Origin of the sequence: Paenibacillus tianjinensis (assembly GCF_017086365.1) — a bacterium.
GTDB lineage: Bacteria > Bacillota > Bacilli > Paenibacillales > Paenibacillaceae > Paenibacillus_AQ > Paenibacillus_AQ tianjinensis.
The window spans coordinates 2361847-2823219 of sequence record NZ_CP070969.1 but is presented as its reverse complement, the minus strand read 5'-3'; the positions used below and the strand labels follow the sequence as shown (position 1 = coordinate 2823219).

General features: G+C 49.9%; 441 protein-coding genes, 1 tRNA gene, 3 pseudogenes, 2 riboswitches and 1 other annotated feature (2 of these 448 cut by a window edge). Of the genes and pseudogenes, 117 read left to right on the top strand and 328 right to left on the bottom strand.

The features are described from left to right. Window positions 1-366, top strand: partial view of a DUF6803 family protein gene (locus JRJ22_RS12505; protein WP_206104736.1) — the 3' portion only. 120 nt of this gene lie to the left of the window's left edge; 366 of the gene's 486 nt are visible here — the last part of the coding sequence; its start codon lies off the left edge, out of view; its stop codon occupies window positions 364-366. 184 nt (window positions 367-550) lie between these two features. Beyond that, complete coding sequence (locus JRJ22_RS12500) at window positions 551-1822, top strand: hypothetical protein (protein ID WP_206104735.1); 1272 nt, start codon at window positions 551-553, stop codon at window positions 1820-1822. Window positions 1823-1903: 81 nt separating this feature from the next. Here the strand turns inward: JRJ22_RS12500 and JRJ22_RS12495 are convergent, their stop codons facing one another. From JRJ22_RS12495 to JRJ22_RS12465, 7 genes are all read right to left on the bottom strand, one after another. Further along, complete coding sequence (locus tag JRJ22_RS12495) at window positions 1904-2329, bottom strand: MaoC family dehydratase (protein WP_206104734.1); 426 nt, start codon at window positions 2327-2329, stop codon at window positions 1904-1906. A gap of 169 nt (window positions 2330-2498) precedes the next feature. Further along, window positions 2499-3857 (bottom strand): glycoside hydrolase family 64 protein, encoded by a 1359-nt coding sequence (locus JRJ22_RS12490; protein ID WP_206104733.1) that lies wholly within the window; start codon window positions 3855-3857, stop codon window positions 2499-2501. A gap of 243 nt (window positions 3858-4100) precedes the next feature. Further along, window positions 4101-4613, bottom strand: a complete 513-nt coding sequence (gene msrA, locus JRJ22_RS12485) for a peptide-methionine (S)-S-oxide reductase MsrA (RefSeq protein ID WP_206104732.1) — start codon at window positions 4611-4613, stop codon at window positions 4101-4103. A 79-nt stretch (window positions 4614-4692) separates the two neighbouring features. Beyond that, the gene (locus tag JRJ22_RS12480) at window positions 4693-5727 is read right to left on the bottom strand and encodes a Gfo/Idh/MocA family protein (protein ID WP_206104731.1); all 1035 of its coding nucleotides are present in this window, start codon (window positions 5725-5727) and stop codon (window positions 4693-4695) included. Window positions 5728-5764: 37 nt separating this feature from the next. Beyond that, window positions 5765-6853 (bottom strand): Gfo/Idh/MocA family protein, encoded by a 1089-nt coding sequence (locus tag JRJ22_RS12475; protein WP_206104730.1) that lies wholly within the window; start codon window positions 6851-6853, stop codon window positions 5765-5767. A 16-nt stretch (window positions 6854-6869) separates the two neighbouring features. Then, window positions 6870-7634: a sugar phosphate isomerase/epimerase family protein gene (locus tag JRJ22_RS12470; protein ID WP_206104729.1), complete on the bottom strand. Its 765-nt coding sequence runs from the start codon at window positions 7632-7634 to the stop codon at window positions 6870-6872. Window positions 7635-7681: 47 nt separating this feature from the next. Further along, window positions 7682-8845, bottom strand: a complete 1164-nt coding sequence (locus JRJ22_RS12465; protein WP_206104728.1) for a Gfo/Idh/MocA family protein — start codon at window positions 8843-8845, stop codon at window positions 7682-7684. 376 nt (window positions 8846-9221) lie between these two features. On the opposite strand from JRJ22_RS12465, the gene JRJ22_RS12460 reads away from it, so the two are divergent. Then, complete coding sequence (locus JRJ22_RS12460) at window positions 9222-10049, top strand: helix-turn-helix domain-containing protein (RefSeq protein WP_206104727.1); 828 nt, start codon at window positions 9222-9224, stop codon at window positions 10047-10049. A 12-nt stretch (window positions 10050-10061) separates the two neighbouring features. On the opposite strand, the gene JRJ22_RS12455 is transcribed toward JRJ22_RS12460, so the two are convergent. Continuing rightward, window positions 10062-11162, bottom strand: a complete 1101-nt coding sequence (locus tag JRJ22_RS12455; RefSeq protein WP_206104726.1) for a YeiH family protein — start codon at window positions 11160-11162, stop codon at window positions 10062-10064. 192 nt (window positions 11163-11354) lie between these two features. Here JRJ22_RS12455 and JRJ22_RS12450 point away from each other — a divergent pair, with 192 nt between their 5' ends. Next, window positions 11355-12242 (top strand): LysR family transcriptional regulator, encoded by an 888-nt coding sequence (locus JRJ22_RS12450; RefSeq protein WP_206104725.1) that lies wholly within the window; start codon window positions 11355-11357, stop codon window positions 12240-12242. A gap of 35 nt (window positions 12243-12277) precedes the next feature. Here the strand turns inward: JRJ22_RS12450 and JRJ22_RS12445 are convergent, their stop codons facing one another. From JRJ22_RS12445 to JRJ22_RS12405, 9 genes are all read right to left on the bottom strand, one after another. After that, window positions 12278-12958 carry an ABC transporter ATP-binding protein gene (locus JRJ22_RS12445; protein ID WP_206104724.1) on the bottom strand — a complete coding sequence of 227 codons (681 nt, stop codon included), beginning with the start codon at window positions 12956-12958 and terminating at the stop codon, window positions 12278-12280. Further along, window positions 12955-14019 (bottom strand): ABC transporter permease, encoded by a 1065-nt coding sequence (locus JRJ22_RS12440; RefSeq protein WP_232381124.1) that lies wholly within the window; start codon window positions 14017-14019, stop codon window positions 12955-12957. Before JRJ22_RS12440 ends, JRJ22_RS12445 begins: the two co-directional genes overlap by 4 nt. A gap of 123 nt (window positions 14020-14142) precedes the next feature. Beyond that, entirely contained in the window at window positions 14143-15519 is a 1377-nt protein-coding gene (locus tag JRJ22_RS12435) for a sensor histidine kinase (protein ID WP_206104722.1), read from the bottom strand. Then, window positions 15516-16193: a response regulator transcription factor gene (locus tag JRJ22_RS12430; protein WP_206104721.1), complete on the bottom strand. Its 678-nt coding sequence runs from the start codon at window positions 16191-16193 to the stop codon at window positions 15516-15518. Before JRJ22_RS12430 ends, JRJ22_RS12435 begins: the two co-directional genes overlap by 4 nt. A 125-nt stretch (window positions 16194-16318) precedes the next feature. After that, window positions 16319-17149 (bottom strand): NAD(P)H-binding protein, encoded by an 831-nt coding sequence (locus tag JRJ22_RS12425; RefSeq protein WP_206104720.1) that lies wholly within the window; start codon window positions 17147-17149, stop codon window positions 16319-16321. 85 nt (window positions 17150-17234) lie between these two features. Then, entirely contained in the window at window positions 17235-17687 is a 453-nt protein-coding gene (locus JRJ22_RS12420) for a MarR family winged helix-turn-helix transcriptional regulator (RefSeq protein WP_206104719.1), read from the bottom strand. A 71-nt stretch (window positions 17688-17758) separates the two neighbouring features. Then, window positions 17759-18004 (bottom strand): DUF3977 family protein, encoded by a 246-nt coding sequence (locus tag JRJ22_RS12415; RefSeq protein WP_206105112.1) that lies wholly within the window; start codon window positions 18002-18004, stop codon window positions 17759-17761. Window positions 18005-18071: 67 nt separating this feature from the next. Further along, the gene (locus JRJ22_RS12410; protein WP_206104718.1) at window positions 18072-19262 is read right to left on the bottom strand and encodes a metallophosphoesterase; all 1191 of its coding nucleotides are present in this window, start codon (window positions 19260-19262) and stop codon (window positions 18072-18074) included. A 175-nt stretch (window positions 19263-19437) separates the two neighbouring features. Next, entirely contained in the window at window positions 19438-19848 is a 411-nt protein-coding gene (locus JRJ22_RS12405; protein ID WP_054940472.1) for a bacteriohemerythrin, read from the bottom strand. A 261-nt stretch (window positions 19849-20109) separates the two neighbouring features. On the opposite strand from JRJ22_RS12405, the gene JRJ22_RS29730 reads away from it, so the two are divergent. Then, complete coding sequence (locus JRJ22_RS29730; RefSeq protein ID WP_408637881.1) at window positions 20110-20253, top strand: DUF5808 domain-containing protein; 144 nt, start codon at window positions 20110-20112, stop codon at window positions 20251-20253. Between the two features lie 30 nt (window positions 20254-20283). Here JRJ22_RS29730 and JRJ22_RS12400 read toward each other — a convergent pair whose 3' ends face one another. From JRJ22_RS12400 to JRJ22_RS12385, 4 genes are all read right to left on the bottom strand, one after another. Further along, window positions 20284-21147, bottom strand: coding sequence for a TIGR02452 family protein (locus JRJ22_RS12400; RefSeq protein ID WP_206104717.1), 864 nt, complete (start codon window positions 21145-21147; stop codon window positions 20284-20286). A gap of 30 nt (window positions 21148-21177) precedes the next feature. Then, a complete protein-coding gene (locus JRJ22_RS12395) occupies window positions 21178-21657 on the bottom strand; it encodes a riboflavin biosynthesis intermediates N-glycosidase (protein ID WP_206104716.1) in 480 nt (159 codons plus the stop codon). Window positions 21658-21686: 29 nt separating this feature from the next. Further along, window positions 21687-22586 (bottom strand): NrtR DNA-binding winged helix domain-containing protein, encoded by a 900-nt coding sequence (locus JRJ22_RS12390; RefSeq protein ID WP_206104715.1) that lies wholly within the window; start codon window positions 22584-22586, stop codon window positions 21687-21689. Between the two features lie 191 nt (window positions 22587-22777). Next, window positions 22778-23641 carry a cation diffusion facilitator family transporter gene (locus JRJ22_RS12385; RefSeq protein WP_206104714.1) on the bottom strand — a complete coding sequence of 288 codons (864 nt, stop codon included), beginning with the start codon at window positions 23639-23641 and terminating at the stop codon, window positions 22778-22780. A 299-nt stretch (window positions 23642-23940) separates the two neighbouring features. On the opposite strand from JRJ22_RS12385, the gene JRJ22_RS12380 reads away from it, so the two are divergent. Next, window positions 23941-25293 (top strand): outer membrane protein assembly factor BamB family protein, encoded by a 1353-nt coding sequence (locus JRJ22_RS12380; RefSeq protein WP_206104713.1) that lies wholly within the window; start codon window positions 23941-23943, stop codon window positions 25291-25293. Window positions 25294-25395: 102 nt separating this feature from the next. On the opposite strand, the gene JRJ22_RS12375 is transcribed toward JRJ22_RS12380, so the two are convergent. Further along, entirely contained in the window at window positions 25396-25899 is a 504-nt protein-coding gene (locus JRJ22_RS12375; RefSeq protein ID WP_206104712.1) for a ferritin, read from the bottom strand. Between the two features lie 121 nt (window positions 25900-26020). Here JRJ22_RS12375 and nagZ point away from each other — a divergent pair, with 121 nt between their 5' ends. Next, window positions 26021-27382 carry a beta-N-acetylhexosaminidase gene (gene nagZ, locus JRJ22_RS12370; RefSeq protein ID WP_232381183.1) on the top strand — a complete coding sequence of 454 codons (1362 nt, stop codon included), beginning with the start codon at window positions 26021-26023 and terminating at the stop codon, window positions 27380-27382. A 41-nt stretch (window positions 27383-27423) separates the two neighbouring features. Here nagZ and JRJ22_RS12365 read toward each other — a convergent pair whose 3' ends face one another. The 5 genes from JRJ22_RS12365 to JRJ22_RS12345 form a co-directional block, all read right to left on the bottom strand. Continuing rightward, on the bottom strand, window positions 27424-28521 hold the full coding sequence (locus JRJ22_RS12365) for an efflux RND transporter periplasmic adaptor subunit (protein WP_206104711.1): 1098 nt from the start codon (window positions 28519-28521) through the stop codon (window positions 27424-27426). 49 nt (window positions 28522-28570) lie between these two features. Next, on the bottom strand, window positions 28571-29953 hold the full coding sequence (locus JRJ22_RS12360; RefSeq protein WP_206104710.1) for an ABC transporter permease: 1383 nt from the start codon (window positions 29951-29953) through the stop codon (window positions 28571-28573). Further along, complete coding sequence (locus JRJ22_RS12355) at window positions 29950-30663, bottom strand: ABC transporter ATP-binding protein (protein ID WP_206104709.1); 714 nt, start codon at window positions 30661-30663, stop codon at window positions 29950-29952. The genes JRJ22_RS12360 and JRJ22_RS12355 overlap by 4 nt, the downstream gene beginning before the upstream one ends. A 37-nt stretch (window positions 30664-30700) precedes the next feature. Beyond that, on the bottom strand, window positions 30701-33283 hold the full coding sequence (locus tag JRJ22_RS12350; protein WP_206104708.1) for a hypothetical protein: 2583 nt from the start codon (window positions 33281-33283) through the stop codon (window positions 30701-30703). A 183-nt stretch (window positions 33284-33466) separates the two neighbouring features. Further along, the gene (locus tag JRJ22_RS12345) at window positions 33467-34300 is read right to left on the bottom strand and encodes a helix-turn-helix transcriptional regulator (RefSeq protein ID WP_206104707.1); all 834 of its coding nucleotides are present in this window, start codon (window positions 34298-34300) and stop codon (window positions 33467-33469) included. 145 nt (window positions 34301-34445) lie between these two features. On the opposite strand from JRJ22_RS12345, the gene JRJ22_RS12340 reads away from it, so the two are divergent. The 3 genes from JRJ22_RS12340 (at window position 34446) to JRJ22_RS12330 (ending at window position 37968) form a co-directional block, all read left to right on the top strand. After that, the gene (locus JRJ22_RS12340; protein ID WP_206104706.1) at window positions 34446-36500 is read left to right on the top strand and encodes a beta-galactosidase; all 2055 of its coding nucleotides are present in this window, start codon (window positions 34446-34448) and stop codon (window positions 36498-36500) included. 416 nt (window positions 36501-36916) lie between these two features. Next, complete coding sequence (locus tag JRJ22_RS12335; RefSeq protein ID WP_206104705.1) at window positions 36917-37651, top strand: AzlC family ABC transporter permease; 735 nt, start codon at window positions 36917-36919, stop codon at window positions 37649-37651. Then, window positions 37642-37968, top strand: a complete 327-nt coding sequence (locus JRJ22_RS12330) for an AzlD domain-containing protein (RefSeq protein WP_206104704.1) — start codon at window positions 37642-37644, stop codon at window positions 37966-37968. Before JRJ22_RS12335 ends, JRJ22_RS12330 begins: the two co-directional genes overlap by 10 nt. On the opposite strand, the gene JRJ22_RS12325 is transcribed toward JRJ22_RS12330, so the two are convergent. The 9 genes from JRJ22_RS12325 to JRJ22_RS12285 all read right to left on the bottom strand — a co-directional run bounded on the left by JRJ22_RS12325 (window position 37925) and on the right by JRJ22_RS12285 (window position 47611). Beyond that, complete coding sequence (locus JRJ22_RS12325; RefSeq protein WP_206104703.1) at window positions 37925-38860, bottom strand: alpha/beta hydrolase; 936 nt, start codon at window positions 38858-38860, stop codon at window positions 37925-37927. The two genes, JRJ22_RS12330 and JRJ22_RS12325, sit on opposite strands and share 44 nt — an antisense overlap. A gap of 94 nt (window positions 38861-38954) precedes the next feature. After that, on the bottom strand, window positions 38955-39362 hold the full coding sequence (locus JRJ22_RS12320; protein WP_206104702.1) for a MerR family transcriptional regulator: 408 nt from the start codon (window positions 39360-39362) through the stop codon (window positions 38955-38957). A gap of 30 nt (window positions 39363-39392) precedes the next feature. Further along, window positions 39393-40724 carry a hypothetical protein gene (locus tag JRJ22_RS12315; RefSeq protein WP_206104701.1) on the bottom strand — a complete coding sequence of 444 codons (1332 nt, stop codon included), beginning with the start codon at window positions 40722-40724 and terminating at the stop codon, window positions 39393-39395. Continuing rightward, window positions 40721-41809, bottom strand: coding sequence for a DUF58 domain-containing protein (locus JRJ22_RS12310; RefSeq protein ID WP_206104700.1), 1089 nt, complete (start codon window positions 41807-41809; stop codon window positions 40721-40723). Before JRJ22_RS12310 ends, JRJ22_RS12315 begins: the two co-directional genes overlap by 4 nt. A 3-nt stretch (window positions 41810-41812) precedes the next feature. Next, window positions 41813-42790, bottom strand: a complete 978-nt coding sequence (locus JRJ22_RS12305) for an AAA family ATPase (protein ID WP_206104699.1) — start codon at window positions 42788-42790, stop codon at window positions 41813-41815. A 93-nt stretch (window positions 42791-42883) separates the two neighbouring features. Further along, window positions 42884-43975 carry a GerAB/ArcD/ProY family transporter gene (locus JRJ22_RS12300; protein ID WP_206104698.1) on the bottom strand — a complete coding sequence of 364 codons (1092 nt, stop codon included), beginning with the start codon at window positions 43973-43975 and terminating at the stop codon, window positions 42884-42886. 22 nt (window positions 43976-43997) lie between these two features. Then, window positions 43998-45155 (bottom strand): Ger(x)C family spore germination protein, encoded by a 1158-nt coding sequence (locus tag JRJ22_RS12295; RefSeq protein WP_206104697.1) that lies wholly within the window; start codon window positions 45153-45155, stop codon window positions 43998-44000. Then, on the bottom strand, window positions 45152-46600 hold the full coding sequence (locus JRJ22_RS12290) for a spore germination protein (RefSeq protein ID WP_232381123.1): 1449 nt from the start codon (window positions 46598-46600) through the stop codon (window positions 45152-45154). The genes JRJ22_RS12295 and JRJ22_RS12290 overlap by 4 nt, the downstream gene beginning before the upstream one ends. A 150-nt stretch (window positions 46601-46750) precedes the next feature. Next, a complete protein-coding gene (locus tag JRJ22_RS12285; RefSeq protein WP_206104695.1) occupies window positions 46751-47611 on the bottom strand; it encodes a DUF421 domain-containing protein in 861 nt (286 codons plus the stop codon). A 210-nt stretch (window positions 47612-47821) separates the two neighbouring features. Here JRJ22_RS12285 and JRJ22_RS12280 point away from each other — a divergent pair, with 210 nt between their 5' ends. Beyond that, window positions 47822-48028: a DUF1657 domain-containing protein gene (locus tag JRJ22_RS12280; RefSeq protein WP_054940448.1), complete on the top strand. Its 207-nt coding sequence runs from the start codon at window positions 47822-47824 to the stop codon at window positions 48026-48028. A gap of 107 nt (window positions 48029-48135) precedes the next feature. On the opposite strand, the gene JRJ22_RS12275 is transcribed toward JRJ22_RS12280, so the two are convergent. Next, window positions 48136-49209, bottom strand: coding sequence for a Gfo/Idh/MocA family protein (locus tag JRJ22_RS12275; protein WP_206104694.1), 1074 nt, complete (start codon window positions 49207-49209; stop codon window positions 48136-48138). 22 nt (window positions 49210-49231) lie between these two features. Next, window positions 49232-50119, bottom strand: coding sequence for a sugar phosphate isomerase/epimerase family protein (locus JRJ22_RS12270; protein ID WP_206104693.1), 888 nt, complete (start codon window positions 50117-50119; stop codon window positions 49232-49234). A gap of 112 nt (window positions 50120-50231) precedes the next feature. Between JRJ22_RS12270 and JRJ22_RS12265 the strand changes: the two genes are divergently transcribed. Further along, the gene (locus JRJ22_RS12265; protein WP_332461379.1) at window positions 50232-51131 is read left to right on the top strand and encodes an AraC family transcriptional regulator; all 900 of its coding nucleotides are present in this window, start codon (window positions 50232-50234) and stop codon (window positions 51129-51131) included. A 59-nt stretch (window positions 51132-51190) separates the two neighbouring features. Here JRJ22_RS12265 and JRJ22_RS12260 read toward each other — a convergent pair whose 3' ends face one another. The 3 genes from JRJ22_RS12260 to JRJ22_RS12250 form a co-directional block, all read right to left on the bottom strand. Continuing rightward, window positions 51191-51943 carry a hypothetical protein gene (locus tag JRJ22_RS12260; RefSeq protein ID WP_206104692.1) on the bottom strand — a complete coding sequence of 251 codons (753 nt, stop codon included), beginning with the start codon at window positions 51941-51943 and terminating at the stop codon, window positions 51191-51193. Between the two features lie 63 nt (window positions 51944-52006). Next, complete coding sequence (locus JRJ22_RS12255; protein WP_206104691.1) at window positions 52007-53167, bottom strand: Gfo/Idh/MocA family protein; 1161 nt, start codon at window positions 53165-53167, stop codon at window positions 52007-52009. Window positions 53168-53291: 124 nt separating this feature from the next. Beyond that, entirely contained in the window at window positions 53292-54170 is an 879-nt protein-coding gene (locus tag JRJ22_RS12250; protein ID WP_206104690.1) for a LysR family transcriptional regulator, read from the bottom strand. A 125-nt stretch (window positions 54171-54295) separates the two neighbouring features. On the opposite strand from JRJ22_RS12250, the gene JRJ22_RS12245 reads away from it, so the two are divergent. After that, on the top strand, window positions 54296-55198 hold the full coding sequence (locus JRJ22_RS12245) for a DMT family transporter (RefSeq protein ID WP_206104689.1): 903 nt from the start codon (window positions 54296-54298) through the stop codon (window positions 55196-55198). Window positions 55199-55282: 84 nt separating this feature from the next. On the opposite strand, the gene JRJ22_RS12240 is transcribed toward JRJ22_RS12245, so the two are convergent. The 6 genes from JRJ22_RS12240 to JRJ22_RS12215 form a co-directional block, all read right to left on the bottom strand. Continuing rightward, on the bottom strand, window positions 55283-56779 hold the full coding sequence (locus JRJ22_RS12240) for an MDR family MFS transporter (protein WP_232381122.1): 1497 nt from the start codon (window positions 56777-56779) through the stop codon (window positions 55283-55285). 20 nt (window positions 56780-56799) lie between these two features. Beyond that, the gene (locus JRJ22_RS12235; RefSeq protein WP_206104688.1) at window positions 56800-57429 is read right to left on the bottom strand and encodes a TetR/AcrR family transcriptional regulator; all 630 of its coding nucleotides are present in this window, start codon (window positions 57427-57429) and stop codon (window positions 56800-56802) included. Window positions 57430-57602: 173 nt separating this feature from the next. Beyond that, window positions 57603-58373 carry a stalk domain-containing protein gene (locus JRJ22_RS12230; RefSeq protein ID WP_206104687.1) on the bottom strand — a complete coding sequence of 257 codons (771 nt, stop codon included), beginning with the start codon at window positions 58371-58373 and terminating at the stop codon, window positions 57603-57605. A gap of 104 nt (window positions 58374-58477) precedes the next feature. After that, window positions 58478-59248: a M15 family metallopeptidase gene (locus JRJ22_RS12225; protein WP_206104686.1), complete on the bottom strand. Its 771-nt coding sequence runs from the start codon at window positions 59246-59248 to the stop codon at window positions 58478-58480. Window positions 59249-59435: 187 nt separating this feature from the next. Further along, on the bottom strand, window positions 59436-60890 hold the full coding sequence (locus tag JRJ22_RS12220) for a DHA2 family efflux MFS transporter permease subunit (RefSeq protein WP_206105108.1): 1455 nt from the start codon (window positions 60888-60890) through the stop codon (window positions 59436-59438). A 60-nt stretch (window positions 60891-60950) separates the two neighbouring features. Further along, window positions 60951-61571: a TetR/AcrR family transcriptional regulator gene (locus tag JRJ22_RS12215; RefSeq protein ID WP_408637880.1), complete on the bottom strand. Its 621-nt coding sequence runs from the start codon at window positions 61569-61571 to the stop codon at window positions 60951-60953. 151 nt (window positions 61572-61722) lie between these two features. Here JRJ22_RS12215 and JRJ22_RS12210 point away from each other — a divergent pair, with 151 nt between their 5' ends. Then, window positions 61723-62169 (top strand): DUF4395 domain-containing protein, encoded by a 447-nt coding sequence (locus JRJ22_RS12210; protein ID WP_408637895.1) that lies wholly within the window; start codon window positions 61723-61725, stop codon window positions 62167-62169. A gap of 38 nt (window positions 62170-62207) precedes the next feature. Here JRJ22_RS12210 and JRJ22_RS12205 read toward each other — a convergent pair whose 3' ends face one another. From JRJ22_RS12205 to JRJ22_RS12175, 7 genes are all read right to left on the bottom strand, one after another. Beyond that, window positions 62208-62546 (bottom strand): DUF6054 family protein, encoded by a 339-nt coding sequence (locus JRJ22_RS12205; RefSeq protein WP_206104683.1) that lies wholly within the window; start codon window positions 62544-62546, stop codon window positions 62208-62210. A gap of 46 nt (window positions 62547-62592) precedes the next feature. Continuing rightward, window positions 62593-63129, bottom strand: a complete 537-nt coding sequence (locus JRJ22_RS12200) for a hypothetical protein (RefSeq protein ID WP_206105107.1) — start codon at window positions 63127-63129, stop codon at window positions 62593-62595. A 77-nt stretch (window positions 63130-63206) separates the two neighbouring features. Further along, a complete protein-coding gene (locus tag JRJ22_RS12195; protein WP_206104682.1) occupies window positions 63207-64175 on the bottom strand; it encodes an ROK family protein in 969 nt (322 codons plus the stop codon). 181 nt (window positions 64176-64356) lie between these two features. Continuing rightward, window positions 64357-65142 carry an ABC transporter permease gene (locus JRJ22_RS12190; RefSeq protein ID WP_206104681.1) on the bottom strand — a complete coding sequence of 262 codons (786 nt, stop codon included), beginning with the start codon at window positions 65140-65142 and terminating at the stop codon, window positions 64357-64359. Between the two features lie 4 nt (window positions 65143-65146). After that, a complete protein-coding gene (locus JRJ22_RS12185) occupies window positions 65147-65941 on the bottom strand; it encodes an ABC transporter permease (RefSeq protein WP_206105106.1) in 795 nt (264 codons plus the stop codon). A gap of 76 nt (window positions 65942-66017) precedes the next feature. After that, complete coding sequence (locus JRJ22_RS12180; protein ID WP_206104680.1) at window positions 66018-67073, bottom strand: ABC transporter ATP-binding protein; 1056 nt, start codon at window positions 67071-67073, stop codon at window positions 66018-66020. Between the two features lie 74 nt (window positions 67074-67147). Further along, entirely contained in the window at window positions 67148-67930 is a 783-nt protein-coding gene (locus JRJ22_RS12175; protein ID WP_206104679.1) for a GTP cyclohydrolase II, read from the bottom strand. Window positions 67931-68091: 161 nt separating this feature from the next. Between JRJ22_RS12175 and JRJ22_RS12170 the strand changes: the two genes are divergently transcribed. Then, window positions 68092-68418, top strand: coding sequence for a catDE operon transcriptional regulator CatR (locus tag JRJ22_RS12170; protein WP_054940433.1), 327 nt, complete (start codon window positions 68092-68094; stop codon window positions 68416-68418). 395 nt (window positions 68419-68813) lie between these two features. On the opposite strand, the gene JRJ22_RS12165 is transcribed toward JRJ22_RS12170, so the two are convergent. The 7 genes from JRJ22_RS12165 to JRJ22_RS12135 form a co-directional block, all read right to left on the bottom strand. Beyond that, window positions 68814-69128, bottom strand: coding sequence for a hypothetical protein (locus JRJ22_RS12165; protein ID WP_206104678.1), 315 nt, complete (start codon window positions 69126-69128; stop codon window positions 68814-68816). Window positions 69129-69276: 148 nt separating this feature from the next. Beyond that, entirely contained in the window at window positions 69277-70809 is a 1533-nt protein-coding gene (locus JRJ22_RS12160) for a methyl-accepting chemotaxis protein (protein WP_206104677.1), read from the bottom strand. A 151-nt stretch (window positions 70810-70960) separates the two neighbouring features. Continuing rightward, complete coding sequence (locus tag JRJ22_RS12155) at window positions 70961-72415, bottom strand: PTS transporter subunit EIIC (RefSeq protein ID WP_206104676.1); 1455 nt, start codon at window positions 72413-72415, stop codon at window positions 70961-70963. A gap of 47 nt (window positions 72416-72462) precedes the next feature. Further along, entirely contained in the window at window positions 72463-72969 is a 507-nt protein-coding gene (locus JRJ22_RS12150) for a PTS sugar transporter subunit IIA (RefSeq protein ID WP_206104675.1), read from the bottom strand. Between the two features lie 22 nt (window positions 72970-72991). Continuing rightward, the gene (locus tag JRJ22_RS12145) at window positions 72992-73858 is read right to left on the bottom strand and encodes a PRD domain-containing protein (protein WP_206104674.1); all 867 of its coding nucleotides are present in this window, start codon (window positions 73856-73858) and stop codon (window positions 72992-72994) included. Window positions 73859-74070: 212 nt separating this feature from the next. Further along, window positions 74071-76707, bottom strand: a complete 2637-nt coding sequence (locus JRJ22_RS12140) for a CHASE3 domain-containing protein (RefSeq protein WP_332461396.1) — start codon at window positions 76705-76707, stop codon at window positions 74071-74073. A 186-nt stretch (window positions 76708-76893) separates the two neighbouring features. Continuing rightward, window positions 76894-77280 carry a DivIVA domain-containing protein gene (locus JRJ22_RS12135; RefSeq protein ID WP_054940428.1) on the bottom strand — a complete coding sequence of 129 codons (387 nt, stop codon included), beginning with the start codon at window positions 77278-77280 and terminating at the stop codon, window positions 76894-76896. 189 nt (window positions 77281-77469) lie between these two features. Here JRJ22_RS12135 and JRJ22_RS12130 point away from each other — a divergent pair, with 189 nt between their 5' ends. Then, the gene (locus JRJ22_RS12130) at window positions 77470-78033 is read left to right on the top strand and encodes a TraR/DksA C4-type zinc finger protein (protein ID WP_206104672.1); all 564 of its coding nucleotides are present in this window, start codon (window positions 77470-77472) and stop codon (window positions 78031-78033) included. A 2-nt stretch (window positions 78034-78035) separates the two neighbouring features. Here JRJ22_RS12130 and JRJ22_RS12125 read toward each other — a convergent pair whose 3' ends face one another. From JRJ22_RS12125 to fapR, 20 genes are all read right to left on the bottom strand, one after another. Next, window positions 78036-78395, bottom strand: coding sequence for a replication termination protein (locus tag JRJ22_RS12125; RefSeq protein WP_206104671.1), 360 nt, complete (start codon window positions 78393-78395; stop codon window positions 78036-78038). A 423-nt stretch (window positions 78396-78818) separates the two neighbouring features. Then, a complete protein-coding gene (locus JRJ22_RS12120; RefSeq protein ID WP_206104670.1) occupies window positions 78819-79448 on the bottom strand; it encodes a general stress protein in 630 nt (209 codons plus the stop codon). An 89-nt stretch (window positions 79449-79537) separates the two neighbouring features. Continuing rightward, the gene (gene hrpB, locus JRJ22_RS12115; RefSeq protein ID WP_206105105.1) at window positions 79538-82030 is read right to left on the bottom strand and encodes an ATP-dependent helicase HrpB; all 2493 of its coding nucleotides are present in this window, start codon (window positions 82028-82030) and stop codon (window positions 79538-79540) included. Between the two features lie 160 nt (window positions 82031-82190). Beyond that, the gene (locus JRJ22_RS12110; protein WP_206104669.1) at window positions 82191-82589 is read right to left on the bottom strand and encodes a DnaJ family domain-containing protein; all 399 of its coding nucleotides are present in this window, start codon (window positions 82587-82589) and stop codon (window positions 82191-82193) included. Between the two features lie 20 nt (window positions 82590-82609). Then, window positions 82610-82954, bottom strand: coding sequence for a DUF1801 domain-containing protein (locus tag JRJ22_RS12105; RefSeq protein ID WP_206104668.1), 345 nt, complete (start codon window positions 82952-82954; stop codon window positions 82610-82612). A gap of 39 nt (window positions 82955-82993) precedes the next feature. After that, window positions 82994-83725 (bottom strand): NAD-dependent epimerase/dehydratase family protein, encoded by a 732-nt coding sequence (locus tag JRJ22_RS12100; RefSeq protein WP_232381120.1) that lies wholly within the window; start codon window positions 83723-83725, stop codon window positions 82994-82996. Window positions 83726-83846: 121 nt separating this feature from the next. Next, window positions 83847-84677 (bottom strand): SDR family oxidoreductase, encoded by an 831-nt coding sequence (locus tag JRJ22_RS12095; RefSeq protein WP_206104667.1) that lies wholly within the window; start codon window positions 84675-84677, stop codon window positions 83847-83849. Window positions 84678-84835: 158 nt separating this feature from the next. Continuing rightward, window positions 84836-85702 (bottom strand): transglutaminase family protein, encoded by an 867-nt coding sequence (locus tag JRJ22_RS12090; RefSeq protein ID WP_206104666.1) that lies wholly within the window; start codon window positions 85700-85702, stop codon window positions 84836-84838. After that, on the bottom strand, window positions 85699-86652 hold the full coding sequence (locus JRJ22_RS12085; RefSeq protein WP_206104665.1) for an alpha-E domain-containing protein: 954 nt from the start codon (window positions 86650-86652) through the stop codon (window positions 85699-85701). Before JRJ22_RS12085 ends, JRJ22_RS12090 begins: the two co-directional genes overlap by 4 nt. A gap of 69 nt (window positions 86653-86721) precedes the next feature. Further along, window positions 86722-88185: a circularly permuted type 2 ATP-grasp protein gene (locus JRJ22_RS12080; protein ID WP_206104664.1), complete on the bottom strand. Its 1464-nt coding sequence runs from the start codon at window positions 88183-88185 to the stop codon at window positions 86722-86724. Window positions 88186-88668: 483 nt separating this feature from the next. Next, window positions 88669-89667 (bottom strand): signal recognition particle-docking protein FtsY, encoded by a 999-nt coding sequence (ftsY, locus tag JRJ22_RS12075; protein WP_206104663.1) that lies wholly within the window; start codon window positions 89665-89667, stop codon window positions 88669-88671. Between the two features lie 191 nt (window positions 89668-89858). Beyond that, a complete protein-coding gene (smc, locus tag JRJ22_RS12070; protein ID WP_206104662.1) occupies window positions 89859-93428 on the bottom strand; it encodes a chromosome segregation protein SMC in 3570 nt (1189 codons plus the stop codon). 212 nt (window positions 93429-93640) lie between these two features. After that, complete coding sequence (gene rnc / locus JRJ22_RS12065) at window positions 93641-94345, bottom strand: ribonuclease III (protein ID WP_054940417.1); 705 nt, start codon at window positions 94343-94345, stop codon at window positions 93641-93643. A gap of 15 nt (window positions 94346-94360) precedes the next feature. After that, window positions 94361-95599 (bottom strand): beta-ketoacyl-ACP synthase II, encoded by a 1239-nt coding sequence (gene fabF / locus JRJ22_RS12060; protein WP_206104661.1) that lies wholly within the window; start codon window positions 95597-95599, stop codon window positions 94361-94363. Window positions 95600-95817: 218 nt separating this feature from the next. Continuing rightward, complete coding sequence (locus JRJ22_RS12055) at window positions 95818-96051, bottom strand: acyl carrier protein (RefSeq protein WP_019911228.1); 234 nt, start codon at window positions 96049-96051, stop codon at window positions 95818-95820. Between the two features lie 120 nt (window positions 96052-96171). Beyond that, the gene (gene fabG, locus JRJ22_RS12050) at window positions 96172-96921 is read right to left on the bottom strand and encodes a 3-oxoacyl-[acyl-carrier-protein] reductase (RefSeq protein ID WP_206104660.1); all 750 of its coding nucleotides are present in this window, start codon (window positions 96919-96921) and stop codon (window positions 96172-96174) included. Between the two features lie 55 nt (window positions 96922-96976). Continuing rightward, a complete protein-coding gene (fabD, locus tag JRJ22_RS12045) occupies window positions 96977-97900 on the bottom strand; it encodes an ACP S-malonyltransferase (RefSeq protein WP_206104659.1) in 924 nt (307 codons plus the stop codon). A gap of 91 nt (window positions 97901-97991) precedes the next feature. Continuing rightward, complete coding sequence (locus tag JRJ22_RS12040; protein ID WP_206104658.1) at window positions 97992-98981, bottom strand: beta-ketoacyl-ACP synthase III; 990 nt, start codon at window positions 98979-98981, stop codon at window positions 97992-97994. Between the two features lie 8 nt (window positions 98982-98989). After that, window positions 98990-99979 (bottom strand): phosphate acyltransferase PlsX, encoded by a 990-nt coding sequence (gene plsX, locus JRJ22_RS12035; RefSeq protein ID WP_206104657.1) that lies wholly within the window; start codon window positions 99977-99979, stop codon window positions 98990-98992. Continuing rightward, complete coding sequence (fapR, locus tag JRJ22_RS12030; RefSeq protein WP_206104656.1) at window positions 99963-100559, bottom strand: transcription factor FapR; 597 nt, start codon at window positions 100557-100559, stop codon at window positions 99963-99965. Before fapR ends, plsX begins: the two co-directional genes overlap by 17 nt. Window positions 100560-100919: 360 nt before the next feature. Here fapR and JRJ22_RS12025 point away from each other — a divergent pair, with 360 nt between their 5' ends. Together JRJ22_RS12025 and JRJ22_RS12020 are read left to right on the top strand one after the other, a co-directional pair. Further along, window positions 100920-101222: a helix-turn-helix domain-containing protein gene (locus tag JRJ22_RS12025; protein ID WP_076139116.1), complete on the top strand. Its 303-nt coding sequence runs from the start codon at window positions 100920-100922 to the stop codon at window positions 101220-101222. Next, window positions 101219-101812 carry an IS3 family transposase gene (locus JRJ22_RS12020; RefSeq protein ID WP_206104655.1) on the top strand — a complete coding sequence of 198 codons (594 nt, stop codon included), beginning with the start codon at window positions 101219-101221 and terminating at the stop codon, window positions 101810-101812. Before JRJ22_RS12025 ends, JRJ22_RS12020 begins: the two co-directional genes overlap by 4 nt. A gap of 32 nt (window positions 101813-101844) precedes the next feature. Here JRJ22_RS12020 and JRJ22_RS12015 read toward each other — a convergent pair whose 3' ends face one another. Continuing rightward, window positions 101845-103065, bottom strand: coding sequence for an IS256 family transposase (locus JRJ22_RS12015; RefSeq protein WP_206100169.1), 1221 nt, complete (start codon window positions 103063-103065; stop codon window positions 101845-101847). An 82-nt stretch (window positions 103066-103147) separates the two neighbouring features. Between JRJ22_RS12015 and JRJ22_RS12010 the strand changes: the two genes are divergently transcribed. Beyond that, a complete protein-coding gene (locus JRJ22_RS12010) occupies window positions 103148-103453 on the top strand; it encodes an IS3 family transposase (RefSeq protein WP_232381119.1) in 306 nt (101 codons plus the stop codon). A gap of 66 nt (window positions 103454-103519) precedes the next feature. Here the strand turns inward: JRJ22_RS12010 and rpmF are convergent, their stop codons facing one another. After that, window positions 103520-103693, bottom strand: a complete 174-nt coding sequence (rpmF, locus tag JRJ22_RS12005; RefSeq protein ID WP_019911234.1) for a 50S ribosomal protein L32 — start codon at window positions 103691-103693, stop codon at window positions 103520-103522. A gap of 53 nt (window positions 103694-103746) precedes the next feature. Beyond that, window positions 103747-104268: a YceD family protein gene (locus JRJ22_RS12000; RefSeq protein WP_206104654.1), complete on the bottom strand. Its 522-nt coding sequence runs from the start codon at window positions 104266-104268 to the stop codon at window positions 103747-103749. 150 nt (window positions 104269-104418) lie between these two features. Here JRJ22_RS12000 and JRJ22_RS11995 point away from each other — a divergent pair, with 150 nt between their 5' ends. Beyond that, complete coding sequence (locus tag JRJ22_RS11995) at window positions 104419-105657, top strand: nucleotidyltransferase (protein WP_206104653.1); 1239 nt, start codon at window positions 104419-104421, stop codon at window positions 105655-105657. On the opposite strand, the gene JRJ22_RS11990 is transcribed toward JRJ22_RS11995, so the two are convergent. Further along, the gene (locus JRJ22_RS11990; protein ID WP_206104652.1) at window positions 105647-106684 is read right to left on the bottom strand and encodes a SepM family pheromone-processing serine protease; all 1038 of its coding nucleotides are present in this window, start codon (window positions 106682-106684) and stop codon (window positions 105647-105649) included. The genes JRJ22_RS11995 and JRJ22_RS11990 overlap by 11 nt on opposite strands. Before the next feature lie 153 nt (window positions 106685-106837). On the opposite strand from JRJ22_RS11990, the gene JRJ22_RS11985 reads away from it, so the two are divergent. Next, window positions 106838-108058 carry a nucleoside recognition domain-containing protein gene (locus JRJ22_RS11985; RefSeq protein WP_206104651.1) on the top strand — a complete coding sequence of 407 codons (1221 nt, stop codon included), beginning with the start codon at window positions 106838-106840 and terminating at the stop codon, window positions 108056-108058. Here JRJ22_RS11985 and coaD read toward each other — a convergent pair. From coaD to JRJ22_RS11920, 14 genes are all read right to left on the bottom strand, one after another. Further along, window positions 108030-108548, bottom strand: a complete 519-nt coding sequence (gene coaD / locus JRJ22_RS11980; protein WP_206104650.1) for a pantetheine-phosphate adenylyltransferase — start codon at window positions 108546-108548, stop codon at window positions 108030-108032. The genes JRJ22_RS11985 and coaD overlap by 29 nt on opposite strands. Beyond that, window positions 108532-109194 carry a 16S rRNA (guanine(966)-N(2))-methyltransferase RsmD gene (gene rsmD / locus JRJ22_RS11975; RefSeq protein ID WP_206104649.1) on the bottom strand — a complete coding sequence of 221 codons (663 nt, stop codon included), beginning with the start codon at window positions 109192-109194 and terminating at the stop codon, window positions 108532-108534. Before rsmD ends, coaD begins: the two co-directional genes overlap by 17 nt. A 387-nt stretch (window positions 109195-109581) precedes the next feature. Beyond that, entirely contained in the window at window positions 109582-110253 is a 672-nt protein-coding gene (locus tag JRJ22_RS11970; protein ID WP_206104648.1) for a stalk domain-containing protein, read from the bottom strand. A gap of 102 nt (window positions 110254-110355) precedes the next feature. Next, the gene (locus JRJ22_RS11965; RefSeq protein WP_232381182.1) at window positions 110356-110742 is read right to left on the bottom strand and encodes a LytTR family transcriptional regulator DNA-binding domain-containing protein; all 387 of its coding nucleotides are present in this window, start codon (window positions 110740-110742) and stop codon (window positions 110356-110358) included. A gap of 26 nt (window positions 110743-110768) precedes the next feature. Beyond that, window positions 110769-110849 (bottom strand): AgrD family cyclic lactone autoinducer peptide, encoded by an 81-nt coding sequence (locus JRJ22_RS29725; RefSeq protein WP_408637894.1) that lies wholly within the window; start codon window positions 110847-110849, stop codon window positions 110769-110771. Window positions 110850-110854: 5 nt separating this feature from the next. Continuing rightward, entirely contained in the window at window positions 110855-110965 is a 111-nt protein-coding gene (locus tag JRJ22_RS29205; protein WP_232381181.1) for a hypothetical protein, read from the bottom strand. Further along, window positions 110952-111488: a hypothetical protein gene (locus JRJ22_RS11955; protein ID WP_206104646.1), complete on the bottom strand. Its 537-nt coding sequence runs from the start codon at window positions 111486-111488 to the stop codon at window positions 110952-110954. The genes JRJ22_RS29205 and JRJ22_RS11955 overlap by 14 nt, the downstream gene beginning before the upstream one ends. A 327-nt stretch (window positions 111489-111815) precedes the next feature. Continuing rightward, complete coding sequence (locus JRJ22_RS11950) at window positions 111816-113528, bottom strand: alpha/beta fold hydrolase (RefSeq protein WP_206104645.1); 1713 nt, start codon at window positions 113526-113528, stop codon at window positions 111816-111818. Window positions 113529-113631: 103 nt separating this feature from the next. Further along, on the bottom strand, window positions 113632-114084 hold the full coding sequence (locus JRJ22_RS11945) for a GNAT family N-acetyltransferase (RefSeq protein WP_206104644.1): 453 nt from the start codon (window positions 114082-114084) through the stop codon (window positions 113632-113634). A gap of 117 nt (window positions 114085-114201) precedes the next feature. After that, the gene (locus tag JRJ22_RS11940; RefSeq protein WP_197071804.1) at window positions 114202-114336 is read right to left on the bottom strand and encodes a sporulation protein YjcZ; all 135 of its coding nucleotides are present in this window, start codon (window positions 114334-114336) and stop codon (window positions 114202-114204) included. A gap of 136 nt (window positions 114337-114472) precedes the next feature. Then, window positions 114473-114895, bottom strand: a complete 423-nt coding sequence (locus JRJ22_RS11935; RefSeq protein WP_206104643.1) for a hypothetical protein — start codon at window positions 114893-114895, stop codon at window positions 114473-114475. 119 nt (window positions 114896-115014) lie between these two features. Beyond that, window positions 115015-115296, bottom strand: a complete 282-nt coding sequence (locus JRJ22_RS11930) for a holin (RefSeq protein WP_206104642.1) — start codon at window positions 115294-115296, stop codon at window positions 115015-115017. A 1-nt stretch (window position 115297) separates the two neighbouring features. Next, window positions 115298-116098 carry a glucosaminidase domain-containing protein gene (locus JRJ22_RS11925; RefSeq protein ID WP_206104641.1) on the bottom strand — a complete coding sequence of 267 codons (801 nt, stop codon included), beginning with the start codon at window positions 116096-116098 and terminating at the stop codon, window positions 115298-115300. A 401-nt stretch (window positions 116099-116499) separates the two neighbouring features. After that, window positions 116500-118131 (bottom strand): sensor domain-containing diguanylate cyclase, encoded by a 1632-nt coding sequence (locus JRJ22_RS11920; protein ID WP_206104640.1) that lies wholly within the window; start codon window positions 118129-118131, stop codon window positions 116500-116502. 208 nt (window positions 118132-118339) lie between these two features. On the opposite strand from JRJ22_RS11920, the gene JRJ22_RS11915 reads away from it, so the two are divergent. Then, a complete protein-coding gene (locus JRJ22_RS11915) occupies window positions 118340-118624 on the top strand; it encodes a hypothetical protein (protein WP_206104639.1) in 285 nt (94 codons plus the stop codon). Between the two features lie 61 nt (window positions 118625-118685). Here the strand turns inward: JRJ22_RS11915 and JRJ22_RS11910 are convergent, their stop codons facing one another. After that, the gene (locus JRJ22_RS11910) at window positions 118686-119291 is read right to left on the bottom strand and encodes a pentapeptide repeat-containing protein (protein WP_206104638.1); all 606 of its coding nucleotides are present in this window, start codon (window positions 119289-119291) and stop codon (window positions 118686-118688) included. Between the two features lie 123 nt (window positions 119292-119414). Here JRJ22_RS11910 and JRJ22_RS11905 point away from each other — a divergent pair, with 123 nt between their 5' ends. Beyond that, window positions 119415-119789, top strand: a complete 375-nt coding sequence (locus JRJ22_RS11905; protein ID WP_054940399.1) for a PilZ domain-containing protein — start codon at window positions 119415-119417, stop codon at window positions 119787-119789. A 122-nt stretch (window positions 119790-119911) separates the two neighbouring features. On the opposite strand, the gene JRJ22_RS11900 is transcribed toward JRJ22_RS11905, so the two are convergent. The 5 genes from JRJ22_RS11900 to JRJ22_RS11880 are packed head-to-tail and all read right to left on the bottom strand — an operon-like array spanning window position 119912 to window position 123438. Next, window positions 119912-120643, bottom strand: coding sequence for a hypothetical protein (locus tag JRJ22_RS11900; protein WP_206104637.1), 732 nt, complete (start codon window positions 120641-120643; stop codon window positions 119912-119914). Next, window positions 120637-121338, bottom strand: a complete 702-nt coding sequence (locus tag JRJ22_RS11895; RefSeq protein ID WP_206104636.1) for an ABC transporter ATP-binding protein — start codon at window positions 121336-121338, stop codon at window positions 120637-120639. Before JRJ22_RS11895 ends, JRJ22_RS11900 begins: the two co-directional genes overlap by 7 nt. A gap of 12 nt (window positions 121339-121350) precedes the next feature. Continuing rightward, on the bottom strand, window positions 121351-121725 hold the full coding sequence (locus tag JRJ22_RS11890) for a GntR family transcriptional regulator (protein ID WP_206104635.1): 375 nt from the start codon (window positions 121723-121725) through the stop codon (window positions 121351-121353). Continuing rightward, window positions 121725-122474 (bottom strand): DUF2705 family protein, encoded by a 750-nt coding sequence (locus JRJ22_RS11885; RefSeq protein WP_206104634.1) that lies wholly within the window; start codon window positions 122472-122474, stop codon window positions 121725-121727. Before JRJ22_RS11885 ends, JRJ22_RS11890 begins: the two co-directional genes overlap by 1 nt. Next, window positions 122467-123438, bottom strand: coding sequence for an ABC transporter ATP-binding protein (locus JRJ22_RS11880; RefSeq protein WP_206104633.1), 972 nt, complete (start codon window positions 123436-123438; stop codon window positions 122467-122469). Before JRJ22_RS11880 ends, JRJ22_RS11885 begins: the two co-directional genes overlap by 8 nt. Before the next feature lie 396 nt (window positions 123439-123834). Between JRJ22_RS11880 and JRJ22_RS11875 the strand changes: the two genes are divergently transcribed. Then, the gene (locus tag JRJ22_RS11875) at window positions 123835-125223 is read left to right on the top strand and encodes a cryptochrome/photolyase family protein (protein WP_206104632.1); all 1389 of its coding nucleotides are present in this window, start codon (window positions 123835-123837) and stop codon (window positions 125221-125223) included. A 10-nt stretch (window positions 125224-125233) separates the two neighbouring features. Here the strand turns inward: JRJ22_RS11875 and JRJ22_RS11870 are convergent, their stop codons facing one another. After that, window positions 125234-126229: a phosphotransferase gene (locus JRJ22_RS11870; RefSeq protein WP_206104631.1), complete on the bottom strand. Its 996-nt coding sequence runs from the start codon at window positions 126227-126229 to the stop codon at window positions 125234-125236. A 168-nt stretch (window positions 126230-126397) separates the two neighbouring features. Between JRJ22_RS11870 and JRJ22_RS11865 the strand changes: the two genes are divergently transcribed. Together JRJ22_RS11865 and JRJ22_RS11860 are read left to right on the top strand one after the other, a co-directional pair. Further along, window positions 126398-127291: a sulfurtransferase gene (locus tag JRJ22_RS11865; protein WP_206104630.1), complete on the top strand. Its 894-nt coding sequence runs from the start codon at window positions 126398-126400 to the stop codon at window positions 127289-127291. An 874-nt stretch (window positions 127292-128165) separates the two neighbouring features. After that, entirely contained in the window at window positions 128166-132017 is a 3852-nt protein-coding gene (locus tag JRJ22_RS11860) for an endo-1,4-beta-xylanase (RefSeq protein WP_206104629.1), read from the top strand. A 385-nt stretch (window positions 132018-132402) separates the two neighbouring features. Here the strand turns inward: JRJ22_RS11860 and JRJ22_RS11855 are convergent, their stop codons facing one another. Genes JRJ22_RS11855 through JRJ22_RS11835 form a run of 5 tightly spaced genes read right to left on the bottom strand, consistent with a single transcriptional unit; the run spans window position 132403 to window position 135735 of the window. Beyond that, window positions 132403-132837: an OsmC family protein gene (locus tag JRJ22_RS11855; RefSeq protein WP_054940383.1), complete on the bottom strand. Its 435-nt coding sequence runs from the start codon at window positions 132835-132837 to the stop codon at window positions 132403-132405. 17 nt (window positions 132838-132854) lie between these two features. Next, the gene (locus JRJ22_RS11850; protein ID WP_206104628.1) at window positions 132855-133601 is read right to left on the bottom strand and encodes an amino acid ABC transporter ATP-binding protein; all 747 of its coding nucleotides are present in this window, start codon (window positions 133599-133601) and stop codon (window positions 132855-132857) included. A 19-nt stretch (window positions 133602-133620) separates the two neighbouring features. Continuing rightward, the gene (locus tag JRJ22_RS11845; protein WP_206104627.1) at window positions 133621-134265 is read right to left on the bottom strand and encodes an amino acid ABC transporter permease; all 645 of its coding nucleotides are present in this window, start codon (window positions 134263-134265) and stop codon (window positions 133621-133623) included. 43 nt (window positions 134266-134308) lie between these two features. Then, a complete protein-coding gene (locus JRJ22_RS11840) occupies window positions 134309-135130 on the bottom strand; it encodes a substrate-binding periplasmic protein (protein ID WP_206104626.1) in 822 nt (273 codons plus the stop codon). Between the two features lie 20 nt (window positions 135131-135150). Next, a complete protein-coding gene (locus tag JRJ22_RS11835; protein ID WP_206105102.1) occupies window positions 135151-135735 on the bottom strand; it encodes a TetR/AcrR family transcriptional regulator in 585 nt (194 codons plus the stop codon). 298 nt (window positions 135736-136033) lie between these two features. Here JRJ22_RS11835 and JRJ22_RS11830 point away from each other — a divergent pair, with 298 nt between their 5' ends. Both JRJ22_RS11830 and JRJ22_RS11825 read left to right on the top strand, forming a co-directional pair. Further along, on the top strand, window positions 136034-136411 hold the full coding sequence (locus tag JRJ22_RS11830) for a PilZ domain-containing protein (RefSeq protein ID WP_206104625.1): 378 nt from the start codon (window positions 136034-136036) through the stop codon (window positions 136409-136411). A 187-nt stretch (window positions 136412-136598) separates the two neighbouring features. Further along, window positions 136599-137360, top strand: coding sequence for a DUF975 family protein (locus tag JRJ22_RS11825; protein WP_206104624.1), 762 nt, complete (start codon window positions 136599-136601; stop codon window positions 137358-137360). A gap of 127 nt (window positions 137361-137487) precedes the next feature. Here the strand turns inward: JRJ22_RS11825 and JRJ22_RS11820 are convergent, their stop codons facing one another. The 9 genes from JRJ22_RS11820 to JRJ22_RS11780 all read right to left on the bottom strand — a co-directional run bounded on the left by JRJ22_RS11820 (window position 137488) and on the right by JRJ22_RS11780 (window position 145694). Continuing rightward, window positions 137488-137946: a hypothetical protein gene (locus tag JRJ22_RS11820; RefSeq protein ID WP_206104623.1), complete on the bottom strand. Its 459-nt coding sequence runs from the start codon at window positions 137944-137946 to the stop codon at window positions 137488-137490. A 102-nt stretch (window positions 137947-138048) separates the two neighbouring features. Beyond that, window positions 138049-138750, bottom strand: coding sequence for a DUF4386 domain-containing protein (locus tag JRJ22_RS11815; protein ID WP_206104622.1), 702 nt, complete (start codon window positions 138748-138750; stop codon window positions 138049-138051). A 3-nt stretch (window positions 138751-138753) separates the two neighbouring features. Continuing rightward, entirely contained in the window at window positions 138754-138993 is a 240-nt protein-coding gene (locus JRJ22_RS11810; RefSeq protein WP_206104621.1) for a helix-turn-helix transcriptional regulator, read from the bottom strand. Window position 138994: 1 nt separating this feature from the next. Beyond that, entirely contained in the window at window positions 138995-139441 is a 447-nt protein-coding gene (locus tag JRJ22_RS11805) for a hypothetical protein (protein WP_206104620.1), read from the bottom strand. Between the two features lie 187 nt (window positions 139442-139628). Continuing rightward, the gene (locus tag JRJ22_RS11800) at window positions 139629-142013 is read right to left on the bottom strand and encodes a polyprenyl synthetase family protein (protein WP_232381117.1); all 2385 of its coding nucleotides are present in this window, start codon (window positions 142011-142013) and stop codon (window positions 139629-139631) included. A gap of 180 nt (window positions 142014-142193) precedes the next feature. Then, window positions 142194-142553: a hypothetical protein gene (locus JRJ22_RS11795; protein WP_206104618.1), complete on the bottom strand. Its 360-nt coding sequence runs from the start codon at window positions 142551-142553 to the stop codon at window positions 142194-142196. A 137-nt stretch (window positions 142554-142690) separates the two neighbouring features. After that, a complete protein-coding gene (locus JRJ22_RS11790; RefSeq protein ID WP_206104617.1) occupies window positions 142691-143458 on the bottom strand; it encodes an SDR family NAD(P)-dependent oxidoreductase in 768 nt (255 codons plus the stop codon). 372 nt (window positions 143459-143830) lie between these two features. Continuing rightward, window positions 143831-144745 carry a class I SAM-dependent methyltransferase gene (locus JRJ22_RS11785; RefSeq protein WP_206104616.1) on the bottom strand — a complete coding sequence of 305 codons (915 nt, stop codon included), beginning with the start codon at window positions 144743-144745 and terminating at the stop codon, window positions 143831-143833. Between the two features lie 274 nt (window positions 144746-145019). After that, window positions 145020-145694 (bottom strand): Crp/Fnr family transcriptional regulator, encoded by a 675-nt coding sequence (locus JRJ22_RS11780; protein ID WP_232381116.1) that lies wholly within the window; start codon window positions 145692-145694, stop codon window positions 145020-145022. A gap of 148 nt (window positions 145695-145842) precedes the next feature. Here JRJ22_RS11780 and JRJ22_RS11775 point away from each other — a divergent pair, with 148 nt between their 5' ends. Then, on the top strand, window positions 145843-146181 hold the full coding sequence (locus tag JRJ22_RS11775; protein WP_206104614.1) for a cupin domain-containing protein: 339 nt from the start codon (window positions 145843-145845) through the stop codon (window positions 146179-146181). A gap of 20 nt (window positions 146182-146201) precedes the next feature. After that, window positions 146202-146594 (top strand): cupin domain-containing protein, encoded by a 393-nt coding sequence (locus JRJ22_RS11770; RefSeq protein ID WP_206104613.1) that lies wholly within the window; start codon window positions 146202-146204, stop codon window positions 146592-146594. A gap of 78 nt (window positions 146595-146672) precedes the next feature. Here the strand turns inward: JRJ22_RS11770 and JRJ22_RS11765 are convergent, their stop codons facing one another. Both JRJ22_RS11765 and JRJ22_RS11760 read right to left on the bottom strand, forming a co-directional pair. After that, the gene (locus JRJ22_RS11765) at window positions 146673-147620 is read right to left on the bottom strand and encodes an EamA family transporter (RefSeq protein ID WP_206105101.1); all 948 of its coding nucleotides are present in this window, start codon (window positions 147618-147620) and stop codon (window positions 146673-146675) included. An 82-nt stretch (window positions 147621-147702) separates the two neighbouring features. Next, window positions 147703-147814: riboswitch (purine riboswitch) on the bottom strand. A 75-nt stretch (window positions 147815-147889) separates the two neighbouring features. Continuing rightward, on the bottom strand, window positions 147890-149371 hold the full coding sequence (locus JRJ22_RS11760; protein ID WP_206104612.1) for a chromosome condensation regulator RCC1: 1482 nt from the start codon (window positions 149369-149371) through the stop codon (window positions 147890-147892). Between the two features lie 269 nt (window positions 149372-149640). Between JRJ22_RS11760 and JRJ22_RS11755 the strand changes: the two genes are divergently transcribed. Both JRJ22_RS11755 and gdhA read left to right on the top strand, forming a co-directional pair. Next, window positions 149641-150837: an L-threonylcarbamoyladenylate synthase gene (locus tag JRJ22_RS11755; protein ID WP_408637893.1), complete on the top strand. Its 1197-nt coding sequence runs from the start codon at window positions 149641-149643 to the stop codon at window positions 150835-150837. A gap of 240 nt (window positions 150838-151077) precedes the next feature. Then, the gene (gene gdhA, locus JRJ22_RS11750; RefSeq protein WP_232381114.1) at window positions 151078-152451 is read left to right on the top strand and encodes an NADP-specific glutamate dehydrogenase; all 1374 of its coding nucleotides are present in this window, start codon (window positions 151078-151080) and stop codon (window positions 152449-152451) included. 113 nt (window positions 152452-152564) lie between these two features. Here gdhA and JRJ22_RS11745 read toward each other — a convergent pair whose 3' ends face one another. After that, window positions 152565-153548, bottom strand: a complete 984-nt coding sequence (locus JRJ22_RS11745; RefSeq protein WP_206104610.1) for a diaminopimelate dehydrogenase — start codon at window positions 153546-153548, stop codon at window positions 152565-152567. Window positions 153549-153897: 349 nt separating this feature from the next. Here JRJ22_RS11745 and JRJ22_RS11740 point away from each other — a divergent pair, with 349 nt between their 5' ends. From JRJ22_RS11740 to JRJ22_RS11720, 5 genes are all read left to right on the top strand, one after another. After that, window positions 153898-154641 carry a hypothetical protein gene (locus tag JRJ22_RS11740; protein WP_232381113.1) on the top strand — a complete coding sequence of 248 codons (744 nt, stop codon included), beginning with the start codon at window positions 153898-153900 and terminating at the stop codon, window positions 154639-154641. Between the two features lie 16 nt (window positions 154642-154657). After that, complete coding sequence (locus JRJ22_RS11735) at window positions 154658-156346, top strand: VWA domain-containing protein (protein WP_206104609.1); 1689 nt, start codon at window positions 154658-154660, stop codon at window positions 156344-156346. Between the two features lie 23 nt (window positions 156347-156369). Beyond that, entirely contained in the window at window positions 156370-157509 is a 1140-nt protein-coding gene (locus tag JRJ22_RS11730; protein ID WP_206104608.1) for a toxic anion resistance protein, read from the top strand. 105 nt (window positions 157510-157614) lie between these two features. Next, a complete protein-coding gene (locus tag JRJ22_RS11725) occupies window positions 157615-158460 on the top strand; it encodes an ornithine carbamoyltransferase (protein ID WP_206104607.1) in 846 nt (281 codons plus the stop codon). Window positions 158461-158592: 132 nt separating this feature from the next. After that, window positions 158593-159042 carry an aminoacyl-tRNA deacylase gene (locus JRJ22_RS11720; protein ID WP_206104606.1) on the top strand — a complete coding sequence of 150 codons (450 nt, stop codon included), beginning with the start codon at window positions 158593-158595 and terminating at the stop codon, window positions 159040-159042. 98 nt (window positions 159043-159140) lie between these two features. On the opposite strand, the gene JRJ22_RS11715 is transcribed toward JRJ22_RS11720, so the two are convergent. The 6 genes from JRJ22_RS11715 to JRJ22_RS11690 form a co-directional block, all read right to left on the bottom strand. Next, complete coding sequence (locus JRJ22_RS11715; protein WP_206104605.1) at window positions 159141-162524, bottom strand: GH36-type glycosyl hydrolase domain-containing protein; 3384 nt, start codon at window positions 162522-162524, stop codon at window positions 159141-159143. A 61-nt stretch (window positions 162525-162585) separates the two neighbouring features. Beyond that, window positions 162586-164754 carry a beta-glucosidase BglX gene (gene bglX, locus JRJ22_RS11710; RefSeq protein WP_206104604.1) on the bottom strand — a complete coding sequence of 723 codons (2169 nt, stop codon included), beginning with the start codon at window positions 164752-164754 and terminating at the stop codon, window positions 162586-162588. 233 nt (window positions 164755-164987) lie between these two features. Then, window positions 164988-165980, bottom strand: coding sequence for a LacI family DNA-binding transcriptional regulator (locus tag JRJ22_RS11705; protein ID WP_206104603.1), 993 nt, complete (start codon window positions 165978-165980; stop codon window positions 164988-164990). A 42-nt stretch (window positions 165981-166022) separates the two neighbouring features. Further along, window positions 166023-166847: a carbohydrate ABC transporter permease gene (locus JRJ22_RS11700; protein WP_206104602.1), complete on the bottom strand. Its 825-nt coding sequence runs from the start codon at window positions 166845-166847 to the stop codon at window positions 166023-166025. A gap of 41 nt (window positions 166848-166888) precedes the next feature. Continuing rightward, window positions 166889-167743 carry a carbohydrate ABC transporter permease gene (locus tag JRJ22_RS11695; protein ID WP_206105098.1) on the bottom strand — a complete coding sequence of 285 codons (855 nt, stop codon included), beginning with the start codon at window positions 167741-167743 and terminating at the stop codon, window positions 166889-166891. Window positions 167744-167901: 158 nt separating this feature from the next. Next, window positions 167902-169143 (bottom strand): sugar ABC transporter substrate-binding protein, encoded by a 1242-nt coding sequence (locus JRJ22_RS11690; protein WP_206104601.1) that lies wholly within the window; start codon window positions 169141-169143, stop codon window positions 167902-167904. Window positions 169144-169622: 479 nt separating this feature from the next. On the opposite strand from JRJ22_RS11690, the gene JRJ22_RS11685 reads away from it, so the two are divergent. After that, on the top strand, window positions 169623-169811 hold the full coding sequence (locus tag JRJ22_RS11685) for a hypothetical protein (protein WP_206104600.1): 189 nt from the start codon (window positions 169623-169625) through the stop codon (window positions 169809-169811). A gap of 706 nt (window positions 169812-170517) precedes the next feature. On the opposite strand, the pseudogene JRJ22_RS29840 reads toward JRJ22_RS11685, so the two are convergent. Next, window positions 170518-170667, bottom strand: a pseudogene (locus JRJ22_RS29840) (ISL3 family transposase); the annotation flags it as partial. 239 nt (window positions 170668-170906) lie between these two features. Here JRJ22_RS29840 and JRJ22_RS11680 point away from each other — a divergent pair. After that, complete coding sequence (locus tag JRJ22_RS11680) at window positions 170907-171569, top strand: hypothetical protein (protein ID WP_206104599.1); 663 nt, start codon at window positions 170907-170909, stop codon at window positions 171567-171569. Window positions 171570-171601: 32 nt separating this feature from the next. Here the strand turns inward: JRJ22_RS11680 and JRJ22_RS11675 are convergent, their stop codons facing one another. Continuing rightward, window positions 171602-172822 (bottom strand): IS256 family transposase, encoded by a 1221-nt coding sequence (locus tag JRJ22_RS11675; protein ID WP_206100169.1) that lies wholly within the window; start codon window positions 172820-172822, stop codon window positions 171602-171604. 420 nt (window positions 172823-173242) lie between these two features. Then, complete coding sequence (locus tag JRJ22_RS11670) at window positions 173243-173572, bottom strand: antibiotic biosynthesis monooxygenase (protein WP_206104598.1); 330 nt, start codon at window positions 173570-173572, stop codon at window positions 173243-173245. Between the two features lie 222 nt (window positions 173573-173794). On the opposite strand from JRJ22_RS11670, the gene JRJ22_RS11665 reads away from it, so the two are divergent. Both JRJ22_RS11665 and JRJ22_RS11660 read left to right on the top strand, forming a co-directional pair. Next, window positions 173795-174346 (top strand): hypothetical protein, encoded by a 552-nt coding sequence (locus JRJ22_RS11665; RefSeq protein WP_206104597.1) that lies wholly within the window; start codon window positions 173795-173797, stop codon window positions 174344-174346. Between the two features lie 9 nt (window positions 174347-174355). Then, a complete protein-coding gene (locus JRJ22_RS11660; protein WP_206104596.1) occupies window positions 174356-175252 on the top strand; it encodes a PhzF family phenazine biosynthesis isomerase in 897 nt (298 codons plus the stop codon). 62 nt (window positions 175253-175314) lie between these two features. On the opposite strand, the gene JRJ22_RS11655 is transcribed toward JRJ22_RS11660, so the two are convergent. The 4 genes from JRJ22_RS11655 to JRJ22_RS11640 form a co-directional block, all read right to left on the bottom strand. Further along, a complete protein-coding gene (locus tag JRJ22_RS11655) occupies window positions 175315-176445 on the bottom strand; it encodes a DUF4179 domain-containing protein (RefSeq protein WP_206104595.1) in 1131 nt (376 codons plus the stop codon). Next, the gene (locus JRJ22_RS11650; protein WP_206104594.1) at window positions 176438-176971 is read right to left on the bottom strand and encodes a sigma-70 family RNA polymerase sigma factor; all 534 of its coding nucleotides are present in this window, start codon (window positions 176969-176971) and stop codon (window positions 176438-176440) included. Before JRJ22_RS11650 ends, JRJ22_RS11655 begins: the two co-directional genes overlap by 8 nt. A 160-nt stretch (window positions 176972-177131) precedes the next feature. Beyond that, window positions 177132-178367, bottom strand: coding sequence for an aminopeptidase (locus JRJ22_RS11645; protein ID WP_408637879.1), 1236 nt, complete (start codon window positions 178365-178367; stop codon window positions 177132-177134). A gap of 181 nt (window positions 178368-178548) precedes the next feature. Next, on the bottom strand, window positions 178549-178896 hold the full coding sequence (locus tag JRJ22_RS11640) for a hypothetical protein (protein ID WP_206104593.1): 348 nt from the start codon (window positions 178894-178896) through the stop codon (window positions 178549-178551). Between the two features lie 227 nt (window positions 178897-179123). Here JRJ22_RS11640 and JRJ22_RS11635 point away from each other — a divergent pair, with 227 nt between their 5' ends. From JRJ22_RS11635 to JRJ22_RS11625, 3 genes are read left to right on the top strand one after another with little or no spacing between them, the layout of a single operon-like run. Further along, entirely contained in the window at window positions 179124-180278 is a 1155-nt protein-coding gene (locus JRJ22_RS11635; protein WP_206104592.1) for a VanZ family protein, read from the top strand. Beyond that, on the top strand, window positions 180275-181795 hold the full coding sequence (locus tag JRJ22_RS11630) for an amidase family protein (RefSeq protein ID WP_332461378.1): 1521 nt from the start codon (window positions 180275-180277) through the stop codon (window positions 181793-181795). Before JRJ22_RS11635 ends, JRJ22_RS11630 begins: the two co-directional genes overlap by 4 nt. 40 nt (window positions 181796-181835) lie before the next feature. Next, window positions 181836-183299, top strand: coding sequence for a serine hydrolase domain-containing protein (locus tag JRJ22_RS11625; RefSeq protein WP_232381112.1), 1464 nt, complete (start codon window positions 181836-181838; stop codon window positions 183297-183299). Window positions 183300-183395: 96 nt separating this feature from the next. Here JRJ22_RS11625 and JRJ22_RS11620 read toward each other — a convergent pair whose 3' ends face one another. Continuing rightward, window positions 183396-184160, bottom strand: a complete 765-nt coding sequence (locus tag JRJ22_RS11620) for an exodeoxyribonuclease III (RefSeq protein ID WP_206105094.1) — start codon at window positions 184158-184160, stop codon at window positions 183396-183398. A gap of 143 nt (window positions 184161-184303) precedes the next feature. On the opposite strand from JRJ22_RS11620, the gene JRJ22_RS11615 reads away from it, so the two are divergent. Together JRJ22_RS11615 and JRJ22_RS11610 are read left to right on the top strand one after the other, a co-directional pair. Then, a complete protein-coding gene (locus tag JRJ22_RS11615; RefSeq protein WP_206104591.1) occupies window positions 184304-185473 on the top strand; it encodes an MFS transporter in 1170 nt (389 codons plus the stop codon). Window positions 185474-185639: 166 nt separating this feature from the next. Further along, a complete protein-coding gene (locus JRJ22_RS11610) occupies window positions 185640-185927 on the top strand; it encodes a hypothetical protein (protein ID WP_054940336.1) in 288 nt (95 codons plus the stop codon). A 129-nt stretch (window positions 185928-186056) separates the two neighbouring features. Here the strand turns inward: JRJ22_RS11610 and JRJ22_RS11605 are convergent, their stop codons facing one another. Continuing rightward, window positions 186057-187160 carry a citrate synthase/methylcitrate synthase gene (locus JRJ22_RS11605; RefSeq protein WP_206105093.1) on the bottom strand — a complete coding sequence of 368 codons (1104 nt, stop codon included), beginning with the start codon at window positions 187158-187160 and terminating at the stop codon, window positions 186057-186059. Window positions 187161-187271: 111 nt separating this feature from the next. Continuing rightward, a complete protein-coding gene (locus JRJ22_RS11600) occupies window positions 187272-188126 on the bottom strand; it encodes a helix-turn-helix transcriptional regulator (RefSeq protein WP_206104590.1) in 855 nt (284 codons plus the stop codon). A gap of 146 nt (window positions 188127-188272) precedes the next feature. Between JRJ22_RS11600 and fabF (JRJ22_RS11595) the strand changes: the two genes are divergently transcribed. After that, a complete protein-coding gene (gene fabF / locus JRJ22_RS11595) occupies window positions 188273-189508 on the top strand; it encodes a beta-ketoacyl-ACP synthase II (RefSeq protein WP_206104589.1) in 1236 nt (411 codons plus the stop codon). A gap of 64 nt (window positions 189509-189572) precedes the next feature. Here the strand turns inward: fabF (JRJ22_RS11595) and JRJ22_RS11590 are convergent, their stop codons facing one another. The 8 genes from JRJ22_RS11590 to JRJ22_RS11560 form a co-directional block, all read right to left on the bottom strand. After that, entirely contained in the window at window positions 189573-191003 is a 1431-nt protein-coding gene (locus tag JRJ22_RS11590) for an arabinan endo-1,5-alpha-L-arabinosidase AbnB (protein WP_206104588.1), read from the bottom strand. Between the two features lie 209 nt (window positions 191004-191212). Further along, window positions 191213-192283 carry an ABC transporter ATP-binding protein gene (locus JRJ22_RS11585; protein ID WP_206104587.1) on the bottom strand — a complete coding sequence of 357 codons (1071 nt, stop codon included), beginning with the start codon at window positions 192281-192283 and terminating at the stop codon, window positions 191213-191215. Window positions 192284-192612: 329 nt separating this feature from the next. After that, on the bottom strand, window positions 192613-193593 hold the full coding sequence (locus JRJ22_RS11580; protein ID WP_206104586.1) for a phosphotransferase family protein: 981 nt from the start codon (window positions 193591-193593) through the stop codon (window positions 192613-192615). Between the two features lie 6 nt (window positions 193594-193599). Continuing rightward, complete coding sequence (locus tag JRJ22_RS11575) at window positions 193600-194568, bottom strand: sugar phosphate isomerase/epimerase family protein (RefSeq protein WP_206104585.1); 969 nt, start codon at window positions 194566-194568, stop codon at window positions 193600-193602. A 75-nt stretch (window positions 194569-194643) separates the two neighbouring features. Then, a complete protein-coding gene (locus JRJ22_RS29455) occupies window positions 194644-194775 on the bottom strand; it encodes a hypothetical protein (protein ID WP_269751880.1) in 132 nt (43 codons plus the stop codon). 43 nt (window positions 194776-194818) lie between these two features. Further along, window positions 194819-195889, bottom strand: coding sequence for a Gfo/Idh/MocA family protein (locus tag JRJ22_RS11570; protein WP_206104584.1), 1071 nt, complete (start codon window positions 195887-195889; stop codon window positions 194819-194821). A 39-nt stretch (window positions 195890-195928) separates the two neighbouring features. Further along, window positions 195929-197029, bottom strand: coding sequence for a Gfo/Idh/MocA family protein (locus JRJ22_RS11565; RefSeq protein ID WP_206104583.1), 1101 nt, complete (start codon window positions 197027-197029; stop codon window positions 195929-195931). After that, window positions 197022-197789: a sugar phosphate isomerase/epimerase family protein gene (locus JRJ22_RS11560; RefSeq protein WP_206104582.1), complete on the bottom strand. Its 768-nt coding sequence runs from the start codon at window positions 197787-197789 to the stop codon at window positions 197022-197024. Before JRJ22_RS11560 ends, JRJ22_RS11565 begins: the two co-directional genes overlap by 8 nt. A 306-nt stretch (window positions 197790-198095) precedes the next feature. On the opposite strand from JRJ22_RS11560, the gene JRJ22_RS11555 reads away from it, so the two are divergent. Further along, window positions 198096-198914 carry a helix-turn-helix domain-containing protein gene (locus JRJ22_RS11555; RefSeq protein WP_206104581.1) on the top strand — a complete coding sequence of 273 codons (819 nt, stop codon included), beginning with the start codon at window positions 198096-198098 and terminating at the stop codon, window positions 198912-198914. Here the strand turns inward: JRJ22_RS11555 and JRJ22_RS11550 are convergent. Beyond that, entirely contained in the window at window positions 198877-199143 is a 267-nt protein-coding gene (locus tag JRJ22_RS11550; RefSeq protein ID WP_232381111.1) for a hypothetical protein, read from the bottom strand. The genes JRJ22_RS11555 and JRJ22_RS11550 overlap by 38 nt on opposite strands. Window positions 199144-199349: 206 nt before the next feature. Between JRJ22_RS11550 and JRJ22_RS11545 the strand changes: the two genes are divergently transcribed. Continuing rightward, window positions 199350-200030 (top strand): TIGR00266 family protein, encoded by a 681-nt coding sequence (locus tag JRJ22_RS11545; RefSeq protein WP_206104580.1) that lies wholly within the window; start codon window positions 199350-199352, stop codon window positions 200028-200030. 84 nt (window positions 200031-200114) lie between these two features. Here JRJ22_RS11545 and JRJ22_RS11540 read toward each other — a convergent pair whose 3' ends face one another. Then, window positions 200115-200588, bottom strand: a complete 474-nt coding sequence (locus tag JRJ22_RS11540; protein WP_206104579.1) for a Fur family transcriptional regulator — start codon at window positions 200586-200588, stop codon at window positions 200115-200117. 284 nt (window positions 200589-200872) lie between these two features. On the opposite strand from JRJ22_RS11540, the gene JRJ22_RS11535 reads away from it, so the two are divergent. Together JRJ22_RS11535 and JRJ22_RS11530 are read left to right on the top strand one after the other, a co-directional pair. Continuing rightward, on the top strand, window positions 200873-201451 hold the full coding sequence (locus tag JRJ22_RS11535; protein ID WP_206104578.1) for a hypothetical protein: 579 nt from the start codon (window positions 200873-200875) through the stop codon (window positions 201449-201451). Window positions 201452-201564: 113 nt separating this feature from the next. Further along, the gene (locus JRJ22_RS11530; RefSeq protein WP_206104577.1) at window positions 201565-202239 is read left to right on the top strand and encodes an S-layer homology domain-containing protein; all 675 of its coding nucleotides are present in this window, start codon (window positions 201565-201567) and stop codon (window positions 202237-202239) included. Window positions 202240-202307: 68 nt separating this feature from the next. Here JRJ22_RS11530 and JRJ22_RS11525 read toward each other — a convergent pair whose 3' ends face one another. From JRJ22_RS11525 to JRJ22_RS11510, 4 genes are all read right to left on the bottom strand, one after another. Next, the gene (locus JRJ22_RS11525) at window positions 202308-203057 is read right to left on the bottom strand and encodes an amino acid ABC transporter ATP-binding protein (RefSeq protein ID WP_206104576.1); all 750 of its coding nucleotides are present in this window, start codon (window positions 203055-203057) and stop codon (window positions 202308-202310) included. A gap of 12 nt (window positions 203058-203069) precedes the next feature. Further along, on the bottom strand, window positions 203070-203738 hold the full coding sequence (locus tag JRJ22_RS11520) for an amino acid ABC transporter permease (protein ID WP_206104575.1): 669 nt from the start codon (window positions 203736-203738) through the stop codon (window positions 203070-203072). Between the two features lie 22 nt (window positions 203739-203760). Next, a complete protein-coding gene (locus JRJ22_RS11515; protein WP_206104574.1) occupies window positions 203761-204600 on the bottom strand; it encodes an amino acid ABC transporter substrate-binding protein in 840 nt (279 codons plus the stop codon). A gap of 160 nt (window positions 204601-204760) precedes the next feature. Continuing rightward, window positions 204761-206275, bottom strand: coding sequence for a DHA2 family efflux MFS transporter permease subunit (locus tag JRJ22_RS11510; RefSeq protein WP_206104573.1), 1515 nt, complete (start codon window positions 206273-206275; stop codon window positions 204761-204763). 182 nt (window positions 206276-206457) lie between these two features. Here JRJ22_RS11510 and JRJ22_RS11505 point away from each other — a divergent pair, with 182 nt between their 5' ends. The 7 genes from JRJ22_RS11505 (at window position 206458) to thiE (ending at window position 212764) form a co-directional block, all read left to right on the top strand. Beyond that, window positions 206458-207084 carry a TetR/AcrR family transcriptional regulator gene (locus JRJ22_RS11505; RefSeq protein WP_206104572.1) on the top strand — a complete coding sequence of 209 codons (627 nt, stop codon included), beginning with the start codon at window positions 206458-206460 and terminating at the stop codon, window positions 207082-207084. 70 nt (window positions 207085-207154) lie between these two features. Beyond that, window positions 207155-207257: riboswitch (TPP riboswitch) on the top strand. Between the two features lie 117 nt (window positions 207258-207374). Continuing rightward, window positions 207375-208145 carry an ABC transporter ATP-binding protein gene (locus tag JRJ22_RS11500; protein ID WP_232381110.1) on the top strand — a complete coding sequence of 257 codons (771 nt, stop codon included), beginning with the start codon at window positions 207375-207377 and terminating at the stop codon, window positions 208143-208145. Beyond that, on the top strand, window positions 208132-208902 hold the full coding sequence (locus JRJ22_RS11495) for an ABC transporter permease (RefSeq protein ID WP_408637878.1): 771 nt from the start codon (window positions 208132-208134) through the stop codon (window positions 208900-208902). The genes JRJ22_RS11500 and JRJ22_RS11495 overlap by 14 nt, the downstream gene beginning before the upstream one ends. Then, on the top strand, window positions 208899-209957 hold the full coding sequence (locus JRJ22_RS11490) for an ABC transporter substrate-binding protein (protein WP_206104570.1): 1059 nt from the start codon (window positions 208899-208901) through the stop codon (window positions 209955-209957). The genes JRJ22_RS11495 and JRJ22_RS11490 overlap by 4 nt, the downstream gene beginning before the upstream one ends. 510 nt (window positions 209958-210467) lie before the next feature. Continuing rightward, entirely contained in the window at window positions 210468-211265 is a 798-nt protein-coding gene (gene thiM / locus JRJ22_RS11485; protein WP_206104569.1) for a hydroxyethylthiazole kinase, read from the top strand. A gap of 27 nt (window positions 211266-211292) precedes the next feature. Further along, window positions 211293-212111, top strand: a complete 819-nt coding sequence (gene thiD, locus JRJ22_RS11480) for a bifunctional hydroxymethylpyrimidine kinase/phosphomethylpyrimidine kinase (protein WP_206104568.1) — start codon at window positions 211293-211295, stop codon at window positions 212109-212111. Beyond that, entirely contained in the window at window positions 212108-212764 is a 657-nt protein-coding gene (thiE, locus tag JRJ22_RS11475) for a thiamine phosphate synthase (RefSeq protein WP_206104567.1), read from the top strand. The genes thiD and thiE overlap by 4 nt, the downstream gene beginning before the upstream one ends. Window positions 212765-212826: 62 nt before the next feature. Here thiE and JRJ22_RS11470 read toward each other — a convergent pair whose 3' ends face one another. After that, window positions 212827-213369, bottom strand: coding sequence for a GNAT family N-acetyltransferase (locus JRJ22_RS11470; RefSeq protein ID WP_206104566.1), 543 nt, complete (start codon window positions 213367-213369; stop codon window positions 212827-212829). Window positions 213370-213496: 127 nt separating this feature from the next. On the opposite strand from JRJ22_RS11470, the gene JRJ22_RS11465 reads away from it, so the two are divergent. Beyond that, on the top strand, window positions 213497-213952 hold the full coding sequence (locus tag JRJ22_RS11465) for a MarR family winged helix-turn-helix transcriptional regulator (protein ID WP_206104565.1): 456 nt from the start codon (window positions 213497-213499) through the stop codon (window positions 213950-213952). Window positions 213953-213976: 24 nt separating this feature from the next. Next, a complete protein-coding gene (locus JRJ22_RS11460; protein ID WP_206104564.1) occupies window positions 213977-215812 on the top strand; it encodes an ABC transporter ATP-binding protein in 1836 nt (611 codons plus the stop codon). 1 nt (window position 215813) lies between these two features. Here the strand turns inward: JRJ22_RS11460 and JRJ22_RS11455 are convergent, their stop codons facing one another. The 17 genes from JRJ22_RS11455 to JRJ22_RS11375 all read right to left on the bottom strand — a co-directional run bounded on the left by JRJ22_RS11455 (window position 215814) and on the right by JRJ22_RS11375 (window position 237756). Further along, window positions 215814-216512 (bottom strand): pseudouridine synthase, encoded by a 699-nt coding sequence (locus JRJ22_RS11455; RefSeq protein WP_206104563.1) that lies wholly within the window; start codon window positions 216510-216512, stop codon window positions 215814-215816. A gap of 96 nt (window positions 216513-216608) precedes the next feature. Continuing rightward, window positions 216609-216782, bottom strand: coding sequence for a DUF3934 family protein (locus tag JRJ22_RS11450; RefSeq protein ID WP_206105091.1), 174 nt, complete (start codon window positions 216780-216782; stop codon window positions 216609-216611). Window positions 216783-216905: 123 nt separating this feature from the next. After that, window positions 216906-217991, bottom strand: coding sequence for an aspartate-semialdehyde dehydrogenase (gene asd / locus JRJ22_RS11445; protein ID WP_206104562.1), 1086 nt, complete (start codon window positions 217989-217991; stop codon window positions 216906-216908). A 146-nt stretch (window positions 217992-218137) separates the two neighbouring features. Next, window positions 218138-219352, bottom strand: coding sequence for a VWA domain-containing protein (locus JRJ22_RS11440; RefSeq protein WP_206104561.1), 1215 nt, complete (start codon window positions 219350-219352; stop codon window positions 218138-218140). Next, a complete protein-coding gene (locus JRJ22_RS11435) occupies window positions 219353-221695 on the bottom strand; it encodes a DUF5682 family protein (protein ID WP_408637892.1) in 2343 nt (780 codons plus the stop codon). Further along, window positions 221695-222798 carry an AAA family ATPase gene (locus JRJ22_RS11430; protein ID WP_206104559.1) on the bottom strand — a complete coding sequence of 368 codons (1104 nt, stop codon included), beginning with the start codon at window positions 222796-222798 and terminating at the stop codon, window positions 221695-221697. Before JRJ22_RS11430 ends, JRJ22_RS11435 begins: the two co-directional genes overlap by 1 nt. A 47-nt stretch (window positions 222799-222845) precedes the next feature. After that, window positions 222846-224690, bottom strand: coding sequence for a HEAT repeat domain-containing protein (locus tag JRJ22_RS11425; protein WP_206104558.1), 1845 nt, complete (start codon window positions 224688-224690; stop codon window positions 222846-222848). 51 nt (window positions 224691-224741) lie between these two features. Then, a complete protein-coding gene (locus tag JRJ22_RS11420) occupies window positions 224742-226181 on the bottom strand; it encodes an SWIM zinc finger family protein (RefSeq protein WP_206104557.1) in 1440 nt (479 codons plus the stop codon). Window positions 226182-226495: 314 nt separating this feature from the next. Then, window positions 226496-227098, bottom strand: coding sequence for a response regulator transcription factor (locus JRJ22_RS11415; RefSeq protein ID WP_054940304.1), 603 nt, complete (start codon window positions 227096-227098; stop codon window positions 226496-226498). Continuing rightward, on the bottom strand, window positions 227095-228234 hold the full coding sequence (locus tag JRJ22_RS11410; RefSeq protein ID WP_206104556.1) for a sensor histidine kinase: 1140 nt from the start codon (window positions 228232-228234) through the stop codon (window positions 227095-227097). Before JRJ22_RS11410 ends, JRJ22_RS11415 begins: the two co-directional genes overlap by 4 nt. 149 nt (window positions 228235-228383) lie before the next feature. Next, window positions 228384-229448: a Delta(5) desaturase DesA gene (locus JRJ22_RS11405; RefSeq protein WP_206104555.1), complete on the bottom strand. Its 1065-nt coding sequence runs from the start codon at window positions 229446-229448 to the stop codon at window positions 228384-228386. A 142-nt stretch (window positions 229449-229590) separates the two neighbouring features. Beyond that, on the bottom strand, window positions 229591-231192 hold the full coding sequence (locus JRJ22_RS11400; RefSeq protein WP_206104554.1) for a response regulator: 1602 nt from the start codon (window positions 231190-231192) through the stop codon (window positions 229591-229593). A 17-nt stretch (window positions 231193-231209) separates the two neighbouring features. Further along, window positions 231210-232556, bottom strand: coding sequence for an ABC transporter substrate-binding protein (locus JRJ22_RS11395; RefSeq protein ID WP_232381109.1), 1347 nt, complete (start codon window positions 232554-232556; stop codon window positions 231210-231212). Between the two features lie 35 nt (window positions 232557-232591). Further along, the gene (locus JRJ22_RS11390; RefSeq protein WP_206104552.1) at window positions 232592-234316 is read right to left on the bottom strand and encodes a sensor histidine kinase; all 1725 of its coding nucleotides are present in this window, start codon (window positions 234314-234316) and stop codon (window positions 232592-232594) included. A gap of 147 nt (window positions 234317-234463) precedes the next feature. After that, window positions 234464-235327 (bottom strand): carbohydrate ABC transporter permease, encoded by an 864-nt coding sequence (locus JRJ22_RS11385; protein ID WP_206104551.1) that lies wholly within the window; start codon window positions 235325-235327, stop codon window positions 234464-234466. Then, window positions 235324-236277, bottom strand: a complete 954-nt coding sequence (locus JRJ22_RS11380) for a carbohydrate ABC transporter permease (RefSeq protein WP_206104550.1) — start codon at window positions 236275-236277, stop codon at window positions 235324-235326. Before JRJ22_RS11380 ends, JRJ22_RS11385 begins: the two co-directional genes overlap by 4 nt. Window positions 236278-236394: 117 nt before the next feature. Continuing rightward, window positions 236395-237756: an ABC transporter substrate-binding protein gene (locus JRJ22_RS11375; RefSeq protein ID WP_206104549.1), complete on the bottom strand. Its 1362-nt coding sequence runs from the start codon at window positions 237754-237756 to the stop codon at window positions 236395-236397. A 240-nt stretch (window positions 237757-237996) separates the two neighbouring features. On the opposite strand from JRJ22_RS11375, the gene JRJ22_RS11370 reads away from it, so the two are divergent. Continuing rightward, window positions 237997-238209: a hypothetical protein gene (locus JRJ22_RS11370; protein WP_206104548.1), complete on the top strand. Its 213-nt coding sequence runs from the start codon at window positions 237997-237999 to the stop codon at window positions 238207-238209. Between the two features lie 3 nt (window positions 238210-238212). Beyond that, a complete protein-coding gene (locus JRJ22_RS11365; protein ID WP_206104547.1) occupies window positions 238213-238518 on the top strand; it encodes an HNH endonuclease in 306 nt (101 codons plus the stop codon). Between the two features lie 164 nt (window positions 238519-238682). On the opposite strand, the gene JRJ22_RS11360 is transcribed toward JRJ22_RS11365, so the two are convergent. Continuing rightward, complete coding sequence (locus tag JRJ22_RS11360; RefSeq protein WP_167347611.1) at window positions 238683-238841, bottom strand: hypothetical protein; 159 nt, start codon at window positions 238839-238841, stop codon at window positions 238683-238685. 168 nt (window positions 238842-239009) lie between these two features. Beyond that, a complete protein-coding gene (locus JRJ22_RS11355) occupies window positions 239010-240008 on the bottom strand; it encodes an aldo/keto reductase (protein WP_206104546.1) in 999 nt (332 codons plus the stop codon). Between the two features lie 154 nt (window positions 240009-240162). Here JRJ22_RS11355 and JRJ22_RS11350 point away from each other — a divergent pair, with 154 nt between their 5' ends. Then, window positions 240163-240834 (top strand): tetratricopeptide repeat protein, encoded by a 672-nt coding sequence (locus tag JRJ22_RS11350; RefSeq protein WP_206104545.1) that lies wholly within the window; start codon window positions 240163-240165, stop codon window positions 240832-240834. Window positions 240835-240928: 94 nt separating this feature from the next. Here JRJ22_RS11350 and JRJ22_RS11345 read toward each other — a convergent pair whose 3' ends face one another. The 5 genes from JRJ22_RS11345 to rpiA form a co-directional block, all read right to left on the bottom strand. After that, window positions 240929-244090 (bottom strand): MMPL family transporter, encoded by a 3162-nt coding sequence (locus JRJ22_RS11345; protein WP_206104544.1) that lies wholly within the window; start codon window positions 244088-244090, stop codon window positions 240929-240931. Further along, window positions 244068-244541 (bottom strand): MarR family winged helix-turn-helix transcriptional regulator, encoded by a 474-nt coding sequence (locus tag JRJ22_RS11340; protein ID WP_206104543.1) that lies wholly within the window; start codon window positions 244539-244541, stop codon window positions 244068-244070. Before JRJ22_RS11340 ends, JRJ22_RS11345 begins: the two co-directional genes overlap by 23 nt. A gap of 193 nt (window positions 244542-244734) precedes the next feature. Next, window positions 244735-245175, bottom strand: a complete 441-nt coding sequence (locus JRJ22_RS11335; RefSeq protein WP_206104542.1) for a GNAT family N-acetyltransferase — start codon at window positions 245173-245175, stop codon at window positions 244735-244737. Window positions 245176-245189: 14 nt separating this feature from the next. Next, window positions 245190-245681, bottom strand: coding sequence for a VanZ family protein (locus JRJ22_RS11330; RefSeq protein ID WP_206104541.1), 492 nt, complete (start codon window positions 245679-245681; stop codon window positions 245190-245192). Then, window positions 245665-246351 (bottom strand): ribose-5-phosphate isomerase RpiA, encoded by a 687-nt coding sequence (rpiA, locus tag JRJ22_RS11325; RefSeq protein WP_206104540.1) that lies wholly within the window; start codon window positions 246349-246351, stop codon window positions 245665-245667. The genes JRJ22_RS11330 and rpiA overlap by 17 nt, the downstream gene beginning before the upstream one ends. 73 nt (window positions 246352-246424) lie before the next feature. On the opposite strand from rpiA, the gene JRJ22_RS11320 reads away from it, so the two are divergent. Beyond that, complete coding sequence (locus JRJ22_RS11320; protein ID WP_206104539.1) at window positions 246425-246622, top strand: hypothetical protein; 198 nt, start codon at window positions 246425-246427, stop codon at window positions 246620-246622. Between the two features lie 9 nt (window positions 246623-246631). Here the strand turns inward: JRJ22_RS11320 and JRJ22_RS11315 are convergent, their stop codons facing one another. From JRJ22_RS11315 to JRJ22_RS11305, 3 genes are read right to left on the bottom strand one after another with little or no spacing between them, the layout of a single operon-like run. Next, window positions 246632-247108 (bottom strand): GNAT family N-acetyltransferase, encoded by a 477-nt coding sequence (locus JRJ22_RS11315; protein WP_206104538.1) that lies wholly within the window; start codon window positions 247106-247108, stop codon window positions 246632-246634. Between the two features lie 38 nt (window positions 247109-247146). After that, complete coding sequence (locus JRJ22_RS11310; protein ID WP_232381179.1) at window positions 247147-247680, bottom strand: macro domain-containing protein; 534 nt, start codon at window positions 247678-247680, stop codon at window positions 247147-247149. Window positions 247681-247684: 4 nt separating this feature from the next. Further along, window positions 247685-248152 carry a hypothetical protein gene (locus tag JRJ22_RS11305; RefSeq protein WP_206104536.1) on the bottom strand — a complete coding sequence of 156 codons (468 nt, stop codon included), beginning with the start codon at window positions 248150-248152 and terminating at the stop codon, window positions 247685-247687. A gap of 231 nt (window positions 248153-248383) precedes the next feature. On the opposite strand from JRJ22_RS11305, the gene fsa reads away from it, so the two are divergent. The 4 genes and pseudogenes from fsa to JRJ22_RS11285 form a co-directional block, all read left to right on the top strand. Beyond that, complete coding sequence (gene fsa, locus JRJ22_RS11300) at window positions 248384-249037, top strand: fructose-6-phosphate aldolase (protein ID WP_206104535.1); 654 nt, start codon at window positions 248384-248386, stop codon at window positions 249035-249037. 164 nt (window positions 249038-249201) lie between these two features. Next, window positions 249202-249645 carry a MarR family winged helix-turn-helix transcriptional regulator gene (locus JRJ22_RS11295; RefSeq protein ID WP_206104534.1) on the top strand — a complete coding sequence of 148 codons (444 nt, stop codon included), beginning with the start codon at window positions 249202-249204 and terminating at the stop codon, window positions 249643-249645. A 12-nt stretch (window positions 249646-249657) separates the two neighbouring features. Further along, complete coding sequence (locus tag JRJ22_RS11290; protein ID WP_206104533.1) at window positions 249658-250860, top strand: MFS transporter; 1203 nt, start codon at window positions 249658-249660, stop codon at window positions 250858-250860. A gap of 329 nt (window positions 250861-251189) precedes the next feature. Next, window positions 251190-251403, top strand: a pseudogene (locus tag JRJ22_RS11285) (IS1182 family transposase); the annotation flags it as partial. A 509-nt stretch (window positions 251404-251912) separates the two neighbouring features. Here JRJ22_RS11285 and helD read toward each other — a convergent pair. Beyond that, entirely contained in the window at window positions 251913-254270 is a 2358-nt protein-coding gene (gene helD / locus JRJ22_RS11280; RefSeq protein WP_206104532.1) for an RNA polymerase recycling motor HelD, read from the bottom strand. Between the two features lie 218 nt (window positions 254271-254488). Continuing rightward, window positions 254489-255520 carry an FUSC family protein gene (locus JRJ22_RS11275; protein ID WP_206104531.1) on the bottom strand — a complete coding sequence of 344 codons (1032 nt, stop codon included), beginning with the start codon at window positions 255518-255520 and terminating at the stop codon, window positions 254489-254491. A gap of 334 nt (window positions 255521-255854) precedes the next feature. Here JRJ22_RS11275 and JRJ22_RS11270 point away from each other — a divergent pair, with 334 nt between their 5' ends. After that, a complete protein-coding gene (locus JRJ22_RS11270; protein ID WP_206104530.1) occupies window positions 255855-256349 on the top strand; it encodes a hypothetical protein in 495 nt (164 codons plus the stop codon). Window positions 256350-256416: 67 nt separating this feature from the next. On the opposite strand, the gene JRJ22_RS11265 is transcribed toward JRJ22_RS11270, so the two are convergent. Beyond that, entirely contained in the window at window positions 256417-257019 is a 603-nt protein-coding gene (locus JRJ22_RS11265; RefSeq protein ID WP_232381108.1) for a phosphatase PAP2 family protein, read from the bottom strand. A gap of 150 nt (window positions 257020-257169) precedes the next feature. Here JRJ22_RS11265 and hfq point away from each other — a divergent pair, with 150 nt between their 5' ends. Beyond that, a complete protein-coding gene (gene hfq / locus JRJ22_RS11260; protein WP_108721988.1) occupies window positions 257170-257391 on the top strand; it encodes an RNA chaperone Hfq in 222 nt (73 codons plus the stop codon). Window positions 257392-257545: 154 nt separating this feature from the next. On the opposite strand, the gene JRJ22_RS11255 is transcribed toward hfq, so the two are convergent. Continuing rightward, complete coding sequence (locus JRJ22_RS11255) at window positions 257546-258652, bottom strand: lactonase family protein (RefSeq protein ID WP_206104528.1); 1107 nt, start codon at window positions 258650-258652, stop codon at window positions 257546-257548. 222 nt (window positions 258653-258874) lie between these two features. Between JRJ22_RS11255 and JRJ22_RS11250 the strand changes: the two genes are divergently transcribed. After that, window positions 258875-259210, top strand: a complete 336-nt coding sequence (locus JRJ22_RS11250) for a hypothetical protein (RefSeq protein WP_206104527.1) — start codon at window positions 258875-258877, stop codon at window positions 259208-259210. Between the two features lie 238 nt (window positions 259211-259448). After that, window positions 259449-260654: a peptidylprolyl isomerase gene (locus JRJ22_RS11245; protein WP_206104526.1), complete on the top strand. Its 1206-nt coding sequence runs from the start codon at window positions 259449-259451 to the stop codon at window positions 260652-260654. Window positions 260655-260727: 73 nt separating this feature from the next. On the opposite strand, the gene JRJ22_RS11240 is transcribed toward JRJ22_RS11245, so the two are convergent. Both JRJ22_RS11240 and JRJ22_RS11235 read right to left on the bottom strand, forming a co-directional pair. Further along, complete coding sequence (locus tag JRJ22_RS11240) at window positions 260728-260922, bottom strand: DUF2188 domain-containing protein (protein ID WP_206104525.1); 195 nt, start codon at window positions 260920-260922, stop codon at window positions 260728-260730. A 75-nt stretch (window positions 260923-260997) separates the two neighbouring features. Continuing rightward, window positions 260998-261582, bottom strand: a complete 585-nt coding sequence (locus JRJ22_RS11235; protein ID WP_206105090.1) for a nitroreductase family protein — start codon at window positions 261580-261582, stop codon at window positions 260998-261000. Between the two features lie 284 nt (window positions 261583-261866). On the opposite strand from JRJ22_RS11235, the gene JRJ22_RS11230 reads away from it, so the two are divergent. Continuing rightward, window positions 261867-263303, top strand: a complete 1437-nt coding sequence (locus JRJ22_RS11230; RefSeq protein WP_206104524.1) for a metallophosphoesterase — start codon at window positions 261867-261869, stop codon at window positions 263301-263303. Between the two features lie 112 nt (window positions 263304-263415). Here JRJ22_RS11230 and JRJ22_RS11225 read toward each other — a convergent pair whose 3' ends face one another. The 15 genes from JRJ22_RS11225 to JRJ22_RS11155 all read right to left on the bottom strand — a co-directional run bounded on the left by JRJ22_RS11225 (window position 263416) and on the right by JRJ22_RS11155 (window position 283477). Continuing rightward, complete coding sequence (locus JRJ22_RS11225) at window positions 263416-264930, bottom strand: copper amine oxidase N-terminal domain-containing protein (RefSeq protein ID WP_206104523.1); 1515 nt, start codon at window positions 264928-264930, stop codon at window positions 263416-263418. Window positions 264931-265038: 108 nt separating this feature from the next. Then, window positions 265039-265689, bottom strand: a complete 651-nt coding sequence (locus tag JRJ22_RS11220; RefSeq protein ID WP_206104522.1) for a TraX family protein — start codon at window positions 265687-265689, stop codon at window positions 265039-265041. A gap of 201 nt (window positions 265690-265890) precedes the next feature. Then, window positions 265891-267054: a multiple monosaccharide ABC transporter permease gene (gene mmsB, locus JRJ22_RS11215; protein ID WP_206104521.1), complete on the bottom strand. Its 1164-nt coding sequence runs from the start codon at window positions 267052-267054 to the stop codon at window positions 265891-265893. A 6-nt stretch (window positions 267055-267060) separates the two neighbouring features. Next, window positions 267061-268590, bottom strand: a complete 1530-nt coding sequence (gene mmsA / locus JRJ22_RS11210; protein WP_206104520.1) for a multiple monosaccharide ABC transporter ATP-binding protein — start codon at window positions 268588-268590, stop codon at window positions 267061-267063. 98 nt (window positions 268591-268688) lie between these two features. Further along, entirely contained in the window at window positions 268689-269774 is a 1086-nt protein-coding gene (gene chvE, locus JRJ22_RS11205; protein ID WP_206104519.1) for a multiple monosaccharide ABC transporter substrate-binding protein, read from the bottom strand. A 235-nt stretch (window positions 269775-270009) separates the two neighbouring features. Further along, window positions 270010-271242, bottom strand: coding sequence for a response regulator (locus tag JRJ22_RS11200; protein ID WP_206104518.1), 1233 nt, complete (start codon window positions 271240-271242; stop codon window positions 270010-270012). 19 nt (window positions 271243-271261) lie between these two features. Then, window positions 271262-273121 carry a cache domain-containing sensor histidine kinase gene (locus JRJ22_RS11195; RefSeq protein WP_206104517.1) on the bottom strand — a complete coding sequence of 620 codons (1860 nt, stop codon included), beginning with the start codon at window positions 273119-273121 and terminating at the stop codon, window positions 271262-271264. Then, the gene (locus JRJ22_RS11190; RefSeq protein ID WP_206104516.1) at window positions 273111-274124 is read right to left on the bottom strand and encodes a substrate-binding domain-containing protein; all 1014 of its coding nucleotides are present in this window, start codon (window positions 274122-274124) and stop codon (window positions 273111-273113) included. Before JRJ22_RS11190 ends, JRJ22_RS11195 begins: the two co-directional genes overlap by 11 nt. Before the next feature lie 205 nt (window positions 274125-274329). Beyond that, a complete protein-coding gene (locus JRJ22_RS11185; protein WP_206104515.1) occupies window positions 274330-276135 on the bottom strand; it encodes an LTA synthase family protein in 1806 nt (601 codons plus the stop codon). 230 nt (window positions 276136-276365) lie between these two features. After that, entirely contained in the window at window positions 276366-277355 is a 990-nt protein-coding gene (locus tag JRJ22_RS11180; RefSeq protein WP_206104514.1) for an aldose 1-epimerase, read from the bottom strand. Between the two features lie 84 nt (window positions 277356-277439). Further along, window positions 277440-278162 carry an MgtC/SapB family protein gene (locus JRJ22_RS11175; RefSeq protein WP_206104513.1) on the bottom strand — a complete coding sequence of 241 codons (723 nt, stop codon included), beginning with the start codon at window positions 278160-278162 and terminating at the stop codon, window positions 277440-277442. Window positions 278163-278451: 289 nt separating this feature from the next. Further along, entirely contained in the window at window positions 278452-279243 is a 792-nt protein-coding gene (locus JRJ22_RS11170) for an SDR family oxidoreductase (protein WP_206104512.1), read from the bottom strand. A gap of 212 nt (window positions 279244-279455) precedes the next feature. Then, the gene (gene araA, locus JRJ22_RS11165) at window positions 279456-280880 is read right to left on the bottom strand and encodes an L-arabinose isomerase (protein WP_054940259.1); all 1425 of its coding nucleotides are present in this window, start codon (window positions 280878-280880) and stop codon (window positions 279456-279458) included. A 286-nt stretch (window positions 280881-281166) separates the two neighbouring features. Beyond that, window positions 281167-281862, bottom strand: a complete 696-nt coding sequence (locus tag JRJ22_RS11160; RefSeq protein WP_054940258.1) for an L-ribulose-5-phosphate 4-epimerase — start codon at window positions 281860-281862, stop codon at window positions 281167-281169. A gap of 1 nt (window position 281863) precedes the next feature. Then, window positions 281864-283477: a xylulokinase gene (locus tag JRJ22_RS11155; RefSeq protein WP_206104511.1), complete on the bottom strand. Its 1614-nt coding sequence runs from the start codon at window positions 283475-283477 to the stop codon at window positions 281864-281866. 290 nt (window positions 283478-283767) lie between these two features. Between JRJ22_RS11155 and JRJ22_RS11150 the strand changes: the two genes are divergently transcribed. Further along, a complete protein-coding gene (locus tag JRJ22_RS11150; RefSeq protein ID WP_206104510.1) occupies window positions 283768-284850 on the top strand; it encodes a GntR family transcriptional regulator in 1083 nt (360 codons plus the stop codon). Window positions 284851-284955: 105 nt separating this feature from the next. Here JRJ22_RS11150 and JRJ22_RS11145 read toward each other — a convergent pair whose 3' ends face one another. The 4 genes from JRJ22_RS11145 to JRJ22_RS11130 all read right to left on the bottom strand — a co-directional run bounded on the left by JRJ22_RS11145 (window position 284956) and on the right by JRJ22_RS11130 (window position 288937). Further along, window positions 284956-285816 carry a GNAT family N-acetyltransferase gene (locus tag JRJ22_RS11145; RefSeq protein ID WP_206104509.1) on the bottom strand — a complete coding sequence of 287 codons (861 nt, stop codon included), beginning with the start codon at window positions 285814-285816 and terminating at the stop codon, window positions 284956-284958. Between the two features lie 268 nt (window positions 285817-286084). Beyond that, window positions 286085-286879: an ABC transporter ATP-binding protein gene (locus tag JRJ22_RS11140; RefSeq protein ID WP_206104508.1), complete on the bottom strand. Its 795-nt coding sequence runs from the start codon at window positions 286877-286879 to the stop codon at window positions 286085-286087. Then, window positions 286866-287792: an ABC transporter permease gene (locus tag JRJ22_RS11135; RefSeq protein WP_206104507.1), complete on the bottom strand. Its 927-nt coding sequence runs from the start codon at window positions 287790-287792 to the stop codon at window positions 286866-286868. The genes JRJ22_RS11140 and JRJ22_RS11135 overlap by 14 nt, the downstream gene beginning before the upstream one ends. Before the next feature lie 68 nt (window positions 287793-287860). Then, entirely contained in the window at window positions 287861-288937 is a 1077-nt protein-coding gene (locus JRJ22_RS11130) for an ABC transporter substrate-binding protein (RefSeq protein ID WP_206104506.1), read from the bottom strand. 342 nt (window positions 288938-289279) lie between these two features. Here JRJ22_RS11130 and JRJ22_RS11125 point away from each other — a divergent pair, with 342 nt between their 5' ends. Next, window positions 289280-290218 carry a C40 family peptidase gene (locus JRJ22_RS11125; protein ID WP_206104505.1) on the top strand — a complete coding sequence of 313 codons (939 nt, stop codon included), beginning with the start codon at window positions 289280-289282 and terminating at the stop codon, window positions 290216-290218. Window positions 290219-290287: 69 nt separating this feature from the next. Here the strand turns inward: JRJ22_RS11125 and JRJ22_RS11120 are convergent, their stop codons facing one another. The 5 genes from JRJ22_RS11120 to JRJ22_RS11100 all read right to left on the bottom strand — a co-directional run bounded on the left by JRJ22_RS11120 (window position 290288) and on the right by JRJ22_RS11100 (window position 298292). Next, window positions 290288-292957, bottom strand: coding sequence for a calcium-translocating P-type ATPase, SERCA-type (locus JRJ22_RS11120; protein ID WP_206105089.1), 2670 nt, complete (start codon window positions 292955-292957; stop codon window positions 290288-290290). Between the two features lie 247 nt (window positions 292958-293204). After that, on the bottom strand, window positions 293205-293492 hold the full coding sequence (locus tag JRJ22_RS11115; protein WP_206104504.1) for a stage VI sporulation protein F: 288 nt from the start codon (window positions 293490-293492) through the stop codon (window positions 293205-293207). Window positions 293493-293558: 66 nt separating this feature from the next. Next, window positions 293559-295616, bottom strand: a complete 2058-nt coding sequence (gene recG, locus JRJ22_RS11110) for an ATP-dependent DNA helicase RecG (RefSeq protein ID WP_206104503.1) — start codon at window positions 295614-295616, stop codon at window positions 293559-293561. A 7-nt stretch (window positions 295617-295623) separates the two neighbouring features. Further along, window positions 295624-296484 (bottom strand): DegV family protein, encoded by an 861-nt coding sequence (locus JRJ22_RS11105; RefSeq protein ID WP_206104502.1) that lies wholly within the window; start codon window positions 296482-296484, stop codon window positions 295624-295626. A gap of 29 nt (window positions 296485-296513) precedes the next feature. Next, window positions 296514-298292 (bottom strand): DAK2 domain-containing protein, encoded by a 1779-nt coding sequence (locus JRJ22_RS11100; RefSeq protein ID WP_206104501.1) that lies wholly within the window; start codon window positions 298290-298292, stop codon window positions 296514-296516. A 191-nt stretch (window positions 298293-298483) separates the two neighbouring features. On the opposite strand from JRJ22_RS11100, the gene rpmB reads away from it, so the two are divergent. Continuing rightward, the gene (rpmB, locus tag JRJ22_RS11095) at window positions 298484-298672 is read left to right on the top strand and encodes a 50S ribosomal protein L28 (protein ID WP_036686205.1); all 189 of its coding nucleotides are present in this window, start codon (window positions 298484-298486) and stop codon (window positions 298670-298672) included. Between the two features lie 101 nt (window positions 298673-298773). On the opposite strand, the gene spoVM is transcribed toward rpmB, so the two are convergent. The 16 genes from spoVM to JRJ22_RS11015 all read right to left on the bottom strand — a co-directional run bounded on the left by spoVM (window position 298774) and on the right by JRJ22_RS11015 (window position 316083). Further along, a complete protein-coding gene (gene spoVM / locus JRJ22_RS11090) occupies window positions 298774-298854 on the bottom strand; it encodes a stage V sporulation protein SpoVM (protein WP_020431362.1) in 81 nt (26 codons plus the stop codon). A 200-nt stretch (window positions 298855-299054) separates the two neighbouring features. Next, window positions 299055-299723: a ribulose-phosphate 3-epimerase gene (gene rpe, locus JRJ22_RS11085; RefSeq protein WP_206104500.1), complete on the bottom strand. Its 669-nt coding sequence runs from the start codon at window positions 299721-299723 to the stop codon at window positions 299055-299057. A 3-nt stretch (window positions 299724-299726) separates the two neighbouring features. Next, window positions 299727-300632: a ribosome small subunit-dependent GTPase A gene (gene rsgA, locus JRJ22_RS11080; RefSeq protein WP_206104499.1), complete on the bottom strand. Its 906-nt coding sequence runs from the start codon at window positions 300630-300632 to the stop codon at window positions 299727-299729. Window positions 300633-300764: 132 nt separating this feature from the next. Then, window positions 300765-302966 carry a Stk1 family PASTA domain-containing Ser/Thr kinase gene (pknB, locus tag JRJ22_RS11075; RefSeq protein ID WP_206104498.1) on the bottom strand — a complete coding sequence of 734 codons (2202 nt, stop codon included), beginning with the start codon at window positions 302964-302966 and terminating at the stop codon, window positions 300765-300767. Further along, window positions 302963-303739 carry a Stp1/IreP family PP2C-type Ser/Thr phosphatase gene (locus JRJ22_RS11070; RefSeq protein WP_206104497.1) on the bottom strand — a complete coding sequence of 259 codons (777 nt, stop codon included), beginning with the start codon at window positions 303737-303739 and terminating at the stop codon, window positions 302963-302965. Before JRJ22_RS11070 ends, pknB begins: the two co-directional genes overlap by 4 nt. Before the next feature lie 6 nt (window positions 303740-303745). Beyond that, window positions 303746-304786 carry a dual-specificity RNA methyltransferase RlmN gene (rlmN, locus tag JRJ22_RS11065; protein ID WP_232381107.1) on the bottom strand — a complete coding sequence of 347 codons (1041 nt, stop codon included), beginning with the start codon at window positions 304784-304786 and terminating at the stop codon, window positions 303746-303748. Window positions 304787-305035: 249 nt separating this feature from the next. Continuing rightward, window positions 305036-306409, bottom strand: a complete 1374-nt coding sequence (gene rsmB, locus JRJ22_RS11060; RefSeq protein ID WP_206105087.1) for a 16S rRNA (cytosine(967)-C(5))-methyltransferase RsmB — start codon at window positions 306407-306409, stop codon at window positions 305036-305038. 122 nt (window positions 306410-306531) lie between these two features. Next, window positions 306532-307470, bottom strand: a complete 939-nt coding sequence (gene fmt, locus JRJ22_RS11055) for a methionyl-tRNA formyltransferase (RefSeq protein ID WP_206104496.1) — start codon at window positions 307468-307470, stop codon at window positions 306532-306534. Between the two features lie 5 nt (window positions 307471-307475). Beyond that, window positions 307476-307961, bottom strand: a complete 486-nt coding sequence (gene def / locus JRJ22_RS11050; RefSeq protein WP_206104495.1) for a peptide deformylase — start codon at window positions 307959-307961, stop codon at window positions 307476-307478. A 62-nt stretch (window positions 307962-308023) separates the two neighbouring features. Then, the gene (gene priA, locus JRJ22_RS11045) at window positions 308024-310555 is read right to left on the bottom strand and encodes a primosomal protein N' (RefSeq protein ID WP_206104494.1); all 2532 of its coding nucleotides are present in this window, start codon (window positions 310553-310555) and stop codon (window positions 308024-308026) included. Then, window positions 310555-311787: a bifunctional phosphopantothenoylcysteine decarboxylase/phosphopantothenate--cysteine ligase CoaBC gene (gene coaBC, locus JRJ22_RS11040; RefSeq protein ID WP_206104493.1), complete on the bottom strand. Its 1233-nt coding sequence runs from the start codon at window positions 311785-311787 to the stop codon at window positions 310555-310557. Before coaBC ends, priA begins: the two co-directional genes overlap by 1 nt. A 332-nt stretch (window positions 311788-312119) precedes the next feature. Beyond that, window positions 312120-312320 (bottom strand): DNA-directed RNA polymerase subunit omega, encoded by a 201-nt coding sequence (gene rpoZ / locus JRJ22_RS11035; RefSeq protein WP_206104492.1) that lies wholly within the window; start codon window positions 312318-312320, stop codon window positions 312120-312122. Window positions 312321-312374: 54 nt separating this feature from the next. After that, the gene (gmk, locus tag JRJ22_RS11030; RefSeq protein WP_206104491.1) at window positions 312375-312944 is read right to left on the bottom strand and encodes a guanylate kinase; all 570 of its coding nucleotides are present in this window, start codon (window positions 312942-312944) and stop codon (window positions 312375-312377) included. 18 nt (window positions 312945-312962) lie between these two features. After that, complete coding sequence (gene remA / locus JRJ22_RS11025) at window positions 312963-313223, bottom strand: extracellular matrix/biofilm regulator RemA (RefSeq protein ID WP_006209218.1); 261 nt, start codon at window positions 313221-313223, stop codon at window positions 312963-312965. Between the two features lie 50 nt (window positions 313224-313273). Further along, window positions 313274-314170 carry a YicC/YloC family endoribonuclease gene (locus JRJ22_RS11020; RefSeq protein WP_206104490.1) on the bottom strand — a complete coding sequence of 299 codons (897 nt, stop codon included), beginning with the start codon at window positions 314168-314170 and terminating at the stop codon, window positions 313274-313276. 38 nt (window positions 314171-314208) lie between these two features. Then, window positions 314209-316083: a bifunctional homocysteine S-methyltransferase/methylenetetrahydrofolate reductase gene (locus tag JRJ22_RS11015; protein ID WP_206104489.1), complete on the bottom strand. Its 1875-nt coding sequence runs from the start codon at window positions 316081-316083 to the stop codon at window positions 314209-314211. Window positions 316084-316252: 169 nt separating this feature from the next. Here JRJ22_RS11015 and JRJ22_RS11010 point away from each other — a divergent pair, with 169 nt between their 5' ends. Then, on the top strand, window positions 316253-316510 hold the full coding sequence (locus tag JRJ22_RS11010; protein ID WP_206104488.1) for a hypothetical protein: 258 nt from the start codon (window positions 316253-316255) through the stop codon (window positions 316508-316510). On the opposite strand, the gene JRJ22_RS11005 is transcribed toward JRJ22_RS11010, so the two are convergent. From JRJ22_RS11005 to JRJ22_RS10985, 5 genes are all read right to left on the bottom strand, one after another. Beyond that, on the bottom strand, window positions 316483-317583 hold the full coding sequence (locus JRJ22_RS11005) for a GerAB/ArcD/ProY family transporter (protein ID WP_206104487.1): 1101 nt from the start codon (window positions 317581-317583) through the stop codon (window positions 316483-316485). The genes JRJ22_RS11010 and JRJ22_RS11005 overlap by 28 nt on opposite strands. Window positions 317584-317597: 14 nt before the next feature. After that, window positions 317598-318803: a Ger(x)C family spore germination protein gene (locus tag JRJ22_RS11000; RefSeq protein ID WP_232381178.1), complete on the bottom strand. Its 1206-nt coding sequence runs from the start codon at window positions 318801-318803 to the stop codon at window positions 317598-317600. A 2-nt stretch (window positions 318804-318805) separates the two neighbouring features. Further along, a complete protein-coding gene (locus JRJ22_RS10995) occupies window positions 318806-320446 on the bottom strand; it encodes a spore germination protein (RefSeq protein ID WP_232381106.1) in 1641 nt (546 codons plus the stop codon). Window positions 320447-320620: 174 nt separating this feature from the next. Continuing rightward, the gene (dapF, locus tag JRJ22_RS10990) at window positions 320621-321457 is read right to left on the bottom strand and encodes a diaminopimelate epimerase (RefSeq protein WP_206104484.1); all 837 of its coding nucleotides are present in this window, start codon (window positions 321455-321457) and stop codon (window positions 320621-320623) included. Between the two features lie 76 nt (window positions 321458-321533). Continuing rightward, on the bottom strand, window positions 321534-324353 hold the full coding sequence (locus JRJ22_RS10985; RefSeq protein WP_206104483.1) for a calcium-translocating P-type ATPase, SERCA-type: 2820 nt from the start codon (window positions 324351-324353) through the stop codon (window positions 321534-321536). A 192-nt stretch (window positions 324354-324545) separates the two neighbouring features. Here JRJ22_RS10985 and JRJ22_RS10980 point away from each other — a divergent pair, with 192 nt between their 5' ends. Next, entirely contained in the window at window positions 324546-326414 is a 1869-nt protein-coding gene (locus tag JRJ22_RS10980; protein WP_206104482.1) for an Rqc2 family fibronectin-binding protein, read from the top strand. A 166-nt stretch (window positions 326415-326580) separates the two neighbouring features. On the opposite strand, the gene JRJ22_RS10975 is transcribed toward JRJ22_RS10980, so the two are convergent. The 16 genes from JRJ22_RS10975 to JRJ22_RS10900 all read right to left on the bottom strand — a co-directional run bounded on the left by JRJ22_RS10975 (window position 326581) and on the right by JRJ22_RS10900 (window position 343966). Further along, the gene (locus tag JRJ22_RS10975) at window positions 326581-327489 is read right to left on the bottom strand and encodes a PHP domain-containing protein (protein ID WP_206104481.1); all 909 of its coding nucleotides are present in this window, start codon (window positions 327487-327489) and stop codon (window positions 326581-326583) included. 27 nt (window positions 327490-327516) lie between these two features. Beyond that, the gene (locus JRJ22_RS10970) at window positions 327517-328083 is read right to left on the bottom strand and encodes a GNAT family N-acetyltransferase (protein WP_206104480.1); all 567 of its coding nucleotides are present in this window, start codon (window positions 328081-328083) and stop codon (window positions 327517-327519) included. Window positions 328084-328122: 39 nt separating this feature from the next. Then, window positions 328123-329022, bottom strand: coding sequence for a selenium metabolism-associated LysR family transcriptional regulator (locus tag JRJ22_RS10965; protein ID WP_206104479.1), 900 nt, complete (start codon window positions 329020-329022; stop codon window positions 328123-328125). 323 nt (window positions 329023-329345) lie between these two features. Then, entirely contained in the window at window positions 329346-329789 is a 444-nt protein-coding gene (locus tag JRJ22_RS10960; protein WP_206105086.1) for a hypothetical protein, read from the bottom strand. 115 nt (window positions 329790-329904) lie between these two features. Then, window positions 329905-330873: a GGDEF domain-containing protein gene (locus tag JRJ22_RS10955; RefSeq protein ID WP_206104478.1), complete on the bottom strand. Its 969-nt coding sequence runs from the start codon at window positions 330871-330873 to the stop codon at window positions 329905-329907. Beyond that, window positions 330854-331762, bottom strand: coding sequence for an EAL domain-containing protein (locus JRJ22_RS10950; RefSeq protein ID WP_206104477.1), 909 nt, complete (start codon window positions 331760-331762; stop codon window positions 330854-330856). The genes JRJ22_RS10955 and JRJ22_RS10950 overlap by 20 nt, the downstream gene beginning before the upstream one ends. A gap of 171 nt (window positions 331763-331933) precedes the next feature. Continuing rightward, the gene (locus JRJ22_RS10945) at window positions 331934-333499 is read right to left on the bottom strand and encodes an amino acid permease (protein WP_206104476.1); all 1566 of its coding nucleotides are present in this window, start codon (window positions 333497-333499) and stop codon (window positions 331934-331936) included. Window positions 333500-333734: 235 nt separating this feature from the next. Then, entirely contained in the window at window positions 333735-334445 is a 711-nt protein-coding gene (eutC, locus tag JRJ22_RS10940) for an ethanolamine ammonia-lyase subunit EutC (protein WP_206104475.1), read from the bottom strand. 77 nt (window positions 334446-334522) lie between these two features. Continuing rightward, a complete protein-coding gene (locus JRJ22_RS10935) occupies window positions 334523-335878 on the bottom strand; it encodes an ethanolamine ammonia-lyase subunit EutB (protein WP_206104474.1) in 1356 nt (451 codons plus the stop codon). 18 nt (window positions 335879-335896) lie between these two features. After that, a complete protein-coding gene (locus JRJ22_RS10930) occupies window positions 335897-337339 on the bottom strand; it encodes an ethanolamine ammonia-lyase reactivating factor EutA (protein ID WP_206104473.1) in 1443 nt (480 codons plus the stop codon). Window positions 337340-337712: 373 nt separating this feature from the next. Then, window positions 337713-337976, bottom strand: a complete 264-nt coding sequence (locus JRJ22_RS10925) for a YlbG family protein (RefSeq protein ID WP_054940223.1) — start codon at window positions 337974-337976, stop codon at window positions 337713-337715. 41 nt (window positions 337977-338017) lie between these two features. Then, entirely contained in the window at window positions 338018-338455 is a 438-nt protein-coding gene (locus JRJ22_RS10920; RefSeq protein ID WP_206104472.1) for a YlbF/YmcA family competence regulator, read from the bottom strand. A gap of 73 nt (window positions 338456-338528) precedes the next feature. Next, window positions 338529-340445: a helicase-associated domain-containing protein gene (locus JRJ22_RS10915; protein ID WP_206104471.1), complete on the bottom strand. Its 1917-nt coding sequence runs from the start codon at window positions 340443-340445 to the stop codon at window positions 338529-338531. Beyond that, the gene (locus tag JRJ22_RS10910) at window positions 340442-342139 is read right to left on the bottom strand and encodes a DNA repair helicase XPB (RefSeq protein ID WP_206104470.1); all 1698 of its coding nucleotides are present in this window, start codon (window positions 342137-342139) and stop codon (window positions 340442-340444) included. Before JRJ22_RS10910 ends, JRJ22_RS10915 begins: the two co-directional genes overlap by 4 nt. A 121-nt stretch (window positions 342140-342260) precedes the next feature. Further along, window positions 342261-342692 (bottom strand): CBS domain-containing protein, encoded by a 432-nt coding sequence (locus JRJ22_RS10905; protein ID WP_206104469.1) that lies wholly within the window; start codon window positions 342690-342692, stop codon window positions 342261-342263. A gap of 80 nt (window positions 342693-342772) precedes the next feature. Then, window positions 342773-343966, bottom strand: coding sequence for a M20 family metallopeptidase (locus JRJ22_RS10900; RefSeq protein WP_232381105.1), 1194 nt, complete (start codon window positions 343964-343966; stop codon window positions 342773-342775). A 215-nt stretch (window positions 343967-344181) separates the two neighbouring features. Here JRJ22_RS10900 and JRJ22_RS10895 point away from each other — a divergent pair, with 215 nt between their 5' ends. Together JRJ22_RS10895 and ftsW are read left to right on the top strand one after the other, a co-directional pair. Further along, window positions 344182-344529, top strand: coding sequence for a YugN family protein (locus tag JRJ22_RS10895; protein ID WP_206104468.1), 348 nt, complete (start codon window positions 344182-344184; stop codon window positions 344527-344529). 5 nt (window positions 344530-344534) lie between these two features. Continuing rightward, the gene (gene ftsW / locus JRJ22_RS10890) at window positions 344535-345770 is read left to right on the top strand and encodes a putative lipid II flippase FtsW (RefSeq protein WP_206105084.1); all 1236 of its coding nucleotides are present in this window, start codon (window positions 344535-344537) and stop codon (window positions 345768-345770) included. Between the two features lie 78 nt (window positions 345771-345848). Here ftsW and JRJ22_RS10885 read toward each other — a convergent pair whose 3' ends face one another. Next, complete coding sequence (locus JRJ22_RS10885; protein ID WP_019911482.1) at window positions 345849-346214, bottom strand: Asp23/Gls24 family envelope stress response protein; 366 nt, start codon at window positions 346212-346214, stop codon at window positions 345849-345851. A gap of 154 nt (window positions 346215-346368) precedes the next feature. On the opposite strand from JRJ22_RS10885, the gene cax reads away from it, so the two are divergent. Beyond that, on the top strand, window positions 346369-347439 hold the full coding sequence (gene cax / locus JRJ22_RS10880; RefSeq protein ID WP_206104467.1) for a calcium/proton exchanger: 1071 nt from the start codon (window positions 346369-346371) through the stop codon (window positions 347437-347439). Between the two features lie 98 nt (window positions 347440-347537). Here cax and JRJ22_RS10875 read toward each other — a convergent pair whose 3' ends face one another. From JRJ22_RS10875 to JRJ22_RS10855, 5 genes are all read right to left on the bottom strand, one after another. Then, window positions 347538-347840 carry an Fpa/YlaN family protein gene (locus JRJ22_RS10875; RefSeq protein WP_206104466.1) on the bottom strand — a complete coding sequence of 101 codons (303 nt, stop codon included), beginning with the start codon at window positions 347838-347840 and terminating at the stop codon, window positions 347538-347540. A 235-nt stretch (window positions 347841-348075) separates the two neighbouring features. Continuing rightward, window positions 348076-348321 (bottom strand): HPr family phosphocarrier protein, encoded by a 246-nt coding sequence (locus JRJ22_RS10870; RefSeq protein ID WP_206104465.1) that lies wholly within the window; start codon window positions 348319-348321, stop codon window positions 348076-348078. A 147-nt stretch (window positions 348322-348468) separates the two neighbouring features. Beyond that, complete coding sequence (locus JRJ22_RS10865; protein ID WP_206104464.1) at window positions 348469-349584, bottom strand: aminopeptidase; 1116 nt, start codon at window positions 349582-349584, stop codon at window positions 348469-348471. 93 nt (window positions 349585-349677) lie between these two features. After that, window positions 349678-350496, bottom strand: coding sequence for a hypothetical protein (locus JRJ22_RS10860; protein ID WP_206104463.1), 819 nt, complete (start codon window positions 350494-350496; stop codon window positions 349678-349680). 203 nt (window positions 350497-350699) lie between these two features. After that, window positions 350700-352697 (bottom strand): sensor domain-containing diguanylate cyclase, encoded by a 1998-nt coding sequence (locus JRJ22_RS10855; protein WP_206104462.1) that lies wholly within the window; start codon window positions 352695-352697, stop codon window positions 350700-350702. A 391-nt stretch (window positions 352698-353088) separates the two neighbouring features. On the opposite strand from JRJ22_RS10855, the gene rpsD reads away from it, so the two are divergent. Then, a complete protein-coding gene (gene rpsD / locus JRJ22_RS10850) occupies window positions 353089-353688 on the top strand; it encodes a 30S ribosomal protein S4 (RefSeq protein ID WP_206104461.1) in 600 nt (199 codons plus the stop codon). A gap of 189 nt (window positions 353689-353877) precedes the next feature. Then, window positions 353878-354414, top strand: a complete 537-nt coding sequence (locus JRJ22_RS10845; RefSeq protein WP_206104460.1) for a GNAT family N-acetyltransferase — start codon at window positions 353878-353880, stop codon at window positions 354412-354414. Here JRJ22_RS10845 and tyrS read toward each other — a convergent pair. Beyond that, the gene (gene tyrS / locus JRJ22_RS10840) at window positions 354409-355662 is read right to left on the bottom strand and encodes a tyrosine--tRNA ligase (protein ID WP_206104459.1); all 1254 of its coding nucleotides are present in this window, start codon (window positions 355660-355662) and stop codon (window positions 354409-354411) included. The two genes, JRJ22_RS10845 and tyrS, sit on opposite strands and share 6 nt — an antisense overlap. Before the next feature lie 88 nt (window positions 355663-355750). After that, window positions 355751-356008 (bottom strand) — a binding site (T-box leader). 137 nt (window positions 356009-356145) lie between these two features. Here tyrS and JRJ22_RS10835 point away from each other — a divergent pair. Next, entirely contained in the window at window positions 356146-359154 is a 3009-nt protein-coding gene (locus JRJ22_RS10835) for a transglycosylase domain-containing protein (RefSeq protein ID WP_206104458.1), read from the top strand. A 92-nt stretch (window positions 359155-359246) separates the two neighbouring features. Here JRJ22_RS10835 and acsA read toward each other — a convergent pair whose 3' ends face one another. After that, complete coding sequence (acsA, locus tag JRJ22_RS10830) at window positions 359247-360971, bottom strand: acetate--CoA ligase (protein ID WP_206104457.1); 1725 nt, start codon at window positions 360969-360971, stop codon at window positions 359247-359249. A 160-nt stretch (window positions 360972-361131) separates the two neighbouring features. Between acsA and JRJ22_RS10825 the strand changes: the two genes are divergently transcribed. Further along, window positions 361132-361764, top strand: coding sequence for a GNAT family N-acetyltransferase (locus JRJ22_RS10825; protein WP_206104456.1), 633 nt, complete (start codon window positions 361132-361134; stop codon window positions 361762-361764). 19 nt (window positions 361765-361783) lie between these two features. Here the strand turns inward: JRJ22_RS10825 and JRJ22_RS10820 are convergent, their stop codons facing one another. From JRJ22_RS10820 to JRJ22_RS10810, 3 genes are all read right to left on the bottom strand, one after another. After that, a complete protein-coding gene (locus tag JRJ22_RS10820) occupies window positions 361784-362479 on the bottom strand; it encodes a 5'-methylthioadenosine/adenosylhomocysteine nucleosidase (protein WP_206104455.1) in 696 nt (231 codons plus the stop codon). Window positions 362480-362546: 67 nt separating this feature from the next. Next, window positions 362547-363557: a catabolite control protein A gene (gene ccpA, locus JRJ22_RS10815; RefSeq protein WP_206104454.1), complete on the bottom strand. Its 1011-nt coding sequence runs from the start codon at window positions 363555-363557 to the stop codon at window positions 362547-362549. 362 nt (window positions 363558-363919) lie between these two features. After that, window positions 363920-364372: a hypothetical protein gene (locus tag JRJ22_RS10810; protein WP_206104453.1), complete on the bottom strand. Its 453-nt coding sequence runs from the start codon at window positions 364370-364372 to the stop codon at window positions 363920-363922. A gap of 209 nt (window positions 364373-364581) precedes the next feature. On the opposite strand from JRJ22_RS10810, the gene JRJ22_RS10805 reads away from it, so the two are divergent. Beyond that, window positions 364582-365106, top strand: coding sequence for a type 1 glutamine amidotransferase domain-containing protein (locus tag JRJ22_RS10805; RefSeq protein WP_206104452.1), 525 nt, complete (start codon window positions 364582-364584; stop codon window positions 365104-365106). A gap of 89 nt (window positions 365107-365195) precedes the next feature. Here JRJ22_RS10805 and JRJ22_RS10800 read toward each other — a convergent pair whose 3' ends face one another. The 7 genes from JRJ22_RS10800 to aroA all read right to left on the bottom strand — a co-directional run bounded on the left by JRJ22_RS10800 (window position 365196) and on the right by aroA (window position 374213). Beyond that, window positions 365196-366623 (bottom strand): hypothetical protein, encoded by a 1428-nt coding sequence (locus JRJ22_RS10800; RefSeq protein WP_206104451.1) that lies wholly within the window; start codon window positions 366621-366623, stop codon window positions 365196-365198. Then, window positions 366613-367146, bottom strand: coding sequence for a sigma-70 family RNA polymerase sigma factor (locus tag JRJ22_RS10795; protein ID WP_206104450.1), 534 nt, complete (start codon window positions 367144-367146; stop codon window positions 366613-366615). The genes JRJ22_RS10800 and JRJ22_RS10795 overlap by 11 nt, the downstream gene beginning before the upstream one ends. Before the next feature lie 193 nt (window positions 367147-367339). Beyond that, the gene (ptsP, locus tag JRJ22_RS10790) at window positions 367340-369097 is read right to left on the bottom strand and encodes a phosphoenolpyruvate--protein phosphotransferase (protein WP_206104449.1); all 1758 of its coding nucleotides are present in this window, start codon (window positions 369095-369097) and stop codon (window positions 367340-367342) included. Beyond that, window positions 369094-370980 carry a glucose PTS transporter subunit IIA gene (locus tag JRJ22_RS10785; RefSeq protein ID WP_206104448.1) on the bottom strand — a complete coding sequence of 629 codons (1887 nt, stop codon included), beginning with the start codon at window positions 370978-370980 and terminating at the stop codon, window positions 369094-369096. Before JRJ22_RS10785 ends, ptsP begins: the two co-directional genes overlap by 4 nt. A 482-nt stretch (window positions 370981-371462) precedes the next feature. Next, entirely contained in the window at window positions 371463-372041 is a 579-nt protein-coding gene (locus JRJ22_RS10780) for a hypothetical protein (protein ID WP_332461377.1), read from the bottom strand. A 248-nt stretch (window positions 372042-372289) separates the two neighbouring features. Next, window positions 372290-372724, bottom strand: a complete 435-nt coding sequence (locus JRJ22_RS10775; RefSeq protein WP_206104447.1) for a CoA-binding protein — start codon at window positions 372722-372724, stop codon at window positions 372290-372292. Between the two features lie 196 nt (window positions 372725-372920). Further along, window positions 372921-374213, bottom strand: coding sequence for a 3-phosphoshikimate 1-carboxyvinyltransferase (gene aroA / locus JRJ22_RS10770; RefSeq protein WP_206104446.1), 1293 nt, complete (start codon window positions 374211-374213; stop codon window positions 372921-372923). A 113-nt stretch (window positions 374214-374326) separates the two neighbouring features. On the opposite strand from aroA, the gene JRJ22_RS10765 reads away from it, so the two are divergent. Continuing rightward, on the top strand, window positions 374327-374635 hold the full coding sequence (locus JRJ22_RS10765; protein WP_206104445.1) for a rhodanese-like domain-containing protein: 309 nt from the start codon (window positions 374327-374329) through the stop codon (window positions 374633-374635). 25 nt (window positions 374636-374660) lie between these two features. On the opposite strand, the gene JRJ22_RS10760 is transcribed toward JRJ22_RS10765, so the two are convergent. From JRJ22_RS10760 to JRJ22_RS10745, 4 genes are all read right to left on the bottom strand, one after another. Next, complete coding sequence (locus tag JRJ22_RS10760) at window positions 374661-375206, bottom strand: shikimate kinase (RefSeq protein ID WP_206104444.1); 546 nt, start codon at window positions 375204-375206, stop codon at window positions 374661-374663. A gap of 132 nt (window positions 375207-375338) precedes the next feature. After that, window positions 375339-376751, bottom strand: coding sequence for an NADP-dependent phosphogluconate dehydrogenase (gene gndA, locus JRJ22_RS10755; protein ID WP_206104443.1), 1413 nt, complete (start codon window positions 376749-376751; stop codon window positions 375339-375341). A 265-nt stretch (window positions 376752-377016) separates the two neighbouring features. After that, window positions 377017-377613, bottom strand: coding sequence for a hypothetical protein (locus JRJ22_RS10750; protein WP_206104442.1), 597 nt, complete (start codon window positions 377611-377613; stop codon window positions 377017-377019). Between the two features lie 305 nt (window positions 377614-377918). Next, window positions 377919-379205, bottom strand: coding sequence for an MFS transporter (locus JRJ22_RS10745; protein ID WP_206104441.1), 1287 nt, complete (start codon window positions 379203-379205; stop codon window positions 377919-377921). A gap of 92 nt (window positions 379206-379297) precedes the next feature. On the opposite strand from JRJ22_RS10745, the gene JRJ22_RS10740 reads away from it, so the two are divergent. After that, a complete protein-coding gene (locus JRJ22_RS10740) occupies window positions 379298-380773 on the top strand; it encodes an aminotransferase class I/II-fold pyridoxal phosphate-dependent enzyme (RefSeq protein ID WP_206104440.1) in 1476 nt (491 codons plus the stop codon). 120 nt (window positions 380774-380893) lie between these two features. Here JRJ22_RS10740 and JRJ22_RS10735 read toward each other — a convergent pair whose 3' ends face one another. Both JRJ22_RS10735 and JRJ22_RS10730 read right to left on the bottom strand, forming a co-directional pair. Beyond that, entirely contained in the window at window positions 380894-381217 is a 324-nt protein-coding gene (locus tag JRJ22_RS10735; protein WP_019911532.1) for a DUF1292 domain-containing protein, read from the bottom strand. Window positions 381218-381308: 91 nt separating this feature from the next. Beyond that, window positions 381309-381860 carry a hypothetical protein gene (locus JRJ22_RS10730; RefSeq protein ID WP_054940195.1) on the bottom strand — a complete coding sequence of 184 codons (552 nt, stop codon included), beginning with the start codon at window positions 381858-381860 and terminating at the stop codon, window positions 381309-381311. 153 nt (window positions 381861-382013) lie between these two features. On the opposite strand from JRJ22_RS10730, the gene JRJ22_RS10725 reads away from it, so the two are divergent. Then, window positions 382014-382751, top strand: a complete 738-nt coding sequence (locus JRJ22_RS10725; RefSeq protein WP_206104439.1) for an MBL fold metallo-hydrolase — start codon at window positions 382014-382016, stop codon at window positions 382749-382751. Window positions 382752-382828: 77 nt separating this feature from the next. On the opposite strand, the gene JRJ22_RS10720 is transcribed toward JRJ22_RS10725, so the two are convergent. From JRJ22_RS10720 to JRJ22_RS10700, 5 genes are all read right to left on the bottom strand, one after another. Continuing rightward, window positions 382829-383065: a DUF3892 domain-containing protein gene (locus JRJ22_RS10720; protein ID WP_232381104.1), complete on the bottom strand. Its 237-nt coding sequence runs from the start codon at window positions 383063-383065 to the stop codon at window positions 382829-382831. 87 nt (window positions 383066-383152) lie between these two features. Then, window positions 383153-383596, bottom strand: coding sequence for a GNAT family N-acetyltransferase (locus tag JRJ22_RS10715; RefSeq protein WP_206104438.1), 444 nt, complete (start codon window positions 383594-383596; stop codon window positions 383153-383155). 114 nt (window positions 383597-383710) lie between these two features. After that, window positions 383711-383932, bottom strand: coding sequence for a hypothetical protein (locus tag JRJ22_RS10710; protein WP_206104437.1), 222 nt, complete (start codon window positions 383930-383932; stop codon window positions 383711-383713). Between the two features lie 259 nt (window positions 383933-384191). Beyond that, entirely contained in the window at window positions 384192-384623 is a 432-nt protein-coding gene (locus JRJ22_RS10705) for an NUDIX hydrolase (RefSeq protein WP_206104436.1), read from the bottom strand. Next, window positions 384620-385153 (bottom strand): cupin domain-containing protein, encoded by a 534-nt coding sequence (locus JRJ22_RS10700; RefSeq protein WP_206104435.1) that lies wholly within the window; start codon window positions 385151-385153, stop codon window positions 384620-384622. Before JRJ22_RS10700 ends, JRJ22_RS10705 begins: the two co-directional genes overlap by 4 nt. A 153-nt stretch (window positions 385154-385306) precedes the next feature. Here JRJ22_RS10700 and JRJ22_RS10695 point away from each other — a divergent pair, with 153 nt between their 5' ends. The 4 genes from JRJ22_RS10695 (at window position 385307) to JRJ22_RS10680 (ending at window position 387449) form a co-directional block, all read left to right on the top strand. Next, the gene (locus JRJ22_RS10695; RefSeq protein WP_206104434.1) at window positions 385307-385753 is read left to right on the top strand and encodes an AAA family ATPase; all 447 of its coding nucleotides are present in this window, start codon (window positions 385307-385309) and stop codon (window positions 385751-385753) included. A 93-nt stretch (window positions 385754-385846) separates the two neighbouring features. Then, a tRNA-Val gene (locus tag JRJ22_RS10690) sits at window positions 385847-385918 on the top strand. Window positions 385919-386371: 453 nt separating this feature from the next. After that, window positions 386372-386812, top strand: a complete 441-nt coding sequence (locus JRJ22_RS10685; RefSeq protein ID WP_206104433.1) for a hypothetical protein — start codon at window positions 386372-386374, stop codon at window positions 386810-386812. 184 nt (window positions 386813-386996) lie between these two features. Continuing rightward, the gene (locus JRJ22_RS10680) at window positions 386997-387449 is read left to right on the top strand and encodes a hypothetical protein (protein ID WP_206104432.1); all 453 of its coding nucleotides are present in this window, start codon (window positions 386997-386999) and stop codon (window positions 387447-387449) included. Between the two features lie 152 nt (window positions 387450-387601). On the opposite strand, the gene JRJ22_RS29720 is transcribed toward JRJ22_RS10680, so the two are convergent. Continuing rightward, window positions 387602-387802: a DUF5131 family protein gene (locus JRJ22_RS29720; RefSeq protein ID WP_206104431.1), complete on the bottom strand. Its 201-nt coding sequence runs from the start codon at window positions 387800-387802 to the stop codon at window positions 387602-387604. 893 nt (window positions 387803-388695) lie between these two features. Here JRJ22_RS29720 and JRJ22_RS10670 point away from each other — a divergent pair. Further along, complete coding sequence (locus JRJ22_RS10670; RefSeq protein ID WP_054940182.1) at window positions 388696-389043, top strand: P-II family nitrogen regulator; 348 nt, start codon at window positions 388696-388698, stop codon at window positions 389041-389043. A gap of 138 nt (window positions 389044-389181) precedes the next feature. Beyond that, on the top strand, window positions 389182-390465 hold the full coding sequence (locus JRJ22_RS10665; protein ID WP_232381103.1) for an ammonium transporter: 1284 nt from the start codon (window positions 389182-389184) through the stop codon (window positions 390463-390465). A 108-nt stretch (window positions 390466-390573) separates the two neighbouring features. Here the strand turns inward: JRJ22_RS10665 and JRJ22_RS10660 are convergent, their stop codons facing one another. The 3 genes from JRJ22_RS10660 to pxpB all read right to left on the bottom strand — a co-directional run bounded on the left by JRJ22_RS10660 (window position 390574) and on the right by pxpB (window position 393201). After that, a complete protein-coding gene (locus JRJ22_RS10660; protein WP_206104430.1) occupies window positions 390574-391353 on the bottom strand; it encodes a LamB/YcsF family protein in 780 nt (259 codons plus the stop codon). A 64-nt stretch (window positions 391354-391417) separates the two neighbouring features. Next, a complete protein-coding gene (locus JRJ22_RS10655) occupies window positions 391418-392419 on the bottom strand; it encodes a 5-oxoprolinase subunit C family protein (protein ID WP_206104429.1) in 1002 nt (333 codons plus the stop codon). Beyond that, on the bottom strand, window positions 392416-393201 hold the full coding sequence (pxpB, locus tag JRJ22_RS10650; protein ID WP_206104428.1) for a 5-oxoprolinase subunit PxpB: 786 nt from the start codon (window positions 393199-393201) through the stop codon (window positions 392416-392418). The genes JRJ22_RS10655 and pxpB overlap by 4 nt, the downstream gene beginning before the upstream one ends. Window positions 393202-393367: 166 nt before the next feature. On the opposite strand from pxpB, the gene JRJ22_RS10645 reads away from it, so the two are divergent. Then, on the top strand, window positions 393368-393781 hold the full coding sequence (locus JRJ22_RS10645) for an NUDIX hydrolase (RefSeq protein ID WP_206104427.1): 414 nt from the start codon (window positions 393368-393370) through the stop codon (window positions 393779-393781). A 122-nt stretch (window positions 393782-393903) separates the two neighbouring features. On the opposite strand, the gene JRJ22_RS10640 is transcribed toward JRJ22_RS10645, so the two are convergent. The 3 genes from JRJ22_RS10640 to JRJ22_RS10630 all read right to left on the bottom strand — a co-directional run bounded on the left by JRJ22_RS10640 (window position 393904) and on the right by JRJ22_RS10630 (window position 395681). Beyond that, window positions 393904-394659 carry a GNAT family N-acetyltransferase gene (locus tag JRJ22_RS10640; RefSeq protein WP_206104426.1) on the bottom strand — a complete coding sequence of 252 codons (756 nt, stop codon included), beginning with the start codon at window positions 394657-394659 and terminating at the stop codon, window positions 393904-393906. Between the two features lie 24 nt (window positions 394660-394683). Further along, entirely contained in the window at window positions 394684-395115 is a 432-nt protein-coding gene (locus tag JRJ22_RS10635) for a VOC family protein (RefSeq protein WP_206104425.1), read from the bottom strand. A gap of 98 nt (window positions 395116-395213) precedes the next feature. Next, window positions 395214-395681: a GNAT family N-acetyltransferase gene (locus tag JRJ22_RS10630; protein WP_206104424.1), complete on the bottom strand. Its 468-nt coding sequence runs from the start codon at window positions 395679-395681 to the stop codon at window positions 395214-395216. Between the two features lie 259 nt (window positions 395682-395940). Between JRJ22_RS10630 and JRJ22_RS10625 the strand changes: the two genes are divergently transcribed. Beyond that, complete coding sequence (locus JRJ22_RS10625; RefSeq protein WP_206104423.1) at window positions 395941-397005, top strand: LacI family DNA-binding transcriptional regulator; 1065 nt, start codon at window positions 395941-395943, stop codon at window positions 397003-397005. Between the two features lie 84 nt (window positions 397006-397089). Beyond that, on the top strand, window positions 397090-399525 hold the full coding sequence (locus tag JRJ22_RS10620) for a glycoside hydrolase family 94 protein (protein WP_206104422.1): 2436 nt from the start codon (window positions 397090-397092) through the stop codon (window positions 399523-399525). 271 nt (window positions 399526-399796) lie between these two features. Here JRJ22_RS10620 and JRJ22_RS10615 read toward each other — a convergent pair whose 3' ends face one another. Then, window positions 399797-401773: a glycoside hydrolase family 127 protein gene (locus JRJ22_RS10615; RefSeq protein ID WP_206104421.1), complete on the bottom strand. Its 1977-nt coding sequence runs from the start codon at window positions 401771-401773 to the stop codon at window positions 399797-399799. Between the two features lie 140 nt (window positions 401774-401913). On the opposite strand from JRJ22_RS10615, the gene JRJ22_RS10610 reads away from it, so the two are divergent. The 3 genes from JRJ22_RS10610 to JRJ22_RS10600 all read left to right on the top strand — a co-directional run bounded on the left by JRJ22_RS10610 (window position 401914) and on the right by JRJ22_RS10600 (window position 404280). Beyond that, window positions 401914-402786, top strand: a complete 873-nt coding sequence (locus JRJ22_RS10610) for a helix-turn-helix transcriptional regulator (protein WP_206104420.1) — start codon at window positions 401914-401916, stop codon at window positions 402784-402786. Between the two features lie 249 nt (window positions 402787-403035). Further along, on the top strand, window positions 403036-403560 hold the full coding sequence (locus JRJ22_RS10605) for a DUF3231 family protein (RefSeq protein WP_206104419.1): 525 nt from the start codon (window positions 403036-403038) through the stop codon (window positions 403558-403560). 117 nt (window positions 403561-403677) lie between these two features. Next, the gene (locus JRJ22_RS10600) at window positions 403678-404280 is read left to right on the top strand and encodes a YitT family protein (RefSeq protein WP_206104418.1); all 603 of its coding nucleotides are present in this window, start codon (window positions 403678-403680) and stop codon (window positions 404278-404280) included. A 69-nt stretch (window positions 404281-404349) separates the two neighbouring features. On the opposite strand, the gene JRJ22_RS10595 is transcribed toward JRJ22_RS10600, so the two are convergent. The 5 genes from JRJ22_RS10595 to JRJ22_RS10575 form a co-directional block, all read right to left on the bottom strand. Beyond that, a complete protein-coding gene (locus tag JRJ22_RS10595; protein WP_206104417.1) occupies window positions 404350-405399 on the bottom strand; it encodes a protein-glutamate methylesterase/protein-glutamine glutaminase in 1050 nt (349 codons plus the stop codon). 32 nt (window positions 405400-405431) lie between these two features. Next, window positions 405432-406250 (bottom strand): CheR family methyltransferase, encoded by an 819-nt coding sequence (locus JRJ22_RS10590; RefSeq protein WP_206104416.1) that lies wholly within the window; start codon window positions 406248-406250, stop codon window positions 405432-405434. Then, entirely contained in the window at window positions 406247-408019 is a 1773-nt protein-coding gene (locus JRJ22_RS10585; protein ID WP_206104415.1) for a methyl-accepting chemotaxis protein, read from the bottom strand. Before JRJ22_RS10585 ends, JRJ22_RS10590 begins: the two co-directional genes overlap by 4 nt. Next, window positions 407997-408497: a chemotaxis protein CheW gene (locus JRJ22_RS10580; protein ID WP_206104414.1), complete on the bottom strand. Its 501-nt coding sequence runs from the start codon at window positions 408495-408497 to the stop codon at window positions 407997-407999. The genes JRJ22_RS10585 and JRJ22_RS10580 overlap by 23 nt, the downstream gene beginning before the upstream one ends. An 87-nt stretch (window positions 408498-408584) precedes the next feature. After that, on the bottom strand, window positions 408585-410708 hold the full coding sequence (locus JRJ22_RS10575) for a chemotaxis protein CheA (protein WP_206104413.1): 2124 nt from the start codon (window positions 410706-410708) through the stop codon (window positions 408585-408587). Between the two features lie 216 nt (window positions 410709-410924). Here JRJ22_RS10575 and JRJ22_RS10570 point away from each other — a divergent pair, with 216 nt between their 5' ends. After that, complete coding sequence (locus JRJ22_RS10570) at window positions 410925-411692, top strand: threonine/serine exporter family protein (RefSeq protein ID WP_206104412.1); 768 nt, start codon at window positions 410925-410927, stop codon at window positions 411690-411692. A gap of 30 nt (window positions 411693-411722) precedes the next feature. After that, window positions 411723-412145, top strand: coding sequence for a threonine/serine exporter family protein (locus JRJ22_RS10565; protein WP_206104411.1), 423 nt, complete (start codon window positions 411723-411725; stop codon window positions 412143-412145). Between the two features lie 116 nt (window positions 412146-412261). Here JRJ22_RS10565 and JRJ22_RS10560 read toward each other — a convergent pair whose 3' ends face one another. From JRJ22_RS10560 to JRJ22_RS10485, 16 genes are all read right to left on the bottom strand, one after another. After that, window positions 412262-412789: a GNAT family N-acetyltransferase gene (locus JRJ22_RS10560; RefSeq protein WP_206104410.1), complete on the bottom strand. Its 528-nt coding sequence runs from the start codon at window positions 412787-412789 to the stop codon at window positions 412262-412264. A gap of 2 nt (window positions 412790-412791) precedes the next feature. Continuing rightward, window positions 412792-414819 (bottom strand): Na+/H+ antiporter, encoded by a 2028-nt coding sequence (locus tag JRJ22_RS10555; protein WP_206104409.1) that lies wholly within the window; start codon window positions 414817-414819, stop codon window positions 412792-412794. Window positions 414820-415012: 193 nt separating this feature from the next. Further along, window positions 415013-415885, bottom strand: coding sequence for a VOC family protein (locus JRJ22_RS10550; protein ID WP_206104408.1), 873 nt, complete (start codon window positions 415883-415885; stop codon window positions 415013-415015). Between the two features lie 204 nt (window positions 415886-416089). Next, on the bottom strand, window positions 416090-416518 hold the full coding sequence (locus JRJ22_RS10545; RefSeq protein ID WP_206104407.1) for a hypothetical protein: 429 nt from the start codon (window positions 416516-416518) through the stop codon (window positions 416090-416092). A 9-nt stretch (window positions 416519-416527) separates the two neighbouring features. Beyond that, the gene (locus tag JRJ22_RS10540) at window positions 416528-417079 is read right to left on the bottom strand and encodes a GNAT family N-acetyltransferase (protein WP_232381102.1); all 552 of its coding nucleotides are present in this window, start codon (window positions 417077-417079) and stop codon (window positions 416528-416530) included. Between the two features lie 378 nt (window positions 417080-417457). Continuing rightward, a complete protein-coding gene (locus JRJ22_RS10535; protein WP_206104405.1) occupies window positions 417458-417880 on the bottom strand; it encodes an Rrf2 family transcriptional regulator in 423 nt (140 codons plus the stop codon). A gap of 64 nt (window positions 417881-417944) precedes the next feature. After that, window positions 417945-418733 (bottom strand): hypothetical protein, encoded by a 789-nt coding sequence (locus JRJ22_RS10530; RefSeq protein WP_206104404.1) that lies wholly within the window; start codon window positions 418731-418733, stop codon window positions 417945-417947. 27 nt (window positions 418734-418760) lie between these two features. Beyond that, on the bottom strand, window positions 418761-419345 hold the full coding sequence (locus JRJ22_RS10525) for a DJ-1/PfpI family protein (protein ID WP_206104403.1): 585 nt from the start codon (window positions 419343-419345) through the stop codon (window positions 418761-418763). 39 nt (window positions 419346-419384) lie between these two features. After that, window positions 419385-419705 (bottom strand): carboxymuconolactone decarboxylase family protein, encoded by a 321-nt coding sequence (locus JRJ22_RS10520; protein WP_206104402.1) that lies wholly within the window; start codon window positions 419703-419705, stop codon window positions 419385-419387. 228 nt (window positions 419706-419933) lie between these two features. Beyond that, window positions 419934-420680, bottom strand: a complete 747-nt coding sequence (gene map, locus JRJ22_RS10515) for a type I methionyl aminopeptidase (RefSeq protein ID WP_206104401.1) — start codon at window positions 420678-420680, stop codon at window positions 419934-419936. A 90-nt stretch (window positions 420681-420770) separates the two neighbouring features. Continuing rightward, the gene (locus tag JRJ22_RS10510; protein WP_232381101.1) at window positions 420771-421523 is read right to left on the bottom strand and encodes a metallophosphoesterase family protein; all 753 of its coding nucleotides are present in this window, start codon (window positions 421521-421523) and stop codon (window positions 420771-420773) included. Between the two features lie 39 nt (window positions 421524-421562). Next, window positions 421563-422537: a YhfM domain-containing protein gene (locus tag JRJ22_RS10505; RefSeq protein WP_206104399.1), complete on the bottom strand. Its 975-nt coding sequence runs from the start codon at window positions 422535-422537 to the stop codon at window positions 421563-421565. Between the two features lie 176 nt (window positions 422538-422713). Further along, on the bottom strand, window positions 422714-423343 hold the full coding sequence (locus JRJ22_RS10500; protein ID WP_206104398.1) for an SGNH/GDSL hydrolase family protein: 630 nt from the start codon (window positions 423341-423343) through the stop codon (window positions 422714-422716). Window positions 423344-423453: 110 nt separating this feature from the next. Next, the gene (locus tag JRJ22_RS10495; RefSeq protein ID WP_206104397.1) at window positions 423454-424293 is read right to left on the bottom strand and encodes a DUF2785 domain-containing protein; all 840 of its coding nucleotides are present in this window, start codon (window positions 424291-424293) and stop codon (window positions 423454-423456) included. Between the two features lie 152 nt (window positions 424294-424445). Beyond that, a complete protein-coding gene (locus JRJ22_RS10490) occupies window positions 424446-425624 on the bottom strand; it encodes an NAD(P)/FAD-dependent oxidoreductase (protein WP_206105082.1) in 1179 nt (392 codons plus the stop codon). A gap of 43 nt (window positions 425625-425667) precedes the next feature. Further along, a complete protein-coding gene (locus JRJ22_RS10485) occupies window positions 425668-426111 on the bottom strand; it encodes a helical membrane plugin domain-containing protein (protein WP_206104396.1) in 444 nt (147 codons plus the stop codon). A gap of 320 nt (window positions 426112-426431) precedes the next feature. On the opposite strand from JRJ22_RS10485, the gene JRJ22_RS10480 reads away from it, so the two are divergent. Continuing rightward, the gene (locus tag JRJ22_RS10480; protein WP_206104395.1) at window positions 426432-427049 is read left to right on the top strand and encodes a nitroreductase family protein; all 618 of its coding nucleotides are present in this window, start codon (window positions 426432-426434) and stop codon (window positions 427047-427049) included. 95 nt (window positions 427050-427144) lie between these two features. On the opposite strand, the gene JRJ22_RS10475 is transcribed toward JRJ22_RS10480, so the two are convergent. Next, window positions 427145-429334, bottom strand: coding sequence for an alpha-galactosidase (locus JRJ22_RS10475; protein WP_206104394.1), 2190 nt, complete (start codon window positions 429332-429334; stop codon window positions 427145-427147). Window positions 429335-429510: 176 nt separating this feature from the next. After that, window positions 429511-430131 carry a hypothetical protein gene (locus JRJ22_RS10470; RefSeq protein WP_206104393.1) on the bottom strand — a complete coding sequence of 207 codons (621 nt, stop codon included), beginning with the start codon at window positions 430129-430131 and terminating at the stop codon, window positions 429511-429513. Window positions 430132-430876: 745 nt separating this feature from the next. On the opposite strand from JRJ22_RS10470, the gene JRJ22_RS10465 reads away from it, so the two are divergent. After that, the gene (locus JRJ22_RS10465) at window positions 430877-431344 is read left to right on the top strand and encodes a hypothetical protein (RefSeq protein ID WP_206104392.1); all 468 of its coding nucleotides are present in this window, start codon (window positions 430877-430879) and stop codon (window positions 431342-431344) included. Between the two features lie 82 nt (window positions 431345-431426). On the opposite strand, the gene JRJ22_RS10460 is transcribed toward JRJ22_RS10465, so the two are convergent. Then, entirely contained in the window at window positions 431427-432119 is a 693-nt protein-coding gene (locus tag JRJ22_RS10460) for a class I SAM-dependent methyltransferase (protein ID WP_206104391.1), read from the bottom strand. Between the two features lie 44 nt (window positions 432120-432163). After that, window positions 432164-433060 carry a LysR family transcriptional regulator gene (locus tag JRJ22_RS10455; protein WP_206104390.1) on the bottom strand — a complete coding sequence of 299 codons (897 nt, stop codon included), beginning with the start codon at window positions 433058-433060 and terminating at the stop codon, window positions 432164-432166. A 128-nt stretch (window positions 433061-433188) separates the two neighbouring features. Between JRJ22_RS10455 and JRJ22_RS10450 the strand changes: the two genes are divergently transcribed. Next, a complete protein-coding gene (locus JRJ22_RS10450; RefSeq protein ID WP_206104389.1) occupies window positions 433189-433929 on the top strand; it encodes an SDR family NAD(P)-dependent oxidoreductase in 741 nt (246 codons plus the stop codon). 309 nt (window positions 433930-434238) lie between these two features. Here JRJ22_RS10450 and JRJ22_RS10445 read toward each other — a convergent pair whose 3' ends face one another. Then, complete coding sequence (locus JRJ22_RS10445; protein WP_206104388.1) at window positions 434239-435489, bottom strand: purple acid phosphatase family protein; 1251 nt, start codon at window positions 435487-435489, stop codon at window positions 434239-434241. 193 nt (window positions 435490-435682) lie between these two features. Between JRJ22_RS10445 and JRJ22_RS10440 the strand changes: the two genes are divergently transcribed. After that, complete coding sequence (locus JRJ22_RS10440; RefSeq protein WP_332461395.1) at window positions 435683-436102, top strand: GNAT family N-acetyltransferase; 420 nt, start codon at window positions 435683-435685, stop codon at window positions 436100-436102. Between the two features lie 119 nt (window positions 436103-436221). Here the strand turns inward: JRJ22_RS10440 and JRJ22_RS10435 are convergent, their stop codons facing one another. From JRJ22_RS10435 to JRJ22_RS10425, 3 genes are read right to left on the bottom strand one after another with little or no spacing between them, the layout of a single operon-like run. Continuing rightward, entirely contained in the window at window positions 436222-436884 is a 663-nt protein-coding gene (locus JRJ22_RS10435) for a YcnI family copper-binding membrane protein (protein ID WP_232381100.1), read from the bottom strand. Between the two features lie 56 nt (window positions 436885-436940). Then, entirely contained in the window at window positions 436941-437606 is a 666-nt protein-coding gene (locus JRJ22_RS10430) for a response regulator (protein WP_206104386.1), read from the bottom strand. Then, on the bottom strand, window positions 437593-438399 hold the full coding sequence (locus JRJ22_RS10425; protein WP_206104385.1) for a sensor histidine kinase: 807 nt from the start codon (window positions 438397-438399) through the stop codon (window positions 437593-437595). The genes JRJ22_RS10430 and JRJ22_RS10425 overlap by 14 nt, the downstream gene beginning before the upstream one ends. Before the next feature lie 336 nt (window positions 438400-438735). On the opposite strand from JRJ22_RS10425, the gene JRJ22_RS10420 reads away from it, so the two are divergent. The 4 genes from JRJ22_RS10420 (at window position 438736) to JRJ22_RS10405 (ending at window position 442008) form a co-directional block, all read left to right on the top strand. Further along, window positions 438736-439431: a response regulator transcription factor gene (locus JRJ22_RS10420; protein WP_206104384.1), complete on the top strand. Its 696-nt coding sequence runs from the start codon at window positions 438736-438738 to the stop codon at window positions 439429-439431. After that, window positions 439424-440518 carry a HAMP domain-containing sensor histidine kinase gene (locus tag JRJ22_RS10415; RefSeq protein ID WP_206104383.1) on the top strand — a complete coding sequence of 365 codons (1095 nt, stop codon included), beginning with the start codon at window positions 439424-439426 and terminating at the stop codon, window positions 440516-440518. The genes JRJ22_RS10420 and JRJ22_RS10415 overlap by 8 nt, the downstream gene beginning before the upstream one ends. Before the next feature lie 99 nt (window positions 440519-440617). Then, complete coding sequence (locus tag JRJ22_RS10410; protein ID WP_206104382.1) at window positions 440618-441487, top strand: M15 family metallopeptidase; 870 nt, start codon at window positions 440618-440620, stop codon at window positions 441485-441487. 26 nt (window positions 441488-441513) lie between these two features. Then, window positions 441514-442008, top strand: a complete 495-nt coding sequence (locus JRJ22_RS10405; protein ID WP_206104381.1) for a VanZ family protein — start codon at window positions 441514-441516, stop codon at window positions 442006-442008. A 45-nt stretch (window positions 442009-442053) separates the two neighbouring features. Here the strand turns inward: JRJ22_RS10405 and cysK are convergent, their stop codons facing one another. From cysK to JRJ22_RS10390, 3 genes are all read right to left on the bottom strand, one after another. Continuing rightward, window positions 442054-442974 carry a cysteine synthase A gene (gene cysK / locus JRJ22_RS10400; RefSeq protein WP_206104380.1) on the bottom strand — a complete coding sequence of 307 codons (921 nt, stop codon included), beginning with the start codon at window positions 442972-442974 and terminating at the stop codon, window positions 442054-442056. A 167-nt stretch (window positions 442975-443141) separates the two neighbouring features. Then, window positions 443142-444014: a DMT family transporter gene (locus tag JRJ22_RS10395; RefSeq protein WP_206104379.1), complete on the bottom strand. Its 873-nt coding sequence runs from the start codon at window positions 444012-444014 to the stop codon at window positions 443142-443144. 171 nt (window positions 444015-444185) lie between these two features. Beyond that, on the bottom strand, window positions 444186-445091 hold the full coding sequence (locus JRJ22_RS10390; protein ID WP_232381099.1) for an AraC family transcriptional regulator: 906 nt from the start codon (window positions 445089-445091) through the stop codon (window positions 444186-444188). A 217-nt stretch (window positions 445092-445308) separates the two neighbouring features. Between JRJ22_RS10390 and JRJ22_RS10385 the strand changes: the two genes are divergently transcribed. Next, window positions 445309-445731, top strand: a complete 423-nt coding sequence (locus JRJ22_RS10385) for a hypothetical protein (RefSeq protein ID WP_206104378.1) — start codon at window positions 445309-445311, stop codon at window positions 445729-445731. A 72-nt stretch (window positions 445732-445803) separates the two neighbouring features. Here JRJ22_RS10385 and JRJ22_RS10380 read toward each other — a convergent pair whose 3' ends face one another. The 3 genes from JRJ22_RS10380 to JRJ22_RS10370 all read right to left on the bottom strand — a co-directional run bounded on the left by JRJ22_RS10380 (window position 445804) and on the right by JRJ22_RS10370 (window position 450017). Next, entirely contained in the window at window positions 445804-447501 is a 1698-nt protein-coding gene (locus tag JRJ22_RS10380) for a methyl-accepting chemotaxis protein (RefSeq protein WP_206104377.1), read from the bottom strand. Window positions 447502-447710: 209 nt separating this feature from the next. Further along, on the bottom strand, window positions 447711-448409 hold the full coding sequence (locus tag JRJ22_RS10375; RefSeq protein WP_206104376.1) for a Crp/Fnr family transcriptional regulator: 699 nt from the start codon (window positions 448407-448409) through the stop codon (window positions 447711-447713). A gap of 84 nt (window positions 448410-448493) precedes the next feature. After that, entirely contained in the window at window positions 448494-450017 is a 1524-nt protein-coding gene (locus JRJ22_RS10370) for a DUF4153 domain-containing protein (RefSeq protein WP_206104375.1), read from the bottom strand. Between the two features lie 113 nt (window positions 450018-450130). Here JRJ22_RS10370 and JRJ22_RS10365 point away from each other — a divergent pair, with 113 nt between their 5' ends. Then, window positions 450131-451807 carry an ABC transporter substrate-binding protein gene (locus tag JRJ22_RS10365; RefSeq protein ID WP_206104374.1) on the top strand — a complete coding sequence of 559 codons (1677 nt, stop codon included), beginning with the start codon at window positions 450131-450133 and terminating at the stop codon, window positions 451805-451807. 18 nt (window positions 451808-451825) lie between these two features. Here JRJ22_RS10365 and JRJ22_RS10360 read toward each other — a convergent pair whose 3' ends face one another. Then, the gene (locus JRJ22_RS10360) at window positions 451826-452317 is read right to left on the bottom strand and encodes a DinB family protein (protein ID WP_206104373.1); all 492 of its coding nucleotides are present in this window, start codon (window positions 452315-452317) and stop codon (window positions 451826-451828) included. Window positions 452318-452700: 383 nt separating this feature from the next. Here JRJ22_RS10360 and JRJ22_RS10355 point away from each other — a divergent pair, with 383 nt between their 5' ends. The 3 genes from JRJ22_RS10355 to JRJ22_RS10345 are packed head-to-tail and all read left to right on the top strand — an operon-like array spanning window position 452701 to window position 455205. Continuing rightward, the gene (locus JRJ22_RS10355) at window positions 452701-453516 is read left to right on the top strand and encodes an ABC transporter ATP-binding protein (RefSeq protein ID WP_232381098.1); all 816 of its coding nucleotides are present in this window, start codon (window positions 452701-452703) and stop codon (window positions 453514-453516) included. Between the two features lie 57 nt (window positions 453517-453573). After that, window positions 453574-454404, top strand: a complete 831-nt coding sequence (locus JRJ22_RS10350; protein WP_206104371.1) for an ABC transporter permease — start codon at window positions 453574-453576, stop codon at window positions 454402-454404. Between the two features lie 9 nt (window positions 454405-454413). Continuing rightward, window positions 454414-455205: an ABC transporter permease gene (locus tag JRJ22_RS10345; protein WP_206104370.1), complete on the top strand. Its 792-nt coding sequence runs from the start codon at window positions 454414-454416 to the stop codon at window positions 455203-455205. A 67-nt stretch (window positions 455206-455272) separates the two neighbouring features. Here JRJ22_RS10345 and JRJ22_RS10340 read toward each other — a convergent pair whose 3' ends face one another. From JRJ22_RS10340 to JRJ22_RS10320, 5 genes are all read right to left on the bottom strand, one after another. Then, complete coding sequence (locus JRJ22_RS10340; RefSeq protein WP_206104369.1) at window positions 455273-455716, bottom strand: GNAT family N-acetyltransferase; 444 nt, start codon at window positions 455714-455716, stop codon at window positions 455273-455275. A 124-nt stretch (window positions 455717-455840) separates the two neighbouring features. Then, the gene (locus tag JRJ22_RS10335; RefSeq protein ID WP_206104368.1) at window positions 455841-456299 is read right to left on the bottom strand and encodes a hypothetical protein; all 459 of its coding nucleotides are present in this window, start codon (window positions 456297-456299) and stop codon (window positions 455841-455843) included. Between the two features lie 4 nt (window positions 456300-456303). Next, a complete protein-coding gene (locus tag JRJ22_RS10330; RefSeq protein WP_206104367.1) occupies window positions 456304-456849 on the bottom strand; it encodes an ATP-binding protein in 546 nt (181 codons plus the stop codon). A gap of 39 nt (window positions 456850-456888) precedes the next feature. Beyond that, window positions 456889-458304, bottom strand: a complete 1416-nt coding sequence (locus tag JRJ22_RS10325; RefSeq protein WP_206104366.1) for an NAD-dependent malic enzyme — start codon at window positions 458302-458304, stop codon at window positions 456889-456891. Window positions 458305-458501: 197 nt separating this feature from the next. Then, window positions 458502-459098, bottom strand: a complete 597-nt coding sequence (locus JRJ22_RS10320) for a TetR/AcrR family transcriptional regulator (RefSeq protein ID WP_206104365.1) — start codon at window positions 459096-459098, stop codon at window positions 458502-458504. 154 nt (window positions 459099-459252) lie between these two features. Between JRJ22_RS10320 and JRJ22_RS10315 the strand changes: the two genes are divergently transcribed. Further along, window positions 459253-460245: an acrylyl-CoA reductase family protein gene (locus tag JRJ22_RS10315; RefSeq protein WP_206104364.1), complete on the top strand. Its 993-nt coding sequence runs from the start codon at window positions 459253-459255 to the stop codon at window positions 460243-460245. 394 nt (window positions 460246-460639) lie between these two features. Here JRJ22_RS10315 and JRJ22_RS10310 read toward each other — a convergent pair. Beyond that, a pseudogene (locus JRJ22_RS10310) lies at window positions 460640-461155 on the bottom strand (cupin domain-containing protein); the annotation flags it as partial. Between the two features lie 150 nt (window positions 461156-461305). Further along, window positions 461306-461373, bottom strand: partial view of a sensor domain-containing diguanylate cyclase gene (locus tag JRJ22_RS10305; protein ID WP_206104363.1) — the 3' portion only. Its footprint extends 1525 nt past the window's final position; only the last 68 of its 1593 coding nucleotides appear in the window; its start codon lies off the right edge, out of view; its stop codon occupies window positions 461306-461308.

The following is a 461373-nucleotide window of genomic DNA, read 5'->3' as shown; positions in this document are numbered from 1 at the left end:
TTCACCAAGAAACTAAACGGACCGCTGAGAGCATTCAACCGGGTATGCAGTATCCTGGCCGGTCTTTATTTTACCGGAGTGTTTCTCTACCTGTTCCCGACTGCATTTGTACCGCTCACGGTGAACGGTGAATGGCATACCTGGGTCGATGTTGTCGCGGTGGGCTTTTACTTAAGCGGAGTGCTTTTTCTGCTGCCGCTCGCACTGCTCGACCTTGGCCTGATCGCCCGTAAACGTTCTGAGGAGGGCAGGCTGAAGCTGCATTTTATGTTGATCAGCGGTTTCCTTGTAGTCGCACATATTGCGATGATATTCGGTATGGTCAACCCGGAAATCATTAACGGAATGGCAGGCATGAACCACTAACAACTCTATAAATTCTTATTTCAAAAGAGCAGAGCCCCCCGGTAAACGGAAGGTTCTGCTCTTATTGATTTCGGGAAAATCATCTCGAGTTTTGATCCGATTAGGGTGCGGAACAAAACGCACTGCGGCTATATTAACCCTCCGGTACAATTGGTTTAAGAATGTTATATGGAGGACAAACAAGATGATTGAGCTGTATATTGCAGAGCGTATCAAGGAATTTAAAGAAGATCCGGAATCGGTGTACAACACCTGGTTCCTCAATAATAATGATCGCTTGAAGGCTTTCCGCACAATCAGGAACGGACTGACAGATGTAATCGGGCATATTGAGATGCGGACCTTCGGCAATGACTATAAAGGCTCCGCACTGGAATTTATCATGTCAGCGATCTGTGAACAAAAGCAGGTCTTTGACGGAGCCGCCCATGCCTTTTATTGGAAACCTAAACTCCGCATCCCGGATATTTATGAGAATGAGGTGAATCAGCTTGCGTTTGGGCGTTTTCTAAAAGCTGTACTGCATACCAGCCAGGAAAAACAGCTGCTTGCGGAGATTCACAGGCTGGACAGCTTGCAAATCAAAGGACTCGGACCAGCCGTTGCCAATATCCTGTATTTCCTGCATCCTACCCTCTTCCCCCCGTTCAATACTGCGATTGTCCGGGGATATAATGAACTGCTGGACCAGAAGATCAAACTCGGCTCTTGGAGCGCTTATCTTGATATGCGTGCAGGATTAATAGAAATCAACGAATCCCAGCGGTTACTGTTGTCGAAGGACCTGGGAGCGGTAGCCGGTTTCATGTTTGAAATAGGTTCAGGCCGTCTGATTGTCAGCGGCAATGCCGATAGAGTCCTTGAAGCCGACACCGCTAAACGGGAAAAAAGCAGCCTTAAACGTCATCAAGAAGTACTGAGCGATTACCGGGAGGAAACAGAGCATAGCGAAATGCAATATCATCTTGCAAGACTTGGCCGCTCGCTGGGATATAAAGTCTGGATAGCGCAGAATGATCATAAAAGACAATGGAACAACAAGGCGCTCGGGGAATTATCACTCCCTGCGCTGCCGCCGCTGAACGTACCTAAAGCTGCCAGTGAAACAATCTCATTCATAGACGTTCTCTGGCTGGATGCAGAGGACGGCATCGTTTCCGCCTTTGAAGTCGAGAAAAGCACCTCTATCTATTCAGGAATTCTCCGCCTGCATGACCTAGCCTTGTCGTTAAATCATCCTGAATGCCATCTCTTTCTGATCAGTCCTGATACCCGTGAAAGGGAAGTCCAGGCTCAACTGCTGCGCCCTTCTCTTCAGCAGGACAAGATACGCAACCTTTCTTATGTTCTATTCTCTGATTTGCGCTGTGATTGTGATGCCATGTGCAAGTACGGACGTTCTGTAGAAGTATTAGATAAGATTACCAGAAGACCGGCTGCATCAGAAGTAAGTTAGTCCCTTAAATGAATCAGCGGCAGTCCCGGACCGTAAATAGGCCCTGCGCTGCCGCTTTTTGATTTAGCTTTAAAGAGTACTTTATTTTCTTACCAGTACGGATAATTCACCTTCAAACACCTTTTCATCGGATTGATTATAGGTCGAGAGCCGCACTGTAACGATCCCGTTCTCATTCTTCTTCTCTATTACATCTATGACTTCTACTATCGTATGTAATTCGTCTCCAGGGAACACCGGTTTAATAAATCTAATGTTATTCATCGCAGTTCCGGCAATAACATCGTTACCATAGCTGCCCGTTTCCACCCAAAGCTTAAAAGTAACAGCAAGTGTCTGAATTCCGGAGGCGATGATGCCGTTAAATCTGCCCTGCTTGGCTTTCTCTTCATCCAAATGCATATACTGCGGGTCAAACTCGGCAGCGAAGCTCGTGATATTCTCTTTCGTTATGGATAAAGACTTCGTTCTAAAGACTTGTCCGTTATGAAATTCATGAAACCGCATGGATTCACCTCAAAGTTGTAATGGGATATGAACTTCAGTTTAGTGCAATTTGATAGAACGAATCAAGCTAAAGCTCCTTCGGCTCTATATCCGCTTGCACATAACAGACCCTTCTAGGCTATGTGCCTTCCGGGTCTGTTAAGTTTACTATTCTAAAACATGAATGGGCTTACCAGGCAACACGGATGATCAGACCCTTAGGGTCGCCTACTTCCAGATAAGCTGCCTGACCATTGACATCATCATACGGGAAGCCGTAAGCCAGGCCGCTGATACTGTGATCATGCCAGAATTTCGCATAGTAGTTGGCAGGTGCTGCATTATAGTAATACGCTACATTATTCCAGTTGTTGGTGGTGTAGACATGGCGGTTGATCGCAGCAGCTGTAGCAGCATCGGTGAGCGCACCGTCACAACGCAGTATGTCCTGGGTGTTATAGCTGGAATATCCGGCAAAATAATTGGCATTGACCCCACCTGCTGCAAAGGAACCGTGGATCGGTGCAATAATCCGGTACGGAGCTTGGTCCGTAGCCAGTGATTTGAAAGCGGCCGGCACTTCGTTCTGATATTTCGTGAAGATTCCCGCACGGGTCTCCGATTCGAGTTCACCCACGGTCTGATCATAGGAGCCGGATAGACTTACCAGACGGTGCTGGATCGGGAAGCCAAAAGCATCTACACGGGTTGTATTCCCATGGTAGCCGGTTGCATCTACAGTAAATTCCACAAAATCAAAATAGATATTACGGTTCGGATCAGATGCATTGTTAATATCCGGACCGGCGAAGCCTATATCATAGGTCTTGATGTACAAAGGCGTGCCGACACTGAGGAACATTCGTCCGGAAGTGATCTTAGGCATATTCACCCAAGAAGCCTGACTGACAGTGTGATAAATATTAGCATAATTAACACCGTTTTTGGTTAAATGCCCGGAGGCGTCATTGAGTGCATTCGAGATCGGCACGAGATTACCGTTCAGATCCAAATAACTCCATTTGCCGTTGGCCGGGTTAATGCCGAGAACGCCCCAGTAGACTTGGCTGTCGGAATAAGCGCCACCAGTGCCGTTCATCACCTTAAGCGACAAAGAACCGTTTGGTGCAGTCGGAATGGAGGATGCCGCAATCGAATAGATCGAACCGTTAGAGCCCGGCGGTGTTGTAGGTGTAGTGCCGTTGGCAGTGTAAGTATACCAGCCTGTATCATATGCAGGATTTCCGTTGTTATAGGTATAAAAATAGCTGATCAATGTACCGCTGGCAACACCAGTCACCACTTGCTCATAGCGGGCAGTACTGCTGTTATAGGTCATACGGTAATTCAGCTGTGTCCCGCTGTTGATCTTGTAATGCGCATCTACCCAGGTGGTGCTGACGGTTGATTTGAACCAGAGGGTTGCTGTGGTACCCGATAGACTCACGCCTTGTGTGAAGTCAGCGGCTGCAGCTTTGGAACCGGACAGGAGGATGCAGGAGATCAGCAGCAAAAGCGCGAGTAGGGGCATTAGCCATTTTTTTCTCATGACATTACTCCTCCATTAAATGTATTTAAATCAATCCCGCACCAGAAATGTATGCGTTTTCAGGTATGATTATAGTCTTCCTTCAGGCCTTTTAGTAGGAGCAGAATTTCGGATTTTAGTGCTCATTTTTGGGGTGAAACGTTTTTATTATCCCCTTGCCAGTTACCTTTGCTGCAAAAAAACCAAAAAGCCTTATTTCTCCAGAAGTCAAGAGAGATAAGGCTTTTCAAGATTATTTTAATTTTACCAGTGCTTCGAAATAAACGTATCGCGGCCGGACTGTTCACGGTCCTCTTTGTAATGTTTCGGATTCTTTTTATGGTAATCCTGATGATATTCTTCAGCCCGGTAAAAGACAGGCGCAGGCAGAATTTCTGTCACGACCGGACCTTCGAATCTGCCGCTGGACGCTACCTGCTCTTTGGAGGCTAAGGCCGCTAAACGCTGATTTTCATTATAATAAAACACCGCTGTGCGGTACTGGCTTCCCCGGTCCTGAAATTGTCCTCCGTCATCCGTCGGATCAATCTGTGGCCAGAACAGCTCCAGCAGCTTCTCATATGGAAATACTTCCGGATCAAATGTGATCTGTACCACTTCGTAGTGTCCGGTTGTCCCAGTCTTGACCTGTTCATAGGTCGGATTCTCAACGGTACCTCCTGCATAGCCGGACACAATCCCGTGTATACCCGGCAGCTCCTCAAACGGAGTGACCATGCACCAGAAGCAGCCTCCAGCAAACATCGCCTGTTCCATCACTCAATTCCCTCTCTCTGTCTATCATCATATTGATTTAAAGCGCATGATATGAAGATAAGGCTAAATGTCTATAAAGTCAATTTGAGCGAAGTCCGTTGGCGGATGCTGGAATCCTCTGGTTTCCTGATGAACTGTAGATGCCTGCGATGATTTCAAGTGCTTTGATCCCTTCCCGGCCGTTCAGCCAGAACTCCCTCCCCTCCCGGATATGGTCATAGTAATCATGGATTAACCGCTGATGTCCTGTTCCCCAATACGATTTGCCTCCGGCAGCTGCAGTACCAGGCTCACATAATAGCTGTTCACGGCCGTCTTTCCATAAATAAAGACAGTCCCGGCGCTGCAGCAGGGTTCCATGTTCAAACACCAGCTCCAGCTCTACGGGTGAATTGACCGAATAGGCATTAGTGCCGTAGAAAAGCCCCCGTACCTGGTTGCTAAAAGTGATGCAGGCATGGGCGCTGTCTTCCACCTCGATAATTCCGTCCAGCACATCTGTACTCACACTTCCGCTGACTGAGGAAATCTCACCGCCGAACCATTGCAGCAGATCCAGCGTATGAATCGTCTGATTAATCAGTACACCGCCGCCTTCCGTGGCCCATTTCCCCCTCCAGCCGCTCTCCGTATAGTACTGTTCACTACGGCTCCAAGTAACTACGCCCTTCATACAAAGCAGTCGCCCAAGCGTCCTTTGATCTATTATCTGCCTGATCCGTATGGAAGGCTCATTATAACGGTTCTGATATACGACGCCAAGCTGTCCTTTGCTATGATCAGCCGTTTCCAGCATCCGCTGTGCAGAAGGTACATCGATGGCCAGCGGTTTTTCGGTTAAGACATGTTTGCCGGCGTTCAAAAAATCAATGGCCATCTGTGCATGGAGGTAATGAGGCGTACACAAATGGACAACGTCTATATCCGTTCTCCCCAGAAGCTCACGATAGTCCTGTGCAACCCCGCAGCCGTACTGCTCTCCGAAGGCTTGTGCCTGATCAGCATTGATATCCGCTGCGGCCAGCAGCTGTGTTCCTTCTATATAGGCTATCGCCTTAGCGTGAAGCGGAGCAATGGCTCCGCAGCCGATAATAGCTGCTCCAAGTGTAGTCAATGTTAGCACCATCCGTTCTTAATGCGCTTCCGCAATGCTATTTAAGTGTACCCGGTGTAAGATTAATGGCTTGAGCTTGGGCTATCAGACACAGCTCTGCTGCTTTGAAGACATGCTCCTGGGTCATTGCCAGCTCGCTGCGCTGTAGACAATCCAAGATCAATTCTCCGAAGAAAGGATAGCCCACTTTGCCTGCAACATGCTCATAATGCTCGCCCTGTCCGTCGACCCAGTAGACATTGTCACCGGCATCAGAACGGGCAATATCACTGTATTTGCGCAGCTCGATGTACCCTTCGGTCCCCATAATAATCGTCCGGCCGTCCCCCCATGTTCCGAGTCCCTTCGGCGTAAACCAGTCCACGCGAAAATACTGCGTAGCCCCATTGTCCCCGACAAGTGTAGCATCGCCGAAATCTTCAAGCTCAGGATAAGCAGCATTATTGTAATTAGCAACTTTACTATGCAGCACCTTAGCATCGCGGCAGCCCGCATAAAAGAGAAACTGCTCGATCTGGTGGCTGCCGATGTCGCATAGAATACCTCCGTAGTTCTCACGCTTGAAGAACCACTCCGGCCGACTTGCCGCATTCAGGCGGTGCGGGCCCATGCCGATCACTTGAATGACACGGCCGATCGCCCCCTGCTCCACCATATGTCCGGCGTAAACAGCGCTTTCTACATGCAGCCGTTCGCTGAAATAAGTCATGTATTTGCGCTTGGTCTCTGCGGCCTGAATCCGTACATCTGCCAGCTGGGCAAGTGAGGTGAATGGTGTTTTGTCCGTAAAATAATCCTTCCCGTGCGCCATGACTCTAAGTCCCAGACCTGCCCGTTCCGAGGGAATGGCCGCTGCTGCAACCAGCAGGACCTCAGGGTCCTCAAGAATTTCTTCAGCACTGCGTGCGGCTCTGACTCCCGGATAGACGGCGGTGAAGGCTTTGATCTTAGCTTCATCTGGATCGTAGACCCATTTCAGCACTGCACCGGCTTCCACAAGCCCGTTACACATCCCGTAGATATGGCCGTGATCCAGCGCAATCGCTGCAAAAGTGAATTCTCCCGGCCCTACCACCGGACGCGCTTCATATGTAGGTGCGTACATCATCCCATTTTTCCGGTTCATGCTTATCCTCCTCAGACTATAAGAGCTTCTGCAAATAGTTCAGACTGATGGCCAGGCTCTCAAACGGATCACGGCGGCAGACATCCTGTTCCACGACATACCACTCCACACCGGTCTCACGGCAGGCTTGAATAATGTTTTTATAGTTCATATTCCCTTCGCCTATCTCGGCAAACACCTGTTTTCGGCCGACAATCTCCATATCCTTCAGATGCACCACCTGCATCCTCCCCTGTACCTTATGGATCCAGTCTACCGGACTTCCCCCGCCGGCCTGAACCCAGTATAAATCCAGTTCAAAGCCGAGCGCCTTAACGTCACTTTCCTCCAGCAGCACCTCGATGCCTGTAATTCCGTCTACACGTTCAAATTCAAAATCATGATTATGATAAATGAATTGTAAGCCATGCTCTTTGTGCAGGGTACGGGCGATTTCCGAAGCCAGCCGCGCAAACGTGCGGTAGCCCTCCAGACTGTTCTGGTATTCAACCGGCATAGCGCCGAGGCCGATGTATTTGCAATTCCACAGCTTATGTTCAGCAGCGAGTGCGTCCAGATCATTCACCAGCCGGTCCCATGATATATGGGTCGCACAAATCACAAGCCCTGCCTCATCGGCATACTGCTTGACCAGCTGCGGATCAATCTTGCCAATGCCTGAGATCTGTACCGCTTGATAGCCGATCTCTTTCAGTTTCTGAAAAGCATCCCTTAAACCCTCCGGGGTTTGGGTAAATTCACGCAGGGTGTACATTTGTGCGGCAATCGTTGTCTGTTTCATGCAGCGGAGTCACTCCTTAATAGATTTTTATAATCAGCTCGATACTGCTAATGTGTTCCTTTTACATCCAGCGTCCGGGAGTCGGAAGATTCTTTGCGAAAGGTGGAGTTTTGTACCTTTTCTATTAGCTGCTCATAGAACAAGTCCGCATCGATCGGCAGATCCACCCAGTTGTCCGTCCAGGCCGACAGATACATGGCATTGGAGAGCGTGAGACCGTGAATCCCTTCTTCCCCTGGTGCTATAAGTGACTCACCCGTAAGAATCGCATTGGTAAAGTTTCGTAAAATGCCAACATGCTGCTCACCGCTGCCTGCATCTACCGGGATTTCACATTTCCAGCATTCAGGTTGTCCGAAACCTCCGGTATAGGCAGCATTGAACTCCGGCTCCGGTGTTCGCAGCCGCCAGAAGGTCAGCTTTTCGTCTTCAATGACGATTTTTCCGTTGTCTCCGGTAATCTCAAAACGGTTCGTCCCCGGTGCTTCCCCAGTCGTGGTGATAAACAGCCCGGTTGCCCCATTCTCGTACTCGACATAGGCGGTTACATCATCCTCCACTTCAATGTTGCGGTATTTGCCGAAATGGCAAAAGGCCCGTACACGCTTCGGCATCATCCCGGTTGTCCACTGCCAGAGATCCAGCTGATGCGGGTCCTGGTTCAGCAGTACACCGCCGCCTTCACCGGCCCAGGTTGCCCGCCAACCGCCTGAGTTGTAATAGCTCTGCGAGCGGTACCAGTTGGTAATAATCCAGTTCGTACGGCGGATCTCGCCAAGCTCACCGGAAGCGATCAGCTCTCTCAGCTTTTGATAGAGCGGGTTCGTCCGCTGGTTGTACATAATGCCGAAGGTGCGGTCACTCTGTGCGGCAGCATCGTTCATTTCCTGTACGGCCTTCGTGTATACGCCAGCCGGCTTTTCGATCAGCACATGTAAGCCGTGCTTAAATGCCTGAACTGCCAGCGGCGGATGATCATAATGCGGTGTAGAGATTAGGACTGCATCGATACATCCCGATTCGAACAGCTCCTCACTGCTGCTAAACCGCCGAACATGCTCAGGCAGATGCTCAGCCGCCCACTCCAGACGATCTGGGCTAATATCACAGACGGCTGTTAATTCGGCTCCTTTCACCTCTTTCAGCAGGTTATGGGCATGGGCCCAGCCCATGTTACCAACGCCGATAATTCCAAAACGGACCTTCTTCATTATTCGGATCACTCCAGTACATGTTTATGAAATGAGAATAACCCTAATCCCGGATGATGAACATGAGCGGAATTAAGGTGTTTTTGTATATAATTAAGATGTAATGAACAAATGAAAGCGATATAATGGTCAAATGATACAAGCTTACAAAAAGGTAAACTAACTGGCGCAGTACGCAGCTGCGGGGAATGTTTGGACTTCCGGCCGCTGTTAGGTTTGGATTTCTTGAATTTAACCGCTCCTCGCGGTAGAAATCCAAACCTAAAGGCGGACGCTATCGCTCCTACAGTTCCAAACTTCCCCTCCGCTGCTTCCGCCTTTAGATTAAAATTTTTTCAGCAAAATCATTTAACCATTAAGGAGGAGGAAACAGAAAATGAATCATCCCGGTAATTTGACCGGACGGCTGCTTCAGAATCTGACGGTTAGAGTTACCCATGCCCAGCTGAGCAGCAAATATCCCGGCTGGGACCGGAACAAGGAGACGCCCTCCTTCAACCGGCTGTATTTCATCGACAGCGGAGAAGGCAAGGTAATCATTAATGGAGAAACTCATTATCCGCACGCCGGACATTTGATGATTATGCCGGCGGGGACAACCCAAACGACTATGACTGAACCTAACAATCCTTATATCCGCTATTATTGTCATTTCGATGCGCAGATCGGGGAATGGCCTTTGTTTCATAGTGCAGGCAAGCTTTATATCAGCGAAGTTGCTGATCCGGATGCTGTGCGGGGTATTTTTACGGAGCTGATCGATTTGTTTGAGGATGACAGCTTTCTATCCACCTTACGAAGACAGGCGAGTCTGCTCCAATTGCTTGCCCTCTGCCTGGAGGGCGGGGGGTATGCCAATTTCCTCGATGAACTGGCGCATACAGGTGACCAGGGCAAACTCTCAAGCGTCCTGGGTTATATTGATGAACGCCTGAATGTACCTTTGGAGGTAGAGGAATTGGCCGAGCTTGTACATCTTCACCCGAATTATTTCATTCCTTATTTCAAGAAATTCATGGGAATGCCCCCGATGCAATATGTGCAGCTCAAGCGGATAGAGCTGGCCAAACGGCTGCTATCTGGCTCCAAGTTCAGCATCGGCGGCATCGCGGAGCAGGTAGGCATGGAATTGGCCCACTTCTCCAAGGTATTCAAGAAAACCACTGGTGTCTCTCCTTCCGCTTACCGCAGCAGTACCAGATAACTTCAGTCAGCATCAGGCAAGCCCCATAACATGTATGAGCAGAAACCCCAGCATGGAGAGCAGCAGCGAACCGGCGAGACCGGCGATAAACGGCTTCCGTCCCATCCTTGTGAATGTCTTGAGATCAATGCCGAGCCCGAGTCCGGCCATCGCCATTGCCAGCAGCAGATAGGCTAGCACGAGCAAATCTGCTGTAACCCGCTCGGGAATCCAGCCAAGGGTATTCACTCCGCTCATCAGCAGAAAACCGCCGATAAACCAAGGTACAGGCAGCTTCGCGTGTGCACCTGTCTCACCTGCCACGCATCCAGTTCCTGCGCCACGCTGACCGGCTTGCTTGCGCTCTCTGCGGGTCTCCCATAACCCAAACCCAAGAGCCACCGGAGCAAGCAGTGCTACCCGGGTCAGCTTAACCAAGACCGCCAGATCTGCCGCCTGCTGCCCGACTGGTGCGGAAGCAGCAATGACATGGGCGACTTCATGGAGTGTGGCTCCGGCAAATATGCCGTATCCAGCTTCACTGAGTCCAAGCAGCGGATACACTGCAACATAGACTAGCGTAAAAATCGTACCAAGAATCGCTACTGTCGCGGCGCTCACTGCCGTTTCATTATCACTAGCCTTAATCTGCGGAGAGATCGCCGCCACTGCAGCCGCTCCGCAGATTGCAGTCCCGCACGCGGTCAGGATGCCCATTCTCCGGTCAATTTTCATCCATCTGCTTAGCCCGTAAACAGCAAGCAGCGTGAAGGCAATATGGATTAGGGCTATCGCCAGCACTTTAGATCCCGCTTGTACGATAGCGTGTATATCAAGTCTTAAGCCAAGCAGAATAATACCGGCTCTAAGTAATCTTTTGCTGGAAAATTGGATACCCGCAGTAATCCTCTTCGGTGTACCAACCGCTGCATTGAATACAATTCCCAACAGTATAGCTAAGACAAGCTGGCCCATTATGCTGAGAAAGGGAAGCTGTGCCATGTACTTGGCTCCAAAAGCCAGCAGTAAGGTAAGCAGCAGGCCTTCACTGAATCCCCGAAATCCGAGAAATTTCCGGTCAAGCTTGTTTAACTGCTGAAGTCTGTTTCTCTGCTGAAATAACTGAATTTGCATAACCGCCACTCCCTGTTACCGTACTCTTCACGGCTCTTCTGATCTCACTATAAGAGAGTACATCAGGAAAGTGAAATACCATTTTGCTATGTTAATCATTATAAATACTTATGATTGAATCACTTTATCATGTTAATATTAAGTTTATGGAAGATTTTCATAAAAAAATTAAATTATAAATGAGGTATTATTATGATTACAGATGCAATGAAGGTGTTCGTTACGGTGGCGGAACAGCGTCACTTCTCAAGGGCGGGTGAGCTTCTGAATCTGTCCCAACCCGGGGTTAGTCTGCATATCCGCAACCTCGAGAATGAGCTGGGCAGCAAGCTGCTGCACCGTTCTCCGAAAGAAGTACGGCTGACAGAAGCCGGAGCAATACTTTATAAACATGCGAAACAAATCCTGGCACATTATGAGGAAGCCGGGCGTGAGATTCAGCTGCTGCGGGATGAAGTTACCGGCAGTCTTCACCTGGGGGCCAGCTTTACGATTGGGGAATATATATTGCCGGGCCGGCTGGCTGAATTCGCCAAGCAGTATCCGCAGGTCAATGTTCAGGTCACCATTGGTAACACGGAGGAAATTATTGCCGCCTTAAAAGGAAATCAATTGGATATGGGATTCATTGAAGGCGAAACCAATGACAGTGAGCTGGATATTATTCCTTATATGAAGGATGAGATGATCATCGTCGCTGCTTCCGGTCATCCGCTGGCCGGAGTGCTCACCACCGATGATGACCTGCTGCAGAATCAGATTTGGGTGCTGCGTGAACCCGGCTCCGGGACCCGTGCCTATAGCGATCATTTTTTGCTGGAGGGCAGTCTCGCAATCAAACGCGCTTATGTGTTTAACAGCAGCCAGAGCGTCAAGGAAGCTGTTGCCGCCGGTCTTGGCATCGCCCTGATGTCGCGCTGGATTGTGCGCAAGGAGCTGGCTGGCGGAGAAATTACAGAACTGCGGATCCGGCAGAAGCTGCCGGAGAGGGACTTTTTAATCATCCGCCGCAAGGAACATTCCGTCTCGATGGCTGTGAGTGTCTTAATGGAGAAGCTGCTGACCGCCCAAAAAGCCTGACCCCTTCTTATCAGGGATCAGGCTAACGCTCTTAACTATTGATGCTCGACCAAGATTCCGTCCTTCAGATGTAGTACGCGGCCGCACCATTCCAGCATCCGTTCATCGTGGGTGACCATTACTGCGGCTTTCCCTTCGCTTTTGACCTCCTCAGCTATCATCCGCACGACCTCCTTTCCGCGCTGGAAGTCCAGGCTCGCTGTCGGCTCGTCCGCGAACAGTATTGCCGGCTTGTTCATCCAGGCTCTGGCAATCGCCACACGCTGCTTCTCTCCCCCGGACAGCTGCTCGGGATAATGATTCCGGCGATCCCATATTTCGAGCCGTTTCAATAAATAGGCGGCACGCACTTTAGCCTCCTTAGTCCCCAGCTTTGCCAGCTTGGCCACGTATAGCAGCTGTTCCTCCACCTTCAGGTAGGGAAGCAGCTGTGCGCTTTGAAACATGAAGCCGATCTTTTGCAAGCGGAGTTCAGTCAGCTCACGTTTATCCTTATTGCTGAGCGGTTCCCCATCGATGTAAATCTCACCGCTGGTAGGGGTCAGGAGCGCTCCCGCGGCAGAGAGAAAGGTGCTTTTGCCGGATCCGGAAGGGCCCAGCACTGCGACGAACTCCCCTTCATTCACCGTAAGATCGAGGTTATGAAGAACAGACATCGTTTGGCCGCCATCCCCATAGGTTTTGGTCACCTGCTTCATCATCAACATAGCACTCATGCTCCAGCCCTCCCAATCGCCTCTAAGGCATCTACCTTCGCTACTCTAGCAACAGAAATCAGGGATCCAAGCAGTGACATCCCAATAAACAGCACGCTGGTCAGAATCATCGTCGAGCCTTCAAGCTGAAACGGCATCGTATCCGGCAGGCTCATTGTCATCCCGAAGGTCAGCAGCAGGCTGATCGCCAGACTCCCCACGGACAGAATCATCACTTGACCAACGACACTCCAGGCCAGATAAGACATCTTGGTACCCATTGCTTTCAGGATGCCGAACTGGCTCGTTTTCTGGATCGTAATCACATAAAAGAAAACAGCCAGCACAAATGCTGCGATTACGAACAGGAACACAATCATCATGAGCAGGGAATTCTGCTCCGCGGAATAGCCGGGAATGCTGGCAATTGCCTGCTTTTGCGTAATGGTCTCGACATTATTTAATTTACCGGTGATTTCAGCAGCCTGCGCGGAAGAAGCCTTCAGTGCAATTACATTGTAAGGAGCCGCTTGCTCCCCGGCACCATTCTGTGCAGCTCCGCCCTTCATCGTCTGCCAATCCGCTTGTGTAATATAGACGACAGGCGTGTGACTGTATGAGCTGTCTTTTACAAAACCGGCAACCTTCCAGCTCATGCCCGAAGCCTGATCACGGATCGTGCTGCCGATCGCCACACCGGACTGCTCCAGCTTAGAATCTACGACCGCACTTCCTTGTGAAGCATTCGCAATGGGATCACCCTGCACCACCTTAGGAGCGAGCATCCCTGTCATATCCACTGCGAAAAGGGTGGTATCCGCTTTAACATCAGCATCATCTGCCGTTATCGTGGTTGTCTGTACTGCTAGTGTGGTGGCGTTAGCTGTGCCGACAACAGACTGTGCTGCTGCAATCTCTTTGTCACTTAACTGGGAACGTCTAAATGCATGATCGGCATCGGCTTGAACAGCGAAATAGTTCGCCGGCATATTCTCTACTGCGGAAATATTGGCATAGGCAAGTCCGCGGGCCAGCCCGGTTACGAACAGTACCAGAAAAGAAACCAGCAGCATGATCACCATTATGAGACTGTACCTTGCCTTGGAGTGCCTCATTTCCCTTAAAGCCAAAAACATATTACCACTCCCTCATCTCTGTATGGACACAGTGTAGAGGGCGAAAATGAACGGAGTATGAATAAACAATTACAAATGCGGCAGCGTAACAATAAAGGTCGCGCCTTCTCCCTCCGTACTGGAGACTTCAATCGTTCCATTATGGGCCTCTACAATCTTTTGGGCAATCGAAAGGCCAAGTCCGCTGCTGTTGCTATCACGGGTACGTGCGCGGTCGACTTTATAGAACCGGTCAAAAATCATCGGCAGCTCTGCGGCGGAAATACCTTCTCCGGTGTCAGCAACCTTGACCGTGCAGATTCCATTCGCAGCTGCTGCTGACAGAGTAATCGTACCGCCTGGCGGGGTATATTTGACCGCATTGGATACGAGATTCATCCACACCTGATAGAGCAGATTTAAATCGGCATACAGTGTAATATCCTCAACATGCAGCCGTACAGCCAACTCCTTCTCTGTCAGCCGCCATTCCATAATCTGCACTACCTGGCGCAGCTGTGCCCGCAGGTCCACCTTTTGCTTATGCAGCGCATTCTCATCATAATCCAGGGTAGACAACGTCAGCAGCTGCTTGCTGAGCATCGACAGCCGGCGGCTCTCCTGATCGATAATCGAGAGATATTCCAGCCGCTGGCCCTCCGGCAGCTCTTGATTCTTTAGGGCATGGGCGAAGCCCTGAATGGAGGTCAGCGGCGATTCGATCTCATGGGAGACATTGGCAACAAACTCCTGCCGAGCCCGGTTGGTCCGCTCCAGCTCCCGGCTCATGATCATGAAGTGAGAGGCCAGCTGTCCGATTTCATCCCGGCGTCTCGTATTCAGCCGGATATCATATCTGCCGCTCGATATGCGCTGCGTAGCCGCAGTAAGCCGGGTGATCGGTTTGACCACATGCAGCACGGCAACTACAACAAACCATAAGCTGAACAAAACACTGACACCAAGCAGCACAGCAAAAAAGATCCGCAGCTCACCGAACTGCACTTCAGCATCAGGACGCATAAACAGGGCGTACGTATGTCCGTCCATCTGCACCGGAACCCCAATCGTATTGCTTAGCTGGTTATCAAAAAAACCGGTAATAAACGCCTTGCTCGGAAATTCCGCCACCCCATGGTAGATATTCCCTTGCAGTACCAGCTGCAGCTTCTCCTCCGGCAGATCATTTTTGCGGAAAGGCAGGCCATAAAAACGTTCATCACCTTGACCGTTGGACAGATACATTTTATAGCCAAGTGAGGCTGTGCTCAGCAGATATTCCCCCGCTCCATCGGGATGATCCTGAATGAAACCCTGCAGGCCGATAGCCATTTTCGTCAGCTTGGCATCGTTTTGCGGTTTGATTTTGGCCTGATAATACAGATTGGAGACAAGAAAGCCGAGAAAGCTGCTCATGACGATCATGGAGCAAAACAGCAGGCACATTCTAACATATAGTGATTTCATGTGTTCACCATTTCCACTTTATAGCCGATCCCGCGCACGGTCCGGATAATAAAATTATCTTGATAATCGACGAACCGTTGACGAAGCCGTTTAATGTGCACATCTACTGTGCGCTCATCCCCTTCGTAATCCGCTCCCCAGATCAGCTCGATCAGCTCGCTGCGCGAGAACAGGCGTCCCGGATATTGTGCCAGCTGAGCCAGCAGCTCGAACTCTTTGACCGGCAGCAGCAATACATCATTTCCGTCGCTGATTTCATAATTTTTACGGTCAATCACGAGGGAATTGAGGCGGATTTTGTCATCCGAAGCTACAGAGTACCGGCGGAACAGCGCTTTGATCCGAAACAGCAGCTCTTCAGGCTCAAACGGCTTGGTCACATAATCATCTGTCCCGCTCAAATAGCCCTGCTCCTTGTCACTGAGCTGCTGACGCGCGGTTAACAGAATAACCGGTATGTCATAGGTCTCCCGTATGTATTGGCAAAGCTCCAGCCCGTCCATTTGTGGCATCATTACATCCACAACCGCCAGATCCACCGTGCTCTCCTTCATCAGTTTAGCGGCTTCCTGCCCGTCTCCTGCTTCTACCGTAAGATAGCCCTCTCTCGTCAGTACATGCCTGAGCAGCGTACGGATATGGACATCATCATCGGCGACCAGTATCTTTTTCATCAGTATCACTCCCATAATCCAAATATTGCTGTCCTCTATCGTAGCAACATTGCTACCGGATGACAACTGAGTGTAAAGATACTGGTGAGAAAAGACCGCCGGACAAAATAGTGTTAATTAAGCCCTTAATCCAATAACGTCCGCTTCTCCTGTGGTCTAATAAACGGCAAGATACTTTCTTTAAGCGGGGTAACTTCCCGCCCCATCCATCTCTCCAGATCAGTAGTGGTCGAAACAGTGTCTATCGTAGACAGGAAGTTATAGATCCAATGCTGTATTTCTGGATCCTCCCGGTGGATTACAGGTTTACCTGCCAGCCCGCTCAGAGCTTTGGCAAGATTATCAAAGGTCCAGGTCTGTGAAGCGGTTAACTCATAGCTTTGATTTTCCGGTCCGCTGTGTGCAAGAATAGCCGCCGTTGCCAGAGCCAGATCACTGCGCGAAACGGCATTAAACCGCCAATTCCCAGGAAGTGTTGTGAGAACGCCGCTGCTGACCGCTTCCTTCAAACCAAGCACATTTACGAAATCAATATAAAGTGCGTTGCGCAAAAAAGTATACCGTAGCCCGCTATCCTGAATCGCCTGCTCCGTAAGGGAATGGACATTATCTGATTTTCCTTTCTGCGAAAAAGCAAAGCTGGTATAGAGCATATGATCAACGCCAGCTCTCTGCGCTGCATCAATTACCCTCAGATGCTGGGCAAGCCAGACCGTATCATCGGTGTGCGGGCTTGAGATTAACAGCAGCTTAGTAACATCGACAAAAGCTTTATCCAGTGTATCCTGGACATCGTAATTCACGATCCGTGTCTCAAGACCAAGTTGACGCAGTTCTGCTGTTTTATCAGGGTCACGCACACCTGCGATAATCTGACCGGCAGGCATCTTCTGCAGCAAATTCTCTAGAATCAAACCTCCCAGTTGTCCCGTTGCTCCAGTAATTATTATTTGCATAGGTGGATTCCCTCCTCTTATAGATTTAGTTAAGCCTTTAACTAAATTGACAAAAACATCCGCCCATCAGTACATTAACTCTTTACTATAAGGGTCGGTTCAGCTTATGCAGCAGCGACATTAGCTGAACAAGCTCCTGTTCGTCCAGCCTGTTCATCCGCTCTGCAACCGCTTGCCGGTTATGGGGCAGATGCTCCAGCAGCAAGGATTGACCCTCACCGGTAATCGAAATCACCGTCTTGCGGCCGTCCTCGGCGTGGCCTGCTCGTGCGATGTAACCTTCCTTCTCCAGCGGGGAGAGCAGCAGGCTTATATTAGCTTTGGTTACACCGATTTTCTCAGCAAGTATGGAAGGCAGAATAGTGCCGCCATGTTGGGCGATCTCCACCAGAATCCGGATTCTCGCTCCATTCAATCCATACGACTGCCAATATTTCTCCGAGATAGCTACAACATTCGCGGTCGCCTCCACCAGGGTAAAGAAAGCCGAGGTAGGGAGCGGCTGCTCCAGCACAAGCTTCTGTAAATCCTCCATCATTCCGGTTCAGCTCCAATTAGTTAATGCCTTAACTACTTCAATGTACCCGCTTCTTCACCCGCTGTCAAAGATTATTCATCCAAGTAACTGCATACGCCAAATAGCAGTTTAAATGTTTTTCGGCCTTTGCGGATTTTTTTAAAGCCCGATCTGACGTTAAATACCCAGACTGTTGTTCCTACCCAACATCTTATGTATAGGGAATGGACCCTTATCGGACCAGCGACCCCTTTCACCTCAAATTCAGTTCCATCCGCTAATTCTGTCTCGGTACGGACAAACCAGCGGTTTCCGATGCCAAACTCGATATATTTCAGAATTCCCACTCCTTCAACAAGGTTAACCCCCCGCTCTCTCACAGGAGTGCAGGGGGTTGTTCTGGCTTCAGATCAATACTGTTTGGGCTGGTAGCGGTTCTTCACTGTAGCTCTTGCTGCCTTCCAGCAGCACCTCCAGCTTGATCAGCTCTGAGCGGCTGGCCAGACGGATTGGAGGCCCCCAGGTTCCATACCCTGAGGAGACAATCACATGCAATTTATCCTTAAGCAGATAACCCCAATCCAGTTCAAACAGACGTTTTGTAATCCAGTGATTCGGTGCAATCTGCCCGCGGTGGGTGTGACCTGACAACAGAACATCAACTCCGGCTTTGGCGGCGATATCGAATCCATTCGGCTGGTGGTCCATCATAATAACCGGACGGGTATGATCAAGACCTTCCAGAAGTAGAGGTACACTTAATCTGCCGCCTTCCATGGACTCCGCTGTTTTGTCTTTACGGCCTACAATATATACACCCGCAGTTTCCACCACTTCATCCTGCAGCACTCGGATGCCATTGCGAGCCATAAGCTCCGTATATTGGCCGATAGAACCTCCGTAATACTCATGGTTGCCAAGAACGGCGAACACGCCATGACGGGCCTTGAGCTGCTTCAGATGTTCAATCATTCCGTTACGGATAAACGGTTCAATACTGTCATCCAGCACATCTCCAGCCAAAAGAATGATATCCGGCTTCATCCGGTTGATTTCAGCCACCATTTTGCGCAGATGACGGTTGCCGACGATATTGCCCAAATGAAGATCCGACGCAACAGCGACAGTTAGCGGGCTGCTGGTCCCGATGGATTTGTCAATCCGGATAGGATGCGTACGCACAATCGTGCTCCAGGCGTTCCGCGAACCCCACAGCAGGAACACTGCGAGCAGCAGCAGAAGCGTGGTCCCTGCCTCAGCAGTGAACGCGGATCGTTCGAAGCCCGTCAGACCCAGCACCCAATAGAGTAGATCAGTCAGAGGCAGCATAATAACAGCGAACTCCATACACGCCAAATAGTAAGAGCCAACCACCTTAAACATTCTGGCGGCCGGTTTCACGGCCTTCGGCCACGGCACCATCCCGATCATATAAGCAAACGCAATGACCATGAATACCGTCCAGTATACACCTGCTGAAATACCCGGGAGAAGATTCTCCAGCAGAACCCAGAGATGATAGCCAATGTAGAAATTAACAAGTCCCAGTACCAGCAGCATAACAGTCCCTGAAATGAGCATACGCAGGTTTTTCATCTTCCCACTCCTTTAACCTAAAGCTCTTCTATACGTTCTACCTCAAATCATAGCACAAAGTATTTGCGAGGTATAAATTCTGCCTGTGCTTTCAATCAACAAGGTCTCTGTGCACACCAGAAAATGGGATAAAAAAAGAAGATACTCTTCAGCATCTTCGTTTCAATTTGTGTAGTTATACTGCTTTATTCTTGCTGGCGATGCAATCCCCGATCAGTTGATCGCATTTGCTGATGTGGCTGAGTAGCCAGTCTGTCAGCGTACGGTTCAGCTTAATCGTCGACAATACGGATACACCCTTGGTCTTGACACTCTCTTCAAGTTCCAGAACGGTCTGTACAAATTCAGCATGTGTCTTCTGGTGCTCGGCAAGTTCAGGAAAGTCGATATCTGCCATCAGCTGCTCTTCGCTGCCAAAATGCTCAATCGTATATTCCTTAAGGAACCTCAGTGTTTCTTCGATCTTCTCTTTGCCCTTCTGGTTGGTGCATGCATCAAAAAATTCATTCAGCTTCACAAGCAGCTGTCTGTGCTGGCAGTCGATCTTTTCTACACCGATGTCATAAGATTCCTTCCAATCGATCATAACTCACCTTGCCCTTTTCCAAAAATTTATGTAAAAATACACATACTTTATTTTCCAAATTTCTGAATCAAAGTTCTGTTAACAACATCACACGACAATATTCAGCAAAATAACTGCAATGCCTTCATCTGTAATAACGCAAAAAAACGCGAGATCATCTCGCGCGCATTAAGTTCATCTTGCAGTTTGTCTGTAATTGATCAATACTCAGGATATCGGCATTCTGCCAACCAATTATTCTTTTGATAGGAGTCTTAGGATATGTTTCGTAAAAATCCTTCAAAACCCATATTTGTTCCAAAATCATCAGGCCTCGGCTGGACCTTGAACCCCCGGCATCCACTGGGCTGGATCGTCCTGGGAGCTTTATTTATATTGGCGGTGTACAAAATATTTATTAATTAATCTATCATTCAGGCAAAGATGCTTAGTGCGTTATAGCAGCTTCCGGCGGAAGGCGCTGATTACCCCCTGGTGTGGAGACTGGTCCAGCACAGCAAACACGATGGTGTCAAAAAGTTTCTGATAGCCTTCTACCAGCAGGACCTGACGGAAGTAACCGGCTACCTCCATCGGATCATTACGGAATACACCACAACCGTAAGCTCCCAGCACAACGGCAGAATGTCCATTCACTGCAACAACTGCCAGGATATAGCGGATCCGTTCCAGCATTACTTCGGCAATCCGTGGTACCTCATGGAGCTCCCGCTCCTTAACCACTCCCGCATTCACTGCAGGTGCAGTAATCATCGAAACCGCAAAGGGTTTGGCAAGCAAGACGTCCTGCCTGTCTCTGAACACAGGAACGTCCGGCGAATGAATCATGTAATGCGAATACAGGCAGGTTTTCCGGCCACGGTTATAGTCATACATTTCTTTCATTTGTGAGATACAGGGATAGAGGGCAGAAGCTCTGGCTAAGCTCTCCTCCTGGGCCTGGCTTCCGCCAAGGAAGCCGCCGCCGGGATTCTTGGCGGAAGCAAAGTTAAGACACACCGTGTGCTTAATTCCCTCTTGTTCTACCAGCCGCTGCGCTGCCTGCAGTGTGGTTTCACCGCTGACCTCAATTGCCGCCTTATGCTGTGGTTGATGATGGATACGCTCAATAATGTCCTCGTTAAGTCTTGTCAGCTGCTCCGGTGAGTACAGCTGCGAACCGGCAATTGCCGTCCGGACAGATTCTGCAATATCTACCAGCTGTCCTGCGCTGTTCATATAGCTGCCATTTGCAATCAAATCTAAAGTCTCCTGAGCAATTGCGGCTCTTCTATTTCTTGGATTGCTCTTAGTGTTCATAGGTTCTCACTCCATTCTCATAAGGATGCGTTACGATCCGTCAACGAGATCATCCCGCAATTTTGTCAGAACCTCACCCAGCCAGTTTGTACCGCGCCAAGTGCTTCTGCTGCGGATAGCAGGATCATTCTCGGTTAATCCGACACCCCAGATCCGGTCTGTTGGACTTGATTCCACAAGCGTTGTGCCTCTGGTATCTAATAACAACTGAAGCAGCTCCTGGTTCTGAATAAACTTTTCTTTATTTCCTTCATAGACGATGCTTTTGCAGTGGCGTTCCCATTTCGTTTGCTCGAACCCCCGTACCCGCTTGCCGAGCGCCTTCTGCTCTCTCGGTGTCCGGGCCAGCAGTATCTTCCGGCTTATCTCCTCATCCCCGAACAATAGTGCCTTACCGTACATCATATACTGCTCAGCACAGTTAAAGCGGATCTCATCGACTGTAAAACTGCACGGATACCACTGTGAAAATGGTGAATGGCTCCGGTAAAAATACGTGAATTTCTCCATTACTCTACTCCCCTTTACTCCCTTAACAATTATTCCCTATTCATATTGTACCGGTATAGCTTGGATGGCCGGTGTCCGGCATCCTTCGTGTATTCCTCAGTCTCCGTTACACGATCGGCAATCTTCCGGCGGAACGCCGCTGCCAGCAGCTCTTTGCCGAGAATGATCTCATAGACCCGCTGGAGCTCAGATAAGGTAAACAGCGGAGGCATCAGATTAAAAATAATGTCCGTATACTCCACTTTTCCCCGCAGCCGTTCGATGGCGTACTGAACCATCAGCAGGTGATCAAAGGCTAAGCCTTCACTTTCGAGAATCTGGCTATGCGTTTTACGGACATGCCCGTGAACCGTCTCCACATGTTTGACCACACCTGAAAGGGTTGTTCTCTCGTTCTGCATTGTAATACGAATCAGCTTCACCAGTTCAAAGCCCTGCTCCAATTCCCTGCGGCTGCTCTCGATTAGCTGATGTGATACCTCGAACCAGGCTGCATCCGCTGCATCATCCCCAGCTTGAACATTAAGTGTAGTGCGGTCAACTAAGGCCATATAGGAGCAGCTGATGACACGCATTCGCGGATCACGCTCCACTTCTCCCCAGGTATACAGCTGCTCCATGTAGATGTTATCTATATTCGTCTCTGTGAACAGTTCCCTGCGTGCAGCCTCCTCAATGCTCTCATGGACCGACACGAATCCTCCGGGCAGCGCCCATTGCCCCAGGTAGGGATGCTGCCCCCGCTGAATCAGCAAAAGCTGCAGCGATTTATCAGACAGCTTGCGGTAGTTATCCTGTTCCCGTTCCATTACAGTAAAAATCAGCATATCCACGGTCACGGACGGACGCTCGTACTCACCGGAATTATACGTCTGCAAAAATTGTTCTTCAGTTAATCCCTGAGCATCGGTTAGGGGTGGTTTATTCATCAAACTGCTCCTTATAGGTTATTTTTTATGTTTATATTTTATTATTATCTTTTTGTTAATAACATATTGATATTATATACTTAAAGGTAATATAACTGTCAAGCAAGAATTGGATGATTGTGGATTTCCGCTCAAAAGTAAACACAAAAAAAGCCTGATTGCTCAGGCTTGCTTCTGTATCAGAACCGGCTTCATACCGGCTCTATATGTACCAGCACATCAGCTACCTGATGGCGGCCCTTCAGCTGATCCTCAATTTCTTCCGTGATATCATGGCTCTGCACAACATTCAGTCTGGAATCCACCAGCACTGTCGTATCCACCAGCACGTAGTTGCCATGAACTCTCGCTTTCATATCTTTGATCGATTCAACGCCCTCAATTTCAGCCACCGTCTGCTTCATCAGCTCCAGCTCACCGGCATCGAAACCGTCTGTCAGATCATGCGTGGCTTTGCTGAAAATCTGAATGGCTGTCTTACAGATCAGCAGCCCGACAATCACTGCCGTTACCGGATCCAGCCAAGGCAGCCCGAACTGTGAACCGATAATACCTATGAATGCACCCATGCTGACCAAGGCATCCGAGCGGTTATCCTGGGCTACTGCTTGCATAGCATTGCTGTGAAGCGCACGGGCCAGCCTGATGTTATACATATATACGGCAAGCATTACCACCGCACAGCCCGCAGCTGTCCAGGCGGCAAACAGATCTGGCGTTTCCAGCGCCGGCTGAATAAACTTATTCACACCTTGGTACAGAACTTGAATACCTACAGCAATCATGATAAAAGAAGCAATCAGTGCGGCCACTGTCTCCGCTCTGAAATGCCCGTAGCTGTGATTGGAATCAGGGGGTCTTCTGGATATCTTAAGTCCGATTAGAATAGCTATAGAAGCAATAATATCAGTACTATTATTAAGACCATCGGCTAACAGTGCCTGGGATCCCGAGACATTCCCGATGAACAGTTTGATTGCTGATAAAAGGATATATGCAATTAGACTGAGCCAGGCCCCTTTTTCACTTTGTTTGATGTCGCTGTAGTTTTCCAACAAAAAGAACCTCCAAAGAATAGTATTGTTCTATACTACACGCTGACAAACGGGTGGGTCTAGAGAAACAGTGTTGCCGGATGGCGTAATAGTTAACCCTGCCAAATAGAGTTGGCGGGCCGGAAGTGTTTTGCCGGACGCAACATTGTTTGCCTCTGAACAACATTTCACAAGAAGTATTCCGGCAGGCTACTGCATTTCAGTAAAATTATGTAACTTTTTTCGAAAATAGGAGTCTATAAAGTGTGATGATTATCCGCAGCGTCTATGTATTCATTTTCTATAAGGAGAGATGTCCGATGTTACATTCACGAATCCGCAAAATAGTCTCCGCTGCTGCCGCAGCCGCTATTTTGCTGTCGCTTGCCGGGAGCTGGCTTGTACCCAATGCTTCTGCTGAAACGGCTGAGGTAAGCACAGGAAATCCCTACTATACAAAAGTTTCCGCACCGGTCATTAAACCGCTCTGGAGCTTTACAACAGCGACAGTAAAGGATCCGCAAGCGAAGCAAGCCTTTACCGCACTGGCTGAGAATGGAACCGTATTTGCGCTCCAAAATAACTACAGGCTAATCGCACTCAAGGCGGCCACAGGCAAAAAATTATGGGAATACGGCAATGGGCTGGCCCCGCTTTTCACGTACAGCAGCGGGAATATTTACGGTTTAACGCAAAAAGGCGCACTGTATGCCGTAAATCAGAACGGTAAGAAGCTGTGGTCAGCGGATCTCGCACTGCCCAATGCTTCCAGCATTCAGCGGATTGGCGAAACCGTGTACGTCACACAGGGAGTCTATCTTGCAGCGGTCGATGCAACGAGCGGCAAGCTAAAATGGAAGATTAATGAGAATTACAGTTACTATGGCACCGATTCGCTTGCTCAATCAGATGGCGTGGTATTGCGCGCATATATTGGTGAGAGTGTCATATCCCTCTCCTCGCTTGTTGCTTACGATGCCCAAACCGGTAAAAAGCTGTGGGAACAATACCGCCATTACATGCCTTTGGCTATCAAGGATGGACTTTTGTACTCCGAGAAGAATTTGGCGATGCTGGATGATGATCCGGTCAACCGCAAAATCCATGTTTCAGTTATCAGCTTAAAAACCGGGCAAATCAAGGGTGAGCGGCTGTACCGCTGGACCGAAAAGGCAGATCCGGATATCGGATTCCGGTCAGGAGGTGCCTATGGCTCTGCTTTCCTGGATGGTAACAATCTCTATGTTATCCGAGGGGAGACGTTTGCTCGTTATGACTTCTGGAACTATACGGCGGACGGAAAACCTGAGCAGGTGTGGCAGCAGTCTATTCTCGAAAGTGACGCCCCGCTGGATAAAGTACTGCAACAGCGGATGTTGTATTACAATTATAGCGATCAATCTTTTGCTGCACTCAAATTAGCCAATGGACAGGTAATGCGCCTCTCCCCAGGAGAAAATCCCACGGTTCAGTTCGATATCTTCGGCTCAACCATATACACTGGGCAGTCTGACGGTCTGTTCCATGCCTATGACCTGATCAGCTATAAGCCTTTGTTCACTGTAAATGCCGGTTCGCGTGATTTTGCGTCCACCCTGAAGACCGGAAATATTCTAATTGTCCGTAATGGCGGTAAACTGCTGGGGATCAAACTGCCGGCTTCAATTCAATAACAGCACTTCTGTTCAAAATAAAAGACACGAAGCGTATCCCCGCAGGATAAACTCCGTGTCTGTTCTTCCAATGGATTGACTCATGATTAGCCAAACAAGCGGTTATTCAGCAGGCGGTGTGAATGAACGGGCGGCAAACTCCGCATCCAGCATATAGAACGCGTTGCTATCCGTCTCAATGCGTTTCAGCTTGGCAATAATATTGCTGAACAGCGCCTCTTCCTCTACCTGCTCATCAATGAACCATTTGAGGAAATAGATTGTTGCATGCTCACGTTCATCCAGTGCCAGATCGGCCAGATGATAGAACTTCTTGGTGTTCTGCTGCTCATGGGCATAAGCATGCTCAAACGCATCCAGCATGGAAGTATAGTTATTATTCGGCTCCGGTAATGCAGCGAGCGTGACGCGGTAATCGCGGTCATTTAGGAACTTGTAAATCTTCATCGCGTGAAAACGTTCTTCTTCGGCCTGCACCAGGAAAAAGTTAGCAAACCCGTCTAAGCTTTCACCGGAACAATAAGCGGCCATTGCCAGGTATACATGGGCGGAATAAAACTCAAAATTCATCTGTTCATTAAGTGTTTTCATTAACTCTTCCTTCATTAGCACGTCACCTCATCCTTATAAGTTGTAAATAAGTTCAACCATATGTAATACCTTCTGATCCTTATCATCTTATCATCAGTGCCAGTGAATCCGCAAACGAAAGGACGACCGAATTTTGATGAACCGACATTGCTTCCCCTGCTTCCAACTCAGCTCATTCTATCGAAAATCTATGGTTATCGCCGCCTTTGCTACGGTACTCCTGATTGCAGGGTGCAGCGAAGATAATAATTCAGCTGTTGTTCAGCCTTCTCCTGAGGTAACTGCAATCCCGGGAGCAAGCACAGCGCCGGACAAGACAGCAGGCATACAGCCGACGCCAGACACCCCGGTTTCACCGTCGGCTGCTCCCACAGCATCTCCGGATACCGCCATGAATGACGATCCGCTCGCCAGGCAGATCGCCGGAATGACGCTGGAAGCCAAAATCGGCCAGATGCTGCTGGTCGGGATTGACGGCACGAAGCTGGATGAGAGTGCCAAGAGAATGATCTCCAAGGATGAGGTTGGCGGGATCATCCTTTATAAAGACAACATACAAAACTTGAAGAGCATGGTTGCTCTCATCAATGATCTTAAGAAGAGCAACATTGGAAATACGGTCCCCCTGTTCATGAGTGTAGACCAGGAAGGCGGCAAGGTCAGCCGGATGCCTGCAGAATATACCGCTATTCCCTCAAATGCAAAGGTTGGAATAAGCGGCAATGCCGATTCCGCCGGCATGATGGGCAGGCTGCTGGCCAGAGAAGTACTGTCAGCAGGATTCAACATGGACTTCGCCCCTGTACTCGATATTAACAGTAATCCCGATAACCCGGTCATCGGCGAGCGCTCTTTCGGCAGTAATGCTGATATCGTTACCCGTCTGGGCATTGCCGAAATGAAAGGAATGTCCGAAGAAGGTGCCATTCCGGTCATCAAGCATTTCCCCGGCCACGGTGATACCTCCGTTGATTCCCATCTGGAGCTGCCGGTAGTGAACAAAACTGCCGCTCAGCTGGCTAAGCTCGAATGGCTGCCGTTCCAGGCAGCCATTCAGGAGCATGCGGATGCAGTGATGGTCGCCCATATCCTATATCCCAAGCTTGACCCTGAGAAGCCGGCATCCCTCTCCAAAACGATCATCGGCAATCTGCTCCGCGGTCAAATGGGTTTTGACGGAGTTGTCATTACCGATGATCTGACCATGGGAGCCATAACCGAGCATTACACTCTGCCGGCTGCAGCGATTGATACGGTACTTGCAGGCAGTGACGTACTACTCATTGCCCATGAATACGCCAACGAGCAGATGGTGCGGAAAGCGCTAATAAATGGCGTCAAGAAAGGCAAGATACCCGAGTCTCGGATTGACGAGAGTGTCTACCGGATCCTTGCATTGAAGGAACAATATCATCTTAGTGACAAGCCTCTGCCTGTACCTGATTTAACGGCACTCAACAACGACATAAAGGCTTGGCTTCAAACGATCAAGAAGTAAAAAAACAGGAGTTCCGTTAAATTTGCCGGAACTCCTGTTTGTTATTGAAGAACTACCGTATCGCCTGGCTTAAGTCCGGAAAGAACTTCAGTTTTCTCCGTAGTCTCCAGTCCGATTTTTATTTCCTGACGCTCATATTGTCCGTTTCCTTTATCCAGCATGACAAAGGTCTGTTCCCCTTCATGCATAACTGCCATGCTGGAGACTACGACCGCATTTTCTTTACGCATAGTCTCTATATCCCCGCTAAGGCTTAAGCCCCCTATCAGATGCTCGTCCGGCTGAAGGGAGATTACAACCTCAAATTGCGGTATCTGCCCGGCTGTGTTTTGCCCGGTGGTAGTGGTAGCGAACTTCGAGACCTCGGTCACTTCCCCGTTCAACGTCAGTTCCTTCATTGCGGTCATCTTGACCTTCACTTTCATCCCCTGTTTAATGCGGAAAATATCCTGCTCTCCGACAGAGGCAATGAATTCAAGTTTGTTCAGATCAACGATTTTGCCGATGTACTGATTGTCCGTAACGGTCTGCGGCCGTTCACTGCTGCTGTCATACAGGAAGATACCGGTAGCCGGGGCATGATATACGGCTGTTCTCAGCCTAGCCTTCTTATCAGCCAGCTCCTGTTCCTGAATTTGCGTATTGACCTGATTCAGCTCATTATTCAGCCGCGTTGCCTCTTCTGCCGCAAGGGCCTTTAGGCGTTCGGCCTCCGTACCGATAGGTGCAGCACTTTCGTCCTCCTGCTGGCTGACAAAAGCGTTAAGCTCTGATTCCAGTTCCGCCTTGCGGATGGCCGCTTCTGCTGCTGCGATCTCATTCTTCAGCGAGGACTGGTCCAGCGTGAACAGCACATCCCCCTTCTTCACCTGCCCGCCGTTCTCAACCTTCCAGCCGGTTACTTTCGAGGCAAAAGGTGCATAGACAAGTGTTTCTTCCTGGTATTGCGATCGTCCCTTAACCTGAACAGAGCTTGTTACGGTCTCCTGGGTTACCGGGAAGCTGATCACCTGAGGCGGTTCCATAACCACTTCCGCTTCACCACCCTTAAATACTTTCCCATAGAGCATATAACCTGCACCTACCACGATAACCGCGATAATAATCCACTTAAGGCTGCGCTTAATCATCCTTTTCATTGTCGGGCTTCCTTTCAGCTTGAATTACTAATATACGTTGCACCACGTGCTAATCCCGTTTGATGGCTGTAAGCGCATCAGTTCTTGAGGCGCTAATCGCCGGATAGATCCCGGACAGTACACCGGTCATAATGGCAAACGCCAATCCGACCGGAATCGTCATTAGCGGGATAAAGAAGGTTAATCCGTCACCTGCTGTACCGACCAGTTTGTTAAGTCCCATTATGATCAGATAAGAGAAGACAACACCCAAAACGCCTCCGAGCAGGCCCAATAAGGCAGCTTCAGTAATGAACATATTACGGATCTGCCCCATGTTCGCACCAAGCACCTTCATGATCCCGATCTGCCGTCTTCGCTGATGGGTGGACATCGTCATTGCTACGATGATCGAGATCGAGGCGATAACCAGAATGAATACCCCGATGCCCAGTGCAGCCATTTTCATCATATCAAAGGTTTGTTTGAGCTGTTCCTGCTGGTACAGATTGTCACTGGCCGACAGACTCAGCTTCTGAATCATGGCTTCCACCTGTTTTATATGGTCGACACTGTCAACTTTGACCGTCACTGATTTGTAGGTGTCCTCTTCCGGCTCTGGAGTCAAACTGGTATCGGTAAATGACAATTCCTTTGCTAGCTGTGCAGCCGTTTCAAGGGAGACATAGACGATTTTCTCGTAGGAAGCCCGCAGGTCGTCAGTCCCTTCCGGGCTAGCAAGAATGCCGCCTACCTGGAGCGGTGAACTAAGCTTGATATTACCCGCCGGATTGGAATAATCCGTAGCCTGCATCTGGATCTGCTGCCGGTACATCTCTGTGGGCAGGATTGCCATGCTGTTATACTGATCCATTAGTTCCTGGTTAAACGGTTCTGCGCCAAGCCGCTCGTACAGCTTCTGACGGGTCTCATTATCAATCAGGCCCAGCGTTGCCCCATAGTTCAGCACGATCATTCCCGGAAGATCCGTGACCCCGCCTTGTTTGAACTTGTGGCCGAACTTGGTCAGCATCCGCAAATCCGTGGCTTTGATCTGGACATCGGCAATTTTATTGTCAATGGTCAGCATTTGCATATAGCCTGCATCTTCAAAGGGCGCAGCGGCTACAACATGATTGAACCCTTGGATAATCTTCAGCTTTTGGGCGGTCAGCTTACCGGGATTCAGGTTATCATTACTCTCTGTAGATGTACCGCTCCCGCTCCCGTTCCCCTGAGAAGGAATCCCTCCCCCTGGAGATACAATGATTTCATCCATTTTGAAATTGCGGTTCACTTCATCGGTTACATAGACCTGGGCGGATTGGCCGATGCTCAGCGCCACAATAATCGCCGCACAGCCAATCGAAATTCCTGTCATACACAGACCGGTAACCACTTTACGCCGTTTGACCTGATCCCAGGCCATTCTGGATATATCTCTAATCTTCATTCTGCACCTCCCGGAGCGGGCACTGAATCCGGCTCAGAATTAAGATCATGAATTAAGTACCCGTCGCGCAGCGAGAATGTTCGCTGCATTTGCTCAGCCACCTCATGCTCGTGTGTTACTACTATGAAGGTAGTCTTCATCGTCTGATTCAGCCTCAGCAGAATCGCGATGATCTCTTCCTCAGTCTTGGAATCCAAATTCCCTGTCGGTTCATCTGCGAATATCACGGACGGCTCAGTAATCAGCGAACGGGCGATACTGACCCGCTGCTGCTGGCCGCCTGACAACTGCGAAGGGAATAAATCCGCCTTATCTGGAATCCCGACCTGCTCCAGCAGAGCCAGCGCTTTTTGCTTGCGGACAGACGGTGAGACGGATTGGAATACCAGCGGAAGCTCGACATTCTCACGCACCGTAAGACTGGTAATCAGCTCATAGGCCTGAAAAATAAAGCCAATATGCTTCCGGCGGAATTCGGCCAGCTTGTTCTCGCCCATCTGGACAATATCGTGGTCAGCAATATAGATATGTCCTTCGGTCGGCTTCATGAGGCCCGCCATCAGGTTCAGCAGTGTCGATTTACCGGAGCCGGAGCTGCCGAGCAGCGCCACCATCTCTCCTTCTTTCACCGTGAAGCTAATATCGTGCAATACTGTGGTCCAATCATTGCCGGTTTTGAACGCATGTTTAATATTTTCAACTCGCAACATGGAAGCTGCTCCTTTGTGCACTTAGGATATAGAAAGCTTATTTCTCCTCTTTTTCCGGTTTCGGCAGCATGTCAAAGAGGATGGTGTATACCTGGCTTCCCAGCTCCTGCCGCTCGCCTTGGAATTCATCGTATAACGTTAATCTGTACGTCCCGCCAGTCATCTGCTTATACAGGCTTCTGCTGAATGACATGGAGTACATATTGTTATTTCCCTCTGTCAGATCCGTACCGAAGGTCAGCACTTTATCCTGGGATTGTCCATAAGGATCAGTCATCCTGAGGATAAGCTTGTGTTCGGAGTCTCCGGCATCAAGACTGTTATCCCGCGACAAATTGTAGCTCATATTCATGGTGACTGTATCGCTGGCCTCCATATGTCTGCCCTCTGAGGCTAGCACCGTTAAGGTATACGGATATAGAACAATTTTTTGCAGATTGGCTGCCGGAGTAACCGCCTGCGGCGTAAGCAGGAGTGAAGCCACATGAATAAACCCTGTCGGTTCTTCCCCGCCTTCGCTAAGCTTGCTGCCCGTCACCCCTGTTCCTAAGTACAAGGAGACATCTGCAGTAGCAGCTGTTTTGGGCAGCTTGGCCCAGAACGTAATCAGCTGTTTGCCTCCGGGTGTCGCCGCATTATTTGTCTGATTCACCTTGGCTTCATAAAACTGTCCATCCGCTGTCTTGTAATAAGCTTGCAGCCGGGCCATTTTACTCTGGCGCTTCTCACCGCTGCTCATCAGCAGCTCTGTGTATACGATGTTGGCATTGCTGCCTGGATAGACTGTGGTTCTGCTCTCCTGGACAGTGGCGTTTTTACCTTTTCCGGTAATTGTATAGGTATCACCACGCTTCAGATTGTCTATGGCACTTATGAAGCTGTTCGTGCTCAGATCGAGAAAAGGAATATTCTCCGTATCCGATTTGACGGATAAACTAATTCTGACATTCTCGAACTCGTCCGTATAAGGGATTTTGGTCAGCAGCGAAAGCTCGGCAGATTTACCGGGAGCAAGCACCGATGACTCTTTGTCCATCAGGAGATCGGTTGTTGAGGCCAGATTATCGGTATCCAGCTTCAGAGCCCCCTTCAATTCAGGAATTGTGAGGTTGACAGACTGGGTATTCGTAATTCTCAGCTTGGCGATGACAATATCATCATCCTTCCAGGGATAACGCTGCAGAGATTGCAGGCTGTATGAGAAAGAGCCGTATTGGTTAGTAGCCCCATATTCCTGGCCGCTGTGCACATCGGCACGCAAGGTGTACGGAATTGTAAAGTACGCTACGGGAAAAATCAGCTTTGCAGAAGGCTCGGCCGCATCTGCGGGTCCTGACGGTTCTGACGGCCCTGATCCAGACCCGGTTCCGGCTGCTGCGGTGACCGCTTCGATCATTTGCAGCTGCAGGCCGGACTGCTCCACCTCAAGCGGGATTTCAACCGTCAGCGGGACAACCTTTGTTTCCAGCGGCTTTAGGATAAGTCCGCTTAACCCCTTGGAATTCACCGGGAAAGCCGTCCCTTTGGCCGATTTGACTGCCAGCTCATAAACAGGCAGCGTTACCGCCTTGTTCCCGGTGTTTTTTAATTGCAGTTGGAACGACCATACCGCTTTGGCATCTTCCGCATACACCGAGGCGCCGGTAAGCTTCGTATCAACGGTATTGCTGCTTATGAGAAGCTTTTTAACGGCGCCGCTGGCTACAATCAGATCCGGGGTAGTTGCTGCCGGAAGCTTGTAGGAGGTTTTCGGGAGCTCTAGCTTCAGCGTCTCATCCTTTTGCGTGAATTGCAGCTTCATGTTGGCCGTTTTCAGATAAGCAGGTATTTCCGTCAGATAATAAATGCTTTTTTTCTCCTGCGGCTGAATCTTGTAACCTGTCTGGGAACTGCTCAGTGCAAGCTCAAACGAAGTCCCGCTCGCTGTAACCAGGTAGGCTGAATAACCCGAATCACTGAGCACTTTGTTGCCTCTATTGGTAAGATTAATCCCCACCTTGGCATAGACCTTACCGGCGTACTTATACAGCTGAAGTGTGTCTGCACTTGCTGTAACCGGGATATCATTCATCTTCGTATTTAGACTCTTTCCCAGCTCCACAGTCGTGGAATAATTAGCCGGCACAGCAATAGATCCCGCGTGCTTTAGGTAGCCTTTAGTCTTCGTGTCCCACACGTACATGGCGATCTTAACGCCTTTCAGCGACGTGGTTTGTCCGATATTCACGTAATATGTAATACTCATACTGTCCTTTGCAGGTACCTTCTTCTTCGTCGCGTCTGCGGTTACAGGATTACCGGGAATCACAGATCCCCCCGGTGTAACCACACGGGAGAAGTAGCGCTGCAGGTTTACACTGGAACTGCTGTTATTTGTAATCTTCAATGTGTAAGCCAGAATGTTACTGCCGGACTGCGTCCAAATGTTAACGTCTTCTAGCGCTGCTGTAACACCAGCCGCAAGTGTAATTGGATTCACCTTGGCTGCTGCAGTAACTGAAGCTGCCGGCCCGGTTGTCCCTGCGGCCAGGATGGCTGGAGCTGCCGTACTTCCTGCCAACTGGGCTATAGCAAAGCTGCTTAGGAGCAGTGCAATAGTTTTTTTATTGATCGGTCTCATGGATTTCCTCCCAGGAATATTTGCTAGAGTTATTATAGTTGCTAGCTCACAGGGAATTGTATCCAATTTGTAACTCTTCCTGTCTGCTTGTAACTTTTTAACCTATTCACGCAAAAAAACAGCACTATTAGCGCTGTTTTTAGAAAACGTTTTGTTAATATTTGTTCCCTAGTGACTCTAAATCTATGAGCTGAATGACCGCCTATACTGGCTCGGGGGCAATCCTTCCGCCAGCTTGAATACTTTAATGAAATAACTGGACTGATGAAAACCGGTCAGCAGAGCGATCTGCTCGACAGGCAGCTCAGTTGAGACAAGCAGCAGCTTGGCCCTTGCCAGACGGCAATCGCTTAAATAACGGTTCGGGGTCTTCCCCATGATGGAGCGGAAAAGCCGCAAAAAGTGGTAGCTGCTGTATCCCGCAAGCCTCGACATGCTTTCAAGCGTCCAGGGACGCTCACATTCCTGATGAATGAGGTCTGCCGTGCGGCGGATAGAATGTCTGATCTCCAGCGGCACGGAGCCATGCAGCGGTTCAGAGTTTTGCAGCAGCGTAACCAGAATTTCATAGATTACGGCGGAGAGCCGCGGTTCACTGCGTGTCTCGTAGGCCGCGCTAAGCCGGTACATCTCTTCGAATCTGGACGCAAGGCCAGCGTTTAGATCAAATGTGAAGAAATAACCGCGTGACTTGTCTACTTCCTCCAAAAGTGGCAGGGATATGGCCGTATTGAAGTGGACCCAGCGTACCTCCCAGGGCTGCGACGGATCAGAACCGTACTGCTGATAGGCCCCTCTAGGATAAAGAAAGCCGCTTCCTTTGCCCATTGGAATCCTTTCGCCCTCCTGAAATACATAGCCGGAACCGCCAAAAACCAAATGCAGATTATAGCTGTTCAACATCCCTTCACTTCTTCGCTCTGCATGCTGCGGGAATTCGCTGTAATGTCCCAGAAATTCCGGATAGCAGACATAGTGGGCATAGGCGGGTGCCGGTAATACCCATTGCAGTTTCAACCCATCCGCTCCCCTCTGTTTCTAAATATCCAGCACGCAAGATAATAATATAAAAGCAATATTATGTTATATGAGATTCCTATGAGCTGATATTACAATAGATTAGAAGCGTTCACAAAGCATATTTTTACACTTGGAGGTTAAGATGAAGAAACCTGTCGCTGATAAACAATTTGAACTTGGCGTCTGCTATTACCCGGAGCATTGGCCGGAGGACATGTGGGATGACGATTACCGCCGTATGGTGGAAACCGGCTTTACCATTGTCCGGATGGGCGAATTTGCCTGGTCCATATTTGAACCCGAAGAAGGCCGCTTCCAATTCGGCCTGTTCGACCGCGCCATCGATTTGGCCCATCGCCACGGGCTCAAAGTCGTGCTCGGAACACCTACAGCTACTCCCCCAGCCTGGCTCACCGAGAAGTACCCTGAAGTGCTGAATGTGACCTATGAAGGCGTCACCCTTCAGCATGGCATGCGGCGCCATTACAATTACAGCAGCCCTAAATACCGGGAGCTGTGTGCAGAGATTGTATCGCAGATGGCGACACATTACGGCAGCCATCCCGGTGTGGCTGGCTGGCAGATTGATAATGAGCTGAATTGTGAGATCAATGAATTCTACTCTGAAAGCGATCACAATGCCTTCCGTGAGTGGCTTCAGCGCAAATATGTTACCTTGGAGAAATTAAATGAGGCCTGGGGTGCCGTCTTCTGGAACCAGAGCTATACCAGCTGGTCGCAGGTGTATTTGCCGCGTCCTACTCCGGTGCCGAAGCAGCCTAATCCGCATCAGGCGCTGGATGAGAAACGCTTCATCTCTGACAACACGATCTCTTTCGCCAAATTACAGGTGGATATTCTTCGGGCCAAGGCGCCTGATCAGTGGGTAACGACAAACGGACTGTTCGGGCATCTCGACAGCCATGAGTTGCAGGATGAGCTGCTGGATTTCTTCAGCTATGATTCCTATCCCCAATTCTCCAGTATTTCTCATGACCCGGGCGAAAAGAATCCGCTCGGCGACCGGAACTGGAGCCTGTCCCTGTCTGTTGTCCGTTCGATCAGCTCTAACTACTGCATTATGGAGCAGCAATCAGGTCCCGGCGGCTGGGTCAACCGGATGGATATGCCTTCTCCGAAACCCGGACAGATGCGGCTCTGGACGTACCAGTCCATCGCCCACGGTGCGGATATGGTGCTATATTTCCGCTGGCGGACTGCAACAATGGGCAACGAGATTTACTGGCATGGCCTTAACGACTACCATAACCTGCCTAACCGCCGAGTCAGGGAAGCTTCGGGAATCGGCCGGGAGCTGGCATCAGCAGGTAAAGCGATTATCGGAACCCGGGCAGAAGCTTCAGTAGCCATTCTGCGCGACTATGATAATGAGTGGGATGGCGAATACGATATTTGGCACGGGCCATTTATGTGGACCAGCAACAAGGAATGGTTCAAGGCACTGCAGCGGAAGCATATTCCTACAGATGTTGTCTACATGCGCAGGAAGACAACAGCTGCGGAGCTGGCCCGGTATCAGGTGCTGGTCTATCCGCATCCGGCGATTATGACGGATGAGACGGCGGCGGTGCTAGATGAGTATGTGCAGCAAGGCGGCAAGCTCATCTTCGGCTGTCGTACAGGATATAAAGATTTACGCGGTCAATGCTACATGCGGGCTTTTCCCGGAGCCGCTAAGGAGCTCTGCGGGATTACCGTAGAAGAATTTACGATGGTAAAAGGAAATCGTGCTCCTACTATGATTAAATGGGCGCACGGCAGCGAAGCGCTTACCGGAGCAGATGCCTTTAATGATATTCTGCAGGTGGAACAGGACAGTGTGGAGGTTATGGGCACCTACGCTACCGATTATTATGCCGGCAAACCGGCAGTTACCCGGAACAAACGCGGCATGGGCGAGGTCTGGTATTACGGGGCGGTCTTCAATGAGGAAGCAGCGCTAAGAATCATCGGCAGCTTGAATATTAGTTCTCCGGCTGCGGAGTGGCTGGAGCTGCCCGCCGAGGTTGAACTGCAGATCCGCCGGAGCGACACCACCAGCCTGACGTTTCTATTGAATTATAGTGAAACATCTGCGGAAATTGTGCTCAAAGAGCCGCGGATCGATTTGCTGACAGGTAAAAAATTGCATGGTAAGTGCACTATGGAAGGATTTGGTGTCTTAGTGCTGCAATAAAATCAAAAGACGAGCGCTACGCTAAGAGAACTCTGTTCCGTTCACGGTGTGTTCTTTCTGAATAAACTCAAACAGCGACAATCAAGGATATTAGTACAAAGTCCTTGGCTGTCGCTGTTTTATTACACTAATGTTAACCGATAGTTTAACAATTATGATCATTTAGGATTTCCCAGTTTATCATTCCATTCGTTATTCCAGTTCTCGTCATCTTTAATTTCTCCATAACTCCTCTACGGTTCCTTGACTATCAGGCTTTCCCTTAAACCCAATGTCGCCAATAACTTGGTTATTTTCAATTAAATATTCTCGTATGAAGATTCCCCCTTGCCAACCGCCGTAAATTGTTAGATATTAAGATAATCTGCATGTACTGTAGCGCGGTGAACTAAGACAGACTGAAAGGAGTCCAATTCATGAAGACAGAATCCGTACAGGCTGATTTCTCTGCAGCCCGGGTTAGCGAAGACAGCTTTTGGCAAGGGGTTAAAGATTGCATTCCGACACTATTAGGTTACTTAAGTATCGGATTTGCAGCCGGGGTTGTTGAAAAAACTGCAGGCCTCTCACTGGCTGAAATAGCATTAATATCGATTATTTTGTATGCCGGTTCTGCACAGTTTATAGCAGCGGGAATGATCGCTGCAGGAAGTACGGCCACCAGTATCATCATTACGATTCTGCTCGTTAATCTCCGGCACCTGCTGCTTAGTGCAGCCATATCACCCTACTTCCGTCATCTGACACCACTTAGGAATCTGCTGATTGGTACGTTGCTTACAGATGAAACGTTTGGTGTTGCCATCCAGAAGAGTGCTGCCAAAAAAGCAATCAGTGAGAAATGGATGCACGGCCTTAATCTCACGGCCTATTTGAATTGGATACTTGCCAACATCGCAGGCGCAGTTCTGGGGCAATGGATCTCAAGTCCGGAGGAATGGGGACTGGACTTCGCCCTGCCGGCCATGTTCATTGGGCTGCTGGTGCTTACCCTCATCAGCAGAAGCAAATACGCACTGGATATTGCTACAGGCCTTATAGCCATGATTATTGCTGTCGGTGTATCTATATTGTGGTCACCCAGCATCGGCGTCATTGCCGCAGCCGTTATAGCCCCGACGATTGGAGCCGTGATAGAAAAATGGAAGTAAGACCGGATATATTCTTGATTATTCTTGGTGCCGCGCTGGTCACCTTCATCCCGCGGGTGCTCCCGCTCATGCTCCTTAGCCGGATCACTATTCCCGAATGGGGGATGCGCTGGTTAAATTATATGCCCATTGCCGTCATGTCTGCCCTGGTTGCACAAGAGCTGTTCATCGACGAAGGGCGGTTTGCCGCTTTATCTACGAATGTAGAGCTGATCGCTGCGCTACCTACCTTCTGGGTTGCGGTCAAAACGCGCAGCCTGCTGGGCACGGTAATTACCGGCGTGCTGTCTTTGATGCTGCTGCGCTTACTGTTCTGACAAATTCTCCGATACTGGCAATGGCCTGCTCTCCCTCAACCAGAAGGCCGGCCATGAATTGAAAGACACTCCACATCTGCTCCCATATTTCCAGCTTCACTTCAGACCCTGCAGCCCGGACTTGTACTGCCAGACGTTCGGCGTCGCTCAGCAGAACCTCCTGATCTCCCGCCTGAATCAGGATGGGCGGCAGACCATGCAGATCAAGGCGCAGCGGGGAGAGCAATGCCGGTAACTCCCCCTCACACTCGCCTAAATATTCTTCTACAATCCTTTGGTTCCCTTCAAGGCTACCTGTAGGGTCCGTCATAGCCCTGCTGGTATAGGACTCTCCATCCAAATGAATAAGATCGCTGTGCGGTGAGAGCAGAATGGCTGCACCAGGCATTGCATTCCCTGCATCTCTGAGCGAAATCAGTGTCATCAGGGCAAGGGTCGCACCAACCGAATCTCCGCCAAGAATAATATTCTCCGGTAAGAACCCCTGCCCCAGCAGCCAGTAAAAGGCGGACAGGCAATCTTCGTTAGCTGCCGGATACCGGTGCTCCGGTGCAAGCCGGTATTCAACGGTCAATACTTTTATACCGCATGCTGCCGATAGCCGGGCGGCAAGATCGCGGTACATTTCGCAAGTGCCTGCAATAAACCCTCCTCCATGGAAGTAGAGGAATGCACTCTCCGCAGCAATTTCCGTTATACCATCTCTACTGACCCACTCACCATATAATTCCCCGATATTAACAGGTTCTGCCTTTATATCCGGGCATCTTGGAAGCTGTCTTGCCGCTTCCGCCATTTCACTGCGGATTTGCTCTGCCGACTTACCGAAAGGACTGCGGTTTTGACGCAGAAAAGTTTTGATTGCTTCAAGCTGATGGCTTGGGGTTGGCATATGTGTATCTCCTCCTGCAAGGTTTGATAGTTGCATCATAAACCCTATAGTTGAGTACGGAGTCAAGTATGCCGCCAAACAAAATATTCAAGGATTACGAATCCATCTGAAGAATTCCCAGAACCTCCCGGACACCCGGATGTTTGTCTTTCGCCTGAAGTTCACCTTTCAGCTGGCCGAGCATTGTCTTGGTCTGTTCCCGCTTCGCGATCTCTACATCTATCGCAATCATTTTCCGTTCAATGACTGCCACAAAATCAGCAATGCCGATGCTTCCAGCCGCAGATTTAACCAGTGCCTTCTTGATTTCCTTAAGTGTAAATCCGCATCGTTTGGCATTCTGGATAAACAGAAGCCTCTGAAGGGTCTCTTCGTTATAGAGACGATAGCCCGATTCTGAACGCTGCGGTGCGGGAAGCAGACCGTGCTTCTCATAATATCTCAGTGTCTCAATATTCACCTTTGCCGCCTTGGCCATTTCACCGCTTAAATATTGCCCCATGTCTCTGCTCCTCTCACCTGTCCGCAGAATTCATAGCTTCAGCTGCTTTTTGAGCTGCTCCAGGTCCTTACCTGAAGCTTCATCGTTACCATATCTGGCTTGATTATATAGCAGAAGCAGTTCGTCCGGGGAGACTTCGCTGCCGCTGCCACCCTTCCGCATCTGCTTCCTATTCTCGGCCCACTCCGTTACGTCTTCTCCGGTCTCCGACGGTGTCAGGAAGCCTTTTACCTCATAACCCTCGGCTTGTTTCGCGCCTAGCCAATGACGGTACAACCAGCGTACGCGCTCAAGGCTTCCGTCCATTGACTCCCAGCGGTCCTTGCGGTACTCCGGTTTGAGCCGGTTCAGCCAGTATTCCCGAAGGCCCTGGATTGTCTTCTCCCAGGCGAAGATATTCTCCTCTTCATCCTGAAAAGCAGCATGCTCCTGCGGGGTCTCTCTGCGCAGCATTAACAGCAGCGCATCGATGGCTCTACGGAATATGCCTCCAGTATTTTTGTATAGCCAGCGCAAGCCCAGATACAGAAGAAGCAACATTACCGCTGCACCCATACCATAGAAGATGATTTCCATAATCATCGACAGGAGACCTGACTCATGGACCTCAGTCTGCGGAAGCTCCAAAGGTGCTGCCGGGGTTGGTGCCTCAATGGGCGGGGCTTCCTCTGAACCGGACAGCAGCCGGGTCAGCCAGCCGATAATCAGGCGAGCTGTTCTCCATATCAGCATTCCAAGTGCCTTACCCGCACCTGCAGCCAGAAGTCCAGCCGCTGCAACGAACAGCAGTACAAACAAGCGGTTATGCCGCCGCATGCCTGACGGCAAACGTGCAGGATCAGCTGCAAGTGAACTGTAGCGAAGAAAACTGATATTGGAATCCAGCAGTGCGAGGATAAGACACAGGCTGCCACTCCAGGTCAACAGCTTTAAGTGAGGCTGTAGCTCAGGCACTCTGGCATAAATGATTGCCGCAGCAAAATATACCGTGATCCCGGCAACATAAGTCTTCTGCCTGTAATTGCGCGAAGCTGCAGTCATTCCGAGATAGGCAAATAAAGCACAAACGGCAATCAGTGGAAGGACGCTTATATTCATTCCTCCGTATAATAAACCCGCTGCGGCACCGATTGGCAGCGCCGCCAGCAGCTGCTTCCATCTGCGGTTGCATACCTGCCGCAGCAGCACCCCAGCCAATGACAGGACTGGCAGCATATAAATCCATAAGAATATTTGTCCCTGCTTCGGTGGTAAATACACCTCAAGCAGTACCCAAAGAGGGAGAAACAGCAGCCATTCTAACACACAGCTTAACCATAATCGAATCGAAGCTTTCAGGTACTCCCCAGAGCCGCTGCTCATGCGCTTTCCCCCTCCTCTCCCGGAATATCCAGCCAGGCTAAACCGTTTCCAAGCAGTTCCAGTTCCTCAGCGGCCTGCTGCAGCTCCTTCCCCCGGTGGCATGTAATGATCAGATAATCATTGCCTTCAGGATAGCTCTCCGCTTCGAGCTCCAGGAGCCGGGACATCGGTATCGTCCGGTCCAGCTGCAGACGGGCCAGCAGACCGAGCATCTCTTCCAGGTTCCACAGTGGCCCGGATGTCACATGATCACGTTCCCCTCCGCCATCAAGCTTTCCGTTGCACAGCAGCCCGGTCTCCAGACCATGGCCTATTGCGAAATCAGCTGCCGTAGCTGCATAACGGATACCCAGCTCAATCCTCGCTGCATCCGTTACGTTTCTCCACATCGATTCGCTGATCTCCACATTCAGACAGATGATCAGCCGGGAGTCGGCCGTATGATCCTTCTGGTGCACCTGCATCCTGCCGGTCTGTGCCGTAGCTTTCCAGTTCATTGCGTTTAGTGAATCCCCCGGTCTGTATTCACGAGTTCCCGCTGTCAGGAATGGATCTTCGACAATCCAGCGTTTCACCGGCAGCTCGCCCAGCCAGCTGTGAACCGGCAGCGGAAGCTCATGAATGTCTACCAGACCGGGGTACACCAGCAATTTCAGCTGCAGCGGGAATGTCTGGGTCCTCCGGCTAAGTCCAAAATGATCCCCGGTCGTCATTGTAACGGATTCGAGCCGGAACATGCCTCTCTTTTCACAGCGGACCAGATGACGGCGTTTGATGTGGCGATAGGACCGCAGATAGAACAAACTGATATGATTCTGATAGATTTCACCGCTGCTCACACCAAGATTCTCCTGCCTGCCGAATTCCAGGCCCCGGGCGATGCTGGATTCAAGACGCAGCCAGGGTAGCGGGAGCAGCTTGCGGTTGGTAATCTCTTCAACCATCTCCACCTGCTCCCCTTCATAGGCTGCAGCCGCAGAGAAATAACGGGTGTAGCTCACCCTTTTAAGCGCACTTCGCTGATAAATAACTGAGATGAACAGCAGAAGAAGAAGAGTACTAATAATAAACCAGGGAAGGGACATGCCTCACTCCACCCTTCCGCCTCTTGCCGTCGTTGTCGGCTCGGCCGGAACCTCCACTTCGCGCAGAATCTGCAGTATTATCTCTGCAGCCTGGCCTTCCCTGGAGCCCGGACCGCGCTGTAATAGCAGGCGATGGGCAAGCACCGGTACAGCAACGGCCTTAATATCATCCGGAATAACATAATCCCTGCCTTGAATTAAGGCATATCCTTGAGAAGCACACAGCAGCGCAAAGCCTGCCCGCGGGCTGGCCCCGAGCTTGACGGCTGCCGCCTTCCGGGTAGCTTCAACAATCCGGATCATATAGGCCAGCAAGTCATCACTGACATTCACGGCCGCAGTCAGCCGCTGTGCAGCTTGAATCTGCTGGGCGGTAGCAACCGCAGCCGTATCTTCCAGCGGGTTGCTCTGGCGAAACCGCTGCAGGATATGCACTCCTTCTTCAAAGGAAGGATATCCTGTCGTTATCCGCATCAAGAAACGGTCCAGTTGTGCTTCCGGCAGCGGGAACGTTCCTTGGCTGTCCACGGGATTCTGTGTAGCAATTACTAGAAAAGGTGCTTCCAGCTCATGGGTCACACCGTCGATCGTAATCTGACGCTCCTCCATACACTCCAGCAGACTCGACTGGGTCCGTGGGGTTGCCCGGTTAATTTCATCCGCCAGCAGTATGCTGGCGAATACCGGTCCCGGCCGGAACTCGAATTCTCCGCTCTTCTGGTTATAGTAATTGATCCCGCTTAAATCCGAGGGCAGTAAGTCCGGTGTAAACTGAATACGCTTGAACGCACAATCAAGTGAGCGGGCCAGTGTTTTGGCCAGCAGTGTTTTCCCGGTACCGGGTACGTCCTCCAGCAACACATGTCCGTTTGCTAGCAGTGCTGTCAGCAGCAGGTCCACCCCTGTCTCTTTTCCGACAATAACTTTTGATAGATTCATCCGGATCGAGCTTATCAGCCCGCTGGCCTCTTGTAGATTCATGAAGAATACCACCATCCTATCGCTTATAAGGTATGTACCAAAGCTTAATCATACCAGAAAGCGCATCCATTTTATAATAAATAAGTCGCAGCCTCAGCCAGCAGGCTTACTTATTTTGGAACGGATAAAGGCTGCAATATAGTAGTACACCGGGATACACTCCACACATAACCAGAGAATGACTGTCAAAAAGGATTCATAGTCTCTGTAATACCGGGTTATGCTGCGCGAATAGAGATAGGCAATGATAACCGAACAGCACACCAGTAACGGGATGATATATTTCTTTGCTTTTTGCTTCGTGAGGTACAGGGTGCATTTATATGCGACATAAATCAAAAATGAGCTGTGCATGAACATGGAGGCAGACCAGATGCCGATTAGAAGGGGATCCAGATTACCTAATATATCATCATGTGAAGAGCTGCGGACCATCTCCAGATAAGGATACTGCAGAGCTTTTCCTAAATGCGGGCCAAAGTTGAGCAGCGTCATCATCCAACCTACCAGCACGAAGAAGGTAAGCACTAATTCCGAGATCATAAGATTTTTAAGCAGCTTATTGTTAATCTTCAAGTCCGGAGCCATAAACAAAAACACAATCCATTCGGCAAACCAGGAAGTCGCTGTGACCATATCGTGAAAAATAAGACCCGGTTCATGATAGTGGATGAAAGCCGGAAGCATCTCAAACTCCGCGTTTGGCATAAACAAATAAAATGTAAAAAAAGTAGTCGCTATAAGCAGCAGAAAAACCCCGTCCGACATATACACCAGCGTGGAGAGCCCCCTCGATGCGGTAAATATAATGACCGAGCCTAGTACCAGCTGAATAAAAAGCTGCGGAGTTCCCCTCATATAATTGGACCCGAAGAACAAAACAAAATTCTCAATATCCATGGAGGCATAGTACACACACCAGCAGAGCAGTAAAAATACAATTGCACCATGCATCCATTTGCCCATCACCTCTTTGCCGAAATCAACCCAGGCCCGGTTTACGCTTAGCTTCCCCACCTGAATGGTTATGAATAATAAGATCATGGACACAACGCTTCCCAGCACAATCGAGATCCAGCCTTGATAACCGGAGCTGCTAACGATAGCAGGGATAATGAAGATCGATGTTTGGGAGTTAAAGTAAACCAGGCTGAAGCGGAACATTTGCCAGTTTGTTGTGCGCATAGTGTCTCCTTTCGTCATTTCGCTATTTACTTGCCCCAAAATCATCGATACTAAAATCCGCAGTTACCCTAATCTCTGCTTCCTTGGCATAATAGTCGTCCCACTTTTCCTTTAGCTTTCGCCACTCTTTGGGATAATTCCATTCGAGCAGCATCCCAAGCTGCAGGACATCTGCTCCAGCCTCCTGTGTTTTACGGATGGCCCTGCTTACATCGGCAGTGACCCTTTCCTCGAGGTTTCGCTTAATAGTTCCACTATGATCAATAGCATTCACAGCGCCATTATCCCTAAATAATGTAATGCTCGCTTTGCCCTTCAATTTGATAAAAAATACTGGACCTTCCCCTGTCATTTTTACGGAATGTGACACTGAATTGGAATAAAAAAGCGCACTAGCTTTCCCTTTACTGTCTTCCTTCCACTTCACCGTATACATAGGCAGCGCTAAATGACCGGACAAATCACCGGCTGCCCACGAAAGCGCCCTGCTGTCCGCACCGCCGAAAGTATCCTTCATTTTCATTTTATTGAACAACATGACACCCTGTACTCCTGCCCATTGTACCGGTTTCCCCTGCTCCATCTCATCCGGGTTCTCCCCAAAAGACAAATAATTCATCGCATAACCCATGTTGTTTGCCTCCGCCTGCAGACAATTTCTGATCGTTGTAGCATATGTCAGATTAAGCTCAGAAAAATTCCTCAATACCTGATCAGGCAATTGTTCAAAGATCGCTGATAATCCGGCAATTTCCTTCGCTTTGCCGGGAGCGGCCATAACATAGGTTCCTATTGGGAGTTCCGGCTGCCGTTTGCTCCATTCCAACAATTCATAAATACCCCGTGCGGCATATTCCTTTCCGATGACTATGACTTTAATATGTGAAATGTCCAGGCGTCTGGACAGGTCTTTCTGAATCAGGATGATGGCATCTGTTATGGTTGATGCAGTTTTAGTTACCAGGGAGTAGCTTTTCCCCTGCGGGTTCCCTGCTGGTGTGCTGGACATCAGACGATTGGGCAGCGGGGCATTGATGGAAACCTCTACAGTTCCGGGTTCCTTCCCGGCATCAATGTACATGCCGAAAATAAACGTTAATTGATCCAATTCGATTTTGGACCAGCAGCCGGTCAGATTGAGGAGCATCAGGAGAACGACCCCAAGCTTGAACGGTTTCATTGCTTTTTCTGCCTCCTGTCATTCTTTTGATCGGTAAACGCAGTGCTCCGTTTGGTCATGAACGGGTTCGGTACACGCAGTAAGGTGTCTTTCCAATCCTCAAAAATAAGCGGCGCGACAGGTTGCAGATAAGGGGTACCAAAGGAACGGAGATGCGCCAAATGCCCATAAATAACGAAAACGGCGACGATAACTCCAAGCAGCCCCATTGTGCCTCCAAGTACAAGCAGTAAAAATCGTAGCAGTCTGAAGGTCAGACCCAGCTCCAAATGAGGAATAATATACGAGGCTATCCCGGTTATAGAGACGACAATGACCATAGGTGCGGAAACAATACCGGCCTGAACTGCTGCCTGTCCAATGACAATCCCGCCTATGATGGAGACCGTCTGCCCCACAGGTTTGGGAATACGGGTGCCGGCTTCTCTAAGCGCTTCAAAGGTAAGCTCCATAATAAGCGCCTCTGTCAAGGCGGAAAAAGGGATATTCTCCCTGGCAGATGCGATCGTAAGCAGGAGGTCCGAAGGAATAATCTGCGGGTGAAAAGTGGTTATAGACACATACAATGCCGGAAGCAGCAGCGAAATCAGCGAAAAAAAGAAACGGACGAGCCGGATCCAGCTGCCGGCATAAAAGCTCTGATAATAGTCCTCCGAAGACTGAAGCAGCGAGAAAAAGGTTACTGGCGTAAGCAATGCGGACGGAGTCCCGTCCTGAAGTATACCCACGCGGCCTTCCATAAGCGAAGCAGCGACGGAGTCGGGACGCTCCGTATATTGAAATACGGGGAACGGTGAGAAATGACCCTGCTTCATATGTTCTGCCAGATAACTGACCCCTAGCGATCCGTCTACACTGAGGCCTTGTAATACGCCTTCGATTTCAGTCAGTATTTCCGGTTTGTACAGACCTTCAATGTATACCAGATATACATCAGTCTTCGTATATTTTCCGATGGAGAAGTGTTTTGTCTTCAAATCAGCATGTTTGATTTTATGGCGCAATAGTGAGAGATTCGTGGCAACATCTTCAATGAAAGCTTCCTGCGGCCCGATAACAACCAGTTCATTCTGCGATTCTGTTACCGCTCTTTTCTGGTAATGGGTGATCTCGAAATAATAAAGATAAGGTAATCCTTCGATATAGAGCACCGCATTCCCGCTGACTGCCAGCTCTACCGCTCTGTCCAAGTCATATACCTTAATATAAGGAATGGCAAAGGCAGTGCCATGATCCAGACGCTCCAGAAAACGCGGCCAATCCGGCTCCGAATTCGCCTCCGATTTCAGCGGTGTCGAGACGAATTCCTGAAGACTGAGCGTATCCACAATGGAGGGGATATAAATCAGCACGCAGGAATGACCATAGATATTGATTGATTGGTATACCGCATCGCTGCAGCCGGCAAGCTGCTCCTGTATCCCTTCAAGTATGCTCTTAGTCACTCGACTTACCTCCTTCAGGAATGCTGGAGAATCTGACTTAGTTTGCCAAGACATATTGGAAATATACGCCGAACCGCAGCATAGAGATAGCAAAGAGGACCAGCTCTGCAGCCGGTCCCCTAAAGCTTTTGTTGGCCTGTTTTTACTTGCTCAATTCTGGATAAAAGGCTTTAAGGATTGCAGCAGCTTCTGGAGCTTACCCGAGCAATCCTCGTACAACTGCTTTGCGTCCTGATTTTTGGTGGATAGACTGAATAGTTCAAGATCAGCTTCACATTTTTTTAATAGCGCATAGAGCTGCGGTTTATCCTGAGGCGGCTGAAGCTGTACACTATCTGCATATAAATCTACAGTCAGCTCCCCGTAAGAATCAACCTGACCGAGAAAGACATTCTCAACAGTAAGCCCCTGCTTTTCAAGCTCACCATTCAGCCATCCTCGGGACAGGTTCAGGGTATCGAGCGGCTCGTCCAGGATTTTCCCGTCCATGATAACCGTCTGTGTCTCCTGCTCGGGTGCTACCTTGATCCCCAGATGCTTGGGAGTCAGCGGCTGATTCTCGCGGGTAAGCAGCACATTAATCGCACCATCCGATTCCATAATGGCAAATTCGACATCTGCCACTTTGAAGACATCCTTCTTCCGCAGCTCCTCCAGCAGCTCATCCGTCGACAGCTTTTCCTTTTTCATATTTTCTTCAAGAATCTTTCCGTCCTTGATCAGCACCGTCGATTTGAAATCAATGAAATCCCGGGCTTTCTTGCTCTTGATCTGAAGAAACTCGATACCATATGAACATGCAACCCAGACAGCCAGTGCGATCACGCCCAAATGCCAAGTTTTATCGGTATCCAGTGAAATATAAGCCGCGATGCTCCCTAGAGTAATACCTGTTATATACTCGAAAAAGGATAGCTGCGAAACCTGTCTTTTACCAAGCAGTTTTGTCAAAAAGAATAACCCAACAACAGCAAATAATGTTCTTATGATCACCTCAAGCCATTCCGGCATCTTAAACCCTCCATCTGATTCATAATGCATTCCACCGATCGTACCAACATTATTTGTCAAAAAAGGCGGGCTTAGACTAGCAATTATTTCTTGCATCACGATGCCGAAGAGACCTATAACATGACTGGTAATTGTTACCTGAATGACATCACGCAAGTAGTCAGATACTAGAAAACGATCATTTACCCAACGATTAGGAGGATATAAGAGATGACTGTTGCCTCACAAGTGAAGACATGCCTGTCTTCTTTAAAAAGCGCACAAGCAAGTCTGGAGCAGTTCGCCATGGAAACCCAAAACGAAGAAGCTAAAACCCTGTTTACAAACGCTGCTGAGCAGACACAGCAGATTGTTCAGCAGGTCGAAGGCCGTGTTACACAGCTTGAACAAGAGGAACCGCAATATAAAGGTTTCTAGTATGTAGTATAGATAAAAAAGGATCCCCGACCCGCAGATTCTGACGGATTGGGGATGCTTTTTCAGGTTCGAAAGAATGCATTGAGCTTCCCTTTCTCTAGGGAGCTTTAAAGCGGAGTCTCCTGCTTCAACGGTTGTCTGGAACGGTTCATCAATTCGGAAATTTCCAGCTTGCGGCCGGTCCGGGCACTCTCCAGAGCTCCGAACACCATCGCCATACTGTAGATATTATCCCGGCAATCCGTTTCGGCAGAGCGCTGCTCGCTGAGAGACAGGAACATTTCCTGAAGGCAGCCATGATGGAACGTCTCCTCCATGTTAGCTGCTCTTCCCTCCACCCGTACATAATTATTGATGAACTTGCCTGCGGCATCACTTGTATCCATGACTTCTGCATATGGCATGCCTAGTCCATCCCAAATGATGGCTCCCTTCTCACCCTGAATCCGCCACGAAGATTCCCAAGAGGTAGGCGCACCTTCGGCGCACCATGAGCCTTGATAACTGAATACTGAACCGTCTGACATTTCAAAAATACAGACAGCTGCCGCATTGCCGGCATACCACGACCCTGGTGGATTAAATTCCTGGCAGTATACAGTAACCGGATCCGCTCCGCTGATGAACCGGGCCTGGTCGAAGGTATGAATCGCCATATCCAGGAGCAGCGGACTGTCCATCGCATCACGGAATCCTCCGAAATGCGGTGCCAGGAAAAAGCTCGCCCCGACATAGCCTATCCGGCCAATCGTCCCGGATTCAATCTGCTCCCGCAGGGCGCGGATACGCGGATCATACCGGCGGTTCTGCATTACGGCATGGGAGCGGCCGGTACGTTCAGCGATTGCAACGATCTCAGTACACTGCTCCAGCGTTTCAGCCAGAGGCTTCTCACTGAACACATTGCAGCCCAGTTCAAGTGACGTGCTGGCTATGTTGAAGTGGCTTGATGGAACGGTCACATCAAATACCAGATTCGCACCGGTCTGTTCAATAGCTTGTTTGATATCGGTAAAAACCGGAACAGTAAGCCCATGCTTAACCGCCATATTTTCAGCCGATTCCAGGCGGATATCCACCAGTGCGACAATCTCGGCATCCTGCCGCTTCAAGACATAGCCAAGCCACTCATTCGCCATCCCTCCGCAGCCGGCTAGGGCTACACGGTACTCTGCTGTCATTATTTATTCTCCCCCATCTTCTTTATCTCGGATTAGGCACAAAGCTTCCGCCCCTGCAGGTTTTTAAATAATTCAGTGCATGGACCTGGCCGGTCATTTCAAGCTCATCACGGTAGACCGGATCGTGCCAGCCTTCAATGTCGATGGTACCTTTGTATCCGGCTTGACGAAGAATACTGATAACATCTGTCCAATTGGTGTCTCCAAAACCTGGTGTACGATGCCATACATACTCTTTTGGACCATGGATGCCGTACTCTTTGACAATATCCCAGGCAATCGTGGCATCCTTGCCATGTACATGGAATACTTTGTCAGTCCATTTCCGCAGCTGCGGAATCGGATCAATGAGCGCTACCATTTGGTGGCACGGTTCCCACTCCAGCCCCAGATTATCCGCAGGAACAGCATTGAACATCTTTTCCCAGGCTGTTGGATTGTGAGCGATATTCCAATCTCCGGTTTGCCAGTTCCCGCCCATGGAGCAGTTTTCAAAGGCGATTCTGACTCCTTTATCAGCGGCTCTTCTGGATAGTTCTCCGAATACTTCCGCGAACTTAGGTATGGACTCATCAATAGAGCAGTCCGTCAGACGTCCCGTGAAACCGTTTACGATATCAGTGCCGAACAAATGGGCGTGATCGATCAGCCGTTCCCAGCTGGCCAAAGTGTCGGCGTTGTCACCCTTACCTGTTAACGGATTCCCGAATACACCAACTGCAGAGATCACAAAATGATGCTCAGCGGCCAGTTCACGTACCCGGGCAGCGGTTTCCGCCAGATTGGTCTCCCCTGTAGTCTGCCAGAAGGTCAAGCTGAAGGATTCGAAGCCGTGTTTAACAATTTGCGGAATGACTCTTACTGCATCACCGCCGCCGACCAGAGTACCGATTCTCAATGCTTCTTCCATCTTGTATACCACTCCAATATTGGTTTATATTAAATTTAATAATCCAAGTATATAGCTGATCTCAATTGAAAACTCTTCTTATCTTGTGCAATTTTAGCAGAATCTTGTGGGAGTGGATGATAAAGTGACCTATCCGAAGGAGCTTATGGAATACCCCGAGCTTGAAGAGAAAACTTACCCCTTCCGGCTTTTTTTCAATGAATGCAAAGAGGCCCAAGCAGAACAGAATATCCTGTTCATGCACTGGCACGAGCATTTCGAGATTATAGTAATGCAAAAGGGAAGCGCTATCTTTCATGTGGACAGCAAGCCCTATTACGCGGCACCGGGAGACGTAATTATCGTGCCTTCCGGTGGGCTGCACGTCGGATATAGCCTGACACAAGGAGATATCGCTTACGTCTCCATCGTATTCCATGCCTCCCTGTTTAAAGACCGAAATCAGGACTCGCAGCATGAGCAGTATGTGGCTCCTTATTTAAATAACCGGTATCAGTTCCCGGTAAAACCGGCCGATCACCACTCCGCTTGTTCCGCGTATTTCCATCTGCTGGAATCCGTTATTTCTGAAGTGATCCAGCAGGGCCCGGCTTTTCAGCTTGTCGTTAAGAATCAGCTGCATTTATTCTTCACTCTGCTGGCCCGCGCCTTCCCGCCGCAGCAGATGAGTGACAGGCATCAGAACGAACGTTACTCCCAGAGCAGGGAGCGGTTCAAACCGCTGCTGGAATATCTGGAAAGCCATATCGACGAGAAAATCAGCATTGAATTTGCTGCCAAGTTTGTGAATCTGAATCCCTACCATTTCTGTAAAACATTCAAAAAACTGACCGGCCGCACTTTTATCGACTATGTGAACTTGTGCCGGGTTAATGAAGCTGAGCGGCTGCTGCTGGAGACGGATTATTCGGTGACCGAAATAGCCGGTAAGGTGGGCTGTGACAATCCCAATTATTTCACGAAGCTCTACAAACAATATAAAGGGCTTACACCATCCGGAGCCAGGCGTTAAATTCCAGCAAAAGAGCACCCTTCACGGCAAGTGAACGGTGCTCTTCTGCGTCTATGACACTATTTCGTTATCAGCTCAAGCCGCCGCAGCGTCGCCTGTGCAGGAAGGGAGTCCTCAACCATACCGGTACTCCAAAGGTGGACCTGCTGCCCTTGCTTCAGATCCTTCCACGCCGCCTTTTGTCCCTGAGCATTATACAGCTCCGAGCGCTGATTTAAAGAGAACCAGTAGGTCGGTTCCTCTTTGCCCGGCTCCAGGATCAGAATCCGCTTCACCGGATCTGCTTCAAGCTGAACAATGGTTCCGGTCACATGCGGCTCCCCGAGCTCACGAACCTCATAAGATAGCATACCGGGTTCTATTTGCTGTTCCAGTACTTTTCGGGCAGAGGCTAAAGAATCATCCGGTACAGAAATCCAAATCTTATTCCGCTTAACATCAACCCACAAACCGTACAAATTAAGCTGGCTAAACAGTTCCCGATCGGACAGCTGAGTATATGCCGACTCCAGCTCACCGGCAGTGTAGGTTACATTATGAAGAACATAGCTGGTTGGGGTGAACTTTCCGGCAAAACGTTCTGCCACCTCTCTGCCTAGACCGACTACATTGATATGGACTTTATTATCCTCCAGATAAATATCTCCATTAGCGATAGCTTCATCAGCTAAAAAATGACGGACATCATTCGGGTTAGCCAAGATCAGGGCTGCTTCGGGCCCATCTCCTGAATCCTGTGCTGCCGTACAACCGCCAAGCAGCAGAATTACCGCGGCGATCCAAATACAAGCAACGTTTATCCTGAACATCATCAGCCACTCCCCCGCAATTTCTATCCTCTCAAACGCAAATTCGGGGTATATGTTGCAGCTAGGTTACATTTCCGATATTTCAACCCATCGCCGCTCTGCGATTGAGCGTTCTACCGCTTCCAGCACCGCTTGGCATTTCACACCGTCGCCAAAATTCGGTTCCGGCTGGCGCCCTTCGGCGATGGCGTTGGACAGCTCCAGCATTTCATGGATAAACGTATGCTCGAAGCCGATCGTATGCCCCGGCGGCCACCAGGCTTCAGCATAATCATGAGCAGGATCAGTGGCCAGGACACGCCGGAAGCCCTGCACATCCTCAGCGTCAGAGGTCAGATACACTTCCAGCTCATTCATCCGCTCGAAATCGAATTTCACACTGCCCAGACTTCCGTTAATCTCAAAGGAATTCGTCGAACGGTGACCGGCGGCGAACCGTGTAGCTTCAAAGCTGCCGAGTGCACCGTTCGCAAAACGGGCCAGGAATACAGTGGCATCGTCTACTGTAACGGCGCCCCTTGGCGCGTCTTTCCCCGCCTTGGCGCTTAGTCCGGTCATTTCTGCGGCAAGAGGACGCTCTTTGACGAACGTCTCACTCATGCCGATTACCTCCTGCATCTCTCCAACCAGGAAATGGGCCAAATCAATTAAATGCGCTCCCAGGTCCCCATGGGAACCGGACCCGGCAACCTCCTTCTGCAGCCTCCAGACGAGCGGAAACTCCGGGTCCAGAATCCAGTCCTGGAGAAACCAGGCACGAAAATGATAAATCTTCCCCAGCCGGCCGCTCTCCACCAGCCGTTTCGCCAGCCTGACCGCAGGAGAGAACCGGTAATTGAAACCGACCATATGCTTAATTCCTGCGGCATTGGCAGCATCCAGCATTTCGCGGGAATCTGCCAGATTCAGCGCCAGCGGTTTCTCACAGAAAATATGCTTGCCAGCCTTAGCCGCCGCCAAGGCAATCTCTTTATGCGCATTGCTCGGAGCGTTGATATCGATAAGATCGATATCATCACGGGTGACCAGCTCCTGCCAGTCGGTTACACTATCTGCCCAGCCGAGCTGCTCAGCTGCGGCTCCCACCGCTTCAGCATTACGGCCGCAGATAACGGACATCTCCGGCTTCAAAGCCTGCGGGAAGAACATAGGCAGACTACGGTAGGCATTGCTGTGGGCCTTGCCCATAAATTTGTAGCCGATCATTCCAATACGAAGCTGTTTCATCTTACTCCTCCTTGAGATCAGTTGTGGTTAAGCAGCCTGCAGCTAATTTGTAAACGCTTAATATATCGCGTACATTTTCTCATGGGGACTGGCGCCCGTCAACCGTACATTCAACTGACGTGTCTTATTCCGGAGAATCCTTCAGCCAGGCCTGCACATGCGACAGAAAACGCCGGGCAGCCGGTGAAGCATATTTTAACGAATTCACAGCGATACCCAGCGAACGGAAGCTGCGTTCTTCCAGCTCCAGCATAGCTACGTTGTGGTTCTGGCGGGTGATGACCATTTCCGGAAGAATACTGATCCCCAGGCCGTTCTCAACCATCGCGATAATCGCCGAGTCATCCCCTGCAGTAAACTTAATATTCGGATGGATTCCGGCCTTTTCCAATACCCGCCGGGCATCGTAGTCCGAACCCGCCTTCTGGATAATGAAATCCTCATGCGCAATTTGCGCCAGCGGCATGTATGGAGCCTGAGAGAGCGGATGATCCTTGGAGAGAATCGCAAGCATCCGGTCCTTTTTCAAGGGGAACACTTCAAATTTCTCCCGCGTAGGCAGGGAGATGAAGCCGCAGTCAATCCTTCCGGATTCAATCCACTGCTCAATTTCAAGATACCCGCCCTCCATCAGTTTGAATTCAATATAAGGATACTCCCGGCGGAACTCCTTAATCATCCCAGGAAGCCAATGCACGGACACACTCGTGAATGTTCCGATGGTAATCGTCCCCGTCTCCAGCCCGTGAATATCTGCAACCTGCTGCTTAAGCTGCTCGTTCCACTTAAGTATCTCACGCATCGCCGGTACAATCTGTTCCCCGTTCACCGTAAGCTTGACTCCGGAGCGGTTCCTAAGCAGCAGGGAGAACCCAAACTCCATTTCCAGACTGCTAATGGTATGGCTGATTCCTGATTGGGTGAAACCCAGTACTTCTGCTGCTTTCGTTAAACTGCCCAGCTCCACTACTTTCAGAAAAACTTCATACTTATTCAGACTCAACTCACCATCTCCTCACATTACATGAATTTTCCTCATGAAACCTATGATAAACATTCAGTTAACTTATGTAATTGACCGTATTATACTATAATCACATGATAAGAAAAAGGAAGATGATACCAACGATGAAGCCGCTCAAGGCCGAGCTACTGCTCCTGATTGTAACGATGTTCTGGGGTTCCTCCTATATATTTATGAAGATGGGCCTGGGCACTCTCGGGGAATTCAACCTGATTGCCCTCCGCTTCGGACTTGCTTTTATTTTAGCAGCAATTCTGTTCCATAAACGGCTGCGCAGCATCAATCTAAGAACATTGAGATACGGGGCATTGCTCGGGTTTTTATTGCTCGGCGTATTCAGCTGCATCACGTTTGGCCTGCAGACAACGACAACTTCCAACGCAGGTTTTCTGGTCGCCCTGACCGTTATTTTTGTACCGATGCTTGATGTCCTGGTCTTCCGTAAAAAAGTCGCCGCTGCGCAAGTTTTTGGTGCAATACTGGCCATTGCCGGCATTGGACTGCTTACGCTGAATTCTACATTACACATTCAGCCAGGTGATTTTCTATGCATCCTGTCCGCCGTGTTCTATGCGGTTCAAATCCTTGTCACCGGCAAGGCGGTAAAAAACTGTGATTCGCTGAACATCGGAATTCTCCAGCTCGGGTTCGTGAGCGGCTATGCGCTTGTGCTGTCTGCCATTTTCGAAACTCCCCGTCTCCCGTCCACCCTGCCGGGCTGGATTGCGATTCTGGCACTCGGTATTCTGTGCAGTGCCTGCGGTTTCATCCTGCAGCCGGTAGCACAGAAATTCACCACCCCGACACGTACGGGGCTGATCTTTTCACTGGAGCCGGTATTCGCCGCTTTCTTCGGTTACTGGTTCGCCGGAGAACAGCTGTCGATGCAGGGATATGCCGGAGCTGCTCTGGTAATGCTGGGGATTGTCGCTTCCGAGCTGCTCGGCAAAATGTCCTCGGCTTCCCATTTCCCCCGGTATTTCAAGAAACGCAGAGCGGATATTTAAAACTAAATAGCCAAGCGCAAAAAAAGCCGCTGCAGCACTGTGTTAACTACCACAGGCTGAAGCGGCTTTTTGCCAAGCTTAGCGTTAATGTCCCATCATCATTGCCGGGTCAGGGTTCTGCCCATCCGCAGAAGCCTTCTGTTGAAGCTGCTTAGGCTTGCGCAGGATTAGACTGATTACGACTCCCGCTACAGCGATGCATGCCGAGAGAAAGAAGACATCATTAAATCCAAGCACTGCAGCCGCGAGCGGATTGCCGCCTTCGGTCAATTCCTTGGTATGGACCGAAATCTGACTCGTTAAATAGCCGGTCATGCCCGCAACGGCAAAGGAGACTACCACCTGCTGTGCAGCAGCTGTAAGGGGAGTAACCCGGCCAACCCATTCACGCGGTGCGGAATTTAGTACATGTGTGTTAACAGGCATCATGGATAAGCCCATTCCCAGACCCATCATAAACAGCCATAACATAATCAGCGGAAGACTTGTATCGGTGGTAATACCAGATAACATGAATAGCGCTGTTGAAATGATGCTTAGCCCTACAAACAATAGCGGCCGGGCGCCGATTTTGTCAAACAGCCGTCCGCCGATCGGCATTCCGATACCCGAAGCCAATGCTTGCGGAAGCAGAATCAGGCCGGTTTCCAGTGGGGTGTAATTACGGATTTGCTGCAGATAGAGAGGCACGAACAGCATGGAACCGAATAATGCAGCCTGGGTGACCCAGGAGAGCAGAATTCCGCGGGAGAAGTCCGATGAACGGAATACACGCAGTTCCAGGAGCGGATGCTTGTGGAGCAGTTCTACGATAATAAAGAGTACTAGGGCCACACCGCCTACAGACAGTCCGACAATGGTTCCGGTAGCTGACCAGCTGTTGCTTCCGCCTTCATTGACACCGTAAGCCAGCATCGAGAAGGCCACCGGAGCCAGGATGATACCGAGAACATCAAGATGCGCTTTGCCTTTCTTCTCCGTGACCGGCAAATATTTAATGCCCAGAATGATGCCCACAATGCCAATGGGCACATTAATCAGAAAAATCCAATGCCAGCTCACATACTCCACCAGCCACCCCGACAGCACCGGACCCAGGGCAGGAGCAAGCAGCATCGGAATGCCCAGCATCCCCATAATGGTGCCTCTGCGTTCCGGAGGGGCCAGCCTGAATACCATGGCCATCCCGATTGGAGCAACCATTCCCCCGCCAAGACCTTGAATGACGCGGAAAATAACCAGCTGCGTAGACGTCTGTGCAAAAGAGCATAGCATCGAACCCAGTACGAACATTGCTACTGTCGCAACAAACACTTGTTTGGAGCCGAAACGGTCCGTCATGTAACCTGCCAGCGGAATCACGGCAGCCAAGGCTAAGGTGTAGCCAGTAATTGCCCACTGGACGGTTTTTAGATCTGTATTGAAATACTCAACCAGTTTAGGGACTGCCACATTGACAACTGTACCGTCCAGGATAACCATAATCATCCCGACTATAATTGCCAGCAATGGCGGCAGTATGGCTTTTAGCGAGAAGGGCTGCTCAGCTGCAGCAGGATTCCCATTCGTCATCGTTGGCATTTTTTTCTCCACTCTTTTCTCTAATTATGATTTGGTTTGGTAAAAAAACGGTCAAACAATCCGTCAATCTGATCTCCAATTTCAGGAAGCTTAAAGACCGGGAGTACACCTTCCTGATCTTGGGGTAAACTCGATGCCATGACTATTGGAAATACCATCGCACCATAAAGCTGAAAAAGCATAGTCATCTGCTGATCTTTGTCCTGTTCTCCAGTAATTTCCTGCAACGCAGCAAGAATTTTTTCAATTCTCATCATCTTGCAGTACCTTGCATATTCATCATGGGAGCCGAGAATTACATGCCGCTGATCAAGCATCTGTTTGGCCAGTCCCGGATAACGTTCAAGGTTAGTAATATACCGGATAAAAAACTCCTTTAGCCTCTCTCTCGGCGGCAATAGATCATCCTCCAGCACTTGAAAGGCATCGTTAAAAGTGGACACGAGCACTCTTACCGCAGCCCCCAGCAGATGATCCTTTGAGCCAAAATAATAATTCACCAGTGCAAGGTTGATATCCGCCTTAGCAGCGATGTTGCGGAGTGTGGCGCAGCCGAAGCCATTTTCCCGGATCAGTTCTACTGTAGCATCAAGAATCGTCTGCTTCGTATCCTTCTCTGAAGAATCTGCGTTGTTAGTGGCTTTGGTCATAATAAAATGAATATCACCCCTTTGAAAGCCATTTCTAAACGCCGTTTTAAACACTGTTTAATTCTAATTTAATCTATACCGATTCTCCCGTGATGTCAATAGCCTATACTGTTACAGTTACGCAAAAAGAAGACGATCCGCCCCATCCAAGAGTCCGATCGCCTTCTTGCTTGTCAGCTATGAGATTCGTCTGCAGCAGCCACGGGTTCCAGCTTCAAACCGGTGATCTTGCCGACACTGTCCAATGACAGCGTTAGCACAGCTTCTGCTTCTGTAAAATACAAAATGCTTTGAATTGTGAGCGTATCCTCGCCCCAGTCACTGGCTGTAGATTTCACTCCAAAATATTTCCCCGCCGGAACTGCGATCTGTTCCCAGTTCTTTTGAATGAGCGGTAAATCAGGCATCTGCCCGGATTTATCGTTAAAATACCGGGTCTGCAGCTCCTGATATTGGCCTGTTGCCAGCAACATTGATACTGCCCCAGCCGCCACCTCAGGCGTATATATCTCTAATTGATTCGTACCTGTGCTATATCCGGCGATTAAGCCCATCGAATTCAGAAAAGACAGTGGGACATAAAGCCGTTTATCCTTGGTTTCAATTGCACCTTTGAAAGAAACCTTCTTCTTGTCCTTTTCTCCAATTACAATCTCATGACCGCCAACCTGGAATTCAATGATTTCGTTGACCCTGCTTAATTGAACTTTCCCGGTACTCCCCTGATAGGTAATCTTGTACTTCAGAGCCTCGGCAACCTCACGAAGAGGCACCATTACGGCACCTCCGCTCTTGTATACCGTCGAATCTGTGAGCGAAAGAGCTTGTCCGTTCAAAATAACACTCATGTTCGGCGCGGCTTTAACCTCTTGAGCTGTAAAAGTCCCTGTTCCGGCTGCCACTAACAGAATACTAAGGATAACGGCTGCGATTCTGGTCTTCAAATCGATTCCACCTCTCCTGTATTAGAATTAGTATACACAGAGTCTGAAGGGAATAGTCTTACATTAAACAATAACCGATTTTCTCAAGGATATAACCTGTTTTTCTATTCTACATCAAAATTAAAATAAAGTGACGGGTATGGCTCACTCTCCAGTGTAAAATGCCACCACTCTTTGGTATAAGGCTTGAAGCCCTGTCTGACCATTGCATCTTTGAGGATTTTACGGTTCTGATGCTGGGTCTTGCTCACAAGCACCGTATTATAGTATGAGATCTCTCCGAAGAAATCGTACGGGCTGCCCATATCCACCAGGGCTCCTGTTTTTTTGTCAGCCATTGTTAAGTCGATGGTGCTGCCTCTGGAATGCCCGGATTTCTTGGCTATAAAACCCAGCTTAAACAGATTGCGTTTATCGAGCTGCGGGTAATAGAGCTGTTTGTTCTTGGTATCCGAAGAATCCTGGGACCATGCTACAAACCGGGTTACCGCTTTCTGCGGACGGTAGGCATCATAGATTCTCAGAATATATCCCTTGCCGGCCAAATCGGCACTGACCTTCTTCAAGGCAGCTGCTGCCGTACGGGTGAAGATTGCCAGTGGCGCCTTGTACCCGCTCACCGGTGCTCCGGTAAAATTATTTTTGCCGTAGTAGCGGATCTGATACTGTGCTTCCGGAATGACTTCATCAAGATAAACAAACCCCTCCGGCAGATTATTTTTTTTGACCACGCTGTTTTTCGCCGGCATCCCGAGTGTATCCTGGCCTGTTACAGCTGCTTGTGCTAAGCCGTAGTTCCCTGCATGCAATGCGCCCAGCACTGCAAGCAGGAGGGTTACTGAAATCATTCTTGCCACTCTCAACCGTTTCTTCATAATTTCTTTATTGTCTTGTTCACCTCGCTGCGGCATCCTTCTCCTCCTTCATCCAGCATCCTTGGAAATATTTACGCTGTATAAGTTACATTATCCCCCTCAGGAAGTCCAGCACAAAAAAGGCATACCCGCAGAGCGGATATGCCTTTTTCCGGCAGTGGTCAGCCAGGATTGTTTAACACAAGAATTAATGCATTGGTGCTTGTGATTTATGCTGAATAATCACCCGTTTGAGGAAGAATGCAATAATCAGACCGATAACAGCCATGATCATTCCGAAAATAAACGCGTTCTGCACCCCATGGGTAAATGCCGCCAGTACATTCGATGGATCGGTAGCATCAGTTACTGTCTTCATATAATTCTTCGTGCCTGAGGTCATGATGCTTACAGCCAGCGCAGTACCGATCGCGCCCGCTACCTGCTGCAGCGTGTTCATGATTGCTGTGCCGTCAGGATAATACTCCAGCGGTAACTGGTTGATCCCGTTCGTCTGGGCAGGCATCATAATCATCGAAATTCCGATCATCAGGGCGCTGTGCAGAACGATAACAAAAATGACTGTGGACGTAGCAGTGATGCTGGAGAAGAACCAGAGTGATACTGCCACAACCACGAGTCCCGGAATAACGAGCCATTTCGGTCCGTATTTATCAAACAAACGTCCCATCAGCGGAGACATCAAGCCGTTGATAATCCCGCCGGGTAAGAGCAGCAGACCTGCTTTGAATGCACTATAGCCTTGACCCTGCTGGAGATACATCGGAAGAATCAGCATCGAAGACAGAATAACCATCATGCAGATGAAGATCATCAGCACCCCTACTGTAAACATAGGGAACTTGAAGGCACGGAGATTAATCATCGGCTGCTTCATCGTCAGCTGGCGGATGGCGAACAGAACAAGAGCTACAACGCCAATAGCAATCGCAATGATTACTTTGGGACTACTCCAGCCGCTCTCTTCACCCGCGCTGCTGAATCCGTACACGATGCCGCCGAAGCCAAACGATGATAGCACTATGGAAAGCACATCAATCTTCGGCTTGGTGACCTCGGATACATTCTGCATGAACAGGATTCCGCAGATTAGTGCGATGACCAGGAAAGGTAGCGACAGCCAGAAAATCCAGTGCCAGCTTAAGTTTGAGATCAGCAGGCCGGCAATTGTCGGTCCTACAGCAGGCGCGACCATAATGACCAGACCGATGAGCCCCATTGCCGCTCCTCTTTTCTCAGGAGGAATGATAACCAGGATCGTATTGAACATTAGCGGAAGGAGCAGTGCTGTTCCCATGGCCTGAACAATACGGGCCAGCAGCAGAAATTCGAAGCTCGGCGACATGGCCGCAATGAAGGTTCCCGCAATCGAGAAGCTTAACGCGGCTACAAACAGCTGTCTGGTCGTGAACCATTGGAGCAAGAGTCCGGAAATAGGCACGAGGATGCCCAGTGTGAGCAGATAAGCGGTTGTAAGCCACTGCGCTGTCGTAGGAGTAATGTTCAGCACAGTCATTAAATCGCTTAAGGCCACATTCAGTGCTGTTTCACTGAACATCCCGATGAATCCGGCGATCAGTAAAGAAACAAGAATCGGGATCGTTTTGAACTGTTTTACTTGGGGTTGTTGCTTGCCTTGCATAGTTGCTTCCACTCTTGTATCCTCCTGATAATCGATAATTTTCTCTCTAGCTTTCTGTTGTTAACCCAGTATGGCAGGTATACTCTGTGCCGCAGCAAGCAGCGGCTGTGTGCTCTTGTGTGTCAGCGCCTGGAGAAGTGCACCTTCGTACAGTGAGATGATGACTGAAGCCTTAGTGGCAGCCGTTGTGCCCTCAACGCCTTCCTCAATCAAACTCTGCATAATCACATCCTGCCAGTCCCTGAACACCGATTGACAGGCCGAGCGCAGCTCGTCACTGACACAGGAGGTTTCAACAGCAACCCAAAAGCTGAATGGAACTATCCCTTCAAAAGAAGTCTCCTCAGCTTTCCTGGCTAGCTCCAGAATAAATTCCTGTACCATTACGGCTGTACCCAGTTGTTTTTCTGCGTAGTACCGGAGTAGCCCGGCAACAATTTCACTTGTCCGGCTGATGCAGGTTAAGGCCAGTTCTTCTTTGCCCCGGGGAAAATAATAATAAAGCGATCCCTTCGGCGATTCACTGTCCTTAATGATCTGATTCAAGCCGGTCGCGTGATAACCTTGTGTGAAAAACAATCTTGAAGCGGTGTCCACAATCGCCTCACGTGCATTGTGCTTGTTCGACAAGCTCAACACTTCCTTTTCTAGTATAACAATCGGTCTATATAATAAAACCATAAATTTTAACTATCTGTCAACATTTAATTGTTTCAAATTTAATTTTCGTCCCGGTCTTAACCATTCTTAAGAATAGAAAGTGACATTCCAATTGTTAATCATATGTCAGATAAAGTATAATATTATTATTCCAATCCGAAAGGTGTGTATTATTGTGGGGGAAATCAGCTCAACCAAAAGGATTCCCAGACCTCTAGTCAAAATTAATCAGGCTTTTATCGTCATTTCTGTATTGCTGGCCTGGATCACAGGCGCTTATTTGATTCTTGCCCTCCCGCTGGCCGCCGGACTGTCCGGTCTGCTGTTTGGATATCATCCGGTCATAAAGCTAGCCGCTAATTTTCTGAGGAAAGAGCCTTCCTCTTACCTGCAGGAGGACTGGGATCAGCAGCAGTTCAACCAGAGCATTGCAGTTTTTTGCCTTACAGTCGGACTAGTTAGCTTGTTGGCGGGCTGGACGGTCATTGGGTATATTTTTACTGCACTGGTAGCCACCGCTGCAACTGTCGCTATCTTGGGCTTCTGCATCGGCTGCTTTATCCATTATCAATGGAAAATGTACAGCTACAGACGCAAGCAGGCAGCATCGGGTAAATAATTACCGTGCCGATGCTGCCATGTGCAGGTCTATAGTGTTCATTTCAAAATGTAGGGAGACAGGATCTTCTCTACAGAAGAGGCGAAGCTTTTACCAGCACCTCTATCAATTTTAAAAAGCATGCTGTTTGAGCTTCCCGCCGGAATGAGCCGTACCTTGCTTACCCCACACAAATTATCCACGATTACCACCAGCGCAGCCTGATTACCGGTGCGGAAGAAATAACGTTCATACACCAGTGTCCCAATCATCCTGCCGTCTCCAAGATTATGCAGCTCCTGATGCAGAAGTTCTGATTGTTCCGTTAACCCTTCCTTCACCAGTGTAATGGCTGCATCAGGCTGCAGACTGATATCTAATCTAAACACTTCATTCATCCAAACCTGCCTCCCCCATAATTGAAGCATGCTTTATTCTAAAGCGTCATTCCTCCCGGTCTGCCCCGGCGACATCCCAGCGGTGGCGGAATTTTGCCAGGCGGGGGTGAATCTGGACAGGTTCTTCTGACAGGAGCAGACGCAGCTTGACAATCCACTCCTCGAACGAAGAATAAGAAGCAAACAAATTAGCCATTTCCGGAGTCAGATAGAGAAAATACGGCGCAGGATACACATCACTGATATGACGAAGCGCAGAATCCAGCGGCGTATATTTCTTCCGCTTTCCTTCCAGGCTCTCCACGGTGACGAACGGGAGCCCCTGCTCTCTTTTCCACTCATGAAGACGGTCTTCCCGCTTGTAGTACGACTGGACGGGCTCTTTTGTCATACGTCTCACTGTTTCCTCATGCAGCGGATAAAGCACCAGCTTAGTAAATTTGCGATCTACTGCAGTTCTCGCAGCCATTTCCAGCTCCTGGTCCGTGATACGCTCAAATGAATCATAGAAAATTAAGCTTCCCTTACGTTCCTTGGCCGGCGGCTCATAACCATAAGGCACATGCTGAATGTCTTGTTTCATCATTACCCTCCTGCTTAATCGATAACTACAGCATATCATGCCAAGCTGATCTTTCAAAAAAAGCAAAGCAGCAGACTCTATCCCTTAAATTTTTGATAAGCATATGCCGCAGCACCTAATGTACCTGCACGGCTGCCCAGCTCGGCCTGTAAGATGCTGCATCTGCCGCGGGGCAGCTTCAAGGCATGGGTGTTCACGGTTTCGCGCACAACGCCCAGCAGCCTGTCCCCGGCCGCCGCCATTCCTCCGCCGATTATGATTCTCTCCGGGTTCAGCAGATTAATCACATTTGCCAGCCCGAAACCAAGCAGTCTCCCTGTCTCATGCATCACTTCTAGTGCGAGCTCATCTCCATGGTCATAAGCCTCTGAGATCATTAATGCGGTAATCTGCCCGTTATCACCGTTCGTCCAGGACTGAATGACACTGGATTTGCCTGCTCCCAGCTTTTCTTTGAAGGTATTGACCATGCCTACAGCTGAGACATACCGTCCGAGACAGCCGGAACTGCCGCAGCGGCAGGGCCTGCCGTCTCTGTACATATTCATATGCCCAATTTCCCCAGCGCTATAAGTCGTCCCGTACAATACCTTTCCTTCATGAATAATTCCCGATCCCAGACCTGTACCGAGTGTAATCATCACCAGATTGCTGCAGTTTTTTCCGGCACCGTGCAGCCACTCCCCATATAAATTGACCCGCACATCATTATCAATATAAACAGGGAAGTCGTAATGCTGCTTCATTTCATTCACAATTTGTATTTGCTCCCATCCCGGAAAGTTCGGGGAGAAAATTGACAGTCCCTCTTCTGGGTTCAAAAGGCCAGGTATTCCCATCCCCATACATTCAATCTGCTGGAGATCAATGCCATTCCCTTCCGTCAGCTGTTTCACTGTAAACCTGATCCGCTCAAGTACATGTGCCGGACCTTCCGCTGCTTCAGTATGTAGGGACACTTCATCTACTGCGGTGAAGTCAGCATTGAATAACCCGGCTTTGATATTGGTTCCGCCTAAATCGACACCTATACTGTAACTTTTCATCGAACTCCACCTTCTTTTACTAGATCGGCCTGTGTCTATTCTTATTATGAGATTTCAGGCATAGAGAGGTTAGGATATTTATCGCATATTTATAGTATTTTCTTACGGAGTTCGCAAGGCAAAAAAATAAGGCAAACGGAGATTTCTCATCCGCCTGCCTTGAATAACTAACATATCTTTGTTAAGAGCCTGCTCCCTTATACCGTTTGACTCCGTAATTCCAGCTTATGAGTCCGATGCCCAGGAACACTGCGCCGACTACCGGTGTTAGTAAAGCCATGCTTCTCATCTCATCCCTGTGCAGGAACAGTGCCGCCGGATAGATTCCGACAAAAGCAAACGGAACAATCCAGGTAAGCAAGACCTGAATCGCCCGGTTGTAAATCGTTACCGGATAACGTCCATAAGTCTGAATATTGTACATCAGCGGCAAAATGCCGGTCGGCGCATCGGAATAGAACGACAAAGAAGTAAGGGTCGTATAGATCCCGGTATATATAGCAACCGCACTTAACGTCAGTACAAGCAATGCCGGAATCGTCCACCATTCGAAAGGCAGGCCGAGATTTGCGCCGCTGATCGCCATAATAATCAGTCCGATGAACGAACCGACCAGCGATGGCGGATCGACATTTTCCAGGAAAATCTGAAACAGATTATGCGCCGGACGCGTCAGGACACGGTCCATCTCGCCTTTAACAATGTATCGCTCGCTGAAGCCCCACATATTCACAAAGCAGCTGAAGACGCCAAAGGGCACCATAAAGAAGCCGTAGACAAACACTACTTCATTCTGATTCCAGCCGCCCAGCCTGTCCGTATGCATGAAGATAACTAGAATAAAGATAAAGTTGGTCGCCTGAAACAGCAGATCCGAGATGACCTCCACCCAAAAATCGGCACGGTAGGTTAACCGGGTTTTCAGATAATTTTTCAAATATTCAAATAATAATCCCAGGTAATACATTTCATCAACCTCCCTGCACGAACAGCCGCTTACGCGCCGCGTGGTATAGCCAGACAATAGGAATGATCAGTGCCAGGAACCAGAAGACCTGCACACCGAGCACATTCCAGATGCCTACCCCTTGTACCCGGCCCGTAAATACGGAACCCGGCAGGTAAGTTATGGCTTGGAAAGGCAACACGTGAAGCACAGACGACAGCCAGCCCGGAAACAGGCTGATCGGAACGATCAGACCGGAGAACAGATCTACGATTACCCGCTTCATCCGCATTACACCTTCATTGTTCTCGACAAAAAAGGCCGTCAGGCCTGTGATCACATTAATCTGCGAGCTGATCAGGAAGCTGAAGAAGAGCATGACCAGGAATCCAATCCAGGCTGAAGGCTCTGTCGGCAGCTGCACAGGAAACAGCAGGACCGCAATGATCATCCCCGGAATCATCAGCATCATGAATCGGAACAGTCCTTCGCCGAGTCCCTGCATCATTTTGACCAGCACGTAATTATACGGCCGGATGAACTGGATTGCGATGCTGCCGTCACGGATATCCGTAGAAATCTCACGGTCCAGATTGTTGAAATAAAAGGCCCTCGCCATCCAGGAGACAGCAACATAAGTTGTCATTTGTGCACCTGTAAAGCCGCCTAACGATTCACCGCCACCGTATATGGCCTTCCAGGTGAAATAATTCACCCCGATATTAAGGGTATAAATCAGAATACCAGAATAATAATTAATCCGGTAAGCCAGCATAGTCAGGAAACGGATACGGATAAAATCAAAGTAAGCACCAAGCAGCAGCCGTCGCCCGTTTTCCGGGGAATGGCCTGACGAAGAGCCTCCACCTGAGGTGGAGACAGCAGCCTTTAGAGCTTTAGACATGTGTGGCCTCTTTCTCATCCTGCAGGCCAGCGATCATCTCTTCCGGCTTCTCGGCAGATCCGGACTGATAAATGCTTCGAACAATCTCATCCGTATTCGTTTCGATAATTTTGATGTCGGTTATGTCCGCTTGACCGACAACGCGGGCCAGCACATCGGATACATTCAGCTCCAGCGGAATCCATACCTTGGCACCCAGCTCATTCTCAGCCGACCAGGACACGGGCATTCCGTCCGTCCACTGCACCAGCTGAGCAAGCTTAGTCGCTGTCCCGAATTGGAACTGCACCTCGCGTCCGGTTCCCCAGCGCTGCTTCAGCTCCTCAAGCCCGCCATCATAGATAATTCGTCCGTCATCCAGCATAATTACACGTGAACACAGGGCTTCAATATCCTGCAAGTCATGGGTTGTCAGCAGAATGGTAGTGCCATGATCACGGTTCATGTCTTTAAGAAAATCGCGGATCTCTGACTTCACGACGATATCAAGGCCAATGGTCGGCTCGTCCAGGAATATAATCGACGGATTATGCAGGAGCGCAGCCACAAGCTCACAGCGCATCCGCTGGCCAAGACTCAGCTTGCGGACCGGACGGTTAAGCAGCTCCTGCAGCTCCAGCCGTTCGACCAGCTCGTCCAGCCGTTTTTTGAAATCCTGCTCAGATACCCGGTACACTTTACGCAGCAGCTGAAAAGACTCAATAACACCGATATCCCACCAGAGCTGGCTGCGCTGGCCAAACACAACGCCGATATTCTGCACGAATTTCTCACGTTCCTCATAAGGAACAAAGCCGCCGACAGACACACTGCCAGACGTCGGGACCAGAATTCCCGAGAGCATTTTGATCGTCGTTGATTTGCCAGCTCCGTTCTCACCGATATAGCCGCAGATTTCCCCTTGGGGAATAGTGAATGAAATATCCTTCACTGCTGTAACTTCAGAATATTGCCGTTTAAACAAATCAGCGAAGGCCCCTTTGAGGCCCTCGCGGTTTTTTTGGACTTTGAAGGTTTTGCGCAAGTCCTGCACTTCAATTGCGTTCATAGAGTACCTCGCTAAGCTAAAAGTATGGTTCAGTTCTCCATTATAATGTACGGAATGGAAAAGCACTACCCTCTTTATTTGGCGACCCGGCCTTCAAAGAATTCAGGGTTCTTCACAGCCTCAAGATGGCCGGAGCGTGTTACTTTAGTCCGCAGGTACTTTTCATTGAAGACAGAGACATCACCCCAGAGCGGAATTCGCTTGCCGGTGTTCATCCCTGCTGCCTTTAGAGCTTCCATCTTCTTAGGATTATTAGTGATCAGAGTTACCGGTTTGCTGCGCAGATACTGCAGTACGCTGATCGCATCCGTATAGTCTCTGGAATCATCGGCAAACCCGAGCTCCAGATTAGCTTCCACAGTATCATAGCCTTCTTCCTGAAGAATATAGGCCATAGCTTTGCTGAACAGGCCGATCCCTCTTCCTTCATGGTTGGCCAGATAGAACAGCGCCCCGGAGCCATGCTGGGCAATCATCTTCATGGACTGGCGGAGCTGGAATCCGCAATCGCAGCGTTTGCTGCCAAAAATATCGCCGGTATGGCAAATGCTGTGCATCCGGATGAGCGCTTCGTCCGAATATTCAAAGTCACCATAGACGAGGACACTCGACTGCTGCCCGTCCGCAAGCTTCATGGACGACAACCGCGAAATAAGCAGTTCAGTGGCCTCCTTGGAATCCCCTTGAAGCAGTTCAGCATCAGTAGCTTTGATCCAGCTGTACCATTTAAAAGTGACGGTCTCTCCGTCCAGATTAACCGGCAATGTAATCGGTCCAACTAATATGTTAGTGTTGTCATCGTTAGTGATCCATTTGATTTTATTCTGCAACATAGAAATGATATCCGGTTTAATCATGATTGCACCGTCCTAAATTTTAATAATTTAATTTCTTACTAGTAACTATTTGTAAGTTAGTTTATCATTGTAATATAACTTCGTCAAGTTATAATATATATTTAAATAATTATAATTACTTATTGTAAGTTTATGATATAATGAATGCAGAGGTGATCTAAATGAATGAATTCGAGATGTGTCCACGCTTTGAGAAAGCGGTTGACGTGCTTAGCAAACGCTGGGTCGCATTGATCGTATTTGTATTGATGCAAGGCCCCCGCCGTTTCGGTGAAATCGAAAGCTGTCTCTCCAACCTCAGCGGTAAGGTGCTTTCCGACCGCCTGAAGGAGATGGAGAACGAAGGCATCATTCAGCGGACAGTGTATCCTGAGATGCCAGTGCGCATTGAATATTCGCTTACCCCGAAAGGAACGGCTCTTGCTCCTATTCTGGGGGAAATCGGAAACTGGTCTACGGATTGGATTGAGCTCGGTGTAAAACAGTGACGGCCGTCCCGCTAGCAAACAAGCGCCCTTTTTGAACCGGATTCCGGATCAAAGGGGCGCTTATTTGTTATTGTAATAATGGTAAGTATTCATTTAAATTTTTTCAGTTGAAGTCAGCAGGTAAATATAGTAATTTTAAAGCGTAATCTATTATAAATTGAGAGGTGGAGCTAACAATGGAAAAAATGTGCATGGACATGATGATGAAGAAAATGCAAGACTGCGATGAAATGATGACCATGTGTATGACTATGATGCGCGAAGGAATGCAAATTTCCAAGCAATCATGAATTCATAGGTTACCGTGAATCCGTTAAATTCACATTAACCGGATATTCGCAAGTCTTGGCAGAGCAGACCAACTGCATGCCATTTTTTATATTGAGTCGGCCTGTTTATCTAATCTTGATGTATCGCTCCTGAATCTGCTTCGCTATTGTAATCCGCTCCATCTTCAGCTCCCAGATCCGCTCTTTCCACCGGTAACTATCCTCTGAACCTTCATTCTCTCTAAGCCTGTCAAACAATACCAGCAAATTACGATTAATATCATCGAACCGGTTCCACAGCTCCCGGACATTCTCTTCTCTTCTGTATTCTTCCGAGGTCGCCTTAACGTTCTTCAAACTCTCAATGATGTCAGCCTGCCACTGTCCATCGTTAATAGCTTTGGCATAGTTTAGAAGATCCAGATAATCATCGACTGACATGTGTACCGACTCCTTCACCCATTTATACCGAGTATTATACTAGGTATTGTAGATATTGCAATAGTACTTAAGGAGAAACTGCCATTCTGCACAAAAAAAAGCGGACATCTAAAATGCCCGCAGTGGTTTGGTCTATGGATGTTTACCCTTAAGCTGGCTGCTTCATTCCCGAAAGCACCTGTAATGCTCCAATCAGTTCATCCAAACGCTCAAATCCGGCAACCACTTGATCCACAATCGTCTTTTGCTCTTCTACACTGGCAAGGATTTCCCGCGAGGCGGCCCTGGACTCCTTGGTCACCGCGGATATGGAGTCGACTTCGCCAATGATCACACTTGAAGAGTTAGCCACATCAATAGATTTCTCCGCTGCTTCCTCTGCCTGTTTAACCACCTTTACAGCAATATTCGACAGCTCACGGAAGACCTCCTCCGATTGCTTGACCGTTGATTCACTGCACTCAATCATTAGCTTGCCCTGCTCTATCTGGTTTGTCATTTGCATAACTTTATCTCTCAGATTACCTAAACGCCCGGTTATTTCTTCTGCTGATTGATTAGAATGCTCTGCCAGCCTGCTCACCTGGGCGGTTACTACATCCCAACTCTGCCCATGACCGGCAGCACCCGCCGCCTCCATAGCAGTATTCATTGCGAGGCGATTGGTCTCGGAAGCCATCGATTGAATCGTCTCAACAATGGAGCCAATACTAATATTCTGTTCATTAAGCTCCTCTACCGCAGATGTAATATTATCAATCATCGCACTGATTTCAAGTATGCTCTGTGATAACAAGGTGACCTGCTCATTTCCGCGTTCAACAGTCCGTGCTGAAGCATTCGACAGTTCGCGCATCATGCTTGAATTATCCGCTACTGTTTGAAGGGCCGTACCTGCAGCGCTAATGGCTTCTGAGATATCGCCGACGCTGGCTGCCTGGATTTCAATCCCTTTGGTCATCTCGGCAAAGCCCATTGTCAGTTCGCTGGTGATGTACCCTGTGGTGATCACATTCCTTTGCAGCTTCTGTTTAAAAGCCCCCATCTCTTGAATCGAGTTTCTCATTTGTTCCAGCAGTGTCTCCATCCTTGCATTAGCCGCTTCAGATTCCGATGTTTGTATGAATACTTTCTTGTTAAGCTGACGGAAGAGGATAGACACCACAAATACTATAGCCAGCGGAATAAACAGCTTTAGATTATCTCCCCATTGGTACGGAGTCGAATCGGTGACAGCAGGATGTATCCTGAAAACATTCAATTGGATGAAGCTTACTATACAGTAGACCAGCAGCGGGCCATATATTGGATATAATAAAAGCAGCAGCGCAAACGTGAGTATCGTAATTATTTCTGGCTGCGTTAGGTTAGCATACAGGATCAGGAAGGATGAAAAGATAGCAACGAAGTATGGAATCTGCCGGGTGGCAATCTTTTTCTTAACCGCACCGATCAGGAGTACATTCACAACTATACTTAGCGTGACAGCGATAAGTCCAGTTATCATCCCTTCCGATACCATAAGGAATATTGAGGCCAGTACAGAGATGAGTAATATAAAGTAGGCCACCATCTGATTCCGCCTGGCAATTAGATCGGTCTCAAATATACGATAATTAGATGAGGTGCTTAATGTCTGCACAGATTGTTTGTGAAGTCCCCCCGGAATTTCCTTATCCATTTTCTCTCACCCCTTCATCTTTATACAAATTTTATATCGGTAAAAGCAGTCTTCCTATTTAGCTGACAAACCGGAAGACAACAAAAAAGCAAGGACAGATGTAATGGATCCGCCCTTGCTTTATGTTAATTTATGAATTTCTGATGATGAATTACATTAATTTCTTAATATCATCCTTAATCTGTTCGGATTGGGGTCCAAATACAATTTGCACTGCACCTTGACCCAGTCTCATCACACCGGAGGCGCCAAGCTGCTTCAGTGCGGCATCCTTGACTGCTTTTTCATCGTTCACGTTCAGCCGCAGTCTTGTGATACAGGCATCAATGGTGCGGATGTTGGAGGGGCCACCGATATTTTCCAGTATCTTTGCAGCTCTTGATGACGAGGTCCCGATGGTTCCGCCAACGCTAACTTCTTCAAATGTATCGTCAATATCATCTTCGCGTCCTGGTGTCTTCAGGTTGAACTTCACGATAATGAAGCGGAACAATACGTAATAGAGAACGAAGAAAGCAAGACCGACCGGAATAAGAATCCAAGCATTGGTAGACTGCTTTATATGAAGGAGATAGTCAATCAGACCTGCTGAAAACCCAAAACCCAGCTTGACATCAAGCACATACATCAGCAGTCCCGCAAACCCGGTAAGAATGGCGTGCACCAGATAGAGCAGCGGCGCCACGAACATAAAGGAAAATTCCAGCGGTTCAGTAATCCCAGTCAGGAAGGATGCGATCGCCGAACCGATGAAGATCGAAGCAACCAGCTTGCGTTTATCCGGCTTAGCGGTATGAATGAATGCCAGGGCTGCACCAGGCAGCGCGAACATCATAATCGGAAAGAAGCCTGTCATGAACATCCCTGCGGATTTGTCTCCGGCAAAGAAACGGGTAAGATCACCATGCACTACTTCTCCGGCGGCATTGGTAAAGTCACCGATCTGGAACCAGGCAATTGTGTTAATGACATGGTGCAGGCCGATTGGAATCAGCAAACGGTTGGCCGTACCGAAGACGAATGCGCCAATTGCCCCGAGGCCTACAACCCAGTTACCGAAATCACTGATTACATCCTGAACCGGACTCCAGATCATTCCGATAAATACAGCCAGGACCATCGTTGAAGCTGCAGTAATAATTGGAACGAATCGTTTGCCGGCAAAAAATCCGAGCCAGTCAGGCATTTTGACATTATGGTATTTCTCGTAAAGGAATGCTGCCCACGCACCGGCAAAGATCCCGCCAAGTACACCCATGTTCAGTACAACATCATCGTTAATAAAGGAAAACTGCAAGGGAACAATCTTCAGCACATTAGTGAGCACCATGTAAGCAATCAGCGCTGACAAGGCAGCTACAGCATCACCGGCAAATCCGATGGCTACCCCAATTGCGAAGATTAAGGCTAAGTTCGAGAAAATGGCTCCTGAGCCGGCGTTTAGGAAAGGGGCTACATATTGATTCAAAAATCCGCCAACGGCACTCCCTAAATGGAAATCCTTTTCGTAGTCAATTAATCCGAATCCTTGAAGAATACCTGCCGCAGGTAGTGTAGCTACCGGTAGCATCAGAGACTTGCCTAACTTTTGTAAAAAAGCCAACATAATAAAATCATCTCCTCGATTTCATAATTGATAAGTTGTAGGTGTTATCATTGAGTAGCTACTTTTAAAATGAGACCCGCTCCTGCGGTGCACTGTCCGTATAGGCATTCAACCTCTGGCGGAGTTTCCTCCATGCTCGTTACAATGACCGGTGAGATTGCGGATAACCCTGCAGATCGTATAGCCTCAAGATCAAATTCAATTAAAATCTGACCGGCTCTTACTGTGTCGCCCGTAACCACATGACTCTGAAATCCGCTCCCCTTCAGGCTGACCGTATCGATCCCGATATGCAGCAGCAGCTGCATTCCGGAAGCGTGTTCAAGAATGAGTGCATGACCCGATTTCACAATATGGGCAACCTTACCGTCAAAAGGCGCCAACAGCTTGCCTTCCGCAGGCTCTATAGCGAGTCCCTTACCCATGTGGCCTCCGGCAAAGGTCTCATCGGGAACTTTAATTAACGGAACAGCCTGCCCGCTGATAGGCGCTGCAATTTCGATTATATGTCCAGTACGCTGCTCTTCTTTTTTGGATCTCCATTTGGAAAACATCCGCACCACTCCTCCCGGGCTGCTATTTATTCTTTTCTAAGGTTTGGAATAGCCGGTGCAAGTGCATGGCCAGGAAGCATAATTCCTCTTCCGGAACCTCCACGTCAAGTTTGCTCTGCATGACCTTTCCGAGTTTTTGCGCCAGCTTATATTCCGCTTTATATTCTTTTTTAATATGCTTCACGAACGGATTGTCAATGAGCGACCCTTGCAAAATCCGTTCCAGGCTAAACCGCAGATGGATCATCAGCCGCACATGGTTCATACTGCCTTGCGCAAAATTGATCTTACGCTCTGTCCGGATCAGATCAAGCAGTTCGTTAACAATGTTCGAAGCCTTCACCACCTGGCCCACGGGTACATTACTCACCGCGGAGTAGACATGATAGGTGAGAAAACCTATCTCATCCTCAGGAATCTGCACTTTGAATTCAGCGCTGATTTTCTCTGCTGCATTGGAAGCGATCTCAAATTCTTTGGGAAACGTCATTTTGGTTTCCTGTAAAAATGGATTAATGATATCCATTCCGCTTCTCAACCGGAAGATCGTAAATTGGATATGACTCGGGAGCGCCAAATAGATCTTGTCGTTTAACTTGCCGGGAAACTGAGAGGTGATATCCCCGATAATCTCATCCGTAAATCTCATTACTTTTGGATCAATGTCCTCAAGCAAAATCTGATACTGGCTCCATTCCTCCCGGTCTTCCAGGCGGAACAGTTTTTCGATCCGATGATCATTGCTATCAATCACTCCGGCATCTTTCACCGCAAAACCGATGCCTTTGCCGATAATGACATATTCCTTGCCGTTCTTGCTTCTCTGGACCATAACCACATTATTCCCAATCACCCGTAATACTTGAAATTGTTCGATTTCCCGTGACAAGTTCTCCCTCCTCCCCTTAATTCGAAGATTTTTGCATAAAAAAGAGCCAAGAACCGTTCCATATGATTAATGGAGACAATCCTTGGCTCATGCCCTTTTACGGTAACACGCCATTCGTTTGTTGTATAAATGATCATTTATGAGACCATCATAAATCATAGCTCATATTTGAGTCAATGGTAACTTTATAAAAGTCAAGCCGAGCCCTTCTCTTATCCTTCTGCCGGCCTGATTAATCTGCACATCCGGGTTACAACATCCTGCAAGATAACCGGTTTACTCATGAAATCGGAGGCTCCGGCTACAAGACATTTCTCCCTGTCTTCCTTCATGGTCTTGGCGGACACCGCTATGATCGGCAGCTCCGTCAGCAGCAGCTCTTCACGGATAATGGAGAGTGTGTCATAACCATCCAGGTTCGGCATCATTATATCCAGCAGGACAATATCCACCTCAGGCTGCTCTCTGAGAATTTGCAGGCATTCGAAGCCGGTCTGTGCTGTAAGGATGTTCATATCATAGGGGGCAAGCCCGTTCTGCAGGGCAAAAATATTACGCGGGTCATCATCTACGATCAGCACCGTCCGGCCATGCAGCTTAAGATGCTCCTTCTCGAACATGATGTTGTCATTCAGTGCAGCAACCTGCTCACTCGCTGCTGCAACGGGCGACAATGCTCCCAGTGGAATTAAAGGAATATCCGTCTCCTCTTGCAGGTAAGGAAGGTACAGTGTAAAGGTGCTCCCTTTTCCTTCTTCACTTTGCAGTGTGATATGTCCGCCAAGCAGCCGGGCCAGCTGAAGTGAAATGGACAGCCCAAGTCCTGTTCCCCCGTATTTACGAGCAGTGCTCCCGTCAGCCTGCCTGAAAGCTTCAAAAACGAGTTCACGGTTTGCTTCAGAAATACCGATACCACTGTCTATTACCGCAAAAGCCAGCATCCGCTCCTGCTGATAGTCTTGAGCAGCGAAGGGATTCTCCGCACAGCTTATCTTCACTTGAACAAAGCCATGCTCTGTAAATTTAAAAGCATTGGACAGCAAATTACGTAAAATCTGATGCATCCGCATCTCGTCTGTGAAGAATAAGTCAGGTACATCCTCTTCAACCTGGACCGAAAAATCCAAGTTCCGTTTCGCTGCTGTTTTGTCAAAGTAACCTGTGAGCAGCGCGGGGAGTTCAGTGAGATTAACGGCGTCCATCTCCACCTGCATTTTGCCGGCTTCAACTTTAGAATAATCCAGGATGTCATTAATCATGGCGAGTAAATCACTCCCGGAGGAATGAATTACCGTAGCATACCCCAGTTCTTCTTCGCTTAATGTGTTACTGCGGTTCTCAATGAGCAGCTGGGACAGAATCAGCATACTGTTAAGCGGTGTGCGCAGTTCATGGGACATATTAGCCAAAAATTCACTTTTATAGCGTGAGCTTAATTCCAGCTGTCTGTTATATTTATCCAGTTCAACGGCCGCATTCTCAGCGACAGATTTCTGGATTTCAAGCTCTCTGTTCAGAACAAGCAGTTCGTTCGTATGGTTCTGCAGTTCTTCTGCTTGAACCTGCAATTCCTCAGACTGAACCTGCAATTCCTCGGATTGTACCTGAAGCTCCTCATTCATCACCTGAGAATCATGATAGAGTGATTGAATCTCGCTGCGGGTGATCACAGAATTCAAGGAGACGCTCATGGTCTTAAGCAGCTCTTCCAGAAGTTTCAGATGATAAGGAGCCCACTTCGTAAGTGATGCAATTTCCAGAACGGCTAATGTCTTATTCTCAAAAATGACCGGTGCAATCACCGCAAACCGCGGTGCGGTTCTGCCGAGTCCCGAATTGATACTGATATAGTCCTCCGGCAAATTCTCGATGAACTTGACTGACTTATCAAGGGCACTCTGTCCGACAAGTCCTTCACCAGGGTGAATTCGATCGGCACCGAACGAGGCATCTTTATCGCTGCTGCCTGCATAGGCGTACATCCGCTTATATACTTCTTCTTCATGATTCAGAACATATATAGCACTATATTGGATCTCAAAAATTTTTGACAGCTTATTCATAAAAGTTTGAGTCATTACTGAAAGATCTGTTGTTTCCTGCAGGATGAGAGACATCTTAGCCAGCTGTTCTGCACTCCATTGATCCTGCTGAACCTTATCGAGCAGCCCGTTAGTCGCTTCACCAAGTTCATAAACTTCATCTAAAGTCTTTACTTTAATCCGTTCAGACATGTTGCCGCCGCCGGCGATATTGTTAATGGCCTGAATCACATGCTGTAATGGTCTTACGATGCTTGATGAGAGCAGATGTGTTATAAGGTAGGCTAACAGAGCAACTAGCACCCACAAAATATACATCGTGTTAATAAGCTTATGATTCCCGTTCTTCAGACTCTTAATGCGTTCACTGGTAAGCGTTCGTTCTTTATCCCGAAAATAATCAGATTGTGTGCGGATTGAATCTATAATAGTTTTCCCTGAATCCTCCTGAAAAAACGCAGCGACTTCTGCTTCACGGCCGTTTTTCTTGAGGTTGACCACATATTGGCCAGCCAGTGTAACCCACTTTTCGATACTCCCTTTGATATTGTCCAGATTCTGCAACTGCTCCGGATTATCTGCAATCAGGGGCTTCAGTTTCGAGTAATTCACATCCCACGCGGATAGACCATCGTTATAGGGGTCCAGATAAGTGCTGTTTCCGGTAAGCGCATATCCTCTTTGTCCCGTTTCCATATCCAGCACATTTTTTTCTATCTGATATGTAAGCTCGTGAATCCTAATATCGCGATCACTCAGGTAGACAGTTTCTTTCTCCAAATCAGAGATCCGATTCGAAACAATCATTAAAAACAGGCCTAACATTACTAAAATTACGATATAGCCAAGCGCGATTTTGCCTCGAATATTCAAGCTCCTAGCCTGTTTATTAAGCAAAGGTTCAACCTCCATCTGGCTTGCCAATATATGTTGCCCCTTTAATTGTAAACGATGGCAATAATGTCAACAAGCCTCAGCGTGCCCGCACGCAGCTTATAAGTACCCTTCAGTCCGGGGAAGCTTGTCCTTTAACTGGCGCAGGTTACTCTCCAGCCTAATGATAATATCCTCCAGTTCAAGCGGATCAATGCCTCTGACAACAGGTGCCGGGGCTGCCGCTGCCGCCTTTGATTCTGCCCTCAATTCCCGCATCTCTATTTGCTGCTCCTGCCATTTATCCATCAAATCGGCAATTGTTGCATAAAAACGTTCGTAATCCTTAATTACGCTATCCAAAAAGGTATCCACTTCCTCTGCATCGTAACCGCGCAGCTTCATACTGAATTCTTTCTCATGAATGGTGAGTGCATCAAGTGTGATGCCGAGCTGGCTGAACAGCTTTCTTTGCTTATCCAGCCGGCGTTTCATATGTTCGTCCATGGTTGTGTCCTCCAAGCTTTATCTGTGTTTATCGGCAGTTCTCATTATAACAGGCTGAAAGCACCCTGAAAATATCACTAAAGTTGCAGTTTCCTGCTACAGGGCTCTATTGATTGTCTGCCCGGTGAAAAGGGTAAGGAAAGAATACACTAACAAAAATACTCTAATTACTGAAAGGAAGAGGGTACAATGAGTCATTTAACAGATTCACAGCTGGCCAAGCTTAAAGCGGCCTTGGAGCAGCATAAACAGGAAATCGAGCAGCACTTTAAAGATAACGGCGAAGAAACCAGCCTAATTGGCGATTCGCTAAAAATGTCTACCGGTGAACTCTCCTCTGCCGACAATCACCCGGCAGATTCAGGTACAGAGACCTTTGAAAGAAGCCGGGATCTCGGGATCAACATCGCATTAAACGATGAATTGGCTGATATCGATGCTGCGCTGCAGCGGATGGAAGACGGTACCTATGGCGTCTGCATTGTAAGTAAACAAAATATCCCTTATGAACGTCTCGAAGCCATCCCACATACCGCCTACGCGGTAGAGTATTCTCCGGAACGTTCGAACTCCGGTGAACGCCCTGTCGAAGAACAGGTCATCACACCTCCGCCAGCCGGAGCAGGCCAGGGCCGCCAAGAGCAAAGCGGTCGCTTCGACGACGCCGGAGCATGGGACTCTGTGGAGGATTACGGCAGTGCGAGTTCCCCTGTCACACCTCCCGGACAAGACAACGGAGAAGGGGATTCCTGAGTCTAATAATTGTCTGTGACGGCTTTGTTTAATATGCCCAGGCAGCGGTCCAGATCCGTCTTCACCTGTTTTTTGTACAGTCTGGCTTTCTCCTCCCCGTCAGCCGTAAAATGATAAAGTACGATTTCCTGAAAATCGACCTTGGGATCATTCCCTTTCAGCTGCTTGGTGCGGTACAGTATTCCCTGCTGCACAAGTTCATGAAGGGCACGGTAAACCTCACTTTGGGGAGGTGAATAGCCATACGCCTTGAAATCTCTCCGCAAGTCCTCCAGCATCTGATATCCATACCCCTTATGCTGCTCAACCATCGTAATCAAATACACTTTAATAAAAGCCCGCTGGGCAATCATAAACGCCATGGAATCCCTCCTGATTGAACTTTGGTATCGTCAGTCATATTGTATAAATACACCAAAACTATCGGCACAACTCTAGTATAAACTCTATTTACCAACTTTCATAATTTGAATATCCTAAGCTGTTTCAGCGGAGCAGAGCCTACTTTTTCCGGTTGGTTTGTAGATAGATAACACTCACGGTGGATTGTGATAGCGGTATGTAGAGAGGATTATTTTTGTTGAATTCTTTTTGTGAATTTTTCATATGTTGTAATTTGGTTATTAAGGGGACAGGTGTTGAGGAGAAGTGGCTCCTGCAGCCTAAAGATATTTACTATTTATCGTAAAAAAAAGACTGCATCCCGGGCATCAGCCCGAAAATGCAGTCTTTGTATTCAGAAATCTAATAATATGGAATATCCTCAGTTATTCACTTACATTCCGTTAAATTCTGTTGCGGTTATACAGATCGGGGTCGCTATCAGCGTTCATTGAACCCCGGTTGCCCAGAGTATTCCCGACAGTAGTGTCTTCCGGAATTAAGTCAGGATTCGTTGACCGGTTGTCAGCGTACAATGAGTCGTATCTGCTGGTGTTCAATGAGCGGTTGCCGCGGAAAACATCATGAATATCATGTCCTCTTCCGTTGTCATCAACAAGGACGAGAATCTTACCGTTGTCGACATAACCCTCATATTCGCGTGCTTCATCTTCTGGAATGCCCATTCCGATCAATCCGCCAACGAGTCCCCCGGCACCGGCGCCGATAGCTGCGCCTGTCAGCGTCGCCACGATCGGTCCGGCAGCAAGAATCGGCCCGATACCCGGAATAGCCAACGCTCCGATACCGGCCAGCAGTCCGGCTACCCCGCCGACCACACCGCCTGTAGCTGCTCCGGTAGCTACTCCTTCCGGAGCCATGGTACCTGTATCATCAGAAATGTTTTTGAGTTCATCACGGTCTCTTGTGATAACCGAGATCTCATCATTACTAATCCCTTGTCTGTGCAGTCCTTCAATTGCTCTGGTCGCTTCTTGTTCCGTTTCGAAGATGCCTACGATTTTGTTAGTCACTTGAAGCCCTCCTTCGTAATTGTGGTTCGCTACATTATTACCCTATAACGGGTGAATCAAACAAGGTCATGCATTCAGATAAAATTATTTTATTTGGCCGGGCGCGTCCGGCTTGTCGGTTCAGCCTGTAACGGATCATCCGGCCAATAATGTTTGGGATAACGCCCTTTCAGATCCTTCTTCACCTCAAAATAAGTGCTCCGCCAGAAGCTGGCCAAATCAGAGGTGACCTGCATCGGCCGCCGTGCCGGAGAGAGGAGGTGCAGAAGTACAGGAACCTTACCTAATCCAATCCTCGGTGTATCCGCCTGGCCGAACATCTCCTGCAGCCTTACCGCAAGTACTGGTGTCCCCGGATTTCCGTAGTCTAATGGTATACGTGATCCGCTGGGCACTGTAATATGTGTAGGCGCTTCTTTATCCAAGGTCTGGCCGCCGCTCCAATCGAGCATGCCTTCCAGTGCCTTGGATAAAGGCAGCCGCTGAAGATCCCGGAGATTGCGCATTCCCTGAATATACGGCCGAAGCCATTCATGTAGGGACTGCAGCAAAGCTTCATCCGAGACATCCGGCCAATCTGTCCGTACGGCATGCATGAACGCCATTCGCTGCCGCAGCTGGATAGTGCCTTTATCCCACGGCAGCACTCCTAAGCCTTCCGCTGAGATTACTGACAGCAGCACTTCCTCCGTCTCTTCTGCGGTGGGGCGTTCATGTGTAGTTTCCTTTAGAGCCAGAGCACCAAACAGGGTCCTCCGGCGTGCTTTGACGCTTCCGCTCTCTTTATCCCAATAGACCTCCCGCTCCTCGGTCAAGCTGTCTGCGTGCTCCTTCAGCAGCTCGGCTTCCGGCAGATCCGCAGCCAGGATAATCCGGCCCTGTCCGGCGCGGTCATCTACGCCGGCCGCAACAATATAAGGCGAGCGCGCGAGCGGCTGCCCTTCCCGCATCGCCGCCCCCCGGCCGCCGGAGAGCAGAAACGCGCCTTCGCCGCGTTTTTGCCCGACCCGGTCGGGATAGGCAAACGACAGCAGCAGGCCTATACGGCTGAGGTCGCCGGGCACTTCCCCCGGCGCGGCCTGCAGCTGCGCCAGGAGGTTCCGGCTCTCGCGCTGCACCGCGCGCAAGACTGCAGGGTCCGCGCCTCCGGTGTCGCCGGAGCGCTCATACCTAAGCAGCGCCTCCACGCGCAGCGTGAGGTCGCTGCTCTGATTCGCGGGACCCTTGAAGAGGTCCCGCTCCTGCAGCAGCGCCGCCAGCCGGCAGGCGAGCGGCGCTTCGCCAAGCGCTGCCGCACGCAGCAGCATATGCGCGGTGCGCGGGTGTGCGCCAAGCGCGGCCATGCTGCGGCCGTGCGGCGTGATGGCGCCGCCGGCGTCCAGCGCGCCGAGCTGGCGCAGCAGCGCCACGCCCTGCGCGTAAGGCGCGGCAGGCGGCGCGTCTAGCCAGGGCAGCGCGGCAGGATCGCGCACGCCCCACAGCGCCAGCTCCAGAGCGAGCTGCGCCAGGTCGGTTTCCATGATTTCCGGGACGTTGTCATCCGGAAGACGGGCGTGCTCCTCCCTGCTCCACAGCCTGTAGCAGACACCAGGTGCCGTCCGACCCGCCCGGCCGCGCCGCTGATCAGCCGATGCCTTTGATACCGGCACCGTCGTCAGCCGAGGCATGCCGGTACGTGGCGAGAATACCTGGGTGCGCCTTAGGCCGGTATCAATTACCGTTCGCACCCCTTCGATCGTTAAGCTCGTTTCGGCGATCGATGTCGCCAGCACGACCTTGCGCTCGCCGGGTACAGCAGCGGCCACCGCAGCATCCTGAATCGCCTGCGGAAGCTGGCCGTACAGCGGACGCACCACCGTTCCTTCCGGAAGCCGGCTCCCTTCAAGCTCGCGTTCGGTTCGGCGGATCTCCCGTTCACCGGGCAGAAACACAAGCACATCGCCAGGCTGCTCAGAGAGTGCGCGCAAGACAGCCGCTGCAGCAGATTGCTCCAGCGGAGTATCACGCTGCGGGGGAGCATAGAATGTCTCTACCGGATAGGTCCGGCCCGGACAATCCACCACGGCAGCGCCGTCCAGCAGCGCTGAGACACGCTCACCGTCCAGCGTAGCCGACATGATTAGAATCCGCAGATCCTCACGGAGAACGGATTGCGCCTCAAGTGTCAAGGCAAGCCCCAAATCGGCATGGAGACTACGCTCATGAAATTCATCGAAGATCACAAGTCCGACATCCCCAAGGGAAGGATCGCTCTGCAGCATCCGTGTCAGCACGCCTTCAGTCACCACAACAATCCGCGTCTGCTTACCTACCTTACTGTCCATTCTCATCCGGTAACCGACCGTCTGCCCGACTTGCTCCCCGAGGCAAGCAGCCATGTACGCAGCTGCTGACCGGGCGGCGAGGCGTCTTGGCTCCAGCATCAGAATCGTTTTGCCGTCCATCCAGGGCTCGTCCAAAAAAGCCGGAGGCGTACCGGTCGTTTTCCCTGCTCCGGGTTCGGCGATTAGCACGGCGGCTTTACTATGTTTTAGTATTATTTTCAGGTCAGGGAGCACCTGCATAATTGGAAGCTGCTTCATCATTTCTCTCCATAACTGTTATAGTCTCAAGACATTTGGACATGTAGTCTCCAAACTCTTCACTTCTTAATCATGGGCGAAACTGCTAGGGATTTCAAGATGCTGTTATCCTGCATAAAAAAAGCATTCAATCCGTACGGATCGAATGCTCCTTACCCAGCTATTTCTCATCATTCAATAACTGCTGGCGGATTTGTTCACCATATTCTGTGAATACGCTGCTGCTCTCCAAACCGCGTTCACGCAGCAGCTCCTGCAGCCTCATCCGTTTTGCAGTCAATTTAGCGCTTAGCGACTTCATCTCACTGCTGCCGCTTTCCCCGCTGCTGTGGCAAGCCACGAGCAATCCCTCCAGTGTCACACATTCACCCCTCAGGATGATCTCTTCCGGCAGGACACCCGCGTTTTTCATTATTTTGAACGACATCCGCAGATCTTCAGGGACTCCGGACAGGTCCTCCAGCTCCAGCGGCTTACCATGGCCCGGCAAATCTTCAAATTCACCGTTCCTCATCGCTTCCTGGATCCGCTGTTCCGCCAGCCATGACAGGTTTGCCATGTTCACAACTCCTTCATCAATTACAGTCCAGACGAAGCTTGACTGAGCAGCCCTGCGAAGAGCTCATAATTAACCGGTTTGCCCTCCAGCAATTTGGCTGTAATCCGTTCCGGTTTACCGGGCTCAAATACTCCCTCCGGAACTTCGAGCTCCGCCGCATTAAAGATCGTAAAGGTGACCCACCCCTTAGCTGTTGTAATCACTGCCGCATATTTCCCGTTCTTGAGAAAATGCGGTTTGCCGTATTGCATCCGCTCCTGCACTTCCGGGATGGACTCATGAATCAGTTGGCGGAGTTTATTGCAGATTTCAATTTGCCAGGCCTGCTTGACACTGTTTATAAATTCCGTAACTTGTTCATTCATGGGATCACCTTTTCTCCATAGTATATGATGATTTACATCCTACTGCCTGGCTGCGGCAGCGATATCACGGCTCTCCAGAATCTCCCGGTCAAACCCCCGGCTGGCTACATGAATCATGGCTTGTCCGATTTCTCTCAGCGTAACCGCATAATTAGGAAACAGCAGCCGGAGCAGGGGATACAGCCATTGTATTGCATAGTAATACTTGTGGGTCCGGGTCAGCCCCGGTGTAGGACGGATAAATGCCGGACGGAAAAAATACGTTCTGGCAAAAGGCAGCTTGTTCAGATCATTCTCCGTCTTTCCCTTGACTCTAGCCCACATGCTGCGCCCCTGCTCTGTACGGTCCGTTCCGGTAGCAGTCACATAACAGAAGACCATTCCCGGATTCTGCTCCGAAAAAACCTTTGCCATATAAAGCGTGAGATCATGCGTTAATCGGGTATATGCTTCTTCACTCACTCCTGCCGAGGTGGAACCCAGACAAAAAAAGCAGGTATTATACCCTCGCAGCTGCTCTTGAACTCCGGAAAGATCAAAAAAGTCTGTAAGCAGAATTTCATTCAGCTTGTGATGATTAATTCCGCAGGTTCGCCGGTTTATAACCAGAACCGCTTCGACATCCGGATGAGCTAGGCATTCATGCAGCACACCTTCACCAACCATTCCCGTTGATCCCGTGATTAGCACGCGAATAGCTTGAGCTGATGATGTTGACCGGGTAGACAACGTTCCTACTTTCTGCTTCAGGCTATGCAGAGATTTTACCATAACTTGTATCATTTACAACCCTGTACAGACACGAAACAGCCCTACCCCTGATCTAAGACCACAGAGTAAGGCTGTCAGCTATAAATGTAGTATAAAATTCTCTTTGCTGCGTTTCATCAGATTAACTTAACAGTGATTCTGCACCGTCAATTACGATTTGCGCTCCAGTGATATGAATCGATTCATCGGAAGCAAGGAAGGAGACCAGATCAGCAACATTCTCCGCTTTCCCCGGCCCGTCTGCGAGCGGCTGGGCACCTTCCGGGAACTCAATCGGAATGACGATTTCCTCCACTTCCTCATTGAATTCCGTCGTTTCATCAATGTTCGTAGAAATCGCACCCGGACAGATTACATTTACGCGGATTTTAAACTTCGCCAGCTCCAGCGCGGCCATTTTGGCAAACGCAACCTGTCCCGCTTTAGTTGTGCTGTAGGGCGACCAGCCGAAGCTGGTAAACCGTGTGTTCCCGTTAATAGAGCTCGTAATGATGATGCTCCCTTTGCCCTTATCCTTAAGGTGGGGAATAGTATATTTAAGCGTCAGGAATGTCCCGGTCAGATTAACCGACATCGTACGCTCCCAATCGCTTAGACTGAGCTCCTCGATCGGACCAACGGCACCATTAATGCCTGCATTGGCAAAAACAATATCCAGACTGCCAAAATGCTCAATGGTTCTCCGTACCGCCTCTTCCATCCGCTCCGCATCTGAAGTATCAACATCAATAGCCAGAGCACAGTCCTTGCGCAGCTTATTCAGCTTCTGTTCCAGTACGGAGGTACGTTCATTTACCAGGTCAAAAAGAGCTACATTGGCGCCTTCACGCGTCATCTGGATGGCCGTTGCCCGGCCGATCCCCGAGCCCGCACCTGTAATAATGGCTGTTTTACCGACGAATCGCTGCTTTTTAGCTATATTTGGGCTCAAATGTACACTCTCCTTCCACATCGTCCATATTCATGGCTCTGTTTCAAGATTACCCAAATGCACCTTGTTTATAATCACTTTGTGCAAAAGTTGCACAAAAATGAGACTGATCCAATACAAACAGCGCGTACCAATACATTCCGGCACACGCTGTATTCATTCTATTTGTACGAATCCCTCTAATTCTCCAGCTTGCGAACATCCACTTTGACCGTCAGCGTACCGGATACACCACGGTAGACTCCTTTTACCGGTACGATATCCTTGTAATCCCGGCCATGCCCGAGCTTAATGTACCGCCAGTTCACTTCTACGTTATTCGTCGGATCAAAACCCAACCAGCCCGTTCCGGGAATATGGGTCTCCACCCATGCATGCGAAGCTTGCTCGAAATCTGCATTTCCGCCCTGCAGGTCACCGACAAAATGGTAGCCGCTGACGTATCTGGAAGGCAAGCCGACACTGCGGCAGACCGCAATCATCAAATGCGCATAGTCCTGACAGACACCGCGTTTAAGCTTGAGTGCCTTTTTGACCGTGGTATTTACGCTTGTAGCCTCGGGATCATAGGTAAACTGTTCATAGATCGTAGAGGATAGCTTCTTGGTCCATTCATACATATCCTCCGCTTCGTCAAAAGGATGCTGTGAAGCAAACTCAACCAGTTCCGGCGTTACTTCCGTATAGCGTGTCGGTAAAATGAACTCAATATACCGGTTCTGGAACTTCTCGTCATTCAGCAGCCTGACCTGCTCTTCCAGCGGAAGGTGCGGCAGATCTGTACCCTGTGCTTTATCAAGCGTAACAACTGTAGCCTTGGTATGAATAACCATTTCTGTGTGCGGCTTATTCACAGAGTAAGCATGAACCCGGTTTCCGAAAAAATCCTCATAGGTCAGCAGGTTAGCGGCTGGAGTTACCTCTACCTCGTGATGATAACAGGACTGCCGGTAGTTTGTGCGCGGGGTCAGCCTGACTTCATTGACACTGTCCGTAACCGGTTCGGGATAGGTGTAGGTTGTTGTATGGTTGATCTGTATTTTCATACACGTACTCCTTCACGCCGAAAAAATGCGCCCTCCATCGTTTTCCCTAATCTCTGGCAGGAAATCTTCAGTGTATTCAGCACATCATCGACGAGATCGCCGGACATTTCTTCTTTTTCCATATAATCGAGATCGGCTTTGATTTTACCGGCCTGACGGATTACCTTTTCATGTCCCGAACCCTTCTCGGAGCTATCCAGCTGAAGTTTGGCTAAATGCTCCTCCAGCTTATGGAACGAGAAGCGGATCGAACGCGGGAAATAGGCATTTACAATCAGGAACTCCAAAATGCATTCCGGCGACATATCATCCGCATAATAACGCCGGAAAGCCTGGTAGCCGCTTACGGATTTCAACACAGCCTGCAGCTGGGTGTATATAGAGTTGATCTCCTTTGATTTGCAGGATACCGTTACGGCCTGCAGAATCCGCGTCGTATTCTCGGCCCGTTCGAGAAACCGCCCGCTTTCAATAAAATGCCATTCGTTCCCTCTCAGCATAACTGACTGCTCCGCCCCCAGGAACATTGCCGCACGCTCTTTGACCTGCTGGTAGAACTGATGCGGCCCGCTCATGATATCCGCCACCGACTGTTCGCCAAGCCAGAGATTGAAGCCATTGGCAATATCCCAGAGCTCGCTGGGAAGATGCTGGCGCAACGTCCGCAGATTATTCCGGGCTTGATGCACGCAAGAAAATAAGGAATTAGCATTGCCGAGGTCCAGCGTGATAAAGGATAATACGTCTTGTTCAGCAAAGCTCTCGAATTGCTGCAGGTATTCATTTCTGACTCCGAGGGCATCGATCAGCCGTGACCACTTATGTCCCTCCGCCTGAAAATCCTCTTCCTGCTGAATGTGATAATGAACATCGATTAGCCGCGCATGATTCTCCGCCCGTTCAATATACCGCCCAATCCAAAACAAAGCTTCCGCATTGCGATTCAGCATCGTTACCACTCCTCCACCTAACCCATATTGATGCCGCACTTTATTCATTCAAAAGCTTATTTTCCGGCACTATGCCATTACCCAGGTGTCCTTAACGCCGCCGCCTTGGGAGGAGTTGACGACCAGCGAGCCTTCTTTCATGGCTACCCGGGTCAGTCCGCCAGGTATAACATGAGGCTTACGGTCCGCTCCCATTAACACAAATGCCCTCAAGTCGATATGACGCGGTACCATCGCTGCGCCGGACAGCACAGGTGCTCTCGATAATGACATAATCGGCTGCGCTATATACCGGGCGGGATCAGCCAGGATTTTCAGCCGGAAATCCACCAGCTCTTCCTGTGTTGCCTCGCTTCCGATCAGCATACCGTAACCGCCGGACAACGAAGTTTCCTTGACCACCATCTCGGACAGATGATCAAGCACATATTGCCGTTCCTGCGCCCGGGACAAAAGGTAGGTGGGCACGTTGCCCAAAATCGGCTCCTCGTTGAGGTAATAACGGATCATATCCGGAACATAGACGTACATGGCTTTGTCATCGGCAACTCCCGTTCCCGGAGCGTTAGCGATGGCGATGTTGCCTGCCCGGTACGCATTCATCAGACCGGCGACACCCAAAAGTGAGCTTGGCTGGAAGGCAAGCGGATCGATATAATCATCATCCAGACGCCGGTACAGCACATCCACCCGGCGCAGCCCGTTCATTTCCTTCAAATAAATCTTGTGATCCTGTGCTACCAGATCGCGTCCTTCCAACAGATGAATGCCCATTTGCTGTGCCAGATAAGCATGTTCATAGTAAGCTGAGTTATATTCCCCAGGTGTCAAGAGCGCGATCACCGGATCTTTTGTCCGCGACGGGGACAGGCTGCGAAGCACAGACAGGAAACGGTTCAAGCTGTGATCCACATCCCTGATTGAACTGGCAAAAGATAACTCCGGGAACAGCTGGTTCATGAGCGATCTGCCTTTAAATAAGTAGGAAAAGCCTGAAGGAGTCCGCAGATTGTCTTCAAGCACGTAATATTCCCCGTCATGATGGCGGATTAAATCAATACCGGATGTGGTGACATAAGCTCCGCCAGGAACTCGGAGTCCCGCCATTTCCGGACGGAAGTATACATTAGAGATGATCATTCGCCGCGGTACTATACCATCTTTTACAATGTACTGTTCATGGTAAATATCATGTATAAATAAATTCAAAGCCGTAATCCGCTGGACGATTCCAGCCTCGAGTTTTTCCCATTCGCCCTTCGGAATGATCCGTGGAATCATATCGAAGGGAATCGTACGCTCCATCGGTTGATCCTGAGCCGGGTTGTACAGGGTAAAGGTAATTCCCTCTTCCATCATCCGACGCTGCATCAGTCTTTGCTTGCCTAGCAGCTCTTCGGGGCTCATTCCGGAAAACATGCGGCCCACATGTTTGTAATGAGGCCGGATACTCCGTTCATCGGCAAACATTTCATCAAAAAAATGCTGCAGCGGATACGGGGAAATACCGGGCAAAGGATCTAATTTGGACATGAGCCCGACTCCTTTCGGATCATTAAAATGTGTGAAGTTTGTTGACAAGAAACCTTATATTTTAAGAATTTACCTCAAAAATATCAATTACTACTTTAATAATACGTAAATGCTAATCTTTATGTCAATATATATAACAGCAATATGGAGTTTATGAACCATCCCTCATAAATGGAATCGCTTCCTTTCTCATATGGTTATTTAGAGGGAGCTGAGAAGTGAATTATACATAGAATTGTATGCAGGAGCGTTGACAAGCAGTACTATTATGAATTTTTCATATAATGTAATTTTAATATATTTGTTATTAAATTGCCTGAATCGCTGTTTCTTCTATTAAAAACGCGGGTCACGGCTGTCCCATCAACCGCAAAAAAGGCCCGATCTCCAGATAAAACTGGAAACGGGCCTTTTGATGTTCATTCTGAAGTCTGGTTATGCGAAATCATGCTCACTATCGGTACTGGTTTATGAGGAGAGTTGTTACTCCTGGTCTTCTGCCTGCTCTTCCTCGCTGATCATCCCTGCGAATAAGGCATGCACGAATTGGCTGGAATCAAACGTCTGCAAATCCTCCATCTTTTCACCGAGGCCGACGAGTTTCACCGGCAAATTCATTTCCTGTCGGATGGCAACGACAATCCCGCCCTTGGCGGTACCGTCCAGCTTGGTTAGCACGAGGCCGGTTACACCGCTCTTTTCACCAAACAGCTTGGCCTGGCTTAAAGCATTCTGACCGGTGGTTGCATCCAGCACCATCAGCACCTCATGCGGCGCACTCGGAATCTCACGCTGAATGACCCGGAAAATCTTGTTCAGCTCTTCCATCAGATTGCTCTTATTCTGCAGTCTGCCTGCTGTATCGCAGATCAGCACATCCACGTTCCGCTGCTTCGCGGCCTGTACGGCATCAAACATAACCGCCGCCGGGTCGGAGCCCGCCTGCTGTTTAATAACATCTACGCCAGCCCGCTGGCCCCAGACTTCCAGCTGCTCAATCGCTCCGGCACGGAACGTATCGCCTGCAGCCAGGAGGACCTTTTTACCTTCTTGTTTGTAGCGGTGCGCCAGCTTGCCGATTGTTGTCGTCTTGCCGACACCGTTGACTCCAACAAACAAAATAACAGTGATGCCGTCAGGATTCTCCTTCAGGCTATTGTCGTCATCACCGCGCAGCAGCTCCATCAGCTTGCGGGAGAGAATCGGCTGCAGCTCCGCTGCATCCTCGATTCGCTTCTGCTTCACTTCGGTACGCAGCTCTTCTACGAGCGTCATTACCGTGTTTACGCCTACATCAGCACCGATCAGAATTTCTTCGAGCTCCTCGTAGAACTCTTCATCAATCTTTTTGCGGCGGATGATCAGATCTGAGACCTTCTCAACGAAGCCTTTGCGGGTCTTCTCCAGCCCGTCGCGGAAGCTTTTGGTTACACTTTCCGTTTTACCGGATATGCTTTCTTTCAATTTTTTAAAAAAGCTCATATGGTCCCCCTCAATTATGGGATTAGTCGTGACTCCAGAGAATATTTGGACTTTCGGCCGCTGCCCATCTGCAGATTTCTTGATTATACCCGCTGTTCGCGGTTGAAATCCGCAGACAAAGGCGGACGCTACCGCTCCTCCAGTTCCAAAATTCCCTTCCGCCACTATTCCCTTTATTGTTTCTAATAAATCTAAGCAATTTCCGCCTCTTCATCCTCCAGCTTCACGGAGACGAGCTTGGACACGCCGCCTTCCTCCATCGTCACCCCATACAGCACATCCGCTTCCTCCATCGTACCCTTACGGTGGGTAACCACGATGAATTGGGTCTGCTCAGAGAACTCACGCAAATACTGGGCGAACCGGACTACGTTTGCTTCATCAAGCGCAGCCTCGACCTCATCCAGCACGCAGAAAGGAACCGGCTTCACCTGTAAAATAGCAAACAGCAGAGCCATCGCAGTCAAAGCCCGCTCACCGCCGGACAGCAGCTGCAGATTTTGCAATTTTTTGCCGGGAGGCTGGGCCACGATATCAATGCCCGTCTCTAGCATATGCTCCGGATCCAATAGCTGCAAATCCGCACGGCCGCCGCCGAACAGCTTCGAGAATACCGTCCCGAATTCCCGGCGGATCGCATCGAAGGTCTGTTTGAAGCGTTTGGACATCTCTTCTTCCATCTCATGAATCACATGGTAAAGTGTTGTCTTAGCTTCTACCAGATCATCCTTCTGTCCGCTGAGGAAGGTGTAACGCTCATGAACACGCTGATATTCCTCTATAGCCCCTAAGCTAACTTCACCCAGGGCGGAGATGCTGCGTTTGAGCCGCTGCACTTCAGCCTGAGCTGCCGGCACATCCTCGGGAACAGGATAACGCTGTTTCGCCAGTTCATAGCTCAGCTCATAGTCATCACTTAGCTTGCGCAGGATATTGTCCAGTTCAACATCCAGCCGTCCAACAGACACTTCAGTTGTACGGAGCTTGTCCTCTACAGACTTAAGGGCCTGGCGCTGGTCCTTGGTCTCCCCTTCGGCCAGCTCAAGCTTGCGTGTCAGTGCCGTGCGGTCAGCCCGTGCCAAATCCAGTGCTGCCGCTGTTTCATCTTTTTTCAGCCGGTATGTGTTAAGGTTTTCCTTCTGCTTTACAGCTTCCCGGGCATTTTCCTCCAGATCCTGTTCAATCGTCATGAGCAAGCTGCGGCTCTGGCGCAGCTCTTTCTCCTGTGATCCGGCATCCTGTCTCATACGGCGCAGCTGTTCCTCCAGTGAGAAAATCTCCTGATCCAGCTTACCCTCAGTTACCTTCATCCCGGTCAGCTTACCCTGAAGCTCTTCCTTGGCGGATTCGCTCGCTTTACGCTCCGATTCAGCGTTGCGGATCGCCTCATGGGCATCCTTCTCTTCCTGCTCCAGTCGTGCAAGCTCGTTGACAGCCTGAACCCGGCTTTCTTCCAGTGCTTTCACTTCACTTTCAAACCCGCTGCGCTCCGCCCCTGCTCCATCCACCTGCTCCTGGACATGGCGCAATTCCTGCTCCAGCTGCTTCAGATCACCGGCAACCCGCTGCTCCTCCAGACGTTTCTCGTCACCGTCATGACGCAGCTCTTCCAGCTTCTGCGACGCATTCTCCTGCTCGTCCTTCAAGCGGCTGATGCCTTGCTTCAGCTTGCTGATCTGCAGCTCGCTTTCTTCAATCTCGCTGAGCAATTGATCCAGCTGGCGTTTGCGGCTTAGCAGGCTGTTATTCTTTTTATGCTGGCTGCCCCCGGTCATGGAACCGCCTGCATTCACGACATCCCCTTCAAGAGTTACAACACGGTAGCGGTATTGGCATTTGGCGGCAATCCGGTTGGCCTGCTCCAGACTTTCAGCAATAACTACGTTGCCAAGCAAGCTTCCAATGATACTGGCATACCTACCTTCAAAACCTACCAGTTCAGATCCGATGCCGACAAAGCCTTCAGCTCCTTCGACCATCCCCCGGTCGCTGCCTGTAATCTGCCGGGGCCGGATAACATCCAGCGGCAGAAACGTCGCTCTACCCAGCTGGCGTTGTTTCAGAAAAGCAATCGCCTGCCGGGATACCGCTTCATTATCCATGACGACATGCTGCAGTGAAGCCCCCAATGCCGTCTCAACGGCCATTTCCAGCTTCTCCGGTACAGAGATCAGCTCAGCTACAGCGCCATGCACGCCGTTTAGCTGACCCTTACGCGCACCCTTGAGCACTTCCTTGACACCAAGCATGAAGCCATCAAAATCATCCTGCATTTCCTTCATCGTCTCGTGCCTGGATACCTGCGCTTCGCGCTTCTGCTCCCATTTGCGAAGACCGGACTGCGTTTCTTCCAGCAGCTTCTGACGTTTGCTCGACTGCTCACTTTCTGTGATATAAGCATTGCGCAGAGCACCGATCTCTTTGCCAAGTGCGGTAATTCTATCCTTCAGCGTCTTCTGAGAGGCAGACAGCTCCTGCAGTCTTGCAACCCATTTGCCGCTTTCTTCGCTACTTCGGCTCATCCGCCGCTCCAGGCTTTCCTTCTGCTGATCCGCATAACGGATTTCATTGCGGGCCTGGGCCATCAGATTCATCAGCTCGAGCAAGGCGCTCTTCAGCTTCTCTTCCTTACTCTGGCTGATGCCCCCGGTGACGCCTTCCAGCCGGGTCTCTTCATCCGCCAGCTGGCTGCGCAAATCCTCGAGCGCCTGCCGCGACTGCGCAAGCTTCAGCTCCAGCTCCGCAAGCTCACGCTGACGGCCTTCTGAACGTTCGCCTACAGAACCTAAAGTGAGCATCAGCTGTTCACGGTTGCTCTCCAGATTGCGTTTGCGTTCCTTGAGCACTTCTCCATAGCCTTCGCTCTTCTCATAGGCTTCACTGTAACGCAGCAGCTGCTCCTGGAGCTTCTCAACCTGCTCTTCCAATGCCCGAAGCTCGGCACGGCCGCTTTCCAGCTTGGCATCGTGGGCGGAAACCACCGTAGACAGTGCCAATTGTTCATGCTTTAGCACCTCGAGCCGGTCATTGCCTTCCTTCCAGGCGGTATGAATCCCTTCGATCTGGTGCACATATACCGAGATCTCCAGCTGTTTCAGCTGTTCGCGCAGTTCCTTATATCGAATGGCCTTCTCGGACTGGTCCTTAAGCGGACCAATCTGATCCTCCAGCTCACTGATCAAATCGTGAATCCGCAGCAGATTCTGCTCCGTTTCATCCAGCTTGCGTCCGGCATCCTTTTTACGCGATTTATACTTAACAATACCTGATGCTTCTTCAAAAATTCCGCGCCGGTCCTCCGACCGGGTACTGAGAATCTCTTCAATACGGCCTTGGCCAATGATCGAGTACGCCTCACGCCCGATACCTGTATCCATAAACAGCTCCGTGATATCTTTTAACCGGCAGGCCTGCTTGTTGATTAAGTATTCACTTTCACCGCTACGGTGTACCCGGCGGGTCACAGTCACTTCGCTGAAATCCAGCGGCAGCACATGATCCTCGTTATCCAGCGTCAGCGAAACCTCACCATAGTTCACCGCTTTACGCGCATCACTTCCGGCAAAGATGATATCCTCCATCTTGCCGCCGCGCAGCGACTTGGCACTCTGTTCGCCCAGCACCCAGCGGATGCCATCGGAAATATTACTTTTGCCGCTGCCGTTTGGCCCGACTACTGCCGTAATGCCGCGCACAAATTCCATTTCCGTTTTGTCAGCAAAAGATTTAAAGCCAGCTAATTCAATCCGTTTCAAAAACATGACTCGCCAATCACCTCTGACCTATTATAACATAGCGTTTATAGCCTAAAATAGCCCGCCTTATCTGAAAGAATAGAGCGGTTATTCATCCGAAAAAGAGCAGCAAAAGTCTGACCTCCGCCTAAACGCCGGCATTCAGACCATTGCTGCTCTCCTCCGCTAACTTACTTGCCTCGGGTAAGCCAATCTTTGTTCAAATGCAACTACAAGATTCAAGCGCCGTCTTCCTTCAAACGCAATAGCGCCGCTGCGGCAGCCTGCTGTTCGGCTTCTTTCTTGGAACGGCCGTTGCCTCTGCCGAGAGACTGATTAGCCATATACACTTCAGAAACGAATTCACGCTCATGTGCGGGTCCCCGTTCTTCAATAATCCGATATTCCAGCGTACCCAAACCGTGATGCTGTATCAGCTCCTGAAGCTCCGTCTTGAAATCGCTCATCTGCATTTGCAGCTTGCCGTCCGTCTCCACCAGCGGGAATACGTGATTATCAAGGAACCTGCGGGCCGTTTCCAGACCCTGGTCAAGATAAAGCGCTCCCACGAAGGATTCAAACACATCGGCCAGCAAGGCCGGGCGGGTTCGTCCGCCCGTAAGTTCTTCCCCTTTACCCAGCAATACAAACCGTCCGAAGCCCAGACTTTCGGCGAACTTGACCAGTGAAGGCTCACACACAATGGCTGCCCGCAGCTTGGTAAGTTCACCTTCAGGCCGGTCAGGCAGAAGGTTGTACAAATATTCAGAAACCGTAAGCTCAAGCACGGCATCGCCCAGAAACTCAAGGCGTTCATTGTCCTGATGCTGGTTGAAACGGTGTTCATTCACATAAGATGCATGGGTAAAGGCCTGCTTCAGGAGTACAGGATCGTGAAATTGGATTTGAAGTTGATTTTGTAACTGCTTCAGGTCTCCTTTCACTGCACTGTTCTCCCCTTACTGTTTATATTTTTTGAGAATAACGGTCGCGTTATGTCCCCCGAATCCGAAGGAGTTGGACATAACAATGTTAAGCTCGGCCTCACGCGGCACATTCGGAACATAGTCCAGATCGCATTCAGGGTCTTGATTGTCCAAATTGATCGTAGGCGCAATCATGTTCTTTTGCAGGGAAAGTCCGCAGATAATCGCTTCTACACCGCCGGCTGCACCCAGTAAATGCCCGGTCATCGATTTCGTGGAGCTGATTGCAACTTTGTAAGCATGATCTCCCAGCGCCTTTTTGACGGCAGCCGTTTCAGATTTGTCGCCTACCGGCGTAGAAGTACCATGCGCATTGATGTAATCAATCTCTTCCGGTGCAATACCGGCATCACGAATCGCCATCTTCATGCAGCGCGCAGCACCGTCAGGATCAGGCTCAGTCATGTGATGAGCATCCGCACTCAGACCGTAGCCGATAACTTCGGCATAGATCTTGGCCCCGCGCTTCTCGGCATGCTCCAGCGATTCCAGAATCAGAATACCGGCGCCTTCTCCCATAACAAAACCATCGCGGTCAACGTCAAACGGACGGCTTGCCTTCTCCGGTTCATCGTTACGGGTCGACATGGCTCTCATTGCACAGAAACCAGCCATACCCGTCGGACGGATCGTAGCTTCCGAACCTCCGCAGATCATTGCATCCGCATCACCGCGCTGAATCAGCCGGAAGGATTCCCCAATGGAATGGCTTCCTGTTGCGCAGGCCGTTACTGTCGTAGTGTTCGGGCCTTTAGCGCCGAGATTAATCGACAGCTGTCCGGAACCCATATTCGCAATCATCATCGGGATAAAGAACGGGCTCACCCGTTTAGGTCCCTTCTCCAGCAGAAGATTATGATTATCTTCCCAAGTACCTAATCCACCGATACCGGAACCGACCGTTACGCCGATTCGCTCCGGATCGATATCTTCACCGATCTTAAGTCCGCTGTCCTTCAGCGCATCTTCACCGGCAGCTACCGCAAACTGTACAAAACGGTCCATTTTGCGGGCTTCCTTCCGGCCAAAACGCTCCTCCGGGTCAAAATCTGTTACTGACGCTGCAATTCGTGTGGTGTACTCACTGACATCAAAGGCTTCAACCAATGAAACACCGGATTTACCGTGCATCAGATTATCCCAAAACGTATCCAAATCCTTGCCCAGCGACGTTATTACGCCCATACCGGTAACAACCACTCTATGACTCAAACGCAATCACCCCATCTGTAGGCTGTATGCTTCATTATTCCGAAGCTGTTTGCTCTCTGAAAACTCTATATAAACTGCAGTCGCCGCAAGATTAACAATCTGCGGTTCTGTTATTTTCCGTGTAAAGGTGCGTTAAGCAGCCTTTTGTCTTGCCGTTTGACGTGTAAAATGAGGAGAAGTCCCGCCCTTACAGGAACGGGACCCTCAATCATATGACTCTAGGTATGAGATTGTATGTACTTCACAACTTCACCCACGGTCGTAATCTTCTCTGCATCTTCATCAGAGATTTCCATATCGAATTCATCTTCCAATTCCATAACCAATTCTACTACATCAAGAGAATCAGCACCTAAATCATCTTTGAAAGACGCTTCTAATGTTACCTCAGCTTCATCGGCACCTAAGCGGTCGATGACAATGCGTTTTACACGCTCCAATACATCGGACATCCGGTTCACCTCCTCTTTTGGTATTATACGAGATATGAAGTCAAAATACCATAGAGCTCAAAAAACGCTTTCCGGCCGCCTCTTCCCGCTTCCCCCATAATGCTATAAGCTTATTTGACCTTACATGTACATTCCGCCATCCACATGAAGTGTCTGGCCTGTCATGTAGGCTGCCCCTTCCGAAGCAAGAAATACAGCCGCATTAGCAATGTCCTCCACCCGCCCGAGCTTAGCAAGGGGAATCCCTTTGATCAGCTCGCTGCGGACTTCATCGGACAGCTCCCGGGTCATATCTGTATCAATGAACCCCGGCGCGATGCAGTTCACAGTAATTCCCCGTGAAGACAGCTCGCGTGCCGCAGATTTCGTCATACCGATAACTCCCGCTTTGGCGGCGGTATAGTTTATCTGACCCGGATTACCGGTCACACCCACGACGGAAGAAATGTTAATGATCCGCCCGTAACGCTGCTTCATCATTGGACGTGTAGCTGCCTTCAGGCAGTTAAATACGCCCTTGAGATTGGTTTCGATGACTTGATCAAATTCTTCTTCCTTCATGCGCATAATCAGATTATCCCGAGTAATACCGGCATTATTGACAAGAATATCAATCTTGCCCCATGTATTAATAACCTCTTTAACAAGGTTTTCCGCCTGCTCACTGTTACCGACATTACCCTGAAGGGCAAATCCTTCAGAGCCCAGCTCGACGATTCTGGATACCGTCTCCTGAGCCGCAGCTTCGCTTCCTGAATAGTTCACGGCCACTTTCACACCGTGCTCTGCAAGTGCCAGCGCGATACTGCGTCCAATGCCGCGTGAGCCGCCGGTTACAAGAGCCGTCTGGCCTCTTAGTGCTGAGAACATTCTTTTATTCCCCTTTCATTCATCATGCTCTGTGATTAGGACATGGATCAGGTAATTACAGGGCAGTCTCAAGACTTTCCAGACTGTTGATATTAATTACCTTTACATTCTTGTCGATTTTGCGGATCAGTCCTGCCAGCACACTTCCGGAACCAATCTCTACAAAAGTATCCACACCGGCCGCGATCAGCCACTCAACACTATCCTGCCAGAGTACTGGTGAAAACACCTGGCGTACCAATAGCTCACGAATCTCTTCAGGATCAGTAACCGGTGAAGCAGTGACATTGACAATCACAGGCACAGAAGGAGCATTAAAGGTTATACTTTTTAGTTCTGCAGCCAGACGTTCAGCAGCTTCCTTCATCATCGAGGAATGAAACGGACCGCTTACTTCAAGTGGAATGGCCCGCTTGCCGCCGGCTTCCTTGACACGCTGGACAACGCCGTCTACGCCTGCCTGAGAGCCGGAAACAACAATCTGCCCAGGGCAGTTGACATTAGCCAGCTCAACCGTGCTGCCTTCTGCGGAAATGCTGCGGCATAGTTCAGCCAGTGCCTCACGTTCTGCACCGAGCACGGCAGCCATAGCCCCCTGTCCGCCGGGAACCGCTTCTTCCATGAAACGTCCGCGCAAACGGACCAGCTTCACAGCATCTTCATATGTCAGCACGTCCGCTGCCACAAGAGCGCTGTATTCACCAAGACTGTGACCGGCAACATAATCCGGACTGAGACCTCTTCCGCTTAGTGCTTCAAGGTAGGCAACGCTTGTGGTAACGAGGGCAGGCTGTGTGTTGACCGTCTGCTTAAGCTCGCTGTCCGGCCCTTCGAATACAAGCTGGCTCAGCGGAAATCCGAGCACCTCGTCGCCTTTCTCAAACACAGCACGGCTTTGCGGCAGTGCGTTATATACATCCTTACCCATCCCGACTGCCTGAGCACCCTGACCGGGAAAGACAAATGCGATTTTACCCATGAGTATGAACTCCTTCCCGTAACCGATGTGCCTGACCGCTTAGGAATAAGCGGCAGATGCACCGTTCCGTTCAATTGTTACAAGCTGTAGATTACCAGATTAAGACAGATGCGCCCCATGTGAGACCGCCGCCAAAGCCAACCATCAGAACAGTGTCGCCTTCCTTCATCCGGCCTGCTTCGGCAGCTTCCACAAGAGCAAGCGGAATCGAAGCTGCGGAAGTATTTGCGTATCTGTCAACGTTAATTACGCACTTCTCTTCCGGCAAATCTAAACGCTGCATAGCCGATTGGATAATCCGGATGTTCGCTTGATGCGGTACAAACAGATCGATATCTTCTTTGCTTAGACCCGCTTTGGTCAGCACACGCTCTGTAGCTGTACCCATGACCCGTACGGCGAACTTGAATACTTCACGGCCATTCATGTATATGAAGTGCTTCTTGTCTTCAATGGTCTGCTGTGAAGCCGGCAGACGTGATCCGCCCGCTTCCATCTTCAGCAGGCTGCCGCCGGAGCCTTCGGCACCCAGATCAAAGGACTGGAACCCGCGGCCTTCCGGAACCTCACCGATGATTACAGCACCTGCGCCATCACCAAACAGTACACAGGTATTGCGGTCCGTATAATCCGTAATGCGTGACAGTGTATCCGCACCGATAATCAGCGCATTGTTGTACATACCGGTCTTAATAAACCCAGTTGCTGTTGCCAGACTGTATACAAAGCCGGAGCAGGCAGCCGATAAATCAAAAGCAGCAGCGCCTTTAGCTCCCAGTTTGTCCTGAAGAATACAGGCTGTAGACGGGAATGAACTGTCCGGTGTAACCGTAGCTACAATAATAAGCTCCAGCTCCTCCGCCTTCATTCCTGCTGACTCCAGTGCTTTTAGTGCAGCTTCATAAGCAAGATCAGAGGTCGCTTCATGCGGAGCGGCAATATGCCGTTCGCGAATCCCGGTACGGCTGACGATCCACTCATCATTTGTTTCAACTATTTTTTCCAAATCACTGTTGGTTAATATTTTCTCAGGCACGTATTTTCCTGTACCGATGATGCCTACCGAACGTAATTGATTCATATCGTCACTCACTTCCCGCTAATTTCCTTAGATATGCTGGACACTAAGCCAGCCTGCAGCGCGATCCGCGCCTGTCTTACCGCATTCTTCACAGCATTGCCGTCCGAAGAGCCATGCCCCTTCACCACAAGCCCGCTAAGGCCAAGTAGAGGCGCTCCTCCGTGCTCTTTATAATCCATCTTGCCTTTGAGACTTCTAAGCTCAGGCATCAGAATCGCTGCGCCCAGCTTAGTTTTGAGGGACTTGCTGAACTGCTCCTTTAACAGAGAGAACATAGCTCCTGCCGTGCCTTCCAGTGTTTTGAGCAGAATATTGCCGGCAAATCCGTCGCAGACGAGCACATCGCAATTTCCTGTAAGCACATCACGCGCTTCTACATTCCCGACAAAATTAATGCCCTGTAGAGCTTCCAGCAGCGGGTACGCTTCTTTCGTCAGTTCATTGCCCTTTCCCGGCTCTGTACCGACATTCAGCAGTCCGACCCGCGGTTTGGCAATTCCATGCACCTTGTTGCGGTAAATGCTGCCCATCAGGGCATACTGCACCAGATGCTGAGGTGTCGCATCCATATTCGCTCCTAAATCAAGAGCAAGTACACCAACATCATCAAGTGTCGGAATCATCGGTGCAAGCGCCGGACGTTCGATACCAGCCATTCTTCCCACAACGAGCAGACCAGTAGTCATGAGCGCACCTGTATTTCCCGAAGAAATCATCGCATCGGCTTCGCCTTCCCGCACCATCCGGCCGGCTACGACCATCGATGAATCCTTCTTGCGGCGGACCGCCTTCACCGGCTCTTCGTCTGAGCCGATGACTTCCCCCGCATGTCTCACCGTCACATTGGACGGCTTGTTCTTAAGCAGCGGTTCAAGTCGGGCTTCATCGCCGACAAGCACCAGCTGTGTATCGCTCCATTCTGCGGCCGCGGACAGCGCACCTTCAACGTTGCATTCAGGTGCATTATCTCCGCCCATGGCATCAATGGCGATCAGCACTGCGGTTTCCCCCTTCGCTGTATTCTTCAATTGCAGACCGGTAGACAACAAAATGGCCCTGAAACACCAGTTCTTCTCCGACATATGTAAACACATCCACTTCAGCCTTGCCGTTCCGGCCAGCAAGTGAACGCACCTGCGCTTTGGCAATACATTTCTCGCCTAACCGCACCATACGTACAAAACGGATATCGGCGGAAGCCGTCAGGGCAATCTCATCATTGATCACGGCAACTGCCAGCGAATTGGCCTGTGCAAATACATAGTGGCCGCGGGCTATCCCGTTTCTGGAGAAGACATGCTCCTCACGGATTTCGAATATGGAAATGCCGCTGCGGTCCAGCTGCAAATCAACAATATCCCCAACCACTTCGTCAGGAGGCAGGGAACGCACCTGATCGTAGGAGTGTTCTGCCATTTGCTTCATCCGTTCGCGCAGTTCCGGAATACCGAGCTCCAGCCGGTCCAGCCGTATGGTCTGGATACTGACCTTGAGCTGCCGGGTCAATTCACGGTCAGTCACAAATGGATTGCCATCTATAATGTGCAGCAGCTGCTGCTGGCGCTCTTTCTTGGACATCCGCTCTATGGCGGCTCACCTCCTGGCACATGCTCAAGCGGAAACGTTATATTAGATCAAAGCATCAGGCCAAAGAAAAGGCCGCTATTATCATAGCTATTAAGGTAAAAAATCATTTTAGAACCAGGTACTAATATGTAGTATAAAGCATGGGACGGCAAAAATAAAGCATTGACTTAAAAGTGACATACTGCGTAACCTGCATATGCCCGCCCTGCCTGATCATTTGCAGTATGGCTAAAGTACTTTCTATTATTCTCAAAAAAAATAGCACCCCACCAGAAGTGAAGTGCACCCCTTAGAATAGACATTGGAAAAACCCCAGGGTAAATCCGATGTAATTCTAGGGGGTGCATTTTTATGCCAGCTAAGAAAGGTCAGAAGTTTAAGCATTATCCTGAGTCTGTGAAAGTAGAAGCTGTTCGACTGTTTATGGAGGAAGGATGGTGCTGCAGAAAGATTACAGAACACCTGGATATTAATGACAGGAAGCGTGTCAGTGTCTGGGTGAGGAAGTATCGGGCAAAGGGAAAAGACTCTTTTCAGGATAGACGTGGAGATCCGCACAGGTCTGAAACAGAGCAAGAGCGAGAACTACGTCGTTTACAGTTGGAGGTAGACGTTCTAAAAAAGTGGTTACAAATCTTGAATCGGGAGGGTTGAAGGATAGATATGTTGTCATCGACGAACTGAAGCATAAGCAGACCGTAAAGGAACTCTGTGGATATTTAGGGGTCCACAGAAGCGGTTACTATGCTTATCTGAAGCGCAAGGAAAAGGATCCAGACCAAGAGTTGAAACGTAAGATCAAAGCCATATACGAGCAACGGGACAAGACGGTAGGATACCGTCGGATACAGGATGAGTTATACCGCCAATATCACCTTGTCGTGAATCACAAGAAGGTTTTACGACTCATGCAGGAGCTTCGTATTAAGGCGATTATACGCCGTAAGTACGTCCATAGAACAACCTATGAGGCAGCAGTTTCGGATGGAAGAGTCGCAGAGAATCTACTGAAAAGAAATTTCAAAGCGGATAAACCCAACCAGAAATGGGTAACGGATGTTACACAATATCGGGTATTCGATGAGAAAATTTACTTATCAGCCATCAAGGATTTGTGGAATAACGAGATCGTCGGATACCACATTAGCAGATGTAACGACAATCCACTTGTATTAGAGACGTTTAGAAAGGCCTTTGAAACACATAAAGAGGGTCTGTCAATAATTTTGTGTAAACTCTTTTAAGCACAGATTCCCCCGAGGGGGAAGTCGCGAATCTAACGCAAGTGTTGACCGACCCGGTCTGGGAAAAATACCGAAAGCTGGAGCAGCATTTGGCCCCAGTTTTGGACACGTCCAGTCCATTTTCGAGTGACATCGACGGTGGCCAGATAGAGCATTTTTAGCAGAGCTTCATCGGTAGGAAAGATGCTCTTTCCTTTGGTTACTTTACGAAGCTGACGGTGGTAACTCTCAATCATATTGGTGGTGTAAATCAGTTTACGTATCTCAGGCGGGTACTTGAAAAAAGTAGCAAGTTCGTCCCAATTCGTCCGCCACGAACGGATAATGAGGGGATATTTCGCCCCCCAGACTTCCTCAAAACGGTCGAGTTCAAGCAAGGCACCTTCCTCGGTAGCTGCCTTGTATATAGGCTTTAAGTCGGCGGTCACCTTCTTAATATCCTTGTAAGACACGTACCGTGTAGAGCTGCGGATTTGGTGAATAATACACTTCTGGATTTCAGTTTGGGGATAGCAGGCCGCAATCGCTTGAGAGAACCCGGACAGGTTATCCACACAGATAATGAGAATGTCCCCCACTCCACGATTCTTGAGTTCATTCAGCACGCTGAGCCAGAACTTGGAGGACTCGTTCTCACCAATCCACATGCCCAGCACGTCTTTGTTTCCGTCCAGATCAATGCCAATGACCATGTAGGCAGCCTTGTTGATAATGGCCCCGTCTTGCTTGACTTTGAAGTGGATCGCATCCAGATAGACAACAGCGTAAACGCCTTGCAGAGGCCGATTCTGCCATTCTTTAATGAGAGGAACAATCTTATTTGTGACATTGGAAATGAGCGTAGGCGACACCTCAATGCCATACATCTGCCCCAGGTGATCCTGAATTTCTCGGGTACTAATCCCTTTGGCGTACAGAGCGATGATTTGCTCTTCGATGCCGGTTACGTTCGACTGATGCTTCTTGACGACAAGTGGCTCAAACTCACCCAGACGGTCACGAGGGATAGCGATTTCCTGTTCCCCGTACTCACTGACAACCGTTTTACGGCTCTTTCCGTTACGGCTGTTTGGCGTGAGCTTCGCCTTCACTTCATGCTTTCCGTAGCCTAAATGAGTGTCCATTTCGGCTTCCAGCATCTCCTGAATCGTCTCCGCAAATAGCTCTTTTAGAGCATTCTGCGCATCCTGTGCGCTTACCAAGTTGTTTTCCTTAATAAATTCCCGTAACTGTTGTTTTGTCCAAAGTCCCATGTGTTCTCCCCAACCTTTCTCTTACTTCCATTTTAATGGGTTTGAGAGTTTACACAATATATTTTACAGACTCCATAAAGACGTGACTGGACTGATCGTTCACAGCGACCAGGGATGCCAGTACACGTCCCATGCATACCACGACATGCTGCCACAGGTTGGCGCCCAAATCAGCATGTCACGCCGAGGAAATTGTTATGACAATGCCTCCATCGAGAGCTTCTTCTCTCATCTTAAAGTCGAAGCACTCTATCCTTATGATATACGAAGTATCGCTGAGGCACAAAGAAGAATTGAGGAGTATATACGTTTTTACAATGAAGATAGAGCACAACGAAAACTAAACAAGCTGACTCCTGTTGAGTACAGGAATCAGCTTGTAGCCTAGGTCTTTTTTCAATGTCTACTAAATGGGGTCTTGACCAGAAGATGAAGTGCTACCTTTTATTAAAAACTATTGTTTGATGATCTCTCTAGCTTTGTAAGTTCCGCAAACTTTGCAAACGTGGTGAGCCAGTTTAAGCTCTCCGCATTGTTCACATTTCACCATACCTGGTACTACCAGTTTAAAGTGTGTACGACGCTTGTCACGGCGTGTTTTGGACGTTCTACGTTGTGGTACTGCCATTGTTTTCGACCTCCTGAATGTGTTGTTGACCCGTTATAACCCGGGATTTGTTCTTAGTCATCTTGCTTGGTAAAGAATCCTTTCAACGCAGCGAGTCGAGGATCGATCACTGTGTTGTCGCAACTGCAGGTGCCTTCGTTCAAATTTTGTCCGCATTTCTGACAAAGACCAAGACAGTCTGCCTTGCACAATACCGAATCCGGCAAGTGCAGTACGAAGTTTTCTTCCACATACGGAACAAGATCCACAGTCTCATCCGTGATGTAAATGAGTTCTTCATCTTCATCTTCGGGAAGAATCGGCTGCTTGAGCCATTTGAAAGTCTCAGCAAAAGGAATGTTCAATTTGCTGTTCACCTCACAGAGGCAACGTGCACATAACATGTCCACATTTCCTTCCAATGTTCCCACCACGTTCACACTATCGGTTTCCGCGGGCAGCGCTTTAAGGTTCACTGAGAGTGGTGCAACAGCAAGTATATCCTTCCGCCCTCTGACAAGCTCGCTGACATCCAGGGTTTCCTGGAATTGCAGAGACTCGTCGGCATTTGCCATTTTGCGAAAGTGAATCTTCATAATCATCACTCCAAACAAACAAAAATTATTATACCTAGAATTACCGATCTTTGTCAACCATTTTTCCTTTATATTGTTTCAAGAAGCTGGACAACTTATGATATAACTAATGAATTAATATATCAATTAGGAATTTGGAGTGACACGACCGTGACTACTGTTGGTATTATAGCCGAATATAACCCTTTACATAACGGGCATGTCCATCATTTTAACGAGGCCAAACGATTGTCTGGCGCGGACAGCGCCATTATCGTAATGAGCGGCCCGTTCACCCAGCGCGGTGAGCCGGCGGTGGTCAGCAAGCGGGCCCGCACGGAAATGGCGCTGCATATGGGCGCCGACCTCGTCATTGAGCTGCCGGTTGCCTATGCCCTGCAGCCGGCGGAATGGTTTGCCTTCGGAGCAGTCTCACTGCTGGAAGCGACCGGGGTCGTGGACAGCCTGTGCTTCGGCTCCGAAGCCGGCGCTCTGGGTGAGCTGCTCCCGCTGGCCGCATTCCTGGCCGAAGAGAGCAGCGAGCTGCAGTCCGAGATCCGCCGCCGCATGGCGCTCGGAGCGAGCTTCCCTGCCGCCTACAGCGCAGCGGCGGCAGCGGCTTGGGAAGGGACTCCCGGCGGCCACGGGAGTCCCTTCAATGCCGAGGCGCTGCTGCGGCAGCCGAACAACAGCCTCGGCCTGCACTACCTCATCGCGCTGCGCCGGCTGGGGAGCGCGATGCAGCCCTTGACCGTGCCGCGCACCGGCGCAGGGTTTCACGACCCGCTGCAGAGCGGGACGTCCATTGCCAGTGCCACGGCGATCCGCCGCCTGCTCCAGGAAGGCGGATCACCCGCTGCATACATGCCGGAATATAGCATGTCCATCTTGGAAAGAGAGCATGCGGCCGGCAGAGGTCCGGTAAGTCTGGAAGACTTCCGGAACCCCCTGCGCCATATGCTCGTAACCCGGACCGCAGCAGAGCTGCAGCTGCTTCAGGATATGAACGAGGGGCTGGAAAACCGTCTCCTGCGGGTAATGCCGCAGCTGAAGCAGTTCACTATCAGCGGGCTCCTGGAAGCCTTAAAAAGCAAGCGCTACACGCATACGCGCCTTCAGCGCCTGCTGCTTCATACACTGCTGAATCACACTAAAAAAGAAATGACCCCTTCTACTTTAGCCAAGGGTCCAGAATATATCCGGATACTCGGTTTCCGGGAGAACGGGCGCAAACTGCTCAAAGTCATGAAACAAAGCGCCGCGTGGCCCGTTATCACCTCACCGGCAGGCTTTTCCCATCACGGCTTGGAACGCGATATTCAGGCGGCGGCTGCATATGCCGGAGCTTTCGACAGTCCGCTGCGCAATGATCTTTACAGCGATTACTTCAAGCCGCCGGTTAGGGTGTAACCGGCAGCTGCTCCATGTATTTCAGCGCGTCGTTCAGCGTAGATACAGGCACCAGCTTCATGTCGGTGCCTATTTTTTCGGCTCTGGCTTTTGCTTCGTCATAATTTTTGACAGGGACAAAAAACACCTCTGCCTTCTCGCGGTCCGCAGCTACAATCTTATGCTTTACCCCGCCAATAGGCCCAACATTACCGTCCGCATCAATCGTTCCTGTGCCGGCTATCCGGTGTCCTTTGGACAGATCTCCCGGCGTAAGCTGGTTGTAAATTTCCATCGTAAACATAAGTCCAGCCGACGGTCCTCCAACATTGGTATCTACAAAGCTGACATCCTTGCCTGCTACTTTAGGCTTAACCTTCTGCACTGCACCGATTACCACTCCCAGACCGGGTTTTACAGCAGCCGTATCTTTATCCTTAACCTCTACCAGGGTTACCTGCTCTTTAACTTCCTTGCCGTCCCGCTGCAGCACGACCGCTACTTGATCGCTAATTTTTCTGGTGGATAAGAGTGCTGACAAAGTCTCCGGATCCGCAATATGCTTGCCTTCTACACTGATAATCTTGTCGCCGGGCTGAAATTGACTTTGATTGTCCGTGTCCGGTACAGAGAATACATACAAATAATCCACTATATCTTCATAAGGAACATTCGCAGCATGATATGCCGCCTGTACAGCGAAGGATTGCGAACTATTCATATAGTACACCTGTTCAGCCGCATACTCCTGCTCTGTTTTATCTCCAAGCCGGGTTTCTTTAAGGACAACCTCAGAATAGGAGTTAAATAAAGAGGCAATTAGCAGAGCCACATTGGCATAGCTGGCCGATACCGTTGTCATCATAAAGGTGCCCTTCTCATCCTTATCTGCATTCTGCACCTTGATCATCGGCGCAACTTCCGAGGCACTGCCGGGCTGATATACGATGTAGGGGGTATTCATAAAAACTGTAACATAGAGTATAACCACCAAAGTAAACAAGTAGGCGATGGCGCGGAATCCTACCCGGCGTTTCTGTTGCCTCAATGCTTTTCCCTTCTTTCACGCGGCTCTATGCTTCCTTCTAACGAACTTCAGAAGCTGCACCTTTTCCGGCTATGGCATGATGGTTGTCTGCACTGCATAAATTGATAACAGTCTTCAGCCCATGTCCTAAGTTATGAAGAGGTGATGCTCATAATGAATAATGTTAAAATACGGCGCTTTACTTCAGCCTCCGCACCCTTCGTGGCCGGTGCTGCAGCCATTCTGCTGGCAGTTGCCATCGTCTCAGCACCGGAGTCCTCCTTTGCTGCTTCTTTGCAGGGCCTAAAGCTATGGTGGACGCTGATCTTCCCGGCACTGCTGCCCTTCCTGATCTTATCGGAAATGCTGACCGCTTCAGGCTTTGTTCATGGCTTCGGCGTCCTGCTGGAGCCGTTAATGACCAAGGTGTTCCGCCTACCCGGAGCCGGAGGGTGGACACTGGCGCTAGGCATGACTGCAGGATTCCCAGCAGGTGCGGGAGGGGTGCAGCAGCTACACAAGCAGGGCAGTATATCAGACAAGGAGGCCGTACGTCTGGCCGCGCTGGCTCATTTTGCAAGCCCGGTAACTCTGGTTATTGTAGTAGGGGTTGCCTTCCTGCACAGCCCTGCCGCCGGTTATACCCTGCTTGCCATCCACTGGTTGTCAGGCCTGGCCGCTGGATTCACCGCTGCTCTATTCGCAGGCAGAAGAAACAGCGTAGCGCAAGACATCACACGAGTTATAAAACCACTACCCAAACGTGTCCATCAGGCTGTCTTAGAGGCCCGGGAACGGGATGGACGCAGCTTCGGCAAGCTGCTTGGCGAAACTGTGGCTTCCGCCGTCCAGAATCTGATGGTCGTCGGCGGTTATATGATTATGTTCTCCGTGGTCATCAACATAGCAGCTACCTTGTTTCCACAGCTGCCGACGGCTCTGGCCGCCAGTGTTCTGGAGATCCATCTGGGTGCCAATGCCCTGACTACACAAGCCGCAGCGCCATTTGTCTTTAGTTCCACGGGTGTAACCGGCATGGCTCTCCTGTCTGCAGCGCTGGGATGGAGCGGGATTTGCGGACAGCTCCAATCATTGACGGCACTTAAACAAGCCAAGGCCCGTTTTATTCCCTACGCCGCAGTCCGGCTGCTGCATAGCTTGTACGCTTTCGCCTTTACCTTTCTGCTGTGGAAGCCGCTGCTAAACGTCCGTGCTGTTGTTCTGCCGGCAATCAGCAGTACCGAGGCAGCAGTAACTCCGGAAACCTTAAGTCCTTTTACCGTCTGGAACGTGATTCCGCAGCTGCTGAGCCTGCAATCCATATTGCTGCTGCTATTATTGGTGTTGTCTGCCCTGGTGTATGCTGTTACTTCGTCCGGGCGTCCAGCTGGCTGAATTTGAGCTTCATGGCACGTTCAACCTCAGGTGCTACAAAGTCCGAAACATTCGCACCAAAGTGAGCCAATTCCTTCACTACACTCGAACTAAGATAGGAATATTTCGGGTTCGTCATCATGAATATGGTCTCTACTTCGGGATCTAGACTATGATTAATTGAAGCGGTCTGCAGTTCATATTCAAAATCGGTGACCGTACGAATCCCGCGCACGATCACCTGGGCATTCTTCTGGCGGAGATAATTAACCAGCAGATCACGGAAGCTGTCAACCTCGACATTCGGAAGATCCGCTGTGGCCTGCCGCAGCAGTTCCGTGCGCTCTTCTACCGTAAACATCGGGTTTTTGCTTAAATTATTGAGCACGGTAACAATCAGTCTGTCAAACTGTTTCGCTGCGCGCCGGATAATATCCATATGTCCCATAGTTACCGGATCAAAGCTACCCGGATAGATGGCGACACGTTCTTTTCTAATTTGCAGACTCATCCTTACCCTCCTTACTACTACCGGCAGCTTCCCCCGGAGCAGCTTCATACTGATAAATGGAGATCGTCGTCTCTCCGTATACAGCCTGCCTTGTTCTATAGAACCCAGGGATATCCTCTGGATAAACGTAGCCTGATTCATGTTCAAGAACGATTACTGCATCAGGTCTAAGCAATCCTTTCTGGGCCATCGCCAGCATCAATTCATCCCCATGCTTCAGCCGATAAGGCGGGTCCAGGAAAACAAGATCAAAAGCACGCCCCCGCTTTTCAAGCGCGCTAAGCGCTCTACCAGCATCATTGCGGTACACTTCCGCCTGTTCCTCCATTTTGACCGCCTTCAGATTGGAACGCACCGTTTCAATGCTTTTCTGTTCCATATCCACAAAAACCGCACGGTCCATCCCTCTGCTCAGCGCTTCAATCCCAAGGCCTCCTGTGCCGGCAAACAAATCCAGCGCTGTTCCACCCTCAAAATAAGGGCCGATCATGCTGAACACCGCTTCCTTCACTTTGTCTGTCGTGGGCCGCGTCCCGTTGCCCGGAACACTCTTCAGGGGTCTCCCCTTTGCACTTCCCGATACAACTCTCACCGATTCACCTGCTCTATGTCTCTGTTTATTACGCCGGTTAGGGCATAAGTCCAAGCCTATAGTACCACAATTGTCCGGTTAAATAAAAAGATTGTCTGGATGTGTCATTTTAAAGGTGCAGATATTTTTATACTTCGATGTATAAGAACGTTCATTCCGGGACAACATGTAACTATCGGCATTGCAAAATGTCGTAGACAACCGCGGAGCAGGCTTACGTTTCCCCATAAGCTCTTCGTCCGGTTTCTCCTCTCCCATGAAAGAGGCCCTAGAAATAGGGCCTCGATTTTGTGTGTGAAAATTTTCAATTCAAGATTCATCGGAAATTATTAATGCTTTATTTCTATATAAATCAAAAAACCCCCTAAAATCTCCACCGGATAAACCATAGGTTTATCGAAGTGCGACTTTAAGGAGTGTGTTCTTCACGATAGTTTTATGTTATTTATAATATGAAGTAGTCAATGGAACGAACATGGCCGCGCCGTCTTCAACTTGCCCGGTTACATAGATCGTACTTACTCCGGCAATATCGGCTTCTATTGTTACTAGTCCTTGCTCAGGTGTAATGGTCTGCTTTTTGAGCACAGTGTCGGTATCACTATCCTGTATAGTGAAGTCTTTAATATCGCCGTCGATTGCCGCAACCTGGATGTATAGCTTCTGGTATTTATTTTTAGGGTAGAGCATGAAGGAGCTGCCGCGTGTTCCGCTGCCATTGTCGAAATGGACATCTTTATAATCCTTGTCCAGATAGACTGTTTTGTCCGGGTCTTTGGTGTGGTACGAAGAATCAAAGCCGGCGGCGATGGAAACGCCTTCGAGTTGTTCCCCTAAGAATATGGTATTGGCGGCTGGATCAAATTTAACGGCAACCCCCAGCAGGTCAGATACAGCTCTGACTGGTAAGTAGGTGGTATTGTTATAAGTAATCGGGGCTACCACTGCACCGCTGCTATTCTTAAGCTGTACGGGCTGACCATTGAGTTTAAATTTAATACTTGGATTCAGGAACGCTTTAATCTCCTGCAGGTTGGCACCGGCAACAACTCCGGCTCCCATCCCCCCCAGCACAGCAAAAGCGGTAAACGCAGCAGTCATTTTCTTTTTCACTTTGTTAATTCCCCTCCGCATATTTAAAATTTTAATCTCTATATTGGGAGTATAATGAATCGTTCCCGGGTATGCAATATTTTCCTGCTCATAAAAAAAGAACTACCACAAAGGCAGTTCAATAAATTGGATATGCGGCTGCGAGATTTTAACGTCTTTAACAACTTCCTTATAGCCCTTTTCCGAAAGAAAACACTTCTGCTCTATTCCCTTCAGGTTCTCCCCGAAATAAGCGACATGGAAGGTTTTGTCGAGTTGAATGATATTTGAAACATTGATCAGGGTATTACGGTCTGCCAGAACAAAATTGTAGCCTGAGCTTTTCAGCGTGGTTACCCAATATTTCAGTGTGCCCACTGTATAAAATACTTCATCCTTCGTGTGGACTACGATTCTATAAAGATTTCTTTCGAATTCCATGTATGTAATTTCGGTAATATCGAGTGCGGACAATCCACTGTTACCTTTCACATCACGGGTCACAGACATACTGCTCAAGATGACCAACTCCAATACTAATTCAATAATTCTTCCGGAACCTCCGGCTGATGTACAAAAAGAACACTAGGAACAGCATCGACTACAAAAACAGCCAGGAAGGCTAAAACTGACGCCAGTTTATATACGGCTTTGCAGCCCCGCCCGAGACTTGCCGCAGCAGTGCGAAGGAGATCAGAATTGATACGGCTTCTGCCGTTTTACCTGTGATCACTGAGATCAATAGCAGCATCCTCCCGCTCCTTTTTCGTTGAATAATATAACAGGAATGCAGACATCACGATGAAGAACATAATATCGATCCAAAGGTTTTTATAAGCCAGCAGCACGGATATGCCAATCAGAAAAACAATGATTAACATGGTCAGCACAATATCTTCGAGCTTAAATCTCAGTTTTTCCATATCAAACGTAAAGCCCTTGCCCTTGCGGTAAGCAAACCAGAAGATTACGAACACTACAGCAGCAGATGCTGTTTGCAGGATGTACCCGTTGATTGTGTGATTCTCCACCTGCGTAAGGGAACCGAACATTATTAGCACCAATGATGACTGGATAACGGCAAAGATCACATATCCGGAGATCGTTGCAATAACTGAAAAAACAAACGGCATCCTGACAACAGCAGCAAAAAAGAATATAAAGACAATAATTGTGACTAGAGGTGAAATATTCGCCATATCGAGTTCATTTCTCAGCAGATAGCTTTGCAGATTATTGATTAAAATAATAAACATCGCCGGCCAGATGAATGCCCTCCATTTAAACCGGAAGAGTGTCATGATCAAATAATATAATGATACAGTTTCAATCGTTGAGAAAAACATAAATCCTACAATATCCCAAGACAACAACAACACCGCCCGGCATCAATTTCATTCATTAGATTAATTATATCTCTTAAGACCTATACACGTATAGCTAAAAATCTGTTTTCCCAGCCGGCTGTTGTCATAATTGCATCCTTTAGTTCAACTCTATGAGTCACCACTTTCGTATTCTAATCTACACAAAAACAACCGTCCCTTAGGGACGGTCGTTATATCAATAATGAACTTTGAGTCTCAATAGTATTGTGCATTGATCCATGTTGCCATATCCGCAATGACCTGCGGGTCCACTGTGCCCGGTACATTGTACTCAGCAGTTGTTCCCGCTCCCGCTCCGTCATAATTGACAAAAAAGTGATTTAACCCAGGGTAGAGCTTAAACTCAGCCGCAGCATTATTCTTGAGGACTTCTTTCCACAGGGGAAAGTCTGTACCGGCAAATACTTGAAAATCATCTGCTCCTTGCACGACGAGTACGGGTTTGTTCAGTCTTCGGGCCAGCTCCGCCGTGTCATGCTGCTGCATTTCCTGCAGATAATAAGCCGGGATTCCAAACACAGCCGGTGCCTGCCTGGACTGTTCAGCGGTTATTGAGGACAATGCCTTGGCTTTCTTAAGTTCACCGTCAATTGCCGACACCGTTTGCGCTTTGAGCGGATTACTGTCTGCTAGCGTATGGATAACATTCATGTTCTGATCATAGACAATCTCCCATAGCTTCCGCGGAGATCCTGCCAGAAGGATTAGTCCGGCAAAATCACCGCCGTCTGCATCGATTCGCGGAGCCAGCATCCCTCCAAGGCTATGCCCGGCCAGATACACATGTTCCGGGTCCAGCCGTTTATCCAACTTCAGCAGTTTGGCCGCGAGTATGGCATCCTCTACCGTTTCTTCTTTTACAGTAAAGCTTGCTGCCTCATCTCCGATAAACTCTTTGGGATAAGCGTAAGAACGCTTGTCATACCGCAGGACAGCAATCCCTTGCTGCGCTAATCCCCAGGCGATATCACGAAAGGGTTTATAAGCGAATGCTGTTTCATCAAGATCGGTTGAACCTGATCCATGAACGAGCACTACAGACGGAAGCGTGCCAGACGAATGCTCAGGAAGTGTCAGAATGCCCTTTAACGGATGTGCAGTACCTTCGCCAACTACTACCGTCTCCTCGGTTAAGCCTTCCGGAAGCTCCCGCTCCACAGCGGGTGCAGCAGCAGGTGTAAACCTTAAGCCGGTTAACCGGGCATTATTGTCCACAGTGATAATCATGTTAAGATTGCCTTTGGAGAATTCCACATTAGCCTGAATAACAGTTTGTCCATTAACTTGTGTGACAGTAACCGAGTCCAACTGAACAAAGGTACCATATGAACCGTCCAGACTCTCCCAACCCGAATGAAGTGCAGAGATTGGAACCTGTTTTTTAAGCTCTGCACTGAACAAGTCCTGCCACAGTTCCTCATACTGACCTGAATTCAACAAAACTACTACGTGGTCTGCGTATTTCTGCGGCGTGCTTACGGTTGCGTGGAACGAACCGGCGTCATAGGAGGTGATTAATCCCAGCGCACCAAAGAAAGATAACGGTACATATATACGGTTATTCTTAAGTATAGCCTTGCCGTCGATGGCAAGCTTCTCCTTGCCGCTTAGGACAAGCGTACTCTCTCCCAGTCTAATTACACCCTCACGTCCATTACCCTTCAGCTGCAGGCTGTTGTGTTCTTTTATGTAAGTGACCTCATAACCAAGCGCTTCACCTAACAGGCGGACAGGCACCATAACCACGGAGCTGTTTACAAAAGAGTTAATTCCAGTAGGAATCTTTAGGGGTTCGAAGTTGACGGTGACACCTACTTTATCTTCAGCACCATGCACCACCGGTGAATCCCAAACTCCCCCTAGAAATAGCAGACTGCAGATGATAACCAGGCCTAACACTTTTCGCACTTTGACCGCACTCCTCACCGGATAGAATCCATATTTTTCTCAAATTATTTTTCATTTAAACCAATAAACCAATTTTCGGCAGATTGCGGAGTAGCTATCACTTTTAAAGATCCCGGGTCAAACGCAGCATATCTCTGCAGATCATTCCATTCTCATAAATAACTTCCGGGTAATGCTTCGTGAAATAATCCAGCTCCACACCCACAATCCTGAAGCCGCATTTCTGATATAGTGCCAGTTGACTGATGCTTGAATTTCCTGTTCCAACTTCAATCGTTTTATACCCTTGTGTAGCGGCTAATTGAATCGCATGTAATACAAGTTGTTTGCCGAGCCCTTTTCCCTGATGAACCTCAGCGACAGCAACATTTACCAATTCGGCAGTATCAGGGCGTGTAGGTAGCAAAACGTAAACACCGGCGGCTCCCTCTTCATCAAATGCTGCATAACATTCACCTCTTTTCAAATAGGCCTCTACTTTTAAGTGTGATGGATCTGCTGACAGCAACAGGTCCATCGGCGGCAGTTCACCGGCAGCCAGTTTCCTAATATACATAAACTCCTCCTAGTTTCATCCATCTCTCTCCAGTATAACTTACCTGAAGTCTAATTTTTCCAACAAAAAAAGGCGCGAACCTGACAATTTCAGGAAACGCGCCTTTTGCTTACGCTCTTAGATAAAGCAGGCACTCAAGATAATGACAAGCAAGATATAAAGAACCAGGATCGCACCAGTAGATGTCCAAGGACCAACCGGACCTACATTAGCACCGCCTACATTACCGCCGTATCCGCAATCTGCACCCATGAGATAACCTCCTTCAAAATAATGACTACAGAATAGAATATGTACGATTGTTCCAATCAGATTGGGCGAAGCGGTTTAATTTCTCTTAAACATCTTGTCATACCCGCTAAGGGCATGACAAGACGTAAGGCTGCAATTAGTCTGAAACCAAAATTCCATCAAAGCTCTCCGGACCGACACGGATCGTACCCAGTAGATTAGAGGTAACGAATGCCGTGTAAGTCAATTGTGGTAAAACCGGTGGGTTAAAATCGGCAGCAGAAAATGCAATAACCTGCGGCGCCAGAAGACTAAGGTTGAAAGTAGAGGTTGCGGAATACACAACCGGATCAGTAGGAAGCGTACCTCTGACAATACTGATAGTAATCCCAACCAGGGCAAGCGGAAGCTGTAAGGAAATCGTTCCTTTTAACAACACGCGTGGATTAGTAGTTATGCCTGAAGTGATCAGACCGATTTGCCCGAACAATTGCGGAGTATTGATCGCCAGAATCGGAATGGCAATGGAGTTTGCTGTGCTGGCATTCTGTGAGGTTCTGGCATCCAGATAAGTTCCCATATATAAAGCACCCCCTTCCTTTACTGCATACCTTATCGTATGGTCTCATTTGCAGATTGCTTGTTCAGATCGCCAGCAGGCATAAGCATAAATATAATGAGCATGCAATTCATGTCATGTTATTTGTCTTTGGTCGATCCGTCTCTTTTGTTAAAGGCCAGTTCAAACAGTCCAGTGGCCGACAAACCGGCCAGTCCGCCTGCCCACAGGCGGAGAACAAGTGTCATATCCGTAAAAGGGTAGGCGACCGCGCCGACAAATAAACCGATTGCCAGCCCTACGGCAGGAACAAGATTACGAGGAATGTTCACACTGTTCTTTACCAGCTGCACAAGCGCCATAACAAACACCGCTAATACCGAGGCGAAAGCAAGCACATTATTAAGCGCCTCATTGTCCATCTCATTTCCCCCCCGTCACCAGCAAGCCCGCCCTATTTAGTACCGTGAGCAAACGGTAAAAGTCATAGCTTCCGCCGGCAGGTGTATCCAGCAGCCCGGCAGCCACAGCCGCGTTGACCGCGGGCTCTGCCCAAGCCGGAACATTCATCACAGTGCGGCCCTCAATAGCGGTAAGGCGTTCTGTTACATTCTTTATCGCTTGGCCTTGCTCCTGAACACCGGTTTTAATTGTATCCCTGCTGACCGTAAGACCGGCAAGAAGAACACGCAGTTCCTTTACTTCCGTCTCCAGATTCGCAAGCTTCTGTTTATCTTCAGCCGACATCTCTTCCTCCTCCTTCACTTCATCAAATTGGTATAAATTATAGGAATCCATAATTCGGATCAGCTTGGCAGCGTAATTCGGATCTGTTGCATACCCGGCTGCAGCAATCTCGCGGGCGGCTGTTTGTCCGTCAACGCCGATTACCCTGCTGTAGAGGCCGCGGTTCCAGGAGACCCCCCCGATGAGAACTGCAGAATGGTCAGCCACAGATTCTCCCCAGTCATGGTATGCGCGAAATGCTGCAGTCACGAGAAAAGGTTTACCGTTTAAATATTCGGTTGTCCGGATGGCAATGCTTCCTGCCGGACCGCTTCCTTTTATTCCAAAAAGGTTATTGGCTTTCACCGTCAGACCACTGTTACCCCATCCGGATTCCTGTGCGGCTTGTGCGATCGTAAGCGAGGCGGCAATGTGGCTGCGCTGCATATCCGCTATTGCAAAGGGTACGATTCTGGATATGAATTCGGCATTTGTCATTCTTTCACATCCTTTCTCTACATTAAATGCTTATTCCGCTAGATGGCTTGTGCTGATTCCTACTACATAATTTCAATTTTATGGATCTAGTATTGTTAAATAGTAAATTTTGGCGTAAAATATAGTATAAAATAACTATACGGGAGGGTCTAATAGACTATGCCATCATATTATTTCAAAGAGGTTTGGACACCTCTAAAGTGGATAGGAATAAAGTTCTTCCATGATGATGAAGGAAAGCTCTGGATCAAGTGGTGGTCTAATCCACGTAAAAGAGTGCACTAATTGATATACATAAGCTGAAAACATTTCCTACCTTAATCATAAAAAAGCTCTTTTGGTCAGCAGGACGTTTTTAGGCGTCCCCTTCCAAAAGAGCTATTTTTTGTACCTCCAGCTGCTTAGCTGGCAGCCTCAAATGTAATGCGGTTCTTGCCGCTGCGTTTAGAAATATACAGCGCCTCGTCGGCAAGCCGCATCGTTTCACTGGTATCCGCCCCATCTGGCGTCCACACCGCTGCACCGACACTGCAGCCGACATGAAGACTGTGGCCTCCGATCATAACCGGAAGATTAATTTTGCTGATAATCCGCGCTGCAACGATTTCGGCTTCGTACATTGGTCTTGCCGCTGAAGTATGAAGGATGATGACAAACTCATCTCCCCCTATGCGGGCGACAATCTCATGCTCGCGGGTGCAGTCCAGCAGCCGCACGGCAACTTGCTGCAGCAGGGCATCTCCGGCTGCATGCCCGTACGTATCATTCACTTTCTTGAATCCGTCCAGATCTAAATAAAGAAAGCTTAGCGTTGACCGGGTTTGCTGCGCCTTGTTAACAGCATGAGCCAAAAATTCTTCAAGCGCTGCCCGGTTCGGCAAGCCGGTGAGGGAATCATGCAGCGCCATATCAGACATATAATTGAGCTTGCTTTCAGTTTTAGTCAGATTGCCTACAAGATTCCTTAGGGAGGCTGACAGTACAGCTACATCTTTGATAAGCGAAGAGGATGGAATCTCTGCATCAGTACCGGAGCTGAGCAAATCAGCTGTATACGTAATAGCATTTAGCGGGCGTGCAATCCAGCCTGCAAGGAACCAGCCAAGAATGCCGAAGATCACAGCAGCCGCCATTCCGCTTAGGATGATGAACCGTTCAAGCTGATGGACAGAAGCGAAGGCGATCTCTGCCGGCTGACGGATAATTACGGACCAGCCCAAACCCGGGTAATTCAGATACCCGTCTCCGTAAGCATAACCGGTCAGATAAGAATCTTTGCCCTTCTCCTTTTCCACTGTCCATGAGTTTTCACCATTCCGCGCTTTCCGGAGCGCTTCATCCGTCATTTTTTGGCCGACCAGTCTGTCCGGTCCCAGCAGGACTGTGTCATCTTTTTGGCTGATCACCAGCACCTCGACACCGGTCATACGATCTTTCAGCGGGGCGAGGATGGACTTCTCCACCTCACGTGACCATTCCCAGCTGAGATGCGCCGCCAGCACACCAGTGACTTGCCCCTGTTTACTGTAAATTGGGACACTGACATCCACGAACTGCAAATCTTCACCGCCCGGATTCGGCAACAGCTTGGACAACAGAACGGCATCATGCACATCTCCAATAAACAATCCTTTAATCCCTTCCTGAAACACGGGTCTCTGACTTATATTTTGAGCTAATAGAATATTATCCGTTGACGCAAGTACATTTCCGGCAGGATCGAGAAAACCCACCCATGTGAATACGGGCAGACTGCTCTTCAGCTGATTCAGCAAACCGCTGATTTCCGCATTGTCATATGGCTGCTGAAAAGCATTCAGCTTACTCAACACTTCCACTTCCCCTGAACGGGACCACATGAAGTGGTCCAGCTTCTCAGCCATTTGATAAGCTTCTTCCGCCAGTGAACCTCCAATACTTTTCTCCACTGATTTCGTCGACTGGCTGCCGATCACAAAAATCAGCAGTGCAGTGAGCAGAATGATAATTACGGCAAAGGCGCTGGAAAATAGAGTCCGCAGGTTAAACGACATACACATTCATTCCCCTTGTCGAAAATAGTCGATATTTTTTTATATCGGTTAAATATATCTGAATGATAAGCATGCCATATGTACTTTCTTGATTAAGCTCACATGTTGTATCAAAATTGTACTGACTTCTCCAGATGATAGTGCTTACATTAGAACGATATAGTATACTCTGCTCAGCAGCACATGCCAAATTAAGGAGTGGACGTTGATGACAGAACAATTTGAAATGTATGATGACCCCTTTAAAATGCTTATCCTTCTAGCGACGCTTGTATCCGAGAAACTGGGTACTGAACTCAAATATGAGCAGGTTCCTTCTTTTGAGAATGATACGTTCTCCATCCGGCATGAGAAGTTCGTCTACAAAAAAGATGGCACAGAAATAACGTGGTTTGAATTCCTCGGCCGCGACATTGCCTCCACTCATGACCTTACCCGTTCCGAATATAACAAAATGTTTGTTGACTGCATGGCTTCTCTATACAAACTGTAAGGCAATAAAAAAGCAGCTCCGTTCTCTTCATTAAAAGAGCGGAGCTGCTTTTACATTTCGCTTAGTCTACCTTTGCACCTAAAGAACGGGCCAGCAGCACAGCCTGCTCCACATCTATCCGCACACCTTTTAAATCCAGACTTTTCAGATCGATTCCATCCAGCTTGGCATCGCGCAGATCCGCACCCGCAAGCTTACACTGGGTCAGCCGTACACGGCTTAAATCAGCACCCCGCAGATTACACTTCTGCAAATTGCAGCCCAGCATATCGGCTTCCAGGAACCGGATCCCCCGCAGATCCTGCCGGGCCAGATTGACATGTCTGAGATTGGTATATGACCAGTCTCCCCCAGCCAGTGTAATTCCGTCCATCGCGGCGTTCGAGAAATCAGAGCCCACCATCTTGCAATCCTCGAATTTAGACACGAACAGATTCGCCCCTGTAAACTTGCAGTTGGTAAATGCTGCTCCTTTATGTATAGATGCATTCAGCTGTGCCCCGCTAAAGTCACAATCTGCGAACCGGCAGCCGGTTGAGGTCATTTCTTCCATTGAAGCCCCTTTAAAGGAGCAGCGTTCAAAGGTACAGCCGTTCAGTTCACCGTCCTGCAAAGCTGCATAATCAAAATTATGATCTAGAAAGGTTTCATTGTCGTATTGATACATGATCGAGCTCCTTTATTTCGCTGACTGAATAAATAAAATATTTTCTATTAAAATAGCACTTTAGTAGATTGTTCTCATTCTGTCATTTCGATATAATAGCAAAAAAACTAGCGGAGGTAAACGATGGACGACTCCAGCAGAAAAGAACCGTTCCGATATGTAATGAACCAGCCGATCGAATGCTGGCTAGAAGTTCCAGCGGGTAATTCCGGACCGGGAGCCGGGAAATTAACAGAAGGTGTGCTGCTTGATCTTAGCCGTTCCGGCTGTAAAGTACGCACTTCACTGAACCTCCGCTTTACTTCAGGGGATACGAAGCTGATTATACATTTCCGCTTAACAGACGTGAATCTGCAGTTTGAAGGCAGTGTACGCTGGGGCTGGATGTTCGGTATTGGTCAGTTCCAATACGGGGTTAGACTTGTCCTTAATGAAGAAGAAGAGGAACTGCTGCTGCGCGAGCTAGAGCTTTGGACAAATACACGCAAGGCTCAATAAGCGGCGGTTGTATCCGCAATTATAAGTATAGGAGATCTCCCGTCCCGGGAATCTTTTTTTTGCGCAAAAACGAAAGCAAAGCTGCGGAACAGCTCTGCTTTCGTCATTTTGAAACCCGCCGCCTACAAATCTGTTCTTCTTTTCACAAGTACGGTTGTAGCATAGATTAATAACCCTGCTATCGCTACTTCAAATATAACCGGCCACACATTAGATCCTACGTAGTTCAGCTTCAGTCCACTGGGAACATCGGAAGCTTTGTGTACCTCGAACCGGAACGCGTTATCGATGCCTAAAAAATAGCTTTTGAACAGAAGCTGCTCCAGATAGGCCACCCCGTTTTGAAGCACCACCAGCACAGCAATCCCGATCCATATCTTCCCTCTAACCTTAAGACTTCTCGCAACAGTACAGGCAAACATAATCATGAGTAGGACGAATCCGGCAGACCATATACACTGCAGCGCGCTTCGCCAGGCAACCGTCCAGAAATTCCCCGGCAAGAAATCTGCTGAATAAAACAGGACATATAACCCCAGGTGGATCAGTCCTATAAACATAAGAGTCAGCAGCAGCATCCAGAATTGAAGAAGTGGTGACAGGACGGTATACACGGTATTTACAGGAAGCAGCCTGCGCGTATAGGATTTCAGATTGCGGTTATAATTAATCACCGTAATGAAGAGGAATACGACCCCTATCGAAAAATAAGTAAGCAGATGCCCCGATATGACCTCATTGCTCGTTGTGCCTGAGGAGACCCAAATCCCGGTATGAATTAGAATCATAATGACAAATGCTGCGAGAATCCGGTCACGGCTGCGTCTAAAATCATAACGAATCAGCTTCAGCATTCCGCATACACCTCTCTGAACAGCTCATCGATACTTTTTCCCCGCTGCAGCCGCAGTTCCTCTACATCACTATGCAAGACGAGTTCCCCTTCTTTAATAAAAATCACCTCATCAAAGATCCGTTCAATATCCGACACGAGATGGGTGGAGAGCAGAATCGTGCTGTCCTCTTCATAAAATTCCATCAAAGCATTCAGTATTTTCGTCCGGGCAACCGGGTCCACTCCGCCAATCGGCTCATCCAGCAAATACAGTCTGGCCTTACGCGAGAGCGCCAGGGTAAGCTGAAGGCGTTCATTCATCCCTTTGGATAGTGCCCGTACTTTATCCTTCTCGTTCAGCTTCATAAACTCAAGCATGCGGCGGGCTTTGGCCGGATCAAAATCAGGATAAAAATCCTCCATGAACCTGAGCGCATCCCCCACCTTCATCCAGTCCTCCGTCAGCGGCTGATCCGGCATGAAGGAGACCAGTGATTTGCTCTCGGCGCCTGCCGGAGTTCCCAGCACGGAAATACTGCCGGAGCCCGGCTGTGCGAGTCCGGCAATCAGCTTCATCAGAGTACTTTTTCCGCTGCCGTTGCTGCCAAGCAGTCCAATAATTTTACCGGCGCCGAGTTCAAAAGTGACATTGTGCAGCGCCTGTTTGGAGCCGTATTTTTTCGAAACCTGCTCTACCTTGAGTATCCTGTCCACCCTTATATCCCCCTACTTTCTGTCTTTCGCTGCAATATTCTCCTCCACAGCCTTTACAATTTCTTCACTCTCAAAGCCAAGCTCCTGCATTCCGCGGATGAAGCGGTCGAGAATATCTTGGGCCATTTCTCTTTTGATGTTCATAATCGTATCTTCCTTCCCGGTTACATATCTGCCCATGCCGCGCCGCGTCTCCACAATCTCTTCACGCTCCAGTTCCTGAAAGGTTCTTTGCACCGTGTTTGGATTAATCTGCAGTTCTGCCGCCAGTTCGCGCACCGAAGGGATTTTGTCACCGGGCTTCAGCTTGCCTGTGATGATCTCACCCTTGAGGTAGTTCATGATCTGTAAATAAATCGGCTGGTTGTTGTCAAATTCAATCGTCATCAAGCAACGTCCCTTCGTCTGAAGACGGTAAATCCGGCCAGGAGGAATACAATAATATACACAGCAAGCATAGTGATCGAGAATCCAAGGGTCATTCCGGACAACGGGGGTTTATTTCCGCTGCTGTACGCAGACAAATCCAGGTTAGGGAACAAAAAATACTTATAAAACTCCCGGTTAATCACGATTTTATCCATAGTTACGGCAAACATCGCGATCCCGATGGTCACTCCCGTAGAGTTGGTTAGCACACCTAGCATAAAGACAAGCGTTACATAGACTAATGTGTACACAAAGCCGTACAGCAAAGACTGCAGGATATCCGCTACCCCTGTGTCTCCGCCACCGGTATTAAACCACAGCATTCCTGAGAGGAATATCGCTGCTGCTGCCACCAGGGTCAGGCTAAATGCATACAGCAGCACCGTTACATATTTAGATGCCAGGATTGCAGTACGGCTGCGGGCGCGGATGAGCAAGAATTTAACTGTACCCTGACTATGCTCCTTGGCTACAATCCCTGCCGTACCGATGATGGCCAAAATAGCCATAACCTGGCCCATTCCGGTCGGCAGCAGCATTTGCTTCGTAAACTCCTTAGCGGAAGCGAACGATTCCGGTGATACAGAATGAATAATATACCCGAGCACCAGCGGAAAGAACACAAGAATCAGATAGGGTACAAAAAAGGAGCGCTTCTTGAACAGCTTCAGCCACTCGTTAAGGACCAGGTTACTAAATTTACGCAATGCGGTTCCCTCCTGTCCATTTCAGGAAATCTTCTTCGAGACTTTGTTTATTCTCATTTATCCGGTATACGCCGACCTTAGCTGCGCTGAGTGCAGCAACAAGCTCCGGCACCTTATGGTCAATCAGGCGGATATGGAGTTCCTTCTGTATTTCGTCAGTACGGGTCCATTCCACCCCATCCATTGCCTGGATTACGGCCTGCGCTGCCTCAACCTTATCCACCCGGACGGCAAGGGATACCTCTCCTTCCGTCTTTGCCTCTGCACCAAGCTGGGTTACCGTGACCAGCGAACCGTTCTGGATGACTACTGCCCGGTTGCAGATCTGCTCGATCTCGGCCAGCATGTGGCTGGAGATTAAGATGGAGATCCCCTCCACCTCTGCGATGTTCCGCATATATTCACGCATTTCCCGGATCCCTGCGGGATCGAGGCCATTGGTCGGCTCATCCAGAATGAGCAGCTTCGGGGAATGCAGCAGCGCCTGGGCGATACCGAGCCGCTGGCGCATGCCGAGCGAATACGCTTTTACCTTCTTATCCATCGCTCCTTGCAGCCCCACCAGCTCTACTACCTCTCGGATCCGGGATTCAGCAACCCCGTCACACATCCGCAGATATTGCTTCAGATTATCCAAACCTGTCAAATGTCCATAAAATTCCGGATTCTCGATAATCGCACCGATATGGGCAATCGCTTTGTTGAACTCATTGCGGATGCTGTGGCCGTGAATAAGCACATCCCCTTCGGTCATCTTAATCAGGCCAGTCATCATGCGGATTGTAGTGGTCTTACCCGCCCCGTTTGGACCAAGCAGCCCCACAATCTCCCCTTTGCGAATCTCAAAAGACAGCTGATTCACGATGGCCTTTCCTTTGATTATTTTGCTGACGCCCTTCATCTGCAGCACTACCGGGTCACTGTGGGCTCCGGCATGTTCTTGGCTAACTGTTGTCCGCTCCATGGTATCCTCCCTATATCGAGTAAATTAAGGTTCAGGTTTTCTGTATCGGTGTGTTAGTTACATAGTACACTAAGATAATCATGTTGTAAAGATATGGATTTTATTATTTTTCACCACAGTAGTCTCCCAACCAAATTATTGGGGAGGACGCAGAACGTACACCGGAAATCTCGGCATCCGTAACACGTACAATATTCTGGACGGCATTGAAAGCCCCAAAAAAGAGAGTATGCCTTAGCCTCAACTGCTGCCGGCATACTCTCTTTTCTTATGTAATGTTGATTTCCAGTTACATAAGCATGAACTGCATATCGCCAAAACTTCATCATCCATCGTATTATAGACAAGTGCTGGTAATAAACATTTCAATTCATAACGGAAAGGAAATCCTGATAAATGATTCTTTTCATTCACCGCAAGGATCTGCGGACTACCGATCTTCCGGCCTTTGATGCCATCCGTGCTGCCGGTTCCCGCAGCCTGCATGTGCTTATCCTGGAGCCCTTCCTGCTGCGCAAACAGCGCTATCTGGAGCATAGCGGGACTAACTTCCTAGCTCACGTATCCAGCCTGCAGCAGGCCTATGCCTTTCAGGGGAAGCAGCTACACATTCTTTACGGTGAGCCTGATACCATTGTCAGGAGACTGAGTGAAGCCTATCCGGTTCAGGAATTAATGATTCATGCCGATTACACCCCCTATGCAATACATAGAGATCAAAGCCTGCGTAACACGTCGGAAGAATTGGGCATTCCTCTCACTCTCTATCATGACAGTATGCTCTGCGATCTGGACGATTTCATGGAGTGGAGCGGACGCCGTGAGCCCTTCAAGGTATTCACCCCGTTCTACCGCCGCTGGCGCAGCTACCTCACCGAGCGGTTTCGGCCGCCTTATTCATCAGCCTTGGCTGATCTGGAAACATCAGCACTGGACGAACGGATTGCCCAGGATTTTATGGTTCCGGAAGAGGTTAAACTGCAATTAGATCAGCCAGACCTTGCAGGACAGAAGATAGATGCAGGCCGTTCGCTTGAGCATTTTCTAAATCTGAATTTGCAGGATTATCAAATAAGCCGTGACCGCTATGCTCTGGAGAGCACCAGCCGGATCAGCCGCCATCTCAATACAGGGGCAATTTCAGCACGTACGGTTTACAGCCGCTTGACACAAGAAGAAGGAGGATTTGAAGAATGGCTGAGGCAGCTGGCCTGGCGGGATTTCTACTTATATCAGGCCCGCATGGATGCTGATTTTTTCAGCTATGAGAAGGTTTATGATCTGGGTCGTCTGGGAACGAAGTACTTTGAGGCTTGGTCTATGGCAAGGACAGGTATTCCGGTAATCGATGCCGCTATGACCCAACTGAACGAAACCGGCTGGATGCCTAACCGTCTGCGGATGATTACCGCCATGTTCCTGACCAAAAATCTTGGCTGTCCGTTTATTTATGGGGAGCGTTACTTCAGGCTGAAGCTAAGTGATTATGACAATGTGCTGAACCGGGGCGGCTGGCTCTGGAGCTCTTCTCTCGGTTTCGATGCCTCGCCTTATTTCAGGATTATGAATCCGGTAACCCAATCCCAAACTCATGATCCAAGCGGAAGCTACATCCGGACATGGCTGCCGGAGCTGGCAGATTTGCCGGATAAACTCATCCATCTGCCCAGACCGGATGCCATCGTCCATCTTAAGAGTTCAAGAGCACTAGCCATTGAGATCTATAAAGAGATCCTGAACAGCAAAGGAGCTTCGGTGAAACCGGCCAATGGGAATGAGTTATAGCCTTCCCGGCTCATTCCTGCTCTTCGCGCAGAATGGCCATGATTTCCGCTGTTCCGTCTGACAGCTGAATTAAATCTGCTGACAGTAGCCTGATCTGTTCATGAAGCACACCGGATTCATCGGTACCTTCAAGGAAACGGGTGACAAAATGAAGGAAAACATCAATCTTCCGCAGCAGCATCAGTACTGGAATCGCGCTGATCTCGGCCGGTGAGAGCCGGACAATACGTCTGAATCCTCGGCAAAACCTGCGGATCATCGACTTGTCCTCCGCATGTCCCAGCAGTCCGGACAGTATAACAGCAGGCTCTATCACCCGCAGATCATAGGTGCAGAATTCAAAATCAAGCAGAGCAGCTACCTCACTAGGATTGGTTGACTGGACCAGAAGATTAGAAGCATTCAAGTCACCATGTACCAATTGATGCGGCAGTCCCGAGAGCTCATGTAGCGAATCTGTAATGTTCTCATAAGCCTTGTATAGCATTTCCAGTTCCACACCTAATTCCCTAAATGGTTCCGGCGGATGAAGACACAGCTCGCGGATGACCTCTGTATTGCACAGCGGATAGGATGTCCGCAGCTCATAATAAGGCCGGTACACCGGAGTAAGTCGGGGATTGATATCAGCCAGCACAGCCGAAAGAACGCCTGCAGCCACCCCGAAGGATTCGGCATATCCTGAGGCTTCCTCGTTAGGTGTATCTCCGTCGATATACCGGAACAAGCAGGCGAATTTCCCACTCTCTCCAATCTGAATCATAGTTTCACCATTTGTTGCAGCTACGGGTACAGGTACTTGAAAAGGCAGGCTTTGGCTCCCCAGCTGCTGGAGCACGGCGTGCTCATATTCAATCTTCGCTTTGTCCTTATGCGTATCATATACACGGAGGACTGCGCGTTTTGTCTGATTTTCCACAAAATAGGTGGTGTTATTCCAGCCCCCGCTCCGTCTCCGCAGTGTCCCGGCCCATTCCGGCCAGGCCTTACTTACTATAGTTTCCACAGGCTTAAGCCTCTCTCTCATTGATCTATCAGCTCAAAGGCAATTGTAAAATCAGAGTCTGGCTGTGTCAAATCTCTGAAAGCGGATTTAAGGTCGGACATGCACCCCCTCTTCATTTCCGTTATAATAATGCCAAGTACACATCACAGGATAAAGGATGGGATTCCAATGGACGCTACTGTCTCTAAACGCTGGCTGCTCGCCAGACTCTATGAGCCGGAACAAACTATAATAGACTGCCGGTTTACACTCGGTAAACCTGATGCTGGCCGGGAGAGCTACGAACAGGAGCATATCCCCGGTGCAGTATATCTCGATTTAGAGATGGATCTGTCCAGCCCTGTGGGTGAACACGGCGGGCGACATCCGCTTCCCGATCCGCAGGTGCTTGCGGCACGTCTCTCGAAGCTCGGAATCGGAAACGATTCACGCATCGTGGCTTACGATGATGAGAGCGGTATGAATGCTGCAAGGCTGTGGTGGCTGCTGCGCTACCTGGGGCATGAGCAGGTATTCATCTTGGAGGGTGGCTTCAGCCAGTGGAAAGCGGAGAAATTCCCAGTCACAAATCATCAGCCAGTGCGGGTGCCAAGTTCATTTGTGCCGAATGTGCAGCCGCAAATGCTGGCAGATGTTGAAGAGGTTCGGCAGGTATCGGAGAAGACGGCTAATGTTGGGGGTGACGCTTCCTCTTCCCCATCTACTAGGATCGTATTGATCGACTCACGTGCGAATGACCGCTACCAGGGCATGAATGAGACCTTGGATAAGAAAGCCGGACATATTCCCGGTGCGGTCAATTACTTCTGGAAAGATACACAACATGCAGACGGCAGCTATAAGAGTGCAGAGGAACTTGAAGCACACTTCGCAGGACTTGACAAAGACCGTGAGATCATCGTCTACTGCGGCTCCGGCGTGACTGCCTGCCCGAATGTACTGGCCTTGGAGAAGGCCGGGTATAAGAAGGTGCGGCTGTATGCGGGGAGCTGGAGTGACTGGATTAGTTACGGGTACAACCCCATAGCAACCGGAGACGAAGAAAAGCCGATAAACCTATAACAGTAGGCTAAGTCCAACAGAAGGCCAGAATTTCTCATTGGAGAGTTCTGGTCTATTTTAATATTCATTGATTGTGTACCATTGGATGGTTCAAAAAACAAGTTTTCATTAGAAGTCAACGCATTAAACTTATGTGAGAGGATTCAACAACAAGTCAACCATCATAGCTGTCGTTTTGGATTAATCGAGGTGAACCGTACCACGAGTGCGAATGGGTTCAACAATAGCCGTACTGCCAAGTCCGTGATGTTTGATTCCAGATTCTCCTCATATGCTGCTTTCGTAACTTGTGTTCGGTCGTTTGTCATAATCTCCGCCGAGAGACCGGACAGGTTCTCCCAAGTTGCGATGAATTCATTGTAAAGCATGCCTGGCTCTGCGACCCCTGAAGAGCTCATCCATGCTCGCCTTTAACGCACGGATAAATATTGACTTCCGTACTTTCGAAAAAGTCGACCTCCCCGGCTTTCTTTTTCGAGGCTCAATCACTTTCAGGCCTACTTTCTGGCTGTCTATGCTTAATGTCTGAAATGGCTTCCAACCATCCAAGACTCGCTATTGGTGGCTTATCTTTAGCCTTTCCAAACAGAATTTCCACCTGCTATACTCCACCACCTGGCTTGGTTGCACCGAAAGTTGAGCTATAAAATATAGTGGTTCCTTCTTAAATTTGTGTACTGTAAACCGCTTTCATCTGCAGTATCATTGAATTGAAATTCTCGAAAGGAGGACATATTCCGATAAAAATGTAAACGCTTTAATTGGATTGCCAAATTTATCGACAGGGTGGTGGTACAAGAAAACCCTTGTGCCGCAAGCCTCGGCGAATGCCGGGAGGCTCTATAATATTTATTTTGGGAGGGGAAGTAACACGATGAACAAACGGATTAAGCAGATTTTGATGTTAGTGCTTGCGGTTGCATTGTTTTTGCCGCAGTTTGGGATCGCGCAAAAGGCAAGTGCGGCAAGTACGGACGGAAATTATGTCTTAAAGGTTCAAACTACAGGCGGGAAACAGTGGGATGGCGTGCAAATACCTACAGGAGCAAGCGGCTTAAATCTCATTGCCGGTACAACCTACACCTTCTCATATGATTTATACACCCCTGACCAAGATGTGGCAGGCATTGTTCTACAAACTAGCGGCTACAACTGGATTAAAGACTCAGGAGCTTTAAGCGCGGCAAGCCCAGCTTGGAATTCCTATTCAGCAATGTATACTTATACAGACACAAGTGGCTCCAATATCCAGTATGTTAAAAAAGGTGATAGCGGAAATACGGATGCCAAGAATATAACTTACTACATCGATAACTTTGTTATTAAAGACGCGAGTGGCACTGTTGTTTACACAGCCAACTTTGACGACCAAACGGTTGGTCTCTTTACATCAAGCGGAGCGGCTACATTAACTACTGTAAATAATATTGGTGCTGCACCAACACCAACGATTAACCCGGATGTACTCACCTTGCCAAGCATTAAGGATACGTACCCGGATTATTTGATGGGCAACATCATCGGCCCATATTACATGCAAGACTCAATCATGCCCGTCCTGAAAGCCCAGTTCGGCGTTGTGACGCCTGAGAACGCGATGAAGCCAGCTTCGCTGATCGGCACCAGCGCCTCTACGCATAACGTCGCGGATCTGAGCTTTGACGAAGCGGACAAGGAGCTTCAGAGCGCGATCGACAATGGCCTAAAAGTACATGGGCATACGCTCGTCTGGGAAGGGCAATCGATTCCATGGCTGAACAACGATAAGATCTCCAGCTCCGACTCGACTCCATCCAACCCAGGTCTGACCGCGGATGGGGCGTATGCGAACATGAACGCGTACATTAACGCGGTGCTCACGCATTTTGACGACAAGTTCAACGCGAGCACGCAGAACATCATCTCATGGGACGTCGTTAACGAAGCGATGAGTGGCACCGTCCGTGACAGCTCTCTTAGTCCGACAGACTGGCACAGCTACCTGAAATCCACCCCGTGGCTGAAGGCGACGGACGCGAACTACGTCGAACAGGCGTTCAAGTACGCCCGTGCGGCGGAGCCGAATTACAACGTCCTGTTGTACTACAACGACTATAGCATGGATGACCAGAATAAGGCCGCAGCAGTTCGCGACATGGTGAAAGACATTAATGACCGTTGGGCCTTGGATCACCCTGGCAAGCAGCTCATACAGGGCGTCGGCTTGCAAGAGCATAACGGCCTCGGCACCAACCCTAATAATCAGAGAAAGACGATACAGATGTTCAAGAATATCGGCGTCAAAGTTTCAATCAGCGAGCTGGACATCTCCGCAGGAACGAACAAACAGCAGACAACCGAGCAGGTAAAAGCCCAAGCCGCACAGTACGCGCGGTTGATGCAGGTTTATACCGATCCCAACTTCAGGGACACGGTGCAGCGCATCTCCATCTGGGGGTTGACAGACACCAACAGCTGGTTGTCTGAAGGCAGCCCGTTGCTGTTCGACGGCAACCTGTACCCGAAAGACGCGTTTTACGCCGTGATTGACCCGGCTAATTACCTTGCGAATTACCACGCTCCGACAAAGCCTGCCGGGGGCAAAACCTCAACAGCCGCGAAGGGAACGCCGAACATCGACGGCAATATAGACGACATTTGGAATTCGACAACGCCTATCAATATCAATGTAACGCAAGCAGGCAACACGAAGGCGGATGCGCACATGCCGGCCGCTACCGCTCGCATGTTGTGGGACAACGCGAACCTGTACGTACTCGCACAGGTGACCAAAGATCCATCCGAACCGTTGGACAAGGGGAACGCAAACCCTTGGGAACAGGATTCAGTCGAAGTGGTTGTTGACCTGACCAACGGCTCCAGCGCCATGTATTCAAACGCTTCCGGACATTACCGCGTTCGGTATGACGGCTTTGCAACGGTAGACGCAGGCATGACGGATAATCAAGGTATTGCAACGAAGATGACCTCTGCGACGACAGTCAACGAGGATACGTACTCCTACAATGTCGAGATGAAGATTCCGTTTATCCAAATTTCGCCCGCGATTGGCACTCATATCGGCTTTGACACTCAGGTGAACGAAGCGATGAACGGTGCGCGCATTGGCGCGTACGCTTGGAACGACGCTAGCGGGACGGCTTATCAGGATCTATTCCAGATTGGCACGTTGGAACTTGCGGCCGCACCAACTCCGACTACGACATCGGTAACCGGGGTTACGCTAGACCAATCGACCTTATCGCTCACAGCAGGGGGCACCGCTGCAACATTGATGGCAACAGTTCTACCGAACAACGCTTCGAACAAAGCTGTGACGTGGAGCTCCAGCGACTCGAGCGTTGCGACTGTGGACAACAATGGCGTTGTTACTCCTGTCAAAGCAGGAACTGCAACGATTACCGCAACGACTGTTGATGGCGGGTTTACAGCAACAAGCGTTGTAACAGTCAAAGCTGCGACGCCTACGCCTACACCTACGCCTACACCAACGCCGACCCCGACGCCTACGACTACGACTACGACTACGACTACGACTACGACTACGACTACGACGCAGGGATCTAACATCACAATTGATAAAAATCATATCACTACAAAGGCTCAGCCGGACAGCAACGGTACAGCTTCCGTAACCATCAGTTCGAGTGATTTCCATCAAGCAGTCAGTCAATCAACAGACAAATCCGTGACGATTCAAGTACAACCCGCTGCCGGCGTTAAAGAAGTTCAAGTCAAATTGCCGGCAGATCAAGTTCAAGCACTTTCGGATCAGATCCAATCGATCGCCATCGACACTGGTTTGGCAACTGTTACAATCGATCCGAAATTGCTGAAGCACAACGACGCGAGCGGTACCGGCAACGTTCAATTGTCCGTGGCCGTCGTAGACCCGGCGTCGCTGTCCGACGCGGCAAGGAGCCAAGTAGCCGGAAATACCGTCTACAATTTCAACTTAAGCATCAACGGCACGAAAATTTCGAAATTCACCGGAAATGACGTTAAAGTCAGCATGGGTTACACCCTGAAGCCGGGTGAAAATCCAAACAATGTCATCGTCTATAACATCGATGATAACGGCAAGCTGGAAATCGTCAAAAACGGGAAGTACAACACAGCGACGGGCAAAGTCGAATTTACTCCGAAGCACTTCAGCAAATACGTTGCCAAGACCAATGCTTCCGCATTCAAAGACGTGAACAATGTGCCTTGGGCGGTGGAAAGCATCCAAGCTCTCGAAGCGCGAGGTATTGTTGCAGGAGTTGAAACTGGAGCTTTCGCGCCGAACAATCAGGTTACCAGAGCCGAGTTCATCCAAATGCTGATGAATGCGCTTGATCTGAACAGCGATAAGACAAACAGCACCTTTACAGATGTGAAGGAAGGCACCTGGTATTATCAAGCAATTGCTTCAGCCCAACAGCTCGGTATCGTCAACGGAAAAGCGGACGGATCTTACGGCATCAACGATGCAATCAGCAGGCAGGAAATGGCCGTTATGCTGTATCGAGCCGCAGCGAAGGCAAATGTCAAGCTGCAAAATACCGTTAATGAAATCAAGTTTGCCGATGATTCTAGCATTTCGGTCTATGCAGAAGAAGCAATTAAAGCATTGCAACAATCCGGGATTGTGAGCGGCATGGTGGATGGGACATTTGCCCCTGCCAGCAACGCAACGCGTGCTCAAGCAGCAGTTATCATTTACGGATTGTTTAAATTAATGTAAATTCAAACATCGCAACAAAGAAGCCTTCCTCCCCATTGCCGCGGAGAGGAAGGCTTCATTTTGTATATGAAACAATAAAGTTGAATGCATACTCATCAATCATCGTGCTATATAACTCTTGTATAGTTACAACAGCATTTCCATAATCAACGGACCCTTTCAACAGGCACAACTTTTTTCCAACGACATTAACCTTAGTGATGTCTTCGAATTCATACGGATACCCTATTCTATCAACCTCTTAAAACCCTCCAGATAATCCTTTCCATCAAAAACGCCTTGATTCGCCTCTACTTTCTCAGTAAGAAAGACAACCGATGGTCCGGCTTCATCTGCGCCTAACGGAAACTTTGAAACGCTCTCCTGGCTCAGTCCAATCCTAGCCTTAGCTTGTTTTCTCTGGTTTCTCTACCTCTACTCCATTGAGGATTAGATGGGGGTGAATCTCTGCCTTAAGCGAATCCGAGACGGCACAGTATTTCTCCTCAGCCATCAGGATGGCTTTCCAGAGCCGGTAATCGGGGACATTCCCATCAATATGAAAAAACAGATCGATCGCTGTAAATCCGGAAGGATTCGCTTCCTTGCGGGTTCCATCTGCTTCAATTTCGAGTCGTGTGATTTCTGGCAGGAACCGGTCCAAAATCATGGTGATATCGATGCCCATGCAGCCTCCCAACCCCGCTAGCAGCAATTCCATCGGAGTCATGCCCTCGCCGTTACCACCGTATTTAGGAGTTGCATCCATCCCCACGGAATAGCCGGAAGGACCTGTTGAATCAAACATCCGTTTACCTTTCCAAATGGTCGATACTTTCATTACAGTTACCTTCTTCCTTAAATTTCGTTGATTTGACGCAAGAATCTGCGCGTCCGTTCCTCTTGGGGATCTTCAAAAAACCGCTGCGGAGCCGCTTCTTCGATAATATTACCATCTGCCATTAAAATGATTTTGGTCGCCACTTCACGGGCAAACTTCATCTCATGTGACACGACCAGCATTGTCATTCCCTCCTGAGCCAGCTCACGCATTACGCTCAGCACCTCACCCACAAGCTCAGGATCGAGCGCAGAAGTGGGTTCATCGAATAACATTACTGCAGGTTCCATCGCCAGCGAACGGGCAATCGCCACTCTTTGTTGTTGCCCGCCGGAGAGCCGAGAAGGATAATATTCTTCACGCTCGGCCAGTCCAACGCGGTCCAGAAGCTTCCGGCCTATAGCTACAGCCTGCTCTTTCGGCAGCTTCTTCACAGTGATCAGTCCTTCAATCACATTACCGAGCGCTGTTTTGTGCGGATATAGGTTAAACTGCTGGAACACCATCCCGCTCTGCTTACGGATATTCCGGGTGGCCTGCTGACGCAAACGTCTGGAGGCAGCGGAATCTACCACAATCCCATTTACTTCAAAGCTGCCGCCTGAGATATCCTCCAAACCATTTAAGCAGCGAAGTAATGTGCTTTTGCCTGAGCCGCTCGGTCCCAGGACAACGACAATATCCTGTGCTGCCACCTGTATATTAATGCCCTTCAGCACTTCTTGATCCTGAAAATGCTTCGATAAGCCTGTAGTCGTTATCATGTTAATGTCATCTCCATGTTCAATAAGCTTTGGCCAATCTGCGTTCGAACCGTTCCAGGATGAAGGCCAGCCCTGTACTCATAATCCAATACATCACACCGATCCCCAGATAAAAAGGCATATATTGATAATACTGGGCAATGAGGAGCTGTGCTTGACGCAGGAGTTCGCTGACCGTGATTACTGAAACGAGTGAGGTCTCCTTCAGCATACCAATGAACGTATTTCCCATAGGTGGAATGGCAATACGCATGGCCTGGGGCAGCACAATTCTGCGCATCGCCTGCCATGGCGTCATTCCGGTTGAATAAGCAGCCTCCAGTTGTCCCTTCGGAACCGACAAAATGGCTCCACGGAACGTCTCAGACAAGTATGCTCCGGCATTTATACTGAGTGCAATATAGGCTGCTGTCAGGGAACCAAGCGTAACACCATAATCTACAAGGCCATAATAGATGATAACAATCTGTACAAGGAGCGGTGTCCCGCGGATGATTGATACATAGAAACGGGCAATCCACCGAATCGGCGGATTCCCTTTGAGACGGGCGATTGCCACCACGAGTCCGATGATCAGACCGAACAACATAGAGACAATCGTCAACAGTAAAGTGTATCCGGCGCCCTTCAGCAAGAAGGGCAGATTGTCGAATACGAGTTGCATTAAATACTACCCCCTTCCCGCCATAGGACGCACGCTCCAACATTTATTTTGCAGGTGTCTCATTGAACCATTTCTGGAAAAGAGTATCGTATGTGCCGTCTGCCTTCATATCTGCCAAGGCTTTATTCATGGCATCCCGAAGCTCTGCATTATCCTTGCGAAGAGCTACACCCGCCATATCGGATTTGATCGGTTCGCCCACCGCTTTAATCTGAAAGCCATTCTCATCCACAATCGGCTTCAGGGCATACAGATTATTAATGGTCGCATCAATCCGTCCTGCATCCAGATCCTTCAGTGAGGTAATGACATCATCATACGTCTTGATCGTGAAATCACCTACTTTTGGCAGCACTTCGGTACGCAGGTAGGTTTCATCGTTCGTTCCGAGCCCCACCCCAATCGTTTTCCCTTTGAAGTCTTCCAGCTTCGTGATATCTGTGTTTTTAGTATTGACGATGATTTTGACATTGTTCGTAATGTAAGAATCCGTGAAATCAATTTGCTTCTTACGTTCATCAGTAATCGTAACCTGGCTAATCACGATGTCGAATTTCTCCGCTTGCAGACTTGGGATCAGCCCGGAGAAATCTTGAGTCGTGAATTCTGCTGTCACTCCAAGGCGTTTGGCAATTTCCTTGGCGATATCAGGGTCAAAACCGTCTACTTCTTTCTTGTCATTCAAAAAGGTATACGGCGGATAGGTTCCCATGGTACCGACCTTGATCACACCCGCTTTTTTAATTTGTTCCAGTTCATTCGCAGCCGTAGTTCCCGAGTCTGATTTCCCTCCGCAAGCGCTTAGAACCAGACCGAACACTGCCAGTGCTGTTATTGTAACCATAGTAAATTTACGTTTTATCATTATTGTTTCTCTCCCTTTATCTATATTTTTCCCAACAATCCGTAAAATTCGAAATTGGCCAATTCACTCGCTAATTGCTGTGCCGAAGCCTCCGCAACCTTAGAATGAATGTCTTCGGAGCCAAATAACCAGCGTGAGAGCAAGCCGTCACACATACTCATCAACAGAGCAGCGCGAAGCTCAACCTCTATACCCTCCGGCAGCATTTGCAGCTCTATCGCTCTTTCAATATTGCGGCGAAAAGCTTGCTCCATCGCATTCCGGGTAGCTGAAATACGCTTCCTTATCGTTTGATCGGCTCCATTTCCCATCAGGAGGATCTCCATAAGATGGCGGTTCTCTGCGGCGAAATTGAATAACCGGTGGAACAGTGCTTCTGAAGCTTTTACCATATCCGCTATATCTCCCGGATCTTGACGATAACCTTGAGCGATCACTTGCAGCAGCTGTTCCTTGCCCGTTTCGATAATCTCCAGCGCAATGGCTTCCTTGCTCTTAAAGTGCCAGTAAAAGGTTCCTTGCGCTACACCCGCTTCCTGAACGATGTCCGATATTTTCGTCTGATGGTATCCCAGCCTGGCAAACTTCTCCAGAGCAATCTGCATCAGCTGAGCTCTGCGGTCTATGTTTCCATTGTTTTCATCTATAGGCAATCCATCTCCCCCTCCCGATTGATTCGTCAGTCAGTTGTCTTTTTTAAATCCTATAGGATAACTATGTTATTGTCAATAGATTCTTGATATTTCTTCAAGGAGGGCATATTTTTCTGGAATTAGCTAGAAGCAACCAGCCGCCCAGCAGTATGACGACTTATATTTGGTACTACCGGGAATATAGCTCTTCACTAAACCTGCTTCCGTGTCGATAAATTTTAAATACACATGGAAAAGTATGGAGGAGCATATGAATAGTAACCGCAGAACTGAACCTTTTCGCTACACTCTAAAAGAACCTGCTACATTTGATCTACATATTCTTGCCATTAACGGAATCCCCGTCCCACGCAAGCCTGTAAGTGCCCAACTATATGACATTAGCCGTTCGGGATGCCGATTAGCGATTCCTTTGAACATTAACCCGGATGCTAACCTGGTACGTATAGGCATGGATATGGCCCTCTCTTCAGAATCTATGTACTTAGAAGGAACATTGAAATGGTATAGGGAGGAATCTGACACCTTTCACTACGGCATTCAATTGGACATTCCTGAAGCTGACAAGGATCGCCTTCCAAAAATGCTGCGCACACTGGCTGGTGAAGGTAAAATATTGGTTCGTTGAGAAATACTTCTCCACAACCCTCCACTTACTGCCACGTGAGTAACGGAGCTAGTGTTAAATCGTCTTGAAGAGCCCGCATCCCACGCGGGTTTATTTATTCGTTGGCAATTAATTGTTTCTTTTTGGCATAATCTATGGTATCTATTGTAAGTCAAAGAACAAAATGCAAACAAAGGGAGAGGTTTCAATGTGGGATCGTAAAGAAATAAAGCGAAGGGCAAAGGATGTGCTCCGCACTTCGTACTGGAAGGCTTTTGTAGTGAGTTTAATACTGGTTTTACTTGGAGAATGCTCGGGGATCCCAAGCTTGAATGAAAGAATAGGCTCCTCATCCATTCGTTCAGAATGGTCCAACTCGGTTCATGACTTGGATTGGGGATTTTTAGGCCCCTTCCTTATTATCGTATTTTTCATTGTTAGCATAATCGCAGTACTTGGAATTGCATTTTATATTCTGATCGGTTCTCCTCTCACAGTAGGTTCATTGCGTTACTTCAAACAGGCTGCCGAGGGTGAAGTCCGTATGGGCAATATCGGCTATGCGTTTCATAAGGAACGGTATTGGGCTATAGTTCTGACAATGATTTGGAGAGGTTTTTTGAATTTCTTATGGTTCCTGTTACTGATCATTCCAGGAATAGTTAAGTCCTACGCGTACAGTCAGGTACCTTACATCCTTGCAGACAATCCGAATATCGGATATAACCGTGCAGTAGAATTAAGCAACCAAATGACAAAGGGACATAAGTTCCGCATGTTTGTGCTTGATCTGAGCTTTATTGGATGGATTCTGCTTGGTCTGCTGGCACTCGGCATCGGCGTCTTATTCGTCCAGCCCTACATCAATGCCACGAAGGCAGAGCTTTACTTAGAATTACGCCATACTGCACTTACATATAAAATGACAACAGAATATGAACTTCGGCTAACACCGACACCTTATTTTTAATCCTACCTGCTATTAATAATTCGGAGAACCAGCATAAAGAGCCTGCACAAGCTGCAGGCTCTTTATGCTGTAGTAATAACGATTAAAACTTGTTCGTATACTCGAGAGCAGGTTATGTCAACACTAATCAGTCAAAAACCTGTTCCAGCACTTGCGGATAATAAGGACTTATGATTTTATATGCATTCAAGTGAGGATTATTCAGATCATTATCATAGATGATCATATGCTGTCTTCCCTTTAAAATAATATCAAATCGTTGCTTGCGGTCAGCCTGCACGATCGTTATATAGTAGTTGAATTTATTGTCAGAGTTTACATTACGGGCCGATTTCATTAACTGAACATGAGAAAATTCATCAAAAATCCTCTTAATGACCGCAGGATCAGTAATAATGACATCATTTTTCTCACCGGGAACTGAAGACAATCGGGTGATTTCTAGAGAGGCGATGTCATCCAAACGGATGGTATTTGCTACGATTCTTTTAAAAGAAGTATAGCGGCTAGCTGTGTAGGCCATCAAAGAGACGCCTACCCCTGTCAGAAGCGCACCCGCAAGCATGTATTTTCCACTTTTCACCATAGTTACCGTTCCTCCCTGTTATACGATTCTGTAAGCTACAAGTATAAAACGATATAGACATTGGTGCAAATCTGCAATCGTACCGATAGCTATTCCCGGACATCATTTCGCCGCGGATAAACGTGCAACCGCAGATTCATTAAATCCTTTGACAATAAGATATACCGCTAAAATCATCTCATTCGCCGCTACAGGAAGTGACAATAAGGCGCCCCAGACTGAAAGCTGAGAGAATACGCCGAACATTTCCAACAATGAAGCAAGGAAAACGGAGACCCCACCTGTCATTCCCAAGATCGAAATAAACCGGGGAACAAGCTTAGTATGATAGAAGATATAACTATACAGCAATGTATTAATCCCCAGCATGAAGTTAGGCCCAAGCATGAAGGTCCAGTCATGAACGGCGTGCAATACAGTGCCGGACGCCAGGTACGCTCCGGGATCCGGGGCGGCTGCAGCTACATAATCCCGGCTTAAGGTTAACAGGGACAATATGCTGACGATGCCAACAGTAATGACTACTGCTTCCATGAACCGAAAGAGAACATGGGCAAGCGCGATGCTTTCATTGTACCTGCGCAAGAATGGGAACATGGTAACCGACGTCCCGACCGCCGAAACAACAAGAATCAATTCCATCAATGCTCCCAGGATCACCTGGTTCGCGTGTGCAGCACCCTCATTCAGGTAACCGGTATCTTGGAGGATCGGACTGTAAAGGATAAGCGCAACAATCGATGATACCGCTGCAAGGATAAACAGTAATCCTACGACTTTCCCGGCTGATTTGGCTGATTTCATGTTTTAACCTCCATCTTCTTCTTTACGAGTTTGTTCCCCATAAAAAAATACCTCTTCCAAATGCAAGCTGAATGCCTGAGCGATGCGAAAAGCCAGCTCGAGTGAAGGCGAATAATTGCCCTTTTCCAGAGCCACGATGGTTTGCCGGGTTACACCCACCTTGTCAGCCAATTGCTGCTGCGTCATTTCGTTGTATTCGAATCTTAATTTGCGGATATGATTGCCAACAAGATTTTTACTCATTTTAGACTCCTCTCCTGTAGTGATATAGCTTCGTTACGGAGCCCGCGACATCGGATATGAATCCCGAGACAATCAGGATGACAAACATCACCTGCACAGGCTGTTCGATGACAAGTGATCCCATGGCAAGAAGGAAACCGAGAATAAAGATGAAGAAGCCGTTTCGGTGCGATTTCAGTTCGATCTGTTTATCCAATTCATCCGCGAAATTCGGCTCCTTCTCCCCGGTCGTGATCCGAAAAACAATATTGAAAATGATACTGATCACGATATGCGCAATGATAGAAACCAAAGTCAGTACGAGGACAAAAGAGCCCCAGTAGTGAAACATCTCAGTCTGCTTCATTCCTTCCGCTGGATACTGCACAACCTTGTACGCGCTAAAAGATACGAAAATGAGAATAGCGCTAATGATCGATACGATGCTCTTTTTTTCCTGATAAGTCATGCTGTACTCCTCCTACAGAATATTAAAAAGTTAAGTTTGTTATACACAATGTATATCATACCATTCTCGGTGTCAAGTTTTCTTTACATTACTGGCCAAATAAAAAAATACCCGCAACCTGTGCGGGCTTGTTTTAGGGAATAAGAACGATTTGAATTTCGTACAAAAGAACATGCTGTTTACGGGCTTAACGCTCCCTGTTCACCACATAATTCATTAGATGTTTTAAGAAGGGTATATTACGGGGAATCGCTTGTAATGCTTCTGTAGCAAGACAATAGTGTTCCCACATTTCCTTGCTCGCACCTTCGATTCCCAGGATCGTTACGAAATTCGAATTATTGTTTGCCACATCCTTGCCGACCGGTTTGCCGAGTACATCCGTATCTCCCTCTACATCGAGCAGATCGTCTTTGATCTGAAAAGCAATCCCCATATGATAGGCAAATTTTTTGAGAGCAGTAACTTCCGCCTCGCTGGCCTCTGCAAGCATAGCCGGCATGACCAGACATGCCTCAAAGGCCACCCCAGTCTTATAAAAGCAAACCATATTCAGCTGCTCCAGGGTCAAACTCTTGCCTTTTGAATCCAAGTCCATAGCCTGCCCCATACACATGTCTTCTGCCTTTTGGGCCGAGTAACGGATCAGGGCAAGAACGGTCTCCGCGTTGAAGCGGTTCAGGGAGGCTTGTTCTCCAATCGCTCTCTGAATCAAATACAGACCGGTTAATTCGGCAGTAGCACTATTGTGTACCTGATGCAAGGTCTCCCGCCCTCTGCGGGTAGACGCATTATCCTGTGAGGGCAAATCATCAAAGATCAGGGATGCAGTATGCATATATTCGAGTGATTTCAGAAGCGGAACAATGGCCTCAGACTCCAATCCGTATTCATTCACGCCCATGACCCAGGTCAGAATAGGACGAACCCGCTTCCCGTCCCCTTCCAGACTGTAATTGGCCGCATCGATCAGCTGTTCCTTCATTGCCGTAATCCCCGGAGGCTTGGTGAATTTCAGCTTGCTGTTAATCAGACTGCGGGCACTTTTGAATGTAGCGTGGAATTCCTCCTGTTCCCTTGCATCTTTTCTCAAATGATCAACCATCCGGTCCCGCAGCAGCTTATCAAAAAAGTCCACATCATCCGCTTTGCGCACCATTTTCTGGATAAGCTGATTGAGTTCCGGAAAGCCAGCTGCAAACATACCCATCGTCTCGTTGTACTTCTCAGCTCCTGCCCGTTCTTTGAACCGCTTTAGTCCATTAATTGCCCGGTCCAGTATGACCTCTCGGGCTTTGGCATTGGAGTCATATACGCTGCGGATGAGATTGGAAATGACTGCCCAATACAATTCGAAGGGATTAATTAAATCCGGTCTTTGCTTATGATATTGTAAATAATAAGTATAGGGTGTCACCGCACCATCCTTCAGATCCTGGTCCATATCTGCGAAATCATCAGCAAGCTGATTATAAATGCCGAAAAAGAAAGTCCGCTCTTCAAAGCCCGCATCCTCAGGCGCACTGATTACAGAACGCGCAATCAACCGGGACGATGAAGACTTCAAGATAACGGGAATATACAGTTCATCATTGGTGTAATCGGGCTGTGAAAGCATCTTAACACGGTCGATATCCTGGGCATGAAAAAAGACATAGGACTGCTCGAAAAAGGTCTGCTGCGTGTCAGGGCTCTGATGCTCCTTAATATACTCAAAAGCCTCTGTGAGCTCCGAATGGATATAATGAATCAGCTTCACATTCTCTCCGGTCCATACACCCAGCTCAGGCACAGCTCCGGTAAGCAGTGCAGAACGAATCAGATCGGAATATTGCGTTTTCTCTTGAAGAGTCAGAATCTGAGAATCCAGCAAATCATCAATGAATGGATAAGTGAGTCCATAGGAATAACCGAGCCTGATCGCTTCATCAAGCCTGCGGGAACGCTCCCCGTGCGGAGTAGCATCCCCCAGCTCATCCATCACATGCAGAACAACGCCCAGAATAATCTTGATCAGCTTACGCTGGGCATGCTCCGCACTCATTCCCTCAGGGATATGTGAAGCTACCGATCTTAGTTTTTTGAACAACCAGATCACTGCAGCTTCCGTCCCTTCCTTCCGGGCCCATCTGTAAACCCCTGCTACATTCATAAATTCCGGCTGCTCACCTTGGTTTGTGTTGGCGGACTTTAGCAAATGTTTGTTCAAATCAGCCACAGTACTCTGAATCCGGTTCTGGGTGACCGATGAATCCAGCGTTTTCCCCAGATCTCTCAAATAAATGTAAGAGACACTGCGGTCCAGGTAATCATCCAATTTCCCTGTGTAATTCAGCCATTGAATGTACCTGTAGTAATCCCGGGTATCCGGCTTGTTCTTTCCCCGTGAAAGGAAGCTTAAGCCCGAATAACCCCGCATATGCTTCCGTTTCCATATTTGAATATCCTCTGTCAGGGCTGGCACATAAGACTTATTCCTGACCTGATTATAGAGCGATGTAAAATACCCGGCCGCCCTCTTCTCAGCCAGTTGATAGCCCTCATTAACATGATCCATAACATTTACATTCATATGATGCACAACCTCAATGTCTTATTTGATTTACATAGCTGCATTTCACCTTGGGGAATTCACGCATTCGATTCAAGCTTTTTATCCTTATACGGGCAATAAGCAGTTAGGTTACGGAATCCATCTGAAGGGTCAACAAAAAGAGAAGGCCCGTTTAGGACCTTCTCTAAGTTGGAGGGATTATTTAGATAAGCTTTGCAGATAAGCATCCGCTTCTTCATAAGTTGGATAATGTACCGCAAAGCTTCCGAAAAGTCTCTTCATCTGCATTTTCCAGATTGGGGAGTTTGCTACATAAGCCCAGCCGCCGAGGCCTTTAGCAACAGCCATATCGCCAGTAGGTGCAAGCAATCCTGCAACCTCAGGGGAAAGAATTGTCGCTGAACCTGTTACGTCGGTTATTCCCGTAAAGCCCGGTTTAAGCTGCTTCATCGCTTTTTCAAAATCAGATATATAGGATGGCACGTCCGCTTCAGTAAGTCCTAGTGCTTTTACGACCACTTGATTTTTTTGAACATTTACTTCCATTGTGTAAGGCATGCTGATTCCTCCAAGTATAAATATAAAATATGTACCTACAAAATTTATATCGGCAGTTCTTAAAGACGAGTTGAGAGAAAAAGGAAATTTTATTAATCTATTTAACGAATTTCAGATTTTCTCTTAAATAAAAGAGCTTATTTTGTAGCGGAATATCCGCCATCGATAAGATGGACTGTGCCCGTGATAAAGCCGGCTTCATCGCTTAGCAGGAAGCATACAAAATTCGCAATCTCATCAGGAGTTCCGTAGCGTTTAAGCGCTGTCCCGCCGGCAATTGCGGATTGTAAGCCTTCTACGTCATCCGAAAGGAGCCGTTCATAGCGGCCCATCATGACTGTTGGTACAGGCCCTGGCGCAAGTACATTGGCCCTGATATTGCGCGGACCCACCTCAGCCGCAACAGACTTGGTTAAACCGATAATCGCGTGCTTACTTGCGGAATAGGCAGCATCACCGGCCATCCCAATGGTACCATGAAGGGAGGCACAGTTTAGAATGGCCGAACCGGACGGCATGTACGGAATTGCGTATTTCATCATCATAAACTGGCTGATAAGATTCGTGTTGATAACTCTTTCAAAAGTCTCTACCGGGTATTCTTCCACTAGTTGATTATCGCCGGTAATAGCAGCATTATTGTACAGGCAATCAATTTTTCCGTAATGTTCAATAGTATCCTTGATTATGCCCTTAACAACATCTTCTTTTGAAACATCCCCCTGAATAAATAGCGCTTCTCCTCCCAGTTCAGTAATCTCCCGCATAGTAGCTTTTCCGGAGCCTGAGATGGTTACACAAACGACAGAAGCCCCCTCTACGGCAAGTCTGATGGCAGAAGCCCTTCCAATTCCGCTTCCCGCTCCGGTGACAATGGCTACTTTTCCGCTAAATCTGTGATTCATCAAAACACCACTTTCTTTGTTATAGAGTTTCGGTTCGGTATTGTTCCTCATTTCGACCCATTCCCTAATCAAGCGAGCAATTTCGACATATCAACCAAATTATACCATAATTTAAAATGTTTAAAAACTACATTTTCACTAAAAAGAAGTATATGCATAAAAAAAAGAGAGCCTACCTGCAGCTCTCTTTGTACACTCATGGTTAGTATGAATATTGACTCATTTGCCTGTATAAAGCTTTGTTTTCTTCAAAGCTTCCAGGAAAGTGAATTTACTGTAAGCCGTTCCGCCTTGGGCCAGCGGATCAACCAGATTGACATAAACGTTGCCACGGAAATTTTGGTACTGCTAAGAATAACGGCCGGCTTGAGCTTACCGCTTAACCGCCAAACAATAATTTACATTATCAAAGGCCGTAATGGGATGAGCCGGCTGGCTGTCATTATATGCCTTGAACAGCTGTCCGGTAATTTCAGCTGGGGTCAAATGCTGATAGATCAGCAGATTTAGCTCCTCCAGCATCTGCTCCAGCTCCCGGTAGGAGTAGCTTGCCTGCATCGGCTCGCCTGCCTGTGCTGCCATCATTAACTGCTTCTGCGTCCGGCCACCCGCCTGTGGTGTAAAGGTAAACTCATCAGGATAATCAAACACGATGCTGCTGCCGCTTGGGAGCAGCAGCACAATGGCGGACAATAATTGTTTAAAGGTATCCTTGGGCAGATAATAACTGATGCCAAGTAAGCTGCTGAAGCTGATCTGCTTCGGGTCAAAAGCGGGACATGACAGCACTCCATTCTGCCAGTCAGGTTCAAGGAAATCAGCCGGAATGTAATGCACATTGGACGGGACATGCCAATGTAGCGCAGAGATCCGCCGCTGCTTGTCATCACCCGTAGCGGGGTGATCGATTTCAAAGATTTGCAGATGATCTGCAAAGTCCGGCTGTCGGTAAGCGAAGGTATCGTATCCGGCGGCAAAAATCAGATATTGCCTTGCCCCTAGTGTGACCGCATTCTCAAGCGCCTGTTCCGCAAAGGCGGCCCGCCCCAGCGGAGACGGTGACAGCTGCCAATCAACGATTGCCCGCAGGCACTCCTCCTGTGTGCCGGTAAATTCCGGCAGGAAGAAGGTTATCCCCTTCGACATGTTGCTGGAGATGTTCGCGTATTCTTCGTTGGTTAATAGTTCTCTTGCGAGCCGGTCATCAAAAATTTTGATCTGATTATGCTCTGCGTGATAGGCTCTCGCAAATGCACTAACAAGCGCTGTGATGCTTTTATTATTCATTCGTTATCACCTCACATCTGTTGTACCATTCAGCCGGATTACGAAACAATACTTGATTTTTCTGTTATTTTATGGTATAATAAAGGTAATAATTTTATAAGTTTCACACTTTCGCCACATTTACTTTAAGAAAGAATTGATGAAACCTCCATGGTGAATAAACATAGGTTTTAGGACATAAAAAAGGGAACTCTCGGGTTCTCTTTTTTTTGTGTATTCTCATATAGAATTGGTCTTAACAACGCTCGACCCCTAAATTAATACTTCCTTAAAATCAGCCCTGCTGCACTTGAGCATCCATTTCCAGCAGCTCGAATTGATTGCGGGAAAAGCGGATCAGTCCATCCTGCACCATCCGCTGCAGTTCTCTGGAGAGGGCACTCCGGTCAACCGTCAGATAATCTGCCAGATCGGTCCGGCTGAAGGGGATTTCGAAGCGGGCCGAATTGTTTTTTTGGGCCTGCAGGTTCAAATAATGCAGCACTCTCTCCCGCAGCGATTTGTGGGAGACCAGATCAAGCTTTTGATAAACCGCCCGGTTGTTCTCCAGCAGTAAAGCCATCATATTCTCAATGATTCGTCCTCTCAAATGACAGGTCACCTGGCCTGGACGGACGATGTTATTAATCCGGATAAACAGAATACGGCATTCCGAACCTGATACCGCTTCATAACCGCTTGGTTCCCGTTCAAGTCGGAGTGCTGTCTCCCCGAGAATCTCCCCGCTCTTCAGTTCAGAGAATATAAACCGGTTGCCTGAGACATTCTCCTTGCACAGCAGCACGTTGCCGTAAAGAATTATACCCGCTGAATCTAGGAGCTCATCCTGCTCAAAGATAACCTCCTTCTTCGCAAAATCCCTGATGGTTCCCTGCAGACAGCTCAAGGCTTGCTGTACTTCTTGACTACCGAAACCCTTAAATAATATCGTGTTTTGTATTTTATTCATATATTCCTGCAATTTATCCGCCTCCTGTTGCCATGGCAACAGAGTTATGGGAGAAACTCTGCTACAATTCAATAAATGAGAACGATTCTCACGTTACGTCTTATTATATCAAAGGACAAGAATCAATCAATAGATACAGGAGGACACTATGAGCGGAATTACATCAGGGACAGTATTTTATTTAGACCAAATGATCGGCGTCAAACCTAACCGGATTGCAAGCCGAACACTGGACTTTTCTGAAGTGGCGGATGATCGCGCTGGAGCAGCGGAATGGGTGCTGTATGCCATGGATCAGGGGGAAACGATCAGTTCGGAAACTTCTCCGGAGTCCAAGCTCATTTATGTACTGGAAGGTGAGCTTCATATGCTGGTGGATGATAAGCCGTGTCATCTGCCGCAAGGAGCCTCCGTATGTGTTAAGCGTAATACATGGCATGAATTCGCTGCGCAAAGCAGCTGCAAGTTTCTGCAAATCAAAATTTAATATGAAGGCAGGTATTCCATATGGAGCAAGCAGGTTTTATCAAAAAATTGCCGCATTCGGAAGTTATAGATCTACGGAACATCATCACAGTTGAAGAACAGCAGGTATCCAGCCTGACCCTGGTGCAGCGTCCCAATCTTGCCATGACACTGCTCTCCTTGGATAAAGGTTCATCCATTGGCGGCCATTCCTCTCCGGGCGATGCTATGGTTAATATTTTGTCGGGCCTGGCACACATCACCATAGCGGACAAAGAGTATAGCGTACAAGCAGGAGAAAGCATTATATTACCTGCAAATATCCCCCACGCGCTGTATGCTGCGGAGGCATTCCAAATGCTGCTGATTGTCGTCAAACCGGATAAAAAAGAGGTAAAGCTCGGTGAAAAAAGACTTCCTCCCCAAGACAGATGATGAGAAAACAAGAAGCCCGCATTAGATGCGGGCTTCTTCAGCTTATGGCTTATCACTTATTGTAATTATCGGCCAACCTCAAGAGGTTACCGTTTCTGTGCTTCTCCACCGCAGTTTATACAGCTCAGGCATTACAACCCCAAGCAATACCAGAACTACCCCGATCCATTGCAGTCCGCTTACCTGCTCATGCAGCACGAACGAGGACAGCAGTACTGCCACCGGAAGCTCGGCCGCACCGAGAATTCCAGCCATTCCGCCTCCGATATGGGGCACGCCAATTGCAAACAGCACCGGCGGAATAAACGCTCCGAACAACCCGAGCAGGAATCCGAACAACAGCAGCTGTCCCCATAGCAAGCCGTTAAACAGGAAATACGGCGGGAACAGGATGCAGAGCAGCACCAGACCGCCTGTAACCATCCAGGCACTCCGGTAAGCCGGATGTACTGAGGGAACGGCTTTCCCGCTAAAGATGATGAACATCGAATAGCTTACCGCTGATAGCAGACCGAGTGTAATGCCTAAGAAATTGAAGTGAGCTGAATTCTCTCCAAGCACCCCTGCCGCTAGCAATGTTCCGCCGAACAACAGGAACAACGTCAATACGGTTATTTTATCCGGGCGCTGGCGTTTGCTGACAGCCTGGATTAACACACTGATCCAGGTGAACTGGAACAGCAGAATAATCGCCAGCGATGCCGGGATGTAGCGGAGAGACTGGTAATACAGGAGGCCAGTGACGACTGTCGGTGCCCCTGCCAGCATTAGCAGCAGTCTGTGCTTCCATGTCATCCGCGGGGATACACGTCCGGCTTCTACCGGTATAATTCCTTGTTTCCGCTGCTTGCGTGTCTCTCTCACTTTGGTATATAGAGCCAGCATCCAGGCCAGTATACAGCCGGTCATCAGCTGTGTGCCGACCACTTCTCCCAGCTGGTATCCTTGTCCGTATGCGAGTACAACTATAGTCGACAAGATGCCATAGCTCATCGCTCCTACCAGAACCGAAATTAAGTATTTCATATCCTTCATATCTATTATGCCTCCTGAAACTTCTGTATCGGCCGTTACACGCAAAAAATCCTAACTCCGGGATAAACACCATAAGCATGGTCTTTATCATCGTAGTTAGGAAGAATAGGCTTCCTGTAGAAACCCTCGCCCTATAAATGCCTGAACGGCTGCGAGGTTATACGAGAACTTTTATAATTATCAGCATGACGACTTTTCATATGTTACACGGCAAGTAAGATGGTGTCAACCTTTAATTGTTTAAATTTGTGGTTTATCTCCTATTCACCGCTATCCCCAAGCGAAACCTCACCGGAGACTTTGTTCCACTTCAGACTGATTCCCAGCAGCTCACAGAGATCCTGCAGCGGAAACTGGGTAGCATCGGATAAGGCTTTTAGCGAAATTGTACGCTCAGTCTTCTTCCCGTTAATGAACAGCTGTTCCGGATCACTGGCTTTAATATGAATAACTGTGCCGCCATATGCGAATGACCAGACCCTAAAACGGTAATTATTGAACTTCGGATCGGGATTAGACTGAGTCATATTCACCTTTACACCAAGCGCCTTGAATACACTGCTGTAAGGAACATACAGTTTCCCGTTGATAACGCCTGTCGTTCCATAAAAATCAACGGTCTCTCCGTTCAGCAGAAAGGCCAGCGGAGTTTGAACCGGAGCAACAGCAATTGTATCGTCATTCGTAACCGTCCCGCTGCCTGTGGCTAATCCGCCATAAAATCCTTCCCCCCAGCCCAATAACGTGCCTTTCTTATCCTGTGCAAATCCGAAGCTGCCCGTGCTGCCCCATAAATCGGTGATTCGCTCTGCACCTTTGACTTGAAACGGCTGATTAAGGGGTCCGGAGTTATAATTCCATTGCCAGAGTGTTCCGTTAGTCTTCAGTACATACAGCTTATTGTAGCCAGTCTGAAGTTTATAGACACTGCTAAGGCCTGCTATTTCGGACGGTGCTTTCAGCGTCTTGTTCCAGCGCAGGGCTTGTCCATCCGCACGCAGCAGAAAGGCGTTATCCCCGGATGAGGCCATTTGCTTAATCCCTGATGCGGCAAGCGTGTTCACGGTAACCGGATCACTTGCCCAGCGGATTCTTCCCATAATACTGTTATAAATGCTCAATTGCTGCACACTGCCATCACCCTTAAGGAATAGCGCGTCATTGCCGGCGATCACAACTGAGCGGATTCCGGTAATTCCCGGCAGCGGCAGGTAGCGGACCTTCATACGCATATTATCGTTCTCATCATAGGACGGGTACCATAATGTTGCCGTGCCGTTTTTCATGACTGCTATCCCCGCTGAACCGTCTGTAGTGATGAAGGAGACATTGTGGAGTCCTACCAGCTTAGCCGGGCCTCCTCTTTTCTGGTAAGGCAAAGCAGGGTCATCGCTGATATATGAACCGTAGGTTTGACCCCAGCCCCACACTTCTCCGGCAGCATTCAACGCAAAAGAAACATTATTTCCTGCAGCCACTTGAACAATATCTGCCAAACCGGCAATTCTTTTCGGAATGAATTGATCAATATTGGTTCCATCGCCAACCTGGCCATATTTGTTATAGCCCCAGCCGGTTACCGTACCGTCACTCCAGGCAGCAAGCCCGTGCGCATAACCGCCAGATACACTTACCGGATGTGCAGCCGCCGCCGCGCTTACCTCTCTACCCCCTGACGGAACAATTGCCGCGGCCAGGAGCATCATTATCAAGAACTGTATAATTCCTTTACGAGTATTCACAAGATCTCCTCCTTGTATATTGAAAATGACTGTAACAATAGCCTCCATTTTGAAATGAGTCTACATTATTCTACCAATTATGCCCAGCCATATAAACCTTTAGCGGATGGAGTTTCATCTGTTCAAACTGATCCGAGGGCCAGCATCTCCCATTCTGTAGTCTTTCGGGTTCAATTTGAAAATTAGATATGTTACTATTTACAGGATAAACTGAATCCGGGATTCAGTACGCATGTGCGCAGAAACTCTTGAAGAAAGTTAGTGATGTAATGATGAAGCCTGACAACTTTTCCTTTGCTGTTCAGAGGAAGACAGGACAATACAGTGATACTCAATACTGGCTGCTCAGTTCTGCCGGTGAACCTGGTGCGGAGCGGCAGTATTCTGCTGAGGATAAACAATCCATTGCGGAAGCTGCAGCAATATTAGCCGGCGGAGGTACGGTAGCGTTTCCGACAGAAACAGTATATGGCCTGGGGGCCGATGCCCGTAATACCTCAGCTGTTGAAGCGGTATTCGCTGCCAAAGGACGTCCCGCTGACAATCCGTTGATTGTACATCTTGCGGACCGCGAGCAGTTGGTTGAATTTGTTACCGGCGTAAGTCCAGCTGCAGAAGCCTTGATGGATGCTTTTTGGCCAGGCCCGCTGTCATTGGTACTGCCTGTACGCGCCGGCGTACTATCCGAACGCGTAACAGCGGGGCTTGATACAGTCGCCGTGCGGATGCCGGCTCATCCTACGGCGCTTGCCCTGCTGAGCGCGGCTGCCTGCCCCGTAGCGGCACCCAGCGCCAACCGTTCGGGACGGCCGAGTCCGACAACGGCCGCCCATGTCCGCGAAGACCTCGCCGGTTATATCGGCGGGGTTCTCGATGACGGGCCAACCGGCGTCGGATTGGAATCGACCGTCGTGCAGGTGCAGCCTGACGGGAGAGTCGCCATCCTCCGCCCGGGCGGGATCACAGCCGAGCAGCTGGCGGCTGTGCCCGGTGTTGTAGTTGCTCCGCCATCCGGGACCGTCAGCCCGGCTGGCGGAGAAGCAGCCGGCGGACCGGAGGTGGCCGCTGGCAACAGCCCGGCACCGCGTGCGCCGGGCATGAAGTACACCCACTACGCGCCGCAAGGCTCGCTCACCATCGTGAGCGGGTCATCGCAGGAGCGTGTGGCAGACCAAGCCGCGGCCCTGCTGCAGGCAGCGCAGACCCGCGGCGAGAAGACCGGCCTGCTGCTCTTCGAGGAGCACCTGGCCTTGTATCCTACCGCTGCCGCCGGCTGCATGGTTTCACTGGGCTCGCTCAACGCCCTGGAGGAAGGTGCACGCGCCCTTTATGGTGCACTGCGGCGCTTTGATGACGCCGGGGCGACCTATATCCTGGCCGAAGCTTGCCCCGAATCGGGTCTAGGTGCCGCTATCATGAACAGGCTGCTTAAGGCAGCCGGCGGTTCGGTCATCAGCACGGATTAAATACGGCGCTCTGCACAACATATAGGCAAACGAAGTTCCTAATGGGGCTGCGTTTGCCTTTTTATCATGCAGCCCAGGGTTGTCCATTTGCATAAATATAACACTATCTGTTAGTTTTATAGAATTAATTGATTGGCTATCAAAAAAGAATTAATTGGCAATTTGATGTCAGGTTTAAGTAAAATTTTAATAATTCGTTTATGGATAGCCACATTATGCAGACAGGGAGTGTTCATTCAAGTGTCCACTATTTCATCAGAAGCTTCGGCTTCCGCCGCAAATTATGTCCAGCAGGTATTCGAGGCAGTCAAACGCCGTGATCCGCTGGAACAAGAATTCCATCAGGCTGTGAAGGAAATTCTGGAATGCCTGGTTCCTGTACTGGCGCGTCATCCTCAATACATGGAGAATGCCATACTGGAACGGCTCGTTGAACCGGAGCGCAGTCTCTCCTTCCGTGTTCCCTGGATGGATGACTCCGGGACAATTCATGTGAACCGCGGCTACAGGATTCAATTCAACAGCGCTATAGGTCCCTATAAAGGCGGGATCCGTTTTCACCCTTCTGTCTATTCCGGGATTGTTAAATTCCTGGGCTTCGAGCAAATCTTCAAAAATGCCTTAACCGGCCTGCCCATCGGCGGCGGTAAAGGCGGTGCCGATTTCGATCCCAAAGGCAAGTCTGACCGGGAGATCATGGCTTTTGCCCAAAGCTTCATGACAGAGCTGTACCGGCATATTGGTCCTGACACGGACATCCCAGCAGGAGATATTGGTGTGGGTGCGCGGGAGATCGGCTACATGTTCGGACAGTACAAACGGATCCGCGGCGGACATGAGGCCGGAGTGCTGACCGGTAAAGGTCTGCTGTATGGCGGCAGCCTGGCGAGAAAAGAAGCTACGGGTTACGGCCTCGTATATTTCGTCCAGGAGATGCTGGCGGCGCAGGGACTCGGCTTAGAGGGGCAGACTGTGGTCGTATCCGGCTCAGGCAATGTCTCTATCTACGCTATGGAAAAAGCACAGCAGCTTGGTGCGCTTGTCATCGCCTGCAGCGACTCCGGCGGATTCATCCATGATCCGCAGGGCATCAAGCTGGATACGGTGAAACGGTTGAAGGAACAGAACCGCAGCCGGATCAGCGAATATCTTAAAGAGCATCCGCATGCGGAATATATAAAGGGCAGCACCGGGATCTGGAACCTCCCTTGTCAAATTGCCCTGCCTTGCGCGACACAGAATGAGCTTGATGAAGAAGCGGCACGTGCCCTGGTGGCGGGCGGGGTGCTGGCTGTCGGAGAAGGCGCCAATATGCCGTCTACGCTGCCGGCGGTCAATTACTTTTTGCAGCAGGGAATCCTGTTCGCTCCGGCAAAGGCAGCCAATGCAGGCGGAGTAGCCGTTTCAGGACTTGAAATGAGCCAGAACGGCATGCGACTGTCCTGGTCGTTCGAAGAAGTTGATGAGCGGCTGCGGCTCATTATGAAGAATATTTACCGCAGTGCCGTCCGGGCTGCAGAGGAATATGAACTGCCCGGTAATCTGGTCGCCGGTGCGAACATCGCCGGGTTCCTGAAGGTTGCTGATGCCATGCTGGCCCAGGGAGTGGTCTAAGACCTCCGATTAAGAGAAGGTTCATCCTTTTTGAATATAAGCACAAGAAGACGCGCCGCTAATAAACCAGCGGCGCGTCTTCTTTATCTAACACCTACCTGTGAAGTCCATTCCTACAGCAGTTCACGGCGAAGCTCTTCCGGTGACTTAGGCGAGAGGTAGCCAAACGGAATATCAAACACCGTCTTGGCTCCTGCCGCCCCTTCTGCGCTGAGGCGCGAGGCCGCCCTGGCATAAGCGATCAGCACGCTGGCCGTGAATTCAGGGTTGCTGTCCAGCTTCAGCCCGAACTCTGCGATCTGCTTGCTTCCGTTGCCGGTAACTCCGCTGCGGATGACGAATCCGCCGTGCGGCATTCCGGAATGGTCCCTGGCAAGCTCCTCTTCCGTAATGAATGTCACCGTCGTATCGTAATCGGCAAAGTAATCCGGCATATGGGTGATCGTATTGCGGATAGCTTCCTGATCCGCCCCCTCCTCGGCTACGATGAAGCAGTTGCGGCGGTGTTTCTCGCGCGTCGGCAGCTCCGGAGTTTCACCGGAGCGGATACGTTCAATCACTTCCTGCACCGGCACTGTATATTGAACCCCAGCCTTAACACCGGGAACCCGGCGGATCGCATCAGAGTGGCCTTGGCTGACTCCGGTTCCCCAGAACGTATACTCTTTCCCTTGAGGCAGCACAGCCTGCATCAGCAGCCGGTTCATGGAGAACAAGCCCGGGTCCCAGCCGGTAGAGATGATCCCTACCTTCCCGCCCTCTACAGCGGCAGCATTCACTTTTTCATAAAATTCCGGAATTTTGGCATGTGTGTCGAAGCTGTCCACCGTATTGAATAATTTCACCAGCTGAGGTGTCTGGTCCGGCAGATCCGTCGCCGATCCTCCGCACAGAATCATCACATCAATCCGGTTTATGTACTCCCCGGCATTATCGAGGCGCTCCACTGTTGCTCCCGTTTCCTTCGCCAGTTCTTCCGGGTTTCTGCGCGTAAAGATCGCAACCAGCTCCATATCGGGGTTCTGGTTAATTGCCAGCTGTACTCCTCTTCCTAAGTTGCCGTAGCCTGCAATCCCTACTCTAATACGTCTGTTCATGATGTTCCTCCCTGCCGGAATCTTCCGGATGATTTTTATTCCTTTAAATTACAAGTATATATACATTACATGAAATGTAAACATTTTTCCGCCTCTTCCTGAAGTTTTTCAATAAAGATCAAGCCAGACTTGCTTCATGCAATCTGCTATGATCCTTTTTTTGCGCCTTTTTCAGTCTATCCAGGGATATCTGCGAAACTTCATTCTTGTCTCAACATAAATAGAAATATATCTGCGCATTCACCCTGTTTTTCAGGAAATCTTATGTATATTTTGGATCCAGAACCCTTATTCTCTGATAAATGAATCATGAGAAGCTAACGAAATATACTCTTAAGGGGAGGTGTAAATGCTGAACAGATCCGGATCCGTTAAGCTGCTTGCCGTTATTGCCGGTATTGTCATTCTTAATATTGCTGTTTTATCTCCTGGTCTGCTGGACGTGGAAATCGGTGGTGAACGCGCACAGGAAACAGCTTCAGGAGTAACGTTATTGTTCATCAGTCTGCTTGTTGTGCTCTACGGAAGTTATACTTTACTTTTCAAAGCTCCGGCCTCTAAATCTGCCCGCCCGTTAACTTCACCTGATGATTACGCTGCCCTGCTTCAACAATACAAGAATGTGAAGGTGCTGAAAAATGATGTCCTTCTCGCCTTGGATCAGCTGGAGCGGATGGAGAAGAAGAGAATTACCTTAACCCGTGTACTGAGTGAGCGTTTTGATCCGCTGGAATTAAGCTACAGGAAGTTCAGTTCTGTGATAGCCGAAGTAGAAAAGCTGCTGTATCTGAATGTCAGGGGAATACTTAACAAGCTGAGTTTGTTCGACGCCTCTGAGTTTTCCCTTTTTGCCAATACCCGCAAACCTCCTCCATTCTCCGAGAAACTGATCCAACAGAAAACGGCTCTTTATAACGACTTTTTCACCTCATTAAAAGGCTACCTGGGCGCAAATGAGAAAATTCTGCTCAAGCTGGATCAGCTGCTGCTGGAAATTTCGGAGCTGGACAGCATGAGTTACGAAAGGATCGAAGAAATGCCCTGTATGCAGGAGCTAAGCGCCTTAATCAATCAGACGAAACTATATCAATAGCCGGAGGAGGATATATATGGCCAGGAAAGGCAGAACCGTCTTGTTCCTTGCGCTGATCGCAGCCGCTGTCTTTGTTCTAGTCTATTTCGGGATAACCCTAACTTCGAATTTGGGCAAATCCAAGACAGAGATAACGGCCGAAGATGCTGATAAAAGGCTCAATAAGCTCTACAAAGAGATTAAGGTGACGCAGGCGCAGCAGATAAAAGGACAAATAGATCTGGACCCTGCGGAGGTCGGAGACTCTTTGCCTGACATCTCCAAATTCCCGGTCTCCGTAGAGAATACAACCGACAGCTATGTCGAGATCTTCTCCTCCACAGAGAAATCCGGTACGGGGAATGACGGATGGCTGAATGAAGTGGCATCAGCGTTCAATGCTTCCAATATCATGGTGGACGGGAAACCTGTATCCGTGAAAATCCGCAACATTGCTTCCGGAACGGCCGCTGATTACATAAGATCCGGCAAGTATGTCCCGGATGCTTTTACACCTTCTAATGAGTTATGGGGCGAGATGGTAAAAGCCGGCGGAATCCAAACCGAGCTCGTGTCCAAACGGCTGGCCGGCAATGTAGCAGGTGTAGTAACAGGAAAGAAAAAATATGACGAGCTGGTAGAGAAATACGGCGCTATAAACGTCAAAACGATTACCGATGCGATTGCTGCTAACGAGCTTGCCATGGGATATACCGATCCTTTTGCCAGTTCAACCGGCCTTAATTTTCTGGTAACTGCTTTAAGTACTTTTGACAGCTCGGATCTGCTGAGTGAGGAAGCGGTTCAGGGGTTCGAGAAATTCCAGGCTAATGTACCGTTTATCGCCTCCACTACCCTGCAGATGCGGGATGCAGCCAAGTCGGGAATGCTGGATGCATTTGTCCTGGAATATCAGACCTTTGTCAATGCATCCGACCTGAAAAGCGGTTATGTCTTCACTCCGTTTGGGGTACGGCATGACAGTCCGCTCTATGCTCTAGGGGATCTGCCGCAGGCCAAAAAGGAGATTATCCAAAAGTTCGCTAAATTTACCGCGCAGGATAAGTATCAGAAGTTAGCAGAGGCCAAAGGGTTCAACGGCCTGAATGACTACGTCTCCGAACTGCCACCGTTGGACGGTAATCTCCTCTCCTCTGCGCAGAAGCTGTGGAAAGAAAAGAAAAACGGCAGCACTAAGGTCGCAGCGGTATTCGTGGCTGACGTCTCCGGCAGCATGGCCGGTGAACCGCTGAACCGTCTCAAGGAATCGCTGCTCAAAGGCCAGAAGAATCTGGGAAAAGACAACAGCATCGGCTTTGTCTCGTACTCCAGTGACGTAACCATCAACCTCCCCATCGCCAAATACGATACCAACCAGCAATCGATGTTTGTCGGTGCGGTTAACAGCCTGCAGGCTACAGGGGGTACGGCTACTTTTGACGGCTTGGTGGTGGCCATGAAAATGCTGCAGGATGAACTCGCCCTGAACACCGGGGTAAAACCTGTGATTTTCCTGCTCAGTGACGGAGAAACCAACGAGGGTCATTCCCTCAATGATATTAGGGGCTTGATCGAAACCTACAAAATCCCGGTTTATACAATTGGCTATAACGCCAACATCAAAGCACTGGAGAGCATTTCAAGCATCAACGAAGCAGCTAATATCAATGCCGATACAGATGACGTCGTCTACAAAATCGGCAATCTGCTGAATGTCCAAATGTAAAATACTTACTTAGGAGGCCTGTCATGACATTTACGATGGAAATTCCAAACGCTGAGAAGCTGAGGTCTGCGATTGCCGAGGAGGTAAAGCCCGAGCCTGAAGAGATTACAGTGTTGAAAGAGCTTGCGATTAGCAATGTTTCGAGCATCCTTGAGTTAGATCTGGAGTCCCTGGAGAAACGTAAAGCAGTATTGCAATCCATTGACAGCTTCGGAATGGGCACCATGCGCTCTTCCTCGGAGAAGAACTCCCTCCTTCAGGTGTCCGTGGGCAATCTCTCCAAAACCGGTGATGAAGGCGGCCAGGTCGCTAAAGGTTTAACAGAGCTGCATCTGCAGCTGAAAGATTTAGACCCGAGTGCCGTCGACTTTGCCAAAAGCGGGCTGTTAGGCAAATTTTTTAACCCGCTGCGCACTTATTTCGCTAAATACCAGAAAGCTGACGCTGTTATCTCTGACATCATTCAATCTTTGGATAAAGGCAAAACCATTCTTAAAAATGATAATACAACACTCGAAATTGAACAGCAGACCCTTCGTGAACTGACTAAAAAGCTGCAAAAGGAAATTCAGCTCGGACTCCTGATGGATCAGGAAATTGAGACGCAGATTGAGGCTGCCAAGGTGCGCGGCGAGTCCGAGGACAAAATCCGCTTTATTACAGAGGAGGTTCTTTTCCCGCTCCGCCAGCGGGTGATGGATCTGCAGCAGATGCTGGTCGTCAACCAGCAGGGAATCATGGCCATCGAGGTCGTCATCCGAAATAACAAAGAGCTGATCCGGGGTGTGGACAGAGCCAGAAACGTAACCGTCTCGGCCCTTAAGATTTCGGTTACGGTTGCCAGCGCATTATATAACCAGAGGATTGTGCTGAAAAAAATCGAGCTGCTGAATCAGACAACAGACAATCTGATCAGCGGCACTTCAAGAATGCTTAAAGAGCAAGGAGCTGCAATCCATAAGCAGTCGCTTGAAACCAGTATTTCTGCCGATACGCTTAAACAGGCGTTCTCCGATGTGTTGTCTGCGCTGGACTCCATCAGCACTTACAAGCAGGAGGCCCTTCCCAAAATGCGTGAAACCATCAGCCAGTTCCGCGAATTGGCCGATACCGGCGAGAAGCAGATTCTGCGTCTGGAAAAAGGTTCTACCCTCGGACTATAATGGTGATTAACCACATGCTATCGCAGGGCCTGGCGGGATTATCCGCCGGTGCCCTGTGTGATTGGCAATATGCTGGTACCGGTGAATACTAAAGGAGGGGACTTAATGCATCTACTCGATCTTGAAAGCCTGAGTTCACAGCAAATTATTGAGCTTTTTCAATTGGCCCGCCATTTAAGCTCGGAAAAGCCGCCACAGCTTTTGAAGGATAAAACCTTCGTCCTGTTCTTTCCGGAATCCAGTCTGAGGACACGCATTACGTTTGAAAAGGGTATTCAGGATTTAGGAGGCAAATATATGATGTTCCCTCCGGAAACACTGGATAAGCGGGAGCAATCAAGCGATGTAATCCATTACCTCGAAAACTGGGCCGATGGTGTTGTTGCCAGGCATTCCAGCTTCACCAAACTGGTTGAAATGTCTGTACACTCCTCTATACCAATCATTAATGCAATGACTGCCCGTAACCACCCCTGCGAAATTTTAAGTGATTTATTTTCGATCAGCCAAATCAGAGAAAATTACCGGGAACTGGCCTATACCTTCGTAGGACCAGCTAGCAACATTTCAAGAACCTGGTTCGAAATAGCCAAGGTTATGAACCTTACCTTTAACCATGTGTGTACGGCTGGAAATGCACTGGGGCCGGATACAGATAACTATAAATACATAACCAGTCTGGATGATATTCTGCCGGAAAGTGATATCATTCTGACCGACTCCTTACCTAAAGAATTTAAGACTGCTGAGTACTTGAAACTCTATCAAATTACACTGGAACGGATGAAGCGTACCCGTCCCGGCGCCTTACTTAACCCCTGTCCTCCCTTCTACCGGAACGAAGAGGTCAGCGCAGATGTCATTGACTCGCCTTATTTTGCCGGATTCCAGTTCAAAAAGAATTTGTTGTACATGCATCAGGCGGTACTTTTATATTGCTTATCGAATTAATGGGCTAAGTCATCCGCATTGATTGACTGTTTATTTTGCATAGCCCGGGAGACCATGATGGAGGTACGGGAGGCAATGAGTCTGAACTACTTCGACTTACCCATGAAGCCTTATCTTGAGGGGGTGAATTAGATGCTGGCGCTTGAGGAGTTGGAACATTATCTGCTGCAGAATGAGAGTAACTTCGAGATTATTGCCCATCAAACGCCTATTCGCTCGACACGGGATGCTGAACAGTATTTCGATATTAAGAAAGCTGCGCCGACGCTCATTTTGCAGACGAATCTGGGTTTAACCGCACTTATTGCCAGCTCTCAGAGGGGACGGCTTGATTTTGGTTACTTGAAAGAAGCCTTCGGCTATACCAAACTAAAAATGGCGGATAAAAAGGCTGTTGTGGAGAGGACGGGATACTCTCCCGGTGCTATTCCTTTGATCGGACACGGGTTGCCATGCATCTTTGACACTAACCTGCTTGCCCTGGATTACATTTATGGAGGGTCCGGCGATGAGCTGCATACCTTGAAGATAGTGCCGACTGACGTCATCCGGCTTAACACTGTGATCTCTTTTCTGGAGTAGAAGCCGTATTCAAGTAAAAATGAAGAGGAGTTAAAAAAGCGGCATGGGCTGCTTGGTCCGTAATCCGGATACAAGCTAATCCCATGCCGCTGCTGTTGTTACAGATAAATATCTACTGTCGTTTTTTCTATGCTGCCGAGGCGCTGAACCTCTTCACGGCTAATCCGCAGTCCGCCAAGGCGGTAAGGATTGGGCAGGCGCTCAGCCTGTATTTCCTGTCCATTTACAGAGATAGAGCGGAGATTCCCCTCCTTCAAATGATAAATAAAGGATACCGGGGCACCGCCGTATTCAAAATCAAAGCGTGTGCCGTCAAGCTCAGGAGGTAATACAGGATCTATGACCAGGTCGCCGCCATCCACGCGGATGCCCAGGACATTCGATATCAGCTGGTTCATATAAATTCCTGGGCCGCTGGAATAGATTCTCCAGCCGCCTTTTACAGGAACCGATCCGTCACGCAGCTCTCCGAAACGTTCCTGTGCTTCATAGCGGTTGGCAAACTTACCGTCTGAGCTGCTGAAATAGGCGTTGCTTTGGCGCAGCTCGGCATTTGGAACGGCATCCTGGATTCCGATCGGGTTAATGGTGGCCAGCCCTTTCCATACCTGATCCCGTTTACCGATCTTGGCCATCGCTTCGACGAAGCGGATGTGTGCATGTACATATTGCAGCCCGATTTCACGTCCGAAATTGGCTGCCTGCTCTGCACGTTTAAAGTGAGTGCTGACCCCGCCGGCGTATTGGGCCGGATGATTCATCAGACGGACGCCATCCGGGCAGAGGAACTGCTCCTGGATCAGCTTATAATGCTCCTCCATCTGTTCAGGGGTAAGCAGTTCCCCGATCATACTGCGGGTCATCGGCAGCAGGCGGTATTGGATGCCGGTCTCTTGATCCTCTGGATGGAGCAATAGCTTGGCTTGCTCCGGATCCTCGAAGTAGAGGAAGCCCGGAATAACCTTCGTCCCGAGCATATAGCGGTTGAAGTCGCCTTTGATCCCTTCCGCCATTCCGCGCAGCTCATCGGACCAGCCTGCATCCGTTTCCTTCATAACTGCAGACAGGCCAAGAACGGTCTGATAAGTTAGCGCTACCGTCCAACTGCTGACCATATACTGCTTCAGCTGGGCATTCGCCGGCTGCAGGGTGTCATCCCAGTCCCCATCCCCATAGGAGGAAAGGAACGTATTATGGAGGAAGTGTGACTTAATGTAGTCCAGTTCCTTCTCTGCATGTTCTCTGAGCGTGTATGTCTGCTCCGTGAAGTCAAAGCTGTGTTTGCGCGTATAAGGAAGCTGCTCATCGAGCACAGCATAATCACGTGTTGCCCGCAGGTAATCGCCCAGTACCTTAAGCGGCCAGACAATAATATCGCCGTGGCTTTCTTCCTGCTGGATCGCCGTGTATTTGTCGAACATGAACCACTGCGGCCAGTTCCCGTCATCTTCATATTGATGGGCGAAGACCGTCAGGAGAATCTCCCGGACCTGCTCATATTTGTGGGTCGCGAGGAAATATTCCACCGGACCCTGGCATACATCCCGTGTTCCCCAGGCAGCGCCGCCATACTGTTCAAGGCCGTGAGGCACAGAATAGTGAACAAGCATATTATGGGTGTACCACCAGGCCAGAGCGTTTACCTTGAACAGCTCACCATCAGCTCCGCTTTCCTTAGTAAGCTTGAAGCCATTCATGACTCCGGCAAAAAACTCACGATACGCAGCTTTCTCGGTTTCAAACGGCGCAATACCTGAAGAACGGGTCTGTCCATCAAGCCGCCCTTGGAAGGTTAATGCCCACTCGCTGCTCGCACTAAGTTCAAGAACAACCAGCGAAGCACTGCCTGGAACAGCCCCAGCTGCCAACAGGGTTTCATCGCCCAGCTGATAGGCGGCTCCCTCTAGAATTAGCTTGTAAGCCAGCTCCGGATACACCGAAGCACTCATTCCAGCCTTGTCTGCACGGAAGGTTAGTCCGCCGTCCGCATCCTCAGACAGGTGGTAAGGTATTTCATATTCCGCTACGTTCATCGTAATCTGGTTGCTGACAAGGAAACGATATGCCTTTCCGGAGACGGAACGAACATGCAGTCTGATCTCCGGGGAATGGACTGCTGTATAGTTGGTAATCACCAAAGTATCATCTGCTGTCTTATAGTGCCAACGTACATAATTAAAGCCGATCTCATACAGTGACGGCATTGTCAGCAAGCGATACTTCCCGTCAATCTCCACATAGATACGCTGGCCGGATGTCTTATAGACATTAAGTGAATTCCGGGCATTCGACATCATTTTATTGAAATTGGTATTCCCGACAACTACCTGGGAATTGAATATTCCGTACATATACGAGGTAGTCGTCATAACCTCAGCATTCAACTGCGAATTGTTCCCGCTCATCAGAATATGTCCGTGCGGACGCTCCACCAGCAGCTCTTTGCGCTTAAGGACAACATGCTCATAGGTTTCAGTAAAGAAGGCCAGTAATTTCCCGTCTACCCGTTCCTCCTGAAACCGCTGCGGATACAATGCATCCAGTTCTGCTTCAGAGATCGTCTCCGTCTGCAGAGGAGCTCCTATTTTAGGAGCAGTAACCGTGCGTTCAAGCCAGCTGCCCTCTACTTTTACATCGCCTTCACTCTGAGTGTTATTCCAGGCAGCCCGCACAGCATCGGCAAATTCCAGCGCAGTAATGGCCGCAGGGTGATCCGCCCGGAACAATCCGTAGAACGTAAAGGAGGCTTCGCCGTTCAATTGAAGCTTAGCAGATTGCAGCGCAGTATAGGCAAATTCATATTGATAGATTTCATTCGCCAGATTCTCCTGGTACAAAGCTTCCGGTCTGTCCGTTTCTTTATAGGACAGCCCGAAGAATTGGAAACCGTCTGTAGAGTAACCGGCTGATCCACCAATGAGCCCCTGCTGCAGATATGGGAATTCTCCGCCTTGCGGCTGATTCTGACGGGAACAGACTACGTAGCCGTCCGCTGAGTCCCGGAATACAGCATGGTCGATATACTGGGACAGATAAGCTTCATTGCTGGTAACCGCGCCTGGAGAAGCAATCCCTACATCCTGTGTGTAGATGACATCCAGCTCTACACCGCTGCCTTCAATCTTCACATCCCAGAACCATACATCATCTTCAGCTAATGTAAAGACAACCTGATAGCGGAGTGCCTCTTGAAGGCCCTGAACCTCAGAGCTAACAGGGATCTCCCCCTGCCATACAAGCCGCTCACCATCCTGGCGGAAACGGCTGCCCGATTTCACACCAAGCAGCGGAAACGCTTGAATACCGCCTGGAAGGTGCAGGCGCGCATAAATATTTCCCGGTGCACCGTCCACACTGTTAGACAACAACTGATTAATCATCGTTGTACCGCCGGTTGCCTGGTAGAGATCGCCGCTGTTCAGGAACGTAAATTTCAGCCCGCCCTTTTGAAGTGACACCTTGGAATTCGTTGTGATTGTCATTTCTATTCACTTCCTTATCTATTACGGCTTCGCACCGCTATTATGGGTAGTCACATTTCTGTTATTTAAGCAGCCGGAATCCGGCTGTCTGCACATCACGGCTGTTGCCGCCTGCATAGACTTGGAACTGTCCGCGGTCACTGGATAGGCTCAAGTCGCTATGATGATAACGAAGCTGCTTTTCTTCTAGGAAGAAGATTACCTCACTGCTCTCTCCCGGAGCCAATTCAAGCTGCCGGAAGTCTTTAAGCTCTTTGACCGGACGGACGACCTCACCGGAAATGTCGCGCACATACAGCTGTACTGTTTCTGTTCCGGACATCCTGCCCGTATTGGTGACTCTCACCTTCACTTCAAGCGGCTGATCCTCTTTTATGGTATCGGACGAGAGCGTGAGCCCTTCATAAGCAAAGGTCGTATAGCTAAGTCCATAACCGAAAGGCAGAAGCGGTTCATTCGGACTGTCGATATACTTTGAAACATATCGGTTCTCATCTTCCACAGCCGGTTTCGGCCGTCCGGTGCTGAATGAATTATAATACACTGGAACCTGGCCCACAGAATTAGGGAACGACATCGTCAGGCGTCCGGAAGGATTGACCTTGCCGTATAACAGATCCGCCAGAGCGGCTCCGCCTTCACTGCCGGGGAACCAGGCTTCAAGTACAGCATCCGCCTGATCATATACCCCATGCAGATCCAGCGGCCGTCCGTTAAACAACACGATGGCTACAGGCTTACCGAGCCCTTTCATAAGCCGGATCAATTCCAGCTGCGCATCCGGAAGCCTGATATTGGTGCGGCTCCCGCCTTCCCCGCTCATATGGGACGATTCGCCGACAGCCAGTACAATTACATCTGCTCCTGCTGCGGCTATTAGGGCTTCCTCCTTCTGAGTATCCGTAATGGAATCAACCCCTGAGCCTGCGGCAACCATTAGCTGGTCTGGATTGTCTGTTACAGCCCGCATCGCATCACTTAACTTGACTGCTGTTTCTTTGGAGCCGGTCCAGGACCACCAGCCCAGAATATCTCCGCTGTCTGCAAACGGCCCGATCAGCGCCACCCGCTGCTCTCCACGAAGCGGCAGTACGCCTTCGTTTTTGAGCAGCACGCATGATTTCTCGGCAAGCTTCCGCGCTGCCTGACGGTGCTCAGCGGAATAGACAATTTCTTTCTCCCGTACCGGATCTGCGCCGCGCATCGGATTATCAAACAGTCCAAGCTTCTCTTTAAGCCGCAGAATGCGCAGTACTGCTTCGTCAATCCAAGCTTCATCGACAAGTCCTTCATCAACCAGCTCAGGCAGATGATGAAGATAGCTGGTGGTCATCATATCGATGTCGACGCCTGCCCGTATCGCCTTGAACGCCGCTTCTTTATCATCTTCAGCTGCACCATGGGCAACCATTTCCTTAATGGAGGCCCAATCAGAAATGATAACCCCTTCAAAGCCCCATTCCCCGCGCAGTAAGTCACGGAGCAATTTGCGGTTTCCTGTAGCCGGAACACCATCTACAATATTGAACGAGGTCATAACCATTTCGGCGCCGGCATCGAGGGCTTTCTTATAGGCGGGTAGATAATACTCACGCAGCTGGCGCTCAGATAAATCGACCGTATTATAGTCCCGCCCGCCTTCTGCAGCACCATAGGCTGCAAAGTGCTTGACGCAGGCCGCCACACGGCTGGTGTCACCTGCCAGGTCATCACCCTGGAAGCCTTGCACGAACGCCTTGGCAAAGACGCCATTTAAATAAGGATCTTCACCGGTAGATTCCATCACCCGTCCCCAGCGCGGATCACGGATCAGATCGACCATCGGTGCAAACGTCACATGCAGGCCGGATACAGCCGCTTCACGTGCTGCGATCTCCGCACTTTGCTTAGCCAGTTCCGGATTCCATGAACTGCCAATGGCCAGCGGGATGGGGAAAATCGTCTTGAAACCGTGGACAATGTCTGCCATGAACAGCAGCGGAATTCCCAGGCGGTTATTCGCCAGATGAGCTTTCTGTACAGCCATCATTTTGGCTGCTCCGGCTACCCCGAGTACAGAACCCGCATTACGTACTGTTTCGCTTTGAATGCCGAGCTCTTCCATGGGGCCGGTAATCTCCGAATGATCACCCGGCTCGTCATAAAAGGGAGCTGCAAGCTGCAGCAGCTGGGCTATTTTCTCTTCCAATGTCATGTTCTTTACATATTTGTTATACAGATGCTCAGTCATAGTTGTAATCCCTCCACCGAGTCGAACAATATCGAATCGTTTCTTTCTCCATATCCCTTTATTTATAAGTTGTTATTAATGTTAATTGTGTTAATTTCATAAACGTTTCACTTATTTTCGATAAATCACTGCTTATACAGACTAGTCCGGTACCGCTGCCCCGCTCTCCCAGAGCGGAGCATTCAGCTGGAGCCTCAAGACATCAGCTATAAGCCAAGCCATGTCATCACCGACTAGTTGTAGGTTTTAACCGACTTCCGTTCAATCAGCTCAATCTTAAGCTTATAGAAATCATTGACCAGGTCTCCGTTAAGCATCTGAAAGAGCAGATGTCCCGCCAGAGAACCGGACTCGTACATCGGCTGGCGGATGGTGGTCAGCGAAGGCTGAATGTATTCAGCCAGCTGTATATCGTCGAATCCGATAACCGAAATGTCACCCGGCACCGAAACTTTTGCTTCCTCCAGTGCTTTCAATCCCCCGACCGCCATTTCATCATTGGCATAAAATACCGCTGAGGGCATTTCGCCCTGCATCAGCATCATTTTGGTCGCTTTATAACCGCCTTCACGCACAAAGTTCCCGCTTAGCTTCCATTTTGCCTTCTCGGTCAGTCCGGCTTCGCGCATCGCCCGGGAGAATCCCTGATAACGCAGTGCATTGTCATAGGAATCGACAGGTCCGCTGATGTAAGCGATGGAGCTATGCCCTTTTTCGATCAGGTGCCGGGTTGCACTATAGCCCCCCTGTTCACCATCTACCACCACGTTAATGAGGCCTTCGCCGCTAATCAGACGGTCCATCGCCACGATTGGAAAACGCGGTCCCGCCGCAGCATGCAGGATTTCATCTGTAATGTTATGGGCCAGCACGATTGCCCCGTCTACGCGTTTCTCCAGCATGTATCTGACTGCGGTTGATTCTTTTCCGCCCATTGAACTGCAGGCAATCAGATCATAGGCGTTGGACAAGGCCACATCTTGAATGCTGCGGATTAATTCCGAATAATATGGACCTGACAGGTCCCTTAGAATAAGTGCGATTGTGTTGGTGCGGCTACGTTTCAAATCCATGGCAAAACCATTTTTTTGATAATTGAGCTGCCGTGCCGCTTCCAGCACCTTTTCTCTTGTTTTTGCGCTGACTTTACTGTCCCCGCTCATCGCATAGGAGGCCGTCGACAATGCCACCCCTGCCAGCTTTGCCACATCCTTGATCGTTGCCATCCTGTTCAATCCTTCCTCAGCACTGCAATATGCTTCTATATACTATTTTATGCCAGAGATCGTATATCCTTCTATGATGTGCTTCTGGAAGAAGATAAATATAATTATGATCGGAACAACCATAAATGCAGCACCCGCCATTTGCAGACCAAAAGCTGTACCATATTGGCCTTTCAAAAGCGACAAGCCGACCGATAAGGTGTACAGTTTCTCGTCATTGGCAATAATCAGCGGCCACAGGAAACTGTTCCATGCCCCGATAAAGGTTAATATCCCCTGAACAGCAAATACCGGCTTCACAATCGGCACCATCAGCTGGAAAAAGATCCGCAGCTCGCCCGCTCCATCCAATCTTGCCGCCTCCAGCAGATCCATCGGGATCGTGGTCATAAACTGGCGGAACAGGAAGATCGCAAACGCGCCTACGAGACCCGGAAGTACAATCCCCGCCATCGTATTCACCAGATGCATCTGATTGATAATCAGGTAGGTCGGAATCATGGTAACCTGACCCGGAATCATCATCGTCGCAAGTATCACATAAAAGAATTTGTTTTTACCTGGAAAATCAAATTTAGCAAAGGCATAACCTGCCATCGCATTCAGGAACAGTCCAACAAATGAACAGAGCACGATAATCAGCGTGTTCTTCAAATAAATCAGAAAGTCCATTTTCACAAACAAATCACGGTAGTTGTTAAACGTTGGGTGATTCGGAAATAGTGACGGCGGAATGACCGTAAATTCATTCTCAGGCTTAAAGGATGACCCAATCATCCAAATGAACGGCACCATCATCAGCAGTCCTCCGATAACAAGCAGCGCGATCATGATTCCTTTTTCCAGTTTTTTCATTCTGAGTGCCATGCCAGTTCCCTCCTTCTTAAGCCTTCAGCACTAGCGGAAGCTTAATATTCTACTTCTTTCTTTTTGACCGCGAATTGAATCAGTGTCACGATAATGATGATAATGAACAGCACGAACGAACCCGAGGCTGCGTAGCCGAATTTGCTCAGCTGGAACCCGTTGTTGTAAATGAAAAGCGCCATAGACATGGTCGCGTTCAGCGGGCCGCCCTTGGTCATTACCAGCGGTTCTTCGAAGAATTGAATCCAGCCGATCAAAGTCGTAATGGTCACAAAGAAAGTAGCGAATCCAAGCAAAGGAACGGTAATATAGCGCAGCTTTTTCCAGCCGGTCGCACCGTCGATTTCAGCCGCTTCGTAATAAGAGCGCGGAATCCCCTGCAGTGCAGCAAGGAAAATGATCATATTGAGTCCGATGGATTTCCAGAACGCCAGCAGAATCAGAGATAATTTAGCCAGAACAGGGTCCTGAAGCCACTGCTGCGCCGGCAAACCAAACCAGGAGAGTACATAGTTAAATAAGCCGTAACAGCCGTTGTACAAATAACCCCACACCACTGCTACCGCCACAATGTTGGTGATGGATGGCATATAATAGATGACCCGGAAGCTTTTGAACAGCCAGCCGGAGCCGTAATTGAGCAGCAGGGCAACACCCATCGAGGCCATCACAACAAGCGGAACTCCAATCACCACATAAATTAGCGTATTGTACATTGATTTGAGGAAAATCGGATCCTTGAAAATATCAATATAGTTGCTGAATCCAACGCCACGAATGTTCGAATAATCCGCAAGCCCCACCAGATCCATATCCGTAAAGCTGATTACCAGTGCAATAATAATCGGAATAATGGAGAAAAGCGTCAGCAGAAGAACTGCCGGAGCGATAAACATATAAGGATACTTATGCTTGTTCCATTGCTTCACAAATGAACTCTCTTGCCTCACACCCTTTCACGTTCTTTCACTTTCGTCCTTCGGGAAGAGAAACAAGCCTACTGCCGGAACCTCAGATGGAGATCCCGGCAGTCCGCCTGAAGGAAAATCAGATATTATTTATTGCCAAGGAGCTCGTTGGCCTTATCATTCAGTTTATCCAGTTCGGTTTGTGTATCGGCGCCGCCAATAGTAATCTGTTCAAAAGCAGCCATTGCCGCCTGGGCAATTTCCTCATATTCCTTCACCGTTGGAGCAGGACGTGAATTTTCCAGCTGCTTGCCGAAAGCGGCAATCATCGGATCACTAAGCGCTTCATTCGTCCAGGCAGCCTTCAGAGCAGGCATGGAGTTAGAAGTTTCATAGTATTTCAGCTGTGCTTCCTGTTCAGCCATGAAAGCTATGAACTTAGCGGCTTCGTCCGGGTTTTTGCTGTAATTGAAGATCGACAGATCGGCACCGCCGATGGACGAAGTATTGGTTACTTTCGCCGGAAGCGTAGTTACTGCCCATTTGCCGTCAATCTCCGGAGCCTTCTCTTTCACCGTCTGGATCATCCAAGGACCGCTGATGAACATCCCCATCGTGCCGTCTTTAAATGCTGCAACGGTATCCAGGTCCGTCCCTTTTGGAGACAACCCTTCATCATAGAAGCTCTTCAGGAAGTTAACCGTTTCTACATATGCCGGCTGATTGAACTGTGGCTGACGGTTCTCGTCAATGATTTCACTTCCGTTCTGCCAGGCAAAAATGACTGGGTAGATGGAGTCTTTTCCTTCAATAGGCAGGGCATAATGACCGGCTCCGCCTTTTTCGACCAGCTTCTTACTGGCATCCTTCAGCTCATCCCAGGTTTTCGGTCCTTCAGGATAGCCTACACCGCTGAGCAGATCGGTCCGGTAGAACATTGCACGGGTTTCAACATAAAACGGAACAGCGACCGTCTTACCTTCGTACTGGGTAGTTTGAACAGCCCCGTCGAAGAAGTTGTCCGCTTTCATACTTGGATACTGCTCGATATAAGGAGACATATCCTTGAGGGCTCCGGCAGCCGCAAATTCCGGAATCCAGGTTGTTCCCATCTGGACAACGTCAGGACCGTTCTTGGAAGCTACAGCTGTCAGTAATTTATCATGGGCAGTATCCCAAGGAATCGCTTGAACATCTACTTTAATTCCAGGATTCTTCGCTTCATACATTTCGGCAATCGGCTTTACGGTATCCGAAGTACCCATGAACCATACTTTCAAAGTCTTGCTGTCCCCGGAAGCGGAATTGTTCGAGTTGCCGCAGCCTGCTGCAACCAAGGAGAAGCTGAGTAGCAGTGAAGCAATGGTAAAGCCAGTTTTCTTTTTCATTCTCTTTCACCCCTGTTTTAGTGTGAGCCAAACGTAAGATTACTATGATTAAAGCCCTTACATCGAAACGTTTCGATTATTATCGAAAAAAAATTCGAGTCTATTCGTTGTTTTTCGCGTTCACACCTTCATCACAGATACTATTAACCAATTACCCAGAAAATAAATCGACATTTTAGTCGTTTTCAATCGTGAATGAGTGCCGCTGCTGAACATATAACTAATTCATCGAATAATTAATTCGAATCGTTTCGATAAACTCATTATAATTCTATGTGTTAGCGATTTCAAGTAGCTGAGCTAAAAACTTTTCCCGTATCCCAGCCGGAGGATAAAGTGTAACTAATAGGATCGAATTTATACAGCACAGGAATGATCCTGATCCGCTTTGTTCTTCCCTCTACTGTAGGGTATATAATCCTTGTGTATATTTTTACATTTTTATCTATGTATTAAAATTAAACACGGAGGTCATTTTTATGCGCATGCTCTTAAAATTCTGCAGCATCTGTTCTCTTATCGCCCTGATCAGCTGCTCCAACTCCGGTCAATCCAAGCTTACTGCTCCATCTGCTTCTACTGCACAGGTACCAGTCAATGATGAGGTGATCCTGCCGACCGATGCTCCTGCAGCAACTGCGACCCCCAAAATAAAAGCTGATTCATGATCTCTCCTATTCAGGAGAGGAAAAGGTATTGAGCATTGCCGGAAAGGAATATCCCGCAACGTTTGTTAAAATAGATCTTCACCCCTACGGGTTCTATATCCCTGATCGTATGAAAGAATTCATGTATGAGGATGGTTCCGAGGTGGGAATGAACAAATCGGAGTTTATTTCCCTCACTGAGGTGGAAAGGCTCACAGATCCGGAGAATCCGCATGAATCACTCCGTTTGGCGGTGATGTTCTGTTTATGGACGAGGACTTAACGCAATATGAGGAATACATTGGGAGTGCGAGTGAAGGTAACAAGTGGCGAAGGACGGATGGCTTTGTATTGGGGCATGACAGCGCTCCAGCAATGATGATCTACTTTTCGTATTTCAGCAGTAACAAAGAAACCATTCTTCCGCTCTTTCTGGAGGTAGCGAGAAATATCAAATATATTCATTAGCAATTTCAGTTGAAATTTTGTACTTTCTATTTTGGATTAGAGTGTCTACAGAGAATGTTTGGACTTCCAGCCGCTGTTGTCTTCAGATTTCTTTATTTGATTTTAAACGCTATTAGCGTAGAAATCCGAAGACAAAGGCGGACGCTACCGCTCTTACAGTTCCAAAATTCCCCTCCGCACTTTTTTCCAAGTGTATATTTTCATTTTCAATTTTTATAGTATAAATAAGGCTCAACCTAATAATTGGCGGTTGATATTTTCACCCTAATAAACGTTGCCTATTGCATTCGATTAAAATCCCAGCTTTGTAACATCGACGATTGCGCGTGAAATAGTGTCGACGTTGATACGCTTTAATACGATTATGCCGTCCTTCTACGATCGCATTCGTCCAGCGACAGTGATGAAATAAACAAAATCATCCTAATTTCAGCGATTCTCTATTGTGGTACTCCCAGGACTACCAGTTGAAAGAAAATAAAGTAATACAAGGATTAGTAACAAACCTATAATGATTGTTAAGATCATTTTTACTTTTTTACTCATATAAATCCCTCCAATTATATTATATTTCTAAAAATACCATTTACATCCATAGAACATTTGGTATTATTTTATTGTAACCATTCTACCAAGGGAGGCAAAAAAATGCAAAACATTACAAGAAAAGGTATTAAAATTTCTCTCATTTACATCATTGCTTTAATTATGGTCTTTCCGTTTCAAAACACCGTTAGCGCTGAAGAAATCCAGAATACTAAGGAAAATTACACTTCATATTTGACTGGGTTAATTGATAGCGGTGATAGTGGTGCTGCTACGGTTCTAGATCAATTCAATAATCTTGCTCCAGAGCAACAAGAAGCATTTGTTGAATTCTTATATTCACCTGAATATGGTAGTACTGTTTCGAATGCTATCAAACAAGAAGAAAATGGAGTACGTACAAAAAACGTTGTAGTGGATGATATCACTCTTCCTGTAACTATTAGCAAGTTTGAAACAATTACAGATGCAAACTCTCAACAATTGTTAGCAGTGCCTGGAGTAATAACTTTACATTCAGAGGCGGAAATTGGTATAGCTGGAATAACAACTTCTAGATTAATCACTGATATGAAGTGGGAACATGATGGAAGTGTTGCAACTAAGAACTTAACTATTGGTCAAGGACATAATAATTGGAATCCAGCATACTTTATTACCGAGACAGGTACATATAATCCTGGATATATTACAGGTGGATATGCATATGGCTGGGCAAAATGGAAAATGTCGGGTCTGTCAATAATTTTGTGTAAACTCTTTTAAGCACAGATTCCCCCGAGGGGGAAGTCGCGAATCTAACGCAAGTGTTGACCGACCCGGTCTGGGAAAAATACCGAAAGCTGGAGCAGCATTTGGCCCCAGTTTTGGACACGTCCAGTCCATTTTCGAGTGACATCGACGGTGGCCAGATAGAGCATTTTTAGCAGAGCTTCATCGGTAGGAAAGATGCTCTTTCCTTTGGTTACTTTACGAAGCTGACGGTGGTAACTCTCAATCATATTGGTGGTGTAAATCAGTTTACGTATCTCAGGCGGGTACTTGAAAAAAGTAGCAAGTTCGTCCCAATTCGTCCGCCACGAACGGATAATGAGGGGATATTTCGCCCCCCAGACTTCCTCAAAACGGTCGAGTTCAAGCAAGGCACCTTCCTCGGTAGCTGCCTTGTATATAGGCTTTAAGTCGGCGGTCACCTTCTTAATATCCTTGTAAGACACGTACCGTGTAGAGCTGCGGATTTGGTGAATAATACACTTCTGGATTTCAGTTTGGGGATAGCAGGCCGCAATCGCTTGAGAGAACCCGGACAGGTTATCCACGCAGATAATGAGAATGTCCCCCACTCCACGATTCTTGAGTTCATTCAGCACGCTGAGCCAGAACTTGGAGGACTCGTTCTCACCAATCCACATGCCCAGCACGTCTTTGTTTCCGTCCAGATCAATGCCAATGACCATGTAGGCAGCCTTGTTGATAATGGCCCCGTCTTGCTTGACTTTGAAGTGGATCGCATCCAGATAGACAACAGCGTAAACGCCTTGCAGAGGCCGATTCTGCCATTCTTTAATGAGAGGAACAATCTTATTTGTGACATTGGAAATGAGCGTAGGCGACACCTCAATGCCATACATCTGCCCCAGGTGATCCTGAATTTCTCGGGTACTAATCCCTTTGGCGTACAGAGCGATGATTTGCTCTTCGATGCCGGTTACGTTCGACTGATGCTTCTTGACGACAAGTGGCTCAAACTCACCCAGACGGTCACGAGGGATAGCGATTTCCTGTTCCCCGTACTCACTGACAACCGTTTTACGGCTCTTTCCGTTACGGCTGTTTGGCGTGAGCTTCGCCTTCACTTCATGCTTTCCGTAGCCTAAATGAGTGTCCATTTCGGCTTCCAGCATCTCCTGAATCGTCTCCGCAAATAGCTCTTTTAGAGCATTCTGCGCATCCTGTGCGCTTACCAAGTTGTTTTCCTTAATAAATTCCCGTAACTGTTGTTTTGTCCAAAGTCCCATGTGTTCTCCCCAACCTTTCTCTTACTTCCATTTTAATGGGTTTGAGAGTTTACACAATATATTTTACAGACTCCATCTAGTAGTATATTAATAACCTTTATGTATCAAGGCTCAGAAGCTCTCTACAACTGAGCCTTGATTTTTATAGTCATACAGACAAAAAAATAATCAATAAGACTATAAAGTCATTAATATAATTATACAATTTCACAAGTGTGAAACATTTTTTATAACTATTATCAATAATTTCAGACTGTTATAACCTTGTTGAGGTCGGACTTACAATAATACTGAATTTACAGATGTTTTTCCATTTCTATCCACGGTTTATCTCCGTTTCATTTTTCAACCGCTAATTTTGGTTTTGATCCATAAATAAATGATACTTCAAACCTGCTGCATCATCACCTGTAAACAAACCTATGTGCCGAAAACCTTACCCTCTTTTACCTTCTGCACCTCATACATATTTACGGTTGTACTGAGGATAAAAGCCGGTTTCTCCTGTCCTCTGCTGTTGCGGTGGCCCTGGATATGCGCATCGCTTTTCTCCCAGTTCTTCCACGCGTCTTCTGATTCCCAGCGGTTCAGCAGCAGCACCTCCTCATTGTCTTTGCTTTTCTCATTGAGCATTACGCTGATATCAATGAGTCCCGGCATTTCTTCCAGTGCACCCGGTGCACTGAATTTCTCAATGACCTTATCACTGTTTCCTTTCTCCACAACAATAGATCTGGTCTGAATGAACATCGCTTAGGCTTCCAATGAGCTAATGAGCTGGGAGAGTCTCTCTCCGCCTAGGCAATTATAGTGAAATTCAATCTATGTTTCATTCTAATTGATAATTGTTATCAATGTCACTCCCGCTTCACCAAGTATTTCTTAATTAAAAATAAACAATCACTTGCTCAGGCATTTAAGCGTCTATACACTTGGAAATAAAGACTAACTACTACAGAAAGCAGGAAAATCATGAACCTGACCGTTGAACCGGCTGAACAGCATGAAGCGCATATCATTAAAAATCTTTATCCGCTCTATCTCCATGACCTATCCGGCCATTATGGATTTACTGAAGGAACCGTGATGAACCCGCATGGGATTTTTGAAGATGAACCGGAGATCCGGACTTTGGCACAGCAATATGATGTGCAAAATATATGGTGGGAGAAGCCGGGAATCCTATTTCCTTTTTTGTTCAAGGCTGGCTCTGTCCCGGCGGGATTCGCGCTTATAGCCACCCCGCCTCATTGTGCAAAAGGTGTGGATTTTTTCGTAAACGAATTTTTTGTACTTCTGCCGTTTAGAGGGACAGGACTCGCAGCACAAGCCGCGCTTCGGGTATTTGAACGTTTTGCAGGGGTGTGGGAGCTGTACACCAATCCGGCCACAAAAAATATAACCGGACAGAAATTTTGGCGCAAGACTGTAGCTGGTTATACAAAGGGAGATTACCACGAAGCTGTTGAAGAAACCTTTGACGGAACAAAGCTGGTATTCAGATTCAACAACGGGAGTAAATAGGAGGTTCTGATGAGCAGGGTAACAGTATATCACGTGGATGCTTTTAGTAGAGAGGCGGGTATGGGGAATCCGGCAGGGGTCGTTTTGAACGCTTCTGAACTCACAGAGTTACAAATGCAGTCCATAGCCAAACAAGTAGGATTTAATGAAACAGCCTTTCTCCTGCCTTCCAGCCTGGCCGATATGAGAATCCGTTATTTCACACCTGGCCATGAAGTCAACCTCTGCGGTCACGCCACTATTGCCACTATCTATGCTATGAAAACCAAAGGACTTCTTGGGGAACAATCCGGAATAACCATTGAAACAAAAGCGGGCATTTTGCCCATTCGTATCGAAGAGGAACACTCCAATCAAATTTTGATTACCATGCAGCAGGCAGCACCGGAATTCATGCCCTTCAACGGCCCATCTGCCGACTTGGCCGCTTGTCTTGGTCTGGGGGCGGAAGATATTGATCCACGCTTTCCTATCCTGTATGGCAGCACGGGGTTATGGACGCTTCTGCTCCCTATTCGTTCTCTCGGGGCCTTCAAACGAATGTCCCCGGATAATAACCGCTTCCCAGATATTTTAAAAGAATTGCCGCATGCTTCCGTGCATCCGTTTTGCCTGGAAACCTACGCTGCTGAGGCGGACATGCATGGCCGGCACTTCTCTTCCCCCTACTCAGGCACCATTGAAGACCCGGTAACAGGAACCGCCTCCGGTGTAATGGGAGCATATTATAGCAAATACATCCGTCCGGATCAGGAACATCTGGAGCTGCTCATTGAGCAAGGACAGGAGATCGGACGCAATGGCAGCGTTAGGGTAACAGTTAACACAAACCGGAATGAGGTTGCCATTACAGGCACCGCCGTTTTTGCCGAGGAGCTAACCATTCCGTATATGGGTATTCAATGATATCATATCCTCTTTTAGAGTCAGACTGATGAGAATCAGTCTGACTCTAAAAGGCCTCCCTTCTATTTTGAAAGGTCAAGCCTCACTTTCACTGCTTCATCACTTGTTTTTGTCGTAAGCTCCAGTAGGAGAGATTCCGGATTATCCAACAGATTACTGGCAAACAGCTTCTCAAACCCGTCCTCCGTTCCGGTTCCAGAGACTATGGGTAGATCCTGTGTGCCATTTTCAGTCTTGGACTTAATATCTGCTTTGAGGACAGCTTCAAATACCTTCTGCCTAACTTCCCACTGATTCTCCTCCGCGTTCTTTAAAGCAACATAGATGCGGATCATTAATGGAGACATTTCAACCCGGCTTAATTCGACTTCATGCCCATTCAAGATAAATGACTTTTTAGGATAAAGGATCTTTGTGGACGTTGCTTTAAACTTAGGATCCAGTGTGAAGCTAATCTTGAGTCTTGGTGAGTAATGCATATCTGCCATGATGGTCCCTGTCTTGGGATCATCCATCTTCCCGGGGTTCACCGAAGCAATCTGAAACTCCGCCTGTAAATCCTTAGGAAATGGTTTGCTCCGGTCCAGTACAATCTCGGTCTTCCCGTAAAACTTATGATAATTGTCCTGGCCTAACACTTTGTCATGAGCGCCCATCCCACCGGCTGACGTCAGGTAACTTCGGGTCTGGGTATTCAAAATCCTGCTGCTACTGACGTTGTATACCTCCTGGTCTGCTTCCGTTATGGCAGTATACAGAATAAGGATTCTATTCTCATCTGCCGTTACTGCGTTCAGTGTTATCCTGTAGCCCTGAGTTTCTGCGCTTTTGTTAATAAGCTGGATGTAATCGTTGCGGATTGCGGATTCTAAAGTTGCTGCATCAATATCATAAGAATTTAATTCCTTAAAGGCCTGCAGCTCTCCCCAATTGACAGTTTGCGGGACCACCGCTGTCCGAGGTTCTTCGTGTATGATAGGGATTATAAACAGCAAAATAGCGATTACTGCGGCAGCTGCCAACCCGAACAAAGAGCCTTTCGTTAGCGCAGACCGTTTACTATTCCGGATGCCCCGCTCCATTCCGCTCTGAACAGCAATCCTTAAGTCACTGCTGCTTAGCTCCGCTTGAATGTGCCGCTGAAGACGGGCTGCATCCGACAGCATGGCCTGTTCTTCTCTGCTGTTAATCATTCCAATCCCCCCGATCCTTCATAATGCCTCTTAATTGCTTCAATCCTTTGTGCTGCCAGGTTTTGATGGTCCCCTCAGGCTTATTCAACAATTCAGCAATGTCCCCCAGCGTCATATCATTATAATATTTGAGCAGCAGTACATGGCGGTATTTCGGCTTAACCTGTTCGAGAGCCCAGAGCATTTCTATCCGGCCGGTATCAGTCTCAGTAATGGATTCATGCATATACTCGTCAGGTGTAGGCACACTTCGTTTCCTTCTCCGCTGCTCATCGATACAGACATAGATCAGAATCCGGATGATCCAGGCTTTAAAGGCCCTGGGTTCCTTGAGTGTCTTCCGCTTGATCCATGCCCGGCAGGTTGTCTCCTGCAATGCTTCCAGCGCATCGGCCCGGTTGCCCAAATAGCTGTAGGCAATCTGATAGAGCTGATCACTATGCTCCATTACGGATTCATACAACTGCATCTCAGCATTGGATGAAGACTCTGTTAATCTTTTCATCTCCACGCCCGACATCGTCATCTTGCCCCTCCTCTCTCAATCCTTACAAAGTATAAGACGGAGCGTGTCCACAAACGGTTTTCCCTTTATGTAAATTCACTAATTAATCCCCTGGCAAAAAAAGAGCCCTTCCCATCGGGAACGGCTCTATCATATGAATAGTTAACTAGTCAGATAATCGTTACAGCACCCAGTTCCCTTTGCGGAACACAGGCTCGATGGTTCCATCAGCCAGCTCACCGTCGATATCCAGCTCAGCTGAGCCGATCATGAAATCAACATGGGTCAGGCTGACGTTCGCGCCGCGTTCCAGCAGTTCTTCATTGCTTAAACCTACACCGCCCTCAATATTTACCGGATACGCGCTGCCAAGCGCAAAATGGCAGGAGGCATTTTCATCAATACCGGTGTTATAGAACACTCTGTTCAGTCTTGAAATGGGTGAATCATGCTGTACTAAAGCCACTTCACCCAGATAAGACGCTCCTTCATCGGTCTCCAGCAGAGAGGTCAGATGCTCACGTCCGGAAACAGCATCATAGGCAGTAACCTTGCCATCAGTAAAGGTAAACGTAATCCCGTCTACAAGGCGGCCATTCAGATTCAGCGGAAGTGTGCTAGTTACAGTGCCGTTAACCCCAGTCCGCAGCGGCATAGTATAAATTTCCTCTGTAGGCATGTTCGCTACAAAATACACACCACTGCCATTCTCGCCGCCGCCGCCGCGCCAAAGATGGCCCTCTGGCAGTTCCACATGCAGGTCCGTGCCTGGTGCACGGTAATGCAGACCTTTGTACCGCTTGGCATTCATCCGGTCCTGGCTCTGCTTCAGCTGGGCAATATGCTCACGCCACGCAGCTACCGGGTCCTCAGCTCCTACACGGTTCATCTGGAAAACAGCTTCCCACATCGCATCAATACGATCTTCCTGAGGAAGATCCGCAAATACTTTATCCGCCCAGGCACGTGTCGGCGCTTTAATCAGCGACCAGCTAATTTTATTGCTGCGCGTATAATTCTGGTATTTCTTGCGGGCTATGGCTGCTGCTTTGACGGCTGTGGAGACCTTAGCGGAATCAATCCCGCGGAATAGCTCAGGATCAGGTACTTTAATATGTAAAATGGCTCCGCCCTCTTCGGCGAACCCTTCGAGCATGTCGGCATGCCACTGCGGGTAATAACCGAAAGAATCCTCTGGCGCCTTCTCGTAACGGATACGCGTAACCGCCTCGTCATCCCAGTCCACCATTACATATTTTGCACCGGCTTCATAGGCTTTTCCTACGATCAGGCGCGTAAGCTCGGCCGTTTCCAAAGGCGAATGAATCATCAGCACTTGCCCTGGTTGCACATTCACTCCAACCTTTACTACCAGATCCGCATACTTCTCGAGCATCAACTCAAAATCCTTGATCATTTCATTTCCTCCATCTCTGACTGATCTATTGGTATCTTGCTATCCTCAAAAAAAGCTCCAGTAGCTATTTTAACGCAAAATGAGAGCTATGGCGATTAATTGTACTTTGACCGGAAATTTATGAGACAAAAGAAATAGGCAGTTCTGCTTAAGAACCGCCTCTTAAAAATCTATTTCTGCCCTACTGTTTATCCACCTGCAATAAAGTAACTTCCTTCACCGTGAACGTATCCGCCAGCTTCTCTTCAGCAATCACATTAAGCTTCACCAGACTTGCAACCTTCGACGGGTCCGCCTTGGAGAGCAGCCGCCACACCTGCGGGTCAGCAAGCCGGTTGTAGAGCTTTTCATCATCATATTCTTTGCGGTTCTGCGTGACGAGCTTCACTCTATAGCTGCCGATTATCTTCTCCGTCTCCCCCTGATCCGCACAATAGGCCAGAATCTCCTGTCTAAGTTCAGCCAGCTCCTTCTCGATATCCTTCTGTTTGGACTTCAGTTTATAGTATTGCTGCACTTTCTTTTCCATTCTTGCTCACGCTCCTCTCCTGACATATGTATGCCGGAGAGATTAAATATATTGATTAAATACATAGAGCCGGTTTCCAGATAATCCTATAATAATAGTGGTTACCTGCAGTGAATCCGGATGTAATCAGCGTCTAGCGGACTGCAGAGCATTTATTCAGATTACCTAAGCTAAGCTGCCGGTAAAATGATGGATACTCCGCCAAATTTGTTGACAGCAGGTGGGCCATGTTTACTTCGTATCTGTTTCCGATCTCCTATGCCTTTATGTCTTTTCCGGTCGCGGCAATGCTCTTTACATTGCCCTTCCTGATCGTCCAATACCGGCGGCACGGCTATATCCACAAGCTTCGGGCGTTAGCGCTTTATCTGCTGCTGCTCTATTTGCTGAATGCCTTTTATCTGATTATGCTGCCCTTTCCTTCGTCCAGGCACAATTTGCCTTTATCAGGAAGCAGTATTCAGGTTGTGCCGCTGCAATTTATCGGAGAAATTCTGCAGAGCAGCAGTTTATCGGTTGACCAGCCGTCCACCTATTTGACGGTTTTGCGCAACCCCGCCTTTTTTCAAGCCTTATTCAATGTCCTTTTGACCGTTCCTTTCGGCATATTCCTGGGCTACTATTTCCGCACCCGCTGGGTAGTGTGTATTCTGCTCTCCTTTATGCTTTCATTATCGTTTGAAATAACGCAAATCACCGGCGTATACGGTTTCTTTGATAATCCGTACCGGATTTTTGATGTCAATGACCTGATTACCAATACACTTGGCGGAATTGCCGGATTCAGAATTGCACTCCGGATTTCGGGACTGCTGCCCCGGATCGAACAACTGGACAGCAGGACGAATCTTAGTACAAAACGTGTCACCTATACCCGCAGGGGCATCGCTTTTATGCTGGACACCTGTGTATGGCTGACCGCTGCCGGTATACTAAGCCTGTTCCCGGTTCCCTACCCTTTATGGATCGTAATTGGGGTATACTTCCTGCTGATTCCTTGCTGGACTCGGGGACAGACCTTTGGGAAATGGATTGTACGTATCCGGGTAGAGGGCTGCAGCAGCAGCCTCCGGCCATGGATGATTTTCCTAAGATACGGTCTGCTCTACGGAGTTACGCTCGGCATGAATATTCTGCTGTTTAATTCGGCATGGGTAAACACCCTTAGTCCGGATATATCCGGTCCGACCCGTGGGATAGTGCTGCTGGCAGATCTGCTGTTCCTCATTCATCTAATTATCAGTATGTTTAAGAAGGAGCCGCTGTTCTACGAACGATTAAGCCGGACCCGGAATATCATTACCTGGCCTGAGAAACAGCAGCAGGCAGACACAGTAGAGTTGTCGTTATCCCTTACAGGAAAAGGAGAATCGATCAGGTGAACCAATTTAAGACTAACTTAAACACTAAGGACGGCAGCCTGGATTGGCAGGAATGGATTATTGAAGCAGATATCGCTGCCATGCAGGATGAAATGAACAAAGGCTCGTTAACTGCTGAACAACTGGTGAGTCTTTATCTGGACAGGATCAACAGGTATGATTCTGTCATTAACTCCGTGCTGGAGCTCAATCCCGATGCACTGGATATTGCCCGCCAGCTTGATAAAGAGCGGGTACTATCGGGAGTCCGCAGCAGCCTGCACGGCATTCCGCTGCTAATCAAGGACAATATAGACACAGCAGATAAACTGTACACTAGTGCAGGGTCTATAGCGTTGGCAGAGTCAACGGCAGCTAAGGACGCTGCGGTCATCAGCCGGCTGCGCGCAGCAGGTGCCATTATTCTCGGGAAAGCCAATATGACAGAATGGGCTAATTTTATGGCTCCCGGGATGTGGGCCGGGTACAGTTCACGCGGCGGGCTCGTCCTCAACCCATACGGACCAGGTGAGCTGTTTGTAGGGGGTTCAAGCTCCGGAAGTGCGGCTTCCGTTGCTGCTAATCTCATTGCCGCGGCTGTAGGGACGGAAACTTCCGGCTCGATTATCGGTCCGGCCAGCCAGAACTGTATCGTAGGGATTAAACCAACCGCGGGACTTGTCAGCATGGCTGGAATCATTCCCGGCATCGGCAGCCAGGATACCGCAGGACCACTGGCCAGGACAGTCTCTGATGCAGCGGTCCTGCTGGGAGCGATGACCGGACTGGATGAAGTAGACACTCAAGTGTCCGGAACAGCCCGGGAGGGAAGAATAGCAGATTACACGGTTTTTTTGGATGCAGCGTATATACAAGGGGTACGGATCGGTATCCCTAGGGCTATCTATCAGGAGCTCGATGAAGAGGTTTTGGCTATTATGGCAGAAGCGATTAAGCTTCTTGAACAACAAGGCGCTGTGATTGTTGATCCCATTGAGCTTCCCTGTCTTAACAGTGAATGGAGCCCGGTCATGCTGCAATATGAGTTTAAAAGAGGCCTGAATCAATATCTGGCCGGACTTGCCGAGTCCATACCCGTACATAGTTTAAGCGAGCTTATCGCCTATAATAAACTCCATAGTGAAAAAGCTCTGAAATACGGGCAAGGCACGCTAGAATGGCTGGAACAGTCCGGAGAAGGTATAACGGAAGAAATGTACCTTGAACAGCTTCGCCTATCCCGCGGTCAGGCACGTGATCATGGAATAGATTACGCCATAAAGGAATACCGGCTGGATGCCCTGATGTTCCCCGGATTTCACGGAACAGATCTGGCTGCCAGAGCAGGCTATCCGCTCATCACAGTTCCTGCTGGCTTTGCAGCCAATGGAATCGTTACACCAGGAGGATATCTTACCAAAGGCCCCCATGGCGTCACCTTCTCCGGCACGGCCTTTTGTGAGCCGACGTTGATCTCGATCGCATATGGATTTGAACAGGCGTCAAAGCGGCGCTTCCCGCCCCGCCTGTCTAAATAAACAAGCACTTTATTCATTCATCCCACGAGGAGCTGTGAACATGAACATTACCGGAACTTTATCTCCATTGCCAAGAAGTCTTCCCGAGGAACAAGGTATCCGCTCAACCGCTGTATCTGCATTTCTGGACCGGATTAAGAACCTGAACATCGAGCTGCATAGCCTGATGTTACTAAGGCATGGCCATGTTGTTGCAGAAGGCTGGTGGTCTCCGTACAGACCTGAACTTCCTCACATGCTGTTTTCACTCAGCAAAAGCTTCACCGCTACGGCCATCGGACTGGCAGTTTCAGAACAGCTCTTATCTCTGGAAGATAAGGTGGTTTCCTTTTTTCCTGACGAATCCCCCGCAGAGCCTGGTGATAACCTGTCACAGATGAACATCAGCCATTTGCTGATGATGGGTACCGGCCACACCATGGATACAATGACCGACATGCTGCAGTCCCATGAAGGCAATTGGGTCAGAGCCTTTCTTCAGCTTCCGGTTGAGGAGGTACCCGGTACATATTTCCTCTATAATACCGGAGCTACCTATATGCTCTCTGCCATTCTGCAAAAGGTAACCAACCAGACACTCTTGGAGTATCTCGGTCCAAGGCTGTTCACTCCGCTGGGCATTAAGGATCCTACCTGGGAAAGCTGTCCGCGCGGGATCAATATCGGAGGGTACGGGTTAAATCTCACTACAGAAGATATCGCTAAATTCGGGCAGCTGTACTTACAGCAGGGACAGTGGAATAATCGGCAGATTCTCTCCAGGGAATGGGTCGCTGCTGCAAGCTCCAAGCAAATTGCGAATGGTGATGGGAGCCCGGACAGCGGAGAATGGTCACAAGGATACGGGTATCAGTTCTGGAATTGCCGGCATGGTGCCTTCCGTGCAGACGGCGCCTTTTGCCAGCTCTGTATCGTTATGCCGGAACAGGATGCAGTTGTAGTGATTACGAGCGGTACGAATGATACGCAGCAGGTGATGGATGCTGTCTGGGAGCTTCTGCTTCCGGCTATGAAATCTGCCCCCTTACTTCAAGAGGAGCCTTCTGCAGTCGCAGACTTGGCTGCTCAGCTCAGTACACTGCAGATTGAACCGCCTCGATGTATCCAGTCTTCAAGCCTGGAAAGCTCCATGAGCGCTCAAGTCTATAAACTGGAAGCTAATGAGCTGGACATCGACACACTTGAAGTTTCCTTTAGCGGGGATGAAGCAGTCCTGACTATTCAAGAAAAGTCAGGTCGGCAGAGTCTAGTTTTTGGACGGGAAAAGTGGACAGCAAACACCGCAAATATTATTCCAAACCCTTCGGGGGCCAATGCCATCATGGCCAGTTTCACCTGGGCGGCAGAGGACAAACTTCAAATGACGATGCAGCTTGTGGAAACGCCTTTTTGCATCACAGAAGAAATAACCGTGAAAGAGAAATCGATCCAACTCACCCATTCCTTCAATGTGACAATGGGCCCCAACGAACCGGTTACATTAGCAGGCTATCTCATAGAGTAAATTGCAGCTTTTTAAACCTTCTCACCAAACAAGAGGCTATGACATTCCTTAACAGGGATGCATGGCCTCTTGTAATAATACCTTACTGGATATCTATTAAGCTTCCAGACCCTTCATTGTGAGCACTACCGGACAATGGTCACTTCCCAGTACATTGCAATCTATGGCTGCATCTATCAGCTGTGGCGCAAGCCGTGAAGAGGCCAGGAAATAGTCGATCCGCCAGCCGACATTCCGCTCTCTAATTTTTGGCATATAGGACCACCAGGTATAAGCTCCTTCTGTATCCGGATAAAAATAGCGGAAGGTATCGATAAAACCCGATTCCAGCAGGATAGTCATCCGTCCACGCTCTTCATCGGTGAAGCCTGAGTTCCCCCGGTTAGACTTGGCATTCTTCAGATCAATATCGGCGTGGGCAACATTAAGGTCGCCGCAAACGATGACCGGTTTGCGTTTATCCAGCTCCAGCAGATAGGTACGGAAACGGTCCTCCCATTCCATTCTGTAATCCAGCCGTGTCAGATCCCTTTTGGCATTCGGAGTATAGACATTTACGAGATAGAAGCTGTCAAATTCCAAAGTGATCGTCCGGCCCTCAGGTTCGGAATCTTCTTCCAGACCATATCTTACAGAGATGGGCTTGATTCTCGTAAACACGGCTGTTCCGGAGTAGCCTTTCTTCTGGGCATAATTCCAATACTGGTAATACTCTTCGCCCTGCTCCAAGACAATTTGGCCTTCCTGCAGCTTCGTTTCCTGCACACAAAAGATATCTGCAGCACTTTCTTTGAAGTACTCGTTAAAACCCTTGCCCACACAGGCTCGAAGACCATTTACATTCCAGGACACCAGTTTGATCATCGTCATTCTCCTTACATTTTCACTAGAATTATTCCAAGTGTAACATATTCTAAGCTGTTTGGAGTTCTTAGGCATGATACAATAACTGGGCTTGCCTCTAATTAAATTATTCTATGAAAAACGCGAGGGTTCCTAAATCTATGAACACATCCATTCTGCTCCGAAGCTTTAACTTTCTGTATTTTGCCTTACTGGCCATGTTTATCCCCTTTCTGCCGGTCTATTTAGATGACCAGGGCCTGACCCCGGCGCAGATTGGACTGGTCATCGGGACAGGCGGGTTCATCACTATTATCGCCCAGCCTTTATGGGGGATGATCAGTGACCGGACAAAGACGATCCGCAAAGTACTTCTTCTGCTATTACTATGTTCAGCTATCACCGGCTACTTCCTGTATGACTCCAGCAGCTATATACAGCTTGTTCTGCTCGCGATGCTGCTCTATTTCTTTCTAATGCCGATCGATCCGTTGACAGAGAGCCTCAATTTCCGGATTGCTGAGGCTAGTGGCATCAGCTATGGCTCTATCCGAACTTATGGAGCACTTGGATATGGCATCATGGCTCTGCTTACCGGCTATGTAATGTATTATTTGGGGGCGCGCGGTTTAGGCCTGCTGTTTGCCGGCTGCTGTCTGCTAGCCTTTCTAGTCAGCTGGAAGATGCCAGATGCGCCGGTATCGGGAAAACCGGTCACGCTGAACAGCCTCAGGCATTTTTTCAGCAATAAGGAGACCCTGCTGTTCCTGCTGCTGGTGTTCATTATCTCTGTGCCGGCAAGAATGAACGATACCTTTTTAGGGGTGACCCTACTCGATCTTGGCGGCAGTGCAGCACTAATAGGCCAGTCTTTTTTTCTGGCGGCAATCAGCGAAATTCTGGTCTTCGCTCTGAGCTTCTGGTGGCTTCGTCAAGGTAAGGAACTGATCATTATCAGCTTTGCGGGTGCATGTTATTTTGTCCGCTTCTTTCTCTCCGCCTGGATCACAGACCCGCACCTGCTGGCATACCTTCAGGTTATGCAGCTCTTCACTTTCCCTGTCTTCTACTCGGCGGCCATCCAGTATTTGTACCACATTGTGCCGGAAGAATGGCGGGCAACAGGTCAAACGGTGCTGGCTCTTCTGTTCTTCGGAGTGTCAGGAATTCTGGCTTCCTATGCGGGAGGGGCGCTGTATGGTTCCTTCGGAGGAAGAAGCTTTTATCTGTACGTGTCAGCGATGTCATTTGCCGGAACAGTCTTCGGACTGGCCCTGTACCGGACTTATGGTAATCGTTCTAAGGGAAAAGAACCGAAGGTCTCTTCATAGGGCGATAATCCCTCTTCCTCTGCAGCCTCTATCCATTACGGATAGGGGCTCTTCTTTTATAGTCGCAGCAGCCTATTAAAATGTGCGAATCTCCCAAGACATCCGTTATAACACTCATAGATTTACTGAATATGATATTCTATCAAACACAAAGGAGGTCATCAAGATGGCTATCTTATTACCGATTCAATACTTCAATCTGGCTCCATCGGTAGGTAAATCCTATTACGAGAATCTTGCCGGAGGCATTAACGCTGCTGTTACTGTTAACAACGGCTCGGCATTTCCCGTCGATCTCGTTATCTATCGGGTAAATGCCCCAGTAGTCACTTACACTATTCCTGCACTGAATAGCCTTACGCTGTCAGTAAACTTGCTGCTGGTTGCCGCGCTGTTAAGCACAGCTGCCGGCGCAGTTTTCGGCACCATTGAAATCGCAACATCAGACTTCTAATGTAATACCAGAGTATCCGCCATACTCACTCATGAGCGTTCCCTCTATCAAACACCCCTGGCCGCAAAGCGGTCAGGGGTGTTTTTTGGCTATCTTACACGGCTCTATCACATGAGTTCTTCAAACCTATTAAGCTTCGAGATCAGGCATCGGCCCTGTGTATACGGATTGAGGTCGGAATATTCTGTTGTTCGCCGCCTGCTCAAGAATGTGCGAAGTCCAGCCGACAATTCTTCCAGCCGTAAAGGTTGGAGTGAAGATCTCCGGGTCAAGCTGCAAAGCACGCAGAATTGCCGCAGCGTAAAACTCTACATTGGTGAATAAGCGGCGGCCCGGTTTGTATTCCTCGAGCAGGCGGATAGCGGTATGCTCTACATGAATGGCCAAATCAAAAGACGGGTCTTTACCGTTCATCTCTACGGTCGCAATCATCAGCGCTTCAGCGCGCGGATCCTTTGTTTTATATATCCGGTGTCCAAAGCCCATAATCTTGCCTCTGTTATCAAGTACCGCGCGGATCCACGGCTCAGCCCGGTCCATGGTTCCAATGTCCTCAAGCATAGCAATGACTTCCGAAGGTGCTCCGCCATGCAGCGGGCCCTTCATCGCTCCGATAGCCCCGCACACAGCCGCACACATATCTGACTCTGTGGAGAGGACAACCCGGGATGCAAAAGTCGAAGCATTCATACCATGTTCCATGCAAAGAATTAGATAGGCGCTTAGTGCCCGTACATGGGCTTCTTCAGGTATTTGCCCTTTCAGCATATACAAATAATTCGCGGCATGACCCAGCTCAGCAAGCGGCTCAATAACCGGCAGGTTATTCAATTTGCGGTATCTGTAAGCAATGATTGTCGGCAACACCGAGGTTAACCGGAGCGCTTGGGGAAGTGTCGGCGGCCAGGTCGCATTCACCGGTTCACCTAAGGCTGCTACAGCGCTTTGCAGTACCAGCATCATAGGAACGGATGGAGGTAGCAAATCTATCATTCCGCGCAAATAATCCGGGATTATTCTCGCTCCAGCCATATCCTGCTTAAGTTTCTCCAATTCTTCGGAATCCGGCAAATGCCCGTTCCACAGCAAATAAGCCACTTCCTCATAACTTCTGCTGACTGCAAGCTCTTTCGCCCAGTACCCCCGGTAGACCAGATGCCCCTTCTCGCCATCCACTAATCCAATATCTGTTTCTCCTGCAACTACGCCTTCTAATCCGGTAACCTTTGCCATCATACTAGCTCCTTTTCCGCTCATCTGAAAGTTAACATCACATTAAAAGTATATGCCGGAAACTCGATATTGCATATTTATTGTTTTTTATGAATGCATAAATTTTTTTTATCAATCGTTATACCTATGCAATTTCATTAACTGTTCCAGCTTGGCTTCCGTATTGGAATCCTTGGCTGGAGTATAAATGCTGCAGCGTAAATCCGTACTTCCATGCACCTGAAGTGAGGTAAGGTGAAACAGCATTTTCCCTGCCTTGGCATGACGGAATTCCAGCACCACATCCGGTGCACTGCTGACCCGGCTCTCCTCCCACAGCGCATGAAAAGCAGGGTGCTGAGCCTTCATTTCCGCGATAAAATTGTCATACCAGCTGTCTTCCATATACTGACCGTAATACGCCCGGAAAATAGACAAAAAACCACGGACGAATTGCTCCCAATTCACGGCCAGCCGCTGGAATTCCTTGCGCACGAACAATAGGCGGATCATATTGCGCTCTTCCGGCAGAAGTTGGGCAAAATCCAGAAAGACATGCGCCGCCGCCTCATTCCAGCCGACAATCCCGCAGCGGCGGTCCGAAATAATTGTCGGGCAGGTCGTAAGCTCCTGCAGAATTTTCTGCAGAGACGGACTGATCACAGAGGCCTCCTCCTGCTGAAACGCGGCCATGCCTGGGCCATTCTCCAGCGCCAGAGCGAACAGATAATTCCGTTCATCCTTGGTCAATCTGAGCGCACCTGCGATACATTCCAGCACAGAAGGCGAGACTTTAATATCTCTCCCTTGCTCCAGCCAGGTGTACCACGTATTACTTACTCCGGCTAACTGTGCAACTTCCTCTCTTCTTAGTCCCGGAGTCCTTCTTCGGGTTCCTTCCGCGAGTCCCGCAGAAGCTGGCGTTATCGCTGCCCGGCGCGATTTCAGGAAATTGGACAAGGCCTGCAGTCTGGTCTGATTGGACATGTTCTATCCCGCCCTTCAAATTAATGATTCTACAATAGTAGTAATTATACTAGTATAAACCACAACTTGTAATAGGATAAGTAAAGTGGAAAAATACAGTTATACCCCGTACAGGGAAGTATTCAAAAGACTCGAGGAGGATTCATATGGAACGGGTAGTCATTACAGGCATGGGCGTAATTTCACCGCTCGGTAACGCGGTAGAACCATTCTGGAACCGTTTAAGCGCCGGTGAATCGGGGATCTCCCCGATCACTTCATTTGATACATCACATTTCAAAAGCAAAATCGCCGGAGAGGTTCGGGACTTTGATCCTGAAGCCAGATTCGGCCGCAAGGAAGCCCGCCGGATGGACAGGTTTACCCAGTTCGCGCTGGCAGCGACTGAGGAAGCCTGGGCCGATTCCGGCCTGCAGCTGGAGAAGCTTGACCGGGAGCGGCTCGGTGTGTATGTCGGTTCAGGTGTTGGAGGTATAAATACACTGATGGAGCAGGCAGAGCTGCTCAAGACGCGCGGACCTGAAAGGGTCAGCCCGACTCTAATTCCTATGCTGATCTCCAATATGGCTGCAGCATCGATCAGTATCAGGTTCGGGGCGCTTGGCCCTACGCTGTCACCGGTGACCGCCTGCTCGATCGGGAATACCGCGATCGGAGAAGCATTCCGGCTGATACGCTATGGCGGTGCAGATTGTGTTATTGCCGGGGGCGCTGAGGCGGCGATTTCAGAAATTGCACTGGCCAGCTTCGGCAATGCGACTTCCTTGTCGACCCGCAATGAGGAGCCGGAGAAAGCCAGCCGGCCGTTTGACGGTAACCGGGACGGATTTGTGATCGGTGAAGGCGGCGCTATCCTGATTCTGGAGTCGCTCTCGCATGCCCTGCGCAGAAATGTCGTTATTCATGCTGAGGTTATAGGCTACGGGGCCAGCTCAGATGCTTACCACATGGTTGCAACCCATCCCGAAGGAATTGGCGCCTACCAGGCGATGAAGCTGGCGCTGCAGGAGGCCGGGGTACAACCGCAAGAAGTTGACCTGATCAGTGCACATGCGACCAGTACCTTGATCGGCGACCGTTCAGAGACAACCGCTATTAAAAAGCTGTTCGGCGAAGCTGCCTACCGTATTCCTGTAACCGCGAATAAATCAATGACCGGACACACCCTCGGTGCGGCTGGCGGACTGGAAGCTATTGCTATGATCAAGAGTATACAGGAAGGTCTGATACCGCCTACAATCAACCAGGAGGCGCCTGACGAAATCTGTGACCTCGATTATGTGCCAAACCACTCACGTACTGCAGAAGTGAATATCGGGATATCTAATTCTTTTGGCTTCGGCGGACACAATGCAGTAATCGTGGTTAAGAAGTATCAGTAACACATAAAACCTCCGGACAACGTCAATACGTTATCCGGAGGTTGCTGTTACAGTGTTTTCTCAACTATTTCTTAGCTTCTGTCAATACATGACTTCCCCAAACAGCGATACCTTCTTTGGAAAGAGCGGTAAATGTCATCACATTGCCGTTCACTGCTTCATTCCATTCCTTCAGGAAGACGCCGCTGTATTCTTTTCCTTCCACCGTTAAATTAGCAGTATGTTCCCCGCTTAAGCTCCACGTGCCTGTTACCGCTCCAGTGATCTTACCGTCAGCAGTCAGCTCTATCAATTGCGACTCGACAATCTCTGGAGTAATGTCTTTCCCGTGGTTTACGAATTTGTACTCACCGGTGATATCTGAGGAAGTATAAGTTCCAATCTTTTCGCCTCCATAGCGGTGTGGGGCTACCACCGGCCACCCATTCTCATTCATGAACATCTGATGGACCCGTACTTCATGCTCTTCCCCCCGGTTGGGGAACCGCGTATGGAAAATGAGATAGTATTGACCGCTCTTCTCATCATAATACGCCGAATTATGTCCAGGCGATACATAGCCTTCCCCGCTTACGGCCGGTTCTGAATCACTGTTCATAAATTCAAAATTACCCATTAGCTTCGCACCGTAAGGTGAATACACTGGATCATCGAATAACTTGTCCGGATTACCTTTAGCATCGATCATGGCTTGACCCTGGGAATCTTCAAAAGGTCCGTCAGGATTCTTGGAGCGGGCTACACGGATATTATAACCTCCATTAGCATCCAGCCCTCCGAACGAGAGGAACAGATAATAATAATCGGTTTCAGGACTATATAGCATATAAGGCCCTTCAATCCGGGCATGATTTGCACCCAGAAGCTTCTTGCCGTAACCCTGATCCGGAAGCGGGAAGCCCGTAGCCGGGTCGAGCTCCAGGATAAAGATCCCGCCTGAATAGGAACCATATACCATCCACAGCTTGCCTTCCTTATCAAAGAACACATCCGGGTCTACCACATTTGGCTTCTCGGTAGCGTCATACAATTCACCGTCATCACCTACCCCGGTCATACCAGACTTCAGAATAATTCCCAGATCCTTATAGGGCCCTTCAATCTTATCAGATACTGCAATCCCCATTGCTGATAGAGGTGAATCTCCCTTGCAGGCATCATAATACATATAGAATTTGCCGTCAGCGAGCTGAATGACATCCGGCGCCCAAAGCGTATTAGACTGTGCCCAATTAAAGGTTTCGCTGAGTTCCTCGGTAACATTCGGAATAAGTACATTACCTTCTTCTACGATGGACGAAATCTGCTCCCATGACATTAGGTCCTTGGTTTTGGCCGAAGCCAGATGGGAACCGAATACATAATACGTATTTTCCACCTTGATGACGGAAGGATCATGCACCGAAACATTCTTGAACTCAGGCGCCCCGCCGCCACCGCTGCAGCCTGATAACAAGGATAAAGATAATAATGTGGTTATAGCACGTTTTTTCATGAGAATACCTCCTATGTATACCCTTACATTGTGCTGTGTAAAATAAAAATAGTCAATACTTTTATTTATACTTATTAATATTAGTTCATACTTTCATGAAACATAATGAGTCCTAAATCCTTTTGAGTTACAGCTCTCTAGCACAAAAAAAGCGCCAATCCGTATAACGGACTGACGCTAATCTTATTAGTATAGACTTAAACCAAATATTAATACACGCCGCTGCCTTCTACCAAAATGGGCTGAGGATAAGCATTCGGCAATACACGCTGTCTCTTCTTCACCACTTCAGGCGGCTCGACAGCCGGAGCCATCGGATGCATCAGCCAGGATTTCACCAAGTGGGAATCCGACACTTTATACATCGGAGGTTCCTTCTCCATGTCGATAGCCATAGCATAAGTGCTGCGCAGAGCAAATGCATCGCCCTTAGGCGGCTTGATCAGATCGGGAGGTGTTCCCGGAATAGCTGTCAGCATGGAGCCTTTGCTCTCCAGACTAGGCATGGAAGCAAGTAAGCCCCAAGTGTATGGATGTCTAGGATCATAGAAAATCTCTTCAGCAGTGCCCATTTCAACAATCTGACCGGCATACATAACCGCTACACGGTCAGCCATTCTGGCAACTACACCAAGGTCATGGGTGATAAAGATAATCGCTGTATCGATTTTCTTCTGCAGATCCTTCATCAGATCAAGAATTTGTGCCTGAATGGTTACGTCGAGCGCAGTTGTAGGCTCATCGGCAATCAGCAGCTTAGGGTTGGCCGCGAGTGCCATAGCGATTACCACACGCTGACGCATACCGCCGCTGAACTCATGCGGATACTGCTGGAAACGGCGTTCCGGTGAAGGAATCCCTACCAGGCCCAACAGTTCGATACCACGTTTATAAGCAGCATCCTTGGAGATTTTTTCGTGTTTGAACAGTACTTCGGTAATTTGCTTGCCGACCTTCATCATTGGATTCAGGGAAGTCATTGGATCCTGGAAGATCATACCGATTTCTTTACCGCGGATTTTCTGCATCTGCTTTTCGGTTTTCGGAATCAGGTCTTGTCCGTCGAACAAGATTTGACCGCGTTTGTATTGACCCTGCGGCTGAGGAACAAGTTTCATGACCGCTTGGGAAGTTACGCTTTTACCGGAACCGGATTCGCCTACAATCGCCAGTGTTTCACCTTTATTCACATGAAAGTTAACACCACGGATCGCTTGAACCTCTCCGCCGCGTGTTTTGAATGAAATTGCTAAGTCTTTTACCTCTAAAAGGCGCTCCATCCTGTCACCCTCTCTGCTCTTTTCAAAAGTACGATAATGATTCTCAGTATATAGATAGGCAATAAGTATTATTTTATCTATTTTTATGCCTCTTAGTCAAGAGCTTTCTGAAAATGAATCATCTCAAATTCATATCAGATCTGCTCTTCTTAGTCCTTCATGAGCTGAGTCGATCATCCGGCAGGTCAACTGTTGTAAACTCCATAAATATAACTATAACAAAGCTGGATCCTCGAATGCTGTTAACTATAATATAGTCTTGCGTTATGTCATACTAAATTAACAATGAAGACCGGAACCCGCAATGAGCGAGCTCCGGCCTTCTTGTATTACACTTTGGAAGCATTAATATGCTTGAAGGACTTCCAGCTCTCCGCCAGATTCTCTGCGGCCCACCGCACATGATTGTCATCTTTATACTGCCTGGAATAACATTCAATAACCAGGATCAGATCAAGATAGAAATCATAGAGTTTCTTACGGAGAAGTTCGTTCGGACTGTCAAAAATCTGCCCATACCCCTGAAAGAAAGCCTGTGAATTCTCGAAGTGCCGGAAGTAATACTCCATCAGCACATCCCCCCACAGCGCCCTCTCCCAGTCAATAATGGAGACAATTACACCGTCTTTAACAAACAGATTGCCATTCCACAGATCCCAGTGAATCAGGCGCGGTTCTGTCACCTCATCCAGCGCAGGCAGATAATGCTCCAGCTCCTGTCTGATTTCCTCTTCCGTTGCCGGCAAGTCTGCATCCAGATTCCGTGCATCTGCAAGAAGCGTGGACATCATAGCAGTAAACGTGTCCCGCCATGAAGCCGAGGCTACCACAATATCCTGTTTGAACAGGCCGAACTCCGGTCCTGTGATTTCATTAATCAGCCGCTGATACCGGCCAAGCTCAGCCTCAACCGCGGCTCTTTGTCCGGCCGAATAACTGTCTTTGACCTCACTATATGGCTGGCCTCCAACCTTCTCCATGAAAAAATAAGGACAGGGGATTAAGCTCCGGCTCTCATCAAAGCTGTAGACAGCAGGGACCGGAACATTGCCCCCTGCCGCGACGAGCCGCAGAGCTTCCACTTCAGCCCGCATTATGTCCTTCTCATAACTCAACGTCTGCGTTTCCTCCGAAGGAGCGACCTTCAGAATGACAGACCTTCCGTCACTGAGCAGCAGATCATAAGCGGTATTATAAAATCCGCCCGTCAGCTCCGTACAGGAGACGATGGTTAGATCCGCAGCAAAAGCGGTGTGAACCAGCATTTCCAGCTGCCGTTCATCCAGTTTGACCTTGGTGAAGCTCTCCATAAATGACTACACCCACCACATTTCGCCGAGTGGTTCCTCAATCAGCACCTGCCGGAGATTATCGACAGCTTTGGAGAAGCCCTCTTCAATGGACATCAGGCCGTCCTCATGCTCAATGCTGACTACATAATCATAACCGACCAGACGGAGGGCACTGATAATATCAGCCCAAGTCTTCACATCATGTCCATAGCCCACAGAGCGGAATTGCCAGGCGCGGTCCAGCATATTGCCATAGGACTGCATGTCGGTTAATCCGTACATATTGACATTCACCGGATCAATGACGGTATCCTTGGCATGGAAGTGGTGAATCGCTCCGCGGCGTCCGAGAATATGAATCGCCTGCACCGGATCAATTCCCTGCCACCACATATGGCTCGGATCAAGGTTTGCGCCGATAGCATCCCCTGCTGCTTCTCTGAGGCGCAATAGAGTAGCTGGTGTGTGCACCGAGAAGCCACCGTGCAGCTCAAGTCCGATCTTCACGCCATGCTGTGTAGCAAACTCGCCCATTTCCTTCCAATATGGGATGACTTTATTCTCCCACTGCCAAGTCAGAATCTCCTGATAATCGTTCGGCCAAGGAGCAACCGGCCAGTTCGGGTATTTTGCACCTTCATGGTCACCCGGGCAGCCGGAGAAAGTATTGACCACCGGAACTCCAAGCTTCTGGGCCAGTTTAATGGAATTGACCAAATCTTCATGATCCTTAAGCGCAAGCTCCTTCTGCGGGTGCAGCGGATTGCCGTGACAGCTTAGCGCACTGATGATCAGACCGCGTGATTCGATGCTTTGTTTGAATTCTCCAAGTAGCGCTTCATCCTCCAGCAGCAACTTAGGATCGCAGTGACTGTTGCCCGGATAGCCTCCAGTTCCGATCTCAACCGCTTTGAGTCCCTTGGAAACCACATAATCCAGCGCGTCCTCCAGCTTGCGACCGCCGAAAAGTACCATAAATACTCCAAGTTTCATTGACCTGCCGCCTCTCATCATAAATATAAATCAAAATTAAACTTGGGATAGTACCATTTTAGAGCTTGGCCGTGACTACAGAGAATATTTGGACTTCCGGCCGCTGGTGTCTGCAGATTTCTTGATTGTATACCGCTGTTCGCGGTTGAAATCCGCAGACAAGGCGGACGCTTCCGCTCCTGCAGTTCCAAAATTCCCATCCGCCACTATTTCTCTAAAAGTATTAAATCAAGTTCAATTGATATAACTACTAGTCCTCGTAAGTGTCAAAATCCTTAATAACCTCGTTCTTCTCGGCAGCTGCAAAAATCGCCTCGATCAGATTCTGGACACGCAGCACTTCCGCATTCTTTACGATAGGTTCAGCATTACCTTCAATTACGGCAACAAAATTATTATAGAATCCGTCCGGCAGCTCGGCTGCCGGAGGCAGCGTTCCAGTAATCGTTGAGCCTTCCGAAGGAGGAGCCATTGTCTTTGTGAGACCTACACCGGCGCGGATCGGAGTCGGCTCCCGGTGCTCGCTTTCACTGTTGCGGGTGACGATTCTTCCGGTCAGAGACCAGTCTTCGATTACGGCCGAACCTTCTATCCCCTTAACATACCATCTCGGTAAAGTGATAAAGTTGGTCGTGCCAACCTCTACGATGGCTTTGATGCCATTTTCGAATTGCAGAACCGCCTCAAATCCGTCGTCCACATCGTTACCAAGAATATAACTCAAGGTGCTGGACACGCTGACTACCTTGCTGTCAATCATGAACAGCAGCTGATCCAGCAAATGCACACCCCAGTCCAGCAGCATTCCGCCGCCCTGCGCCTTGACATGCCGCCAGTCGCCCGGAATGCCGTTAGCCCCATGGACGCGGGATTCGATCTGGAACAATGACCCAATCGTTTCCTTCTCGTACATTTGTTTGATCACACGGAAATCTTCATCCCAGCGTCTGTTCTGATGGACCATCAGCACACGGCCGGCTTTATCTGCTGCCGCAATCATTTCCTTAAACTCATCCGAAGACATAGCGACGGGCTTCTCACATACGACATGTTTGCCGGCTTGCAGCGCCCGGACGGCAATTTCTTTATGCACATCGTTTGGTGTAGCAATCAGTACAACTTCGACAGCGGGATCTGCAAGTACTTCCTCATAGCTCATATAAGCCTTGTAGCCTGCTGCCTCCGATGCTTCCTGCCGTGCCCGCAGCGGGTCAAATGAGCCTGCTACTTCCAGGTGCTCATTTTCTCCGATCAGTTGGGCATGATAGCTGCCCATGCCGCCATATCCAACGATGACTACAGTATGTTTGTTTGAACTCATGAATTCCACTCCTATTTGTCTAATGTTTCCAATTTAATTCTATTCGTTGTCCGAGCTTCCGTCAAAATATACAGCACGGCCGGTGCGGGCAGATTCATACACAGCCTCAAGAATCTGGGTAACGACAAGAGCTTGTTCCGGTAACACAACCGGATCCTTATCTTCTCTCACCGCTTCAAGCCATAAGCGGGCTTCACGGTCTGCTTCAGTCTCAGCAGAGCCGCTGTAGAAGGCAACACCGCCAGAGGAGAGATCAACTTTGGTTTCGAACAGCCGTCCGGCACGTTCACCGTTAATCCGTAGCCCGTCCTTCATATCTGCACCGCCTTCGGTACCTGCCAGCAGTGTTTTAGCTTCACCAAACTCGGAGACATTCAGCGCCCAGCTGGATTCAAGCGAGATAGTCGCCCCATTCTCCATGGTGATAAAGCCGAAAGCCGAGTCTTCCACCTTGAATTGCTCCGGGTCCCACGGACCAAAAGCATTGGCGGCATTTTTACGTTGGCCGAGCTTGTGGAAGGTCGATCCTACAACCATACGCGGCTTGTAATTATCCATCAGCCACAGGGTCAAATCAAGCGCATGTGTACCGATATCGATCAGCGGGCCTCCGCCCTGCTTCTCTTCGTCCAGGAATACGCCCCAAGTCGGAACAGCACGGCGGCGCAGCGCAATCGCCTTACCATAATAGATGTCACCGAGTTCTCCGCTTTCGCACATTCCCTTCAAATATTCGCTGTCTGACCGGAAGCGGTTCTGATAGGCGATCGACAATTTTTTGCCGGTGCGGCGTGCTGCATCCAGCATCTCCTGAGCCTGGGCAGTAGTCTTAGCCATCGGCTTCTCGCACATGACGTGATTACCCGCTTCAAGTGCAGCAACTGTAATTTCTGAATGGCTGTCATTCGGTGTACATACATGCACGATATCAAATCCGCCTGCTGCCAGGAGTTCGCGGAAATCAGTATATACTGCAGCACCTTCGGCGCCATACTTGTCGGCAGCCTCCTGAGCGCGTTCTTCAATAATATCGCAGAAGGCTACCATTTCAGCATCACTCTGACGGGACAAGCTTGGCATATGTTTGCCGTTTGCGATTCCACCGCAACCGATAATAGCAATTTTGAGTTTGTTAGACATGAATTTTTCCTCCTTGATTGGCATAGGCTTTAACCCATTTCATACTGTCTTCTACACTTGCAAGCGGCGAGCGGCTGCAGAAATCCTGCTCCACCACTGCCCATTCAACACCAGCCATATCCGCAGCTTCCAGGATTGCCGGAAGATTCACTTCCCCTTCTCCCAGTACTACGGTTTCAGCTGATCCGTCTTCGAGTTTCTTCATATCCTTCAGATGGATGATCGGCAGGCGTCCGGCATACTTTTGAATGTAAGCTACAGGATCATAGCCTCCGTAATAGACCCAGCAGGTGTCCATTTCCACTTGAAGCAGCTCAGCCGGCACCTCTTCGAAGATTCCGTCGAAGGCGGTACGCTCTCCAAAGGACTGCGTGAATTCAAAATCATGATTATGATAGGAAAAAACCGCGCCACGTTCCTTGCATTTTTCTCCGATGATGCTGAAATTTGCAACGACCTCTTCCCAGTTGCGCTGCTCTTCGGTCAGATAAGGAATGATCAGGTTGCGGTTGCCAATCTCCAGATTGAAGCTGATTTCCTGTTCCGTATCATTCAGCATGGCATCATACGGACGATGTGCCCCAAGAGCGACCAGTCCAGTTTCCTGAAGCAGCCCCTTTATTTCCTCTGCTGTCCGGCCAAAAAAGTGATAAAATTCCACACCGGCATAGCCCAGCTCAGCTACTTTTCGCAGCGTTCCTTCGAAATCCTGTTCCAATTCTTCTCTAAGTGTATACAGCTGAAGGCCAAGTTTTAACATTGCTCCCACTCCTATTTGGTATAGAGTTAATGTACATAAACACTGTTGTTGTCTTATATCAGACACACCTGGTTAGTCACCTGAACAAAAGGGCTGCTAAGCTAAGCTGTCCTATATATCCCGTATCAGTACAATTACTTATCCTAAACTGACTATGTAGCTCTCAGAGCCGCAGCACAGCCCCCTTTTCATGGTTTATATGTTTTTGCATAGCTACATGGTAATATGAAAGCGTATATAATAAAATGAATAATATGATTTAAACATGAACAATTCAGCTATTATTTCTGCCACTCAGGAGGACCCATGACCTACACCGCACCATGCCACGTTTATACTGCCGGATTCTCATTCCACCGCAAGCCCTTCCACATGTCACGGGCAGACGGCGTACAGAATTATCTGCTGCGGCTGCAGACGGAAGGCCGTAGCCGAACCCGCATCGATGGCGTCCTTTCTTCGGTAGAAGCTGGAGATTTGATGCTGTTTGCACCTAATGACCCTTATTATTTAAGCATTGACAAAGAGATCTATTCCGCGGGCAAACCGCGGGTCGAAAGCGGTGATTATCACATTTTTTGCGGCGGGCCCTGGATCGAGGAATGGTGGAACCGTAAGCACCGCCCTGCTGTGCTTCGTCTGCCGCTTAGTGATCATTTCCTCGGCCTGTTCCGCCAGCTCGTCCTGGAACAGCGCCGGTTATCCGATTCTTCACCGGAGATTACAGCTTGTTATCTGCAGATTTTATGTATGGAGATTGACAGGCTGATGACCGAGCAGCCGGCGATTTCACCCAAAGGCTACCTCGCATACCGGATGAAGCAGTATGTGGAGGAGCATGCCGCCATTCCGTTCCGCCTGGAGGATGTAGCAGGCTATGTGGATATTTCCGTCTCGCGTGCGGTCCATTTGTTTAAGGAGGCTTTTGGAACCAGCATTGTAAAGTATGTAAATGATGTGCGGCTGGAGATGGCGCGTGAGCGGATCACCTTTAGTCCGATGCCGCTGGAGCATGTGTCTGAAACCTGCGGTTTTGCCAACTATACTTACTTCCACCGCCTGTTCCGCGGCCGTTTCGGAATGTCGCCTAGACAGTACCGCGTATACAGCAGGGAACAGATGTAGGCCGGTTGAAACCGCCTGTCCTGCAGAAGGGCAAATGAAAAGGAGCGCCATCCTGGAAGATCCGCTCCTTGTGTTTGACCTTATGCATTTTTTGCTGTTTGCTCGGGGTGACTCTCACGTGCTGAGAGATTGCGCTGTAATCCAGTCCTGTTCTCCGGTTTTTCTCCGCTACCCAGGTTCCGCTGCGTGCTGCTTTTTGCAGGGCTTTTTGCGTTTTTGTGCGTGCCATTCAGGCAACACTCCTTTAGTTGTGAAATCTGTCTGCCGGTTGGCTGACAGTACTTTAATTTTAACATAATTCTCACGGCTTTACCTGTAATCCTTGAGTATTAATTAACTGTTACCGGGCTGGCAGCTTGCAGAATCAGAAAATGATATGATAGAAGTGAATTTAGCAGCGGAGCCTATAAAAAAAGGCGGAATCGGAGGAATTAGATGAAATACGAGGTATTATACGATGGTGCCTTTGCAATGCTAAAGGTGCAGATGAATCCCGGCGAAAGCGTAAAGGCAGAGATGGGTGCGATGGTGGCCATGTCTCCCGGTGTTGAATTAAGAGGCACGGTAGACGGCGGTCTCATGCGGGGGCTGGGCCGGATGCTGAGCGGAGAGAAATTTTTCTTCCAGGAGCTGGCAGCCACGCGGGGGCAATGTGAAGTGCTGCTGTCTCCGGGCGCGATCGGTGATATTCAAGCCATTGAGCTGGATGGATCGTACAAGCTGTACGTGCAGAAAGACGGCTTTCTTGCAGGCACCCACGGTATTCAGGTGAATACCAAGATGCAGAATCTGACCCGCGGCCTGTTCTCCGGTGAAGGCTTCTTCATTGTCGAAATCAGCGGCAGCGGAACGGTCTTCCTCTCCTCTTTCGGGGCAATTCATGCGATCAACCTGGAACCTGGCGAGGAAATGATTATCGACAACGGTCACCTGGTAGCCTGGCCGGACTATATGGATTATAAGATTGAAAAAGCAGCCACAGGCTGGCTGAACAGCTTGACCAGCGGGGAAGCTCTCGTCTGCCGTTTCCGCGGCGAAGGTGTTGTACTGGTCCAGACCCGTAATCCGGGCAGCTTCGGCAACTGGATCAAGTCGTTTGTACCTTCCAGACCTTAATACACACAAAAAAGCAAGACTGCTCTGGCAGCCTTGCTTTTTTGTGTGTTTGATCTGGACCTTGATCAGAATAGACCGCTTAAATCAGGATACCGCTTTGCGTTCCTTTTCTCCCTTGCAGCCGGACCGCTTACAGGTATTGTAGGTTCCCTTGAAATCAAGCCGGTGATCCGTCACACTGAAGCCGTATTCCGCCTCCAGGCGCTGCTCCAGCTCCAGAAGCCAGTCATCCTTGATTTCCTCCAGTCTGCCGCAGACATTGCAGATCAGATGATGATGCATATGGGCATGGTCGTAGTCCCGCAAATCGTAACGGGCCACGCCGTCGCCGAAATTCATTTTCTCCACAATATGCAGCTCACACAACAGTTCCAAGGTCCTGTAAACCGTCGCCAGGCCAAGATGCGGATAGCTGCTTTTTACTCTCATATAAACTTCTTCTACGCTTAGATGCTCTTCTTCATTATCGAGCAGCACCTTCACGATGGCTTCACGCTGCGGTGTTAATTTATAGTTTTGCGCGGCAAATAACTGGCTGATATTCGTAATTGGGTTCACTCAGGTCTCCCACCTTTCCGGAAGCATTTCCATCATTCATAGACTCTGACTCTGAAACAAATTCACGTCGACAAGTTAAGGTCCACACTAAATAGTAATCATTACGATATAATCATAGCAAAATTACCGGAATATGAAAAGTATCTACACTCATTATACCATTAATGCCCCAAATTCCGCACAATGAATCAAAAATATCCAGAGACTATGCAACCGCCCATCCGCGAAGTGGCAAGAATCCATACCTTATAGAGAGTTAATTCCAACATGTGAGGATGGTCCGGATGGCACAACCAAACCGAAGACAGCAAGTCCAGCCTCTCGTAACAGCCCGTGTTCTGCGCCGGGTAGCCAAGGCCATGCTGCCCTTTTACCGGAAAATTGCCGGAAACCGCAGCTTTGCCGGGCAATGGTCGGCCGCTGTAGTCAAAGCAGATCTAAGTCTGATGGGCCGGCTGCTATCCGGTATACCCACTCTTGCCGGTCTGAAGAATTATGGAACGAACGGCATCGGATATTTTATCTCTTTTCCTTTCCCGCTGCCTGTTGCCTTCTACACGAATGGGACGACAATCCCGCCAGGCTCAGTGCAATTCACCTTTAATACCACGGTACACCGTGCCGTTGCCCGGGCAGTTCTGCCTTTTTACAAGAAGCTTGCTGTATCCCAAAGCTATGCCGAGGATCTGGCTGCAGCAATCAATAGAAAGCAGAGTAAAACCGTCAATGGCATGGTCCGCAGATTCATCAAGACCCAAACCCTTAAGTCTGTAACAATTGAAGAACACGGACTAGCCCTGCTGTTCAAAACCCGGTTCAGTAAATACCCCTACCGCAACCTGCTGTTTCAAGAGAATATGTAAGCCGTTTAGTAAAGACAAAATTATAGCTGGCATGCAACTTTTCCACATTCTGCTGCGTTTAAGGAGTTGAACATGGCCAAGCGGCCCAACTAAAGCCAGAGGTGGAATGGGTGATGAACATGAAAAAGAGTGCTTTTGCTGTAATAACAACGGTTTCGCTCCTCTCCTTTTCGCTCGGGAGTCCTATGTTTGCGGCAGGCGGTACCTTCAAAGATATTAGCAATGTGACCGGCAAAGACAAGATTAACGCGCTAAAAGCACAAGGCCTGATCAAAGGGATATCCGATACCCAGTTCCTTCCAGGTTCTAAAGTGACGACAGCCCAAGGGGTACAGTTCATCTCAGGGGGTCTGCAATTGAGCCTGGCTGCGATTGATTTCAACAAGGCTCCTGTAGCCAGCAGTATTTTCAGTAAGGTAAAAGACAATGTCTGGTATACAGAGGCCTTCATTAACGCCTACTATAATGGCATTGAAATTCCTGCAAATATCGATCCGGCCAAGCCGATGACCAAGGAACTGTTCACGAACTTCCTGATTCAGGGCGTAGAAAAAGCGGGCAATCTGCCAATGATCAATATTGTCCCGGTTGAGATCGCTGACGGCGATTCACTGGATCCCTCGTATCAGGGCAGTGTCCAGCGCTCCCTGAAGTACAACATCAATACCCTGGATGCAAACGGCAAATTCAATCCGAAAAGCGAGCTTACCCGTGCAGAAGCGGCTGTCATGCTCTACAATGCACTCGAATACCTGAATTCCCGCAGCAATGCAACATCCGGTAATTAATCAGGAAGCTTATAATACTGTATACACATGCATAAAGGCAGCCCGGAACTCCCGGACTGCCTTTATGTTTACTCCTCCCCGCTGAGCCTGTTCAGGAACTGCAGGGCACGCGGATTCTTTGTCTGCCTGAGTACCTGCTGCGGAGTACCCTGCTCCACAATCACTCCCTGATCCATCAGGATGATTGTATCCGCAACATCGGCGGCAAACTTCATCTCATGCGTTACGATCACCATGGTCATTCCTTCAGCTGCCAGCTGCCGGATGACCTTCAGCACCTCACCTACCAGCTCGGGATCCAGCGCAGAGGTCGGCTCATCGAACAGCAGCACCTCCGGCTCCACCGCCATCGCCCTGGCAATAGCCACCCGCTGCTGCTGGCCGCCGGACAGCTGATGGGGATAGGACTCCGTCTTGTCTGCCAGCCCTACTTTCGCCAGAAGCTCTAAGCCCCGCTTTTTCGCAGCTTCTCTGGAACGCTTCTGGACCGTAACTTGTCCCTCCATTACATTGCCCAGTGAGGTCATATGCGGAAACAGATTGTATGACTGAAAAACCATGCCTGTTTTTTGGCGCAGGCTGAGTACAGTCTTCCGCGGAATTTGGCGATTAGCCGTGAAATCGATCCGGAGTCCGGCCAATTGCAGGGTTCCCCGGTCAGGGATCTCCAGCAGATTGAAGCAGCGGAGCAGCGTGGTTTTGCCGGAGCCCGAGGGGCCAATGATAACCAGCACCTTTCCGTGCTCCAAACGGAGATCAATACCCTTCAGGACCTGCAGCGGTCCGAAGGATTTGTGCAAGTCTTGAATTTCAATCACGAAGCCGCCTCCTTATCTTGCCGAGTAACGGTCAAACCGTCTCTCCAGCCTATTTTGCAGTACGGACAGCACTGAGCAGAACAGCAGGTAGAATAGCGCGGCTTCACAGTAGAGCAGCAGCGGTTCGTAGGTCGTTGCCGTAATCTGCTGCGCTGTCCTGAACATTTCCACATAGGTAATGCTGGCCGCAAGCGAGGTGTCTTTTACGAGACTGATAAAAGAATTCGATAACGGCGGAACGGACACGCGCGCTGCCTGAGGCAGAATAATTCTGCGCAGCGCCTGCACCCGGGTCATTCCGACTGAAAATGCAGCCTCCCATTGGCCTTTATGTATCGATAGTATGGCAGCGCGGACAACCTCGGAGGAATAGGCTCCGACACTGAGCGTAAAACCGATCACTGCGGCGATAAATGGATCGAGCACTATGCCAGCTGACGGCAGGCCATAGAAGATAATAAAAAGCTGTACCAGAAGCGGAGTCCCCCGGATGACCCACACATAGAATCTGGCGATTAGCTGCGGAATCCTCCAGGATGAAAGCCGCACGAGCGCTGTAACCACCGCAAGCAGCAGCCCCAGTGCAAATGAAACCAGGGCCAGCGGGATAGTATAAGCCACGCCTGCCTTAAACAGGGGCAGCAGCGAATCCAGGAAAATTTGCAGCTTGCGGTCATCCATCGCTAAGAAACTCCTTCATCCATTATTTAGACACGTCTGCCCCAAAATATTTCTCGGAAATGCCTAGATACGTTCCATCTGCCTTCATTGCGGTTAGCGCCTCATTCACTGCCTGCACCAGCTCCTCATTTCCTTTGAGGAAAACAGCGCCGCTGTGGGAGCCTTCTGCGATTTCATCCACCTGCTTGATTTTTACATCCGGTTTCTGCTTCTTCAAATCCAGAAAGGACAAACCGTCGTTAATCGTCGCATCAATCCGGCCGGAAACCAACAGGTCAATCGCCTGATTGAAGCCCTCCACTGCAACAATCTCCGCACCGTTCTCACGCGCAATGTCTGACAGATTACTGGTCAGCGACTGGCCGGCTTTTTTGCCTTTGAGATCAGAGAATTTCTTAATTTCATCATTGTCCCGATCCACGATCAGCACTGCTTTGGAGACTACATATGGATCGGAGAAGTCGTATTTCACTTTGCGCTCCTCGGTGATCGAGACCTCGTTAAAAATGGTGTCGAACCGCTTCGCATCCATTCCGGCAAACAGGCCGTCCCACTGGGTTTCAATAAATTCCGCTTCCACCCCAAGGCGTTTGGCTATCTCTTTGGCAATATCTACGTCAAAACCGGTGAGTGTCCCGTTTGCATCATGATACGTAAAGGGAGAGTATGTCCCCTCTGTCCCGATCCGCAGCTTTCCGGCCGCTTTTACTGCTTCAAGACTGTTCTGCCCGGCCGGCGCAGCCGTTGCTTCCGTGCCTCCATTGCCTGCAGTCCCTCCGCCGTTTGCATTGTTCGTATTGTTTCCGCATGCTGTCAAAAGCACGCTAAGCAGTAACAGCGTCGTCAGGCTCCATTTTTTCATCGACTATTCCTCCTTCAGCTCTAAATAGTTTCTTTCACATAGAATGAAGTTATCATGCCCAAATAAACGGAATTTTTTCCTCGCATTTCGCAGCAGATGACAAAAAAATCCCCGCCGCACCAAACTGGTGCAGCGGGGACATTCGGCAAACCATTTTCTTTTATCCGTGCATGATTTCAGGTTGCCGCTTACTTTCACCTTCTGCGCTTTTACGCCCTCTGCGCAGCAGTAGACCAAGTACTGCACCGCCAAGCGCGACATAAATCATAATGTGGAACGTATCGGCAAATCCCTGGGCGTGTACCTTCTGTGTAGCCTGCTTCAGCATTTCCGGTGAGGCAGAGGCAGCGTCAACTCCCGAAGCCGCGGCGGCAGCCTTCATTTCAGCTCCGCGCGATGCTGCCCTGGAGGTAAGAATGGTGACCAGAGTGGATACGGCCAGTGAATTGATGACCTGCTGCATCGAATTGGTCAGTGACGTCACCCGGTTAACGAGCTGGCTCGGGGCTTTGTTCAGCAGATGGGTATTCATCGGCATCATCATCATGCCCATTCCGGCACCGCACATGATCAGCGGAATTATCAGATCATGGCGCTGTGTAGTCAGATCTACATGGGAATATTGGAACAGCGCACCTGACACTAGAGTGAGTCCGCAGACCACCAGCCATCGTACCCCGATTTTATCAAATAAAATCCCGGCAATAGGCATCATTAGACCTGAAGCAATCGCCTGGGGGAGCAAGGTCAGTCCTGTGTCAAAAGCGCCGAAGCCCCGGGCCTGCTGCAGAAATTGCGGAAGCAGAAACAATGCCCCGTACAGACCGAATTGGGCAATCCACTGGACAAGAATCCCTGTACTGAAATCAATGGAGCGAAGAATGCGCAGCTCCAGCAGCGGAGTTGTCGAGCGCAGCTCCGTAATTACAAAAGCAATCAGAGCCACCGCACCCAGCGCCAAGCCGATGAGGGTTTTGTCTGAAGTCCAGCTCTCAGCACCTTGGCTGACCCCGTAAGTCAGTGAAGCAAACGCCAGCGGTCCAAGCAGCATCCCCAGCTTATCCATGCCAGGAACTTGCCCGCGCTGCGAATTCGGCAGCTTCCGCAGGCCGATCAGCACGCAGATGATGCCGATCGGAATATTAATCAGAAAGATCCAGCGCCAGGAATGATACTGCACCAGCCAGCCGGACAATACAGGCCCGATTGCCGGAGCGAACAGCACCGGAATCCCCATAATCCCCATTACAATGCCTACTTTGCTCTTCGGAGCCAGTCTGTATACATAAGCCATCCCCACCGGGAGAACACAGCCCCCGCCGAGTCCCTGCAGCACCCGGAAGGCAATCAGCCATTCCGCACTGCTGGGGGTTGCACACAGAATCGATCCTATCGTAAATACAACCACTGCCGTCAAAAAAACAGTTTTGGCCCCGAAACGGTCGGACAACCAGCCCGAAAGCGGGATGACCGAAGCCTGTGCCAGCATATACCCGGTCACGATCCATTGCAGCGTCGTTAAATTCGTATGAAAATCCTTAACCAGGGTGGACAGCGCCACATTCATCGCTGTACTGTCGAGTACAACCATAAAAACACCGGCTATAATGGCCAGCAGCGGAACCAGAATACTGGTTAACCGAAACTCAGCATCCTGCTTTAGTGCACCTTCCATGCTTCTTCTCCTCCTAATGTTGTGCTGCGGCGAGATCATTGACCGCGGCACAGCTTTATCTATATAATTGCTAAGCGGACAATTGTCCGTTGATCCACAATTAGTCTACGGACAATTGTCCGCTGTGTCAAATGAATCTTTCGGCACTACAAATAAATTAGTGTTCCCTGAAAGGAAAGATTATGAAACCTTTAGATCCGAATCCCGTTTCAAACACGGAAAAAAATAGTCAAGATCCTTATGTCCAGCGTATCCTGGAGGCAGCACGGGAGCTGTTTATAGCCAGCGGTCTGGAAGCCGTCAGCATGCACGCCATCGCCAAGCGGGCTGGCATCGGGCAAGGCTCCCTCTACCGCCGTTTTTCGGACAAAGGTGAAATTTGTTCTATGCTGCTGCGGGACAGTACGGAGCGGTTTCTGACCGGCCTGGAGCATGAGCTAGCGTTCCCGGAATCCGGTTCTGATGCACTTGGCCACTTAAGGAGCAGCATAGGCCGGATTGTCGATTTCATTGAGCAGCATGCTGAGCTGCTTCAGCTGATCAAATCGGAGTTCACCGGTAAAAAACAGCTTACCCAGTTTGAGCATCCTTTCTTCCGGCGGCTGAACGATTTTCTGAAGGAGCTGTTAAGGCGTGCCGCTGCTTCCGGTGAGATCCCTGCAATTGATCCCCAGTTCACCGCAACAGCACTGATTGCCGTGCTCAGCCCCGATTTGTATCTTTTTCAACAAAAGCAATACGGCTCTACCAAAGAGCAAATTACAGCGGGAATCCTGGCGTTGTTCGTGGGCGGTCTTCAACCGCTTTAAGGAAGACTATCTTTACAATCCGCTAAGTTATGGTATATTAATTAGCAATTACGAATTGAATATTGACCTGTTTTTTCACTAGGGGAGTCGGCCGACTGAGACGGAGTTTATGCTCCGGACCCTTGGAACCTGATCTGGATCATACCAGCGGAGGGAAGTGGAGCAGAAATGATCAGCGTTGCGTTATCCCTGCCAACGATTTGAAACTTTCAGACCCATACATTTCCTCCGGAAATGTATGGGTCTTCTTGCGTTTACTGCACTTCGTAATTTAAGGAGGTATACAAGCAGTGCTGCTCTCCATTACTGATCTTCAATTTTCTTTTGCCGCTGCCCATGGCCAGCCGATATTCTCAAAGCTCTCTATGGAAGTATATCAGGGGGAGTTCATCTCGGTAGTCGGCGCGAGCGGCTGCGGCAAAAGCACCCTGTTCAAAATCATCGCCGGCCTGCTGGAACCCGCAGCCGGAGATATCCGGATCAGCGGCCTGCCGCCCTTAAACGCCGCTACGCGCCTGGGTAAGATCGGCTATATGCCGCAGCAGGATCTGCTGCTGCCCTGGAGAACAGTTTTGGACAATTGTCTGCTTCCCTGGGAGCTGAGGCGAAACAGCAGCAAAGAGGATGCGGTGCAGCAGATCCGCGGTCTGCTGCACCGCTTCGGCCTCGCCGGTACGGAAGCGGCCTACCCGCAGGAGCTGTCCGGCGGAATGCGGCAGCGGGTTGCGCTGCTGCGGACACTGGCCGCAGGAAATGACCTGCTGCTGCTGGATGAGCCCTTTGGCGCTTTGGATGCCATCACCAAACGCGAGCTGCACCGCTGGCTGCTGGAGCTGTGGGGCGGGCTTGGTAAAACCGTGCTGTTCATCACGCACGATCTGGAAGAAGCGCTGCTGCTTAGCGACCGGATCTATCTGATGTCTGGCGGCAGCGGTGAAGGACTGCACGAAATGACCGTTGATCTGCCGAGACCCAGACATTATCAACTAAACTATCAACCGCAGTTCATAGTCCTGCGGGAAGAACTGGAGCGGAGACTGCATGAGAGTGTCCACCATTAACAGGCTGCTCAGGAATTATGGCCCTGCCGCCCTGCTAGTCCTATTGGTGCTCCTGGTCTGGGAAGCGGCCGTGCGTTTGGGCCATTTCCCTCCCTTCATCCTTCCTGCCCCGTCCTCGGTCTGGACCGCGCTAGTGGAGCAGCGCTCCCTGCTGTTCGGTCTGCATTTGCCGGTAACACTCCAGGAAACGCTGCTTGGATTCGCAGCATCTGTGGTCTGCGGAACTCTGCTTGGAATCTCGATGCACCTGTCCCGGCCGTTGGCAAAAGCGGTTTATCCTTTGCTTATTGTCAGCCAGACGATTCCGCTGATCGCCCTTTCACCTATTTTTATTATGTGGTTCGGCTACACACTCGGTGGCAAGGTGGCGGTCGTCTTCTTAACAGCTTTCTTTCCGGTCGTTGTCGGTACATACGATGGCCTGCATAAAAGCGGTGAGCAATACCGGGAGCTGCTGCTTACACTCGGTGCGAACCGCCGCCAGCTGCTAGTCAAGATACAAATCCCGCTGGCTATGCCTGCATTCTTCTCCGGGCTTAAGCTATCCATCGTCTACTGTGTCATTGGCGCCACAATCGGCGAATGGCTTGGAGGCAGCATGGGCCTTGGCTATTACAGCCGGCGTATGGCCGGCAACCTGCAGAGCGCTGAAATGTTCGCCGCAGTCTGCCTGCTCTCTGTTCTCGGAATCGTGCTGTTTCTATGTATTATTGTCATTGAAAAAATATTGTTGAAGAAAAGAGGCTTCCACCGATGAGCAACTCCTTAAGTCCTAAGCATTCACGAAAAAGTATCCTGCACCGTTATACTCCTATGTTCTTGCTGATCATTCTGCTCACTGCAGTCAGCGGCTGCAGCGGTTCTGACTCTGCTGATTCCGCGCCGTCTGCTGTTCCCGAAAGTGGCGGCGGGCAGCCGCATAAGTTGAAGGTTATGCTGGACTGGTATCCAAATGCGGTCCATACCTTTCTCTATGCTGCGCAGCAGAACGGATATTTTGCCGAGGAAGGGCTGGATGTAGAGATTCAGATGCCGGCAGACAGCAATGACGCCCTGAAGCTGGTTGCTGCAGGTAAAGTAGATCTGGCACTCAGCTATCAGCCCCAGATGCTGATGGCACGTGCGGAACAGATTCCCGTGAAATCGATCGCTGCACTCGTAAGGCATCCGCTGAATCATCTGCTTGTTCCGGCGGACAGCGGTATCGTAAGCCCTAAGGATCTCTCCGGTAAAACAGCCGGTTACTCCTCCATTCCGCTCTATGAAGCCATGCTCCGGACGATGGTCAAACATGACGGCGGCGATCCGCAAAAGCTGAATATGATCGATGTGGGTTTCGATCTGATTCCCGCTATTAGTACGGGACGGGTTGACGGAATCATTGGCGGTTTCATTAATCATGAGCAGCTGATTTTAGACAAAGAGAAGCATCCCGTCGTCTCCATCGACCCGACTAAGTATGGCGTGCCCGACTATTATGAGCTTGTGCTGGTTGCAAGTGAGCAGGGTCTCAAGGATTCACAGGAATATTTCAGCAAATTCATGAATGCAGCCCGCAAGGGGCAGCAGTTTGTGCAGGATCAACCGGAAAAGGCGCTGGATATCCTGCTGGCCCATGAGGACAGCACGGCTCCGCTCGATCCGGAGATCGAGCGGCAAAGTCTCAGAATTCTGCTGCCGCTGATGGATGCAGGTACCCGTCCCTTCGGGTATCAGGACCCGGAATTCTGGAGCAAGGTTGCGGACTGGCTGGCCGAAAACGGGCTGCTGACGGGAGAGACCGGGAGCAGCGGGGCTTTCGTAGATTTGTAGACTTATAGATTAGTAGATTATAGATTATAGATTATTAGATTTGGGGATATGTGGGTTTGCAGATTTACGGATTTGTGGATTTGCGGATTTGCAGATTTGTGGATTTGTGGTTTGACGGCATCTCCTTCGCTAACTGCATTTCGTACAGTTATTTTCGGAAAATTTGCGTCTTATTAAGCTTTTATTGCACTTCATACACTTAAAATCCAGCAAAATCACCATATTCCCTCCTATCTCTTATTCTAATTGTACAAAGTGCAATTACAGGACTGGAATAGCTAGAAAACGATTTTTAATTGTACAAGTTACAACTATTTACAAAGGCGCTCAGGTTTATCGAAACAAATGAGCATTCGTTAACAAAACTTAAGCCTAACCTTACGAAGCAAGTTCTGTCGGAGAAATTCAAGAAAACATAAGCTAACAAAACTTAAGTATTGCTTCCGATGCCAGTTTTGCCGGAGCCACTCAATGAAGATTACGCTAACAAAACTTTTAGGAGGACTAATCATGTCTTATTTAGCCAAAGTACGTGAACTGAATCCGCTCGTTCATAACATTACGAATATTGTAGTTGCCAATTTCTCGGCAAACGGCCTGCTCGCACTGGGCGCATCCCCGTTTATGGCCGATGCCCCTGAAGAGGTAGCGGATGTAGCCGCTATGTCGGGGGCTGTGGTGCTGAATATCGGCACACTGAACGAGCAGTTAATCGCTTCGATGGTGCTGGCCGGACAATCTGCCAACACTCATAATGTACCGCTGGTGCTTGATCCGGTGGGAGCCGGAGCCACAGCTTACCGCAGCGAGGTCACACAAAGACTGCTGAATGAGATGCAGATTACCGCACTGCGCGGAAATGTCGCCGAAGTAGCCAATGTTGCCGGAGAGAGCTGGGCCAGCAAAGGCGTAGATGCCGGAGCAGGCGACGGAGACGTCATTGCTCTTGCCAACAAGGCAGCGCTCAAGCTCGGCTCTGTGGTCATCATTACCGGTAAAGAAGATATTATTACCGATGGCAGCCGCACTTTCATTGTCAGCAACGGCCACCCGGTCTTAACCAAAGTGACAGGTACCGGCTGCCTGCTGAGCGCTGTCGTCGGGGCCTTTCTCGCTGTCAGTGAAGGCGACTGGCTGGAAGCCGCAGCGGAAGCTATTTCCTTCTATGGCGTAGCCGCAGAGATTGCTGCAGAGCTGACCGCACACAAAGGTCCGGGAGACTTCCAAATCGAATTCCTGAACCAGCTGGCTATGGTCACACCACAAATCTATAACGCGAAATCACGGATCGAACTAGTTAATCAATAACCGTCTGCGTACAGAAGGAGATTCCACATGACTAGAGTAGTTAAAGCACTTACTATCGCCGGATCGGACAGCGGCGGCGGAGCGGGTATCCAGGCTGATCTCAAAACATTCCAGGAGCTGGGCGTATATGGCATGTCGGCACTTACGGCTGTGACTGCACAGAATACGCTCGGCGTTCAGGCGGTCTATCCGCTGGAATCTGAAGCCGTTACCGCCCAGCTGGATTCGATCGGGGCCGATCTGCAGCCGGATGCTGTAAAAACCGGCATGCTGTTCAGCAGTGAAATTATCCGGATCGTGGCCGGGAAGATCAGGCAATATGGCTGGAACTCACTGGTCGTTGATCCCGTGATGGTCGCCAAAGGCGGCTCCCCGCTGCTGCAGCAGGAAGCTGTTAGAGCACTAATTGCAGAGCTGCTCCCGCTTGCCCTTGTCGTGACCCCAAATATTCCCGAGGCGGAAATATTAACAGGAATGACCATTTCTGGACTCCCGGACCGTGAAAGAGCCGCACGGCTTCTTCATGCCATGGGCCCGCAGTATGTGGTCCTCAAAGGCGGCCACGATGATGGGACTTCCGGAGTACTTGATTTGCTCTATGACGGCCAGGAGTTCATATACATGGACGGTCCGCGGATTGCTACCCGGCATACTCATGGGACAGGCTGCACCTACTCAGCGGCAATTGCATCCGGACTTGCCAAAGGGAATACGGTAACGGAGGCCATTTCAACGGCGAAGGCCTTCATCCAGGCGGCGATAGAGGACAGTCTGGGGTTTGGTGCCGGTCACGGGCCGACCAACCATTTTGCCTACGGGAACAGACACAGGGGGATACTGCCATGAAACAGATCACCACCGAGGATATGCGGAGGATGCTGAAGCTGTATTTTATCATGGGCAGCGTTAACTGCCGCCTGTCCCCTGAAGAGACACTGACCCAGGCAATTGCCGGAGGAATTACAATATTCCAGTTTCGTGAAAAGGGTCCTGGTGCGCTGCGCGGTAACGCGGCTTACGATCTGGCCAGGCAGCTCCAGGACATTTGCCGTGAACACGGAATTCCCTTCATCGTGAACGATGATGTAGAGCTGGCGATTGCACTGGACGCCGACGGGGTTCATGTCGGCCAGGAGGATGAACCGGCTGGTTCGATCCGTCAAAGGATCGGAGCCCATAAAATCGTTGGCGTATCGGCCCACAGTCTGGCCGAGGCGCAGCAGGCGATTGCGGATGGAGCGGACTATCTGGGAATCGGTCCGGTCTATCCCACCTCCTCCAAAGACGATGCACGGGCTGTGCAGGGTACTCAGGTCATAGAGCAATTACGGAGCAGCAGACTTACCATCCCGCTGGTCGGAATTGGCGGCATTACAACGGTTAATGTCCCCGCGGTCATCCAGGCTGGTGCTGACGGTGTCTCAGTGATCTCTGCAATTGCCGCAGCCGGGGACATCCGCGCAGCAGCACAGCAATTGCTGCAGGCCACCTTAATGTAAGCAGCAATATTTCAATTACAAAGAACGGGTGCCCTCCTTGAGGAGACGGCACCCGTTCTTGTTTAATTAAATCTACTCATTATGAGCGTACTGTAGTATGTACCGTCAGCCAAAAGCTTGTCTTTTTTAAGAATACCTTCGGTTTCGAAACCAAATTTGCGGTACAGCGAGATCGCCGGCTCGTTCGTCTCCAGAACCGTTAAAGATATTTTGACAACTCCGTTCGCATCAGCCCAGGCAGTCGCTTGCTGCAGCAGACTGTATCCGATCCCATACCCCCAGAACTCCTGCAGAATGCATATGCCAAATTCAACTTTGTGGGCATTTCGCGATAAGGAATTTCCTTCGCATCTGGCGAATCCGACTAGCCTCCCTTCCACCTCGGCAACCAAAAATAAATTTCGGCTCGCCTCTGTATCTGCCCGGATTATCCCGGCAAACCCCTGCGCATCAATGAATCCCTCACCCTGCCGCCGCTCTAAATTCTCCGTCTCTCCGTCGATCTGCCATCTTAACCCGGATAACTCCGCTGCATCCTGCTCGGCCGCTGACCTGATGATATATCGTAACCCGTTCCTATGAAATTCCAGACTGTCTATGTACATCCTTCGTACCCTCCATTGTATCAGTTGTTAAATTATAGCATTTACTTTCCCGGCGTACAGGAGTAAAATCAGTTTACCTTGTTAACGGTTTACAAGCATAACTATATTCAGAAGGGCAGGGTTATCGATGGTTGATCCGGAACACACGATGGAGATCTATCATTCTTATTTCAAAGTGGCTCGCCAGCTCAAACGGCTTGCCCATCAGGGTGCAGCCAGCCTCGGGCTGACCGTACATCAGATTGGCGTCCTGAACTCCATCCATGAGAATCCGGGACAGACGCAGAAAGAGGTGACGGAACGGCTTGTTTTTGCCAAAAGTCGAGTCAGCCTCCATATCGATTCACTTGCCGAGAAAGGCTTAGTATCCCGGATAACCTCAGAGCAGGACCGCAGAGAAACGAAGCTGTTCATTACCTCCGAGGGAGAAACGCTGTGCAGGCGGTATAACGAAGAAGCTTTTTCCTATAAAATGCTGAGTTCAGCCCTGGAGCAGTTTCCGGAGGAAGACATCCAGTCTCTGCTGCGTATGAACAAACAGCTGCTCGCCCATTTGATGCAGGTGCAGGACCAATCATGTTAATCCAAATAAAGCAGGTGATGAGTAATGTCTAGGGGGTTTGGTCCCGGCGGGGGTTTCGGCGGTGGCCCGGGGCACGGGAAACTAAAATTTGACGATGACGAAAGGAAACCGAATATTTCCAAGGCGCTGCTGCTCCGTATATCTAAATATTTTGCACCTTACTGGAAACAGACGCTGGTGGTCATGCTTGTGCTGATTGTGTCGGCGATTTTGGGGCTGCTGCCGCCTATTCTGATTCAGCGGATTATCGACGTGGCGCTGCCGGACAAAAATCTGCGGCTGCTCCTATTTCTGGTGCTCGCTTCGCTGGGAACCACGGTGATGTCCGGACTGCTCGGCGTATTGCAGAATTACCTGAACTCCTTTATCTCCCAAAATATCGTTCATGATATGAAAAATCAGATGTACCGCCATCTCCAGCGGATGCCTTTGCAGTTCTTCTCGGGAGTCAAACAAGGGGAAGTCATCACGAGAATGACAAGCGACATCTCCGGGGTCCAAGGCGTATTCAACAACACCATTGTCAATTTTGCCAGCAATCTGTTTATCCTCGTATCGACGGCAGCCACCCTGTTCATCATGAACTGGAAGCTGGCTCTGCTTGGCATTCTGGTTGTCCCCCTGTTCATTATCCCTACCCGCAAAATGGGCAACGTGCGCTGGAAGCTCGCCAAGCAGACACAGGAGAAAGTATCGGAGCAGAATCAGGTTATCCAGGAGACGCTTAGTATCAGCGGGTACATGCTAATGAAGCTGTTCACCAAGGAGAATGCAGAATATAAAAGCTTCGCTGCCATCAATGCGGAGGCTACCTCACTGCAAATCCGGGAATCGATGGCCGGCCGCTGGTTCATGATGGTTCTCTCCACCTTTACGAGTATCGGCCCGATGCTGATCTACCTGTATGGCGGATTTCTTTTTATTCAGGGTGAGCTTTCGGTAGGCACCATCATTACCTTCGTCGCACTGCTCGGCAGACTGTACGGACCTGTGATGCAGATGACCAATCTGTATGTGGATATTAAGCGCTCGGTGGCCTTGTTTGAACGGATCTTTGATTATTTTGATATGAAGCCGCTCATCGCCGATGAACCACAGGCAGAGCCGATCAGCGCTGCCGGGAAAAGCATTGCATTCGAGAATGTGGGTTTCGCCTATCAGCCGGATAAACCTGCTCTACAGGATATCTGCTTCACAGCAGCTGCGGGAACGCTGACTGCACTCGTCGGACCCAGCGGAGCAGGGAAAACAACGATTACGAACCTGATCCCACGTCTGTATGAGGTCACTTCAGGGAAAATTACCATCGGCGGAAGAAATATCCGTGACTTTACACTGGAGTCGCTGCGTTCCCAGATCGGACTCGTTACTCAGGATACCTATTTGTTCAACGGCACAATCAGGGAGAATCTGCTCTATGCGTGCCCTGAGGCCAGCGAAGCGGAGATCATCGAGGCCTGCCGCTCCGCATATATTCATGATTTTATTACGGGGCTGCCGGAAGGTTATGATACGGTCGTCGGAAACCGCGGTATCAAGCTGTCCGGAGGTGAAAAGCAGCGGATCTCGATCGCCCGTGTGCTGCTGAAGAATCCGCCCGTTATTATTATGGATGAAGCCACGTCCTCGCTCGATACCGTCTCGGAATTTTATATTCAACAGGCCATGCATGTTCTGTTGCTGAACAAGACGAGCATCGTCATTGCCCACCGACTATCGACCATCATGGCGGCAGATCAAATCCTCGTCGTTAAGGACGGGGCAATTGTTGAGGAAGGAACGCATGAAGCGCTGCTGGAGCAAAGCGGGGTTTATAAGGATCTGTATGACAAGCAGTTTGAGCCAAAAGTTTTCGCTTAGGCTATTGCCGGTTGAGTGTAGCCAGTAGCTCATCCAGCTCCTCCCGGGTCAGATGCCGCCACTCCCCGCGTGCCAGGCCATCCAGCGTGATATTCATGATCCGGGTCCGTTCCAGGCGCAGGACTCTTTGGCCAAGTTCTTTGCACATCCGGCGGATCTGCAGGTTAAGTCCCTGGGTCAGAATGATCCCGAATTCCTGTTCGTCAACCGGGTAAGTAACACAGGGTTTCGTAACGGTTCCGAGAATGGGTACACCGGCGGACATCGCCTGCAGGAATTCGGGAGTTACCGGCTTGTCGACAGATACGCGGTATTCCTTTTCATGACGGTTCTCGGAACGCATGATTTTGTTTACGATATCCCCATCATTCGTCATCAGGATCAGGCCTTCCGATTGTTTGTCCAGCCGGCCCACAGCAAAGATCCGTGAAGGATAATTCACATAATCAATAATGTTGCCTTCCACTTCGCGTGCTGCTGTACAAGTAATCCCGACGGGCTTGTTCAGTGCCAGGTAGACGAATTCTTCCTGGCTTAAACTGACGGGCTGGCCGTCAACAGCCACCAGATCACCTGTTTCTACCTCGGCGCCCTTTTCGCAGACTGTACCATTTATCGTAATCCTTCCGGCTTGGATCAGCCTGCCGGTCTCTCTGCGCGGGTAGATTCCTGTCCTGCTCATATATTTATCAATCTTCATCGTTTCTTTCCTTCCGGCTGGAAAATACAAAAGCACCTGATTTCATCGTACAAATCAGATGCCGCATGTACCCCAATCTATAGTCACAAGGCCAGATTATTTACTGCCGCCCGTCTTTGCTCCGCTGCCGCTTTTGGCAGCCCCCTTTGCCCCTTGGCCGCCGGCGGGTCCGCCTTTTGGCTTCACCGGCTTCGCCGTTTTATTCCAGCGGGTCCAGCCCTTGCTGCCTGTCCCTCTGCCTGTGCCGCCGCCTTTACTTTTTGCCACAATATCACTCCGTCAGTATTCAGTTTTCGTAGACTTCATCTATCTTACCATTACTATGGGCAGAATGTCAGGTAAATACACAAACAGCCCCCCGGAACTGATCCGGAAGGCTGCATTGATGGTCTATTATTTCGGCTGGATATAACCTTCCGCTTTCAGCAATTCTGCGATCAGCACAGCTCCGCCTGCTGCGCCGCGTACCGTATTGTGGGAGAGGCTGACGAATTTGTAATCATACAGAGAATCTTCACGCAGTCTGCCTGCGGAAACCCCCATTCCGTTCTCGATGTCCCGGTCAAGCTTGGTCTGCGGGCGGTTCTCTTCCTCAAAATAGGTGATGAATTGTTTCGGTGCGCTTGGAAGCCCCAGCTCCTGAGGACGTCCCTTAAAGCTGTTCCAGCGTTCCAGAATTTCTTCCTTGGACGGTTTTTGTTCAAAAGAGGCAAATACCGCAGCCAAATGGCCGTCAGCGACCGGTACACGGATACACTGGCTGGTGATTACAGGCTGCTCGCTTTTAACGATCCCTGCATCGGTCACTTCGCCCCAGATCCGCAGCGGCTCTTGCTCACTCTTCTCTTCTTCGCCGCCAATGTATGGGATGACGTTGTCAAGCATCTCCGGCCAATCGCCAAAGGTTTTGCCGGCCCCGGAAATCGCCTGGTAAGTCGTTACTACGACCTTGGAAGGCTTGAAATCATTCAGTGCATTTAGTGCAGGCATGTAGCTCTGAATCGAGCAGTTCGGCTTCACGGCGATAAATCCGGTTTCTGTCCCCAGACGTTTGCGCTGCTGGGCAATCACTTCCAGATGCTCCGGATTGATCTCAGGAATAACCATCGGAACATCTGGAGTCCAGCGGTGTGCCGAGTTGTTGGAAATAACTGGTGTTCCGGTCTTCGCATAAGCTTCTTCCAATGCCTTAATCTCTTCTTTCTTCATATCAACAGCGCAGAAGATCAGATCCACATCCGCAGCCACTTCTTCCACATTGGAAGCATCCTGAACCATAATCCCCTTAACCGCGTCAGGCATAGGTGTGGACAGCTTCCATCTGCCCTTCACTGATTCTTCATACGTTTTGCCTGCCGAATTCCGGCTTGCAGCAATTGCGGTCACTTGAAACCAGGGATGATTCTCAAGGAGTGCAATAAAACGTTGACCCACCATCCCGGTACCGCCAACAATACCCGCTCTCAACTTACTTGACATAAGAAATTCATTTCCTTTCAAGCCGCTCCTATGGATAGGTGCTTTTTAATAACCGATTATAAATGATATACGCAGCTTACACAATATGTGAATGAAAAGTAACTCTTTCCTTTTGTATAATTCCCCGCTTTCCACAAGCTCAAAAGCTATGCGGTTCCGAGCCGTTTCGCCAGTTCTCCAAGATCCTGTCCTTTCAGCGCACCTTCAACAAGCGCCGGAAGCAGAGCCGGGGTACAGGCAAAACAAGGCGTTCCGTCCCGCGTCAGCTGCCTGGCCAGATGCTCATCATAGGAGGGTTTCCCTGAGTCCGATAATGCCAGTAAGGTCATTGTCCGAACGCCGGACTCCCGGAGTTCACGCATCCGCCGCACCAGTCCGGCCTGGTTACCGTTTTCATAAAGGTCTGAAACGATAATAAACAGCGTCTTCTTCGGCTCTTCAATAAACTGCTCACAGTATTTCACTGATTTATGGATGTCTGTTCCGCCGCCCAGCTGAATGCCGAACAGCATATCAACCGGATCATTGGCACACTGCTCCGTTAGATCCACCACTTCCGTATCAAATACGACCACGCGGGTATTGAGGGCAGGGATGCTGGCAAAGATCGAGCCGATGACCGATGCCCAAATGACCGAATCGGCCATGGAGCCGCTTTGATCAATATCCACAATTACCGTCCACTCCTTACTTCGCCGGGCGCGGTCAAAATAATAGAAACGCTCGGGGATGATGATCCGACGTTCCTGGTCATAATGCTTCAGATTCCGCTGAATCGTCAGCTTCCAGTCCAGCCCGCTGAGCGATGGCAGCGGTGAGTGCTGCCGCTTGTTCAGCGCTCCGGTGATTGCCCGCCGGATGTCCGTCTCCAGCAGCTTGACCAAATCGTCTACCAGCGCCTGAACAAGCATTCTTGCGGTATCCTTGGTCTTCTCCGGAATCTTGCCCTTCAGCGAAAGCAGCGTTCCAACGAGCTGAATATCCGGTTTGACTGCAGCCAGCAGCTCCGGCTCAAACAGCAGCTGCTTCCAGCCCCGGCGCTCCATGGCATCGCTCTGAATGATCGATACCACATCCTCCGGGAAGAAGCTGCGCACATCCCCCAGCCATTTGGACAGGTGCAGTGCACCGTGCCCGGTGCTTGAGCCCTTGCCCTTAGCACTCCCTGCGGCCGTTCCTGAGACGCCGCCCGTTCCTGTCTCGTCATAAATAGCAGCAAGGGCCGCATCCATTACCTTCTCCTCTTCCGTCAGCATCAGCTGTCCGCCTTCACCGTAGCCGGACAGTGCAGCATCCGCTTCCTGGCCGAGAATCAGCCGCCAGCGGGACAGGGTATTCTCCTGCTTATGTTCTTTCGTCATCTAAAAGTCCCCGAAGTCAAAATCATTCAGCTCCTCCAGCATTTTGGCTTCTTCCTCCTTCAGCTCGCCGGTGAGAATCTCTGCAGCCTGTTCGGTGTTCACACCCCACAGCTCGCCCAGCAGCTCGGATATCATGATCTTCTCGCGCGGCGTGAAGGTGCTGAATGCACGGCGCAGGAAGACCAGCGCCCGCTTGAATTCATCATCATCGAGCGCATTGATGTAGTCGTTAAGCTGTTCCCACAGACTCATACGCGACAGGAGACCGTAATGTCCGCGCATCGACAGCCCTTCGAACCACCCTGCTCCAAGGTCAGCAGAGATACCCGGCGAAAGCCGCCGCGACACCTCAGCAGCGACCTCTCCGGCCGATACAGCCCCCCGCTCCATCAGTATAGCGCAGGCATAGCCGGAGAGCCGCGGATTGCGGTCATCCCGTTCCGAGAGCAGCAGCAGCTCCTGCAGCCACTGCTTCTCATCCAGGGTATCCCCATGCTCAAGGGATATCCCGTTTAGCTCATTCATTGCTGTAAGCATAGCCCCTGCCGCTTCATCGTTGCAGCCGCTAGCATCCAGCAGGAACAGGCAGCCGCGGCGGAACAGCTCTTCCAGCAGGGGCATCAGCGGGACGGTATCGACCTTGCGGATGTCCCCGAAACTTAGGATGGTTGACAGCTCACGGGCCGCTGCGGCCATGCCTACGACATCCCTGCTTAGAGCTGCCAGGTTCTGCAGCACCCGGCTGCCTTCCTCCATCTGCGTTGTCATCGCACATTGGCAGGCAATCCGTATCAGTGCCGAAGCTTCCGCTATGGAGCGGCACTCCTGCAGCTTCTCGCGCAGCACATAGGCTGCAGCCACCTCTACCGTCTCGCCGAGCAGTGTGGATTCCACGACCTGGATTTCCACCTCCGGCGACCACTGGATGACCCAATGCTCCGCCCAGGTGGCACTGTCCTGGCTGCTGGGCCGGTTCTTAGCAAAGGTTATTCCCAGCAGATTCAGCCGGTGAAACAGCACCGAGCGGTTCAGATCCAGATATGCGGCTTCACTGCTTGATACTCTGCGGTTCTCCCGGAGGTCAAGCTGAAGCTCGCTGGCAACTGTGGATTTGTATTTCTCCAGCTTGTAGGTCTTCAGCAGCCGGTTCAGATCATCCTGAATCGGTGTCTGGCTGACGCCTTCCGCGAGAGAACCGATTGCTGTACCCACATCCACTCTCGCCAGCTGCTCCGCGATAGCCGCGAGATCGCCATGCCCGAGCAGTGTCTGTGCGGCATCGCGTAAATCCCGCAGAGTTGGCCTGCTGCCGCCGTGCAGCGCCGCCAGCGACTCCGCCAGCCTGACTGCCTCAATGACTTCGGCAGTAGAACGGTAGGTACCGCCGCTGCGCACATGGCTGGCCACCGAGGACAGGTAGCGGTGCGGCAGTTCCTCCGGCCGCCCCGCTTCAATTGTCTCCCACATCATTTCGAAGTAATGCGGAGCGGCGTTGCCAGCCCCATAGCCGGACATTGTAGACAGCTTATAATACGAATAGGGCATCAGCGTCAGCTTGGTACTGCGGGACGGCAGGGCTGCCAGATCATCGTCACTCATAGGGGCCGCCTGACCGGCAAGTGCAGAAGCATGATAAGCTCCGCAGATCACTACAATTTTGCCCGGCTCATGTCCGGCTGCTATTGTTGCCTGAATCTGCCGGCTCATATATGCTTCGCGCAGCGCATTATAGGCATATTCCGACGGCTGTTCCCGCAGCTCCTTCTCCTCACCAAGCTCTCGCATCTGCGAAGAGAAGGAAAGGATGGAGGTCAGATAGGCACCGGTACTCGCATTATGCTCGAAGTTACGTTCCCAGTACATATCATAATCATATTCACCGGCAAGCTGGGCGATCTGGCTGTACAGCGATTCTTCGTCCTGAACCTCGGCGGTGGAGGGTTCACCCGATGGATCGGCAGCAGGCACTGCTTCCCGAATAGCGCTTCTCCCCCGGGTCATGGCATCCTGCAAACCGAGCGTTACCGAAGAAGGCAGATCAATAAATGCAGCTGCAGCACCGTGTGTCTTAGCCCATTTCATTGCCTGATATTCGGGAGAATAGACGGCAAACGGCCAGAGCACCGTCCGTACGGGTAGTTCATCAGTAAAGGCCAGAATCGCTACCGGCGGTTTGGTCGCCCCCTGGGTCAGATGTGTAATCTCTCCCGTTGCATCGCTGGGACCTTCGATCAGCACCGCCGTAGGCTGAAGCTTATCCAGATATTCCAGCAGATGCTGTGCGCCGCCGGGAGACAGATGCCGCACCCCGAAAATATGCACTCCAGCTTCAGCAGCCTTAATCACTCGTTCATCTCCTTACAGGCCTGATAAAGGCCGCGCCACTCCGTTCCTTTTTTCTTCATGACATTATCCAGATATTCCTTCCAGACGAGCTTATCCTTTTCATCATCCTTGACGATAGCCCCCTGGAGGCCGGCAGCAAGATCACTGTCGGTCAGCTCACCGCTGCCGAAGCTTGCGGCCAGCGCCATGCTATTGGTCAAGAGGGAAATCGCCTCTGCGGTGGAAATTACCCCGGCCGGCGTCTTCAACTTCTCTTTCTTGTCGAGCGTCATCCCGCTGCGCAGTTCCCGGAAAATCGTCACTACTTTGAGCAGGGCATCATCCGCGGGTACGGCAGCCTGAAGCTCGTATGAGGAAGCGATCTCAGCAACCCGTTTCTTGACAATGGACAGCTCTGTTTCAATATCTGAAGGTGCAGGCAGCACGATGATATTGAACCGCCGCTTCAGCGCAGCGGACATTTCATTGACCCCGCGGTCTCTGGTGTTGGCTGTGGCAATGATCGAGAAGCCTTTGCGGGCACCGGCCTCCTTGCCTAGTTCCGGCACGGAGATCGTCTTCTCCGAGAGAATGGAGATCAGCGCATCCTGCACTTCGGAAGCACAGCGGGAAATCTCTTCAAACCGGGCGATGCCCCCGTCCTCCATTGCCCGCATAATCGGGCTTTTGACCAGCGCCTCCGGGGTCGGTCCGTTCGCCAGCAGCATGGCGTAGTTCCAGGAGTAGCGCACATGCTCCTCACTTGTACCGGCTGTCCCCTGGACCACCAGCCCGGAGTTACCGTAAATCGCCGCAGCCAGATTCTCGGACAGCCAGGATTTAGCCGTTCCCGGTTCTCCGATCAGCAGCAGCGCCCGGTCGGTGACCAGTGTAGCGACGGCCATTTCGATCAGCCGCGTGTTGCCAATATATTTCGGGGTAATGACCTTGCTTCCGGCCTTACCTCCGGCGATGAATGTGAATACTGCACGCGGCGACATCTGCCAGCCTGCCGGAATTCTGCCCTTATCCTCCCTGCGCAGTGCTTCAAGCTCCTCCCGATACAAAACCTCTGCAGGCAGCCGCATATAGTCCTGAAGCTGCTCTTGTCCCGTTGACATGTACACCTCTCCTTTGTGTAAACCGTGAATTCAATTTCCGAAGTCCGCTATTTCTGTCTCTGCAGATGATTCAGCAGATATTCCAGCTGTGTTTTGCATTCATAGCGGAAATTAGGTGCAACAGCCTCGATCCGGCTAATGTAGCTTGAAGGAAAACGGAGCATTAAATCAAATAAATGATAAGGAATCATATACGGGTTATACTGTCTATCCTTCTCAAGGATGGACATCAGAAGCTCCTGCCGTTCCGGCTCTGCCATGCCTGCACGCTCCAGCCCCATAAAAATATGGGGGATGAAATCGTGTCCTTTCCGTTTACCGCTCTGCTCCTGAAGTTTGCCGAGCAGATAATTACGTGCGTCTGCAGAATCCGGCCGGGCAAAGGCACACACCAGATCCAGCGCGTCCTGCTCAATGAACCAGTCGAGCCAGCGGGGGTCCCAGGCTGCTGCAATCTTGTCAGCAGACAGCATTTCCCTCCAGAATTGCTGACGGTCTCTGGAGGAATCCCAGGGGACCTCATATACAACGCTTTCAGCGTTTATAATCTGCCGCTCCAGCGTTTCCAGCAGCTGAAGGTCACGCTTTGCCGCTTCTTTCGATATTTTTGATCTCAGCCTGCTCATCATCGTTCCGCCGAACAGCTTATAGAGCTCCTTCGCACTCAGCAATTGCTGCGCCGCACGGAAATAGTGAGGCAAATAACGCGAATTACGCTGCTCCAGCTCCCTGAGAAGGTCCAGTCCCTGTTCCGATGCAGTTCTCTCCTCATAATAAGCTGCCTGATCCAGCAGAGGCAGCCATCCTAAAGTGATAAATGTTTCATAATTCTGTATCACAAAGCTGTATAATTCGTCGAGCAGTGGATTTCGTGCTTCCTCAAGCGCAGTTAAATACGGCTCAATGCTGGTCCAGACGTTCTCATTCTTTTTCTTGTCGGTTTTGTCCTGCTGTGAGGCTTCCTGAAGCTCCTCCATAAACCGAACTGACAGCCGCTCCGCAAGCGGTGCGGATGGCCACTTCGCGACTGCTTCTGCTGCCAGTACCCGGTCCTTCTTACCGGCAAACGCCTCAAACAGCCGTTCCCTGCCCTCCGCCGAACCGCCGGCCGCCAATGCTGCATAGGCGGCTTCTCGGATCGGCTTCTTCTTATCCTTCGTCCATTCCAGTAATGACGGCGTGTACTCCCCGTGTCCGGCCAGACATCCGATAGCAGCAGCACGGACCTCATCGCTGCCGTTCTCAGCTGCCTTGAATATCTCAGGAAGCAGCTCCGGCCCGCCTGTCTCTCCGATCACCTGCAGCTTGCGTACATCGCTTTTCCCGCCGGAAGGATCGAATTCCCGCATGAGATAATCAGCGATTGCGGGGCCATAGGAGGGCAGAATCTGCTTCATGGCAAATTCAGCGATCTCGGCATACGGGTCACCTAAGGCACCGATAGCCAGCGGCAGCAGACGCAAATCTTGAAACATTCCCTCATTGAACGCTTCTACTACCGTCTCATATCTGCCGCCGCCCGTTGTGGTCAGCGCCTGCCGGACCGCAGCCAGCTTACGGTAAGATACTTTGGTTTCAAGGGTAAAGCTGCTGCGCGGCAGCTCGTCTGGAATACCGGCAGGTGATGTAGTGCCCTGTGTATAGAGCACAGACTCCAGCAGAAGGGTCAGCTCCAGCAGCTTCACCGCCGGAGCAGCCTCCCCCGCACTCTCCTGCTTAAGAAGGGCCGCCACGCCTTCGCCGAGCCGCTTAAAGACAGCTGCCCGCTCACCCAGCTGCTGAAACTGCGGCAGCAGGCGTTTCAGGCGGAAGTCGTCTGCCGCCAGGTCGCTGCCGGCAATATAAAGCCTTCTGACTTCCAGATGAAGCTCTTGTAATAACGATGTACTCATGGGCAGTCCCCCCTACTCAAAGGTATACGAAAATTAATATATAAAGTCTGCTTAGTATAGAAGACGTGTAATCCCCTCATCCGTGATGACGCTTAGCGGCTGGGCAACCAGCTTGCCCTGGTCCAGTTCATGTTCAAACATTACCAGCAGCGAGCAGCCCTTGAGACTGGCAGGAGGCAGGAATGGCAGCAGCTGGAGCGTACCCTGGGCCAGTGAGGAAATATCCCCCAGCACAAGCTGCCCGCCGGCTTCATCCGTTATGACATATTGGCCGTTCTCTGTCACTCCAAGGCTTGCTGCATATAGAAGCAGAACCGGTTGCTTATCGCTGAGCGGATTCTTCAACTGATTTTTCACACTCTTGATTGCTTCCGCAAAGCTGCGGTGTGCATGCACCCGAACCTGAGCCAGATCTGCCGGAATGACCGGTCTTGCTGTCATCTCTTCATAACGTACCCGTGCATTGAGTTCTCCGGGATATTTGTAGAGCAACGGAATCTTGGCTACATCAAAGAAGCTGTCATCCTCCCGCAGCAGCTTGGCTGCTTTGTAAGGACGGTAATGTACAGTCTTGTGGATCCTGCCGCCGGCCATGTCGAGCCAGTACCCGAGATCGACGAATTCCTGCCGTGCCTGATCATCATAGCTGTAGAAGGCGAGCTGCAGCAGTTCAACATCTGCCTCTGTAAGCCCGTACTCCTTCAGTTCTGCCAGCTGCCAGGCGTGACCCAGCCATTCATCAATGGTTGATTCAACATCCGGTGCAAGCTCCGGGTCCTCGCTTCTTGCGGTAAGGTAACTCCGGCCTTTCTTAATGAAGGCATGCAGCCGTGTCAATTGCTCCACAGCATATGTATAGCTCTGCTCACGGTCCTGCCCTTTCCCCAGCAGCAGCGCGAACTGGCGCAGCTCAATCTGCGCACCTGACAAATAATAGTTGCCCAGCTGTTTCACATGCTCCTGAACGGTCTTAAGTGTCTTGGCATCAATCGCAGATAACCCGCCGCGGATCAATGAAAGCACCAGCTTCTCCAGTAGGGCCAGCCCTTCAAGCTGGGCTGATATTTTTTTCTTAAGTGCTGATTTATTGACTTTCTTCGGTTTACTCCCGCTGCCTTCGGCAGCCTGTTTCACCTTATTCTCTTCCCGTTTCTCCGCCTTTTCGCGTTTGGCTGCGATCGTCTCAGGAACTTGTGCCGGGGTAAAGGGCTGGCCTTCCACATAGGCATACAGCAGGCCCAGGGTGTGCTTGCAGGGAAATTGCCGGCTCGGGCAGGAACAGCGGAAGACAGGATTCTCCGGAGCTACAAAATCTACAGAGCATTCATACGGTGTCTTCCCACTTCCCGCACATTGCCCGAATAGCAGCTCTCCGTTCTCTGTACGGTGAAGCTGGATGAAGCTTTTTTTACGTACCAGCCCCTGTCCGTTCTTAATAGAGGCGGCATTCGGTGCTAACGAATCTACATAGGATGAAGTGAGTTCAGGCAAATCAGATTCCTCCTGACTGGTTTAGCTGAATTAAACAGAATATCTGGGTAAAATTGGAACATGTTCTCTATTACCCAAGTACAGGGAATAAGATCACATGTTTGCATTAATCTTAGCAAAAATCATTTCCGCTTCCAATCTCAACCGCCTCCAAATGGTAAAAACAGGAGAAAGGAACTAGATAAATTAGCTTATCCAAGAAAATCCGCGCAAAAAAACAGGGCAGACCTTGGCGGTCCCCCGTGATGATCGGGTGTGACTGTACATTAAGGATGACAGTTCCACCTCTTGATGAAATATATGCGGCACCCCGCTTACTTAAACCAGCCTTTTTCCTTAAAACGTGTAATGGCCTCAATCCGGTTGCCAACATCCAGCTTATCAAGAATAACTGAGATATAGTTTCGTACCGTTCCTGTTGTAATGTACAGCTGGCTGGCGATTTCCTTGGTATTTTTGCCGTCGGCAATCAGTCCGAGCACTTCCTTCTCCCGCTGCGTCAGCGGATTGGCTTCACTGCTGTAAGCTTCATCCATGAGCTCCGGTGCATAAATCCGTCTGCCGGCCATTACACTGCGGATGGAGAGGGCCAGCTCTTCACTAGGGCTGTCCTTCAGCAGATAGGCGTCCACTCCAGCCTTCACAGCGCGCTCGAAATAGCCGGCCCGGGCAAAGGTAGTGAGGATCATGACTTTACAGCCGGAATTCTTCAGAGCCTCCGCTGCTTCGAGTCCGGTCATGGCAGGCATTTCTATATCCATAATACAAATATCAGGCGTATGCAGCTTCACCAGCTTAACGGCTTCCTCCCCGTTGGCTGCACGCCCGACCACCTTCATATCCTCTTCCAGATCAAGCAGCGAAGCCAGTGCACCCAGCAGCATGCGCTGATCCTCAGCAATTACTATCTTTATCATTCCTCTTTCCCCTCCTGCTCCAGCTGCCGGATCACCGTAGGTACCTTAACCACTATGGTTGTCCCGCTGTTCTGCACAATTTCCATGCTCCCGTTAATAAATTCAAGCCGCTCCCGCATGCCCTGCAGACCATGTCCCTTATCATCCGGATTTGGGGGAGTGATGCCTTTCCCGTTATCGGAAACCTTGATTACCAGATCCGTTCGGGAAGGCTCTATTCCAATCCGGCAATACGTAGCGCCGCTGTGTCTCACCACATTCGTGACAGCTTCTTTAATGCACATGCTGAGCACATTTTCCGTAATCAGTGAAGTATTTGTCAGCTTGGGACTGCCCTCGAGTACGAATTCAATTTCTGCTGCCTGAAGAAACTGCCGGATCCGCACAAGCTCATCTTCCAGCCGGATGCCGCGCATCTGTGTGATCATTTCACGGACCTCTTTCAGCGCGCTTCTGGCTGTCTGGCGGACATCATTGATCTCCACGACCGCCTGAGCCGGGTTTTTGCTGATCAGCTTGCTGGCCAAGTCACTCTTTAGCCCGATCAGCGACAGCTTCTGACCCAGGGTATCATGCAGGTCACGGGAGATCCGCTGACGCTCCTCCATGATGACCAGTTCAGAAATCCTCTTATTGGCATCCTCCAGCTGTCCCTGCAGCTTATCCTGATTATTGCGGTTATAGGTTGTGACGGGAAGCAGTACTACAGCAATGATACTCACCAGCACAAACGGCAGCTGCGACAGAAATACCGGATTTCGGGTAATCAGCTCGTAGTTAATGGCTACGATGGTCGTCAGCAAATGGATCGTGTAAATGGTGAAGAAGCCGACGCGGTTCTGGATATTACCGATAAAAAAAGCCAGAAACAGTGCAAAATACATATAACCGAACATCAGCGTCATCGTAATGGATACGATAATCTGCACACTCGTCCAGAAATAAACAACCCATCCCTTAGATTTGAAAGCAAGCACATAACAGGCAAAAAACATAATAATCATCACAATTCCATATACCCATCGATCCATCGAAGAGGAGCGGAAAATCGAGTAAAACGGAAGGATGTAGAACACAACCCAAACATAAGGGCTCAGACCTGTACTTTTATGAAAAATATGATGCCACTTCTGCATGTCAGCCACCCTTTTAGCCAGCTAGATTACCCCCATTTTAGCATAAAGCTTGCGATAACCGGCAATCCCCGGAAAAAAAGAGAAGAAGCCGCACCCGCCTGATATTCTCCGGGACTGGCTTCCTCTCCTGACTGCGTACGCGAAGCATACTATTTGGCCTGGAGTTCCGGTTTGCGAACTTTAAGCCCCTCTACCGAAGGCAAAGGATGACGCAGCCGTGCTTTGATCTCCTTGAAGCTTACAAAACCCTTATTCTCCTCATCCCACAGCCGGAAATGGAGCGCCTTTAGACTGGTACCGATGGTGATTGTCGTTGCTTTCTGCAGCGGCGGTGTAGCGTTATGTGCCAGCTCAAGGTTATAGTTCGGCACCTTCGGGCTTAAATGATGCACATGGTGAAAGCCGATGTTGCCTGTAATCCATTGCAGGACCTTCGGCAGCTTATAATAAGAGCTTCCTTCCACAGCAGCCATCACATAACTCCATTCCTCTTCATGCTCAAAGAACGTATCCTCGAACTGATGCTGTACATAGAACAGCCAGATGCCGAGAAAGCCGGAGACGAACACGATCGGCAGCTGTACCAGCAGGAAAGCCTGCCAGCCGATCGCCCAGATCATCGCCCCGTACAGGGCCGCAATCAGGATATTGGTCAGATACGTATTTATGCGCTCTTTACGTCTTGCACCCTTGGCATTGAAGCGGTATTGAATCAGGAATACGGCAATCGGACCGGCGCCGAACATGACCAGCGGATTGCGGTAAATCCGGTAGTATAAGCGTTTCAGCGGACTCGCCGCAATATATTCATCTACAGTCATAATCCAAATGTCGCCGATGCCTCTTTTGTCGAGGTTGCTGCTGCCGGCATGATGGATCGAATGGCTGTGCTTCCACTGGCGGTAAGGCACCAGGGTCAGCACCCCCGTAAGTGTACCGAGAATATCGTTGGCTTTCCGGTTCTTGAAGAATGAACCATGACAGCAGTCATGGAAAATAATAAAGGTACGGATTACGAAGCCCGCTGCCGGTACTGCGAACAACAGGGTCAGCCAATACGATACAGAAAGACTCAAATAGGCTGCGGTCCATAACAGGATCAGTGGTCCGAGGGTATTAATAAGCTGGTTAATACTTCTTTTATGGTCGTTTTGTTCAAAAGGGGCCACGCTTTTTTTTAGGCTGGAGAGCTGGGTAGCATTGCTCTTCGTCATCTGGTCGTTTCCTCCTCATGTGTCCGGTAAGGGATACATTCATCTATACTTATCATTATAAGGAAGGAAGTGTCATGACAGTAAGGCATAAACATCAAGGAGAGGGTATGACAAATATCATACCCTCTCCCTGATTCAATTATTATTCATTTGCCTGCTGGGTAAAAGCCTCGCGGTATTCTGTCGGCGTCTTGCCGGTTGCCTTTTTGAACACCTGGGTGAAGTATCTGGGGTCCTGATAACCGACGAGCGGCGCCACCTGATAGACCTTTACACTGCTGTTCTGAAGGATATATTTAGCCTTCTCCATCCGGTAGTAGGTCACAAACTCCAGGAAGGTATAGCCCGAGATCTGTTTGAACAAGGTGCAGAAATGGCTGATGCTTAAGTCCGCTACTTCTGCTACTTCTTCGATACTGAGGTCTTTATGGTAGTTTTCTTCAATGTAACGTTTGGCCTTATCAACAACACTGCGGCCGTCTTCCCGGGTCACCTGCTTGCTGCCCTCCTGCATCCAGCCGCGGAAGTCCTCCTTGAGGACATTAATAACAGAGGCTAGTGTCCCCAGTCCCTGCAGCTTGCCCAGCAGCCCTTCGAGCGACAACTCCGCCTGCATGTTCAGCTGCTCAAATTGTCTGTACAAGACAACTACAAGCTCGATAATGATCCGCTGTGCCAATTCCTTTGGCAGCGACTGGGATTCGATAAAGCTGGCCATTTCATCGAACAGGGCCATCATCCGCTCCAGATTCAAGGTACGGATACTCTCAATGAGCGAAAGCTCCAGCTCCTTCGGATACTGCACCTCACGGCCGGCGTCATCCGGCGTTTCCTCTTCGATGAATACTCCCGCCTGACCGGAGTAAAAGCGCTGATACAGCGCTTTGGCAGCAAGCGGATATACGGTGCTTAACTGGTCAATTCCCTGGGTGCTGCGGCTGATGCCCACCGAGCAATGCAGCTTGGAATAGCGCTTAATATCGGCAACCAGCCGCTCGCCAAGTTCTTTTTTGACTGTACTTAGGCTTCCTGGGAACAACAGCACCCACTCCCCATTGTAGAATGGGAAGATCGACAATGCCCCGTTCTCCAGTGACCACTCTTCAAGAATATTGCGGATCGCGAACAGCCAGAGATGTTTCTCCCCGGCGCTCCATTTGGCGGTAAGGGCGGCATAATCGTCCAGCCGGACTACAGCCATGAAATATTCCCCTTCCAGTTCGCTGTTCTCCAGCCACTTCAGATGCTGCAGCGGACGCGGATTGCCAAGTGTGAACTCGGTGAACATCCTCTCTCTCGCAAGCATGGACAGCATCTGCACCGAATGCATCAGCTGCTCATTCTCTTTCTGGCGGTCAAGCTTAAGCCGCGCCCGGGTCAGCATTTCCGTCAGCTCGTCATGGTCAATCGGCTTCAGCAGATAGTCAAATGCACCCAGGCGCAGCGCATCCCGTGCGTATTCGAATTCACCGTAACCGCTGATAAATATAAACAGCAGCTTTGCACTTCGCGGCAGCACTTCTTTCATTAAAGCAATCCCGTCGATCACAGGCATGCGGATATCACTGATCACAATATGCGGAGAATGCTCTTCAATGAGCCTTAATGCCGCTTCACCGTTCCGCGCTTCACCCGCGATGGTAAGACCCAGCTCCTCCCATGGGATCGCCACTTTCAGGCTGCGCAGAATGATCGGCTCATCATCCACCAGCAGCACTTTATATTTCTCTTGCCGTGCACCCATTCCCGGCACCTCCCAGATTATTGAAATGTTGAGCTTTGTATGAGATTCCAATATTGCTCGGACGAGGACTGCAGCTGCCCAAGAGCATCATCAGCAGACAGGCCGCCATCGATCATATCTTCGATCACGCTGAGGAAGGTCTTTTTCACTTCAGGTGACAGTAAATTGTCATATGGCACGAAGCTCTGGTGGTTCTCTTCCATCACCGTCATGACTTGTGCGAACACCGGACCCGTCTTCTCCGGATCAAAGGTAATGCGCATAGAGGGAATTCTTAATCCTTCATAGACGATCCGTGTCTGGATTTCCTTCGTATAGAAGGCTTTCATCAATTCCAGTGCCGCCTCACGCTTAGCCTCTGTCAGGCTGGAAGAGAGGCCGATCCCGATCGTATATCCGCCTGCAATCGAGGCTTCAGTTCCTTTGTTCAATGAAGGAAAGGGAATGACGCCTACCTGGTTCTGAAAATCAGCAGGAGCTGTCTCCCCCGTAAAAAGATTGATGTCCCAGTTACCGTTAAGGTACATCCCGGCTTCGCCGTCCGTGAACATCCGGACCGCCTCTTCTGGTGAGGTATCATTTGAAGCGCTGCTAAATGCCCCTTCATCTATCCATTTCTTCAGATGCCCAAAAGCCTGCTGATAGGCCTTATTCATAAAGGTGACTGCATCTTTGCCTGTTACCAGCTTCTGAATCAGCTCCGGTCCGGCATAACGGTCCATCAGATAATGTGCAAAAATGCCTGCGGGCCAGCGGTCTTCATTGCCGAGGGCAAAGGGGATGAAGCCGGCTTTTTTCAGCTGTCTGATCGCTTTATCAAGCTCTTCCACCGTCCCTGGAGGTTTGATACCCAGCTTATTGAACAAAGCCTTGTTATAATAGAGTGGTTCCGCATTTCCTTCAATCGGCAGCCCGTAAATATGATTATTGAAGGTCCACAGATGCAGATCGCTGAACTGGTCTCTCAGACCGTTCTCCTGCACGAAATCTGTCAGATCCATCAGCCGGTTGGAACGAACATAAGGCTCGATTTCGGCACCGCCGAAGAGCACAAACATATCGGGCGGCGTACCGGTGACCATTTCGCTTTTCAGCTTCTGCTCACGGTGAATCGTCTGGTCTAAGCCTTCGAAGTTTACCTTCACATTCGGATGGTCCTTCTGATAATCCCGTACGACCTCTTCAAAGATGTCAAGCAGCGGCCGGTCATGCTCCTTCATCCAGAAATGGCGGAAGGTCAGCGTTATTTTCTCGGGAGAGTTGTCTTCGATCGGCTCCTTGTAGCCTATTGTAATAAACAGCACCGCTCCGGCCATTATTAAGATATAGAGCAGAATCCAGCCCCATTTGGTTAACCATCTCACAGCATTTCTCCCCACTTTCGTCCCGCTTACGTTCTTCATGGCTGTATTTTTGGAATACGGATACAGATGGTCGAGCCGAATCCCGGAGATGAACAGACTAAAATGCCGTATGGATTGCCAAAACGGATGTTGAGACGCTCATGCACATTCCGGAGCCCCACCCCGTTGTCGCTGTATTTCTTCGGATTGCTGTGTTCCTTATCCCATAGACTCATCAAGGTTGACAGATCAAAGCCCGGACCATTGTCCTTCACAATGATAATAATATCCTTGCCGTTCTCCTGTGCACCGATTGTAATCACCCCGTGCTCTTCCATCTGCTCAATGGCGTGATATAGCGCGTTCTCTACGATTGGCTGTACGATCAGCTTCTGGGTCATCACCAGTTTGAGCGGATCCGGCAGATCGATGGCATAACTAAACTTATCTTCAAAGCGGAATTTCTGGATATCCAGATAATGCCGGACATGCTCAAACTCCATCTGCAGCGGAATCAGCTCCTGATTCTGACTGATGCTGATCCGCAGCAGCTTGCCGAGTGAGACGACCATCTTACTGATATCACGGTTACCTGCCAGCACCGCCATGGAGTTGATGGATTCGAGTGAATTATAGATAAAATGCGGATTGATCTGCGCCATGAGCGCCTGCATTTCCGCTTCCTTTTTGCGTCCCTGTTCTGTCTGCACCTGCTGGATCAGTTCACTAATTTGTGAGCTCATCCGGTTGAATCCGTCAATCAGCAGGTCGCTTTCATCATCGGACCGGACAGGGCTGTATATGGGCATAAAAATCCCTTGCTTCACCCTTTTCATCCCGTTGACCGCACTGTTGATGCTGCGCACAAGCCTCCGGATAAAATAACGGTCAAACAAAAAGGCGGACAAAAGTGAAACCGTTCCCAAGATAATGGCTAAATTGCGGATGGAAGCCGACTCCGAGGAAATCAGATTCATTGGTGTGATCGCTGCCAGATACCAGTCCGCATTATGTGAAGGGAGATAAGTAATCAGTGACTTCTCTCCTTGATAATTGTCGATGTAATAGTCCTGCGTCTGGGTATAATCCTCCTGTAAAAAAGGAAAATCCGTCCGCTGTCCGATATGCTCCCCGGATTTATTGAAGACGATATTGCCCTGTTTGTTGACAAGCAGAATATCCCCTTTCTTCAGCGTTGCTGCTTCCCAGAAAATCTGATCAAGCAAATCAGGCTTAACATAAACGACGAGGTAGCCTATATCCTCAAGGGAATAATAGTCTTTGATGACTCTGGCTTGTACAAGCACCGGATTTCCGGAGGTTTCGGAGCCATTCTCTCCTGGACCTGACCAGACGGGCCGGCCCTCCGCACTTTCCATGGCGCCATACCACACCTGTTTTCGCATGTCTGCAAAAGACATCGGTGCATTGTACTGATAAAGCAAACGGTCCTTGCCGTAAAGGCTGAAGGAGGTAATCATCGGATGGTTGATCAACAGATTGTTGATTTCCTGCTTGCGGTCATACGTCAGCACAAAATTCGGCTGCTTCAGCGACTGCTGAATCGCAGGCTGTGTAATGGCCGAATTGGTGATCGAAGAGATTTCACTGAGCGCAAATTTAAGTTTGCGGTCTGTCTCCAAAAGAGAGATCCAATAGAAATTACTTGATTTCTTCTCCATCGCACTTGAGAAATATACGTAGGTAACGGTACCCATAATGATTACGGGAATGAACACGAGAAGAATAATTGCGAATAAAATTTTGCGCCGTAGCTTCATTTCTCCTTACCTTCTCCCTGCTGCCTTAAGCCTGACTTAAGCGAAACGAATGCCGCCCTTTTTTTAAAAGGACGGCTCTGCCGTTTCTGCTTTATTTACTATTCTTCACGGAACTTCCGGTTTCCTTGTTTACCGACCAAACCAGATTTAACTCTTGATTGCGCCTGAAGTCAGGCCGGCAATGACCCAGCGGCTGAACAGAAGGAACACGATCAGCAGCGGCAGGGTGGCGGTAAAGGTTGCGGACATGATCATACCATAATCAAGACCGTCACGGGTTGTAAAGAGCTGCTGCAGGGCGAGCTGAATCGTATAATGTTCCTTGTTTTTCAAGACTACGAGCGGCCAGAAGAAATCATTCCATACCGTCATGAAGTTGAGGATGCCCAGGGTCGCCATTGCAGGTGTAATTACAGGTACGGCAATTTTCCAGAAGATGCGGAAATGACCGCCTCCGTCAATCCGTCCAGCCTCTATCAGCTCGGTTGGAACGGCCGTAGAAATATACTGGCGCATCCAGAAGATCCCGAAGGCATTAACCATGGCCGGAACAATTAGCGCTTTATAGCTGTCAATCCAGTGCAGTTTAGCCATAATGACATAAGTAGGCAATACACCGAGCTGCTGCGGAACGATTAACGTGGCAATAACAAATATAAAGAGCCCGTTTTTAAGCGGAAATTCATATTTGGCAAAGGCATAACCGGCCAGAGTACAGAAAAATACAACAGAAAGGGTTACCGCTGACGAAACAAACAACGAGTTGCCGAGCGCCTGGAAGAAGTCAGCCTTCTCCAGCACTCGCTTGAAATTGTGGAAGAACTGGTCTCCGACCGTCAGCAATGGCGGTACATGAAACACAGCACCCTTGTCATTGGTTCCTACGACAAACATCCAGTAAAACGGGAAGACCGAAATGAGTGCTCCAATAATCAAGAAGAGATAGAAGCCTAATTTGCCGAAGAACCCGAGATCATCCGGTTTTTTCCTAAATATACGCAGTGTACTCACGCTTTTTTACCTCCAGTGTCTCCGACTGCGCCTCTGGAAATCAGCATATTAAGGATGGAGAATAGAATTGTAACGAGGAACAGCATGACTGCTGTGGCCGCCGCTGTACCAAAGAATCCGTTGCGGAATGCTTCGCTGTAAAGATACGTAACCATCGTAATCCCTTCCTGACGGGTAGAGCCTGTGCCCGCCTGTCCGAGGAATACATAAGGTTCTGTGAAGAGCTGCAGCGCGCCGATCGTTGACTGCAGGGACACGAAGATAATGAAGGGCTTAAGCAGCGGCAAAGTGATCGAGAACAGCTGCTGTCTGCGGTTCGCGCCGTCGATGCGGGCGGCTTCGTACAAATCCATCGGGATACTCTGCAGCCCGGACAGGAAGAGAATTGCATTGTAACCAGTCCAGCGCCACATTACCATGGTGGAAATGGCTATCTTTACTCCCCACCAGCCGGAGTTAAAGGCGACGCTATCAAGCCCTAGGCCGTTCAGCATCCAGTTGATCATTCCGTTGTTTCCGAACAAGGTGCTGAATACAAGTGTAACGGCCACAATGGACGTAATATTCGGCATGAAGTAAAGAATGCGAAACGTTTTTTTGAATTTGGTCATCCCTGAGTGCAGAAGGACTGCCAGCAGCAGAGCCAGCATAACCTGGGGAACCGTTCCCATAAGCCCCATAATGAGTGTATTGGTAAATGAAATCCAGAAGGTCGGGTCACTGGTGACCAGATCATAGTTCTTGAAGCCGACAAACTTCATCGGATTGAGTGCATCCCATTTAAAGAAGGACAAATAAAAGGTGAAGAAAATCGGGTATAGTCCAAATATCGAGAACAGAATAAAGAACGGAGAAATGAAGGTATAGGCCGTAATCCGGCTCCGTCTTTGTTCAGTTAAAAAAGGGCGTTTGCTCTCGGCATGCGGACTCGTAATTACGGGTTCTGCCATGTCACACCTCCAGGAAAATTAAGAAAACCCCATTTCCGAAGAATCCGGATTCCCGGGGAGGCTTACTCTCCAGGAATCCGGATATCCGGTTCATATCAGTCTTGGCGCCGTGGAGTCCTAGCTCCGTTCAGCCAAGGTCTTCGCTTGTTTTACAGCATCGTCCCACTCTTTTGCAGGGTCCGCTTTCTTTTCAATCACGTTTTTAAGCGCGTTTTTGAAGAAAGTGTCAGTCTGGTCATGCAGTGGTCCGTAGTATACCGGTTTAACGCGGTTTGCCGCTTTACCGAATTCTACCGCTGTTTGCTGGCCACCAAAGAAATCATCTTTGAAATCTACAAATGCCGGATCTTCATACAGTGCAGGAATCGAAGGCATCAGGCCCTTTGTCTTGAACGATTCGAGCTGATTGTCTTTGTTGACCAACCAAGAAATGAAATCATAGGCTTCTTTCGGATGCTTGCCTTCTTTCGGCAGGGTGATGAACGAACCGCCCCAGTTGCCGGCACCTTCAGGAAGCTGTGCGATTTTCCATTTGCCGGAGGAATCCGGCGCATTGCTCTTGATGTTGCCGGCCATCCATGCAGGACCCATAACTACAGCGAACGAACCGTCGCTCATACCTTGGCCCCACTCAGGCGACCACAGCAGATAGTTGCTGATCCAGCCTTCTTGAATACCTTTAACGGTGAAGTCGTAAGCCTTTTTCACTTGCGGATTAGTATCACCGATGAATTTGCCGTCAGCTTTGCTGAAGTAGATTTCATCTTCGGACTGGTCACGCAAAGCGTTGTACGTAAGATCGGTCAAATCGGAGAAATATTTGCCGGTTTTGTCTTTGTAAGCTTTGGCTACAGCTGCGAATTTGTCCCAAGTGTCGATAGCTGCGCTGAATCCTTCCGGATCGCTTGGCAGTCCGGCTGCTTCAGCCAAATCGGTACGATAATATACAACTGTAGGGCCGATATCTGTCGGAAGCCCAAGCTGGAAGCTGCCGTCGATGGAGGAAGCCTGCTTCCATTTCCAGTCCAGATAGTTAGCCTGAATGTCTTTGGCACCCAAATCGTTCAAGTTGTAAAATTTGTCCTGAGCACTGATAAAGCGCTCCATGAAACCGATTTCAAGCTGGAAAATATCAGGTGCGCCTGAACCGGCAGACAAAGCAGTCGTCAGATTGTTGTGATGTGCCGTCTGGTCACCGGTATTCTGAATTTTGATCGTAACGTTCGGGTGCTCCTTCGTATACTCGTTCGCCAGCTCTTCATAGTTGACGTTACCGAGTGTCCAGAACGAAAGCTCCACTTTTTCAGCCGGCTCTGCGCTTGCTTCTTCTGTTGCCGGTGCATTAGTGCTTGCTGCGTTGTTACCTGTATTCTCTTTCGTAGCATTGTTTCCTGCGTTGTTGTTGCCTCCGCATGCTGCAAGTGAACCTACAAGCATGATGGACGCAAGTGTCAGCGCCAGGTGCTTTACTTTTTTCATTCCTTTGTACCCCTTTCAAAGGTTTCTCTTACAAGACTTAGTGTAACGTAGGAGAAATCTTTTTTTGAGGAGTCAAACTTCCGATTTGAGGTGGAAATACTTACGATTACGTTCAAATGTGATGGCGTTTACACTGCAGGCAGCTGCTCTTTTGGGCTAACGGATTGGATTTATCCCTCCTCCCCAGGTATACTGGTTGTATTTCCAGCTATTATTCACCGCTAAAAGGAGAGTGCTCTCATGCCTATCAACCGCCCGCTTATGACCGACAGCGATTTCCAGGAAGCGATTGACCATAAACTGCCTGTCCGGGTCTTTGAGGATGATCATCTGGTGAATTCGGGGGCAACCGTTGTCCGCTTCACGGATTCGGACGTAGTTATCCAGTCGCGGGTAAGCGACTTAACTTATTATTCCCGCCGGACCTGCCAGTTCTTCGAGGTCAGAACTTAGACTATGAAGGGACAGGCTGCAGGCACCTGTGAATTGTGCGGACGTTCACCGGTGGCTACTACGGTCCATCATCTCGTTCCCCGGGAAAAAGGGGGCGCAATGCAGCCCACTGCGCTGCTCTGCAAAGCCTGCCACCGGCAGATTCATGCGCTTTATACCAATTCCGATCTTGTCCGGATGCACTTGACTACCATCCAAGCCCTGCGTCAGGACCAGCAGATTGCTGCATATTTGAAGTGGATAAGCAAGCAGCCCCCGGGAGCCGAACCAAAGGTGCGCAAGTCACAGAGGGTCCGGAGCAAACGGTGAAACTCCACTTCTGCCTGTTCAACAGTTGCCAAGAAACTGACGCTGAGTTCCCCGAAGTCTACAGAAACACAAAGAAGCCGGACACATGGCCTTATATGGCTAAATGTCCGGCTTCTATTCAATTTCATGAATATTCTGCGATAATTGCTTCGTTGTTCTCCAGGCTACCGCTTCATCTGATTCTGGACCTTCAGCTTCTCGTTAAGGATATCCTGGAAGCTCTGCGTCTTCTCATCTGTTCTGGACTGCTTGGGCTCGATGACAGGTTGAGGTCTAAAAAACTGATGATTGAAAGCCATAAGATTATGTACTGTCATGCTCATAATGGTTCAGCCTCCTTCCGTAATCTGCACCCATTTTCGTGGTTGCGCATTTTCTTATCCCTTATTTAACCCCGGGCTTCCAATCCTAAACAGTTTTTTTGCATTTTTTTTGCATTCCATATAAAAAAAGCTTCAGACCGTTTATCCGGTCCAAAGCTATAATACATTCTATTTCAAAGCCGCCCATGAGGCATCATTCAATTGTTCCAGCTCCTGCTTATCCAGCCGGAAGCTCATGGCACCTATATTCTCCCGGGCGTGCCGGACCTTAGAAGCACCGGGTATAGCAACCACCGTATCGCCGTGATAATAAATCAGCCAGTTTAGGGCAATCTGGCCCGGTGTAACTCCATATTTTCCGGCTAAGACGGCAAGAAGATCAATCAGTGGCTTGCTGCGGGCCAGGCTCTTCTCACCCAGGCCCGATTGCATCCTCCGCAGTCGCGATACCGCACGGATCTGTGCGGGGTCATTATGGAATCGACCGGTTAGAATACCCTGCTGTAACGGAGAATAGGCAATAATCGAGATACCGAGCTCCTTAGCGGCTGCCATCGTGCCGTTATGGTCAATATTGCGGTGCAGCAGATTGTATTTCACCTGGTTCGAGACTAACGACAAGCCATATTGCTGCAGCAGGCGGTGCGCTTCCGTCATTTGTTTGGCCGAATAATTGCTTACACCAACATATCGGATTTTGCCTGCTTTAACTAAACCGGCCATCGCCTTCATCTCCCTTGCGATGGAAGATAACGAAAAGGGCTGGTGAATCTGATATAAATCAATATTACGTCCGCCCAGACAGCGGATACGTTCATCAATGGTAGAGGTTATCGACCCCGCTGTGCGGAGCATCGGCCACCACTTGGTGGCAATCAGCGGTGTGGCATGGATGCTGCCCTCGCGCTTCAGCTGGTCCAGCACATACGCAAGCGCCTGTTCCGACTTCCCGCCCCCGTAAATTTCCGCTGTATCCACCCAGTTCATGCCGCCCTCCAGACTCGCCCGCACAATCTCGAGGATATCCGCATCCTCAAGATTACTCCAGTACTTCCCTACAATTCCGCTCCCCCGGCTAAATTGCCAGCATCCGAGGCCCAGCGGTGAAACCTCCAGATCCGATTGTCCTAGCTTACGTAATTCGATTGGTGATGTCACTGTACTCATCTCTTATCCCTCTTTCATTAAATAGAATATAAAGCGTCTTCGTTCAGAAATGACATCGTGGAATATTGCAGGAATATGGTATAATTACCCTGCTCTGCAGTTCGATAGTAATCGAAATGCCAATCCGGAGTTACCATTTTAACGGAGGGAATTCATGTTTAAAATCTTGGGTTTTTTACTGCTATACCGTCTGGTGGGCAATCCTTTTCTTGCCTTGATTGTTTTGCTGGTAATTCTGTATTTTCTGGACCGCCGTTACGTCGGCATCTTCCCCAGCATCGCCAGACCTTTCCGGCGGAGCCGGCAAATTTCCAGACTGCGGACCACCATTTCGCTTAATCCAAACGATGTTTCCGCTAAATTCGAACTGGCCCGTCTGCTTGTTGAACGCAAGCGGTATAACGAATCCAAAGATCTTCTCCTGCAGATCACAGACAGGTATGAACAATCTGCCGAATATTGGGTGGAGCTCGGATACGTGAATCTGAAGCTGGGTCTGATGCCGGAAGGTGAGGCTCAGATGCTCCAGGGACTTGAGATCAACCGCAGAGCACGATACGGCCAGCCTTATCTCCAGCTCGCGGAGACGTTCCGTGGTGTAGATCAGGACAAAGCACTGTACTACGTGAGCCAATTTCAAGAGATCCAGTCTTCATCCAGTGAAGCCTACTACCTTGCCGGCTCTATGTATAAGGCACTCGGCAGGAATGAAGATGCCAAACGGGCTTTTGAGGAATCCACGGCAATCTACCGCACCCTTCCGAAATACAAAAAACGCCAGGAACGCGGCTGGGCACTGCGCAGCTATTTTGCAAAGATGCGTTAAGGTGTGCACTGCTACATAACTCAATGCTTTGAAACAAGAACCTCTGCGTATGACTGGGACACCAGTGATTCACAGAGGTTCTTTCGTTGCTTATTTACATATGCATGTCATGCTTGGTAGTCTCTCCGCTGTCCTTGACGCTAAATGGCCACCAGTTCGCGCGGCCGAACATACGGACCATGACAGGTACGAAGAACGGCAGGAAGACCAAAGCGTACAGGGCAAGCCCTGAGAGTACCACAGTGGCAATCTGCATCATCGACAATACACCGGATGGATACATGGAAGCAAAGGTGCCGCCCAAAATGACTACTGCTGACAGGATAACCGTACCCATATTGCGCATCGCATGCAGAATCGCTTCACGCACATCCCATGTTTTGTTCTCGTTAAAGCGGGCCATCAGGAAGATACTGTAGTCTACTCCAAGTGCAATCAGCATTACAAAGCTGAAGAACGGTGTGGTCCAGGTAATGCCGGAATAATCCATCAGATTCACGAAGATCGCTTCGGTAATGCCAAGCGCCGTAAAGTAAGTGATTACTAGGGATACAATCAAATAAAGCGGCATAATAACCGAGCGAAGCAGCAATACGAGAATGATAAAGATACCCGCAAGCATCAGCACAACCGTCCGCGTATAGTCCTCGTTAGAGATCTTTTGCAAGTCGCTGTAGGTGCTGGTAACCCCGCTGATTGCTGTTTCGGCATTTTCCAGCTTCGTGCCTTTAACCGCACGGTCAACTGCCGCCTGAATATCTCCCATACTGTCAATCGCTTCGGAGCTGTAAGGATTATAAGAAAATACAACATCCAGCGTCATCACCTTACGGTCATCAGACAGATAAGTGTCAAAGACCTGCTGCATGCCTTTGGCTTCCAAAGCTTCCGCCGGAACAAAGAATCCGCTCAGCTCATCGTCTTTGGCATCCTGAATCTGCTGCAGGTAATCCTGGGCAGAGCTTAGTCCGGTAGTGATCTGCTTGAGGCCGTCCGCACTGTCGCTAAGGCCGCTGGTCAGCTCACCAATCTGCCCGGTCAGCTGTCCAAAGCCGTCAGCCAGCTGCTGCTGTCCGCCCTGAAGCTGATCCAGCCCGCTGCTGATCGACGGAATCTTATCCACAATCTGGCCTTGGCCGGCTGCCGCCTGGTTCAAACCTGTCTGCAGCTGTCCGATTCCGGCCACCAGCTTCTCAAGGCCCTGGGCCAGTGCAGTCTGACCTGCCGCCGCCTTGGCATAACCGGCGTTAGCTTCAGTCAAGCCTGCCGCTGCGTTTTGAAGCTGGCCGGAAATCTGACCGAGCCCTGCTGCAAGCTGTGTAGCACCTGTGCCGGTTTGAGTTACAGTACCTTTGATCGTCTGGTAATTCATATCTTGAAGCAGCTCAGGATGACTGCCTTCAAGTCCGGTGAATGAAGCATCCAGTCCAGTTAATGCGGAGGCCACACCTTCGAGCTGGGTTTGCAGTCCGCCAAGACCTCCGTCAAGCGCAGTCAGCCCTGCGCCAATTTTCTTATAGCCTTGGAGCAGCGCAGCATTCGCAGCTGCCAGCTGCTTCGCACTGGCTGCAGCCTGGGCCAGACCGGCCTTGATCTCTCCGGCGCCTGCAGAACCGCTTTTAATGCCGCTCTCAATCCGGGAGAGGCCGTCGCCAAGCGCAGCAATGCCCTGTTTGAGCTCCGCCGTGCCTTCCGTCAGCTTCGCACTGCCGGATACAGCCTCCTGGAGCTTCGGTTCATTGTCGCTCAGCTGCTTGCTAGCTTCCGCAAGCCCTGACTGGATCTTGGTCAGTCCGTCATTGCTCTGATCCAGACCGTCTGACAGGGTAGCTACCTGGGTCGGAATCAGGAAATCATTGATTTGTTCCCCGGTTGGACGTGACATACTGCGTACCGACTTGACGCCATCCACCTTTTCCAGCTCGCGGCTGATTTTTTCAGCCAGGCCCATATATTCCGAGCTATCCATGCGGTCGTCATTTTTGATCACGATTTTACCCGTCATCGATTCACCCGGGCCAAAGCTCTCCGAAATGATATTAAAGCCTTTCACCGAGGCATAATTCGAACCGATTTCATCCATGCTGTTGAAAGACAGCTTCCCGTCATAAGTGATCAGGAACGGAGCAACGACAGCCGCTACAATCAGCAGCGCCGCCCAGGGTCTTTTCAGTGAGAAGGAGCCTGCAGCGCCCCAAATACGGCTTTCACTATGCTCCAGCTTGCCGCGTGAAGGCCAGAACAGCTTTTTGCCTAGAACGGCCATAAAAAAGGGAACTACGGTCACGAGGGCCAGCAGCATTACCGCAATCCCTACCGCCACGGCCACCGCTGAACGGTACAGCATGAACTTCGAGAGGCCGATTGCCAAAAAGCCGACGAATACGGCAAGACCCGAATAAAACACTGTGCCGCCTGCTTTACGGTAAGTTGATATAATGGCGCTTTTCGTATCTTCTGCAGTAGCCATTTCTTCCTTAAAGCGGCTGATCAGCAGAATACAGTAATCCGTCCCGATCCCGAACATTACAGCAACCATGAAGATTTGTGTGAAGGTCGATAACGGGAAGTCAAAACGGTCAACCAGGAAGGATACGATCGACTGCGATACAATATAACTCAGTCCTACCGTCAGCAGCGGCACAAATGGCGCCACGAAGGAACGGAACACTACAAACAGAATCAGCAGAATAAAAATAACGGTAATGTATTCTGATTTCTTCAGGCCCGCTTCCGAACTGACAATCGTATCTTCGGTAATCAGCCCTTCACTGGTCAGATAGTGATCGGCAGTGACATCTCCGAGCAATTCATCCACCTTATCCGGCAGCGCTTTTACCTCTTCCTCCCCGCCTTTTACCGACAGCGCCACCATGATGGTATTACCGTCTTTGGCAATCAGCGTATCCGCCAGCTCTGACTGCGAAAAAGGATCTGTTATGGAGTCAAGCTTAAGTGCCTCCTTGTCTCCAGCCAGCTTCTCCACGCCTTGTTTGATGCTCTCTTTATCTTCGGCGCTAAGCCCTTCCGGCTTATTGAACACAAGGGCTACCTGGTGCAGAGTCTCTCCGCCCTTGGCAGCTGCGACCTCGCGCATAATTTCGGCTGCACGGGAAGAGGTATATCCGTCCGGAACGGAGATTTGCCCCTTCTCGCGAACCAGATCGGACATGGCCGGTGCAGTCATGAATAACACAACAGCGACGGCGAGCCAGACTGTTATCACAGCCCATCTAGCTTTCAGTATGGTCTTCAATCGTTTCTCCCTCCTGTTTCTCCTGCATTAAAAATGCCAGCTTCTCAAACATGGTGATGAATTTCTCGATATCTTCTTCCATAAAATAGAGCAGATAAGGAGAGATCACTTCCTTTACCTGCTTCTCAGCCAGCAGATATATTTGCTCCCCCAGCTCAGTGAGCGACAAGTATACCTGGCGCCGGTCATGCTCATCACGGGTCCGTTCGATCATTCCCGCTTCAGCAAGCCGGTTGATAATTGCGGTAATGGAGCTCTTGCCGACACATACGGCTTCCGCCAGATAAGTGGAGGTGCACATCTCTTGGCCTTTGATCAGCCGCAGAATCAGAAACTGGTCAGTCGTCAGACCTTCAGCCATCCGCTCCTTGATCCGGGCATTGATCTGCCTTGTCACTACGAGATAGGCATCCACGTAGCGGTTTATCCACCGTTCTGCATCTTCCTTCAACACTGCTGCCTCCTGTTCCCATAATAGTTCACGAGTAGAATAGTTTCACAGTAAAACTATATTGTCCTCAGCCTAAAAAGTCAACCGGGCACGGGTTCCTTTCTGGAATCTTTCACTCCCTAGAGCCAACAAAAAAGCTATCTGGGAGGGGCTCCCGGATAGCTTCATTTGAACGGCACCAGCTGAGTGCCCTTTATTCCTCGTCCTCAGTCTCTTCTACTTCATACACACAGCGGAACATCTCAATGCCCGCCGGATTCTCGCCAAGACTATACACCATGAAACCCAGCGCCCGATAAAAGTCCGCAGCAATCTCATCTTCAGTCTCTGCAAGCAAGTAACGCGGCTGACGGGCCGTCAGCAGCTCAAGTATCATGCCGCGCGCATAGCCTTTGCCTCTGTTCTCAGGCAGAACAGCAATGTGGCGGATGTCAAGTGAACCGTCCTCGGTCTCTTCAAAGCCTACCAGGCCTAGCAGCAGCCCTTCTTCTTCCCAGCCGCACAGCTGCAGCGCAGCATGCTTGCTGTATTCGGCTGAAGCGCGCCACAGCGCATCCGGTTCTTCGATTACGGCGTAAGACAGCAGCTCATCCACTTCGGCTGTTCCGACACGCTGCTTCAGATCTATCAGCATAAATGTTAATCCTCCTAAAAGTGTTTATTCATACGAAGCAGTACATATCCTACCCATACACCTATTAAATTGAGCAGAAGATCATCCACATCGAAGCTGCCAACCCGCAGCAGCATCTGAAAGATTTCCAGCAGCAAAATACTAGGAACTGCCCATAAGGTCAGTATAAGTAAGGAACGGAATTTTCTCAGCAGCAGCGGGAATAACACGCCAAACGGAATGAATACAGCCACATTGCCAACGAGATTAATTAATCTGCCGGTGACGGATACTCCATTATCCAAATTAAAATAAAGCTTCACGGTACGCAGCAGCTCCAGATTATATTTCAACGGCCCCTCTGTCCGGACAGTCCGTCCAAAACCAAGAAACATCCAGTAGATCACGGCCGCACTATACAGAAACAGCAACATCCATTTCCCAAGCTGCAGACGCGGACGGCTCTGTGAGCTTCCGGTACGTGATGAACTGCTTCGTTGTTTTCGCGGTTTAGCGATGGGTCTCACCTTCGATAATTTCGATGCTGCCGTCATTCTTGCCGATAATGGCCATGCTGGCGATTCCAATGAACAGCCCGTGATCCACTACACCTGAAATACTCTGCAGCGATAAGGCCAGTTCAGGAGCGGAAGGAATGACTTCAAACCGGCAGTCCGCAATGTAATTGCCGTTATCCGTCTTGTAGAGCTCATCGCCGTTTCGGCGCAGCTCCGGTTTGCAGCCGAGCTTCGCAAGCTTCGCAACCGTCCATTCCCAGGCAAAGGGAACGATCTCTACCGGAAGCGGGAATTTACCAAGCGTCTGCACCGCTTTACTCTCGTCGGCAACAACAATCATGCGGGTGCTGCCCATAGCTACGATTTTCTCGCGCAGCAGAGCCCCGCCTCCCCCTTTAATCAGCTGAAGCTCCCCGTCCAATTCATCCGCGCCGTCAATTGTCAGATCCAGGCTGTCAATATCACCAAAAGCAACCAGCGGAATCCCCAGCTCGCGCGCCTGATCCTCGGAAGCCTGGGAAGTGGCGACAGCGGTAATTTTCAGCCCCTGCTGCACGCGCTCTCCCAGCTTACGGATGGCCCAATAGGCGGTTGAACCTGTACCCAGTCCCACCTTCATGCCATCCTGCACATATTCCACGGCTTTCTCCGCAGCCAGCTGCTTCACATTGACACTCATTTTAATACCTCCATGTTATCCGTTATAATGAACTAATCATGACTTTAATCTATAATCACCAGGAGGATTCCGGATGAGAACCGAAAATCAGATTCAATCCAAAATCAATGAACTAACGCTCCAGCGCAGATCCCTGGAGACCCGCCTTGCCCCCCTTGAATCAGACAACTCCCAGCGGGAGAGCCTGAACGCGCAGATCGGCAGACTCGAGGATATGATCCTTATGCTCGAATGGGTATTGAATGCGCCTGCAGGCAAATATCATGCTTAACCCCTGCGGTCAGGACAATATTTTACCGTAGCAGAGGCTGTCCGGATCACCAATATAAGGACCGAACAGATCAATCGGCCGGTAGCCGTGTTTTACGTAGAGTGCGATGGCTTCCGGCTGCTTAATTCCTGTCTCCAGTTTAATCTCCCCGCAGCCGGCAGCTATCGCTCTGGCCTCAAGATGGAGGAGCATTTTGTTCGCAATCCCCTGCTTGCGGCTGCCCGGATCCACGTAGAAACGTTTCAATTCCATGACCTTGCTCCCGCTGTCAAGCGGCCGCAGTCCTCCGCAGCCTACCGGTCTCCCGCTAAGATAAGCCACTACGAAGGTCATCTCGTGAACTTTGGGATCGGAGAAATCCACAACGTAAATCATTTCATGGGGGTACCGCACCTTTAAATCTTCGTCCAGTTGGTTGATTAGCTCGTGCAAGTCCTCATTATCAGGATGGACTTCAACAAATTTCACTTCAGTAACAGATGACATCTCCTGCTTCCCCCGTTTCATCCGGCATACCGGTTTCTTTACATATAACTTTTAAGCGTTTCCTCATACAGCTTAGCATTGTCCTGCTCAAAGCAAATAAACGCAATAGTCTTCAGTGGCAGCACCCGGGAATCCCTGTCTGACACATATTGGACCACTGTAGAAAGCGCCGTCTGGCAGGCCAGCAGCTTCGGGAAATTATAAACCCCCGTGCTGATGTTCGGAAAAGCAATGCTTTGCGCGCCGCGGACAATCGCCATGTCAAGGCTGTTTATATAACATTTGGCCAAAGTTGCGGCCTCTCCTGCACCGCCGCCTTTCCAGATCGGTCCGACGGTATGTATGATCCCCAGGTACGGTAATTTCCCTGCGGTGGTAACAGCAGCTTCCCCCGGCAGGATGCCTCCCTGCTTCTGGCGGATGAGCGCACATTCGGCAGCAATCTGCGGCCCGCCTGCACGATGGATCGCACCATCCACACCGCCGCCTCCATACAATCCCGAGTTGGAGGCGTTCACGATCATATCGCCTTGCCAGGTCGTAATATCTCCTACACTGACTGAGATATCCACATGATTAATATGGATCTGCATGTCCGGTTTCCTCCTTTACTGTAGCCTCCAGATTAATAATCAGCTCTTTCTCACCTTTGCGGGCAGCTTTATCAGGAAATCCGGAATGCTCCATCAGTACACCTTGGATAGCAGCTTTGCGGATATTGTTCACCATCCAGTTTTGTGCATCCCAAAGAATCATTTCTCCGGTACCGGCCGGTACACGGCATAGGGCAAACGTTGTTCCGGATTCTCCCCGAGAGAGCTGCTCACCAGGCTCCGATGACACTGTGTACTGAAATAGGGGAACAGCTCCAGGTCTTTCATCATTCTCCAAAAACCGTTCATTAAACACGGAATACATCAGCATACCCGTGGGGACCGCAGTGCTGTCAGCTTCCTGCTCAGCGATCAGCCTGCTGTTCTGGTAGGCGAGAAGTCCGGCAGCTGCCAGCAGAAATAAGGCAACTCCGGCAATTACAGTTATCATCACTGTCACCAGCCATTCACAACTTTTTAAACCATACCGTTTCTATATTATCATGGGAGGAAGGTGACGGGAAATGGTCTAATGGTGGAATTCAATTTATTCTAAGGGATTTCTATAAAGTTATTTTGAAATATTCATATTAACAGTTGAAACTTCAGTTGGCATGATACATAATGAAGTTATGTACACTGTTTGTCAATCCATATGAAATCAAGGGAGGAATAATTTACAATGAAATTTTTCTTGGATACTGGAAACATTGAAGAAATCAAACGTATTACCCGCCTAGGATTAGTGGATGGCGTGACGACTAACCCGTCGCTGATCGCCAAAGAAGGCAGACTGTTCAAAGATGTAATTAAAGAAATCGTTGAGATTGTACCTGGTCCTGTAAGTGCAGAGGTTATTGGCCTTACAACCGAAGAAATGCTTAAGGAAGCCTTCGAAATCGCGGAATGGGCACCTAACGTAGTTATTAAACTGCCGATGACCGAAGATGGACTGGCTGCCTGCTACGAGCTGACTAAAAAAGGGATCAAGACCAACGTTACCCTCATATTCTCCGCCGCTCAAGGCCTGATGGCCGCCAAAGCAGGCGCTACTTATATCAGCCCGTTCGTTGGACGTCTGGATGATATCGGTGTAGACGGTATGAAGCTGATCAAGGATCTCAAAACCATCCTGACCAATTATGGACTGTCTTCTGAAATTATTGCAGCCAGCATCCGCAACATCGCTCACGTAGAGGAAGCAGCCATTGCCGGAGCGCACATTGCAACAATCCCTGGCTCCCTGCTCCCTTCCCTCTGGAAACACCCGCTGACAGACAGCGGCATTGAGCGTTTCCTGAAAGACTGGGAAACTGTTCCGCAAGCGGCTAAATAATAATCAAAGCTAACAACAAATAAGGCACCTCTTCAGAAACTATGTTGGATCTTATGTAAGATCTGATATTTTTCCGGGGGGTGTTTTTTGCTGTATCTTAATTGACAGTTTTAATTGTCATGAATATAATTGTTATGACAACTATTTAGGAAGGAAGATTTGCTATGCCTGATTCCTCACCGCAGCAATTTCTCGGATTCCTGCTCGGCTCCACCCACCGGCGGATTTCAACTGCCTTTGCCCGTGTGCTGAAGCCTTACGATATTACCCCTGAACAATGGTCTGTCCTGCTGATGATTGTAGACCGGGACGGAATCAACCAGAAAGAAGTGGCCGCATCGGCAGCCAAGGACCAGCCTACCACTGCCCGAATCGTTGAGCTTCTCCAGAAAAAAGGTTTTATCACAAAAACGATGAACCAGAGTGACCGCCGTGCTTTCCAGCTCTACGCAACCGAGGAGGGCAAGGCACTAATCAACAGCACTCTGGCCCTGGAGCAGCAGGTGATTGATACTGCCGTCACCGGACTGACCTCTGAGCAGCTTGAACAGCTGCGGAAGATGCTTAAGCTCATCTATCACAACACAGGGAACCCACATCAAGAATAGGAGCAATTCGTATTGAATAATAACTCTGAACGTTTATGGACCAAATCCTTTATCCAACTAACTCTCTGCAATCTGCTGCTGTTCACCGGCCTGCAGATGACCTTATCCACCCTGCCGGTTTATGCTGAAGGAACCCTTCATGCTTCCTCCGTGCAAATCAGTCTCGTAACCAGTCTGTTCGCCTTAAGCGCCATCGCTTCACGGGTATTCGCGGCCAAAGCCATGGAAAAAGGCGGCCGTAATCTGCTAATCTTCCTCGGTCTGGCCATCTCTCTTGCTGCAGTAGCCGGCTACTATTGGTCAGGAACGATTATCGTCCTGCTGCTGATGCGGATGCTCTTCGGCATAGGGTTCGGGATGGCCAGTACCGCATTTCCCACGATGGCCTCAGATGTCATTCCCATCCGCCGGATGGGCGAAGGCATGGGCTACTTCGGGTTGTCCACCAGTCTGGCGATGTCCGCCGGCCCGCTGATCGGACTCAGCCTGCTGCAGGGGCCGGGCTTCGGTTCACTGCTCCTGAGCACCGGCCTTGCGCTTGCATTCATTCTGCCGCTTGGCTACCGCCTGACTAAAAGCCTGCCGGCCAATCACAAAGAACCCGTTCCGGTATCCGCATCTGGCCCTAAGGGCAGTGTATTCCGCAAGCTGTTTATTCCCTGCCTGCTGAATTTGCTGCTGTCCATCTCCTACGGTGGTTTGCTTGGTTTTCTTGCCTTATATGGCCAGGAGGTTCATCTGGAGCATATTGCTTACTTTTTCCTGTTTAACGCTGTGGCCATCGTCATCATACGTCCGGTCTCCGGCAAAATATATGACCGCTTCGGTCCGGCAGCCTTACTCATCCCCGGCAGCCTGTTCATCATTGGCGGATTGATGCTGCTCTCCTTTGCTGCTTCAACCGCTGCACTTTTCCCCGCCGCCATTTGCTATGGCATCGGCTTCGGATCCATGCAGCCTGCGCTACAGACCTGGATGATCCAATCTGTAGATGCGCGGCAACGGGGCATGGCAAACGGCATGTTTTTCAATTCACTCGATTTTGGGGTAGCTATCGGTACTATGCTCCTTGGATCAGTAGCCCTTTATAACTCTTATGCTGTAATGTACCGCTACTCTGCACTTGCTCCTCTTCTTCTGCTGGTCATCTACATCATTATTCTTAGGGTACAGCGCCGCAACCGTACTGCATTATCCGGGTTATCCAGTAAATAATATTCATAAAACACCAAAAGGGCTGTCCCAAAAGCCTTGAAGTGGCTGTTTGAAATAGCCCTCTGTTTTTAAGTAGGATTAACGTGAGCACTTGGGTGGACGCTCCGCGAACGAAACGTTGTTCCAATCGCTGTGCTCTCCAGATTTTTTTCATTCCCCTTAGCGGTGAAAATCCGGAGACCAAGGCAACCGCTACCGCTTTTCCACAATCCTTTCGTTCTCTCCGCTGTTTAAGCGGGAAATGTACTGTAACATTTATTAAAACGCAATAAAGAAATCGCCTTTTGGGATTTCTTTGTACATATACCATGAACCAACTTTGCTGGCCAATGCCCCGATTGCTAAAGTACGAACAGTACCAGATGCTGCTTGGCGACCGGAACAGTTTTAGCAAGCGTCCCGGATGCGACTTTCATGCGGATGAAGGATGACCACATGCGAAATGGTCAACTCAAACCTGGAAACAATGTACTTATTGGTACGGAAAACCAGTTTATTTTAACCTATAGTCTACACCCGAGACCTACTGACACCCGTTGTTTAGAGCCGCATATGGAAAAGGCAAAGAAGATCTTGGGTAAACTTCCGAGGGCAGCCTTCACAACTTTGGCTTCGGTAATGACGTTTCCGAATTTCACGCAGCATGTGTCCGGTGGGGCATATCCACCTGTCCACGGCATCGTCGTAAGTCCAGTTCTCAATTTTTCCGACCTTCTTTTTCCAAGCTTTGCTCTTTTCTTTGTGGTAGCTGCCATATTTTACGACCGCATGACTTCCAGATATGCATAGTTTTCCGCTGCCGTAGCCTGCATCCGCAATCCTGCTTCGGGCATCGAAAAGGTGACGCTTGAGGTCGGTTGACTTTCGCTTGCCCACAATCTATTGAAGCAAGCTGCGAATGACCAAAAACATAGAGCAGCCATTCTCCAGTGACGGGAGAATGGCTGCTCTTTTGACTTTTTTGCGGCTTTAAAAGGAGAAGGATCAGTCTCTGCTCGTAGAAAATCTACTTTTGGGACAGGCCCTTTATTATAACAGCCAGGTACGGCGAATCAGCTCTTCAGCGAGGCTGCAGTCACAGACTCACGGGCTGCAGCAGGCAAAAAGCGGCTAAGCTGCCCCAGACTGTAGATATGAAGCAGATGCATTGCGCGGGTGCAGGCTGTATAGAACAATTTGCGTTCATTTTCTCTGCTGTATTTATGGTCCGAACCGTCGTAAATAATAACCGCATCGAACTCAACTCCTTTGGCCAGATAAGCCGGGAGAACCAATGTGCCCTTCTGAAAATTAGGGGTCTCCTTGGTAACCAGTCTGACCGGAAGCCTGTTCTGAAGCTTGGCATGCACATCTGCGCTCTCCTCTGCTGTTTTGCAGATGACCGCCACATAATGATAACCGGCAGCATGCAGATTCAGCACATCCTGCTCCACTGAAGCCAGCAGCTCAGACTCAGTGTTCACTACAGTTAGGGATGGTGTCTCCCCACGGCGGTTAAAGGGAACGATCCGTTCCCCGCCCGGAATCATCGCCCGCGTAAACTCAACAATCTCGTAGGTCGAGCGGTAGCTGCGGGTCAGGGAGATGACCTCCGTATTTTCCTCACCGTAAATACTCACCAGGCCGGCCAAGTCACCCAGCACTTCTCCCTGGGCATAGATCGCCTGGTTTAAATCGCCGAGAACCGTCATCTTGGCCCGCGGGAACAGCCGGCGCATGAACTCCAGCTGGAACGGGGAGTAATCCTGTACTTCATCGACAATCACGTGGCGGATCAACGTATTCGTCCGGAAGCCTTGGCTGAGTTCCTTCAGGTAGAGAAATGGAGTCGCATCTTCATAAGCAAGCTCTCCGGCAGCGAGGGTATCCAGCGTCATTGCACAGATTTCAGCCCATGCCTCCGGCAAAACGCTTTCGCCATTCAGACTGTCAATTAACTGACGGTCGGTAAACAGCCTGCTGTACAGCCCCTTTACATCAACGAAACGTCCACGTTTGGTCCAAACACGGAGCGGCTTCAGGCGCTGACTGACAATGTAGCGGGCCAGCATGCTCTTTTCGGTATCAAAATCATCAAAGCTGTTGTCATGTCCGCCGCCTTTGCGCCGTGTCATCTGATAAGCACGCTGATAATCGCTGGAATCAAGCACTTCTATCTGATCTTCCACCCAGGAGGCACTGCGCTCTTCCACACTGAAGGCGGCTATTTTTTTGAGCAGCCAGCCTGTCATAAGGTCGATCCGGTTCGCCAGCTTAATATTAGAATCATAAGCATAAAACTGCCGTTCCATCTCTTCTTTGCTGACAACTGCCCTTCCCTGGAACATCAGCGGTTTAAACTTCATGCCCTCATGTTCCAGCAGATTCACATAACGCCGGATAGCATCCAGAAAAGCAACAGAGGATTTATAGCCAATCCCTTCACGGCGCACAGCCGCAGCCGGACCATCCGGCGCGTTGAGCAGGCTCTCCGTCTGGCTGAACACATCCTCCAGCTGGAATTCCTGGCCCAGCCGGTGTTCCAGATACATCTGGAATGTAGTCTGCTGCATATTTTCTTCGCCAAGCTCAGGGAGAACTGTGGATACATAGCTGTTAAACAACGGATTCGGTGAGAACAGAAGCATCTGATCCGCCTGCAGCACCTCACGGTACTTGTAGAGCAGATAAGCGACTCGTTGCAGCGCTGCTGATGTTTTGCCGCTTCCGGCCGCCCCTTGAACCACCAGCATCCGGCTCCGGTCATTACGGATTACGGCATTCTGCTCTTTTTGAATCGTTGCGACAATACTCTTCATCCGGTCATCCGCACTGTGGCTGAGCACCTGCTGGAGCAATTCATCACCGATGGTCATCCCTGTATCAAACATTACCTCAATGATGCCGTTGTCGATTACAAACTGGCGTTTTAGCTCCATGGTGCCGTTCACCAGGCCGCCCGGTGTCTCATAAGCTGCGGGACCGGGGGCGCCGTCGTAATACAAGCTGGAAATCGGCGCCCGCCAGTCATAGATCAGGAATGTGCCGTTATCCTCCATTAAAGATCCGATTCCGAGATAGATTTTCTCTGCCCCGCTATCTCCGCTCTCAGAGAAATCAATCCGTCCGAAATACGGAGAGACCACCAGCTTCTTATATTTCTTAAGCGCTTTGCTGGACTGCAGGTGATGGCGCTCCCGTTCATTCAGAATTTGCGCCTGCTGCCGCAGGCTTGTAGAAGTTTCACCCAGATCATCCGGGCTGCTGAAGTTCACGGTAACCTCTTCCCAGAAATCTTTGCGCATATCTACCACATCGCTACGATGAAGACCAAGCTCCTCCGATAATTGCCGGATACGGGAAGTAAGCAGCTTTGTAATTCCCGTTACCCTCTCCTGTTCCGCCTGCCACTCGCTATCATGTTTCTCCAATGCATTTCATCCCCTTTGGAAGGTTGACATTACAATTCGTGCGTGTTATAATTAAATTGACTATCTATGTCTAAATATTATCATCTTTCGATATCCTTATATTCTAACAACTTCGTTGCACTTTTTCAAGTCGAATAGTGCTTCGTGACGTTCTCTAGGATGTTTTTTATACTATGTATATGATCCGGCCCCTGGGGCCGGATTTTTTGCTTGTGCAATTATTCTTTCTCATCCCCATTCTGCCGGTTGATCTGATCCGCCAGTTTGTCGAGACGTTCGAGCTGGTATCCATAATCATAAATCGCCGCTGCCACAACTGACAAGCGTAATTGTCCCGATTTCTCAGGATCATACCCCTGAATCGCCGCATTCAGAAAACTGTCATTGTCGTCTCCGAGCGGCTCTGAGTCATTAGCACCCGGCTTCAGCTTATCTTCGAACTTAAGCAGAATATACTCATGGTATTTGATCAGCTGCTCTAAATGCCTGTCAAACAGCTCATCCGTCCGCTCCGTCCGCTCTGCCTGGAAATAATGCCGGTCTACCGCTTCCAGCACTTCAAACCCTTTTTGCAAAGAATGCAGCAGATTCTTATACACCACCATCTGTCTGGTCTGGCTGTATTTGGCCCGGCGCAGCTGCTTCTGCTCTTCCTCAAATAAAGCATATTTGTCAGCCAGCGCTTTTATCGAGCCCTCGAGCGCATTCTTCTCATCCCGAAATACACTCTCCTTCATCTCATGCGAAACTGCAGTCCGCAGCAGCAGCGAAAGTCCGGTAAACACGGTTTCGATCTGCTGGATATACTGCTTGCGCGGCTTCGGCGGAAATACACTGATATTGATGATAAATGCAGAGACAATCCCCGTCAGTGTAAGCAAAAACCGGGTCAGCGCAAACTCCCACTGTCCGGAAGCCTCCATCACCGAAATGACCGTAACCAGAGTCAGGCCGATGGTATCGGCACGGTTCATCTTCATACTTATCATAATGACCAGGATACATACAAGTCCGACCGCTATCGGTTCATTGGACAGCAGCATACCCCCAAGCAGCGCCAGCACAGCGCCCATGGTACTCGTCTGAATCTGGTCCAGGAAATAACGCCATGAACGGTAGATTGACGGCTGCATGGCAAAAATTGCAGCAATCGCCGCACCGACAGGAGAAGTGAAATTCAGCAGAGCGGATAAATAGAGGGCAAGGGTAACTGCCATTCCTGTTTTTAGTATGCGGGCGCCAAAAGCCAAATCCATCCCTCCTAAAGTTTTGTATAGCATAGACTCCACTGAGATTCTTCGACAAAACTCGCTTCGGAAGCATATGCCTAAAGTTTTGTATAGCATAGACTCCATTTGAAGTACTTCGGCAAAACTCGCTTCGGAAGCATACGCTTTAAGTTATGTTCACACCTTTTATGTATATCCTCGGAAGCTTCGGTCAATCTCTAATAGAGTACAAATGTAATTACCCATGAAGCAGGAAGACGAATTTTAGAAAGTCTTAAGCTGGCTTTCAGAATTCTTTCAGCTTCCCGGGAATACTGATTACGGCAGTACCATCACATACCCGAGAGGTGACCCCATGAATAGCAGCATTAAAAGAATGACTGCATTTGCGGCAGCCGTCATGCTAAGCCTGACACCGGCAGCTGTATTTGCAGAGAATTCTTCCGGCAGCACGCCCGTACCATCAGCGGACAGTGTTCAATCCGGTCAAGAACAGCCGTCGCATCCGCATCACGCGCGGGGATTCAGGGCAGGAGGACCTTTTATCCTGAGTGAAACCGCCAAACTGCTGGATATGGACCGCGCTGAGCTGATGAACAGCCTGAAGAGCGGACAATCCCTTTACAGCCTGGCAAAGGAAAAAAAGGGCTGGAGCGAAGATCAATATATACAGAAGCTGAGCGACGCGGCAAGCCAGAAACTGGATGAGTCCATACAGGACGGCCAGCTCACAAAGGATGAAGTCAAAAAGCTGAAGGCGGGTCTTCCCGCGCTTCTGAAGCTTAGCATCAGTAATGCCACAAATGCCCATAAAGGCAAACCGTCAGAGCAGCCGCTCAAGACCAAGTAATGCATTATAATACGGATACCTTAGCAAAGCTAGCCGCTGGTATCCGTATTTTTTGGTACGGCCAAGTTTATTTCCGCCGCCTTCTGCTCCGGTATGCCTCGAAACCTGCGATAGACAACATCAGCCAAGCCCCGCTGGCAGCGTACCCCCCGATAACATCGCTGGGATAGTGGACACCCAGATAAACCCGGCTCCAGCCAATGCCGGCTGTCATCAAGACAGTAAACAGAATTAGCAGAATCCTCTGCGCTCTATACCGCATATGACGCCAGAGCAAATAGGCAACAGCCCCGTACAAGGAAAAAGCCGCCATGGAATGCCCGCTGGGAAAGCTGAAACCTTCCTGTTCGATCAGGCGGTGAATGGTAGGCCGCTCGCGGCGGAACCACAGCTTGAACAATGTATTTAGAAGCTGCGAGCCTAGTGCAACCCAGACAAACAGGATCAGTTCCATGCGGTGTTTAAGCACTAGGAACAGCAGTGTTATAGTCACCAGTGATAGGACAACAACAAACCAAGTCGAACCTATCAGGGACAGGTTTTTGGCTATCACAGTAAGTACTGGCGACTCTGCTGACTGTACATTACGTGTGATGAAGTTATCAAAGGAAGCGGTCCGGTCGAACATCACTAGTACGGCAATGACAGTAAAGCCCAGCAGAAACCCCAAGAACAAGCGGCCCCCTCTAGACCAGTTCCGATAATAAAGCATAACTACCCCCTTGTTTATTTTGTAGACTGGGAAGTCATTTCCTGGGATAGGGGTTCTCGTGTTATAATGAACCCGGAAGTCAATTCATAAAAGATGGAGTGCTGCCAAGTGGAAAGTCTAAAATTACAGGAACGTTTGTTGAACCAGTGTATTTCAACAAAGGTGCCCGTGACGATTTTTACAACCAATGGGGTCAAGATGCAGGGACTCGTTACCTCATATGACGCTTATACAATTACTCTGCAGGGCCAGGGTGATGGCAGACAGAACGTTTTGTTCAAATCTGCGGTCTCGACAATCGTGCCGTTAAAGCCCGTCTCGCTTAAATAAGCTACTCTTCCCTTATCATTTCAGCTTCTTCAATCCGACAAACGAACATAGCAGCACTAATTCAAAAGGAACACCGGAGCTAACCCGTCCGGTGTTCCTTTTGCCGTTGTTCAGCCGGAATAAATGGCCGCTCCCAATAATCGCTATAATTCTCCTAGACAGGGAATACAGCCGGCTTCACACAAACAGGCTTGGACAGCTCAGCAGTATTGCCGGTAAAGCTCAGCCGGCCGCTGGCTGTATCCATTGAGAACACCACCAGGTTATTTTCGTCGCGGTTGGCAACGATTAAGTATTCTCCGTCTGGGGTCACAGTGAAGTGACGCGGATGCCCGCCTCGAGTGGACACATGCTCCACCAGGGTCAATGCTGCCGTATCCGGATTCACAGCATAGACTACAATACTGTCATGACCACGGTTGGAGCCGTATAAGAAACATCCGTCCTTCGAGAATGCGATCTCAGCGCAGCTATTCTTTGCCGCCGGGAAATCTTGAGGCAGTGTAGAAAGAGTAACTGCAGTCTGCAACGTTCCTTCCTCGATGTCATAGAGGAACGAAGTGACTGTGCTGTTCAATTCGTTAATAACATAAGCCGATTTGCCGTCCGGGTGGAAGACAAAATGCCGCGGACCTGCGCCAGGCTGTACCTTAGTTTCGCCATGAGCCTCAAGGGTATTCTGATCCCGGTTAATGCGGTATGATCGGATCAGATCAAGACCAAGGTCGGAAACGAACAGGTACCGTTCATCCAGACTGAAGATAGCCGAATGCGGATGCGGCTTTTCCTGACCGGGGACGGTTCCTTTACCGGTATGTACAGCAGTATCTATGAGCTGCAAGGGCTGGCCGTTCTCATCCACGCTGATTAAGCCAACCAGGCCGCCGTGATAACTGCAGACAACCATATATTCACTATCTGCATCCCTGTTAATATGGCAAGTTGTGGTTTGTCCTGCTCCGAGAGCTGGCATCGTGGGAATCCGGTTCAATTCGGTCAGCTTACCGGTCTGCGGATCAATCGCGAAGGAGACTATCTCGCCTTCTTTGCCGCCTTCACCATTCGCCTTCTCCCCAATTGCATATAAACGATGATTCGCAGCGTCCACGTTAACAAAGGTAGGGTTAATAATGCCTTGTACACTATCCAACAGGTCTAACGTGCCCCCGGCTTCTCCGTTAAATTCATACACCTGCACTCCATTTTCCGCCGCACTCGCGTAGGAGCCGGTAAACAATAACAGCTTTGAATGCTCATTCATCTCGGTATTCCTCCTCCATTAGTCCATCCGGTGTTTATGCATACCAGCCGTCTTTAATTCAGCAGCCATCTTTATAATTTACAATTTTTCTGCGTCTATGACAAATGCAACGGAAAAAATGACAAAAAACATTTCAAAAATAAGACTTCTCAAGAGAAAAGAAATATGCTATAATGAAAGCGCTAACATCTGTCTTTTATTTTGTATAAAGGGGGAACACGAATGAGCAGCCTGCTGGAAGCCAGAAACGTATATGAGGACTTCGAGGTGGAAACAGACATTCTGTTCTTTAAGGTCGGAGACCATGATTTGGTCATCTTTCACGGCAGAAACTATAACATTAAAAAGAGAATGACTGCCGAGCAACTGAACCGCTTATTGTCGAATCCCAGTTATTATCATGTCTACGGGGGTTGCTACGTAAATCTGAATAAGATCAGCGCAATTGAAGACGACTGTATCTATTTCGGAGAAAAGGGCCTCTACGCCAAAAATGTCCGTGTACCCAGACGGAAACAGGAAAGCATACGCCATTTGCTGAAAGGGCTTACTTCTTAAGCATTTGAAGTTGAGCATAAGAACGCTTAATCAGTTCCTCTTATGCATTCTTTTAACTTCTACAACTAAGCCGGAGGTGCGTGGGGATCCCATGCTTCTCCGGCTTTTTCCTTTATATTAATGAAAACTTAAAAAGAAAATGTGCTTTTTTATACTTTCTTAAGGTTTGGAATCATGATTTCTGGTAAAGTTGTAGAAAGACAGGCATCACCTATATCGAAGGGAGTCATTACTTATAATGGACAAAAAAGAATTTGAAGGCAATGAGCAACAAAGTACCAGCAGTACACCGGAAGAGGTTAACGCTTCCGTAAACAACAATGAAGATTCACTCGACGCAGAAGCAGTACCTGCTCCTGTAGAAGAAGTTACTGCTTCAGAAGAAGCCGCACACAAACCGGCACATATCGCTGCACCAGCCGGCGTTACTGAAACTGTTCCTGTAATGAGCAAAGTTGGCGGCAGCACTCCTCCTCCTTCCCCTGCTTCCAAAGGCGGCAAAGGATGGATGATCGCTTCCATCGTGCTCGCTGCAGCACTGATTATTGTCCTAATCAAACCGCCATTCCAAAAAGATGACAGCAGTACAGCGGTAGCTTCCGTGAATGGGACGGATATTACCAAGGCACAGCTGTATGATAAACTCGTTGAAGCCGGTGGTGAATCAACCCTCCAAAATCTGATCACCACTACACTCGTAGATCAGGAAGCCAAGAAAGCCAACATCACCGTTACCGATGAAGATATCAATACGGAGATTGAAGATTTGAAGACCCAGTTCGGCGGTGAAGAGGCACTGAACTCCGCATTGGCTCAAAGCTCGATGACACTTGATGATCTTAAGAAGCAAATGCCACTGCAGGTCGAGATCCGCAAGCTGCTTGAACCGCAGGTTAAGATTACGGATGAAGATATCTCAAAATACTATACAGAAAATAAAGCTACCTTCAACCAGGAAGAAGAAGTTCGCGCTTCCCACATCCTTGTTAAAACCAAGGAAGAAGCCGACGCTATCGTTCAACAGCTTAAAGACGGTGCCGATTTCGCTACTCTGGCTAAAGAGAAATCCTCGGATACCGGATCGAAAGATAAGGGCGGAGATCTCGACTTCTTCAAAAAAGGAGACATGGTTGCCGAGTTCTCGGATGCCGCCTTTAAGCTTAAGGTCGGAGAAACCAGTGGTGCTGTGAAGACCGAATACGGTTACCACGTTATTAAAGTGACTGACCGCAAAGAAGCAAAAGAATATACGCTGGAAGAAAAGAAAGACGACATCAAAAAGACGCTGATTTCCCAGAAGGTTTCCGAAATGTCTTCCACTTGGCTCCAGGATCTGACGGCCAAAGCTAAAATCACTAACACGCTAACTGATAAAGCGGAAGCATCTGCTTCCCCTGAGGCTAGCGCAGAAGCAGCAGCAACGGAAGCTCCGGCTACTAAATAATTAAGCGCAGCAAACAGGCCCGGCGGATTCCGCCGGGCCTGTTTGCTGCGCTTACAATCAGATTATTATCCTATTATGTGTTTTTCTTGCGGATTTGTTTATCGTGATTCTCGCCCCATTCCTTGGCCTGTGCCGTAGCAATGGAGATCGCCCGCCCTTCATCATAGCCGTCCTCCAAAAGTGCATTGGCGATTTCAATCGCCTTGTTGCGCACGGGAGCCATGAAATTCTTCAGCGAGTCCGGATAATCATCTTTGTTCCAAGGCATAACAAAAACCTCCTTGATCAGGTTATAGTTATACTTAGCCTGATCAAGGAGGTTCTAAACATTTCTGTGATGTGCTTATTTCAACACTTTTACACGTTCTTCAATCGGCTGGAATTCTTTTTCCCCTGGAGGGGTAACCGTCTTGCCGAATGGCATTTGGGCAATCAGCTTCCACTCTGCCGGAATTCCGAACGTTGCTTTTACTTCGTCGTCAATCAGCGGGTTGTAGTGCTGGAGGGAAGCGCCCAGACCTGCTTCAGCAAATGCCGTCCACACGACAAACTGCAGAATACCGGAGGATTGGTTAGACCAAATCGGGAAATTATCTGCATACAGCGCAAAATTCTCTTGGAGACTCTTCACGACTGTCTGGTCTTCGAAGAACAATACTGAGCCGTAGCCGGCTTTGAACGAAGACAATTTTTGTGCTGTACCTTCGAATTGCTCAGTAGGTACAATCTTACGCAGCGTTTCTGCTGTTATATCCCACAGCTTGTCGTGCTGTTCCCCCAAAAGAACAACAGCTCTGGAGCTTTGGGAGTTAAATGAAGTCGGGCTATGTAATACCGCCGCTTCAACAATATCCTTGATTTGTGCATCGGAAACCGGGGATTCTTTGCTGATGGCGTATACGGAACGTCTTGCTTCAACAGCTTCCAGGAATGTTTTGACATAAAATAACTACCTCCATTATATTAGTAACTTACTTTTTTATATCATAACACTTTAATTCCGATAAGACAACAACTATTTCACAGCTTTTTCCTAATATCACACGGAATCCCCACACTTATTGTCGCTGTATTCTGGTGATTTATTCACCTTCCACTAATTTCTATAATCACATAGACCATTTTCGAAACACCTCCTATTTTCCGATATACAATGTAGCTGCTGGTAAGCTACAATAATTCAGCCAATTTGCTGAAGGAAGGTCATAAAATATGAAATCATCACCGCAAAAAGCGCTTTTTCCGCTAAAAAAAACACCGCTTTTCACTTTATCTATACTGATTATCTCTGCATCGCTTCTGGGAGGGTGCCGGGACACAATATCGTCAACAGTCTCCATTGAAGCTTCCACAGCCGCTGCTTCCTCAAATCCTAAGGACTATAAACAGCCTGTTTCCTTCTGGGTAGCTACCGACACCCATTATCTTGATAAAGCACTGCAGGACGGCGGTGCTGCCTTTCAAAGCTATGTATCCGGCGGAGATGGCAAAATGCTGCCTTACAGCGATGAGCTGATGGAAGCATTGGTGTATGATGTACAGCAGCAGAAACCTAAATTTCTGATCCTGAGCGGCGATCTGACGAACAACGGTGAAGCGAGCAGCCATAAGCAGCTGGCCGCCAAGCTGAAGCGTATTGAGGAGCTGGGCACCTCTGTTTATGTCATTCCCGGAAATCATGATCTGTTCAATCCTTGGGCAAGATCCTTCAAGGGAGATCAGCAGATTGTTACCGGACATATTACCGATGGGGACTTTACAACGTTATATGCTGATTATGGATATGATGAGGCGATTTCGCGCGATCAGAACAGTCTGAGTTATGTTGTCAGCGCTGCACCCGGATTATGGCTGCTTATGATCGACAGCAGTCAATACCGGAACAATGAGAAATATGGATTTCCGCAGACAGACGGGCGGATTCTGCCTGAGACTTTAGACTGGATGGATGGCTGTGTGAAGCTGGCAGCTGAGCAGCATGCCTCCATCATTACAGTAATGCACCATAACCTGCTCAGCCACACCTCCATGCCTATTTCCGGCTTTAAGCTGAATAACAGTCAGGAAACGATGGAAGTACTGCGCAAGGATGGCCTTAATCTGGTGTTATCCGGTCATATCCACATGCAGGATATCCGCCGCGATCCGGCCTCTGATCAAGAGAGTACAGCTGACTCCGGCGCCCTGCCGGTATATGATATTGCCACAAGTGCGTTTGCCGTCAACCCGCATCAGTATGGTGCCATGACCTTTGATCCGCTCTCCCGGAAAGTCAGATATAATACGCAATCTGTTAATGTTGAGGGCTGGGCCGCAGCGGAAGGAATTACCGACCCCAATCTGTTAAACTTTAAGGCTTATGCTGAGCAGAGCTTTGCCGGGGGGTCTTACAACAAAGCATTAAAGAATCTGCAGGATAGTCCCTTCACGGAAACGGAAAAACAGGCCATGGCGGAAATGATGTCTAAGCTGAATGTGAAATATTTTGCCGGTCAAGCCGCCAGCGCTGCCGCTGAGATCAAAGCTATGCCCGGTTATAAGTTATGGAAGAGTCAAAAGGAAGGATTTATGTCAGGCTATATTGACAGCATGCTGGAGCCGCAGGAAGTGAGTAAGGTATCACTTGAAATGATTCTGACCACACAATAGGAGCCTGGACTCTGTACCAGGTAAAATCCCATTGGAACTAATAGATACCAAAAAGGCCGGAGCCCTGATTTCAGGAGCTTCGGCCTTCTTGTGTTATACGTAATAAGTTATACTACGGCCGGTCAATATAAATATAACCTTCCTCATCCTTCTCTACTTTGGCATGCAGCGCCTCTGCAAGGATGCGGAGCGGCACATAGGCATCGCCGTATTCATCAACGAATACCGGCTGTGGAAGCTTCACAGTAGCGCCTTTAATGAGCGCCTGATCGGAACCGATTTTGAACACCAGCTTATCGCCGTAGACATCATCGGTAACTGTAATCGCCCGGTTTGCACCATCCCATGTCACGGCTGCATCAAGGTCTTCTGCCACGTAACGCAGCGGAACATAAGTTGTGCCTCTATCAACAATCGGATAATAATACTCATCATCCGGAGCAATGACTAAGGTTCTCGCCGTAATGCCTAAATCATCTTTAAGCAGGTTGTAAACAGTAGAACCCGTTTCAAAGCTGCGAAGAGTTTCACCTGGTGTAAGATTTGCTGAAGACAGATCCAGTGCACCTTCTGTAGAGATCGGATCAGCTGTAACCGGTCCATTCACATTCCAGGTCTGACTTTCCATCTTTATCGAAAGGCTCTGGATCGGCAGATCTTCGCTGGCTGGAAGTGCAACCTTAAGATCAACATTCTGCTTACGGATGTGCAGCCCGCTGTCCACGAATAAATCCACCTGCAGCTTCGTATCTTTGCTGAGAACGGTCTTCAGCTCAGGAGTAGATTCATAAAGACTTTCGAGCTGTTTATCATAAACAAGCAGCAGCGCATCCACAGCCAGCTTAGCAGCATCATGGGCTACGGTTACAACACCTTCTTTGTCATTCAGCGGAATCTCACCAAATCCAAGATCGTTCAGCTCTGAATCAACATCAGCTGCGGTCAGAACCGGATACAGGTAATCGTAGAGGCCGCTGATCAAAGCAGTAAAGCCTTCTGTATCTTTGGAGACTGATTTTAGGAACCCCTTCACTAAAGCAGGCAGCTCATCACCTGTGATCTCCGTATGTAGCTTAGTCAGATTCAGCTGCTGGCCATAGACGTTTTCACTTACCGAAGAAGCACTGATGGCGGCTGGGTTCGGAAGATTCTTCACGACAAACCCTGTAACGAGCTTGGAGATATCCTGGATTTTGGCCTGATCCAATCCTTCAATGCCCATGGAATCTTGATAGCTCTCCAGCGGGAAGTAGAACGGTTGCTTCGCACCTTCAGCAGTGAACACAACCGCTTCCTTATCCATAAAGAAGGTAAACGGCACAACGGATTGTTTGTACGTAACCGATCCGGCAGCAGAAACATTACCGTTATCCTGCAGCTTTACATGAGCGATATTCACTGAAAAAGAATTAATAAGGTCGATTATTTCCCGGTCTTCACTGGTTATTCCGCTTGCCGGAACCACATTTAATGCAAAGGTTGTACTTGATTCCGAAGACTTAACATCCAGACCCCCCAGCAGTGCCTTATTGACATCCAGACCGCCAACGCTTTGGCAACCAGCCAGAATCAGCAGCAGTGCCAGAACCGGCATCAGCCACTTTGTTCGTGCTTTCATTTTCCTCATAGCAAGACTCCTTTTACGAATATTGTTTAAATCTATCCATCAACTCAAATGAGGAAGGACCTGAAGTGGCAAGGCCGATATGTAAAAAAATCATAAAGTGAGCAGACTTCACCACTCAATAGTTACCCATTCTTTGGAAGTCAGAATCTTCACTGCTGCCAGCACCGCCAGATGAGCCGGATAAAAGGACCACCACACCCAGCGCGGCAGCCTTTTTTTCTCCAGAAAGCCCCATACCCCTGGTGTTAAGGCAATGAATATTGTAGGAACAATGCTGAACAACTGGACCAGCCAGCCGCTATAAAATAAATAGAAGCCATTTAGCAAAAAATGTCCCGCAATCAGCCAGTAGGAGCGTGCATAACGAAAAAATAGTACCAGAATGAGCCCATAGGCATTGTAATCGACCGGAAAATAATCCATCAGAAAAATTGCCGCCAGTACAACCGGAATGCCAAGCCAGAGCGACGGCAGTTTATCCAGAATGACCAGTACGACGGCGGACAGCAGCAGCGTAAAAACAACATTCCAGCCGCCGGGGTCCAGCGCTAAATTATAAGGAATCTGGGCAATTAAGGCAATCAGGAACAGCCTCCGCAAATATCGGGGCCTTGATTTAGTATGTATATGCCCTTGCACCAGCGCGTAGCAGTATATCGGAAAAGCAATCCTTCCAATGTATCTCCAGCCAAGCTCTCCCGGGAAAAAAATATAGCCGATATGGTCAATCAGCATTGTCAGCATTGCAATAATCTGCATCTCCGGCCTCCTGTAAAGTTCATCAGGTGAAAGCTGACTTCACATGATTGCATGGACAATTATTTGTGCCTGCATCCATATCCTACAAGATATACGTCTATTAACACAAGTTGTTCCACCGGATATCCAAAAACAAAAGCCGGTTCCCCGGCAGATCGGGAAAACGGCTCAGCATTTGTTCTATTACATCAGACTTCGCGTCTAAGCTGTCTTGGACTTGTTGTAAATATCGAAGCCCACCGCGAGCAGCAGCACCAGTCCTTTGATCCCCTGCTGCCAATCGACACCGAGACCTACCAGGGACATTCCGTTATTCATGACGCCCATGACCAGACCGCCGATAATCGCCCCAACCACCGTTCCGATTCCGCCCGAAGCCGATGCTCCTCCGATGAAGCAGGCTGCAATGGCATCCAGCTCAAAGTTGGTGCCCGCTTTCGGTGTTGCGGAGTTAAGGCGTGCTGCAAAGACCAGACCGGACAATGCGGCCAGGACGCCCATATTAACGAATACCCAGAAGGTCACCCGTTTGGTTTTCACACCGGAGAGGCTGGCTGCCTTCTCGTTCCCGCCCAGTGCATAGATATGACGGCCCATCGTCATGTTGTTCATGACAAAGGAGTAGATCGCAATCAGTACCAGCAGGATTACAAGGATGTTCGGAATCCCGTTATATTGGGCAAGAACGAAGGTGAACAGATTAATTACGACAACCAAGGCAGCCGCTTTGGCAATGGGAATCCATACCGGCGGAAGCTCAAACCCGTATTTCACGGAGGTTTTGCGTGTTCTGAATTCCTGATAGACGATCAGGACGGAAAGAATGATGCCTGCGGCCAGCGTCAGTACATTCAGTGAGCTTCCGCTGATGAGATCCGGGATGAAGCCGGAGCTGATTTTTTGAAAAGCTTTGGGAAAAGGGGCAATCGACTGCCCGTTCAGTACAATCATCGTTAACCCGCGGAACAGCAGCATACCTGCCAGAGTAACGATAAACGCCGGGATTTTGATATAGGCAACCCAGAACCCCTGCCAGGCACCGACAAGCGCCCCCATCAGCAGGGAGAGGATGACGGCAAGCACAGGATTCATCTGCATATCCACCATCATAATCGCTGACAGTGCCCCGATGAAGGCGGCAACAGACCCTACGGAAAGATCGATATGTCCGGTGATGATAACCAGCACCATGCCGATAGCAAGCACCAGAATATAGCTGTTTTGCAAAATAAGGTTCGTGATGTTAAGCGGCTTAAGCAGAATGCCGTCCGTCAGAATCTGAAAGAAGACAGAAATAAAGATTAAGGCAATAATCATGCCGTATTGGCGGATATTCTTTTTGAAAATTTCACTGATTGCTCCCATATGGTGCTACCCCCTGCTTCGTGTCATATATTTCATCAGCAGCTCTTGCGTGGCGTCCTGCCGTTCAACTTCCCCCGTAATCCGTCCTTCGCACATGGTATAAATCCGGTCGCACATCCCGATAATCTCCGGGAGCTCGGAAGAGATCACCAGTACGCCTCTTCCTTCTGCCGCCAATCCGTTGATGATCGAGTAGATTTCATATTTGGCACCCACATCGATCCCCCTGGTCGGCTCATCCAGAATAAGCACATCAGGCTGGGCATAGATCCATTTGCTGAGAACCACTTTTTGTTGATTACCGCCGCTTAGATTGACTGTTTTCTGCAAAATGCTAGGTGTCTTAATGTTCAATTTCCTGCGGTATTCCTCAGCCACCAGCACTTCCTCATTTTCATTGATTACGCCCCGGCGGGACAGCTTCTTCAGGCTGCTAAGTGAAATATTGCGTTTAATATCGTCAATGAGGATCAGCCCATATTGTTTGCGGTCCTCCGTTACATAGGCCAGTCCGCCTTCAATGGCTTGGTTGATGTTATTTAAATGGACCTCTTCGCCATGCATGTACAGCTGTCCGCTGATCCGCTTGCCGTAGGATTTGCCGAATACACTCATCGCCAGCTCTGTCCGGCCTGCGCCCATCAGACCGGCAATACCGACGACTTCCCCGCGGCGGATATGCAGATTGATCTGATCGAGCATTTTGCGTTCAGCCTGCGTAGGGTGATATACCTCCCAGTTACGGATTTCGAAGATGGTCTCCCCGAGTTCCGGTGTCCGCTCAGGATAACGGTTAGTCAAATCCCGGCCGACCATACCTTTAATAATGACATCCTCTGTAACCGCATCCACCTTCATATCCAGTGTCTTGATGGTTTGGCCGTCCCGTAAAATCGTTACCGAATCCGCTACCTTCTCGATTTCGTTCAATTTGTGTGAAATGATAATCGATGAGATTCCCCGCTTCTTCAGCTCAAGGATCAGGGTCAGCAGATTCTCGCTGTCATCCTCGTTCAGCGCCGCTGTCGGCTCGTCGAGTATAAGCAGCTTCACTTCCTTAGAGAGTGCTTTGGCAATCTCCACCAGCTGCTGCTTCCCCACACCTATTGTGGATACCCGGGTAAGCGGTGATTCCTGAAGGCCAACCGTCTCCAGCAGCTCCTTCGTCCTCACCGTTGTCTCACTCCAGTTAATCACCCCACGATTTGCCCTTTCATTGCCGAGAAAGATATTCTCCGAAATCGACAAATACGGAATCAGCGCCAGCTCCTGATGAATAATGACAATCCCCAGTCTTTCACTGTCTTTGATATCCTTGAACTGGCATACCTCACCGCCAAACAGAATATCGCCTTCATACGTTCCATGCGGATAGACTCCGCTGAGCACCTTCATTAGCGTGGACTTCCCAGCCCCGTTCTCCCCGCAGAGTGCATGGATTTCGCCTGCCCTCACCTTAAGGTTCACGTTCGAGAGGGCTTTGACCCCGGGAAAAGTCTTCGTGATGCTCTTCATCTCCAAAATATACTCACTCATCTGCCCTTCACCCAGCTTTCCTTGTTACTGTACAGCGGTATGACGGCGGAGTTTCAGGAGAGAACTGCCGCCGCATGCCGCCAATAGGCTCCAGCCGGTTATTGACCCAGCTGATCTTTGGTATAGTAGCCGCCTTCCACCAGCACCTTATCCACGTTGCTTGCGTCTACAGAGACCGGCTCCAGCAGGTAGGAAGGGACGATTTTGACTCCGTTATCATAGGTAGTTGTGTCATTGACTTCCGCTTCCGTACCTTTCAGCACGCTTTCGGTCATCTGTACCGCTTTTTTGGCCAGCTCACGGGTGTCTTTAAAGACCGTCTGTGTCTGTTCTCCGGCGAGGATCGATTTCACAGAGGCCAGTTCGGCATCCTGTCCAGTAACAACCGGAAGCTTCTTGTCCCCGGATCCGTAACCAACGCCTTTCAGGGAAGAAAGGATACCGATGCTGATGCCGTCATACGGTGAGAGCACGGCATCAAGGTTATCGCTCGCATAATTGGCACTCAGCAAGTTATCCATGCGCGACTGGGCAGTGGCCCCATCCCAGCGCAGTGTAGCTACCTGCTCCATCGTGGTCTGTTTGCTGCGGACAACCAGCTTACCGGAATCGATATAAGGTTTCAGAATGGACATCGCTCCATCGAAGAAGAAGTAGGCATTGTTGTCATCCGGCGAGCCGCCGAACAGCTCGATGTTGAAGGGGCCTTTGCCTTCTTTCAAGCCCAGCTTTTCTTCAATGTAAGAGCCCTGCAGCACGCCGACTTTGAAGTTATCAAAGGTAGCGTAGTAGTCAACATATTCACTCTTTTTGATCAGCCGGTCGTAAGCAATAACTTTTACGCCTGCGTCATGCGCTTTTTGCAGCACATCAGTCAGCGCCTCTCCATCGATTGAAGCAATGACAAGCGCTTTCACACCTTTAGTGATCATATTCTCAATCTGCGACACCTGATTCTCTACAACATCCTCCGCATATTGCAGGTCTGTCCCATACCCCAGCGCTTCAAATTCCTTCACCATGTTGTTGCCGTCATTCACCCAGCGCTCCGATGATTTCGTAGGCATCGCGATACCCACTTTGCCTTCTTTTCCTTCTGAGCCGCCTGAGCCGTTCCCGTTACTGCAAGCGGACATCATCAGCATTAGAGCAAGCGTCAACATCATTAATGAAACCTTCTTCATCCTGCATACCCCCTGAACTGGTCTGTTGTTCGTCCGAAGCGGGTGCCTCCCGTTCGACAAGTTGAGTATAGCAACCGGTGTATAGCGGCGTATTTACACTGAAGCTACTGTTTTTATAAAAAACAAACCTTTATTGATTGCGTTTTCATAGAAGCTCAAATAAGCACATGCCGCTTATAGCCAGCATGTGCTTATTGAAGGAGTGTACAAGTATTTCATTGAACCGGGCCTGAGCTTAGCCGTTCCCGGACACTCCGCTGTCCCCTTCTTCCGGGAGCACGCCTTTGCGGAATTGCAGGGGAGAAACACCGGTTTGTTTCTTAAAGGCTGTACTGAAATAGTGCTGCGTCTCATAGCCTGACCGCTCTGCCACCTCATTAATGCTCATATCTGTGGAGTGGAGCAGTTGCGCAGCTTTACGGATCCGGATTTGGGTCAGATAAGTTCCGAATGATTCGCCCAGCTCCTGCTTGAACAGACGGCTGAGATACACCGGGGAGGCTTGCAGGATACCGGCCATCGACTCCAGCGTCAGACCGTATTCCGTGTAATGCTCCTGCACATACTGCCTGGCCCGGCGGACCAGCGGCGATAAGGGCTGCTCCTTGGCCAGCGCCACTCTGCATTTGCGGTAGGCTGCAGGCAGGCTGGTGATATCAGCTTCAGCCTGCTGTATGCCCACCTCGACCGCAATTTTGAGATGGCTGCGCACCGCTGCTTCAATGCCGGCCAGGACCGGCTCGCCTCCGGCATCCCAGAGCAGGATTACAATCAGACCTGCAGCATCGCGGAAGATGACCTTCGGGTAAGGCTCCAGCAGCTCGGTGCTGATATTCTCGATGGCAAACAGAAACAGCTGGCGCTCGTTCTCCTTCATCGCGGGCTGGCGGACTTCTCCCCGCCAGCGGATAATGGAGATCAGCTGAGGAGGGGCCTGCGGAAGCTTCAGGAACTGCAGCTGCTCGCAGATTTCCTCCCGGCTGAGATTGCCGTCCAGCCATTCCTGGCAGAAACGTTCGCGCAGCAGCGGAAAGTTCTTCAGGATCTGCCTGGAGGCCTGCTGCAGATGCTCGCTTTGCCGGCGCTCCGCCTCCAGATCATCCCTCACCCCGCGCAGCACCTGCATCAGCGCCCCCGGATCTGCAGGCTTGAGAATATAATCATTCACCTGCAGGCGGATCGACTCCTGGGCATAGGTAAACTCATCATGCCCGGTGATTACAATAATTCTGCATAAGGGCAGCCGCTCTCTAAGCTGCTTCATTAACTCCATCCCATGCATGATCGGCATGTTCAGATCCACAAGTGCGATATGCACGGAGTGGTGCAGCGCAAGTTCAAGCGCCTCTTCCCCATCCTCAGCCTCTGCTGCAACCTGCAGACCGAGCGCCTCCCAGTCTACGCAGCGCCTGATCCCGTCACGGATAATATCTTCGTCATCAGCGATTAGTACCTTCCACTTATCCATAACTCTATGGCTTCCTCCCTTATTTATGATCTTCAGGATAGCTGCTGCGGACTACGGGATGACGGACAGTCACAAGGGTACCGCCACCCGGTTCACTGTCAATACTCAGGCCGTATGGCGCTCCGTAAGTCAGTCTGATCCGTGCCTGCACGTTCAGGATGCCGTAGCCGGTTCCGGCGCTTTCAGATATTGGCTGCTCCGCTTCAATACTTCCCGTACCTATGTCTTCCAGACGTTTCCTCAGCTGTGCAAGCCGCTCCGCCGGAATGCCGGCGCCGTCGTCAGCTACTGTCAAATACAAGTCACCGCCTCGCTCAGCCACAGAGATCCTGATATTCCCGGGACCGCGCCGCTCCTTAATTCCGTGATAGATTGCATTCTCTACAATCGGCTGAAGAAGTAATTTCAGCACATACAGCTCCCCGAACTGCGGCTCCGACTCTATGGTATAAGACAGCTTACTGTTGTAGCGGGTATGCTGGATTTTCAGATAACTGACAATATGCTCCAGCTCATCGGAGAGCGGGATAATATCGCTGCCCTTGCTGAGCCCCAGACGGAATAGCTTGGATAAGGACTGTACGACCTCAGCAATATCCTCGGCGTCTCTGCTGCGGGCCATCCAGTGAATGGTATCCAGTGTGTTGTAGAGAAAATGCGGCTTGATATGCGCCTGCAGACTGCGCAGCTCCGCTTCCCGCTTCTGCCTCGCCTGAAGCTCTGTCAGGGTGAGCAGCCGGCTGATCTGGGCCAACATTGTATTAAAGCTGCGGCCAAGCATCCCGATTTCGTCCGAGCGTTTGCCCCAATAGCGGATAGTGAGGTCACCTGACTGCGCCTTACTCATAAAGGAAGCGAGCTGCCCGATAGGGCGGGAGATTGAATAAGCCAAATAGAACGATGCTGTCATCCCCAGCATGCAGACCACAAATACGAAGGTAACCACATTAAAGGTAATCTCCCGGACACCATACGCCGATTCATCCATTGGAAAAACGCCTACTGTCGTCCAGCCGGTAAAAGACGAGGTACGGTAAATCAGCTGGATATCTCGGCCGCTTATCGTTTCGGAAGTGATCCCTGACGTCTCGCTGAAGAGTCCGGCCGGTATCGACTGCATAAAGGGATGCTGCGGCGCATAGACGAGCTCACCATTGTCATCGACTACAGTTAAATATCCGGTTTTGCCCAGTGTTACATCCCTTGCCGTCTCTGCAATAACCCGCAGTTTTAGATCGACCAGCACAACACCCTGGACCACCTGGGTATCAGGATCCACAATTGCTCTGACGGCTGAGACGACCTCGCTCTCTTTGTAGTCGGCATGAGACATCACTGCGCGGCCGTAAGGATGTCCGATCATTTTAAAGATTCCTTTATTGGCGGCCGCTGCTTGATACCATGCTTCATTCTTCACTTCGGTCCCCGGCCGGGTATACATCTCGTTGCTGATGAACTCACCTGCCTGGTTCACCAGCATGATTCCGGCGATTTCAGAGCTTAGCGTAGTGAAACCCTGCAAAAACTTGCGGATATTATATTCCGCCGACTCCCCGTTTACACCGGTTTTGACCGGCACAGCCCCGTCCTTCATCGTTCCCTTCAAAAAGGCCTGAACCCCCGGATCAAAGGAGATTAAATAAGTGATCTTCTGAAGATTCTCCACATCATTCTCCAGTGCGGTATTCACCTTGCCGATCAGCTGCATCGTATTCTCACTGCTCTGTTCTTCAACTCTGCGGTCTACCGTCCAGCCGATTAATAGTCCAAGTCCAATGGACGGCAGGATGCTGATCAGCAGAAAATGGATAATCAGCTTATACCTGATCGGCATGTTGTTCAGCTTCAGTTTTTCTATCGTTAAGAGCCTACTTGGCATAATAGTTGTCCACATTTGCCCGGGTTACCACATCAATTCCGGTATCTACTTTGTCCGGCACCGGCAGCGGCTTATTATTGTCATAAGAGGAGCCATCCTCCTGCAAATCCCGGTGTAAACGGAATAGCTCTGTCAGCGACCAGTAACCCATATTCCAGGTGCCTTGAGCCATCGTTGCGGCGATTTTGCCTTCTTTGACCAGATCCAGCGTACCTTTATCCGTATCAAAGCTTATAATCTTGAGCAAGGAGCGGCTGCCCTGCATTTTCTCAACGGCTTCTGCCACCCCGATCCCGCCATTAGACTCCGTCGCAAAAATCCCATCCAGCTGCGGATACGCTGTGAGCAGCTGCTCCGCGGCTTCCCTGGAGGCCACCTGATCTCCGCGCCCGTCCTTGATGGCAGCCACCTTCATCTCCGGAAACTCACTGCGGATGGTCATACTGAACCCGTCTGTCCGCTCCTGATGATTATGCTGTTCAGGCGTTGTAATAATCGCTACTTCACCTTTGCCTCCGGTTAGCTCGGCCATTTTTCGCGCGGCCTCTACCCCTGCATTGTAGTTATCAGTACCGAGAAATGAATAGGCCTTGCTGTCCGGCGCACCGGAATCAAATAAGACAACTGGTATCCCGCTGTCTACCGCCTTATTAATCGTCTCCGTCAATAGCTTGGAATTTACTGCCGATATGGCGATGCCGGCCGGCTTCTTGGCAATAATCTGCTCCAGCACCGTCATCTGCTCATTGGCATCATGCTGGGTGGAGCCATGGTATTCGACCGATACATTCAGCTCTTCCGCGGCATCCTCAAAACCCTTGAGGACACTTTTCCAGTAATCGATTCCAATCTGGAAGGTCACCATCACATATTTATCTTCAATATTGCCGCGCAGTCCTGCGGTTTCCCATTCATCTGTGCTGTTTGCCTGCAGCTTATAATTCAGTACATAAATGAGGAAAATTCCGATGAGCAGCACATAGACCAGCCACAGCTTTTTCACAAATGTAACCCCTTTCAAAACCGAGGAAGATAAATGGCTACCGCCATAATACCTTGTTTACCCGGGGAAGGAAATAGAAATTTAAGTGGGATTCATGTCATGATTAACCACTAGGGCTACGACTTGCCAGCAGTAATAGGGCCCACCTGTATGGTGAGCCCTTTAATTTCTAACCCTGATTTAGGATCGACAGTAGCTCCTCACTTCAGAAAAGCAGGCTGTCCGAGTAGTTTTCACCCTCCAGGATGTCATATTCCACCAGCCGGTAGTCATCCAGCAGCTTCTGCTGCTCCTCTGTCAACCCGGTGAGAGTGCCCGAAGCGCCGATTAGCACACTTTTGCTGAGACCGGGAATTTCCGCCTGCACCTTCTCCAGCAGCTTATAGTAAGCCGGCATCGTCTGCCCGGACAGCCGGAACACTGTCGGCCCGAGATAAGCCGGGCTGAGGGTTCCCAGTGGAGAATTGCCGATGTCAAAGTTCGCCAGGATCATCAGCTTCGTCTCATGCTTCAGTCTCGGCTCGGTATCCCAACCCGCCGCTGAATAAATTCCTGCCGACAGCGCCGGCAGGTGATCCCCCCAGAAAACGGCTATCGTCGGCCGCTCAATCGTCTTCAGCTCCTGCTGCAGAAAGACAAGCGACTCGTCCGTCAGCTTGGTGTCCTGGAAGTAGGTCTCAAGCTCATCCTTATACCCCGCCTGAACGCCGTTTACAGCAATCGTATTCGGTCCATTGAGTCCTTTGGTAAAAGGAAAATGGTTCTGCATCGTCACCAGGTGCAGGAACACCGGGGCGGATGAAGCCTTAAGCTCACGCACAGCCTCCTGAACCGCAGCCTTATCTGAAACATAACCGTCCGGGGTCATCCGGGCCGCATGCTCCAGATCCTTTTCACTGGTAAAAGAGTCGAAACCCAGCACCGGATAGACGCGGTTACGATTATAGAAGGTCTCATCAAACGGATGCAGGGCCAGTGCCCGGTAGCCCCGGTCTCTCAGAATGCTGACTATGGAAGGCAGCGTAGACATTTTCACGAGCCGCTGCTGATAGGGAATCGATCCGTCGTTAAGGAAATACATCGACATCCCTGTTAAAGCCTCAAACTCGACATTGGCCGTATTACCGCCGAATTCAGGGGAGAGCAGATAACCGGAAGGTGTGGCGGACTCTTCCTTATGGATGAACTTCAGCGGATCCTCACTGAAGGTGAGCCCGCTTAGCCGGGTTGGATCGAAAAAGGCTTCATCCATCATAAAGATGATATTCGGCTGCTCTACAGCAGTACCCGCAGCGGCAGAATCCGGTAATGCGCTGTATTTGGCAGCTATCTCTTCAATGGCCTTACGGCTGTAACCGTCGGGCTGCTCCAGCAGATTCTGCCGGAGATTTCCGGCAAAGGCAAAGAGGAACCCGTTCTGCGTATAGTTCACCTTCTGGTTCCAGAATATATTCTGGTACTTCAGTGACGAAGCAAGTGTCGTCTGCCCGCCGACCATCGTTATGAATCCGGCAAGCATAACCGCGGAAATCCCGGCAAGAAGCACCCGCAGCGGCAGGCGAAGTTTCGTCTTAGGCAGCTTTATAAGCAGCCATACCAGCAGGGCGACGAGCAGAACTGCTCCAGCAAGCGCCAGCGGCGACACCATGCCCTTGGTGATTTTGCCCATTTCCCCGGCATTTTTGAGCAGCAGCAAATCCCAGGGGAACAGCGGCTCCCCGGTGGTAGTCAGCTTTTTATAATCTGCGATCCCCAAAACGGTACATAGCAGGGAGATAAGCACCGGGCCTAAATAAAGATTAGGTAAGATTGCGGAACAGGCCAGCAGAAGAAAGAAGAAAAACAGACTGCCGGCAGCATAAAGCAGCGGATATTCCCCGATCCATAGGAAGACTTTTAACAGATTCAGCTCCAATGTGGCCGCCTGCATAAACAAATTCAGCAAAAGCCCCGTAAGGAGCAGGCTAAGCAGCAGGATGCCAAGCCGCCATGAACGCAGCGTATGACGCAAGTACAATCACTCCAATCTCTACTAAACGTGTAGTATACGCCACTTTGCTTAAAACAGCATTAAAAAACCACTGGAAAATCTCCATGCACTGCCACTATTCTGCGCAAGGATCTGCTCAGCGTATACCTACCTCTCCAAAAGCTGCAAAAAAAAGGCGGAACGCAGCAAATTTCACTGCATTCCGCCTTACTATAGGTCCCTGCACAGCAGGCTGTCCCAGAGAAACCCTGCTATTTTACATACAGACGGCTGGTTTCTTCCCAGTATTCGCCCGGCTCAAGGCCAAACAAACCGATTTCATCAGCCGGAAGGTCCACCTTCGGCGCATTGACCAGGTTAATCTGCGGCTCAGGGCAGAAGAAGCCTTCTGTCGCCCCATTGTTCCAGATCATCCACTGCTTGTACGAGGTTCCAACATCATAGACCAGTGTTACACCGGCTTTGCTGTCGGTTAGCTCCATGCGGTTACGGCCATTCTGAGCCACAGCGGTATAATGGTTGTCCATTGCCGCGTAAAAAGGATTCACACCTTGATCACGCAAGGCAATCTCGTCCGCTGTCAGCTCCTGGAAGGTACCCGTTGGCAGCATGCGATTGTTGAGGTTCCAGCGTTCGCCGATGGTCAGCTTCACAAGGTAATCCTGAGCGGTGCTTCCCGGCGCGAATGGCGCATTGATTGCCGTATGGAACGCCAGCAGGCAAGGCATCCGTTCTTCCCCGTCATTATGCACCAGCAGCTGCTGGGACAAGCCGCCTTCACCAAGTGTATAGCGCAGCTTGATGGTATATTTAAACGGCAGGTATTGATAGGACGGGTGATTCTCATCCACTTTGATCGCTACAGTGACGAAGCTTTCACTTCTACCGCTACCGAATTCCTCAACTTCCCACGCAGCTGTATGTAAAAAGCCATGCAGATGGTTGCCTGTTGCTGTCTCATTCACCGGGAACCGGTAGGTTTGTCCATTCCAGGGGAACTCGCCGTCTTCATAGCGGTTTGGAGGAAACAGTACTGGTATCCCGTGAATTCCCGGATTAGCCTTGAACCCTTCCATCTCTTCCGCTCCTGGCTCATGCAGGAAACGGTAACCGTTTTCGGTATCGCGGAAACAGATCAGGTTCCCCCCGATCCCCGGCAGGATTGCCGCCTCATAACGTCCGGCCTTCAGCCAGACTGCAGCTTCTCCCTCATAATGTCCTTCATATGCAGTAATTGACATCGTAATTTCCTTCTCCCTTCCATAATCTCAAAATGACTCTCTTAAATAGATTAACACATTTGAGTAAGCGGAAACATGGCATTTTTATAACTGTTCGACTTCTACGCTCATCACATGTTCGATTTTCTTCACATCATAATAAATTTCCGTAGCATAATCCCGGTCCGGTGCTGACAGCACCATATCGATCAGCTGTCTGCCGTCATCCAGATCTTTAATTTTCATCCGCCGGATGGTCCGGCCGGGACTCCGCGTTTTTCGCTTATCGGTCATCTGCCGCCCTTCAATCTTCTGAATCACCTCGGTCAGTACATAGTTCGGCTCCATAATGATTTTCACTGAAATTTCATGTTTGTTCAGCACTTCCGGGCCAACCGCTTTGATTAACAGTGGGACAGCATTGACCGCGAACATCAGGAGCACAACTGCATAACCCGCTTCTACATAAAAACCGGCGCCGACCGCGATTCCAATCCCGGAAGCCGTCCAGATCAGTGCTGCAGAAGTCAGACCCGATATGGCATCCCCGCCTCTGCGCAGGATAACGCCTGCCCCCAGGAAACCGATCCCGCTGACGATCTGCGCCGCCAGACGCATCGGGTCCATATTGGGATGCTCGTTCCCCCCGAATTTGTCGTAAGCATGAATGGAGACAAGTGTAACCAGACAGCTTGCAATACTAATGACCATACTGGTCCGAATCCCCAGCGGTTTCTGCTTCAATTGCCGGTCAATACCGATGAACAGCCCGAACAGCATGGCCACAAGCAGTTTTACAATGGATTCCGTGTGCAGATCAATACTCATAATTCCTCCTAAAAGTTTTGTTAGCATAATCATCTCTGGTTGACTCCGTACAAAACTCGCTCCGGAAGCATCAGCCATATAAAAAAAACAGATAGGATCAGTATACCTGAAAACAGTGCAAAAGCTTTAGTTTATTTATAGCAAGAAGAAACGCATTGCCGGCCTGCCGCAAACTGCATCTCATATCTGCCGCTGAGGGCTATGCAGGACTGCTGAGGACGGAATCCGTTTCTTCAGATAAGGAACTATTCTGTTTATTTTATGCCCGGCTGAACAGAATTAGAATGACCTAGCCATGCAGGAGCGATTCTGCGCCGTCGCAATAGATTTCCGTACCCGTAATGTGATCTGAATCTTCTGAAGCCAGGAACAGTGCCAGTCTGGCCACCTGATCAGGCCGTCCGGGTCCATCCTCCAGCGGCTGTCCGCCATCCGGAAAGTTCACTTCAATCTGCACTTCTTTCAGATCGTCGGATGGATAGGTGTTGTCATCAATATTGGTAGTGATCGCACCCGGGCAGATGGCATTGACCCTGATTTTGTATTGAGCCAGCTCCAGTGCCGCCATTTTCATAAAAGCAACCTGGCCTGCCTTAGTCGTGCTGTATGCCGAAAATCCGATATTTGAGAATACGCGGTTGCCGTTGATCGAGCTGTTGATCAGAATGCTGCCGCCTTTCTCCTTCATATATGGGATCGCATATTTGACTGTCGCAAACGTTCCACGGAGATTAATATGAATCGTCTGGTCCCAGGCTTCGATATCCATCGTCTCAATCGGTGTCATCGCCCCGTTAATGCCGGCATTGGCAAAGACGATATCCAGCCGCCTCCACTTCTCGGCAGCCTGTTTCACCGCTTCTTCCACCTGCTGCGGGTGCTCGATATCACAGGCAATCACAACGGCTTCCCCGCCTTCCTGTTCGATCTGCCGTTTTACTTTTTCGGCATGTTCCGGAGTACGGTCTAGCATTACGACCTTAGCACCGTTTCTTGCGAATTCCAGCACCGATGCCCGTCCGATACCCGAACCCCCGCCTGTTACAATCGCTACCTTGCCTGCAAGCTTTTGAACTGTCATATCTCTGCTTCCTCCTCACAGTAGTAGAACCAGCAAAATTTTGCTGACCTATGAAGTTCTTTCCTTAACCTTTACCTCACATACACGAAAGTGAACCGGATGGTCAGTCTTTTGACAAACCGGATTTGTGTATCTTCATCCATATCATCACAAAAAAGCATTGAGTCCTGTGAAGGAACCCAATGCTTTTTGGAAGCGGATAATCTTCTGAATTATTTAATAACTACGTATTCCAGGTTAACCAGCTTAGCATAAGTAACGATTTGATCTGTCGTCAGATTCAAGGAAACCACAGTGTGGTGACCGCCGCCGTTTTCAATCCATGCTTTAACCCCGTCCTGGAAGTTTGGCTTTACGTTCCACAGTACACGGGCTACAGGAAGATTTGGAGCAGGAACTGTCGGTTCAAAGGCAGTAACCTCATTGATCAGCAGTTTGTAATGCGTGCCGAAGTCAGCCATGGAAACAACCACGCCATCTCCTGCCTTACCGTCAAACACCAGACGGGCCGGATCTTCACGGTCGCCGATACCGAGCGGGGATACGAGAACCTTAGGTTTATTGCTGGCCAGTGTCGGGTCAACCTCAAGCATGTGGGATTGCAGAATCGATTCTTGGCCTGCGGCCAATTCATAAGTATAATCTTCCATGAAACCGGTGTTCTGGTTATGGCTCATTACTTTCAACAGACGATCGAGTGCTGCAGTCTTCCAGTCTCCTTCTCCGGCGAAACCGTATCCTTGTGCCATCAGACGCTGAACGGCCAGACCTGGAAGCTGTTTCATTCCGTAGAGATCTTCAAAGTTCGTTGTGAAGGCTGTATAGCCGCCGTTATCCAGGAAGCGTTTGAGGGCAATTTCATAACTCGCCTGAACTTTTACGCTGGCTTCCCAGGCTTCCTTGCTGTATGATCCATATTCGAAATCATAAAGTTCAGCATACTCAGCAAACAGAGCATCAATTTCTTCTTCCTTTACAGCATTTACGTACTGAACAAGATCGCCGATGCCGAAGTAGTCAACGGTCCAGCCAAATTGAATCTGCGCTTCTACCTTATCGCCTTCCGTTACGCCAACGTTGCGCATGTTATCGCCAAAACGTGCAACTTTGATCGTGAAGCTTTCGTTGTAAGCAACCGCTACATCCATCCATTCTGCGATTTGCTTCTGAACTTCTGCGCGTCCCCAGTACCCTACTACCACTTTATTCTGTTTTTTCAGACGGGCATTGATAAATCCATATTCACGGTCACCATGAGCAGCCTGATTGAGGTTCATGAAGTCCATATCGATGGTAGCCCAAGGAATACTTTCATTGTATTGCGTGGCCAGATGAAGCAGCGGCTTCTGCAGTAATTTAGTCCCGCGGATCCACATTTTTGCAGGGGAGAAAGTATGCATCCAGGTAATAACCCCGGCAACCTCGTCACGATAGTTAACTTCCTTCATGAGGGTAGTAATTTTGTCTGCACTAACTGCCAGATCCTGCAATACCAGCGGGTATGGCAGAACGCCGCTTTCATTCAGGGCATCCGTCATTACTTGTGCATTAGCTTTAACTTCTGCGAGTGCTTCTTCCCCGTACAGATGTTGTGAACCTACGACAAACCAGAATACTTTTGTTCCTGCAGTTGACATTATTCATCCTCTTTTCATGAGTTGTTTTATAGATTGAACTTGTGATTATTCTATTATGAGATTGGCCGTGACCACGGAGAATGTTTGGACTTCCGGCCGCTGCCCGCCTGCAGATTTCTTGATTTATACCGTTTTCACGGTTGAAATCCGCAGACTGCTTATGCTTACGATGCTAGCTTTCCTTCGGAAAGCTTTCAGGCGGACGCTATCGCTCCTCCAGTTCCAAAATTCCCCTCCGCCACTTATCTCTAGTTGTATTTTTCCAAGTTCAATCTAGATGTTTGTATTACTTCTGCCCGTAGTAGGCGTCTTTCCCGTGTTTGCGCAAATAGTGCTTATCCAGAATACGCTGCGGCAATTCCTCAGCGAAGCTGTTCAATTGTCTTGCGAACAGATTCATTTTCGAAACCTCTTCGAGCACAACACTGTTCATGACTGCGGATTTTGCATCCTTGCCCCAGGTGAAAGGAGCATGGCCTTTAAGCAGAACACCGGGTACTGCTAAAATATCCAGCCCGCGCTGCTCAAACGTCTCAATGATGACACGGCCTGTTTCCGCTTCATAACCACGGTCAATCTCCTCTTGGGTTAAGAACCGGGCACAAGGCACAGAACCATAGAAGGTATCTGCATGAGTAGTCCCCATAACAGGTACATCCAGGCCTGCTTGAGCCCAAATAGTCGCCCAGGTCGAATGAGTATGCACAATACCGCCGATCTCCTCGTAATGCTTATACAATACGGCATGTGTCGGTGTATCTGATGAAGGTCTCATCTCCCCTTCAACGACATTGCCGTCAAAATCAACAACCACCATGTCACTAGGCTTCATTACATCGTAATTTACGCCGCTGGGTTTGATAACAAATAAACGGCTTTCACGGTCAACGGCGCTCACGTTCCCCCAGGTGTATTTTACGAGTCCATGTTTAGGCAAATCCAGATTCGCCTGAAATACTTCTTCCTTCAGTTGCTCTAACACACTAACCCCTCCAATTCTCCACTAGATTATCTACAGCAGCCTGCTCAATGGCCAGACCCTGAGTGTAGCGTTCCATAAATGTCTCAAAGCCCTTAACATCTGAACCGTCAGGGTAAATTTCCTGGCCCTCAGCATCTTTAAATACTTTTTGGTCGAGGAAGTCTTCCAGGCTTTCCTGCTGTTCCTTGTTACTCATGTAAGAAGCCAGAATGGCCATCCCCCATGCTCCGCCTTCACCGGCTGTCGACATTACGGATACAGGTACATTCAGCGCAGCTGCAACAATTTTTTGCCCGACTATCGGAGTTTTAAATAAACCGCCGTGTGCCAGAATGCTGTCAATGGCTACATTTTCGCGTTTGGTCAGAATGTCCATTCCGATTTTTAAAGCGCCAAAAGCTGTAAACAGATGAGTGCGCATGAAGTTAGCCAGATTGAAACGGCTCTCAGGGGAACGGACAAACAGCGGCCGGCCCTTTTCGATACCTGTGATATTCTCTCCAGAGAAATAACCATAGCTCAGCAAGCCGCCGCCGTCCGGATCTGCCTCTAAAGCCTTATTGAACATCACACCGTACAAATGATTGACATCCGCCTTCTGTCCCATGGCTTCATAGAATTCACGGAACAAGCCCAGCCAGGCGTTGATATCACTAGAGCAGTTGTTGGCATGAACCATTCCGACCGGATTACCATTCGGCGTAGTTACCATATCGATCTCCGGATATACCGCGGAAAGCTCCTGTTCCAGTACGAGCATGGCAAAAACTGAAGTTCCTACAGAGACATTACCCGTCCGTTTTCTCACACTGTTCGTGGCCACCATCCCTGTTCCCGCATCACCTTCTGGAGGACAAAGCGGAATACCCGGCTGCAGGTTTTCGGATTTATCTAGGATCTTGGCACCTGCTGCGGTGAGTACACCTGCCTGTTGACCTGAAAGATTAACCTCAGGGAGAATATCCTTCAGCTTCCAGGGGTAGCCTTTGGCTGCAACGAGTTCATCAAACTGGTTAACCATCGTTTCATTAAAATCATGTGTCGCTTCATCAATCGGCAGCATACCGGAAGCATCACCGATACCAATGGCCTTATTGCCGGTCAGCAGCCAGTGAATATAGCCGGCCAGCGTTGTAATGAAGTCAATACGAGATACATGCTCTTCTTCGTTCAATATCGCTTGATACAGGTGGGCAATACTCCACCGCTCAGGAATGTTAAATTTAAATAGTTCAGTTAACTCTTTTGCTGCAGCACCCGTAGTCGCATTACGCCAGGTCCGGAACGGAACAAGCAGCTCACCCTTGCTGTCAAAAGCCATATAGCCGTGCATCATTGCAGAGAATCCAATCGAACCCACTGTCCGGATCGTGATTCCATATTTCCGTTCAACCTCTTGCTTCATTCCACTGTATGCCTCTTGCAGACCTGAGATAATACTCTCTAAGTTGTACGTCCAATATCCGTCTGCCAGGAGGTTCTCCCACTCATAACTACCAGATGCGATTGTCTCAAAACGATGATCAATCAGCACTGCCTTGATACGTGTGGATCCAAATTCGATACCCAGTGAGGTTTCTCCCTTGAGTATCGCTTGTTTAATGTCTTGATCCATGCACACGTTACTCCTCTCTGAACAACAGTTTTATTCGCTATAATTGAAAGAATGCGCTTTCCCTTATTTACTGCTCAAGTATATTTTTTGTTCGTACATTTGTCAACACACTTTAATAGTTATACATACAAATACCCTGATCAAGCGACAATTTTCTAATAATTATCTTCAAAAACATATACAAGTAAGACGATGGATTATAATTTTTTCATAACTGTGCTAGAATATGTACATACAACTATTACGGAACGTCGAAGTAGTATTAGAACAACCAGGAAAGAAGGAGTCGTGTGAAACCGAAGTATCAGGTCATACTTGAGGATATAAAAAGCAATATTCTATCAGGAACATACAGCGTAGGGAACCAGATCCCGACGGAATCCGCACTGCAGGAGATGTACCAAGTCAGCCGGCAGACGGTACGAAAAGCGATTTTGGAGCTGGCAAACGAAGGTTTCCTGCGAAGCGAGAAAGGCTCAGGCACTTATGTGAGCAACCAGTTCCGCTCCAAAACCGGCGGGAATTCCAATAAGAAAACAATCGGGGTCATCACAACCTACATCTCTGATTACATCTTCCCCTCCATTATCCGCGGGATTGAGTCCAGATTGAACGAAGATGATTATTCCTTGCTGCTGGCCAGTACAAATAATGATGTCGCCCAGGAAAAGAAAGCTTTGGAGATGATGCTGTCCTTTGGGGTGGACGGTCTGATCATAGAACCTACGAAAAGTAACCTGTACAATCCCAACATTGCCTACTACCTGACATTCAAAGAACAGGATGTCCCGTTCATCATGATTAATGCTTATTATGAGGAATTGGAGGTTCCTTTCTTTTGCCTCGATGACGTTCAATCCAGCTACCTGGCTACTAAGGAATTGATCTCTAACGGGCACACACAGATTGGCATCATTGCCAAAATGGATGATTTGCAGGGAAAATACCGGATGAAAGGCTACATCAAAGCCCTCGGAGAAGCCAAGCTACGGTTCCACCCGGAACAGGTGCTTTCCTTCTATACAGAGACGAAGCAGGAACTGTCCGCCAACTTAAAAACCTTTCTCACTGAAAATAGAGGCGGGATAACTGCAATTGTGTGTTATAACGATGAGGTTGGCTTGGAGGCCGTACAGGTGTGCAGACAACTTGATATTTCGGTTCCCGGAGAGTTGTCCATTATTGGCCAGGATAATTCTTATATTGCCAAAAATGCGAACATCACACTGACGACCTTGACCCACCCTCAGGAACAAATGGGGCGGGATGCCGCCGACTGGGTTATAAAGAAGCTGCAGGGAAAAAAGGATCTGCGCGATCAAACCTACTATCAGCCTGTGCTGGTTGAAGGCGAGACGGTAAGGAAAAGATAAGCTGCACAGGCACACACCTCGGCCAGAATATAAGAAGATCGCCCTGCACCCGGTCAAACAGACCGGATGCAGGGCGATTATCATTTAGGAAACTTTTAATACCTATTAGAATTTTTCCGCCGCGATCACATAATAATGAGACTCCGCAGAGATCTCAAATCCTGCTCTCTGATACAGATTCAATGCCCGCCTATTGTGAGTGATGACTCCAAGACGCACCCGAACATCCTTCTGATCCAGCAAGAGTTTAACTGCCGCACTAAGGATTTCACCACCCAGCCCTTTGCCCTGGTATGCAGGAAGCACACAAAAATCATGAATGACAGCAAGACCTGCTGCCAGGTAATTGATTCTGATCATTCCGACCAGAATCATGCTCTCCATTGCAATGTAAGTGATCCGTTCCGGTCCTTTAGTACGTGTTAAATAACTTCTGGACCATGATTCTGAATCGCCAAACGCCAGGGTGGAGCAGCTAACCATGAACTCAAAATCGGCAGCCTGCTCAAGCCGCAGATCTATGGAGTGACCGAGTAGCAAAGAGTCTTCCACTTGTCCGCGATTTAGCATCATGGTAAATTCAGAAGTTGCAAAATCAGCGCCCAGATACCGAATACACTCCATACCAGGCTCAGAATTGGCCGGAATCCTGAAGCGGTAAGTTTCGATGCCCTGTGTCTGCATGTCTGAGGCGGCATGTTCCAGTAATCCGCGAAATATACCCTGGCGGCGGTAGTCCGGGTGGACCATACCATTAATATTCGCTTCCTTCCCATCCGAGGTATACCAGCTGAGGAATCCGATGATCTGGTTACCGGTATGGCACAGAAAGGCTTCATCACCGTCAATTTCTTTAAGACTTTCTAAGCCCACTCTTAAACTCGAACAATCATATGTCTTGCATAATTGTTCCAGTCTGTGGATTGGATCAATTTGAGCTTTGGAAAAGTCCTTCATTTTAGTCATTGGATAATTATGCATTTACAACCCTCATCAGGAAGGAAATACGCAGTTTATGGACGAGCAGGCGCTATCCTTCTTATATCTGTCCGCATTGTTATAGTTGCCAATGGAACCCCCTCCTTGATACTGGAATTATCCTATTCTAACAGCTTTAAATGCTGATTACATCCTCTGCACAACACAAAAAAGACTTGAAACACAGTATATTGGTTAACTGTGTTCAAGTCTTTACAGCTGTATTCAGCGGAAAGTGCTGCTGTTACAGATATAATTAGCCGAGCATCATCCGGTCATCCGCCAGCTTGTGTCCGCTGATCGCTTCAAACTCGCCAAGCAGACGTTCTACAGTCAGATCCTTCTTTCGCTCTTCATCAATATCCAGAATAACCGATCCTTTATCCATCATGATCAGACGGTTACCCAGCCGGATTGCTTGTTCCATGTTATGGGTAACCATCAGCGTCGTGAGCTTCATCTCGCGGACGATGGATTCGGTCAGCTTGGTAATCAGTTCCGCACGGGCAGGATCGAGCGCTGCCGTATGCTCATCCAGCAGCAAAATTTGCGGCTGGGTAAAGGTCGCCATCAGCAGGCTGAGCGCCTGCCGCTCCCCGCCGGACAGAAGTCCCACTTTGGCGCGCAGCCGGTTCTCCAGCCCGATACCCAGGCGGCTCAGCTGTTCGCGGAACATAGATCGTCTGGCGGCATTAACGCCAAAGGATAGCCCGCGCTTCTGGCCTCTCTTGTAAGCCATCGCCAAGTTCTCTTCAATGGTCATATGCGGCGTTGTTCCGGCCATCGGGTCCTGGAAGACCCGCCCGATCCAGCGGGCCCGCTGGAACTCCGGCAAGTGGCTGATAGAGCTTCCATCGATCCGGGCTTCGCCCAGATCCGGCCGCATCACGCCGGAAATCACATTCATCAGCGTAGACTTGCCTGCTCCGTTGCTTCCGATAATCGTCACGAAATCTCCGGCACGAAGCTCCAGATCAATGCCGAACAGCGCGATTTTCTCATCGGGTGTGCCGGGATTGAACAGCTTGGAGACATTATCAAGCTTTAGCATCAGCTGCTCCCCCTTTCTTGTTGCGCAACGCCAGATCTTCAAGCTCGGCCGTACGCCTGCGTGCTGTATTCTTCGTTTTCAGATAACGCTGAAGGGAAGGGAACAGCAGTGCAATAATGACAATAATGGCTGTAATCAGTTTCAGATCGGAGGCCTCTAGCCAAGGAACTCTCAGAGCCAGTGCGACAACAATCCGGTACACGATAGAGCCGAGAACTGCAGCCAATGTGGCCCGGAATACGCTACGTGCTCCAAAGATAGCTTCCCCGATAATTACCGAGGCCAGACCGATAACAATCATTCCTATACCCATAGATGAATCGGCAAAAGTGGAATACTGGGCGATTAGTGCGCCCGAGAGCGCCACCATCCCGTTCGACAGGCTGATGCCGAGAATAGTCGTAGTATCGGTGTTCACGCCAAAGCTGCGGATCATCCGCGCATTGTCTCCTGTTGCCCGCAGAGCGAGTCCCAGGTCCGTCCGCAGAAACAGATCCATTAGAACCTTAACCAGGATCACAACAAACGGCATTACAAGCAGCGGGTTAATCGAGCTGAATAATGTTGTTTCCCCCATCAGCGAAACATTCGGTTTGCCTAATATCCGCAGGTTGATCGAATAAAGCGCAATCATCATCAGTATCCCTGACAGCAGTCCGTTAATCTTACCTTTGGTATGCAGCAGGCCTGTACACATGCCGGCCAGCATACCTCCTGCCAGCGCACAAAGAGTAGCCAGCCATGGTGAATAACCGTTTGTAATCATCACAGCGGCAATTGCACCGCCGGTTGTAAAGCTTCCATCCACGGTTAAATCCGGGAAATCGAGAATCCGGAACGTAATATAAACCCCTAAAGCCATAAAAGCATACAAGAGGCCCATTTCCACGGCTCCAAGCATTGAATTATACATAGGTGACTTCCTCCCTCAAGCGGCAAGGGGCGTCCCGCCGGGAATCGCCCCATAATGATGTCTGACAATTATTGAATGATATTGCTTGCCTGATCGGCGACTTCAGCTTTCATGGCATCTGTGACTTCTATACCCTGGGCAGCTGCTGCCTTCAGGTTAAGAATCAAGTCCAGCTTCTCTTGCATCGTCACTTTCATATCTCCAGGGCTGGTACCGTTCTTAAGCACTTCAACAGCCATTTCACCAACCTGGTAGCCATGATCATAATACTTAAAGCCGACTGTAGCAAAAGCGCCTTTCTCTACGGTGTCGCGGTCAGCCGAGAAGAAAGGAATCTTGTTGTCATTTGCCGTCTGGATGATTGCATCCACACCGCTCACGACGGAGTTATCAAGGGTGATATAGAAGGCATCCACACGGCCGACGAGGGACTCTGCAGCCTGCTTCACTTCGGAAGTATTCGTGATCGCCGCCTTCACCAGCTCGATGCCGTGTTTGTCCAGCTCTTTCTTGGCAATATCAGCCATGACGACTGCATTGGGCTCGCCTTCATTAATCACTAGCCCCAGCTTCTTCACGTTAGGGAACTGCGTTGCTATGAAGTTCATCAGCGTGGTGATAGCTTCCGGATTCGTATCAGATGCTCCGGATACATTGCCGCCCGGATGCTCCAGGTCAGTAACAATCTTGGCATCCAGCGGATCAGTAACAGCTGCAAACAAAATTGGGGTGTCTTTCACATTCTGTACAATTGATTGGGCTGACGGTGTAGCAATCGCCAGGACAAGATCATTCTTATCTCCGGCAATCTTCTGCGCGATGGACAGGTTGTTAGCCTGATCGGCCTGAGCATTCTCAAGATCCACCTTAAGGTTCTCGCCTTCTACGATTCCGGCGTCCTTGAGTGCGGCCAGGAACCCTTCACGTGTGGCATCCAGCGAAGGATGCTCAACATATTGGGAGATTGCAATTTTATAGGATTTGGCGTCGTTAGCTCCGGCATTAGCAGGGGCATTGGTAGTTGTTGCCGGTGAATTCCCAGCGTTAGCAGCATTTTCTGTGTTCGCTGCATTGTTGTTTCCGCAGCCTGCTGCTACGAGCATCAAGCACAGGCTTAAGCCTGCCCAAATATTCTTTTTCTTCATCAAATAACCCCTTTTCATTTACGGTATCAGCGCGTGCATCAAAGTGAGCGACTCAGCATTATCGCTTTTAAAGATAAAAGCATTAAAGCGAAAGTTCACACGAATCTCCCATTTAATACAGCAAATCTATTAACTAATATTATATGGACGTTGTTTATCCGTCAATCATTTATGAATGATCCAGATATTACATTCCGTGCAGATTCCTGCGGCCCGCATCCTCATTGCAGCTTTTTCTTGTAAAATCAGGAAGTTTACCCAAGATGTTTACGCCATCCGATCTTATGAAACAACACCCGGCTGTGCAAACTTAAGCTACAGTATGAAGATGGAGCGTGACATATGACAATTTCTGCACAGAAAAAATCAGTTGCCACCGCAGCAATACTATTGGCGTTTTCCCTCACCGGCAGCGCTTGCGGATATTACAAAACCGATACAAAGCCTAAAGTGAACGCCGTTAATCCGGCTGGAAATTTTGTAGGCAGCTATTACGAGAAATCATCCATTACCGACAAGCAAGGCAAGTTCTGGATTCCGCTGAAGCCGGCGGCTGCTTCTATTGGCTACAGGATGAAGGATGACACCTCCAGCGGTGGATATGCCAAGATCGGCTACACTGACGTGATGTATATGTTAAAGCCGGATTCAGTCCAGGTCTTTTCGTTAGGCGAGAAAATCACTTTGCCGGATGCGCCGGTTCGCCGCGACGGTCAAATCTACATCACGCCTACAGCGCTGTCCAAGCTGCTCCAGACTGAAGTGGGCTGGAATCCGAGCAGTGGAGAGATCAATATTGCTCCCCCGAAGGACAAAGATACCGGTGTTAGTACAGGGAGGAACGGAATTACCGACGGTTCTAAACCGCTGCGCATCCAGAGTGCCTCGAATGTTGACACCGGAGAACTGGTGGATTACGCCAAAAAGTTCTTAGGTGTACCTTATGATTTTGGTGCCGGCTCTTACGAGGAAACCAAGAAATTTGACTGCTCTTCTTTTACCCGGCATGTATTTAAAAAATTCGGTGTCACTCTGCCGCGGCTGGCTAGAGATCAGGACAATATCGGCCGCCGGGTGAGCCGCGATGATCTGCAGACCGGCGACCTGATTTTCTTCACGGTGCCCGGACGCTTTGAGAGTGATGCTGTACCAGGCCATGTCGGCATTTATATCGGCGGCGGGAAATTCATTCATACCTGGGGTGAACCCGGCGTACAGATCAGCGAGCTCGACACCGGCTATTGGCATAATGTCATCCTGCATATGCAGCGTGTGCTTTAAAATTCCGACCGCTTTGCTGAGGGTAAAAGAGCCTGGAGTCCGTAACTGGACTACCAGGCTCTTTGCATGTTAATCCCAGGTCTTTCCTTTGCCGCTCATCCGGAGAAACAGCTTTACGATTTCCACAATAACTACAATAGCTATGGCAGCACCGCAGACAATTCCCCATTGCAGGCCGCTCAGATGCTCCACGCCAAACCATTCGTTCAGACCCGGTATGATAATTACCAGTACCAGCAGCAGGCCTGAGATCAGGGATGCTCCCAGCATAAAGCGGTTGGTAAACCATCCGATCTGGAATAGTGATTTGGTATTGGATCTGACGTTGAAGGCATGGGTGATCTGGAGCAGTCCCAGAGTAGCAAATGCCATCGTAACCGCAACGTCCTCATCATAATGCGTATGCGCCCAGTAATAGACCAGCAGTGTCAGCGCTGCTTCAATAATTCCCTGATACACAATACCGGCACCCACTCCGCCGGCAAATATGCTGCTGCTTGACTTGCGGGGCTTCCGTTTCATTACATCTTCCCCGGCCTTCTCCAGGCCCAGTGCCAATGCAGGCAGGGTGTCCGTCACCAGATTGATCCAGAGAATATGAATCGGCTCAAGAATGCGCCAGCCAATCATCGTTGCGATGAACAAGGTCAGCACTTCTCCGAGATTGGCGGACAGCAGGAACTGAATAGCTTTACGGATATTGCTGTACACCTTCCGCCCTTCTTCAACAGCAACTACAATCGTTGTAAAATTATCATCAGCAAGCACCATATCAGAGACACCTTTAGCCACATCCGTTCCGGTGATACCCATGCCTACACCGATATCCGCAGATTTCAGCGCAGGTGCATCATTCACTCCGTCTCCGGTCATAGCGACAATCTTACCCTTCTGCCTCCAGGCTTTGACGATCCGTACTTTATGTTCAGGGGAGACACGCGCATACACAGAGTAATCGGTCACCTTCTCGGCAAAATCAGCTTCACTGATCTTGTCCAGTTCCCGGCCGGTCAGCACACTGCGGTCATCGTCAATGATGCCCAGACGTTTGGCTATGGCCGCAGCTGTATCCCTGTGGTCGCCGGTAATCATGACCGGACGGATGCCCGCCTTGCGGCAGACGGCTACCGCATCTCGGACTTCATCCCGCGGAGGGTCAATCATCCCGCACAGCCCGATGAATACAAGCTCCGTCTCTGCGCTCTCCGGCGTCATCTCATCAGGAAGTTCTCCGTAATCACGGTAAGCAAAAGCCAAAACACGCAGCGCTTCGTCAGCCAGCTGCTTATTGCGGGCTGTAATTTGCCGGGAGTGCTCATCCGTCAGCGGAACGACATGGCCGGCTTCGTAGATATGGCTGCACTTGGACAGCAGCACATCGGGTGCGCCCTTGGTATAGGCGCGGAATTCCCCACCCTGCTCCTGTGCATGGACCGTAGTCATTAGCTTGCGGTCGGAATCAAAAGGCAGCTCTCTTTTCCGGGGATTCCGCTTTTCCAGCTCGCGCTTATCCACCCCAATGCTCAGTGCATAATCAACCAGTGCAGTCTCTGTCGGGTCGCCGATGATTGCTTTGCCGCTTTTCGTTTTCCCGGCTTTGACTTCCTTACTCTCATCGATACTGGAATCATTGCACAGCGTCATCGCCTGCAGCAGCAGTTCTCCTCCGGATTCGCTTTTGACTGCGTCTGTGGCCTCTATAGATTGGCCGTTTACGAACAGCTTCTCCACAGTCATTTGGTTGAGCGTCAGCGTACCCGTCTTGTCGGAGCAAATGATTTCGGTACTGCCCAGTGTCTCCACCGCTGGAAGCTTGCGGATAATAGCCTTGCGCTTGGCCATCCGCTGGACACCAAGGGCCAGAATTATCGTCACAATCGCCGGCAGGCCTTCCGGAATCGCCGCTACAGCCAGTGAAATGGAAGTGAGCAGCATATCCAGCATTTCTCTGCCCTCTAGAATTCCGACGGCAAAAATCACAACGCAAACTCCCAAAATTATATACGTAAAATATTTCCCTAGCTCATCCAGTTTCTTTTGCAGCGGGGTTACATCCTGTTCAGCCTGGGCTATAAAACCCGCGATTCTGCCGACCTCAGTCAACATTCCCGTTGCCGTAACCACTCCTACTCCTCTGCCGTAAGTCACACTGCTGCTCATATAGGCCATATTGGTGCGATCCCCGAGTGCAAGATCCGTGCCTTCCAGTGCCCCGGCATGTTTATCTGACGGCAGGGATTCTCCGGTCAGTGCCGCTTCCTCGGTCTGGAGAGATGCAGATTCGAGTACCCTAAGGTCGGCTGGCACGACGTTCCCGGCTTCCAGCAGTACAATATCGCCTGGTACGAGCTCCTCGCTTTTGATCTCCATAACCTGTCCGTCCCGGCGGATTCTCGCCATCGGTGAAGACATACTTTTCAGAGCTTCCAGCGCCTGTTCCGCTTTATTCTCCTGGATAACCCCAAGCACAGCATTCAGGATCACAACCAGCAAAATAATGACCGTATCCGTCCATTCTCCCAAAATCCCCGACAGTATCGCAGCGGCCAGCAGAATAAAAATCATTACATTTTTGAATTGCTCCATAAATTTTGCCAGCAGAGACTTCTTCTTTGTTTCCTGAAGCATATTTTTTCCGTAATGCTCGAGCCTCTGTGCTGCCTCTGGGGTTGTTAATCCGTTCTTCGCTGATTCCAGACGCCTGAGTACCTCACCATGATCCAGCGTATGATAGGGTATGTTATCTGCAGTTTCTTTCGTTGCCGGCTTTGAATTCAATACCTCAGCTCCTTCCAAGATTTCATGGATCTACGCTAACCCTTATATGGAGTTTTACCCAATAGGTTCTGCGGGATGCAGAGAAACTGTGTATATATTCAAAATCATCTGTCTTATGCACCTGCAGTGAAACGCAAAAAGGCCGTTTCCGCAATATTCATTGCGGGAACGGCCTTTAATTGTGCCGGATACCAGGCATCCTCCGCACTCAGCGGAACATCCCCCATAAACGTATAAGATGAAAAGTATTGCTGGGATCTATCTTCTGCGCAATTACAAATTTAACGATCTGTTCCTCCTGGGCCCCTGTCAGTTTCTCGCTCAGCACTGCCGAGGCATTGCGTACAAGCCTGCGTACCACCGCTGTATCCTGCAGCTCCTGCTTGGAGATCCCGTTAATCATGTTCTTAATCCGTTCCTTAACCGCCGGATTCTTCATCTTCAGCTTGATCCGCTCCACCAGCTGTGGACTGATTCCGTATTGCTGATAACCCAAATGCAGCACCTCCCGTCATATCCAATCATTCACAGTATATGAGGGCAGGCGGCCGCATGTGCCTATTTAATCAATTATATCGCCTTGGAATATTTGCTCGCTCTGTAAATAGCTGCGCAGCGGCGCATAATCGGGTGAAGTCCAGAATGACGCCTCTTTCAGCAGCCCGGCGGCATCATCTCGTGCCTGCTCCAGCACTTCGAAATCAGCTGTCATGTCCGCCAGCCGGAATTCCGGAAGGCCGCTCTGCTTCGTGCCGAAGAAATCCCCAGGACCCCGCAGCTCTAAATCGCGCCGCGACACTTCGAACCCGTCATCCGTGTCGGTCATGGCTGTCATCCGCTCCCGGCCAATTTCCGATTTCGGATCGGCCACAAGTACACAGTAGGAAGCATGCTGGCCGCGGCCGACCCGGCCGCGCAGCTGGTGCAGCTGCGACAGGCCAAATCGGTCAGCGTCTATGATGATCATCAGTGTGGCGTTAGGAACATCAACTCCGACCTCTACCACTGTAGTGGAGACGAGCAGCTGAATCTCATTACTATAGAAGGCCCGCATGACCTCATCTTTTTCCGCTGGGGTCATCCGTCCGTGCAGCAATCCTACCTTGTAGCCGGGGAAAGCTTGAGACATCTGCACATGCAGATCGATCGCGTTCTGCACATCCAGCTTCTCCGACTCCTCGATGAGCGGACAAATCAGATACGCCTGTCTGCCCTGGTCTACCTCCCGGTTCACCAGCTTCAGCACCCGTTCCATCAGGTCATGCTTGACCCAATAGGTAGTAATAGGCACTCGCCCTTTCGGGCGCTCAGACAATGTAGACACGTCCATATCACCGAATACTGTTATCGCAAGCGTACGCGGTATCGGCGTCGCCGTCATCGTGAGCACATCAGGATTGTAGCCCTTGCGCCGCAAGATGCTGCGCTGGTTCACCCCGAAACGATGCTGCTCATCCGTGACCACCAGACCGAGTGCGCGAAAGAATACATCCTCCTGAATCAATGCGTGGGTTCCCACCACAACATCCAGCAGCCCCATCTGCAGCGAAGCAAGCAGCTCCTTGCGCTTGCGGCCGTTGACGCTTCCCGTCAGAAGGCCGACTGTGATGCCAAAAGGCTCGAACATCTTGGTCAGCGAGCGCATGTGCTGTTCGGCGAGAATTTCAGTCGGCACCATCAGCGCCCCCTGAAAACCCGATCTTACGGTAGCGTACAGCGCAATGGCCGCGAGGACCGTTTTACCGGAGCCCACATCCCCTTGAAGCAGACGGTTCATGCAGTAGCCGGAACGCATATCCTGCAGAATCTCCAGCTCCACATGCTTCTGGGCATCCGTCAGCTCAAACGGAAGGCTGCGCACAAACTGGCGGACTGTAGAATTATCGACCGTGTGCACCACACCATCCATTCTGCCCTGATTCAGCACGCGGAATGCCTGCACCTTGAGCTGGAACAGAAAGAGCTCCTCGTACACCATCCGGCGCCGTCCCTGCTGGCCTTCTCGGGTATCTTCGGGCTGATGAATCGTAGCAATTGCCCGTTTACGCGGCATGAAATCATATTTCCGAAGGATTACCTGCGGCAGGATCTCCGGAATCAGCTCTCCAAACTGCTGCATGGCCTGATTGATGACCTTACGCAGCCAAGTCTGTGTGATTTTCCCTCCGACCGAATAGACAGGCTGCAATGTACCTGTCTTACCCTCTCCGCGGTCCGGAAACTCATAATTCGTTACATTAATCTGGCTCCGCTTCTGATCCCATTTACCCGTAATCACAATCTCACGGCCAACGGTCAGCTGTTCGCGGACATAGGTCTGATTGAACCAGATCGCCGTGAACATCCACGGTTCGGCGACCATTTTGCAGCTTATCCGTGATTTGCCGCCAAAACGCTGCAGCACTGGTATGCCGATCACCTTAGCCACCAGTGTAGCCTTGTCGCCGTGCTTGACCTCACTCAGTGTCTTAGGCCGGAAATCCTCATAACGGAACGGATAATACTCCAGCAAATCCTTCACTGTAAAGACGCCAAAGGCGTGAAGCTCACTTTGCTTTTGAGCGCTCACGCCAGTTATTTGTTTGACTTCAATTTGATCTAATGATAGCAGTGTATTCATCCCCTATTTACGCGGGCCAAATGAATACGGCTAGAGTACCGTTGCCCACATGGCTGCCTACAACGGGACCGACATTGGTCAGCACCTTCTCTTCCAGGGTAAAGTGCCCGGCCAATTCCTGCAGGAATTCTTCGCCGTAAGCCGGTTCAGCCGTATGACCCACGGCCACGTTGATTTTGTCCACACCCGGCAGATCCCCCTTGAACAGCTCGATCATTCGGGCTACTGCCTTTTTACGGCCTCTGACCTTCTCTACCGCATAGATGATACCTTCGGCATCAATGGAAAGTATCGGCTTAATATTGAGTAGCGTGCCCAGAATTGCAGACGCTTTGCCGATTCTGCCGCCTTTCTGCAGATATTCCAGTGTATCGACCAAAAAATACAACTTGCGGGACTGGCGCAGTTGTTCTACGGATTCCAGAATTTCTGCCGGCGCCTTGCCTTCCGCTGCCATTCGCGCAGCTGCTACTACCATAAATCCGAACCCGTAGGATGCGGACAGTGAATCAACAACAGTGATAACTTCTCCCTGTTCCTCAAGCATCGATTTGGCGAGCACGGCGGACTGGTATGTACCGCTGAGCCCGGATGAAATATGAAAAGAAAGTACACGGCAATCAGGGTTACGCTCCAAAATGCTGCTGTACACCTTCATATATTCAACCGGTGATGGCTGAGAAGTTGTCGGTAACTGCGGTGAGCGGGGAAGACGCTCATAGAACTGTTCCGGTGTCATATCGATATTATCCCGGAAAGCTTCTTCACCGAACATAAGCGTAAGCGGTACGACTTCAATGCCGTACTTCTCCGCCAGTGCCGGCGGGATATCTGATGTGCTGTCAGTGACAATGACCGTACGATTCATGGGTTTCCTCCCCAAACTTTAATATGAACCTATGGTTCCACAGAGAAAAGATAATAATAAAGCGGTTGTCCGCCTTCATGCACTTCTACTTCCACCTGCGGATACGTTTCTTCAAGCCAGCTTCCGAGTGAATCTGTTACGCCTGCCTCGGCATCAGAACCGGTCAGGACGGTCACTATCTCGTCCCCGTTCTCCAGCATGGTCGTAAGCAGGGCCTTACTTGCTGTAAGCAACTCATCAGAGGCCGCTACAATCTTCGAGTTGGAAATACCGATAAACTGCCCGGATTTAATCTCCAGATCTTCGATGACCGTATCGCGAACCGCATTCGTCACCTGCCCGGACTTCACTTGAGAAATGGCTTCAAGCATATTCTCGGTATTGGTGTCCACAGCATCCTCTTCCTGAAAGGCAAAGGCTGCAGCAATTCCTTGCGGAATACTCTTGCTTGGGATCACGGTGATGTCTCTCTCACCTTCAAGCAGCTCTTTGGCCTGCTGTGCGGCAAGCACGATGTTGGAATTGTTTGGCAGAATATAGACATGCTTCGCAGAGATCAAATGAATCGCATTTACGAAATCTTCCGTGCTCGGATTCATGGTCTGTCCGCCAGCAAGCACGGCATCGACTCCAAGGCTTTTGAATATATCGGAAATGCCTTCCCCTGAAGATACTGCAATGAAACCGTATGGCGCCATATCATCCGCCGGCGGAACAGCCGGAGCCTGCACCGAGCTCTGCTCTGTAGGCATATCCGCGAACAGCTCCGGCATAGGCGCAATATCCATCCCCGCGGTCAACAAGTCACGATGCTGTTCGCGCATGTTCAGAATATGAATTTGAGTGATCTCCCCATATTGGAGTGCTAAGCTCATCACTTCACCAGGCGTTTTGGAATGTACATGTACTTTGATCGTTTCATCATCGGAAATGACAATAATGGAATCTCCGTTGACTGATAACGCTTTCCTAAAAGTTTCCTCATCAAAATCCGCTTTCACGGATGCGCCAAGCTGGCGGTTGATGAAAAATTCCATATCATATAGAAACTCGATATCCTCCGTAGAAAGCTGGGATTGAGCGGAAGATTGTACGGATGACAATACATTTTCTTGTTTAGTCAGCACGGGGACCGCTGCAGTTGCAGGGGCAGGAGCTTGTCCTTGCGCAGGGGTCTGCACGCCGAGGCTTCCGCTTGTCAAATGCTGATGGAATCCTTCATAAATGTAGACCAGACCCTGGCCGCCGGAGTCTACTACTCCAACCTGCTTCAGGACCGGCAGCAATTCCGGTGTATTGGCTAATGCTTCTTTTGCCTTGGACAATACTTCTGTCATAAGTTCAGTAATATCAGTGGTACGGCGGGCATAGTATACGGCATGTCTGGCAGCTTCTTTGGCGACGGTAAGGATGGTTCCTTCCACTGGCTTAACCACTGCTTTGTAGGCCGTATCCACACCGGTCTGCAGCGCTGCTGCGAACTGCTGCGTGTTCAGCTCATCATATTGGGCGGCGTAGCGTCCAAGACCTCTGAACAGCTGTGACAAAATAACGCCGGAGTTTCCCCGTGCGCCCATCAATAGACCTTTGGAGAGTACTCCTGCACATTGACCGACTGAGGCGGTATTATTCTTCTTCAATTCGTTCGCACCTGCGGTCATCGTCAAATTCATATTGGTTCCTGTATCTCCATCCGGAACCGGAAATACATTCAAGGAATTGACGTGCTCTGCATGCTGCTGCAGCTTTTCCGCACCGGCGAGTACCATTGCGGTAAAATCTGCTCCGTTTATAGAACGCTTACTCAATGAGAATTCCCCTTCCTAACTTCATGCCTAATCAATTCTATGATTAACTGGACATAATGCACTAATTTACATTGTACTATAAGAGCCAAAAGAAATAAATGTTTTTGAATCGGTTGACGTAGCAAATTTTGCTGTGATATTATATTTAAGTATTGTTTTACGCAGGTGTAAGTAACAAGGAGGTGTAATCTATGTCCCGCAAATGTGCAGTAACAGGCAAGAAGCCAAGCAGCGGTAACCACGTGTCTCACGCAAACAACCGCAACCGTCGTTCTTGGGGAGTTAACGTTCAGAAGGTCCGTATTCTCGTGAACGGAAAACCAAAACGCGTGTACGTCAGCACCCGTGCTTTGAAAGCCGGCAAAGTTGAACGCGTTTAGTCTTGGATTATTCCAGGGCCCAGCGATATCTTATATGAAGCAAAAAGCACCCTTTACATTCGTAAGGTGCTTTTTTTCATGTTCTCTGTTCGGTTATGAACTCAGCTCTTCTGAAACGTGTTCAATATCGCCTTAACAAAACCTCCCAAAAATCTTGGCAGCTTAAACGTGTAAAATTTCATCATTAACCCTCCCATCAATTCTTGCCATACGGTAGGAGACTTCCCTTAATTTCCGTATACATAATTGAACCCAGACGAACTGCAGACCTCCCTTGATGTACAAAAAAAGGCTACATGAGATTTCTGCTCATGTAACCATATTTATGCGGCCATAACTTGGCCTATACCTTAATCCCTCAATGCTTGCTCATAAGCTGCAATTAACGGACTGCACTCTCTGCAGCCTCACGGATTGCCCGTATTGCAGCTGCACGGTCAGTACGTCCAAATACGGCATTGCCGGCCACCAGCACGTCTGCGCCAGCCTCAGCGACGATTGGAGCGGTGTTCTCCGCAACCCCTCCATCGACTTCAATCCGCAGATTGTTGTGATTGATTTCATTGGCCCATTCACGGATCTGGCGGATTTTACGCATCGTATTAGGAATAAAAGCCTGTCCGCCAAAACCAGGGTTCACCGTCATAACCAGCACCATATCCACATCCTCAAGCACCTCACGTACAGCAGAAGCCGGGGTTCCCGGATTAATCGCCACTCCCGCCATAATTCCCAGCTCCTTAATCTGGTGAACTACACGGTGAAGATGTACGCATGCTTCGGCATGTACAGTAATAACAGATGCGCCAGCAGCTGCGAACTCAGCGATATAACGCTCCGGATTTTCGATCATCAAATGAACATCCAGCGGCAAAGAGGTATGCGCCTTTACCGCCTTAACAATCGGTGGCCCAAGTGTAATATTCGGCACAAAGTGGCCGTCCATCACGTCTACATGAATCCAGTCTGCGCCGCTGGCCTCAGCCTCCGCGACTTCAGCACCAAGTGCTGCGAAATCGGCAGATAAAATGGATGGGGCTAGTAATATCATAGGTTAGTACCTCCGCTTTTTGTCTTTCATTTCATTGTAAAACAGCTTGTAGTGATCATAGCGGCTGTCTGCGATCTCACCGGCCTGCCAGGCCTCTATGACCCGGCAGCCCGGCTCATGAAGATGGCTGCAGCCGCGGAACTTGCAATTTTCCGCATAGGAAGCAAATTCCCGGAAACAGACCGACAGCTCCTCCACACCCAGCTCCAAAAAATCCAGCTGGCTGAAGCCTGGTGTATCAGCTACAAATCCGCCGTTCCCGATATCCATCAGCTCGACATGGCGGGTGGTATGACGCCCCCGCCCCAGCCGCATGCTGATTTCACCTGTTTCCAGCTCAAGCCCCGGCACCAGCCGGTTTAAGAGCGTCGATTTGCCGACTCCGGACTGACCGGAGAAGACGCTAATCACTCCGGCCAGCCTGCTGCGTAGCTCATCACTGCCCGAGCCGGTTAAAGAGCTGGTAATCATCACTTCATAACCGATACGCTCGTACAGCTCTTTCACAAGGGCTGTGGCTTCACCTTCGTCAACGGCCAGATCCTGCTTCGTTAATACAATTAGGGGTTCCAATCCGGAGTGCTCGATATGCACTAGAAACTTATCCAGCAGATTCAAATTCATGTCCGGCTCACGTACCGAGAACAACAGCACCGCCAGCTTGACGTTCGCTACAGGGGGCCGGATTAATTCGGATTCCCGGGGGAGGATCTCATCGACCATCCCTTCCCCATTTTCGGTCAGAACGTAGATAATTCGGTCTCCTACTAGCGGAGCGACTCCCCTTTTCTTCAGGATCCCCCGTCCACGGCACTGTACAGCCTCTTCTTCTGTCGCAATGAGTCCGTTATGCAGCGGTTTTACATAATAATAACCGCTTAGCGCTTTTACAATGATTCCTTCAGGCATACATAATGAGCCTTCCTCTCCTGATTTTGCGCAAATGACCCAAGCTAAAAACACCCCGGGTCATTTCGCTGCCGCAGCCTTACCGCTAATGAACTGGAACAGCTGCAGCTTTTCTCTTTATTGGTTCTTGCTTTAATTCTTTTTATTGTCCTTATCTTTACCTTTTTTATTACTTTGACCTTCTGAGGCGTTGTCCACGATATAACCGGTTTGGTTGGTACCGCCTGCATTACCGCCTTCTTCAGAACCCGGTGGCAGGATCTCAGGCTCTACCGTAGGTTCTGCCGGTGTCTCGGTAGGTGCTACGGTAGGCTCCGGTGTCTGTGTCGCCGGAGGTTCAGGCTGCTGCACCGTGCCGTTCTTGGCATCGGAATAGCGGATCTCATAAGCCTCGATGTATTCCCCGTCCTGGTAGATCGAAACCGCCCCGTCTTTATTCGGAGCCAGAACCAGATTCACAGACAATACCTGGGTCTTCGCTATCGTACGCGTCCCCCACTCCTGAGGCTCCCCATCGTTGCGGGCATCGGAATACACGATACGAATTTTAGTTTTCTTCCCGTCGCTTGAAGGTGCTACCGGCACATTGAAAGTATAATTCAACGCTTCCGGCGGGAATCCTGTGCTCAGGGAGATGGAGATCTTATCTCCGGGAGATACCATATCGTCTTTCTCATAAGGCCATTGCTTCGTGATTTTCCCTTTATCGACGGAGTAGCTGGTATCTTCACTGACCTCATCCAGCACCAGTCCCAAGCCCTCCAATATTGCCTTGGCTTCATCCTGGGTTTTGCCTGTCAGGTCAGGCATCGGCTTGCTTTCTTCACCTTTACTGACAATGACCTTAATTGTAGCTGTCTCCGGATCATATTCGCTGCCTTCCGCCGGTTCAGTGCCGATTACCTGTCCTTCAGGGAAATCTTCGCTAAATCGCGGATCCGGGCTGATGCGGCTTTGTTCCACACCTTCCGCCATTAAAGCTTTTACAGCATCATCATAGGTTTTGCCGGACAATGAAGGCACATTTGAAGTAGGCTTTGCAGTGCTCACTGTTAGAACAACATGCGTTCCTTCTTTTACCACAGTGCCTTTCTTTTTATTCTGCTCCCAGACGACATTCTCGTCAAAGTTCGGGTTGTATTGCTCTACAACCGGATCCTCCACGATCAGCCCAACCTCATCCAGCATTGCGGTAGCCTTTTCCAGAGTTTGGTTAGTTACATCCGGAACAGTGACTTCGGCAACCACCAGCTTGGAGTTCACATACCAGACCACACTGCCCATGGCCAGCAATAAAAGCAGGGTAAGACCTATCCATAATGCCGGACGCCCCCATTTTTTCTTGCTGTTCAGTGCAGGCGGAACGTCTTCCTCCTCATCCATACGGCGCATCCGCTCTTCACCCCCGCCGCTGCGGCTGCCCAGACCACGCTGAATCGGTTTGATCGCCGGGATAATCCTTGTCCGGTCTTCATCATCCTCATCATGGAACAAGGCCTTGGCTTCGCTGCGCCGTTCAGGCAGCAGGCAGGTCTCCAGATCCTGAAGCATCTCCTTAGCAGACTGATACCGCTCATCCGGATTTTTGCGCATGGAACGCAGGATCACATTCTCCACGCTTTGCGGAATCAGCGGATTCAGCAGCCGAGGCTCTTCAAATTCCTCCTGCAGATGCTTAAGCGCTACGCTGATCGGGCTTTCACCCAAAAAAGGCAGCACACCGGTTAACATCTGGTAGAGTACTATTCCGAGCGAATACAAATCGGACTTTTCTCCGGTCATCACACCTTTGGCATGCTCCGGTGAAAAATAATGCACAGAACCAATTACAGAACCAGTCTGGGTAATTGTGGTAGAAGTAACTGCACGGGCTATACCGAAATCCGTTACTTTAACACGGCCGTTGCGTCCAATCAGGATGTTATGAGGTTTAATATCACGGTGAATAATCTGATTCTGATGGGCATGATCAAGCGCATCGCAAATCTGGGAAGCAATCCGGATAGATTCATCTACCTGAAGCGGCGCCCGTTCTTTAATAATTTCATTCAGGTTCTTACCTTCAACATACTCCATCACGATGTAATGGACATCCTCTTCCTGACCTACATCGTAGATACTGACTACATTCGGATGCGATAAGGAAGCAGCCGATTGTGCCTCACGCCGGAAGCGGCGGATGAACTCCTCGTCATGTACAAACTGATTTCTTAATACTTTAATGGCGACGTTCCGGTTAAGCAAAATGTCATGGGCTCTGTAGACAAGCGCCATGCCACCTCCCCCGATCCGTTCGATGACTTGGTAACGGCCGCCCAATTCGTGACCGATCATCTATTCCACTCCTTTGTCTCGGGCACAGCGGCCTCTCCTTGATGTTCTAACATAGCGACGCTGATGTTGTCGCCGCCACCGGCTAATAGTGCCAGTTGAAGTAATCGATCCGCTCTTTCCTCTAACGGTATTTCATGAATTCCGGCAACCTTGCCCAGATGCTCCTGGCTGACGAAATTGCTCAGACCGTCACTGCACAGCAGCAGAAGTTCCCCCAGGGACAAGCTTACGGGAGCCAAATCAGCCTTAACCTCGGCATCCGTCCCCAGCGCTCTAGTCAGTACATTGCGGCGCGGATGATTGCCAAGCTCCTCCTGGCTGATCTGGCCGTTTTTGAACAGCTCATTGACCAGCGTATGATCCTCGGTTAATTGAATTGCGGCACCGTCTTTAACAAGATAGGCTCTGCTGTCTCCGATATGGCCAATATATCCTGCCGGCCCTTGAAGTAGAACAGCAACCACTGTCGTACCCATGTTATGGTACTTTTCGTCGCGCGAAGCCTCGGTAAAGACTGTGCGGTTGGCCTCCATTATGGCAGCCGACAGCGCTTCTCTAAGCTCTTCCTCCGGAAGATCCGGCGGCAGCCCGTCGAGTGTGCTGCGCATGGTCTCCAGCGCGAGCTTGCTCGCAGTGTCTCCTGCTAAATGTCCACCCATTCCATCGGCAATAATGCCGAGGGTATAACCGTGACGTGTTGTGCCGATCCAGACCGAATCCTCATTGACGGTACGTACCCGGCCAACGTCGCTGGCATGAACTGTTCTGATCAAATATCCTCACCCCAACTCCATATGTTTGGCGCGCAGCTGTCCGCATGCGGCCGCAATATCATGGCCCTGCTCACGGCGGATCGTTACATTCACACCCTGGTCGGCCAGAATACGCTGAAATTCAAAAATATCATTGCGGGAAGTCCGCACATATTTGCGCTCCGGTACATGATTGACCGGAATCAGGTTGACATGGCACAGCATGGTCTTGAGCACACCGGCCAGTTCTTTCGCATGCTCCGGCTGGTCATTGACTCCGCCAATCAGCGCATATTCGAAGCTGATCCGGCGGCCTGTCTTGGCCTGATAATAACGCAAGGACTCAATTACATCATCGAACGGGTAACGCCGGTTGACCGGCATCAGCTTGGAGCGCAACGCATCATTGGGTGCATGAATCGAAATCGCCAGATTGATTTGTGTGTCTTCCTCAGCAAATTTGTAGATGTTCGGCACAATTCCGCTTGTAGATACTGTGATATGACGCTGGCCGATATTGAGTCCCTTCTCATGAATCATCAAACGCAGGAACCGCATCGTGGCGTCATAATTCTCAAACGGCTCTCCCGTACCCATAATTACGATACTGCTGACGCGTTCACCGCGTGCATCCAGAATCTGCTGGGAACGGACAACCTGGGCAACGATCTCGCCGGCTGTAAGGTCGCGCTTTAGTCCGCCCAGTGTAGAGGCACAAAATGTACAGCCAATCCGGCACCCTACCTGTGTCGTAACACATACGCTGTTTCCATAATTGTGTTTCATAATAACTGTCTCGATCGCATGATCATCATGCAGACCGAACAGGAATTTAACGGTTCCGTCCTTAGACTCCAGTTTTGTAATCTCAGTCAATGCATTAATGCTGAACTGCTCCGTCAGCTTGGCGCGGAGCGCCTTGGACAGGTTACTCATGGACTCAAAGTCATTGACGCGTTTCACGTACAGCCAGTCGAAAATCTGGCCGCCGCGGAAAGCAGGCTCTCCGTTATCTTTGGCCCACTGCTGCAACTCTTCCAAAGAGAAATCATATATTAAAGGTTTCATTATATTTAGCACCTGTTCTTTCATAAAGTATAAAATCAATGGGTCGGGACGACTGCGGACCAGCTTCTGTATCAGCACAAAACGAATACCGTCCTTAAAAGGACGATATGACGATTATCCTAACGGATATGCGTATTATTTCTCATTCTTCCTATTTTAACACAAATATCAGAGACGGTAAAAGAAAAGCCCGCCGCGCACCAAAATCTGCGGGCGGGACTTCTGTAATTCCCCTGCCGGTTTACTATTTTACAAGAGTCGCCGGAGCCGGGCAATATAAAATCCGTCGCTTCCAAAATGCTGCGGCAGCAGCTGGATTCCCTGACCTGCGGCCAGCGCCGTATCACCAAGACGCTCCCAGACAGGAGAGTCAAAGCTCACCGGAGCGAAGTCGGGGTTCTGCTCTAAAAACTCAGCGACAATGCCGCTGTTCTCAGCCTGTTCAGTCGTGCAGGTACTGTACACCAGCACGCCGCCCGGCTTCAGCAGCCGGGACACCGACTGCAGCAGCTCTCCCTGCAGAGCACTTACGCTGGCTACGTCATCAGGCTGCTTGCGCCATTTAAGATCAGGCTTGCGGCGGATAACCCCAAGACCGGAGCAGGGCGCATCCAGCAGAATCCGGTCAAAGGATTCAGGCGGCAGCGCTGCTGCAAGTTCAAGAGCGTCACTGCTGCCTGTAGTGATGCAGTCCAGCCCCAGGCGTTCCGCCTGGTCGGAGATCAGTTTGGCTTTGTGGGCATGCAGATCATTCGCATAAATATATCCTTCATCCTTCATCAGTTCACCCATGTGCGCGCTTTTACCGCCGGGAGCTGCACAGCAGTCAAGCACCCTCATTCCCGGCTCAGGTTCTACAGCTTCGGCGACCAGCATGGAGCTCTCGTCCTGCACAGACAGATATCCGTCCTTGTACCAGGCAGACAGGGCCAGATTGCCGCCCCCTTTAACCACGATACCATACGGGCTTACTTTGGAGGCAGCAGCATCCAATCCTGAATCCTGCATTTGCGCCAGCAGACCGTCACGGCTGATCATCGTTGTGTTCACACGAACACTGACTGCCGGGGGTTCGTTGTTAGCAGCGCACATAGCCTCTGCCGTCTCGATCCCATATTCTGCACTCCAGCGCTCTACCATCCAGAGCGGATGAGAATGAAGAATGGAAATTCTCTCTGCCTCACTGATATTCTTGCCAAGTACCGGAAGCTCCCCTGCACGCAGTACACTGCGGAGTACGCCGTTAACCATGCCTGATATGCCCTGGTGTCCGCGCTTCTTAGCGATATTGACCGCCTCATTAACAGCCGCATGGGAAGGAATCCGGTCCAGATACATAATCTGATACAAGCTAAGGCGCAGCAGATTGCGTACCCAAGGCTGCAGCTTCGTGATACCCTTGCTCACGAAATCTCCCAGGACGTGATCAAGGGTTAGCATCCGGGAAATTGTGCCGTATACAAGTTCCGTTACCAGCCCTGAATCTTCACGGCTAAGCGCAGACTTCTGCAAACTGCTGTTCAGCAGGAGATTGCTGTAAGCCCCTTCCTGCTCGACCCGCACGAGAACATCGAGCGCAACCTCACGGGCAGAACCCGCCGCCTGCTTGCCACTCTTGCGGATATCATTTCCTCCCTTTTTAGCTCCGGTTCCCCCAGACGCTGTACTGCCCGCAGCTTTTGGAGCTCCGCTCTTATTGTGAGGACGCTGCCCGCTACGGCCCGCACCGTGATTGCCGCCCGCGCTCAACCCAGCACCGTCCCTGGACTCATTGCCGCACCGCGGCTGAAGTCGCCGGCGCTCATCGCTTTTTTGCCGGCCGGCTGCACAGAGGTCAGCAGCAGTGATCCGTCACCGGTGCTCACCTCTACACCGCGCTCGTTAACCGCCAGTACTGTACCGGGCGTTTTGACCGCAGCGCTAATGCCTGCGGAAGGTTTAGCCGCTGCCCATACCTTAAAGGTCTCACCATTCCAGAGGGTGAATGCGCCGGAGAACGGCACCAGCCCCCGGATACGGTTGTAGATTTCACGTGAGCCCGCATTCCAGTCAATCCGCTCATCATCGCGGCTGAGGTTCGGCGCATAGGTTGCTTCACTGTCATTTTGTTTCGCTGCCTCTACCCGTCCCTTTGCCAGACGAGGCATCTCAGTCTTCAGCAGATCACGACCGGCAAGACTCAGCTTTTCAAACAGATCACCAGCAGTATCTTCATCTTCAATCCGTACCTCAACGCGGGATATCATGTCACCGGTATCCAGACCTTCCGCCATATACATCAGCGTTACGCCAGTTACGCTCTCCCCGTTAATAATGCAGCGCTGAATAGGCGCTCCGCCGCGGTATTTCGGAAGCAGTGAACCATGAACATTGACGCAGCCATTTTTAGGCAGATCAAGTACGCTTTTAGGTAGAATTTGCCCGTATGCGGCCGTAACAATCAGATCCGGTTCAAAGGCAGCAAGCTCGGCTACTGCCTCGGGACGGCGCAGCCGTTCCGGCTGCAGCACTGGCAGCCCCAGAGACAGTGCAGCCTCCTTTACCGGAGTAGGCATTAGCGTCTTCTTGCGGCCCTGCGGCCGGTCAGGCTGGGTGATAACAGCTACCACGTCATAGCCTTCCTCCACGAGCATCTTCAATGAAGGCACGGCAAATGCCGGTGTTCCCATGAACACTATCTTCATTTCATTCACTCCCCGGCTTCGCTGTGTTCAGCTTTGTACTCATAAACCTTCTCGGCAATGTCCGTAAAGAGGACTCCATTAAGATGATCGATCTCGTGCTGGAAAGCCCGTGCCAAAAGTCCGCTGCCCGTAATGGTGACCTCATTGCCTTCACGGTCAAGTCCACGTACGGTGACCGTCTCCGCACGGCGCACATCACCATTAAGTCCGGGAATACTTAGGCAGCCTTCCGGGCCGAACTGCTCGCCCTCCGTGCTGATGATCTCCGGATTAATCAGCTTGATCAGCCCATGCTCTTCGTCAGCATCAACGACGATCAGCCGTTTCAGAATTCCCACCTGTGGTGCCGCAAGACCAACGCCCTCGGCATCATACATCGTATCTGCCATATCATCCAGCAGCTTCTGGACGTTGGCGGTTACTTTCGTTACTGTTTTCGCTGTCTTGTGCAACACTTCATCCGGTTCTTTTACAATTAATCTGATTGCCATTACACGTACACCATCCTTGTTCTGAACATTTCATAGTACTTTCATTGTATCATGTCTGTAATCTACATCAACATTTGCGGATCCACATCGATACTGATTTGCAGACCATTGTCACGGACTGAATCTTCCAGCTCTTCAGCTACCTGGCGGGCCAGTCCGATGGCATCGATAGCTCCCCGCCATTTCACGATGCACTGGAAGCGATAACGGCCTTTCAGCCGGGGCAAAGGTGAGGCAACCGGGCCGAGCAGGTCTAGCGCATCCGAGGACAGCTTGTCCAGACTGCCGAACCAGCGGAGCTGCCTTGCCCGTCCCTGCAGATTAAGTGCGTAATTCTCCGCCATCTTCAGCAGCAGCGGAAGCTGCTCATGTGAGAGTGTGACAAGAATCAGACGGCAATATGGCGGGTAATGCAAATCTCTCCGGTGTTTCAGTTCTTCCCGGACAAACGAATTATAGTCATGTCCGCTGGCATGAATGATGGAATAATGCTCTGGTGTGTAGGACTGCACTACGACCTCACCGGGTAGCTGATGTCTTCCGGCCCGGCCTGCGACCTGTGTAAGGAGCTGGAACGTCTTCTCTGCTGCGCGGAAATCCGGCAGATTCAGTGCGGAATCCGCAGTGATGACGCCGACAAGCGTTACATCCGGAAAATCCAGACCTTTTGCCACCATTTGTGTTCCCAGCAGCACATCAGCCTTCTTATCTCTGAACTGGTTCAGCAGCTTTTCATGCGACCCCTTCTCTGTCGTGGTGTCTACATCCATCCGGATGACGCGAATGCCTGGAAAGAGCTTACCCAGCTCTTCCTCTACACGCTGGGTCCCTGTCCCGAAGAAACGGATGTGTTCACTCCCGCATTCCGGACATTCCTTCGGTGAGGGTTCGGCATGACCACAATAATGACATCGCAAATTGTCGCTTCGGCTGTGATACGTCAATGAAATATCGCATTCCGGACATGTAGCCACATAACCGCAGCTCCGGCACATCACAAAGGTGGAGAAACCTCTGCGGTTGAGCAGCAGCACGGTCTGTTCTTCCCGTTCGAGCCTGCTCTCCAGTGCGGTATGCAGCCTGCGGCTGAACATCGAGCGGTTGCCTTCCTTCAATTCATCACGCATATCGACTACATGCACTTTGGGTAATTCATTGCCCAATGCACGGGTAGGCATCTCCAGCAGAACTGGAGAGAAGTGGATATCGCTTTGTGATCTGGCCGCATGATAACTCTCCAGTGAAGGCGTGGCTGATCCCAGAATAACCGCTGCTCCACCCTGCTCTGCACGGCGAACAGCGACATCACGGGCATGATATTTCGGATTCTCCTCCTGTTTATAGGAGGATTCATGCTCTTCATCCATAATGATCAGACCTAGATTGGAAAAGGGGGCAAATACCGCCGAACGCGCCCCGACGGCAACGTTCGCTTTCCCCTCCCGGATCTTGCGCCATTCATCATAACGTTCACCTACGGACAGGCGGCTGTGCATGACCGCTACACCGCTGCCGAACCGGCCTTTGAACCGTTCCACCATCTGCGGAGTAAGCGCAATTTCCGGCACGAGCACGACTGCCTGTCTTCCTTGATCGACTACACGCTGGATACATTGCAGATAAATCTCCGTTTTTCCGCTTCCGGTAACCCCGTGCAGCAGAAACACTTCATGCTGCTGCTCTTCAACCGTATGGGCAATCCTTGTGAATACCGTCTGCTGCTCAGGGGTAAGAGGCAGCGGTGTACTCGGTTTGAAGTCACGCCCCCGGTAAGGGTCGCGGTACACCTCGATCTCAGTGATTTCGATGAAACCTTTATCTTCAAGAGCTTTTACCGTGCCGGCTGTAACCTGCAGCACTGACAGCAGGTCTTTCAGCGGCATCGGCAGCATCTGCTCCATTTCGATCAAAAAAGCTAAAACTTCCTTCTGCCGGGCAGAACGCGCCGGGAAACTGCCAAGCGATTCGCGGGCTGCAGCCAGACCAATCGCCAAATCTACCGCCTTCAGCTTCTTTTTGCCTATTTTATCCTTAATGGACTGGCTTTCGGTCAGCACTCCCCGCCGCAGCATAAACTTCACTGTCTCCGCCGCCTCCGGAAAAGTCCGGGTCAGCTGCTTCATGGAGACCTCTCCGCCCCGTCTGACAAAATCAATGATCGTACGTTCCTCCTGGTCATCCTCCAAAAACAGCGGAAACAGCTCATCCTCCGGCTTAGCTGCTTCTTCTGCAGCCTCCCCCAGAGAAATCAGACGTTCAGCTTTGCCCTTGAGAGCCGTTGGAAGCATAGCCTGCAGGGCAGAGATACGTCTGCAGGCATATCTTTGACTCATCCAGTCGCCTAACTCAACCAGCTCGGGAGACAAAGGAGGCAGGAGATCCAGGACCTCCTGAATCGGCTTAAGACTGGAGACTGAGCCAGTCTCTCCGGATTCAAGTGAGACTACGAAACCTTGTACCGTCCGGTGGCCGAAAGGAACGGCTACCCTGCTGCCGACTTCTATCCACAGTTTCAGGGAATCAGGAATCAAATAATCGAACGGCCGGTCGGTGCTGCGCACAGGAACATCGACAATGACCTTCGCTATTTCCATTATAAGGCTACCCCGGAAATACGCTCTGCCGCCAGGCTCAGCAGACGGCGTGCTACTTCATCCTTCGAGCTCAAAGGAAGATCAAGCACCAGTCCTCCGGCATCGTAAATGGATACAATATTGGTGTCTGTGCCGAAGCCGGCGCCTTCCGAGGACACATCATTGGCAACGATAAGATCCAGATTTTTGCGGACCAGCTTATCCTTTGCATAAAACTCGGCGTTGCCGGTTTCAGCGGCAAATCCGACCAGGAACTGACTGTCTTTCATCTTCCCGAGAGTCTCCAGAATATCGGTTGTCTTGACCAGTTCAAGGGTCATCGTATCTCCGCTTTTTTTTATTTTCGAGTCAGCACTGTGCATCGGACGGTAATCAGCCACTGCGGCAGCTTTGATCAGAATATCGCAATCATCCCACCGGCTGGTGACGGCCTCCAGCATGGACTGTGCTGATTCTACCCGGATTAATGAGATTTCAGGATCCTGCGGCGGTGCTTCATCGGTCCGTGCAGCAATCAGGGTAACCTCCGCACCCATTGCCCGTGCGGCACGGGCAATGGCAAAGCCCATTTTACCGGAAGAATCATTAGAGATGTAGCGGACCGGATCAATCCGTTCTACCGTTCCTCCGGCAGTAACAATTACTTTTTTACCGGCTAAAGGCCCCTTTTCGTTGACTGCCTGGCGAGCAAAGAAATCCTCTACCACGCGGACAATCGTTTCCGGCTCCTCCAGCCTCCCTTTCCCCACATAACCGCAGGCGAGCAGGCCTTCACCCGGTTCAATAAACTGCACACCACGAGCGGCAAGTGTGTTCATATTACTGATTACCGCCGGATGCTGGTACATATGAACATTCATTGCCGGTGCGACCATAACTGGCGCTGTAGTTGCAAGCAGCGTAGTAGACAGCATATCATCAGCCAGTCCATGCGCCATTTTACCAATAATATTGGCCGTTGCTGGAGCAATTAGAACCAGATCAGCAGAACCGGCAAGATCTATATGAGAAATTGAAGCCGGGTCGCGCTCCTGGAAGGTATCACTATACACCCGCTGTTTGGACAGCGATTGAAACGTCAGCTCGGTAATAAACTGCTTGGCCGAAGACGTCATAATGACATGAACCTCGGCTCCTTTTTGGGCTAGTTTGCTGGTCAAGGCCGCCGCCTTGTATGCAGCGATCCCTCCTGTAACACCAAGGATGATGGTTTTGCCTTGTAAGCTGTTCAATTTAATCCCCCCTGTTCCAAACCTGTAAGAAGCAAATGAACCTGCTATGAAAAAAGATATCCTTATGGTTTCATATTCCGGCAAGAAGAAACGGCTGCATCGCCTTTAGACAAAGGACGGCACCCGTTTCTTGCGGGACATGCAGGAAACCGATATCGACTAAAAATTAACGGAATCTTAAAAAAATAACAACCTTCCGGTTGTCAGGATCAGCCCTGCATGGGCTACATATAGCATTATACAATACAAGCTCCGCTAACAGAAGAAGAAACGGTGCCGCGAATGAAGCTGGCGGTGACCGTTTCTACTGTAGGCATAGCAGGCTTCCCGGATTACTCTTCGCCGCGGGTTACAATAATGCGGTCTTCGTAGATTTCTTCCAGCGCCACACCAACAAATTTATGCGATTTCGGCAACTTAACATCCGTTTTACCGCCTTCGCGGAGTGCTCTTGCCCGGCGGGCTGCAGCGACAACCAGCGAGTACTTGCTGTCAACCTTAGTCATCATTTCATCAATAGATGGATATAGCACGTAAGACACCTCTTCATCTTTTACTGTAAATATGAACCATTTTTGTAGTGCATATCATCTTACCTTACAATGTTCGGCGATAATAATGCTTTCTATGCGCTTGCAGGCGAGATCTATCTCATCATTCACTACGGCGTAGTCGTAATGCCGGATCAGGCCAATCTCATCCTCCGCCACGGACATACGGTGGTTAATCACATCAGGATGCTCCGTACCGCGTCCGCGGATACGGTCCTTGAGTTCGTCCATCGATGGCGGCAGCAGGAATACAAAGATTCCTTCGGGGAATTTCTCTTTGACTTTGAGTGCTCCCTGAACCTCGATTTCCAGAATAATATCTCTTCCGCTCTCAAGTGTCCGCTCCACAAAATCACGCGGAGTACCGTAATAATTGCCTACGTACTCCGCATACTCCAGCAGCTGGTCGGCTTCAATCATCGCCGCAAACTGCTCTTTGCTCTTGAAAAAATAATTGACACCGTTCTCTTCGCCTTCACGCGGACTACGTGTGGTGGCGGAAACGGAATAGACAAGTTCGGGCATTTTTGGCCGTAGTGCTGTACACACTGTGCCTTTGCCAACGCCGGAAGGTCCGGATAAAATGATCAGCAATCCTTTTGACATAGTACACTCCAATTGTTGTTATTCGTCGTTATCGTCATCTTTGCTGGATAAGCGGTGTGCCACAGTCTCCGGCTGAACGGCCGACAGAATGACATGGTCGCTGTCTGTGATAATGACGGCCCGCGTCCGGCGGCCATAGGTAGCGTCAATCAGCATATGCCGGTCTCGCGCTTCCTGGATAATACGTTTAATCGGTGCAGATTCCGGGCTGACAATGGAAATAATACGGTTGGCCGATACGATATTCCCAAAGCCGATGTTGATTAATTTAATTGCCATGTTCCGGTTGTTCCCCCCATAAGTTACATCTTTGCGTATACAGATTCCTGTTATTCAATATTCGCCGCTTGCTCACGAATCTTCTCCAGCTCAGCCTTCATCTCAAGTGTGAGGTTCACCAGAGTCAGATGATTGCATTTCGACCCGATTGTATTCGTCTCCCTGTTCATCTCCTGGATGAGAAAGTCCAGTTTGCGTCCTGCCGGCTCACTTCCGTTCAGCAGAGTCCTGCATTGTTCAAAATGACTGTACAACCGGGTAAGCTCTTCATCAATGTTACAGCGGTCAGCAAAGATAGCAATTTCCATTCCGAATTTATGCTCTTCAAAAGGGAACGTTCCGTCATTCAGTTCATTTAGCCGCAGCCTTAGCTTGTCTCGGTATTCACTTACAACAGCGGGGGCAAGAGCAGCCATTCTAGCCTGAAGCTCTTCCAGATGGCCAAGCCTGCTGAACAGGTCAGCAGCAAGATAGCTTCCTTCGCGGGCACGCATCTGGAGCAGCGATTGCAGGCTCTGCGTCAATCCCCGTGCAAGCATCTCGGAACACTCTTCGTCAGAACCGGACGTTTCGTCCGCCGGTCCATCCTTCAGTTCCATAACCCCGGGCATAGAAAGTATATCACGTAAAGTCAACTCTCCCGGCAGCCCGAACTCATCCTTCAGCACTTCCGCTGACTTCAGGTAGGACTTCACTGCATTACGGTTCAAAACCTGTAAGGAAGCAGCCTCTTCAGTGACTTCCCTATTAATGATGACATCTACCCGTCCCCGTTTGATATGACTTTGAACTATTCTTCGCAGCATATCCTCATAAACCGTCCAATCCCGGGGCATCCGCAGCACAACTTCGCAGTAACGGTTATTCACCGATTTGACTTCGAACGTTATCTTGTAACCGCCGAATTGCAGGGATGATTGACCGTATCCGGTCATGCTAAATGACAACGGAATCACATCCATTACACTATTGTAATTGATTATTACTACCGAAACAAGGGGGACAATTTGCGTCCTTGCTTCGTCCAAATATATTCCAGCAGCTGTACACTCATATCATAGAACATGAAAGGTGTCATTAAATAAATCCCGTTAAAATGTGCTGTCGCTGCATCCAGCAGCTCTTTGGCTATAGCTACACCTTCCGCACGGCCAGTCTCTCCTTCAAGTCCCTGCATACGTCTGCGCACCTCGTCCGAGAGCTGAATGCCGGGCACTTCGTTATGCAGATATTCGGCATTACGGCCGCTCGCCAGCGGCATAATTCCGATGAAGATCGGAATATCCAGATGTGCGGTGGCTTTGGCAATGCGGGCAATCAGCTCCGGATCATACACCGGCTGAGTCATAATATAATCAGCACCTGAGGCGATTTTCTTCTCCAGTCGTTCCACTGCCTTGTCCAAATGCTTCACATTCGGATTAAAAGCAGCCCCAATCACAAATTTCGCCTTCTGCTTTAGCGGTTTGCCCGAGAAGGCAATACCGTCGTTGAGCTGCTTGATCATCCGGATGATCTCAAAGGAGGTCAGATCGTAAATCGAGCTGGACCCCGGTAAATCACCGAACCTTGCCGGATCTCCGGTCACAGCCAGCACATGGTCAATACCCAGCGCATCAAAGCCCATCAGATGGGATTGTGTTCCGATTAGATTGCGGTCACGGCAGGCAACATGGACCAGGGGGCGTAGTCCGGTACGGGTCTGTACCAGAGATCCGAGCGCCATGTTGCTCATTCGGGTCACGGCCAGGGAATTATCGGCCAGCGTCAGCGCATCAGCACCTGCTCTGCGCAGTGCTTCGGCACCCTTCATAAACTTGGTGATATCGAGATCACGCGGAGGGTCCAGCTCTACAATCACAGTATGTCGCTCTTTAACCAGATCAACCAGGTTCGGTTCGCCGCCGTTCCGGTCTCTGTCTTCCCCAAGAGGCTCATGTACCGTAATACTCTCTGTGCTTCGTTTCACCGCCGGCTCCGGGATAGGCTGCGGAACATATCCGCGAAGCGCTGACGAAATTTCAGCGATATGCTGCGGTGTAGTACCGCAGCACCCGCCAATAATCCGGCAGCCCATATCGGCAAACACCGGGGCCATCTGGCCAAAATATTCCGGGGATGCACCGTAACGGTATTGCCCGTCCACATAATCGGCGATACCGGCATTAGGATATACCGAAGCGGGCAGTGTAAGGCTTCCCTGCAGCGATTTCAATGCCCGCTTGATGCCGTTTGGTCCGGTACGGCAGTTGAAGCCGATAATGTCTGCCCCGTCCTGCTCCAGAACCTGAAAAGCCTCAGGCAGTGTTAATCCGTCCAGCGTGCGTGCTGTTTCATCCACAGCCAGCTGGCAGATCACCGGAAGCCCGCTGAGCTTACGGACCGATCTGAGCGCCAGATGCAGCTCCTCCACATCATAGAAGGTTTCCAGCATGATACCGTCCGGCTGCTCTTCAAGCAGCGCTGAAAACTGCTGGGCATAAAACCGCTTCAGCTCCGAGCTGGACAGGTTCGCACGCTTACCAGCACGGATCGAGCCTACCGCACCGACAACATATCCGGTTTCACCGGCGGCATGCCGGGCTATCCGTACACCGGCACGGTTGATCTCCGCCACCTTGGCCTCAAGGCCAAACTTGGACAGCTTATCATAGTTGGCAGAGTACGTATTGCTCTCCAGCAGCACCGCCCCAGCTTCAATATAACTGCGGTGCACATCTTCAATGACCTCTGGAGAGGTCAGGTTTAATTCTTCATAGGAGATGCCGACAGGGAAGCCTTTCTGATATAAAAAAGTTCCCATCGCTCCGTCTCCGACCAACACGTTATTCTTCCATGCAGAGCGCAAATCCGGCTTCACCGCAAGAACCTCCCCTATTCTGTCATTAGTTTCATACTAATGTAACATAAATCGGGATGGATGATAAGCATTCCTAACGCAAAAGCACTCCCTCGCCGTGCCCGGATCTGCATGGCGGTCCAGGAAATGATTCATACTAGTCTTAATCACCAGGAAAGGACTGTTTTGATTGAAAAAAAGAAACCGTAAGCTCCTGCTCCGCAAGTACACTGCGATCCTCTTCCTATCAGTACTTTCACTGCTGTATCTTTACCTTAACGACTGGCTGTTCGGATATGGGCTAAATAACATCGGCTATATACTCAACTATCTGCTTTATACGGCCTCGGAAAAGCTGGCTGCCTCCGTTATGTTGTTATGTCTTATTATTCCGGATGCCATCTATTGGATACGCGGCTCTCAGCCCGGCCGGGGCGCCGAAAAGTAGCTTCGTATGGCAGTTACAATAATCAGAATAACCGGAATAACAATCATAAACAGCGGATAGACCGTGTACAGGAGTCTTCCGCCTTCATTCAGATGTTCAGTGAAACTGCGGGCATCAAGCATAGAAGTAAACAGGATAATCAGCGTAACAGGATATACCATTCTCCGGTACGGAAGGTTGAACAATTCGGAAATACCGATTAGCGCAGCCGCGAAGAAAACCGACACTTTGAAAAACACACCAATGATCAGCACCATGACTACAAAAATGTCAACCCGCTGGATAAAATCCGAGATCGAGATCTTACTGATGGTCGGCATCAGCGGCAGGGGTGAACGCTCCACGATATCTGCCCCAAGCACCGATATATTAAGAGCCATGGTAGCGCTGAGCAGCAGAGCGGATATCAGCATACCTGCCGCGATAACCCAAGGCCCTTTTTTGACATCAGACAGATAAGGCATAAGCATTGTAAAGCAAATCATTTCACCGAACGGAAACATATAATTCTGGTGTACAACGGAATCCATCACCGGCCCGATCCCGTTCTCCAGAACCGGAAGCAGCCGCAGAAGTTTTATTGAACCGGACAAAATCAGCAAGATCAGGCTGAATACGCCGATCAGCAGGACGATTACAGCGAACATAAGCGATGTTCTCGTGAGTACCTCCAGACCCTTGTGCAGCACATAGGCACCGGATAAAATCATCAGCATACTAAGGATAAAGAGAGGTGTGTTATGCATTGTAGCCATAGCGAGCATCGTGCTGCCGTCACGCAGATCGCGGCCCGCCAAATTCAAATATAGAACAATGTACATTACCGCAACTGGTGTGCCAACCGTTGTGCCCAGCAGTTTCCGGGTGTATGCCGTGAAAGGCATGTCCGGATGCTTCCGGTACAAATAAACGTACCCCGCAAACATGACCAGCCCTGTCAGACATCCGATCAGAATCGACATCCAAGCGTCCCTGCCGGCACTCATGCCCAGATTGACAACAAGCGCTGTCCCCAGCTCAAACAGCACTGTTAAAGTGAAAAACTGTAGCAAGCCAATCTTAACCTTTCCCATTTTGTCCCCCTGCTCTACGGATTCACCTGAAACGAGTTGCTCCGCATATCGGTATGTCTGATCACTGCATCTGCCTCAATTCTGTATTCACAATCCGCAAAAATATCCTCCCAGTGTTTCTTCACTTTTTTCCAGCCCTGCGGGTTTTCCCGCTCCATCGCTTGTCCAAATCCCACATAATCACTGTTGTACTTCCTGGCCGTTTCAATCGCTTCTTTAATTTTTCTGGTCGTATCCTTAATCACATGTGACGATAAATCCGCGACTGTTACCGGAGAGACCAAGTTTAGCGCATTGGCATTTTCTTTGATCGAAACCTGCTGGCTAATTGTCACAGTGAACACCGGGTGCTCCGGATCTTTGGCTGCTACCTTAATCCTCAGCTGGGAATGATACACATTAAAAGCAATATAGCCGCCCTGAGAATGCGTGATAACCACAGGATATTCCTTGATTTTGTTGTGAAGAAGAACAGTGCCCAGCGCGGTATCCCCCTTAAGCCAGCCCTTTAACTTATCACCCTTAAAAGCTGCCAGCTCAGATACCTTCAGGATTGCCTGTGGAACAATTGTCTTCAGATTATCGTTACTATCCGCCTTCTCCCGGTTTCCGTCGGTAAATACCCCGTTGATCACCGGACCTCCACCTCTGAGCTGAATGCCTCTGATTACATCATCCACTTCCATCCGGTAATTGTAGCCGAACTGCTTCGAGGTTGTTTCAAGCTTCTCGACCAGATCATTGGCGGGGATTTTGCTGAACACGGTCATTGTAGACATGAGTTCACTTGCAGGCTGTCCTTTGGCAACAAAAATCAGGCTGGTAAGCCGGGTGTCGCTCTCCCGTTCCAGCACATCCATCATATCCTTAATTCCTTCCCGCGCCAGTTTTTCAGAAATAACCAGGACCCGTACATGTCCAAGCGATAAGAAGCGGGCTGTTTGCCGAGAGGCATTAGCCAGCGCCTCAAACATGGTCCGGCCCTTCCCCGTATACAGAGCAACGGGTGAAATCCCGCGTGCGTTCTCACCAGAAATTTCTTCGGCGATAATAACCTGAAAGGAAACCATATACTTCTCGGTCTCTCCTTCCCCCCGGTCGATCGCCACACCGGAAACGATTGCCCGCCGGTTTAACTCAACACTATCCCAGCAGCCGGTAAGAACCAGCGGAAGCAGGAGCTGCAAAGCAGCCAGCAACATAATAGAAAGGCGTCTCATTTTCACTCAGTCTCTCCTTCACCCTTCGGCTGCTTGTTCCTGTTTTCATTTTTCTTGATTAGCGGAGCCAGCTCCGACTCATGACCTGACGTTACACGCTTGAACTCCGGCGTCTCCTCGCGGATCTGCTGAGGTGATTGGCCAGACCCCATCAGCCAGACCGGCAGCCTTAGAATAGTGTCCTTCTTATCCATCGCCGACAGTGAAACAAAAGGCGACAGATAGGGTATGCCGAAGGAGCGCAGGCTGTTCATATGCGCCACCAGTACAATAAGGCCAAGCGTGATGCCGTAGAACCCGAACATTCCTGCCAGCAGGAGAAAAGCAAACCGGATAATCCGCCCTGCAATCGCCATGTTATATGCCGGAATAGCAAAGCTGGCTATTCCGGTCAACGCGATAACGATAACCATAATAGGTGTAATAATTCCTGCCTCCACCACCGCCGAACCGAGAATGAGCGCACCAACGACAGAGACGGTCTGGCCGATTGCGCGCGGCATGCGTACCCCGGCTTCACGCAAGATTTCAAAAGCACCTTCCATCAGCAGCGCCTCGACAAAAGCCGGAAAGGGCACATTTTCCCTCTGGGAGAGCAGGTTAATCAATAGTGTTGTCGGAATCATTTCATAATGATAAGTAGTGAATGCAATATATACAGAAGGGCCCAGCAGCAGGACAATAAAACTGACATATCTGACAATCCGCATTAAAATGGCTATATCAAACCGCTGGGCATAATCCTCTGCCGACTGGAAAAATTGAGTGAACACCGCAGGTAGAATCAGCACAAACGGCGTTCCGTCCACAATGACAACGATCCGGCCTTCCAGCAGATTGCCCGCAGCAACATCCGGCCGTTCCGTATTATAGATAGTCGGAAAAGGTGTGAAGGTCTTATCCTGTATCTGCTCCTCCAGGAAACCCGATTCCAGCAGCTCATCTAGAGCAATCCTATTAAGTCTCTGCCGCACTTCCTCTACCAGATCCTCACCGGCTATGTCTTTCATATACATCATAGCCACATGGGTCTGCGTCTCCTTGCCAAGCTTCATGTATTCCAGTCGCAGCTTGGAGGACTTAATCCGCCGGCGGATGAGAGAGACATTAGTGCCCACCGCTTCCACAAATCCGTCCTTCGGTCCGCGGACCACCACCTGCGAAGAGGATTCCTCAACGGACCGCGTTTCCCCGCCTTGTGTCGCACAGATAATCGCCAGTGTATAGCCCTCAATCAGAATCGCAGTATCCCCTGAGAGTACGGCCAGTATAATATCGTTCCATTCCTCCTGGACCTCCGCTTCACCAATTTCCAGAATACGGCTCATTAGCAGCGCGGGGAGATCTGGAGGATGATCTTGGCTGTCCTGAGGCCCATCCGAATTCAACAGAAGTGACCCGACTACAAATTCATTAACGGAAGTCTTATCCGCCAGTCCGCTGAGATGGACAGCCGCAGCCTGTACCGGACGGTCTCCGCCAATCTCAACTTTCCGCACCTTCAGGTCAGGACTGTTGCCAAGCTCACTCCGGACGTTCCTGATACTCTCAGCCAGATTCTCTGACAACCCTGATAATCTGCTGCCGGAACCTGCAGAATCAGCAGATCTCAGTTGTCTGCCTGTACGTCGCTTTGTATCCACCAGACTCACCCTTTCTTATGCTGCTCCTTATTATTCACGGATCGACCTGCCATTATTCGGCTGCCTTTGATCGCCCGAAATGCCAAAAGGATGCCCTGCAAGCCTGAACGGCTTGCTGGACATCCTTTTGAAAATCTCCTGCCGGTGAGAAGCGCAGGCTGAATATCTGTTCGCTTAAATCTCTACAGAACCTGTGTATACCACCTGCGCCGGGCCGGTCATATACACATGGTTGTCCTGCTCGTTCCATTCAATAAACAGATTACCGCCTTTAAGGCTGATTACAGCGCAGCGGTCGGTGAGACCATTCAGTACAGAGGATACCAGCGTTGCGCAGGCTCCTGTGCCGCAGGCCAGGGTAGGTCCCGCACCGCGTTCCCAGACACGCATATCAACATGACCGCGGTCAAGAACAGTCGCAAACTCTACGTTTACTTTTCTCGGGAACAACGGATGAACTTCAAGCTTCGGACCCCACGTTGCAAGATCAAAGGATACCGCATCTTCCACATAAATCACACAATGCGGGTTACCCATCGATACAGCTGTGAACTTGAATTCTGTACCATCCGCTTCAATCGGCTGATCCAGCACCGGCTCGGCGTCAATGGCCACTGGAATCTGTGTTCCTGACAATACAGGTTCACCCATATCAACAGTAACTGTCTCAACCACGCCATCCTTCACGGTGAGGGATACCTTTTGTTCCCCGGCACCGATCGTTTCAATGACAATCTCCTCTGACTCCACCAGACCATGCTCATACACATACTTGGATACACAACGGATTGCGTTTCCGCACTGTTCAGCTTCTGAGCCATCCGAGTTCATAATGCGCATCATATAATCTCCGCGTTCGGACGGAAGGATGTACACCAGTCCGTCGGCACCGATACCGAAGAACCGGTTGCAGAGTTTAACTGCCAGCTCCGCAGCATTGCCGGGCAGCTCCTGTTCACCAAATACGATTATAAAATCATTGCCGAGGCCATGCATTTTTGTGAATTCCATTGAAAGGTCCACTCCTAAAAGTTTTGTATTCTTGTGAAACAAGCATACCTTAAGGAGAGGACCGATGCTATTGATTTTATGCTGAAATTTTTGTACTTTTTATCATCGTCCGCCCGCCGCTGCGGCTGCGGTTCTTTTTACCGCCCCATACGCTGCCCGCTCCCATAAGGAATGTAGGAATACCCGCGCTTACGAATACGAGGCACCATTCGCGGAAGTTCAGCGGTACGGTCTTGAACACCGGCTGCAGTAGCGGCAGATACATAACAACCAGCATTAAGAGTACAGATGACAATACGGCAAGAACAAGATATTTATTCTGTAACGGGTTGCGGTGGAACACGGATCGGGAGCTGCGGCAGTCAAATACATGGATAAGCTGCGCCATTACCAGTGTGGCAAAAGCAACCGACTGCGCGCGGATCAGCTGCTGTGCACTGCCCGGATCAATCCTCAGGGTCATCCAGAAGGCACCTAATGTGCAGAGACCAATCAGCAGTCCGCGGCTGATAATTTTCCAGCCCAGCCGGCGGGCAAAGATATTTTCCTTCGCGCCGCGCGGCTTATGCTCCATCAGGTCCTTCTCCGGCTGATCGACACCCAGCGCCATGGCCGGCAGTCCGTCCGTGACCAGATTCACCCAGAGAATCTGGATCGGCACAAGCGGCAGCGGCAGGCCCAGCATCATCGCAAAGAACATGGTCAGAATCTCACCGACATTGGAAGCCAGCAAATAGCGGATGAATTTGCGGATATTTTCATAAATATTCCGCCCTTCCTCTATCGCAGCAACGATGGTCGAGAAATTATCATCACCAAGGATCAGCGCCGAAGCCTCCTTAGTAACATCGGTACCGGTGATCCCCATGGAAATCCCGATATCCGCCGCTTTGATCGCAGGTGCATCATTAACCCCGTCTCCGGTCATTGCCACCACATGTCCGCGCCGCTGCAGTGATTTCACAATCCGCAGCTTATGTTCAGGGGATACACGGGCATAGACGTAGACATTATCCGAGATCTTATCCAGCGCATCATCGTCCATCCGGGTCAGCTGGCTGCCGGTCAGCACAGTTCCTCCGCGCTGCAGAATGCCGAGCTGATGTGCAATGGCTTCTGCTGTCGTTCCGTGGTCGCCTGTTATCATCACTGTTTTGATGCCCGCCCGGCGGGTAATGCTGATTGCATCGCGCACCTCACGACGCGGCGGGTCAATCATTCCGGCCAGTCCGACAAAGACCAGCTGGCTTTCCGCTTCCTTTTCACTGCCTACCACTTCACCTGAGCGGACGTCGCGGTAAGCCATGCCGAGCACCCTCAAGGCGCCAGAGGCCATTTCCTCATTCGCCTCAAGCACCTTTTGGCGAAGTGTCGGAGTGCATGGTACAACTCCGCCCTCCCATAGCATATAGGAGCAGCAATTTAACAGAACATCCGGCGCCCCTTTGGTGCAGATCATCCGTCCGCCGGGATGGCTGACAATGACAGACATAAGCTTTCGTTCCGAATCGAACGGGAATTCCTGCTCTCTGGCATAAGTAACCGCGAGGGATTGCGCGGTAAGTCCCATTTTGGAGGACAGAGCCACCAGGGCTCCTTCGGTCGGGTCACCCTTGAGCTCCCATACCGACTGGCCCTTAAGCGCCTTTTCCGTCTCCTCACCCTTTTCCTTCCCCTTGCGCTTGCCGCGCATTTCTCCGGGGAAGGTCTCAACGATTTCAGCATTGCTGCAGAGTGCACCGATCTGCAGCAAGCGGCGCAGACTCTGGTCAGCTTTCAGGTCGACTGGTTTGCCCTTCTGCAGAACGTGCCCGCTTGGCGCATAACCTTCACCGGTCACCTCCAGGCTGCGGCCGGCATTCCAGATCCGCGTCACGGTCATCTTATTCTGAGTCAGCGTCCCTGTCTTATCCGAGCAGATGACAGAAGCGCAGCCCAGCGTCTCCACCGAAGGCAGCTTGCGGACGATAGCCTTACGTTTGATCATCCGCTGCACTCCCAGCGCCAGCGCGATGGTGACAATGGCCGGCAAACCTTCAGGAATAGCTGCTACCGCAAGGCTTACACCGGCGAGGAACATCGCAGCTGCTGGCTGACCATGCAGAATTCCGGCAAGCACAACAACGATTGTCAGGCCGAGCGAGACATAAATCAGGATTTTCCCGAGCTGCTCCAGCCGGTGCTGCAGAGGCGTTTCCTGGGACTCGGTATTCTGGATCAGATCTGCGATCTTTCCCATCTCAGTATCCATACCCGTACGAACAACGAGGGCTTTGCCCGTCCCGCGAGTGACCATCGTGCCCATGAAGCCGATATTTTTCTGATCCCCTAGCGGCAGCTCTTCGGCATGAATGGCTTCCGCATGTTTGGAGACCGGCAGTGATTCACCAGTCAATGCGGACTCCTCAGCATACAGTGCGCTGCACTCCAGCCAGCGGACATCGGCCGGAACCCGGTCACCGCTTTCCAGCAGCACGATATCGCCCGGAACGAGCATTCTGGCCGGGATCACTTCCTGTTTGCCGTCACGCAGTACCTTTGCACTCGGTGCAGAGAGCTGCTTCAGCGCCCGCAGTGAACGCTCGGCGCGGAACTCCTGCACAAACCCAAGCACCCCGTTGAGCAGAATAATGGCGACAATTGTAATTGCGTCCAGGTATTCACCCAGAAGGCCGGAGACCAGTGTTGCCCCCATCAGCACAAGCACCATAAAGTCCTTGAACTGGTTAAGCAGCAAGGTCAGCGGCGAGACAGTTTTTCCTTCAGACAGCTCGTTGTACCCGCTCTCTTGGCGTCTTTCCGCGGCCGTCTCTCCGCTTAGGCCCGCTCCCGGATGAACGCCGAACATCTTCTGCAGTTCCTCAGCACCGAGCCGGTGCCAGCTTTTTTGTTCCATATCGTTTCTTTCCCCTCCCGGTCGTTTCTTGACTTCCGGCGGCGCACAGCTTTTCCACCTGTTCATGACCAAGTGTATTCATGGTCGTCCCAAAATATCACTGCCTGGCCGCTTCTCCTTTTGCGCGAATGTGTTAAAGTATGGCATCATAGAGAGTAGGATATTATCATTTTGCGACAGGAGAGCTTTATCATGGCATTAGACGGCATTGTTACCAGAGCGATCGTGCACGAACTTCAACCCTTTATTGGTGCGCGCGTCGGCAAAATATATCAACCCAGCACTCACGACCTTATTTTCATCCTGCGCGGTGCAGGCGGCGGAGGAAAGCTGCTCCTCTCCGCCAATCCGACCTATCCGCGCCTGCACCTGAGCGATCGCAACAGCGTCAATCCGGCGGAAGCGCCGATGTTCTGCATGCTGATGCGCAAGCACTGCGAAGGCGGAACCATAGAGAGCATCACCCAGGTAGGCATGGAGCGGATCATTCATATCCAGATCAGAACCCGGGATGAGCTTGGAGATGTATCCGCCAAAAAGATTATCATCGAGCTGATGGGCCGCCACAGCAATATCATCCTCACCGATCTTGCCACCGGTACGATTATCGATGGTATTCACCATGTAACCCCGTCGATCAGCAGCTATCGTATTGTGATGCCCGGAGCAGCGTATATGGAACCGCCGCAGCAGCATAAGCTGAATCCGCTGGCCGTCGGGCAAGCGGAATTTATCCGCCTGATGGCATCTGCTGAAGAAGCTGCACTGCTGGCTGGCAGCGAGGAAGAAGAACCCGAAGATATGATTGAGGGGGACATTGCGGAGCTGCTGCGTTCCCTGGAAGAACCGAAGGCGGACGGCAGCGGAGGTCCGGCACCTTCCGTAGACCCAATGGGCTGGATGGTTCATGCGTTCAGCGGAATGAGTCCGCTCATCGCCGGTGAGATCCTGCTGAGAGCCGGCTGGCGGCATAATGCGGGCGGTACGGCTGATCCAGCTCAGCTATGGGCTGCTTTTGACTCTATCATGTCGCCGGTAAGAGAGTTTCAGTTCTCTCCCGTTACAGGCTATAATGCCAAAGGCAAGCCAGTCTTTTCAGCCATTCCGCTGACTTCACTTGGCGGTGACGCCAAGCACTACAGCTCAATTAGCGCGTGCCTGGAGGATTATTACGGAGATAAAGCGGAGCGGGACACGGTGAAGCAGCGGGTAAGCGACCTGATCCGTTTCCTCAGCAACGAACGCAGTAAAAATGTGAAGAAGCTGGCCAAGCTCCAGAAGGATCTGGCCGAAGCGGATGACGCAGACCAGTACCGGATCTGGGGGGAGCTGCTTTTTGCTTCCCTGCATACCGTATCCAAAGGCGATAAAGAAGCAAAACTGGTCAATTATTATGATGAGAACCAGGCCGAGATTACCATCCCGCTCGACCCGCTGCTTACACCATCGGATAATGCACAGCGCTATTTCAAGAAATACAACAAGTATAAGAACAGCCTGCTAGTGATTGAGGAGCAAAGGATCAAAACAAATGAAGAAATCATTTATATGGAAATGCTGCTGCAGCAGCTGGAGCATGCCTCCCTCAATGATATCGAGGAAATCCGCGATGAGCTGGTGAATCAGGGCTATTTGCGCGACCGCAGTAAAAAAGGCAAAAAGAAAAAAAAATCGACCCGTCCGACCCTGCAGGTCTATACTTCCTCAGAAGGTGTGGACATTTATGTCGGCAAAAACAATTTGCAGAATGAGTACGTCACGAACCGGCTGGCCTCGGCCAATGACACCTGGCTGCACACCAAAGACATTCCGGGCTCGCATGTCGTAATCCGCAGCGAAGAGTTCGGCGACGCCACACTGGAGGAAGCGGCACAGCTTGCTGCTTATTACAGCCAGGCTAAGCAATCAAGCAGCGTCCCTGTAGACTGCACGCTAATCCGTCATGTCCGCAAGCCGAGCGGCGCTAAACCCGGCTTCGTCATCTACGATCATCAGAAGACGCTGTTTGTCACACCGGATGAGGAGCGGATTAAAAGCCTCCCTAATGTTCTGCGGAGCTAACTAAAGAATAGCTAAGCTCCATTAATTCTGACCTTCTATAAAAACCCCCGTATAACTGCGACGATTTCTCGTCCAGCCTTACGGGGGTTTTGTCTGCTGCCGGTCATAGAGCAGGTGGAAGTTTCATAGAAAGGGCGGCACATCGATCTTGTGCCGCCCATCATCGTTATTTGCGGTTGCCTTCCGCCCGATTCCGGAGCTGCTCCAGCACAGCCACCGGAACACTCACACTGCCCAAATCGCCATGGAAGATGACACCTTGACGCGCACCATGGAAATCCGACCCGCCGGTAACCAGCAGCCCAAATTCTTCAGCCATTGATTCATAGCGGGCTTCATCTTCCGGACCATGATCGGAATGATAAGCTTCAATACCGCCAAGGCTGCTACGGGCAATAATCCTCCGCACCAGTTCATCATCACCGTATATACCGGGATGAGCCAGCACCGGGGTCCCCCCAGCTTCAAGGATCCACGTGCAGGCTTCTTCCGGCGTTATGCGCGGAGGAGATACATAGGCTGCCGCACCGTCTGCCAGATATTGATCGAACGCAGCACGCATATCCGCCACCACTCCCAGCCGCACCAGCTCATCGGCGATATGCGGCCGCCCGACGCTCTCATCCGGCTTTAATTCGCGGCCCAGATTAGCTATAACCTGCTCCAGTGTAATCTCTATGCCAAGCCCGCGCAGTTTAGCGATAATCGCTTCGTTCCGGGCCGCCCGGGTATCTCGCTGTGCTGCAAGCCGTGAGAGAAACCGCTCCTGCTCGAAATCTACATAATATCCCAGTACATGGATTTCCTTGCCTTCAGCACGGGTACTGATCTCAACGCCTGGAACTACTGTAATTCCAAGTTTCAAGCCTTCTTCTATCGCCTCAGCAACACCGCTGACCGTATCATGATCAGTAATCGCTACAGCCGACAACCCCTTGGTATAGGCAATCCGTACATTCTCCGCTGGCGGCTGCATGCCGTCCGATGCTTGAGAATGCGTATGCAAATCAGCGCGCCCCTGCAGTTCAGACTTAATGTCCTCTTTTAACAAATTATCATCCTGCTGGTTCCCCATAACTGCCACCTCCGTTCCCAAGATTTATTATTTGTCTGCCGACTCCCATTCTTCACGAAGAATCCCCATTTTGATGGCATCATAATACTCGCCCCGCACGATACGTGCTTTACGGACACGCGCCTCTTCTACCATACCGCATTTAGCAGCCAGACCCATCATCCGGACGTTGCCGGACCAGGTGCCTATACCGAGGCGTACGGTATCAAGCGAATTAAATAGATAGGCCATCCACATTTTGAACGCCTCAGTTCCGTAACCGCCTGACCAGTACCGGGAGTCAAAAATAACGATGCCGATTTCGAACCAGTTCGTAGCCTCCGACACCCAGTATCTGCCGACCGTACCTTTTAGCTCACCATCGATTTCAATAATCAGCCGGTTCCGGGGTTCATCCGTTCCAGCAAGGGCTAATGCCCCCTGATATTTCCCGGCGAATTGTTCATAGCTCAGCTCTTCCAGCGGTTCATAGGGTCCGTCCCAGCGCTGAAACTCCTGGTCTTCTGCCTCATAGTAGTAATAATAGATTTTACGTATATCGCTTTCGGTCAGATCCCGCAGTACAACCTTTTCTCCCCGCACGAATACAGCCATTCCTCCGACTCCCCCCTATGTTATATACATTTCAGAATATTACCATTCATCCGTATGCTCACGCAGAAAAGTCAGAAAGGTGACCGCCGAGATTGGAAGCAGCGTTGATTTCAGATGAATCGCATAGAATTGCCGTTTAAAAGAGGCATCTGAAATATTCACAATTTTCAGCAACCCCAGAGTGACCTCATGCTTGACCGAAGAAGCTGAGATAATCGTGATGCCTAGTCCGGTTTCCACAGCTGACTTAACAGCCCCGGTGCTGCCCAGCTCCATCACCACCCGCATTGCTCCCGGATCCAGCCCTTTGTCCAGCATTTGCTCCTCCATCACCCTACGGGTTCCCGACCCTTGTTCACGCAGCACGAACGGATACTGCAGCGCTTCAGCCAGCGTAACCTCCTCCTGGTCCGCTAACGGATGCTCCCAGGGAACGATTAGCTTCAGCTCATCGCCCATGACCGGTTCAAATACCATCGCCGGATGCGATACCGGGGCCTCAATCAGCCCGAAATTCAGCTGATGCTTATGAATCTCCTCTATGATCTGCGAAGTGTTCATCACCTTCATCATAATAGAGATATTCGGATAGGCTTTACCGAATGGCCCGAGCAGCCGCGGAAGCACATACTCGCCAATCGTCAGGCTGGCACCCAGCTGCAGCCGCCCTTCCAGCATATGAGTGAACGCCGACATGGCCTGATCTGCCTCCCGGATCAGCTGGATACTCCGCCGTGCATAAGGCAGAAGGACTTGCCCTGCTTCGGAGAGGACGATTTTTTTACTGGAGCGGTCGAATAGCTTGGCACCAAAATAATCCTCCAGCGCCTGCACCTGCATGGTCACGGCAGGCTGTGTCATATGCAATCTCTGGGCCGCAGCCGAGAAGCTTCCCTGTTCGGAAACGGTATAAAAAATATGTAACTGATGAAAATTCATGCGTTCAGGACTCCTTCATTGCTACATTAGCAGAACTTTTTATATCCAACCAACTTCGGTCGTGGACTGCGGTGAATGTTTGGATTTCCGGTCGCTGTTATGTTTGGATTTCCTGATTAAAACCGTTGTCCACGGTTGAAATCCAAACATAAAGGCGATCGCTAACGCTCCTACAGTTCCAAACTTCACCTCCGCTACTTCTGCCATTGGCAGTTCTTTAGTTCAGCAAAAATAGCAATTCATTTTAACTTTCAGTAGAGACTTCCTCTCAAAAAAAGAACATGCAGCCTCAGCCGCATGCCTTCTTTGTAAATCGCTGTGCACTATCTGCGTTTGCGGCGCTTCTTCATCAGCTTCATCCGGCGGGAATTCCGCAGCCTGGAATAATACGTCTGCAAATCCCGCAGTTGTGGAGTCGCTGAGATCCGCCCCAGAAAGGATATGATGACCATGATATGCAGCGGACGTCCGGAAAGGCTGGTGACGCCTTCCAGCTGCTTGAACTCTGCAATCACAACGGTATCCTCATCTATCAGGAACGCGTTGTATTTGCTCTGCAAATATGGCTTTATCCGGTTCTGTTTCAGACATTGCCACAACCATGCGCCAATCTCTCCACTAGTGCCGTTGCCTTCGCCTTGGCTTACCCGGTCCAAATAGCGGCTCTGGGCATGAGAAGTTATCACGATATCAGCGACCCTGTAATCATTCAGCATGATGTGGAAGGGTTCGAACGCCCCCCACGACTCCAGCCCTTTGCCATGCATTCTCATCACTCTCCACCGAAAGGGTCTAGCATGCTCTTATTGTTGTCAATATTACCGCATAGACGCAGCTTGTTCAAGCGTACTAACCCTACTCCGCCGCAGAGAACTGCCTGTGTTAGTTGCCGGAGCTGCTGGCAACAAAGTCAGAATCGTCCACATAGCTGCTGCCTTTGATCATTTTGCATCTTTTCTTAACCCGCGCCGCTTCCTCGGAAAGGGCTTCGATCGTTGCGAACTGGCGGAAGCGGTTTGTCACTACAGCAACGGAAATAGAGACCAGCGGGATTTTTTCCATGCGCCCCGAGCGGGTTTCCGCCAGTACATATTGCTGTGCAAGATGACCTGGGTTATAGAAGCCTTTAACAGCCATTTCGAACTCTTTAATGATCCTCTTGCAGCAGTCTTCATACTGATAATTATTGATAAAGATGATAAAATCATCTCCGCCGATATGGCCCAGGAACCCTTCCAGCTGCAGGGCTGAATGCTTCAGTATCTCAGCTGCCGCCTGAATCATCCGGTCGCCCTCTTTAAATCCGTATGTATCGTTATACGCTTTGAAGTGATCCAGATCGATGTAAAGCACACTGAACTGTTCCTGCAAAAGCGACTTCACCATCCATTCGTTGATGCTGAGGTTGCCGGGCAGACCTGTGAGCGGGTTGAGAAAGCTGGCCGCAACCGCCTGAATCTCGGCAAAGTTAAGCAGCAGATCACGGACGCTAACCGCCCCGAATAAATGCTCTTCATGTGTTACAAGCACGTAGTCGTATAGATGCTCCTCGCTTCTGTCCATAGCTAATCGGCTGACCTCAGTAATCGGTGTCTTGTAGTCAACCACCAGCGGGTTCCGGTCCATAACCAGTTCCACCGGTCTGCCCATATAAAGCGTATAACCGTACAAAGTGCCGATCTGCTGATAAAAACGGATGCGCATGATCAAGGCTACGGCTTGTCCGTTTTCAGTAACGCACACTCCCTGGAGCCGGGGGCTTGTTTTGAAGATTTGATCTACATACTCGCATTTATGATGCGGGGAAATCTCCGGTATCTGCTCAGCAATTTCACCGATCTGAAGAAACATAGCTGTATCCTCCTCTTCCTGCAGCTTGAATGGAACCCGGCGGCAAGGCTCCTTGTACCGGAAGCTGTGCCGGTCTGCCCAGCGCATAGCCCTGTCCGAAATCGATGCCTGACCGCTGTAGAAACAGCAGCTCCTCCGCCGTTTCAATCCCTTCTGCGATTACCCGGGTTGCTGAGCGTGCAGCATATTCCCTGACCAGCTCCAGCAGCTCCTGCTGCTCCCGGCTGCCGTGAATTCCACGGATCAGCGATTTGTCCAGCTTGATAAATTCCGGTTTCAAATAGACTAGCGTTTTTAGGCTGTTATACCCGGAACCCGCATCGTCAACAGCGATCCGGAAGCCCTGCTCACGGTAATGGGACAACACCTTTTCAAAGCCGATATAATCCTGCACCGCCTGCCGTTCAGTCAGCTCAAAAACAATCCGCTCCGGGGACAATCCCAGCGACTGCAGCAAGGCTAGTGTTTCCCCGCTTTTATGGCGGGCGTCATCCAACACCCCCGGATGGACATTAACAAAAACAAGCTTACCGCTCCCGGCCTCCGTCCTCGGCAGCCTTTCCATATACCGCGTAAATGACATCCTGCGGCAATTTTGTTCGAACCTGTACATCTGCTCCGTCCGTCCGGCAAACTCATAAAAATGCTCGGTAGTCGGGAAATGCATCGAAGCAGGGGGCCTGTTAAGTACTTCATGCCCGAGTGTCCGCCCGGTTCGCAGCTGAAGAATCGGCTGGAAAAACGTATCCAGACGTTCATTATTCATAATATCCAGCAATGCGGATAATTGGCCTAGTTCTTTGACTTCCCCTTTGAGCCTGCCGTTTAAATGCTGGAGGTACTGGGGAATTACCGCTAATTTGTGGGACAGTGTCCGCTGTTTATTCATCTCATCACCTATATACTTTTCTTCGTGAATTTTATCACTCTTTTTACAAGCATATATGGGAAGTATTAAGCTGCGATAAAGTACTCTGCCAAATCTCGACAATTAGACACAAAAATCCTCCACCCGCAGCAGCAGGCAGAGGAAAACTTAGCCGGAAGGTATGTAGTTTCACTATAGCGTGGTGGCAGAGCCCGTTCCCTGGCCGGAGCTCAGCTCCAATTCCTGTTCTCTTCGCTCAAGGTCCGCCATGGAGGTCCGAAGTGCAGCCTGCGGTCCTTCGAAATGTTTGCGGTAATACGTGAAATCCATCATTACCAGGATCAGCATCATGCCCAACATTGCATAGGCGGCGTTTTGATTAGGCGGAATCATCATAATGACACTGATGAACACGATCCACACCAGGGACAGCACAGCCACAATAGTACTGTATTTCCCTAAATTCCATGGTCCCAGATGTTTGGGCTGAAACAAGCCTTTGCGCTGGGCCAGCAGCTTCAGGAAGATCGGAATGCCGTATGCCACATATAGCCCGACCACGCTTACAGCCGTGAGAAATACTAACGTTCCGTAGGTAGCCTCCGGATTGATGATTTTAATCATATAATCAATAAAGGCCAGCAGAAAAGAGAGGGCAACCGACAGCCAGATCGCTTTGGCCGGTGTACGGTATTTCTTGGAGATTTCCGCCCAGTGTCTGCTTAGCGGCATCCCTTTGTCCCGCGAGAAGGCGTACATCATTCTGGAGAAGGAGGTAATAGAGGACAGCCCGCAAAACCACATTGCCAGGGTAATGAGCCACAGGATGATTTTGCCGAAAGTGCCGCCGAGCGCCTCGCTAATGACATATATAAAAGCATTGTCTGCCGCCGTAGCCGCGCCAGCATCCTGAATCGACAAAGTCACAAAGGCCAGCATAATAAATCCGAAAACAAACGAATAGGCTACCGAGGTGAAAATTCCCCAAGGCGCGCGGATCCGCGGATTCACCGTCTCTTCAATGGTATGGGCGGACGCATCATAGCCGGTAAAGGTCCACTGTGCCTGCAGCAGCCCGATCAGAAAGGCAAAGGCATACGGCTTGTCGGAGAACGTCTCTCCAACTTTGAATAAATAACTGACCGGCTGGAGGTCGGATTTAGTGAAAAGCGCCAGTGTTACGACCAGTCCTGCGGCAATCACAATATGGTACCAGGCAGAGAAATCATTCAATCTTGCGACCATGCGGATACCGACATGATTGCAGATGCCATGGGTGAGCAGGATAACAATAAACGTGATTAGAATCGTGGTATCCGTCGAGGTATAGCCGAAGACATCCGACAGCAGCGGATCAGCGAACAACGCAGCGGAATAATCAATGCCGGCAACAATCCCGATCTGGCCGATCAGATTGATCCAGGCTGTGTACCACCCCCACCGTTTGTTCGCCAGCACCGAAGCCCAGTGATACAGTGCCCCGGCCGTAGGAATCGCAGAAGCCAGTTCAGCCAGCGCAGCCGCTATCAGCAGCACGAACAGCGCTACCAGCGGCCAACCGTAGCCCATCATCCCCGGACCGCCGTAAGTCAGGCCATGGCCGTAAAGGGAGACAGCGCCGGTGAGTATAGAGATAATGGAAAAGGAGATCGCAAAGTTGGAGAAGCCGCCCATACTGCGCAGCAGCTCCTGGGCATAGCCGAATTTATTTAAATCCTTTTTGTCCTGCAGCAGTTGCTCATCTTTCATCTGATTCATGTCCATCTTCCTCTCCCGGTTCACATAATGGATGCTGCGAGGCATCTACCCCAAAAAGCTTTCATGAGTGGACTCATCAAATTCACGGATATTTTTGTTTGCTGCCAGTGTAATGCCAATTATGACCAGACAAGGCAGCAGAACGCACAGGATACCCAGAACCATTTTCCTCACCTCCCTGGCAAAACCTACGTTTTTGGTCAGATGCATAGTGTCTGCGGGGAATTCTAAGCGGCTACAGATGAAGGCCGATACCGCTCGTTTGCTGCTCCAATATTTTGGCGATCAGCCCGCCCAGATAAGCTCCAGCTTCAACAGGAGGGGTACCTCCCTGGTGGATATTCGAAACGACGATCCGCTCGGAATCAGTCATTCCATAGCCGGGCCGGTAGCAGAGATACGCACTCATTGAATGAGAGGTGATCAATCCCGGACGCTCCCCGATCAGAAGCCCTATTACTTCCGGATGCAGGATATCGCCGATGGCATTCATGCAGCCTACCCGGCCGTTAAGCACAAAAAACGGTGTGCCTGCGGACAATTGGAGCACCTCCAGCGAATCCAGCAGCGCCGGGTAGATGTCCCGCAGATTGCTCTCAATCGCATTTGCGCTGAGTCCGTCCGATACTACAATCTGCACTTGCGGCTGTTGTATACAGCGTTGCTTCAGGGTCTGGAGACTGCTCTCAGGCAGAAATCTGCCCAGATCAGGACGCCGCAGATACAGCTCCTTATCCAGAGCACCCGACTCCACGGAAAATAACCCCAGTTCCTCCAGCAGCCCCTGGCTGACCTTACCGTAAACCGAGTCCACTGCCGCCGCATGGTCACAGCGCAGCTTCAGCTGCTCGGCTGTAGTGGGCCGGGTTCCTGCCCGGCCAGTCCCGATTCTGGCGGGTGTTGTTTGCTTTAACCACTCAACGATGTCCACCTCACTGTTAACCATAGGATCTCCCTCCTTAAAGTTTCAGGTGCTTCAGCATTACCGTTAACTCTCATTCCATACACCGCTTAATCCTCACGTTACACAAATATCCCCGGGTCCCCAGCCCGCCTGGTCAGCCGTCCGTTCTGCAGAATTCCCATGCCTTCCGCCCATGCGGCAAACTCAGCTCCCGGCTGGAGGCGCAGCAGCTCTCTCAAGGTGGCAATATCGTGAAAGCTGGTGGACTGATAATTGAGCATACAATCATCAGCCATCGGTACACCGATGAAAAAGTTAACCCCGGCGGCCGCCAGCAGTACGGACAGATTGTCCATATCATTCTGGTCAGCCTTCATGTGGTTTGTATAGCAGACATCAACGCCCATCGGAATCCCCTGAATTTTCCCCATGAAATGATCTTCCAGGCCGGCGCGGATCACCTGCTTGCTGTCATAGAGATACTCCGGACCGATGAACCCGACCACTGTATTGACCAAAAACGGTTTAAAGCGTTTGGCGAGACCGTAGCAGCGGGATTCCAGTGTGACCTGGTCCATGCCGTGATGCCCTCCGGAGGATAGCTCAGAGCCTTGGCCCGTTTCGAAATACCAGCGGTTCTCGCCTTTCGCCGTCCCTGACTCGCGGATCAGCTGATCCGCTTCCTCCAGCAGCCGCAGACTGATGCCGAAGGAAGCATTACCGCTCTCGGTGCCGGCCAGACTCTGAAAGATCAGATCCGCGGGAGCGCCTTTACGGATTGCCCTCATTTGGGTAGTCACATGGGCCAAAACGCTGTTCTGCGTGGGGATGTTCCATCTTGTGATAACCTCCATCGTTTCATGAAAAAGGCGCACTATATTGTCTGTTGTATCCATGACCGGATTAATGCCGATCACCGCGTCTCCCACCCCGTAGCTTAACGCATCATAGATTGAGGCTTTGACTCCCTGCGGATCATCGGTAGGGTGATTGGGCTGGGCCCGGCTGCCCAGCCTGCCTTTCTGTCCGAGGACAGTGTTGCATCGGGTAAGCACCTCACATTTGGCGGAGGCCTGGATCAGATCCAGATTGGACATAATTTTGGCAACCGCTGCAGCCATTTCGCTGTTAAGGCCTCTACCGATTGCCTGTACCTGTGCATCCTCCTGTGATAGCAGCTGTTCCCGCAGATCCCCCACCTTCCAGTGGCGGATTTGCTCATACACCGCCTCATCCACCCCCTCTTCGATCACCCGGGATACTTCGTCCTCCTCTGGTGGTAGCAGCGGGTGGTTGCGGATATCGGCCAAGGTCAAATCAGCCAGCAGCAGCTTGGCTGCCATCCGTTCTTTCGCATGATCCGCAGCGATGCCGGCCAGCTGATCCCCGGACTTCTCTTCATTCGCCTTGGCAAACAGCTCCTTTAAATCATGGAACCGGTAGCTTTCACCCAGCAGGGAGACCGTTAGTTTCATGCCTTTCAACTCCTTTATTCACGGCTGAAAAACAAGGGTTTTTACTGCCACCGGAATACAGTCCCCGTCCAGAGGATAGCCGATGTCAATATAGTCACCGTGTCTGACAGCAATCTGATCAAGACAAATGCACCGCTGTTCTCCACGGGTAAGCAAGTGGATCACATTCCCGACTGCCTTGGCTATATCGTTCTCACAGATCAGAATGATCACCTTCATTCCATTCCGGAGAGAAGCCTCTGCCGCGGCGGAAGCAATCCGGCGGATTACCGGGTAGGTTTCGGGTATGCAACCCGGAATAGATACAGCAAAGTGCAAATCTGCGGGAACACCTGTGCCAAATCTCCGTTTCCCTTCCGCAAATGCATTCTCCACTGCAGCAGCCAGCCCGGCCAGGTCTCCCTCCGCTTGTTCCGGCAGGCTCAACTTTACCACCGGAATATTCCGCAGCGGCAACAGTCCGCTGTCTACAAATACAGTCGAGCCGCTAAGTGACGTTGTATGGACTCCAGCGCCGATTACGGTCGCCCGCTGCGCCTCCGGTGTGGTTCTCAGCTTAATGGAGTAGTTCGCCGCGGCCTTGACCAGGGATTCAGCCAGCAGCGGGCCAATGTCGCCAAATCGTACGGCTTCCGCCAGGCTGCGTGTACCGGGATGCTCCAGCAGCAGACCCACGCCCCCAGAGACCCACAGCTCAGACACAGGTTCTGCTGTGCCCGTTATTTCTTCAGGCTGGCCATAAACAAGAGGACAAACTTTGGGATCACGCGGATTCAAGATAGTATCCAGCAGCATGTCACTCCATTTGCCGGTAATCTCCCTAAGCTGCTCCAAGTCTGCAAGATCCCCTTCCTCCAGCCCGTAGCCCTCCCTACTCATCCACTCCGCAATGACCGGGAACAGTTTTAGCACCTTTCCCTGTGAGTCTAGTCTGATCAAACGTCCGCCAACATGAAAATTGATAGTACGCGCGCAGCTTCCGCCGGCAAAAAATGCGCAGTTCGCTGTTCCGCCTCCGATATCGATGTTTACGACCTGGCCTGCAATCTCCAGTGAACGTGCCTCCGCCCCCGATCCTTTACCTGCCAGCACAGCCTCCAAATCGCCCCCAGCCTGAGCCACGACAAATTTACCGGCAAATCGGGCCAGATAGTGTACAATCTGATCCGCATTATGCTTCACAGCAGTCTCACCTGTAATAATTACGGCCCCGGTATCCACATCTTCCGGCTGTAATCCGGCTCTCTCATACTCCCCAGCCAGGATGGCATGGAGTGCAAGGTGGTCGATATCCACGTCACTGAGGAGGGGCGTGCTGTACATGGGGCTTTCATATATCACCTTCCGCCCGGTAATCTTGAACTGCGGAAGCACTGAGGCTCCATAACAACGTTCAATTTCCAGCCTGCTGAAAATGCATTTTGTTGTGCTGGTTCCAATATCAATCCCGACACTTATCATCGAGCAGACTGTATCCGTACTTACCGCCCCCTCCTGAGAAGTTCAAAAAAAGAAAAAAGACGCCGAAAGCCCTGCATTTTTTTCTCGATGCATGCCTAAGAAGCGTCTGTGCTTAAATCATATTGGATTGTCTGCTATCTTCGATCATAGTATGACAGGGTTATACAAATGTCAATTTAAATTACATGGAATTCATTTTTATTTTATTATATTCGGAGTATGTGTTATCTATAATTACTCAATAGTCACATAATCAATATAACGTATACTCTTTCACGGACTTCCAACACCAAACCTAACACATTATTCACACATGAAACAAAAAAAACAGGCACCAGTGGGCGCCTGCATCTGAATGATCTATCAGCACATCCTACAATCCATAGTAACGGGTCTTGTCCGGTCCGTTGCTGGTGTATTCCGTCTTCAATTCATTTCGGTATGATCTTTCAATCTTACGCACATATGAGAGTCTGCGGACGGTCTTCATGACTTCCTCGGCGCGTTCCGCATTCACATACATTACGGCGTAATGCATTTTCCGGGATACATAATGCAGTGTCCCGTATTTCTCCAGGTTGCGTGCCGCTTTGACATCACTAACCCAAACAATATATCCTGTCCGTTCCGCAAACATAAGCTCATCCGCCCTTTCCTTCTCTCCCTCTTAGAGGCAGCTTATCCGCAAGAGCATTTGCCTCCGCTGCCGCATCCGCCCTTCGGCGACGGGTCATTGCTTGGAACCTTGATGCTGTCCGATACCGAGAACGCGATTGCTTCAGACATGGAATGTAGAATATCATCCAGCGTCGCCTCCGCCTGCTTGAAGCGGACAACCTCCTCGAACTGCTCAAGCTCCTTCTCTACAGCCGTCACTTCATCCTTGGCCGAATGATAGTTCGGATGAAAATGTCCAAACCGCTGTGTCTCTTCAAACAGCTCTTTCTTATTCTGAAGCCGTTTGACTATGGCCTGGATTTCGGGATTGGCGTCAACCCGCCCTTTCCAGTATAAATAATCCGACACTTCGGCGGATTGGTTAATCATATCGCCTAATTCATAGGCGTATGTCAGCACTTCGGCCATATCGACCGTATTTAATTCCGCTACGCTCATGAACTTCAACTCTTTTCTGTGTTAATGTTCTACAGGAAATCGTAGACTACCTTATCATACCATAACCAGTTGCTTAAGCAGAAGAGGAATTTCTCCGCTTCTGCGGAATCAGCAGCTTCATCTCTTTCCAGTCCCCGGCAGCCAGCTCCGCATCTTCACGCTCTTCTGTGCCGGCAGGCAGCAGGCCTCCGGTCACCCTCCAGGGATTACCCCGGAGCTGCTCGGGGATAAAATCGCAGATTTGTCCCTCCAAAGACAAACGGACCTTGATTCCCCATACCAGAGCCTGTTCCATCACCTTTTGAGCTGTAGTAATATGATACTCCCGCCATTCCCGGAGCCACATTTGCGGTACTGTGTCTTCACCGGGCAGGATAAGCCTCTCCGTATCTGATGATGGAAGCGGAAGAGGCTGCAGAACGGCCCCTCCACCCAGTAAGCCCGTTTGCGCTTCCTGTACAGGAAGCGTATAAATGCCAGTTACCGGAACTTTATTGTCCATAAAGTAAACCATCTTTTGCGGTGGGACCTCCCTTTCACGACCGCCGATGATTCTCGGCGGGGCCAGTCCGGCGGCCGACAGTTCTTTGCGGACCAGCTCAGTGCTGTCATGCTGTACGATGAAATGAAGCGGTCCCACCCGCGATAGGCTACCCTGCAGCCGGGGATGGGCGGCGATGTCAGCAGCGTCCGCTTCGCTCCGGCAAGCCAGCAGAATCACTTCGGACCAGGCCGTCCGGCCGATGCTTCTGGCCCATTGCCTCAAAGACATTTCTACCTGGGCCGGCAATCCTCCTCTGGCATGGGAAGCCAGCCAGCCGATGACCGCTTCTGGCGTCTGCCCCCGTTCAGCAGCCTCCTCCAGCTTCATCCGGCTTAGCTTGAAGCTCCATAGCTCATCTACGTAGAGCAGCTCTGAACAGCAAGCAAGCCCCCAGCGGAGACGGTAATCCACGTCAGGAGGAACCAGCACCTCGAAATCCGGCTGGACAATAAACTGGCCTTCATCGCCGCTTACTGGTTGCCCTTCACTTTCCCCGAAGATGCTGGACAGATTTTTAGGGTCAGAATCCAACATCTTACCCGTAACCAGCAGCGGTTTATGCTCTGTCCAGCGGAAGCAGCATGCCCCACCTTCTGTATACCCCAGCTCACACCAGCCAAATCCGGCCAGCATACCCAGCCAAGCCAGACATGCCGATTGGAGAGCTTCTAATGGCTGCTCAGCCGTAAGCCGAACCTGGGACATCCATTCCAGAACATCACCCAAGGGATACCAATTGCCCTTAGCGAAAGCCGGGGAAGAGATAACATATCTGAAATGCTGTGGTGCAGGCCCGTCTATTCCATAACGGTTTAGTATCACGTTATACAAAACACTTGTCATTTGCGGCTCACTGAGCCCAAGCCAGCTCTCAAGCTTCTCCATGTCAGGAAAATAAGCTGATTCTCGGCGTTCTATCAAGCCCAGAACCAGCATCAGATCTACCATTACTGTAACCGCGAGCGGACACGTTTCACTATCAGCAGCTGGAGGAAACAGCCCGCGCAGATGCTTATCCTGTACCGGCAGCAGTGCAGCCAAACGGCTGGCTTGTTTTTTGTGGATGCTCCCCTTAGCAGTCAGAGGAAGCCCTTGCTGTGCTGTGAAGACCAGCGCCTGGAACAGCTGCCCGGCCAGGCCTGCATCCGCCGGACACTCCACCGTTACCGCTTCTGCAGATAACGGCTTGGGCGTATAAGGGAAGCAGCACCATTGAATAGCTGCCAACTCTTGTGGGGGGATTTGATAGAACTGCTCCCCCCAGATTTTCTGCCGCAGCTCAACCAGCCCTGCCTGGCGCAGCTCCATCATGGCCAGCTGCAGTTCGGCGCGGCACAGCGCCTCAGGCCTATGCCGCTCCAGCTTCTCCGCCGCAAAGGGCCGGGCGGCATAGGCCGCACAGATCCGCTTCAGGACTTCCTGTGCCGGCGGACTCGGGGTCATCATAGTACCGCCTCCTTCTGCTGGTCTCCCGCTCTAATGGCATATTCATACCCCTGCTCGGTCAGAAACAGCCTGCGCCGCATAGCAAATTCCTGTTCCCGGCTGTCACCGGTTACAAGTGTGTAGAAATACGCCTTGTTCTCACCCGGTTTAGGGCGCAGGATTCTGCCCAGCCGCTGAGCCTCTTCCTGCCGCGAGCCGTAAGCGCCCGAAACCTCTATTGCCACCGAGGCATCCGGCAGATTCACGGCAAAATTAGCAACCTTAGACACCACCAGAACCTTGAGGCTCCCCTCATTAAATGCCGCATACAGCTTATTACGTTCCCGCTGCGGCGTTTTACCGGTTATCAAAGGGGCATCCAGGAAGTCCGCTACAGCCTCTAACTGATCCAGGTATTGGCCGATAACGAGCACTGCCGCTCCGGAATGCGCGGCTATAATCTTCTCCGCCTCTTCAGCCTTAGCCGGATTCCCTGCAGCAAGCCTGAACTGCTCTTTCCCTCCGGCATAAATATAACGGCTCCTTAGGGCAGGCTCCATCGGCACAATGACCTCTACACATTCCACAGCCGCAATCCATCCCTGCTGCTCCAGCGACTTCCACGGAAGATCGTAGCATCGGGGGCCAATCAGGGAGAAGACATCTCCCTCACGGCCATCTTCCCTGACGAGAGTTGCAGTCAGCCCCAGGCGGCGTGTCGCCTGGATGTCAGCGGTAGCCCGGAACACCGGAGCCGGGAGCAAATGCACCTCATCATAGATGATCAGCCCCCAGTTACGCTCCTTGAACAGGTTCATATGAACAAACGGACCGCCCTTAGAGCTCCGGTGTGTCAGCATCTGATAAGTAGCTAGTGTGACAGGCCGCACTTCCCTGCGTTCACCGGTATATTCCCCGATTTCCTCTTCCTCCAGATTCGTCCGCTGCAGCAGTTCTTCCCGCCATTGTCCCACAGATGTTGTACTCGAAGTGAGGATCAGCGTTTCGCATTGCAGCTTCTCCAGCACGGCAAGTCCGACCACCGTCTTGCCTGCCCCGCAGGGCAGGACAACAACACCGCTGCCGCCACTGCCATGAAATAGGCGGACTGCTTCCCACTGGTAATCCCGAAGCCCGAAGACCTCTGCTTTAGAAGCACCTTCATGGAATTCTTTTTCCTTCCAGGCAAGGTTCAGTCTCTGGCCTTCCCGGTAGCCTGCCATGTCGATTACAGGATATCCGAGTCTGGTCAGTTCCTGCTTCAGCAGTCCCCGATTCACCGCAGGACATTCACATTCCATGAGCCCGGATCTGTTCAACTGGAGCCCGCTAAGCACCAGAAATTCTCCCAGCTCATCTAGCAAAGCAGGCAAATCTGTGCGAAGAATCATGAGCCGGTTGTCCGTCACATGGGCATGTAGCTCCAATCTTCCATACCGGGAAATAAGCCTGCGGATTTCTTCCTCCAGCCCGGCCGGTGTCCCCCATCGGGACAATCCCTGGAGGCTGGCAATAATCTCTTCAGCTGTCCTTCCGCCGGATGCTGCGTTCCATAACGACAGAGGTGTGATCCGGTAGGTGTGGTAGGCAGGAAGACTTTTCACAAGCTCGGCGTAATCAGCAAGTGCCGTTCTCGCCGCTTCAAATTCCGGATGGCCGCATTCCAGCAGGATTGTTTTGTCTTTGCGGATAATGCATGACCCTGTCCCAGTCATAGGGTCCCCTCCTGTCTTTTAACATTACAAGCTGTCAGATCTGTATGATTTCCAGTCAGAATAAAGCAGGAAAAAGCCCACCTCCGCACGAATGCGGACATGAGCTTCCCTGTTTGCTTATTCAATGCAGCTGTTGTTGCGAAATTTCGCTCAGCGCTTCTCCCGCTTCATCTGCGAAGATACGCTTCACGGCCAGATCGCCAAGCGATACGATACCGATCAGTTTGTTATCACGTGTTACCGGCAGGCGGCGGATCTGTCCGGAGGCCATAATTTCAGCCGCTTCATCTACAGATGCACTCTCTGCAATCGAGGTCACCGGTTTACTCATGACCGTCTCAACGGAGGTAGAGCCTGAGTGCTTGTTTGCATATCCTCTAAGCACCAGGTCACGGTCCGTTATCACACCAATGAGCTTTCTACCCGTCTCTGAATCAACTACAGGAATGAATCCCGTATCAAAATCTCTCATTTTGACGGCAACCTCATAAATATTGTCTTGCAGCGTCACTACTGCAGGCTGTGTTGTCATTACTTCCTGGACTGTTTTCAAAAAAGAACCTCCTGTCTGCTCAGTAATCTACGGAAGTAGGTTCTCCCCGAACGATGCTCTTTATGCGTCAAGAATACGAATTACTCATGAAGACAGGATTCAGCCAGTGCTACCAGCAGCTTCACACCATGCAGCATTGCATCCTCATCGAAATCGAATTTGCTGTGATGATGCGGATATACCGCATTTTTGTCCGGATTGCCGGCCCCCACAAAAATAAAGCAGCCAGGAATCTCCTTGACATAATAGGCAAAATCTTCAGCCGGCATAATCTTCTCCATCCGGATCACATTTATGGAGTCTCCAAGAGCTTCTGGAGCAACACGGAAAAATCTGTTGAACTCTGCTTCGTCATTGACGAGCGGCGGGTACCCCATCATATAATCCACGTTCGCTTCTGCCCCGTATACCGCAGCTACAGAAACCGCCATTTCTTCGATTCTTCGGCGGATCAAATAACGGGTCTCCTCATCAAAAGCCCGGACCGTACCTGTAATCCGGCACCGTTCGGCAATAATATTCTGTGCAGATCCGCCCTGGATCGTTCCCACACTCAGAACGGCAGGCTTCAGCGGATCAACATTGCGGCTGACGATCGTCTGCAGCTGGGTTACAAGCGCCGCTGCAGCTACTATACTGTCTACCGTGCGGTGAGGGATGCCGCCATGTCCGCCTTTACCGGTGATATCAATAAAAAACTCATCCGCCGAAGCCATCAGCGGTCCCGGCGCACTGCCGATCGTACCGAGCGGCAGCGGTGTCCACAGGTGCAGGCCATAAACTGCATCTGCCCCCTCAAGCACCCCTTCGGCAATCATGTCCTTTGCTCCGCCAGGGCAGATTTCCTCAGCAGGCTGGAACAGGAAGCGCAGCTCCCCCCGGAGCTCCGCACGCCGGGTGCTGTAATAGGAAGCTGCTGCAAGCAGCATCGCTGTATGTCCGTCATGCCCACAGGCATGCATAACCCCATGGTTCTGCGAAGCATATTCGCTTCCGCTCTCTTCAGTAATATTCAGTGCATCCATATCGGCGCGCAGGACTACCGTCTTTCCCGGCTTGTCCCCCTTAAGAATCCCGGTCAGACCGAAGCCGGCACTGCTCCGTATGACTTCAATACCGAATTCATCCAATCGGGCGGCTACATAAGCTGATGTCTCTTTCTCCTGATAAGACAGCTCCGGATGCATGTGCAGATGGCGTCGCCAAGCGACCATATCCGGAAGCAGCTGTTCTAATAGCGTATTCTCCATATCGCTTCCATTCCCTTCTTCCATAGCCCGCTCCGGCAGACCTGCAAACGCAGCGTTTGCGCAGGTCTCCTGCCGCAAAGAACTATATTTCTTATATTGTAGCAGAAACGCAAAAAACTGTGTATCGATAGGCCCCGCCTACCTTGCGCATCCCCCGGAAACATACTATCATGAGGTAGAACATTAATAATTACGGTTACAAAATAATCATTATACTTCATAAGGGGGATATGTTCGCTATGATATTTGAGAACACTGGCCTCGTTGGATTAAAAAGCGACCTTCTTTATCTTGACGAGAGCGCGGCCAAAGCCGGATTCATCCGCTGGCAATGGGAATATTACCGCGCCACTTACGACTGTAAGATTGAAGACCATCAGAATGGCGGAGAATACTTCCTGCGGGTGAATACACGTGCTGTCGAAGGCAAGCTGGAAAAACCCGATAGCATACTCGCCATTGAAGCCGTTTACTTGGGCAAGGCTACCTTTCCCCACGGCCTGGAGTATGATTCTCCGGTTCCACAACCTATACTGGATACTGCCGCGCAGCGGATTCTCGAGCTGAAAGAGCTGCTTGAAGCTTGAGTACAATGAAGGGAAAGACGAGTAAAAAAGTCAGCCCGCCCAAAAGAGGAACGCCCGATTTCCAGTTACTTATTCTCACCCTGCTGCTTGTCGGGTTCGGACTCGTCATGGTGTTCAGTTCCAGCTCCAACCTGACTCTGGCAAGTGAAAAATTCGGCAATGATCCATTATACTTTTTTAAGAACCAGATGCAATGGGTAGTCGTTGGCACGGTTGTGATGTTCTTCGTAATGAATGTCCATTACAGCAAATTCAAGAAATGGTATGCTCCGATGTTTCTTCTAACGCTTCTGCTGCTGTTTCTCGTTGCCTTTGCAGAGCGTACAAATGGCGCCAAGAGCTGGTTTAATATCGGAGGCTTTGGTATTCAGCCCACCGAGCTGGCCAAGATCTCCATTATTCTGTATCTTGCGGCACTGATTACCAAAAAAGGCGAGCGGCTGAGAGACTTGCGCACTGGCTACATTCCGGTAATGGTTATCGTAGGGATCGTTGCAGGGTTAATAATGATGCAGCCGGATTTAGGATCCTGCTTAATCCTTGTAGCAACAAGCGGTCTGGTCATTTATGCCGGAGGGGCCAGCATGAAGCATATTCTCGCTTCCATTGCGCTGCTCGTACTAGGTGTCGGGATCGTCATGGGAGCCAAGACTGCTATTGAATCTTTGTCACCGCATACCCAAACCGTTGCAGCCGACCAGAATTATAAAAAGGACCGTATCGAAGCTTTTCTGGATCCGTTTCAGGATGCCGAAGATGGTGGTTACAATATCATTCAGTCCCTAATGGCGCTTGGTGAAGGCGGAACGAGCGGCGCCGGCTTCGGACAGAGCATTCAGAAGCTGCACTACCTGCCCTATCCCTATACAGACTTTATCTTTGCCGTGATCGGTGAAGAGCTTGGATTTATCGGAACAACGATTTTCCTGCTGGTGTATCTGTATTTTATCTGGAGGGGCATTCTGATTGCCCTAAGGTGTACCGATCCTTTCGGTACCCTAGTCGGAATTGGGGTCATGGGCCTGATAGCGATCCAGGCTTTCGTTAATATCGGCGGTGTTACCAAAACTATTCCGCTTACAGGGGTCACGCTGCCATTTATCAGTTACGGCGGCTCATCACTCGTGATCACTATGTTCTGTATGGGTATCATGCTGAGCATTTCCCGCGAGACTAACCGGCCGGCCAAAGAAGAAGTAACCAAATCAGTGACCACAGTCAGACAAGTACGGGCACGCTAAGCCTACATATACTACCTTAGCCAAGGCATACAAAAAGGCAGTCCGGATAACCTCCGGACTGCCTTTTTGTATGCTGTCTTACGAAATCTCATCATTCTTAAAAGCTACGCCTTCCACCTTAACGTTGACTTCAACAATATGAAGTCCGGTCATGCTCTCCACAGCCTCGCGGACGTTCTGCTGAAGCATCCGGCAGACTTCATGGATCGGAGTTTCATAGAGCACGATAATGCGTAAATCCACTGCGGCTTCAAGCTGTCCTACTTCAACAGTAACGCCCTTTTGCACGTTTTTACCGCTGAGGCGTTTCGCCCATCCCTCGGACAATCCGCCTGACATGGCTGCAATTCCCGGAGTCTCCAGCGCAGCCAATCCGGCAATCTTCGAGACGACGTCATTGGATATCCGTATATTTCCCATTTCAAGTTGAAGTTGTTCCGCCATGCCATATCCCCCCTACACTCATTATCAATTATTGTAATTCGAAAACAGGCTAAAAAGCAAATGACTTTCTATCACACCCGTTTACACAGTGGATCAATTTGGGTATATTGAATTATGAATTCAACCTACATATAGAAACTGGGGTGTGTCTTACTTGAAAAAATGGATTTCTCCAGCGCTGTTGATAATCACTTTTATCTTAAGCGCCATCGGACACTATGCAGACTGGGACCACACTCTGCAGTTCGTATTATCCGCGATTGCAGTCGTATTTGTGGCTGGCTTTCTCGGCAGAGCCACAGAAAGTGTAGCCCACTATGCAGGCCAGCGGCTGGGCGGCTTTCTTAATGCCACCTTCGGTAATGCTGCCGAATTGATCATCGCCTTCTTCTTGGTCAAGGAAGGACTCTTTGACATGGTAAAGGCCAGTCTTACCGGTTCTATCATCGGCAACCTGCTGCTAGTGCTTGGTCTCAGCATTTTTGCCGGCGGGATGAAGTTTAAGGTTCAGAATTTTAATGTTACCCTGGCCGGCTTGAACGGCTCGCTGATGATCGTGGCAGTCATTGCCCTGTTTGTTCCTGCTATGTTCTTCAACACCCACTCGATCACAGAGAGAGACACCGATGTGCTCAGTCTTGTCGTCGCAGGTCTGCTCATTGCAGCTTATATGGCCTGGCTGATCTTCTCAATGATCACACACAAGAAATACCTGGCTGATGTCACTGTGGACTCTGAGGAAGAATTGCCTAATGAGCACAAGCCGGCCTGGTCCATGAGACAGTCGATCATCTATCTGGTATTAGCAACTGTAATGGTCGCTTTTGTCAGTGAATGGCTGGTCGGTACGCTGGAGACGTTAACTGAACGCTTTGGCTTCAGCGAACTGTTCGTCGGTGCCTTCCTCGTAGCCATTATCGGTAATGCGGCTGAACATAGCGCTGCAATCATGCTGGCGATGAAGAACAAGATCGGTGCAGCAGTGGAAATCGCTGTCGGCAGCAGCCTGCAGATCGCCTTATTCGTAGCCCCTGTGCTCATCTTCGCCAGCTACTTTATGGGGAATACGATGGATATCGTCTTTACCACCATTGAAATTGTGGCCATCGCCGTATCTGTGTTTATTGCTAAATCAATCATTCAGGACGGTGCGACCAACTGGTATGAAGGACTGCTCCTGCTGGCAGTGTACCTGATCCTCGGCGTTTCCTTTTATCTGGTTTAAGCGCGGGCTCCTTACATCTTAAGCAGCATAACAAAAAACGCACATGAGCGGCCGGCAGGCCCTCATGTGCGTTTTTATGATCAGCCCGGAAGCTCAGCCTAATTCTCGCGCTCTTTCGCTTTTTGGTTCAGAGCCTCATACAGCACAGCCAAGTTGCGTTCCAGTTCACTCAATACCTGTTTGCCGGTAAATTCAGGCACCAGACCCGCTCTGACCGCAAAATCAACCTCTCTTGAAAAGCCGTACATCTGGGTATCCAGCACTTCCTCATAGAGAGGGCAGTAACGAGTTGCCAGATTCTCCATCTGCACTTCGATGAGCTTCTGAATTTTATCGGCATCTTCTTGTAGAAGAGTGATGGCTTTAAGGTTAAGCTGTTCCTGCAAATCCGATGAAGTCATGCATTTTCCCCCCCATGTCCAAAAGTTACAGCTGCTACTGCTATTTAGTTTAATATTAGTCGAAATTCGGACCCAATACAAGAATTCAGTTTCAAGTATACAAAATAACCCCACAAAGCAGGGCCTTTCCATTGAAGCTTATTCAGAACCTTTGAGGGAACTCTGAATCTATAGTTTCTGATATGTACTAAAAACGCCCTGCCGTTTAGGGCAGGACGTCTCAGATTTGAATAGATTACTCTGCAACTACTGTAAATTTCAGACCATGTTTGGCAAAAACTTCGCTCATTGCCTTCTTAGCCTCTTCGGCATCAGTACCATGAACATGAAGTTCGTAACTTTGACTGGAAACCAGAGTAGTAAATAATCCAAGGATACTCTTAACGTCAATGTACTTGTTGTCCGCCTGAAGAACGATAGATGAGTTGAACTGGCTTGCCGTTTGGGCAATATCCACGATTGCCGCATTGTTACTGGACATAGGAATCCCTCCGCAACTTGATTAGAAAAACTTAGTACGCTTGTTCATTTGTAACCAATTCCATGATACATTGAATCCGCTTACTCGCGCAAGGTGTTTTCTGTAAATACACTAAGAACATAAGAACACTCTGCTTGTTATTACATTTTATTTCAGGTTTTCAGGGTTCAGACCTGTAAGTTCAGGAATGACAAAAATGCCGTCCTTGCGAATCAGCACATCATCAAAATAGATCTCGCCCCCGCCGTATTCCGGACGCTGAATCAGCACAAGATCCCAATGGATGGAAGAACGGTTGCCGTTATCCGTTACATCATAAGCCTGGCCCGGTGTAAAGTGCAGACTTCCGGCGATTTTCTCATCGAACAAAATATCCTTCATCGGATGCAGGATGTAAGGGTTAAAGCCAATGGCAAATTCACCGATATGGCGCGCACCCTCATCGGAATCAAGAATTTCGTTGAGGCGTACAGTATCATTGCTGGTCGCTTCAACAATTTTACCGTTCTCGAATCTGAATTTCACATTCTCAAACGTTATTCCGTTATATAGGGTCGCAGCATTATAGCTGATTGTACCGTTTACGGAATCGCGGACAGGGGCGCTGTACACTTCGCCGTCAGGAATATTTTTCTGGCCGGAACATTTCTCTGCGCCAATCCCTTTGATGGAGAAGGTAAGCTCTGTACCAGGTCCTGCGATACGTACCTTATCCGTCTTACGCATAAGATCAGCCAGTGCGTCCTGTGCTTTATCCATTTTGGCGTAATCCAGGTTGCACACCTCGAAATAAAAGTCCTCAAAAGCTTCTGTAGTGGTATTGGCCAGTTGAGCCATACTTGCATTCGGGTAACGCAGTACAACCCACTTAGTATGCTTAACGCGTTGCTCACTATGTACCGGATGCGAATAAAGAGCGTTGTACAGCTTCATGTTTTCTTCCGGCACGTCTGCCAGATCGTTAACATTCTCACCTGCACGGATTCCGATATAGCAATCCATCTGCTTCATCCGGTTCAGATCAATGTCCGCCCAGGCTTTGAGGCCTTCAGGGGTAGCATATTGAAGCATGCTGCGCAGGACTGTACGGTCTGTCAGCTGCACAAAGGGATGACCTCCGGCTTTGCCGACTTCCTCCACCACCGCTTTTATCAAATCTCTTTCACTGCCAATCATTTCGACGAGCACGTTCTCACCGGGCTGCACGTTTACGGAATAACCTACTAGGTTTGCCGCAAGCTTTTGAATTCTTGGATCCTTCATCTTTCTCTCTTCCTTCCTCCTGCAGAAAATAAACATACTGTTCTATTGTAGCACGCCCGCTACTTAGCGCAAGGTTTCCCTTTCAGAAGCCCCTCAGTGATACCCGTAGAAATCCACCTTGGTCACATAGGTTTCGACCTCCGCAGGGTCCGCTGAAGCAGGATAACTGACTGTACGGGTCCAGGTTAACCGCTTGGGCAGATTGCGCTTATTGTCCACCTTCAAGAAATACACAGACGTGATCTCCGCTTCAGCCAGCTTCTGCTGCAGCTCATTCTCCTTTTGCACCCAAAGGGTATTCATAGCTGCAGCAACCTCAGTCCTACGCCCAGCGGTATCCTGGGCCTTGCCTGCCTCCGGACGGATAGCCTGCATCTCCTGCTCAAGCTCTGCCTTAAGCTGCCGTCTTGCTTCTCCGGGACTCAGCTGAATCCGCAGTACCTTGCTCCCTCTGCCCGAGCCTGTTTCCTCTGTCACCTGCTTCTCCAAATGTTCCAGCTCTTCCAGCTGCCGGAGAGGGTTCAGTGCAGCGAGCGGATTACCTGCACCGGATTCCGGGGATGCAGCAGACTGTATTTGCCACTCCCCGTCTTTCTTCTCAAGCCGAGTGTAGTATGCAGGAGTTGCCGAACGGCTCTTCTCAAGCTTATTCAGGCCTTCTTGTGCTGCCGCCTTCGTCATTCCCGGCTTATCAGGCAGCAGTGAATACAGACTAACCTTGTTATGGTCCTCAATCTTGCCTCCATAATAAAGCGCCGATTCGGAAACGGGCTGTCCGCCGATCAGCAGCGCCGCCGCTCCCTCAAAAGATACCGCGTCGCTGCCATCCATGCCGGCGAGAACCAGGTTCAGCTCTTCCCCAGCCGGTTTGCCGTTTAAGGCCCCGCAGCCGCTGAGAAGCAGCAATATCATTATGAATGAAACCTTTCTCTTACACCGATAGTTAGGTATGTTCATGGCATTCAAGCCTTTCCCGGTCGAGTGATTTATTGTGGAAGGTTCAGCGGATGAGACTGCACTTCTCGCCTGAACGATCTTTTATAGGTTCTCCTTTCACATTTTGCTTATACTTACATTCTTCCCCGGGCAAAAAAAAGAACCCTTGCGGCTTAAGCCTAAGGATTCTTCACATTGAGATCTGCTTCTTTACAGTCGATCACTACCTGATTACGTCCGTTGTTCTTAGCATCATATAGTGCCATATCGGCCCGGTAGAACAGGGATTCTACACTTACTCTATCATCAGTCCAGCTCCATTCCGCTATTCCGCAGGATACGGTAACACGGGGCTCCGTTTCACCCATCACCCGTTTGCGGATACGCTCAGCCACAAACACAGCCTGCTGAACTCCCAGCTGCGGCAGATAGACCGCCAGTTCCTCTCCGCCCCATCTTGCAGCGATATCACCCTGGCGGATCGAGGACTTCACAATTTCACTAACCTGCTTCAGAATCTTATCACCTTTCTGATGCCCGTAGGTGTCGTTGACCATTTTGAATTGATCGATATCGACGACAATCAAGGATCCGCAGAAGTCCTTGGACTGTCTTTCCTTGATCTCCTCGTCCAGATAATGGCGTGCATACAGCCCTGTAAGGCTGTCCCGGTTCGCCAGGTAACGAACCTCTGCATGCAGACGCGCGTTGCCTACGGCAAGTCCGATATGACCGGCCATCGCCTGCAGCAGCCTGAAGCTGTCATAGGAGAAGAACTGCGGTTCACGGTGGGCCAGCATGATCGCTCCACGCACTTCCCCCCCGACACTCAGCGGAGTAGCAATCAGTGACTGTGAGTGTGTTGCCTGCATAAGCTTGGATGAGGTCTCATCGGTATTACTATAGTTAGACACTATAATTGGCTCACCCGTGGTATAAACCTTCCCCCCGAGTCCATTGCCCGCATCAATAATCTCACCGCGAAGCGGCAGGTAATTGCAGGCAATCGCTTCGAGGCCGCCCTTTTCTTCATTAAGATGCAGGATACAGCAGTAATCCGCATCGAACATCTCCAGCAGCTCTTCAAACGCATATTGAAAAATATCTCCGAGACGCAAGCTCTGGTTCAGGCGCTGGGTCAGCTCATTACTCATCCGCAGCTCACGGATCAGCTGATTAGAGCGCTCATACAGCTTGGCGTTCTCAAAAGCAGTCCCCGCAGTATCTGCTACCATAGAAAGAAAACGGAGATCTACATCGGGAAATGCCGGCCTGTCCAGCACCATATGAAATACACCGTATACTCCCTGCTTACCTCCAAGCGGCAGCCCGATTTCCACAGACCTCTTATCAGGTCCAGCGTGAAGGGTCACACGCCCGTCCTTGAAGGCCTTGGCGCAGACGTCCTCCTCCCCCCAACGGAACGGAAGCGGCTTGACTTGTGGATGAGTACTGCGGTGATCCTGTGACATGAAAAGATCCAGCCGGGCTCCCGGATACATCGCCGAGATGCTGTCGATAACTTCAGTCAGCACAGCATTGACATCTATATTGTCATGCATCCGCTGAACAATCTGAAACAGCAATGACCGGCGGCTGCTTTCCCGTTCCGCTTGCTGATGCACACCTGCCAGATCAGACACAAAAACATGTTCGAATCTGTGGTAAAAGCAGGTCTGGAAATGCATAGCCATCGCTTCAGCCGTATGCACTCCCCCCTGTTCATATTGCTCTGCCGTCATTGCGCAGCCGAGCAGGGCAAATATTTCTCCGAGACCTCTGGTAAATACGGGAATCGTCAGCAGCACCATCGCTGGTTCAGATGTCCGTTCTTCTGCCGAATAAAGCTTTCTGGAGCGAATAGAATATGCCGCCTCAGCTTCCCACTGCGCTTTCCAGCGTTCACTCCGTGCTCCGGACCCGTCAATGGCCTCAAGCCACTTCCCTTCGAAACTCAGCACGCACCATTCCCACAGCTTTGCGAATTGGGGGACAGCCTGGCCCCACCATTCTCTGAAGCTCTCTGCAATCAATTCGGCTGCATACGGGAAATCATAAGATACAATATCCGTTGCCTTGAGCCATGCGGCGGGATCATTGAACTCTCCGCTTGATTGCATCGTGTCCTGCAACAGCATACGATTGTCTTTACGACCATATGCTTCCTGTTCCGACATAAAAAGGATCCCCTTTGCATCTCAAATGAATTTCTTTCCGATAACATCTAATTAGCTATATTTTACTCTCTTTTTTCCTGCAATGCATTATATTTTCCTGAATACCGGGATTTTTTTTAGGACCAAAGAACTAACGACAAAGATAGACAAAATCTCTTTAAAGATGCGCTTGACATTATATATTGTTTTCATATAATATTTATTGTTGAACAAGACTGTAACAAGTCTTACTGGGCGTAACGTTGTGTCACCCTCACGCATCTCGTTACTGCCAGGGCAGCGGCTGAACTTCCCCGGCAGAGTGAAACCAATTACACGCTTTCACGGATACGATTTGCGGCACAAATAGGCCCTAACATGAAATTTCAATTATAAAGGAGTCTACTATATCATGGCACGTTACACCGGACCTAAATTCAAACTCAGCCGCCGTCTGGGCATTTCCCTTAGCGGTACAGGCAAAGACCTGAAACGCCCTTTCCCACCAGGACAGCACGGCGCTAACCAACGCAGAAAAGTAAGTAACTACGGAATGCAGCTTTTGGAAAAACAAAAACTGCGCCACATGTACGGCTTGGGTGAAAAACAGTTTAAAACTCTCTTCACCAAAGCACAAAAGCTCCAAGGTATCGCGGGCGAAAACTTCATGTTCCTGCTCGAAAGCCGTTTGGACAACCTGGTTTACCGTCTTGGTTTTGCTAACTCCCGTGCAGGCGCACGTCAGCTGGTATCCCACGGCCACGTAACTGTTAACGGCAAAAAAGTCGACATCGCTTCTTACCGTGTAAGTGTAGGCGACGTTATCGGACTTCGCGAAAGAAGCCGCTCCATGACTTCGATCAAAGAAGCTTTGGATAACCGTTCCCACCTTCCAGGCTATCTGGAATATGCTGACGGCTCTTTCGAAGGCAAATACATCCGTTTGCCAGAACGTGCCGAGCTGTCCCAAGATATCGATGAAAAGCAAATCGTCGAATTCTACAACCGTTAAGATTTCGCGTTTACGCGAATCAAGCAAAGCCTCCGGTTATCCGGAGGCTTTTTTTGTGCTCTTCTTTAAATACTTATATCGGGCTGCGGGCCAAGAACGTTCAATTTCAGTTTAACTCATTCTTTCCATTCCTCCAAAAAATCGGCTCATGGTACATTTAGGTAAAATGGATGAATTGGAGGAACTAGAATGCTCTTAAGAAACGGTACTTTAATAATCCGCCAGGCAGTTGCGGACGACGCCCAAATTCTGTGTAACTGGTGGAACGACGGTCTCGTCATGGCTCACGCAGGCTTCCCGAACGGCCTTGGCATTACTGTCGATGAAGTAGTAGATAATCTCAGCTCCGGACAAGAACATCACCGCCGTTATATACTCGATATTGCCGGCATCCCTGCAGGAGAGATGAGCTGCAGGCAGACTGCTCCCCACACTGTAGAGATAGGCATCAAAATCTGTCTGCTGCACCAGCAGAACCAGGGATACGGGACTGCCTTTCTGAAGATGTTAATCCGCTACTTATTCAAGGAGCAGGGGATCCACACAATCCAGCTGGATACGAACCTCAAGAACTACAGAGCGCAGCATGTATATAAGAAGATCGGCTTCCGGGAATGTGCTGTTCATTATGATACCAGGCGCAACCAACTTGGTGAGCTGCAATCCTTTATTGATTATGAATTAACCAATGAAGATTATTTAGAGCATCCGCCGATCCCATTATGACAAGCTCAATTTAGCAAACTTCCGCTTGCCTACCTGAATGATATCCTCGTCTTGCAGCTTGAATTCCCCGTTTGGGTCCTCTAGTTTCACCCCATTCAGCTTCACTGATCCCTGCTGGATACTCCGTCTTGCTTCACTGTTAGAGCTTGCAAAACCGAGGAGGATCAGCAGCTTGACCAGCGTGAGCGTGCCATTCTCCAGTACATCAGCCGAAATAGTGTGAGTTTCAATATCCTCCGGCAGCCCGCGCTGCTGAAAGACGGTGATGAAATGCTCCTGCGCGGCCTCCGCTGCTGCTTGACCATGGAACATGCGTACAAAGGTACGGGCCAGCTGCATTTTGACATCCCTTGGATGTGCCTTCCCGGAAGATAGAGCTTCCTTAAGCGTATCCAGCTCCTCATTGCTAAGGTCCGTAACCATTTCATAGTATCTGGTCATCAGCTCATCCGGAATAGACATCGCCTTCCCGTACATTTCATTTGGTTCTTCATCGATACCAATGTAATTACCGAGGCTCTTGCTCATTTTCTTCACTCCGTCCAGCCCTTCGAGCAGCGGCATCAGCATGACAACCTGCGGTTCCGCCCCGAATTCCTTCTGCAAGGTGCGTCCCATCAAAATATTGAATTTCTGATCCGTACCGCCGATCTCGATATCCGTCCTGTTCACAACCGAATCCATCCCCTGCATCAGCGGGTAGAAAAATTCGTGAATGCTGATGGCCTGGCCTCCCTGGAAACGTTTGGTGAAGTCGTCCCGCTCCATCATCCGCGCCACGGTTACTTTTGCCGATAAGTTCACTACCTCTGCAAAAGTCATCGGACTCAGCCAATCCGAATTGCATAGGATCTGTGTCTTTTCTGGATCAAGGATCTTGTACACCTGCTGCTTGTAAGTCATGGCATTACGCGATACATCTTCTTCACTTAGCTGTTTCCGCGTCTCAGATTTACCTGTAGGGTCCCCGATCCGTCCGGTGAAATCTCCGATGATCAGCTGGATGACATGTCCAAATTCCTGAAATTGGCGCAGCTTATGAAGTACGACCGTATGCCCGATATGAATATCAGGCGCCGAGGGATCAAGCCCCAGCTTTATATTCAGCGGAACCCCGGTCACCACAGACTTTATCAGCTTGCCTCGCAATTCCTCCTGCGGTACAATTTCCATTGCACCACGTGAGACCGCTTCCAGCTGCCGCTCGACTTCAAGCTGCTGCGGGGGTGTTAAGTCTTTCCAATTCATAAATACTCCTCCTTAAGAATCTGTCCGTGCAACGTGAAAATTCATCGTTTCAGTTCAGCAACACAAAAAGAGCCTCTCACTCATCCCACAAAGGGACGAGCAAAAGACTCGCGGTACCACCCTAATTAAAGATCCAGCCGCGTCCGGACGCAGCCGTAATCCTTCACTTCATTGCGATAACGGGGTACGCCCCGGTTCCGGACTACTAGGCAAGCACGTTAGCGCCTGATGTTCCTCCGGACAGCTCCAGACTGTAATTCAAAGGGGCTTGCTGCCGGTTCGCACCACCCACCGGCTCTCTGAAACACTTGGCATCCCTTCTACTGATGTCCTTCAATGCTTTTATGATATCCAATTGAGTAAATTAATACCACATCTGCGTTTAATAAGTCAACAGCTCCGATAACCGGTTTCCGGGCAGAAGCGCATTCAAAACCGGCAATTTGTGCTATAATAGTTCCGTTAAAAGGAGGATTATCGTCGATGGTTGAGGAGAACAAGAAGAAGACCGCAAAACAGCGTCCCGCGCGAAGATCCTGGCTCCGCAGGTTCGGTTCAGTCGTAAAGTGGATGTTTATACTCGGCATCCTGGGCATGCTGTTTGCAGGCGGTGCCGTGGCAGGCTATGTCACTTCCATAGTGAAAGATGACCCTGTGCGCTCCGAAGAATTGATTCAGCAGCAAGTCAGCCAGAACGCCATCACCGGCTTTGCTTATTTCCGTGACGGCCAGCCTATTGGTCAGCTTCGCACTGAAGAAGACCGCAGGCTTATTGAATTTAATGATATCCCGCAGCTAGTGATCGATGCCGTCCTCGCTATAGAGGACAATAATTTCTATAACCATAAAGGAGTCGATTTCAGCGGTACCCTGCGTGCCGTCAAACAGAAGCTGCTTAATGAATCCGTTCAGACCGGAGGCAGTACACTCACCCAGCAGCTGGCTAGACGTGTATTTTTGAACCTGGACCGCACAGAGGACCGCAAAGTAAAAGAAATCCTGCTGTCTTTGCGGCTGGAGCGTTTTTTGTCCAAACAGGAAATCATTACGGCCTATCTTAATAAGGTTCCTTTCGGTAACGGATCTAACGGATACAATGTATACGGCATTAAAGCTGCAGCCAAAGGGATTTTCGGGCTCGATGATCTCGACAAGCTGAATATCGCTCAAGCCGCATACTTAGCGGGGCTCCCGCAGCTTCCCTCCAAGTACTCTGCTTTTAACGGAGTGGGCGAATTCAACGAGACTGCCTTTGGCCGTGCCATGGAACGCCAGAAGCTGGTACTGCGCCGGATGCTCGAAGAGAACAAAATCACCACCTCGCAATATGATGAAGCGTTGCTGTTCGACATCAAATCTTCTTTAGCCCCGCACACGAAGAAAGCGTACGCTACATATCCTTATCTGATGCTTGAAACGGAGCGCAAAGCTGCCGAGATCCTGCTGTCGTTGAATGAAAACAAGACCGATGCAGCAGATCCCGCCGCTTCTAATGATGATACCGTACTTCTCGAGGAAGCACGCCAGCAGCTTATGACCGGCGGTTACCGCGTATACACCACGATTGACAAAAAAGTGTACAGTGCGATGCACAGCATTTCAGAAGACAGTGACAACTTTACGAAGGACAGTAAATCAAGAGGCAAGGAACAGACTGCGGGCATGATGATCGATAACAAAACCGGAGCGATTCTCGGGATGATCGAAGGCCGTGACTTTAATATCGAGCAGATGAACTACGCCACGCAGATGATTCGTCAACCGGGTTCCACCATGAAGCCGATTGCCGCATACCTGCCTGCGCTTGACGCCGGATTGATTCAGCCTGCCAGTATCCTGGACGATGCTCCGATTATTTTGAAGGACGGCACCAAGGGATTCCATATTCCAAAGAATGCCAATAACCGTTATCAGGGGCTCGTTACAGCACGTTATGCGCTCAACAAATCATTGAACCTGCCTGCTCTTAAACTGTTTAACGACAAGGTAGGAATCGAAGCCTCATGGGCTTTTGCTAAAAAACTGGGCATTACCACCATTCAGGAGGACGACTATAATGCACAAACCGGGGTTATCGGGGGGCTGCGTTACGGGGTGTCCGTAGAAGAATTAACGAATGCCTACTCTTCCATCGGCAACAAAGGCGCTTTTAACGACGCCTATATGATCGAGAAGATCGTAGATTCGCAAGGTAAAATCGTGTATCAGCATAAAGTGAATCCGGAGCAGGTATTCTCCGAACAGACGGCTTATCTTATGACCGACATGCTGCGTACGGTTATTACCGAGGGTACAGCAAGTACGGTAAGAAGCAATTATAAGCATTTCAAAGAAGTGCCGATTGTCGGAAAAACCGGATCTACACAGAACTATGGAGATGTGTGGTTTATGGGCTACACACCAGATGTTACACTGGGGATGTGGGTAGGCTATAAAGAGCAGATCAACACCCTCCAGGGTGATGCCCAAAAACGGCAGGCACAGACACTCTGGACTAAGGTAATGAACAAGGTGATCGAGAAACAGCCTGATTTGTTCGTAACCAAAGCGTTCACTAAGCCTGAGGGTATTGTCAAAAAGACAGTCTCTGCATACAGCGGCAAGCTGCCCACGGATCTGACCGACAAGTTCACAACAGATCTGTTCAATGCCAAATATGTCCCTAAAGATAGCGATGACGGCATATCCAAAGCCAAATATATTACGTATGGCGGTGTGAACTATCTGCCATTGGAAGGCACACCGGATGATTTCCTGAAGGAGAAAATCGTCGTCAAACGCGAGAAGCCGATTCAGGATCTGGTCAAAGAACTGCTAGCTGCTTTCCCGGCTATGAAAGAGCATGAACCGCTGGAATACTATTTGCCGGAGGATGCCAAGACCGACTTCCCAACCGAAGTAGATCCGCGTGTTGATGACGGAAACGCACCCGCGGCTCCAGGTGGAGTTAATGTCTCCTACAGCTCTGGTAAAGCCGTTATAACCTTTACACCAAGCAGCTCATCAGACGTTGTAGGCTATCGGTTGTACCGCTCGTTAAACGGAGGTACATTCAAGAAGCAGGCGGTCATTTCCGCTGGTGAAAACACCGTCTTCTCACCCGGAACGCCAGAGACCGTAAATGCTACCTTCTACGTCACAGCTGTAGATGTAGCCGGCCATGAGACAGCTTCAGGCAGCGTAACCGGCGGGGCGACTCCGACACCGGAGGTAACGCCGACACCAGAAGCGCTGCCGGGAACTGATCCGACTCCTGACGGAGGCACGGTACCCGAAGGAACCGAAGACCCCGGGATGATTATTGTGGATCCAGGCAGCTCGGATGTACCAACTGGCAGTGGTAATAACGCCGCTGGCGGCAGCAGCAACGCAGCCGGCGGGGGGAACGACGCTGCCGGTGGAGGTAATAACGCTGCCGGTGGACAAAACGATGCTGCTGGCGGAGGCAATAATGCTGCTGCCGGTGGTAAAGGTGCCGGGAAAACAAAGTAACCGCTCCAGCCCGGCCGTTCAGAACGCAAAAACACCGATTCCTAACGAAAGTGCGGGAATCGGTGTTTTTGGTATGCGCTGCTTAAGTACGCCTAATCTTCGATTGTCGACAGGTCTCCAGCCGGGAGATGAAGCTCCCAGGCCTTTAACACCCGGCGCATGATTTTGCCCGAGCGGGTTTTCGGCAGCTTATCCTTGAATTCAATCTCCCGGGGGGCCGCATGTGCGGATAACCCTGCTTTGACAAAGGCAGCGATCTCATCCTTAAGCTCCATTGAGGGCAGGTAGCCTTCCCGCAGAGAGATGAATGCTTTGATGATCTCTCCCCTCAGCACATCCGGCTTGCCGATAACTCCCGCCTCCGCCACTGCCGGATGCTCTATCAGCTTGCTCTCCACCTCGAAGGGGCCAATCCGTTCACCAGATGAATTGATAACATCATCGATCCGCCCCTGAAACCAGAAATATCCCTCATCGTCCATATAAGCCGAGTCACCGGAGATGTACCAGCCCGGAATGCGGAAATATTCATCGTATTTAGCTTTGTTATTCCAGATTGTTCCCATCATAGAAGGCCAAGGGGTCCGTATCGCCAAGTTCCCCATCGAATAGGGGGGCAGCTCGTTGCCCCGGTCATCCAGAATCGCCGCTTCAATACCTGGCAGCGGACGTCCCATGGAGCCTGGCTTAATGTCCATTCCCGGGTAATTGCAGATCAGCTGTGCGCCAGTTTCAGTCATCCACCATGTATCATGAATGCGCTGGTTATAAATCTTATCCCCCCAGCGGACAACCTCTGGATTAAGCGGCTCCCCGACAGACAGCACATGACGCAGACTGCTTAGATCAATCCCCTGCAGGCTGCTAAGGCCTGCCCCCATCAGCATCCGGAATGCTGTAGGCGCACTGTACCATACCGTAACAGCGAAACGTTCTATCGTCTTATACCAGTCCTGAGGGCTGAAGCGCCCGCCCCGGACTACGTTGGCAACCCCATTCAGCCAAGGTGCAAAAATCCCATAAGAGGTTCCTGTAACCCACCCCGGGTCTGCTGTGCACCAATACACATCATCCGGGCGTAAATCGAGTACGATCTTGCCTGTATAATAATGCTGAATCATTGCCCTCTGCACATGGTAGACCCCTTTAGGTTTCCCGGTTGAGCCCGAGGTATAGTGCATAATAAGGCCATCTTCCAAGGTTAGCCATTCCGGTTCCAGTTCGGCCGCAGCAGCGGCTGTCTCCTCTTCGTAGCTCAGAATACCATGTTCTGGATCTGCCTTCGCACCGACAACAATAATGTGCCGCAGTTCAGGAAGCTCCTCATGCCTGACCCGCTTTAGCAGCTCAGGTGTAGTAACCAGTGCCACCGCTCCACTGTCCTCCAGCCGGTCCTTCACGGCTGTTTCCATAAAAGCTTCAAACAGCGGTCCGACCACCGCACCAACCTTCAGGACGCCAAGGAGACTAAAGTACAGCTCCGGGCTCCGCGGCATAAAGATAAATACCCGGTCGCCTTTGCCTATGCCGTATTTACGCAGAACATTCCCAAAGCGGCTGGAGCGTTCCTGCAGATCAGCGAAAGTGTACCTTTCCTCTCTCGCAGAGTCGCTGTAGATTAGCGCTGTTGCCGCACCACGCCCTTCTGCTACATGGCGGTCTATGGCTTCATGGGCCATATTCACTTTGCCCGTGTGAAACCAGGAGAATTCCTTCTCTACATCCTCCCACCGAAATTCGCTGACTGCCCGGGAATAATCTGTCATGTTCGCATTTTGTACACGGCCCGGTAAAATTTCACTATGGACTTGCCCCATTACTCTTGCCTCCCCTACTAGATTGAATTAAGCTTTAAGGGCGAGATTCTTAGTTCATGAAAACTGTCAATGTATTAATTGTGAAATATTTATGTCGGAATCAGTATAACATAGGAAACGGTTACATTCCATAAATTAGTTGTTCGAGAGGAGCCCATTCATGGAGCACCGCAAAATACCCGTCTCACATGTATACGTATATCACAACAAAGAAATTATAATTAGCGGCCCAATGTCCCCTGCAGTACTGCAAAGCCTGGACATCCACCGCGATCTGGATGCCTTCCGCAAGCCGCGTGAACAGCTGGATGCACTCATTGAAATATCGGGATTACCCGAGGGCCGTGTTATTACCGCAGTTACAGATAACATACTGATAGGCTATGTAACCTTTCATTATCCGGATGAACTGGAGCTATGGTCACAGGGGGGAATGTCTGACTTGATTGAATTAGGAGCTATAGAAGTAGCAGACGCTTATAGGGGAGGCGGGCTTGGCAAACTTCTGATTGCCACAGCGTTTGAGCGGGAGCAGCTGGAGAATTGTATTGTTTTCACTACAGAATACTATTGGCATTGGGACCTGAAGGGCAGCGGGCTGGATGTATGGGCATACCGTAAAATGATGGAAAACCTGATGAAAACTGTTGATATGGTTTGGTATGCCACCGATGATCCGGAAATCTGCTCGCATCCGGCCAACTGCCTGATGGTCCGGATTGGAAGAGAAGTGCCGATGTCTTCTCAAGAGACCTTTGACAGAGTACGCTTCAGGCAGCGTTTTATGTATTAAATAGCGGGTGAGTACCCCGTTATAATGCTCTTAGCATATATTCTAGAATGGCATGGGAACGCCGGGAGGCTAATACAGTGAACTCCTGGTAATTCACATGAGCCGAGCCGTCAGCCTTATCTGACATGGAGCGGATAATAACAAACGGTGCAGCGTTCATGGTGCAGACCTGTGCAACAGCCGCTCCTTCCATCTCGGCACAAGCGCCATTCAGCTGTTCTCGCAGATTAGCAACCACTGAACTGCTGGCAATAAATTGATCGCCGGACAGCACAATTCCTGTGATGGCATGCTGTTTCAGCTCAGCGCAGGCCTGCTCAGCCAATTTTACTAAAGCCTCATCTGCAGTGAAGGTTGATACCTCCTGATACGGGATTACCCCTTTGGGATAACCTAGGGCCGTTACATCCATATCATGCTGGATACAATGGGATGAGATTACGATATCTCCAATATTAAGGCCAGGATGAACCGCGCCCGCCACACCGGTAAACAACACTTTGGATACACCAAAGGTATCGAGCAGAATTTGCGTAGTCACCGCTGCATTCACTTTGCCTACTCCCGACTTGCAGAGAACAGCAGGCTTGCCGAAGATGGCCCCCGAATAATATTTGATACCGGCTTTAACGGTGGTCTGCCTGTTCTCCATACTATTCAACAGCAGTTCAATCTCCTCATCCATTGCGCCAATTAAACCGATTAACTCACTCAATATGTATCCCTCCGTATTTCCTTCAACATAAAAAGCTCCCGAAGGAGCTTTCTACGAACCTATAATCTTATTTGTTTACATGATTGACAGACAAACGGAGAATGGTCTCATGCGGCAGAATAACCCGCGGATTCTCAACCGTCTCTTTCTTCATCAGCTTCGTCAAAAGCCGCATGGCTACCGCACCCAAGTCGTACATAGGTTGTGCTACAGTAGTCAACAGCGGACGAACCATCGAAGCCATACGGATGTTGTCTACGCTGATGATCGAGAAATCATCCGGAACTTTAAGACCTTCATCCTGAATACTGTGGATTGCACCAATAGCCATTTCATCCGTTGCGGCGAATACAGCTGTCGGTTTCTTCTTGAGACCGAGGAAATACTTCATTGCTTCGACACCGGATTCGTAACGATAGTTACCGATACGCACCAGGTCTTCCTGATACTCGATCCCTGCCGCTTCCAGTGCTTTCTTGTAGCCTTGGAACCGGGCATAACCGTTGGCAGGATCCTGCAGCGTTCCGCTGATCATAGCAATCTCACGGTGTCCGTGACGGATTAGCGTGTTCACAGCATCAAAGGCCGCATTCTCATGATCGATATCAACCGACGGGTAAGTCCCCTTCTCATCACGCGTTGCGCAAAGCACGATCGGAACTGCAGAGGTCTGGAAAGCCTGGATATGTTCTTCAGTTACCGTTCCGCCCATGAAGAGCAGCCCGTCCACTTGTTTCTCCAGAAGTGTGTTAATTACACGGATTTCCTTCTCTTTGCGTTTATCGGCATTACACAAAATAATATTGTAATGATACATATTGGCAATATCTTCAATCCCGCGTGCAATTTCTGCAAAAATCGAGTTGGAGATATCAGGAATGACAACCCCTACGGTTGTCGTTTTCTTGCTGGCGAGACCTCTCGCCACAGCATTTGGACGATAGCCCAAACGTTCAATTGCTTCAAATACTTTCTTCCGGGTCTGCGGCTTCACGTTAGGGTTATTATTCACAACCCGTGATACCGTTGCCATAGATACGCCTGCTTCGCGAGCTACATCGTAAATGGTTACCGTCAAATTACTCTCTCCATTGCGATAAATTTTATCGTTCGACTAATTAAAATTATGATACGACACTTTGTACAATTGTGCAATGATAACGCTTCATTTTCCTTTCAAAATTCTTTCAAAGGAGCAAGAAGCTTATCCTGGCGCGGTTCTATCTCCAATTTCCTCAATAAAGTCCTCCACTGATTCCCAGTAGGCTATCGGTGCGGCGTTGATTCCCTTTGCTGTAATTTAACGAAAAATGCTGGAGACATCAGCAAGGGGTTCTGCCGAAATCAGCGATAATCTGAACCTGCTTCTATCGTAACAAAAAGTCCGTGAAAAATCCAACATTCGTGAAAAATTTTCATTGATTTTGCAGAAAAAACATTTCATTTCGCACTTTCTGCCGATTGAAGTGTCAATTGTGACAGTCTGGAACCAGTTTCTTCCATCCAGTGATGGTCACCAAGCTCCACTGACAGCCGGTACACGTCCAAAAGGACATCGATCCGTCCTTGAATCGACTTATAAATGGTTTCTTCAAGCTCAGTCATTCCACCGGGAAATATGCCGGAAGTAAAAGCATCCTTAAGTACACTCGCCCATTCATTCCGGTCTGCGAAGGAAAGATGGCGTCTGGGTGGAGTCTCTCCTAATTCGCCAATCAGCTTGCCCAGTTCCTTTTTAATGAAGGGTAAGGGTTCATAACGGGCGCAGATGCCGCATGTGTAGACCGGAACATGAGTGATTTTGATCTTTGCGCTGTAAATCAGCGTATGCATATGTAGGGTCATGATTCCGCCGCAGCCGCATGACTTTTTAACCAGATTCTCTTTTAACATCTCCCACACCTCAGGCTCAATATTGAAAAAACACGTGAGTCCGCCTTTTCAATAGCTATATTCGCCTTCTCCGCCTCAAATCCCTTCCCATTTGCATAAAATGATTTATTTGGAAATAAAGCAAAGGTTTACATGTTACAAGATGACTTCATATTTTAAATTTGATAGAATAAACAGGATATGATGACGTGAAGGGGGCTACAAAGATCATGAGACTAACCGGTAAAAAGGTTATCGCGCTTGTCGATGAGGAATTTGAAGATTTGGAGCTCTGGTATCCCGTGTACCGTGTGAGTGAAGAAGGCGCCGAGGTTCATCTGGCAGGCCTTGAGAAAGGCAAAACCTATACAGGTAAATACGGCGTACCCGCTACAGCCGAATATTCCTGGGACGAGCTGAATGCGGAAGATTATGATGGCATTCTTGTGCCGGGTGGCTGGGCACCGGATAAAATCCGCCGTTACAGCGCCGTACTGAAGCTTGTGCAGGATTTTAACACAGCCAAAAAGCCGATTGGCCAAATCTGCCACGCAGGATGGGTACTGATTTCGGCCAAGATTCTGAAAGGTGTTACCGTTACATCTACCCCTGGCATCCGTGATGACATGGAGAATGCCGGGGCCATCTGGAAGGATGAACCTGTGGTGACCGATGGACATATTATTTCTGCCCGTAGGCCGCCGGATCTTCCGCCTTACGGTAAGGCATTCTGTGATGCGCTGGCCGGGGAATAGGCCGCCGTAATTAAATGTCTTCACAAGGATAAACAAGCCCTCCCCCTTCTGCTTACCGGGGTGCAGGGCTTGTTTGTGCTTTATGGCTGCTATTTGCGGATGGGGAGAGATAGTGTCTCCTGTATTGGATTAGGATAGCCGGTTATGGTGAACGTCAGCGGTTGGGGATATTTATTGCTGCCGAGACCCAGATAATGCAGCAGTGGGATTAACTTTTTCTCCGCTGACTCCTGCCGCTGTGGAATGCTGATATCAAACTGGTTGGCTGAATGTACCTGACCCGCTGCATCCGTAAACTCACTGTCTATCATCAGGGAATTGTAGAAGCTTTGCTTTGCTGGCGCTCTGAGATATTCCAGAATCATTGTAGAACCCTTTTCAGTGCTGTAAAGTGACATCTTCAAATGATTGTCGGGCGCTTTAATAATTTCCTGCTTCTCTGTATCGATAATCAGCTCCGTTGCATCCTTGTCCAGCGCCAGAATTCCGCCGATCTGCAGCTTGAGCGGCTTACTGTAGCGGTTATCGTTCGCAAATACCATGCGGTTTTCCCCTTCCGCCACCAGTGTACGAAGCAAAGCCAGATTCGTATAATCACCCTTGCTGCCCATTAAAAGCTGTGGATTGAGCAATGAAAAAATTTGTTTGGTGTTCTCCGTGTTGTAGGCATAATCCATATAAACACCTGTTGTTGAAAGGTAAACATCATCAATCTGAATACCCTGTCCCGCTATTGTTAAAGTTTGGCCTATATTCATGACTTCTCCTGTTTTGGCCATCTGCTCTTTATCCAGCAGGATTGGCACAGATAGCTGCGCCAGCGTATCTCCGGAATCCGCAAGTTTATACTCCCCAAGCTTTACGTCGAATGTAATCTGATCCGGCAGCGAACTGAATTCTCCACCCCACCGCAATACTTCATATCCGCGTGTAGTGCCGGTCGGCACATCCTTGGCATTCCAGGCCGAGCCAAGCAGATTGTTCACCGGCTTATCTCCTGTTCCTGTCAGCTGCAGAAAATTCACGCGGGCTCTCTGTTTTGTATTATTCTGCAGGGAATACAAGATAATAATCCCCATACGGTCTGCAGCAATTCCGTCTACCGTCAGCACAAATCCATTCTGCCGGGCTGTAGCACCGCTTACGCGCTGTATCAAACCTGCTTCGATCGCCGAAAATACGGTAGTGTTATCGTATCCAGCAGGATTAATGCCTGCCACTACACGGTATTCGTCAAACTCCCCCTTGCTCTGGACCATTGCTGGCAGAGGCGGAGTCTGGGCACTGTGAGGCCTCACCTGCTGACCGATCCAAGGGAAAGTAAAGAGCAGGGTAGCAGCCATGATTACCGTAATACTTATTGCAAATCGGTTTTTGACTGCAGATACACGGGAACGAACAGGTTCTGACATCCCGCTGCGTATTGCTGCATTCAATTTGACCTCCGACATTGCCTCCACCTGTCCGGATAATCCGTCAAAATAATCCTTCAGCAGCTTTTCCTCACTACCGGCCATTTGAGGGCCCCCCTTTCATTTTGTCACGCAGCTGCTTTAACCCCTTATTCAGCCAAGTCTTTACCGTCCCTTCCGGCTTGCCGAGCACTTCCGCAATCTCTGCCAGAGTCATATCCCGGTAATATTTCAGCACAAGCACCTGGCGGTATTTCCATTTCACGCTGTCGAGTGCCTGCTCCATGTCCAGCTTGCGGTCACTGGTCATTTCCATTACTCCATCATTGCTGGTATGTGGGGCCTTTACAGAAGCCAGCCGCCTTCTCCGCTTTAATTCATCTTTGCAGCAATTGATCAGAATTCGCGTGACCCAGGGTGCAAACCGGTCAGGATCCTTAAGGCTTTTGCGATTCATCCAGGCCCGGTACGTAGCCTCCTGCAGCATTTCGAGTGCATCCGCTTCACTCCGGAAGTAGCTGTAGGCGATTCCGTAAAGTATTCTTTTCTGCTCCGAGACAAGTCTGATAAAAGCCTGGCCGCTTTCTTCACCATACTTAAACCGTTCACCTTCTATAAGGTCTTCCATGCTTAATTCATTCTGCCTCCCTCTACAACAACATTAAGAAGCGCCTATTTATGTACTTCTATCTATACTGACTCTCTTAGGGTAAAAACGGTTTACTTTTTTAGCTGACGGCATTTTTGGAGCAGTAACGCAAAAGGCCCGGCGTATCCGCCGGACCTTTCACTTCGCTGAATATACTTTGGCTTCCTTATCATCACAAGGTCTTCTCTTTCGGAGCCTCAGCTGCAGCACCGCTTCGCACAGCGAACGCGCTTAGCAGCTCTTCCGTCTGCAGACTTGTCCGGTGACGGAAACAAGCCTTGGCTGTCTCTTTAGCTTCCGCGGCTAAAGTATTAAGTGTGCGGTGCTTCACCCGCAGCAGCGCCTGCGGAGACATACTGAGAGTGCGGATGCCGAGCTCCAGCCAGAGCGGAAGCGAGCGCTCATCAGCAGCCATCTCGCCGCATACGCTAACGTCGATGCCAACATCCCGTGCTGCCTGCACGGTCATCCGGATCATGCGAAGTACAGCCGGATGATACGGGTGGTACATATGGGCAATCTGCTCATTCATCCGGTCAACCGCAAGAACATATTGTACCAGATCGTTGGTGCCAATACTGAAAAAGTCAACTTCCTCCGCCAGCAGTTCCGCAATCATAACGGCAGCCGGAACCTCAATCATGATGCCAACGGGTATTTTATGGTTATAGGGAATTCCCTGCTCATCCAGCTCGTTCTTCACTTCATTCAGTATGGCTTTGGCCGCCTGAACTTCTTCTACCGAAGAAATCATCGGGAACATCAGTTTGACATTTCCAAAATGGCTTGCCCGCAAAATCGCAGTCAGCTGTGTTTTGAACATATCTTTACGGTCCAGACTGATGCGGATTGCACGGTAGCCAAGAAACGGGTTCTGCTCCTCCGGCAGCTGGAAATAATCCAGATGCTTGTCCCCCCCGATATCCAGGGTACGAATCACTACGCTGTTGCTGCCCACCTTCTCGGCAACCAGCTTGTAGACTTCAAATTGTTCTTCTTCTGTAGGGAACGAGTGGCGGTCCATATACAAAAACTCTGTACGGAACAGCCCTACGCCTTCGGCTCCATACTTCAGCGCCATATCCAGCTCCTTGACTGAGCTGATATTGCCAGCGAGATGCAGAGACGCACCATCTTTGGTGATGGCTTCCACCGTCGCGAGCAGCTCGAGCTGTTCTTTTTTGCGCTGCTGCTTGTCGCGTCTTGCGGCGTAGGCCTGTACAGTGGATTCATCCGGATGAATCTGCACCGTCCCGGTCTCACCATCCATCACCAGCATATCCCCAGTCTGGATCGGGCTCGTCAGCTTGTTCTCCAGGCCCGCAACCAGCGGGATGCCCAGCGCCCGGGCCATGATCGAGGAATGGGAGGTTTTGCCGCCCATCATCGTAACAATACCGAGCACATAAACCGGATTCAAGTGAGCCAGCTGGGAAGGCGAAAGCTCTTTTGCCACCAGAATATACGGCTGTGTATCTGACGGCAGCGTTACCTCTGGTGCTCCCAGCAGATGTTTCAGCAGTCGGTTTCCGACATCCTTGATATCAACCGCCCGCTCCTTCATATACTCATCGTCGAGCAGATCGAACATCGCAACAAAGTGATCGATTGCTTCCTTAACAGCTACCTCAGCCGCTTTATATTGACGTTCAATAATACCGCGGATTTCACTCATGAATACCGGATCATCCAGAATAGCCAGGTGAGCGTCGAAGATACTCGATTCTTCCGGACCTACGACCTCTCGGAATTCTTTTTTAATAAATTCTATTTCATCTTTAGAGGTACGGATGCCTTCATATAACCGTTCAAACTCCTTGGCCAGATCCACGGGATTCACCTGCGTATCCGGCAGGCTCCATTCCCAGTTCGGCAAGACAAAGGCCTTCCCGATGGCAACACCTGCTGCAGCGCCTATGCCCTGTATCATGCTTCGATCCCTCCAACATTACTCTCATGTAGTACCACGGACATTACGGACGATTGCCCCTTTTTCACGTTTTTGAATGGAGCATAGCTCCAGGATTTTACACGGTCAGGGTTGGTAATGACCATTGGTGTGGCAAGTGAAGCTGCATGCTCCTGCAAAAAGGCCAGGTCAAATCTGACCAGCAGCTGTCCCGGCTCTACACTGTCGCCTTCCTGTACAAGCGCCTCAAACGGCCCTTTAAGCTGCGAAGTATCGATCCCTATGTGCATAAGCACCTCGAGCCCCTCAGGCGTTGAAATGCCTACTGCATGCATTGTGGGGTACACGTGCATTACCTTGCCGAAGACAGGCGATACCAGTTCTCCTTTTTCCGGGAAAAAGGCAACTCCGTCTCCAACCAGCTTAGCTGCAAATATATGATCCGGCACTTCTTCAATCGGCATCATCCGGCCCTGAATCGGTGAGCAGAACAATACCTGCGGGAGATCACGCAGCATCAGCTTATCGATCTCCTCGCGGATCAGCTCGGAGTAAGTCCCGAACACCACCTGCACGTTACCGCCGCCCAGCTTGATAATTCCAGCAGAGCCAAGGCCTTTCAGTGCCGCTGTATCTATATATCGGTCATTGTGTACCGTTAATCTTAACCGTGTGATGCAGGCCTGCACCTGGACAATATTTTCTTTGCCGCCCAGAGCCTCCAGAATCAGCGGTGCCTGATACGGAATGTTACCTGCCCAATCTCCCAGCTCCGAGCCTTCTTCGCGCCCCGGTGTAGGAATCTGGAAGCGGCGGATCGCCCAGCGGAATACATTATAATATACAATGCCGTAGCCGATGCCGATCGGAATCAGCAGCCAGGCACGCTGTGAGAGATGCATATTGAGGATGAAATCAATCGCTCCCGCCGAATACGAGAACCCGTGATGAATGCCCAGGGCATAGGTCAGCACCATAGCAAGACCCGACATTACCACATGCAGACCGAATAAATAAGGGGAAGCAAACAGGAAGGCGAACTCAATCTGCTCCGAAACCCCTGTCAAAAAGCAGACGAGGGCCGCCCGCAAGAAAGTCTTCTTAATCTTGGGCTTCAAGTCTTCTCGTGCTTCCTGAATAATAGCCAGCGCAATCGCCGGCAGTGCGAACATCATAATTGGGAACAATCCGGCCATAAAGACACCGGCTGTAGGATCACCGGCAAAAAAACGCGGCAAATCCCCCTGCACGACCGCACTGCCGTCAGGAGTGGTAAAGGTGCCCAGCTGGAACCAGAACACATTGTTCAGGATATGATGCAGCCCGAAGGCTGTAAGTAACCTATACAAAACCCCGTATACAAAAACCCCATAGCCGCCGGCGGCCTGTACATCCCGGAATAAAATATCCAGCACATCCTGCAAAAGCGGCGAAACGCCGAGCATTACCCAGGCAAATAAGGCAGAGAACAGTCCCATGAACAACAGTACGAAACGCGACCCGCCAAAAAACTGAATCGCTTCTGGCAGCTTGATATTCTTGAACCGGTTATGTGCCACGCCGGCGACAATTCCGAGGATAATTCCGATGAGTGTTGCAGGCTGAACAGCCCCGTTTCCCATATTGGTAACAATCCGGTCATAGGTAAACATTCCTGCAAGCGCTGCAAGCCCGGCCGGTCCGGCCTGATTGGACAGCCCCCAGGCGACTCCGACAGCAAACAAATAAGGCATGAAATAAAATATCCCCTGCCCCGCGTATGTAGTCACTTCGGATACCGAAGAAAGTCCCCATGCAGACCACGGTAAGCTGCCCAGACTCAGCAGTATGGCCGCAGCCGGAAGCACCATGGTAGGAAGCATAATGGCTCTGCCCAACTGCTGCAAAGATCCGAGCCAATTCAAGGTGACCCTCTCCTTTCGTTCTATAAATGAATGGTAAGCGCTACAGCAGTTTTTGTCAAAAGAATACGCAACACTTAGAATACCACGCCTCCCGGGGGATGGGAAGGGTAAACCTGAGCAGAAACTACTCCAGCTACTCCAGCTACTCCAGCTACATAATAAGTGTACTTGGTACAACTAAATATGGAACTGTATCACGTAATTTATATTAACTGCACTCTTTACAACTATTTCGTACGAATTTCACCAATTAAAGCATAAGTGAAGACTATAGTTGTACGAAGTACAGTTATATTTGATAAATCTGGATATTAACCGATTTTAGTTGCACATACTACATTTATCTCCTTTTTCCTTCAGATAAAAGAGCCACCTATTGCATGCATCCGCTTTCTACCAAATTTGGTCAGCCTGCATAGCTCTCACCTCGTAGTACCTTACCCGCTCATTTGAGGCCACAGGCTTCAGGAGCCCTTTATCACTTAAACTATCCAGCAGTCTGCGCGCCGTCCTATAATTGATCTGAAAATTTCCGGTAACATCCTTCGGACGAAGCGGCCTGCCAGGCGCCAAGCCAGGCGGAGCACTTCTTTTTCCGCCGACAAAATATCTGAAACAGCTGAATGTCTGGCCAAGTATGGTGCGAGCGCCAGTTGAAGCAGCATCCGGCACACTTCAGGACGCTTCTGGATGTCATCGAAGGAGAAATGCAGCATCCGCCAGCCCATTCCCGCAAGGAAGTTGTCCCGGTTCAGAGCATAGCTGAATTTCTCGCGGTCCATATCCTTAATGTGGCTCTGATACCCATCGCATTCAATCCCGATGCGTGCACCATTCTGCGGCAGAAAAGCAAAATCCATAAACTGCGATTTACGGTTCCAGTCATACACCTCATATTCGGGATGCAAAAAATCCAGCGACTCAAAGAGCGGCCACCACACGTTCTGCAAGAACAGCTTCTCAGCGAAATTATGTCCTCTTAAAAGTCTGCCTTTACGTTCACCCATTCTATCTGATGTATGCTGACTAATCCATAAGCTATGTACCTCTTCAAACTCCAAACTTATCCCCTCCCGCAAATAAAAAAACGCCCACGGCCCGCAGTTACTCTTACGGGTAGTGAACGTTCTTCGTCTATTGCCAGTATAACAAGCCATCCGGGCATTTTCCAGATTAAACTAAGCTGGATCAAGGAAAGGGGGGGCCGGGTCATCGCCTCCAGTTCACGTGTTCCGCACGTGAACCGGTTTACCCAGCAGTCCGGGCACCAAATCCTGAATCCCTTCCCTCTTCTTGCCCCAATTTACATTTACCCGCGGCTGCGCCCGTGCATCGTAACGGCTTCCTCCACCTTGATGCAGCGGTCCATGATCGCGATCATGCCGTGCTCAGCGGCGATGTCAGCCGCCTCCTGGCTGATAATGCCCTGCTGGAGCCACAGCACGCGCGCCCCGATGTCCGCCGCCTCCTGCGCAACCTCAGCGCAGAATTCACTGCGGCGGAACACATTGACGATATCGACCGGCTCCGGGATCTCAGCCAGTGTATGGTAACATTTCTCGCCCAGGATGTCGCCGTCCACTGTAGGATTAACCGGAATGATCCGGTAACCCCGGCTCTGCATGGCGTAAGCGACCATGTACGAGGTACGGTCTGATTTGTCGGAAAGGCCTACAACAGCAATATTGCCTGCAGAGGCTAGAATATCGCCGATCTGCTCACGGCTAGGATTTTCAAAACTCATAGTGATTTATCCCCCTCTTCAGTTGTCCCCGCCTTAGGCCGGGATTCCCTGTGAATATTACGGATCACCTACATATTAGACTTGGATATAGCTCAAAGCAAGCCGCTCACAAAAGTACGGGTGTGTACGATCCAAGCGAATCCTCGGCCATCAGCCCATGCGGTGATCAAGTCTTATTAGACTCCGCACTCTATTCCTATTTTACCCATTCCACATCGGCACCAAGCTCGCGCAAATGGTCAAAATATTGCGGGTACGATTTCGCCACATGGTGAGCGTCCTTGATCAGCAGTGGCTGACGGGCCCGAAGGCCAACCACCGTCAAGGCCATAATGACCCGGTGATCGTAATGCGCATTAATAGTCACGCCGCCTTCTACACCTTCCGGCAACCCATGGACGATGATCTCGTCGCGGCGCTCCTCGACCTTGGCTCCGGCACGGGTCAGCTCGGCCAAATAATCCGTGATGCGGTCGCATTCCTTATACCGCAGGTTTTCCACATTGTAGAAGCGCGAGGTACCTTCGGCAAATACCGCTGCCGCTACCATAGCCAGTACAGCGTCAGTGGCTGCATCGCCATCGAATTCCACAGCCTTAAGGATTCCGTTGCCCTGAACATGTACAGTTCCGTTCTCATGGGTAAGCGGTACTTCCATCATACGCAGCACGTCGACAATTGCCCGCTCTCCCTGCTTGCTGTGTTCAGCAAGCCGGTGAATCTTCACATCCGACTTCGTGACTGCCGCTGCTGCTAGCACAGCCGCTGATCCCGGATAATCGCCTTGTACAGTGTACGATTTGGCGGCATAGGCCTGGCGGCCCGGCACTTTAAAGGACATGTAATCATCTGCGGCATGAACAACGATGCCTGCCTGCTCCAGCACCTCCAGCGTCTGGCCGACAACGACCTTCGATTTCAGATCGTCCAGAACAACGATCTCGCTGTCTTCCTCAAGCAGCGGCGTCAGGAACAGCAGCGCACTGAGATACTGAGAGCTGACTGCTCCGGATACGGTAATCCTACCGCCGGCCGGCTTTCCGCCGCGAATCGTAATGGGAAGCCTTCCGTTGTTATGCTCCACTTCAACACCCAACTGGCCCAGCGCCTTGATCAGATCGTCATGCGGGCGTTTACCCAGGGAATCTGGATAAGTATTCACAAAGGTTACCTCAGGGCTCAGCGCGGCAACAGCCATCAGAAAACGCAGTACTGCACCGGCATTACCGACATTCAATTCTTTTACATCGCGTGGATTCCGGCCGAAGCCCTGAATCACGATTTTCTCGTCATCTTCCGTCAGCACGGCTCCCAGATCAGCGATACATCTGCGAATTGCATCACTGTCTTCACTGTGAGCAGGATGATAAATGGTACTAACGCCTTCAGACAGAGCGGCTACCAACAGGTAGCGTGTAGTGTAGTTTTTGGAAGACAGTGCTCCAAATTCTCCTTGCAGGGTAGGTGTCGGCCTAACAATAACGTCCATAATCCAAACGCTCCTTAATAATTGTAGTGTATATATGTAGTGCTGGGTTTGACATGGTAATCTAATGCTGTGTTATCATAAAATCATTCTCTCAAAGAAAAGAGGTCTTTACCATGAACGATATTCCACAAATTACACCCGAAGTGCTGCGGCAGCGTCTTACGGCAGGTGAGGACCTGTGTCTGATAGATGTCCGTGAAGATGATGAAGTAGCCACCGGAATGATTCCGGGCGCTGTTCACATTCCCATGGGCCAGATCCCGCAGCGTACCGCTGAGCTTCCGGCCGATGCTGAAGTGGTCTTCATCTGCCGCTCGGGCGCACGCAGCCAGCGCGTCTGTGAATATCTGCAGCAGTTCGGCTTCACTACCGCCAACCTCAGCGGCGGGATGATTGAATGGAACGAAACCGCAGAAGACTAAGCTGCCCGCAAGTACACTTAAAAGCTCAACCGCGGTAATGCATTAAAATATGCTGCGACACTTCTGCCGCACTCAGCTCCGATGTATCGACCGTGCAATGCGCGAAACGGTAAGCCTCACGGCGCTGCTCCATTATGGTGCGGATCCTTTCTTGCGCGTTGCCGGCGAGCAGCGGACGATTCTGATCCCCGCTAACCCTTGCAAGAATTGCCTCCTCAGTAGCTGTAAGAGCCACTACAAGACCATGGGCCAGCATAATCTCGGCGTTACCGGGGACAAGCACCGCTCCTCCGCCCGTGGAGATTATTCTTCCCTCTCCCTCAAGCATCCGCAGCAATGCTGCCGATTCAAGCTTCCGGAAATATGCCTCACCTTCACTCGCAAAAATCTCCGCGATGCTCCGGCCTTCACTCTCAATAATCACATGATCTAAATCAACCAGCTCGTAGCCAAGCTCCTCTGCCAGCATTGCGCCAACCGTTGACTTGCCTGTAGCCATCATCCCAACCAGGATAATGTTCCTGTTCCGGTTCGCCCTGTTTTCACTTTGTTGCTCCCTATCCCCTGTCATGACTACCCTCCAACCGCGACATTTGTCATATCATAACACAGGGTGAAAAGGTTGCACAAATAAAAAAGGCCCGAACGTCCTCCCGCGAAAGGGAAGCTGTTCGGGCCGTTATTAGCGGTTTATCCCTTACTACTATTCAGACAGCCAGTTGTGGTGGAAGACGCCTTCCTTGTCCACACGTTTGAAGGTGTGGGCGCCGAAGTAATCGCGCTGTGCCTGAAGCAGGTTTGCTGGCAGGCGCTCTGTACGGTAGCTGTCGTAATATGCAAGTGCACTGGAGAAGCCCGGTACAGGTACCCCTTGGGTTACCGCTGCGGCAACCACTTTACGCCAAGCGGACTGGTAGGAGCTCATGATGTCTTTGAAGAACGGATCCAGCAGCAGGTTCTTCAGCTCCGGATTAGTTTCGTAAGCATCAGTAATGTTCTGAAGGAAACGGGAGCGGATAATGCAGCCGCCACGCCAGATTTTAGCCAGACTGCCGTATTTCAGATCCCAATTGTATTCGTCGGAAGCTACGCGCAGCTGGGCGAAGCCTTGAGCGTAGGATACGATTTTGCTGGCAAACAGTGCTTTGCGCACGTTCTCGATGAATTCTGCCTTGTCACCCTGGAAAGGCTCAACAGCCGGCCCGCTCAGCACTTTGCTGGCTTCTACACGCTCATCCTTCATAGCTGACAGGAAGCGGGAGAATACAGATTCGGTGATCATGGACAGAGGCACACCAAGGTCGAGTGAGCTTTGGCTTGTCCATTTTCCTGTTCCTTTTTGGCCTGCTGCATCCAGAATTACATCTACCATCGGTTTGCCGGTTTCTTCATCATACTGTGCGAAGATATCTGTAGTGATCTCGATCAGGTAGCTGTCCAGCTCCCCGCTGTTCCACTCTTTGAAGATGCTGTGCAGTTCCTTGGCATCCAGGCCAAGCACATCCTTCAATAATTGGTACGCTTCACAGATCAGCTGCATGTCGCCGTACTCGATACCGTTATGCACCATTTTTACATAGTGTCCGGCACCGTCAGGTCCAATATATGTACAGCAAGGCTCTCCGTCCACTTTGGCCGAAATTGCCGTAAGAATCGGTTCTACCAGCTTGTAGGCACTTTCCTGACCGCCAGGCATAATGGAAGGTCCTTTAAGCGCCCCTTCTTCACCGCCGGATACACCGGTGCCGATGAAGCGGAAGCCTTTTTCTTCAAGCTCTTTGCTGCGGCGCACGGTATCAGGGAAGTAAGCATTACCCCCATCGATAATGATATCGCCTTGGTCAAGATGTGGCAGCAGCAGCTCGATTGTTGCGTCAGTAGCTTTACCCGCTTGCACCATGATCAGAATTTTACGCGGTACTTCAAGTGATTCTACAAACTCCTCGACAGAAAAAGTACCTACCAAGTTTTTGCCTTCTGCCTCGGCAATCAGGTCATGTGTCTTCTCCGGGGAACGGTTAAATACCGATACGGTAAAGCCTTTGCTCTCGATGTTAAGAGCCAAGTTTTTACCCATTACCGCCAAGCCAATTACACCGATTTGTTGTTTTGCCATCTGGTCCTCCACCCTTTGCATCCTGTATTTTTGTGAAATTCATTTCTCGCAGTATTAAGAATACCACCCTTTGTCAGATACAGTAAAGTTCCGTCTGCGAAAGAGAGATCAATTTCATTGACAAAATCCTTTTCAAATAGGAAATTGCTCACAATGACTATTTTACCGTTTTTACCGCCAGAAGTGAACCCCTGATCATCACTCCAAAAAAACTCAGGGCACCCCGGCCTGCGGGATACCCTGCTATATTTGTCAGTTGCTGTCCTTACCATTCAAGCATGTTCAATTCACGGGCCAGTTTAGCCAGTTTCGCCCTGCTAGCTTCTACTTGCGCGGGGTCCTCGCTTCGCAACGCTTCGCTCATGCGGTCCAGTTCCTCATCCACTTCCACTCTGCGCTGCTGGATTCGTTCCTCCCCCTCACCGGAGTAGAATAGCTTCGTCAGCTCCTGATCCGAGAGCAGTGGACCTTTCTGGTACAGCACACGCTGCTGATACCCGGAAATTTCCACCAGTCGGATCACTTCACCAAATAAAATATTCTCAATAATGATCTGGCGGTCACGGAACCTTTTGACTACCGCGTGTCCTCTCATATCGCCTATCAGCTTCTCCATCCACTCGGACAGGCGCGCATCACGGATCATATAATCGCCTACCAGCTTATAGCCATCCTTGATCTGCTGGAAGCGAAGCTTCACCAGCTTGCGTCCGGTGCGCACCGAAATCAAAAAAACACTTTCATTCTCACTCCAGTAAAGGGAATAGCCTTCTTTGATCAAATCCTTGATCAGCTCCTGAATATGCTGTCTGTCAAAGCGCAGCTCCAGATTACAGTACTCCACTTCATCATTTTTGTTCACGGCACTCCCCCCTAACAGCTTTGTTAATACAATGCAGCTGATCTGTATACATAAAACTGGCTGCCGGACCTCCACTTTACCTGTCAATAGCTATGCATTCGTCTTACATTTATTTTATACTTCATATTATGTAGCGGTAACTTGGTTTATTGACTATTTTTACCCGTTTCCTGCCATTTCCAAACGGTCTCCGCTCATTTTACTTCTGCCCCCTATTCATTCAGCCTTACGATAAAATAAAGCCGCAAGCACAGGAACACAGAGTTCCCTGGCTTGCGGCTTATAATTTAGCTGACCGAGTTTATTCAGCTTGGATTATGTTTCAGCTTGGTCCGGTGAACGATCAGCAGATGTAGACCGAACAGCAATACCATCACCGCTGCACTCGCCAGAAAAGGCGCACCGTGGCTGACCGAATCCCACAGCTTACCTGACAGAACCGGCCCGGCTACCATCCCGGAGCCCTGAAGGGTCAGGAATAAGCCCCATACGGTGCCCCGCTCACCTTTTGGCACCTGCTTAGCTATAAAAGCATTCCAGGCGGGCAGAATAAGCGCATAGCTGATTCCGACAAGGGCCACAGCCACGAAGGCCAGCGGCAGCCAGCGCACCTGGGAGAAGAATGCCAGCGAGCAGGCCGCCAGCAGGAAGCCGATATTCAAAAAGAGTGTTGTTCCTATCCGGTCTACCAGCTTTCCTGCTGGAATAAGCGCCAGTACCGTGATTCCTCCACCTGCAATCAAGAGCAGACTGAACTGGTTCGGGGTCACGTGCAGCTCAGCGCGTGTAAACAGGGTCACCACAGGAGTCATAAGCCCGATGGCAAATGCCTGGAGGAACAAGGCCGGGAAGAGCAGCCTGCTAACCTTCAGTGAGGTTCTTACTTGATGCATCGTACGCTTCAGACTCTGCAGGGGCTGTAGCGGTCTACGTGCTGCTTCCGGAGCATCGCCGTGCATATCGCGCACCACATGAGTCGCCTGCCCGCCAATTCTCGAAGGCAGAAGCATCGCAATCGCTGTCACCGCTGCAGCACAGCCCATGAGTACAAAAAATACGAACCGGTAGCTCTGTCCTCCGTGATCCATCATGAAATTAACAACAATCGGTCCGATGCCCGTTCCGGCAAGCGAAGCCATCTCCACCGCGCCCATCGCTGCCCCGCTGCTGCCACTTTCCGTGGAGCCTGCCAGTTCGGTGATGCCGGTCATGGTGCATGGCCAAAGGGGCGATGTACCGATGCCTAGAATAAGACAGGCTGCAGACAACGTTACTGCATCCTTGGCATATATAATCATACCGACAGCCACCAGAATCAGCGCCAGAGCCCCGGTCATGGTCCAGCGGTACCCGATCCGCTCCATCACCCAGCCGAACGGGCTGCGGAAGAGATTATCACCTAAATACTGCAGGGCAAAAGCGAACCCGACAACGGTGACTGACAGACCCAGAATGTTCTCCATATAAACCGGCAGCAAAGCGACCAGCAGGGATCCTTTTACAAATTCCACCAGGAAGATGATTACCCACATCTCCATGATGAACGGCGAAGCCAGATTGATATGCATACGTTGTGCTACTTTGCCAGACATTACATCACATCCTAGTATTATGGTGATTGATTTGTTATACTGATGCTTGTCGTAAAAAAATAAATCTTGACGAAAGGTTGTGACAGCATTAAATGAATCAACACGAAACTCCCCTCTTCACCGCTCTTAAAAAGCATGCCGCCGGAAACCCTGTTCAATTTCATATTCCTGGGCATAAGAAGGGGCTAGGAACCGATGCCGAATTCCGTGAGTTTATCGGCGATAACGCGCTATCCATAGATTTGATCAACATCGCACCGCTCGATGACCTTCATCAGCCTACCGGGGTGATACTGGAAGCTCAAAAGCTGGCTGCGCAGGCCTTTGGCGCCGACTATACGTATTTTAGCGTACAAGGCACGAGCAATGCCATCATGACTATGATCCTCTCTGTCTGCTCGGAAGGAGACAAAATAATTGTCCCCCGCAACATTCACAAATCAGTGATGTCGGCGATAATTTTCTCCGGAGCCAAGCCTGTTTTTGTCTCACCTGTACAGGATGAGAATCTTGGGATAGACCACGGCATTACCACCAGCTCGCTGGAACGGGCATTAAGGCGTCATCCGGACGCCAAAGGAGTTCTAGTAATCAATCCAACGTATTTTGGCGTTGTCGCCGACCTGCGTTCGATTGTGGATCTTGCCCACAGCTACGGCGTTCCCGTACTGGTGGATGAGGCACATGGAGTATTGATTCATTTTCATGAGGATCTGCCGGTCTCGGCCATGCAGGCCGGAGCGGATATGGCAGCAACCAGTGTACACAAGCTGGGCGGCTCCATGACGCAAAGCTCGGTACTTAATCTGAATGCGAAGACCGGCCTGGTCAACCCGCAGCGGGTACAGACGATCATCAGCATGCTCACAACTACGTCCACTTCATATATTCTGCTCGCGTCCCTGGATACCTCCAGACGCAATCTTGCACTGAACGGCCACGAAATGGCTTCACGGACGATTGCTTTGTCCAATTACGCACGTGAGGCGATTAACAATATTGACGGCTTGTACAGTTTTGGAAAAGAAATTCTCGGTACAGAAGCCACCTTTAATCTGGATCCGACGAAACTCAACATTCATGTGCGTCATCTTGGCATTACCGGTTATGAGACTGAGAACTGGCTCCGCCAGAAGTACAACATTGAAGTTGAACTGAGCGACATGTATAACATTCTTTGCCTGATTACCCCTGGCGATACCCAGGAATCCGTAGATAAATTGATTTCTGCCTTGCGGGTGCTCTCAGCAATCCACTACAGCAAAGGTGAAATCTATGAGCTAAAGGTGCAAGTGCCGGAAATTCCGCAGCTTGCCCTTATCCCCCGGGATGCCTTCTACGCAGACACTCAGGTGGTTCCGTTCCGCGAGTCTGCAGGCTATATCATAGCGGAGTTTATCTATGTCTATCCGCCGGGGATTCCTATTTTACTCCCAGGTGAAGTAATTACCCAGGATAACATCGACTATATCATCGACCATGTAGAAATCGGTCTGCCGGTCAAAGGGCCTGAAGACCGCAGCATCAACTTCGTTAAAGTGATTGTAGAAGCCGAGCCGATCTCCTGATCGGCCGCTTCTCCCAATTAAATGTTCCCATACAAAAACCCGATACTGGATCAGTATCGGGTTTTGTGCATTAGAGCGCCGCTGCCTGTCCGGTCCGCAGCCTCTCAGCTACACTGAAATCTATTCTTGCTGGGCAAGCAGCTCATTATAAGCTTCTTCAACAGCTTTCCATTCAGCTTCATCTTCAATGTTGTAAAGCACCATTTCTTCATCTTCTTCTTCCATACGCAGAATGATGCCGTCTGCTTCAGGGTTTTCACGTTCCAGCAGCAGTGCGTACAATTTCTCGCCTACGTCGAACGTTTCCACCAGCACCATTTCTACATCTTCGCCCTGCTCGTTCGTCAAGGTCAGCACAAACTCCTCGTGCTCATGGTCGTGATCATGTCCGCAACCGCATGCTTCACCATGTTCATGGCCATGCTCATGTTTGTGATCGCTCATTGAAATACCTCACTTTAAATTGAATTATCCTACATTTGGTATCGTAACACGTATGATAAGTTCAGGTCAATTTGAGGGCCGCCCAAAATACTTAATCCAGCGCAGTGATTACCTTCTCAGACACAAGTACGTAATCAGAGCCCTTGGACGCCTTGATATAGAAGCCCACCCGGTATTTGCCGGCATCCTTGAAATCATACGTGAACTCCGAAGTCGGGAACCAGAAATCCTCCTTCTTCGAACCGCCAAGCTCCTGGGACTGAATGTCCTTCACATTGCCGGAAGGATCAGTAATGGCAACCTTCACTGCTGCAATATCGTCGGTCAGACTGTCCACTTGGGTCAACACCTTGATTTTGAGCTTGCCCACATTTACATTGCCAAAAACCTTATCGCCGTTAAACAGTACGATTTGCACATTTGGCTTAAGGATCGTCACTTTGCCCGAACCGTCCCAGCTGACGACACCTCCGGCTTCTCTAGCCGGTATATAGGCTTTTCCGTCAATCAAATAGCCTCCATCGGCCATTTCCTTTCCATTGCTCCATACCCTAAGCTTCTGATTTACAGCGTCCGCGAACAATAATGATCCTCCCATTAGGGAAAAAACAACCACGCACAGAGCAATTTTTTTCCATCTCATAATAGAGACCCTCCAAATAATTCATGCTGTTAATATATACTACCAAGATTGCCACAAGTTGCGCAGGTTTAGGACGTAAATTTCAATACAAAGCTTAAAATGATACTATATATAAATTAAGGCCTCAGCACTGAATATTGGAGGAACGATACGATGACCGTAAGTCTGCAAATGCTTGGCACAGGCGATGCTTTTGCCAAAAACTACTATAATAATAACGGGCTGCTTTTAAGCAGGGATTATACACTTCTGATTGACTGTGGAACGACAGCTCCACTGGCAATGGAGAAGCTGGGCAGATCCTTCGCGGATGTAAATGCCGTCCTGATCACCCATATCCATGATGATCATGCCGGCGGTCTCCCTGAGCTATCCAGGCTTATGAGAACAAAGTTCGGCAGAAAGATGATCTTGCTGGTAGCCGATACTTTAGTTGAACCGCTGTGGGAGAGTTTTCAAAAGAACAGCTCCTCAGCAGCTCATAATCCAAGTTCTCTAGAAGACGCGTTTGAGGTCAGGCTGCTGAAACCTGGCTTTCCTTATCAGCTCTCCACCGAAATCACACTGGAGCTGATCCGCACACCCCATATCCGCGGCAAAGACAGCTACTCTCTGCTGCTGGGCGGAGAAATCTTTTATAGTGCCGATATGATCTTTCAGCCTGAGCTGCTACTGAAGCTGGTCCGTAAGCAGGCTATCCGTCAAATCTTCCACGATTGCCAGCTCAAAGGTCCTGGCGAGGTTCATACAACGCTAAGTGAATTATTGTCTCTGCCTGAAGACGTCCGTAAGGTGATTCGTCTGATGCATTACGGGGATCAAAAGCCGGAGTTCGAGGGGAAAACTGCTGAGATGACCTTTCTGGAGCAGCATGTGATCTATGCGCTGTAAGATCTGCTAACCTTTATGGAAATAAACGAAAAAAAAGGCCGGACAAGTTCGCGTTAATAGCGTTTGTCCAGCCGTACTTAAAACTGCGGCAACTGATCCAGATTATTGCTCGGATCACCGTCTGCGTCACCGCGGATGTACATCTCTCCGTCTCTTCCTTTGAACACGTTCACTCCAGCTATACTGCCGGCCTGAACCTCCTGAAGCGCCTGCTGGTAATCCAGCACTCGTCCTGAGGAAGTCTGAAACTTCATCAGGTCACCGTCACCATTTCTTTGGGCTGCTACAAACCGCTCGCGTTCATTGTTCATCACTTGGGATTCATTCCTTCACGCTTGGATTAGCCATACGGCTCACCCCTATCTTGCCCTCAGCACCGACAAAATATGTACCTGAGCCCGTTACAGCTTCTTCTGCATTCTTACATGCAAAATACCAGCATCATAAAACGGCTCCGTAGAGATGACCTCATACCCTTGCTTGCTGTAAAAATCCTCTGCTTGACACTGTGCATCCAGCACAGAGAACTCAAGACCCAGCTCACGGGCCCGCTCTTCCAGCGCCATCAGTAGAATCCGGCCGTATCCCTTACTCCGGTAATCTTTATGGACAGCGATACGCTGCATCTTGGCAGTCCCTGTTTTATAATAAATCAGGCGTCCGGTAGCTACCGGCAGACCGTTATCGATAATCAGCAAATGATGCGCCTGATCACTGATCACATCGTATTCATCAATTTCTTCTTCCGCCGGCACGTTCTGTTCTTCAACAAATACCTTTTTGCGGATATCCAGCCCCATCTGAAGCAGTTCATCTGTAGTCACATGTACAATTTCCGCCGCCATGTTCTCCCTTTGTCCCCTCTCTATGTCAAAACAATAGTTGACCTATTATACAGAATTTTTGATAACCTGTATAGGGAAGTACATTTGCTCCTGCCGCGGCGGAGGCAGCAGAGCTTATTCAACCGAGTAGACTTCTGTGGAGATGGAACGATCATAGACATCCTGCATCACCGGTGACAGCGGACCATCTAAATTATTATGCTGGACATCCATGTCCATGTCACTCATCCGGTGTATTTCCACAGCCTCAGGAGGCTGATAGACTGTCTTACAACCTGTTAACCCCAGGAGCAGAGCCAGACAGAGAACCGTTACCGGTAACTTGAATTTGCGCATTAGCTTATTCCTCCCATCAATACTGCTGTTTCCAGCTTTGACGATTGAGAAGAATAATAAACCGGCTCGATATACTCATAAAGGCCGCTACATTTATTATATAGAAGATAAAATGCACTATTTCAAGCCAAACTTCCTAACAGAACTAAATATGCCTCGTCACACTCACTGTAAATTCAGGTCTGGTCTCATATGCCATGCATAACGGCACCTCCATATCAATTTTAAAATATGTATCAAGCGTAGCGTTATCCTCTACTCAGATCTGCTCATGTTGCCTCATGAAATCCTTCACCTTTGCCATAAGCGCAGGGTAGATCATCGGGTATGTTACTTCTTCGGGTATTTCCGCAAAGCTCTTAATTTCCCCCATTTCATACTGCGGGAGTTGTCCGAACTTATGAACGGCTGCCAGATAGAGTTTACCGAAGCTCTCAGGTACTCCCTCACTGACAACCGAGTATATGCTGATTGGATATAACGTGTATTCCTCCGCTCCAGTCTCCTCATACAGCTCTCTGGCCGCGGCTTCATCCGGGGATTCATTCGGCTCAATATGGCCGCCGGCAAATTCCCATGTCGACCGTTCGCGATGCTTTGCCATGATCCATTGCTCACCCTGTCTTGCAACAATAACCACATACTTAAGTACAGCTTCATCTATACCTGTCTCATACATCGTTACTTTCACTGGCTGTTATCCCCTTTGTCAGAATGGCTGGAAGAACTACCGGATAACTGCTCCCACTTCTCCCGGGTCTTGTCTTCACCTTTGTAATAATCCACCCGGTCCTCGGCTTGATACAGCTCTTCGTACGGCAAAATATTGATTTTTCCGGAATCAGGATACTCCGCAACATCTAATCCGTTATTCGTCCGCAGATCCAAGTACTTACATGGCGCCTCTGTATGATTAAACAGCTGATGCGCTCCTTCCGGGCCTGTCTCAAAAAACACCACATCGCCTGTGCCCAGCTCCTCAATTCCTTTTGGCGTCCTAAGCAGTGCTTTCCCTTCCATGATTACAAAGATCTCTTCCGCATTTCTATGAAAATGATAAGGATAAGAGTACTTCCCCGGATCCAGTGACCGGATATCAAAGATCAAATGCTTCGAGCCCACCACATTAGCCAGCTTCTCACTGGTATGCCAGGCAAACTCCGGTACCGGAGACTGCTTTTGCTTAAACGAAATATTGTGGTCATTAAAAATTGTCGCCATTTCCGCTCACTCCCCATTTTAATTCGTCCCACTTAAGATACCATGATACCTGTTCACTTTTCCATAATTTGCAACTTCCTTCACAATATCAGCGTACAACATACAACTAGAGGAAATCATGCATGGCAAATAATAAAAACCTAATAAACGCAGGTGAACTTAGTGAAAAACGGCACACCGGGTGTGGGTAAAACCACAGTTAGCAAAGCACTGCATCAAAAACTTCACAAATCGGTTTGGCTGGATGGGGACTGGTGCTGGATGATGAACCCGTGGATAATTACAGAAGAGAACACAAAAGTGGTCGAGGGTAACATTACCTATTTACTCCGGAGTTTTTTAGAGAATTCGAACTTTGACTATATCCTATTCAATTGGGTACTTCACCGGGAAGAGTACAAACTTACAAGAATAACGCTCACTTGTTCTGATGAATCTTTACGGAATCGGATGTTGCTTGATAACAGAACCGTTGAACAAATTGAGTCGAGTTGTAACAGGCTGAAATTATATGAAGAAATGATCACTCATACCATTGATACAACTGGCATTAGTACTCATGTAGTAGTAACAACGATCCAAGATTTATTAAAGATATAATTTGAAAAACTATACCTAGAAACCACCATGTATCTTATCCTTAAAAAAATATTGCGCTCACCTGACATCCTGTGGTATTATAAATTTCGTTGCAGGACGGTAGCTCAGCGGGAGAGCACTATCTTGACAGGGTAGGGGTCATGGGTTCGAACCCCATCCGTCCTATACGCAGAAAGCCTTGTATATCAAGGCTTTTTTTCTTTTTCTTCGCCTCATAAATCAAAGCACAAATGGTATTGGTGCCATTATGGTACCCTGTACTAGATTAAAGCAAAAGCTGGTGCCATCTTCGGCACCAGCTTTCTTATCCTTCCGACCATTTTATACTTCCTCTACCCTCTATATCAATCGTGCAGATCATGCTATAATCCCCACAAAAAAGAGGTGATACCGATGAAATTTATAATCGTTATTTTAATTCTCTTGTTTTTATTTGGTTTCTTTAAAAAGAAGAAGTAGTTTATTGAACCTATGGGAGAGGAGGGGGATACTCCTACTCCCTGGTATCTTCGTACTGCGACACAAGCATATTACGCACCTTTGACTCTTCCTTGAAAAAAAGAACAATTATGCCTATACCCCGCAACTTGTGGCAATAATTAATCCGAGGTGATTTTGATGTTATTAAATATACTTTTGGGGTTTATTCTTCCTTGGTGTTTTGGGCAATATTTGCTTATAAAGAAACCGACTTTTGCAATACAAGTTAGCATAATTGGTGCACTACTTGCCTTCCTCGTCAATGATGTTGGATTTCATATGAACTGGTGGTACGTTACACCGAAAGATTACGGGACAATATCCTTTATCCCATACAATTTCGGGATTTTTGCATTGTTTTCGGTTTTCACGCTAAACTTGATCAATAATTTTGGAAGAGCATGGATTGTTATCCCTGTAATGTCACTCGTAAAAACTGTCCTTGAAAGCACTCTTGTTTTTACAGGGAAAGTTGTTTATCAAAATGATTGGAACTTAGGCTTTACCTACGTTTCATACCTCATTCCATGTACAGCTAGTTATCTGATTTATTCATTCTTGAAAAAGAGGACAGCTTAATTATCTGGATCGGTAATTCTAACAATCATAAGATTCTCACTAACTAAGTCGGATAGAACAATCGGATAATGTCCGAGCCAATTTTTCCAACTCAAATATAGGTAAAGCACTCTCATGTTTAGTCCATACAATAATTAAGAGAGAACATATACTGATAGTAAGAATCGACAAAGGAGTGAACTATATGGCTATTCAATTCTTAGATTCAAGAACCTCTCAATTCAGCAATACAAATACTGGAGTGGGAATACTTCCTGATACTCCAACACTGCTCTTGGGAGATATCGGTTTACAGGTGGCTGCTGTGTTAAGTACCCCTAATGCTGCAGATGTTCGTGTGGAACTGGTCGGAACCATTGGTGTTGACGGTGTTGCGTCGAATGCTATTACCATTACCATTGAAAGAGGTGGTACAGGAGTTAGCGGAACAGGTGTAGTAATTTATACAGCTACTGTAGATTTGTATACTGGCAACAACTTAATTTCTTTCAGTGCTGCGGATTTCCACCCTCCTGTACCTGTCTCTGGTGAAATAAGATATTCGATGTATGCTTTCGATTCTGGACCAGGACCAGCCATCACAATTACTGGTCCCGTTACTTTCAATGGAGTTGCTCAAGCAGGGACAACCGCTTAAGGTTAATGATTCATAGTTAGTATAAAAAATAACAGCGGCAGTCTATGACTTTGGGTTTTAGTTCAGAGCTGCCGCAATAAGCTATACTATCCCCCTTAGTGAGCAGTATGCGTCCACTACGCCATGACTGTAATCATCCATGATATTAAGCTTTACGATGCAATGAGCCGGCGTTTTAAAGGTAAGCAGTGGTTTAACCTCGACTTAGACACTTCAGTATGCCGAATTTGGCATGTAGGCATCTGGCAGGGAACTGAATGGAAGAATATGTAGGTATCTTGCCACTCACCCCACTGTTTGAAGAAGAAAGGTACGCCGGCAATCTGACATTGGTCCCGAAGCTCCTGTACCACCACAGATGAATAGGTCGGGCCTTAGGACCGATATCTCCGCCGACAATGACCCAATCTATGCTGGTAGTTGACCCGGATGACTGGCCGTACTCATCGTATTTAACGTCTTACATACTGTTTATCATCTCCGGTGATATAAAGTACATAATTAAAAATTTATCTAATGGTAGTATTCGGGATACTGGAGGTGTATTATCTTGACTAATAATCAATTGGTGCCAGTTATTCTTGCTTTCCTCGCGGCTACTAGTTGTTGGATAGGGTTCCTGAACAAGCGTAAGAAAAAGTAAGATTTATAAGGGGGATGCTTAACCCCCCCCAGTCCACGTCATCGTATTTGTTCATCTTCAATCATAATTCGAGCGTCCCCCCACTTAGCTCCGCAGCTGCTATAGAGCAGGTCGCCGTCATAATTACATGGCGAAAATACCTTATCACAATAATGGCATTCCGGATGTAACGCTTATCTTTCCCTTTAAGGGCTATGCCACAAATTGATTCTTCAAAAACCATTGCTATTTGATCGTGTACCAGGTATTTTAGTTTACCGGAAGGTTCTATCTGCAAACATGCTCTCCCCCGTACCGTCCTCACTTTCGCAGCCCATACACCTGACAATCCACAAGCTGAAACAGGAACTAGAGACCTCTTCAGAATTGTGTACTATATAATGAAGCCGGAATCGGCACTTCAATTAGATGAATTAAGGACCTGATCAGTAAGTCGAATCATGTATTATCGATAACACCTTCAACTCCCTGATCCGAAATACAGCGCTACCATTAAAACTTTTTAACGCTTCTCATTGTTAAAGTCACTTTTTTTGAAATACCTATGAGTGCAAATCTTGTGGTACAATTCACATATCAGAACACTGATTGTGGAGGATTAATATGAAAAAAGTTGAAGCAATTATTCGCCCGGAGAAACTAAGAGAAGTAATTGATGCACTCCGTACGATTCAAGTCACCGGATTCACAGTGACCCAGGCCCAAGGGCGCGGCCAGCAAAAAAACACAACCGGAGTGTACAGAGGGAAATCGTATACCGTCAATTTGCACCACAAAATAAAGCTGGAAATCGTTGTTTCCGACCATAAAGTCGAAGAAACGATTAAGACCATTATTGCTACCGCACAGACCGGAGAAATGGGAGACGGCAAAATTTTCGTACTGCCCCTCCTTGAAATGTACAATATTCGAACTGGCGAAACCGATGATACGATCGACGAGTTAAAATAACCCACATGTTAAAAAGTGCAAATAGCCAGACAATTTTTACCCAAATCTATGTAAGCTAACATAACATTTGAAGTTGACATTCTCTACACTCTCCTTATATCATTACTATGTTGTAAAAGTGACAGGGAGGGTAACATCATGAACGCCGGAACGGATATGGCATTAAATACGGTTTGGTTAGTGCTTGCTGCTGCTATGGTTTTGTTTATGGAGGGCGGCTTTAGCCTGCTCGAAGCAGGTTTTGTGCGGACGAAGAACGCAGTGAATGTCACCATGAAGATTTTTGTGGATCTTACAGTCGGTGTTCTGGCATTTTTCCTGATTGGCTTTGGGATTATGTTCGGAAAAGATTTTGCCGGAATCATTAGCTTTAATTTTTGGGGAGCTTCCCAGTCTCTGCCTATAGATTTAAATCTTCCATTATCAGCTTACGTATTATTTCAGATCGGCTTTGCCATCGCAGCCATCTCGATTATCTCCGGTGCGGTAGCTGAGCGGATGTCCTTTAAAGCTTATATCCTCATCGCCTTTTTTGTGGCAGCGATTTTGTACCCGGTCTCCGGACACTGGGTCTGGAACCCGAATGGCTGGCTTGCCGGACTAGGTATGAAGGATTTCGCCGGGTCGGCTGCCATACATGCACTTGGGGGAGCAGCGGCATTTGCCTTCGCTAAAGTTCTGGGTCCGCGCCGCGGAAGATTCAACACCGATGGCAGTGTGAACGTGTTTGCACCGAGTAATATTCCGCTGGCTTCTGCAGGCACCTTTATCCTGTGGTTTGGCTGGTTTGGCTTCAATGCTGGAAGCACCTTGAATGCTGCAGATCTCAGCCTCTCCGTAATTGCCCTGAATACTATGCTGGCTGCTGCTGCCGGAGGGACTTCCGCCATGGTCTACACGATGTTCCGTTTTGGCAAGGCGGATCCGAGTATGACCATGAACGGCGCATTGGCCGGTCTGGTCGCAATTACAGCAGGCTGCGCGTTTGTAACTCCCTACTCAGCCATTCTCATTGGCCTGATTGCCGGTATCCTGGTAATTTGGGGGACGCTTGCCATCGATAAGCTGCAGGTGGATGACCCTGTCGGAGCGGTTGCGGTACACGGAATTAACGGAGCCTTTGGTACGTTGGCTGTGGGGCTTTTTGATAAGCAGGATGGCTTGTTCACCACAGGACAGTTTCACCTTCTGGGTGTTCAGCTGCTTGGTGTGGTCGTGGTCATGGTGTGGGGCTTTGTAATGAGCTACGCTGCGGCCAAGCTGATTCACAAAACCGTTGGTCTTCGCGTCAGTGCCTCTGAGGAAGAAGAAGGCTTGGATATGGCTATGCATGGTATCCCCGCCTATAACGAGCTGGAACGGTTCAGCGATCAGCCCGGACTGGACGAAGCATTGCTCCTTAGAACCGGTTCAGAGGATTAGAAGACATCAAGTATAATTAAGAAACCTCACTTTAGCAAAATGGAGTAAAGTCTGCCATTTTTAAAGCGAGGTTTCTTTTGGTTATGCGGGTGATAGTATGTAACTGCTTCAAGATAAACGCTTAGCTGTTTGGCTCAGACTCTGTACCGCCACTCCCTCTGTCTCCAATACACTGCGGATGGACGATGCAAATTCTACGGCGTGTGGAGAGTCACCATGCAGGCAGATTGTCTCCGCGAATATATCTATATTCTCTCCCCGGGTAGTGTGCACCTTACCTTCCGTCACCATCTGCAGGACCTGCTGCAACGACTGTTGTTCATCTGTAATCAGCACACCAGGCTCGCTTCTGGGTGTTAATGATCCGTCTCGCTGGTAAGTGCGGTCGGCGAATACCTCACTGGCGCTCTGCAGCCCGGTCTTCTTGGCCGCCCGGATCAGTTCGCTTCCGGCCAGACCGACTAGAATAAGTTCAGGATCGATCCGGTATACAGCCTCAGCAATCGCCTCCGCCAGTCCTGCGGAAACAGCTGCCATATTATAAAGTGCGCCATGCGGCTTAACATGTTGAAGCACCGCACCTTCTGCCCGAACGAACCCCCATAGCGCCCCCACCTGATAGATGGTAAGCTCATAGGCTTCCCTTGGTGAAAGCTTTATCTCCCTGCGTCCGAAGCCGATCAGATCCTGTAGGCCCGGATGAGCGCCTATAGCCACCTGATGTTCAAGCGCCAGCTTGACGGTACGTGACATGGTTCCGGGATCTCCGGCGTGAAACCCGCAGGCGATATTGGCTGAGGTAATGAGTGGCAGGATTTCCTCATCGCGTCCCAAGCGGTAAGCCCCGAAGCTTTCGCCTAGATCGCAGTTTAAATCGACAGTCTTCATCAGCTTTAACCCCCAGCATTTATGTATTTACACTAATCCATTTAAAATTGTCCGGCTTCTGCTTCTAATAGTAGTGTTCCAGCACTAAGCGCAGCCTGTTCAGCTCCAATTCCTGCTGCAGGAGCTGCTCCTGCGCTTCCTGCAGTGTGATCAGCCGGAACCGGACAGCACTGCCGATCTTAGCTTGTGCAAGCAGCGGCAAATCCGCCGTAATCACCTGAGCCAGCTTCGGATAACCGCCGGTTGTCTGCCGGTCCGCCATCAGAATAATGGGGCTGCCGCCGGCTGGAACCTGCACCGTTCCATAGGTCACAGCCGAAGAGATCAGGCTCTGCTCCCGCACCGGATTCAGACTGCTGCCAGACAGCCGATAGCCCATCCGGTCTGATTGGGGGAGGATCGTAAAAAGCTCTGAAAGAAACCGCTCGCGGCTCTCCTTACTGAATGCGAGGAATTCTTCCCCCGCGATGACTCGAAGTACAGGAGTTTCCGGATATGAAGGGATCAGGTTGCAGGCTGGAAACCAGCGGCTCACAGACAAGCTCTCCGGTCCCTGTTCCCTGGTCAGCCTCTCTCTCCAGACGTTCCCCCTTAGAGTTGGAGTTCCTATAGGCAATACATCCCCGGACCGCAGCGCCCTGCCCAGATGACCGCCGATTCCGGCGCGCAGGTAGGTCGAGCGGCTGTTCAGCTGAACCGGAACCGCTATACCTCCGGCAACCGCCAGGTAGGCCCGGCAGCCGCCGGACAGGCGCCCGAAATGCAGCCGTGCTCCCTTAGGCGCATAGACCGTCCGCCAGAGCGGCAGCGGGTGCTCATCCAGCATCGGTGATAATCCCCCGCCGCAGATGGAAATCAAAGACGGCTCCGCGAAGGTGATCTCCGGTCCGGTTACCGTCATTTCCAGCCCCGCCTCCCGTTCATCGTTGCCGACCAGCAGGTTGGCCATACGCAGGGCATAGCTGTCCATCGCACCGCCGGCAACAACGCCATACTGCTGATATCCGTACCTTCCAAGGTCTTGGACGGTAGTTAACAGGCCAGGCTTCATAATCAGCAGGCTCATGGAGTATCCTCCCCCCATTCCATGAATTCACGCCGGGAAATCGGATAGAACCTTACAGTGTCTCCTGCTTCGAGCAGCGTAGGCAGTTCTGCCTCTGGTTTGAATAGAGAGAGCGGTGTTCTGCCGATCAACTGCCAGCCTCCCGGGGTTTCGAGTGGATAGACACCTGTCTGATCACCTGCAATGCCTACCGAGCCTGCAGGAATGGCCACTCTCGGCGAAAGTCTGCGCGGTGTGGAGATTGCAGAAGGCAGTCCGCCCAGATAGGGGAACCCCGGGGCAAAGCCCAGCATATATACCAGATATTCACTGGAAGAATGGATATCTATCACTTCCTGCGGCAAGAGCCCATTATGCTCAGCAACAAATTCCAGATCCGGGCCGGCCTCCCCTCCGTAATATACGGGAATGCTGACCGTTCTCGGCTGGGGAGGAGGCTCATCATCTATAAGACTTAGCATCTTCTCAAGCAGTTCAGCTACAACCGGGAACAGATAATACTCCGCGCCTGTTCGGATATATTCCGGATAGGCCTTAAGGACTGCCAGCCCATCATAATAGACGGCTATCGAAGTAAATGAAGGCACCAGCTCCACCATGCCTGTAAATGGATGGTGCTCCAGATAGCTGCATAGCGCCCTTACCCGGTGGTGGATTTGCGGACTGATGGAGTCTCCAAGGATTACAACAGCCGCTGAGTCGCCGAGCGGAACAATGCGGGCAGCTCCGTGATTGACGCGGGGATTGGGCACAAGCTCACTGCCGTCTTTTGTCTCACCCATTCCAGCGCCCCCTTTTCATCGTTAATTATGAATATTATACTGTATTTCTGCCTGTATTACGTCAACCAGACATCAGTAAAGAATCAACCAATAAGCACTCTCTTAAACAGCAGGATAGTTAGAAGCGTTTGTTGAATGAAATGTATTAGAAAGGAATGAGTTGAAAATGAATCCGTCACCGAAGCATACTGTAGTCGCAGCAGCTGTTGTACTCAATGAAGATCATGATATTTTACTTCTTAACGGACCAAAGCGGGGGTGGGAAATTCCGGGGGGACGGGTTGAAGAAGGTGAGTCCATAACTTCTGCAGTAATACGAGAAACAAAAGAAGAAACAGGTATTGATATAGAAATCATAAGATTTTGCGGTGTCTTCCAAAATGTGAAGGAATCAGTAATTAGCAATTTGTTTTTGGCAAAACCTACCGGTGGTGCGTTTAGAACATCCAGTGAAAGTTATGAACTGGGGTATTTCTATTTAGATGAGGCACTCATTAAGGTGAAATGGGATAGTATCAGGGAGCAGATTGTGCATTGCGTGAATCAAAAGGATATATATCTGATTGAATTTAATCCATAAACAGAAAACAGAGATCCAGATTGGCTATACAGTAAAAATCAGAATAACAAAAAGATTCCGCCAACTGGTGGCATAATAATCTAACAATTCCTCTTGCTATGTCTGAGGAAAAGCTGTACTTCTTAGTAAACAGTGAATCCTAGCTTTTTAAACAGTTTCTTGGAATGCCCAAAGCCCCGTGTGGAAATGATTTGTGCACCCTGGCTGAATGCGCTGTTTATGGCTTCTATACAAACTTCTGCGGCAAGCCCTTGTCTACGATACTCCTCAGAGGTGGCTACGAATTCAAGCGAGGAAATATCCCCGTTGTTCATAATAGAGCATACCGCCGCAGGCACTCCATTATAATTCGCTATGTAGCAATCGATTATCCCGCTCTCACATAAGTGATAATGGTTGTCCGGATGCATCACAGGATATCCGCCGTGCATAATCCTGTTATTCAGATCCGCCCAGATTTTAAAATCCGAAGCATCCGCTACCCTTGTTACCGTAATAGATTCTTCCGTTTCTCTGAAGGCAGGCCATTGTTCCGGCAGCACTGCCAGACAGGCTTCCTCGTCATTGGGCTCAGGGAGCGACTCTGCTTCGGTATGGTCCGGCCAGATTGCCTCAGCCATCCGTTCGGAAAGATTGAATCCCCACCAAGTATGTAAATCCAATGCTTTGATTTCCTCTACCTTCTGTTTAAGCTCCACATCTGTTAGCTGCTCTAGTCGTATATTGAATACAGATGTCCCGCATTTATCACCACTTTTTGGCCGGGTCATCGCATAATATCCATTATCAGTAAACTCCATATGTTCTGCCTCACCCAGCAGCCGCAGATAATAATTCGCGCTATCGTTGATGTGCTTGTATATCTCTGACCGTTCCATACACACGCTCCTCTCCTAGCACCGTTATTTTTGGTAATGCCCTGTAATCTCGATCAAATTCCCGTCCGGATCTTCCAGCATGAAGCAGTAATAGGGACATACGATATTGATAAAAAAGATCTCCGTCACTGTACCAAGCTCAAGCGATTTTACCCGTTCATACTCTGCGTTTAAGTCTGCAACATTAAAATTCAAAATTACATTGTTTCCGTAGATGGTGAGATTCCCACTTTTATATTTAAGATATTCTTCATTAAAATGTGCGGACACATCGCTGTTGTCCCGGATCAGTTCCTTATCGTACTCCGGGTTCCATAGCGCGAGCGTATTGCCGCAGGTGAATTGCGCCCATCGTTCAATCTTCCGGGAATCCGCTTTCATATTCAGCAATGCCTCGTAAAATGCAATCGAACGCTTCATGTCTTTGACAATCAAATAGGTACATCCAAGCTGCATGCAGATCAATCCCCCCTTCTTCACAAAACTATGTGTAAATATTCACTTACACAATAGCAAACAAATGTTCCCGTATCAAGTATTAATTTTATGGTATCTTAAACAGGCCACAGTCTATACTCAAACTCGACCTCGTGCCGCACCGGGATCCCGTCATACCCGAGCAGCGGAATTGCCGGCTTCAGCTTTCTGGCATAGGTTATCGCCTCCCGGTGAACGGCAACCATATCAAATCCTCTTTTTTGATAAAAGCGGATTGCCCGCGTATTGTCATTGGAAGTTATCAGCCACACCTTTGAACAGCCAAGACGGGCTGCTTCCCTGATCACCAGCTCCATCAGCTTCGTGCCGGTACCCAGATTCTCTTGCCTGCTGTCCAGGGATACAATCTCGCACATTCCGTTCTCACAGCAGTAATAAACCGCCGCCTCGACACTCCCGTCTGCAACCGCACAAAATCCGGGCAATCCGCCTAAATGATGGACCTTCCCTCTGGATATAATAAGCGGACCACTTAATTGCAGCGCTGATTCCCTCGTTTCCGTATCAATTGGTTTAATTAACATTACTTGCCCTTCCTTCCACCCTGTAATATTATCTGCTGCTCTATTTGTAACCCGGATCCGCTCCGCCCGCAAGGCAAAATTCTTCATTCAGACAATTGATTTCTGAGGGGTTTTCATTTACAATAGGCTCATAAACGCGCGTTTACAATTAGAAACAGCTACTCCGTTCTTAAGCGGACGGCATCAGTTTCAGCAAGAAATATAAGGATAATTATAACCTATCCCTTATTAATCCTTATGTTTTGGAAAAGGGGGCAATATGCGCAGCGAAGATATAGCCAAGCTCGCAGGGGTGTCCCGAAGCACGGTATCCCGCGTGATCAACAATTATTCCAACGTCCCTGAAGAGACGCGGGCGAAGGTACTGAAGGTGATTGAACAGTATCAGTACGAGCCTAACAGCTTCGCAAGGGCACTGGCCGGCAAGAAGACCGATACGATCGGCCTTTTCGCCATCAGCATGAACGAGAAGGAGAATACGACCCGGATCTATCAGAACAATTATTTCGCGCCTTTCGTCGATGCCGTAGTTGATACGGCGAATGCCCGCGGCTGTTATGTGCTGATCCACACCGTATATTCCCCCGATGATTTCCTGAAGGTGAAGCAGGCTTTCCTGCAGAAACGGATTGACGGCGGCATCATCGTCGGCACCCAGAAGGATATTGATATCGTACGGGAAATGGTGAGTCTTGATTCCCCGCTTGTCCTGATTGATTATGATATTTCGGAGATTATGTCGGAGCACCTGGACCGCAATCATCTGGCCATCGTCAACTCCAAGGATTATGAAGGTACGGTCGAAGCAATTGAGTATCTGATCAGCCTTGGCCATGAAGAAATCGGCATGATCTGCGGACGAATGAACACCTATTCCGGACGGGAACGTTTCATGGCCTACGAAGATACGCTGAAGCGTCACGGGCTGGCTCTGAACGAACAGTTTATCCTCCGGGGTGACTTTCTGAAGGAGACGGCTTATGAAGAGGTTAAGAAGCTGCTGAGTACAGGCAGTCCGCTGCCAACCGCCTTCTTCTCTTCCAACGACGACATGGCTATTTCCGCAATGGAAGCGTTCACCGAGCATGGTATTTCCGTACCTGAGGATATGTCCATTGCCGGATTCGATGATGTGCAGCTTGCTGCCCGCATCAATCCGAAGCTTACCTCCGTACGGCTGCCGATTTACGAAATGTCCAAGGCTGCTGTAGAGAAAGTTATCGAGCTGTGTGATTCCCGGCAGCCTACCTTCAGCACCATCAGTTTTCCGGCCCGGCTGGTCGAAAGAGATTCGTGCCAGCCGCCGAAGTCATCTATTCAATAAATCCGAGAAACTCCCTTTGCCCCGAGGGAATTTTTTCTCACCATCGTAAACGCGCGTTCACAATTGAAAGGAGACTTTCCTCTAATGAAATTCGGAACTTTTGACGACACTCGCAAAGAGTATGTAATTAACACTCCTAAAACGCCTTACCCATGGATCAACTACCTTGGTAACGAGCAATTTTTCGGCCTTATCTCTAATACTGCCGGTGGTTACACCTTCTACCGGGATGCACGCATGAGAAGACTTACCCGTTACCGGTATAACAATATTCCGCTGGATACAGGCGGACGCTACTACTATCTGTATGACGACGGTGATTTCTGGACTCCGGGCTGGATGCCGGTGAAACGCGATCTTGATTTCTACGAATGCCGCCACGGTCTGGGCTACACCTCCATTACAGGTGAGCGGAACGGGATCTCCGTAAATCAGCTGGCTTTTGTACCAATGGGCCATAATGCTGAAGTACACCGCCTTGTTGTGAAGAACACCGGCTCCGCGAAAAAGACAGTGAAGCTGTTCTCTTTTGCCGAATTCTGTCTGTGGAATGCCAATGATGATATGACCAACTTCCAGCGCAACCTGAGCACTGGTGAAGTTGAAGTGAAGGATTCTGTTATCTATCACAAAACGGAATACCGCGAGCGCAGAAATCACTACGCTTTCTATTCGGTAAACAAAGAAATCGCCGGCTTTGATACCGACCGCGAATCCTTCGTGGGTATGTATAATGGTCTTGACGCTCCACAGGCAGTTGCTGCTGGTGAAGCCACTAACTCCGTAGCTTCCGGCTGGTCGCCAATCGGCTCCCATGCTCTGGAAATCACGCTGGAGCCAGGCGAAGAGCAAAGCTTCATCTTCGTACTCGGCTACATCGAGAACCCTGAAGATGAGAAATGGGAATCCCTGAATGTCATCAACAAAAAACCGGCGCTGGCTGTTATCGAACAGTTCGCTACAGATGCTCAAGTTGACGCGGCTCTGGCTGTACTGGCTGCACACTGGGATAACCTGCTGTCCAAATACCAGATTCAAAGCGGCGACGACAAGCTGAACCGCATGGTTAACATCTGGAATCCATACCAATGTATGGTTACCTTCAACATGTCCCGTTCCGCTTCCTACTTCGAATCCGGGATTGGCCGCGGTATGGGCTTCCGCGATTCCAACCAGGACTTGCTCGGCTTCGTACACCAGATTCCTGAGCGTGCCAGAGAACGTATTCTTGATATTGCTGCTACCCAGTTCCCTGACGGCAGCGCATATCACCAGTACCAGCCGCTCACTAAGAAGGGCAACAACGAAGTCGGCTCCGGCTTTAACGATGATCCGCTCTGGCTGATCTCGGGAACAGCTGCCTACATTAAGGAAACCGGCGACTATTCGATTCTGGATGAGCAGGTTCCGTTTGACAGCAACCCTAATAACACCGCTACCCTGTTCGAGCACTTGAAACGTTCCTTCGAGCATGTGACGAACAATCTCGGACCACACGGCCTGCCGCTGATCGGGCGCGCGGACTGGAATGACTGTCTGAACCTTAACTGCTTCTCTACCGAGCCGGGAGAATCGTTCCAGACGACTGAGAATATCGCAGGCGGCGTAGCAGAATCCGTGTTCATCGCAGGTCTGTTCGTCTTCGTTGGACCGGACTATGCAGAAATCTGCCGCATGCGCGGTCTTGACGATGTAGCTGCAGATGCTGTTGCGAAGATCGACAACATGCGTGAAATCACGCTGACGCACGGTTTCGACGGAGACTGGTTCCTGCGTGCTTATGACCATTACGGCGACAAGATTGGCAGTAAGGAAAACGAAGAAGGCCAAATCTTCATCGAGCCGCAGGGTATGTGCGTAATGGCGGGTATCGGTGTTGAAAATGGTGAAGCTGCAAGAGCGCTGACTTCCGTTCAGGAACGTCTGGATACGGATTACGGTATCGTATTGCAGCAGCCTCCGTACTCCAAGTACTATCTGAACCTGGGTGAAATTTCTACGTACCCTCCGGGCTACAAAGAAAATGCCGGTATTTTCTGCCATAACAATCCATGGATCATGATCGCTGAAACTGTCCTTGGACACGGCGACAGAGCCTTCGAAATTTACAAAAAAATCGCTCCGGCCTACCTGGAAGACATCAGTGAAGTGCACCGTATGGAACCATATGTGTACTCGCAAATGATCGCAGGTAAAGATGCCGTACGTCATGGTGAAGCTAAAAACTCCTGGCTGACTGGTACAGCTGCTTGGAACTATGTAGCCATTACACAGTCCATTCTCGGTATCCAGGCTGATTTCGCCGGTCTGAAAGTAGATCCTTGTATCCCTGCAGAGTGGGACGGCTTCGAAATCACCCGTGTGTTCCGGGGAGATACTTACGTCATTTCTATCCAGAACCCGAGCCATGTGTCCAAGGGTGTTGCCAGCCTGACACTTGACGGCGCAGCTGTTGAAGGCAACATCATTGCTCCTGTTGGTGATGGTGCTGTTCACCAAGTGGTTGTAGTCCTAGGTTAAGCAGTTATACGGGCGGAAATAACGCCTGAGCTAATAATTCCACAACAAACAACCCGGATGTCCGCTGTAGCGGTACAACCGGGTTGTTTGTTGTGGTGCAGCTTCACCTTGTAAGCCAAAGAAGATGGTTAATATTAGTTAATGTCAGTCAATGGTAACGAGCCGCCATTTTCCTTGCTTAATCTGCATGAACCAGTAGTTCGGACTGAATGACTCTTCACTGTCACCCCCGTGAAGGTGATTCCACCACCGGTAATGAACCCGTTTACGTTCACCTTGGCAAGCTCTGCCGTTCTGCCTCTGGTATCCATACCTTCATCTCACCGCTGCCGCGGTTGCCCCATAGATAATATGGGATGGCCGTTACTTCAACCGGCATTTCTGCAGCCTTTGTTCTGCTGTAAAGTCCGTCATTCCAGCTCCGCTCATCTACACGGCAGCCCGCTGTTTTCACCACTACGGCTCCGCCAAGCAATCCCCCATCAAAGGTTTCCATGAAGCCTCCGGTCTTACTTATGGAAATAGAGCTCAGCAGATCGCCATTGTCAGCGCCTTCAAGACAATATACCAGCGGCCCGCGCTGAATGGCTGTCTTCCCGGCATCAGCCCGCAGGTTCGGATGGGCATAGACACGGTGCGCTTCCATCGGAAAGTTCAATTCAATCACATCATCCGCCTTCCATTCTCGGCGGATAACCACATAACCCTGTTCCAGGCTCTCGGAGAAACTCACTACTTCGCCATTTACCTTGATCTCTTCCCCATCACTCCAGGATGGGATACGCAGCGCGATGCCGAAATCCCCGGATTGTTCCGGATTCACCTTCATCGAAACCTTGCCTTCCCACGGAAAACGGCTCTCCAGGGTGATAGCCACTTCGGTCCCGCCAAGCGTGAAGTTCGATTCGTTGCCGATATACAGATTCGTATAGAGCGTATCACCATGTACTGTGTAGATATACTGATTCAGCGAAGTCAGGAGTCGCGCTACATTAGGCGGACAGCAGGCACAGCCGAACCAACCCTGGCGCTCCGGTTTCACATGATGTTTGCCGGGATTGCAGCTGCAGGCCTGCGGCCATACCTCCAGCGGGTTTACGTAGAAATAATGTTTGCCGTCTTGAGCCATGGAGCCGAGCACATTGTTGTATAGCGCCCGCTCCATTATATCCGCATACCGGGCCTCGGGAGCAAGCCTCAGCATCCGCTGGGCAAAAAAGATCAATCCGATAGAAGCACAGGTCTCTGCATAGATCGTATCGTTAGGCAGATCGTAATCAAAGGTGAATGCCTCACCATGATGCGTAGAGCCGATGCCTCCTGAGATATACATTTGCTTCTCCGTCATATTATTCCACAGCCGTACGCAAGCATCGCGCAGCGCCCTGTCTCCGTTAAGCAGCGCCAAATCCGCCATGGCTGTATACATATAGACGGCACGAACGGAATGTCCTACAGCCACGCTCTGCTCACGGACTGGAAGATGCGCCTGAAAATAGGCAAGATCGATATGGTCTGTTTTACCGCTCCAATGGGTGATTCGCCCCCGGCTCTCCCATTCCTGGTGCAGAAAGTTCGGCTCTTGTCCCCGCTGGTCGATGAAGAAGCTGCTAAGCTTCAGGTACTTCTCGTTCCCGGTAAGCAGGTGCAGCTTCACGAGTGCTAGTTCAATTTCCTGATGCCCGTCATAGCCCTTGAGCCTTCCCTCTTCCGGGCCAAAGACCGAATCAATGTGATCAACTACCCTGCGCATGATGTTCAGCAGCTTATCTTTTCCGGTAGCTTCATAATACGCCACAGCAGCCTCGATGAAATGACCGGCACAATACAGCTCATGGCAGTCCTGAAGATTGGTCCAGCGTTTCCCCGGTTCTTTAACCGTAAAATAAGTGTTCAGATAACCGTCCTCCTGCTGCGCCTCGCCGATCAGATCGATAACCTCATCCGCCTGGCGCTCCAGCCCAGGATCCGGCTTCAGCTTAAGGGAGTATCCGACTGCCTCCAGCCATTTGGCGACGTCACTGTCCTGGAACACCCAGCCTTTAAATTCTCCCGCCCTTCTCCCGGCAGCAATTTCAAAATTGGCGATCGCATGGCTTAGTTCAGCTTCCGGCACGCGGTCATGCAGTGCCTCATATTGATAAGGGATAACGACATCCTGCACCAGCCGGATGTAGCGTCCCCAGAACTCGTCTTTGATTGTTGTATTCCCCGGCTGCGTCAGCTTCTTCTCCGTAATTTTGTTCATTTTCCTCTTCCCTTCGTGTATTATTTCCCCTCGCTAATTGCTATTATAGAGGGTAAAATGAATAATAAACAGGATCAGAAGCAACCCTATTTTTGTACTATTTCACACTAATGAATATTCGATACTGAAAGGAGAGTCCCATGCCATTCGCCCCTTCCTACATTCACCTGGCTGCACCGCCATTTCCTTATTTTCTGGAGTGCAACCGTACCGTCTATCAGCCGGGAGACCAGCATCCTAACCGCAATGCTATGGGGAAATTCGACCTGCTCATTGTTGAACAGGGCTGTCTGTATATCGGTGAAGAAGAGAAGAAATGGGCTGTGCCCGCGGGCCACAGCCTGCTGCTGCTGCCGGACCGTTATCATTACTCAGCCAAGCCGTGTGAGGAAATAACCAGCTTCACATGGATTCATTTTCATACCGTCGGTGAATGGATGATTGCTGAGGGGGACCCAGTCTATGCCCGCCGGGAAAAGCACTTTCGGCAGTTCCTCACGTTTCCGTATACGATTAGGGTGCCGCAGTTCGGGCCGCTGCCGCATCCCTTTGAACGGAGCGGACAGGCGGAAATGCTGCTGCTGCTGAACCGCGCCAGACGCTCCAGCGCAGTATGGCAGCAGCAGCGGATCTTCGAGGAGATGCTGCGGATGATGGACCTGGCACAGCTGGATGCGGCAGGAAGCCATGCAGTAGAGATTGCTGAGCAGACAGAGGCCTATCTCCGCAATCATTATGCAGAAGCGCTCACCAATACGCTGCTCGCCGATGAACTGCATTTCCATTACAACTATTTAACCCGCTGCATGAAGCGTGTCTATGGGCTGACACCGATGGAGTACTTGACCGATTACCGGCTGGAGCAGGCCAAGCTGCTGCTGCTGAAGACGGAAATTCCAGTCTCTGCGATCGCGGAACGCACAGGGTTTGAGAGCACGGCCTACTTCTCACGGCGGTTCACACGCAAGATCGGTATCTCCCCGCTGCGTTACCGTAAGCGGTATTCACGATAATCCGCATGCCGGCTGCTACGGGCGGAAACATCAAAAAACCCCCGTCTCAGCCTTTATAACTGCTTAAAGCAGAAAAGACTAATTGGAGGTTTTGATGGAATTAAATTACATTTACTGTTAATATATATTCTTTTTTGCTTCGGCAAGACTTTATGTTGCAGGTTACGGTTTATCTCCGTATAAAACAGTTTATGCCGGACATCCTAACTCCACGTTCTTAACTTAAGTTGTGAAGGAGTTGTGCTAGTTATGGGTGTTCTATCCGGAAATCCCAAAGATGAACCGCTTCATTACGGTGAAATCTTCAACCTGTGGCAATTTTCCGCGTCAACTAAAATGTCCTTATCTACTTTCCAGGCCTTTCATTATCATGCAGGTGATCAGGATCTGAAAGAAGTCATTGATAATTTCATCGATCAGGTACACCGGGAAATCAAGGAATGTGACGAGCTTCTGAAAACACATGGCATCATACCTCCTCCCGGACTCCCCGACAGGCCTTCTGTGAAGCTGGAGGATATCCCCGCCGGAGCAAGGTTCTCCGATCCTGAAATTGCCGCTGCCCTTTCTGCTGCCGCTTCGTTAGGCCTCGTGGTTTGCAGCCAGGCAATGGGAACCTCGATCCGTGAGGATCTCGGGGCAATGTTCATGAAATTCCATGCCCAAATGGCTGCACTGGGGCTGCAGGTACTCAAAATGAATAAAAAGAAAGGCTGGCTGGTCCCCCCTCCGCTTCAGCTTCAGCTTAAAACTCCGGAGCCTGTGCTGGTCTAATGATCCCGGCATGTATCCCGTCTTATCCTGCGCAAGCAGGATTTTTTGCTTTCCGGCTATTTTTTGTAAGGAACAAGCATATTCATTAAGACATGCCTCATTTTGGAGATGTTGAAAATGCGCCCATTTTTGCGGTATATCGTTATATTATTGGGGGGGCTGCTTATTGCAGCGGGAACTAATTTTTTTCTTGTCCCTTACAAAATTCTGGACGGCGGTATAATCGGTATTGCCCTTATTATCAATTATATAACCGGTACAAAAATCGGACTGGCCATCATCGTCTGCAGCCTCCCCATCTTTCTGCTTGCCTGGGTAAAGGAACGGGACATTTTCTATAACAGCATTCTCGGGCTTGTTATCTCCTCGTTCCTGATCGAGCTGCTGGGGCCGCTCCAGTTTTATTTTCTCTATTACATTGAGCTCGGCTCCATCTCCAGCGCCATTATCGGCGGCTTTCTGATGGGCAGCGGCCTCGGGCTCATGCTGCGTTTCAAGGCAAGTACAGGGGGCACGGATCTGCTTGCTAAATTTCTGAAACGGTATGTTCCGCTAAATGTAGGGGTCATTATTTTTCTGACGGATATTGTTATTATCGGGGCCGGCGGTCTGCTCATCTCCAAAGAAACCTTTTTCCATTCGATCCTGACAATCTTTTCGGGGGGCGTTGCGACGGGATTATGTACCCTCGAAAACAAACCCGACAGCTCGTGGAAATAACGGTTACCTGAGCGGCTATCCCTTCACTCTGCTTCCTGCAAGATCGGCGGACGCTAAAAACAGCGCAGCCTATTGCAGCATCGAAAGAAGCAGCCGGGGAATAGCCGGGAGTGCCGCCTGCTTCTCTACAGCGCCTAGCTCATAAGCAGCCTTAGGCATACCATAGACTACGGATGTAGCTTCATCCTGACCGATGGTGTGCGCACCCTTCCGGCGCAGGGCAAGCAGGCCCTTCGCGCCGTCGTAGCCCATTCCGGTCAGCAGCACACCTATTACCTGGGCGCCTGCTGCCTTCGCTGCTGACTCAAAGAGAACATCGACCGAAGGACAGTGGCCGTTCACTTTTGCTCCGGACGCACACTCCAGCCGGTATTGTCCCCCGATCCGCTGCACACTCACCTGCTTATCTCCGGGTGCCACAAATACCTTGCCCGGGGTTACGAGATCACCATCCTCCGCCTCTTTAACCGTCAGAGCTGAGCTTAAGTTCAACCGCTCAGAGAACATCCGGGAGAACACGGGCGGAATATGCTGGACTACAATGATTCCGGGCATATCCGGCGGCAGTGCATTAATCACACTGGCAATGGCTTCCGTGCCTCCGGTCGAAGCACCGATAACTATCAGCCGTTCTTTAAGGGTTAAAGCACTTCCTTTAGTACCATTTACTGGCCAAGCTGATGTCCCGATGGTCATAGCGGGCTGAACCGGTGCCAGAATCTTTGCATGAGCGGCATTCTTAATCTTCACAATCAGCTGTTCCAGGAAATGCTGCACACTCCCGGGTGAATTCATGTCCGGCTTAGCTTCAAAATCAACAGCACCTGCGTTCATCGCCTCAAATACCGTTTCTGTTACTCCACTGACCACAATAACTGGAATCGCATATTGCGGCAGCAGCCGGCGGATGAACTCAATGCCGTTCATCTTCGGCATCTGCACATCACACAGCATCACATCCGGACGTACCCGCAGCAGCTCATCCCTCGCTTCGAACGGATCTCCTGCTCTTGCAGCGACTTCAATTAGGGGATCAGAGGAGATCCCCCGTGAGATGACTTCCCGGAATAACAGCGAATCATCCACCACCAATACCCGTATGCTCCGGGTATTCTTCATAACTGCATCCATCCCTTCCTTCAGCACAGCTGTTATTTACGGTAGACAGCCGGCATGATGTAACGGTAAGCCGTACGCTCGCGATCCAGTGATTCCGAATGTCCAATAAAGAGGTAACCCCCCGGCTCCGTCCATTCATAGAATCTACGCACCAGCCTGTCGCGGGTGGCCTGATCGAAATAAATCATTACATTCCGGCAAAAAATGGCCTGGAAACGCCGGGTAAACGGAAAACATTCCTCCATCAGATTGAATTTGCGGAAAAGCACCTGGTTGCGGATAATCGGCTTCACCGATAATCCCCCGCCTGCCGAAGGCTCAAAGTATTTTTGGATCCAACGTCCGGGCAGCTCTTGTAAAGCATCTGCCCCATATATTCCTCTGCGCGCCGTTTCCAGCGCCGTTTGGCTGATATCTGTGGCGAGCAGCTGTGTATCCCAGCCGTTCCTGCCGCCGGTGAAGGCTTCATCGATGAGCATCGACAGCACATATGGCTCTTCCCCGCTGGAGCAGCCGGCGCTCCACACCCGCAGATCCCGATCGCTCCGGCGGTTCATAAGCTCAGGAAGCACATTTTGCTGGAAATAGGCAAAATGTCCGCGCTCCCGCATAAAAAAAGTATGATTCGTGCTGATTTTATCCACAAGCAGCGCCAGCTCCGCTGTGTTGCTGCGGCCCTGGCCCTGGAGGAAGCGGTAATATTCACTAAAGCTGGTCATCCCTTTGTCCTGAACAATTTTCTGGAGCCTGCCTGCCATCATCGCCCGCTTCTCCATCTTGAGGTGAATGCCCGCACGGGCTTTGATCAGCTCCGCAAGCTGGGCAAACTCCATATCCGTCATCGAAATCATAAGCTGTATTTGCCGAACTCTTTATCGCTGAGTGCAATCGTTACAGGAGCAGCAGGTGAACTGTCCTTCGCCCATGCCTGTGCCGGAGCACTTCCGATGCTCTGTTTATTGCGCGACATTTGCTCCAGCATCCGCAGAACCTCGGGATTCAAGTCCTCCATGCCGGCAAAAGCATGCTGGCCCTGCTCCTTCAGCTTGAACCTTGTCACCTGGTCGCGCATCAGTTCAGCCTGGCTGGCCAGCTCTTCACTGGCTGCAGCGGTTTCCTCCGAAGTGGCCGAGTTGGTCTGAACCACCTGGGAGAGCTGAATGACTCCCTGATTAATCTGACTGATGCCTGCAGCCTGCTCGGTGGAAGCCGAAGTAATTTCTGCGATAATCTCGGCAACCCGAGAGACATCACCGACAATCTGCTCCAGTGCGGATGCGGTTGCCGAGGCGATTTTCGTGCCGCCCTCCACTTTTTTGATTGAGTTCTCAATCATTGCCGTAGTTTCTTTTGCTGCACCTGCCGAACGCGCTGCAAGATTACGCACTTCCTCCGCGACAACCGCAAACCCTTTGCCGTGCTGGCCCGCTCTGGCCGCTTCAACCGCAGCATTCAGGGCAAGAATATTCGTCTGGAAGGCGATCTCGTCGATTACCTTAATAATCTTGGAAATGCTGTCCGAAGACTCATTAATCTGCTCCATAGCCACCAGCATATCCTTCATTTGTGCATTGCCCTGCACGGCATTGCTCATGGCACCTTGTGCCAGGCTATTGACCTGCTCCGCACTGTGGGCATTCCGGGAGGTCTGTGCAGCAATCTCTTCGATCGATGCTGTCAGCTCTTCAATGGAGCTGGCCTGCTCTGTTGCACCCTGAGAGAGCACCATACTCGACTCCGACATTTGCTTGGAGCCTGAAGCCACCTGCTCAGACGCTGAGCGGATATTGCCCATTACCTCACTTAACGTGCCCGACATGCGCCGGAATGAAGCCGACAGCTGGCCGATTTCATCCTTCGCTTCGCTCCGGACATCCACATTCAAGTCACCGTCAGCGATCCGGTCCGCTGCACGAACCAGTTCAACCACCGGTTTGCTAATCATCCGGGATACAGCTAGACCAAGCAGTACCGCCAGAATTACGGCAGCCGTTACAACAATACCCAAGATCAGAATGGTCCGGGCGGCAGCTGCCGAGTTCTCTTCGGACTTTTTTAATCCCCTCGTCTCTTTGCTTTCGAACAGGCTGTCAATATACTCATTCGTCTTGGTAACGCTATTAAGAGCTTCGTGATAGAAATACCCAATCGCTTCTTCGCTCCGTCCGCTGCCTGCCATGCTAATCGCCTGGTCACGCACCTGATTATACTCACTAATTGATGCTTTCAGATTATTGAAAGTAACCCGGGTCTCCTGGGATTGGATGCTTTTCTCGAAGGCGTCCAGGTTGCCCGCAAGCTGCTTATCCAACGTTTCAATTTTGTCCAGAATCTCATTTAAATCCTGGGATTTGTGGTTAATTAGCGCATCACGGGTAAGCGACCGGATTTTATGAAACTCAATACCGGACTTCCCTATGTCACCCACTCCGATTCCGTAGTTAACATACATATCCGAATAGTTGCGGTCAATCCTGTGCAAGTTAACAATCCCCACGACCCCTACAATACCGGCCATTATTGCGACAATAATAAACGAAGAGATCAATTTGGTGCTTATCTTCATATTGTTAAACCATTTCATCATCATCTTCTCCTTATTCGTTCGGCTGAATTGCATTACCGGGCCGTTCCGGCTCGGCATCCCGGAGCAGTTTAGCACAGTCAAGAAGCAGCTTCACTCCATGAGCGGTTTTACCGATACGTGTAACAAACCTTCCGCTGCCCGGTGAATCCGGCGCCGGCACAATCTCCTCCGGCGGGATGGGCAATACCTCCGATACACTCTCCACAATTAATCCGAGAATCTCATCCAAAATATCGATTACGATTACGCACGTGCGGTCGTTATACGGCTGCGGCTCCATTCTGAAACGCAGTCTTACATCCATCACGGGAATGATTTTACCCCGCAGATTAATAATACCTTTGATATATTCCGGGAGATCCGGGATTCCGGCAATCGGTTGAAGACCGATAATTTCCGTCACATATTCAATTTCAATTCCGTAAAACTGGCGTCCCAGCGAAAAAATCAGATATTTATCCCGCTGTGTATCCTCCTCCGGCGATTCTTCATATACATTGTTTCCAGCCACCGGAACACCTCCTGACTAATCTAGAAATTAATATCCTAAGCGCTATAGCTAATGCAAAAAACAATTGATGCTGAATATAACCCTGCTTCAATAAGAAATAGCAGCGGTATTCATCGCAGAGGTTAGCCGGATGACATCAAGAATCAGGCTGATGCTGCCGTCACCAAGCAGTGTACAGCCGGCAAAATGCTTGCTGCCCGCACTGTTCTGAATATAATCCGGGAGCGCTTTCACCACTACTTGCTGTTGACCAAGTAATTCGTCTGCGAGCAGGCACAGGCTGCGTCCCTCATCTTCTACCATGATCAGGATGCCTTCCTCTATCGAAGCTGTGCTCCGGGCTGTTCCTGAGAGATGGTGCAGGCGGAGTACCGGATAGCATCCGCCCCGCACCATAATCCACTCATTTCCATGCGGATCCAGGAGCAGGTCTTTGGCGTTCGGCCGGAAAGAGCGGACGATCGATGCTGTCGGCAATGAAAACCGTGAATCGCCAACCCCAACGTTCATAGCATCAACAATTGCAAGTGTTAGCGGAATCCTCAGGGTCACTGTTGATCCTGCACCGGGCACACTGTCCACAGTTGCCGTGCCTCCGACCTGCTCCAAATCCTTGACAACGACGTCCATCCCGACGCCCCTCCCGCTGAATTCACTGACGCTGTCTTTGGTGGAAAAACCCGGGTGAAAGATCAGTTTGAAGATCTCCTTATCACTAAGTTCCCGTTCATCCCGGGTCAGCAGCCCGTTCTCGAGTGCACGGCGGACAATTTTATCCCGGTGCAGCCCCTTGCCGTCATCCCTAATCATAACCATCACATCCCCCCCGGAATGTTTGGCTTCAAGTGTCACAGTTCCGCTCCGCGGCTTGCCCGCAGTGAGACGCTCCTCAGGTGGTTCAATACCATGATCCAGCGCGTTGCGCACCAGATGCATCAGCGGATCGGACAAATGCTCAATAATATTTTTATCCACTTCCGTCTCTTCGCCAAGAATCACAAGAGTAGCCTCTTTATTCAGCTTCCGGGTCATATCTCTTACAATCCGGCCCATCTTATGAAACGTGGCAGCAAGGGGAACCATACGCAGCGACATAACCACATCCTGCATTTCAGCCGAAATCTTGCGCAGCTGCCTGGCCGCTTTGCTGAAGTTGTCCAGCGTCCCGCTCACAGCGGCCAAATCCGGATTCTGTGTTACCATTGTCTCAGCAATGACCAGTTCTCCGATCAGGTCCATTAGCTTGTCCATTTTCGCCACATTGACACTAATCATTGTCTGGTGTGCAGGAGGGAAGTTCCCACTCTCCTTAGGCTTCTTCCCCCCGGCAGTCTGAAGAGTAAAATCCGGCATTCGTGCAGCTAACTCATTGGTATGGAGTGGCTGCTCTGTCTCTTGCATTAGTGGTGTAAGATGTTGAATAGCAGAAGGCCGCTCTTGAAGCTGTTCAAGTTCCATTACGCTAACATACGGGGCATTCCGCAGAAAATCAGCTATCACTTCCCGGCGAACAGCGGTTTCCAGCACAATCACAAATCCGTCCCGGCGGATGACATCCGCGCTGTCCGGATTTTCTATAATATCCTCCGGCTGGAAGGTAAACGTGCAATCCAGTGTCTCATCCAGTCGGTGAATCACGGTGAAGGCGCGGATATTCTCCAGCTGGCAAGTCTCTTCAAAGCGCAGAAGCGCTCTATAACATGAAGTTCCTGCTGCACCAGCATCGGCAGCTTGCCGCATACCGGCAGAATGCTGCAGCTTCGCGGCGTCCGCATCCCTCTCTGCAGCCTCGCTTGCAGACCGGTTTTTCAGATATTGCAAATAGGCTGCCAGCTCATCTGCCAGCGCAGAGGCGTCTCCATCTGCCGGATCTCCATTTCTGATCTTAATCGTCTCCAGCTTGGTGAAATCAATCCCTTGAAGAATAAGATCCGATAGCTCAGAACAGTCATAAGGGGCTTTCGGGTGGTCGCGCAGATAAAAGAATAAATCCTCCATGGCATGCGCGAGTGCGGAAATATTCGTATACCCCATCACGGCCGCCGAGCCTTTGATGGTATGCATAATGCGAAAAATGAGGTTGATATCCTCTACCTTAAGCGAATCCTGCTGCTCACTGGCAAGGATCGAATCTTCCAGCTGCTGCAGAGATTGCAGGGTTTCGAATATGAATAACTCAAGCAGTGATTCTTCCGGAAAAGAGCCTGACATAAAATTCTCCTTTCGGCCTATTTCTATTAGGAATGTGTGCTTCTCTTTCTGATTTCTCCCTTTTTATATCGTAAACTGGAAATAAAAAGTTAATATCTAGTTAAAACTTTCAATAAATTTTTATTATTTCCGTAAATAACAGCAATTGAGGTTGATCTTTTGTGAAATTGAGGCGACAATCGGATATATAACACTCCAGGGGAGGATCGAACGAAGTTGGATAGCTTAAGCAATAACAGCAATACCTCCGCGCATGATATTATTGACCTGTGCCTGCTGGCAGGTAAAATCATGCTGCAAAGCGGCGCGGAAACCTATCGTGTGGAGGACACCATGTCCCGCATGGCAGCAGCCTTAGGTTTTCCCGGAGCACACAGCTATGTGACCCCTACGGTTATTATGTTTACGACGAGCAGAACCGAACCGGTAAAGCTGTTCCGGATCGCAGAACGGACGACCGACCTGCAAAAGGTGTCGGAGGTCAACGATATCTCCCGCCGTCTCAGCGAGCGCCAGCTCACAGCAGCCGAAGCCCGCGAGCGGCTTGGGGCTGTTGACGATGCCGCGCATGCCTACCCGGCCTGGCTGCAGATCGCTGCAGCTGCACTCACAGGTGCATGTTTCACTGTAATGTTCAAGGGCAGCCTGTGGGATGCCCTCCCGGCCCTCCTCGCGTCCGCATTAGGCTTCGCCGCTGCAACCTACCTGCACCGGCTTGTGCAGATCCGGTTTTTCGCAGAGTTCAGCGCTTCGTTCCTGATCGGCCTGCTAGCTTTCCTGTCTGTCAAAGCTGGCATCGGCCAGGAGATGGACAAGATTATCATCGGCTCCGTGATGCCGCTCGTTCCGGGTCTGCTCATTACCAATGCCGTCCGTGATCTCATGGCCGGACATCTGGTCTCGGGCCTGTCCAAGGGAGCCGATGCCTTCCTGACTGCATTTGCGATCGGGACAGGGATCGGACTTGTGCTGTCGCTTTTCTAAAATAAATGGTGTGAAAGAGGTCAACCCTTCATGATTTTGCAATTGATAACCAGCTTTATTGCCGCTGCTGCATTCTGCATTCTGTTCAATGCGCCAGGGCGAGCGCTGCTGCAATGCGGTTTCGCCGGAATGGTGGGCTGGATACTGTATTTGCAGCTTGATGAGCGGTGGGATACAGTGATTGCCACCTTCTTAGCCACCGTCGTTGTCGGTGTGATCAGTCAAATCTTTGCGCGATCCTTCAAGATGCCGGTCATTATCTTCAGCGTCGGAGGGATTATTCCGCTTGTCCCGGGGGGACTGGCGTATGATGCCATGCGTAAGTTCGTGGAGAATGATAATAATCAGGCGATTCAGTTTGCCGTGCAGGCCCTGCTGCTATCTGGAGCCATCGCCACCGGTCTTGTGCTTAGTGAAGTGCTCGGACAAATCTTCCGGCGGAAGAAAGCTTAAGGTATTCGAAACCTTACAGCTTACATAGATAACACAGCAAAGTCCGCCTGCCGGCAAGGCATTTCATCCTTGCGGCAGGCGGACTTTGCTATGCTCTGCTGCTCCTTAAGCAGCTTCTAGCTGGAGGACGATTGGCCGATAATCTTCTGATAACTGGCAATATCCAGCCACTGTCCGAACTTGTGGCCGATTTCCTTGAACAGGGCGCTCTGCTCGTAACCGTGTCTGGTAAACAAGCGGCGGCTTGGCTCATTATCCGCACATACCGTAGCGACCAGTACATGGAACTTAAGCTCTGCTGCCCGCTCTTCAATAAACCGTAGCGCTTGTCCGCCGAGTCCCCGCCCTCCGCTGCCCGGCTTCAGGTACACACTGATCTCACCGGAGGTGTCATACGCCTGTTTATTTTTATGTCTGGTTATAAGAACGTAACCCTGTAAACTGCCGTCCTGCAGGATGGCATAGGATTTGAACCGCGGGTCGCTGCTTAGCACGGAATTGCGCATTTCCGGCAAGGTCTGTGGTTCGGTATGGAAAGAAACTGTTGTATTCAACACATAATAATTATAAATATCCAGCACCTCAGCCAGGTGTTCCTCCTTGATCTCCTCAAAAGACAGCCCTTCAGCAATGATGTTCCCCATATTTAATCCTCCCAGATTGAAGTCTCTAATTGGTCGACGAACCGGCGCAGCTTGCCGGCGATTTTAAGGTTGATTGCACCGTTCTGGTACATTTGCTGTACCGTATCCCGCTGCTCCTGGATCGCCTTCAGCTTAAGCTCAAAATTCTGATCGTCGATTACGCCTTCCTTGCTCCATCCGTCTCCTTGCTCAAGCCGTGACTCCATCTTCTCATATTTGTCAATGACCAGCTGTGCAGCTTCTCGGTTATTCTCATTGATCCCGCTGCTGACAGCAGTGACTGCCGCCTGGCACATCGCTATTTTAGCCTTTCGGGCCTCTTCGGCATTCTGTATCACCTGGCGGCCCTCACTGCCGTTCAGCCGCCCGCTGAATATCCCGGAGAGAAGACGCTGAATTTCGGTCAATGAGAATTTCACCTGCGTATCGAAGCGCCGGCACAGGACGGCCTCCTTATGATCCAGCAGTTCTTCCATCTTCACCGCGACGGGTGCCGGCAGCATACCGTTCTCCGTCATCCGCCGCAGCTCCGTCCGTTCTGCCTCCAGGCCGCTCAGCCGGGCTTCAATCCCTAAGCGGCGGAACTGCTCCGCTTTAGGATCGTTTTCGGTTTTGAGACCGCAGAGGCGGTCGATTTTGTCGGTAAATTCCAGCAAAGCAGGCTGGGCCTGGCCCCCTCCCGACTCGGTGACGAGGCTCCGGAGCATCGTCATGCCCGCATCAATCACAACTGATCTTGCAGCCAGCTCCGGATTCCCCGTGCCTTCCTTCAGAATAACTGCTGCAGTCTCCTCTTTCTCTGCCAAAAGCGGTAACAGGACACTGGCAATCAGCAGTGACATCAGAATAACGCCTGCCGCAATCGCAATAATCAGGTCACGCTGAGGAAACAGTGAACCGTCTCCCAGAGTCAGAGGAATGGAAAAGGCCCCGGCTAATGTAACGGCTCCCCGTACACCAGAAATGGAGGTAATCAGCTGTGATTTAAGCGGCGACTGCTCCACCTTCAGGCGGCGGCTTTCAAAGATTGAATAGAAGTATATCCAAAGAAACCGCAGCACAATTAACAGCATCGTAATGACCAGAACATAGCCGGCTACCATAAAGTTATTAACACTTTGATCATGGTAAATGACCTCTACGACATCCGGAACCGACACCCCGAGAATAAGGAATACCATCCCGTTGAGGATAAATAGCAGCACCGACCAGGTGCTGGCCGACACTAACTGCAGCTTATACTGCGGTGAGACCGCACGGTCCTTTTCGATCGCATTGACTACACCGCCGGCTACGACCGCCAGGATGCCGGATACTCCGATCTCTTCACTGATCAGATAGATGATGAACGGCGTAAGAATCTGAAGCAGTACATGCATGGTGACATCCTCCATACCGAACCTGCGCAGAAATACGCTTAACCGGATCAGCAGAAAGGACAGCAGTGCCCCGATCAGCAGGCCGCCGGCCGCAATCAGGACGAAGCTCAGTGCCGCTTTGGGCAACGAGAAGACTCCGGTAACCGCAGCGGCAATGGCAAATTTAAAGGCGACCAGACCGGAAGCGTCATTCATCAGTGATTCGCCCTCCAGTATCCGGTGAATACTGCCAGGCAGATGCACCCTTCCCGCCAGCGAACTCACCGCAACAGCATCGGTCGGTGAGAGAATTGCGGCCAGCGCGAACGATGCCGCGAGCGGAATTGCAGGGATCATCCAGTGGATGGCATATCCGGCCACAAATACCGTTACGAAGACCAGCCCCAGAGCGAGCAGCAGAATGGGCGCCCGCAGATTCCATAGCTCATCGCGCGGTGTCCGTTTGCCGTCATTAAACAATAGCGGCGCAATAAATAATAAAAAAAACAGTTCAGGTTCAAAGGACATATGTATTCCTGTCGGGACCATTGCGGCAATTACACCCAGCCCGATCTGGATTAGGGGAATCGGCACAAACGGAATAAACCGGTTCACAATATTTGATGCCGCAATAAGCCCGAGCAGTAAAAGCACGGCAAGAAAAGTCTCCAAGCTGCATCAACTCCAATCCAATTTTTTTCTATTATTATATCCTAAACCCCGCTGCTGCGGCAAAGAAGAGCAAAACGATACCAGGCCTATCCTCTACACGAACAAAGAACAAAAAGAGACAAGCCGTATCCTCCGGCATTGCCCCCTCTAGTACGGAACGTATAAACCTTTACGATTTCGCTTGAACCGATAGTTAATTACTCTGAGGAATCGTCATCAGCTTAATGCCAATGTTCCATGGATCTGTAAGCGTAACCCCGTCCGCTGCTTCTGTCACAGCATATCCTGCTTGGCGTACCCGATCTGCCACATCAGCAACCTCCCGGCTATCCGGCAGCTGCAGGGTGAAATAATCAATTCCCGGTGCATCATCCGGTGTTGCTGGCGCGCCTTGACCAGCCCAGATGTTCAGCCCCATATGGTGATGATAGCCGCCGGCCGAGATGAACAGCGCTGAATTCCCGTAATGGGTGGTAGGCTCAAAGCCGAGCGCATCGACATAAAATTTCTTAGCCTGGGCAAGATCACCCACATGAAAATGAACATGTCCGATCACGGTACCTGCAGGCAGGCCGTTCCAGATTAAGCCTTCGGAAGCAGCCAGCAAACCATCCACGTCTACCGGGTCGGTGGTCATGATATAGTCTCCTTCAGCATCACGTTTCCATGTGTCGCGCGGACGGTCGCGGTACAGTTCAATCCCGTTATTATCGGGGTCCTGAATATAGAGTGCTTCGCTCACAAGATGATCACCTTGACCAACTTCAATCTCTGAGTCGATCAGGTTGCGCAGCACCAGGCCGAGACTTGGGCGGTCCGGCACGAGAATCGCAAAGTGATACAACCCTGCGCCCTTACGGGGTTGAATCCGGGCATGCTCAATTTCCCGCAAAACGAGCAGCACCTGCTGTCCGTCTGCCGTCAATTCCGCTACGCGTCCATGCGTGCGCAACACCTTAAGTCCAACCACATTCTGATAAAAAGCGAGTGAACGCTCCAAATTGCTTACTCTAATCTGTACAAGACCGATTTGAACATCCTCATGCAATGTCGCTGTTGCTGTCATAATAACCCCTCCTATAGGTATGCCGCTTTCATTGAACCTATTTCACACGGCTTAGTTTTAACCTCTGCTGCTAATAACATCCACCTGTAACTGTTACCGTTACACTTTAACTAACTTAAGTATAGTAGTTGTTTAAAAGTTTGTCAATTACTTTCGCAAATCAATACCGCTGGTTCACATGAGCAATCACTTTCTTAACACTTTTCATCTAATGATTCTGTCTCCTCTGTATATACGAGTCTCTGACATCACTGTCCGGACCCACTCGAGGATTTCGGCCTTACTGAACATAAACTCGTTGTCCACCTTAAAAAAAGGCAGCCTATCTCCGTTAAATACTCCATTGTTGCTAAGGATACTGTTCTCCGCTTTGATGATGTTCAGCACCTGATCCTCCTGCAGATTCAGGAATTGTGCCGTTTCTTGAAGCGTCATTACCGCTTTGTCCTTAGACCGGGCCTGCTCCATCAATGCAGCCTGTGTCTTGGCCTCCGTCTCGGTCTCTGCAATCTGCGCTTCTATCTCCTTATCCGTGCTTGAGGCTCTTTCATTGCCAAGAATCAGACAGCCAATGATAAGTGACAAGCCCAGAATCAAGCTCGCCGCCAAAACAGTGATTTGATTTGTATTCATCTGCATCTCCTATTCCCCTTTTCCAGCATGTTCGACCAGCCAGCAGTCCCTTGGTCCGCCTTCATGCCATTCATGCTTTATAAGCCGTTTTTTCCGTACAAAGCCATTTTTCTCGTACACATGCAGCGCCCGCTGATTCCAGCATTGCGGGTCCATGACAATTTTACCGGCTTGCTTTACCTCTATCAGGTACTGTACCGTTTCTTTGACCAGCTGCGATCCGATCCCCCGGTTCCAACAGCAAGGCTCGCCAATAAACTGATCCATGCCATAGATGCTGCCGGCAAATTCCGAATAGCCGTAAATCCCTCTCTCCGTGTCACCTAGCGGATAAAACTGGAGGTACCCGATATCCTGTGAATTGTACCGGACAATGCCCCGTCCTATATCCTCTGTGTCATCACTATAAAAATGCTCCAGTACCCTATCCATATCATGCGGACGGTCGCGTCCTTCGTAATACTCCAGTACTGACGGATCCGACAGCCAATTGACCAGCAGCGCTGCATCTCCCGGCTCTAAGCTTCTGACATCTACTTCTCCGTTACCATATAAAAACAAAGTAATCACTCCTTTTAAATAAAGCATATGGTCCTTATTGTCAGTCTAATTTAACTGGAATATTGTGTAAAGGAGCGGCGCTCATAGCAAAAAAGTAGCCCTGCCGGCGTCCGGCAGGGCCAAAGTCTATTATAAGGGGGGGTCATGTGATTACTATAACGCCCGAAGCTTAAATAAAGATGAAAAGGACATAAAGGTTTGCTGAATTTGGACGGATACTGCCAGGCGAACAACAAAAGGATCCCGCCGAGGCACGGCAGGATCCGACTACAAATGTATCCACTGGGGGTGGAGACCTTAACTATACTCCCCGAACCTTAAAAGCAGATAAAATCCTGCTGAAAGCTTTCTTAAATTTGGGCTGAACATAGTTTATAACTAGACCACAGGAATCTGGTTCACAATCTGATCCAATGTAACTTCCTGCAGCACATTCTCCATCGCTTTCTGGGCCAGCGAGAAGACCGGCACAATGGCACCAGCAATATTCTTGCCTACAGGACAGTCAGGATTCGGATGATCATGCAAGGAAAATAAACTGTCTTCCTCCACTGCATTTACGGCTCTATAAATCTGCAGCAGCGTAATTTCCGCAGCACTGCGTGTTAGCTTCGCTCCGGCTACACCAGGACGGACATCCACCAGGCCTGCTTTGTGCAGCATTCCTGTTAACCTGCGGATGACGACCGGATTGGTATTCACACTGCCGGCAATCCACTCTGAGGTGCTTTTGCCTTCTTTATTACTGTCAATTAAAGTCAAAATATGAATAGCGACCGCAAACCGGGTGCTGATATTCATGGGTATCTCTCCTTTGGAGCCTTCAGACAAAAAAAGCTGTAGATGCAACAATAATAGTTACATTTTAAACCGTTGTCAATCCTGCTAGCAGCTCACGGACCCGGTCAGGGTGTTTTTTGCTGAGCCGGGTTTTGCCCAGATTACATTTCACAATCCTTATCATCCGAACATCCCCGCTCTCCGCCAGTCTGCGCAGCAGGGCAAAACCTTCTTCTGGTTCAGCGGCCGCAAAGAGGCTGAGGCTATACTCCAGACCTCTGGACAACACCCGGAAATGCTCAGGCTCGCAATCCTTAACAGCTCCATGCAGGATACCGTCCGTAATTTCAGCTGCCAAGTCTAGAGCGTATAGCACATGGTTACGGTTTTTGAGCAGCGGCGGATGGGCAAGGGCAGCGACAAAAGCCCGTTGCTCCAGAAGAGCCGCATCTTTCCTCCAGCCGTCAAGCAGATCCGCTAGAAGCCTGAAATCGGACTCCCCTATGCTTTGCAGTCCGATCGCAGCCGCCTCGCGAACCCGCCACCTAGCATCATTCATCGCCGCTTTTAGCATGCTCTCCACCAGACACCGGCGCTCTTCATCTGCATTAGCGTAATGGGCCCCGCAGGCCTGAACTGCACAGAACGGCAGAAATTCACCAGGAGCATCTACCCAGGAACACAGCAGCGCCCAGGCTGTATCCGGTATGTCTGCATCTGCAAAATATTGCGCAAAGCCTGCTGCCAGCTCCAGATTGGCACGCGGTCCGGGCAGCCCGCTGTTGTTATGCATATGGCCCTCCAGTAGCGGCCAATGCTCCCGGTTCTCAATCCACTGCTGAAACTGTAATGTCTCCGCCTGTCTTCCACACATCCCTGATAACCCCCTCTCTGGCACACTTTATTGTTTCTTAACTATACCTTCAATAATATATGGATAGTCAATCTGCTGCTTTACAGCCAGCATTGCCTCTTCTCCTGCCAGCAGCGACAGTAGATACAAGCCCAGATCGATTGAAGCCGATACCCCGCCGCCAGTTATAACGTTGCCATCCTGAACGATACGCGCTTTTATTACACTTCGGCAGTAAGGCTCCAGCAAATCGTAAGCAGAGGGATGTGTTGTAGCGCTGGACCCGTGCAAGAAACCAGCGGCACCCAGCAGCAGCGAACCTGTGCACACGGATACTTTATAAGGAGCTGCTGCTGCACCGCGCAGCCAGTTTATGAATACTTCGTCATGACGGAGCTTCCTTGTTCCGAGTCCGCCCGGCACAAAAACCAGATCATATGCCGATAAATCCGGCATTACACGGCTGATTTTCATTGTCAGACCCATCTCATCAGTGACCTCATCCGTAATGCCGCATATATCCCATTCCAGACCTTTTCCAGTATCGGATTGTCCCAGCCTGCGGATCACATCATAGAAACCGGAGAAATCCAGAAATGTCATCCCGTCAAAAAGAATAAAGGCGAGCTTCACCGGGTCTCCTCCCTTCTCTTGCGGACAAATTGCTGTTCATCACTCTGAATCATAAGCCTGCAAAGCAGCCGGCAGCGCCTGCACCACCACATTTCCCGCAGCCGGAAGACCCAGCAGTACAGCACTAATAATCTCCTCCCGCGTAGCCCCAAGCTGTTTGGCATGCTTCACATGAAACGGCAAACCGCTCTCCAGCCGAACTGCAGCTAAGACGGCAATATAGGCAATTTCTTCCGTCTTGGGATCAAGCCTGCTTGCGGCATCGAGCTTGTGAACCGCTTCCATCCAGGCCTGCTGCTGCTCTGGCGCTTCCTTCATGAACGTCATAAACGAATTACTGACTTGCGGCGAATCTTCCATATCCAATCCCTCCAGTTTGTTTAACCGTAACAGTTCTACACTAGCGTAAAGAAGCCAGGAGTTCGGTTAAACGCGTCACAAAACAGGAATATTTTGCAAAATACACGCCCGCCGTGCCATCCTGTCCAATAACAAATAGGCTGCTCCTGATCGCCATGTGATGGCAGTTTGGAACAGCCTCCGTTTACTTAAATGAAGTCTGAGGATACAACTATTGAGAACGGCTGCCTATGCACTTGTCAGAATTATCGGTTTGCCTTTTGTCACGATAATCGTATGCTCAAACTGGGCAACCCGGCTGCCACCTTTGACACTCAAGGTCCACCCGTCGCTCTGCTGCTCCGCAAAATCCGCCCCGGTTGACAGGAAAGGTTCGACCGTGATCACCTGCCCTTCCTTAAGCACTGTAGTTTCACGCGGATTATAGAAAGGCAGGATTTCGAAAGGCTTCTCATGCAGGGATTTACCGATCCCGTGGCTGCAGAGATTGCGGATTACCTTGTAGCCGCGTTTGCGTGCTTCCATTTCCATCACCCGGCCGATCTCATTTACTTTCATGCCTGCACGGAGATGGTTGATCACATTCATCATCGTCTCCTCGGTGCTGCGGCACAAGCGGATAAGTTTCTCATCGTACGGAGGCAGCTGAAAGGAAACCCCCGCATCCCCGTAATAGCCGTTCAGCACAGCAGAAACATCAATATTGATCAGATCTCCAGGCTGAATGACTCTGGGACCCGGAATGCCATGAGCCACCTCTTCATTGATACTGATACAGGTGCTGCCCGGAAAATTATAAGTCACTTTAGGAGCAGATTTTGCGCCAAAATGCTCCAATATCTCTGCACCGACCTGATCAAGCTCTGCCGTTGTCATACCGGGAACGACTCTGCGCTTCATCTCCGCAATCGTATAACCGACCACTTTTCCCGCCTCTTTCAGACCTTGCAAATCTTCTGCTGTATCACTCGTCATCTGTCCACTTCCCTCTCGCGCCGGTATCCGTGACGGATTCCACCAGCTGCATCTATGATTTAATATATACCCTGCACATTACAGTAGTGCCTATACCCGGCTCATCCGGCCGTTTCTGATGGCAACCGCATAATCGTTTCGCCCCTTGCTGTCCGCCATTGCGGCAGCAGCTTCCCAGTCATACTCCACCAACCTATGCTGGATAGTCCAGCTGTTCGGTCCCTCGCTTCTCCAGCACAGACAGTAACTGGCGAAGTTGGTGCCTGACTCCATCACATGGGGATATGGCGCTTCATCTTCATAGGCCGGCAAACCGACACTTCCCGCATTGACTGCCTTCTTCCCGCCAGGTAAATCGATGGATTGAAATACATGGCTGTGTCCGCAAAAAATAATTCTTTCCGTTATCCCCTGCAGCTCTGCTGCCAGCGCTATCGGCTGCTTATAAACCACAGTGCCATCCAGCTGGACCTGCTCCAGCAGATAACGGCCATTGTTCCAAGGCGTACCATGGCAGAACAGCAGCTCATCATAGCTCCAAGTCCCCCGGAAAGAGGAAATCCATTCTTCCTCGGCAGTACTAAGCAGCGGCTTCACCTGCTTGTATGTAAGCGAATCGCTTCTTTCCTGCAGCAGAATTTCATCGCAGTTGCCCATTATATTCACAATTTCCGGCTGCTCCATCAGCAGGGTTGCTGTACCCACCGGATCTATAGGGCCAAACAGTGTGTCGCCCAGATTCACGATGAGGTCTGCATTCCGGCTCTCTAAATCCTGCAGAACAGCCTCAAGAGCAAGCCTGTTGCTATGGATATCTGAGATTACTGCAATTACGTTGTACATAGACATCCCCATCCGTTGTTTTATAAGGCAGTCCACGGCTTATTGAACTTTTTGAAAAGCTGAACCAATCCAGCGGTATGTAATTTCCACCTGCTTACCGAGCGAATTATTATATTGGCTTACTTTGAAGCCCCCTTCGGTTTCCGTCAGCTTCACGGAATATCTCCCTGAAGCGCTGACAAATAGCTCGGGTGTCCGGTTGATCGGCAGTTCCTCAATCGAACGGTCTATGTTCAGAGTGAACAGCTTGAATACATTTCCGTTACTGGAACCATACTGTCCAATCGTAAAATCCGGATTGCCATCGCCGTTGTAATCACCGAATTCAATCTGGAAAAAGCTGCCGAACTCTAAAGTTTCCCTATACTGTCTGCTCAGGGGATAAGTGCTTAAAATATCTCCCTGTTCTCCCGTAACGGTCAGCCGGAACTGCCCGCTCCATTTTCTCCCAGCAATGGGGGAAAGCGCGGTCCAATCTTCGCTGTACTTGCCGTCAATCAGCTCCATGTTTAAAAATTCGGGCCGCCCTGTCACCTGGGGCAGCGGATTCCGGGAAAGGGTGAACGGGCTGTCTAAAGTGACCTTCGCCACTTCTGCATCCGCAGCAGTCTGATCTCCTCCGACAAAGATAGCCGTCCTCAGCCGGTCGGCATATTCGACAGGTATAGTGTACACGGTGCTGCTGCGTTCCGCTGACAGCAGCAAGCCCGGATTTCCTGAATCTCTTCCCAAATTCACAATATACTCCTCTGTATAGCCGTCGCCAAAGGTCAGTTTCATTCTGAAATCGTAATCGTAATCCAGATCCCCCGGAATTCGCTTACTTTTGTTCATGGCGTCCGCCATGTCCTTGATAAACAAGACATCCGTAAACGTTTTGGATTCAAAAGGCGCCTCCTTCTGCTCACGATCCAGAGGAATATATTCAAGGTAAATATCCGTAATCCATCTTGCATTAATGAATCCGTAAGCATTCTGGCAGCCGGTTAATAAAACGATCAGCAATAATGGCAAAACAACCAGTAACCGCCTGATGGGTTCCACCTCCAAATCCATATGTATCTTTCAATTATACCAGTGTCTATAAGGAGAATAAAATGCAAAGCACTATGTACCTTTAATAAAATATAAAAAAGACCGTTCCGCAGCATATTAACGGATCGGTCTTAAACCGGAAGGCATGATATGAGCTAATTAATCACGCCTACAGCCTTCAGCCAGGCATCAGCAATAAGGGCATGGCCTGCCGGTGAAGGGTGAACACCATCGCCTGCCCAGAAAGCAGGCTCTGCCTTCATCGAAGCGGCCGCGAACAAGCCGTCAAGCGGTACTAGCAGCGCACCGTATTCACGCGCTAATTCACGCACAACATGGATTTTCGGATCAAGATCCCGGCGCCATGTCTTGCGGTCATCCGGCACCGGCAGCACGAACGGCTCAACTAGCACCAGCTTGGCCTCCGAGGATTTCTTAGTACGATCAATCAGGTCCCGGTAAGCGGCTTCAAACTGAGCAGCAGTCGTTTCCTGACCGGAGTCCATATAGCGCCAGGTATCGTTGACCCCGATATAAATCGAGACCCAGGTTGGATTCAGACGCAGGCAATCCCTATCCCATCGTTCCTGCAAATCGACAACGCGGTTGCCGTTGATTCCCCGGTTAAAAAACGCTAGCTTCTTCTCCGGATACTGTAGCCCGAGGCGTGCAGCTACCATCAGGGCGTAACCGACACCCAGTGATGAAGCATCTTCATAATTCCGCCCGCAGTCAGTGATGCTGTCACCGATGAAAACAATAACATCATTATCCTTGAGTCCCATCTACATAATCCTCCCATAAAACTGCTTAATAGTATAAACATGCCTATTATATCAAACGGAAATCAATATAACATCTCCTATTATCGTTAGGGCACCAGTAAAATAATCACCTAACAGAACCGATTCAAACTAGCTTCTGCAGCAAGAAGCACCTGTTTAAAGGCCTCACTTCTGTCCTGCCGTCCTCTTCGAAAATAAAGGCTGCGCAGGAAGCTTTTACTGTTAACCTGAGCGATGCGCTGGCTGCGGCCCGGCGGCCAATCCTTACAATCGCCAAGGCTGCCGATCCAACCGGAGATGCTGTTCCAGGGCAGGCGTCCCTGTACGATCATCGTATCCACAACCGTAGCCATCCGCTCATCCTCTTCCTCTACGAACAGGAACATCCGATTTTGCAGCATGTCTTTGATAGCCTCCAGCACTTCCAGCTGGACCTCCTCACCGCTCTCAGGGCACTGAACCAGTTCATCCAGTGCATCCGCACCATGCGCTGCAGCGTGAGCCCATCCGCCGTCCTCCACATATCCGCGCAGGTCTTTCTCCTCACGGTAATAGCGGAGCAATGCATCCTTCAAAGCGCGGTATTCCTCCGCAGAGAGAAACGGCTGTTTGATATGCAACTGCATAATCAGCGCTACCGGAAGGACAGAGAATGTCCGCGTAAATACGCTGTCATCCTCCGTACTGCCGATTTCATAGAACAGATGCTGCTCATCAAGCAAGACATTCAGGAAGCTGCGCAGCTCCTCTGCGGTAAACAGCCGCTTCTTTAGTATCCACTGATAAAATGTAGGATAGATCAGCTCATCCCGCAGCTCAGGCTGCGGATCTCCGATATATTCCAGCATGAGGTGGATAAAATCCGTATATGCTTCACCATCACGTAGCTGGTATTCTTCGGCCTCAATTCTTTGCAGATCAACGATTAGCCTCGATCTTGAATCACTCATCACTTTCACTCCTTTACCCTACAGATCAACCCAGTCTAAATCCATTTCCAGAAATTAACTATGTAAAATTGCACAAAAACCCCTTCAAACTCCCGAACCTCATGCAGGCATGAGTATTTCGGGAGCTTTGAAAGGGCTATATTCAAGGAGACTTAGTAGGCTAGACTGAACAAACCATTAACATGGGTCAGATAACGGATGTTGCTCGCTTCCTTCATCATTGTTGCAGGCAGGCCTTTGAGCGGAGTCGAGTTTCCGCCGATAATCGCCACACCGTCTTTACGGCCCAAGCTGGCCAGTGTACCCGAATTCACCGGGCTGAAGGTTTCCAGCGATTTGTTGTTCAGGCTGGCATAGAGATTATAGCCGATCAGCTCGCCCATCTGCCAGGCGATTTGCGCGGTTGGCGGGTAAGGGCGGCCATCCGGCGCGAAGTATACAGCGCTGTCTCCGGCAACGAACACATCTTTGTGGGAAGTGGATTGCAGGAAGTCATTAACGGTTGCACGTCCGCGGTTCACCTCAAGACCTGATTCGCCGACCAGCGGATTGCCTTGCACGCCGCCTGTCCAGACGAAGGTATTCGCAACAATCTTCTGACCATCCTTCAGATCAATCGTGTTGCCTTCGACATTGGTAACGGCCAGACCCGTCAGGAACTGCACTCCGCGGGCTTCAAGGCTTGAAGTAGCACGCTGGATCAAATGATCCGGCAATACCGGCAGAATTTTCGGGCCGGCCTCAACTAACAGAAGCTTGATTTCCTTCGGATCTATCCCGTAACGTCTGGTAAGCTTAGGCAGTACATCGGCAATTTCACCTACTAGCTCAACGCCTGTCAAGCCGCCTCCGCCGATCAGAATTGTTGCATCCGCCGGATTTTTAGTTGCGGCATAATCACGGATCCGGGCTTCAATATGGGCATGAATGTTTTTGGCATCTTCAGCTGATTTCAGCACCATGCTGAATTTCTCCAGACCCGGAATTCCGAAATATGCCGTCGTGCTGCCCAGACCTACCACAAGTGCATCATAGGAAAGGACTGTACCGTCAGACAAAGCAATTTGCTTGTTGTCAACGGAAAATGATTTCACTTTAGCAATTTTGAGGTCAATATCTTTACCTGCAAACAGCTTTGTAAGCGGCATGGCAACAGCCTTCTCAGAGATGCTGCCTGCAGCCAGACGGTGAAGCTCCGTAATAATCTGATGCGTCGGGTACTGGTTAACCACTGTAACCTTCGCTTCAGCTTTACTCATATATTTGCGCACAGTTAAAGCACTCAATAAGCCGCCGTACCCTGCTCCTAGAATTACGATATGTTTTGACATCATATATCCTCCGTCCTTACTTGTGTGTTATGAAATTAGGATTCTATTTCTGCGTGCTGCGTTCGCCGCTGACTTGAAGATAAGCATTCAGGAAACGGAGCATCTTTTGGACCTGAGGGTCTTTAACCATTTTCATCATTCCAAAAAGACTGATCGTTTCAGTGCTTTCGTTGGCACGGTCTTTTGCTTCAATTACTGTAGCAGCCATGTTTTTCACAGAACCAACCACCGGCTCGGCAATTTCCTTGATAGCCCCAACCGTATCATTTTTAAGCACCTCATCTGAGGCAACCGCCTGTACGAAGTCAAACGATTTGGTTAGTACTCCGACCAGCTGTGTTAACTTAGGCAGTTCTTCCACCAGCAGTGTGAGCGATTCCTGAACCTCAGGTTTGAGCAGCTGATCCAGTAAATCCTCTTTGGTGTAAGCCGGTTTACCTGCTGTTTGTTCTTCTGTAGGCAGGGTTTGAGTGATAGTTTCTGACATATTAGCCTCTCCTCCGTATTCACTTAATACTGCATAATTAAAATCCACAAACTCAATGTGCCTATTATACCACCCATAATGTTAATTATGTCACAAAGTTTTTGCCTGTATATCCTTGTTTTGTGATAAAAATCACTTCTTTAATGTCATTTTTGCGAAATATCTTCTTTTTTCAAAATAATTTTTACGGACACGTATTAAATCATTGACGATCGCTTAATGCCATGCTATCTTTAGCGAGTAACTAATTGTAAGTTCATTAATAAAAACTAGCTATTTATATTTATTAACCAATACATAAATTAACGGAGGCATTACTTATGAGTACTTTTTCAGATTTGGTCCAAGCCCGGAGATCTGCTATGAATTTTGTGGAGGGAGTTACGATTTCTAAGGCAGAGCTGGAGGAAATGTTCTCACTCGCCCGCCTTGCCCCTTCAAGCAACAATCTGCAGCATGCGCATTACAAGGTAATTACTGATCCGGTTGTTAAAGAACAGCTGCACAAGGATGCCTATAACCAGTACAAGGTTCACACTGCTTCAGCTGTAATTATTGTTTACGGGGACAAAAATGCTTACCTGCAGGCGCCTGAAATTTACAGCGGCCTTAAGCTGCTGGGGGCGATGAGCCAGGAAGAATACGACAGCACCATCCAGTCGATCAATGATGCTTATAGCGGAAATGACCAGTTCCAGCGCGATGAAGCGATCCGGAACGCGTCCCTGTCGGCTATGCAGTTCATGCTGATTGCTAAAGATAAGGGCTGGGATACATGCCCGATGATCGGTTTTGACCCTGCTGCGGTCAATGCTACGCTGAATGTGCCGGATAATTTCGTGCCTGTTCTGATGATTACCATCGGCAAGGATAACAAACGCAAGATCAGACCCCGCGGCTACCGCAAGCCGGTCAATGAATTTGTTGATTTCATCTGATCCAAACCATCTATATTCTATGCAAAAGAGCCTTCCGGCATTACGCCGGAAGGCTCTTTTGTGTTCTTAGCTGGTTAATCGAGAGGAAATCGCTCCTACACTTTGCGGAAACGCCACAGGACGCTCTGGAAATCCCCATGCAGTGCAGGCAGCGGCAATCCGGCATACATCAGATGATCTCCGCCGAATACGCCTCCGCCCTCGACCCATTCATAATCCGCTTCGGGATCCAGCCCCTTCAGCCGCAGGTAATGCAGCGCATCATTCGGCTCCGCTAGAGTCCGTGCGTACATCACGACGGCTTCGGATTTGTCCTCCGCTGCGACCAGCCACGCCGTTTCATTGCCTTCAAACGGGCTAAGCAGCCGGTACTGCTCCCCGAACTGCACAAGATTGCGCAGCTCTTTATAGAGTGCCACCTGTGCCTGAACAGCCGTCTTTTCATCCTCCGTGAACTTCGTTAGATCGAGCTCATAGCCGAAATTGCCCGACATCGCGACATGTCCGCGCAGCTCCAGCGAAGTGCTGCGATGAACCTGATGGTTCGGCACCGCCGATACATGGCTCCCCATGGCGCTCAGCGGATAGACGATACTGGTTCCATATTGGATTTTGAGCCGGCTGATGGCATCGGTATTATCGCTAGTCCAGGTCTGCGGCATGTAATAAAGCATTCCCGGGTCAAACCGTCCGCCGCCGCCCGAGCAGCTCTCGAACAGCACATCCGGAAATTCAGCGGTGATCCGCTCAAGCACTCCATACAGGCCAAGCATATAGCGGTGCGCGGTCTCCCGCTGTCTCTCCTGCGGCAGCAGCGCCGAGCCGATCTCGGTCATATTACGGTTCATGTCCCACTTCACATAGGAAATCGGCGCGCTGCGCAGCACATCCGCCACCCGGTCGCCAATCGCCTGGCAGACATCCGCGCGGGAGAAATCCAGCACCAGCTGCATCCGCGCTTCCGTTCTGCGCCGGCCATCCACATGCAGGCACCAGTCCGGATGCTGGCGGTACAGCTCGCTGTCCGGCGAGATCATCTCCGGTTCGAACCAGAGGCCAAACTGCATGTCCAGCTCGTTAACCCGGCGGGCCAAATCCTCAAGGCCCTGCGGCAGCTTCTTCTTGTCCACAAACCAGTCACCTAGAGAACTGCGGTCATTGTCCCTGTGGCCGAACCAGCCGTCATCCAGCACAAACAGCTCCATACCCAGCTCGCTTCCCGCACGGGCAATATCTTCAATCTTGTCAGCGGTGAAGTCGAAATAAGTGGCCTCCCAGTTGTTGACAAGCACGGGACGCGTACGGTCACGGAAGCTGCCGCGGCTTAATCGGGTCCGGTACAGCCTATGATAGGTCCGCGACATCGCTCCCAGACCTTCCGGAGAGAAGACCAGCACGGCTTCCGGTGTCTGGAATGACTGGCCCTTCTCCAGCAGCCAGCTGAAATCAAAAGGATTAATCCCCACGGATAAGCGGGTCGTCCGGTATGGATCAACTTCAGCCTGGGCGGTAAAGCTGCCGCTGTATACGAGGCTGACGCCATAGACATCTCCATGCTCCTCATCTGCACCTTTCGATAGCAAGGCAATGAACGGGTTATGTGCATGGCTGCTTGCCCCGCGGCGGCTCTCGATGCCTTGCATACCGGAAGCAAGTGCTCTGCGCTCCACATAGCGCTCACGCGCCCATGAGCCGGAGAGATGAAGCAGCTCATAATCCGCGTCGCGGAAGTCTACGCTCATGCTTAGTCCGCGTAGCAGCTTCAGCTGTTGTCCGCCTTCATTCACAAATTTGACGGACCTCGTGATGGCATTCAATGCCTCGAACACGGTGTAGCTCAGAATAATCCGCAGTCCGGCGACCGGATCAAGCAGCTCTAGCTCCAGTGTCTCTGTTTCATTCTCCTGCTCGACATATGTAGCCGGCATACCTTCCAGCTTGGGCTTGCCCTGATAAATCCGGTGTGTATCATAGATTGCCTCAGAAGCTGTAGTCCCGTTCTCCGCCTGAATCTGATAAGCCGGATGCCGGAAGTCCCCTACCCCATAAGACGGGTATTCCTGGGCGATGGTGTCATAGGATATCGACATGTCTTCAGGATATGGACTAGGCGAAAAAGAGCAGCGCTCCGTCCGCTGAAGGATGGCAGACAAGCCTGTTGAACGGATTTTTCTGCCCCAATAGACATGCGCCGGCACCCCGGTGGGCAGCAGTTGAATGACATAGCTGGTGGACTTGCTCTGAAGATGAAAAATGCGCTCTTCGGCTAAATATTGAATTCCCATTTAAACCTCCTTAAGGGTTGTGAGCCTTGCTTCCTGACCTTCTCCGTGTATAGAACCGCAGCGGAAGAATAGACTAGATTTTGTTAGCATCTTTTTGTTAGTTTACGCTACTTTATTAATATTCAATCGCGTTCATTATAACTTGTAATCGCTTCAAAATCACCCTGCAAAAGCATTCATCTCGCGTATTGAAGAATCGCAATCGCTGCCCGCTCCCGCCGTTCGGCATCGCCGCTGTGCAGAGCTTCCTTCAGCACGGCCACGGCCAAATCAAGAGTGTCCTGATCAACGGTTGCCGGACTTCCGCCAAACCTGGTGTCAGCCCCCGCATCTCCGATCCATAGCTCCAGCCTTGCCGATGGAAGTGTCCCCTGATAACGGGAAATCAGCGCATCCTCCGCCAGCAGCTCCCCTGCAATGGAATTCAGTGAATGCCGGGACATGCTTTTCAGCCAGGTTACCCCCCGCCGGTGACACCGGCCATCCTCCTCGTTGTCATAGGTGTCTTCATAGAAATAGTCTCCCAGATCGCCCAGGTGCACCCATTCCCCGTCTGCAATCAGAACATAGTCCCCGTCCTGCATATCATGTACAAACAGCTCCAGGTGGTCCACTGCCGCTTCCAGTTCCTGTTCCCCACAAACTCCGCTCTGCAGCAGCTTCACCCGTATATCCTCACGATCGGCCTGCTGTAAATCTCCCGTACCGGGATAGCCGATGCACAAATAATTATCCTCAAGAAACTCCCGGGTCCGCTCCACACCAAGGGGTGTTGTCTTCATCTGAAACAGCTTCATAGTCTCTCACCTCTCCGGTTTATTATACAGGATAAGCTGGCAGTAGACCGCCGTGAATTATTTTCAAAAAACTAAGAATCAGCCAGAATAATAGCGCTTACATTAGCGTTTATTGTAAAATAGTCCTGTTTTACAACCATACGGCTTTTTACTCCCCGTGAGAAGCAGGGTATACTTTAGACATCAACTCAAGGGAACCTTACACTGCTGGAAGGAAGCCTGACGGGCAGGTAAAATCTCACCGCAGCAATCCTTAGCCGCTGTAATCCCTGAGCTTGAGACTATATCTTTGATCCTGACACTAAAGCTTTCAATCCATCCCGGAACGAACTGGTATGAGCTTCTTAAAGCTCAAATGTTGAACATCAATCCTAGCGTGGCCAGAGGATGAATTAGAGAAGATTTAATGTGCAGGATAGGCAAATTTACTGCCGCCTCGGACGATTTCTACCCGGCTGAGTACAAAGGATAGGATAAGGAGTCTGAGAAGAACATGGGTATAGTGGTTACTACGTAAACCTCTATTGTTGATGCAAATCAATAATAGGGGTTTACCTGTGTTACAGGCACTTTTTTATACATATAGAATCACCAGTGTAATCTTATAAATCAGCGCCGGGCAGCAGCCCAATCACATGATCCCATGGATGAATATCCTGACTATTATGCCCAGGACCGAGAGTCCGATAACGATGCGTGAGGATGTGATAACGCTGAACCGAAGAATCCAAACAAGAAAAGCGCTATGAAGAGGCCTCCATCTGGCGCCGCCAGGAAGCGTACGAATGGACTCTTATACTGTGACCCCAGGTACGGCTTCACCGTGAAGCTTCCCCGCTGGTGGAAATGCTACACCTCCGTTAAACGAAGCAGTCGGCTGAAGGATGCAGAATATGGCGTATTTTTCAGGTTTAAATACAAAGGGAAGATCTATGAAGATGCACTAAGTCTGTTAGTCTATAAAATGAGCTTGAAGCAGTGGCATGACGAGGGGTATGCTGAATCTCCGATAATATTCCTGGCTTACCGGCAGGGACGAATTTTCGCCTACACGGTCCCGGAGGAGCTTCCGGATGAGTTCCTCAATCCATCAAAGGACGACTATGATTACCGGAAATACGGCAGGCCGATACGTCTGCTGAAGCGCATGGTCAATGATGATGTGCCTAAGATTGCAGGAACCTTCCGGTTGAAGCGCCGCTCTTCCCGCTGATCTATTTAGCCTCTGGAGATCCTATGTCTAATGACTTTATGTCACAGGCATAGGATCTCTTTGTCCGCAGCTCCAAAAATAGCTAGCCCCTCTTCAAATGCAGCATGGAGCCCGTGCCTTTTTGAAATTCATAAGGAACCCGTACTTCTTCTGTGCTCCAGCCCTGGCTGTGAATAAAGCGGATCAGTTCATCTAAATGCGGATATCTCCGGCAAGACAAATCCACCAGCGGGAAAATACGGATTTCCGACTTCGTTACACGCAGCAGTTCGCGGAGGGTCTCCAGATGAAAATCAACATCCAGCCTGTCACCGTACATGAACAAAAAATGAGCGGATAAGGTCAGATCAAAAGCCTGATCGGCAAAAGGCAGTACAGGCAGCTCTACTGCTACATAACGCTCCTGATGGGCCAATCTGTCTACGGTGCTCACAGTCAGCGCTTCCGTTCTTGCCTGCTTCAGCCCCTCTATGGTTTGAAAATCGTCCCAATTGAAATTATCGCGTACCCTATCAAGCTGAATCAATGTATGCTCAATATCGGCGAGTCCCTTAGCCTGAAGGAATTCTGCCGAATAACTGTAGGCGATATCGGCCGCAACAGCCATGGCTCCGTGCCGGTTCGCTTCCGCAGTGAAGGAGCAGGCTCCTGCAGGACAGTCAAGAATACTCCGCCCACGCAGCTTATCCGGCTGTAAATCAAACATCCTCATATACTCGTCAAACGTCCGGCCAATAAACACAATCCGCTCTAAATCCAATTTGGCTCTACTCATCTGCACTCATCTCACCTTTCTCTGCTACGCTCTTCTCAACTAAGTTAATGATTACCCTGCGCGGCAAGCGCGCTTTGCAAAAATTGGTACAAGCTTAAGGCGGCCAGCTGTAATGGATAATCGGCAGTTCTGCAGGCTATTCCGCAGCTCATGTCCACCGGTCCGTCCTGCAGCCTCTTTTCCAGGGTACCTGCCGGCAAAGGCTGTAGCGTTGACTCCGGAACCAAGGCCATCCCCAAACCGCTCTGCACATAATATTTTAAAGCACTCATGCTGCCGATTTCCATAGTATTCAGCGGCGGCCCTGCGGATTCCTGCAGCACACTTTCCAATTTCTTGCGATACGGGCAGCCTGCGGCCGTAATGAGCAGACGATGCTCCCTGAGCTGACTCGCTGTAATCTGTGGTTCAGCCGCCAGCGGATGGTCTTCCGGCAGGAGCAGCACGAATTTTTCCGTAAAAAGCGGCTCATAATGCAGCCCCTTGCCCATCTCCGGCACTGAGCAGAGGATCATGTCCAGTTCACCCTTCAGCAGACGTTCCGTGAGCGCCGATGTACTGCCAATGTCGACTGAGATCTCTATGCCGGGATGCATTGTCATGAACTCCCGCAAAAGAGCCGGCAGCCGGTAACTGGCGGTAGGATCAGTCGCTCCAAGCCGTAGATTCCCGGCTTCGCCCGCCGTCAATTCACCCAATCTGTTCTCAAGCAGCTCCATATCTTTTACAATCCGCAGGCTTTGTTCGTAGAGAAGACGTCCAGCCTCAGTTAAACTAACCTGCTGTTTCCCCCGTTCGAGCAGTGGCATCCCAAGCTCCGCCTCCAGCTTCTGGATTTGCATGGTGACCGTAGATTGGGCATAGTTTAGTTCTTCCGCGGCCCGGTTAAAGCTCCTGGTATTTACAATGGCCTGGAAGGTTTTTAAGGTTTTGAGCTCCATAGGTATCCCCTTACAATTCACAATAATTGAATCAATTCTTCAGTTAATTCAATTATACAGAATCAAGAGTTAACTTTAAAATAGTTTATATCGAGAACAAAGCTATATGTACAGAGGAGAGGATACAAATGGAACTTGCAGGAAAAGCAGCGCTTGTGACCGGCGGAGGCACTGGGATTGGTAAGGCTGTCAGCCTGGAGCTGGCCCGACGCGGTGCAGCAGTCGCCGTGAATTATTCCCGTTCCGCAGCAGAGGCCGAAGAAACCGTGCGGGTAATTAGAGAACAGGGCGGACAGGCCATTGCGGTACAGGCCGATGTGTCTAAAGACAGCGAGGTCCGGGGAATGGTCGGGCAGATCATTACAGCATTTGGAACGCTTGATCTGCTGGTGAATAACGCCAGCATCACCAGGCATATTCCGCTTGCGGATTTGGAAGCTGCTGGTGATGAGGTGTGGGATGAGCTGTTTGATGTCAATGTCAAAGGAATGTTCTACTGCGCCCGGGCAGCGGCCCCTTATCTGAAGCAGAGCAAACAGGGGGCAATCGTCAACCTCGGAAGCATTGCGGGGAATACGGGCAACGGTTCTTCGCTGCCCTATGCGGTCTCCAAAGCAGCCGTCCACGGCCTTACTAAATCGCTGGCCCGCGCCCTCTCCCCCGATGTCCGGGTTAACTGTGTCGCTCCGGGTGCAGTCGCAACGCGGTGGTGGGCAGGCCGGGAGGAACAAATGCATAGCCTGGCACCGAATCTGCTATTGCAGCGGATTGCGGAACCGGAGGATATCGCAAGGTTCATCTGCGCTGCACTTACACAGGAGGCCATGACAGGGCAGATCATCACGGTGGATAGCGGACAGACGTTATAGCGGCAGGACTTCATGATTGAAACAGCCTCATCTTCCACCGCAAAGTGAAGGATGAGGCTGCTCGTTTAAGTTAGCTTATGGTTTAAATCAGTGCCTCACTTTCCGCCGCTTATGATTATGAGGGTTCATTGCCCCAGACCAGACTGCCGGAACCGAATCCAGCGGCAGGCGCCGCCGATATCCGTTCGGGCATAAAACGGTTCAACATTTCAGAAATATGTCGCCAGATAACGTACCATTTTCACACTAAATATTACATTTTTAGTCAAACCAAAGACTCTGCTAACAAATCAGCAAAGTCTCCTTTGCCTAATGCGTCAGGATGAACTCATCCAGCTTGTTGCCGTCGATATCATAAGCCTCAAAGCTAAGCATACGTCCACTGACGGAAATCCCGGCGAACATCGGCTGGTTATTCTGGAAATGGACTTTATGGTAGAACTGATCCTCCTTTTTCTCGTTGAACTTGGATCCGGAAGCGTTCGTAACCACATAGACCGTTCCCCTGGCCGCTCCTACCGGCTTCTCGCCTTCGGGCACGATGGCACCGTCAAGCAACGGATAAGACCTGGAATATTCATGATTGTGACCCTGAAGGACCAGATCGACCTGATATTTATCAAAAATCACTGTCCAGTCCTCCACCTTCTTATAGGTGTTGCCGCCATAGGCCGGGCGGTGCATCGCCACGATTTTCCACGGCTTATCCGTGCCCGCCAGATCCTTTTTCAGCCAGTCGGCCTGCTTTTTCAGATTACTCTCCGTATTGAGTACTGTTACATGCACCGGTCCATAATTGAAGGAATATGAAGTCCCTGCGATCGAGCCTTTTGCCCCGTTGCCCGGCAGATTGAAATGGGAGGTGAATTCCGCCGCCTGTCCGTCGATCTCATCATGATTGCCTGTCACCGGCATCAGCGGGATGCCTGAAATCCATCGTTCAGCATTGCTGAACAAGCTGTCCCAGGCCGCCGAATCCCCCGGAGTCTCCGTGAAGTCACCATTATGCACAATAAACTGTGCCGACGGGAAGGTCTGAAACGCCTTATTCAGCGTCTTGCCCCAAATATCGAAATCCGCCGCCGTCACACCCTGCGAGTCGGTTACATTGATAAACGTTACACTATCGCTGTCCACCTTCGCCGTTGTGAACTGCACCGCTGCACTCCATTCACCTACATTGCCCGTACCCACTCTGTATGTATACAGCGTACCTGCCTCAAGCCCGCTAACCTCAGCTTTATGGACACCTCTGCTGCCCTTATCTGTCTTGATAACCGTATTATCAGCTTCCACCTTGATTACAGCTTCTTCGTCAAAAGCGGCTTTCCCGCCTATCACTACTTGCAGCAAGCCGGCAGCGCCGGAGTCTTCGGTGTACCAGGTGAACGCACGGCCGTTCTCCGCATCACTTTTGAAGGTAGTGACCAGATTATAGGGTATACCGGAAGACAAATTCTCCGCAGTCCGCCCAGACTTCAGCCATTCCAGCGCCACCGCAGCCACAAATAACACGAGAATGATGATTCCGATGATGAGTACAGTCTTTAAGTCTTTCATCCTATCCCTCCTAAACCCGTACCTATGTTTACAAACATAGCCTCCGGCAAGCCTGAAAGTCAAATCCGAAGCGAAATACCACGAGATCATCCGGAAGATGCTGGGCGGCTGTCTGCTGGATAGTTTAACAAAAATAGTTTAATCCCATCTAAAATCCAATACGGGATTAGCATTACATGACGTAAGCAAACCTCTGGATTATATTGAACTTTGCTGGAAAGAAAACCAAACCCAAGCACGCGTTACATACTTAGTGTTCTATGAAAATGAGTTTGCAGGATGGGGACATGTCGTCTTTAAATCTCATTACCCGCACTTTGCTGAAAACAACATTCCCGAAATTCAGAATTTCGATATCATCCCCCCTTTTAGAAAACGCGGCATAGGGAGTGCTCTAGTTGAAGTCCTTGAAGAAGCAGCATTTTCCAGATCAAATTCGATCGGTATTGGTTTTGGATTATATGCCAGCTACGGAACCGCGCAACGGTTGTACGTAAAACGGGGTTATATCCCTGATGGCAGGGGAGTCATGTACAATGATTTACCTGTCGAACCCGGAAGTCAAGTTTGTATCGACGATGAACTTGTTCTTTACTTAATAAAATCAAAATGAGCTGGGAAATTCCAGCCCTATACACAAAAAAACTGTGGACCGCTCACCCCCTATTGGATGAAGCAATCCACAGCTTCCTATTATCGTAGTTATTTAAATATGCTCCCAGTGCTCCAGCCCTACTCCTTCTTCCCCCGCAGCAAACTAATCGCCGCCAGCAGGAACGACAACAGCGAGATCCCCAGCGTGATATACAGCAGCGGCGAGGTGCCGTTTGACTTGTCCACGTCCGCCATAATTGCATTGTGCTCATCCATACTCATAGAACCGCCGTTTCCCATATCCATATCCATTGAACCATGTGAGTGGCTGTCACTGCCTGCCGCTGCCTCTACAATCCCGGTAATGGAATGCGGGGATTCCGAACCTTCCTCGCCGGACCACTGCACTAAGCTGCCATCCGCATAATGCTGATAGGCATCCCAGGCGATATCGCCTGCTGTATCCGGGTTCTGGGCTGTAAAATAAAAGCGCTGGAACTGGCCGGCCTGAATGCCTTCACCAGTCGCCGTCCAGCTGACTTTATTGCCGTCAATGGTCACGTTCCAGCCCGGCACAGCCTCGTATTGCTTGAATGCGGCACCTTCCGGAATGCGCAGATCCACCTGCACGGTGGCAATGTCTTTTTCCGAAGGCACTTTCAGGGTATAAGTCTCCCAGGCACCGGTGGTGGACTCGGCCGGAGTGACGGTTACATGCGCACTGGCTACCGCTGCAAACAGCATCAAGGCTGCCGCCATGGGAGCAGTCAAAGTTGTTATTTTACGAAGCAACGTATTCAAGATCATTCCCCCTATTTATCTTCTCGATGATGTTAAAGTTTAGCTATATTCAGCTTCTATCTCTTCCGCGGAAAATCCCGCTCACGTGAAGCCAGCCCCTGCTCCAGGGCATAGCGCGTCAGCTGCGTTCGATTCTGTAGCTGAAGCTTTTGCAGGATGTTTTTGAGATGGTTTTTGACCGTGTGCTCGGAGATGCCGAGGGTTGATGCAATTTCCCTGTTCGTGGAACCAGAGGAGACACAGCCCAGTATTTCCTTCTCCCGCGCCGTTAATGCTTCCCGTTCCTCCTTCACAGAGGTCACCGCAAATTCCTTCAGAATCTGAAAGGCCAGCTCCCGGCTAAGTGGAACCTCTTCACTAACAATCGCCAGCAGATATTCGATCCAGGTCGATGGAGCCAGATTCTTCAGCAGATATCCCTGTGCACCCTGCTTCAGGGCCTCAAACAAGTACGAAATTTCATCAGAAACAGTGACGATCACGATCTTGACATACGGATATTCCTGCTTGATCCGCCGTGTGGTCTCCAGCCCGTCCATTCCCGGCATTTCAATGTCGATCAGAATGAGGTCGGGCATCCATTGCCCGGTCCAGACCATCGCCTCGGCTCCGCTTCCCACTGCACCAATCACTTCGAAACGTTCATCCAGCGACAGGATCTCGCCCATCGCTTCACGTGCATGCGCATGATCATCGACGATCAGTACCCTACAGCGGTTCATCCGCAGGCCCCCCTTTCGTTAGTTCGACAATCGTACCCCCGGCACCGGATTTCAAGGCAAGCTGCCAGCCCATACTCTCAGCACGCTCCTTCATGATCTGGAGGCCGTAACTGCCGCTCACCGCAAATGGATCGCTATGTATAATACCCGCTCCGTTATCCGCAACAGTCACTCTCCAGTGCCGCTGACCGCCCTCACCGGAAATGGTAACTCTGCCTGCCCGAGTATGCTTGCGCACATTGATTATCGCTTCACGGATGCAGGACAGCAGCTCGGCTTGTTCCGCAGCCGTCAATGCATCCTCCTGCAGGCTCCAATTCAGCGTGACACCAATCATCACCTCACTGGCGATGGCCGAGAGCTGCTCCTTCACTGAACGTTCCAGGGAGAACTCCGCCTTGCCAGAGACCGGCACCTTGAGACTGGCAATCGCCTGACGCACGTAACGGTTTACCTCATGGACCGTCTTTTTAATCTGATCTACACTCTCTGCGCTAATCCCGCCCTGCTTGCGGCTCTGCTCCAGGCGGTCAATCCGTACCGATAACAGGAACAGGGACTGCGCCATCCCTTCATGCAGCTCCTTGGCCAAGCCTTCGCGGGCTTCCATTGCAGCCTTTGCAGCCCGTTCCTGTTCCAGCTCCCTCTGATTCCGCTCCATCATCCGGAACAGCGGCAGCAGCAGCATAATGCTGAACAAAAAGACCAGTGCAGGCGTTAAATAGTTCCCCATATCCATCGAAATATAAGGCATCAAAAACTGGTGGCGCACCAATTCCCAAATGCCGACCATGACCGTTGGAAGCAGCAGAATTAGCAGCTTAATTCTCGTATACGTTGCTGTCCCCTCCTAAATCCTGATTCTAACCTTACCATCTCCGGGTAAGCTCCGGCATGACTCTTTCGGGCTATGCCGTTTCTATAATAGTTACAAATTTAAGTATTTAAAATATAACTCTCTCACCCGGGAGACTGGCAGAACCTCTATTTCTTAGCGAACGCCGAACGAAGCAGCCTATACCTATTATTCACGATTACGGTTCGCGAAACAACTTCCGATAAGGTACACTAGGAGCAAAGCGCCGCACAGGTGCAAAATCTAGTTAACTCTAACAGGAGCGGAAATGAAATGAAACGGATAACGATTCTTATCGCCGATGACGATGCTGAAATTGCCAATCTGGTCGGACTGCATCTGGAAAAAGAGGGCTATCATGCCGTCAAGGTAACCGACGGGAGAGCAGCCGTTCAGGCGGTCCAATCGCAGCATATCGATTTGGCGGTGCTGGATATTATGATGCCCGGGCTGGACGGTCATGAGGTGACCCGGCAGATCCGGGAGCAGCAGAGGCTGCCAATTATCTTTTTGAGCGCCAAAACCTCGGACTTGGATAAAATCACCGGCCTTGTAATCGGAGCTGACGATTATATGACCAAGCCGTTCAATCCCATGGAACTGGTCGCCCGGGTGAACGCGCAGCTGCGCCGTTCGATGCAGCTTAATCAGCCGCAGACCGAACAAAAGGCGGTGCTTGAAGCCGGGGGTCTCATGATTGATCCGGACCGCCGGACCGTTATTGTCTTCGGGAACAATGTGGAGCTGACACCCAAGGAGTTCGATATTCTCTATCTGCTGGCAAGCTACCCCAAGAAAGTATTCAGCGCGGAGCAGTTATTCCAGCAGGTCTGGGGCGAAGCCTACTATGAGAGCGGGAATACCGTTATGGTGCATATCCGTACACTGCGCAAAAAGCTCGGCGAGGAGCAGAACAAAAATAAATGGATTAAAACGATCTGGGGGGTAGGGTATACATTCAATGGCTAAACTGTTCCGCAGCTTCCGCTTCACCATGATCCTGCTGCTTGTCCTGAGCATGCTTCTCTCCGGCACGCTTACTTATGCACTGTATAAGGTTTTGCAAACATATTATGTATCTCAGGTTAAGGCCGAGGACTCTCTGGCCAGATTCCGCTATATCATCGGCAATATCGGCGATCTGAATTTCTTCCTGATTTTTTTCATTCCGCTGGCACTGCTGTTCTTCTTCCTATTCACGAAGCCCTACGCCCATTATTTCCGGGAGATTTCGCAACATATCCGCCAGCTGGCTAACGGAGACTTCAACAGTCGCATTGATATCTCCGCAAGCGACGAGTTCGGCGATATTGCCGCTGATTTGAATCTGGCCAGCGGTAAGCTGCAGCAGGCGGTGGAGCGCGGGGATTTCGCCGAGAACAGCAAGGATCAGCTGGTGCTGAATCTGGCTCATGACCTGCGTACGCCACTGACGTCTGTGCTGGGTTATCTCGACTATGTTCTGAACGACGGAGAGTTATCCGCCGAACAAATCAGGCATTATACCTCGATTGCCTTTACCAAGTCCCAGCGGCTGGAAAGGCTCATTGATGAGCTCTTTGAAATCACCCGGATGAATTACGGCATGCTGACCCTTGATAAGCGTCTGCTTGACCTGAGCGAGCTGCTGGTCCAGTTAAACGAAGAGCTGTATCCGCTCCTGGACAACAACGGGCTCCATGCCCGGTTGGAGATCACGCCGCAGATGGAGATTGAAGGTGACGGCGAGCTGCTTGCACGCGTATTTGAGAACCTGCTCACCAATGCCGTGCGATACGGCAAGGATGGCCAATATGTCGACATCCGCAGTTACCCCGAGGGGAAGCAGGCGGTCGTTCAAGTGATCAATTACGGCGGCAGCATTGCGAAGCCGGATCTGCCTTATCTGTTCGATATGTTCTATACCGGCGACCGGGCGCGGCAGCATCCCGAAGGCGGCACCGGACTCGGATTATTCATTGCCAAAAATATCGTAGAACAGCATAACGGTACAATCTCAGTGGAAAGTGACCCTATCCGTACGCTCTTTGAAGTCCGCCTGCCGCGGCCACAATAACTCTGCTTAGCGAATTTAAGAAAAACTTTAACTTTACCCCACTTTCTTTTTAAACGGTTGCCTCTATTCTTTAGACATGAAGATAAGGAGGAAACCGAAATGAAGAAGTGGGTTTTTTGGGCTGTCATCCTTTTGCTGGTGGGCTATGAGGCGCTGCATCAGAATAAGGAGGTTAACTATAATACGCATGGGGCAGAAACTGTCCGCGCTATGACTGGAGAATCCGGAGGCTTTGATATAACGGTCCTTTCGAAGAATCAGATTTATCAGGGAAATCTGCTGCTGGTCAACAAGGATTATCCTGTACATAAGACGGGGGTTACTCCCGATATCGTTAACCTGTTTCAACATCAAGAGCTGACGGAAGGATACGGGCTGCTTAACAACAAGATCATGCTGTCGCAGAAGGTAGCGGAAAAGTTCTCAACGATGATAGAAGCTGCCGGACGCCAAGGCGTTAAGCATTTTTTGATCAGCAGCGGTTACCGCAGCAAAGAGGAGCAGGAGCGGCTCTATGAGGAGAAAGGCGCTGAGGTTGCTCTGCCCCCCGGCCACAGTGAACATAACCTTGGATTATCGCTCGATATCGGATCTACCCAGATGGAAATGAACAATGCACCTGAAGGGCAATGGCTTGAGCAGAATGCCTGGGACTACGGATTTATTTTACGCTATCCGCAGGATAAGACGGACATCACCGGCATTCAATATGAGCCCTGGCATTTCCGCTATGTCGGATTGCCGCACAGCATCATTATGCGTGACAAAAACTTAACCCTTGAGGAATATCTCGTATTCCTTAAGGAGCAGAAGACCATTACAGCCACGGTGAATGGGGTAAGCTACCAAATTTCATACGTTCCTGTTACCGGCAACACCCCGTTCACCATTCCCGCAGGCCGGCACTATGAGATCTCGGGGAACAATATGGATGGAGTCATTGTAACGGTATATCATGACAGCAATTGATAATATATTTGAAGGGGGGAACTCTGATGAAACTGCTTAAATTTCGTCATTACGGATTACAGGCTTTGTATGCAGGTTATATCTATATTTTGTTCAAAATCATTCTGTTCAAGTTCAGCCCGATTGATTTCACTTTCCTCTGGCATCAGCTTCAGCGGAGTCCTGACACCATAGAGCGTCAGCTGCGGATGGGAAATTTAATCCCGCTGGCTACCATATCGAATACCTTTCATCATCTTACAGCTACTACGCTGTTGAATTTTATCGGCAATATAGTGCTGTTCCTGCCGTTCGGCTTATTTACAGCGTTACTGTCTCCTAACCGGAGCCTTTCCTTGCGTGGGCTGGTCCTGCGGGCTTTTGGATTAAGTGCCTTACTGGAATGTGCTCAAGGCCTATTCTCGATTGGAACCTTTGATGTGGATGATCTTATTCTGAATACCTTCGGGGGCATGCTGGGTTATGGCCTGTTCAGGTTGTGGAAGGGCATACGAAAAAGCCCTCCGGTCACGGAAAAGTGACGAAGGGCAGGTCAGTCTTACGCTAATGAGGCTACCATTAGAGAATTAGAATATTCCCATACTAAGATACCTTTCTCCTGTATCTGGAGCAATACACAGCACCCGTTTGCCAGGGCCCAGCCGCCGTGCTTCCTGCAGCGCCGTCCACACCGCCGCACCGCCGGAAGGACCGATTAATATCCCCTCTTGGCTCGCCAGCGCCCGGACTGTCTCCAGGGCATCTTCATCGGCAACCTGGACAATTTCATCATACACCTCAGTATTGAGGATGGCCGGGATGAAGCCTGGACTCGTGCCAACCAGCTTATGCGGTCCGGGCTGTCCGCCGGAGAGCACGGGCGATCCTTGCGGCTCCACAACTACGACCCGCAGATCCGGCAGCTGCCCGCGCAGCACTTCTCCCGTACCTGTAATCGTGCCGCCTGTTCCTGAAGTGGCGACGAATACATCGAGCCGTCCCTCCATCTGCTCCAGGATTTCCGGTGCTGTCGTCGTGCGGTGGATGTCGGGATTGGCTTTGTTCTCAAACTGCTGCGGAATAAAGCTGTCCGGTATGCCCGCGCCCAGCTCCAGTGCCTTAGCAATCGCTCCCGGCATCCGCTCTGCCGCAGGAGTCAGCACCACTTCTGCGCCGTAGGCTTTCAGGATATTGATCCGTTCCTTCGTCATATTATCCGGCATCACGAGAATGGCCTTGTAGCCTTTCGCCGCAGCATTCATGGCCAGACCGATACCCGTATTGCCGCTCGTCGGCTCGATAATCGTTCCGCCGGGCGTAAGTCTTCCGTCCAGCTCCGCCTGGAGGATCAGATTATATGCCGCCCGGTCCTTAACACTGCCGCTGGGATTGAACATTTCCAGCTTCACATACACTTCCGCGTCATCCTGACCCGCCAGCCTGTTCAGCCGGACGGCAGGTGTGTTGCCGATCAGTTCTGTAATATTATTCACTACCAGGGATCTCATATTTTGTCCTCCTTATTCCTTGCCATGCAAACCTTCTGTATCCCCCATTGTAGTCTTTGAGGCTGGTATTTTTCGATTGGCGGGACTGGCGGCGGTTCAGCGTTCAAGGAAAAAACGGCAGCCATGGACAAGAAAGCAAGTCCTGGACTGCCGCAGTTCGATTGATCTTACTCTTCACCAATGACTAATAGTACACCTATAAAAATTAAGATTGTACCTATCCAAAAGGTCAGACCAATCTGCTCACCAAGTAACAGCCACCCTAAAAAAGTCCCGACAACAGGCTGGAAAAAGAAAAATAATCCGCCGCTTGAAGCTTTGAGCATTTGCAGTCCGCGGTTCCACAATAAAAAGCCGCAGGCTGTCGAAATCACGCCTAAGTACAATAATCCGCCCCAAATCGAGGGATGCATCATAGCCCCGGCATCAAGTTCGGGTAATCTTCTGATGGTGACAGGTGTAAGTAACACAATGGCCACAAGGATCGTATAAAACGTTACAACAATTTGAGAATAGTGCCCAGGTACTTTTTTAATAAGAACAGACATAAGTGCCCAAGTAAGTGCTGCGATAAGTAGAGATACGCCCCCAAGCTGAAGCGACGGATCAAAACTGCCCGCTCCGACAATAATGCCGACTCCAACCGTTGCAAACAAGAGAGAAACTGCTTTTTTTAGCGTTAGCTTTTCCTTAAGCAGAATTCGGGCAAACAGCACCATAAACGCAGGTGTCGTTGAAGTGATAATGGCACCCATTTGTGCTGTTGACAGCATAGTATCCGCTTCCTGGGTTAGGATGGAAAGGGTGTTTCCAATCAGTCCGAGCATGAAAATCAGGAGTATATCCCGTTTATCTATACGCCATGACTGTTTAGTAACTAAACCGATGATCAGCAGCGCAGTAATAGCAATGACATAACGAATCCATACCAGTTCAAGGGGTGGCACAACGCCGACCACATGCTTCACAACAACATACATCCCGCCCCAAATACTGGCCGCAAGCGATAAATACAATGATCCGATTAAAGTGTTCTTCATTTTGCACCCTCCGTGTATTAGACAGTCCCTGTCCTTAACGGAGTTGTAGTTTTCCGCCGTTAAGGAAGAAGAACTACTGGTACATCATTTTCAAATAATGGTGACTTCATCATCTGTTTCAGCTCACTTTCCATTACATTAATTCCTTATATTCTAAACGTAAATGATAGATTAGGGTAGGGTACGCTTTATCGGGATGTAAAGATCAACCTTCGCCTTGCCCTCAGGATCAGCATATGGATCATTCATACAAAACTCCAGCGCATGTCGGTCATCCGGTTCAAAATCACTGTTAGGCAGCCATCCGCCGTATATACTCTGGTAAGCAATCGCCAATTTATCGATCGTATCATAGAACTTGTACAGGGCATATTGCCCGCCGGATAAAGTTTTAAACTCAATGCCCGAACCGCTCTCAGCTGAGAATCCTTCCGGAAGTGTGATGCAAGCATCGTACCTGCAGAATTGTTCGTCGGTTACACTTGGATCATCCAAAGAGATTCCGATAAAATATTGCTCCCGCGGTATAACGTTCTCCTGCGCCCACTTTCCGATTGCTTCCCAAGCCTTATACGTTTCAAGATAGCTGCCAATGTGCCTTGCAAAGGCTACCTGATAGCCTGGAAGCTCTTTTACCTCAATGTTCATCTCCCACACTCTCCTCAGAAAATTATTATTGTTCTTGCTATTCAAATCATAATTTTTTGAGAGGGACAATTCTTCCTGATTATTGCCGGAGATAAACGGGATGTTGCTATGTTCCTGCATGGACCTTCTCATTGCGCTTGGTGTAGTCTTATATCGTTTTTTGAATGATGAATTGAAGCTGGAGACGGAAGTAAAGCCGCATAGTGATGAAATATCCAGCATAGTTTTATTCGTTGCAGCCAGATAGGTAACCGCGTGCTCCAAACGTCTCTCCGTAACATAGGTCATGGGCGTTTTATGTATGATTGCCGAAAAGATTCTGGAAAAATGAAACTTTGAAAAATTCGATACCTCAGCGAGCATTTCCAGAGTCAGATCCTGTTCTACATTCTCCTCGATAAACTGAAGAACAGCCTGAATACGTGCCATGTAATCATTGTTCACCTGTTTTCCCTCAATCCCGAAAATAAGATGGATACACAATAAAAAGATTCTTGTCCATACTGTTACTATTTCTCAGAATAGCAAGAAGTTACTGGTTTATGCAACGAGTAATCCCATCTTTGGCAATCACTTAGCTGGAAGCTTTGTCTGACAGGAAATTATGGCCGTACATCGAATATGTTAAAGTATTGGAGGCTGATTTATGACGGTTAAGCGAAAAAATATGGATATTTACGTATTGATGGCATCTGTTGCGATTATTGTTTATTTTTTCTTCGTAGCTACGCCATATGGAAACAGGCATGGTTTTTTTAGTGAAGCTAGCATGCCCGAAGACGGTCAAATCCTGCCCTATTTCCTAATGACAACGCCTCCCTTGGCCGTTTATATTCTCTTTTGTATCCTGAGCGTGAAACGGATAGCGTATTTACGTTGGCTGAATTATCCGCTGATCCTCTTTAATATTCATCTTTTCACTTTATTTTGCCTCTCGGCCTTTAACGGCGGGGCCATCTTCTGGTTAGTCTTTATCACAGGGCCAATAACTCTGATCCTGATGCTTGCTTTTCTCATTTTAGGTTTAATTAAAGACCTGAAATATCTGCGGGGAAAAAGAAGCCAATAGAAAGACCCTGCCGTCATCCGGCAGGGTCTTCATATCCTGTATTCTCTGGGAGCGAAGAGGCTGCTGAAGCTTCTAAGCTACGTTAAATCTTGCTACCAGACTCTGCAGCCCTTGAGCCATTGAGCTAAGGTTGCTTGCAGAGGAGGCGATTTGTTCGACCGAAGCCATCTGCTCCTGTGAAGCAGCGGAGACATGCTGTGTATTGGAGGCGGTTGTTTCTGATATCTCCGTTACGTTGCGGATAGAGACAACAATCTCATCCGTAGCCGCCGTCATTTCTTCCACCGCTCCCGATACCTCTTGGACTTGCCCGGCCAGCGTGTCAATCGAAATCCGGATTTCACCGAAAGAACGGCTGGCATGCTCAATAATTCCGGTTCCTTCCTCTACCTCGTTCATGCTGCTCTTCATCATTTTCACTGCACCCGCAGCTTCGGTCTGAATGCTTGCCGCCATCCCGGCAATGAGGCTGGCCGATTCGCCCGATTGTTCTGCCAGCTTGCGTACCTGATCAGCAACCACAGCGAATCCTCGGCCCTGCTCTCCTGCACGTGCCGCTTCGATGGTTGCGTTCAGTGCCAGCATATTGGTCTGTGAAGCAATCCCTTTTATCACCTCCACAATACTGCCGATTTCCTGTGATCGTTCCACGAAACCTAGCACCTGCTGGGACAATGATTGTATCGAGCGGTTGATCGATGCCATCTGGCGGGATGCCGCCTGCAGCGACTCATCGCCTGAAATGGCGTAATCTGCAGAACGCAGGGAAGCATCGGAGATATCCTGAACACTTGCAGCGATCTGCTGGATCGCGGCGGACATTTCCAGAATGGTCGTCATATTGGTCTGCAGATCATTCATCTGCTTGTCCGTACCGGAAGCAACCGTGCCCATAATATCAGCAATCCGTTCTGTAGTTGCTGCAGTCATCCCGCTGTCCGAGGTAAGCTTGGAGGAAGATACGGCGAGTCTATTCGCGGACTGGCTGACTTGTCCGATGATGCTGCCGAGATTATCAGTCATCCGGTTAAAGTGACGGGCCATTTCACCAATCTCATCCTTGGTACGGACCGTCAATTTGCGGGTCAGATCCGCTTCACCATCCGCAATCTCCATGAGCTGCCCGTTCATATCGCGGATCGGTTTCAGAATCCGCTGCGACAGGAGCAGTGCAATGACCGCGGCCAGCAGTACTGACAAGCCCGTTACCCCTAAACTAATGCCCATAGCCGAGCCACGATGCGCTTCTGCCTGGCTCAGCTCAGCCGCTATCTCTTCATTCAGCATGTTCTCAAATTCCAGCTGGGAGTCTATGATCTTATTCAGTGAGAGATTGGTGAACTCTTTTTGGGCAGCCGGGAAGTTCCCTTCCTTAGCCAGTGCGAATGCACTTTCCAGCGTGGTTAAATAATTGCTCCATCCGGTTTCCAAATCCGTAATCCCTGCCAGCTCTGCTTCATTTAATCCGGCATTGGTGAGCTCCGTAATGGCAGCCGTAATTTCCGGAATCTCCGCCTCATAGGCAGTCAGATTCGTCTGTCTGTCTCCATCCGTATTGCTCATCACATATCTTGCTGCAAGCCCGTCCGCCGTACGGATGCTATCCGTCAGCTCCTGCACCAGCGTCAGCTTGCTGTAGTTGCGGTTGATCTGGTCAGACAGCATCGTTGCTTTGCCCTGAAAAAAAGTATTGCCGGCTATAGCGGATATAAATACGAGAATAACGGCAGCGAAGCCCATTAAAATTCTTGCGCGGATTCCTTTAAACATAAATATTTTCTCCCCATTCTTATGTATCTGTGATGCTAAACATTTCCTATGGTTTTATCCTACGGCCTTAGCCTTAAATGGACCTTAAATAACCTCAAGCCCAAACTGAACATTAGCTGAAAGTATGCTTGGCCCAGAAAACGGCAAAGAAAAAGACCGTCATGAGCGGCTCCAAGCCGCTCGACGGTCATAGTATAATTCATTATCAGCTATTCATATAAATTCCCGTTCGCCAGCTGGGCCAGACGGGCTTTATCCAGCACGCTCAGGCGGCCGCGCTTCCTTTCAATAATCCCTTCCTCAATGAAGCGCCGAACAATCCGGTTCAGATGGCGGTAGCTCGTTCCGAGCAGGTCCGCAGTCTCCGTCAGGCTGGAGGTGCGGATTTCTTCAACCCGCTGGCCTCCGACATTATCTTCGAACAAGGACATCAGATAGCTGGCAAACCGGTTCTCCACCGGATATAACAGATTCAGGGCAGAGGTCTGGCCCAGCGTATACATCTTGTGGCTCAGCTCCCCCATCAGAAAACGCAGCAGCACCGTGTTCTCCTCCAGCTCCTTCAGCAGCATCTTCCGTCCGGCCACCAGTAACAGACTATCGCCTACAGACTCTACTTCATTTTTGACCGGATACTGCCGGAGCAGCTCTACATCCCCGATTACTGACATCGGCCTTGCGAACCGTACCAGCATAGACTTTCCGTTCGGCAGCAGCGTATGAATTTTCAGCTTGCCCTGCACAAGGATGAACATGCTCTCCAGCCGGTCACCGACCGAGCAGACTGCCTCCCCGTCACCATATTTCCGCAGCTCCATGGCCGCAATAACACCGATGCTGAACATCTCCCCAAGACCGTTTTGCTCGGCAAGCCTTTGGATAACATCCGGGTCAATGATCGACTGCATACAACCTTCCTCCTTCTGCACAAGGACCGCTGTCCCCTTGTATTAACTGTAACACAACCCTTGGCCTTCAGGAAGAAAGTGCAATTAAGGTGTCTGCTGCGTTCCGAGATACCGCTTAAGCGCCTGCTGCCCCCGGTATGTAGAGATATTGAAGGAAGGCCATTCCTGTGCGTCTAGCGATGGTTCAGACCTTTTCTCACGGAGGTTCTGATCGAGCAAGCCGTTTTCCTGTTTACTGAACGCAATCAGCTTCGGAACAGCTTCCCACGACAACTCCATCAGATAATGCGTATCCAGCTTCCCGCTGGACTCATAACGGGCTATATTCTGGCCGGCGATGATCCGGTCCATTCCGATATAATTCATAATCACGTAGGCGAGCAGACCAAGCACAATGTAACATTTCATCAGCGGAAACTGCGCCCGGCTTATCCGAACTGAGGCCAGAACCAGCAGAAGCCCCAGGAAAATCATAAAGGCATGGACCAGAAAGCGGATCTGCGTATAGCCGTAGGCTTCTTCATATAGTGCCAGCCGGGAATAAGCTGAATATAGCATTACTATCGAGCACAGCACCATAATATAGAGCAGCATGCGGATGAAGGTTTGCAGCCTGGCTTTAGCCCTTCCGAGAGCAAGCAGTGACAGCAGCAGGATAGCAAAATTGATCGCCGTCACCAGTATCAGCTCAAAAAAACCGCTACGGGCATAGTCGGCATATGTACTGTCCTGCGGAAGAATACCATCCCAGGCACCGAACAGATAAGAGAACTGAACAATAACAAACAGAACATAAACAATATTAATCATGGTCAGAACCGTCGTGATGATGACCGGATCAAGGGTAAAGCTTACAGGTTCAACATTCCCTTCACCCACTGCCTTCCCGTCCTTCTGCTCTAGACCCGCCTTATTCAGCCTGGGAGCAACGAAGCCCCACAGATAACCGAACAACCCCATCCCTAAGAGGGCACTCCACAGCGTACGGGCAAAGCCTTCATCGAACGATATCCGCTCCAGCAGATCAGGAAATTGATTAAGCACCTGATGGAAAACACCATCTGCCGAAGAGAGCAGGGAAACCACTACCAGCAGAAGCGGAAACGAAAAAGCTAGTCCGATCAATACCTTGATGATCACCTGCTTGCGTTCCCCCTGGATACTGCGGCCGCTTGATTGTTTGATAACGGCAAATACCGTAGGCCAATGCCTCAGGCTCTGGGCAAAAAAATGCTCCAGCGCTGCACCGATCAAGCTGAATCGGCTCCAGGAAGGCTTGCGGTAGCTGAGCATATAAGTCATATGTAACAGAATCAGCGCCGGAAGCACCAGCAGGTTCAGTGCAATGAAAAACCAGTTTGAGAACAGCACAAACGTCATAGACAGCAGGAAAATTGCACCTAGCCAGACATAGCTGAACCACGTAGGCGGACGCAGGCGATCTTTGGCATAGTAGAGCATAAAGCCATAGAACAGGGCCACGAAGATGGGATATGAAACACCGGGCTTATGGCCAAAAAACAAATATTGATGCACAATCGCCAGTATAAAGGCTGCAGCCAGTGCCTGAAGCGCAGTCTTCGGGTTAGCAGGGCCTTTCTCTTTCATGGGAATCCCTCCAGTTTATCACTTTCTTAACCTGATTCTAGCTGATAAAATAAGAAGAAAAAGAGAAAAAAAAGCAAGTTCATTTCCTATTTTATAAAAGGAGGCTACCCGCCTTGAAACTGCACAGCCAATTTCTGAAGCTGCATTCGCAGCATGGAGGAACGGAGGAAGCCTCGGTTACATTGGACGAGCTGGCTCATACCCTGAGCTGTACCCACCGTAATGCTCTTCATGTCATTAACAAGCTGGCAGAACAGGGCTGGATCCGCTGGACGCCTAGCCGGGGACGCGGCCGGCGTTCATCGCTAAAGTTCCTGGCGGGCGCTGAAGAAATTGCGCTGGAGTCGATGATGCAGGCAATCAGCGGCAGCGATATACGCAGCGCTATAGAAGGTATACGCGGGCATGCCCGCTCCTCCTCGCTGCAGGATACACTGCAAGGCTGGCTGATGGCCTATTTCGGGCATCATTCAGAGGTCCGCAGCGATAGACGGATTGATACCTTGCGGCTTCCGGTAACGCAGCACCTGCACAACCTGGATCCGCTGTATATGAACCTGCTGGCTGAATCCTTTGTCTCCAGCCACATATTTGACGGTCTGGTCGCACGCAGCGGCGGACAGGGCAAGATCACCCCCGGACTCGCCCATGCCTGGGATGCGGATGAGAAGCGGACGGTCTGGACTTTTCACTTACGCAAGGATGTACTGTTCCATCACGGAAAGGTACTAGCCGCTGAGGATGTCGTATACTCTTTCGAGCGGATGATGAACACATCACAGCGGATGCTTTACAGCAATATCTTCAAGGAGATCCGGGAAGTTAAGGCGCTTAGCCCGACTACAGTCCGCTTTCTGCTGAAGAAACCAAATGAGCTGTTCCTCCCTTTCCTATGCACCAGCCGCGCTGCCATCGTTCCGCGTGATCTGGAGACAACACCTGCCGGCAGCTTCGGGCGCAGACCGGCGGGAACCGGGCCTTTTAAGCTGGTGGACATGAATGAGGATATGTGCACGTTAGAAGTATTCCCCTATTATTTTCAGGGCCGGGCTCACCTTGACCGGGTGGAGATTCTTTATGTCCCGTGGGACATCGCTTCGGCTTCGGCTGAGACAAGCACTCCGTTCCATATCATCCCTAACGCTACAGCCGCAGGCTCTGCTGTCTGGAGCAGGATACACTCGGAATCCTCTGTGCGGAAATTCATCACCTGCAATACCAAAAAAAAGGGACCGCTCAGCGATCCCCTGCTTCGTGCAGACGTATTATCCTGTTTACATGAAGCAGGCGCAGCGCAAGGGCCGAAACAGCCGGAGGCTGATACGCCGGCACTGCAAATCGCAACCATCCCGCAGTATGCCGGTGATGCCGGGGCCGTTGCAATGAAGCTAACGCACCGCGGATATACGTGCAATGTATTATCCGTCTCTCCTGAGGAATTCAAAGGTCCCGTCCGCCTGCAGGCCGACCTGATCGTCTTCTCCCTGCTTCGCGATCAGGATGAGCAGCTCAGACTGTTCGACCTCTATTCTACGATGGTGCAGCATATTGAACCGCGCACGCGGGCCGACATTGAAGGACGGCTGCAGATCATTGCGCGCGAACGTGATCCCGAAGCCCGGACCGCAGGCTTCCAGGCGATTGAAGATAGCCTGAAGTATGGACATCAGCTGCATATCCTATATGAGAAACCGGCGGAAACAGCCTATCTGCCCTCTGTCCGCGGGGTTACCTTTAACAGCCAGGGCTGGGTAGACCTGCGCCATCTGTGGTTTCCACCGGAGTTGTAACTCCTGTTCCGCTCAAGCTTATTTCTTACCCGGCAAGGTTTCCAGCAGTCCGCGGCCAATCAGATTGGCGGAAACCGGCGCTTTGCCAAGCTCCCTGGCCCAGAGTGACAGCTGGCCAATATGATGGATCTCATGGGCGATGACATGGCGCATAATCTCCCCCCAGCCATCGGTCACTTCGGAGCCGTCCTGGCGTACGTCTTTATAGATATTCCGTTCCAGCCCCTCATTCCACGCCAGGACAAACGCCTCCACCTCCGGCCGGAAACGCGCATCAAGCGCTCTAACCTTCTCCAGCGTATGATAATGGGCAAAATCCTCCTGAAAATCCGGTTTGCCCTGCATCACCATGATCCAGCTCCACTCCACATCGGCGATATGAAACAGCGTCTTCAGAATCCCGCCAACCCCGCCGACCCGCGGCTGCAACAGCTCCTCTTCACTCAGCTCCTCACACCATTTATACCATTCTTCCCTGACCATCCAGTTATAGCGAAAAAACGTCTGCATGAAATTCCTCCAATGTTTAAAATTTAATAGAATAGTTGTTTTCAGTTTATCACAGCCGTCTGCGGCACCGAAGGTAAAAATTGATTATACATTACAGCTCAACACATCTTTCAGACAACGCAAAAATACCGGTGATTTCATCACCGGTACGTTAAAGGTTAGGTTTGGGATACATATGTAAAAAAACATCAGTTTTCCTTGCGTTAACTATAAAATTAATATAGCACGGAAATGTCAACATAGCAAGCATTTTTATGGAAAACTAAGAAAATAAATGGTTTACCCCCTGAGACTGTCAGCCAGGGATCAAGAGAATCCTTAGTGCCGCTGTATTCCCGTCTCCCTATGATGATATGATCTTCTGCACGAAGGAGGAGATTAAGATGCAAATTAGACTCAGAGATATCCGCAAAAGCTTTAAAGTGTACAAACGGCCCGAAGGAAAATGGGGGCTGCTGAAGGGAGCCTATATGCGGAATATAACAACTGTGGAGGCGCTCGGCGGCATCGGGTTTGATATCGCAGAAGGCGAGCTGGTGGGTTACATTGGCCCGAATGGTGCCGGCAAATCCACCTCCGTGAAAGTTATGAGCGGCATCCTGACACCGGACAGCGGTGAATGCACCATCCTGGGCAAAGTTCCCTGGAAGCACCGCGTTGAGCACGTATCCCGAATCGGTGTCGTCTTCGGCCAGCGGTCACAGCTGTGGTGGGATGTGCCGGTGGCTGATTCTTTTGACGTGCTGAAGGATATTTATGCGATTCCTCCCGGAGATTATAGGCTAAGACTATCGGAGTTAACAGCAACACTTGGTGTGGAAGCGCTCTTAAGTACGCCGGTGAGACAGCTGTCGCTGGGACAGCGGATGCGTTGTGAGCTTGTGGCAGCACTGCTGCACCGGCCGAAAATTCTGTTTCTCGATGAGCCGACCATCGGACTCGATGCGGTATCCAAGCTGGCGCTGCGCAATTTTTTGAAGGAAGAGAACCGCAAGAATGGGGTCACGATGCTGCTGACGACGCACGATATGGATGATATTGAGGCACTATGTGAGCGGGTTATGGTTATCGGGCACGGTCAGCTGCTCTATGACGGAAGGCTCTCGGGCCTGCAGGAGAAATACGCGCCTGAAGTGGTCATGAAGGTCAACACCGACGCGATGATTGCCGCCATGTACAATGATTTGGCCCTGACTTAAGCCGATTTTGGCGGAATAACTATGTCTCTATATGCTCATCAACCATGAGGTGTAACAATGAATTTTAGAAATACATGCCGGGCCTGCAGCTCCCTCTTCCGGATCCGGATGGCCGAAGGGCTGCAGTACCGTGTATCCGCAATCTCCGGCACAGTGGTCGGGGTATTCTGGGCGCTTCTGGAATGTGTGCTGTTCACTGTGTTCTATACATACAGCGAGAACGGCTCGTGGAACAATAACGGGCTGAGTCTTCCGCAGACAATATCCTATGTGTGGCTGGCCCAAGGGCTGTTTGTGCTGCAGAGCATGAGTATCGACAGCGAGATCATGGGCAAAATCAACAACGGCGATGTCGGGATCGAGCTGTGCCGGCCCATGAACCTATATACACACTGGTTCGTCAAAAGCTCGGCCGGCAAGCTCGGCACCTCGTGGATCCGCAGTCTGGCCACCGTGATTACCGGTTTGCTGATGCCTGCAGGATATGCACTAGGCAAGCCGCCCTCACTCACCGCGCTGTTCTGTTTTCTACTGTCTGTGGTCATGGCGTTTCTGTTATGCTCGGCATTTGCCATGCTCGTGACCGCAATCCGGTTGAACATTTCCTGGGGTGACGGGCCGACCTATATGCTTTTACTTGTGAGCGGCATTTTGTCCGGTACCTATCTTCCGCTGCGGCTCTGGCCTGATTTCATGCAAACCTTCCTTTACCTTCAGCCCTTTGGAGGGTTCGCGGATATTCCGGTACAGCTGTATATAGGAAGTATGGCTCCCGCCGCCGCACTGCCCGGCATCGGCCTGCAGCTTATCTGGAGCCTGCTCTTCATTGCGGCTGGCCGGCTCATCATGAAACGTAAACTGAACAGTATTATCGTCCAGGGAGGTTGAGACTAATATATGATCGCTGAAGGTAAAATCTATTTCAAATATTTACGGATGCATCTGCTGTCCGGCATGGAGTATAAGGGCTGGTGGCTGATGCTGATTCAGGTGCTTATCGTTGTGGTCTCCGACCCCATTGCCACCATTCTGCTGTTCTCCCGCTTTGGCAATATCGGCGAATGGACCGTTGCCCATATCATTCTGGTCTACTCGCTGGCAGTGGCTTCCTTCGGACTCGCAGAGAGCCTCTGCCGCGGCTTTGATTATTTCCCGTGGCATCTGCTGCGTTCCGGGGATTTCGACCGGCTGCTGCTCCGTCCGCGTTCCCTGTTCGTCCAGGTTGCCGCCTCCAGATTCCATCTCCACCGCCTGGTCCGGCCTGTCACCGGAATCTGTGCCGCAGGCTGGGCGCTTGGGGAGCTCGGCGTCCCCTTGACGCCCGGCAGGCTCGGAATTCTGGTGATGGCGCTCGCGGGAGGCTGCTTGATGTACTGTGGAGTGTTCGTGCTGACCTCGGGTTTAGCCTTTTTCACGATCAAAGGACTCGACTGGATTTATCTGCTGACCAATGCTAGCTACCAGATTACCCGGTGTCCGGAGCCGTATATGCCGCGAGCGCTGAAATCTGTATTTAGCTTTGTGCTCCCGATGCTGTTCATCAGCTTCTATCCGGCGGCTACAGTATGCGGGTGGGAATATCCACAGTGGCTGGGCTTCCTCTCGCTGCCCGCCGGAGCTGTATTCTTGGGACTCTCACTGCTGGTCTGGCGCATCGGCGTGAGGCATTACAAAAGCACAGGAAGCTGACTCCGGTTAACGGAATCAGCTTCCCTGGCAGAACTTCATGGCTTCAGTATGGGCTCCATTACATACTTCAATGTGAGCTCAGATGCTTACGGTAGCCCTCAACCTTCTCATCCCGGTAGCCCATCCTCTCATAGAAGACATGGGCTTCCTTGCGTTTCTCACCCGAGACAAGGATGATGTAATAACAATCCCGCTCATGGGCAATGCCTTCAATCGCGGTCATAAGCTGTCTGCCCAGACCCTGGCGGCGGGCCCGCGCGGAGACAACAACATTCTCAACGACCATAAATGGCCGGCAATCCCCTACAAGATCCTGGCAAATGATGCCCATTATGGAGCCCAGCAGCTCCCCCTCCACGTAGGCACCTAATAATATGTACCTGCTGTCTGCCTTGATGGCCGCAAAAGCTTTTGTAAGTTTGTCTTGATCCGCCAATGTACCCGTCAATTCTCCATACAACTCATTTAAGGCTGAAAGCGAGTCTGCCTCAATTTCTTTAATAGACACCATCTGTACTCTGTACCTCCTGCTTCCTGTATGTTTTATTATTTCTCATATACATAAAGCTGTCCATTTCGCGGGTGCTTCATCCGTTGTCCCGGTATAAGATCTGTGCTTCCTACTAGACCCATTCTCATTCCGGCTCAGCCCCGTCTGTCCGCAGTTCAAACTGCTCACTCTGTCCGTCCCAATCGACACTCACCTTAATGACTGACTCCTCCCGGCCCACCAATCCGCCGCCAGTCCCCTGCATTCGCAGACTTTCGATCCTTACAGGCCCTTCCATCGTCTGACTGGACCCGTGCCCAACCGCATCAAAGCCGAAGGTGAATTTCTTAATCTCTTTCAGATCCCCAGATTTCCCTTTGTAGGCAAGCTGGAAGGCATACTCACTGGAAGGCTGGTAATACGTTGCTTTTCCTTCTGAATGGACCGGTTTCTCTGTAAGCGTCTCACTGTAGATTGCTGACCAGTGCTTGCCCTCTCCGGAAAAAGTATAGGTATGATAAAGGGTTCCGCTGCTGCAGGCGGAATTCAGTATAAACATAAGTCCGCACAGCAGCAATGTACGCATAAGTACAATCTTCCTCATGTCCTTACTCCTCTCTTCCGCAGGATAAGTAGCTCAGCACAGCCTCCACCCGTTCTTCGACGGACAGATTACCATCCAGCCGCAGAACCGGACACTGGAGCTCCCTCATCCAGGCTTCATGGAGCGTTCGGCTTCTAACCTCCGGCCCTGCCGTGTCATACAAGCTAGCCCATTCCAGGAATGACTGCACATCCTCGTACCTGCTCCCGCCGGGCAGACACTCTGCACCGTAACGTGCGAACTCTCTGGCTCTAAGCCGCTCCAGCCTTAGCTCCGGGGGAATCCACAAGAAGATGACCAGATCAAAATAAGAGCGGAGTCCGTCTCCCCAGCCGCAAACAGCCCCCGATAGAATCCATGGCTCCCGGTGCTCCAGATCATACCTTATTTTGCTAAGCCGCTCACGGATATCACTTTGCTTCGAAAACTTCCGCTCCCAAAAATAGTCATCACTATCCAGATGTTCATGCGGCAGCCGTCCGGCCAGCGCATGCCCCAGCGTGCTCGTACCTGCCCCCGAAGCACCCATAATATGAATCCTGCTCTTCATCTATACCTCCAGATCCCTATCCCGTATCAAGCAGCCGGGTCAGCCCTCTTCCGAGATATCCGGTGGAATGCGGCGGGCCATTCCTGTAGAGACAGCAGCTTTGATTACAGCCAGCCGTACCTGCTCGACTACTTTTTCGTTAAAAATACTCGGAATGATATATTGCTCATTCAACTCGTCGTGGTGAACCACCGAAGCAATAGCCCGGGCTGCCGCGAGCTTCATCTCCAGATTAACTGTCTTGGCCCTGCAATCCAGTGCTCCGCGGAAAATCCCCGGAAAACACAGCACATTATTAATCTGGTTCGGATAATCACTTCTGCCTGTCGCCAGCACACGGACATAAGGCTCTGCCAGCTCAGGCTCTATTTCCGGGGACGGATTGGCCATCGCGAATACAATATTGTCACTGGCCATGCTCCGTAATTGCTCCACGGTCAGCACGCCTGGTCCGGATACCCCAATGAATACATCCGCTCCACGTATGGCCTCCGTTAAGCCGCCCGTAATCCCCTCGGGATTGGTCGCTCCGGCCAGCCATTGCCATTCGGCATTGCTGTAATCCTGCTCCCGGCTAAGAATCCCTTCCCGGTCAACAGCATATATATTCGCGGCGCCTGCCGCGAGCAGCAGGCGGCAGATGGAGACACCAGCTGCACCGATGCCTACAACAACTATACGGCATTCTGCGAGCTCCTTGCCTACTACTTTTAGTGCGTTCAACAAGCCGGCTAATGCGACTACTGCTGTACCATGCTGATCATCATGAAATACAGGAATATCGAGCTCAGCAGCCAGCCGCCGTTCAATCTCAAAGCAGCGCGGAGAACTGATATCCTCCAGATTGATTCCGCCAAAGCCGGAGGAAACCGCTTTCACGATGCTGATGATTTGCTCCGGGTCTTTCGTGTCCAGGCAGAGCGGAAAAGCATCAATGTCTGCCAGCTGCTTGAACAGCATTGCCTTCCCCTCCATAACCGGCATTGCCGCCTCTGGGCCGATATCGCCGAGACCGAGTACTGCTGTACCGTCGGTAACGACAGCTACCGTATTTCTTTTCATAGTCAGAGAATAGGCTTTGCCGGGGTCTTCCGCGATAGCCATACAGACACGGGCGACACCTGGGGTGTAGACCAGCGAGAGATCCTCACGGTTTTTGATCGGCATCTTAGGGGTTATCTCAATTTTACCGCCGATGTGGGCAAGGAATGTCCGGTCCGATACATTGATGACTTTGATCCCCGGCAAGGTTGAAAGCACGGTAAGGATCTCTTCGTTAGCCGCATCCTGGACATTTACGGTAATGTCGCGAATGGTCAACTCTTTCCCGGCGCGGATAACGTCGATAGCTACTATATCCCCGCCCGCTGCTGCGAGCGCTGAAGCTACATCACCGAATGAAGCAACCGATTTGCGGATTTCCAGGCGAATAATCATTGTAGTAGCGATTGACATAGAACAGGCCTCCCAGACCAAAATTTTCTATATCTACTATACTACAGTTCACACAATGTACATAATAGAAGAGATTTCATAAAGAGAATTACCACCACATCAACCCATAATTTAACATAATCACGAAGATAACGGTCTGCAAAATTGTAACTATTTCCGCAGGAATGTATATCCTCCTTCTTGTTATTCACAAGCTTTCACACGCTGAGCACCTTCATAATAGCACCATAACAGGAGTCCTTATACAACCCGTGCAGCTCGTCCTTATCCGACATCAGCCACTGGATCAGGCAGCCGTCGATGATCGCACGGATTACGGGGGCTGTTGTATCCGGAAACAGGCCCTTGGCGAAAATCCCCTCCTGCTGTCCGAGCCTAATTATCTCCGTACTGATACTTGCGCAACTGTCATAGAACCTTTTGTTAATCTCCCGGTAGGCCGGAATGCGGCTGGCTCTCGCCAGGAAATCCAAATAGACGCGGTAAAAGGAACGGTTCTGGTCCGGGCCTGGGAAGGCGGAGCTGATATAGGCTGTCAGCTTGCCGGTGGCTGTATGCTGCTCAGCAACCGCTGCTCGCTCCTTTGCAGAGATTTTGGCGGTCAGCCACTCGAGTAGCTCAACCAGAACCGCTTCCTTATTCTCGAAATAATAATGGACAACCCCCTTGCTGACCTCCGCATGATCGGCAATGGTCTGCAGGGTTACTGCATCGTATCCGCGTTCGGAGAGCGAATGAAAAGCGGCATACAAAATCTGTTTGCGTTTCTCTTCCGACTTCTTGTAACGTACCATAGGACCTCCATAATATTAGGTATGTAAAGCAATCATTGATTAAGTTCAATATATATGTGTGTATTATATCATGGTAATAAAAAAGTTGACCGGTCAGAATAATTAATATATAACAGGCTTATAAATACAGTCCGGATGAGGAGCGGAACATCAAATGTCAAATACTTTTCAGGCTTTGGTTGTAGACAAGTCAGATACTTTCTCAGTGGAGGTCAAGCCAGTGGCAATGGAAGAATTGCCTGCAGGTGAGGTGCTGATCAAGGTATCCTATTCTAGCGTAAACTATAAGGACGGATTAGCCAGCATTCCAAATGGAAATATTGTGCGGAATTATCCCTTTATCCCCGGGATAGATTTGTCAGGGGTAGTAATCTCATCGGCCGACAGCCGGTTTGAGGCAGGCCAGTCTGTCATCGCCACCAGTTATGGCATTGGCGTCTCCCATTTTGGCGGTTTCAGTGAATATGCCAGAATTCCTGCCGACTGGGTTCTTCCGCTCCCGGATGGTCTTAGCCTGCGGGAAGCAATGATTTACGGAACGGCCGGTTTTACCTCCGCGCTGTCCATTCAGGCGCTGGAAGATCACGGGGCTGCGCCGGATAAAGGCAAGGTACTCGTCACCGGAGCAACAGGCGGAGTTGGCGGTGCGGCAGTAGCGATGCTGGCCAAACTAGGCTACCAGGTAACTGCCAGCACAGGCAGAACAGACGAAGCCGGGTATCTGCAGGTTTTAGGTGCGGAAGAGGTCATTTCCCGTGAGGATGTAGGCAGTGGTGCGCTGAAGCCGCTGGACAAGCAGCTCTGGCAGGCAGCAGTAGATTCAGTAGGCGGCAGTCCGCTGGCAGCCGTGCTGAGCAAGATCACATACGGCGGCGCTGTAGCTGCAAGCGGCCTAACCGCCGGCACGGCAGTTCCGACAACAGTGCTGCCATTTATCCTGCGTGGGGTCAGCCTGCTGGGTATTGATTCCGTGTCCTGTCCTGCCGGGAAACGCAAAAACATCTGGCAGCGGATGGCAACAGATCTGAAGCCGGAGGTGCTTGAAGCACTGGTTGACCGCGAGATCACACTGGACGGTCTGCCTGCCGCACTCGAAGATATTCTACATTCAAATATTAGAGGCCGGGTGCTAGTCCGCCTGTCCTAGAAGCAGAAGCCTCCCGGGGTCGTTCCAGGGAGGCTTTCTTTGGCAGTAGCTGAACCTACTCGTTCTCTGTTCCTGCGTTCGGATAGGCTGGATAGTCTTGAGCATACGGCTGCTGACGGTAGGTCTGCTGAACATAAGGCTGACCATAGTAGCCGTGAACACTCATAGGCTGGTATCCGAAGCTCTGCGGAGCCGGCTGATACATGTATGGCGACAGATTTGCTGTTGCCATAACCGGAGCCATGTTCACTGGAGCCATGTTCACCGGAGCCATGTTCACCGGAGCCATGTTCACCGGAGCCATGTTCACCGGAGCCATGTTCACCGGAGCTAAATTCGCCGGTGCTATCATGGCTTCTTTTACGTTTTCGGCGGCTGTCTTTGACGGTTCACAGCAATCCGCCGGAGGACCAATGAACGTCATTGGCTTCAGCGGAGCCAGCGTCTCCTTCAGCATAGCCTCATTTAGACAGTAAGTATGAGCCAGCACACGGGCCGGTGTTTTGCTTAAAATATCCGATCCAAGAATGACCTGAGGTGTAGGAGCATTAAAAATAGCCAGCAGATGCGTACAATCAACCGTTGCAACTTCGTAATGCCACCAGCCCTGCGGCACGTTAGCTACCTGGCCTGGTGTAATCGGAAAATGCAGCAGCTCACCCGTGAACGGATTAATCAAGGAAACTACTGCCTCACCGGAGATGCAATAGACCAGCTCAGCGGCATTTTGATGATAATGCGGTTCGACCACATTGGATTTGCTGAGAAAAATATCAAGCAGCGACGTATTATCCAGCGTATTCAGCTCTTTAATCCCCATAACGTTGATATAGTTGCAGTCATCCTTCTTAAACAAGGTGCTGCAGTTCAGATCAAAGGTGAATTGAGTATTGGGGGAAGTATAATCCATATTTAAAGTCACGCGAATCCTTCCTTTCTTCGGAGCCCATTTTTTTCGTTCTGAAGTAGGATATGTATTCGCCTATGTCAAGGTGATGATTTTCTTGGTTCAAGGGCCGCATTAAAAAAGCACCCTCCCTGGGGAAGATGCTTCAATTCCTTACTCTCCCGCGATAACTGTACGGTTTCTTCCAGTATGTTTGGCGGAGTATAAAGCTTCATCTGCGT

What these genes read in the sequence shown, in the direction of transcription:
- JRJ22_RS12500 (WP_206104735.1), top strand. Translation starts at nt 551, where the DNA reads ATGATTGAGCTGTATATTGCAGAGCGTATCAAGGAATTTAAAGAAGAT.
- JRJ22_RS12495 (WP_206104734.1), bottom strand. Translation starts at nt 2,329, where the DNA reads ATGCGGTTTCATGAATTTCATAACGGACAAGTCTTTAGAACGAAGTCT.
- JRJ22_RS12490 (WP_206104733.1), bottom strand. Translation starts at nt 3,857, where the DNA reads ATGAGAAAAAAATGGCTAATGCCCCTACTCGCGCTTTTGCTGCTGATC.
- msrA (WP_206104732.1), bottom strand. Translation starts at nt 4,613, where the DNA reads ATGGAACAGGCGATGTTTGCTGGAGGCTGCTTCTGGTGCATGGTCACT.
- JRJ22_RS12475 (WP_206104730.1), bottom strand. Translation starts at nt 6,853, where the DNA reads ATGAACCGGAAAAATGGGATGATGTACGCACCTACATATGAAGCGCGT.
- JRJ22_RS12470 (WP_206104729.1), bottom strand. Translation starts at nt 7,634, where the DNA reads ATGAAACAGACAACGATTGCCGCACAAATGTACACCCTGCGTGAATTT.
- JRJ22_RS12465 (WP_206104728.1), bottom strand. Translation starts at nt 8,845, where the DNA reads ATGAAGAAGGTCCGTTTTGGAATTATCGGCGTTGGTAACATGGGCTGG.
- JRJ22_RS12460 (WP_206104727.1), top strand. Translation starts at nt 9,222, where the DNA reads ATGAATCATCCCGGTAATTTGACCGGACGGCTGCTTCAGAATCTGACG.
- JRJ22_RS12455 (WP_206104726.1), bottom strand. Translation starts at nt 11,162, where the DNA reads ATGCAAATTCAGTTATTTCAGCAGAGAAACAGACTTCAGCAGTTAAAC.
- JRJ22_RS12450 (WP_206104725.1), top strand. Translation starts at nt 11,355, where the DNA reads ATGATTACAGATGCAATGAAGGTGTTCGTTACGGTGGCGGAACAGCGT.
- JRJ22_RS12445 (WP_206104724.1), bottom strand. Translation starts at nt 12,958, where the DNA reads ATGAGTGCTATGTTGATGATGAAGCAGGTGACCAAAACCTATGGGGAT.
- JRJ22_RS12440 (WP_232381124.1), bottom strand. Translation starts at nt 14,019, where the DNA reads ATGGTGATCATGCTGCTGGTTTCTTTTCTGGTACTGTTCGTAACCGGG.
- JRJ22_RS12435 (WP_206104722.1), bottom strand. Translation starts at nt 15,519, where the DNA reads ATGAAATCACTATATGTTAGAATGTGCCTGCTGTTTTGCTCCATGATC.
- JRJ22_RS12430 (WP_206104721.1), bottom strand. Translation starts at nt 16,193, where the DNA reads ATGAAAAAGATACTGGTCGCCGATGATGATGTCCATATCCGTACGCTG.
- JRJ22_RS12425 (WP_206104720.1), bottom strand. Translation starts at nt 17,149, where the DNA reads ATGCAAATAATAATTACTGGAGCAACGGGACAACTGGGAGGTTTGATT.
- JRJ22_RS12420 (WP_206104719.1), bottom strand. Translation starts at nt 17,687, where the DNA reads ATGATGGAGGATTTACAGAAGCTTGTGCTGGAGCAGCCGCTCCCTACC.
- JRJ22_RS12410 (WP_206104718.1), bottom strand. Translation starts at nt 19,262, where the DNA reads ATGAAAAACCTGCGTATGCTCATTTCAGGGACTGTTATGCTGCTGGTA.
- JRJ22_RS12405 (WP_054940472.1), bottom strand. Translation starts at nt 19,848, where the DNA reads ATGATCGATTGGAAGGAATCTTATGACATCGGTGTAGAAAAGATCGAC.
- JRJ22_RS29730 (WP_408637881.1), top strand. Translation starts at nt 20,110, where the DNA reads ATGTTTCGTAAAAATCCTTCAAAACCCATATTTGTTCCAAAATCATCA.
- JRJ22_RS12400 (WP_206104717.1), bottom strand. Translation starts at nt 21,147, where the DNA reads ATGAACACTAAGAGCAATCCAAGAAATAGAAGAGCCGCAATTGCTCAG.
- JRJ22_RS12395 (WP_206104716.1), bottom strand. Translation starts at nt 21,657, where the DNA reads ATGGAGAAATTCACGTATTTTTACCGGAGCCATTCACCATTTTCACAG.
- JRJ22_RS12390 (WP_206104715.1), bottom strand. Translation starts at nt 22,586, where the DNA reads ATGAATAAACCACCCCTAACCGATGCTCAGGGATTAACTGAAGAACAA.
- JRJ22_RS12380 (WP_206104713.1), top strand. Translation starts at nt 23,941, where the DNA reads ATGTTACATTCACGAATCCGCAAAATAGTCTCCGCTGCTGCCGCAGCC.
- JRJ22_RS12375 (WP_206104712.1), bottom strand. Translation starts at nt 25,899, where the DNA reads ATGAAGGAAGAGTTAATGAAAACACTTAATGAACAGATGAATTTTGAG.
- nagZ (WP_232381183.1), top strand. Translation starts at nt 26,021, where the DNA reads ATGAACCGACATTGCTTCCCCTGCTTCCAACTCAGCTCATTCTATCGA.
- JRJ22_RS12365 (WP_206104711.1), bottom strand. Translation starts at nt 28,521, where the DNA reads ATGAAAAGGATGATTAAGCGCAGCCTTAAGTGGATTATTATCGCGGTT.
- JRJ22_RS12360 (WP_206104710.1), bottom strand. Translation starts at nt 29,953, where the DNA reads ATGAAGATTAGAGATATATCCAGAATGGCCTGGGATCAGGTCAAACGG.
- JRJ22_RS12355 (WP_206104709.1), bottom strand. Translation starts at nt 30,663, where the DNA reads ATGTTGCGAGTTGAAAATATTAAACATGCGTTCAAAACCGGCAATGAT.
- JRJ22_RS12350 (WP_206104708.1), bottom strand. Translation starts at nt 33,283, where the DNA reads ATGAGACCGATCAATAAAAAAACTATTGCACTGCTCCTAAGCAGCTTT.
- JRJ22_RS12340 (WP_206104706.1), top strand. Translation starts at nt 34,446, where the DNA reads ATGAAGAAACCTGTCGCTGATAAACAATTTGAACTTGGCGTCTGCTAT.
- JRJ22_RS12335 (WP_206104705.1), top strand. Translation starts at nt 36,917, where the DNA reads ATGAAGACAGAATCCGTACAGGCTGATTTCTCTGCAGCCCGGGTTAGC.
- JRJ22_RS12330 (WP_206104704.1), top strand. Translation starts at nt 37,642, where the DNA reads ATGGAAGTAAGACCGGATATATTCTTGATTATTCTTGGTGCCGCGCTG.
- JRJ22_RS12325 (WP_206104703.1), bottom strand. Translation starts at nt 38,860, where the DNA reads ATGCCAACCCCAAGCCATCAGCTTGAAGCAATCAAAACTTTTCTGCGT.
- JRJ22_RS12320 (WP_206104702.1), bottom strand. Translation starts at nt 39,362, where the DNA reads ATGGGGCAATATTTAAGCGGTGAAATGGCCAAGGCGGCAAAGGTGAAT.
- JRJ22_RS12315 (WP_206104701.1), bottom strand. Translation starts at nt 40,724, where the DNA reads ATGAGCAGCGGCTCTGGGGAGTACCTGAAAGCTTCGATTCGATTATGG.
- JRJ22_RS12310 (WP_206104700.1), bottom strand. Translation starts at nt 41,809, where the DNA reads ATGTCCCTTCCCTGGTTTATTATTAGTACTCTTCTTCTTCTGCTGTTC.
- JRJ22_RS12305 (WP_206104699.1), bottom strand. Translation starts at nt 42,790, where the DNA reads ATGAATCTACAAGAGGCCAGCGGGCTGATAAGCTCGATCCGGATGAAT.
- JRJ22_RS12300 (WP_206104698.1), bottom strand. Translation starts at nt 43,975, where the DNA reads ATGCGCACAACAAACTGGCAAATGTTCCGCTTCAGCCTGGTTTACTTT.
- JRJ22_RS12295 (WP_206104697.1), bottom strand. Translation starts at nt 45,155, where the DNA reads ATGAAACCGTTCAAGCTTGGGGTCGTTCTCCTGATGCTCCTCAATCTG.
- JRJ22_RS12285 (WP_206104695.1), bottom strand. Translation starts at nt 47,611, where the DNA reads ATGCCGGAATGGCTTGAGGTGATCATAAGAACATTATTTGCTGTTGTT.
- JRJ22_RS12280 (WP_054940448.1), top strand. Translation starts at nt 47,822, where the DNA reads ATGACTGTTGCCTCACAAGTGAAGACATGCCTGTCTTCTTTAAAAAGC.
- JRJ22_RS12275 (WP_206104694.1), bottom strand. Translation starts at nt 49,209, where the DNA reads ATGACAGCAGAGTACCGTGTAGCCCTAGCCGGCTGCGGAGGGATGGCG.
- JRJ22_RS12270 (WP_206104693.1), bottom strand. Translation starts at nt 50,119, where the DNA reads ATGGAAGAAGCATTGAGAATCGGTACTCTGGTCGGCGGCGGTGATGCA.
- JRJ22_RS12260 (WP_206104692.1), bottom strand. Translation starts at nt 51,943, where the DNA reads ATGATGTTCAGGATAAACGTTGCTTGTATTTGGATCGCCGCGGTAATT.
- JRJ22_RS12255 (WP_206104691.1), bottom strand. Translation starts at nt 53,167, where the DNA reads ATGAAACAGCTTCGTATTGGAATGATCGGCTACAAATTTATGGGCAAG.
- JRJ22_RS12245 (WP_206104689.1), top strand. Translation starts at nt 54,296, where the DNA reads ATGAAGCCGCTCAAGGCCGAGCTACTGCTCCTGATTGTAACGATGTTC.
- JRJ22_RS12240 (WP_232381122.1), bottom strand. Translation starts at nt 56,779, where the DNA reads ATGCCAACGATGACGAATGGGAATCCTGCTGCAGCTGAGCAGCCCTTC.
- JRJ22_RS12235 (WP_206104688.1), bottom strand. Translation starts at nt 57,429, where the DNA reads ATGACCAAAGCCACTAACAACGCAGATTCTTCAGAGAAGGATACGAAG.
- JRJ22_RS12225 (WP_206104686.1), bottom strand. Translation starts at nt 59,248, where the DNA reads ATGAAGAAACGGTTGAGAGTGGCAAGAATGATTTCAGTAACCCTCCTG.
- JRJ22_RS12220 (WP_206105108.1), bottom strand. Translation starts at nt 60,890, where the DNA reads ATGCAAGGCAAGCAACAACCCCAAGTAAAACAGTTCAAAACGATCCCG.
- JRJ22_RS12215 (WP_408637880.1), bottom strand. Translation starts at nt 61,571, where the DNA reads ATGGTTTTATTATATAGACCGATTGTTATACTAGAAAAGGAAGTGTTG.
- JRJ22_RS12205 (WP_206104683.1), bottom strand. Translation starts at nt 62,546, where the DNA reads ATGAATGAAGTGTTTAGATTAGATATCAGTCTGCAGCCTGATGCAGCC.
- JRJ22_RS12200 (WP_206105107.1), bottom strand. Translation starts at nt 63,129, where the DNA reads ATGAAACAAGACATTCAGCATGTGCCTTATGGTTATGAGCCGCCGGCC.
- JRJ22_RS12195 (WP_206104682.1), bottom strand. Translation starts at nt 64,175, where the DNA reads ATGAAAAGTTACAGTATAGGTGTCGATTTAGGCGGAACCAATATCAAA.
- JRJ22_RS12190 (WP_206104681.1), bottom strand. Translation starts at nt 65,142, where the DNA reads ATGTATTACCTGGGATTATTATTTGAATATTTGAAAAATTATCTGAAA.
- JRJ22_RS12180 (WP_206104680.1), bottom strand. Translation starts at nt 67,073, where the DNA reads ATGAACGCAATTGAAGTGCAGGACTTGCGCAAAACCTTCAAAGTCCAA.
- JRJ22_RS12175 (WP_206104679.1), bottom strand. Translation starts at nt 67,930, where the DNA reads ATGATTAAACCGGATATCATTTCTATGTTGCAGAATAAAATCAAATGG.
- JRJ22_RS12170 (WP_054940433.1), top strand. Translation starts at nt 68,092, where the DNA reads ATGAATGAATTCGAGATGTGTCCACGCTTTGAGAAAGCGGTTGACGTG.
- JRJ22_RS12165 (WP_206104678.1), bottom strand. Translation starts at nt 69,128, where the DNA reads ATGTCAGTCGATGATTATCTGGATCTTCTAAACTATGCCAAAGCTATT.
- JRJ22_RS12160 (WP_206104677.1), bottom strand. Translation starts at nt 70,809, where the DNA reads ATGGATAAGGAAATTCCGGGGGGACTTCACAAACAATCTGTGCAGACA.
- JRJ22_RS12155 (WP_206104676.1), bottom strand. Translation starts at nt 72,415, where the DNA reads ATGTTGGCTTTTTTACAAAAGTTAGGCAAGTCTCTGATGCTACCGGTA.
- JRJ22_RS12150 (WP_206104675.1), bottom strand. Translation starts at nt 72,969, where the DNA reads ATGTTTTCCAAATGGAGATCCAAAAAAGAAGAGCAGCGTACTGGACAT.
- JRJ22_RS12140 (WP_332461396.1), bottom strand. Translation starts at nt 76,707, where the DNA reads ATGATTGTTTCGAATCGGATCTCTGATTTGGAGAAAGAAACTGTCTAC.
- JRJ22_RS12135 (WP_054940428.1), bottom strand. Translation starts at nt 77,280, where the DNA reads ATGGACGAACATATGAAACGCCGGCTGGATAAGCAAAGAAAGCTGTTC.
- JRJ22_RS12130 (WP_206104672.1), top strand. Translation starts at nt 77,470, where the DNA reads ATGAGTCATTTAACAGATTCACAGCTGGCCAAGCTTAAAGCGGCCTTG.
- JRJ22_RS12125 (WP_206104671.1), bottom strand. Translation starts at nt 78,395, where the DNA reads ATGGCGTTTATGATTGCCCAGCGGGCTTTTATTAAAGTGTATTTGATT.
- hrpB (WP_206105105.1), bottom strand. Translation starts at nt 82,030, where the DNA reads ATGAAGCAGCTTCCAATTATGCAGGTGCTCCCTGACCTGAAAATAATA.
- JRJ22_RS12110 (WP_206104669.1), bottom strand. Translation starts at nt 82,589, where the DNA reads ATGGCAAACCTGTCATGGCTGGCGGAACAGCGGATCCAGGAAGCGATG.
- JRJ22_RS12105 (WP_206104668.1), bottom strand. Translation starts at nt 82,954, where the DNA reads ATGAATGAACAAGTTACGGAATTTATAAACAGTGTCAAGCAGGCCTGG.
- JRJ22_RS12100 (WP_232381120.1), bottom strand. Translation starts at nt 83,725, where the DNA reads ATGGTAAAATCTCTGCATAGCCTGAAGCAGAAAGTAGGAACGTTGTCT.
- JRJ22_RS12095 (WP_206104667.1), bottom strand. Translation starts at nt 84,677, where the DNA reads ATGTGGAAGGAGAGTGTACATTTGAGCCCAAATATAGCTAAAAAGCAG.
- JRJ22_RS12090 (WP_206104666.1), bottom strand. Translation starts at nt 85,702, where the DNA reads ATGAAAATACAGATCAACCATACAACAACCTACACCTATCCCGAACCG.
- JRJ22_RS12085 (WP_206104665.1), bottom strand. Translation starts at nt 86,652, where the DNA reads ATGCTGAATCGCAATGCGGAAGCTTTGTTTTGGATTGGGCGGTATATT.
- JRJ22_RS12080 (WP_206104664.1), bottom strand. Translation starts at nt 88,185, where the DNA reads ATGTCCAAATTAGATCCTTTGCCCGGTATTTCCCCGTATCCGCTGCAG.
- ftsY (WP_206104663.1), bottom strand. Translation starts at nt 89,667, where the DNA reads ATGAGCTTTTTTAAAAAATTGAAAGAAAGCATATCCGGTAAAACGGAA.
- smc (WP_206104662.1), bottom strand. Translation starts at nt 93,428, where the DNA reads ATGTTTTTGAAACGGATTGAATTAGCTGGCTTTAAATCTTTTGCTGAC.
- JRJ22_RS12055 (WP_019911228.1), bottom strand. Translation starts at nt 96,051, where the DNA reads ATGTCCGATGTATTGGAGCGTGTAAAACGCATTGTCATCGACCGCTTA.
- fabG (WP_206104660.1), bottom strand. Translation starts at nt 96,921, where the DNA reads ATGTTCTCAGCACTAAGAGGCCAGACGGCTCTTGTAACCGGCGGCTCA.
- fabD (WP_206104659.1), bottom strand. Translation starts at nt 97,900, where the DNA reads ATGGGTAAAATCGCATTTGTCTTTCCCGGTCAGGGTGCTCAGGCAGTC.
- JRJ22_RS12040 (WP_206104658.1), bottom strand. Translation starts at nt 98,981, where the DNA reads ATGAATCAATTACGTTCGGTAGGCATCATCGGTACAGGAAAATACGTG.
- fapR (WP_206104656.1), bottom strand. Translation starts at nt 100,559, where the DNA reads ATGTCCAAGAAAGAGCGCCAGCAGCAGCTGCTGCACATTATAGATGGC.
- JRJ22_RS12025 (WP_076139116.1), top strand. Translation starts at nt 100,920, where the DNA reads ATGCCAGCTAAGAAAGGTCAGAAGTTTAAGCATTATCCTGAGTCTGTG.
- JRJ22_RS12015 (WP_206100169.1), bottom strand. Translation starts at nt 103,065, where the DNA reads ATGGGACTTTGGACAAAACAACAGTTACGGGAATTTATTAAGGAAAAC.
- rpmF (WP_019911234.1), bottom strand. Translation starts at nt 103,693, where the DNA reads ATGGCAGTACCACAACGTAGAACGTCCAAAACACGCCGTGACAAGCGT.
- JRJ22_RS12000 (WP_206104654.1), bottom strand. Translation starts at nt 104,268, where the DNA reads ATGAAGATTCACTTTCGCAAAATGGCAAATGCCGACGAGTCTCTGCAA.
- JRJ22_RS11985 (WP_206104651.1), top strand. Translation starts at nt 106,838, where the DNA reads ATGAATAATGTTAAAATACGGCGCTTTACTTCAGCCTCCGCACCCTTC.
- coaD (WP_206104650.1), bottom strand. Translation starts at nt 108,548, where the DNA reads ATGAGTCTGCAAATTAGAAAAGAACGTGTCGCCATCTATCCGGGTAGC.
- JRJ22_RS11965 (WP_232381182.1), bottom strand. Translation starts at nt 110,742, where the DNA reads ATGTCTGTGACCCGTGATGTGAAAGGTAACAGTGGATTGTCCGCACTC.
- JRJ22_RS11955 (WP_206104646.1), bottom strand. Translation starts at nt 111,488, where the DNA reads ATGTTTATTATTTTAATCAATAATCTGCAAAGCTATCTGCTGAGAAAT.
- JRJ22_RS11945 (WP_206104644.1), bottom strand. Translation starts at nt 114,084, where the DNA reads ATGTATATTAGGAAACTGGCTGCCGGTGAACTGCCGCCGATGGACCTG.
- JRJ22_RS11940 (WP_197071804.1), bottom strand. Translation starts at nt 114,336, where the DNA reads ATGGGTGCAGATTGCGGATACGGCGGTAATGTAGGCGGTGCTAATGTA.
- JRJ22_RS11935 (WP_206104643.1), bottom strand. Translation starts at nt 114,895, where the DNA reads ATGGGAACTTATCTGGATGCCAGAACCTCACAGAATGCCAGCACAGCA.
- JRJ22_RS11930 (WP_206104642.1), bottom strand. Translation starts at nt 115,296, where the DNA reads ATGGACAATGAGGCGCTTAATAATGTGCTTGCTTTCGCCTCGGTATTA.
- JRJ22_RS11925 (WP_206104641.1), bottom strand. Translation starts at nt 116,098, where the DNA reads ATGACAAATGCCGAATTCATATCCAGAATCGTACCCTTTGCAATAGCG.
- JRJ22_RS11920 (WP_206104640.1), bottom strand. Translation starts at nt 118,131, where the DNA reads ATGTCGTTTAACCTGCGGACTCTATTTTCCAGCGCCTTTGCCGTAATT.
- JRJ22_RS11915 (WP_206104639.1), top strand. Translation starts at nt 118,340, where the DNA reads ATGACAGAACAATTTGAAATGTATGATGACCCCTTTAAAATGCTTATC.
- JRJ22_RS11910 (WP_206104638.1), bottom strand. Translation starts at nt 119,291, where the DNA reads ATGTATCAATACGACAATGAAACCTTTCTAGATCATAATTTTGATTAT.
- JRJ22_RS11905 (WP_054940399.1), top strand. Translation starts at nt 119,415, where the DNA reads ATGGACGACTCCAGCAGAAAAGAACCGTTCCGATATGTAATGAACCAG.
- JRJ22_RS11900 (WP_206104637.1), bottom strand. Translation starts at nt 120,643, where the DNA reads ATGCTGAAGCTGATTCGTTATGATTTTAGACGCAGCCGTGACCGGATT.
- JRJ22_RS11890 (WP_206104635.1), bottom strand. Translation starts at nt 121,725, where the DNA reads ATGACGATTGAATTTGACAACAACCAGCCGATTTATTTACAGATCATG.
- JRJ22_RS11880 (WP_206104633.1), bottom strand. Translation starts at nt 123,438, where the DNA reads ATGGAGCGGACAACAGTTAGCCAAGAACATGCCGGAGCCCACAGTGAC.
- JRJ22_RS11875 (WP_206104632.1), top strand. Translation starts at nt 123,835, where the DNA reads ATGATTCTTTTCATTCACCGCAAGGATCTGCGGACTACCGATCTTCCG.
- JRJ22_RS11865 (WP_206104630.1), top strand. Translation starts at nt 126,398, where the DNA reads ATGGACGCTACTGTCTCTAAACGCTGGCTGCTCGCCAGACTCTATGAG.
- JRJ22_RS11860 (WP_206104629.1), top strand. Translation starts at nt 128,166, where the DNA reads ATGAACAAACGGATTAAGCAGATTTTGATGTTAGTGCTTGCGGTTGCA.
- JRJ22_RS11855 (WP_054940383.1), bottom strand. Translation starts at nt 132,837, where the DNA reads ATGAAAGTATCGACCATTTGGAAAGGTAAACGGATGTTTGATTCAACA.
- JRJ22_RS11850 (WP_206104628.1), bottom strand. Translation starts at nt 133,601, where the DNA reads ATGATAACGACTACAGGCTTATCGAAGCATTTTCAGGATCAAGAAGTG.
- JRJ22_RS11845 (WP_206104627.1), bottom strand. Translation starts at nt 134,265, where the DNA reads ATGCAACTCGTATTCGACAATCTGCCCTTCTTGCTGAAGGGCGCCGGA.
- JRJ22_RS11840 (WP_206104626.1), bottom strand. Translation starts at nt 135,130, where the DNA reads ATGATAAAACGTAAATTTACTATGGTTACAATAACAGCACTGGCAGTG.
- JRJ22_RS11835 (WP_206105102.1), bottom strand. Translation starts at nt 135,735, where the DNA reads ATGCAGATTGCTCTGGAGAAGTTTGCCAGGCTGGGATACCATCAGACG.
- JRJ22_RS11830 (WP_206104625.1), top strand. Translation starts at nt 136,034, where the DNA reads ATGAATAGTAACCGCAGAACTGAACCTTTTCGCTACACTCTAAAAGAA.
- JRJ22_RS11825 (WP_206104624.1), top strand. Translation starts at nt 136,599, where the DNA reads ATGTGGGATCGTAAAGAAATAAAGCGAAGGGCAAAGGATGTGCTCCGC.
- JRJ22_RS11820 (WP_206104623.1), bottom strand. Translation starts at nt 137,946, where the DNA reads ATGGTGAAAAGTGGAAAATACATGCTTGCGGGTGCGCTTCTGACAGGG.
- JRJ22_RS11815 (WP_206104622.1), bottom strand. Translation starts at nt 138,750, where the DNA reads ATGAAATCAGCCAAATCAGCCGGGAAAGTCGTAGGATTACTGTTTATC.
- JRJ22_RS11810 (WP_206104621.1), bottom strand. Translation starts at nt 138,993, where the DNA reads ATGAGTAAAAATCTTGTTGGCAATCATATCCGCAAATTAAGATTCGAA.
- JRJ22_RS11805 (WP_206104620.1), bottom strand. Translation starts at nt 139,441, where the DNA reads ATGACTTATCAGGAAAAAAAGAGCATCGTATCGATCATTAGCGCTATT.
- JRJ22_RS11800 (WP_232381117.1), bottom strand. Translation starts at nt 142,013, where the DNA reads ATGAATGTAAATGTTATGGATCATGTTAATGAGGGCTATCAACTGGCT.
- JRJ22_RS11795 (WP_206104618.1), bottom strand. Translation starts at nt 142,553, where the DNA reads ATGCCTTACACAATGGAAGTAAATGTTCAAAAAAATCAAGTGGTCGTA.
- JRJ22_RS11790 (WP_206104617.1), bottom strand. Translation starts at nt 143,458, where the DNA reads ATGAATCACAGATTTAGCGGAAAAGTAGCCATTGTCACCGGAGCGGGA.
- JRJ22_RS11785 (WP_206104616.1), bottom strand. Translation starts at nt 144,745, where the DNA reads ATGAATAATAAAAGCATCACAGCGCTTGTTAGTGCATTTGCGAGAGCC.
- JRJ22_RS11780 (WP_232381116.1), bottom strand. Translation starts at nt 145,694, where the DNA reads ATGAATAAAATACAAAACACGATATTATTTAAGGGTTTCGGTAGTCAA.
- JRJ22_RS11775 (WP_206104614.1), top strand. Translation starts at nt 145,843, where the DNA reads ATGAGCGGAATTACATCAGGGACAGTATTTTATTTAGACCAAATGATC.
- JRJ22_RS11770 (WP_206104613.1), top strand. Translation starts at nt 146,202, where the DNA reads ATGGAGCAAGCAGGTTTTATCAAAAAATTGCCGCATTCGGAAGTTATA.
- JRJ22_RS11765 (WP_206105101.1), bottom strand. Translation starts at nt 147,620, where the DNA reads ATGAAATACTTAATTTCGGTTCTGGTAGGAGCGATGAGCTATGGCATC.
- JRJ22_RS11755 (WP_408637893.1), top strand. Translation starts at nt 149,641, where the DNA reads ATGATGAAGCCTGACAACTTTTCCTTTGCTGTTCAGAGGAAGACAGGA.
- JRJ22_RS11745 (WP_206104610.1), bottom strand. Translation starts at nt 153,548, where the DNA reads ATGAACAGACGTATTAGAGTAGGGATTGCAGGCTACGGCAACTTAGGA.
- JRJ22_RS11740 (WP_232381113.1), top strand. Translation starts at nt 153,898, where the DNA reads ATGCTGAACAGATCCGGATCCGTTAAGCTGCTTGCCGTTATTGCCGGT.
- JRJ22_RS11735 (WP_206104609.1), top strand. Translation starts at nt 154,658, where the DNA reads ATGGCCAGGAAAGGCAGAACCGTCTTGTTCCTTGCGCTGATCGCAGCC.
- JRJ22_RS11730 (WP_206104608.1), top strand. Translation starts at nt 156,370, where the DNA reads ATGACATTTACGATGGAAATTCCAAACGCTGAGAAGCTGAGGTCTGCG.
- JRJ22_RS11725 (WP_206104607.1), top strand. Translation starts at nt 157,615, where the DNA reads ATGCATCTACTCGATCTTGAAAGCCTGAGTTCACAGCAAATTATTGAG.
- JRJ22_RS11720 (WP_206104606.1), top strand. Translation starts at nt 158,593, where the DNA reads ATGCTGGCGCTTGAGGAGTTGGAACATTATCTGCTGCAGAATGAGAGT.
- JRJ22_RS11715 (WP_206104605.1), bottom strand. Translation starts at nt 162,524, where the DNA reads ATGACAATCACAACGAATTCCAAGGTGTCACTTCAAAAGGGCGGGCTG.
- bglX (WP_206104604.1), bottom strand. Translation starts at nt 164,754, where the DNA reads ATGACTGAGCATCTGTATAACAAATATGTAAAGAACATGACATTGGAA.
- JRJ22_RS11705 (WP_206104603.1), bottom strand. Translation starts at nt 165,980, where the DNA reads ATGGCAACGATCAAGGATGTGGCAAAGCTGGCAGGGGTGGCATTGTCG.
- JRJ22_RS11700 (WP_206104602.1), bottom strand. Translation starts at nt 166,847, where the DNA reads ATGGCACTCAGAATGAAAAAACTGGAAAAAGGAATCATGATCGCGCTG.
- JRJ22_RS11695 (WP_206105098.1), bottom strand. Translation starts at nt 167,743, where the DNA reads ATGTTTATCGCTCCGGCAGTTCTTCTGCTGACGCTTTTCTCCATTATT.
- JRJ22_RS11690 (WP_206104601.1), bottom strand. Translation starts at nt 169,143, where the DNA reads ATGAAAAAGAAAACTGGCTTTACCATTGCTTCACTGCTACTCAGCTTC.
- JRJ22_RS11685 (WP_206104600.1), top strand. Translation starts at nt 169,623, where the DNA reads ATGCGCATGCTCTTAAAATTCTGCAGCATCTGTTCTCTTATCGCCCTG.
- JRJ22_RS11680 (WP_206104599.1), top strand. Translation starts at nt 170,907, where the DNA reads ATGCAAAACATTACAAGAAAAGGTATTAAAATTTCTCTCATTTACATC.
- JRJ22_RS11675 (WP_206100169.1), bottom strand. Translation starts at nt 172,822, where the DNA reads ATGGGACTTTGGACAAAACAACAGTTACGGGAATTTATTAAGGAAAAC.
- JRJ22_RS11670 (WP_206104598.1), bottom strand. Translation starts at nt 173,572, where the DNA reads ATGTTCATTCAGACCAGATCTATTGTTGTGGAGAAAGGAAACAGTGAT.
- JRJ22_RS11665 (WP_206104597.1), top strand. Translation starts at nt 173,795, where the DNA reads ATGAACCTGACCGTTGAACCGGCTGAACAGCATGAAGCGCATATCATT.
- JRJ22_RS11660 (WP_206104596.1), top strand. Translation starts at nt 174,356, where the DNA reads ATGAGCAGGGTAACAGTATATCACGTGGATGCTTTTAGTAGAGAGGCG.
- JRJ22_RS11655 (WP_206104595.1), bottom strand. Translation starts at nt 176,445, where the DNA reads ATGATTAACAGCAGAGAAGAACAGGCCATGCTGTCGGATGCAGCCCGT.
- JRJ22_RS11650 (WP_206104594.1), bottom strand. Translation starts at nt 176,971, where the DNA reads ATGACGATGTCGGGCGTGGAGATGAAAAGATTAACAGAGTCTTCATCC.
- JRJ22_RS11645 (WP_408637879.1), bottom strand. Translation starts at nt 178,367, where the DNA reads ATGATCAAGGATTTTGAGTTGATGCTCGAGAAGTATGCGGATCTGGTA.
- JRJ22_RS11640 (WP_206104593.1), bottom strand. Translation starts at nt 178,896, where the DNA reads ATGGAAAAGAAAGTGCAGCAATACTATAAACTGAAGTCCAAACAGAAG.
- JRJ22_RS11635 (WP_206104592.1), top strand. Translation starts at nt 179,124, where the DNA reads ATGTTTACTTCGTATCTGTTTCCGATCTCCTATGCCTTTATGTCTTTT.
- JRJ22_RS11625 (WP_232381112.1), top strand. Translation starts at nt 181,836, where the DNA reads ATGAACATTACCGGAACTTTATCTCCATTGCCAAGAAGTCTTCCCGAG.
- JRJ22_RS11615 (WP_206104591.1), top strand. Translation starts at nt 184,304, where the DNA reads ATGAACACATCCATTCTGCTCCGAAGCTTTAACTTTCTGTATTTTGCC.
- JRJ22_RS11610 (WP_054940336.1), top strand. Translation starts at nt 185,640, where the DNA reads ATGGCTATCTTATTACCGATTCAATACTTCAATCTGGCTCCATCGGTA.
- JRJ22_RS11605 (WP_206105093.1), bottom strand. Translation starts at nt 187,160, where the DNA reads ATGGCAAAGGTTACCGGATTAGAAGGCGTAGTTGCAGGAGAAACAGAT.
- JRJ22_RS11600 (WP_206104590.1), bottom strand. Translation starts at nt 188,126, where the DNA reads ATGTCCAATCAGACCAGACTGCAGGCCTTGTCCAATTTCCTGAAATCG.
- fabF (WP_206104589.1), top strand. Translation starts at nt 188,273, where the DNA reads ATGGAACGGGTAGTCATTACAGGCATGGGCGTAATTTCACCGCTCGGT.
- JRJ22_RS11590 (WP_206104588.1), bottom strand. Translation starts at nt 191,003, where the DNA reads ATGAAAAAACGTGCTATAACCACATTATTATCTTTATCCTTGTTATCA.
- JRJ22_RS11585 (WP_206104587.1), bottom strand. Translation starts at nt 192,283, where the DNA reads ATGGAGCGCCTTTTAGAGGTAAAAGACTTAGCAATTTCATTCAAAACA.
- JRJ22_RS11580 (WP_206104586.1), bottom strand. Translation starts at nt 193,593, where the DNA reads ATGGAGAGCTTCACCAAGGTCAAACTGGATGAACGGCAGCTGGAAATG.
- JRJ22_RS11575 (WP_206104585.1), bottom strand. Translation starts at nt 194,568, where the DNA reads ATGAAACTTGGAGTATTTATGGTACTTTTCGGCGGTCGCAAGCTGGAG.
- JRJ22_RS11570 (WP_206104584.1), bottom strand. Translation starts at nt 195,889, where the DNA reads ATGAGTTCAAACAAACATACTGTAGTCATCGTTGGATATGGCGGCATG.
- JRJ22_RS11565 (WP_206104583.1), bottom strand. Translation starts at nt 197,029, where the DNA reads ATGTCTAACAAACTCAAAATTGCTATTATCGGTTGCGGTGGAATCGCA.
- JRJ22_RS11560 (WP_206104582.1), bottom strand. Translation starts at nt 197,789, where the DNA reads ATGTTAAAACTTGGCCTTCAGCTGTATACACTTAGAGAAGAATTGGAA.
- JRJ22_RS11555 (WP_206104581.1), top strand. Translation starts at nt 198,096, where the DNA reads ATGACCTACACCGCACCATGCCACGTTTATACTGCCGGATTCTCATTC.
- JRJ22_RS11550 (WP_232381111.1), bottom strand. Translation starts at nt 199,143, where the DNA reads ATGGCACGCACAAAAACGCAAAAAGCCCTGCAAAAAGCAGCACGCAGC.
- JRJ22_RS11545 (WP_206104580.1), top strand. Translation starts at nt 199,350, where the DNA reads ATGAAATACGAGGTATTATACGATGGTGCCTTTGCAATGCTAAAGGTG.
- JRJ22_RS11535 (WP_206104578.1), top strand. Translation starts at nt 200,873, where the DNA reads ATGGCACAACCAAACCGAAGACAGCAAGTCCAGCCTCTCGTAACAGCC.
- JRJ22_RS11530 (WP_206104577.1), top strand. Translation starts at nt 201,565, where the DNA reads ATGAACATGAAAAAGAGTGCTTTTGCTGTAATAACAACGGTTTCGCTC.
- JRJ22_RS11520 (WP_206104575.1), bottom strand. Translation starts at nt 203,738, where the DNA reads ATGGATGACCGCAAGCTGCAAATTTTCCTGGATTCGCTGCTGCCCCTG.
- JRJ22_RS11515 (WP_206104574.1), bottom strand. Translation starts at nt 204,600, where the DNA reads ATGAAAAAATGGAGCCTGACGACGCTGTTACTGCTTAGCGTGCTTTTG.
- JRJ22_RS11510 (WP_206104573.1), bottom strand. Translation starts at nt 206,275, where the DNA reads ATGGAAGGTGCACTAAAGCAGGATGCTGAGTTTCGGTTAACCAGTATT.
- JRJ22_RS11505 (WP_206104572.1), top strand. Translation starts at nt 206,458, where the DNA reads ATGAAACCTTTAGATCCGAATCCCGTTTCAAACACGGAAAAAAATAGT.
- JRJ22_RS11490 (WP_206104570.1), top strand. Translation starts at nt 208,899, where the DNA reads ATGAGCAACTCCTTAAGTCCTAAGCATTCACGAAAAAGTATCCTGCAC.
- thiM (WP_206104569.1), top strand. Translation starts at nt 210,468, where the DNA reads ATGTCTTATTTAGCCAAAGTACGTGAACTGAATCCGCTCGTTCATAAC.
- thiD (WP_206104568.1), top strand. Translation starts at nt 211,293, where the DNA reads ATGACTAGAGTAGTTAAAGCACTTACTATCGCCGGATCGGACAGCGGC.
- thiE (WP_206104567.1), top strand. Translation starts at nt 212,108, where the DNA reads ATGAAACAGATCACCACCGAGGATATGCGGAGGATGCTGAAGCTGTAT.
- JRJ22_RS11470 (WP_206104566.1), bottom strand. Translation starts at nt 213,369, where the DNA reads ATGTACATAGACAGTCTGGAATTTCATAGGAACGGGTTACGATATATC.
- JRJ22_RS11465 (WP_206104565.1), top strand. Translation starts at nt 213,497, where the DNA reads ATGGTTGATCCGGAACACACGATGGAGATCTATCATTCTTATTTCAAA.
- JRJ22_RS11460 (WP_206104564.1), top strand. Translation starts at nt 213,977, where the DNA reads ATGTCTAGGGGGTTTGGTCCCGGCGGGGGTTTCGGCGGTGGCCCGGGG.
- JRJ22_RS11455 (WP_206104563.1), bottom strand. Translation starts at nt 216,512, where the DNA reads ATGAAGATTGATAAATATATGAGCAGGACAGGAATCTACCCGCGCAGA.
- asd (WP_206104562.1), bottom strand. Translation starts at nt 217,991, where the DNA reads ATGTCAAGTAAGTTGAGAGCGGGTATTGTTGGCGGTACCGGGATGGTG.
- JRJ22_RS11440 (WP_206104561.1), bottom strand. Translation starts at nt 219,352, where the DNA reads ATGACGAAAGAACATAAGCAGGAGAATACCCTGTCCCGCTGGCGGCTG.
- JRJ22_RS11430 (WP_206104559.1), bottom strand. Translation starts at nt 222,798, where the DNA reads ATGTCAACGGGACAAGAGCAGCTTCAGGACTATATGCGGCTGCCTGCA.
- JRJ22_RS11425 (WP_206104558.1), bottom strand. Translation starts at nt 224,690, where the DNA reads ATGAGTACATCGTTATTACAAGAGCTTCATCTGGAAGTCAGAAGGCTT.
- JRJ22_RS11415 (WP_054940304.1), bottom strand. Translation starts at nt 227,098, where the DNA reads ATGATAAAGATAGTAATTGCTGAGGATCAGCGCATGCTGCTGGGTGCA.
- JRJ22_RS11410 (WP_206104556.1), bottom strand. Translation starts at nt 228,234, where the DNA reads ATGCAGAAGTGGCATCATATTTTTCATAAAAGTACAGGTCTGAGCCCT.
- JRJ22_RS11405 (WP_206104555.1), bottom strand. Translation starts at nt 229,448, where the DNA reads ATGACGAAGAGCAATGCTACCCAGCTCTCCAGCCTAAAAAAAAGCGTG.
- JRJ22_RS11400 (WP_206104554.1), bottom strand. Translation starts at nt 231,192, where the DNA reads ATGGGTGCACGGCAAGAGAAATATAAAGTGCTGCTGGTGGATGATGAG.
- JRJ22_RS11390 (WP_206104552.1), bottom strand. Translation starts at nt 234,316, where the DNA reads ATGAAGCTACGGCGCAAAATTTTATTCGCAATTATTCTTCTCGTGTTC.
- JRJ22_RS11380 (WP_206104550.1), bottom strand. Translation starts at nt 236,277, where the DNA reads ATGGCAGAACCCGTAATTACGAGTCCGCATGCCGAGAGCAAACGCCCT.
- JRJ22_RS11375 (WP_206104549.1), bottom strand. Translation starts at nt 237,756, where the DNA reads ATGAAAAAAGTAAAGCACCTGGCGCTGACACTTGCGTCCATCATGCTT.
- JRJ22_RS11370 (WP_206104548.1), top strand. Translation starts at nt 237,997, where the DNA reads ATGCCTATCAACCGCCCGCTTATGACCGACAGCGATTTCCAGGAAGCG.
- JRJ22_RS11365 (WP_206104547.1), top strand. Translation starts at nt 238,213, where the DNA reads ATGAAGGGACAGGCTGCAGGCACCTGTGAATTGTGCGGACGTTCACCG.
- JRJ22_RS11360 (WP_167347611.1), bottom strand. Translation starts at nt 238,841, where the DNA reads ATGAGCATGACAGTACATAATCTTATGGCTTTCAATCATCAGTTTTTT.
- JRJ22_RS11355 (WP_206104546.1), bottom strand. Translation starts at nt 240,008, where the DNA reads ATGAGTACAGTGACATCACCAATCGAATTACGTAAGCTAGGACAATCG.
- JRJ22_RS11350 (WP_206104545.1), top strand. Translation starts at nt 240,163, where the DNA reads ATGTTTAAAATCTTGGGTTTTTTACTGCTATACCGTCTGGTGGGCAAT.
- JRJ22_RS11335 (WP_206104542.1), bottom strand. Translation starts at nt 245,175, where the DNA reads ATGCTGATAGATCTGAAGCAGCGTGTCGGAACAGCCGAAGTGGATGAG.
- rpiA (WP_206104540.1), bottom strand. Translation starts at nt 246,351, where the DNA reads ATGAGTGTCAATGTGAAGCAGCTGGCTGCGGAGAAAGCCGTGGAATAT.
- JRJ22_RS11320 (WP_206104539.1), top strand. Translation starts at nt 246,425, where the DNA reads ATGAGAACCGAAAATCAGATTCAATCCAAAATCAATGAACTAACGCTC.
- JRJ22_RS11315 (WP_206104538.1), bottom strand. Translation starts at nt 247,108, where the DNA reads ATGTCATCTGTTACTGAAGTGAAATTTGTTGAAGTCCATCCTGATAAT.
- JRJ22_RS11305 (WP_206104536.1), bottom strand. Translation starts at nt 248,152, where the DNA reads ATGATAACTGTAATTGCCGGAGTTGCCTTATTTCTGCTGGCAGCTGCC.
- fsa (WP_206104535.1), top strand. Translation starts at nt 248,384, where the DNA reads ATGAAATTTTTCTTGGATACTGGAAACATTGAAGAAATCAAACGTATT.
- JRJ22_RS11295 (WP_206104534.1), top strand. Translation starts at nt 249,202, where the DNA reads ATGCCTGATTCCTCACCGCAGCAATTTCTCGGATTCCTGCTCGGCTCC.
- JRJ22_RS11270 (WP_206104530.1), top strand. Translation starts at nt 255,855, where the DNA reads ATGAATAGCAGCATTAAAAGAATGACTGCATTTGCGGCAGCCGTCATG.
- JRJ22_RS11255 (WP_206104528.1), bottom strand. Translation starts at nt 258,652, where the DNA reads ATGAATGAGCATTCAAAGCTGTTATTGTTTACCGGCTCCTACGCGAGT.
- JRJ22_RS11250 (WP_206104527.1), top strand. Translation starts at nt 258,875, where the DNA reads ATGAGCAGCCTGCTGGAAGCCAGAAACGTATATGAGGACTTCGAGGTG.
- JRJ22_RS11245 (WP_206104526.1), top strand. Translation starts at nt 259,449, where the DNA reads ATGGACAAAAAAGAATTTGAAGGCAATGAGCAACAAAGTACCAGCAGT.
- JRJ22_RS11240 (WP_206104525.1), bottom strand. Translation starts at nt 260,922, where the DNA reads ATGCCTTGGAACAAAGATGATTATCCGGACTCGCTGAAGAATTTCATG.
- JRJ22_RS11230 (WP_206104524.1), top strand. Translation starts at nt 261,867, where the DNA reads ATGAAATCATCACCGCAAAAAGCGCTTTTTCCGCTAAAAAAAACACCG.
- JRJ22_RS11225 (WP_206104523.1), bottom strand. Translation starts at nt 264,930, where the DNA reads ATGAGGAAAATGAAAGCACGAACAAAGTGGCTGATGCCGGTTCTGGCA.
- JRJ22_RS11220 (WP_206104522.1), bottom strand. Translation starts at nt 265,689, where the DNA reads ATGCAGATTATTGCAATGCTGACAATGCTGATTGACCATATCGGCTAT.
- mmsB (WP_206104521.1), bottom strand. Translation starts at nt 267,054, where the DNA reads ATGGGAGCAATCAGTGAAATTTTCAAAAAGAATATCCGCCAATACGGC.
- mmsA (WP_206104520.1), bottom strand. Translation starts at nt 268,590, where the DNA reads ATGAGTGAGTATATTTTGGAGATGAAGAGCATCACGAAGACTTTTCCC.
- chvE (WP_206104519.1), bottom strand. Translation starts at nt 269,774, where the DNA reads ATGAAGAAGGTTTCATTAATGATGTTGACGCTTGCTCTAATGCTGATG.
- JRJ22_RS11200 (WP_206104518.1), bottom strand. Translation starts at nt 271,242, where the DNA reads ATGGATAAGTGGAAGGTACTAATCGCTGATGACGAAGATATTATCCGT.
- JRJ22_RS11195 (WP_206104517.1), bottom strand. Translation starts at nt 273,121, where the DNA reads ATGCCAAGTAGGCTCTTAACGATAGAAAAACTGAAGCTGAACAACATG.
- JRJ22_RS11180 (WP_206104514.1), bottom strand. Translation starts at nt 277,355, where the DNA reads ATGTCAATTACTGCATATGAAGGACATTATGAGGGAGAAGCTGCAGTC.
- JRJ22_RS11175 (WP_206104513.1), bottom strand. Translation starts at nt 278,162, where the DNA reads ATGAGTATTGATCTGCACACGGAATCCATTGTAAAACTGCTTGTGGCC.
- JRJ22_RS11170 (WP_206104512.1), bottom strand. Translation starts at nt 279,243, where the DNA reads ATGACAGTTCAAAAGCTTGCAGGCAAGGTAGCGATTGTAACAGGCGGG.
- araA (WP_054940259.1), bottom strand. Translation starts at nt 280,880, where the DNA reads ATGTCAACTGCAGGAACAAAAGTATTCTGGTTTGTCGTAGGTTCACAA.
- JRJ22_RS11155 (WP_206104511.1), bottom strand. Translation starts at nt 283,477, where the DNA reads ATGGATCAAGACATTAAACAAGCGATACTCAAGGGAGAAACCTCACTG.
- JRJ22_RS11145 (WP_206104509.1), bottom strand. Translation starts at nt 285,816, where the DNA reads ATGACTAAAATGAAGGACTTTTCCAAAGCTCAAATTGATCCAATCCAC.
- JRJ22_RS11140 (WP_206104508.1), bottom strand. Translation starts at nt 286,879, where the DNA reads ATGCTAAAGCTTGATAATGTCTCCAAGCTGTTCAATCCCGGCACACCC.
- JRJ22_RS11135 (WP_206104507.1), bottom strand. Translation starts at nt 287,792, where the DNA reads ATGTATAATTCAATGCTTGGAGCCGTGGAAATGGGCCTCTTGTATGCT.
- JRJ22_RS11130 (WP_206104506.1), bottom strand. Translation starts at nt 288,937, where the DNA reads ATGAAGAAAAAGAATATTTGGGCAGGCTTAAGCCTGTGCTTGATGCTC.
- JRJ22_RS11125 (WP_206104505.1), top strand. Translation starts at nt 289,280, where the DNA reads ATGACAATTTCTGCACAGAAAAAATCAGTTGCCACCGCAGCAATACTA.
- recG (WP_206104503.1), bottom strand. Translation starts at nt 295,616, where the DNA reads ATGAATACACTGCTATCATTAGATCAAATTGAAGTCAAACAAATAACT.
- JRJ22_RS11105 (WP_206104502.1), bottom strand. Translation starts at nt 296,484, where the DNA reads ATGAATCGTACGGTCATTGTCACTGACAGCACATCAGATATCCCGCCG.
- rpmB (WP_036686205.1), top strand. Translation starts at nt 298,484, where the DNA reads ATGTCCCGCAAATGTGCAGTAACAGGCAAGAAGCCAAGCAGCGGTAAC.
- spoVM (WP_020431362.1), bottom strand. Translation starts at nt 298,854, where the DNA reads ATGAAATTTTACACGTTTAAGCTGCCAAGATTTTTGGGAGGTTTTGTT.
- rpe (WP_206104500.1), bottom strand. Translation starts at nt 299,723, where the DNA reads ATGATATTACTAGCCCCATCCATTTTATCTGCCGATTTCGCAGCACTT.
- rsgA (WP_206104499.1), bottom strand. Translation starts at nt 300,632, where the DNA reads ATGCCTGAAGGAATCATTGTAAAAGCGCTAAGCGGTTATTATTATGTA.
- pknB (WP_206104498.1), bottom strand. Translation starts at nt 302,966, where the DNA reads ATGATCGGTCACGAATTGGGCGGCCGTTACCAAGTCATCGAACGGATC.
- rlmN (WP_232381107.1), bottom strand. Translation starts at nt 304,786, where the DNA reads ATGAAACCTTTAATATATGATTTCTCTTTGGAAGAGTTGCAGCAGTGG.
- fmt (WP_206104496.1), bottom strand. Translation starts at nt 307,470, where the DNA reads ATGAAGATAGTGTTCATGGGAACACCGGCATTTGCCGTGCCTTCATTG.
- def (WP_206104495.1), bottom strand. Translation starts at nt 307,961, where the DNA reads ATGGCAATCAGATTAATTGTAAAAGAACCGGATGAAGTGTTGCACAAG.
- priA (WP_206104494.1), bottom strand. Translation starts at nt 310,555, where the DNA reads ATGGAAATAGCGAAGGTCATTGTCGATGTTCCTGTGCGCAGCACCGAC.
- gmk (WP_206104491.1), bottom strand. Translation starts at nt 312,944, where the DNA reads ATGTCAAAAGGATTGCTGATCATTTTATCCGGACCTTCCGGCGTTGGC.
- remA (WP_006209218.1), bottom strand. Translation starts at nt 313,223, where the DNA reads ATGGCAATTAAATTAATCAACATCGGCTTTGGGAATATCGTATCGGCC.
- JRJ22_RS11005 (WP_206104487.1), bottom strand. Translation starts at nt 317,583, where the DNA reads ATGGGAAAGGTTAAGATTGGCTTGCTACAGTTTTTCACTTTAACAGTG.
- JRJ22_RS11000 (WP_232381178.1), bottom strand. Translation starts at nt 318,803, where the DNA reads ATGAGACGCCTTTCTATTATGTTGCTGGCTGCTTTGCAGCTCCTGCTT.
- dapF (WP_206104484.1), bottom strand. Translation starts at nt 321,457, where the DNA reads ATGGAATTCACAAAAATGCATGGCCTCGGCAATGATTTTATAATCGTA.
- JRJ22_RS10985 (WP_206104483.1), bottom strand. Translation starts at nt 324,353, where the DNA reads ATGGAACAAAAAAGCTGGCACCGGCTCGGTGCTGAGGAACTGCAGAAG.
- JRJ22_RS10980 (WP_206104482.1), top strand. Translation starts at nt 324,546, where the DNA reads ATGGCATTAGACGGCATTGTTACCAGAGCGATCGTGCACGAACTTCAA.
- JRJ22_RS10975 (WP_206104481.1), bottom strand. Translation starts at nt 327,489, where the DNA reads ATGGGGAACCAGCAGGATGATAATTTGTTAAAAGAGGACATTAAGTCT.
- JRJ22_RS10970 (WP_206104480.1), bottom strand. Translation starts at nt 328,083, where the DNA reads ATGGCTGTATTCGTGCGGGGAGAAAAGGTTGTACTGCGGGATCTGACC.
- JRJ22_RS10965 (WP_206104479.1), bottom strand. Translation starts at nt 329,022, where the DNA reads ATGAATTTTCATCAGTTACATATTTTTTATACCGTTTCCGAACAGGGA.
- JRJ22_RS10960 (WP_206105086.1), bottom strand. Translation starts at nt 329,789, where the DNA reads ATGCATGGCAAAGGGCTGGAGTCGTGGGGGGCGTTCGAACCCTTCCAC.
- JRJ22_RS10955 (WP_206104478.1), bottom strand. Translation starts at nt 330,873, where the DNA reads ATGTTTCTTCAGATCGGTGAAATTGCTGAGCAGATACCGGAGATTTCC.
- JRJ22_RS10950 (WP_206104477.1), bottom strand. Translation starts at nt 331,762, where the DNA reads ATGAATAAACAGCGGACACTGTCCCACAAATTAGCGGTAATTCCCCAG.
- JRJ22_RS10945 (WP_206104476.1), bottom strand. Translation starts at nt 333,499, where the DNA reads ATGAATCAGATGAAAGATGAGCAACTGCTGCAGGACAAAAAGGATTTA.
- eutC (WP_206104475.1), bottom strand. Translation starts at nt 334,445, where the DNA reads ATGGTTAACAGTGAGGTGGACATCGTTGAGTGGTTAAAGCAAACAACA.
- JRJ22_RS10935 (WP_206104474.1), bottom strand. Translation starts at nt 335,878, where the DNA reads ATGAAACTAACGGTCTCCCTGCTGGGTGAAAGCTACCGGTTCCATGAT.
- JRJ22_RS10930 (WP_206104473.1), bottom strand. Translation starts at nt 337,339, where the DNA reads ATGATAAGTGTCGGGATTGATATTGGAACCAGCACAACAAAATGCATT.
- JRJ22_RS10925 (WP_054940223.1), bottom strand. Translation starts at nt 337,976, where the DNA reads ATGTTTGCGGAACGGACAGGATATATTGTTTGGGTTAGTGATGTCAAA.
- JRJ22_RS10920 (WP_206104472.1), bottom strand. Translation starts at nt 338,455, where the DNA reads ATGAGCGTAGCGGAATTAAATACGGTCGATATGGCCGAAGTGCTGACA.
- JRJ22_RS10915 (WP_206104471.1), bottom strand. Translation starts at nt 340,445, where the DNA reads ATGATGACCCCGAGTCCGCCGGCACAGGAAGTCCTGAAGCGGATCTGT.
- JRJ22_RS10910 (WP_206104470.1), bottom strand. Translation starts at nt 342,139, where the DNA reads ATGACTGGGACAGGGTCATGCATTATCCGCAAAGACAAAACAATCCTG.
- JRJ22_RS10900 (WP_232381105.1), bottom strand. Translation starts at nt 343,966, where the DNA reads ATGGAAGAAGGGAATGGAAGCGATATGGAGAATACGCTATTAGAACAG.
- JRJ22_RS10895 (WP_206104468.1), top strand. Translation starts at nt 344,182, where the DNA reads ATGATATTTGAGAACACTGGCCTCGTTGGATTAAAAAGCGACCTTCTT.
- ftsW (WP_206105084.1), top strand. Translation starts at nt 344,535, where the DNA reads ATGAAGGGAAAGACGAGTAAAAAAGTCAGCCCGCCCAAAAGAGGAACG.
- JRJ22_RS10885 (WP_019911482.1), bottom strand. Translation starts at nt 346,214, where the DNA reads ATGGCGGAACAACTTCAACTTGAAATGGGAAATATACGGATATCCAAT.
- JRJ22_RS10875 (WP_206104466.1), bottom strand. Translation starts at nt 347,840, where the DNA reads ATGACTTCATCGGATTTGCAGGAACAGCTTAACCTTAAAGCCATCACT.
- JRJ22_RS10870 (WP_206104465.1), bottom strand. Translation starts at nt 348,321, where the DNA reads ATGTCCAGTAACAATGCGGCAATCGTGGATATTGCCCAAACGGCAAGC.
- JRJ22_RS10865 (WP_206104464.1), bottom strand. Translation starts at nt 349,584, where the DNA reads ATGAAGGATCCAAGAATTCAAAAGCTTGCGGCAAACCTAGTAGGTTAT.
- JRJ22_RS10860 (WP_206104463.1), bottom strand. Translation starts at nt 350,496, where the DNA reads ATGATATTGCTGCTTCTCAGCGGCTGCGGGGCCTTAAACGGCAAACCG.
- JRJ22_RS10855 (WP_206104462.1), bottom strand. Translation starts at nt 352,697, where the DNA reads ATGTCGGAACAGGAAGCATATGGTCGTAAAGACAATCGTATGCTGTTG.
- rpsD (WP_206104461.1), top strand. Translation starts at nt 353,089, where the DNA reads ATGGCACGTTACACCGGACCTAAATTCAAACTCAGCCGCCGTCTGGGC.
- JRJ22_RS10845 (WP_206104460.1), top strand. Translation starts at nt 353,878, where the DNA reads ATGCTCTTAAGAAACGGTACTTTAATAATCCGCCAGGCAGTTGCGGAC.
- tyrS (WP_206104459.1), bottom strand. Translation starts at nt 355,662, where the DNA reads ATGAATTGGAAAGACTTAACACCCCCGCAGCAGCTTGAAGTCGAGCGG.
- JRJ22_RS10835 (WP_206104458.1), top strand. Translation starts at nt 356,146, where the DNA reads ATGGTTGAGGAGAACAAGAAGAAGACCGCAAAACAGCGTCCCGCGCGA.
- acsA (WP_206104457.1), bottom strand. Translation starts at nt 360,971, where the DNA reads ATGGGGCAAGTCCATAGTGAAATTTTACCGGGCCGTGTACAAAATGCG.
- JRJ22_RS10825 (WP_206104456.1), top strand. Translation starts at nt 361,132, where the DNA reads ATGGAGCACCGCAAAATACCCGTCTCACATGTATACGTATATCACAAC.
- JRJ22_RS10810 (WP_206104453.1), bottom strand. Translation starts at nt 364,372, where the DNA reads ATGTTAAAAGAGAATCTGGTTAAAAAGTCATGCGGCTGCGGCGGAATC.
- JRJ22_RS10805 (WP_206104452.1), top strand. Translation starts at nt 364,582, where the DNA reads ATGAGACTAACCGGTAAAAAGGTTATCGCGCTTGTCGATGAGGAATTT.
- JRJ22_RS10800 (WP_206104451.1), bottom strand. Translation starts at nt 366,623, where the DNA reads ATGGCCGGTAGTGAGGAAAAGCTGCTGAAGGATTATTTTGACGGATTA.
- JRJ22_RS10795 (WP_206104450.1), bottom strand. Translation starts at nt 367,146, where the DNA reads ATGGAAGACCTTATAGAAGGTGAACGGTTTAAGTATGGTGAAGAAAGC.
- ptsP (WP_206104449.1), bottom strand. Translation starts at nt 369,097, where the DNA reads ATGATACAGGGCATAGGCGCTGCAGCAGGTGTTGCCATCGGGAAGGCC.
- JRJ22_RS10775 (WP_206104447.1), bottom strand. Translation starts at nt 372,724, where the DNA reads ATGAGTTTTGAAAATCCTAGCCGTGAGCAGATCGGCGATATTCTAGCC.
- aroA (WP_206104446.1), bottom strand. Translation starts at nt 374,213, where the DNA reads ATGGACGTTATTGTTAGGCCGACACCTACCCTGCAAGGAGAATTTGGA.
- JRJ22_RS10765 (WP_206104445.1), top strand. Translation starts at nt 374,327, where the DNA reads ATGAACGATATTCCACAAATTACACCCGAAGTGCTGCGGCAGCGTCTT.
- JRJ22_RS10760 (WP_206104444.1), bottom strand. Translation starts at nt 375,206, where the DNA reads ATGACAGGGGATAGGGAGCAACAAAGTGAAAACAGGGCGAACCGGAAC.
- gndA (WP_206104443.1), bottom strand. Translation starts at nt 376,751, where the DNA reads ATGGCAAAACAACAAATCGGTGTAATTGGCTTGGCGGTAATGGGTAAA.
- JRJ22_RS10745 (WP_206104441.1), bottom strand. Translation starts at nt 379,205, where the DNA reads ATGTCTGGCAAAGTAGCACAACGTATGCATATCAATCTGGCTTCGCCG.
- JRJ22_RS10740 (WP_206104440.1), top strand. Translation starts at nt 379,298, where the DNA reads ATGAATCAACACGAAACTCCCCTCTTCACCGCTCTTAAAAAGCATGCC.
- JRJ22_RS10735 (WP_019911532.1), bottom strand. Translation starts at nt 381,217, where the DNA reads ATGAGCGATCACAAACATGAGCATGGCCATGAACATGGTGAAGCATGC.
- JRJ22_RS10730 (WP_054940195.1), bottom strand. Translation starts at nt 381,860, where the DNA reads ATGAGATGGAAAAAAATTGCTCTGTGCGTGGTTGTTTTTTCCCTAATG.
- JRJ22_RS10725 (WP_206104439.1), top strand. Translation starts at nt 382,014, where the DNA reads ATGACCGTAAGTCTGCAAATGCTTGGCACAGGCGATGCTTTTGCCAAA.
- JRJ22_RS10715 (WP_206104438.1), bottom strand. Translation starts at nt 383,596, where the DNA reads ATGGCGGCGGAAATTGTACATGTGACTACAGATGAACTGCTTCAGATG.
- JRJ22_RS10710 (WP_206104437.1), bottom strand. Translation starts at nt 383,932, where the DNA reads ATGCGCAAATTCAAGTTACCGGTAACGGTTCTCTGTCTGGCTCTGCTC.
- JRJ22_RS10700 (WP_206104435.1), bottom strand. Translation starts at nt 385,153, where the DNA reads ATGGCGACAATTTTTAATGACCACAATATTTCGTTTAAGCAAAAGCAG.
- JRJ22_RS10685 (WP_206104433.1), top strand. Translation starts at nt 386,372, where the DNA reads ATGTTATTAAATATACTTTTGGGGTTTATTCTTCCTTGGTGTTTTGGG.
- JRJ22_RS10680 (WP_206104432.1), top strand. Translation starts at nt 386,997, where the DNA reads ATGGCTATTCAATTCTTAGATTCAAGAACCTCTCAATTCAGCAATACA.
- JRJ22_RS10670 (WP_054940182.1), top strand. Translation starts at nt 388,696, where the DNA reads ATGAAAAAAGTTGAAGCAATTATTCGCCCGGAGAAACTAAGAGAAGTA.
- JRJ22_RS10665 (WP_232381103.1), top strand. Translation starts at nt 389,182, where the DNA reads ATGAACGCCGGAACGGATATGGCATTAAATACGGTTTGGTTAGTGCTT.
- JRJ22_RS10660 (WP_206104430.1), bottom strand. Translation starts at nt 391,353, where the DNA reads ATGAAGACTGTCGATTTAAACTGCGATCTAGGCGAAAGCTTCGGGGCT.
- JRJ22_RS10655 (WP_206104429.1), bottom strand. Translation starts at nt 392,419, where the DNA reads ATGAGCCTGCTGATTATGAAGCCTGGCCTGTTAACTACCGTCCAAGAC.
- pxpB (WP_206104428.1), bottom strand. Translation starts at nt 393,201, where the DNA reads ATGGGTGAGACAAAAGACGGCAGTGAGCTTGTGCCCAATCCCCGCGTC.
- JRJ22_RS10645 (WP_206104427.1), top strand. Translation starts at nt 393,368, where the DNA reads ATGAATCCGTCACCGAAGCATACTGTAGTCGCAGCAGCTGTTGTACTC.
- JRJ22_RS10640 (WP_206104426.1), bottom strand. Translation starts at nt 394,659, where the DNA reads ATGGAACGGTCAGAGATATACAAGCACATCAACGATAGCGCGAATTAT.
- JRJ22_RS10635 (WP_206104425.1), bottom strand. Translation starts at nt 395,115, where the DNA reads ATGCAGCTTGGATGTACCTATTTGATTGTCAAAGACATGAAGCGTTCG.
- JRJ22_RS10630 (WP_206104424.1), bottom strand. Translation starts at nt 395,681, where the DNA reads ATGTTAATTAAACCAATTGATACGGAAACGAGGGAATCAGCGCTGCAA.
- JRJ22_RS10625 (WP_206104423.1), top strand. Translation starts at nt 395,941, where the DNA reads ATGCGCAGCGAAGATATAGCCAAGCTCGCAGGGGTGTCCCGAAGCACG.
- JRJ22_RS10620 (WP_206104422.1), top strand. Translation starts at nt 397,090, where the DNA reads ATGAAATTCGGAACTTTTGACGACACTCGCAAAGAGTATGTAATTAAC.
- JRJ22_RS10615 (WP_206104421.1), bottom strand. Translation starts at nt 401,773, where the DNA reads ATGAACAAAATTACGGAGAAGAAGCTGACGCAGCCGGGGAATACAACA.
- JRJ22_RS10610 (WP_206104420.1), top strand. Translation starts at nt 401,914, where the DNA reads ATGCCATTCGCCCCTTCCTACATTCACCTGGCTGCACCGCCATTTCCT.
- JRJ22_RS10605 (WP_206104419.1), top strand. Translation starts at nt 403,036, where the DNA reads ATGGGTGTTCTATCCGGAAATCCCAAAGATGAACCGCTTCATTACGGT.
- JRJ22_RS10600 (WP_206104418.1), top strand. Translation starts at nt 403,678, where the DNA reads ATGCGCCCATTTTTGCGGTATATCGTTATATTATTGGGGGGGCTGCTT.
- JRJ22_RS10595 (WP_206104417.1), bottom strand. Translation starts at nt 405,399, where the DNA reads ATGAAGAATACCCGGAGCATACGGGTATTGGTGGTGGATGATTCGCTG.
- JRJ22_RS10590 (WP_206104416.1), bottom strand. Translation starts at nt 406,250, where the DNA reads ATGATTTCGATGACGGATATGGAGTTTGCCCAGCTTGCGGAGCTGATC.
- JRJ22_RS10585 (WP_206104415.1), bottom strand. Translation starts at nt 408,019, where the DNA reads ATGCAATTCAGCCGAACGAATAAGGAGAAGATGATGATGAAATGGTTT.
- JRJ22_RS10575 (WP_206104413.1), bottom strand. Translation starts at nt 410,708, where the DNA reads ATGTCAGGCTCTTTTCCGGAAGAATCACTGCTTGAGTTATTCATATTC.
- JRJ22_RS10565 (WP_206104411.1), top strand. Translation starts at nt 411,723, where the DNA reads ATGATTTTGCAATTGATAACCAGCTTTATTGCCGCTGCTGCATTCTGC.
- JRJ22_RS10560 (WP_206104410.1), bottom strand. Translation starts at nt 412,789, where the DNA reads ATGGGGAACATCATTGCTGAAGGGCTGTCTTTTGAGGAGATCAAGGAG.
- JRJ22_RS10550 (WP_206104408.1), bottom strand. Translation starts at nt 415,885, where the DNA reads ATGACAGCAACAGCGACATTGCATGAGGATGTTCAAATCGGTCTTGTA.
- JRJ22_RS10545 (WP_206104407.1), bottom strand. Translation starts at nt 416,518, where the DNA reads ATGAATACAAATCAAATCACTGTTTTGGCGGCGAGCTTGATTCTGGGC.
- JRJ22_RS10535 (WP_206104405.1), bottom strand. Translation starts at nt 417,880, where the DNA reads ATGAATATCAGCACCCGGTTTGCGGTCGCTATTCATATTTTGACTTTA.
- JRJ22_RS10530 (WP_206104404.1), bottom strand. Translation starts at nt 418,733, where the DNA reads ATGTGTGGAAGACAGGCGGAGACATTACAGTTTCAGCAGTGGATTGAG.
- JRJ22_RS10520 (WP_206104402.1), bottom strand. Translation starts at nt 419,705, where the DNA reads ATGGAAGATTCGCCGCAAGTCAGTAATTCGTTTATGACGTTCATGAAG.
- map (WP_206104401.1), bottom strand. Translation starts at nt 420,680, where the DNA reads ATGACGAGTGATACAGCAGAAGATTTGCAAGGTCTGAAAGAGGCGGGA.
- JRJ22_RS10510 (WP_232381101.1), bottom strand. Translation starts at nt 421,523, where the DNA reads ATGTACAACGTAATTGCAGTAATCTCAGATATCCATAGCAACAGGCTT.
- JRJ22_RS10500 (WP_206104398.1), bottom strand. Translation starts at nt 423,343, where the DNA reads ATGGGACTCAAGGATAATGATGTTATTGTTTTCATCGGTGACAGCATC.
- JRJ22_RS10495 (WP_206104397.1), bottom strand. Translation starts at nt 424,293, where the DNA reads ATGAGTGATTCAAGATCGAGGCTAATCGTTGATCTGCAAAGAATTGAG.
- JRJ22_RS10490 (WP_206105082.1), bottom strand. Translation starts at nt 425,624, where the DNA reads ATGTCAAAACATATCGTAATTCTAGGAGCAGGGTACGGCGGCTTATTG.
- JRJ22_RS10485 (WP_206104396.1), bottom strand. Translation starts at nt 426,111, where the DNA reads ATGTCAGAAACTATCACTCAAACCCTGCCTACAGAAGAACAAACAGCA.
- JRJ22_RS10480 (WP_206104395.1), top strand. Translation starts at nt 426,432, where the DNA reads ATGAGTACTTTTTCAGATTTGGTCCAAGCCCGGAGATCTGCTATGAAT.
- JRJ22_RS10475 (WP_206104394.1), bottom strand. Translation starts at nt 429,334, where the DNA reads ATGGGAATTCAATATTTAGCCGAAGAGCGCATTTTTCATCTTCAGAGC.
- JRJ22_RS10470 (WP_206104393.1), bottom strand. Translation starts at nt 430,131, where the DNA reads ATGAAGCTGTTTCAGATGAAGACAACACCCCTTGGTGTGGAGCGGACC.
- JRJ22_RS10465 (WP_206104392.1), top strand. Translation starts at nt 430,877, where the DNA reads ATGAAGAGGCCTCCATCTGGCGCCGCCAGGAAGCGTACGAATGGACTC.
- JRJ22_RS10460 (WP_206104391.1), bottom strand. Translation starts at nt 432,119, where the DNA reads ATGAGTAGAGCCAAATTGGATTTAGAGCGGATTGTGTTTATTGGCCGG.
- JRJ22_RS10455 (WP_206104390.1), bottom strand. Translation starts at nt 433,060, where the DNA reads ATGGAGCTCAAAACCTTAAAAACCTTCCAGGCCATTGTAAATACCAGG.
- JRJ22_RS10450 (WP_206104389.1), top strand. Translation starts at nt 433,189, where the DNA reads ATGGAACTTGCAGGAAAAGCAGCGCTTGTGACCGGCGGAGGCACTGGG.
- JRJ22_RS10445 (WP_206104388.1), bottom strand. Translation starts at nt 435,489, where the DNA reads ATGAAAGACTTAAAGACTGTACTCATCATCGGAATCATCATTCTCGTG.
- JRJ22_RS10430 (WP_206104386.1), bottom strand. Translation starts at nt 437,606, where the DNA reads ATGAACCGCTGTAGGGTACTGATCGTCGATGATCATGCGCATGCACGT.
- JRJ22_RS10425 (WP_206104385.1), bottom strand. Translation starts at nt 438,399, where the DNA reads ATGGTCGGCATTTGGGAATTGGTGCGCCACCAGTTTTTGATGCCTTAT.
- JRJ22_RS10420 (WP_206104384.1), top strand. Translation starts at nt 438,736, where the DNA reads ATGAAACGGATAACGATTCTTATCGCCGATGACGATGCTGAAATTGCC.
- JRJ22_RS10415 (WP_206104383.1), top strand. Translation starts at nt 439,424, where the DNA reads ATGGCTAAACTGTTCCGCAGCTTCCGCTTCACCATGATCCTGCTGCTT.
- JRJ22_RS10410 (WP_206104382.1), top strand. Translation starts at nt 440,618, where the DNA reads ATGAAGAAGTGGGTTTTTTGGGCTGTCATCCTTTTGCTGGTGGGCTAT.
- JRJ22_RS10405 (WP_206104381.1), top strand. Translation starts at nt 441,514, where the DNA reads ATGAAACTGCTTAAATTTCGTCATTACGGATTACAGGCTTTGTATGCA.
- cysK (WP_206104380.1), bottom strand. Translation starts at nt 442,974, where the DNA reads ATGAGATCCCTGGTAGTGAATAATATTACAGAACTGATCGGCAACACA.
- JRJ22_RS10395 (WP_206104379.1), bottom strand. Translation starts at nt 444,014, where the DNA reads ATGAAGAACACTTTAATCGGATCATTGTATTTATCGCTTGCGGCCAGT.
- JRJ22_RS10390 (WP_232381099.1), bottom strand. Translation starts at nt 445,091, where the DNA reads ATGGCACGTATTCAGGCTGTTCTTCAGTTTATCGAGGAGAATGTAGAA.
- JRJ22_RS10385 (WP_206104378.1), top strand. Translation starts at nt 445,309, where the DNA reads ATGACGGTTAAGCGAAAAAATATGGATATTTACGTATTGATGGCATCT.
- JRJ22_RS10380 (WP_206104377.1), bottom strand. Translation starts at nt 447,501, where the DNA reads ATGTTTAAAGGAATCCGCGCAAGAATTTTAATGGGCTTCGCTGCCGTT.
- JRJ22_RS10375 (WP_206104376.1), bottom strand. Translation starts at nt 448,409, where the DNA reads ATGCAGTCGATCATTGACCCGGATGTTATCCAAAGGCTTGCCGAGCAA.
- JRJ22_RS10370 (WP_206104375.1), bottom strand. Translation starts at nt 450,017, where the DNA reads ATGAAAGAGAAAGGCCCTGCTAACCCGAAGACTGCGCTTCAGGCACTG.
- JRJ22_RS10360 (WP_206104373.1), bottom strand. Translation starts at nt 452,317, where the DNA reads ATGCAGACGTTTTTTCGCTATAACTGGATGGTCAGGGAAGAATGGTAT.
- JRJ22_RS10355 (WP_232381098.1), top strand. Translation starts at nt 452,701, where the DNA reads ATGCAAATTAGACTCAGAGATATCCGCAAAAGCTTTAAAGTGTACAAA.
- JRJ22_RS10350 (WP_206104371.1), top strand. Translation starts at nt 453,574, where the DNA reads ATGAATTTTAGAAATACATGCCGGGCCTGCAGCTCCCTCTTCCGGATC.
- JRJ22_RS10345 (WP_206104370.1), top strand. Translation starts at nt 454,414, where the DNA reads ATGATCGCTGAAGGTAAAATCTATTTCAAATATTTACGGATGCATCTG.
- JRJ22_RS10340 (WP_206104369.1), bottom strand. Translation starts at nt 455,716, where the DNA reads ATGGTGTCTATTAAAGAAATTGAGGCAGACTCGCTTTCAGCCTTAAAT.
- JRJ22_RS10335 (WP_206104368.1), bottom strand. Translation starts at nt 456,299, where the DNA reads ATGAGGAAGATTGTACTTATGCGTACATTGCTGCTGTGCGGACTTATG.
- JRJ22_RS10330 (WP_206104367.1), bottom strand. Translation starts at nt 456,849, where the DNA reads ATGAAGAGCAGGATTCATATTATGGGTGCTTCGGGGGCAGGTACGAGC.
- JRJ22_RS10325 (WP_206104366.1), bottom strand. Translation starts at nt 458,304, where the DNA reads ATGTCAATCGCTACTACAATGATTATTCGCCTGGAAATCCGCAAATCG.
- JRJ22_RS10320 (WP_206104365.1), bottom strand. Translation starts at nt 459,098, where the DNA reads ATGGTACGTTACAAGAAGTCGGAAGAGAAACGCAAACAGATTTTGTAT.
- JRJ22_RS10315 (WP_206104364.1), top strand. Translation starts at nt 459,253, where the DNA reads ATGTCAAATACTTTTCAGGCTTTGGTTGTAGACAAGTCAGATACTTTC.